Annotated in this window: 413 protein-coding genes, 3 tRNA genes and 1 riboswitch (2 of these 417 cut by a window edge); of the genes, 196 read left to right on the top strand and 220 right to left on the bottom strand. The window is 37.1% G+C overall.

All coding sequences use genetic code 11. The features are described from left to right. Both JR347_RS06210 and JR347_RS06205 read right to left on the bottom strand, forming a co-directional pair. A protein-coding gene (locus tag JR347_RS06210) for a S41 family peptidase (protein ID WP_205723184.1) crosses the window boundary here: on the bottom strand, positions 1-1,118 show its 5' portion. 118 nt of this gene lie to the left of the window's left edge; 1,118 of the gene's 1,236 nt are visible here — the first part of the coding sequence; it begins with the start codon at positions 1,116-1,118; its stop codon lies off the left edge, out of view. Between the two features lie 264 nt (positions 1,119-1,382). Then, positions 1,383-1,910 carry a GNAT family N-acetyltransferase gene (locus JR347_RS06205; protein ID WP_205723183.1) on the bottom strand — a complete coding sequence of 176 codons (528 nt, stop codon included), beginning with the start codon at positions 1,908-1,910 and terminating at the stop codon, positions 1,383-1,385. 339 nt (positions 1,911-2,249) lie between these two features. Between JR347_RS06205 and JR347_RS06200 the strand changes: the two genes are divergently transcribed. The 6 genes from JR347_RS06200 to JR347_RS06175 all read left to right on the top strand — a co-directional run bounded on the left by JR347_RS06200 (position 2,250) and on the right by JR347_RS06175 (position 7,036). Beyond that, complete coding sequence (locus JR347_RS06200) at positions 2,250-2,798, top strand: Crp/Fnr family transcriptional regulator (protein WP_205723182.1); 549 nt, start codon at positions 2,250-2,252, stop codon at positions 2,796-2,798. Between the two features lie 490 nt (positions 2,799-3,288). Then, entirely contained in the window at positions 3,289-4,038 is a 750-nt protein-coding gene (locus JR347_RS06195) for a class I SAM-dependent methyltransferase (protein ID WP_205723181.1), read from the top strand. 72 nt (positions 4,039-4,110) lie between these two features. Continuing rightward, entirely contained in the window at positions 4,111-5,364 is a 1,254-nt protein-coding gene (locus JR347_RS06190; RefSeq protein WP_205723180.1) for a glycosyltransferase, read from the top strand. An 11-nt stretch (positions 5,365-5,375) separates the two neighbouring features. Beyond that, positions 5,376-5,759: a VOC family protein gene (locus JR347_RS06185; protein ID WP_205723179.1), complete on the top strand. Its 384-nt coding sequence runs from the start codon at positions 5,376-5,378 to the stop codon at positions 5,757-5,759. Next, positions 5,756-6,196 carry a DUF1801 domain-containing protein gene (locus tag JR347_RS06180; RefSeq protein WP_205723178.1) on the top strand — a complete coding sequence of 147 codons (441 nt, stop codon included), beginning with the start codon at positions 5,756-5,758 and terminating at the stop codon, positions 6,194-6,196. Before JR347_RS06185 ends, JR347_RS06180 begins: the two co-directional genes overlap by 4 nt. A gap of 24 nt (positions 6,197-6,220) precedes the next feature. Then, the gene (locus JR347_RS06175; protein ID WP_205723177.1) at positions 6,221-7,036 is read left to right on the top strand and encodes a PhzF family phenazine biosynthesis protein; all 816 of its coding nucleotides are present in this window, start codon (positions 6,221-6,223) and stop codon (positions 7,034-7,036) included. A gap of 156 nt (positions 7,037-7,192) precedes the next feature. Here JR347_RS06175 and bla read toward each other — a convergent pair whose 3' ends face one another. Beyond that, on the bottom strand, positions 7,193-8,221 hold the full coding sequence (gene bla, locus JR347_RS06170; RefSeq protein WP_205723176.1) for a subclass B1 metallo-beta-lactamase, long type: 1,029 nt from the start codon (positions 8,219-8,221) through the stop codon (positions 7,193-7,195). 146 nt (positions 8,222-8,367) lie between these two features. Here bla and JR347_RS06165 point away from each other — a divergent pair, with 146 nt between their 5' ends. From JR347_RS06165 to JR347_RS06150, 4 genes are all read left to right on the top strand, one after another. Beyond that, positions 8,368-8,979 carry a hypothetical protein gene (locus JR347_RS06165; protein WP_205723175.1) on the top strand — a complete coding sequence of 204 codons (612 nt, stop codon included), beginning with the start codon at positions 8,368-8,370 and terminating at the stop codon, positions 8,977-8,979. A gap of 73 nt (positions 8,980-9,052) precedes the next feature. Continuing rightward, on the top strand, positions 9,053-9,625 hold the full coding sequence (locus JR347_RS06160) for a DUF7010 family protein (protein WP_205723174.1): 573 nt from the start codon (positions 9,053-9,055) through the stop codon (positions 9,623-9,625). Between the two features lie 171 nt (positions 9,626-9,796). After that, positions 9,797-10,321, top strand: a complete 525-nt coding sequence (locus tag JR347_RS06155; RefSeq protein ID WP_205723173.1) for a DinB family protein — start codon at positions 9,797-9,799, stop codon at positions 10,319-10,321. 279 nt (positions 10,322-10,600) lie between these two features. Beyond that, entirely contained in the window at positions 10,601-11,113 is a 513-nt protein-coding gene (locus JR347_RS06150; protein WP_205723172.1) for a flavodoxin family protein, read from the top strand. A 1,656-nt stretch (positions 11,114-12,769) separates the two neighbouring features. Here the strand turns inward: JR347_RS06150 and JR347_RS06145 are convergent. After that, the gene (locus JR347_RS06145; RefSeq protein WP_205723171.1) at positions 12,770-13,312 is read right to left on the bottom strand and encodes a hypothetical protein; all 543 of its coding nucleotides are present in this window, start codon (positions 13,310-13,312) and stop codon (positions 12,770-12,772) included. Positions 13,313-13,328: 16 nt separating this feature from the next. Beyond that, positions 13,329-13,559, bottom strand: a complete 231-nt coding sequence (locus JR347_RS06140; RefSeq protein WP_205723170.1) for a hypothetical protein — start codon at positions 13,557-13,559, stop codon at positions 13,329-13,331. A gap of 100 nt (positions 13,560-13,659) precedes the next feature. Between JR347_RS06140 and JR347_RS18460 the strand changes: the two genes are divergently transcribed. The 7 genes from JR347_RS18460 (at position 13,660) to JR347_RS06110 (ending at position 16,697) form a co-directional block, all read left to right on the top strand. Further along, entirely contained in the window at positions 13,660-13,884 is a 225-nt protein-coding gene (locus JR347_RS18460; RefSeq protein ID WP_205723169.1) for a helix-turn-helix domain-containing protein, read from the top strand. 229 nt (positions 13,885-14,113) lie between these two features. Beyond that, positions 14,114-14,827 (top strand): hypothetical protein, encoded by a 714-nt coding sequence (locus JR347_RS06130; RefSeq protein ID WP_205723168.1) that lies wholly within the window; start codon positions 14,114-14,116, stop codon positions 14,825-14,827. Positions 14,828-14,831: 4 nt separating this feature from the next. Next, positions 14,832-15,125 (top strand): hypothetical protein, encoded by a 294-nt coding sequence (locus JR347_RS06125; protein ID WP_205723167.1) that lies wholly within the window; start codon positions 14,832-14,834, stop codon positions 15,123-15,125. A gap of 4 nt (positions 15,126-15,129) precedes the next feature. Beyond that, a complete protein-coding gene (locus tag JR347_RS06120; protein WP_205723166.1) occupies positions 15,130-15,660 on the top strand; it encodes a hypothetical protein in 531 nt (176 codons plus the stop codon). 2 nt (positions 15,661-15,662) lie between these two features. Beyond that, positions 15,663-16,151, top strand: a complete 489-nt coding sequence (locus JR347_RS06115) for a hypothetical protein (RefSeq protein ID WP_205723165.1) — start codon at positions 15,663-15,665, stop codon at positions 16,149-16,151. A gap of 4 nt (positions 16,152-16,155) precedes the next feature. Beyond that, positions 16,156-16,278, top strand: a complete 123-nt coding sequence (locus JR347_RS18405) for a hypothetical protein (RefSeq protein ID WP_262897031.1) — start codon at positions 16,156-16,158, stop codon at positions 16,276-16,278. 8 nt (positions 16,279-16,286) lie between these two features. Further along, entirely contained in the window at positions 16,287-16,697 is a 411-nt protein-coding gene (locus JR347_RS06110) for a hypothetical protein (protein ID WP_205723164.1), read from the top strand. 3 nt (positions 16,698-16,700) lie between these two features. On the opposite strand, the gene JR347_RS06105 is transcribed toward JR347_RS06110, so the two are convergent. The 13 genes from JR347_RS06105 to JR347_RS06045 form a co-directional block, all read right to left on the bottom strand. After that, positions 16,701-19,694, bottom strand: a complete 2,994-nt coding sequence (locus tag JR347_RS06105; protein WP_235689768.1) for a type I restriction endonuclease subunit R — start codon at positions 19,692-19,694, stop codon at positions 16,701-16,703. A 5-nt stretch (positions 19,695-19,699) separates the two neighbouring features. Beyond that, complete coding sequence (locus JR347_RS06100; RefSeq protein ID WP_205723162.1) at positions 19,700-20,977, bottom strand: restriction endonuclease subunit S; 1,278 nt, start codon at positions 20,975-20,977, stop codon at positions 19,700-19,702. Then, positions 20,977-22,770, bottom strand: a complete 1,794-nt coding sequence (locus JR347_RS06095) for an ATP-dependent nuclease (RefSeq protein WP_205723161.1) — start codon at positions 22,768-22,770, stop codon at positions 20,977-20,979. Before JR347_RS06095 ends, JR347_RS06100 begins: the two co-directional genes overlap by 1 nt. Positions 22,771-22,935: 165 nt before the next feature. Then, the gene (locus JR347_RS06090) at positions 22,936-26,766 is read right to left on the bottom strand and encodes a P-loop NTPase fold protein (RefSeq protein WP_205723160.1); all 3,831 of its coding nucleotides are present in this window, start codon (positions 26,764-26,766) and stop codon (positions 22,936-22,938) included. A 56-nt stretch (positions 26,767-26,822) separates the two neighbouring features. Next, entirely contained in the window at positions 26,823-28,421 is a 1,599-nt protein-coding gene (locus tag JR347_RS06085; protein WP_205723159.1) for a type I restriction-modification system subunit M, read from the bottom strand. A 162-nt stretch (positions 28,422-28,583) separates the two neighbouring features. Then, entirely contained in the window at positions 28,584-29,102 is a 519-nt protein-coding gene (locus JR347_RS06080; RefSeq protein ID WP_205723158.1) for a hypothetical protein, read from the bottom strand. 5 nt (positions 29,103-29,107) lie between these two features. Beyond that, a complete protein-coding gene (locus JR347_RS06075; protein WP_205723157.1) occupies positions 29,108-29,728 on the bottom strand; it encodes a hypothetical protein in 621 nt (206 codons plus the stop codon). Next, positions 29,673-30,449: a relaxase/mobilization nuclease domain-containing protein gene (locus tag JR347_RS06070; protein WP_205723156.1), complete on the bottom strand. Its 777-nt coding sequence runs from the start codon at positions 30,447-30,449 to the stop codon at positions 29,673-29,675. Before JR347_RS06070 ends, JR347_RS06075 begins: the two co-directional genes overlap by 56 nt. After that, positions 30,446-30,709 (bottom strand): plasmid mobilization protein, encoded by a 264-nt coding sequence (locus JR347_RS06065; protein WP_205723155.1) that lies wholly within the window; start codon positions 30,707-30,709, stop codon positions 30,446-30,448. Before JR347_RS06065 ends, JR347_RS06070 begins: the two co-directional genes overlap by 4 nt. 5 nt (positions 30,710-30,714) lie before the next feature. Then, positions 30,715-31,125, bottom strand: a complete 411-nt coding sequence (locus JR347_RS06060; protein ID WP_205723154.1) for a hypothetical protein — start codon at positions 31,123-31,125, stop codon at positions 30,715-30,717. A 17-nt stretch (positions 31,126-31,142) separates the two neighbouring features. Continuing rightward, positions 31,143-31,412 (bottom strand): helix-turn-helix domain-containing protein, encoded by a 270-nt coding sequence (locus JR347_RS06055; protein WP_205723153.1) that lies wholly within the window; start codon positions 31,410-31,412, stop codon positions 31,143-31,145. 40 nt (positions 31,413-31,452) lie between these two features. Further along, positions 31,453-32,208 (bottom strand): hypothetical protein, encoded by a 756-nt coding sequence (locus tag JR347_RS06050; protein ID WP_205723152.1) that lies wholly within the window; start codon positions 32,206-32,208, stop codon positions 31,453-31,455. Positions 32,209-32,271: 63 nt separating this feature from the next. Then, a tRNA-Met gene (locus tag JR347_RS06045) sits at positions 32,272-32,347 on the bottom strand. 132 nt (positions 32,348-32,479) lie between these two features. On the opposite strand from JR347_RS06045, the gene era reads away from it, so the two are divergent. The 4 genes from era (at position 32,480) to JR347_RS06025 (ending at position 35,701) form a co-directional block, all read left to right on the top strand. Continuing rightward, positions 32,480-33,367, top strand: coding sequence for a GTPase Era (gene era, locus JR347_RS06040; RefSeq protein ID WP_205723151.1), 888 nt, complete (start codon positions 32,480-32,482; stop codon positions 33,365-33,367). 71 nt (positions 33,368-33,438) lie between these two features. Further along, the gene (gene der / locus JR347_RS06035) at positions 33,439-34,743 is read left to right on the top strand and encodes a ribosome biogenesis GTPase Der (protein ID WP_205723150.1); all 1,305 of its coding nucleotides are present in this window, start codon (positions 33,439-33,441) and stop codon (positions 34,741-34,743) included. A gap of 67 nt (positions 34,744-34,810) precedes the next feature. Beyond that, the gene (locus tag JR347_RS06030) at positions 34,811-35,047 is read left to right on the top strand and encodes a hypothetical protein (protein ID WP_205723149.1); all 237 of its coding nucleotides are present in this window, start codon (positions 34,811-34,813) and stop codon (positions 35,045-35,047) included. A 51-nt stretch (positions 35,048-35,098) separates the two neighbouring features. Next, complete coding sequence (locus JR347_RS06025; protein ID WP_205723148.1) at positions 35,099-35,701, top strand: SprT-like domain-containing protein; 603 nt, start codon at positions 35,099-35,101, stop codon at positions 35,699-35,701. Positions 35,702-35,708: 7 nt separating this feature from the next. On the opposite strand, the gene JR347_RS06020 is transcribed toward JR347_RS06025, so the two are convergent. Genes JR347_RS06020 through JR347_RS06000 form a run of 5 tightly spaced genes read right to left on the bottom strand, consistent with a single transcriptional unit; the run spans position 35,709 to position 39,417 of the window. Continuing rightward, positions 35,709-36,929 (bottom strand): alpha/beta hydrolase family protein, encoded by a 1,221-nt coding sequence (locus tag JR347_RS06020; protein WP_205723147.1) that lies wholly within the window; start codon positions 36,927-36,929, stop codon positions 35,709-35,711. Positions 36,930-36,940: 11 nt separating this feature from the next. Beyond that, positions 36,941-37,528 (bottom strand): hypothetical protein, encoded by a 588-nt coding sequence (locus JR347_RS06015; RefSeq protein ID WP_205723146.1) that lies wholly within the window; start codon positions 37,526-37,528, stop codon positions 36,941-36,943. Continuing rightward, positions 37,515-38,330, bottom strand: coding sequence for an N-acetylmuramic acid 6-phosphate etherase (murQ, locus tag JR347_RS06010; RefSeq protein ID WP_205723145.1), 816 nt, complete (start codon positions 38,328-38,330; stop codon positions 37,515-37,517). The genes JR347_RS06015 and murQ overlap by 14 nt, the downstream gene beginning before the upstream one ends. 8 nt (positions 38,331-38,338) lie before the next feature. Next, positions 38,339-39,169 (bottom strand): N-acetylglucosamine kinase, encoded by an 831-nt coding sequence (locus JR347_RS06005; protein ID WP_205723144.1) that lies wholly within the window; start codon positions 39,167-39,169, stop codon positions 38,339-38,341. Between the two features lie 2 nt (positions 39,170-39,171). After that, a complete protein-coding gene (locus JR347_RS06000) occupies positions 39,172-39,417 on the bottom strand; it encodes a cytochrome b5 domain-containing protein (protein WP_205723143.1) in 246 nt (81 codons plus the stop codon). 59 nt (positions 39,418-39,476) lie between these two features. Here JR347_RS06000 and JR347_RS05995 point away from each other — a divergent pair, with 59 nt between their 5' ends. From JR347_RS05995 to JR347_RS05950, 10 genes are all read left to right on the top strand, one after another. Next, positions 39,477-40,694 carry a dipeptidase gene (locus JR347_RS05995; protein ID WP_205723142.1) on the top strand — a complete coding sequence of 406 codons (1,218 nt, stop codon included), beginning with the start codon at positions 39,477-39,479 and terminating at the stop codon, positions 40,692-40,694. A 13-nt stretch (positions 40,695-40,707) separates the two neighbouring features. Beyond that, entirely contained in the window at positions 40,708-42,795 is a 2,088-nt protein-coding gene (locus tag JR347_RS05990; protein WP_205723141.1) for an OmpA family protein, read from the top strand. A 96-nt stretch (positions 42,796-42,891) separates the two neighbouring features. Then, the gene (locus tag JR347_RS05985; RefSeq protein WP_205723140.1) at positions 42,892-43,101 is read left to right on the top strand and encodes a hypothetical protein; all 210 of its coding nucleotides are present in this window, start codon (positions 42,892-42,894) and stop codon (positions 43,099-43,101) included. Positions 43,102-43,144: 43 nt separating this feature from the next. Next, complete coding sequence (locus tag JR347_RS05980; RefSeq protein WP_205723139.1) at positions 43,145-43,390, top strand: hypothetical protein; 246 nt, start codon at positions 43,145-43,147, stop codon at positions 43,388-43,390. A 186-nt stretch (positions 43,391-43,576) separates the two neighbouring features. Next, a complete protein-coding gene (carB, locus tag JR347_RS05975) occupies positions 43,577-46,393 on the top strand; it encodes a carbamoyl-phosphate synthase large subunit (protein ID WP_205723138.1) in 2,817 nt (938 codons plus the stop codon). Between the two features lie 23 nt (positions 46,394-46,416). Further along, complete coding sequence (locus JR347_RS05970) at positions 46,417-46,656, top strand: DUF4834 family protein (protein ID WP_205723137.1); 240 nt, start codon at positions 46,417-46,419, stop codon at positions 46,654-46,656. A 63-nt stretch (positions 46,657-46,719) separates the two neighbouring features. Then, on the top strand, positions 46,720-47,496 hold the full coding sequence (dapF, locus tag JR347_RS05965; RefSeq protein WP_205723136.1) for a diaminopimelate epimerase: 777 nt from the start codon (positions 46,720-46,722) through the stop codon (positions 47,494-47,496). 55 nt (positions 47,497-47,551) lie between these two features. Beyond that, the gene (gene secA / locus JR347_RS05960; protein WP_205723135.1) at positions 47,552-50,896 is read left to right on the top strand and encodes a preprotein translocase subunit SecA; all 3,345 of its coding nucleotides are present in this window, start codon (positions 47,552-47,554) and stop codon (positions 50,894-50,896) included. Further along, positions 50,897-51,415, top strand: a complete 519-nt coding sequence (locus JR347_RS05955; protein ID WP_205723134.1) for an SPOR domain-containing protein — start codon at positions 50,897-50,899, stop codon at positions 51,413-51,415. Beyond that, positions 51,408-52,592, top strand: coding sequence for a M20 metallopeptidase family protein (locus tag JR347_RS05950; RefSeq protein ID WP_235689767.1), 1,185 nt, complete (start codon positions 51,408-51,410; stop codon positions 52,590-52,592). Before JR347_RS05955 ends, JR347_RS05950 begins: the two co-directional genes overlap by 8 nt. Here the strand turns inward: JR347_RS05950 and JR347_RS05945 are convergent. After that, positions 52,589-54,298 carry a Na/Pi cotransporter family protein gene (locus JR347_RS05945; protein ID WP_205723133.1) on the bottom strand — a complete coding sequence of 570 codons (1,710 nt, stop codon included), beginning with the start codon at positions 54,296-54,298 and terminating at the stop codon, positions 52,589-52,591. The two genes, JR347_RS05950 and JR347_RS05945, sit on opposite strands and share 4 nt — an antisense overlap. Positions 54,299-54,579: 281 nt before the next feature. Here JR347_RS05945 and JR347_RS05940 point away from each other — a divergent pair, with 281 nt between their 5' ends. The 4 genes from JR347_RS05940 to JR347_RS05925 all read left to right on the top strand — a co-directional run bounded on the left by JR347_RS05940 (position 54,580) and on the right by JR347_RS05925 (position 57,646). Next, positions 54,580-56,097, top strand: coding sequence for a Na/Pi symporter (locus JR347_RS05940; RefSeq protein ID WP_205723132.1), 1,518 nt, complete (start codon positions 54,580-54,582; stop codon positions 56,095-56,097). 76 nt (positions 56,098-56,173) lie between these two features. After that, positions 56,174-56,539 carry a phage holin family protein gene (locus JR347_RS05935; RefSeq protein ID WP_205723131.1) on the top strand — a complete coding sequence of 122 codons (366 nt, stop codon included), beginning with the start codon at positions 56,174-56,176 and terminating at the stop codon, positions 56,537-56,539. A 5-nt stretch (positions 56,540-56,544) separates the two neighbouring features. Further along, the gene (locus tag JR347_RS05930) at positions 56,545-56,928 is read left to right on the top strand and encodes a hypothetical protein (RefSeq protein WP_205723130.1); all 384 of its coding nucleotides are present in this window, start codon (positions 56,545-56,547) and stop codon (positions 56,926-56,928) included. Next, entirely contained in the window at positions 56,885-57,646 is a 762-nt protein-coding gene (locus JR347_RS05925) for a geranylgeranylglyceryl/heptaprenylglyceryl phosphate synthase (RefSeq protein WP_205723129.1), read from the top strand. Before JR347_RS05930 ends, JR347_RS05925 begins: the two co-directional genes overlap by 44 nt. On the opposite strand, the gene JR347_RS05920 is transcribed toward JR347_RS05925, so the two are convergent. The 7 genes from JR347_RS05920 to panC form a co-directional block, all read right to left on the bottom strand. Beyond that, positions 57,632-58,555 (bottom strand): helix-turn-helix domain-containing protein, encoded by a 924-nt coding sequence (locus JR347_RS05920; protein ID WP_205723128.1) that lies wholly within the window; start codon positions 58,553-58,555, stop codon positions 57,632-57,634. The two genes, JR347_RS05925 and JR347_RS05920, sit on opposite strands and share 15 nt — an antisense overlap. A gap of 98 nt (positions 58,556-58,653) precedes the next feature. Beyond that, the gene (locus JR347_RS05915) at positions 58,654-59,796 is read right to left on the bottom strand and encodes an acyl-CoA dehydrogenase (RefSeq protein ID WP_205723127.1); all 1,143 of its coding nucleotides are present in this window, start codon (positions 59,794-59,796) and stop codon (positions 58,654-58,656) included. A gap of 88 nt (positions 59,797-59,884) precedes the next feature. Beyond that, complete coding sequence (locus JR347_RS05910; protein WP_205723126.1) at positions 59,885-60,577, bottom strand: zinc metallopeptidase; 693 nt, start codon at positions 60,575-60,577, stop codon at positions 59,885-59,887. A 4-nt stretch (positions 60,578-60,581) separates the two neighbouring features. Beyond that, positions 60,582-61,019: a D-glycero-beta-D-manno-heptose 1-phosphate adenylyltransferase gene (rfaE2, locus tag JR347_RS05905; RefSeq protein ID WP_205723854.1), complete on the bottom strand. Its 438-nt coding sequence runs from the start codon at positions 61,017-61,019 to the stop codon at positions 60,582-60,584. Between the two features lie 31 nt (positions 61,020-61,050). Continuing rightward, positions 61,051-62,091, bottom strand: a complete 1,041-nt coding sequence (locus JR347_RS05900) for a lysylphosphatidylglycerol synthase transmembrane domain-containing protein (RefSeq protein ID WP_205723125.1) — start codon at positions 62,089-62,091, stop codon at positions 61,051-61,053. Between the two features lie 8 nt (positions 62,092-62,099). After that, the gene (gene panD / locus JR347_RS05895) at positions 62,100-62,447 is read right to left on the bottom strand and encodes an aspartate 1-decarboxylase (protein ID WP_205723124.1); all 348 of its coding nucleotides are present in this window, start codon (positions 62,445-62,447) and stop codon (positions 62,100-62,102) included. A 13-nt stretch (positions 62,448-62,460) separates the two neighbouring features. Further along, complete coding sequence (gene panC, locus JR347_RS05890) at positions 62,461-63,300, bottom strand: pantoate--beta-alanine ligase (RefSeq protein ID WP_205723123.1); 840 nt, start codon at positions 63,298-63,300, stop codon at positions 62,461-62,463. A gap of 116 nt (positions 63,301-63,416) precedes the next feature. On the opposite strand from panC, the gene JR347_RS05885 reads away from it, so the two are divergent. Genes JR347_RS05885 through glmS form a run of 3 tightly spaced genes read left to right on the top strand, consistent with a single transcriptional unit; the run spans position 63,417 to position 67,487 of the window. Next, the gene (locus JR347_RS05885; protein WP_205723122.1) at positions 63,417-64,223 is read left to right on the top strand and encodes a glycogen/starch synthase; all 807 of its coding nucleotides are present in this window, start codon (positions 63,417-63,419) and stop codon (positions 64,221-64,223) included. Then, a complete protein-coding gene (locus tag JR347_RS05880; RefSeq protein ID WP_205723121.1) occupies positions 64,207-65,649 on the top strand; it encodes a hypothetical protein in 1,443 nt (480 codons plus the stop codon). The genes JR347_RS05885 and JR347_RS05880 overlap by 17 nt, the downstream gene beginning before the upstream one ends. A 2-nt stretch (positions 65,650-65,651) precedes the next feature. Next, a complete protein-coding gene (glmS, locus tag JR347_RS05875) occupies positions 65,652-67,487 on the top strand; it encodes a glutamine--fructose-6-phosphate transaminase (isomerizing) (RefSeq protein WP_205723120.1) in 1,836 nt (611 codons plus the stop codon). Here glmS and JR347_RS05870 read toward each other — a convergent pair whose 3' ends face one another. Then, positions 67,488-68,138 carry a 3-hydroxyacyl-CoA dehydrogenase family protein gene (locus tag JR347_RS05870; protein WP_205723119.1) on the bottom strand — a complete coding sequence of 217 codons (651 nt, stop codon included), beginning with the start codon at positions 68,136-68,138 and terminating at the stop codon, positions 67,488-67,490. A gap of 59 nt (positions 68,139-68,197) precedes the next feature. On the opposite strand from JR347_RS05870, the gene JR347_RS05865 reads away from it, so the two are divergent. The 5 genes from JR347_RS05865 (at position 68,198) to JR347_RS05845 (ending at position 73,025) form a co-directional block, all read left to right on the top strand. Continuing rightward, a complete protein-coding gene (locus tag JR347_RS05865; protein WP_205723118.1) occupies positions 68,198-68,575 on the top strand; it encodes a RidA family protein in 378 nt (125 codons plus the stop codon). Between the two features lie 66 nt (positions 68,576-68,641). Further along, a complete protein-coding gene (gene gltX / locus JR347_RS05860) occupies positions 68,642-70,186 on the top strand; it encodes a glutamate--tRNA ligase (RefSeq protein ID WP_205723117.1) in 1,545 nt (514 codons plus the stop codon). Next, on the top strand, positions 70,179-70,412 hold the full coding sequence (locus JR347_RS05855; RefSeq protein WP_205723116.1) for a hypothetical protein: 234 nt from the start codon (positions 70,179-70,181) through the stop codon (positions 70,410-70,412). The genes gltX and JR347_RS05855 overlap by 8 nt, the downstream gene beginning before the upstream one ends. Positions 70,413-70,545: 133 nt before the next feature. Beyond that, positions 70,546-71,760 carry an NAD(P)-dependent oxidoreductase gene (locus JR347_RS05850; protein ID WP_205723115.1) on the top strand — a complete coding sequence of 405 codons (1,215 nt, stop codon included), beginning with the start codon at positions 70,546-70,548 and terminating at the stop codon, positions 71,758-71,760. 62 nt (positions 71,761-71,822) lie between these two features. Then, on the top strand, positions 71,823-73,025 hold the full coding sequence (locus tag JR347_RS05845) for a Pycsar system effector family protein (RefSeq protein ID WP_205723114.1): 1,203 nt from the start codon (positions 71,823-71,825) through the stop codon (positions 73,023-73,025). A 1-nt stretch (position 73,026) separates the two neighbouring features. On the opposite strand, the gene ppk1 is transcribed toward JR347_RS05845, so the two are convergent. Further along, positions 73,027-75,063: a polyphosphate kinase 1 gene (gene ppk1, locus JR347_RS05840; RefSeq protein WP_205723113.1), complete on the bottom strand. Its 2,037-nt coding sequence runs from the start codon at positions 75,061-75,063 to the stop codon at positions 73,027-73,029. 76 nt (positions 75,064-75,139) lie between these two features. Continuing rightward, positions 75,140-78,394 carry a TonB-dependent receptor gene (locus tag JR347_RS05835; protein ID WP_205723112.1) on the bottom strand — a complete coding sequence of 1,085 codons (3,255 nt, stop codon included), beginning with the start codon at positions 78,392-78,394 and terminating at the stop codon, positions 75,140-75,142. A 144-nt stretch (positions 78,395-78,538) separates the two neighbouring features. Here JR347_RS05835 and JR347_RS05830 point away from each other — a divergent pair, with 144 nt between their 5' ends. The 9 genes from JR347_RS05830 to JR347_RS05790 all read left to right on the top strand — a co-directional run bounded on the left by JR347_RS05830 (position 78,539) and on the right by JR347_RS05790 (position 86,244). Further along, on the top strand, positions 78,539-81,112 hold the full coding sequence (locus tag JR347_RS05830) for a M14 metallopeptidase family protein (RefSeq protein ID WP_235689766.1): 2,574 nt from the start codon (positions 78,539-78,541) through the stop codon (positions 81,110-81,112). A 94-nt stretch (positions 81,113-81,206) separates the two neighbouring features. Then, entirely contained in the window at positions 81,207-81,602 is a 396-nt protein-coding gene (locus tag JR347_RS05825) for a DUF4783 domain-containing protein (RefSeq protein WP_205723111.1), read from the top strand. Between the two features lie 15 nt (positions 81,603-81,617). Beyond that, a complete protein-coding gene (gene nadC, locus JR347_RS05820; RefSeq protein ID WP_205723110.1) occupies positions 81,618-82,475 on the top strand; it encodes a carboxylating nicotinate-nucleotide diphosphorylase in 858 nt (285 codons plus the stop codon). 93 nt (positions 82,476-82,568) lie between these two features. Further along, positions 82,569-83,042 (top strand): YcxB family protein, encoded by a 474-nt coding sequence (locus tag JR347_RS05815; protein ID WP_205723109.1) that lies wholly within the window; start codon positions 82,569-82,571, stop codon positions 83,040-83,042. Then, positions 83,042-83,530, top strand: coding sequence for a regulatory protein RecX (locus JR347_RS05810; protein ID WP_205723108.1), 489 nt, complete (start codon positions 83,042-83,044; stop codon positions 83,528-83,530). The genes JR347_RS05815 and JR347_RS05810 overlap by 1 nt, the downstream gene beginning before the upstream one ends. 85 nt (positions 83,531-83,615) lie before the next feature. Further along, positions 83,616-84,053 (top strand): YHS domain-containing (seleno)protein, encoded by a 438-nt coding sequence (locus JR347_RS05805; RefSeq protein ID WP_205723107.1) that lies wholly within the window; start codon positions 83,616-83,618, stop codon positions 84,051-84,053. A 39-nt stretch (positions 84,054-84,092) separates the two neighbouring features. Then, entirely contained in the window at positions 84,093-84,605 is a 513-nt protein-coding gene (locus JR347_RS05800; RefSeq protein WP_205723106.1) for a DinB family protein, read from the top strand. Between the two features lie 5 nt (positions 84,606-84,610). Beyond that, on the top strand, positions 84,611-85,636 hold the full coding sequence (locus JR347_RS05795; protein WP_205723105.1) for an ATP-grasp domain-containing protein: 1,026 nt from the start codon (positions 84,611-84,613) through the stop codon (positions 85,634-85,636). Continuing rightward, on the top strand, positions 85,633-86,244 hold the full coding sequence (locus JR347_RS05790) for a LysE family translocator (RefSeq protein WP_205723104.1): 612 nt from the start codon (positions 85,633-85,635) through the stop codon (positions 86,242-86,244). The genes JR347_RS05795 and JR347_RS05790 overlap by 4 nt, the downstream gene beginning before the upstream one ends. On the opposite strand, the gene JR347_RS05785 is transcribed toward JR347_RS05790, so the two are convergent. Further along, on the bottom strand, positions 86,227-86,850 hold the full coding sequence (locus JR347_RS05785; RefSeq protein WP_205723103.1) for a DUF4230 domain-containing protein: 624 nt from the start codon (positions 86,848-86,850) through the stop codon (positions 86,227-86,229). The two genes, JR347_RS05790 and JR347_RS05785, sit on opposite strands and share 18 nt — an antisense overlap. Positions 86,851-86,926: 76 nt before the next feature. Between JR347_RS05785 and JR347_RS05780 the strand changes: the two genes are divergently transcribed. Continuing rightward, entirely contained in the window at positions 86,927-90,658 is a 3,732-nt protein-coding gene (locus JR347_RS05780) for a hydantoinase B/oxoprolinase family protein (protein ID WP_205723102.1), read from the top strand. Here JR347_RS05780 and JR347_RS05775 read toward each other — a convergent pair. The 13 genes from JR347_RS05775 to JR347_RS05715 form a co-directional block, all read right to left on the bottom strand. Beyond that, a complete protein-coding gene (locus JR347_RS05775) occupies positions 90,647-91,540 on the bottom strand; it encodes a S66 peptidase family protein (RefSeq protein ID WP_205723101.1) in 894 nt (297 codons plus the stop codon). The two genes, JR347_RS05780 and JR347_RS05775, sit on opposite strands and share 12 nt — an antisense overlap. A gap of 63 nt (positions 91,541-91,603) precedes the next feature. Next, on the bottom strand, positions 91,604-92,134 hold the full coding sequence (locus JR347_RS05770) for an OmpH family outer membrane protein (RefSeq protein WP_205723100.1): 531 nt from the start codon (positions 92,132-92,134) through the stop codon (positions 91,604-91,606). A gap of 26 nt (positions 92,135-92,160) precedes the next feature. Beyond that, the gene (locus JR347_RS05765; RefSeq protein WP_205723099.1) at positions 92,161-92,691 is read right to left on the bottom strand and encodes an OmpH family outer membrane protein; all 531 of its coding nucleotides are present in this window, start codon (positions 92,689-92,691) and stop codon (positions 92,161-92,163) included. Between the two features lie 2 nt (positions 92,692-92,693). Continuing rightward, complete coding sequence (locus tag JR347_RS05760) at positions 92,694-95,558, bottom strand: BamA/OMP85 family outer membrane protein (RefSeq protein ID WP_235689765.1); 2,865 nt, start codon at positions 95,556-95,558, stop codon at positions 92,694-92,696. A 4-nt stretch (positions 95,559-95,562) separates the two neighbouring features. After that, the gene (locus tag JR347_RS05755) at positions 95,563-96,303 is read right to left on the bottom strand and encodes an isoprenyl transferase (protein WP_205723098.1); all 741 of its coding nucleotides are present in this window, start codon (positions 96,301-96,303) and stop codon (positions 95,563-95,565) included. 57 nt (positions 96,304-96,360) lie between these two features. After that, complete coding sequence (gene porG / locus JR347_RS05750) at positions 96,361-97,083, bottom strand: type IX secretion system protein PorG (protein WP_205723097.1); 723 nt, start codon at positions 97,081-97,083, stop codon at positions 96,361-96,363. A gap of 1 nt (position 97,084) precedes the next feature. Continuing rightward, positions 97,085-98,059, bottom strand: a complete 975-nt coding sequence (locus tag JR347_RS05745; RefSeq protein ID WP_205723096.1) for a DUF6089 family protein — start codon at positions 98,057-98,059, stop codon at positions 97,085-97,087. 190 nt (positions 98,060-98,249) lie between these two features. After that, positions 98,250-99,122, bottom strand: coding sequence for an NAD kinase (locus tag JR347_RS05740; protein WP_205723095.1), 873 nt, complete (start codon positions 99,120-99,122; stop codon positions 98,250-98,252). Position 99,123: 1 nt separating this feature from the next. Then, on the bottom strand, positions 99,124-99,795 hold the full coding sequence (locus JR347_RS05735; protein ID WP_317192617.1) for a CBS domain-containing protein: 672 nt from the start codon (positions 99,793-99,795) through the stop codon (positions 99,124-99,126). Beyond that, positions 99,779-100,543 (bottom strand): alpha/beta fold hydrolase, encoded by a 765-nt coding sequence (locus JR347_RS05730; protein WP_205723094.1) that lies wholly within the window; start codon positions 100,541-100,543, stop codon positions 99,779-99,781. The genes JR347_RS05735 and JR347_RS05730 overlap by 17 nt, the downstream gene beginning before the upstream one ends. A 42-nt stretch (positions 100,544-100,585) precedes the next feature. Continuing rightward, entirely contained in the window at positions 100,586-101,158 is a 573-nt protein-coding gene (locus JR347_RS05725) for an anthranilate synthase component II (RefSeq protein ID WP_205723093.1), read from the bottom strand. Next, positions 101,142-101,678, bottom strand: coding sequence for a CvpA family protein (locus tag JR347_RS05720; protein ID WP_205723092.1), 537 nt, complete (start codon positions 101,676-101,678; stop codon positions 101,142-101,144). The genes JR347_RS05725 and JR347_RS05720 overlap by 17 nt, the downstream gene beginning before the upstream one ends. A 6-nt stretch (positions 101,679-101,684) precedes the next feature. Beyond that, complete coding sequence (locus JR347_RS05715; RefSeq protein ID WP_205723091.1) at positions 101,685-102,134, bottom strand: GatB/YqeY domain-containing protein; 450 nt, start codon at positions 102,132-102,134, stop codon at positions 101,685-101,687. Positions 102,135-102,218: 84 nt separating this feature from the next. On the opposite strand from JR347_RS05715, the gene JR347_RS05710 reads away from it, so the two are divergent. The 4 genes from JR347_RS05710 (at position 102,219) to rpiB (ending at position 105,571) form a co-directional block, all read left to right on the top strand. Continuing rightward, positions 102,219-102,941, top strand: coding sequence for a pyridoxine 5'-phosphate synthase (locus JR347_RS05710; protein ID WP_205723090.1), 723 nt, complete (start codon positions 102,219-102,221; stop codon positions 102,939-102,941). 82 nt (positions 102,942-103,023) lie between these two features. Then, positions 103,024-104,295 carry a serine hydroxymethyltransferase gene (locus JR347_RS05705; protein ID WP_205723089.1) on the top strand — a complete coding sequence of 424 codons (1,272 nt, stop codon included), beginning with the start codon at positions 103,024-103,026 and terminating at the stop codon, positions 104,293-104,295. Positions 104,296-104,339: 44 nt separating this feature from the next. Then, the gene (gene tatC, locus JR347_RS05700) at positions 104,340-105,146 is read left to right on the top strand and encodes a twin-arginine translocase subunit TatC (protein ID WP_205723851.1); all 807 of its coding nucleotides are present in this window, start codon (positions 104,340-104,342) and stop codon (positions 105,144-105,146) included. Beyond that, positions 105,143-105,571, top strand: coding sequence for a ribose 5-phosphate isomerase B (rpiB, locus tag JR347_RS05695; protein WP_205723088.1), 429 nt, complete (start codon positions 105,143-105,145; stop codon positions 105,569-105,571). The genes tatC and rpiB overlap by 4 nt, the downstream gene beginning before the upstream one ends. Here rpiB and JR347_RS05690 read toward each other — a convergent pair. Next, the gene (locus JR347_RS05690; RefSeq protein WP_205723087.1) at positions 105,568-106,971 is read right to left on the bottom strand and encodes a hypothetical protein; all 1,404 of its coding nucleotides are present in this window, start codon (positions 106,969-106,971) and stop codon (positions 105,568-105,570) included. The genes rpiB and JR347_RS05690 overlap by 4 nt on opposite strands. Positions 106,972-107,086: 115 nt before the next feature. Between JR347_RS05690 and JR347_RS05685 the strand changes: the two genes are divergently transcribed. From JR347_RS05685 to JR347_RS05670, 4 genes are all read left to right on the top strand, one after another. Further along, positions 107,087-107,458, top strand: coding sequence for a ribosome-binding factor A (locus JR347_RS05685; RefSeq protein ID WP_205723086.1), 372 nt, complete (start codon positions 107,087-107,089; stop codon positions 107,456-107,458). A 4-nt stretch (positions 107,459-107,462) separates the two neighbouring features. Next, entirely contained in the window at positions 107,463-108,686 is a 1,224-nt protein-coding gene (locus tag JR347_RS05680; RefSeq protein WP_205723085.1) for an ABC transporter permease, read from the top strand. 137 nt (positions 108,687-108,823) lie between these two features. Beyond that, positions 108,824-111,751 carry a DEAD/DEAH box helicase gene (locus tag JR347_RS05675; RefSeq protein WP_205723084.1) on the top strand — a complete coding sequence of 976 codons (2,928 nt, stop codon included), beginning with the start codon at positions 108,824-108,826 and terminating at the stop codon, positions 111,749-111,751. Beyond that, entirely contained in the window at positions 111,751-112,287 is a 537-nt protein-coding gene (locus tag JR347_RS05670) for a dihydrofolate reductase family protein (protein ID WP_205723083.1), read from the top strand. Before JR347_RS05675 ends, JR347_RS05670 begins: the two co-directional genes overlap by 1 nt. Here JR347_RS05670 and JR347_RS05665 read toward each other — a convergent pair. Beyond that, the gene (locus JR347_RS05665; protein ID WP_205723082.1) at positions 112,284-113,132 is read right to left on the bottom strand and encodes a lysophospholipid acyltransferase family protein; all 849 of its coding nucleotides are present in this window, start codon (positions 113,130-113,132) and stop codon (positions 112,284-112,286) included. The genes JR347_RS05670 and JR347_RS05665 overlap by 4 nt on opposite strands. Before the next feature lie 74 nt (positions 113,133-113,206). Between JR347_RS05665 and JR347_RS05660 the strand changes: the two genes are divergently transcribed. The 5 genes from JR347_RS05660 to JR347_RS05640 all read left to right on the top strand — a co-directional run bounded on the left by JR347_RS05660 (position 113,207) and on the right by JR347_RS05640 (position 116,658). Further along, positions 113,207-114,013 carry an SDR family oxidoreductase gene (locus JR347_RS05660; RefSeq protein WP_205723081.1) on the top strand — a complete coding sequence of 269 codons (807 nt, stop codon included), beginning with the start codon at positions 113,207-113,209 and terminating at the stop codon, positions 114,011-114,013. 60 nt (positions 114,014-114,073) lie between these two features. Further along, positions 114,074-114,574: a hypothetical protein gene (locus JR347_RS05655; protein WP_205723080.1), complete on the top strand. Its 501-nt coding sequence runs from the start codon at positions 114,074-114,076 to the stop codon at positions 114,572-114,574. A gap of 150 nt (positions 114,575-114,724) precedes the next feature. Continuing rightward, positions 114,725-115,951: a pyridoxal phosphate-dependent decarboxylase family protein gene (locus JR347_RS05650; protein ID WP_205723079.1), complete on the top strand. Its 1,227-nt coding sequence runs from the start codon at positions 114,725-114,727 to the stop codon at positions 115,949-115,951. Positions 115,952-116,019: 68 nt separating this feature from the next. Further along, positions 116,020-116,271 (top strand): hypothetical protein, encoded by a 252-nt coding sequence (locus JR347_RS05645; RefSeq protein ID WP_205723078.1) that lies wholly within the window; start codon positions 116,020-116,022, stop codon positions 116,269-116,271. Between the two features lie 87 nt (positions 116,272-116,358). Beyond that, on the top strand, positions 116,359-116,658 hold the full coding sequence (locus JR347_RS05640) for a GIY-YIG nuclease family protein (protein WP_205723077.1): 300 nt from the start codon (positions 116,359-116,361) through the stop codon (positions 116,656-116,658). Between the two features lie 234 nt (positions 116,659-116,892). Here the strand turns inward: JR347_RS05640 and JR347_RS05635 are convergent, their stop codons facing one another. The 8 genes from JR347_RS05635 to JR347_RS05600 all read right to left on the bottom strand — a co-directional run bounded on the left by JR347_RS05635 (position 116,893) and on the right by JR347_RS05600 (position 126,547). Then, entirely contained in the window at positions 116,893-117,165 is a 273-nt protein-coding gene (locus tag JR347_RS05635; RefSeq protein WP_205723076.1) for an acylphosphatase, read from the bottom strand. Next, positions 117,162-117,566 (bottom strand): hypothetical protein, encoded by a 405-nt coding sequence (locus tag JR347_RS05630; RefSeq protein WP_205723075.1) that lies wholly within the window; start codon positions 117,564-117,566, stop codon positions 117,162-117,164. Before JR347_RS05630 ends, JR347_RS05635 begins: the two co-directional genes overlap by 4 nt. A 27-nt stretch (positions 117,567-117,593) precedes the next feature. Beyond that, the gene (locus tag JR347_RS05625) at positions 117,594-119,210 is read right to left on the bottom strand and encodes an NADP-dependent glyceraldehyde-3-phosphate dehydrogenase (RefSeq protein ID WP_205723074.1); all 1,617 of its coding nucleotides are present in this window, start codon (positions 119,208-119,210) and stop codon (positions 117,594-117,596) included. Further along, entirely contained in the window at positions 119,210-119,869 is a 660-nt protein-coding gene (gene deoC / locus JR347_RS05620) for a deoxyribose-phosphate aldolase (RefSeq protein WP_205723073.1), read from the bottom strand. Before deoC ends, JR347_RS05625 begins: the two co-directional genes overlap by 1 nt. 119 nt (positions 119,870-119,988) lie before the next feature. Then, a complete protein-coding gene (locus tag JR347_RS05615) occupies positions 119,989-120,378 on the bottom strand; it encodes a hypothetical protein (RefSeq protein WP_205723072.1) in 390 nt (129 codons plus the stop codon). Positions 120,379-120,411: 33 nt separating this feature from the next. Continuing rightward, entirely contained in the window at positions 120,412-120,909 is a 498-nt protein-coding gene (locus tag JR347_RS05610; RefSeq protein ID WP_205723071.1) for a thermonuclease family protein, read from the bottom strand. 241 nt (positions 120,910-121,150) lie between these two features. Further along, the gene (locus JR347_RS05605) at positions 121,151-121,447 is read right to left on the bottom strand and encodes a GIY-YIG nuclease family protein (protein ID WP_205723070.1); all 297 of its coding nucleotides are present in this window, start codon (positions 121,445-121,447) and stop codon (positions 121,151-121,153) included. Between the two features lie 189 nt (positions 121,448-121,636). After that, positions 121,637-126,547: a tetratricopeptide repeat protein gene (locus JR347_RS05600; RefSeq protein WP_205723069.1), complete on the bottom strand. Its 4,911-nt coding sequence runs from the start codon at positions 126,545-126,547 to the stop codon at positions 121,637-121,639. Between the two features lie 146 nt (positions 126,548-126,693). Between JR347_RS05600 and JR347_RS05595 the strand changes: the two genes are divergently transcribed. After that, complete coding sequence (locus JR347_RS05595; protein ID WP_205723068.1) at positions 126,694-127,362, top strand: hypothetical protein; 669 nt, start codon at positions 126,694-126,696, stop codon at positions 127,360-127,362. A 53-nt stretch (positions 127,363-127,415) separates the two neighbouring features. On the opposite strand, the gene lpdA (JR347_RS05590) is transcribed toward JR347_RS05595, so the two are convergent. Next, positions 127,416-128,810: a dihydrolipoyl dehydrogenase gene (gene lpdA / locus JR347_RS05590; RefSeq protein ID WP_205723067.1), complete on the bottom strand. Its 1,395-nt coding sequence runs from the start codon at positions 128,808-128,810 to the stop codon at positions 127,416-127,418. Positions 128,811-129,041: 231 nt separating this feature from the next. On the opposite strand from lpdA (JR347_RS05590), the gene fabG reads away from it, so the two are divergent. From fabG to JR347_RS05535, 11 genes are all read left to right on the top strand, one after another. Continuing rightward, complete coding sequence (fabG, locus tag JR347_RS05585) at positions 129,042-129,788, top strand: 3-oxoacyl-[acyl-carrier-protein] reductase (protein ID WP_205723066.1); 747 nt, start codon at positions 129,042-129,044, stop codon at positions 129,786-129,788. 156 nt (positions 129,789-129,944) lie between these two features. Continuing rightward, positions 129,945-130,922 (top strand): radical SAM protein, encoded by a 978-nt coding sequence (locus JR347_RS05580; RefSeq protein ID WP_205723065.1) that lies wholly within the window; start codon positions 129,945-129,947, stop codon positions 130,920-130,922. 166 nt (positions 130,923-131,088) lie between these two features. Then, entirely contained in the window at positions 131,089-133,878 is a 2,790-nt protein-coding gene (locus JR347_RS05575) for an alpha/beta hydrolase family protein (protein WP_205723064.1), read from the top strand. A gap of 46 nt (positions 133,879-133,924) precedes the next feature. Continuing rightward, positions 133,925-134,596: an energy transducer TonB gene (locus tag JR347_RS05570; protein WP_205723063.1), complete on the top strand. Its 672-nt coding sequence runs from the start codon at positions 133,925-133,927 to the stop codon at positions 134,594-134,596. A 182-nt stretch (positions 134,597-134,778) separates the two neighbouring features. Continuing rightward, a riboswitch (SAM riboswitch) is annotated at positions 134,779-134,907 on the top strand. A gap of 369 nt (positions 134,908-135,276) precedes the next feature. Beyond that, the gene (locus JR347_RS05565) at positions 135,277-135,723 is read left to right on the top strand and encodes an OsmC family protein (protein WP_205723062.1); all 447 of its coding nucleotides are present in this window, start codon (positions 135,277-135,279) and stop codon (positions 135,721-135,723) included. A gap of 5 nt (positions 135,724-135,728) precedes the next feature. Then, positions 135,729-137,060 (top strand): O-acetylhomoserine aminocarboxypropyltransferase/cysteine synthase family protein, encoded by a 1,332-nt coding sequence (locus JR347_RS05560; RefSeq protein WP_205723061.1) that lies wholly within the window; start codon positions 135,729-135,731, stop codon positions 137,058-137,060. Beyond that, positions 137,017-138,066 (top strand): homoserine O-acetyltransferase family protein, encoded by a 1,050-nt coding sequence (locus JR347_RS05555; RefSeq protein ID WP_205723060.1) that lies wholly within the window; start codon positions 137,017-137,019, stop codon positions 138,064-138,066. The genes JR347_RS05560 and JR347_RS05555 overlap by 44 nt, the downstream gene beginning before the upstream one ends. Then, positions 138,063-139,265, top strand: a complete 1,203-nt coding sequence (locus JR347_RS05550) for a homoserine dehydrogenase (protein ID WP_205723059.1) — start codon at positions 138,063-138,065, stop codon at positions 139,263-139,265. Before JR347_RS05555 ends, JR347_RS05550 begins: the two co-directional genes overlap by 4 nt. Before the next feature lie 135 nt (positions 139,266-139,400). Continuing rightward, positions 139,401-140,705 (top strand): NADH:ubiquinone reductase (Na(+)-transporting) subunit F, encoded by a 1,305-nt coding sequence (nqrF, locus tag JR347_RS05545; RefSeq protein ID WP_205723058.1) that lies wholly within the window; start codon positions 139,401-139,403, stop codon positions 140,703-140,705. An 87-nt stretch (positions 140,706-140,792) separates the two neighbouring features. Then, positions 140,793-141,953, top strand: a complete 1,161-nt coding sequence (locus tag JR347_RS05540) for a formimidoylglutamase (RefSeq protein WP_205723057.1) — start codon at positions 140,793-140,795, stop codon at positions 141,951-141,953. After that, the gene (locus JR347_RS05535) at positions 141,950-142,840 is read left to right on the top strand and encodes a malate dehydrogenase (protein WP_205723056.1); all 891 of its coding nucleotides are present in this window, start codon (positions 141,950-141,952) and stop codon (positions 142,838-142,840) included. The genes JR347_RS05540 and JR347_RS05535 overlap by 4 nt, the downstream gene beginning before the upstream one ends. Before the next feature lie 2 nt (positions 142,841-142,842). On the opposite strand, the gene JR347_RS05530 is transcribed toward JR347_RS05535, so the two are convergent. Beyond that, positions 142,843-143,322, bottom strand: a complete 480-nt coding sequence (locus tag JR347_RS05530; RefSeq protein ID WP_205723055.1) for a hypothetical protein — start codon at positions 143,320-143,322, stop codon at positions 142,843-142,845. A gap of 144 nt (positions 143,323-143,466) precedes the next feature. Between JR347_RS05530 and JR347_RS05525 the strand changes: the two genes are divergently transcribed. Together JR347_RS05525 and JR347_RS05520 are read left to right on the top strand one after the other, a co-directional pair. Further along, a complete protein-coding gene (locus JR347_RS05525) occupies positions 143,467-143,844 on the top strand; it encodes a hypothetical protein (RefSeq protein ID WP_205723054.1) in 378 nt (125 codons plus the stop codon). Positions 143,845-143,870: 26 nt separating this feature from the next. After that, positions 143,871-144,734: a translation initiation factor IF-2 N-terminal domain-containing protein gene (locus tag JR347_RS05520; RefSeq protein ID WP_205723053.1), complete on the top strand. Its 864-nt coding sequence runs from the start codon at positions 143,871-143,873 to the stop codon at positions 144,732-144,734. Between the two features lie 71 nt (positions 144,735-144,805). On the opposite strand, the gene JR347_RS05515 is transcribed toward JR347_RS05520, so the two are convergent. From JR347_RS05515 to JR347_RS05500, 4 genes are all read right to left on the bottom strand, one after another. Continuing rightward, positions 144,806-145,060 (bottom strand): DUF6952 family protein, encoded by a 255-nt coding sequence (locus JR347_RS05515; protein ID WP_205723052.1) that lies wholly within the window; start codon positions 145,058-145,060, stop codon positions 144,806-144,808. Between the two features lie 94 nt (positions 145,061-145,154). Continuing rightward, on the bottom strand, positions 145,155-146,963 hold the full coding sequence (locus tag JR347_RS05510) for an ATP-binding protein (RefSeq protein ID WP_205723051.1): 1,809 nt from the start codon (positions 146,961-146,963) through the stop codon (positions 145,155-145,157). A 228-nt stretch (positions 146,964-147,191) separates the two neighbouring features. After that, positions 147,192-150,836 (bottom strand): BamA/TamA family outer membrane protein, encoded by a 3,645-nt coding sequence (locus tag JR347_RS05505; protein ID WP_205723050.1) that lies wholly within the window; start codon positions 150,834-150,836, stop codon positions 147,192-147,194. 6 nt (positions 150,837-150,842) lie between these two features. After that, positions 150,843-151,730, bottom strand: a complete 888-nt coding sequence (locus tag JR347_RS05500; protein WP_205723049.1) for an SdiA-regulated domain-containing protein — start codon at positions 151,728-151,730, stop codon at positions 150,843-150,845. Between the two features lie 54 nt (positions 151,731-151,784). On the opposite strand from JR347_RS05500, the gene hemE reads away from it, so the two are divergent. From hemE to JR347_RS05485, 3 genes are read left to right on the top strand one after another with little or no spacing between them, the layout of a single operon-like run. Next, positions 151,785-152,810, top strand: a complete 1,026-nt coding sequence (hemE, locus tag JR347_RS05495) for a uroporphyrinogen decarboxylase (protein WP_205723048.1) — start codon at positions 151,785-151,787, stop codon at positions 152,808-152,810. 33 nt (positions 152,811-152,843) lie between these two features. Next, positions 152,844-153,338, top strand: coding sequence for a hypothetical protein (locus tag JR347_RS05490; protein ID WP_205723047.1), 495 nt, complete (start codon positions 152,844-152,846; stop codon positions 153,336-153,338). A gap of 56 nt (positions 153,339-153,394) precedes the next feature. Further along, positions 153,395-154,150, top strand: a complete 756-nt coding sequence (locus JR347_RS05485; RefSeq protein WP_205723046.1) for an SGNH/GDSL hydrolase family protein — start codon at positions 153,395-153,397, stop codon at positions 154,148-154,150. 21 nt (positions 154,151-154,171) lie between these two features. Here the strand turns inward: JR347_RS05485 and JR347_RS05480 are convergent, their stop codons facing one another. Continuing rightward, on the bottom strand, positions 154,172-156,625 hold the full coding sequence (locus tag JR347_RS05480) for an ABC transporter permease (protein WP_205723045.1): 2,454 nt from the start codon (positions 156,623-156,625) through the stop codon (positions 154,172-154,174). A 137-nt stretch (positions 156,626-156,762) separates the two neighbouring features. Here JR347_RS05480 and JR347_RS05475 point away from each other — a divergent pair, with 137 nt between their 5' ends. Together JR347_RS05475 and JR347_RS05470 are read left to right on the top strand one after the other, a co-directional pair. Beyond that, complete coding sequence (locus JR347_RS05475; RefSeq protein WP_205723044.1) at positions 156,763-157,347, top strand: hypothetical protein; 585 nt, start codon at positions 156,763-156,765, stop codon at positions 157,345-157,347. Further along, positions 157,347-158,819, top strand: coding sequence for a flotillin family protein (locus tag JR347_RS05470; RefSeq protein ID WP_205723043.1), 1,473 nt, complete (start codon positions 157,347-157,349; stop codon positions 158,817-158,819). Before JR347_RS05475 ends, JR347_RS05470 begins: the two co-directional genes overlap by 1 nt. A 33-nt stretch (positions 158,820-158,852) precedes the next feature. Here JR347_RS05470 and accD read toward each other — a convergent pair whose 3' ends face one another. Next, positions 158,853-159,692 carry an acetyl-CoA carboxylase, carboxyltransferase subunit beta gene (gene accD, locus JR347_RS05465; RefSeq protein ID WP_205723042.1) on the bottom strand — a complete coding sequence of 280 codons (840 nt, stop codon included), beginning with the start codon at positions 159,690-159,692 and terminating at the stop codon, positions 158,853-158,855. A gap of 156 nt (positions 159,693-159,848) precedes the next feature. Between accD and fbaA the strand changes: the two genes are divergently transcribed. Continuing rightward, on the top strand, positions 159,849-160,919 hold the full coding sequence (gene fbaA, locus JR347_RS05460; protein ID WP_205723041.1) for a class II fructose-bisphosphate aldolase: 1,071 nt from the start codon (positions 159,849-159,851) through the stop codon (positions 160,917-160,919). A 70-nt stretch (positions 160,920-160,989) separates the two neighbouring features. Here fbaA and rplS read toward each other — a convergent pair whose 3' ends face one another. Then, a complete protein-coding gene (gene rplS / locus JR347_RS05455) occupies positions 160,990-161,343 on the bottom strand; it encodes a 50S ribosomal protein L19 (RefSeq protein WP_317192615.1) in 354 nt (117 codons plus the stop codon). Between the two features lie 195 nt (positions 161,344-161,538). On the opposite strand from rplS, the gene JR347_RS05450 reads away from it, so the two are divergent. Next, a complete protein-coding gene (locus JR347_RS05450) occupies positions 161,539-161,970 on the top strand; it encodes a hypothetical protein (RefSeq protein WP_235689764.1) in 432 nt (143 codons plus the stop codon). Between the two features lie 5 nt (positions 161,971-161,975). Beyond that, the gene (locus JR347_RS05445; protein ID WP_205723040.1) at positions 161,976-162,179 is read left to right on the top strand and encodes a hypothetical protein; all 204 of its coding nucleotides are present in this window, start codon (positions 161,976-161,978) and stop codon (positions 162,177-162,179) included. 26 nt (positions 162,180-162,205) lie between these two features. Here the strand turns inward: JR347_RS05445 and JR347_RS05440 are convergent, their stop codons facing one another. From JR347_RS05440 to JR347_RS05425, 4 genes are read right to left on the bottom strand one after another with little or no spacing between them, the layout of a single operon-like run. After that, positions 162,206-163,033 (bottom strand): sensor histidine kinase, encoded by an 828-nt coding sequence (locus JR347_RS05440; protein ID WP_205723039.1) that lies wholly within the window; start codon positions 163,031-163,033, stop codon positions 162,206-162,208. A 40-nt stretch (positions 163,034-163,073) separates the two neighbouring features. Continuing rightward, positions 163,074-163,748 (bottom strand): tRNA (guanosine(37)-N1)-methyltransferase TrmD, encoded by a 675-nt coding sequence (gene trmD, locus JR347_RS05435; RefSeq protein ID WP_205723038.1) that lies wholly within the window; start codon positions 163,746-163,748, stop codon positions 163,074-163,076. Then, positions 163,748-164,239 (bottom strand): ribosome maturation factor RimM, encoded by a 492-nt coding sequence (rimM, locus tag JR347_RS05430; protein WP_235689763.1) that lies wholly within the window; start codon positions 164,237-164,239, stop codon positions 163,748-163,750. Before rimM ends, trmD begins: the two co-directional genes overlap by 1 nt. Positions 164,240-164,278: 39 nt before the next feature. Then, complete coding sequence (locus JR347_RS05425) at positions 164,279-164,917, bottom strand: 30S ribosomal protein S16 (RefSeq protein ID WP_205723036.1); 639 nt, start codon at positions 164,915-164,917, stop codon at positions 164,279-164,281. A 261-nt stretch (positions 164,918-165,178) separates the two neighbouring features. Between JR347_RS05425 and JR347_RS05420 the strand changes: the two genes are divergently transcribed. The 4 genes from JR347_RS05420 to JR347_RS05405 all read left to right on the top strand — a co-directional run bounded on the left by JR347_RS05420 (position 165,179) and on the right by JR347_RS05405 (position 171,687). Further along, positions 165,179-167,899 (top strand): 2-oxoglutarate dehydrogenase E1 component, encoded by a 2,721-nt coding sequence (locus JR347_RS05420; RefSeq protein ID WP_205723035.1) that lies wholly within the window; start codon positions 165,179-165,181, stop codon positions 167,897-167,899. Between the two features lie 27 nt (positions 167,900-167,926). Next, complete coding sequence (gene odhB / locus JR347_RS05415) at positions 167,927-169,489, top strand: 2-oxoglutarate dehydrogenase complex dihydrolipoyllysine-residue succinyltransferase (RefSeq protein WP_205723034.1); 1,563 nt, start codon at positions 167,927-167,929, stop codon at positions 169,487-169,489. Positions 169,490-169,588: 99 nt separating this feature from the next. After that, positions 169,589-170,989 carry a dihydrolipoyl dehydrogenase gene (gene lpdA / locus JR347_RS05410; protein ID WP_205723033.1) on the top strand — a complete coding sequence of 467 codons (1,401 nt, stop codon included), beginning with the start codon at positions 169,589-169,591 and terminating at the stop codon, positions 170,987-170,989. 77 nt (positions 170,990-171,066) lie between these two features. Further along, positions 171,067-171,687, top strand: coding sequence for a rhomboid family intramembrane serine protease (locus tag JR347_RS05405; RefSeq protein WP_205723032.1), 621 nt, complete (start codon positions 171,067-171,069; stop codon positions 171,685-171,687). Between the two features lie 64 nt (positions 171,688-171,751). Here JR347_RS05405 and rpmA read toward each other — a convergent pair whose 3' ends face one another. Further along, complete coding sequence (gene rpmA, locus JR347_RS05400) at positions 171,752-172,009, bottom strand: 50S ribosomal protein L27 (RefSeq protein ID WP_205723031.1); 258 nt, start codon at positions 172,007-172,009, stop codon at positions 171,752-171,754. Positions 172,010-172,018: 9 nt separating this feature from the next. Next, positions 172,019-172,330: a 50S ribosomal protein L21 gene (gene rplU, locus JR347_RS05395; RefSeq protein WP_205723030.1), complete on the bottom strand. Its 312-nt coding sequence runs from the start codon at positions 172,328-172,330 to the stop codon at positions 172,019-172,021. A gap of 220 nt (positions 172,331-172,550) precedes the next feature. On the opposite strand from rplU, the gene JR347_RS05390 reads away from it, so the two are divergent. From JR347_RS05390 to JR347_RS05370, 5 genes are all read left to right on the top strand, one after another. Further along, positions 172,551-173,054, top strand: a complete 504-nt coding sequence (locus tag JR347_RS05390; protein ID WP_205723029.1) for a hypothetical protein — start codon at positions 172,551-172,553, stop codon at positions 173,052-173,054. 374 nt (positions 173,055-173,428) lie between these two features. Next, positions 173,429-174,415, top strand: a complete 987-nt coding sequence (locus JR347_RS05385) for a ribonucleoside-diphosphate reductase small subunit (RefSeq protein WP_205723028.1) — start codon at positions 173,429-173,431, stop codon at positions 174,413-174,415. 48 nt (positions 174,416-174,463) lie between these two features. Beyond that, positions 174,464-176,851: a ribonucleoside-diphosphate reductase subunit alpha gene (locus tag JR347_RS05380; protein WP_205723027.1), complete on the top strand. Its 2,388-nt coding sequence runs from the start codon at positions 174,464-174,466 to the stop codon at positions 176,849-176,851. A 340-nt stretch (positions 176,852-177,191) separates the two neighbouring features. After that, positions 177,192-178,004, top strand: a complete 813-nt coding sequence (locus tag JR347_RS05375; protein WP_205723026.1) for a helix-turn-helix domain-containing protein — start codon at positions 177,192-177,194, stop codon at positions 178,002-178,004. Between the two features lie 11 nt (positions 178,005-178,015). Continuing rightward, positions 178,016-179,209: a serine hydrolase domain-containing protein gene (locus JR347_RS05370; RefSeq protein ID WP_205723025.1), complete on the top strand. Its 1,194-nt coding sequence runs from the start codon at positions 178,016-178,018 to the stop codon at positions 179,207-179,209. 157 nt (positions 179,210-179,366) lie between these two features. Here the strand turns inward: JR347_RS05370 and JR347_RS05365 are convergent, their stop codons facing one another. The 10 genes from JR347_RS05365 to recQ (JR347_RS05320) form a co-directional block, all read right to left on the bottom strand. Continuing rightward, positions 179,367-180,302: a DUF4340 domain-containing protein gene (locus JR347_RS05365; protein WP_205723024.1), complete on the bottom strand. Its 936-nt coding sequence runs from the start codon at positions 180,300-180,302 to the stop codon at positions 179,367-179,369. After that, a complete protein-coding gene (locus JR347_RS05360; protein WP_205723023.1) occupies positions 180,295-181,815 on the bottom strand; it encodes a GldG family protein in 1,521 nt (506 codons plus the stop codon). Before JR347_RS05360 ends, JR347_RS05365 begins: the two co-directional genes overlap by 8 nt. Before the next feature lie 2 nt (positions 181,816-181,817). Beyond that, positions 181,818-182,543, bottom strand: a complete 726-nt coding sequence (locus JR347_RS05355; RefSeq protein WP_205723022.1) for an ABC transporter permease subunit — start codon at positions 182,541-182,543, stop codon at positions 181,818-181,820. A 36-nt stretch (positions 182,544-182,579) separates the two neighbouring features. Further along, positions 182,580-183,500, bottom strand: a complete 921-nt coding sequence (locus JR347_RS05350) for an ATP-binding cassette domain-containing protein (protein WP_205723021.1) — start codon at positions 183,498-183,500, stop codon at positions 182,580-182,582. 181 nt (positions 183,501-183,681) lie between these two features. Next, positions 183,682-185,136 carry a TrkH family potassium uptake protein gene (locus JR347_RS05345; protein ID WP_205723020.1) on the bottom strand — a complete coding sequence of 485 codons (1,455 nt, stop codon included), beginning with the start codon at positions 185,134-185,136 and terminating at the stop codon, positions 183,682-183,684. Between the two features lie 33 nt (positions 185,137-185,169). Further along, entirely contained in the window at positions 185,170-186,510 is a 1,341-nt protein-coding gene (gene trkA / locus JR347_RS05340; protein ID WP_205723019.1) for a Trk system potassium transporter TrkA, read from the bottom strand. 12 nt (positions 186,511-186,522) lie between these two features. Then, the gene (locus JR347_RS05335) at positions 186,523-186,996 is read right to left on the bottom strand and encodes a gliding motility lipoprotein GldH (protein ID WP_205723018.1); all 474 of its coding nucleotides are present in this window, start codon (positions 186,994-186,996) and stop codon (positions 186,523-186,525) included. Beyond that, a complete protein-coding gene (locus JR347_RS05330; RefSeq protein ID WP_205723017.1) occupies positions 186,993-188,159 on the bottom strand; it encodes a PSP1 domain-containing protein in 1,167 nt (388 codons plus the stop codon). Before JR347_RS05330 ends, JR347_RS05335 begins: the two co-directional genes overlap by 4 nt. 46 nt (positions 188,160-188,205) lie before the next feature. Continuing rightward, positions 188,206-189,495 (bottom strand): phosphoribosylamine--glycine ligase, encoded by a 1,290-nt coding sequence (purD, locus tag JR347_RS05325; RefSeq protein WP_205723016.1) that lies wholly within the window; start codon positions 189,493-189,495, stop codon positions 188,206-188,208. A gap of 77 nt (positions 189,496-189,572) precedes the next feature. After that, positions 189,573-191,756 carry a DNA helicase RecQ gene (gene recQ / locus JR347_RS05320; RefSeq protein ID WP_205723015.1) on the bottom strand — a complete coding sequence of 728 codons (2,184 nt, stop codon included), beginning with the start codon at positions 191,754-191,756 and terminating at the stop codon, positions 189,573-189,575. A gap of 76 nt (positions 191,757-191,832) precedes the next feature. Between recQ (JR347_RS05320) and JR347_RS05315 the strand changes: the two genes are divergently transcribed. Continuing rightward, a complete protein-coding gene (locus tag JR347_RS05315) occupies positions 191,833-192,798 on the top strand; it encodes a KpsF/GutQ family sugar-phosphate isomerase (protein WP_205723014.1) in 966 nt (321 codons plus the stop codon). 11 nt (positions 192,799-192,809) lie between these two features. Next, complete coding sequence (locus tag JR347_RS05310) at positions 192,810-193,883, top strand: mannose-1-phosphate guanylyltransferase (RefSeq protein ID WP_205723013.1); 1,074 nt, start codon at positions 192,810-192,812, stop codon at positions 193,881-193,883. Here JR347_RS05310 and rlmB read toward each other — a convergent pair. Next, the gene (gene rlmB / locus JR347_RS05305; RefSeq protein ID WP_205723012.1) at positions 193,878-194,624 is read right to left on the bottom strand and encodes a 23S rRNA (guanosine(2251)-2'-O)-methyltransferase RlmB; all 747 of its coding nucleotides are present in this window, start codon (positions 194,622-194,624) and stop codon (positions 193,878-193,880) included. The genes JR347_RS05310 and rlmB overlap by 6 nt on opposite strands. Next, a complete protein-coding gene (locus tag JR347_RS05300) occupies positions 194,621-195,748 on the bottom strand; it encodes a GWxTD domain-containing protein (protein WP_205723011.1) in 1,128 nt (375 codons plus the stop codon). The genes rlmB and JR347_RS05300 overlap by 4 nt, the downstream gene beginning before the upstream one ends. Positions 195,749-195,852: 104 nt before the next feature. On the opposite strand from JR347_RS05300, the gene JR347_RS05295 reads away from it, so the two are divergent. Then, complete coding sequence (locus tag JR347_RS05295) at positions 195,853-196,626, top strand: class I SAM-dependent methyltransferase (RefSeq protein ID WP_205723010.1); 774 nt, start codon at positions 195,853-195,855, stop codon at positions 196,624-196,626. A 2-nt stretch (positions 196,627-196,628) separates the two neighbouring features. Here the strand turns inward: JR347_RS05295 and JR347_RS05290 are convergent, their stop codons facing one another. The 5 genes from JR347_RS05290 to JR347_RS05270 all read right to left on the bottom strand — a co-directional run bounded on the left by JR347_RS05290 (position 196,629) and on the right by JR347_RS05270 (position 203,497). Then, entirely contained in the window at positions 196,629-198,794 is a 2,166-nt protein-coding gene (locus JR347_RS05290) for a GAF domain-containing protein (protein ID WP_205723009.1), read from the bottom strand. Between the two features lie 93 nt (positions 198,795-198,887). Beyond that, a complete protein-coding gene (locus JR347_RS05285; RefSeq protein ID WP_205723008.1) occupies positions 198,888-199,475 on the bottom strand; it encodes a NifU family protein in 588 nt (195 codons plus the stop codon). Between the two features lie 52 nt (positions 199,476-199,527). Continuing rightward, the gene (locus JR347_RS05280) at positions 199,528-200,946 is read right to left on the bottom strand and encodes a dicarboxylate/amino acid:cation symporter (RefSeq protein WP_205723007.1); all 1,419 of its coding nucleotides are present in this window, start codon (positions 200,944-200,946) and stop codon (positions 199,528-199,530) included. 10 nt (positions 200,947-200,956) lie between these two features. Beyond that, positions 200,957-202,033: a chorismate synthase gene (gene aroC, locus JR347_RS05275; protein WP_205723006.1), complete on the bottom strand. Its 1,077-nt coding sequence runs from the start codon at positions 202,031-202,033 to the stop codon at positions 200,957-200,959. Between the two features lie 18 nt (positions 202,034-202,051). Further along, positions 202,052-203,497, bottom strand: coding sequence for a BatD family protein (locus tag JR347_RS05270; RefSeq protein WP_205723005.1), 1,446 nt, complete (start codon positions 203,495-203,497; stop codon positions 202,052-202,054). Positions 203,498-203,620: 123 nt separating this feature from the next. Between JR347_RS05270 and JR347_RS05265 the strand changes: the two genes are divergently transcribed. Then, positions 203,621-203,803 carry a hypothetical protein gene (locus tag JR347_RS05265; RefSeq protein ID WP_205723004.1) on the top strand — a complete coding sequence of 61 codons (183 nt, stop codon included), beginning with the start codon at positions 203,621-203,623 and terminating at the stop codon, positions 203,801-203,803. On the opposite strand, the gene queG is transcribed toward JR347_RS05265, so the two are convergent. From queG to ruvB, 3 genes are all read right to left on the bottom strand, one after another. Next, the gene (gene queG, locus JR347_RS05260) at positions 203,800-204,738 is read right to left on the bottom strand and encodes a tRNA epoxyqueuosine(34) reductase QueG (protein WP_205723003.1); all 939 of its coding nucleotides are present in this window, start codon (positions 204,736-204,738) and stop codon (positions 203,800-203,802) included. The two genes, JR347_RS05265 and queG, sit on opposite strands and share 4 nt — an antisense overlap. 43 nt (positions 204,739-204,781) lie before the next feature. Continuing rightward, complete coding sequence (locus tag JR347_RS05255) at positions 204,782-204,985, bottom strand: hypothetical protein (RefSeq protein WP_205723002.1); 204 nt, start codon at positions 204,983-204,985, stop codon at positions 204,782-204,784. Between the two features lie 84 nt (positions 204,986-205,069). Then, on the bottom strand, positions 205,070-206,098 hold the full coding sequence (gene ruvB, locus JR347_RS05250) for a Holliday junction branch migration DNA helicase RuvB (RefSeq protein ID WP_205723001.1): 1,029 nt from the start codon (positions 206,096-206,098) through the stop codon (positions 205,070-205,072). A gap of 73 nt (positions 206,099-206,171) precedes the next feature. Between ruvB and JR347_RS05245 the strand changes: the two genes are divergently transcribed. The 6 genes from JR347_RS05245 to JR347_RS05220 all read left to right on the top strand — a co-directional run bounded on the left by JR347_RS05245 (position 206,172) and on the right by JR347_RS05220 (position 212,286). After that, complete coding sequence (locus JR347_RS05245) at positions 206,172-207,203, top strand: FAD:protein FMN transferase (protein WP_205723000.1); 1,032 nt, start codon at positions 206,172-206,174, stop codon at positions 207,201-207,203. Next, positions 207,200-207,934, top strand: a complete 735-nt coding sequence (locus JR347_RS05240) for a class I SAM-dependent methyltransferase (RefSeq protein ID WP_205722999.1) — start codon at positions 207,200-207,202, stop codon at positions 207,932-207,934. Before JR347_RS05245 ends, JR347_RS05240 begins: the two co-directional genes overlap by 4 nt. Positions 207,935-208,070: 136 nt before the next feature. Next, the gene (locus JR347_RS05235; RefSeq protein WP_205722998.1) at positions 208,071-208,232 is read left to right on the top strand and encodes a hypothetical protein; all 162 of its coding nucleotides are present in this window, start codon (positions 208,071-208,073) and stop codon (positions 208,230-208,232) included. 121 nt (positions 208,233-208,353) lie between these two features. After that, entirely contained in the window at positions 208,354-209,238 is an 885-nt protein-coding gene (locus tag JR347_RS05230) for a TraB/GumN family protein (protein WP_205722997.1), read from the top strand. A gap of 81 nt (positions 209,239-209,319) precedes the next feature. Beyond that, positions 209,320-209,661, top strand: coding sequence for a PadR family transcriptional regulator (locus tag JR347_RS05225; RefSeq protein WP_205722996.1), 342 nt, complete (start codon positions 209,320-209,322; stop codon positions 209,659-209,661). Continuing rightward, positions 209,662-212,286 (top strand): ABC transporter permease, encoded by a 2,625-nt coding sequence (locus JR347_RS05220; RefSeq protein WP_205722995.1) that lies wholly within the window; start codon positions 209,662-209,664, stop codon positions 212,284-212,286. Positions 212,287-212,323: 37 nt separating this feature from the next. On the opposite strand, the gene JR347_RS05215 is transcribed toward JR347_RS05220, so the two are convergent. Both JR347_RS05215 and JR347_RS05210 read right to left on the bottom strand, forming a co-directional pair. Then, positions 212,324-212,875: a hypothetical protein gene (locus JR347_RS05215; RefSeq protein ID WP_205722994.1), complete on the bottom strand. Its 552-nt coding sequence runs from the start codon at positions 212,873-212,875 to the stop codon at positions 212,324-212,326. Between the two features lie 123 nt (positions 212,876-212,998). After that, positions 212,999-213,520, bottom strand: coding sequence for a hypothetical protein (locus JR347_RS05210; RefSeq protein ID WP_205722993.1), 522 nt, complete (start codon positions 213,518-213,520; stop codon positions 212,999-213,001). 110 nt (positions 213,521-213,630) lie between these two features. Here JR347_RS05210 and JR347_RS05205 point away from each other — a divergent pair, with 110 nt between their 5' ends. The 11 genes from JR347_RS05205 to JR347_RS05155 all read left to right on the top strand — a co-directional run bounded on the left by JR347_RS05205 (position 213,631) and on the right by JR347_RS05155 (position 227,377). Then, a complete protein-coding gene (locus JR347_RS05205) occupies positions 213,631-214,374 on the top strand; it encodes a ZIP family metal transporter (protein ID WP_205722992.1) in 744 nt (247 codons plus the stop codon). Between the two features lie 214 nt (positions 214,375-214,588). Continuing rightward, entirely contained in the window at positions 214,589-215,008 is a 420-nt protein-coding gene (locus JR347_RS05200) for an IS1/IS1595 family N-terminal zinc-binding domain-containing protein (protein ID WP_205722991.1), read from the top strand. A 124-nt stretch (positions 215,009-215,132) separates the two neighbouring features. Continuing rightward, positions 215,133-216,443, top strand: a complete 1,311-nt coding sequence (locus tag JR347_RS05195; RefSeq protein WP_205722990.1) for a porin — start codon at positions 215,133-215,135, stop codon at positions 216,441-216,443. A gap of 17 nt (positions 216,444-216,460) precedes the next feature. Continuing rightward, positions 216,461-216,721: a DUF4212 domain-containing protein gene (locus JR347_RS05190; RefSeq protein ID WP_205722989.1), complete on the top strand. Its 261-nt coding sequence runs from the start codon at positions 216,461-216,463 to the stop codon at positions 216,719-216,721. Between the two features lie 24 nt (positions 216,722-216,745). Continuing rightward, positions 216,746-218,440 (top strand): sodium:solute symporter family protein, encoded by a 1,695-nt coding sequence (locus JR347_RS05185; RefSeq protein WP_205722988.1) that lies wholly within the window; start codon positions 216,746-216,748, stop codon positions 218,438-218,440. Positions 218,441-218,901: 461 nt separating this feature from the next. Beyond that, positions 218,902-221,610 (top strand): ATP-binding protein, encoded by a 2,709-nt coding sequence (locus JR347_RS05180; protein ID WP_205722987.1) that lies wholly within the window; start codon positions 218,902-218,904, stop codon positions 221,608-221,610. A gap of 6 nt (positions 221,611-221,616) precedes the next feature. Then, a complete protein-coding gene (locus JR347_RS05175; RefSeq protein ID WP_205722986.1) occupies positions 221,617-221,985 on the top strand; it encodes a response regulator transcription factor in 369 nt (122 codons plus the stop codon). A 25-nt stretch (positions 221,986-222,010) separates the two neighbouring features. Then, a complete protein-coding gene (gene acs, locus JR347_RS05170) occupies positions 222,011-223,906 on the top strand; it encodes an acetate--CoA ligase (RefSeq protein WP_205722985.1) in 1,896 nt (631 codons plus the stop codon). A gap of 3 nt (positions 223,907-223,909) precedes the next feature. Continuing rightward, positions 223,910-225,802, top strand: a complete 1,893-nt coding sequence (locus JR347_RS05165) for a DUF294 nucleotidyltransferase-like domain-containing protein (RefSeq protein WP_205722984.1) — start codon at positions 223,910-223,912, stop codon at positions 225,800-225,802. Continuing rightward, positions 225,802-226,434 (top strand): 3'-5' exonuclease, encoded by a 633-nt coding sequence (locus JR347_RS05160; RefSeq protein WP_205722983.1) that lies wholly within the window; start codon positions 225,802-225,804, stop codon positions 226,432-226,434. Before JR347_RS05165 ends, JR347_RS05160 begins: the two co-directional genes overlap by 1 nt. A 64-nt stretch (positions 226,435-226,498) precedes the next feature. Next, positions 226,499-227,377 carry a DUF808 domain-containing protein gene (locus JR347_RS05155; RefSeq protein WP_205722982.1) on the top strand — a complete coding sequence of 293 codons (879 nt, stop codon included), beginning with the start codon at positions 226,499-226,501 and terminating at the stop codon, positions 227,375-227,377. Positions 227,378-227,417: 40 nt separating this feature from the next. On the opposite strand, the gene JR347_RS05150 is transcribed toward JR347_RS05155, so the two are convergent. The 4 genes from JR347_RS05150 to aceB form a co-directional block, all read right to left on the bottom strand. Next, complete coding sequence (locus JR347_RS05150; RefSeq protein ID WP_205722981.1) at positions 227,418-228,551, bottom strand: Lcl domain-containing protein; 1,134 nt, start codon at positions 228,549-228,551, stop codon at positions 227,418-227,420. A 5-nt stretch (positions 228,552-228,556) separates the two neighbouring features. After that, positions 228,557-229,048 carry a T9SS type A sorting domain-containing protein gene (locus tag JR347_RS05145; RefSeq protein WP_205722980.1) on the bottom strand — a complete coding sequence of 164 codons (492 nt, stop codon included), beginning with the start codon at positions 229,046-229,048 and terminating at the stop codon, positions 228,557-228,559. A 207-nt stretch (positions 229,049-229,255) separates the two neighbouring features. Then, positions 229,256-230,557, bottom strand: a complete 1,302-nt coding sequence (gene aceA, locus JR347_RS05140; RefSeq protein ID WP_205722979.1) for an isocitrate lyase — start codon at positions 230,555-230,557, stop codon at positions 229,256-229,258. A 4-nt stretch (positions 230,558-230,561) separates the two neighbouring features. Continuing rightward, positions 230,562-232,175 (bottom strand): malate synthase A, encoded by a 1,614-nt coding sequence (gene aceB, locus JR347_RS05135; protein WP_205722978.1) that lies wholly within the window; start codon positions 232,173-232,175, stop codon positions 230,562-230,564. A gap of 119 nt (positions 232,176-232,294) precedes the next feature. Here aceB and JR347_RS05130 point away from each other — a divergent pair, with 119 nt between their 5' ends. Then, on the top strand, positions 232,295-233,797 hold the full coding sequence (locus tag JR347_RS05130; RefSeq protein ID WP_205722977.1) for an XRE family transcriptional regulator: 1,503 nt from the start codon (positions 232,295-232,297) through the stop codon (positions 233,795-233,797). Positions 233,798-233,828: 31 nt separating this feature from the next. Next, positions 233,829-235,427: a hypothetical protein gene (locus JR347_RS05125; RefSeq protein ID WP_205722976.1), complete on the top strand. Its 1,599-nt coding sequence runs from the start codon at positions 233,829-233,831 to the stop codon at positions 235,425-235,427. Positions 235,428-235,670: 243 nt separating this feature from the next. Here the strand turns inward: JR347_RS05125 and JR347_RS05120 are convergent, their stop codons facing one another. Further along, positions 235,671-237,890, bottom strand: coding sequence for an NADP-dependent isocitrate dehydrogenase (locus tag JR347_RS05120; RefSeq protein ID WP_205722975.1), 2,220 nt, complete (start codon positions 237,888-237,890; stop codon positions 235,671-235,673). 156 nt (positions 237,891-238,046) lie between these two features. On the opposite strand from JR347_RS05120, the gene JR347_RS05115 reads away from it, so the two are divergent. The 5 genes from JR347_RS05115 to JR347_RS05095 all read left to right on the top strand — a co-directional run bounded on the left by JR347_RS05115 (position 238,047) and on the right by JR347_RS05095 (position 241,368). Next, positions 238,047-238,619 carry a CAP domain-containing protein gene (locus tag JR347_RS05115; protein WP_205722974.1) on the top strand — a complete coding sequence of 191 codons (573 nt, stop codon included), beginning with the start codon at positions 238,047-238,049 and terminating at the stop codon, positions 238,617-238,619. A 625-nt stretch (positions 238,620-239,244) separates the two neighbouring features. After that, on the top strand, positions 239,245-239,823 hold the full coding sequence (locus tag JR347_RS05110) for a Crp/Fnr family transcriptional regulator (protein ID WP_205722973.1): 579 nt from the start codon (positions 239,245-239,247) through the stop codon (positions 239,821-239,823). An 81-nt stretch (positions 239,824-239,904) separates the two neighbouring features. Then, entirely contained in the window at positions 239,905-240,528 is a 624-nt protein-coding gene (locus tag JR347_RS05105) for a hypothetical protein (RefSeq protein WP_205722972.1), read from the top strand. 9 nt (positions 240,529-240,537) lie between these two features. Continuing rightward, positions 240,538-240,969: a DUF6326 family protein gene (locus JR347_RS05100; protein WP_205722971.1), complete on the top strand. Its 432-nt coding sequence runs from the start codon at positions 240,538-240,540 to the stop codon at positions 240,967-240,969. Between the two features lie 114 nt (positions 240,970-241,083). Beyond that, on the top strand, positions 241,084-241,368 hold the full coding sequence (locus JR347_RS05095) for a hypothetical protein (protein WP_205722970.1): 285 nt from the start codon (positions 241,084-241,086) through the stop codon (positions 241,366-241,368). Positions 241,369-241,387: 19 nt separating this feature from the next. On the opposite strand, the gene panB is transcribed toward JR347_RS05095, so the two are convergent. The 15 genes from panB to JR347_RS05020 form a co-directional block, all read right to left on the bottom strand. Then, complete coding sequence (panB, locus tag JR347_RS05090; protein WP_205722969.1) at positions 241,388-242,206, bottom strand: 3-methyl-2-oxobutanoate hydroxymethyltransferase; 819 nt, start codon at positions 242,204-242,206, stop codon at positions 241,388-241,390. A 5-nt stretch (positions 242,207-242,211) separates the two neighbouring features. Further along, positions 242,212-243,747, bottom strand: coding sequence for a PAS domain-containing sensor histidine kinase (locus tag JR347_RS05085; RefSeq protein ID WP_205722968.1), 1,536 nt, complete (start codon positions 243,745-243,747; stop codon positions 242,212-242,214). Between the two features lie 60 nt (positions 243,748-243,807). Then, positions 243,808-244,314, bottom strand: a complete 507-nt coding sequence (locus JR347_RS05080) for a phosphoribosyltransferase family protein (protein WP_205722967.1) — start codon at positions 244,312-244,314, stop codon at positions 243,808-243,810. Positions 244,315-244,316: 2 nt separating this feature from the next. Beyond that, positions 244,317-244,790, bottom strand: a complete 474-nt coding sequence (locus JR347_RS05075; protein WP_205722966.1) for an Lrp/AsnC family transcriptional regulator — start codon at positions 244,788-244,790, stop codon at positions 244,317-244,319. Positions 244,791-244,880: 90 nt separating this feature from the next. Then, complete coding sequence (locus JR347_RS05070) at positions 244,881-248,435, bottom strand: PKD domain-containing protein (RefSeq protein WP_205722965.1); 3,555 nt, start codon at positions 248,433-248,435, stop codon at positions 244,881-244,883. 50 nt (positions 248,436-248,485) lie between these two features. Further along, on the bottom strand, positions 248,486-249,715 hold the full coding sequence (locus JR347_RS05065) for a glycosyltransferase (RefSeq protein WP_205722964.1): 1,230 nt from the start codon (positions 249,713-249,715) through the stop codon (positions 248,486-248,488). Further along, entirely contained in the window at positions 249,697-251,544 is a 1,848-nt protein-coding gene (gene asnB / locus JR347_RS05060) for an asparagine synthase (glutamine-hydrolyzing) (protein WP_205722963.1), read from the bottom strand. Before asnB ends, JR347_RS05065 begins: the two co-directional genes overlap by 19 nt. Beyond that, positions 251,545-252,414, bottom strand: coding sequence for a sulfotransferase domain-containing protein (locus JR347_RS05055; RefSeq protein WP_205722962.1), 870 nt, complete (start codon positions 252,412-252,414; stop codon positions 251,545-251,547). It lies immediately after the preceding gene. 73 nt (positions 252,415-252,487) lie between these two features. Continuing rightward, a complete protein-coding gene (locus JR347_RS05050) occupies positions 252,488-253,753 on the bottom strand; it encodes a glycosyltransferase family protein (protein WP_205722961.1) in 1,266 nt (421 codons plus the stop codon). Beyond that, positions 253,750-254,973, bottom strand: coding sequence for a glycosyltransferase (locus JR347_RS05045; RefSeq protein ID WP_205722960.1), 1,224 nt, complete (start codon positions 254,971-254,973; stop codon positions 253,750-253,752). The genes JR347_RS05050 and JR347_RS05045 overlap by 4 nt, the downstream gene beginning before the upstream one ends. Further along, positions 254,970-255,899: a D-glucuronyl C5-epimerase family protein gene (locus JR347_RS05040; protein WP_205722959.1), complete on the bottom strand. Its 930-nt coding sequence runs from the start codon at positions 255,897-255,899 to the stop codon at positions 254,970-254,972. Before JR347_RS05040 ends, JR347_RS05045 begins: the two co-directional genes overlap by 4 nt. Before the next feature lie 23 nt (positions 255,900-255,922). Next, positions 255,923-257,077 carry a glycosyltransferase gene (locus JR347_RS05035; RefSeq protein ID WP_205722958.1) on the bottom strand — a complete coding sequence of 385 codons (1,155 nt, stop codon included), beginning with the start codon at positions 257,075-257,077 and terminating at the stop codon, positions 255,923-255,925. 3 nt (positions 257,078-257,080) lie between these two features. Then, complete coding sequence (locus JR347_RS05030) at positions 257,081-258,076, bottom strand: DUF6625 family protein (protein WP_205722957.1); 996 nt, start codon at positions 258,074-258,076, stop codon at positions 257,081-257,083. Positions 258,077-258,079: 3 nt separating this feature from the next. Continuing rightward, a complete protein-coding gene (locus JR347_RS05025; protein ID WP_205722956.1) occupies positions 258,080-258,868 on the bottom strand; it encodes an FkbM family methyltransferase in 789 nt (262 codons plus the stop codon). Positions 258,869-258,973: 105 nt separating this feature from the next. Continuing rightward, positions 258,974-260,434, bottom strand: a complete 1,461-nt coding sequence (locus tag JR347_RS05020; RefSeq protein WP_205722955.1) for a lipopolysaccharide biosynthesis protein — start codon at positions 260,432-260,434, stop codon at positions 258,974-258,976. Positions 260,435-260,635: 201 nt separating this feature from the next. Between JR347_RS05020 and JR347_RS05015 the strand changes: the two genes are divergently transcribed. Next, positions 260,636-261,739 carry a glycosyltransferase gene (locus JR347_RS05015; protein WP_205722954.1) on the top strand — a complete coding sequence of 368 codons (1,104 nt, stop codon included), beginning with the start codon at positions 260,636-260,638 and terminating at the stop codon, positions 261,737-261,739. Here JR347_RS05015 and JR347_RS05010 read toward each other — a convergent pair. Next, entirely contained in the window at positions 261,709-263,028 is a 1,320-nt protein-coding gene (locus tag JR347_RS05010) for a hypothetical protein (protein ID WP_205722953.1), read from the bottom strand. The genes JR347_RS05015 and JR347_RS05010 overlap by 31 nt on opposite strands. A gap of 14 nt (positions 263,029-263,042) precedes the next feature. On the opposite strand from JR347_RS05010, the gene JR347_RS05005 reads away from it, so the two are divergent. Then, complete coding sequence (locus JR347_RS05005; RefSeq protein ID WP_205722952.1) at positions 263,043-264,461, top strand: hypothetical protein; 1,419 nt, start codon at positions 263,043-263,045, stop codon at positions 264,459-264,461. On the opposite strand, the gene JR347_RS05000 is transcribed toward JR347_RS05005, so the two are convergent. After that, entirely contained in the window at positions 264,458-265,639 is a 1,182-nt protein-coding gene (locus JR347_RS05000) for a tetratricopeptide repeat protein (protein ID WP_205722951.1), read from the bottom strand. The genes JR347_RS05005 and JR347_RS05000 overlap by 4 nt on opposite strands. Positions 265,640-265,747: 108 nt before the next feature. On the opposite strand from JR347_RS05000, the gene JR347_RS04995 reads away from it, so the two are divergent. Both JR347_RS04995 and JR347_RS04990 read left to right on the top strand, forming a co-directional pair. After that, positions 265,748-266,374 (top strand): hypothetical protein, encoded by a 627-nt coding sequence (locus JR347_RS04995; RefSeq protein ID WP_205722950.1) that lies wholly within the window; start codon positions 265,748-265,750, stop codon positions 266,372-266,374. A 61-nt stretch (positions 266,375-266,435) separates the two neighbouring features. Beyond that, on the top strand, positions 266,436-269,399 hold the full coding sequence (locus JR347_RS04990) for a glycosyltransferase family 117 protein (protein WP_205722949.1): 2,964 nt from the start codon (positions 266,436-266,438) through the stop codon (positions 269,397-269,399). A gap of 166 nt (positions 269,400-269,565) precedes the next feature. Here the strand turns inward: JR347_RS04990 and JR347_RS04985 are convergent, their stop codons facing one another. Further along, a complete protein-coding gene (locus JR347_RS04985) occupies positions 269,566-270,450 on the bottom strand; it encodes a DMT family transporter (protein WP_205722948.1) in 885 nt (294 codons plus the stop codon). Positions 270,451-270,471: 21 nt separating this feature from the next. After that, complete coding sequence (gene dusB, locus JR347_RS04980) at positions 270,472-271,467, bottom strand: tRNA dihydrouridine synthase DusB (protein WP_205722947.1); 996 nt, start codon at positions 271,465-271,467, stop codon at positions 270,472-270,474. A gap of 56 nt (positions 271,468-271,523) precedes the next feature. Here dusB and JR347_RS04975 point away from each other — a divergent pair, with 56 nt between their 5' ends. From JR347_RS04975 to JR347_RS04955, 5 genes are all read left to right on the top strand, one after another. Next, a complete protein-coding gene (locus JR347_RS04975; protein WP_205722946.1) occupies positions 271,524-272,447 on the top strand; it encodes a CPBP family intramembrane glutamic endopeptidase in 924 nt (307 codons plus the stop codon). A 4-nt stretch (positions 272,448-272,451) separates the two neighbouring features. After that, entirely contained in the window at positions 272,452-272,661 is a 210-nt protein-coding gene (locus JR347_RS04970; RefSeq protein ID WP_205722945.1) for a putative signal transducing protein, read from the top strand. Beyond that, on the top strand, positions 272,642-273,472 hold the full coding sequence (locus JR347_RS04965; RefSeq protein ID WP_205722944.1) for a phosphatidate cytidylyltransferase: 831 nt from the start codon (positions 272,642-272,644) through the stop codon (positions 273,470-273,472). The genes JR347_RS04970 and JR347_RS04965 overlap by 20 nt, the downstream gene beginning before the upstream one ends. A gap of 71 nt (positions 273,473-273,543) precedes the next feature. Then, positions 273,544-274,818: a Glu/Leu/Phe/Val family dehydrogenase gene (locus JR347_RS04960; protein ID WP_205722943.1), complete on the top strand. Its 1,275-nt coding sequence runs from the start codon at positions 273,544-273,546 to the stop codon at positions 274,816-274,818. Positions 274,819-274,828: 10 nt separating this feature from the next. Next, a complete protein-coding gene (locus JR347_RS04955; protein ID WP_205722942.1) occupies positions 274,829-275,482 on the top strand; it encodes a phosphatidylserine decarboxylase family protein in 654 nt (217 codons plus the stop codon). Positions 275,483-275,857: 375 nt separating this feature from the next. On the opposite strand, the gene JR347_RS04950 is transcribed toward JR347_RS04955, so the two are convergent. Both JR347_RS04950 and ribD read right to left on the bottom strand, forming a co-directional pair. Then, positions 275,858-276,340 carry a GAF domain-containing protein gene (locus tag JR347_RS04950; RefSeq protein ID WP_205722941.1) on the bottom strand — a complete coding sequence of 161 codons (483 nt, stop codon included), beginning with the start codon at positions 276,338-276,340 and terminating at the stop codon, positions 275,858-275,860. 96 nt (positions 276,341-276,436) lie between these two features. Then, the gene (gene ribD, locus JR347_RS04945; protein ID WP_205722940.1) at positions 276,437-277,441 is read right to left on the bottom strand and encodes a bifunctional diaminohydroxyphosphoribosylaminopyrimidine deaminase/5-amino-6-(5-phosphoribosylamino)uracil reductase RibD; all 1,005 of its coding nucleotides are present in this window, start codon (positions 277,439-277,441) and stop codon (positions 276,437-276,439) included. 90 nt (positions 277,442-277,531) lie between these two features. On the opposite strand from ribD, the gene prmC reads away from it, so the two are divergent. Beyond that, complete coding sequence (prmC, locus tag JR347_RS04940; RefSeq protein ID WP_205722939.1) at positions 277,532-278,401, top strand: peptide chain release factor N(5)-glutamine methyltransferase; 870 nt, start codon at positions 277,532-277,534, stop codon at positions 278,399-278,401. Here the strand turns inward: prmC and JR347_RS04935 are convergent. The 7 genes from JR347_RS04935 to JR347_RS04905 are packed head-to-tail and all read right to left on the bottom strand — an operon-like array spanning position 278,384 to position 284,303. Then, positions 278,384-278,980 (bottom strand): hypothetical protein, encoded by a 597-nt coding sequence (locus JR347_RS04935; protein WP_205722938.1) that lies wholly within the window; start codon positions 278,978-278,980, stop codon positions 278,384-278,386. The genes prmC and JR347_RS04935 overlap by 18 nt on opposite strands. Further along, positions 278,980-279,771 carry a Rossmann-like and DUF2520 domain-containing protein gene (locus tag JR347_RS04930; protein ID WP_205722937.1) on the bottom strand — a complete coding sequence of 264 codons (792 nt, stop codon included), beginning with the start codon at positions 279,769-279,771 and terminating at the stop codon, positions 278,980-278,982. Before JR347_RS04930 ends, JR347_RS04935 begins: the two co-directional genes overlap by 1 nt. Further along, positions 279,771-282,308: a cytochrome c biogenesis protein CcsA gene (ccsA, locus tag JR347_RS04925; protein ID WP_205722936.1), complete on the bottom strand. Its 2,538-nt coding sequence runs from the start codon at positions 282,306-282,308 to the stop codon at positions 279,771-279,773. The genes JR347_RS04930 and ccsA (JR347_RS04925) overlap by 1 nt, the downstream gene beginning before the upstream one ends. 15 nt (positions 282,309-282,323) lie before the next feature. Continuing rightward, on the bottom strand, positions 282,324-282,734 hold the full coding sequence (locus JR347_RS04920) for a cytochrome c maturation protein CcmE domain-containing protein (protein WP_205722935.1): 411 nt from the start codon (positions 282,732-282,734) through the stop codon (positions 282,324-282,326). Beyond that, positions 282,731-282,979: a CcmD family protein gene (locus JR347_RS04915; RefSeq protein WP_205722934.1), complete on the bottom strand. Its 249-nt coding sequence runs from the start codon at positions 282,977-282,979 to the stop codon at positions 282,731-282,733. The genes JR347_RS04920 and JR347_RS04915 overlap by 4 nt, the downstream gene beginning before the upstream one ends. Continuing rightward, the gene (ccsA, locus tag JR347_RS04910) at positions 282,976-283,632 is read right to left on the bottom strand and encodes a cytochrome c biogenesis protein CcsA (protein ID WP_205722933.1); all 657 of its coding nucleotides are present in this window, start codon (positions 283,630-283,632) and stop codon (positions 282,976-282,978) included. Before ccsA (JR347_RS04910) ends, JR347_RS04915 begins: the two co-directional genes overlap by 4 nt. A gap of 14 nt (positions 283,633-283,646) precedes the next feature. After that, positions 283,647-284,303: a heme exporter protein CcmB gene (locus JR347_RS04905; protein WP_235689762.1), complete on the bottom strand. Its 657-nt coding sequence runs from the start codon at positions 284,301-284,303 to the stop codon at positions 283,647-283,649. Between the two features lie 92 nt (positions 284,304-284,395). Between JR347_RS04905 and JR347_RS04900 the strand changes: the two genes are divergently transcribed. From JR347_RS04900 to JR347_RS04870, 7 genes are read left to right on the top strand one after another with little or no spacing between them, the layout of a single operon-like run. After that, a complete protein-coding gene (locus JR347_RS04900; protein WP_205722932.1) occupies positions 284,396-285,361 on the top strand; it encodes an SDR family oxidoreductase in 966 nt (321 codons plus the stop codon). Positions 285,362-285,367: 6 nt separating this feature from the next. Beyond that, positions 285,368-286,618 carry a nucleotide sugar dehydrogenase gene (locus JR347_RS04895; RefSeq protein ID WP_205722931.1) on the top strand — a complete coding sequence of 417 codons (1,251 nt, stop codon included), beginning with the start codon at positions 285,368-285,370 and terminating at the stop codon, positions 286,616-286,618. Continuing rightward, entirely contained in the window at positions 286,615-287,631 is a 1,017-nt protein-coding gene (gene galE / locus JR347_RS04890) for a UDP-glucose 4-epimerase GalE (RefSeq protein ID WP_205722930.1), read from the top strand. The genes JR347_RS04895 and galE overlap by 4 nt, the downstream gene beginning before the upstream one ends. A gap of 2 nt (positions 287,632-287,633) precedes the next feature. After that, on the top strand, positions 287,634-288,506 hold the full coding sequence (gene rfbA, locus JR347_RS04885; protein WP_205722929.1) for a glucose-1-phosphate thymidylyltransferase RfbA: 873 nt from the start codon (positions 287,634-287,636) through the stop codon (positions 288,504-288,506). Further along, positions 288,506-289,057 carry a dTDP-4-dehydrorhamnose 3,5-epimerase gene (gene rfbC, locus JR347_RS04880; RefSeq protein WP_205722928.1) on the top strand — a complete coding sequence of 184 codons (552 nt, stop codon included), beginning with the start codon at positions 288,506-288,508 and terminating at the stop codon, positions 289,055-289,057. Before rfbA ends, rfbC begins: the two co-directional genes overlap by 1 nt. 3 nt (positions 289,058-289,060) lie before the next feature. Further along, positions 289,061-290,047: a dTDP-glucose 4,6-dehydratase gene (gene rfbB / locus JR347_RS04875; protein ID WP_205722927.1), complete on the top strand. Its 987-nt coding sequence runs from the start codon at positions 289,061-289,063 to the stop codon at positions 290,045-290,047. A gap of 54 nt (positions 290,048-290,101) precedes the next feature. Further along, complete coding sequence (locus JR347_RS04870; RefSeq protein ID WP_205722926.1) at positions 290,102-291,505, top strand: synaptonemal complex protein 1; 1,404 nt, start codon at positions 290,102-290,104, stop codon at positions 291,503-291,505. Here JR347_RS04870 and JR347_RS04865 read toward each other — a convergent pair. From JR347_RS04865 to JR347_RS04840, 6 genes are all read right to left on the bottom strand, one after another. Next, complete coding sequence (locus tag JR347_RS04865; protein ID WP_235689761.1) at positions 291,502-292,437, bottom strand: hypothetical protein; 936 nt, start codon at positions 292,435-292,437, stop codon at positions 291,502-291,504. The genes JR347_RS04870 and JR347_RS04865 overlap by 4 nt on opposite strands. Before the next feature lie 11 nt (positions 292,438-292,448). Beyond that, positions 292,449-293,897, bottom strand: coding sequence for an MBOAT family O-acyltransferase (locus tag JR347_RS04860; protein WP_205722925.1), 1,449 nt, complete (start codon positions 293,895-293,897; stop codon positions 292,449-292,451). A 157-nt stretch (positions 293,898-294,054) separates the two neighbouring features. Then, a complete protein-coding gene (locus JR347_RS04855) occupies positions 294,055-294,714 on the bottom strand; it encodes a class I SAM-dependent methyltransferase (protein ID WP_205722924.1) in 660 nt (219 codons plus the stop codon). Between the two features lie 102 nt (positions 294,715-294,816). Beyond that, the gene (locus tag JR347_RS04850) at positions 294,817-298,539 is read right to left on the bottom strand and encodes a glycosyltransferase family 2 protein (RefSeq protein WP_205722923.1); all 3,723 of its coding nucleotides are present in this window, start codon (positions 298,537-298,539) and stop codon (positions 294,817-294,819) included. A 32-nt stretch (positions 298,540-298,571) separates the two neighbouring features. Continuing rightward, complete coding sequence (locus tag JR347_RS04845) at positions 298,572-301,322, bottom strand: glycosyltransferase (protein WP_205722922.1); 2,751 nt, start codon at positions 301,320-301,322, stop codon at positions 298,572-298,574. A 78-nt stretch (positions 301,323-301,400) separates the two neighbouring features. Next, positions 301,401-301,946, bottom strand: a complete 546-nt coding sequence (locus JR347_RS04840; protein WP_205722921.1) for a hypothetical protein — start codon at positions 301,944-301,946, stop codon at positions 301,401-301,403. Positions 301,947-302,196: 250 nt separating this feature from the next. Here JR347_RS04840 and JR347_RS04835 point away from each other — a divergent pair, with 250 nt between their 5' ends. Beyond that, on the top strand, positions 302,197-303,987 hold the full coding sequence (locus tag JR347_RS04835) for a glycosyltransferase family 2 protein (protein ID WP_205722920.1): 1,791 nt from the start codon (positions 302,197-302,199) through the stop codon (positions 303,985-303,987). Here the strand turns inward: JR347_RS04835 and JR347_RS04830 are convergent. After that, positions 303,984-305,939 (bottom strand): hypothetical protein, encoded by a 1,956-nt coding sequence (locus tag JR347_RS04830; RefSeq protein WP_205722919.1) that lies wholly within the window; start codon positions 305,937-305,939, stop codon positions 303,984-303,986. The two genes, JR347_RS04835 and JR347_RS04830, sit on opposite strands and share 4 nt — an antisense overlap. An 81-nt stretch (positions 305,940-306,020) precedes the next feature. Between JR347_RS04830 and JR347_RS04825 the strand changes: the two genes are divergently transcribed. From JR347_RS04825 to JR347_RS04805, 5 genes are read left to right on the top strand one after another with little or no spacing between them, the layout of a single operon-like run. Next, on the top strand, positions 306,021-306,935 hold the full coding sequence (locus JR347_RS04825; RefSeq protein ID WP_205722918.1) for a glycosyltransferase family 2 protein: 915 nt from the start codon (positions 306,021-306,023) through the stop codon (positions 306,933-306,935). Between the two features lie 52 nt (positions 306,936-306,987). Then, positions 306,988-307,575: a class I SAM-dependent methyltransferase gene (locus tag JR347_RS04820; RefSeq protein WP_205722917.1), complete on the top strand. Its 588-nt coding sequence runs from the start codon at positions 306,988-306,990 to the stop codon at positions 307,573-307,575. 15 nt (positions 307,576-307,590) lie between these two features. Next, on the top strand, positions 307,591-309,735 hold the full coding sequence (locus JR347_RS04815; RefSeq protein WP_205722916.1) for a glycosyltransferase: 2,145 nt from the start codon (positions 307,591-307,593) through the stop codon (positions 309,733-309,735). Then, entirely contained in the window at positions 309,735-310,532 is a 798-nt protein-coding gene (locus JR347_RS04810; RefSeq protein WP_205722915.1) for an ABC transporter permease, read from the top strand. The genes JR347_RS04815 and JR347_RS04810 overlap by 1 nt, the downstream gene beginning before the upstream one ends. 1 nt (position 310,533) lies before the next feature. After that, on the top strand, positions 310,534-311,289 hold the full coding sequence (locus JR347_RS04805; RefSeq protein WP_205722914.1) for an ABC transporter ATP-binding protein: 756 nt from the start codon (positions 310,534-310,536) through the stop codon (positions 311,287-311,289). A gap of 12 nt (positions 311,290-311,301) precedes the next feature. Here the strand turns inward: JR347_RS04805 and JR347_RS04800 are convergent, their stop codons facing one another. Genes JR347_RS04800 through JR347_RS04790 form a run of 3 tightly spaced genes read right to left on the bottom strand, consistent with a single transcriptional unit; the run spans position 311,302 to position 314,418 of the window. Continuing rightward, positions 311,302-312,555, bottom strand: a complete 1,254-nt coding sequence (locus JR347_RS04800; protein WP_205722913.1) for an O-antigen ligase family protein — start codon at positions 312,553-312,555, stop codon at positions 311,302-311,304. Then, positions 312,530-313,606: a glycosyltransferase gene (locus JR347_RS04795; RefSeq protein WP_205722912.1), complete on the bottom strand. Its 1,077-nt coding sequence runs from the start codon at positions 313,604-313,606 to the stop codon at positions 312,530-312,532. Before JR347_RS04795 ends, JR347_RS04800 begins: the two co-directional genes overlap by 26 nt. Next, the gene (locus JR347_RS04790; protein ID WP_205722911.1) at positions 313,603-314,418 is read right to left on the bottom strand and encodes a glycosyltransferase; all 816 of its coding nucleotides are present in this window, start codon (positions 314,416-314,418) and stop codon (positions 313,603-313,605) included. The genes JR347_RS04795 and JR347_RS04790 overlap by 4 nt, the downstream gene beginning before the upstream one ends. A 118-nt stretch (positions 314,419-314,536) precedes the next feature. Here JR347_RS04790 and JR347_RS04785 point away from each other — a divergent pair, with 118 nt between their 5' ends. Both JR347_RS04785 and JR347_RS04780 read left to right on the top strand, forming a co-directional pair. Next, positions 314,537-315,913 (top strand): undecaprenyl-phosphate glucose phosphotransferase, encoded by a 1,377-nt coding sequence (locus JR347_RS04785; protein WP_205722910.1) that lies wholly within the window; start codon positions 314,537-314,539, stop codon positions 315,911-315,913. A 140-nt stretch (positions 315,914-316,053) separates the two neighbouring features. After that, a complete protein-coding gene (locus tag JR347_RS04780) occupies positions 316,054-316,962 on the top strand; it encodes an MraY family glycosyltransferase (protein WP_205722909.1) in 909 nt (302 codons plus the stop codon). Here JR347_RS04780 and cysQ read toward each other — a convergent pair. Next, positions 316,927-317,691: a 3'(2'),5'-bisphosphate nucleotidase CysQ gene (cysQ, locus tag JR347_RS04775; protein WP_205722908.1), complete on the bottom strand. Its 765-nt coding sequence runs from the start codon at positions 317,689-317,691 to the stop codon at positions 316,927-316,929. The two genes, JR347_RS04780 and cysQ, sit on opposite strands and share 36 nt — an antisense overlap. An 84-nt stretch (positions 317,692-317,775) precedes the next feature. Here cysQ and cysC point away from each other — a divergent pair, with 84 nt between their 5' ends. From cysC to JR347_RS04745, 6 genes are read left to right on the top strand one after another with little or no spacing between them, the layout of a single operon-like run. Continuing rightward, a complete protein-coding gene (gene cysC, locus JR347_RS04770) occupies positions 317,776-318,369 on the top strand; it encodes an adenylyl-sulfate kinase (RefSeq protein ID WP_205722907.1) in 594 nt (197 codons plus the stop codon). Positions 318,370-318,372: 3 nt separating this feature from the next. After that, positions 318,373-319,278 (top strand): sulfate adenylyltransferase subunit CysD, encoded by a 906-nt coding sequence (gene cysD / locus JR347_RS04765; protein WP_205722906.1) that lies wholly within the window; start codon positions 318,373-318,375, stop codon positions 319,276-319,278. 21 nt (positions 319,279-319,299) lie between these two features. Next, positions 319,300-320,571, top strand: a complete 1,272-nt coding sequence (cysN, locus tag JR347_RS04760) for a sulfate adenylyltransferase subunit CysN (RefSeq protein ID WP_205722905.1) — start codon at positions 319,300-319,302, stop codon at positions 320,569-320,571. Positions 320,572-320,573: 2 nt separating this feature from the next. After that, complete coding sequence (gene pheS / locus JR347_RS04755) at positions 320,574-321,596, top strand: phenylalanine--tRNA ligase subunit alpha (RefSeq protein WP_205722904.1); 1,023 nt, start codon at positions 320,574-320,576, stop codon at positions 321,594-321,596. Further along, positions 321,593-322,453, top strand: coding sequence for a 3-hydroxyacyl-CoA dehydrogenase NAD-binding domain-containing protein (locus JR347_RS04750; RefSeq protein ID WP_317192614.1), 861 nt, complete (start codon positions 321,593-321,595; stop codon positions 322,451-322,453). The genes pheS and JR347_RS04750 overlap by 4 nt, the downstream gene beginning before the upstream one ends. Beyond that, the gene (locus JR347_RS04745) at positions 322,443-322,895 is read left to right on the top strand and encodes a hypothetical protein (protein WP_205722903.1); all 453 of its coding nucleotides are present in this window, start codon (positions 322,443-322,445) and stop codon (positions 322,893-322,895) included. Before JR347_RS04750 ends, JR347_RS04745 begins: the two co-directional genes overlap by 11 nt. Positions 322,896-322,897: 2 nt before the next feature. Here JR347_RS04745 and JR347_RS04740 read toward each other — a convergent pair whose 3' ends face one another. The 8 genes from JR347_RS04740 to guaB form a co-directional block, all read right to left on the bottom strand. Then, on the bottom strand, positions 322,898-323,863 hold the full coding sequence (locus JR347_RS04740; RefSeq protein ID WP_205722902.1) for an AAA family ATPase: 966 nt from the start codon (positions 323,861-323,863) through the stop codon (positions 322,898-322,900). A 40-nt stretch (positions 323,864-323,903) separates the two neighbouring features. Next, entirely contained in the window at positions 323,904-325,190 is a 1,287-nt protein-coding gene (locus JR347_RS04735) for a peptidylprolyl isomerase (RefSeq protein WP_235689759.1), read from the bottom strand. A gap of 34 nt (positions 325,191-325,224) precedes the next feature. After that, positions 325,225-326,103: a peptidylprolyl isomerase gene (locus JR347_RS04730; protein WP_205722900.1), complete on the bottom strand. Its 879-nt coding sequence runs from the start codon at positions 326,101-326,103 to the stop codon at positions 325,225-325,227. After that, a complete protein-coding gene (locus JR347_RS04725) occupies positions 326,084-328,036 on the bottom strand; it encodes a foldase protein PrsA (protein ID WP_205722899.1) in 1,953 nt (650 codons plus the stop codon). The genes JR347_RS04730 and JR347_RS04725 overlap by 20 nt, the downstream gene beginning before the upstream one ends. A 58-nt stretch (positions 328,037-328,094) precedes the next feature. Continuing rightward, positions 328,095-328,514: an ATP-binding protein gene (locus tag JR347_RS04720; RefSeq protein WP_205722898.1), complete on the bottom strand. Its 420-nt coding sequence runs from the start codon at positions 328,512-328,514 to the stop codon at positions 328,095-328,097. Next, positions 328,514-328,849 carry an STAS domain-containing protein gene (locus JR347_RS04715; RefSeq protein WP_205722897.1) on the bottom strand — a complete coding sequence of 112 codons (336 nt, stop codon included), beginning with the start codon at positions 328,847-328,849 and terminating at the stop codon, positions 328,514-328,516. Before JR347_RS04715 ends, JR347_RS04720 begins: the two co-directional genes overlap by 1 nt. Before the next feature lie 38 nt (positions 328,850-328,887). Next, the gene (locus JR347_RS04710) at positions 328,888-330,957 is read right to left on the bottom strand and encodes a PP2C family protein-serine/threonine phosphatase (RefSeq protein WP_205722896.1); all 2,070 of its coding nucleotides are present in this window, start codon (positions 330,955-330,957) and stop codon (positions 328,888-328,890) included. 95 nt (positions 330,958-331,052) lie between these two features. Next, positions 331,053-332,522 carry an IMP dehydrogenase gene (gene guaB, locus JR347_RS04705; RefSeq protein WP_205722895.1) on the bottom strand — a complete coding sequence of 490 codons (1,470 nt, stop codon included), beginning with the start codon at positions 332,520-332,522 and terminating at the stop codon, positions 331,053-331,055. 146 nt (positions 332,523-332,668) lie between these two features. On the opposite strand from guaB, the gene JR347_RS04700 reads away from it, so the two are divergent. After that, entirely contained in the window at positions 332,669-333,355 is a 687-nt protein-coding gene (locus JR347_RS04700; protein ID WP_205722894.1) for a septal ring lytic transglycosylase RlpA family protein, read from the top strand. Further along, positions 333,352-334,896: a tetratricopeptide repeat protein gene (locus JR347_RS04695; protein WP_205722893.1), complete on the top strand. Its 1,545-nt coding sequence runs from the start codon at positions 333,352-333,354 to the stop codon at positions 334,894-334,896. Before JR347_RS04700 ends, JR347_RS04695 begins: the two co-directional genes overlap by 4 nt. On the opposite strand, the gene JR347_RS04690 is transcribed toward JR347_RS04695, so the two are convergent. Then, complete coding sequence (locus JR347_RS04690) at positions 334,893-335,645, bottom strand: toxin-antitoxin system YwqK family antitoxin (RefSeq protein WP_205722892.1); 753 nt, start codon at positions 335,643-335,645, stop codon at positions 334,893-334,895. The two genes, JR347_RS04695 and JR347_RS04690, sit on opposite strands and share 4 nt — an antisense overlap. A gap of 50 nt (positions 335,646-335,695) precedes the next feature. Here JR347_RS04690 and pnuC point away from each other — a divergent pair, with 50 nt between their 5' ends. Together pnuC and JR347_RS04680 are read left to right on the top strand one after the other, a co-directional pair. After that, positions 335,696-336,328 (top strand): nicotinamide riboside transporter PnuC, encoded by a 633-nt coding sequence (gene pnuC / locus JR347_RS04685; protein WP_205722891.1) that lies wholly within the window; start codon positions 335,696-335,698, stop codon positions 336,326-336,328. Continuing rightward, positions 336,295-336,837, top strand: a complete 543-nt coding sequence (locus tag JR347_RS04680; RefSeq protein WP_205722890.1) for an AAA family ATPase — start codon at positions 336,295-336,297, stop codon at positions 336,835-336,837. Before pnuC ends, JR347_RS04680 begins: the two co-directional genes overlap by 34 nt. Here JR347_RS04680 and JR347_RS04675 read toward each other — a convergent pair. From JR347_RS04675 to mazG, 12 genes are all read right to left on the bottom strand, one after another. Then, positions 336,834-337,484 carry a lipoprotein signal peptidase gene (locus JR347_RS04675; RefSeq protein ID WP_205722889.1) on the bottom strand — a complete coding sequence of 217 codons (651 nt, stop codon included), beginning with the start codon at positions 337,482-337,484 and terminating at the stop codon, positions 336,834-336,836. The genes JR347_RS04680 and JR347_RS04675 overlap by 4 nt on opposite strands. 1 nt (position 337,485) lies before the next feature. Continuing rightward, the gene (gene ileS, locus JR347_RS04670) at positions 337,486-340,836 is read right to left on the bottom strand and encodes an isoleucine--tRNA ligase (protein WP_205722888.1); all 3,351 of its coding nucleotides are present in this window, start codon (positions 340,834-340,836) and stop codon (positions 337,486-337,488) included. Positions 340,837-340,854: 18 nt separating this feature from the next. Further along, a complete protein-coding gene (locus JR347_RS04665; protein WP_205722887.1) occupies positions 340,855-343,290 on the bottom strand; it encodes an efflux RND transporter permease subunit in 2,436 nt (811 codons plus the stop codon). Between the two features lie 164 nt (positions 343,291-343,454). Next, positions 343,455-344,786 carry a deoxyguanosinetriphosphate triphosphohydrolase gene (locus JR347_RS04660; protein ID WP_205722886.1) on the bottom strand — a complete coding sequence of 444 codons (1,332 nt, stop codon included), beginning with the start codon at positions 344,784-344,786 and terminating at the stop codon, positions 343,455-343,457. An 11-nt stretch (positions 344,787-344,797) separates the two neighbouring features. Next, on the bottom strand, positions 344,798-345,622 hold the full coding sequence (locus tag JR347_RS04655) for a zinc-dependent peptidase (protein WP_235689758.1): 825 nt from the start codon (positions 345,620-345,622) through the stop codon (positions 344,798-344,800). Next, entirely contained in the window at positions 345,623-347,167 is a 1,545-nt protein-coding gene (locus JR347_RS04650; protein WP_205722885.1) for a glycine--tRNA ligase, read from the bottom strand. It lies immediately after the preceding gene. A 48-nt stretch (positions 347,168-347,215) separates the two neighbouring features. Then, positions 347,216-348,910 (bottom strand): sensor histidine kinase, encoded by a 1,695-nt coding sequence (locus tag JR347_RS04645; RefSeq protein WP_205722884.1) that lies wholly within the window; start codon positions 348,908-348,910, stop codon positions 347,216-347,218. A 61-nt stretch (positions 348,911-348,971) separates the two neighbouring features. Beyond that, the gene (locus JR347_RS04640; protein WP_205722883.1) at positions 348,972-350,900 is read right to left on the bottom strand and encodes a monovalent cation:proton antiporter family protein; all 1,929 of its coding nucleotides are present in this window, start codon (positions 350,898-350,900) and stop codon (positions 348,972-348,974) included. A 154-nt stretch (positions 350,901-351,054) separates the two neighbouring features. After that, complete coding sequence (gene recQ, locus JR347_RS04635; protein ID WP_205722882.1) at positions 351,055-353,211, bottom strand: DNA helicase RecQ; 2,157 nt, start codon at positions 353,209-353,211, stop codon at positions 351,055-351,057. 259 nt (positions 353,212-353,470) lie between these two features. Beyond that, the gene (locus JR347_RS04630; protein WP_205722881.1) at positions 353,471-353,812 is read right to left on the bottom strand and encodes a single-stranded DNA-binding protein; all 342 of its coding nucleotides are present in this window, start codon (positions 353,810-353,812) and stop codon (positions 353,471-353,473) included. A 220-nt stretch (positions 353,813-354,032) separates the two neighbouring features. Further along, positions 354,033-355,262: a DUF418 domain-containing protein gene (locus JR347_RS04625; RefSeq protein WP_205722880.1), complete on the bottom strand. Its 1,230-nt coding sequence runs from the start codon at positions 355,260-355,262 to the stop codon at positions 354,033-354,035. Between the two features lie 59 nt (positions 355,263-355,321). Continuing rightward, positions 355,322-356,146, bottom strand: coding sequence for a nucleoside triphosphate pyrophosphohydrolase (mazG, locus tag JR347_RS04620; RefSeq protein WP_205722879.1), 825 nt, complete (start codon positions 356,144-356,146; stop codon positions 355,322-355,324). 82 nt (positions 356,147-356,228) lie between these two features. Here mazG and JR347_RS18365 point away from each other — a divergent pair, with 82 nt between their 5' ends. Further along, positions 356,229-356,459 (top strand): hypothetical protein, encoded by a 231-nt coding sequence (locus tag JR347_RS18365; RefSeq protein WP_235689757.1) that lies wholly within the window; start codon positions 356,229-356,231, stop codon positions 356,457-356,459. On the opposite strand, the gene JR347_RS04615 is transcribed toward JR347_RS18365, so the two are convergent. Continuing rightward, entirely contained in the window at positions 356,456-357,415 is a 960-nt protein-coding gene (locus JR347_RS04615) for a calcium/sodium antiporter (protein ID WP_317192613.1), read from the bottom strand. The two genes, JR347_RS18365 and JR347_RS04615, sit on opposite strands and share 4 nt — an antisense overlap. 141 nt (positions 357,416-357,556) lie before the next feature. On the opposite strand from JR347_RS04615, the gene glmM reads away from it, so the two are divergent. Both glmM and JR347_RS04605 read left to right on the top strand, forming a co-directional pair. Then, a complete protein-coding gene (gene glmM / locus JR347_RS04610; RefSeq protein WP_205722878.1) occupies positions 357,557-358,945 on the top strand; it encodes a phosphoglucosamine mutase in 1,389 nt (462 codons plus the stop codon). Between the two features lie 4 nt (positions 358,946-358,949). After that, positions 358,950-360,095 carry a cysteine desulfurase family protein gene (locus JR347_RS04605; RefSeq protein WP_205722877.1) on the top strand — a complete coding sequence of 382 codons (1,146 nt, stop codon included), beginning with the start codon at positions 358,950-358,952 and terminating at the stop codon, positions 360,093-360,095. 1 nt (position 360,096) lies between these two features. On the opposite strand, the gene hemH is transcribed toward JR347_RS04605, so the two are convergent. Genes hemH through JR347_RS04585 form a run of 4 tightly spaced genes read right to left on the bottom strand, consistent with a single transcriptional unit; the run spans position 360,097 to position 365,497 of the window. After that, positions 360,097-361,104: a ferrochelatase gene (gene hemH / locus JR347_RS04600; RefSeq protein ID WP_205722876.1), complete on the bottom strand. Its 1,008-nt coding sequence runs from the start codon at positions 361,102-361,104 to the stop codon at positions 360,097-360,099. A 6-nt stretch (positions 361,105-361,110) separates the two neighbouring features. After that, positions 361,111-361,671, bottom strand: a complete 561-nt coding sequence (locus JR347_RS04595; protein ID WP_205722875.1) for a hypothetical protein — start codon at positions 361,669-361,671, stop codon at positions 361,111-361,113. 7 nt (positions 361,672-361,678) lie between these two features. Next, a complete protein-coding gene (locus JR347_RS04590; RefSeq protein WP_205722874.1) occupies positions 361,679-362,848 on the bottom strand; it encodes a hypothetical protein in 1,170 nt (389 codons plus the stop codon). Between the two features lie 18 nt (positions 362,849-362,866). Further along, a complete protein-coding gene (locus JR347_RS04585; RefSeq protein ID WP_205722873.1) occupies positions 362,867-365,497 on the bottom strand; it encodes a PAS domain S-box protein in 2,631 nt (876 codons plus the stop codon). Between the two features lie 114 nt (positions 365,498-365,611). Between JR347_RS04585 and JR347_RS04580 the strand changes: the two genes are divergently transcribed. Further along, entirely contained in the window at positions 365,612-366,820 is a 1,209-nt protein-coding gene (locus JR347_RS04580) for a bifunctional alpha/beta hydrolase/OsmC family protein (protein ID WP_205722872.1), read from the top strand. Here the strand turns inward: JR347_RS04580 and JR347_RS04575 are convergent. Further along, positions 366,817-367,551: a DJ-1/PfpI family protein gene (locus tag JR347_RS04575; RefSeq protein ID WP_205722871.1), complete on the bottom strand. Its 735-nt coding sequence runs from the start codon at positions 367,549-367,551 to the stop codon at positions 366,817-366,819. The genes JR347_RS04580 and JR347_RS04575 overlap by 4 nt on opposite strands. 43 nt (positions 367,552-367,594) lie before the next feature. Here JR347_RS04575 and JR347_RS04570 point away from each other — a divergent pair, with 43 nt between their 5' ends. Continuing rightward, entirely contained in the window at positions 367,595-368,257 is a 663-nt protein-coding gene (locus JR347_RS04570; RefSeq protein ID WP_205722870.1) for a DNA alkylation repair protein, read from the top strand. Here JR347_RS04570 and JR347_RS04565 read toward each other — a convergent pair. From JR347_RS04565 to JR347_RS04510, 12 genes are all read right to left on the bottom strand, one after another. Next, positions 368,252-368,866, bottom strand: a complete 615-nt coding sequence (locus tag JR347_RS04565) for a class I SAM-dependent methyltransferase (protein ID WP_205722869.1) — start codon at positions 368,864-368,866, stop codon at positions 368,252-368,254. The two genes, JR347_RS04570 and JR347_RS04565, sit on opposite strands and share 6 nt — an antisense overlap. Then, entirely contained in the window at positions 368,863-369,681 is an 819-nt protein-coding gene (locus JR347_RS04560; protein WP_205722868.1) for a hypothetical protein, read from the bottom strand. The genes JR347_RS04565 and JR347_RS04560 overlap by 4 nt, the downstream gene beginning before the upstream one ends. Positions 369,682-369,734: 53 nt before the next feature. Continuing rightward, positions 369,735-370,613, bottom strand: coding sequence for an ATP synthase F1 subunit gamma (atpG, locus tag JR347_RS04555; protein WP_205722867.1), 879 nt, complete (start codon positions 370,611-370,613; stop codon positions 369,735-369,737). A 24-nt stretch (positions 370,614-370,637) separates the two neighbouring features. Then, on the bottom strand, positions 370,638-372,218 hold the full coding sequence (atpA, locus tag JR347_RS04550; RefSeq protein WP_205722866.1) for a F0F1 ATP synthase subunit alpha: 1,581 nt from the start codon (positions 372,216-372,218) through the stop codon (positions 370,638-370,640). Positions 372,219-372,235: 17 nt separating this feature from the next. Continuing rightward, a complete protein-coding gene (atpH, locus tag JR347_RS04545) occupies positions 372,236-372,793 on the bottom strand; it encodes an ATP synthase F1 subunit delta (protein WP_205722865.1) in 558 nt (185 codons plus the stop codon). A 4-nt stretch (positions 372,794-372,797) separates the two neighbouring features. Continuing rightward, positions 372,798-373,298 carry a F0F1 ATP synthase subunit B gene (locus JR347_RS04540; RefSeq protein ID WP_205722864.1) on the bottom strand — a complete coding sequence of 167 codons (501 nt, stop codon included), beginning with the start codon at positions 373,296-373,298 and terminating at the stop codon, positions 372,798-372,800. Positions 373,299-373,366: 68 nt separating this feature from the next. Further along, complete coding sequence (gene atpE / locus JR347_RS04535; protein ID WP_155187116.1) at positions 373,367-373,555, bottom strand: ATP synthase F0 subunit C; 189 nt, start codon at positions 373,553-373,555, stop codon at positions 373,367-373,369. Positions 373,556-373,592: 37 nt separating this feature from the next. Continuing rightward, positions 373,593-374,645 carry a F0F1 ATP synthase subunit A gene (atpB, locus tag JR347_RS04530; RefSeq protein WP_235689756.1) on the bottom strand — a complete coding sequence of 351 codons (1,053 nt, stop codon included), beginning with the start codon at positions 374,643-374,645 and terminating at the stop codon, positions 373,593-373,595. A 103-nt stretch (positions 374,646-374,748) separates the two neighbouring features. Further along, positions 374,749-375,159: a DUF6168 family protein gene (locus JR347_RS04525; protein ID WP_205722862.1), complete on the bottom strand. Its 411-nt coding sequence runs from the start codon at positions 375,157-375,159 to the stop codon at positions 374,749-374,751. Then, entirely contained in the window at positions 375,152-375,391 is a 240-nt protein-coding gene (locus tag JR347_RS04520; protein WP_205722861.1) for an AtpZ/AtpI family protein, read from the bottom strand. The genes JR347_RS04525 and JR347_RS04520 overlap by 8 nt, the downstream gene beginning before the upstream one ends. After that, complete coding sequence (locus JR347_RS04515) at positions 375,345-375,776, bottom strand: bactofilin family protein (protein ID WP_205722860.1); 432 nt, start codon at positions 375,774-375,776, stop codon at positions 375,345-375,347. The genes JR347_RS04520 and JR347_RS04515 overlap by 47 nt, the downstream gene beginning before the upstream one ends. A 10-nt stretch (positions 375,777-375,786) precedes the next feature. Then, positions 375,787-376,662 carry a M23 family metallopeptidase gene (locus tag JR347_RS04510; RefSeq protein ID WP_235689755.1) on the bottom strand — a complete coding sequence of 292 codons (876 nt, stop codon included), beginning with the start codon at positions 376,660-376,662 and terminating at the stop codon, positions 375,787-375,789. A 115-nt stretch (positions 376,663-376,777) separates the two neighbouring features. On the opposite strand from JR347_RS04510, the gene porW reads away from it, so the two are divergent. The 3 genes from porW to uvrC are packed head-to-tail and all read left to right on the top strand — an operon-like array spanning position 376,778 to position 383,421. Further along, on the top strand, positions 376,778-379,354 hold the full coding sequence (gene porW / locus JR347_RS04505) for a type IX secretion system periplasmic lipoprotein PorW/SprE (RefSeq protein ID WP_205722859.1): 2,577 nt from the start codon (positions 376,778-376,780) through the stop codon (positions 379,352-379,354). Further along, positions 379,341-381,638, top strand: a complete 2,298-nt coding sequence (locus JR347_RS04500; RefSeq protein ID WP_205722858.1) for a penicillin-binding protein 1A — start codon at positions 379,341-379,343, stop codon at positions 381,636-381,638. Before porW ends, JR347_RS04500 begins: the two co-directional genes overlap by 14 nt. Position 381,639: 1 nt before the next feature. Then, positions 381,640-383,421, top strand: coding sequence for an excinuclease ABC subunit UvrC (gene uvrC, locus JR347_RS04495; RefSeq protein ID WP_205722857.1), 1,782 nt, complete (start codon positions 381,640-381,642; stop codon positions 383,419-383,421). A gap of 42 nt (positions 383,422-383,463) precedes the next feature. On the opposite strand, the gene porN is transcribed toward uvrC, so the two are convergent. From porN to JR347_RS04455, 8 genes are all read right to left on the bottom strand, one after another. After that, positions 383,464-384,360 (bottom strand): type IX secretion system ring subunit PorN/GldN, encoded by an 897-nt coding sequence (gene porN / locus JR347_RS04490; RefSeq protein WP_205722856.1) that lies wholly within the window; start codon positions 384,358-384,360, stop codon positions 383,464-383,466. A gap of 8 nt (positions 384,361-384,368) precedes the next feature. Beyond that, positions 384,369-385,958 (bottom strand): type IX secretion system motor protein PorM/GldM, encoded by a 1,590-nt coding sequence (gene porM / locus JR347_RS04485; protein WP_205722855.1) that lies wholly within the window; start codon positions 385,956-385,958, stop codon positions 384,369-384,371. A 53-nt stretch (positions 385,959-386,011) separates the two neighbouring features. After that, positions 386,012-386,845 carry a type IX secretion system motor protein PorL/GldL gene (gene porL, locus JR347_RS04480; RefSeq protein WP_205722854.1) on the bottom strand — a complete coding sequence of 278 codons (834 nt, stop codon included), beginning with the start codon at positions 386,843-386,845 and terminating at the stop codon, positions 386,012-386,014. Positions 386,846-386,910: 65 nt separating this feature from the next. After that, positions 386,911-387,987 carry a T9SS ring complex lipoprotein PorK/GldK gene (gene porK, locus JR347_RS04475; RefSeq protein ID WP_205722853.1) on the bottom strand — a complete coding sequence of 359 codons (1,077 nt, stop codon included), beginning with the start codon at positions 387,985-387,987 and terminating at the stop codon, positions 386,911-386,913. A gap of 186 nt (positions 387,988-388,173) precedes the next feature. Continuing rightward, the gene (locus JR347_RS04470; RefSeq protein WP_205722852.1) at positions 388,174-389,136 is read right to left on the bottom strand and encodes a PorP/SprF family type IX secretion system membrane protein; all 963 of its coding nucleotides are present in this window, start codon (positions 389,134-389,136) and stop codon (positions 388,174-388,176) included. A 114-nt stretch (positions 389,137-389,250) separates the two neighbouring features. Then, positions 389,251-390,027, bottom strand: coding sequence for a uroporphyrinogen-III synthase (locus tag JR347_RS04465; RefSeq protein WP_205722851.1), 777 nt, complete (start codon positions 390,025-390,027; stop codon positions 389,251-389,253). A gap of 39 nt (positions 390,028-390,066) precedes the next feature. After that, positions 390,067-391,185: a DUF4271 domain-containing protein gene (locus JR347_RS04460; protein WP_205722850.1), complete on the bottom strand. Its 1,119-nt coding sequence runs from the start codon at positions 391,183-391,185 to the stop codon at positions 390,067-390,069. A gap of 15 nt (positions 391,186-391,200) precedes the next feature. Further along, entirely contained in the window at positions 391,201-392,886 is a 1,686-nt protein-coding gene (locus JR347_RS04455; protein WP_205722849.1) for a ShlB/FhaC/HecB family hemolysin secretion/activation protein, read from the bottom strand. Between the two features lie 38 nt (positions 392,887-392,924). Here JR347_RS04455 and hemW point away from each other — a divergent pair, with 38 nt between their 5' ends. The 3 genes from hemW to JR347_RS04440 are packed head-to-tail and all read left to right on the top strand — an operon-like array spanning position 392,925 to position 395,219. Continuing rightward, positions 392,925-394,052, top strand: a complete 1,128-nt coding sequence (gene hemW / locus JR347_RS04450) for a radical SAM family heme chaperone HemW (protein WP_205722848.1) — start codon at positions 392,925-392,927, stop codon at positions 394,050-394,052. Further along, positions 394,033-394,797 (top strand): cyclase family protein, encoded by a 765-nt coding sequence (locus JR347_RS04445; RefSeq protein WP_235689754.1) that lies wholly within the window; start codon positions 394,033-394,035, stop codon positions 394,795-394,797. Before hemW ends, JR347_RS04445 begins: the two co-directional genes overlap by 20 nt. A gap of 41 nt (positions 394,798-394,838) precedes the next feature. Beyond that, complete coding sequence (locus JR347_RS04440; protein ID WP_205722847.1) at positions 394,839-395,219, top strand: hypothetical protein; 381 nt, start codon at positions 394,839-394,841, stop codon at positions 395,217-395,219. On the opposite strand, the gene JR347_RS04435 is transcribed toward JR347_RS04440, so the two are convergent. The 14 genes from JR347_RS04435 to JR347_RS04370 all read right to left on the bottom strand — a co-directional run bounded on the left by JR347_RS04435 (position 395,216) and on the right by JR347_RS04370 (position 409,669). Continuing rightward, on the bottom strand, positions 395,216-395,932 hold the full coding sequence (locus tag JR347_RS04435; protein ID WP_205722846.1) for a LytR/AlgR family response regulator transcription factor: 717 nt from the start codon (positions 395,930-395,932) through the stop codon (positions 395,216-395,218). The two genes, JR347_RS04440 and JR347_RS04435, sit on opposite strands and share 4 nt — an antisense overlap. Then, positions 395,913-396,962 (bottom strand): sensor histidine kinase, encoded by a 1,050-nt coding sequence (locus JR347_RS04430; protein WP_235689753.1) that lies wholly within the window; start codon positions 396,960-396,962, stop codon positions 395,913-395,915. Before JR347_RS04430 ends, JR347_RS04435 begins: the two co-directional genes overlap by 20 nt. Positions 396,963-397,056: 94 nt before the next feature. Continuing rightward, complete coding sequence (locus tag JR347_RS04425; RefSeq protein WP_205722845.1) at positions 397,057-397,302, bottom strand: hypothetical protein; 246 nt, start codon at positions 397,300-397,302, stop codon at positions 397,057-397,059. Then, a complete protein-coding gene (locus JR347_RS04420; protein WP_205722844.1) occupies positions 397,289-398,590 on the bottom strand; it encodes an NAD(P)/FAD-dependent oxidoreductase in 1,302 nt (433 codons plus the stop codon). The genes JR347_RS04425 and JR347_RS04420 overlap by 14 nt, the downstream gene beginning before the upstream one ends. Positions 398,591-398,801: 211 nt before the next feature. Next, positions 398,802-399,659: a substrate-binding periplasmic protein gene (locus JR347_RS04415; protein WP_205722843.1), complete on the bottom strand. Its 858-nt coding sequence runs from the start codon at positions 399,657-399,659 to the stop codon at positions 398,802-398,804. Between the two features lie 75 nt (positions 399,660-399,734). Next, positions 399,735-402,596 carry an excinuclease ABC subunit UvrA gene (gene uvrA, locus JR347_RS04410; protein WP_205722842.1) on the bottom strand — a complete coding sequence of 954 codons (2,862 nt, stop codon included), beginning with the start codon at positions 402,594-402,596 and terminating at the stop codon, positions 399,735-399,737. Positions 402,597-402,675: 79 nt separating this feature from the next. Further along, positions 402,676-403,560: an aldo/keto reductase gene (locus JR347_RS04405; RefSeq protein ID WP_205722841.1), complete on the bottom strand. Its 885-nt coding sequence runs from the start codon at positions 403,558-403,560 to the stop codon at positions 402,676-402,678. A 3-nt stretch (positions 403,561-403,563) separates the two neighbouring features. Then, positions 403,564-404,535: an arsenosugar biosynthesis arsenite methyltransferase ArsM gene (gene arsM, locus JR347_RS04400; RefSeq protein ID WP_205722840.1), complete on the bottom strand. Its 972-nt coding sequence runs from the start codon at positions 404,533-404,535 to the stop codon at positions 403,564-403,566. After that, positions 404,536-405,351, bottom strand: a complete 816-nt coding sequence (locus JR347_RS04395; protein WP_205722839.1) for a purine-nucleoside phosphorylase — start codon at positions 405,349-405,351, stop codon at positions 404,536-404,538. A gap of 56 nt (positions 405,352-405,407) precedes the next feature. Beyond that, a complete protein-coding gene (gene arsS, locus JR347_RS04390; RefSeq protein ID WP_205722838.1) occupies positions 405,408-406,463 on the bottom strand; it encodes an arsenosugar biosynthesis radical SAM (seleno)protein ArsS in 1,056 nt (351 codons plus the stop codon). Positions 406,464-406,465: 2 nt separating this feature from the next. Then, positions 406,466-406,801, bottom strand: coding sequence for an arsenosugar biosynthesis-associated peroxidase-like protein (locus tag JR347_RS04385; RefSeq protein ID WP_205723840.1), 336 nt, complete (start codon positions 406,799-406,801; stop codon positions 406,466-406,468). 136 nt (positions 406,802-406,937) lie between these two features. Then, positions 406,938-407,870 carry a lytic transglycosylase domain-containing protein gene (locus JR347_RS04380; RefSeq protein WP_205722837.1) on the bottom strand — a complete coding sequence of 311 codons (933 nt, stop codon included), beginning with the start codon at positions 407,868-407,870 and terminating at the stop codon, positions 406,938-406,940. Positions 407,871-407,955: 85 nt separating this feature from the next. Next, a complete protein-coding gene (locus JR347_RS04375) occupies positions 407,956-408,714 on the bottom strand; it encodes an LOG family protein (RefSeq protein WP_205722836.1) in 759 nt (252 codons plus the stop codon). 46 nt (positions 408,715-408,760) lie between these two features. Beyond that, positions 408,761-409,669 carry a TIGR01777 family oxidoreductase gene (locus tag JR347_RS04370; protein WP_205722835.1) on the bottom strand — a complete coding sequence of 303 codons (909 nt, stop codon included), beginning with the start codon at positions 409,667-409,669 and terminating at the stop codon, positions 408,761-408,763. 210 nt (positions 409,670-409,879) lie between these two features. On the opposite strand from JR347_RS04370, the gene JR347_RS04365 reads away from it, so the two are divergent. After that, entirely contained in the window at positions 409,880-410,311 is a 432-nt protein-coding gene (locus tag JR347_RS04365; protein WP_205722834.1) for a hypothetical protein, read from the top strand. Positions 410,312-410,367: 56 nt separating this feature from the next. On the opposite strand, the gene JR347_RS04360 is transcribed toward JR347_RS04365, so the two are convergent. From JR347_RS04360 to JR347_RS04350, 3 genes are all read right to left on the bottom strand, one after another. Beyond that, complete coding sequence (locus JR347_RS04360; RefSeq protein ID WP_205722833.1) at positions 410,368-413,316, bottom strand: TonB-dependent receptor; 2,949 nt, start codon at positions 413,314-413,316, stop codon at positions 410,368-410,370. Positions 413,317-413,584: 268 nt separating this feature from the next. After that, the gene (locus JR347_RS04355; RefSeq protein ID WP_205722832.1) at positions 413,585-415,081 is read right to left on the bottom strand and encodes a hypothetical protein; all 1,497 of its coding nucleotides are present in this window, start codon (positions 415,079-415,081) and stop codon (positions 413,585-413,587) included. A 206-nt stretch (positions 415,082-415,287) separates the two neighbouring features. Next, a complete protein-coding gene (locus JR347_RS04350; protein ID WP_205722831.1) occupies positions 415,288-416,280 on the bottom strand; it encodes an AAA family ATPase in 993 nt (330 codons plus the stop codon). Between the two features lie 237 nt (positions 416,281-416,517). On the opposite strand from JR347_RS04350, the gene JR347_RS04345 reads away from it, so the two are divergent. Continuing rightward, positions 416,518-417,204, top strand: a complete 687-nt coding sequence (locus JR347_RS04345; protein WP_205722830.1) for a metallophosphoesterase — start codon at positions 416,518-416,520, stop codon at positions 417,202-417,204. Between the two features lie 3 nt (positions 417,205-417,207). On the opposite strand, the gene JR347_RS04340 is transcribed toward JR347_RS04345, so the two are convergent. After that, positions 417,208-418,575: an exonuclease domain-containing protein gene (locus JR347_RS04340; RefSeq protein WP_205722829.1), complete on the bottom strand. Its 1,368-nt coding sequence runs from the start codon at positions 418,573-418,575 to the stop codon at positions 417,208-417,210. 157 nt (positions 418,576-418,732) lie between these two features. Between JR347_RS04340 and JR347_RS04335 the strand changes: the two genes are divergently transcribed. Next, positions 418,733-419,038, top strand: coding sequence for a DUF2752 domain-containing protein (locus JR347_RS04335; protein WP_205722828.1), 306 nt, complete (start codon positions 418,733-418,735; stop codon positions 419,036-419,038). A gap of 7 nt (positions 419,039-419,045) precedes the next feature. Here the strand turns inward: JR347_RS04335 and JR347_RS04330 are convergent, their stop codons facing one another. Further along, on the bottom strand, positions 419,046-419,750 hold the full coding sequence (locus JR347_RS04330; protein ID WP_205722827.1) for an RDD family protein: 705 nt from the start codon (positions 419,748-419,750) through the stop codon (positions 419,046-419,048). 20 nt (positions 419,751-419,770) lie between these two features. Between JR347_RS04330 and JR347_RS04325 the strand changes: the two genes are divergently transcribed. The 6 genes from JR347_RS04325 to JR347_RS04300 are packed head-to-tail and all read left to right on the top strand — an operon-like array spanning position 419,771 to position 425,762. Beyond that, a complete protein-coding gene (locus JR347_RS04325) occupies positions 419,771-420,730 on the top strand; it encodes a stage II sporulation protein M (protein WP_205722826.1) in 960 nt (319 codons plus the stop codon). Continuing rightward, positions 420,717-421,556, top strand: coding sequence for a DUF7847 domain-containing protein (locus JR347_RS04320; protein ID WP_205722825.1), 840 nt, complete (start codon positions 420,717-420,719; stop codon positions 421,554-421,556). The genes JR347_RS04325 and JR347_RS04320 overlap by 14 nt, the downstream gene beginning before the upstream one ends. 15 nt (positions 421,557-421,571) lie before the next feature. Further along, positions 421,572-422,282, top strand: a complete 711-nt coding sequence (locus JR347_RS04315) for a DUF4129 domain-containing protein (RefSeq protein WP_205722824.1) — start codon at positions 421,572-421,574, stop codon at positions 422,280-422,282. After that, on the top strand, positions 422,272-423,447 hold the full coding sequence (locus JR347_RS04310) for a DUF4350 domain-containing protein (protein ID WP_205722823.1): 1,176 nt from the start codon (positions 422,272-422,274) through the stop codon (positions 423,445-423,447). Before JR347_RS04315 ends, JR347_RS04310 begins: the two co-directional genes overlap by 11 nt. Continuing rightward, on the top strand, positions 423,437-424,417 hold the full coding sequence (locus JR347_RS04305; protein ID WP_205722822.1) for an AAA family ATPase: 981 nt from the start codon (positions 423,437-423,439) through the stop codon (positions 424,415-424,417). The genes JR347_RS04310 and JR347_RS04305 overlap by 11 nt, the downstream gene beginning before the upstream one ends. A gap of 4 nt (positions 424,418-424,421) precedes the next feature. Further along, positions 424,422-425,762: a DUF58 domain-containing protein gene (locus JR347_RS04300; protein WP_205722821.1), complete on the top strand. Its 1,341-nt coding sequence runs from the start codon at positions 424,422-424,424 to the stop codon at positions 425,760-425,762. 85 nt (positions 425,763-425,847) lie between these two features. Here the strand turns inward: JR347_RS04300 and JR347_RS04295 are convergent. From JR347_RS04295 to mutS, 5 genes are all read right to left on the bottom strand, one after another. Beyond that, positions 425,848-425,932 (bottom strand) — tRNA-Leu (locus JR347_RS04295). A gap of 209 nt (positions 425,933-426,141) precedes the next feature. Then, a tRNA-Gly gene (locus tag JR347_RS04290) sits at positions 426,142-426,214 on the bottom strand. 92 nt (positions 426,215-426,306) lie between these two features. After that, a complete protein-coding gene (locus JR347_RS04285; protein ID WP_205722820.1) occupies positions 426,307-426,909 on the bottom strand; it encodes a hypothetical protein in 603 nt (200 codons plus the stop codon). 71 nt (positions 426,910-426,980) lie between these two features. Further along, entirely contained in the window at positions 426,981-427,904 is a 924-nt protein-coding gene (locus JR347_RS04280) for an acyl-CoA desaturase (RefSeq protein WP_205722819.1), read from the bottom strand. 133 nt (positions 427,905-428,037) lie between these two features. Next, entirely contained in the window at positions 428,038-430,650 is a 2,613-nt protein-coding gene (gene mutS, locus JR347_RS04275; protein ID WP_205722818.1) for a DNA mismatch repair protein MutS, read from the bottom strand. A 116-nt stretch (positions 430,651-430,766) separates the two neighbouring features. Here mutS and JR347_RS04270 point away from each other — a divergent pair, with 116 nt between their 5' ends. After that, the gene (locus JR347_RS04270) at positions 430,767-431,294 is read left to right on the top strand and encodes an RNA methyltransferase (protein ID WP_205722817.1); all 528 of its coding nucleotides are present in this window, start codon (positions 430,767-430,769) and stop codon (positions 431,292-431,294) included. Here the strand turns inward: JR347_RS04270 and JR347_RS04265 are convergent. The 3 genes from JR347_RS04265 to JR347_RS04255 are packed head-to-tail and all read right to left on the bottom strand — an operon-like array spanning position 431,291 to position 433,813. Then, positions 431,291-432,031, bottom strand: coding sequence for a LytR/AlgR family response regulator transcription factor (locus JR347_RS04265; RefSeq protein ID WP_205722816.1), 741 nt, complete (start codon positions 432,029-432,031; stop codon positions 431,291-431,293). The two genes, JR347_RS04270 and JR347_RS04265, sit on opposite strands and share 4 nt — an antisense overlap. Continuing rightward, positions 432,024-433,085, bottom strand: a complete 1,062-nt coding sequence (locus JR347_RS04260; protein ID WP_205722815.1) for a sensor histidine kinase — start codon at positions 433,083-433,085, stop codon at positions 432,024-432,026. Before JR347_RS04260 ends, JR347_RS04265 begins: the two co-directional genes overlap by 8 nt. A 5-nt stretch (positions 433,086-433,090) precedes the next feature. Beyond that, positions 433,091-433,813 (bottom strand): LiaF transmembrane domain-containing protein, encoded by a 723-nt coding sequence (locus JR347_RS04255; protein WP_205722814.1) that lies wholly within the window; start codon positions 433,811-433,813, stop codon positions 433,091-433,093. Positions 433,814-434,005: 192 nt separating this feature from the next. Here JR347_RS04255 and fumC point away from each other — a divergent pair, with 192 nt between their 5' ends. From fumC to JR347_RS04220, 7 genes are all read left to right on the top strand, one after another. After that, entirely contained in the window at positions 434,006-435,403 is a 1,398-nt protein-coding gene (fumC, locus tag JR347_RS04250) for a class II fumarate hydratase (protein ID WP_205722813.1), read from the top strand. 67 nt (positions 435,404-435,470) lie between these two features. After that, positions 435,471-436,109 (top strand): SPOR domain-containing protein, encoded by a 639-nt coding sequence (locus JR347_RS04245; protein ID WP_205722812.1) that lies wholly within the window; start codon positions 435,471-435,473, stop codon positions 436,107-436,109. A 57-nt stretch (positions 436,110-436,166) separates the two neighbouring features. Beyond that, on the top strand, positions 436,167-437,867 hold the full coding sequence (gene recJ / locus JR347_RS04240; RefSeq protein WP_205722811.1) for a single-stranded-DNA-specific exonuclease RecJ: 1,701 nt from the start codon (positions 436,167-436,169) through the stop codon (positions 437,865-437,867). A 14-nt stretch (positions 437,868-437,881) separates the two neighbouring features. Further along, positions 437,882-438,613 carry an LPS export ABC transporter ATP-binding protein gene (gene lptB, locus JR347_RS04235; protein WP_205722810.1) on the top strand — a complete coding sequence of 244 codons (732 nt, stop codon included), beginning with the start codon at positions 437,882-437,884 and terminating at the stop codon, positions 438,611-438,613. Between the two features lie 98 nt (positions 438,614-438,711). Continuing rightward, positions 438,712-440,205, top strand: coding sequence for a GH3 auxin-responsive promoter family protein (locus JR347_RS04230; protein ID WP_205722809.1), 1,494 nt, complete (start codon positions 438,712-438,714; stop codon positions 440,203-440,205). A gap of 1 nt (position 440,206) precedes the next feature. Then, positions 440,207-440,827 carry a hypothetical protein gene (locus JR347_RS04225; RefSeq protein ID WP_205722808.1) on the top strand — a complete coding sequence of 207 codons (621 nt, stop codon included), beginning with the start codon at positions 440,207-440,209 and terminating at the stop codon, positions 440,825-440,827. A 29-nt stretch (positions 440,828-440,856) separates the two neighbouring features. Continuing rightward, positions 440,857-444,030, top strand: a complete 3,174-nt coding sequence (locus JR347_RS04220) for a WD40 domain-containing protein (RefSeq protein WP_205722807.1) — start codon at positions 440,857-440,859, stop codon at positions 444,028-444,030. A gap of 53 nt (positions 444,031-444,083) precedes the next feature. On the opposite strand, the gene JR347_RS04215 is transcribed toward JR347_RS04220, so the two are convergent. Beyond that, positions 444,084-445,223, bottom strand: coding sequence for a DUF2911 domain-containing protein (locus tag JR347_RS04215; RefSeq protein WP_205722806.1), 1,140 nt, complete (start codon positions 445,221-445,223; stop codon positions 444,084-444,086). Between the two features lie 167 nt (positions 445,224-445,390). Continuing rightward, positions 445,391-446,623, bottom strand: coding sequence for a gliding motility lipoprotein GldJ (gene gldJ / locus JR347_RS04210; RefSeq protein ID WP_205722805.1), 1,233 nt, complete (start codon positions 446,621-446,623; stop codon positions 445,391-445,393). 315 nt (positions 446,624-446,938) lie between these two features. On the opposite strand from gldJ, the gene JR347_RS04205 reads away from it, so the two are divergent. From JR347_RS04205 to JR347_RS04195, 3 genes are all read left to right on the top strand, one after another. Continuing rightward, positions 446,939-448,006 carry a sensor histidine kinase gene (locus JR347_RS04205; protein ID WP_205722804.1) on the top strand — a complete coding sequence of 356 codons (1,068 nt, stop codon included), beginning with the start codon at positions 446,939-446,941 and terminating at the stop codon, positions 448,004-448,006. Further along, the gene (locus JR347_RS04200; protein ID WP_205722803.1) at positions 448,003-448,716 is read left to right on the top strand and encodes a LytR/AlgR family response regulator transcription factor; all 714 of its coding nucleotides are present in this window, start codon (positions 448,003-448,005) and stop codon (positions 448,714-448,716) included. The genes JR347_RS04205 and JR347_RS04200 overlap by 4 nt, the downstream gene beginning before the upstream one ends. Positions 448,717-448,850: 134 nt before the next feature. Next, positions 448,851-449,102: a hypothetical protein gene (locus tag JR347_RS04195; protein ID WP_205722802.1), complete on the top strand. Its 252-nt coding sequence runs from the start codon at positions 448,851-448,853 to the stop codon at positions 449,100-449,102. On the opposite strand, the gene mfd is transcribed toward JR347_RS04195, so the two are convergent. The 3 genes from mfd to JR347_RS04180 all read right to left on the bottom strand — a co-directional run bounded on the left by mfd (position 449,085) and on the right by JR347_RS04180 (position 453,706). After that, entirely contained in the window at positions 449,085-452,453 is a 3,369-nt protein-coding gene (gene mfd / locus JR347_RS04190) for a transcription-repair coupling factor (protein ID WP_205723839.1), read from the bottom strand. The genes JR347_RS04195 and mfd overlap by 18 nt on opposite strands. 57 nt (positions 452,454-452,510) lie before the next feature. Continuing rightward, positions 452,511-453,059, bottom strand: a complete 549-nt coding sequence (locus JR347_RS04185) for a DinB family protein (protein ID WP_205722801.1) — start codon at positions 453,057-453,059, stop codon at positions 452,511-452,513. 65 nt (positions 453,060-453,124) lie between these two features. Next, the gene (locus JR347_RS04180; RefSeq protein ID WP_205722800.1) at positions 453,125-453,706 is read right to left on the bottom strand and encodes a Crp/Fnr family transcriptional regulator; all 582 of its coding nucleotides are present in this window, start codon (positions 453,704-453,706) and stop codon (positions 453,125-453,127) included. Positions 453,707-453,741: 35 nt separating this feature from the next. On the opposite strand from JR347_RS04180, the gene JR347_RS04175 reads away from it, so the two are divergent. Then, complete coding sequence (locus JR347_RS04175) at positions 453,742-453,939, top strand: hypothetical protein (protein WP_205722799.1); 198 nt, start codon at positions 453,742-453,744, stop codon at positions 453,937-453,939. Here the strand turns inward: JR347_RS04175 and JR347_RS04170 are convergent. After that, positions 453,920-455,113 (bottom strand): class I SAM-dependent methyltransferase, encoded by a 1,194-nt coding sequence (locus JR347_RS04170; RefSeq protein WP_205722798.1) that lies wholly within the window; start codon positions 455,111-455,113, stop codon positions 453,920-453,922. The two genes, JR347_RS04175 and JR347_RS04170, sit on opposite strands and share 20 nt — an antisense overlap. Next, entirely contained in the window at positions 455,110-456,102 is a 993-nt protein-coding gene (locus JR347_RS04165; protein ID WP_205722797.1) for an aspartate-semialdehyde dehydrogenase, read from the bottom strand. Before JR347_RS04165 ends, JR347_RS04170 begins: the two co-directional genes overlap by 4 nt. 81 nt (positions 456,103-456,183) lie before the next feature. Between JR347_RS04165 and JR347_RS04160 the strand changes: the two genes are divergently transcribed. The 4 genes from JR347_RS04160 to JR347_RS04145 form a co-directional block, all read left to right on the top strand. Then, positions 456,184-459,594, top strand: coding sequence for a lamin tail domain-containing protein (locus JR347_RS04160; protein WP_205722796.1), 3,411 nt, complete (start codon positions 456,184-456,186; stop codon positions 459,592-459,594). A 394-nt stretch (positions 459,595-459,988) separates the two neighbouring features. After that, positions 459,989-460,369, top strand: coding sequence for a TraR/DksA family transcriptional regulator (locus JR347_RS04155; protein ID WP_205722795.1), 381 nt, complete (start codon positions 459,989-459,991; stop codon positions 460,367-460,369). A gap of 1 nt (position 460,370) precedes the next feature. Continuing rightward, positions 460,371-460,934: an SMC-Scp complex subunit ScpB gene (gene scpB, locus JR347_RS04150; RefSeq protein WP_205722794.1), complete on the top strand. Its 564-nt coding sequence runs from the start codon at positions 460,371-460,373 to the stop codon at positions 460,932-460,934. 23 nt (positions 460,935-460,957) lie between these two features. Then, positions 460,958-461,373: the 5' portion of a pseudouridine synthase gene (locus tag JR347_RS04145; RefSeq protein ID WP_205722793.1), read on the top strand. Its footprint extends 376 nt past the window's final position; only the first 416 of its 792 coding nucleotides appear in the window; the start codon lies at positions 460,958-460,960; its stop codon lies off the right edge, out of view.

The following is a 461,373-nucleotide window of genomic DNA, read 5'->3' as shown; positions in this document are numbered from 1 at the left end:
TGATATAGCTTAGTTGTTGGAAGTTGGTAGCTGTAGTGTCTGTTTCTAAATGAGAAATTTGTTACCTCGCCACCTAATCCGGCCATCTCTGATCCTATTACAGTAGCGTTTTCAAAGGAATCGAACGCTACAGCTATGCCTTCACCCATACTGCCAGTCCATCGACCAACTATGATAAATACTGGCTTGTTGTAGAAAGGTTTTCTCGGTGAAACGTATTCGACCCAAGTTCGAGCTACTTCAGGATTATTTCCTACTTTTTCAGATGTACTATGCATCTGGTAAGCCTGCACTGTGTCTACAAAATGCCCCATTAAAGCACGAGCAACATAGGTGTTTCCTCCGTTGATTGTATTGCGTAGATCAATTATTATGCTCTTCGTCTCCATCAAATTATCTAATACTTCATCAAAGACCCCTATCAAATCATTGTTACCTAGAGAATTGTTGATGCAGATAATTCCTATATTTTGTCTAATAGTGTATGTAAGCAAATCCTCAACTTGCTTTGTCTCAATTTGATCAAGGTCAATTGTTCTTACATCACCTGTTGCTTGCTCTACAGTCATTAACCTTGGACGGTCGTATCGACCGGCTATAATTTTATTCGCTATCCAGGTTTTAACTTTCTGGTTATTCTTATCGGCACAGAAGACCGGGAATTCTTGAATTAAAGTCTTGAAGTCATTAGAGTTAAACTGGAGTAATTTCGAACCAACAAGGCTTACCGGAGGATCAATTATGTTGGAACTCCAGACATTTGAAATATAAAATTCGTCATTTCTGTATGTTAAATAAATTGGTGCATACAATCGATAAGATGAACTTACATTAGCGCTAAGTATTAGGTGATTATCATGAAACTCATTTAAGACAGATTCAAAAAAAAGCAGAGCTTGATTTCGATTATTAATACGAGGTATTAAGGAATCATAATAACATTTAATGCATTCAATATCAATATTCTTCTCCTCAAAGTAGATATAATGTTCTTCTAAATTTTCAAGTAGTTGATCAAAGTCATCTTTTATTTTATCTGTAGATATTAATTCGGATGATCCGTGACAGCCTATTAAAAAGTATGAAATTAGCAAAAAGAACAAAGGTTTATTCATCATGGCCAATATTTAACGAGATTAAGTCTTTCAATGCAGACAATGCCGCAGTTTTTTGCTAATCTATCATTATGCTTTTTGTGGCTTTTTGATATAAATCAAAAAAGAATAAGCCAGCCATATTTCGAGCTGTATAGAAAGTTTATCAATTGGGTAAGGTGAATTATATACTTTTAATCATTTAAGTGGCTTCTACATTTCATTAATTTACGGAAATTCAAAACAGTAACTTCAATGTCTTATTATTGGAAGTCTTGATATCTACTTTCAGAAAAACTCCATTGGATATTTAACTGTCCCTGAAACTTCTTTCAGACTATCTTTTTTTAATTCTAGAACAAAACAATTTTCCTCGGGGGCTTTGAAAGGGAATTTGATTCCAAAATTTTTACTCAACTTATAACCAAAACGTGTATAGTAATCTTCATGGCCTAAAAGCACAACTGAGTCATAGCCCAATTGAAGTGCTTTGTTATGCGCAGCAATAATCAATTTGCTACCAATTCCCTGCTTTTGATAAACAGGAAGCACCGAAACCGGTGCTAGCCCTAAAGAATTAAATATTTTTCTTTCATTTTCAATAGTAACTTTCGATAACAAAATATGGCCTATCACTTTACCATCCTTTTCTGCCACTATAGAGAGTTCTGGTATGAAATGTGTTGATTTTCTTAATCTACCTACTAACAAATGCTCTGTCTGATCGCTATGTTTTTCTTCCTTGAAAGCATTTTTTATTGTATGTTCCACTTGATCATAATCTAAAGACTTTTCCTGCCTTATTTTTATATCCATAATCTATATTTTCTGATTTCTGATCAACATAAACTCTTATGTAATTCGTATACAAGTCTAGTTATATAATTTTTTTCACCTTTTTGATAGTTATCAAAAAAGATTGAAGACCACATGAAATTTTATTATTACAAATAAAATTCTAAGGTCGATTATACTTATAACTTAAATTGAAATTAAAAGGGTTTCTTTGAAAAAATGGTTTTAAAGTTGGGAAACAATAAGTTGTTCAAACTTAAAAATGTCAATGATTGTCATTAGAATGAAAGATCAATCATTAACTCGATAAATTCTTCTGCATGTTGCAGGTCTGGATTGAAATAGGAAAATATAGTACAAATGAATAGTTTAAATCATAGTAAAGATCTTTATAACGTAGTAGTTGAAAATTTTCATGAGATATTAAAATTGCAGCGGTTTAAAAAGGGGGACATCGTTCATTCTGAAGGTAAAATATGTCATAATTTATATTTTGTTAGATTAGGAATTTTAAGGGCTTATTATTTTAAAGAGGATAAAGACATTACAGCTCATTTCGCATTTCAAAAAGAATCCATAACAGCTCCAGACGCATTTATACTCAATAAACCAAGTAAATACAGTATAGAAGCTCTTGAAGATTCTGAGGTTTTTTCTGTAAATAATATTGAATTGGAAAACTATCTTGATCAAAATCCAGACTTGGAAAGGCTTGCAAGAAAATTTACCCAGGCTATTTATTTGGAATTACTGGAACGCCTTGAGGGTTTGGTGTTTTTATCTGCAAAAGAGAGGTATGAAGCGTTGCTTATTCGTAATTCTCAGCTACCCTTAAACGTTAATCTAGGCCATATCGCTTCTTACCTAGGCATCACGCAAGAAACACTCAGTCGTATTAGGGCTCAGTGATTTTGATATTTATCAAAAGAGTTGGTGAACCTACATTGTAGATTTGATAATTATTGAAACCCATAAATATCAAAATGAGATTTGTAGAAAAATATATGTCCCTGCCTCCAAAAACTATATTTCTAATCGATGCAATAGGAGCGATTCTTACGTGTATAATATTGGGATTAATACTTCCTATATTTAGCAGTGAATTTGGAGTTAATCAATCCATCTTCTACCAATTGGCAACTTTAGTATCCTGTTACTTCTTATATTCAATCACTATATTTTGGCTAAAACCCAGCCGGTGGGTAATGTATCTTCAATTCATAGCCGTAGCTAATTTAGTGTATTGTATAGTTACAATTACTTTAATTATATTCTTGAACAGCAATACCACCGCAGTTGGAATTATTTACTTTATCGGTGAATCGGTTATTATTTCACTAATTTCTTTCCTGGAATTTAGCTATGCCAAAAAAAATAAGGCTTTAAGAACTAGCTCAATATGATTGAGGCTAAGCCATATTACGATCAAATAGGTATAAATTACTCCAATCTGCGTAAACCTGATAGCAGAATTCAATCAAGTATAAATAAAGAATTAGCCACGGCTAAAACTGTATTGAATATAGGGGCAGGAACAGGCTCATACGAACCCAAAAATAAAGATGTTATTGCCGTAGAACCTTCTGAAATAATGATTAAGCAGAGACCTTATGATGCTGCTCCGGTAATAAAAGCTTCGGCAGAAAATTTACCCTTTTCCGATAAACAATTTGATTGGGCGATAGGTATTTTAACTATTCATCATTGGGATGATTTAGAGCTTGGTCTGAGTGAAATGCAGAGAACGTCACATAATCAATTATTGTTCACATGGGATCCTGATCATCCTGGGTTTTGGATGTCACAAGATTATTTTCCGGAAGTCCTTCAAATTGACAAATCAATCTTCCCGGCTATTGGTAAAATACAACGTATATTAAAAAACGTAGAGGTGATTAAAGTTCCTATTCCATTTGACTGCAGTGATGGTTTTGGTTCCGCATATTGGCGTAGACCAGAAGCATATTTATCTTCTAATGTCCGTAATGCAACGTCTACTTTTAACAAAATTAAGAATACTGAGATGGGGCTTCTTAAACTAAGTAGAGATTTACAATCAGGTTTTTGGTTTAAAAAATATGGTCATCTTTTAGAGTTAACCGAGATTGATCTAGGGTTTTGCATTTTAATCTCTAAAAATAGCCTCTAATAATAAACCTAAATTGAGACAAAAAATGACTTCTTTAACGATAGGTGGTATTTTATTTATCGAGGATTTTGAATGAAAATACTACTAACATCTATAGGCACAAGAGGGGACATAGAACCGTTTGTAGCAATTGGCGAAATTCTAAATAAAGAAGGTCATGAGGTAGCCTATTCTTTTCCTGAACAGTTCAAATCACTTATAACCGATAAGTCCAACTATCATCCGCTCTCTGAAAAAGCAATTGAATTAATCGAAAGTAAAGATGGAAGAATAGTAATGGGCAAGGCCAGTCTATTCCATAAACTAAGAGCCTTGTTTAGGTTATATATAAAATCCCTGCAGGTAAATCGTATTCTGATGCAGCAGCAATATGAAATTGTAGAATATGAAAACCCTGATTTGATAATTCATAATGTAAAATGTATCTATCCTTTTTTATGGGGCTTGAAACATGCAAAACAAACCATTTTAGTAAGCCCTGTTCCATATTTCATATATTATGTTTCTGGTCACTCTCACATTGGTTTCAATAAGAATTTTGGATCGTTAATCAACAGCCTTACGTATAAACTTTCAAATTTTGGGTTGATTAAAACCATTAATGTTTCACAGAAGTATTTGCCACAAGATCAAAAATTTTCTAAGACAGAAATAAAAAACACGTTGTTTCAAAAGAAACTAATTTATACTATTTCTCCATCTATTTTTCAACGCCCTGACAATTGGCCAGAAAATGTTCAAGTCTTAGGTTATCATGAGAGAGATAAAATGAATGATTGGACTCCTAATTTAACCATACTTGAATTCTTAAGTAAGTATCCAAAGGTACTGTTTCTAACTTTTGGAAGTATGGTCAATTCGCACTCTGAAGAGAATTCGGAACTTATTTATGCACTTCTAGTGCGATTAGAAATTCCAACTATAATTAATACTGCCGCTGGTGGATTAATTAAAATTCGGAAGTACGCAACTACAGAGCATTTGCATTTTGTAGAACACATCCCTTATAATTGGATTTTGAGCAGAGTTTATGCAGTAATACACCATGGGGGCTCTGGCACTACACATTTAGCTCTTAAATATGCCTGTCCAACTTTAATTATACCTCACATTATTGACCAATTTGGTTGGAATAAATTAGTGCATAAGTTGGGAGTTGGTCCGAAAGGAATCTCTATTAATAAACTTTCAGCCAAACGGCTCAAACCTCTTATTTGCGACTTATTACAAAATAAAAAATATAAAAGAAAAGTAGATGATATATCATTCAAGATGAGAAATGAGCACTATGAGGAGCGGCTCTCTCGCTTTATTTTCAACAACTAAAATTTTATGACATGAAAAACAGACTAGTTCATTTTGCCATACACACAGATAATACTGAACGTGCCAGAAATTTTTATGATGCTGTTTTTGATTGGGGCTTTAACAAATATGGACCATCCGATTTTTTACAAATTAATTCTGATAAAACTGAAGATGGTCAACTAATTAGGGCACTTCAGGCAAGGAAATATTCTCCCGTTTCTGAAAAGCTGATTGGTTTGGAGTGTACCATTGGTGTAGAGAACCTTGACGACACTATTGAACGTGTAAAAAAACATAACGGTCAATTAGTAATGTCCAAAACGGCTATTCCCAATGTTGGTTGGGTGGCTAAGTTCTTAGATACAGAAGGTAATCTCATCTGTGCAATGCAGTTCGATAATACTGCCAGATGAGAAGTTCAAGACCAATACATCCAAATTTTCAATATTGGTTAGACATGAAAGAGCAGTACTTAATTGAACTGTTCTGCGATTTACGTCAATTTATACTTAGTGTATACCCTGATAGTAATGAAATACTTTACCACACTCATGCATTAGCCACAGTTTTCTCAATTTCTGAAAAAATGTCGGATGCTTTTTGTGTAGTACCAGTTTACACAAATCATTTGAATTTAGGGTTTAACAAAGGCACTGTATTGAATGATTGTGATAATTTATTAGTTGGCATCGGGAAATTAATGAGACATGTTCCTATTCAAAAACCTGAAGATTATCGAAACGCTCAAATAAAAATGTTGTTACAAGATGCCATTAATTTTACTATTTCAGATACAGAGGAACCAATAACAACACGTGGAAAAACGGTTTCAAAAATAAAAATAGAGTAAGTAATCAATAATTAAATACAAATTATGAAACTAATACAGACTTATATAGTGGATTCATTTACCGAAAAACCATTCAAAGGAAATCCAGCAGGAGTTTGCTTGGTAGATAATGAAATTGAAGCAAATACAATGTTAGAAATCGCTAAGGAGTTGGGGTTGTCAGAAACGGCTTTTGTACGAAAACTTGACAATTCTAAGCACCATTCTATCAGATATTTTTCTCCAAAGAAAGAAATAGCTTTATGCGGTCATGCTACGCTAGCAGCATCTAAAGTGCTATTTAACAATGACAAAAAATTAAAAGATTTAATTCTAGAAACAGGCGAGATGAAAATATTAGACATTAATAAAAATGGCGATTACATTTCGATGGAGTTTCCGGCATATAATTTAGAGCAAATACATCTTCCAAAAAGTTTATTAGAAGCACTTGGAATAGACGAATTTATATACACTGCTATTAATAGGGAGATGAATATGTTATTAATTGAAATTGCCAATGCAAAGCAATTAAAGCAACTCCAACCCCATTATGATAAACTAATTTCATCATACGATGATATTGACGGGGTAGCAGTGACCTCAAAATCCGATCAAGCAGAGATGGATTATGAATTGCGTTATTTTTGGCCTTGGAGTGGCACCAATGAAGATCCTGTGACAGGTGCCACACAAACTTTTCTTGCGAAATATTGGGCAAATAAGCTAGGCAAAACGGAAATGAGGGCCTTTCAAAGTTCTGAAAGAACGGGAGTAGTTGAGGTGAAATTATTGAGTGATCATAAAGTTTTAATATCAGGTAATGCACATATTTTACTGTCAGGTAGTTTAATGTTGTAGAAAATATGTAGCCTACCAAACAAACTACACCATGTGTTATAGGCTACACCATGTGTTATAGGGTTGGCTTAAACTCCAACCCTTTTTGAATTAAATAACGATCAAATCAAAGGCGATTTTACAATAAAATGATTGAGTCATCAATATTCATTCGATTCATAACTCTGTTACTTCTTTAATTACTATCGTATATTCAACTTCATCATCTCTTAATCCCATATGAAGTTCATTAAAATGAAAACATTCAGACCTATTGTGGGAATCAATTTTTAAAAAACCACTTGGTACGTAAAGAGTTCGTTTTTTAAGGTCATAACTATATAAGTCAGCAATTATTTCAATGGATTGTCCTTTTCCATAAAAAAAAACCAAACCATTTTTATAGTGAACTTCTTTCTGTACTTTCTTGCTTTCAGTAGCAATAAACTTAAATCCATCAATAATATCTAAGACTATTAAATCTTTCACCTGATAAGCAAAGCGGCTTTTTTGATTTTTGTTAAAATCATATAGTTCTATCGTATAATCAATCAACTTCTGCCCACCTGGCGAGCCATGTCCAGGCACGATTATTTCTGCATCTCCATACTCTGCTTTTATCTTTCTGACTGTTTCAGACCACTCACTTAAATTTGCATCTGCTATATTGCCCACCCAGCCTTCGAGATTTCGTATTTCATTACCACCAAATAGAATTCTTTCTTCTGGAAACCAAACAACGATTCCATCAGAGGTATGGGCTTCTCCTAAGAAGTGACAAACGACTTTTGCATTCCCAATTTGTATTTCCAACTTATTATCAAACCCGAACTCAGGTATTGGTAGATTTTTTTCTTTAGCAAGAAATCTTGTTCCTTCATAAGAGTATGATTTAATATTATTTGACTGAACCTGTCTCAAGCCTCCCATCGCATCGGGATGCCATCTGTCTATAACATAAGCTACAATTTTGTATTTACTTTGAACCCAATCAATCAATTTTTGGGTTTCGTGATCTGAATCTGGTGTGGATACAATGATTGCTTCTCCATCTTTAAAATAGATAAGACCATTATTGTTTTTGCATGAGTGCATGTAAATACTATCACTCAATCTAATGATTTTCAAGCAATCAGAGATCGCTATTTCTTGCCCATGGCTCAAGATTGAAACTAGAAAAAAGAATATCAATAGATATGGTCTCATAGAAATAAATCAGTGTTTGAGACATAATTAAAGGCCAGATAAAGATAGTGCTATTCTACTGGATTTTTATCTAAACTGAATTTGACATTTATCAAAAGAATTTAAATACTGAGAAGTTATTTTTACTTCATATATGATAATAATGTATGAATACATTTAAGTTGTTTTCTTTACTTTTCGTTCTCCTAGTTATTTCAAAATCCATTTATGCTCAAAAACCAATCTCTGGAAGAAAAGTAAAATATAGCTTGGAGTTAATACCCAAAGCTTATTCATCAAAAGGCTACGGTGCTTATTTTGGTTTAAGTAAAGGCTCTTCCAGCCTTTTTATAGGAATTTTAGGCTTTGAATACCCTGAAGATTACAATGGTAATAATCAAATCATTGCACGAACAAATAAAGTTAGCTTTGCCTGGGATTACACAAATCCTAAATTGAAGGGGTTTTACATGGGTATGATTACATATTTTTCCCATTTAAGATTAGACCCCGTCATTGATGACTCTGAAAACAAATCATTAGGACAAGCATCATTTGGCGTAAGAGCTGGATATAGATTAATGTTTGGTCATAAAAGGAGAGACCTGCGCTATATTATTATAAAAGATAGAAAAATTCCAGAAAAAGGGTTTTATCTAAATTTATTTTTTGCTTCAATGTTTAATCCGACAGCAAGAGATGTTAGTCTTGGTGATGAGAAATATAAAATACCTGATCATACTTTTTTACCCTCATTGCACTGGGGTTGGAAGTTTTAATTTTACTTCAAACTAACTACAATGTTTTTATCAATATTTTTACAGTTAATACGTTGCGTAAGATTACTTCATAATGGTTGAGAAAGACTTATTGTCATTGAGGGTAGACCTTGCAAAACGAAGTAAATGGAATATTGGATATTTCGCTTCAGGTTGTTTTTTCTGGATTTTTGTTGGATTCGTCACTAACAACTATTCTGTTGAAAAATCAAGAATTTACCTGGTACTGGGTACTTTCTTTATTTTTCCCATGGCATTACTATTATCAAAAATTTTTAAAGCCGATCCTTTCTCCACCAAAAATACTCTTGGGAAATTGATAGGTATTACACACATGTGTGTTGTATTTTTCTCACTGCCACTTGTTGTATTGACAGCTATGACTGAACCTAATTCCCTCATTCTAGTCATGGCCGTTTTGTATTGTTTAGACTTTTATGTCATGGCCTGGTCTTTTGGAACATGGATATTCACAGCGCACGCTATCTTAAGAATTATCATAGTTACTCTGATTTATATGGTCTTTCCAGCTTATATATTTACCATTATTCCATTCTCAATTGCTTTTCTGTACTTGATAACTATAATTTTCTCACAAATTTTGAGAAAAAGATGGATAAACAATCAGGTTAATAATCTAAAATAGACATCAATCATGCTTGTTCAATCTTTCCCTATTCTCCCAGCTCCAATCTTTCGATATCCTGTAGTAGGAGTAGACTTCATCACGTTATGCACAATTCTCGATACACTTACCAAAGGTCGTCAGATATCCTATTTACATTTATAAAGTGAATTAAATAAGTGTTATTAATAAATGGACAAAAAATCTATCATTGACACATTAAATAAAAGTCATAGGCAATTTGAGCAATATTTATCCTCACTGACAAAAGAAGAATTTGAAGTCTGTAAGAACGGGAAGTGGAGTGCTGGCCAGGATCTTGATCATATTCTAAAAAGCTTGGAACCTTTGTCAAAAATACTCTCAAACAAAGAGTACATAATTACTAATTTTGGTAAAGGCAATGGGGTTTCGAATGACTATGACGTAGTAATTAGTCGTTATAAAAGCAAACTTAATGAAGGTGCTACTGCTTTTGGTCAATTTATTCCTGAGAAAATAAGCTGGAATAAAAAAACCTATCTTCTTCAATTGCTGCGGCAGTTGATTGAAAATATCACCGAATCTCTTCAACTATACACCGAAGAAGAATTGGACAAATTATTGCTCCCCCATCCCTTATTAGGTACTTTGACTGTTAGAGAAATGTTGCACTTCACAAATTATCATGTTATCCATCATCAAGATAACATTATCAGAAATTTGGAGTTAAAATAAAAATCTATTTAGAACGCATGAGATACATTTTACGTTAATCGGCAACTGCAAGCACCAAATCTCATACTAATACGGCTAACCCTTACATTCTACTTATACTAAGCTATTTTGTTTTTACCCAAATGATAAAACCAGATCGATTACAATGCTGTTTCAAACAACACCTTTTACAGAAGTAACAGAATTTGGTATAAATAGTGAGGGCTCTCAGAATTTATTAACTTAGAAACTGGCAGGTTTATTTAGATTCAGAGTTTCAAATTATAGGTCAATTACGAAGTGAGAAAAGTAATTATTTTAGGAAGCGCAAGAAAGGATGGTGAGACTAAAAAAGTTGTCACTGAATTAATCAATATTTCAGGCTGGGACATGATTGATTTGACTGATTTTAATATTTCTCATTTTGACTATCAACATTCAAATCGAAATGATGATTACATCAATTTATTAAAAAGAATAACAGAAAATTATGATGTACTGATTTTTGCCACACCAGTTTATTGGTACTCAATGAGCGGAATAATGAAAGTATTTTTCGACAGAATAACTGATTTATTGAGAATAGAGAAAGATATTGGACGTAAACTAAGAAATAAATTTATGGCTGTTATAAGTTGTTCTAATGGTGACAATTTGGAAGATAGCTTTTGGCTTCCATTTAAAAAATCAGCTGAACATTTAGGCATTAATTATATTACTGGTTTGCATACTTATCAAGATAGTATTGACCACGAAAAAATTGCTGACTTTAAACGGATTATTGAAGAAAAAACGACACTTAAGAATAGTTAAAAGTGTTTTACCTCCCTTTCCTCCATTTTGGACTCAACATGCTTCCCCTAGATAGATAAAAACCAACAACCGGTGTTTGTGCTCATCTGCTGCTTCAGTTGGTTATAGACAGCTACTGTCGGCTAAAGATCTCGTAAATATTCAAATACCACCCTAAGCTTATTTGTCATATTACTTCTAATATACAGTAGTAATAAATTAAATATTATAACCTGATAGAGTTTTCAAAACAAGAATGAATTACACATGACTACCAAAAGACATCCTGAGCGAAACTTCAGAGCGAACTGGAGCGAAACACAGAGCAAAACATAAGCGAATAGTGGATAACTTTTAAGCTAGCTAGGGTTTGCCAGGGTAGCTGGCTAGGGTCTAAGGTTCGGTAGCTAGTGTGTTAGCTAGGGTAGCTAGCTAGGGTCTAGGGTTCAGTAGCCAGGGTCTTAGCTAGGGTCTGCTAGGGTGTCTTGCTCTGCTAGCAAAGGCTTGCTAGGGTGGCTAGCTAGGGTATCTTGCTCTGCTAGCCAGGGTTTGCTAAGGTTGCTAGCTAGGGTGTCTTGCTCTGCTAGCAAAGGCTTGCTGGGGTGGCTAGCTAGGATGTCTTGCTCTGCTAGCTAGGGCTTGCTAGGGTTGCTAGCTAAGATGTCTTGCTCTGCTAGCAAAGGCTTGCTAGGGTTGCCAGCTAAGATGTCTTGCTCTGCTTGCTAGGGCTTGCTAGGGTTGCTAGCTAGGATGACTTGCTCTGCTAGCAAAGGCTTGCTGGGTGGCTAGCTAGGATGTCTTGCTCTGCTAGCTAGGGCTTGCTAGGGTTGCTAGCTAAGATGTCTTGCTCTGCTAGCAAAGGCTTGCTAGGGTGGCTAGCTAGGGTATCTTGCTCTGCTAGCCAGGGTTTGCTAAGGTTGCTAGCTAGGGTGTCTTGCTCTGCTAGCAAAGGCTTGCTGGGGTGGCTAGCTAGGATGTCTTGCTCTGCTAGCTAGGGCTTGCTAGGGTTGCCAGCTAAGATGTCTTGCTCTGCTTGCTAGGGCTTGCTAGGGTTGCTAGCTAGGATGACTTGCTCTGCTAGCAAAGGCTTGCTGGGTGGCTAGCTAGGATGTCTTGCTCTGCTAGCTAGGGCTTGCTAGGGTTGCTAGCTAAGATGTCTTGCTCTGCTAGCTAGGTCTTGCTAGGGTTGCCAGCTAAGATGTCTTGCTCTGCTTGCTAGGTCTTGCTAGGGTTGCCAGCTAAGATGTCTTGCTCTGCTTGCTAGGGTTTGCTAGGGTAGCTGGCTAGGGTCTAGGGTTCGGTAGCTAGGGTGTGAGCTAGGGTCTAGGGTACGGCAGCTAGGGTGTAAGTTAGGGTAGCTAACTAGGGTCTGTGTTTAGTTGGCTTCTTTGTGCTTTGATTCCTTTTATTTTTCTTTTTCACTTTATTAGAATCAAATGATGGTAGGTATTTATCCATATTAATTGCAAAAATTAGCAATACAATAATCATTGGAAGAAGTGTAAAAAACATAATCCAATCGTACCATTTGAGATTGCTAAAATATTCTAGAATATCATGAAAGCCCATATTTTTAATCTGTTGAAAAACGCATGCGCTAAACACATCTTGCAAGTCTCTATATCCAGCTGATAAAAATGCTTAGGCTACCTTGAAGAATTAAATGCTAATAATAGATTAGAACCCAAGGTAAATAAGTATAAAAGACAACTGTAAGATTTGAAACATTAACCTATACTTTACAAAGCTTAGTTCATCCGTAATATCACGAAAATTGTGACATAGTTTCATTGTATAAAACAACAAGAATACAATGCCTACCTGCGATGAAAGTATCATTAAATAAGACCACGCAACCACTTTTGAGTTTATTGCAACCGTAGCAAGAATTACAATGAGAAAGCTTACTACAAAAGATATTCTTGTTAATGGCACCCATTTGTTCATGATATTATCTGGAATAAATGGAATAAGTGGTTGAGATGACAAAGGTGTTAAGAGGAAAAGAAAAGAGTAAAATAGTAATAGAACATACTGCCAATAATTATATTCATAAGGAATAGTAATTTGAAGATTCAGACCCAGTCGTAGATAGAATAAGGCCATCAGTAGTGACTCGATAACAAAAAATAGAAATCGAATTTCGTGGTTAATTCTTTCATCTAACCAGCTCAATCTAAAATTCAGAACTTGAAATAGGTTTTTCAGTTTAGCTTTCATTCATTAAAATGCTCAATTATAAAAACCTGATATTTGTAGGGTCACAATAAATTACCTGTCCGTCATCTTTTTCTAAAATCGCAAAAGCATTAGCATAGCCTTCACTGTTAGATACCTGAATGAATTTATGAAACTTTCCAGGCTGCCACGTTCCGCTTGTTTTATGCTCGCATCGTTTAGTAGTTGAAGCACTCGCTAATTTTTTTAAGGCATCTGCCAAAACGTAAGCTGCTTTATCTGATAGCATTTTTTATTTCTAAGATATCAAAAAAAACTAACTACTGTATTTTATGATAGTGTTTTTAAATACAGTAAATATTTGATTGCAGAGTACCGAAAGTCCAATTATGGAACTTGACCAACTCTTAATCGATACTCAAATTAACATCGGAGAGAAAATAAAGTCTCTTAGAAAATCTAAAGGTATTAGTACTATTGAAATGAGCAGAAGATGCCTAATGGATTCTGGCAACTATGTTCGAATTGAGCAAGGCAAATTAAACCTCACCCTGAAGACATTACTTAAAGTATGCCTCGCCTTAAATATCGAACTAAAAGATCTAATAAAGTAAAGTCCATAGGTTATTTATAGTCTTCCATTTTAACAAATATCTCAACCCCGTTCGCGACTGGTTTTACCACTCTAAAGGAAAACTTAATAGAAATTACTGTTTCTCACCTAAACAGGTGATTTTTTACTCAAAGTGTTTTCAGAACTTTCCTGCATTAATTGCCAATATCAGTCGATATGATTAACAATGCTTAAGTGTATCGATATTTCATTCTTAAAAAAACAAGCACATGTGTAAGCTATTACAAGTAATAACATCTCTGTCCATAATTATTTTAATATCATCATGCGCTAAAGTACCACAGCAAGCAGTTGACCTCTCTGCAACAGTGGGTAAAGATTTGGTCACCGTTTATCAATCCCACAAAGCAACAGCAAACTTATTATTCTCTAGAATGAAAGATGATGTAAATGATTTTGTGGACAATGTTTATGCTCCCTATCAAATTGGAAAGCTGCTGGAGCAAGACTATGCTGATTTTACAAGTGGCGATCCTGAATCATTAGTTTCATTCATTCACACGGCTGCTAATAATTCGTCCGATGCTCAAGGTAAAAAAAGAGCGTTAGAGGCAATGAATTTCTTCGTCACCTATGTCCAAAGTGATATCGAAGGTTATCGTAAAGAACTTTTGGCACCGATAAATAAACAAGAAAAGGAGGTACTGCAAGCGATTGATAAATCATACAACCAAATCATCTATGCCCATTCCATAGTAACTGCACACATTGCCTCCGTTAGAAAAGTGCATGAATCGCAGGAGGAGATTCTAAATCTTTTCGGCATCGAAGATCTACGGTCGAAATCGGCTGACAAACTAAACGCTGCCTCAGAAAAATTAAGTGAATTATTGGATAAGGTCGATCAATCTGACATCCAAAATGCCGAAGCAAAATTCAAAGAAGTGAAGGATAAAATAAATGAAGTATTAAACCAAAATTAATGTTATGCCAGAGTCATTTGAAGAAAAATTAAGAAGAAGAGCAGAAGAAAATAGAGTAGCTTTTCAAGGTCGTTATAAATCAGAATTAAACTCGTTATTGGGTTTGTCAAGAGATGAAATTGATGAAATAACATCTGATACAACAGATCTAGAGAAATACGATGAACTCATAGAAGTTGTGAGAATGGCCAGTGAATCGAACCTATCTCAGGCAGCATTAAAAAGTAAAATTGAACAGTTAGGAGGTGTAGCCATTGAAATAGCCAAGAAGATCCCTCAATTAGCAACGCTATTTTAAGTAAATGTTCGGTAAAAACTTAGTAAATATTCTCGGTATAGGAGCTATAATTTCTTGTGCACTTTGCACATATCTTATTTATGAATTATGGCCCGTTCCGTTAGAAGGGGAAACTCTGGCTTGGGCTAGTAAAACTTCAATCTTTGGTTTGGGTATCAACTTGAGTGATGATCAAAGAGTAATTCTACTGGTGATACTATCCGGTTTTCTAGGAAGTTTTGTTCATGTGGTTAGCTCATTTACCAATTATGTAGGAGACCGTAAATTCGAAGTGACCTGGCTTTGGTGGTATATCTTAAGACCATTCATAGGCATGAGCTTGGCGCTGATTTTCTATTTCGTTTTCAGGGGAGGCTTATTTGCCGGAAATACACTAGCCTCTGATCTTAACATTTATGGAGTATTAACCTTGGCGGCACTGTCAGGGCTATTTTCAGATCGAGCCACTTTAAAGCTCGAAGAAATTTATGAGAGCTTATTTAAACCAAAAGATAATAGAGGTGGAAAACTTAAAGACAACCAAAATACTTCATGAGTATGAGAGATAAAATCTGGAATAATTATCAGAACAGTGTGTTCAAATCATTCCTCCTAGATGAGATGATTAATGCATATCAAAAATGGGAAAGAAACTTAAATGTCTTTTTAGCCATCATGAGCTCAGGAAGTATTGGTGCTTGGGCAGTATGGAAAGAGTTACCCATGGTTTGGGGTGGTTTAATAGCTCTATCAAATGTAATTAACGTGGTAAGACCCTATTTCCCATATTCAAAGTATTTGAAAGAAGTTAGAGAAAAGAAAAATGCAGCAGCAGCAATAGTACTAGGCTTTGAAAAGCTATGGTTCAATTATGAGCAAGGTAACTTATCTGAAGAACAAGCTAGTAATGAATTCTTTCAACTTAAAAATGAATTTGCTAAAGCCTACAATTTTGACCAAGACATGGGTCTACAAAATAGTGAAAGTATTAATGCTAAAGCTGAATTGAAAACACAGAATTATACTAAATTAAATTATAACATTTAAAAATATGGCTAAAGAAAAAAAGAAATGGAAAGATTTAGGAGGAGAAAAATATAAAAATCTAAGTATTCCAGACTTAAAAAACCCATCACCTCCACCACCAAAAAAGGATGATAAAAAAGGTGACTAACAATAGTTATGTTAACCAAGAACATCAAATGGTACGAACCTACCGAACTCTACGTACTAACCGTAAATGAGTATATCAAATTCGGCATCTCATCAAATTGGTTAAGACGGCAGAGGGAGTACGAAATAGAATTAGAGGGGGAACCTTTTACCAAAGTGCACAGCATCAATTATTCCTACCGATGGCAGGCTGAACTCATTGAACAGATATTAAAATGGCGCTTACGAAAATGGGCTGTTTCAGGTAGACATGAGTGGATTAAGCACCTTCAAGTTCAAAACGTATTAGACTGTTTAAACCAAATTAGAGAGGTAATCGAAGAGGAGTTTGATCGTCATTACCATATACACAATTATGGCGATGACCGCTATGACTGGTATAAACAAATAGCCAACGGGTATTTTTATGATGGGGAATAAATATTACCCCATCATCGGCCAATCTTTATACTGGCCTTCGGCTTGTTCGATTACTTCTTGAAGTATTTTATCTAATGCTGAAAACGGCACTTTCCCTTTCAGCTCTTTCTTCACTGCTAGGCGAATGGCTGCCTTGGCATCTTCTTTCTTGGTCCAGTCGAGTTGAAGGTTCTTCTTGACTGATGCCACTACCCCATGCACTAAATCCTGAATTGGGCCCGCTTCATTTATGATTGATTGATTGGCAGACAGGAGATCATAAAAGGCCAATTCATCTTCAGACAAGCCCAGCTCTTTGGTTCTTTTATCATCATTTTTGAACTCATTGGCTATATCTATCAAATGCTTAATAGCCGCAATGGAATCTAAGCTGTTTTTATGGTAGTTGCCCAACACTTTTTCTAACTCCTCCTTCAGGCTGGTCATTTTCTTAATGTTCTTCACCATCCTCACCTTGATCTCATCATTGATGATTCTCCTTAGAAGTTCAATCTTAATATTCTCTCCACCCTTTTCTTTAACAATGGCCTGAAAGGAATCATCAATAATGGAAATATCAATCTTATCCAGATCGTACATGGCAGCCAAATCAACAATCTTGTGCGACTCTAAGGATTTACTAATGAGGTCTTTGATGCGATCATTCTTTGCTCGCCTCGCACCTGGCGGATATTTTATCTTCCTGATGACATCCCTAATTTTCTGAATCATTCCCACTTCCTCCTGAATTGGCCAAATGCGTTTGTCAGAATTAGTCATGGCCACTAGCTCAGAGAGCTTCTTCTCTTCTCTTAAAAATTCATCCGTTACGGTATCTGATTTGAGCAGCTTATCCACCAAACTATTAGACCAGCTTAACTGCTCAGCATCAGACATGGCTTTGATCTCTTCCAAATCAAAGTCACCACACAAATCCTTTACCTTCTCAAATTGCTCCAAACATAACTCCACGGCTGCATCAATATCTACCGTGGGTTTTCCTGCACCTCCTGAGCCTGTATATTTCTTGGTGGCTTCGGCTAAGAACCCTGAGATACCTATAAAATCGACCACCAAACCATTAGGTTTATCTTCAAATACCCTGTTTACCCGCGCAATGGCCTGCATCAGGTTATGACCTTTCATGATTTTGTCTACATACATGGTATGCACACAGGGTGCGTCAAAACCGGTAAGCCACATATCCCGAACAATCACCATTTTCAATGGATCTTCAGGTGTGCGGAAACGCTTTTTAATTGCCTCCATGCTATCTTTAGTGCGGACGTGCGGATTCCATGCTTCAGGATCTTTACCAATATTACTGGTCATTATTACTGCAACCTCCGGGCAGTCTGGCAATGCGGTAAGCGCATCATACATCTTTACACAATTTCTCCTGCTCATACACACCACCATGGCTTTACCATCTAACGAGGCGATTCTGGCCTTAAAATGTGTGAGAATATCATTGGCTACTGTATTTACTCGATCTTCAGCACCTGCGGCATCTTCTACTGCTGCCCATACGCCCTTCACATCATCTTCTTCACCTTCTTCAATGGCCTCCAGCTCTTTGGCGTATTCTGCTTTAATATTCAGAGGCACCATCTTAGGTTCGTAATAAATAGGCACCGTGGCTCCATCTTCTACTGCTTGTTTGATGTCATAGGTGTGGATGGTATCTCCAAACACTAGTTCCGTGTCTGCTCCTTTACTATCTACGGGTGTGCCGGTAAACCCAATAAAGGATGCATTGGGCAAGGCTATTCTTATATTTTGTGCGAAACCACCATCTTTAAAACCATATTGGGTTCTGTGTGCTTCATCAGCCATTACAATAAGGTTATAACGTTCTGATAAAACGGGATGAGACACCTCTTTGCCTTCTTCCAATTCCTTGAGCCTAAACTTCTCAATGGTGGTAAAAATTACACCCCCTCCATCAGTACTCAACAAGGTTCTCAGCTCATCGGTGGTTTCGGCATGTTGCACCTCACCTACCAGGTCTTTGCAAAGCACGAAGTTTTCATACAGTTGCTGATCTAAATCTGAACGGTCTACCTGAATGACAATGGTTGGATTTTTTAACTGTGGCAGCGACCGCAATATGCCGGTAAGGATGGCCATGGAAATACTTTTGCCGGAACCCTGCGTATGCCAAATGACCCCAAGCCTACCATCACCCAAAGGCTTTACGTTTTTGAGTGCGCTTTGCGCGGCCTTGGTAATGCCCCAATACTGATGGTACTTAGCCCCTTTCTTGATGATCTTGCCGTTATGGTCTTCATGAAAGATGAAATTCTTCAGGTAATTGAGTAGCGTAGCCTTTGGGAATAAGCCTTTGAGCAACGTTTCTAATTGCAGCTCTGCTTTGTTCACTATCTCTTCTCCATACAAACTCTTCCATGGGGTAAACCATTTGAATGAAGCACCATACATGCCGTGCAACGCCTCTCTACCATCTGACAGGATGGTGATGGCATTGTAATCAAACAGCTGCGGGATGTCTTGCAGGTAATGGCCGATCTGACGATGGGCATTGTCTACACCAACCTCAGCATCGAACATGTTTTTGAACTCAAACACCACCAATGGCAGGCCATTGATGTAAATGAGCAAATCTGTTCTGCGGGTGTTTTTACCGATGATAGTGACTTCATCTGCACAGATAAACTCATTGGCTTCAGGCTCTTCATAATTGAGGGGATAGATATGCTTGGCATATTCCTTTCCCTGAGCATCCTTCCATGAAATGGAAACGCCTTGTGTCATTTTGCGATGGAAATCCTGGTTCCGATGATCGACATCCATGCCCTCATGCTGCGTAAAGGCAGATAGAGCTTCATGTAAGGCTGTAGAAGGCACATCGGGATAGGTGCGCTTTAGAAAATTTAGTAAAGACTCCTCCAGCACTACCTTTTTTAAATCACGAGTGAGGCTATTGCCTTCCTGATTTGTGTATCCGAGGGATTGCAACCACTCGATGGCCGCCTTCTGTACAGTGAGTTCTTGCATGGATGTCATAACACTTCAGCCACTTTTTGTTCCACATCTTTTACGCCCACTTCTCCACTGATGAGTTTGGGGAGTAGGGTGTCTCGGAGGTTGGTGAGGGTTTGGTTTTCACTATTGTTTAACCAACATTGAGAAATAAGAGGATTTATTGTCTCTAAAACCTCCTTTTGTACTTTTATTTCAGGAACAAGAACTGAAAATTTTCTAAAATCTTTAAGTACGATTCGTTGAATTACGGCACCAGACACGATGGATTTCATCCGTTCCTTTACCTCGTCTAGCTTTAGATACAGATTAATTAGATGCGGGTGCATTTTGAAGTTTGGCTTCAAAATAGCAATTGAGGAAAGTAATGCAATATCCAAATCCCTTTCAACTACAAAAGCATGCTTTAAGTAACTGCCATCTTTTGCTATTAAAATATCATCCTTTCGTGGTTGACATCCTTGAGCAACCAGTTTTTGATAATCATTATCGCTAATTTTTCTACATGTATCAATCGTAAATCCCCAATCTGTCATATCCTTAACAGAAGCCATTGGATAGCCATTCTCTACCGATTTGGGACTATGATGAGCGCCATCAGTAATTTTAGACGTTATTTCTGATAATGGAAGTACCTCCCACCCTTCAGGAATAGGGCCTAATTCAGAGTCAATAAACTTGCCATCTTTAAAAGGGCCAAAATCTACAAACCAATGTTTGTACATGGTCATGGCCATTTCCTCTAGGGTTTTATTCATTTGGAGGTTGAGCTCTATTTTGTCATCCAGAGAAGAGAGAATGGAGGCGATGGCTTTTTGTTCTTTTAAGTCAGGAATTGAGATTTCAAAATCTTCAATCATTGATTTAGTTATGGCATTTCTTGTTGCACCTGCACTAGCTAAAGTCAATAAATATTCCTTGTTAGCTTTTGAGAGTAATGAATATTTTAAAAATTCAGGAGAAAGCTTTTCTCTATTTGCTCTAACAATTGCAACATGTTGGTTCACTCTTGCAGGAAGCCATTTTTCAGGTACTTGACAAACTCTTGCAACTGAATCACCTGTAATATTCAATAAAACATCACGAGACTCAACAGTAACATTTTTCAATCCTTCTGCCTGCTTTTCATCTATAAAGGCAAGACCATTTGTAGAGAAAGAAAAATCTAGAACATTTTGACTCCTAATCAACGAAATACCACTGTCCTTATAAGCTTCTTTGCCGCCTCTTGGTGTTGCACCACTTCCAATCTTATTGGTTAGTTCAGAAAGTTTATATGTCTTCCAGTTGTTGGGCATTAGGGTTTTAATCCAAGTTTTTCAATTAAAGTCTTTATCAGCCTAAGTGATTCTGGAGATTTAATATCAACATTTTCAGCCAAACATTTATTAAGATGTATTTCAAAGTGCCTGGCTATCCCAACTTTAGAAATAGGTACTCTTTCTCTTTCCCATTCATCATCAGTTTTATTAGGGTTTGAAAAGTTGGATTTAACAAATGGGGCCAAGTCATTTTTGTATCTGGAAAAAGAGGTTAATCTTTTCTCATCGATCGACTCATTTTTATCCTCAACTAATTTCAAACTCCCCTCCTCCTTCAATTCCTTCAAGCAACTATTAAATGCAGTTACTAGCAACTTAGATGGTAGCAAATCTTCAATAGATACGGCATCTTTTTTAAAGTCATTAATCTGAGTTACCACAAGCATCCCAGATTTAAGTCCTTTCTTTTTCTTATCAATTCTATTATATGTTCCCTGCGAGTCCGAGTCCATCAATACTGTGGTTGGTCTTTCTTCATCTATCATTATTTGAACCATTGCAGGAAGGTTTCCTTCCCCACCAGCATCAATAATTGAAAATAGGTCAGTATTGACCTGTACTTTATTTGTTTGATTGTAATAGTCTATCAGGGCAGATATATAAATTATGTCTTCAGGACCTTCCACGATCAAGGCTTTATCTGAATAGTAAAAACTATCACTCAATGTTAGTCCTAAAGCACTTCGTAATGGTCTCCAATTTTTTGAAAACCCTTTTTCCTTAAATAAAGTCCCGGCTGTTTTATTTTTTTCAATGACTCGAACTCTATTTGGGTAAAGTCGATTTATTAAAAACGGTGAATGAGTCGTGTAAATAATTCCAAAATTAAGGCTAAGCTCTTCAAAATAACGTAATAGATCTCGTTGACCACTTGGATGAAGCTTTGCACCTGGTTCATCCAAAACGAATATCACATTATTTGATCTACCACCTAAAGTAGCGACTTCAATTAGCAGCCCAAAGAAGTATTTGAAACCGTCACTCCTTTCTTCTATAGTATACTGGGCATCAGTATTATCATGAATTTCAAGATATAGACTTCCAGAATCATGTATAATCTCAAATCTTACTGAGGGGTCTTGAGAATAGTATTTTTGAACAAATCTATTGTTTAACCTATTATTAACCCCTCTAAGGTAGTTCCTTAACTGAGGAATAGCGGAGGGAATTTTGGCAAAATCCCTTACATCAGTAAGTTGCATTAGTTTAAAAAGAGATGTTCCAGCCGCTACCGAAGATTTGATATTAGCTAATGTGGCTGTGAAAGTTCCTAATTCAGAATCCTTTAAAATTCTAATTTCCGTTAACTTATCTTCTATAATTTTTATGCATTCATCAATTTGAGTTTGATTTTGAGCGATGTCTCGTATGTCCAATTCATCATTTTCAGATAAAAAGTAATTTAAGCTAAACTCATCTTCATTTTGAGCCGATTCTACAACAAATGAAGTGAATTTTGATAACGATTTTCCATTTGGGTTATGGGGTTTAAGCTTAAATTCTAAATCTTTTTTTACCTCGCTATCTAGATGGTATATAGCTTTTATCAGAGGAAGCTCATTGTGCACGTACCTATCACTACTTCTTCTTGTATGAACTTCATAACGCAAATCTTCAATTGTTGATGGCTTTATAAATTGCAGTACTTCTATTAAATTGGACTTACCACTTTCATTTTGACCAACAAGACAAATCATCTTTTGATCCAATTTCCATCTAAGCTTTTTAATGGACTTAAAATCTTCGATTTCTATCTGAGTTAATTTCATAATCCGTTCTTAATTAAAAATAATTTCAACTTAATAAGTTAAAGATTTGTCTTATAGTCCAATATTCAGGTATTTGTCAGATAGATTCTGCATAACTTTTTAAGCCTATATTGTACTTTAATTCTAAAATATCTCACCAGCTATGTATTTTCTAATTGTTGGGCATTAGGCTTTTTCTTCTTTTACCAATTCTACCTTATCGATTTCTTCTCCAAATGAAAAACGGCTTACAAAATCAATATGCTCACAAAGTACTTCACAAATCATATCAAGCAAAGGTTTTATGGTGGATAGGCCATTAAGGTCTTCTATTTGATTTTTGAAATTTCGCAAATCCTCAGAAGTGTCCTCCATTCGAAATGAGAAATTAATAACTGCACCCAATGTATTATTCGAATTTAGTTTGAGGCTTTTAAATAGCTCATTAGAGTATTTTTTGAACATACCGATTTTCATTGCAAGCAAAAACATGATTGCCAGATGATCATTATCATCAAAAGCTTTGTTTGTTTCTGGTCGTTTATGAGCCCTAATAATTCGGTAAATATTTATGTATTGCTTGATTGTACGTGGAGTACTACCAACCAGATAAAGTATCTCCTTTATTGCTTTAAACTCGTGTTCACTTAACATTAAGCTTTCAGGCGCTGAAGAGACCAATGCTTCAGGCTCTTTTGTTGTGATTGGCTCGATATATTCAGGTACCTCCATTTTTTCTTCAACCTGCTTAATTCTTTTGAACATAGGTTGATCATAAGCTTCCACCTCTTCACTCTCCGATTTCTCTTCGACTTCTTCTTTAGTTTCGATCTCGGGAGCTGTATCAATTTCGGTTTCAGCCTCTTCATGAATTTCTGTTTCAATTTGATCTTGTAACAGATGATCAATAAACCTTTCAACATCGGAGTTTCCAGGGTCTTTTAATTCAAAGGGAATCTGAAATATCTTTTCTAGATAATCGCCCGGTTCAACCATGTTAATTCCCAACTTCTTAACATCGGCAATTGGAGCGATTTTCAGGTACTCTAACTTAGTCTTTAACAAAAGGGCATTTCTAACACATCGCTTATCTACACCAACTACTACATTAAATAGGGGAAATGCCATTAACAAATGTACTGCCTGAATCACTTCCAACACCTTTTCATCGGAGCACCGATCCAAATCATCGATATACAAAATAATCCTGTCAAGGTTTTTACCTGTTTTGAACTGGTTATTTATAAACTCCCTGTCTTTTCTTAACTCTTCATCTTCAATTTCTCCATTTGCTTTATCGGCTTGGTAAAACAATTGACTTAACGTTTCAAAGTCTTTTCTAATGATGGAGACAATACCAAGTTTAGATTTATAATCAGCATGATCGGCACGTGATTGGATAAAATCTTTAATAGTCTCTTGATGAATCTCATTAACCATATATTGCTCAAAATCTTCGATTCGGGAGCTTATTTGATCAATTTGTTGCTTAGCATCTTCAATTTGTTGCTCAGATTCGGTAACTAACGCTTCATGTTTTTGAACTTCCTCCTGAAGCTCTACACTTTCTCCGACCACTTCATTAAACTTAGTAATGAAGGATTTCACTTGAGAATAGCGTTTTTTTAGTGCTTTGATATCGATTCCAAATCCTGTAAGAATAGGAAGAAAGGATGCCCAAGAATATTCAAAACCCATAAATTGATAAAGGACTATTCCTAAAAGCACCGAAACGGTAGCATATATTACATACTTTTTTATGCCAGGTGTTGCTTTGACATTTCTAATAAAACTATTGAATACCTGAGCTTCTTTTTTTAACTCATCCAGTTTTAGCTTTTTTTCTAAACTGGATAGTAATTCATCTTTTTCTATAGCTTCATGAGCTGCTCGAAGCTCATCATTGGCATCAATATGATTTAAAATATGTTTAGTAAAGTTGGTTTTTATTGACTCTTTAAGATTTTTGCTTTCAATCTGATAGCTATGTTTTAGATCAATCAGATTTTTCAGCCTTTCTTCTTTTGTAAGCTTTTCTCGTTGTAATGATACTAGCCTCTCCTTTAGTTTTTCTTGCACTCTCAGCTGTGCAACTCCACTTTTCGTGGTATCTGTTATGTATTCATTTAATTTTTCAAAAATACTGGTCACCAAACCAGCCCACAGATTAGCATCCAGGTAAGACCAAGCATTAAATTCTATTTGAGCTATACCAGTGCAGAAATTGTCCTTTTCTTTTCGCTTAGGATTAACTGGTTCATCACTTGGATCCACCAAAAAACCCTGATGTTTCGATAATTCATTTATTCTTTTTTGCAGGTGCTTCATAAAGAAGCTCTTTCCAGAGCCCCATCTACCAAAAAGAGCAATAGCAATAGGTGGTTTTACCTCTCTAGCTGCTAAAAGCAACGCAAACGACCTTACATCATTTTCAATGTCCAGTAAGTCTTTGGTATCAGTAATACCATCGTGATTAATTGGTGCCTGGTAGTCCTGTCTCTCAATTATTTCCTCATTTGAATTAGACTCAGTTTGTTTTACTATTTGATCAAATATAGTTCTTGATATCGATTGAAATCGAACATTTAATTCGCCCCCAATTTGCAGTGATTCGAAAATACCCTCCAGACTCTTACTATTAATTGATAAGTAGGGTATCAAATCAAATTTAAGTATAACTAGGTCAGTGGTATAATCTATGATTTCTGCTATAGCTAAAATATTCTGATCCTGAATATCAAAGCAAATAACCATATCTCCACTTGAAAATTCATAAATTTCAGTTGGATACAATGGAACATTTATTTCTTCTGAATTGTGAATTACTTTCAAATAATCATTTGAGAAGTTATCACTGTACCACCAATACTTTTTTTCTGTTTGATTAGTCTCTGTACTTTTTCCATCTTCAGCATAAGTGTGGTCATTTACAGATTCAAAATATAGGTGTCCATTATTTTCTTGTTTCTCTAATTCATTTAATTTCTCGAAGAGATCAGGATATGTCTTTAATATTTCATATAATATTTGCCTTAAATATGCTAGTTCTATTGTTTGAAATGTTCTTCTATACTGAGAGCCTGTGGGTATATCAATTGGCTCATTAAAAGTAAACCAATTCACACAAAGCCTATGGCCGTCCAAATAATTACGGACTACTAAACCTATAGCTTTTGCTCTAAACCAACCTTTTCCAGATTTTTGAAATGTAGATTTTAAGATAATAATATCTTTAAATTTAGCTCTGTTTACTGCCTTAGTATCATTTTTGACATGGCCATTTTCCCAAATTGAATTTGAAATAAAGTTCTTAAATTGGTCATTACCATCCCAAATATGACCTGCTGCAAAAAATTTTATTTCCGGATCCTGTATTAACTTTTCCAAAGCCAATTCTACACTACTGTTATCTCCAGATTTATCCGTACTTTGGCTATATTCTTCACCAAATTCCTTAGATAATTCATTATATAAGGATTGACTAATTTTTGTATTAGGTGAACTTTCTAGTGCAATGCCGCGATCACCAAAAAAATCAATAATTGTTTTAATTCCTACGTTTAGTTTCCTAGCTACTTGAGATAGTCTATAAACTTTTTCATTCTTTTTATTCTGATCAATATAGAGTTCTAAAAAATCCTTCATGATGCTTTTACGGTCACTAAAAACCTTCTCTATGTTGTTCTGTAGAATAGCCTTTTCTATATCAAGTAACTTCTCAATATCTTTATTTTTAAAAGGAACAGAAGCCAACCTATTATTATATTCTTTTAAGAAATTAAATGCATCTAGAACTTTTAGTGACGAAATATCTTTTCCATTTGACAATTGTACAGATAAAGAACTCCTGTTAAAATGCATATCAATAAAATCAATTATATCCGATCGCTCCACTGTAGTTAGATACATGTAGTTCTCCTCACTCGTATCAGGAATAACTAATATATCTTCATATTGCTCTGGAATACATGTAATAGCAAACTCAATTAAGGCCTTTTTGAATTCCTTTAGAGTCATTTGATCGCTATTTGAGGATTTAGTGCTCTTAGTTGAGGTCGTCATGTCGGATACTGCTATATTTTATTCAAGTTAAATTGGATAGCTTTTTTCAATCTATCCCCCTCCTCAAACTGCTCCATCAATTGTGTTTTCAAACGCTCCATTTTTCCTTCAAAGGGTTCATCATCGGCATCAGCTTCTTCTGTGCCCACATAGATTCCCGGAGTCAGTTTGTAGTCTTGCTTTTGTACTTCTTCAAGCGTAGCTGATTTGCAGAAGCCCGGGGTGTCTTCGTATCCCACCCCTTTGTCCTCTCCTTGGAGGGGGTTTGTACGCCATGTATGATAAGTATCTCCTATTTTCTTAACGTCATCATCAGAAAATACCCGAAGCTTACGGCTGGCCATGGTGCCCATTTTAGAGGCATCAATAAACAGTATTTCATTGGTGCGCTCACGGTGTATGCCGTCTCTGCCATCGCGGTTTTTGCTCAGTATAAATAAGCAAGCCGGTATGCCGGTGGTTAAAAACAGCTTATCGGGTAAACGCACTATGGCATCTACCATGCTATTGTTTACCATATGCTGTCGGGCACTTTTTTCGCCCTTAGTGTTAGAGGTCATGGCACCGTTGGCCATTACAATTCCGGCTGTACCGGTATCACTCAAATGATGCCAGAAGGTTTGCATCCACATATAGTTGGCATTACCATCCGTTGTAAATTCTTCCTTAGGCCCAAACAAACGAGGATCACCATCGGGTAAATCTTCGGGATGCCAGTTACTCACATTAAAAGGTGGATTGGCTATGATAAAGTCCGCTTTAAGGTCGGGGAATTTGTCATCCAGTAAAGAGTTACCTAGTTTGATGTCAAACGACAGCTCTCTGAGCATGAGGTTCATCAAACAAAGACGCAGGGTCTGAGCGGTCATCTCTTGGCCATAGATTGAGATGTCGCTTTTGTTTCCTCCATGCTCTTTCACAAACTTCAAGCTCTGCACAAACATACCACCGCTACCACATGCAGGGTCAAAGATTCTGCCTTTATAGGGTTCCAGAAGTTCCACCAAGAGTCTTACAATGCTACCCGGTGTAAAGAATTGTCCTGCACCGGAACCTTCGGCCATTGCAAAGCGGCCAATGTAGTATTCATAAATCCTGCCCAATATGTCGCTCTCCGGGTTTTCTTTCTCAGAAAACTTAGGGTGAGATAATAAGTTAATAATACCTCCTGTTTGTTTGGGAGATAATTCACTCCTTACAAAAATTCTCGGCAGAATATTATTAAGTTGTGGATTGTAAGCAGTCAGTAATTCTTGTATCACATCAAAAGCATCGTCAATGATCACTTTGATGTTATCCTGTTCGGCATTGTCCTTCAAATATTGCCAAGAGGCAGTTTTAGGAATCTTAAATGTGTTTCGAGAACGATACTCATCCTGATCTTCCAATACATAACTGATCTCTTCTTTGTCTGTCGTATAGTAATCTGATTTAGGATCATGAAGCAAAGCATCCAACTCTTCATGAACTAACTCATAGCGCTCACTCAAATGCTTTACAAAAACCAGAGGGAGGATATAGTTCTTATAGTTATTTTCAGAAACCGCGCCTCGCAACTCATTAGCTGCGTCCCATAGTTCCTTTTCAAAATCGATGTCTGCTTTGGCCATAGTATAGAAAACTTTCCTTTATCAGCTAAAGATAAAGGATTGTTAAATATACGGCTTGGTAGGCATAGGTAAAATCACCTAAAGAGGTGAGATATCGAACACTAGTTAAAATAAAAAGACCGGAAAATCCGGTCTTTTTTACTACTAATATGAATAACAAAATCACCAAAGCTTATTCCACCTGAGAGCAAGTTCAACAGAATCCCACCAATCATTAGAATTTTCATTAAAATCGAGATGGTGCTCATCCAGATCATCGACTATTTCTACAAGGTTGTACTTTTGACAAACCGTCAGGTCAAAATCAAATGGATAGTCTTCCTCTGATACTATATACTTCATAGGAATAGCTGCTTCTTTGATGGAAACATAATGTTTCATCAATAGGTCATACCGCTTTTCATCATAGTACGACCTAATCGTGAGTGTTCCTAAGTGAGAACTTATATTCTCTGAATAATCAATGTTAGACTCATACCTATAATATTTATCATTTATTGAAATGCACTCCTTGATATATGTGATTGGCAAATAGCCGTAGGACTTAAAATGATTCCTCAAAATATTTCCCACCTGATGAGATCTTTCAGAATTCATTTGATAGACCTTGTTTCTTATGTAGTCGAATGTCATCCAACCCGGATTTAAATCATAATTCTCATAGGTCAAATTATTAGACATGATTATCATTTGGAATAAAAATTATAGTCGGTATCAATTTGTTTTTGCTTTTCATCAACGAACGTTTTTATTCTGTTTTTAGAACTATCGTACAACATATATTGCTCTCGTGTCTTTTTTAGCTTGCTATTTTCAGGGGCTTGCAATAATTCGAACTTATATAAGTATTCATTGTCCTTTAGATAACCATACTTTTTTTTGTAGTAGATACTTGTTATCAAAAAAGTCGTAATAATTGAAACTCCTGATGAAATCATTATGACTGTCCAAAATCTCCTTTTGAATAAGCTGTATTTTTCACTTATGTCAATTCTGTCTTTCAATTGAGTAATTGTTTCTGTGCATAATTGTCTCAGTGCATCAATACTCTCCCTAAAATTATCAGGACCTAGTGATTGCGTCCATTGATCTATGATTTTCATTACCCTATCCTGAAAGCCTGATAATAGTTTATGATTTAATTTGAAGGAATCATTTGTGTCATTGGCGATTTCTTTAAGTGCTAGTATTTGCTCATCATTTAAAGCTTGTACCACTCTTATTTCTATTTCTCTTGGTTCTGCATTATCCTCAGAGGCCTTTTTCAGCGCCCCTTGCAAGTTTATTTTCTTCTTTTGATTTGTCATTTTTTATTTTGTTTTGTCGTGATACCGAGTTGAATATATCTCTATCATAAAAGGCTTTCCATTTGCATAAACTGCCCATTTCACAAACTGTCAATCGGTAATCACTTTTGTATTTATTTATATATAATTTGTATCGAGCCGATCGGAGTACTTCTTCCAGGTACATCCGATTTCTCGCTTCATCTAATTCAAGGTAACCTACCTTTCTTACTAAGTTCAAGGCATCTTCTTTTCTTTGATTTATTCTATCTTGATGCTTAGGTAAATCATGCAAATCCTCTAATTGTGTAATTATTTCCAATGTTTGTATCTTACTAAATGAATCACTAACAATTTTTCCATTTACATCAACGCGGTTCGCGGTGACATGACAATGATAGTGGGTTTCATCCCTGTCATGATGAAGGAAAATTGCTACTTGATTTTCATCCGTAAATCCCATTTGCTGCAAATAGTATAGTGAGTATTCAACCATTTTATCATTGGTAATTCCATTTGGAAAGTCGTTGACATCAAACGCCAAAGTTGAATGAAGATATTTATGCTGAAGTCTTTCCCCAGCTAATGACGCCACAAGCTCAAACTCCTGAACCATTTCACCGATGGTACAGTCTGGCTGCACGCCATTTACATAAATAACTTCAGTTCCCTTTGCTTTTTGGACCAGATAATCAACACTTTTATAGAGGTTTTGCGGTGATGGCAAAACCTTTATAATCATAGTAGTATTTGCTTGATCGTTTTTAGCCTCTCATTAATCTCATCACTTTGTAGTTCATATAAATCCCTCAAAAGGTTGTTAATAAGTATCAAACACTTTGCACGTTCAATTGAAAAGGACGGTATATGAAATCCTAATGCTCTGTAGCGCACATAACCCGCCATAGTCTTAAAAGTGTCAAGTTGGTTTACTTTATCTTTAACGCTGTCATACTCGTCTTCAGAACAGCGGAACATAATTCTTTTAGTTCTTTTGCTCATGGTAATTAATGTCCTAGTTGATTATCTGTATTTCGCTCTTTATCAGAATTAAGGCCTTTAACCCTATCCGCTTTGGGGAACTCCTTCGAAAGAATTTCCCTATTAACAGTTTCAAAGTTTATTACAGATAAATCTGTTTGACCTTCACGACTGTTTTCCAGAAATTCAACCAAGTCCATTTTTGCTTGAACATTAAGATTGTACGATTTCAATCTTATCTTTTGGTTTTGCTCATGAGTAATACCACCCTCCTGTTGTAGTATGTCAAGTCCCGCTTGCAAGAATCCATACTGATAATCTGATATAGCATTGTTTTCAAGTTTATTAAGAGACTCATTCATCAGTGTAGAGAAAATTTCTGAATCACTGTTATAGATTATATGTGCATCATTATATGATTTTATGATTTTTTTCATTTTTGTAAAGATTTAGTTTAAACTGATTTTGATTCTAGATAATCGAGAATTGATTGGCGATTATAAAGAACCTTTCGTGGTGTGATGTAGGTAAACTTAAGTCTACCATCATCTCTAATGTTTTGCATAGTCACCGGACTGGTGACATTTAGCATTTCCATGGTTTCTTGAGGAGTCAACCATTCAGGTTGAGGAGCTGTTTGTCCCAGCTGCTGGGCTAACAGGAGTGCGATTCTTTGAGCTATTTGATCAAAGAACTCGTCACTGAGTTGTAAATAATTGCTCATAATAAATTGATTTTGAGCAAACAAGGGGAATAAAGTATTATTATGATGTCATCATGTCATTTGGACATGAAGTTTTTGGGAATGCAAGTGAATTTAGTTCCTCTTTATATTTTTCTTCAAAATTATCAGTTAGTAAACGGTTTTTTGCTTTCGAGAAGGTGTTGACTTTTGTAATTTGAGTACTTCTCCTTTTACTCCATATTGTTGTATGACAAAGTAATACTTCAGCATAGTGATCTATTATCAGCTTCTCCTTCAACAATTCAATTAAAAGTAATGTAAATCTTGATTGGTCTTTAACGAGAAGATAATAATCTTTCTTTATTAAGTCTTCAGTAAATAAATTACTTGGAGTAACTAAATTTTTATCATTAAGAAGTTCAAAGCATTCATATTTATTTACGTAATTGTTTACAACAGAAGTTACCTCATTATTAAAGCCAATTTTTGATAATGACTTAATCTTACTTTTTTCATACAATCGTAAATCATTGATAAACAATTTTCGTTCTTCGTTTCTAGATTTTACATATTCACCTACAATTTTGATAGTTGAAAGGCAGTCTGATTCTATTTTTGAAAGTACTCCCTGGTCGCGACTATAACTATCGATATAATTAGATATATCTTTGGAAGAAAAATCATTAGAAATCATTTCCCTGACAGTTCTAAAGGCAATCTGTTTTTCTCTCCAGGTAATAAAAGGTTTATTAATATTAGGCCTAATTTCAAGCCTTATAACGTAGATTAATCTAATAAGAATAGGGAATGACAGCTTAACAAGAATATTTTTCAACTTATTAGTGTTTACCCGCATATTTCTACTACGAATGAAAAAGGCCCTAAAAAGGGCCTCTGATGGTAGCGGGGACAGGACTCGAACCTGTGACCTTTGGGTTATGAGCCCAACGAGCTACCAACTGCTCCACCCCGCGGTATATTTTGGTATTTTTAATCTTTGTTAATTACTACACTTTCGTAGTTTTTTCCTCTGTTTTTCAAAAGGATTACAAAAGTAGAAGTTATAAATTTTAAAATCAAGTACCTTTGCATAAATATATTTCAGATTGACTAAAACTTCTCCACATAAAGCCGGCTTTGTAAGTATCATTGGTAAGCCCAATGTTGGCAAATCTACCCTTATGAATCAGGTGGTAGGCGAAAAGCTCTCCATCATCACATCTAAGGCACAAACTACTCGTCATCGAATCATGGGAATTCTTAGTGGTGATAATTTTCAGATTGTCTATTCTGACACTCCCGGAATATTAAAACCCGAGTACCAGCTTCATCAATCGATGATGAAATTTGTTAGTTCTTCATTGTCTGATGCTGATGTAGTGCTTTTTGTAACAGATATCTATGAAACGTTTGATGAAATATTAGGCGAAACATTAAAAAAGATAAATGTACCTCTGATTTTCATTCTTAATAAAATAGATCAGGCTAAAGGCACGCAAGCCGAGGATAAGCTTAATTACTGGAAGGAACATGTAAAAGCAGATGCCTTTATCATGATTTCTGCACTTGACGGTGTAAACATTGACAAAGTTTTTAGTCAAATTGTAGAATCTCTACCTGAACATCCTGCCTATTTCCCTAAAGATCAACTGACAGATAAGCCAGAAAGATTTTTTGCTGCCGAAATTGTGCGTGAAAAAATATTCCTAAACTATAAGAAGGAAGTTCCATACAGCACAGAGGTAGAAATAATGGAATTCAAAGAAGATGAGAAAATCATAAGAATGCGTGCTGAAATATATGTGGAGAGAAAAAGTCAAAAGGGAATTATCATTGGACACAAAGGCGAAGCCCTAAAGAAGGTGGGTATTGCTGCCAGAAAAGATTTAGAGGAATTTTTCGGTAAGCAAGTTCATTTAGAGACCTTTGTGAAGGTGGCAGAAGACTGGCGCAAAAAAGAAATTAATTTAAAAAGATTCGGATATAAAAATTAGCAATAAGCTACAGGCTACAAGAATTAAATAATTACCTTGTGGCTCATGGCTTAAAGCTTAAAGCTAATAAAATGGCAAATGTAGTAGCAATTGTTGGTAGGCCTAATGTGGGTAAGTCAACACTATTTAATAGACTGGTAGAAAAGCGGAAAGCGATCATGGATGATGAAAGCGGGGTTACTCGTGATCGTCACTATGGGTATGCTGAGTGGATAGGTAAGTTTTTCACGGTCATAGATACTGGCGGGTACGTCACCGGATCAGAAGATAAATTTGAAGCACAAATAAGAACTCAGGTAGAGTTGGCTCTTGATGAAGCCACTGTAATTTTGTTTATGGTAGATTCTCATGCAGGACTTACAGATTTGGATAAAGATTTTGCTAAGGTGATCAGAACGTCTAAAAAACCAGTATTTCTAGTAGCCAATAAAGCCGATACGACTGAGCGTATCCACATGGCCATGGAATTTTATGAGTTGGGAATGGGCGAAGTTTTCCCTATTTCATCAGCCACGGGAACGGGCACTGGTGAATTATTGGACCAGGTGGTTAAACACTTAGAAGATGGTGATAAAATTACTGATGAAGGCATCCCTAAAATCGCTATCTTAGGCAGGCCAAATGTTGGTAAGTCTTCATTCCTGAATGCCTTATTAGGTAAAGAAAGAACCATAGTAACCGATGAGGCAGGCACCACCAGAGATTCTATCAATACCCATTACAAGTTATACGGTAAAGATTTTATACTGACAGATACTGCAGGTATAAGAAAAAAATCCAGGGTAAAAGAAGATATCGAATTCTACAGTGTACTTCGTTCCATTCAAGCATTGCAGGATAGTGATGTTTGTATCTTTTTAATTGATGCAGAAAGAGGTTTAGAAGCACAAGATATGAGCATCATTGGGTTGGCACATAAATATAATAAGGGCATGATGATTATGATTAACAAATGGGACCTTATTGAAAAAGAAACCAACACCGCTGAAAAAATTAAGAAAGAACTGGTGGCCAAGCTGGGAACTTTAAATTACCTGCCAATCATATTTACATCTGTATTAAAAAAGCAGCGAATTTTTCAGGCGATTGAGAAGGCTAATGAGATTTATGAGAACAGAATTCGTAAAATTCCAACCTCAAAATTGAATGAAGTTCTCCTTCCGGAGATAGAAAATTACCCTCCTCCGGCAATAAAAGGAAAATATATCAAAATAAAGTACATCACTCAATTGCCTATTCATACACCTACTTTTGCATTCTTTTGTAACCTCCCACAGTACATAAAAGCACCATACGAGCGGTTTTTGGAGAATAAAATTCGTAAACACTTTGACTTTGAGGGAGTTCCAATTCGGTTGTTTTTTAGAAAAAAATAACATGGACTTGACCTGAATCTCTAAATGTAGCTATATTTGGCCTTTACAAAACCAAAACCTGTGAAATATGAAAAAGTTATTAACATTATTATTAGCAGTTAGTTTTTCTCTTGCATTCGTTGCATGTGGTGGATCTGGCGCTAAAGAAGAAGCAGCTGAAACTACTGAAGCAGTAGAAGAAACAGCTGAAGAAGCAGTAGAAGAAATGGAAGAAGCAACTGAAGAAGTTATGGAAGAAGCTGATTCTGTAGCTGCTGAGGCTGAAGAAGCTGTTGAAGAAATGGAAGAAGGTTCTGAAGAATAATCTTTAAACTTCTTTAAATTTAAAGGCCTTAGATAACTAAGGCCTTTTTTTATGATGAATAAGTATCAGATAGCTCTTAGTAAATTCATTCCTGAACCTGCCGTTAATTATTGTTATGAATTGTGGGTGAATTATGATTTTAAGCTTTCAATCAAAAAAAAGAGGCAATCTAAACTGGGGGATTATAAATACGACCCCAGAACCAAAAAGCACTACATCACCGTAAATAACGACCTAAACCCTTACTCTTTTTTAATAACTTATATTCATGAAGTAGCGCATTTAGTTACTTTCAAAACTCATGGAAGAAAAGTGAGCCCGCATGGAGCTGAGTGGAAAAATGAGTTTAAAAGACTAATGCTGCCCTTGCTCAACACAAGTATATTTCCTGATGACGTTTTAAGGTCTCTGGCCAACTATCTCAAAAACCCAAAAGCTTCTAGTTGTAATGATCATGCATTAACAAAAATGCTTTCTAAGTATGATCAAACAAATGGTGTGTTTCTTGACGAAATTCCTCAAGGGGAGGTCTTTAAACTCGGTAAAAGAAAATTCAAGAAAGAATCATTGAGAAGAACACGCTTTGTTTGCGTTGAAATACCATCGGGTAGAAAATACTTGATTTCTAAATCCGCATTGGTAGAAGCCGCCTAGCCAACACTTACTTCAACTCATTAAACACGCTAAGCATAGCCAGTGCATAAGGTGCTACACCGGAATTGTGATCTTCTCCAACTAAATCAATTAATTGAATACTTTCAGGATTGGCCCCATTGGCAATTAACTTATCATAGGTATCTACAGAGTTTTGATAAGGAACAGTAACATCTGCTGTGCCGTGATACATAAACATGGGTGCTTGCGGCTGCCAGTTCACCAGTGAATTATCATTCAAGGCATTTACAAAATCGCTATACCGGGGATCTTCTATATTGGCTAAAATATCCGGTTGAATAAGGTCTGCAATTACAGTAGTAAGTTGGCCATTGATTCTAGAGCCTGAGTTAGAGCCATCAAATAAATCTGGAATAATAGTGGCATACGGCTCCTGAAAAAGATCTGAAAGTGGGTCATCATAACCGTAAGTAGTTTTGTAGGATAGCGCAACAAAAGCTAAAAAGTATGGATTATCATATGTTTCAAGACCAAACAGGTATTCCTGAAACCCTTTTACATCATAACCGCCAGAAGCAGGCGCTGAAGCTATCAACTCAAAACCTTCGGGTTGTTCCTCTTCCATTAATTTGTGCGATGCCATTGCCGCATAACCGCCTTCTGAATACCCTGCTAAGAAGGCCTTGCCATTAAAATTATAGCCTTCCTGCACTGCTAACTCTTTAGCCGCTTTCATCAAATCAATTACTGCCCTCCCGGTATATTCCGCATGATGATAAGGTGAAATGTATTCGCTTGATGCTCCAAAACCGATGTAATCAGGAATCACAAAAATATAGCCTGTGCTTGCAATGGCACTGAAGGTAAAAAACTCAGATTGATTGTTTGTAGGTGCTTCATCATTACTCGCTATTGTACCGTTTTGAAAGCTAAGCATCGGAACCGGATCTGTCGTTTCAGGGAAGGTTACCAAACCGGAAGCTGTTATCTCTTCACCTAAATAGGTTGTAGTGTAGGTGACTTCATACCCTACAATATCGTAGTTCAGCTGATCAGCTAAATCTGACAATTCAGGTATACCAAATAGTCCGATTAAACCACTGAGGTTGGCAATGCTTATTTCGGTTAATCGCGTTCCATCCTCCAGGTTTTCTATCTGCGGCTCCGGCTGAGTTTCATCATCTGAATTGTCGCAAGAGCTCAAAACTAGTGTGAATAATAACAGCAATACTGCTGACAAATACCTGGCTATTTTTTCGTATTTCATTGCGATTCTTTTCAGTTCAATCTTCTTTGGATAAGCCCATCTACAAACTCACAAAACCTCTTTGGAGCCATCGTTCTCCAGTTGACAACATCTAACTCTCCGCCAAGGTTTATATATAAGTCAATATTATAGTTACTTAGTTCATCCTTAATAAAATCGGGAAAGTTGACCCCTGCTATCCAACCCGGCTCAGAAAAATTATCGCTGTCTTCAACTTCTTCAAACCATTCAGAATAATATTCATCATCCGATCCGTGAAAATTAAATACACTTTCCCCGATAAGAATAAACTTACTTATGCCCTCGCGCATCATGTGCTCAATAATATTTCTTTTGAAATGCATGATATCGTTATTGATTGCATCATTCCATTCTCCCATGAGCTCTATTACAGCTGTTCCCTTTTCATAATCAACGAATAACAATTTGTTGTATAAAGTCTCCGAACCCAGATAGTCCCATGCAGGGTCAATGTAGTAGCCATAAATGGTATCGCTATACATGTCATAATTGTACTCTTTACCATGATAAGGCGAACGAGCGTCCTCTGCAGAATTATAAAAGTTTAACCATCGGTAGTATGGCTCAATCTCGTGCATCTTTACGTATAAATTCTATTACCTTCCTCACTGAACCGTGTAAATCTAAAAGCTCTTCGGCCTCTTCTCTGCCTATGCACAACTCCTCCATTAGCATCCTAACACCACGATCTACTAATTTGTTGTTGCTCAACTGCATATCCACCATTTTATTGCCCTTCACTCTGCCAAGCTGAATCATGCATGATGTTGAAATCATATTCAAGGCTAACTTCTGAGCCGTTCCTGCTTTCATTCGTGTACTTCCGGTAACAAACTCGGGCCCTACCACTATTTCTATTGGAAAAGTTACTGATTTAGCCAATTCCGAATCCCTGTTGCAAGTAATACAACCTGTAATTAAACCTTCCTCTTTAGCTTTCCGAACTCCACCAATTACATATGGTGTTCTGCCTGAAGCTGCAATCCCTATCACCACATCTTTATGATTAATCTGATGCTCTTGAAGGTCCTTCCAGGCTTGCTCCTCGTCATCCTCAGCAAATTCAACAGCTTTTCTTATGGCTCCATCGCCACCAGCAATTAACCCTACCACAACTCCATGAGCCATGCCAAAGGTTGGCGGTATCTCTGAAGCATCTAATATTCCTAATCTTCCACTCGTACCAGCTCCTATGTAAAACAGACGTCCGCCTTTTTGTAGTTGCTTAACAATTTCAGGAATTAAAGCTTCCATTTGTGGCATGGCACGCATCACAGCCTTGGGAACGGAAGTATCTTCTTTGTTTATATTCACTAGAATGTCTCTTACAGACATCTCCTCCAGATGATCATAGTTTGATGATGATTCAGTAGTACTCATAAAATGGTTTAACTGTTTTGATGATATAAGGTTAAGCCTGCAATTGGAGATTGAATAATATTCTTCACCACGATCCCAGAATCCGCTCCTGCTTTTCTTAGAATGTTTCCATAGTAAAAGGCTATGGATCCCGTAAAATGAACGGGCCATTCTAAATTAAAATATTGAATGCTTTCATCCATAAATTTTTTAAAACCCTCATATACCAAACTATAAAAATAAGGCTCGTTTATGCGCGTTGAAATAAAATCGGAAAACGAGGCCAAATAAGCCGATGGCTGATTGTTGTGATACACGCGTTCCAATACTTCCAACAGCGAAATATTCGTGTGATTTTCAAAAGCTCTTTTTATTTCAACACTCATTTTCTTACCAAAATAATCATGGATGAGTCTTTTACCGAGCCAGCTTCCACTGCCTACATCGTTTAAGATGTATCCCAATGATGGTGTATTGGCTATAATTTGAGTGCCATCATAAGCACAAGCATTTGATCCTGTTCCAAGAATGCAAACAATCCCCTTTTCCTTACCACATAATGCCCTTGCAGCAGCTAGCACATCGGAATGAATATTAATTAAACTTAGCTCTTCAAATCTTTTCTTAACTGCAGATTTGATTCTTTCAATCGCCTTTTCAGATGAACAACCAGCTCCATAAAAATGCAACTCCGAAGGTTTCAATTCTATTGGTAACTGTTCTGCCAAAACTCGATAAATCTGATCTTCACCCTGCTGAAAGGGATTCAACCCATCCGTTTTAAATTGACTGATTTTACCTTCACTGTCAATTAACCGCCAGTCTGTTTTAGTAGATCCACTATCAGCTATCAGCTTCATTCTTAACTCTTTAATCTCCCTATTGCTTTAAACTTATCAAAAACATTCGCATTGTGGGGGGCGTCAGATAATTCATCGGTCAAATCCTGGCCGGCCCAATGTTCATAATGCTTGCCATCCCTCCATAATTTAGATCGACTCACGTCATAAATCACATTACGGTATGCTATCCAAACTTCTTCCCTATCTTGTCCATTTCTCATAGCCAATTGCTGTGGAGTATAAATTGGTAATTCCTGATCTTCCATGCGGTTTTTAATGACTTCAAATTTATATATCTTTCCGACATAATTGGAAAACACACACTATGAGATATTTATCACTATTAATTGCAGTTGTTTTATTGTCATGCCAACCGAAAGAGCAAAAAGAAGATAAGGTTGAGGAGTTAAGTGTTGAAGAAAAAGCACAGCAACTTGCAAAGAAATTTATCATTCTTGATGGTCATGTTGACCTACCCTACAGGTTGAAAGACAGCGGTTTTAACATTGAAGAAGATAAGGAAGAAATTTTGGCCACTGACAAAGGCAATTTTGATTATGAAAGAGCCGTGGCTGGTGGCCTTAATGCTCCGTTTATGTCAATCTATATTCCTGCCAGCTACCAGGAAACGGGTGGTGCTAAAGCGCTGGCCGATACGTTAATTAACATGGTGGAGAGCATTGCAAATACGTATCCGGATAAGTTCGCTGTTGCTCATACTGCTGCAGATGTCGAGAAAAATTTTGAAGCTGGTATTATTTCCTTCCCTATGGGTATCGAAAATGGAGCTCCTATTGAAAATGACTTAGGAAATGTTCAATATTTCAATGACCGAGGAGTAAGCTATATCACTCTTACACATTCTAAGAACAACCAGATATGTGATTCTTCTTACGACCCCGAAAGAAAATGGAATGGCCTGAGCCCTTTCGGTAAACAAGTGGTGGCAGAAATGAACAAGGTGGGTATTATGATCGATGTATCTCACATTTCTGACAGCACATTTTATCAGGTAATGGAGTTATCGAAAGCTCCGGTAATTGCTTCTCACTCTTCATGCAGGCACTTTACACCTGGTTTTGAGCGAAATATGTCAGATGATATGATTAAACTTTTAGGCGAAAAGAATGGCGTAATACAAATCAACTTTGGCTCTACATTTTTAGACGAAAAGTCACGAGAAATATGGAATCATGTGAAGCCTTATAACGATAAAGCCCAGCAAAACCCAAGTGACACAGCTTCTGCCAATTATGTGAAACGGTATTTAGCTCAAAACCCACTTTATACTAACACACAAAAGGCGGCTGATCATATTGATCACGTAGTAAAAATAGCCGGTATCGATCATGTTGGAATTGGTTCTGATTATGATGGTGTGGGAGATTCGTTACCTATTGGTTTGAAAGATGTTTCTACCTATCCAAATTTGATAGCAGAACTACTGAAACGAGGTTATACAGAGGAAGATATAGAAAAAATATGCTACAAAAATGTTTTCCGTGTTTGGAAAGAAGTAGACAGACTAGCAGCATCAATGTAATTTCAGGTTGGCAATGAATAAAATATCCGCTTTACTATTATTAATTTCAATCAACGCTTTTGGTCAGGAGATAATTAAGCAAAATCTCGGCCCGAATATTAATACAACATACAACGAGTCTAAGCCTATCATTTCTCCCGATGGCAAAATTTTATTCTTTGCTCGCCAGAACTATCCTGACAATTTCAAAGGCGATAAAGACCCACAGGATATATATTATTCTTTATACACTGATGGGTCTTGGTCGAGAGGTGTAAATATTGGATTTCCCTTAAATGATAAATACCCCAATGGTGTTAATTCAGTTTCCACCGATGGGAATCACCTATTAGTAATTAATGCTTATAATCAGGATGGAAGCGTAACTGCCGGAGCCTCCATCAGTAATAAATCAGGATCCAGTTGGGGTTATCCTACAAAGCTTGTCATCGAGAATTTCTACAACAACAGTGATTTTGTGGACTACTACCAATCTAACAACGGTCACCATTTGCTAATGGCGATTGAAAGGGAAGACGGCATGGGCGACCAGGACTTATACGTTAGTATGCAGATTGACGAAACGCACTGGTCTGAGCCCATCAACCTGGGTCCAGATATAAACACCCCAGAAGCTGAATTTTCACCTTTTCTAGCGGCTGACAATAAAACCTTATTCTTCGCCTCTATGGGCTTTAAAGGATATGGAAGTAGTGATATCTATTATTCTAAAAGACTGGATGACACCTGGAAAAAATGGTCGAGACCAATAAACTTGGGTTCTGAGGTTAATTCAGATGAATTTGAAGGCTATTACAGCATTCCCGCATCGGGTAATTTCGCTTATTTCGTAAGCACTAAAGGGTCAGTGAATGGATCGAAGGATATTTACAAGGTAACACTTCCATACCAGTTTAGGCCAGATCCTGTATTGCTCATCTCCGGTACTGTTTACGATGCTAAAACAAAGGGACCAATAAAGGCAGAGATTTCATTTCTAGACCTGCCGGAACGAAAAGAAATTGAACGTGCCGTTTCTTCACCAGAAAGAGGCGATTATAAAATGGTTTTGCCACGCGGTCATATATATGAGTATCTAGCCAAAAAAGAGGGTTTTATTGGAGTTGTTCAATATAAAGATATGAGTGAGGTAAAAGAATATGTAGAAATTGAAAGTGACCTTGCCCTTGTTCCTATTGAGGAGGGCCAAAAAGTAAATATTCATAACATTTTCTTTGAGGAAGATACTGATAAGTTCGCTCAGGATGCCTATTTGGAGCTCGACCGTTTTGTAGGAATCCTAAAAAAACACCCTCAACTATATGTAGAGATTGGAGGACATACTTCTCAAAAAAGAATAGCTACTGATAATCTGATACTGTCAGAAGAACGTGCACAAGCAGTTGTTACCTATTTTATCACCCAAGGGTTACATCCGGCCAGATTTGTAGTGAAAGGCTATGGAAATACAATACCTTATGTGGCGAGAGAAAAAATCCACTTCAAGCCTAATACGAACATTAATGACAGAATTGAATTAAAAATCCTGGGTACTAATTGGACTGTTCCAGTTGATAAAGACTCCGATGATGATGGCATCATTGATGAAGAGGACGAATGTCCAAACTTTGCCGGACCCAAAGAAACGAATGGTTGCCCCGATGCTGATGGCGATTTAATCATTGACAAGTTTGATGATTGCCCAAGATTAGCAGGTGTGAAAGAAAATAACGGCTGCCCGGAAATTACCGCTGAAACTAAAGAAGTACTACAGGCTGCCCTTAGAGGCATTGAGTTTGAATTAGCAAGTGACGTAATCAGGCCTAAGTCTTATTTAATTCTTGATAAAGTAGTGGACGTGATGCAACAAAACCCTGACTACAAATTAAGAATATCCGGCCATACTGATGATCAAGGGAATGATGAAACAAACCTGATATTATCACATAAAAGAGCACAATCTACAAAAACATACCTGATGGAACATGGTGTGGAAGAGGATCGACTCGATGCGATTGGCTATGGCGAAACTAAACCTGTAGCAGATAATGCCACAGAAGAAGGCCGTGCCCAAAACCGAAGAGTGGAATTTGAGATCGTATTTGCAGACCAAAACAAGTAGGCATTTACCGATAATTATCTGCCATTGATCTATAAAAAGCTGCTATTAACCATTTTTAACTAACATTCAGGCAAGGCTGGCGTACATGTAGTTGTAATGAACATGTACAAAAAGCACTATAAAATTACCAGCCTGATCATCCTAGCATTGATGTTAGCATGCTTTGCCTATTTAGAAGACCAGATTCTCAATCACGTTTCCTATGTTGAGCAGGAAGTAAGGTGCTATTTAAATCATGTATCCGTCAAAGAAAAGAATATCATTACCGACCTGGCTCATCACCTTACTGCCAAGATTAAAAATTAAAGTTAACTGGTAATAAATTAGAGAATTCCCTAGTTTCAAACCCATGTTTGGACTTTTCAAGAAGAAAGAAAAAGATACTTTACCTGCCCTATTTGACTTGGATAACAATCCATTAATGGAAGGAGATCTTGTGGAAGTGCTTAGATATGAGCTTGGGAAAAGTAAATTAATTCTGATTGATAAGGTCTATTACTACGAGTCAGTAAAAAGTGGCAAGCAAATCAGCTGGCTGAAAATGATAGATGCTTCCAGCGATCGTCAGAAAGTAAAGAAGATTCTTGATTCTTGATTCTTGATTCTTGATTCATCATTCATCATTCATCATTCATCATTCATCATTTAATTGAACTCAGTAAATAATCCTTATACCCCCAGTTCTTTTACAATATTACTTTTGATTCTCTTGCTGTATGATATACCTTTGTGCCAATTTGAGCACGAGTCATTTATCATACAAATTTCTAACCACTAATCCATGCCAAGAGATCGTAGTATACGCTCCGTATTAATCATCGGAAGCGGTCCTATTATTATCGGACAAGCCTGTGAATTTGACTATTCCGGTTCCCAAGCAGCCAGATCATTAAGAGAAGAAGGAATTGAAATAATCCTTATCAACTCTAACCCAGCGACCATCATGACGGATCCTGTTACGGCAGATCATGTTTATCTGAAGCCGCTGACAAAAGCATCTATCAGAGAAATTCTCGAAAAGCATAACATCGATGCGGTGTTACCTACTATGGGTGGCCAAACCGCACTCAATTTGGCTATTGATTGTGATAAGGCAGGGATTTGGGAAAAATATGGTGTAAGAATAGTGGGTGTTGATATTGAAGCAATTAACATAACGGAAGACAGAGAGCAGTTTAAAAACCTGATGCATAAGATTGGTATTCCAATGGCACCACAAACAACTGCAAAATCTTACTTGGAAGGGAAAGAAGTTGCTCAGGAATATGGCTTCCCGCTTTGTATCCGTTCATCTTTCACATTAGGAGGAGCAGGAGCCGCAGTGGTTTGGAAAGAAGAAGAATTTGATAATCTGTTAAAGCAAGGATTGGAAATGTCACCCATCCACGAGGTGATGATCGATAAGGCCTTAATGGGTTGGAAAGAATACGAATTAGAATTACTCAGGGATAATAATGATAATATCACCATCATTTGCTCTATCGAGAATTTCGATCCGATGGGTATACATACAGGTGACTCGATCACTGTAGCTCCTGCCATGACATTATCTGATACCACGTTCCAAAAAATGAGGGACATGGCCATTCATATGATGAGATCTATTGGAAAGTTTGCCGGTGGGTGCAATGTGCAATTCGCGGTTAGCCCAGATGAAAAAGAAGATATTATCGCTATTGAAATTAACCCTAGAGTTTCTCGTTCATCTGCATTAGCTTCTAAAGCAACGGGGTATCCTATCGCTAAAATTGCTGCCAAACTTGCCATTGGCTACAATTTGCACGAACTAAGCAATGCCATTACAGGTACTACTTCAGCATTCTTTGAGCCAGCCATTGACTATGTAATCGTTAAAATACCTCGTTGGAATTTCGATAAATTCGAAGGTTCTGATAGAAAGCTAGGTCTTTCAATGAAGTCGGTAGGTGAGGTAATGGGAATAGGACGAAACTTCCAGGAGGCATTACAAAAAGCTTGTCAGTCTCTTGAAATTAAAAGAAACGGATTGGGTGCAGACGGCAAAGAGCTGACCAAACAGCAAGATATCCTTTACAGTCTGGAGAACCCGAGCTGGAACAGGTTATTCCATATTTACGATGCCTTTAAGTTAGGTATACCATTTAAAACCATTCAAAATCTAACCAAGATTGATAAGTGGTTCCTTTATCAAATTGATGAGCTAATAATGCTCGAAAATGAGATTGAGAAACACAAAATTGATACGGTACCTGAACATCTCCTGCGAACAGCCAAAGAAAAAGGCTATGCCGATCGTCAACTTGGCCATTTAATGCGGTGCTGGGAAAGCGAAGTATTTGATAAAAGAAAAGAACTGGGCATTAATAGGGTTTACAAGTTGGTAGACACATGTGCCGCTGAATTTGAAGCTCAGACACCTTATTACTACTCTTCTTTCGATCAGGAGAATGAGTCAATAGTATCAGATAAAAAGAAAATTATTGTCTTGGGTTCTGGCCCAAACAGAATTGGTCAGGGTATTGAATTCGATTATTCTTGTGTGCATGGAATTTTGGCTGCCAAAGAATGCGGCTACGAAACCATTATGATTAACTGTAACCCTGAAACAGTATCAACTGATTTCGATATTGCGGATAAATTATATTTTGAACCGGTATTCTGGGAACACATTTATGAAATTATCCAGCATGAAAAGCCGGAAGGGGTTATCGTTCAACTAGGTGGACAAACCGCTCTTAAACTTGCAGAAAAACTTGAGAAATACGGTATCAAAATACTAGGCACTTCGTTCGATGCCCTGGATCTTGCCGAGGATAGAGGAAGTTTCTCTCAGCTCCTTAAGGATAACGACATACCATATCCAAAATTTGGTGTAGCTGAAGATGCAGAAACTGCCATCGAACTTTCAAAAGATTTAGGCTTCCCGCTTCTTGTAAGACCTTCTTATGTATTAGGTGGGCAGAGTATGAAGATTGTTATCAACGAGAAAGAGCTTGAGTCTCATATTGTTGATATTCTCAAGAAAATACCAGGAAACAAAGTACTATTAGATCATTTCTTAGATGGTGCTATCGAGGCAGAAGCCGATGCTATTTGCGATGGTGAGGATGTTTACATCATTGGTATCATGCAGCACATAGAGCCTGCAGGAATTCATTCGGGCGACTCGTATGCAGTTCTTCCTCCTTACAACTTGGGAGATTTGGTAATCAAACAAATTGAAGAATACACCAAGAAAATCGCTAAGGCACTTAGAACCGTAGGGTTAATAAACATACAGTTTGCCATTAAGGATGATAAAGTTTACATTATAGAAGCGAACCCAAGGGCTTCGAGAACGGTACCATTTATTTGCAAGGCATATCAGGAGCCTTATGTAAATTATGCCGTAAAAGTGATGTTGGGTGAGAAAAAAGTGAAAGATTTTACATTCAATCCTGTTAAAAAAGGATATGCCATCAAAGAGCCTGTATTTTCATTCCATAAGTTCTCTGATGTAAATAAAGAATTAGGACCTGAAATGAAATCTACAGGCGAATCGATCTACTTTATTGACGATTTGATGGATGATTATTTCATGAAAATTTACTCAGAACGAAACCTATACTTGAGTAGATAAGTTAATAAAGCAAAAAGAATAAAATGATAAAGTTTCTTTTAATCATATTTATACTTGGTTACATCTTTTTTAAAGGATTGGGCTTTTTTATAAGAATGATTCTTGGAGGTTCATCAATGAATCAATTTGGTAACCAACAACAGAGTAGCTCTCAAAAGCCAAAAAATGGAAATGTTAACGTTGATTACATCCCTAAAGATCAAAAACCTAAGAAGGAAAATTTCAAAGGTGGCGAGTATGTGGACTTTGAAGAAGTGAAATAAAGAGATTAATTTAGAAAAATATAAAAGTCCCGCTTGTAGTGGGACTTTATTTGTTTACAGAGCATGACACAATTACCATTTTTTAAATATCAGGCCACCGGCAATGATTTCATTCTACTCGATAATACATCGAATGATATCAATCACTCAGTCGATCTGGCGAAAAAATTATGCGATCGTAAATTCGGCATTGGTTCTGACGGACTCATTGTCATTCAAAATCATCCTGATTACGATTTTGAGATGGTATTTTACAATCCGGACGGTAGCCAGAGCTTGTGCGGCAATGGCAGCCGATGTGCCGTTAACTTTGCAAAAAAGCTTGGTCTTATTTCCTCATCTACTACTTTTCTTGCCCATGATGGCCCACATGAGGCCAGTATTTTAGAAGATGGAATCGTAAAACTCAAAATGTCAGACGTACATTCTGTCAGAGAAATGGATGATGGTATATTTATTGACACCGGTTCACCGCATCTGGTTGATTTCGTCTTTAATCATAAAACAATAAATGTTTTTAAAGAAGGCAAGTCCATTAGGAATAATAACACCTTTAAAGAAAAAGGGGTGAATGTAAATTTTGTTGAAGTGGAAGGTAATACAATACACGTGCGCACATATGAGCGTGGCGTTGAGGATGAAACCCTTTCATGTGGTACGGGAGTAACAGCAGCCGCTTTAGCTTCATCAGGCAAGGGCTTAAAAAGTCCGATTGCCATTAAAACAAAAGGTGGTGAACTTGAAGTTGCTTTTCAGAAAGTATCAGAAACGGAGTTTAAAAACATTTATTTGATTGGCCCGGCATTGGAGGTTTTTACGGGTGTTATTGAATTAAATTGAGCGGTAAAAATTATAAAAAACGACTTAACTTAGAGCGTTAAAAGTTAATACAAGTATGTTAAAATTCATTGCGAAAGTATTCGGCACAAAGTCAGACAAAGACATAAAAAAACTGATGCCGATGGTGGAGGAGATAAATGCGGAGTTTGCAAAACTTAGCAGCATCAGCGATCAGGAATTAAGAGAAAAATCAAGAGCCGTTAAAGGCGATATAGATGAGTATTTAAAGTCAATAGATGAAGAGATTGCTTCATTACACCAAAAAGTGAATGACAATCCGGATCTTGACATCCATGAAAAGGAAGAAATATTCAATCAAATAGATTCTCTAGAAGAGAAAAGAAACAAAGATCTCGAAGAGGTATTATTGAAAGTATTACCACGTGCCTTCGCTATTGTAAAAGAAACTGCCCGTAGATTCAAAGACAATGACCAATTAGAAGTGGTCGCTACCATGCACGACAAAACATTAGCAGCCAAAAAGCCTAATGTAGAAATTGATGGTGATAAAGCCATTTGGAAAAATAAATGGCTGGCAGCAGGTACTGAAATTAAATGGGATATGCTGCACTATGATGAGCAGCTAATCGGTGGTATCGTTCTGCATGAAGGTAAAATTGCTGAAATGGCAACCGGTGAAGGTAAAACTTTGGTAGCAACGCTGCCTGCATTCTTAAATGCATTGGCTAAGAGAGGTGTTCATGTAGTAACTGTTAACGACTACCTTGCTAAACGTGATAGTGAATGGATGGCTCCGATTTTCGAGTTCCATGAATTAACAGTTGATTGTATAGACAAACACGAGCCTAATTCCGAAGAACGAAAAACGGCTTATGGATGCGATATCATCTATGGAACTAATAATGAATTTGGTTTCGATTATTTAAGAGATAACATGTCTCGTGAAACGGATGATCTGGTACAGAAAAAACATCATTACGCCATGATTGATGAGGTGGACTCTGTATTAATTGATGAAGCAAGAACTCCATTAATTATATCAGGGCCTGTGCCGAGAGGTGATGAGCATGAATTCTATGATTTGAAGCCTCGTATTTCAAAGTTGGTAGATGCCCAAAAGAAATTAACACAGCAATTTTTAGTAGAAGCAAAGAAGTTAATTTCGGAAGGCAATGAAAAAGAAGGTGGCCTTGCCTTATTCAGAGCTTATAGAGGGCTACCAAAACACAAGCCATTGATCAAATACCTGAGTGAAACAGGTATGCGTCAAATTCTTCAAAAAACGGAGAATTTCTACCTTCAGGATAATCAGAAAATGATGCCTGAGGCAGATGAACCTTTGTATTTTACTATTGATGAAAAGCATAACAGCATTGAGCTTACTGAAAAAGGAATCGACCTGATTACCAAAGAAGGAGAAGATTCCAACTTCTTCATCATGCCGGATATTGGTGTAGAAATAGCCAATCTGGAAAAAGATGAGGCATTGACTGACGAAGAAAAAGTAGCTAAAAAAGATGAGCTAATTAAGGATTACTCCATTAAGTCACAGCGAATCCACTCAGTTAACCAGTTATTAAAGGCTTACACACTTTTCGAGAAAGATACTGAGTACATAATTGTTGATGGTAAAGTTAAAATTGTAGATGAACAGACAGGCCGTGTAATGGATGGCCGTAGATATTCTGATGGTTTGCACCAAGCCATTGAAGCGAAAGAAAATGTGAAAGTAGAAGATGCAACTCAAACTTACGCTACCATCACTTTACAGAACTATTTCAGAATGTACCACAAACTTGCGGGTATGACGGGTACTGCCGAAACTGAGGCCGGTGAATTCTGGGAAATCTATAAATTGGATGTAGTGGTAATGCCTACTCACAGGCCAATTGCCAGAGACGATAAGCAAGACATGGTTTACAAAACCGTTCGAGAGAAGTTCAATGCGGTGGTAGACGAAATTGTAGCATTAACAGAAAAAGGAAGGCCTGTATTGGTGGGTACTACATCGGTAGAAATATCTGAATTAGTGAGCCGTATGTTAAACATGCGTAAAATCAACCACCAGGTACTCAATGCCAAGCAACATGCCAGAGAAGCTGAAGTTGTTGCGGAGGCGGGTAAACCGGGTACTGTAACCATCGCCACCAACATGGCTGGTAGAGGTACTGACATTAAACTTACCCCTGAATCTAAAGCAGCCGGAGGTTTGGCTATTATTGGTACAGAGCGCCATGAATCGAGACGAGTAGACAGACAGTTGAGAGGTCGTTCTGGTAGACAAGGAGACCCTGGTTCTTCACAGTTCTTTGTGAGTTTGGAAGACAACTTAATGCGTATGTTCATGCCCGAGCGTATCGCTAGAATCATGGATAAACTTGGTTTGCAGGAAGGTGAAGTGATCTCACATTCCATGGTTACCAAATCTATTGAACGAGCTCAGACTAAAGTAGAGGAAAACAACTTTGGTATAAGAAAAAGATTGCTCGAGTATGACGATGTAATGAACTCGCAACGCGAGGTAATTTATAAGCGTAGAAGAAATGCTCTTTATGGTGAGCGACTACAACTGGATATCATGAACATGCTCTTTGATACATGTGAAGACATTGTATTGAATACAAAAGGAGCAGATAATTACGACAGTTTTAAGCTTACAGTGCTGGGCGTACTAGGTGTTGATTTCGAGATTACAAAAGATGAGTTTTCTTCTATTTCAGAAGAAAATCTTACTCAGAAACTTTACGATGTAGCTTACGAAGCATACAAGAGAAAAAATAATGGTATTGCGGAAAAGGCCTTACCAATTATCAAAAATATTTCTGAAACACGGGGTGCTACTATTGAGAATATCTTAATTCCATTTACTGATGGAAAGAAACAAATTGGTGTAGCGGCTAATCTTCAAAAATGTGTTGATACCAACAACAAGGAGATGATTAAGTCCATGGAGAAAATGATTACCCTCGCCATCATTGATCAGTTATGGAAGGATCATTTACGTGAAATGGATGACTTGAAGCAAAGTGTTCAGAATGCTGTATATGAGCAAAAAGACCCGCTTTTGATTTATAAGTTTGAAGGCTTCGAGCTATTTAAAAGGTTTATTGCTAAGGTAAATGAAGATACAATCTCCTTCTTAATGAAAGCCGATTTACCCGTAGAAGATCCAAATCAAGTGCAAGAAGCACGACAGCGTGGCAGACAGAAGTTAAGTGAGAAGAAAGAAGAGTCAAGGTCGCTACTTAGTGGTGGCCGACAGCCTGCCGCAAACAGACCACCAGCTGAAATTACCAAACCGTTGAAATCAGAGAAAGTTTTCGGTAGGAATGACAGGGTTACCGTGCAGTACATGGACGGAAGTATGAAAAAAGATGTTAAATTCAAGACTGTAGAAGCAGATATTAATAATAATAAGTGCGTTTTAGTAGAAGATTAAATGATTAAAAAAAGTCTATACTTCCTTGTTTTTAGTTTGGCCATCTATGCTTGTTCTCCCACAACAACTACGAGCACCTCAAGCATAGAAACGTATAACGAAGATTTATCAGTACATCGCCCAAAGTTTGATGTAATCGATGAGTCCAAAGAAGTAAAATCTAATACTGAGGAGGTAAAAGCAAACTACCCTGAGCCAACCAATGATGTTACTAAATACCTAAATACAGTATTAGATAGCATTAACATGCTGAAGGCTAACATCAAATATGTTGATGGTTTTACAGTACAGGTTTATTCTGGCACGAGCAGCGAAGAGGCTAAAATAGCACGAGGAAAGGTTTATACCATTTTATCGGATGCTTCCCCTTCGTTAAAGTATGACGAACCAAACTTTAAAGTAAAAGTTGGCAAATACTATTCGCGGTTAGAAGCTCAGAAAACTTATGCTAAGTTGAAGCGGAAGTTCCCTAACTCAATTATTATACCTGAGAAAATATACCTGGAAGAAATTGATTAATAAGATAAAGCAGCTAGCGAAGGAGTATAAGCAAGATGTCATCGACATTAGAAGACATATTCATGCCAACCCGGAACTATCTTATCAGGAATTTAATACTGCAAAATTTGTAGCTGAACAGCTTCGCAATTTTGGAATTGACCCCAAAGAAGGAGTTGCAGAAACTGGTCTAACAGCTATTATCAAAGGAAAAAATCCGGATAAAAAAGTTACAGCATTAAGAGCCGATATGGACGCGCTCCCCATACTAGAAGCCAATGATGTTCCTTACAAATCAAAAAATGAAGGCGTTATGCATGCCTGCGGGCACGATGCTCATACTGCTTCACTTCTAGGTTGTGCCAAAATTTTGAATTCATTAAAGGAAGAATTTGAAGGTACAGTAAAACTCATTTTTCAACCGGGTGAGGAGAAAAACCCTGGAGGAGCTTCATTAATGATTAAAGATGGAGCCTTAAAGAATCCTGTTCCTACTACTATTTTCGGACAGCATGTGATGCCATTAATTCCAGTAGGTAAAGTGGGGTTTAGATCGGGCATGTACATGGCCAGCTGCGATGAAATTTATTTAACTGTTCATGGTAAAGGCGGACATGGCGCCATTCCAGAATTAGCAATCGATCCTGTACTTATTACCTCACATATTATAGTAGCCTTACAGCAAGTGATCAGCAGAAATGCGAGTCCAAAAACACCTACTGTGTTGAGTTTTGGAAAAGTTGAAGCGAATGGGGCAACCAATATTATTCCTGAAAAAGTAGAAGTAGCTGGTACTTTCAGAGCCATGAATGAAGAATGGCGTGCAGAAGCACATAGAATCATAAAAAAGATGGCCGAAAGCATTGCAGAAGGTATGGGTGGAAGTTGCGATGTTAATATCTCAAAAGGTTACCCTTACTTGGAAAATGATCCTGCAATAACAGATAGTGCCAGAAAATCAGCAGAAGAGTACTTAGGAAAAGAAAATATCGAAGATCTGGATTTATGGATGGGTGCAGAAGATTTCTCTTATTACACTCACGAAGTACCTGCGTGTTTTTATAGGTTAGGAACGAGAAATGAGCAAAAGGGTATTACTTCATACGTCCACACTCCAACCTTTAATATCGATGAAAATGCGCTTGAAATTGGTTCGGGTTTAATGGCATGGATAGCTATAAAAAGCTTGGGGAATTAACGATCTTCCTCGTCACGGGCCAGCTCACCAGTAATACCCTCAGTAACATTGATGATGTGGTCACCTATTCTTTCTAACAGGTTATACATATCTGCATATACAATACCATTAATTACATGGTACGCCTTATTTTCAATGTTCTTTAGATGTTTTTTACGAAGCTGATCACGTTTTTTATTGATTTTCTTCTCTATAGCAATGGCCTCGTCCAAAGAAACCTTTTGGTAATCCTTGGCCAGATTAGCATTCATTACTTCGAATGCCTGATCAATGAGTTCAAACATTTCAAGCAAATTAGATATCTGCTTTTCAGAAAACCATACATCGCTTTCATTCTTTCGCTCAACAGATAAAGATGCCTGGAAGAATAGGTCGGCAATACGTTCAAGATCATTAGCAATTGAAAGCATACCTCTTAGCCTTAAAGAAGATTCTGATGTTAAATTGGCTGTAGAAAGTTTTGAAAGATACTCTGCCACCTCAATCTCCATTCTATCAGTAATACCCTCGTACTTTCTAACTCTTTTTAGAATCTTTGACCTATCCTTAAATTTTTTATTCTTTATGAGTGACTGAGTAAAGCCAGACATCCTACCAGTAATTTCTCCAAATTTAGCCAGCTCCTTTCCTACTTCTTCGAGACTAATTTCCGGGGTACTTACCAAACTTGAAGAAATATATTCAAGCTTAAAGTATTCATCTTCTTCTGCAGTAGCCTTCACCATTTTTGTTACAATGGAGGCAATGAAATTAACGAACCAAACAAGGATAATTACATTTATTACGTTAAAGGCCGTATGAAAAATTGAAAGGGCAATTGGAATAGCGGCTGGGCTATCAAAAGGCGAAACACCTCCATCTGATGATAAATAAACATCAATAACATTCAGGAAAACAGGCATTAATAATAACATCCACAACACACCGAATATGTTAAAAATAAAGTGCGCCCTAGCTGTTCTTTTTGCGTGCACATTTGCAACCAATGCTGCAATATTCGCGGTAATAGTAGTCCCAATATTTTCCCCTAAAACCATTGCAGCAGCAATATCAAATGTAATCCAACCTTCATTGGCCATTACTAACGTAAGAGCCATTGTAGCACTGGATGATTGTATGACCACTGTTAAAACGGTTCCTATTATTACAAAAATCAGGGTTGATAAAAATCCTAAATCTGTGTATTCCGAGAGAAAAGCCAATATTTCAGGATTCGCCTTGATATCTGGAACAGAGTCTTTTAATAAATCAAGACCCATAAATAAAAGGGCAAAGCCAATAATAACTTCACCCCAAGATTTAATTTTATTCTTTGATGAAAAGATCAGAGGAAAGCCAAATGCGATTAGTGGTAGTGCCGCAGCGCCAATTTTAATTTTAAAACCGATTATTGATATTATCCAAGCCGTTACTGTTGTGCCTATGTTTGCACCCATCACTACTCCTATGGATTCAACCAAAGATAATAGCCCGGCATTTACAAAACTCACTACCATTACAGTAGTGGCAGACGATGACTGAACTAAGGAAGTAATTAGAAAACCAGTGAGCACTCCTGCTACACGGTTGGAGGTCATTGCACGAAGTATCTGACGCATTTTAGCACCGGCTACTTTCTGAAGCCCCTCGCTCATTACCTTCATGCCGTAAATGAAAAATCCCAGTGAACCGAGTAGGGTTAGGAGATCAAGAAAGGAATAACTCATGCAGTTTTAAAACACTAATTTTCAGCATGTAAAAGTAGCGTTTCAATTGGGTAATAAAATCTATTCTCATATTAACTTTATGTTAAGCTAAAGTTTATGGTCATTCTAAATTTGATCTTTTCGCTTTTTATGAATCTGTGAAGTGGGTCATAAAATTAACATTACCTTCATATCAATGATTAATATGGTTTCTAAGTAAAAGTTACCTTTGCAGGCTTAAAATCACCACTCTGAATACTTTTAAAACGATAAATTATAGCCTGCAGATCATCATTTCATTGATGCTCTTCCTTTTTGCTATAGACTTAATGGCCGAGTCTTTCAATTATGTAGGTAAAGGAGTGGCTGAATCGATACTGGTTGCAACTTCCAACCCATTTATCGGGTTGTTCATTGGGCTTTTGATAACGGCTATTATACAAAGTAGTTCTACGAGCACATCGATGATCGTTGCAGCCGTTGCTTCTGGTTCAATTACTTTGGCTGATGCTGTTCCTATGATTATGGGCGCCAACATTGGAACGACTCTAACCAGTACAATTGTTGCGCTCGGTTATATAACAAGTAAAAATGAATTTAAGCGTGCTCTTGCCGCAGGTACTGTTCACGATTTCTTCAATATACTTACCACATTAATACTTTTTCCTCTTGAGTATTACTATGGCTTCTTGTCTTATTTTGCACAACAGATTGCTAATTTCTTTTTAGATCCTTCTTTAAGTGTATCAGATGCTGCTATTGGCTTTAAACTATTTGATGCTATACCCATAACAAAATTTATTATTACTGGTGTTGGAAATGGACTGATAACTATCATCATTTCCTTTGTACTGTTAATTGCATCATTAAAATACTTATCTAAGAAGATATCCAATGTATTAATAGCAAACCCTAAGGATAACCTCAAAAACCTGATATTCAACAACCCTTGGAAGTCATTTGGCTTTGGTGCCGGCATTACTGCTGCAGTACAGTCTAGTTCAATTACAACCTCTTTGGTTATACCTTTTGTGGCAACTAATAGAATTGAATTGAAAAATGCAATGCCATTTATTTTGGGTGCCAATATAGGCACAACCATTACAGCCTTTATTGCAGTTCTTTTTAAGTCTAATGCTGCCATGAGCATTGCCGTAACACATCTGCTTTTTAATGTGATTGGTGTGCTTATTTTCCTTCCATTTCCGGTAATGCGAAACTTGATTATATCAATGGCCAGTCGTTTCGGTTCAATGACCTTTAAGCATAGGCTAATTGGTTTTACCTATATCATTTTTACATTCTTTATTATTCCGTTTGCCTTAATCTTCTTTAATAAAACAAACACGAAGATTACAGAATTAACTTATCTAAATCAGAATAATACTGAGCGTGTGGTGATTTACAAATCAGCAGTTTCGAAAGATTATCCATTCACAATGCCTCAAAATGAATCAGACTTTGGCACGCTGAGTGATAATCTGGTACATGTTAACAGAAAGAACAATATTGTTTTCTTTAATAAAGATTTCTTCATTTTTAACGATGTTGGCTTCTGTTGGGATAATGAAAATTCTGACGGAAAATTTAATATCTGCATTACTGACATTGAAAAAAGTATTGAAATTAATGAGTCGCAAACATTAGATTCTGTTTACATTTTCGACCTTCAATACTATAATAAGGCAGAGCTTGATTCAATATCTTACACTTATAAAGTAAGCGCCATTCAGAATGCTTTATACCAGACAATAAAGAAGGATAAAAACGGCAAAATCATAGCCAAAGAAACACTTTCTTCATTTGTAGAAAAATATTAGACTGTTTATTGCAAAAGGCATCTGTTTCATTCGTCTAATGCTTTGCTTATATTCGTTATATACTAAAAATATTTAAGTGAGCAGTACTAAAGGAATATGGAAACTATTAGGGTTTGATGGCATTCTCGATAATGTTAAAGCTCTCGTAGATACGCGCGTTAAGCTTATTAAGCTTGAAATTAAAGATGAATTAGCTAAAGCATTAGCTAATACCCTTATTAGCATTATCTTACTCAACCTATTATTCTTCGCACTTCTTTTAGTAAGTGTTGGAGTATCTATTTATATCGGCCGTGAAATGGGCAATTATTTTCAAGGTTTTTTAATTGTATCAGCCTTCTACTTTATATTGTTCGTTGTTCTGATGTTATTCAAGAAAAAAATTGGTCTGAAAGAAGCCATAGAAAGAGAATTAAACAAGATTTTTGGTATTGATAAGTAAGTTTTATGAATAGCAAAGTTAAACTAGAAAGCCTATCTGAAGAGCATGAAAAAGAACTCGAAAAAGAGCTGGAAGCGCTTACAGAAAAAGGTCGTCAATTAGCTACCAATGCTTTAATGATTGCGGGTGGGTTAGCACTATCATATCTTGTTTTCAAGTCGATATTTTCCTCTGAGCCAAAGAAAAAAAAGAAGAAGGTTAAAAGAACTGAAGCAATTGAAGGAGAAGCTATAGAAACTGAAGCATCGATGTTTGGGCAGATTGGAAGTGCACTGGCAAAAGAAGCAACCGTTTTTCTTCTCGGTATAGCAAAAGAAAAACTTGTGGAGTATTTAAATTCACGAAATGAATCTGCTGAAAGACATCCAATCGAGGAAAAAGCTCAATAGAAAGTCGCTTGCCGTTCTAATAGACCCAGATAAGGTAGAAGATCCAAACTCTATTTTAAACCTGATCGCATTGGCAAAAGAATGTTATGTCGATTTTTTCTTTGTAGGAGGAAGCTTACTCACCCAGGATAACTTTCAGCCAATAGTTAAGCTTTTAAAGGAAAAGTGTGATATACCGGTAATCTTATTTCCCGGCAATAACATGCAGATTTCAAATTCAGCCGATGCGATATTATTTCTAAGTCTTATTTCAGGTAGAAATCCCGATTTTCTTATTGGTCAACATGTAAATGCCGCACCACTATTGAAGCGAAGTAATTTAGAAGTCATTCCAACTGGTTATTTGTTAATCAATTCAGAAAACAACTCTGCTGCTTCCTACATGAGCAATACAGTACCAATTCCGGCCGATAAATATTCCATAGCCTCATCCACAGCTTTAGCTGGTGAATATCTTGGGATGGGCATGATTTACCTTGATGCGGGTAGTGGCGCTAAGGAGTGCATAACGCCTAAAATGATACGTAAGGTGAGTGAAACTATTACAGTTCCCTTAATTGTAGGAGGCGGTATTAGGAGTGGCACAAGTGCCAATGAATCATTAAAGGCAGGTGCTGATATAATTGTTATCGGTAATGCGATAGAAAAAAACCCCAATCTGATGATTGAGGTTTCTGAAAAAATTTATGATTTCAATAAAACTTTAAACATTCATTAAAGTTTCTCTTTTCCTCATTTTACCTGCAGGTATACCATACATCATCTTAAATCTTCTGCAGAAATAAGCTGTGTCTTTGTAACCACAATTCTTACCTATATCACGAATACTCATCTTGGTTGTTCTCAAGAGTTTAACAGCATATTCCATTCTCTGGTATTCGATATAATCCTGAGGGTTGATACCGGTCAAAGTTTTGAAATACTGACCCACATAATCTTCTGAAACATCAGCCACATCAGAGAGAGCCTTGTTTGTAAGTTCACCTCCAAGATTATCTTTAATGTACTTAAACAGCTTAATGAGTCTCGGATCTTTGAAGTAGGTACTATTAGTAGCCATTTGCTCCACGAATAGCCTACGCTCAAGAATGTGACGTATAACTTCAATTACAAGCAATTCCGTTTTCAACTTAATTACTCGTTGATTCCCTGATCTTTCCTCCTGAGTTTCTTTAACAATATCGTAAATACTACTATTCACTGAATTGTTTTCCAGTGAAAAAGCAGGAATATCAAGTGTTGTAAAGAAATTTACGGTATCAAAAACCTTAGTTTCAAAAACAACCATCGTAAAGTCAGCTACAACATTTGATACATCAGTTGAGTCTGCCGATCTAAAATATTCAGATTGCTTAAAACCAAACTCCTCCAAGCTCAGTTGAGTAGACTTCTCACTCACTTCACCGAATGACAGTGGAGTAAGTCTGTTTGCTGGAATGAAAACAGCATTACCCTCTTTTAGTACATCCTGATCCTTTCCAAAGCGGATAACGCCTTTTTTCAGAAACAAAATTGCATTCTCTGTCTCCTCATAGTCCTTTAGGGTAAAAGGGGTTGAAACCTTTATATTATTGGACTTTAAGTATTTTATACCTAATGACTCTATTATTTTGTTGTAATCTTCCATTATCGAGATGTATTAAATCAACTCAAAAATACAAATTTAAAAATAATTAAGAGTGTACTTTTTCAAGAAAAGTATAATTTTTTACAGAAGATACTTAACTAGTCCTTTAATATCTCTCTACCGATAACAATCTTTTGTATTTCAGAAGTACCCTCATATATCTGAGTGATTTTTGCATCTCGCATTAATCGCTCTACGTGGTATTCTTTTACAAAGCCATATCCACCATGTACCTGAACAGCCTCCACTGTAGTTTCCATAGCTACTTTTGATGCAAATAGTTTAGCCATAGCAGCTTCTTTTACGAAGTTTTTACCTTGGTCCTTTAATGCAGCGGCTTGTAGTACTAGTAGTCTGGCAGCCTCAATATTAGTCGCCATTTCAGACAATTTGAATTGGATTCCCTGGTGTTGTGATATAGGTTTACCAAAGGCTTTTCTTTCTTTTGAATACTGAAGGGCTAATTCGTATGCTCCTGAAGCGATTCCCAAAGCTTGAGCAGCAATACCAATTCTACCACCATTTAGGGTAGACATTGCGAAATTAAACCCAAAACCGTCTTCTCCTATTCTATTGGCTTTAGGTACTTTAACATCCGTAAACATCAAAGAATGAGTATCAGAACCTCTGATGCCTAGTTTATCTTCCTTCTTACCAACAACAAAACCTTCCATCCCCTTTTCAACAATTAAAGCATTAATACCTTTATGTTTCTTTTCTGGGTCAGTCTGTGCTATAACAATGTAAGTACTTGCCGTACCACCATTGGTTATCCAGTTTTTAGTACCATTTAGTAAATAATGGTCGCCCATATCCACAGCTGTTGTTCTCTGACTTGTAGCATCAGACCCTGCTTCTGGTTCAGAAAGGCAGAAAGCACCGATGTGCTCACCTGTAGTTAGTTTGGTTAAGTATTTTTCCTTTTGCTCTTCATTGCCATATTTCTCTAGGCCCCAGCAAACTAATGAATTATTTACTGACATTATTACTGAACATGAAGAATCGACCTTTGAAAGCTCTTCCATTGCAAGCACATAACTTACACTATCCATTCCTCCACCGTTGTATTTAGGATCGGTCATCATGCCGAGGAAGCCTAGCTCACCCATCTTTTTAACCTGCTCTTTAGGATATTCCTGTTTATTATCTCTTTCAATAACTCCAGGAAGTAATTCAGTTTGTGCAAAATCTCTGGCAGCATCACGAACCGCCAATTGTTCTTCAGTCAATTCAAAATTCATATCTTATTAAAAAACGTTCCTATTTATAAACAAAAAGGGTCAGAAATGTTCTTTCTGACCCGCAAAATTACATTTATTTTACAATTGCTTAATCTCTGCTTCCAAAAAATAGGCTCACATAGTACAATAGCGTTACTAGTGAACCTAAAGCCACTACAACATAGGTCATGGCTGCCCATTTTAGCGCATCTTTAGCCATTCCATGTTCCTGACTATTAACAATGCCCCTTTCATCAATCCAGGCTAATGCTCGTTTGCTGGCATCAAATTCTACAGGAAGTGTGACAAAAGAGAATAAAGTCATTACTCCATAAGCACCAATGATTATTAATAATGCCATGTTCCATGGAATGAATTGTGGTAACATAAAACCTCCAAATAACATCATCATAAAAATGATATTAAGAATTTTAGCACTGGCATTTTGCATTGGTACCATGGCCGATCTGAATTCTAACATGCTATATGCTGTTGCATGTTGCACTGCGTGACCACACTCGTGTGAAGCTACAGCAGCCGCAGCAGCATTTCGTCCATGATATACCTCTTTGCTTAAGTTAACTGTTCTGTTTGCAGGATTATAATGGTCTGTTAATTGACCATCAACACATGTAACATCCACATCCTGAATGCCATGATCGGCTAGCATTAGCTTGGCTATTTCCGCACCTGAAAGATTTCTTCCCAAAGGTATTTGAGAGTACTTCTTGAATTTACTTTTTAATCTAGAGCTTACGGCAAAACTTAGTATACCGAAAACTATCATAATCACAATGATCATAATCTTACTTATTTAATGTTTTTATTTTTTCTACCAAATTAGTGGTGGAGTAGCCGTCAACCAACGGAACTGTTTCTACTCGTCCTCCATTCTTTATGACAAATTCCGCACCAACAATATTTTCTGCCAAATAGTCATTTCCTTTAACGAGAATGTCCGGAATTAAGGTTTCAATAACATTTTGTGGAGTATCTTCAGAGAAATACACAACTGCATCTACAAACTCTAACGCTGCTATTAACCTAGCACGAGATAGTTCATTATTTAATGGCCTTTCCTCACCCTTTAGTCTCTTCACAGAATTATCTGTATTTAACGCTACTACCAAACGATCGCCCAAAGCCCTGGCCTTCTCAAGGTAATCAACGTGACCAAGGTGTAAAATATCAAAACAGCCATTTGTAAAAACAACTTCATCACCAGAGCCCTTCCATACAGACATTAGGCTCTTTAGTTCATCAATCTTTAAAATTTTAGCTGCTGTGTTTTTCACTCTTTGATCTTATTACTTGACTGATAATCATAGATAACGCACCTGCAATAATAATAACCAATGTTTGCCACCCATGAAATATAAAGGTAAATGCTACAGCTTTATCTTTCGGCAACATGTACAACAAAATTAACCCGGTGGAAACCAGCACATGAAAGCTTCCCGCACCACCCGGTAAAGGCATTGCCATAGCTATTCCTCCAATTACAAATATTGTTAATGCTGCTCCCAAGCCTAAGTTCTGAGTTTCCGGGAAAGCCAGCATAACAAAGTACATCATTAAATAATAACATACCCAAATTAGAAGTGAGTGTATAATGAAGAGGGTTCTGCTTTCAAGTTGCAAAACAGATTTTACCCCATCTTTTATTCCTGAAAGAGCATTTTTTGATTTTAATAAGAATCGTAAAACGAGTATTCTTCTTTTCTTCAGCAGGAAAGTGAATATCAACCAAATAGCCAATATAAATAGGACTCCAGCCATAATTATCATAATATATGATCTGTCACTCTTTTGGCTAGTTAAGGCTTGAACCTCCTCTGATTTAAAAAACATTAATAGATTATCTAATTCAACAAAAAATGATATTGATAATAGTATAATCAGAAATAATAAGTCGATTACCCTTTCTGCCACAACAGTGCCCAATGAAACATTTACGGGAGTGCCATTTAAACGATACAGGTTATAACATCTGGATACCTCACCTCCTCTTGGAATTGCTAAATTGATAAAGTAACCAATCATTACGGACAAAAAGCCCTGCCCTAAAGTAACATTATGGCCAATTGGGTTTAGGAGAAGTTTCCATCTTTGCGCCCGTATTAAGTGACTTAAAAGGGCAACAAAGGCTGAAAGGAACAAGAAAATTTTATCAGCTGAGTTCCAGACTGCAAGTAAGTATTCAGTTTTGCTCTCTCCTTCTTTTACTTCAATGCTACCAAATGAAAGCCATAAGAGAATAGCAGTAACAAGTAGCATGACTACATACTTAAGGAAATTTTTAATTTTCTTTCCCATCAATGGAATTAAGGAAGGTTATTATCAGCGTCAGGGAAAATTATTGACGGCTTAAATGTTTTTGCTTCTTCAAAATCCATAGAAGCATATGATATAATAATAATGATATCACCTACTTGAACTCTTCTCGCAGCCGGACCATTCAGACAAACCATTCCACTTCCTCGTTCCCCTTTAATGGTGTAAGTTTCTATGCGTTCACCGTTATTAATGTTTACAATCTGCACTTTTTCTCCTTCAATCATATTAGCTGCCTCCAATAGATCTTCATCTATTGTAATACTGCCAACATAATGTAATTCTGCTTGAGTAACCTTAACGCGGTGTATCTTTGATTTGAGTACTTCTATATTCACGACTGCAAAGTTGCTAAAAAATCCTGTTATCTATAAGTCTTACGCCTTCAACTATTGCTGCTATGCACAATGCAACAGATTTACCATTTAATTTGTTCGGCACAGCTTTCATAGTTTCTGAATCAACCAATTCTAAATATTCGACCTCAATGCCTTTACCATTAAGGAAATCTATTGATTCAGGCCTGCATTCATCAAAATCACTTCCTTCTAAAATCTGATTTTCTAGCTCTTTCAGCCTTTTATTGATTTGAGCCGCTACATTTTTTCCATCCTCACTCAGCCGTTCATTTCTAGATGACTTTGCCAATCCGGATTCTTCTCTAACCGTGGGAACACTCACAATTTGAACAGGAAAAGACAAGTCTTTAACCAATTGTTTGATTATGGTAAGTTGCTGTAAATCCTTTTGTCCGAAGTAAGCAAAGTCAGGATTAACTAAATGAAACAGCTTAGAAACAATAAGTGCTACGCCATTAAAATGGCCAGGCCTATGTACACCCTCCATTACAGATTCAAGTTCCCCGAAATTAAATTTTAATAAAGTTGATTCTCGGTAAACTTCATCTGCATGTGGCATAAATAATGCGTCACAACCAACACTTTTTAATAGTTCGATATCCCGCTCTGCTGTTCTGGGATAATTTGTTAGGTCTTCTTGATTGTTAAATTGTGCAGGGTTGACAAAAATGCTACATACAACTACATCTGATTGCTCTCTAGCACGTTTCAACAATTCTGAATGACCAGAATGCAAGGCTCCCATCGTAGGCACAAACCCTATAGATTTTCTTAAGAACTTTTGTTCTAATACATAATGCTGTAGCTCTGAAATCTTACTAAAAACCTTCATCAGATTTTTTTAAAAGGTCGCAAACTTAAGTTTTTCAAAATATAAAATCTTGAATTAAGGAGAAAATTTTGTACTTTTGTGCTTTCGTTCTGCATACTAATCAAATCAATACATATATGTCAAATCTACGCATTCTTTATGTTGCCAGTGAAATAAATCCGTTCTTACAAACATCAGAGGTTGCAGATTTCGTAAGAAAGCTGCCTCAGGCTATGCAAGAAAAGGGAATGGAAATAAGAATACTGGTACCAAGGTTTGGATTGATTAATGAAAGAAAAAACAGGCTCCACGAGGTTGTTAGGCTTTCAGGAATCAATATTTCAGTGGGTGATGAAGAGAAGCCATTGGTAATAAAGGTAGCATCAATTCCAAATGCTAAGCTTCAGGTTTACTTCATAGATAATGAAGATTATTTTCATAGAAAGTCTGTTTTCCACGATAAGGAAAATAAATTTTATGAAGATAATGACGAACGTGCAATATTTTTCTGCAAGGGCGTTATAGAGACTGTAAAGAAATTAGGATGGGCTCCAGATGTAGTTCATTGTAATGACTGGATGACCAGCTTAATTCCACTTTATTTGAAAACGACTTACAAAAATGATCCGTTATTTAAGGAGACAAAGTCCGTTTTCAATATACATAACAATAGTTTTTCTCATAAGTTTGGAGGAGATCTTATTGAAAAAGTGAAGATGATGGATATTGAAGATAGCATGCTTTCTAATTTAGAAAGTGCTGACTACAATGGTTTCATCAAATTAGGCATGGAATTTTCTGACTTAGTAATCAGTCCGGAAAATGATAAATCGCTTGACGATTTAATCAAACAAGCAAAGGAAGAGAAGAAATTAGAAGTAATTGAACAAGACGATAATTTTTCAGAATCTTATTATAACTTATATAATGAACTTGTGGGATAAGAAATTGGGGCTGTTTTTAATAGCAGCCCTAACATTCTTCGCGTGTGATGAGGAAGTTGGACAACTAAACATAACCCCAGAGAATAATTTGGGGATTTTTTTTGCAGAACAATCAGTTGCAGATGACATAGAGCAACTATGGGTGGGAAGTTCCCCTTCCTCCTTTCAGGGAAGGTTGTTTGCAGGTCATTACGTAGATCCAAATTTTGGAAATATTGACGCAACAGGATATTGTGATATATCCATAGGCTCTGTAAGAACTGATCCATTTTTAATTTCATCAGCTGAATATGTCGACCTGGCATTAAATCTTCGTATTCGCGAGGCTACCGGAACTTACACTTCAATTGATATTCAGAAGTTTGAACTATTTCAATTAGCAGAGCCGATTAATGACGAGGAAGCACTAACAAGCTCAACTGTTTTAGATTTAGGTGAAAAAATTGGAGATATTGAGTTTGCACTCTACCCTGACTCCATAAATCTGGAAATCCCAGAGAATGTAAGTGAAGAAGATCGGCTATTATATGACGCCAATGGGATTTATATATACACAATCAACTTCAGCTTATCGGAGGAATTTAAGCAAGAGTTTTTCGATGCGTTTATAACTTCAACTGTCGATGCCGTGGAAGTCCTTTCAATTGATTCTTCAGGAGCTGTTAATGATACGACCTTCACAATAAACTCAACGACTCGCGCCAATTTGTTAGACCAAAAATTAAAGGGTTTGGCTATTGTACCGAGCCAAGAAAATACTGCTGTTATTGGTTTTGATTTGCTTGACCCTAACACAAATTTTGATCTAGACTATACAGTCGAAAATGTTCTTGGTTCAAGGATAGATGAAAACGGTATATTCGTCTTAAATTCTTTAAAATCCTTCACAAACTTCTCACCCAATGAAGACAATCCTTGGTCGGGTGGCATTTTTGATGGAGTTTCTGAAACGGGTGAATTATTTCCCTCAAATGATGATCAGGTATATTTTCAGGCTGGTACCAATATGTATTTTTCTGTAGATGTATCAGAGTTCAGAGATTTAAGAGACAGTATTCCAAATATCATTATTCAGCGTGCGGTACTTTCAATTGAAAACTTGATCAATCCCCAAGCTAGAATTGATAATCCAACAAGTTTAAGTTTTTTAATGACTAATGATGAAGAGTTAAGTGAAGGGATATTAAGTAATAATGCAGATGGCACATTACTTTCTGACCTACCAAATCTTATCAATTTCAATAGCGACAGTGAGGCGTACAACGTAGAAATTCCATTGTACTTACAAGGTATTGTTGATAATGAAAACCCATACGACAAAATAATTGTTGGTCTAAATACCCTAGCCCGAGATTTAAGTGTTAGGAGCTTTGTGGTTAAGAAAGAAGATATAAAAATTAAGTATTATTACTCTGTAACAAACTAAATATGTGTGGAATTGTAGCATATGTTGGTCATCGTGAAGCTCATGATGTTATCATTAAAGGACTCAAGAGACTGGAATATAGAGGTTATGATAGTGCAGGCATTGCCTTACTTAATGGTGGATTAAATGTTTATAAGAAGAAAGGTAAGGTTTCAGAGCTGGAGGAATATGTTAAAGGAATTGAGCTGTCTAGTACAATTGGAATAGGCCACACAAGATGGGCAACACATGGAGAACCAAACGACATTAATGCTCACCCACATTATTCACATTCCAAAAACCTTGCAATTATCCATAACGGAATAATTGAAAATTACAGTTCTCTTAAGCAAGAACTTTTGAACAAAGGTCATGAGTTCCATAGCGAGACAGACTCAGAAGTTTTCATTCATTTCATTGAAGATATTCAGGTAAATAACAATTGTTCTTTGGACGAGGCAGTGCGATTAGCACTTACTAAAGTGGTTGGAGCATATGCTATTGTAATCATGTCAAAAGACAATCCTGATCAATTAATTGCCGCTAGAAAAGGCAGTCCACTTGTAATAGGCGTTGGGAAAGATGAATTTTTCTTAGCTTCTGACGCAACCCCTATTATAGAATATACAAATGAAGTAGTGTACTTAAATGAACATGAAATTGCGGTGATTGATGGCGGAGAGTTAAAGATCAAAAATACTCAAGACGTTCCATTAACTCCTTATATACAAACCTTAGATATGGAGCTTGAAGCCATTGAAAAGGGCGGATATGAGCATTTCATGCTAAAAGAAATCTTCGAGCAGCCGAAGTCAATCAGTGATTGTATGAGGGGAAGGCTAGATGCTAATGCCGGGCGTTTAGTGCTTGGTGGAATTAGAGAATATGCCAACAAACTAGTTAATGCAGACAGAATTGTAATTGTTGCTTGTGGAACATCCTGGCATGCAGGTTTGGTGGCAGAATATTTCTTTGAAGAATTCTGTAGAATTCCCGTTGAAGTAGAATATGCATCTGAATTCAGGTATCGTAACCCTATTATTAACGAGGGTGACGTTGTTATTGCCATATCTCAATCCGGGGAAACTGCTGATACATTGGCAGCTATAGAATTAGCAAAATCTAAGGGTGCCATTATTTTTGGTGTTTGTAATGTTGTAGGGTCTTCCATTGCAAGAACATCTCACGAAGGCGCTTATACCCATGCAGGTCCTGAAATTGGTGTGGCAAGTACAAAGGCCTTTACCGCTCAATTGACAGTGCTAAATATGATAGCCTTAAGAGTGGCTCATAAGAAAGGTACAATTTCAGAAAGAAGGTATCATGAGTTATTAGTAGAGCTTGAAAATATTCCTACGAAAGTAGAAAAAGCTTTAAAGCTTGAGCCTATAATAAAGGAAATAGCTGAGCTGTTTAAAGATGCCAGAAACTTTCTTTATTTAGGTAGAGGCTTCAACTTCCCGGTAGCTCTTGAAGGTGCTCTTAAACTAAAAGAGATCTCTTATATTCATGCTGAAGGCTATCCTGCGGCTGAAATGAAACATGGCCCTATCGCCTTAATTGATGAGGAAATGCCTGTAGTGTTTATTGCAACAAGAGACAGCTCATACGATAAGGTGGTGTCAAACATACAAGAAGTAAAAGCTAGAAAAGGAAAAGTAATTGCAGTTGTAACTGAAGGTGATGTACTCATACCTAAAATGGCCGAGTTTGTTATCGAAGTACCAAAAACTGATGAAGCATTAATGCCTATGGTTTCTGTTATACCACTTCAATTGCTTTCTTATCACATTGCCGTGCTCAGAGGATGTAATGTAGATCAGCCAAGAAACTTAGCTAAATCTGTTACTGTAGAGTAACTAGCTTTTTAAATATTCTTTTTTTAAAAAGGGCGCTATTTTATAGCGCTCTTCTTTTGTATCCTCATAAATAGCTTCAAGGGTTTCATAAACCTCTTCAATACCAATAAGATTTAACCATTCAAAAGGTCCGTAAGGGTAGTTGGTGCCTAATTTCATCCCCAAATCGATGTCCTCTTTGGTGGCCGTACCTTCCTGAACGGTATAAAAAGCTTCGTTTATAATCATCAAGACAATTCTCGGTGTGACAAGCCCTACTCTATCATCCACAAGCTGATAATCCCAATTAAGTTTATTGAAATTTTCTGAAACTTCTTCAGTTAATGCAGACACTTCCAATACCTCTCTATTAATAAATGATGGTAAGCCATTGAACCCGTATAAATCCGCACTTCCATTCCCGAAAGTAAAGGCTAATTCAGATAGGGTTATTTTCACTGTATTAAGCAAAACAATCGTTCCCTTCAGCTCTTTATACTCAAGATAATTTTCCGGATTGTCAGCTATTTCAAAATCAAATATGACATCGAATTTTGATAAATCAGTTACTTCACTCAATTCATAAGTAGTCCGAAGTTGAACCGAATCACCCAATTTATCTTCTAATTCCTTAATGCATCTGTCGTTACCAACAGCAAGAACATTTATCATCAATTATTATATTAGTAACCCGTTTCAAAAGTAATTAAATTAACCACAACGATATAGAAATGAAGAAGATAGTGAATAGTAACAAGGCTCCCGAGCCCATTGGTCCTTATAGCCAAGCAGTAATGGCTGGTGACACTTTGTACGTTTCGGGTCAAATAGCAATTGATAGAGCTTCGGGTGAGCTTGTTCAAGATAGCATTAAGGCCGAAACGAAGAAAGTAATGGAAAATCTGGGACATGTGCTTGCAGAGGCTAAAATGTCTTATTCCAATATTGTAAAGTGTTCAATCTTCATCAAAAATATGGAAGACTTTGGGTCCATTAATGAAGTATATGGTGAATATTTTAAAGAATTACCACCTGCCAGAGAAACTGTAGAAGTGAGTAAACTGCCAAAAAATGTGAATGTAGAGATTTCCTGTATAGCCGTTCGGTAATAAAGTAAATCCAGGGTGCTTTTCAATAGACCATTTTGTAATTTTGCACCCCAATTTCATTAAGGTATGACTAAAGAAGTAAGAGTTAGATTCGCTCCCAGTCCAACAGGAGCATTGCATGTAGGTGGAGTTAGAACTGCATTATATAATTATCTTTTCGCCAAGAAAAATAAAGGTAAATTCATTCTTAGAATAGAGGATACCGACCAAACTAGATTTGTTGAAGGCGCGGAAGAGTACATTTTTGAATCCTTAAAGTGGGCTGGGATCAACCCTGACGAAGGACCTAATGCCGGAGGTTCTTATGGTCCCTACAGACAATCAGAAAGAAAGTCTATATATAAAGAATATGCCCAACAACTCTTAGACAATGGGCATGCATATTACGCTTTTGATACTTCGGAAGAGCTTGATGCAATGCGTGAACGACTGAAGGCTGCTAAAGTTGAATCCCTCACCTATAATAGCGTTACCAGAATGCAAATGAAGAATTCTTTAACTCTATCTGAAGATGAGGTAAAGGAGAAGCTTTCTGCTGGGGAGCCTTATGTTATAAGACTTAAAGTGCCTAGAAAAGAAGAGGTAAGGCTAAATGATATGGTCAGAGGTTGGGTAATGGTACATTCCTCAGCCATAGACGATAAAGTACTGATGAAATCTGACGGAATGCCGACTTATCATCTGGCAAACGTGGTGGATGACCATTTAATGAAAATAAGTAATGTGATTAGGGGGGAAGAATGGTTGCCATCAGCACCACTGCACGTGCTACTTTACAAGTATTTAGGATGGGAAGATACAATGCCCGAATTTGCTCATCTACCATTATTGCTTAAACCTGATGGAAATGGCAAATTGAGCAAGAGAGATGGAGATAAATTAGGCTTTCCTGTATTTCCTATTACTGGCCAATTCCCTGATAAAGATGGAAAACCAGAAAAATACTCTGGTTTTAGAGAAGCAGGATACTTACCAGATGCTTTCATCAACTTTTTAGCCTTCTTAGGATGGAACCCGGGCACTGAGCAAGAGATTTTTTCATTGAGCGAATTAGTAGAGAGTTTCACTATTGAACGAATTGGTAAATCAGGTGCAAAATTCGATATCGAAAAAGCTAAATGGTATAACCAACAATACCTGAAAGCGAAACCTACTAACGAATTAGTGAATTACATTAGTGAAAAAGTAGAGCCAGATCACATTCAATATAGTAATTCTTCATTAGAGAAAATTTGTAATGCATTAAAAGAGCGCGTAGAGTTCCCTCAAGACTTATGGAACGAGGCGCAAATTTTCTTTGTTAAGCCAGAGAGCTATGATGAGAAAGTAATCAGTAAGAAATGGAATGAAACTGTTGTTGAGGTTCTGAATGAATATAAAGATAAACTAGTTGAAAAAACTGATTTAGACTCAGAATCTGCTAAATTACTACTTAATGAAGTGCTGGAAAGGCAAGGTGTTAAAATGGGCATGGTAATGCAAAGTTTACGTGTAGCACTTACAGGTCAAGGAAGTGGACCTGATTTAATGCAGGTAATTGAAATCCTCGGTGCTAAAGAGTCTGCTGAAAGAATTGCTACTGCAATAAATAATATTCAAATAGATGTCTAAGAAAAAGAAAAAAAATAAGGACGAAGAAAAAAAGAAGGATAAACCCACTGTAAACAAGGATTTAGAGGGTTTTAATGTGGAGATTGATTCATTCGGTGAACTCAAAACAAGTTATAATATTGATAAAATCAATGAGTTTTTAAACAAGAATGTTGAAGATAAAAAGCTTGTTGATAGAGAAGACTACGAAGAACTAAAGTCTGGAAAAAGTGATGAGGAAGAATAATCCTTGCTTCACTTCACACTTTTAATAATCACCGATTTATACCCTGTTTTTTCCTCCCAAACATACTTCAATGCTCATTGGAGTTATGAGTTGTTTAACACTATCTTTGCCGGAATCACTAATTAGATAATCCATGAATAATCTTAAAGTTGGCATCTTAAAAGAAGGTAAAATACCTGTCGATAGACGTGTTCCACTAGTTCCATTTCAGGCAAGAGAGATTGTAAACACCTTTCCAAACGTTAAGGTTGTTGCTCAGAAAAGTGATATTAGATGCTATAAAGATGACGACTACCTTAATGAAAAAATTGAGGTAGTTGATAACGTAGATGATTGTGATATTTTGATGGGCGTAAAAGAAGTGCCCATTAAAAATTTAATCGAAGGAAAAACATACTTGTTTTTTTCACACACCATTAAAGAACAATCATATAACAGAGATTTGTTAAGAGAGATATTATCTAAGAAAATCAGGTTAATAGATTACGAACTTTTAACAGATAGTGAAGGAACAAGAGTAGTAGCTTTTGGCAGATATGCAGGGCTTGTTGGTGCGTATAATGGGATTCTAACTTATGGTAAACGATACAATCTATTCAACATAAGGCCAGCACATAAGTGTTTCGATTTAGAAGATTTAAAAACTGAATATGAGAAGGTAAACCTTCCCGCCATCAAAATAGCAGTAACCGGTGGTGGGCGTGTATCACGTGGAGCAATGGAAGTGCTAGATGGTATGCGAATAAGAAAAGTGACACCTGCTGATTATATCAATGAATTGTATGATGAGCCTGTATACACGCAACTAAACTCTCGTGATTATAACAAGGCTAAAGACGGCACAGAGTTCAATAGAGGTGATTTTTATGAATCACCACATTTGTACGAAAGCGATTTTGCTCAATTCTCGGAAGTCACCGATTTATTAATTGCTGGAGCTTACTGGGATCCTGCAGCACCCGTGTTATTTAAAAGAGAAGATATTCTTGAGCCGAACTTTAAAATCAAGGTAATTGCGGATATAACTTGTGATATTGAGGGCTCTATACCTTCAACCAAGAAACCAAGCACAATAGATGATCCTATCTATGATTATAATCCATCTGAGGACAAAATAGAGGCTGCTTTAAAGGACGAGAGTAACATTACAGTAATGGCTGTCGACAATTTACCTTGCGAGTTACCTAGAGATGCTTCTGTTGATTTTGGGAAAGAACTTCTGAACAATGTGCTTCCTCATTTATTTAATAAGGATTCCGAAGGTGTAATTGAACGTGCGACTATTGCTAAGGATGGTAAGCTAACAGATCGTTTCCAATACCTGCAAAATTATGTGGATGGAAAATAAACGATTCTCATAGCGTAGGCGTTATTGTATCAACTCAATAAAATTGGCTATTTTTATTCTTTATGGCGCAACCTGACCTACTCTCAAAGTCCAAAGCTTTTGCAGAAAAAACTCTTTCGAAGCTTCCGCAGGATTTTACGTATCACGATTTGAAACATACTCAGGAAGTAGTTGAAGCGGTAGAGCTTATTGCCAAAGAAGAATCAGTAAATGGTGAGGAGTTAGAAGCCTTAAAAATTGCCGCCTGGTTTCATGACTTAGGGTATAACTGTGATGAAAATAACCATGAAGAAGCCAGCATAAATTTAATGCGTGATAAACTTGAAGAGTGGGGTGCAGAAAGCAAAACAATTGAGCAAGTTTCCAGACTCATCCAAAGTACGAAGATGCCTCAACAGCCACAGGATGAGCTTTCTAAAATAATTTGTGATGCTGATCTCTTTCACCTATCTACAGATGCATTTCAAATGAAAAGTGAGCATTTGCGGGAAGAGCTCTGCAATGTTTGCAATCACCAAATGTCTTCCAATGAATGGGCACAAAAAACGCTTTCTTTTATTGAGTCGCACACCTATTTCACTAACTATGGGAAGAACATTTTAGAACCTCGAAAACAAGAAAACCTCGATCTGTTAAAAAAAAAGATTAATAAAGAAGCCAAGTCAGTAAAAAAGCTTGAGGCCAAAATAGAAAAATTAGAGGCTAAACTTGTGAAGGCTAAAACACAAAAGCCAGACCGAGGTATAGAAACGATGTTTAGAGTTACCTCAAAAAATCATTTGCAGCTTAGCGCAATGGCTGATACTAAGGCCAATATAATGATCTCCATTAATTCCATTATTTTATCAGTGCTGGTATCTGTCTTGTTCAGAAAATTTGAAGACTACCCACAGTTAATAATTCCCGCATTGATATTAGTAATTGTTTGTTTAACGACTATCGTTTTTGCCGTATTGGCAACCAGACCAAACATCTCCTCGGGTAAATTTACACGTGAGGAAATTCGTGAGAAAAAAACCAACCTTTTATTCTTTGGCAACTTCCATGGTATGGAGTTAGACAACTACATGTGGGGAATGAAAGAGATGATGAAAGATGCCGATTTTCTCTATGGAAGCTTGATTAAAGACATCTATTTTTTAGGAATAGTATTGGGTAAAAAATATAAGATGCTTAGAAAATCTTATAATGTATTCATGTTTGGCTTTATCATAGCCATTATGAGTTTTGTCATAGCATTGTTACTTTACCCAAACAGCGCCTAACTTATCTGGAGCTCAGATAATTATAAAATTCTCGTTGACTTCTAATACTTCCTGATTTTTGAGATTTCTTGTTTTCTAACTTACTAGTTAGAACAACTCCCTTCACTGTATCATTTAATTGCAGTTCGAGCATTTTAGTAATCTCCTCTTTATGATCTTCTTCCAGCACAGGGAAAACTACCTCAAACCGTCTATCAAGATTTCTTACCATCCAGTCGGCTGAACCCTGATAAATTTTTGGTTGGCCATTATTGTAAAAGTAAAACGCTCTGGAGTGCTCTAAGTATGTATCTACTATTCTACGAACTGTAATATTTTCACTTTGGCCTGAAACGTTAGGAATTAGGCAACAAATAGATCGCACAATCATTTCAATCTTCACTCCCGCATTACTGGCATCGTACAGTTTACTAATCATTCTGGTATCCTGAAGATTGTTTAGCTTTATTATTATATGGCCCTTGCCCCCACTTTCCACATTCTTAATTTCCTGCTCAATGAGTAATTCAAAAGCTTCAATCAGGTTAAATTGAGATACCAGTAAAGAATTAAACTTTGGTGTATTTTTTTCATTGTTCTCTAAAAATTGAAACAAATGACTTAAGTCTTTATTCATTGATTCATTAGTAGAGAAGATGGCCTGATCAGCATATATTTCTGCTGTTTTTTCATTGAAATTTCCTGTACCGTAGTAACCATAATTTCGGTTTTTAGAGCCCTGTTTTTTTCTAACGAGTGCTACTTTAGCATGAACCTTAAGACCTGGCATACTGTAGATGATAGTGATACCAGCCTTTTGCATCCTTTCGGCCCATTGCAAATTATTTTGCTCATCAAAGCGGGCTTTAATTTCAACGAATACTGTTACTTTCTTACCATTGTGAGCAGCGCTTATCAGGGCATTGCATATGAATGACTCTGGAGCAATTCTATAAAATGTGGCTTTAATCTCTTCAACATCAGGATCCAAGGCCGCCTCATTAAAAAAACGAAGAACATAGTCGTACGACTGATAAGGGAAATGGAGCATCACATCCTTTTTATCAATAGCGTCAAATATTGAATCTGAATGTTCAAGTTCATACTTAACTAAGGTTTCAAATTCCTTAGATTCTAATTCCGGCTTTAGTGGATTTGGCAGAGAAAACAGATCATGCATATTATGATACCTACCGCCAGGAACCAAATCATCTTCATTCAGATCCAATCTACTAGTGAGGTATTCCAATATACTTTTAGGCATAGATTGATCGTACAGGAACCGAGAAGGTACACCTAAATTTCGTTTTGCGATCTGCTTCTTAATCTTATCAACTAAATCTCCAGAGTACTCATCATCAATATACAAATCAGCATCCCTATTAATTTTAATAGAGTAGCAGCCGTCAATTTTATATTTAGGAAACAGGAAAGATAAATTCTCTCTTATAATATCATCAATAGCAATATAGAAATACTGTCCTTCTATTCTTGGCAACTCCACATACCTTGATAAATTGTCGGATGGTATATTTAGCAAAGCTACTTCCTGCGTGCCCTGATCTGATTTTAAATCAATAATGAAATAGAGTTTCCTGTTCTCAAGAAAAATATCGCTCTTTTCCCCTTTTGTAAGAATGATAGGTTGTAGGTAAGAAAGTATTCGTGAACGAAAGTATTTCTTAAGAAATGGTCTATGATTATCATTTATAGGCTCATCCCTGTAAAATATAATGTTGTTTCTCTTTAATTCAGGTATGATTTCATCACGCTTTATCCTACCAAATTCTTCCTGCTGTTCATGTACTTCATTGAGCAGCTTTTTAAGTACCTTCTTTGGACTCTTATTTAATTTCGAATTAATTTTCTTTTTATCGATTTCTACAATACTTCGAATAGCCGCTACCCGTACTCTAAAAAATTCATCCAGATTAGACGAATAGATAGCAAGGAACTTTATTCTATCATAAATGGGTAATGAATCATCGGCAGCTTCCATTAAAATGCGTTTATTAAATGAAAGCCACGAGAGGTCTCGATCGAAAAATTTATAATCCATATTAGCCATATTATTAAAACAAAAGAGGCTCTAGCGAGCCTCTTTATTTTAAATAGTTGATATAATATTTGAACTATTAGTTGCCAAAAATATATCTAACGCCAAGTTGCATTCTCCAAATTGAAGGTGCATTGTTAATTGTCCATGCTTCTGGTCTATCAGAATAATTATAAACTGGACGTCCTGACGCAGAATCAAAGCCCGTAAATTGTAATAGGTTATACGTATTAAATCTTACATCATACTGTCTTCCCCATTCATTATTTAAGAAGTTCGCCACATTTTCAATATCCATTGTAAACTGTAGTCTATTCTTATCCAATACTTTGAACTCCTGCATTAATCTTAAATCAATTAATGCTGTCCATGGTGTTCTCGCACCATTTCTCTCAGCTATTTTACCTCTATTCTCCTTTAAATAATCATCTCTTTCAATAAAGGCATTAAGTTCTGCCCATTGTTGTGCCTGAGTTGCTGCATCAGCTGGCACGCCTCCTGATCCAAAAAGAATCTCACTCTGGTCTCTTGGAATATAAGCTTGGTCGTTACCAAAAGAACCATCACCGTTTAAGTCACCATTTACCATAAAAGTGAACGGAGAGCCTGATTGAGCACTAAAGAAAACACCAATTGATGTTGCAGCAAAATTGGCATATTCTTTCCTGTAATTAACATTACCTACAATTCTATGTCTCAAATCCCACACAGAATAACTCAAATCAACGGTATTAGGGTTGCCTGGAGTAGGATTAAATTCCCAACCAGAATTGGCTGTAGTATGTGTTCCACCATTGGCATCTTTTGAAACACCGTAGGTGTAAGCTAACATAGCTGATAAGTTGTTAGACCATGATTTGTTCAACTGTCCGGTAAAGCTGTATTGGTGCCCTTCATTTGTGTTAGTCAGTAAGAAGACGTCTCTAAAATTATCATTGATTTGATTATTAGAAAACGTTGGCCTTCCAGCCTCTGTAGGAATAGACCCGTCAGGTGTACCCAGCTGTAAATTCTGATACTGAATTGCATTGATAGTTTTAGAATAAATTGCTTCGAAAGTAGCTGTTAATCCCCATGGTAATTTAGTATCTACCGCAAGGTTCATTCTAAAATTTTGAGGTAATTTCAGATCTTCATCCAATACATCAATTTGAGAAGTTGGTGCATTTGACTGTCTACTCTCAATCTCTTGTCTAACAGCTGGATCATTTACATCAACTCCTAATTGATCCGCAATAAAGTATTCATATGTTCTGTTACCATCTGGATATAAAGGAACATTATCACCTCCACGATTTATTCGCACATCCACTAATGAGGTTGTAGCTCCCGAGTTAGTGTATGCATTAGATATCCAAACAAAAGGAACACGGCCTGTGAATATTCCTAATCCACCTCTTACCTGAAGTGATTGATCACCATTTACATCATAATTAAATCCGAACCTAGGAGACCAAAGTAATTGACCACTCGGCACATCCTGTACATTTCTACCAAACTCCTGCGCAAAAAGAGGGTTGGCATTTGGTTCATCTAAGAATAATGGAATATCAACTCTAAGACCAGCCGTTAGCCTTAACTTTTCAGTTGCTTGAAACTCGTCTTGTACGTACCATCCTGTCTGTAAAAACCTTAGATCAACAGGCTGAAAACGGTCATTAAAATAATCCAATGAATATCTTACTCTAAATCTTCCATTTGGACCTAAATCGTTATTAAGGAAATTATCTAGTCCATCGTATTCATAATGACCTGGATAACGATTCACAAATGAATTAAATATATCAAACATTTCGTTATGAGTTCCAAACGTAAACGTGTGCTTATTTTTAAATAAAGTAAAATTGTTAGTAAGCTGTGCGATTCCTTGCCTTAATTCGTTACCAACTGAGCTTCTTTGAGAACCTGCTATTAATGTAGTACCATTATCTGTATCTATCTCTACCATCGGAAATAATGGCCCGTAATCGTCTAGATTTCTTTCTCTATTAATGCTAGTATAACCGATAATCAGGTTATTTGAAGCATTATCAGAAAGTCTAGATCTCAACTCTAAAATCGATGAATTGCTCACAACATCATTTAAGTACCCATTATTTTCAAATTCTAAAGAATTTTGAGACCTACTGATATTTTCATCAGTAGCCTTTAAATAACTATGTCTAAATGATATTTGATGATCTTTGTTGATGTTGTAATCTAACTTTCCAAATATCTTAGTATTCTGTCGTTCTGGAACTAAAGAACCAAAACCTCCTGGGTCATAACCAAAATTATTTTGTAGGTAATTACGCACTGACTGAGCGTCTTCAATACTAATATTTGATACGTTAGCAGGAACATCTCCACCAAAGGCATCCAGTTCTGATTGTGAAACAAGCCTAATTTGATTTGGTGTTTCTGCTACCTCTCTTTCCACATTTACGAAATAGAATAGCTTATCCTTAATTATTGGTCCTCCAATTCTTGCTCCATATTGCCTATTAAAAAATGGGGATTGTTTCTGGGGGTCATCTCCTATTGTTTTACCAGCAAGATTTTCGTTTCTCACAAAGTAGTACGCTGAACCTTCTATATCATTTGTACCTGACCTAGTTACAGCATTTATACCACCTCCCGTAAATGACCCTTTTGTAACATCATAAGGGGCAACTAAAATGGATATTTCTTCAATTGCATCCAGTGAAATTGGTTCAGCACCTGAACTACTTCCTGGTAATCCATCAGAATTCAATCCGAATGCATCGTTATTAACTGCACCATCTATTGTAATGTTGTTGTACCTACTATTACTTCCGGCAATTGAAACTCCACCATTACCAACTCCTGAAGCAGCTTGCGGAGTCAACCTCACGAAATCCTCAATTGATCTATTAATTGAAGGGTTTTGGTTTATAGTTTCAGTGCTAACGTTGGTAGCAGCACCAGTCCTACCTGAGTTTATAACTTCATCAGTTTGTGCCGTAATTACGACTTCAGCTAAAGTTTCAGCATTATCATTCAAAGTGAAATTCAAGTTTCTCTTTTCACCGAGAACCAAATTTATTCCTTCTATCACTTGCGTATCATATCCTACGAAAGATACCGTAACTTTATAAGGCCCACCTGTTCTCATGTTGGCCAATGTGTAATACCCATCAATATTGGAGATGGTTCCATAAGTGGTTCCTGAAGGTGTATGAACCGCCACAATGTTTGCTCCTGGGAGAGGTTCACCTGAATTATCAGTTACTCTACCATTCATACTTGATGATGTTACCCCCTGAGAATAAGCAACAAAGCTTACTCCTATCAGAAATGGAATAACAAGTAGTCGATGTAAAATTTGTTTCATAGCTTAAAATAATAGTGATTGATTTTTAATTTATGCAATTATTTAGGATTAAAACAGACATTTATTCAATTTTAAATCCTTGCAAATTAAACGGTGGTATGTTTCTTACACCCTCCTAAAAGTTTATCTAATTGTTAAGAATTAATGAAACTCAAATACATGCGATTTTTTATTCTAATAATCTTATTAACCACAAATTCCATCTCTTTTTCTCAGGCAGATCTATCCTATTATTTACCAAGTGGGGTAACATATAAGTCAGACATACCTGAGCCCTCTGATGTACTTGGACACGAAGTTGGCGAGTGGCATGTGAGTCATGATAAGCTGGTTGAATACATGCGAGCCCTTGACACTGCTTCTGACAGAATTACATTAGAAGTAATTGGTAAAACCTACGAAGGGAGGCCGTTAATTAACCTTATCATCACCTCACCATCCAATCATCAAAATCTTGAAAATCTGCAAAATGAGCATATCACACTCACTGATCCCAGCAAGTCATCTCAACTGGCAATTGAAAATATGCCTGCCGTATTTTATATGGGTTATAGTATACATGGAAACGAACCCAGCGGAAGCAATACTTCGTTATTAGTCGCCTACTACCTTGCAGCTGCGCAAGGAAGTTACATTGATAAAATTCTCGATGAGACTATCATTCTTTTAGATCCGAGTTTTAACCCTGACGGCCTAAACCGGTTTGCCAATTATGTCAATGCTAATAAAAGTTCTAACACATATGATGATCCAAATAACCGAGAACTGAACGAGCCCTGGCCAGGCGGAAGGACTAATCATTATTGGTTTGATCTGAATAGAGACTGGCTTGTTACTCAATTACCTGAATCTCAAGCAAGAATAGCCCAATTTCATAAGTGGAAACCAAACCTTTTAACGGATCATCATGAAATGGGAAGTAATAACACTTTTTTCTTTCAACCAGGCATCCCTTCAAGAAACAACCCAAAAACTCCTGCAAAAGTATTTGAGTTAACTGCTGAATTAGGCAGGTTTCATGCACAGGCTTTGGATAGCATCGGCTCGCTCTATTACACGCAAGAAAGTTATGACGACTTTTATTATGGGAAAGGCTCAACCTACCCTGACATTAACGGAGGTATAGGTATTCTCTTTGAACAAGCAAGTTCGCGAGGTCATGCAAGGGAAACAGAAAATGGTGTATTAACCTTCCCTTTTACTATCAGAAATCAATTTAATACAGCGCTTTCATCATTAAAAGGCCTGAATCAAAATAGAGATGCTTTTCTCAATTATCAGAGAAGCTATTTTAAAGACGCTTATAACGAGGCTACAAAATCCGGCCAGGCAGCTATCGTATTTGGTTCAAAAGATAAATGGAGGAATTACCACCTTGCTGAACTGATGAACAGACATGGAATTTCAGTTTATCAGAGTAAATCTAAAACTAAGATATCCGGGCAATCCTATGAAGTTGATGAATCTTATGTGGTTCCTTTAAATAATTCGAATTACAGGCTTATTAAAGCCATGTTTGATGTCACTACTAACTTTCAGGACAGTTTGTTTTATGATGTTTCTGCATGGACATTGCCAATGGCATTTAACATTGACTATGAAACGGTTAATGGAAGAAGCTTCAATGCGAATATGTTAGGTCAACCATTTTCACCTATTCTTCAACCTAAGGGTAAAATAGTAGGTGATAATTCTGATTATGCCTATGTCTTTGAATGGAATGATTACTACTCACCAAAAGCATTATACTACTTGCTTAAAAATGGTTTTAAATTAAAAGTAGCCACCCAAAACTTCACATCCGGGGATAAGAATTTTGAGGTAGGAACTATCTTAATTCCGGTCGGAATTCAACTTAAAACAAAGGGAGAGATACATAGCACACTGAAATTTTTAAGTGAAGATGTTGGAATAGACATTCATGCATTAAAATCTGGACTTAATTATGAAACAGTGAGCCTTGGAAGTCCTTCGTTCGAGACAATAAGTATACCTTCTATTGCTATTTTAGTGGGCGAGTCAGTCCGATCCTATGATGCTGGTGAAGTATGGCATTTATTCGACCAAAGAATGGATATGGAGGCAACTCTATTACCAGTTGATAGATTTAGTAGAGTTTCGTTAGATCGATATAATGTCATTGTAATGGTTGATGGTTATTATTCAGCTTTAAACATTAACGATGCTGAAAAATTAAAAGAATGGGTGAAGAATGGAGGCTTAATAGTAGGCTCACAAGGTGCATTGAAATACCTGAATAAAATAGGTCTGGGAAAATTTGAGATGAAGAAATCCGCTAAATCTGACTCCTCTAAGTACAGAAAATATTCCGATATCGATGCATTTGAAGGCGCCCAGGAAATAGGCGGTGCCATTTTTAATACACGAATAGATTTAACTCATCCATTATTTTATGGTTATCAAAAAGAGTATTTACCTGTTTTTAGGAATTCTGAAGATTTCCTACCTCCATCAACAGGTGCATATTCTAATCCAATGATGTATACTGAGAATCCTTTATTGAGCGGTTATATCTCTGAAGAAAACCTTGAAATGCTCAAAAATAGTTCAGGTGTGGGTATTTCATCTTATGGACAAGGCAAGGTTATTGGGTTTACCGATGACTTAAATTTTAGGGCATTTTGGTATGGAACCAACAAAACGTTTTTAAATGCCATTTTCTTTGGTAAGTTGGTAGATAGGTCGGCTAACAGATAGTATTAGATTGGAACTGACTGATTATAATTGTAATTTCAATAATTAAAGATATTTTGGCACAGTTTTGGACTATCTTCGCTAGAATTAATTTATCATGAAATCGCTTAAATACATATTACTTTTTTGTCTATCGCTTGTTTTTTTTAGTGAGACTCACGCACAAAAAGAAACTATTGATGATGTAAAAAATGCCATTAAGTCAGGTAGCTCAAAAGAGGTTTCTAAGCATTTTGATGCTAATGTTGATGTCACTATTGACTCAGATATTCAAACTTATAGCAAAATACAGGCTGAATATGTTTTTAAGGACTTCTTCAAAAATAATCCACCTACAAGTTTTACTATAGTACATCAGGGATCGTCTAAAGGAGGCTTGCCTTACGCTATTGGCCAATACATTAGTAACGGACAAACATTTAGAGTTTGGATGAGAATAAAGAGCTCAGGAGAGCGCTACCTAATCAATGAAATTTCCTTTATAAAGGAATAAAACTGATTTTCTATTATGTCGTTGGCTTATTTATCTGATAAATCCATCAAGCAATTTATTAAATCTGCCCTGGCAGAGGATATTGGCGATGGCGATCACTCCTCATTATCGTCTATTCCACAAAAGCATAAGAGTAGAGCACGACTTCTAGTAAAAGACGATGGTATTCTTGCCGGTGTTGATTTGGCCCATAAGATTTTTAAAGAGGTAGACCCTGAACTTGAGCTCAACATTTTGATGAAAGATGGTGATACAATGCAGTCAGGAGATATTGCCTTTGAAGTTTCAGGAAGCGCGAGGTCTATATTAACTGCAGAAAGGTTAGTGCTTAATTGTATGCAGCGCATGAGTGGCATTGCTACATATACTCATCATATGTGCTCTTTAATAAAAAGCACAAAAGCCAAAATTCTTGATACGCGAAAGACCACCCCGAATTTCAGAATTGCAGAAAAGTGGGCAGTGGCAATTGGCGGTGGTAAAAACCACAGATTTGGGCTATATGATATGATCATGTTAAAAGATAATCATATCGATTATGCAGGAAGTATCACAAAAGCAGTGCAATCCACGCAAAAATATTTGAAGGAAAAAGGAAAGCAACTCGCCATAGAGGTGGAAACAAGAAACCTTGATGAGGTGAAAGAAGCGCTATCTGTTGGTGGTGTAGATGTAATAATGTTGGATAATATGATGCCTTCAACCATGCGTGAGGCTGTTAAGCTTATTAATGGCCAATGTAAAATTGAAGCCAGTGGTGGCATTACTGAAATGAATATTGCTGAAGTGGCAGAGTGCGGAGTAGACTTTATATCAATAGGAGCGTTAACACATTCAGTAAAAAGTAAAGACCTGAGCCTTAAGGCATTTTAAGCTTCCAAAAAAGAACTCGCCAATCAAACAATTATTATTCTAATGAATTAAGTTTGCACCTCATTTGAAGAAGTGGAGTAAATATTAGAAGAGATGATTGTTAAAACCAAAAAGTATAAACTCGAAAGCGGAACCTACATTAAACTAGCGCTTATTAGCGTATTGAAACAACAGTGGTGGGTATCCTTAATTGTGCTGGCTATTTGCGCAGGCTACTTCTGGATACCTAATATCTGGTGGTTTATAGGAGCAGGAATCGGGCTTGTATTATATATTTTATTCTGGCTAATACAATTTGCCGGGGTTACTCAACTCGATCAAACCAAAATGCTTTTTGAAAAGCTCGCTTATGAAATCACTAGCCAGCAAATATTAATTAAGCTCAACAATAAGCAAGGAATGCCGCTAAAGTGGGAGCAAATAAAAAGAGGAAGTGTTGGGAAAAATCACCTGCTTTTGGTTGTTAATAAAGCACAGCTAATTCACTTACCATTCAAGATTTTCAACACGGATAACGAGCGTAAATTTGTAGAGAGCATTATGAAGCGTAAGGGCTTAATTAAATAATGTTTTCGGAGGAATACGAAAAACCCAAAAGGAAACTCAACCCAAAAGAAGCGAAACTAAAGGCCGCTGACTTTTGCGCTTATCAGGAACGATCGCAACAACAGGTAAGAGATAAGCTTTACACTTATGGCTTATATAGCGATGATGTAGAGCAAATTCTAAGTGAACTTATCACTGAAAACTTCATCAATGAAGAGCGATTTGCCAAGGCTTATGCGGGCGGAAAGTTTCGTATCAAAAAATGGGGCCGAAATAAAATCCTGCAAGGCCTTAATCAACATCGAGTAAGCAATTATTGTATTAAAAAGGCTATGGAAGAAATTGATGAAGAGGACTACCAAAACACTCTTCTCGAACTCATTGCAAGTAAAAAGAGCAAAGTCACTGCTAAAGATAGCTTTACAAAAAATAGAAAAGTAGCTGCTTACCTTATACAGAAGGGTTATGAACCAACCCTTGTTTGGGATGCCTTAAAAAACGAGGATTAACTTGTATTCTAGCTGACAATAGCATTTTTCACACCAACCTTTTAATCGAAATGGAGTATAGAACCTTATCAATAAAGAAAATTTTATGCTGATAAGAATCATCCTGCTTGTCTTGGTATCGCACTTTTGTTTAGGTCAGACAACTATCAATGCAAAAAAAGGTTTAGCTGTTGAAGGCTATGATGTTGTAAGCTATTTTAATGGGGAGCCTAAAGAAGGAAAAGAATCATATCAATCTCAACATCAGGGAATTACCTACTATTTTAATTCTGAAAAGAATTTAGAAGCCTTTAAAAAATCACCAGATAAATACATTCCTGCTTATGGTGGCTGGTGTGCTTATGCCATGGGCGAAACTGGAGAAAAGGTAAAAATAGATCCTGAAACGTATAAAATATTAGATGGTAAGTTATATCTCTTCTATAACTTTTGGGGTAACAATACGCTGGAGCCGTGGAATGAGAATGAGAAAAAACTAAAATCTCAAGCCGATAAAAATTGGGATAAGCTAAAAAACAATTAGTTAATTCTCCAAAATCACTTTTTAATTATATTTGCTCGGATGAAATTAACGGAAGCGTGTAAGGAAATATTAAAACAGTTAGATTCTGTTATTAATAGCATAAAAGATGAGGATTTTGCTAAGCCCATCCCTTCACTTAACAATTCAACCATAGGCCAGCATGTTAGGCATACTTTGGAGTTTTTCACTTGTCTGATCAGCAGCTGTAAAAACGGTGCAGTTAACTACGACAAAAGAGATCATGACGCAGTAATAGAACAAGACAGAACTGTTGCAGAAGCTGTAATTGCGGATATCATAAATTTTCTTGATGATGCACCTTCCAATATTCAGTTGACACTGGTGGCTAATTATAACCTTTATGATGAGGAGAATACCGCTATCGAAACTAACCTTTATCGTGAACTTGCCTATAACATAGAACACGCCATACATCATATGGCACTAATTAAAGTGGGTCTGAAAGAAATAGCATCTTATATTTCTCTTCCTAGTAATTTTGGTGTCGCTGTATCTACCATTAAATTTCAACAGGCACAAGTAGCCAAATAAATCCAATGTTTTTTGAATCCATTTGGAGGAGTAACTTTTTAATTAGGCTCCGTAATTGGGAATATTGGCCTTTTTTGGTCGTCTATTGGCCTGTATTTATTTATTGGTTCTATCTGGCTGCTAAAGCAAGATCATTTTTCTACTTTTCTGCATCCAACCCTGGAATTGAAAATGGTGGAATGTTAGGCGAATCAAAAATAAAGATTTTGGATAGTTTGCCTTCTAAACTAATCCCACAAACTACATACATAAAGCATGAAGATAAATCACTAAGCGAAGTGATTGCCACACTTATTTTCCCCGTGATATGCAAGCCAGATATTGGAGAAAGAGGTTGGAAGGTTGAAAAAATTAATAATGCTGAAGAATTAATCAATTATCACGAAGAGATTACTGTTGATTACCTGATTCAGGAATATTTAACGGAGGAAATTGAACTAGGTATTTTTTATTACAGATATCCATCTCAAAAATCAGGGGTTATTAGTTCAATCGTGGCTAAGGAGATGTTAACCTTAAAAGGAGATGGAAAATCTACTCTCAAGGAGCTAATATCGAAATATGACAGAGCCAAATTGCAATGTAAAACATTAGAGCTCAGATATAAGAATCGTTTAAATGAAATAGTGAAAGAAGGTGAATCAATTCATCTGGTTTACATCGGAAATCACTCCAGAGGAACTAAATTTTTAGATGCTAACCATCTAATTAATAGTGAGTTAGTGCAATTATTTGATGATATAGCGCGTAACATTAATGGGTTCTACTTCGGGCGATTTGACATCAAAGTCCATTCCATTGAAGACCTTTATCAAGGTAAATTAAAAATAATGGAATTGAACGGAGCAGGATCTGAACCAGCACATATTTATAACCCCGGTTACAGTCTATGGAACGCTTATAAAGTAATTTTCCATCATTGGAAAGTGTTATTTGAGATTAGCATGGAAAATCACAAAAAAGGAATTCCATTTATGACCTTGAAAGAGGCATGGCGCGAGTACAAAAAAACAAGAGCAGTAGGCACATGATAACAGTTTTCTTATTTGCCTTTCTCTTTAGTTTTATAGGCTCTATTCCTCCCGGAGCCATAAATATAAGTGTGCTTCAACTCGCTATTGAAAATAAAAGTAGAGCTGCCATCAGATTCAGTCTCGCGTCTGCTATAATAGAATTCCCCTATGTTATCATCGCAGTGATTTTTAGTGATTGGCTGCTTTCAACTGAGATTGTGATGAACAACATCAAACTTTTATCCACTTCGGTGATACTATTATTAGCGTTTATTAACACCTATCAATACTTTAAGAATGACACCCCAAAACCCTTAACTAATAAAGGCGGATTTAGAAGAGGAATGATAGTTAGCATTTTTAACCCATTGGCTATTCCATTTTGGGTTGGCATAACTGCGTATTTGTCCAACCAAGGTTGGATGAGTATAGATAATAACAGTCAGCTACTTACTTATGCACTGGGAGTGTCAGCAGGTACTTTTGCCTTACTATTTGCATTGATCAATTTTTCGACTCGAATTAACCTGGAGATCAAAAATCAGAAACTCACAAAGCTTATTCCAGCCGTTGTATTCTTCATTTTGGGATTTTATGGAATTTGGCAGCTACTTATTGATGTTTAATTGAGTTACATCAGGTTTCAATGTAAACACCACCTGTTTATTTGTTAGTTTTTCAATGATAGGTTTGAGCATAATCTCTGCATTTCTCAATGTATTTTCCATAATACCAGAGTTTATTGCTGACTGTTTTATTTCATCTTCTGCTGCCTGATATGCCCTTCTGATAAACTCTTTTTCGTCTTCCAATGGGTTGGTTTGCATCGAGTAAATACGCGTTTTAGACATATCTAGCTTATAGTAACAAAGTTCTGGCTTTGGTAAGTTGATATAAATAGTATCGGTAGAATGGTAAATATTTTCCTCTGACAGCTTAGAAAGATCAATGCATCCTACAGCTGAACCTTCAGATATCAAAGCAATTTTACTGTCGGGTCCCAGCTTGAATATTTTCCAAAACTCAGGACTTACCTTCTTCAATTCGGTAATTTCTTTAAAATTATACCTAACCAATTCAAGCTTACCTAAAGATTCCACTTCTCTTAAAATACTTGAATTAGTTATCTCAATTGGTTTCTCTTTAATTTCCTGAGTCTGCCACAAATAGATTACAATAGCCAAAAGCCCAATCCATGGTAATATCTGTAAAATTTTCACTACTGATCTCATAAGTTGCACGTAATAATATTTTCAATTTAAAGATTATTCATAGCATTAAATAATGCTGTTCTGTAACTTTCATTTCATGTGGAAAATTTGGATAGATACAGGCGGAACTTTCACAGACTGCATTGCCATTGATCCTGAGTTCCATCAGCATAGACTCAAACTTCTAAGCAGTGGTATCATTAAATGCTACATCAAACAAAAACTAGATGATACTACACTAAAAGTTTCGCTTAATCCTCCTATAAATAGTAACATCCTTTCCAACTATCAACTGATAGAATCAAAATCAGGCAAATCAATTGAAATAGAGGGTTACGAATCCGAAAATCAATTGTTGAAGCTGTCTGAAACTTTGGCTGACACATTTGATTTATCCGGTGGGTACGAGATCACAGCTTTAGAGCCGGTGCCAATATTGGCTGCAAGAATTTTAACTTCTACAGCTTTACAGGCAAGCTTGCCTAAAATGGAAATGCGGCTAGGCACCACAAAAGGAACTAATGCTCTTCTAGAAAAAAAAGGAAGTGACGTTACTCTTCTAATCACCAAAGGATTCAAAGACCTTTTAAAAATTGGTACGCAGCAGAGACCAAAGCTCTTTGAGCTTAACATTCAAACTCCTCCTCCACTCTACTCAAGAGTTATTGAAGTCGATGAAAGAATTACATCTGATGGTTCAATTTGGCAACCAATTAACTTATTAAATGACGAGATTGATAGTATTCCAAAAGATTCATCCATAGCCATTGCCTATCTAAATAGCTATAAAAACCATGCTCATGAATCTATTACCTTGGAGCAACTGAAAAATAATGGGTATAAGTATACCAGTGCATCACATCAAGTTTCATCTAATATAAGAATTGTTCACAGGGCAGAAACAACAGTTGTTAATGCCTATTTGGAGCCTGTTTTAGGTAAGTATTTTAAAGAAATCAAGGAAAAGCTACCGGAAAAGCAGCTGAGAATTATTTCAAGTGCCGGAGCCATTGTTGATAGCACGGAATACCTTCCTAAAGATGGGCTTTTGAGCGGACCTGCCGGTGGAATACTAGGTGCCTATCATTCTTCTCGTCAATCGGGGTTTAACCGAATCATTACCTTTGATATGGGCGGTACAAGCACAGATGTTTCCATCATTGAAAATGACATAACCTATGCTTATCAAACAAAAGTAGGTGATGCAACCATCCAAAGCCCTTGCGTGGACATTGACACAATAGCTGCCGGTGGGGGATCAATCTGTTCTGTAAGAAACGGAATGTACGAAGTAGGGCCAGAAAGTGCAGGAGCCAGTCCCGGGCCAGCTTGCTATGGTAATAATGGCCCATTAACCATTGCCGATTTAAATTTATTAGCTGGGCGGGTCGTAACTGACGAGTTTGCTATTCCATTGAAACAGGCTGATTCGGAAAGAGCACTACAAGAAGTTTCAAATGGTTTAGACGAGAAAACATCTACAGAAGATTTGATAGAATCATTTCTTAGAGTTACTAATGAAAATATGGCATCCGCCATTAAGAAGATAGCCACAAGAAAGGGGGCCTCATTAGAGGGTATGTGCCTTGTCACTTTTGGTGGTGCTGGTGGACAACACGCATGCGATATTGCTGAAATACTACATGTATCTGAAGTGCTAATACCTTATGATGCAGGTATTCTTAGTGCACTAGGCATTGGTTTGGCCGATATGGATAAGATAAAAGAGCAGTTGGTTCTTCTGGAGCTTAATTCATTTACTTCCGAAAAAGCTGGAATCTTAAAGTCAATAAAAAAACAAATTTTAGCGGATTTTGAACAATCTGGATATACCGAAGAAGACGTAATTACTAAACATGTATATTGTTATTTAAGATTTGAAGGTCAGGAATCTACAATTGAGATAGACAATATCGGTATTTCCGATCTTTTAGAAGCATTCAGAGATCAGTACATTAAAATTTATAATCATTGGATAGACAATAAAGAAATTGAGGTTGAATCTGTAAAGGTTGTCATGAGTGTTGCCACTAATAATACTGAGTTTGGGAAAAAATCAAGAGTATCTACAACAACCCCAAAACCAAATTCACGAACAAAAAGCCTATGTAACGGAAACTATTTGGACACACCTGTTTACAGTCGAGATCAGTTATCTCCCGGTAATGTAATCAAAGGGCCAGCAATAATTACCAGTAATAGTACAACCATTTATATTAAACCTCATTGGCAGCTTGAAATTGACGAATGGAATTCTTCGGTTTTGAAAAGAATGGCTTCGAACTATGAAGATATTCAATTGTCAGAAAGTGCCTCAAGAACGTTATTTCAAAACCGATTTATGGGTGTAGCCTTAGAGATGGGTGCCATGCTTGAAAGAACTTCATTTTCTGTAAATATTAAAGAACGTTTAGATTTTTCATGTGCAATTTTAGACTCTGAAGGTGACCTAATTATTAATGCTCCGCATATTCCCGTTCATTTAGGCAGTTTAGGTGTTTGTGTTAAAAAAGTTCTTGATCAACTTGAAATAGAAGAGGGCGATGTGGTAATCACAAATCATCCAAAGTATGGAGGCTCTCATTTACCGGATGTCACTTTAATAAGTGGCGTATTTTATAATCATAAGCTTATTGGCTTTGTCGCTAATAGAGCCCATCATTCTGAAATAGGCGGAAGGACACCCGGCTCTATGCCAGTTAATGCCAAAAGCCTGAATGAAGAAGGAGTAATAATTCCACCGATGTATCTAATAAAATCCGGGGAATCACGTATTAAGGAGATTAAAGAGTTATTGAGTAAGGCTGAGTTTCCAACACGATCTGTTAATGAAAATATGGCTGATATTAATGGAGCTTTGGCATCAATTCAGCTAGGCATCAGAGAATTAAAAAAACTTTGTAAGCAATTTGAATCAAATACGGTTGTTGAAAACCTTTTCTCCATTAAAAAGTATTCAGCCTCGCTATTAAAATCAAAGCTAAAGCAACTTCATCATGGAGATTACGAGGCAAAAGAAGAGCTGGATGACGGTTCTAAACTGTCTGTAAAAATTAAGATATCGAAAGATTTAATTGAGCTTGATTTTAATGGCACTTCAGATGTTCATTCGGGTAATCTTAATGCGAATCCAGCAATAGTTCAAAGCGTTATCCTATACGTGCTCAGAATTCTGGTTGATGAAGATATTCCTTTGAACGAAGGCCTAATGCAACATGTAAAAATAGATCTACCTGAGTGTTTGCTGAATCCCAATTTTGACAATCATCAACCTGCTGTGGTGGGAGGAAATACTGAAGTAAGTCAGAGATTGACTGATACTATTTTAAAAGCCTTAGGCCTAGCAGCATGTAGTCAGGGAACGATGAACAATTTACTGTTCGGAAAAGATACTTTCGGTTACTATGAAACAATCTGTGGCGGAACAGGTGCCGGACCTAATTTCAATGGCCATGATGCTATTCATCAGCACATGACCAATACCAAAATAACTGACCCTGAAATATTAGAATTAAAATATCCGGTGAGACTCAATTATTTTCAAATTCGAGAAGAGTCTGGAGGGAAAGGAAAGTACCGAGGCGGTAATGGAGTTTGTCGTTCATTCACATTTTTGGATAATCTTACTCTAACCATTTTGAGTCAACATAGGGTTATAGCTCCTTATGGGCTGAATGGAGGGCACTCAGGAAAAAAGGGGCAACAATTTTTAATTAAGAAAAATGGTGAGAAAATTGAGTTGAGTAGTTCAGATGAACAAGAAATTGAGGATGGAGATCAACTAATTATCAAAACTCCTGGAGGAGGTGGCTTTGGTTTACCCCAATAGATTTACCTGTGACTCACTCACTGATAAATTCACCTCTCGTCCACATGGTATAGCTAGGTTTGGCATTTCATGCCCAATCGGTGCATTGAAACAAACAGGAACTGAACTTTTCACTTTATCCAACACTATATCCTGTAAACCACTACCGAATTTAATTTGTGTGTCCTTTAAATCTGAAAATTGACCAACGATTAACCCAGCAATAGTATCAAATTTACCTGCCCTCTTCAGCTGAGTAAGCATCCGATCAATCTTGTAGTAGTATTCATCAATTTCTTCTATAAAAAGGATTTTACCATCTGTATTAATTTCATTTTTTGTACCAATACTATCTACAAGTAAAGACAAATTACCGCCAATTATTTGGCCTTTTGCCACACCCTTTAGGTTGCGTGAGTGACCCTTCCAGTTATAATTAAGTTCCCCTTCAAACAATATTTTTTTGAGAGAATAAGAAGACTTCTCAATACCATCATATTCAAATTGAACCGGCATAAGACCGTGAATACTTTCAATATTATTTTTATTAATTAACAGATGAAGAGCAGTGATATCGCTAAACCCAATAACCCATTTAGGGTTTTTAATAAAAGTACTCAAATCAACTTCATCAATAATTCGAGTCATCCCATATCCGCCTCTTGCACAAAAAACTGCTTTAACTTCAGGGTCATCTAACACTAGCTGCAGGTCAGACAAACGCTCTCCATCGTTGCCAGCAAAATAACCATGTTTGCTAAGTGCGTGCTCTGCAACTTTAGGTTCCAGCCCCCAGTTTTGAAAGGTTTTTAGTGCCTGATCTAATTGTGATGATTCTATCTGGCGAGAAGGTGAAACAATCACTACCTTATCTCCCGCAAGTAACTGTGGTGGACGCTGCATAGTGTAAAGAAATAAAAAAGGCTTCCTATGTGGAAGCCTTTAACTTATAATTTAATTTATCTCTTAGTTAGATGATGGTGTAATGCCCATTTTCTTTAGAACCAAGTCCGAAATATCGAACTTCTCATCAGCAAAAAGAACTACGTCAATACCACCTACTTGTCCGTTTAAAATATGTGTGTAACCATTCTCCTTTGCTACAGCTTCAATATTAGAGCCAATTTTAGCATAAAGAGGTTCCATAAGTGTAGCAGATTTTTTCTGCATTGAAGTCTGAGCGTCTTGCTGAAACTTTTGAATTCTTTGTTCCAACTGAGCTAATTCAGTCTCCTTTTCACTTCTTACAGCGTCAACCATTGTAGCAGCACTTTGTTGATAGGCCTGGGCCTTTTGCTGATACTCCTGATACTTTGCTTGTAATTGGTTTTGTAATTGAGTGTTATGCGCTTGAAGCTCCGACTCCACTTGTTTTGACTCAGGCATTTCACTTAAAATATAGTCTACATCAGCGTAGCCTATTTTCATTGTTTGTGCAGTTGCTGCAGTTCCAATAAATAAAATTGCTGCTATTGCTAATACTAGTTTGTTTTTCATCTTTCTATTTTTATTATCTGTACTTACTATTTTATTACATCATTCGGGTCACCCAGACCTAGTTCGTCCAACACATAATCCGTATAATCATGTCGTGGGTCTGTGTAAATCATCACTAAATCACCAGCCTTATCAAACATTATGGCCAATCTCTGCTCCTTACACACTACTTCCACCGCATCAAAAATTTTATCTTGAACAGGCTTTACTAATTCTTTTTTCTTCAAAAAGAAAAGCCCTTCAAAACCGAATATCTTCTTTTGATATTCCTTTAACTCTTGCTCTTTAGTCCTAATGAGCTCTAATCGCTCATTTTTCATATCAGCCGTCAAAAGTACTTCTTCTGCCTGAAGTTCGTCATACATTGAGCCAATATTTCGAGACATCTCCTTTATTTCATCCTGCCAACCCTGTGACAGTTTGTCAATTTCGGCCTGAGCCTCCTTATATTCAGGCATTTTACTCAATACATAGTCTGTATCTATATAGCCAAACTTCTGTGCCTGAAGTTGGATAAACGAAAATGATGCCAAAAATAGAAAAAGGATCTTTTTCATGCTTATCTTATTTGTTGACCAATTGTGAAATGGAATTGTCCACCAGCTCTTTGAGATCTTCCGGGAAGGGTATCAAACCCGTAACCCCAGTTCAGACCAATCAATCCGAATGCTGGCATAAATATTCTCGCTCCAAAACCTGCCGATCTGTAAACATCAAACGGATTAAACAAATCGTAGTCACCCCAGTTATTACCTGCCTCGGCAAATACTAGTCCGTAAATAGTTGCAGATTGACCTGTTGTAACTGGGTATCTAAGCTCTGCAGTATATTTATTGTATACAATACCACCTCTAAGCTGATTTGATGTAACTGCCGTAGTTGGTCCTCCATAATTTGGCGGAGTGATGGAGTTATTGTCGTAGCCTCTTAAACCAATTACATCATTACCCAACAAGAAATTCTGACCGGCTAAACCATCTCCTCCAAGGCTGAATCGTTCAAAAGGACCTATGCCAAGATTTGACGAATATGAACCGATAAAACCAAAATGGGCTCTGGTTTCTAAAACCAGCTTTCCTACCAACTTAGTATAGTAAGTTGCATCGAGCATCCATTTATGATACTCAAGTAATTTATATCTTTCAGCGTTCTCTCGATCACGAATTTCATCTCGTAATCTATCTTCGTAATTCTCTGGATTTCTCTGACTTAATGGGATATCTGTTAGAACATAAACTCCGTCACTATTTTGTTCATATTTAAATTTGTTATCTACGTCAGCTCCTACAGCTTCTATCTCAGAGTTCTTTATCTCCCAGAAATTATCTTCCCTAAATTTAGACCATGGCGGTGTAAGTGCAACACTTAAAGAGATTGATGCACCACTAGTAGGGAACATTGGATTGTCTATGCTATTTCTTGAAAGCGTTGAATTAAAAACTAAGCTATTTGAATTACCATTTGAAAACCCAAGACCTCCTCCCAGGTAATTTTCTAATGAATAAACAAGGTATGAAACTGAGTTTGTTAGCGTAAAATAGCTATCTGGCCATTCCAACCTTCTACCTAAACCTAGAGTAATACTTTGAACTTTTAATGAGGCGTCAAAATCCCTAATCGAAGGAAAGTTATCATTTATACCATTGCCATCTCTATCTGTCCCAAAACGTGCTCTTTGAATAGAGTAACTATAACTTACACTAAATGAGTTAGGCTTTTTGCCGCCTAACCATGGCTCTGTAAATGAGGCAGAATAACTCTGGAATTGTCTACCATTTGCTTGTGCTCTAATTGAAAGTCTCTGCCCATCACCAGTGGGTATTGGGTTAAATTTACCTCTCAACATATTTCTTACTGAGAAGTTGTTTAGGCTAAGTCCTAACGTTCCAACAAATCCAAAGGCTCCACCCCAACCTCCGGATAGTTCTATCTGGTCATTCGATCTCTCTACTACTTCCCACTCAATATCAACCGTTCCATCTGCCGGATTAGGCATTGGCGTTGGTGTGATTTGTTGCGGATCAAAATAACCCAATTGTGATAATCGCTGTTGGGTCTGAATAATATCTGATCTACTGAATTTCTCCCCAGGGATTGTTCTAAGCTCACGCCTCACCACATGGTCTCTTGTGCGTTCATTACCTGAAACAATAACATTCTTAATCGTAGCCTGCTCACCTTCATAGATTCTCATCTCAATATCTATCGAGTCACCTTCAACGGCCACTTCAATAGGTTTAACACTAAAGAATAAATATCCATCATCCATATAAAGGCCACTTATGTCTGGACCTTTAGGGTTGAATGTTAGCTTCTGATCGATGAGTTCTTTGTTGTAAACATCCCCTTTTTCAATGGCTAGAATCTTATCTAATGTTTCGTCTTTATGTATATAATTTCCAGTCCATTCAATATTTCTAAAGTAGTATTTGCGACCTTCATTAATCTTCAGACCTATATTTATTGATCTGTCATTATAATCATAAATTGTATCTTCAACAATCTCAGCATCTCTAAACCCTTTAGAATTATAAAAATTAATAATTGCTAATTTATCTTCTTCATAATCAGATTTGACAAACTTTGACGACTTGAAGAAATTTAACTTAATATTATCATTGATAAATTCCTTTATATCTGATCCGCTCACTTCATAGGTAGAATCAAAAAATTCGGGTACTTTTTTCGGTTTAAAACCTGCAATTAATTCAGCCACACGTTTAAATAAGCCAATTCGAACATTTTCGTTCGTATTCTTCATCTTAGATTTTAGCTTATTCGATTTTATGTTCTCGTTCCCGGAAAAATAGATTTTATTAATCCTGACCTTCGCTTTGGGATCGACAAGAATCTTTAATTTAACGCCATCATTATTTAATGTATCTTCCTGCTGAACGATCTTAACTTCGGCATTTAAAAAACCTTTATTCACATAATGATTTCTTACAGCAATCTCAGTATTTCGAATTATGGCGTCAGTTAATATTCTTCCACGAATTAAGTTTAAGTCTTCTCGTATTTGGGATTCCTGACCTTTCTTAACACCTTGAAATTCAAAACCAGTCAGCCTTGGTCTTTCAGCCAGCTGAATATTGAGGTAAATCTTATCAACTTCAATTTTATCGATAGAAATAGATACATCACCAACCAGGCCGTGCTTCCACAATTTTTTAATAGCACCTGAAATTTCATCACCTGGTACGCTAATCTGATCACCTATCTTTAAACCTGTAAGTGAAATAAGCGCATTTTCATCTAAAATATTTAAACCAGTTACTTTAATGCCTGCAAGCGTGTACTCTTGAGGTCTGGAATAATTTAATTGTCCAGAAGATGGCTCGGGAGTATTATTTCTTCTTCGAAACTGCCCATTCACTTCACCTATCAGTACTACAAAAATCAGGAATACTATTACTCTCTTCATCAATCTAGTTCACTTGTTCACTTATTTGACCAAATCTTCTTTCTCTCCTCTGATAAGCTAAAATCGCCTCATTTAGGTCATTTTTTCTGAAGTCAGGCCACAATTTTTGTGTTATATATATTTCGGTATAGGCAAGTTGCCAAAGTAAAAAGTTACTAATTCGCATCTCACCACTTGTTCTGATTAATAGTTCCGGATCCGGTATATTCTTTGACATTAAATTCGAACGAAATAATTCAGTATCTATTTCATCAATTTGAATTTCTCCTGATTGTACTGCCTTGGCAATTGACTTAGTTGCCTCTAAAATCTCCCACCTGCCACTATAACTCAACGCTAAAGTCAATACCAAACCCTTATTCTGTTTGGTTAGCTCAATAGCCTCCGCCAATTCGTTTTGACAGTTATTTGGTAAAGAAGATAAATCACCAATCGCATTAAGTTTTACATCATTCTTCTGCAATGTGCCTATCTCAGCTTTAATTGTATGCACTAATAATTGCATTAAACCTTTCACTTCCGTTTTAGGTCTAGCCCAATTCTCAGTAGAAAATGCGTATAGTGTAAGATACTTTACCCCTAACTCTGCACAACCTTCCGTTACATCTCGTACAGCTTCAATAGCATTTTTGTGTCCAAAAATCCTTGCTGCACCTTTCCCTTTAGCCCATCTTCCATTACCGTCCATTATTACGGCAATGTGTGTAGGCAGGTTGTCCTTATCAATATTTATTGTAGGGTTCATAACGAAGTTGCAAAATTAGATTTTTTAAGCTAAAAAATCGCCTGATTTACTATAATTCTAGCGTCTGTAATTTTTCTTATAGGGGCTAGTTGGACAAGGTATATTATAGAAAGAATAGGTTAGAGAAACTCCTAAAAATGCGTAATGGTCATTATCAAATCGGTTAGAGTAATCGTAGTTCTTAATAACTCCATCGCCCGGGCCTAAATTATCCAGATAATCAAAGAATGTTTTTCTGAAACCAACTTCAACACCAACATACCACTTAGGATTTAAGATGTATTTAATACCTGTTCCGAAAGGAATGGCCGGCTGAATATTACTGTACTCAACGGGCTTATCATCCATCCCTGAAATACCGAAAATTCCTATCCCTGCAAATAAATAAGGAGTCCATCGGATAATGGAATTTTCTTGTCTCCAGTTCAAAAAGTGGTATTCAAATACCGTTGATACTTCAAAAAGAAAAATATTGAAACTGGCATCCCTTAAATCTGTAAATGGATCAATAGGCGTTCTTGAATCACTTCCTGCTAATTTGCCAGCGGTCAGCCCAAGCCTAAAGCTCAATTCTTTGTTTAGATTGGTTCTGAAAAATGCATTACCAGCAGGATTAATTCCATTTAAGCTTATTCCTCTGGACATGTCACCAAAATACTTGAATCCACCAAACCCAAATCCAATTTCTGTTTCTTGGGCATGAGTAACAAAGGGTATTAAAAATACAGTGAGGCTGAAAATACCTTTCTTAAGAACTCGAAATAGCTGAGATTTTGACATGTTATCTAAATTTCGCACGTGTAAAAGTAGCGCCAATGATGTAGGCTACTCTTATCGATGTAACGAAATAAACGTCATTATTGTCTTTATTACCTCTATTATTATCTCTAAATTCTTGCCCAAAACCTGCAACTACAGTATAATTATTTCCATCTCGCCCTTGATACGTAGTGGTATTAAATCCTTCGGCCTCAATATTTCTCGACCCTCCTTCAGCACCAGAAGTATTAGTAGATCTGTCAGATAAGTATCGTGCTAAATCGTCATCTCCGAAAACACCAAGATCTACATAATTCTGACTAACATCGTCTAAGTAGTCGGTGAATGTATATCTGATGCCCATTTCAAATGAAAGATCAAATACCTGATTCAAGCGATACCTTACTCCTATTCCAAAAGGTATTGCAAATTGCACGAGTTTATAAGGTTCAATTCCAGCGTTAGCATCTGTTGGTTCTAAATCAGCATTTTGACCTTCTGTTCCTAAAGGTTGTAAATCCACCCAAGTACCTGCCTCTGGGAGTCCGCTATCATCTGCCACATATGCCTGAGGGTTATGATGGAAGATTGTAGCACCAATATAAGTATAAGGTGTCCATTGTACTCTACTTATGTAGGAAGCCTCATTTTTGAATAAATCAAAGACCGCAACAACTGTAAGCTCCTTAATTCTATTCCTAAAACTTAAATTTCTTGCATATCTATACTTAGCCTCTGAATCTCCTTTCTCTGCCGATTCAAAATCATCACCACGAATTGTACCATAGAGAAATGATGCTCTTAAAGTATATCTAGGGCCGAACCTGTGAGAAAAATCAACACCAATTCCAGGTCTGGTAAAGCCTATATCCGTACTCCCAACATTGGAATTGGGAGATAAATCACCAAAATAATTCAAAGCATTTAGTGTAATACCAATCGAGTTGTATTTCTTATCCTTTGTGAAATAATTTTTCTTGCCCTTAAAGTTTCTCATTCGCTTGTTATTCTTGCGAATTGCTTTTCTATTTAGTTGAGCATATGAATCAACTACGGCACAGGAAAGTACCAAAACAAGCAGAGACAGGATTATATTTCTTTTATACATACCTAAGCCAAGTAAGGTTCGTTTGTATTGCAATACGTTTTAAAGATCAAAAGTAAACATAAATTGTTCAAACTTAAAATCAATTTCTTACATCAAGACCCCAATTTAGCTTTTGACGTAACGTTTTGAAGTAGTTATTGTCGGATAGCTGTATGAGACGAGCTTTAAAATCAGCCTTTTTAATGTTTAATGTAATGGTGTCATCGACCGTTTCAAGCCTGCTGTCTAATGCAACTAAATAGTTATTCGTTCTGCCTTCAATTGTAAATGACAGTTCGGAGTTATCAGGCACTACAATAGGCCTTACCGTTAAATTATGAGGGCTAACAGGTGTAATAATAAAATTTTCGGAATGTGGGAGTACTAGTGGGCCTCCACAACTCATGGAATAACCTGTAGAACCCGTTGGAGTTGCCACAATCACACCATCTGCCCAATATGAATTTAAAAACTCTCCATTGATATATGCATTAACAACAATCATTGAAGAAGTATCCTTTTTCAAAATCGCAAAATCGTTCAATGCAAAATTATAGCCATTAAAAAGCCTATCCTGAGTATTTAAAGTTAACAACGATCGCTCGTCATACCCATAATTTTGCTCCAGTAGCTCATTTATTGAGCCTTCAATTGATTCTTTAGCAATGGTAGCTAAAAAGCCTAAGCGCCCAGTATTAATACCTAAAATTGGAACTTCTGTCTTACCAATGTGAGTAACAGCTTCTAATAAAGTCCCATCACCACCTAATGTGATAAAAGCATCAAAGCCACCTAAATTGTCGCCTTTTTTGTACATTCCCGAGTCATGAGAGACCCTATTCTTCTCTAAAATCTCAGAAAATGTACTGGAAACTGTTAACTCAACTCCTTTGCTTTTTAATATATCAAATAATGATTGGATGACTTCTTTGACTGAGCCATCGAACTTCTTACCATGAATAGCAACTTTCATACTAGATGTCTAAATATTTTAGAAGCATATCGAGCCTATCTTGCTGATTATCATCAATTTTAGTCTCTTGAAATCTGGCTATTATTTTATATTCGAATCGCTCTAAAGTTGCAATTACAGCTGTTAGGTCAAGTTTGTTGATTTTCAAGGTAAGCCTAACTTTTGAATTGTCCAGCTCATCTTCTTTAATGCTGCTACTTAATATTTTGGCATTGTTTTCTTCTACCAGCCGACTAATTTCAGCCAGAGAATAATCTATGGAATTCATCGAAAGCACAAGAATACCCCCTGGTACTTGCACTGCAGCAGATTGAGCCAGTGCTGTAACCGTATCCTGAACTGTAATTACCCCTATATATTTATTTTCCTCATTTAATACAGCCACCATTTTTGTTTGCTGTTCAGAAGATACTTTTAGTACCTCATAAAAATGAGACTTACCAGAAACTGTACTTGCAGTATATTTTAGTTCAAAATCAGATATATGCTTATCTACATCATTTACCTCTAAAATCATTTCTTCAGTAATGATTCCGAGAAACTTCTCATGGTCTACAACAGGTAATTCATTTGATCTTAATTCCTCCATCCAAAGCATTGCCTTGTGGGCATCATCTTTCAGCTTCAGTGGCGGGATCATATGATTAATTAATTCTTCAGCTATCATTTCCATTCTGTAAAAATTTACTCAACAACACATTAAACTTCTCTGGATGCTCCATCATAGGGGCATGACAGCATTTATCGACAAAATGTAAGGTCGAATTAGGGATCAACTTATTAAATTCATGTGCCACATGCGGTGGCGTAATTGTATCATTCAACCCCCAAACTAATAATGTAGGGTGTTTTATTCTGGTAATTTCCTTTGCCATATTATGCCTTTGTGCAGATTTAGCTATTGCTACAATACGAAGACATTTAGGAATACTTTTAGTAGTTTCAAATACTTCATCAACTAACTCCTTTGTAGCAGTTTCAGGGTTGTAGAATGTATATTCTACTCGTTCTTTGATATATTCGTAACTACCTCGCTTAGGGAAAGATCCCCCCATTGAGTTTTCGAATAACCCGGAGCTACCTGTTAAAGTCATTGTTTTCACTTTCTTAGGGTTAGCCAATGTATACATCAATGCCACATGACCTCCTAGTGAGTTACCTACCAGGTTCATATTATCTAACCCTTTCAGGTTGACAAAACCTTCAACAAATTTTTGCAAACCCTCGAGCCCGGCTTGCTTCAATGGCATTTCATAAATAGGAAGTAATGGAATTACAACTCTGTAATTGGATTTAAAATGGTTTACTACACCTTCCCAATTGCTGAGCGCACCAAACAACCCATGAAGCAGTAATAGCACTTCACCTTGACCTTCATCGATGTATTTAAACTCTTTTTCTTCTTTTATTTCTAACGCCATCTAAAAAATTTTACCTGATACAAAGTAAGCAAAAATGTGGAATTATCTTTTTAACTGGACAGTTTCTACCCAATTTTTAAGAATATCAATACCATATTCCGTTAATGCCGCTTCAGGGTGGAATTGTAAGCCCCAAATAGGCAAAGATTTATGTGCAATTGCCATTATATGACCATATTCTGAAATAGCAATTACATCTATATCACTAGAATGGCCAGATTCCAAGATGAGTGAATTATACTGCACAACTTTAATGGCTTGTGGCAAGCCCCTAAAAATTGAACTTTTATTTAATTGAATTGCAGTGATTTTGCCATGCCTTGGTTTTGGTGCTTTTATCAAATTCATACCAAAAAATTGACCCAAGGCCTGATGCCCAAGACATATACCTAAAATTGGTACTTTATTATAGTAATGATCAATCACTTCCAATAAAACTCCCGCCTTAGTTGGAATTTCCGGACCAGGAGACAAAATAATGGCTTCAATTTCAAGAGTAGAAATTTCACCTATGGGTGTATCATTTCGAAGCACATGACAGTTGATTCCTAATTGAGCAAAGTAGTCAACAAGATTAAATGTGAATGAATCAAAATTATCAAGTAGAAGAACCACCGCTGAGCAATTCTTTTATCTGATCAAACAAATCGTGTGCAAAAGGAATATAATCGGTAATAAAGCCGATAAACCCGGGCGCAAAAGATAACACCGGCTCATAAAAGTAAGAGCCTTCTGTCCAATCCAAAGGTAATTCCATACCAAAGGAGGCACTTAACCATAAAACGATACTAATACCAAACGCCCATTTTAGTAAAGAAAGCATGGCACCTGCAATATTATCAACAGCCCCTAAGAGCGTTAGATCAATAATTTTTTTAAATACCTTACCTATAACATTCACCAGCAAAATAATTCCTATGAAGATCAGAATAAAAGACAAGTAAGGGAGTAGGTCACCACCGATGTCAAAATACTGATCTAATAGGTTCATACCCCAATGCATCAATTTAAAGCCTCCAATTATTGCGAGCACAAAGGAAATGATGGCTATAATTTCTAACACAAAGCCTTTCTTATAACCTTGGTAAGCACCAAAGAGCAAGGGAGCCAACAATATAAAGTCCAGTTTATTCAATCTTACTTAAGCCAGTAAGGAACGAACTAATTCAGAAATTTTCTTACCATCGGCCTGTCCAGACATTTCCTTCGTGGCCCTACCCATAACTTTACCCATGTCCTGAGGACCAGATGCCCCTACTTCTGAAATTATCGATTTAAGTTTTTCAGTAATTTCTTCATCAGATAGTTGTTTTGGCAAGTATCTATTGATGATCTCCATCTCAAATTTTTCTTTTTCGGCAAGATCCGTTCTTCCCTCCTTTTCGTAGATTTCCATTGAGTCTTTTCTTTGCTTCGCTTGTTTAGCTAACAGCTTCAATTCAGCCTCTTCATTAATTCCATCGCCTCCTCCCTTTTCTGTTTCGGCTAAAAGAATCGCAGATTTTATTGCTCTTAGAGCTGTCAATTCCTCTTTTTTCTTTTGAAGCATGGCTTGTTTAATATCGGAATCGATTTGTTGTTTAAGACTCATTATAATTGAATTATGTAATTAATCTATTCGTTTAACTTTGTATCACAATAATAGACACAAAGATAATTATTCCATAAACATACCATGACTCGATTAAGTGTTAACATAAATAAATTCGCTTCACTAAGAAACGCCAGAGGCGGTAATAACCCTGACGTAATTAAAGCTGCCATGGATTGTGAAAGATTTGGAGCTCAGGGAATTACCATTCACCCCAGACCAGATGAGCGACACATAACCACGAAAGATGTTTACGCTTTAAAGGATGTGGTAACTACTGAGTTTAACATTGAAGGTTATCCTGATCAGCGATTTTTGAAGATTATAAAAGACATCCGTCCAGCCCAGGCCACCTTGGTGCCGGATGGCCCGGATGTATTAACATCCAATGCTGGTTGGGACACCATCAGAAATAAAGAGTTTCTTACAAAAGTTGTTAAGGAATTGAAAGATTTTGGGGTTCGTGTGTCTTTATTTACCGATCCTGTAATTGATATGGTAACTGGAGCAAAGGATGTTGGAGCTGATCGTATTGAATTGTACACAGAATCTTATGCAACCCAATATTCTAAAGATAAAATAAAAGCGATCAGCCCTTATAAAAAAGCAGCAGTAAAAGCTACAGAACTAGGCCTGGGTGTAAATGCCGGTCATGATTTAGACCTAGAAAATCTCAACTACTTAATTACCGAAATACCAGAAACTGATGAAGTATCTATTGGCCATGCACTTATTTGCGATGCTTTATATCTGGGTCTGGAGAATACAATCCAGCGATACTTGAAAGAAGTAGGTTTTTATAAGTAATTAATAATGCATCAACCCAATATTATATTGGTTATATGTAGTGCTTAACCTATTTTTGCGGCTCATTTTACCTATCCATACTATGCAGAGAGACAATCGCATTTTTGATCTTATTTCTAAAGAAAAAAACAGACAGCAAGAAGGAATTGAATTGATAGCTTCTGAAAACTTTGCGTCACCACAGGTGATGGAAAGTATGGGCTCTGTTCTCACCAATAAATATGCTGAAGGCCTACCGGGCAAAAGATATTATGGTGGATGCGAAGTAGTGGATGAAATTGAAAATATTGCTATCGACAGGGCAAAAGAACTTTTTGGAGCATCTTGGGCTAACGTTCAACCACATTCCGGAGCACAGGCCAATGCTGCGGTGATGTTAGCAGTACTAAATCCTGGCGATAAAATATTAGGATTCGACCTGTCGCATGGTGGGCATTTAACACATGGATCTACAGTTAACTTCTCTGGCAAATTATATAACCCTTCTTTTTACGGAGTAGAAAAAGAAACAGGTTTAATAGATTGGGATGGCGTAATTAAAACCGCCAAAAAGGAAAAACCTAAATTAATCATTTGTGGCGCATCAGCTTACAGTAGAGATTGGGATTATGAAAAATTAAGGGAAGCTGCTGATGCTGTAGGTGCATTATTGTTAGCTGATATTTCGCACCCGTCTGGGTTGATAGCCAGAGGTGTTTTGAATGATCCAATGGAATTTTGTCATATTATCACTACTACCACGCACAAAACACTAAGAGGACCAAGGGGTGGATTGATCATGGTAGGTGAAAATTTTGATAATCCATTCGGGTTAAAGACACCTAAAGGTGAGATAAGAAAAATATCATCTTTGTTAGATTCAGGAGTATTCCCTGGAACGCAGGGTGGACCACTTGAGCACGTAATTGCTGCTAAGGCTGTAGCGTTTGGCGAGGCACTAACGGATGATTACATGAAGTACATTCTGCAAGTAGTGAAAAATGCGAAAGTGATGGCTGATGCTTTTGTTAAAAAGGGCTATTCAATTATATCAGGTGGAACTGACAATCATTTAATGCTAATCGACCTGAGATCGAAAGGCCTAACAGGTAAGATTGCTGAAAACACATTAATCAAAGCAGATATCACAATTAACAAGAATATGGTGCCTTTCGATGATCAGTCTCCTTTCGTGACTTCAGGAATGAGAGTGGGAACAGCGGCCATCACCACAAGAGGTATGAAAGAAGATGACATGGTGAAGATTGTTGATTTGATTGACAAAGTTTTAATGAACCATGAGGATGAAAACACTATTGCCGAGGTAAAATCTGAAGTGAACATCTGGATGAAAAACTTTCCTCTTTATCAATAGTGGCAACTCCCTTAGATCAAATTGGTAATGGTGATGAAAAAGAGATGTCCTTTTTGGACCATCTCGAGGAGTTAAGGTGGCACCTTATTAGATCGGTTATTGCTATTATTGTTTTTAGCATAGCAGCTTTTATTTCTGTTGACTTTGTGTTTAACACGATTGTGTTTGGTCCTGCTAAAACTGATTTCTGGACATTCAGAATGCTTTGTAAACTAGGAGACCTGATTAATTCATCAGCCCTGTGCATCGATAAACTTGATTTTAAAATCCAAAGTAGGCAGATGACGGGGCAGTTTACCATGCATATAACCAGCTCATTTGCTATTGGAATAATAGCCGCATTCCCCTATGTATTTTGGGAGTTCTGGCGATTTGTTAGTCCAGGCTTGCGAATGACTGAAAGATCTGTTTCGCGTGGAGCAGTGGCATCAGTTACATTTCTTTTCACCTTAGGAGTACTATTCGGGTATTTTATTATGTCCCCATTAGCAGTTAGTTTTTTGGCTGGTTATCAAGTAAGTGACATTGTGAATAACGAATTTGATATTACCTCTTATGTTTCTACGCTTTCAACATTAGTTTTAGGCAGTGGCATGCTTTTTCAATTGCCAATGGTTGTTTATTTCTTATCTAAAATTGGCATTGTTACTCCAGAATTGATGAGAAATTATAGAAGACATGCCATTGTTGTAATATTAATTTTAGGAGCAGTATTTACGCCACCTGATCCATTTAGCCAGATTTTGATTGCCATGCCGTTGTTCGGCCTATATCAATTCAGTATCTTTATTTCGGCCAGGGTTCAGAAAAAACTAAGAAAACAGGCAGAAAAAAATCTCAATAAATCATGAAAATAGCCATTGGAGCAGACCATGCAGGGTTTGCATACAAAGATTTAATTAAGAAGTTAGTTAAAGAAATCGGGAATGATATTGAAGATTTCGGCACACATAGTGCTGAGTCGGTAGATTATCCTGATTTTGCTCATCCTGTAGCCAGCTCAGTAGAGAAAAAAGAAAGCGACCTTGGCATACTTATTTGTGGTAGCGCAAACGGAGTAGCTATGACTGCGAATAAACATGCTGGAATTCGAGCTGCAATATGTTGGACAGCAGAACTTGCAGAATTGGCTCGTCAGCATAATAATGCAAATATACTATGCATACCTGCCCGTTTTATAAGCCAGGAAGACACGAAAGCTATTGTAGAAAAATTTCTTACTACTGACTTTGAAGGTGGAAGACACGAAAGGCGCGTAGACAAAATTAGTTGCTAGTTTTTTAGGTAATAATTACCATCAAAAGCCCTATAATATTTGTCTGCCAGATACGGCACTTTATTTAACACTTCAGTCAGATGATTATCAGGGTCTATAATCACTTCAGGAGGATCATTTTTAATGCCCTCATAAATGATCGTTAGGTTGTCGTAATAATTAAGATCGGTGAAAACCGGCTCTGCCAGTTGCCAACTTAAAAATGGTGTAGCTGATTTATTAGTGTTATAGGGCCTTAAATCTTCATCAAGGACGAGAATTCGTTTGTTTTTAATTTTAGTTTGATTAGATGACTGAACCTTATAATTTGAATCATCATAAAACTTTTCAAAATATTCCGAATAATAGGATAGCACATTGGTTGCCACAATGAGCAAAATGAAAAAGAGGAACGAAAACTCAGTAAAAAAGCCTCTCTTTTTGGCAAGGTAGTAATGTGCTATGTAAAAAGTAATGGCTGGTATTAATACAATATAAGCCGAAGGAACATTATAATCAGACAGCACAATAAAAAACCCTCCAAATAAAAACCAAACAAACATAGTTTGGGTAAGTCGGGCTTGATAGTTAGTAAGTCGTGCGCCTTGTATAAGTCTAACCAATGACAGCAGTAAAAAAGCTAAAGGCACTGCAAACAATATCAGCGTATGCTTCAAAGAAAGGTACCATACTTTGTCCATTTCAGTAAACGGAGAAAGGAAACTAAAAACAAAATCGGTAAACCTATCGGTTAGATAAAAATAGCCCCCAGCAATCATCATAGGAAGGGCAAATCCGAAGGTCATGAGTGCATATCTTCTACCTACTGTACCAGTGAAAAATATAAAAATAACCAGTATGCCCAGTGCGAAAATTGAAAATGGCAAATAGATAACTGTAGCCAAGCCTACATACAAGCCTATATTTAATATATCCTCATCACGCTTTGCTCTCACTTCAATATGGCTAAATATTTTTTCCAGCGACAGTAGAATGAATGTAAGGCCCATGAGGAAAGGTGTGAGCGTGAGCATATCGTAACTGAGGGAACACAGTACTCCATAAATCAGACCTGGCACATAGGTATTCTCAGAAAATGCCCTACTCGATAGCATGAACCTATTAAAAATGTAAACCTGAAAACAGGATATAAAAAAAGCTACTATCTGGTAAGCTAGTTGAGAGCGACCAAACAACCAGTCGATCACAAAATAAACCAGTGCGCTGAGTGGCCCAATAGCATCCCAAATTTCAGAATAAAGGTCGGCTCCATTGGTCATCTTCTCGCCTACCAGCATAAAGTTTAATTCAGGTAATGTTAGAATTGAATCACTGATCATGGCAGGAAGCCTAAGACCAAGCATTATGATGAAAATCACCAAAAGGCGATAAGGATCGTTTATTCTAAAAAAACTTAGCAATTGGTTTTCATTTTACCTTAAGCCACGAAAATAGACAATCGGGTGCAATAACCTTAAGAATTTATATACAATTGGCAGTTAGTGATATAACCTTATAATTTGGGATATTTGCACCATGAACGAAAGCACCAGACAACAGAAGTACTCGAAACTTATTCAGAAAGATCTAAGTGAAATCTTTCAGAAAGATAAGATTGGAATATTTGGTAAAGCCTTTGTTACCATCGCTGATGTTTTGGTTACACCCGACCTGAGCATAGCCAAAATATATCTTTCTATGATGCTTGTTCCTAACAAAGAAGAGTTACTGGAAAAAATTCGATCTCATAAAAGCGAGATTCGAAAAATACTTGGTAACAAAATAGGTAAGCAAGTACGTATAGTACCAGATCTGCTATTTTTTATAGATGAAGTAGAAGAAAAGGCTTCAAAAATAGATAGCCTTATCGATTCACTGGATATACCACCTGCTGACGAAGAAGAGTAAACTATTGAACCTTCCTTTTTTTATAGCGCGTAAATACTTCTTTTCAGGTAAGAAAAGGAATTTCATCAATGTGATTTCTATTATCTCAATGGCTATTGTAGCTATTTGTACAGCAGCTTTAATTGTGGTTCTTTCTGTATTTAATGGATTGGAAGGCCTGCTTAGGTCTATGTACAATACATTTGATCCTGAGCTTAAAATTGAAGCTACGAGGGGTAAAACTTTTGAAGTTTCTGATGAGTTTTTAAACCAAATAAAAGCCATTGAAGGCATAGATGTAGTCACCGAGGTAATAGAAGATTATGCTTATGTGCGCTACCGTGAGGCGAATATGGTAGTCACCATTAAGGGTGTTTCTGAAAATTTTATTGATCAGCACAGAATAGACAATTCAATAATAGCTGGTGACTTAAAACTGAAAGAAGGCCTTGTAAATTATGCCATCATAGGACAGGGGGTACAATACACATTATCCATCGTGCCCGGCAATGACCTTTATCCATTGCAAGTTCATTATACCAAAGATGTTAAGCCCGGTCAGTTAGATATTAGTAAACTTTACAGCAAAAAAAATATTCTTGTGGGTAGCGTATTCGCTATTGAAAAAAACTATGATGAAAACTACATTTTCGTGCCGCTTTCATTTGCTCAGGAGCTATTAGATTATGATAAAAAAAGAACTTCCCTCGAAATAAAGTGTGCAGATGGTGCCAATATTCAGAAAACTCAGCAGCAGCTAAAAGAGCTACTAGGTGATGGTTTTAAAGTGTTAAATAATGACGAGCAACATGCAGATTTATTTAAACTATTAAACCTTGAAAAATTATTTGTATTCATCGCATTTTCATTCATTCTGTTAGTTGGTTCTATCAACATATTTTTCTCCCTTTCAATGTTAGCCATCGATAAAAAGAAGGACATATCCATCTTATACAGTATGGGTGCCACCAATAAGCTCATAAGAAAAATATTTCTTTTTGAAGGTGCAATCATATCCTTAGGCGGTGCGTTTATTGGATTGATTTTAGGTGGATTTATCTGCTGGCTTCAACAAAATTTTGGTTTGGTTTCTATGGGTATGGAAACTTCTTTATTAGAAAATTACCCCGTGCAATTACAACCGCTAGATTTCGTTTATACTTTTGTAAGCTTAGTAATGATTACCTTGCTTATTTCGTATCGGCCAGCTATCATTGCGACTCGCTACAGTGCAGTGAACCAGCTGTAGTTTTTTACCTTAAACCACTTTGATCCGATTATATTGCCGTTCAACTGAATATCGGTTAAATGAGCATAAAAGCGGTCTATTTTGACTTAAAGTCAGATTATTTTTTGTATTTTGGTGGTTCTGTTTAAGATTTAAGTATGAAAGTTTCGGCTTCACTGCCTTTTCAAATAGTTTACTCTCTTTATCAGCATGAGTACCTGGGTTATCTTTTTGAATCGTTTGTGATTCACTTGGATGATAAAGGAAAACTTACGCTCCAGCATCAAAACATCTCAGCTAAAAATGCCGATGAATTTGCCAAAGGTTTGGATGATACCGATTATGAACTCATAGAATTGATGGATTCTATGCAGCAGGATGCTGTTGTAAAGAAATTTAATACCAAAGGCCCTATGAAGCCTGACGACTTTTTCCTGAAGATGTACGATAAGGAAAAAGGAAATGAATTGGTTCAGCAAGAAATTGAGCGATACCTGGAAAGAAAGCGGGCCCAGATTTTGGAAAGACTGAAGGGCAAGATGGTATTTGAAATGGGTAATGACGGGGAGCCGGCATGGAAACAAATTGAAGTGCTGGAAGAAAAAGCCACTGTACTTTTCCATTTCAGAAGAAATGATGACAACACCCACTACTTCCCTACTATTAAATACAATGGTGAGAAAGTAGATTTTCAATACCGCGGATCTTACCTGGTTTGTAAAGACCCTGCCTGGATGGTGAGTTGTGGTAAGCTTTATTCTTTTGAAAAGAATGTTGATGGTAAAAAGCTTCAGCCTTTTCTTAACAAGAAGTTTATCATTATCCCAAAAAATGTAGAGGAAACCTATTACAACAAGTTTGTTGCACCGTTGATCGCATCTTTTGATGTATATGCCAAAGGTTTTGAAATCAACACGGAGCATTTTGACCCGCAGCCAGTACTGACCATAAGTGAGCTTATGGGCTCGTCCAATGGCAATTTATTTGAAAAAGGTTCTAATGGTAATGGAGTTGATAATGAAAAAATGCTGTTTGAGCTTTCCTTTAAATACGGAACATTTAATTTCAAGGCAGATCACCTAAGTCCTGTAAGTGTAACAGTTGACAAAAAAGATGAGTCTTACGTTTTTCATAGAGTTAGAAGAAAACTAGAAGAAGAGAAATCCATTTTATCTTTTCTAACTGATAATAACCTGCCTCTTAAAAATTCTAAAGCGGCCATTCCTAAATCAACAGCTTTTGGCTGGTTAGATACCTATAGAGATGAACTCATCAAACGTAAGTTTGAGATCAATCAAAAAGGAAAATCTGAAAAGAAATACTTTATAGGCGAGTATAAAATAACCGTTGAAGTAAAAGAGAATATCGATTGGTTTGATATCCATGCTGTCATAAAATTTGGGGAATATGAAATCAGTTTTAAGGAAATCAGAAAACTGATCTTAAAAAAGAAGATGGAATTCGCCTTACCAAATGGAGAAATAGCAGTAATTCCTGATTCCTGGTTAGCAGAATACTCTGAGCTATTCGCTTTCTCTGAAGAGGATGAAAGTGGTGAGCCAAGGCTTAAAAAACATCACCTTTCATTAGTCAAAGATTTAGAAGAGGGCAATCTGGCTAAAGTTACCATTAGTAATAAGTTAGAAGGGTTAAGGGCTTTTGAAGGTATTGATGAAATACCAGCTCCCAAAAGCTTTAAAGGCGAATTGAGACCTTACCAAAAAGCCGGATTCGAGTGGATGCAATTTTTGAACAAGTTCAAATTTGGTGGTTGTCTGGCCGATGATATGGGTCTTGGTAAAACTGTTCAGACCTTGGCTTTGCTACAATCGCAGAAAGAAGAAGGCGCTACTGGTGCCTCATTGTTAGTGATGCCTACTTCATTAGTATATAACTGGGAGATGGAGGCTAAAAAATTTACTCCGAAGCTCAAAACGTTTACCTACACTGGTACGAACAGAGAGAAGAATCCTGAGAAATTCGCCAAGTATGATGTGATTATCACTTCTTATGGGATTGTTAGGTTGGACATTGATTTATTAAAAACCTATCGATTCAACTATGTAATATTAGATGAATCACAAGCTATAAAAAATCCTACTTCGAATATTGCCAAAGCTGTTCGAGAATTAAATTCCAGAAACCGACTGATATTAACAGGTACGCCACTGGAAAACAGTACGCTCGATTTGTGGTCTCAGATGAATTTTATTAACCCTGGCTTATTGGGTACACAGAGTTTCTTTAAGAATGAGTTCTTAAACCCTATTGAAAAGCAGGGAGATCAGGAGAAAACAAAGAAGCTATATTCTATTATTAAACCATTCATTCTTCGCAGGCATAAGTCGCAGGTAGCCACAGAATTACCTGAAAAAACTGAGAATATTCAGTATTCAGCAATGCTACCAGACCAGGAAGCGGAGTATGAAAAGGTGAAGAATTACTATAGAAATGAAATTCTAGAGAATATTGAGGCGAAAGGCCTGAATAAATCTCAGATGATTTTATTGCAAGGATTAACTAAGCTGAGACAAATAGCCAATCATCCAAAAATGGTTGATGAAGGTTATGAAGGTACATCAGGCAAGTTATGGGATGTATCTTTCATGTTGGACAATGCCATCACTGAAGGTCATAAAATCTTGGTATTCAGCCAGTTTGTGAAGCATTTATCGATTATTGGCGACCACTTGAAAACGATGAAAATCGATTATGCTTATTTGGATGGATCTACTAAAGACCGTCAGGAGCAAGTAGAACGCTTTCAGAATGATGAAAAATTAAAAGTATTCTTAATATCGCTTAAAGCAGGTGGTTTAGGTCTTAACCTTACAAAGGCCGATTATGTGTTTATTCTAGACCCATGGTGGAACCCTGCGGCAGAAGCTCAGGCCGTGGATAGAGCACATAGAATTGGGCAGGAGAATAGAGTATTTACCTATAAGTTTATTACAAGAAATACCGTTGAAGAGAAGATTTTAGCGCTACAGCAACACAAGCGCAAACTAGCCAGTGATTTAATTACTACTGAATCGAGCTTTGTTAAGAGCTTATCTAAGGAAGATATTGAGTCATTATTAAGCTAATGAATGACGTTAATGTATTGCTTTACATTTCAATGAGCCTTGATGGCTATCTGGCTGGTGAAAACGATGACATCTCATGGTTGGATGCTATGGGCAAAGAAGGTGAGGATTACAGCTACGCAGCTTTCACGAAAAACATAGACAAATACCTGGTAGGACATACCACTTATAAAGTGGTTAAAAATCTTATTGGTGAATTTCCACAATCAAAGCAGTACGATTGCTACGTACTTTCCAGAAGTAAAAGTGGAAAAGAAGATGGTGTTACATTTTATAATGGTGACATTCCAGAGTTAATCGAATCGCTCAAGAAAAAAGGTGGCAAAAACATTTACTGCGATGGTGGTGGGCAGGTAGTTCACGAGTTAATGAAGCATGATTTGATTGATGAATACATCATTTCAATCATCCCAACTATATTAGGCAACGGTAAACGTCTTTTTCTTGGAGGCACTTTACCTTTAAATATCGAGTTGGTTTCTTCAAAAGGTTATGAAACCGGACTTGTCCAAAACCATTATGTGAGAAAACGTTAATCTGATTCCTTCTTAAGCTTCCATCTTTTATGCGACCATAAATACCCGGCAGGGTCGTCCTCAATTAATTTTTGGCAATACTTTACATACAACTCTAAAATTTCATGGCTGTCCTTTTCATATGGCGGTTCAGTAAGTTTTATCAATTCCACTGTGTAATGCCCTCGTTTTTTACGCTCCATACGATAGAAGAATACTGGATATTTTAGTGCTGCTGCAATTTGCTCTGGCCCAGTAAAAAATGCCGTATCCTGATTCATGAACTTCGTCCAGTATTTTACATCACTCTTTTTTGGTGACTGATCAGCCATAATGGCCACCGCTTTAGTCCGCTCTTTTGATCTTATTAAGCTTCTGATAATACTTTTGCTTTCTATAGGTTGGCCGCCAAATTTGGCTCTGGTTTTTAACATAAGCTCATCAAAAGCTTTATTCGAAAGTTTTTTATACACCGCATCAACCGGAAATGGCAAAACCAAACAACCTGTTAAAAGCGCCCACTCCCAATTAAATTGATGTGATCCTGCAAGAATAATAGATTGGTTGGCCTGAGCATAAGGCTCTACAACAGGCACATTGGTAAAAGTCACACGACTTTTCATTTCCTTTTCAGAAATGGTAAGTGCCTTTATTGTTTCAGCGATATATTCGCTAAACCGCACATAAAACTCCTTTCTTATCTTGTTAATCTCTGTGTCACTTTTATTAGGAAAAGAGTTGACTAAATTGTTCTTCACCACTTTTTTTCGATAGCCTACCACATAGTAAATGATCACATACAATGTATCTGTAATCAGGTAAAGAACTGGCAACGGAAGCCTTGAAAGTAGTTTTAGGAAAATCATAATTTACTAAGCATTCAAAAATAAAAGTATCTATTGAAAATGGTTAGTTTTGGCACTTTATTAATTGAGTACTCATGAAAGATAAGGTAGTAGTAATTACTGGCGGATCATCGGGAATTGGAAAAGCATTAGCGGAGGAGTTCGGTAAGAAAGGTTCTAAAATCGTAATTACAGGAAGAAAAAAGGAAGCATTAGATGAAGCATTGACCTCATTAAAATCTCAGGGCATAGAGGCTATAGCCATTCAAGGTGATGTGAGCAAAGAGGAAGACAATGCTATCATGGCCAAGGAAACAGTGGAAGCCTTTGGAAAAATAGATATACTCATTAACAACGCAGGTATATCTATGCGAGCTCCATTTAATGATGTGGACTTAGATGTAATTCGCAAAGTAATGGACATCAACTACTGGGGTGCCATTTACGCTACAAAGTATTGTCTGCCCGAAATTATTAAAAACAAAGGCTCAGTAATTGGTATTTCTTCTATCGCAGGGTTTAGGGGACTGCCGGGAAGAGTAGGTTATTCTTCTTCCAAGTTTGCTTTGCAAGGTTTTCTTGAATCTTTAAGAACTGAACTACTTAAAACCGGTGTGCACGTGCTTACTGCCTGCCCTGGATTTACGGCATCAAATATTCGTAAAACTTCTTTAACCGCAGATGGTACCGCACAAGGTGAATCGCCAAGAAAAGAAGAAAAAATGATGACTGCTGAAGAATGTGCTGTCAGAATTTATAAGGCTACTGTAAAAAGGAAGAAATACATCATCATGACAGCACAGGGAAAAATGACCGTTTTTCTGAACAAATGGTTTCCCGGGTTGATGGATAAAATGGTTTACAATGTAATGGCCAAAGAGGAAAACTCGCCATTTAAATAGACTGAGCCAAGTTCGCAAACCCAGAAAATAATTATATTTGCAAAACCCTTTTAAGTTAGGATGATCCAGAAGTACTTCCCTTTAGATAAAAATTACATCCTTGAAAAAGCTCAGCTAGATCAGCAGGAGGAGTTAATCACCTATTTGATACAGTTTAGCAAAGAGTTTTATTTATCTCAATACAACCCGTTGGGTATTGTTGATGGGACCATTAAAAGTATCCAATCACATGAAACTCAATACACCGATCGGCTGGAAGAGTTTTACAGAAATTTAGCTGCTGTTTATCGTTTTAAATTCGGACAAAATCAGCTGGAATTCTTGTTTGATGGCGATGACCATTATACGAAGTACGTTCAAGATTGGGCTGGCACGTTTAAAAAATGGCTAGTATCATTTTGTATGAAGCCTAACTTTTTGCGAGCAGTATTGGAGTTAACTGTCTTCTATCCTGAAGGTAAAAAAGCTGAGTTAGCTGAAAACAGAATGAAAACCTTCATCAATCAGCACTTCGAGCTTAAGATTTACAAGTACAGAGGTATTGTGCGGAAATTAGCTTAGAGCTGTTAGCTAAAAGCCACAAGTTTCAAGTATTTCTTAAAACGTAATTGCCGACTGTTACATTTAATCTTACGACTCAATACCAACTACTAAATACTCCCTACTAACTACTCATTTTCCTATATTCGCGGCAACTAAAACAACATACCTATGTACTGGGAAAGTTATTCGCACGCCAAAATGAAGGAAATCATCTTTGGTGCTTTGGAGCAAAATCTTGATTACAGAGAAAAGCCTGTTTTAGGTTTGCCGGCTTCTTACCTTGATCCGGAGGTGTTTTATGATGATGCCCCTTTCTTAAAAGATGCACCCTATCTTTCTACATTAATCGCTAATCCAAATCATATCGGCTGTCATACGCTCACAGCATCTGAAGCAGCATTTAGAGGTACACACAAAATTGAAAAAGAGCTTATTGACCTTTGTGCAAAGGAGATATTTGAAGGCGGTGAGGATGAGTTTGACGGCTATGTAGCTTCGGGAGGTACTGAAGCTAACATTCAGGGAATGTGGATATTAAAAAACTATTTCATCAATGAACTAAGCGCCAAGCCTGAAGAAATTGCTTTGGTTTATTCCGAAGATGCCCATTACTCCATGCCGAAAGGAGCTTCATTACTCAGCCTTAAAAAGGTAGTAACCAAAGTGGAAGAAGAAACAAGAAGAGTAACTAAGGAAAGTACGATTGAAGCTATTAATGAAGCTAAAATACAAGGTGCTAAATACTTTATCGTTGTTGCTAATATGTCTACTACTATGTTTGGCTCAGTAGATGATATCAATGAAATAACGGGTTGGCTGGATGAATTAGCGATAGAATACAGAGTACATGTGGATGGTGCTTATGGTGGTTATATCTATCCGTTTGTTACAGATAATGCCGACTATACATTTAAGAATCCAAAGGTTTTTTCGTTCAGTCTTGACGGTCATAAAATGCTCCAATCTCCTTACGGTACAGGGATTTATCTGGTAAGAAAGGGCTACATGCACCATGCCCTTACGGAAGAAGCCAATTACGTAAAAGGAAAAGATTATACACTTATCGGAAGTAGATCTGGTGCTAATGCCATTGCCGTTTGGATGATCATGCGTACCTATGGCAGTGAAGGTTGGGTCAATAAAATAAAAGGCCTTCTTAAAAAAACAGATAGGTTGTGCGATAGCCTGGATGAAAGAGGAATTGAGTATTTCCGTAATCCGAAAATGAATATTGTTACCATAAAGGGTAAATACATTCCGGAGTCTTTGGCTGAGAAGTATCTACTAGTTCCTGAATCACATGATGGCGTGGCCAACTGGTATAAGATTGTGGTAATGGATCACGTTACTCAAGGGCTGATCGATAAGTTTTTGATGGAGTTGGATGCGAAGTAAGATTGGGGATGCATAAATTAACCGTCATTACGAGGACGAAAGGACGAAGTAATCTTTAGTTTAGAATAATGGAATCAATATTTAGTGATATACTTTTTGGGTTTCTTGGTTGGGTTTATGTTTTAATAAGATTTAGAAATTTGACTAAAGCCAAGGCATTTGTTGAAGAAAACTATAATGGTTCATATTCAGCGGCAGGAGGAGACATGATGTTAAGTGCTATTGCCATGCTGGGTGCTGCATTTCTTTCTATCTTTGTTATTTATATAATAATTGTATTCATATATAAATTAATTACAGGAACACTTTCCTCCTCCTAATAATCATTTTATTGATATTGCAATATACTTGATTGCGTCATTGCGAAGGAGGTAACGACTGAAGCAATCTTTAACTAATTATGCAAAATGACTAAAGGAGGCAGTATCTACATTCTTACCAATATGAACAATACCACATTGTATGTAGGTGTGACTTCTGATTTGTATTCTAGATTAATCGAGCACAAAGAAAAGAAATACTCTACGAGCTTTACATCAAGATATAACTTAAATAAGCTTGTCTATTTTGAGTCTTTTCATTCTATAGAAGAGGCTATCGATCGAGAAAAGCAATTAAAAGGAGGTTCTCGTAAAAAGAAGGTTGATTTAATCGATTCATCAAATCCAGATTGGAGAGATCTTTTTGATGAAGTAGCAAGTTGGTAGTTTGAGACTGCTTCGTCCTCCGTCCTCGCAGTGACGAATATAAGTTAGTTTCGTCATTGCGAAGGAGGCACGACTGAAGTAATCTTTATATTAGTAAGTTGGACATGCTTTGAAAAAAGACTTTAAATTAGAGTTGTTATCCTGTTACTTTAGAGAAGGAAATAATTAGTTAAATGAAGTTTCCTAGCAATTGGCAAGAGACTGCTTCGTCCTCCGTCCTCGCAGTGACGATACTTAATACCTAATATCAAACCCTGTAAAATCCATCACATCTCCTGGCACAAAATGAACATTTTCTACTCTGGCGTGGGTTGGACCTATTTTACACCAGTCAATTAAGCTGCTCAACTGCTCCATTTTACCTTCGGCTTCTATATATACAGAGCCATCAGGCATATTTTTCACAAAGCCCACAATGCCTAAATCCTCAGCCTTATGTTTGGTGGAAGCACGGTAAAAAACGCCTTGTACTTTGCCAGAAACTGTGATATTGAAGTGTTTAATCATAATGTGATTACGATAGGTGTTCCTCTACAATCTCCACAAAATTCATTGTCGTAATAGACATTAAAATTTTCGTATTCATCACAACAACCTTTGTCTCGATAATTAGTAAGGTCAACATTAAAATTCCCTACTACTTTATCCTCTATGATGATTTTTATACTATCTGTAGAAAATAATAAATTGATCAAAACATTAGACTCTTCATCAACATAACCTATTGGGGATTGACTCTGTGATGTTTCGTATATATTTAAAACATTAATCGAATCGGGACTCAGGGTGCTGTCAGCGATCAAGTTATTTCCGTTGGCATCTTCAAATCGAAGAGATAAGTATAACTCATTTCCCCCACAGTCATCGTTGGCACAGCATGAATAGAGACCCCATAATGACACTAGCAATAGACCGGAAATAATAAATTTCATATACTAAAATATATAATCCCTAGTCAAAAACGCAGACTCGCCATTACTTACAATATCATTAATAATCTTTTTGTTTGGATCATTATACTTAGCAGCCACAATTATTCTTATACTAAAAGCTCTCAATGCATCTGAAACTGAAAGTGTTCCTTCTGCTGAATCCTTTCTTCCATTAAATGGAAAAGTATCCGGCCCGCGCTGACATTGTGCATTGATGTTAATCCTACCTACTTGATTGGCAAACAAATCGACCATGCGCCCTATAGATTTAGAATCTTGACTGAATATACTCAGTTGCTGACCAAAGTTTGAATTCACGACATAGTTTATCGCTTCCTTCTCATCGTCAAAAGGAACGATTGGCACTACAGGACCAAACTGTTCCTCATTATAAACTTTCATTTTTGAGTTCACAGGATACAAAACAGCAGGAAAGAAAAAGGTCTCATTTGATTCTCCTCCACCTTCGTTGATGATACTGGCACCATGGTTTCCTGCATCTTCGACTAAATCTTTCAAATAATCAACTTTACCGGGCTCTGGTAATGGAGTAAGAGAAACTCCATCTTCCCAAGGAAGCCCGGCTTTTAACTCAGATACCTTAGCAACAAACTTTTTATTAAACTCATCAACAATACTGGAGTGTACAAAAATCAACTTCAATGCTGTACAACGTTGTCCATTAAAAGATAATGATCCCGCAATGCATTCATCAACAGCCACATCAATATCAGCATCCTTCAATACTATACCTGGGTTTTTAGCATCAAGACCTAAAACTGATCTTAGTCTATGTGGTTTTGGGTGCAATCTTTTAAGGTCATTCGCTCCTTTGTTAGTACCAATAAAGGCTAATACATCAATCTTTCCGGATGCCATCAAAGCACCTACTGTATCTCTACCTCTACCATAAATAATGTTGATTACCCCAGGAGGAAAACTATCTTTAAACGCCTCTAGTAAAGGTTTGATCAACAACACACCGAACTTTGCAGGCTTAAATACTACAGTATTTCCCATTATCAAAGCAGGAATTAGCGTAGTGAAGGTCTCATTTAATGGATAGTTGTATGGCCCCATACATAAAGCGACACCAAGAGGCACTCTTCTAATTTGTCCTATAATTCCCTGCTCTACTTCAAAACTTGAAGACTTGCGATCCAGCTCCTTCAAGCCCTCAATAGTATCGTGCATGTAGTCGCAGGTACGGTCAAATTCTTTTTGTGAGTCTTTCAGGTTTTTGCCTATCTCCCACATTAAAAGGTTAACCACCTCATCACGCTTTTCCTTCATTTTTTTAAGAAAGGTCTGAACATGAGCTATTCTGGCAGCTACCGACATGGTAGGCCATGCACCATGTCCTAAATCATAAGCTTTTACGGCAGCATCCAGAGCTTGCAATGATTCATTTTCGGTAAGTAATGGTGTAGAACCTAAAACCCTCTGCTTTAATCCATCAGACTCTTTGACAAACACTGGGCTCTTTACCTCATTTAATGGACCATCCCAGGTAAGGAGCTTGCCATTAACAAGATATTCTCTCTGCACAATATTCTTCTCAGGAAGAAACTCCGATGGAATTTCAGATTCTGATTTAAAAATTGATTCTAAAGTATTCATTAGTTGTTTTTTAATTCTTGCATAATGTCCACACCGCTCGATGTGCCAATTCGATCTGCACCTGCTTTGATAAGGGCAAGGGTTTGATCCAGCGTTTTTATACCCCCAGAAGCTTTAATGCCTACGCTGGAAGGCAAAACACTACGCATTAATTTAACGTGATCTTCTTTTGCACCTTCTCCAGCAAATCCTGTAGATGTTTTCACATAATCGACACCTGCATCAGCACAAAGCTTACAAGCGATCTTGATTTCGTCATCATTCAAATAGGCCGTTTCAATAATTACCTTGAGTATTTTACCTTCTTCATGAGCCAATTTGCTACACTTGGCAAATTCAATTTTCGGCCAGGGCATCCCATCCTTTATTGCCGATACATTCATCACTAAATCCAACTCGTCAGCACCATCTCTCATGGCCAGTTTCATTTCTTCCACTTTGGTTTCTGTCATATTGTAACCCAACGGAAACCCAATAACTGTAACTAATTGCACATCGGCATCACCAATTTCGCGACTGGCACGCTTCACCCAAAACGGTGGTACACATGCACCCACAAAACCAAATTCTTTGGCTTCTTTAATAAGCGTATCGACATCTTTGCCTGTGATTGTAGGCTTTAAATTGGTGTGCTCAATGAAACGATTGAGATTATTCATTAGAGCAATTTACTAAAAGAAAACGTGAAAATCAGGTGAAAATGAGCCTTACACTACTGCTATGTTTTCTGCAATCGATTTAATGAAATAATAGGGCCAAAAACATGGCTAAAAAATATTTAGTGCCAGATGTGGCATTCTTTACAAAATTTTCTTTTGCCTGGCGGTCGCTTTTTTGGCTTTTTCTTGTGCCCAAAATACATGGGATCTGAATATTGAGGTTTCTTCATAAGTCTGCGCTGCTTTTTATCTTCCATAGCATTAGCCTCCATTCGCGCTTCATACTCTCGAATTTTTTTATCCATTTTTTTATTGAACATGGCACGGTAAGACTTCTTACCTTTTTTCTTCATGTCCTTTTTCTGGATAGCACTCTGCTCCTCCTCCATCGGTGCGAAAGAGTTATCACGCTTTTCATTTTTAGGCTCTTTAGACTGTGCCAACGTGGCGGTGCACGATAACAAAACGAAAGAAAAGATTATAAATAAAAATCGAGTTAACATATTCATGTAACTCGAAAATACCATTTTTATTGTGAAAGACTAGCGGCTCTTGGCCTGCATCATGGTTTGCTGTCTGCGATAAATCCATGGCGGTGTAGGCTCGTTTTCGGTCCATAAGCCTATTTTTTTGGCCTTGGCGCTAGCCTCAAGGTTACTTGAAGTAGATGATGCTTTTCTATCAGCCCAAGCCAAGCCTTCTTTTAATAATTCTTCGTGTAAAACCGTACCATTCTTTAATGTGATGACAGCAAGTCGGTTACCCAACCAATCTTTACCTTTTAACTCTACTTGCACTTTTTTCTTTAGAATTAAATCTTCAGTAAATGCCTTGGCTTCTTCACTTAACGTCTGACCCGGCTCAGGGCAATCAACCTCGCTTAGTATGAATTTAATCACCTCATCGTTTTCATTCTCTACCTCTATGGTATTCCCATCTATTACATTTACCACCTTACCAGTAAAATCCTGATCATAGGTTTGAGCGCTTGCGATAACAGTGATCAGCGAAAATAAAACGGTACTAACTCTTCTTATCATTTGATTTCTTTTCTCATACTTAAATACGGAAGTAACGCGAAAGGAAAGCGATAGATTAAGTCGTAGTCACTGATAATCAAACAGATGTAAGGTTTTACTAAAAATGGTAGAAAGTAGAGATGCCGGATCCCCGCCTGACCGGACGGGCAGGAAGTCCGGCATGACAATCGTTTTTTATTTATAACACCCAAGTAAGCAATCCTGAGCTTGTCGGAGGATTAGGGGAGGGTAATTAGTCAGTCTATTTCTTATAAGCCTTAGACAATTCAGGCAACAAATCCCATTCTCCTTTAATTAAAGCTTCTTTTTTGGCTCTTCTCCAACCTTTTATTTGCTTCTCAAACTCAAACGCATGATTAACATCACTAAAATGTTCGGTGAAAACTAATTTGACCGGCCGCCTAGAGTTAGTATAGCCCCTATTTAAGCCTTGTTGATGTTCCGCTAGCCTCCTATCGATGTCATTTGTCATGCCAACATAATAAGAGTCATCTGCACATTGAAGGATATAAACCGTATAGTTTTTTAGAATGCTCATTTAATTATCCAAATTACCCTCCGCTGACCCTTCGACAAGCTCAGGATGGCCAGTGCTCTTGCTTTTCTTTTATCAATACACAAACGTCATTGCACCCCTGAGCTTGTCGAAGGATTCTGGGTAGCAACTGGATTATGCGCGTATGTAATCCAGAGCCTGTCGAAGGGTTATGGGCTGTAGAAACAAATCTTAATTACAATACTGCTTTATAAAAAAGTCCACCTTTTTATCACCCAATTCTTTGGCTTTGTTCCAAGCATCGCAAGCTCCTTTTGTATTTTCTAAACGATAGAAAATATTACCCTTTACTTTATGGTAATCAGGTTTTTTAGGGTTTAATTCAATTGCTTTATTGATAGGTTCCATAGCACCGCCAATATTCTCCTGTGAAACACGAGCATTGGCTAAGCTATAATAAGCTTCAGCATCTTCTGGACTCAATTTTATCACATGGTTGTAATCGGTAATTGCTTGCTCCCAATTCTCGGCCTCCTCATGCAAGTATGCTCTATTGTAATAAGCATCTGGGTTATTCGGATCCGTTTTTATGGCGTCATCCAGATCAGCTAAAGCACCACGGGTATTACCTAAATATAAGTTAGCTCTCGATCTATCAATATAAATAGAGGCATCCTTTATCCCCGCTTTAATGGCCAAGTCGATATCAACAATGGCATCTGAATAATTTTCAGCGGCAATTAACGCTCTGCCCCTATGCTGATAGGTTATGCCATCTTTTTTACCTCCTTCAATGGCACGATCATAATATGAAAGCGAACGTAAGTACTCTTCCATTCCATAATAAGACTCTGCCAAAAAATAAATAACATCAGGATCAGCCTCATCTACTAATTTATCTACCATAGAAAGATCACGTACTGCTTCCTCATACTTCTCCATTTTAAACAGTGTTTCACCTCTGTTTTGATAAGCTCGTGCGTATTGCGGATCAGCCTCTATGGCTTTACCGAAATCCGCTATAGCCACGCCATAGTTTTCTAATAGTTGATGAGCCTTACCTCGATTGTTATAAACAATAGGGTTTTTAATGCCATTGTTTATGGCAGCGTCATAATCTTTGATGGCTTCCTGATAATTCTTTAATCTGAATTTGGAATTTCCTCGATGGAAATAGGCTGAACCATAAGAACTATTAGCAGCAATGGCTTTATCCAAAGCACTGATGGCTCCGTCAAAATTATTTCCTTCATACAACGCATGACCTAAGTTGTGATAAGCGTCAGCTTCAGAAACACCCATATCCACAGCACGCTGAATATTATTAGCCGCACTGCCATATTGCTCTAACCTGTACTGTGCATCACCCAAATGCCAAAAGGTTTCTGCATCAGCGGCATCCATCTGCACAGCTTTTTGTAAATTTTCAATGGCCTTCTCATAATCAGCAGCTTGATATTGCGCATTACCAATGCCGTAGTACAACAATTTATCTTGCGAACCTAATGCTTTGGCTTGCTCTAAATCTGCCAATGCACCTGTAAAGTCATTGGTCTTATATTTCGATACACCCAGATACAAATACTCTTCTTTTTCTGCCTTTCCTGATGCCACAATCTTGTTCAAATCGGAAATTGCTCCAGCATAATCAGCGATTTCATACTTCGCTGCACCTCTGTTTCTTTGAGCTACCTGAAAGTCTGGCTTAATCTGAAGAGCCTTATCGAAATCCGCTATGGATTCTTTTGCTTGTCCAAGCAGTAGTTTTGCTTTTCCGCGATTGTTATACACCAATTCGTCATTTGCTCCGGTAGTAATGGCCTGATCATACGCTTTAATGGAAGCTGCATAATCTTCTGTTCTAAACTGGGCATTACCGAGATTATAAAACACTTCCTTATCATTGGAACCTTTAGTTATAGCTTTGTTTAAAGATTCTATGGCCTCATTATAGCTCTTGATTTCATACTGACTGATACCAATTTTAGCGTATAAGTTAGCATTATCGACACCTGCCAGGTTGGCTTTATTTAGGTCTGCCAATGCTTTTGCATAATCCTGCAGTTCAAACTTTGCCAAACCGCGTTTTTCGTATACTTCAGCAGTTGCTTCTCCTGCTTTTTCAGCATTATCCAGGTTAGACGCAGCATTTCCATAATCCTTTTCATCATACGCAATCAAACCCCGGTATAAGAATACTTTTCCATCATTTACCCCTGCAGAAATTGCCTTATCTAAATAGGTTTTGGCCTCTGTCTTTTTACCAATTTGATAGTAGGAAAGGGCCAACATCTTTACAATGCCTTTGTCTTCACCAGAAGATTCTTTAGCTTTTTCAAGATCGGTAACGGCTCCATTATAATCATTGATCTGATATTTGGCGGTTCCTCTATTGAGCAATGCTCTGCCATAATCGGGTTTGAGCGCCAACGCTTGATCAAAATCAGCCACAGCAGCAGAATAGTTTTCCAACATCATTTTTGCTTTGCCACGGTTGTTAAACACTACCGGGTTATCAGATTTAATAGCCACACCTTTGTCATAGGCGCCTATTGCATTCTGATACTCCTGTTTGGTGAAATAAATGTCGCCTAGCTTTTCATACACTTCATATTCCTGACTTCCATTCGCTGAAGCCTTTTTCAAATCCTCGAAAGCACCTGCCTCATCACCCGTATTAATTCTTGCAATACCTCGATACGTGAATAGTTCTTTGTTAGGAGATGCTCCATCAATCGCCACAGTTAAAAACTCAGCAGCCTTACCATAATTTTTAGTTTGATAGGCAGTTACACCTGTCATCTCAGCAAGTGGGACAGTTGGAGTGGTGGACTCAGAAGCCTTTAATAAATAAGGATACGCTTCTTTGTAATTTTCAGCTTTGTATAATGCAATCCCTAATTTTTCATTCAATTCAGGGTTTTCTGAACCTCTCTGTAAGGCCGATTTTAAATCTGTTACTGCTCCTGAAAAATCTCCAGCATTAAACTTCGACAAACCAATACGCTCGTATATCAGCGCATCATTATTGCCACTACTTTTTATTCTTTCATAATCAACAATGGCCTCTGTCCAGTTTTTATTGAAGTAATGTGCTTCTGCACGATTCTCTAAAGCTTTGGTATAATCAGGTTTGAGTTCTAAAGCCTTATTAAAATCAGTAATAGCTGCAGAGTACTGCTCAAGGTTTGATTTGGCCTTCCCTCGATTATTATACACCACTTCATCATCGGACTTCAAACTAACCGCCTGATCATAGCTGCCAATAGCCTTTTGATATTCGGCATCCTTAAATTGCATATTACCCAAGTGGTAGAAGGCATTGTAATCTGTTATACCACCTGCTACGGCCTTTTCCAAATCGGATTTGGCTTCCGCATCCTTCTTTAATTCGATGCGTGACATACCTCTGTAGAGGAATAATTCATTCGAACCTCTTCCTCCTTCTATAGCCGTTGAAAGTGTGGTTTCTGCAGCTGCATAATTCTTATTGAAATAATAAGCCGCACCTAATTTAGCTGGTAAATCAGCCTCCGTTACTCCTTCTCTTTGAGCCTGTTCAAAATATATAGCGGCCTTTTTATAGTCATCTTTCGATGAATAGATATTGCCTAAATAGTATTTAAGCAGACTATTTTTTGAGCCTCTTTGCACAGCGCTTTCCATATCCTTGGCAGCTTCATCATACATTTCTAAGTTGTACTCAGCAACCCCTTTATTAGCAAATACTTCAGCATCTACACCACCTGTGGCTATCACCCTATCGTAATCTTCTTTGGCTTTTTGCCATTCTTTCATTTCGAAATAAGCCTCTGCTCTATTGGCCAATGCCTTATCATAATCCGCTTTTAATTCCAATGCCTTGGAATAATCAGCCACAGCCTCAAACACTTTGCCTAAATTATACTGTGCCTTGCCTCGATTATTAAATAGTACTGCATCATCTTGCTTCATTAAAGCCGCCTGATTGTATGCGCTGACCGCTCCTTCGTAATCTTCCTTCTTGAAAAGTATGTTTCCATAATTATAAAAGGCCTCGTAGTTCTTTGCGCCTTTTTGAATAGCCAATTTCAAGTCAGTGGCTGCGCCTTCTTCATTCTTCAATTCTATTCTTGCGAGGCCTCGATAAAGGAAAGTTTCCGTTTCATTATTCCCACTGTTAATAGCTTCTGTAAAGGCTGTTTCTGTACTCGCATAATTCTTAGAAAAGTAATAGGCTTTACCTAGTTTAGCTGCAGAGGTTTTTACTTCAAGATTTGCCCTCACAGCCTGATCGAAATAAATAGCGGCTTTTTTGTAATCTTCCTTTGCAAAATAAGCTTCCCCTAAAAGTAATTTTAACTGGTCGTTTTTGCTGCCTCTTTGCACGGCACTTTCCATGCTCTTAATGGCTTCTTCTGTTTGGCCGGCATTATACTCTGCAATTCCTTTGCGTGCATAATTTTCAGCATCTACCAGTCCTTTTTTGATAATGGCATCATAATCTGCTGCAGCCTTTTCCCAGTTTTTAAGCTCAAAGTGTGCTTCAGCTCTGTTTTCAACAGCCTTGTCGTAACCCGCATCTTTTTGTAATGCTTTGTCATAATCAGTAACAGCAGCTGCATAATCTTTAAGTGTTGCCTTGGCCTTCCCTCTATTATTAAATAAAGCTGCATCAGAATAACCAGCCCCCTCAGCTTGATTATAGTATTTTACAGCATCCTGATAACTCTCTAATCTGAATTTAGCATTACCCAGGTTGAACAGCCCTTCCGGGTTTTTGAAACCCATACTCGCTCCCCTTTCCAAGTCTGAGGCAGCTCCCTGATAGTCTTTCAATTCGTATTTGGTCATTCCGAGGTAACCAAACAATTCTCCGGAACTCACCTTGTTTTTCTGAGCATCATTAAAATCTGACTGTGCCTCGTCATATTTTTTCAGGTGATAGTTTGCTATACCTCGCTTAACATACACCTCGTTATCATCAAACTTCGAGTTGATCAATTGGGAATAGTCTAAAGCCGCACCTCTGTAATCTCCCTTCTCCAGTTTATCATTTGCTTTTTGATAAATGTCATTCATCTGGTCTGCATCCTGAGCGTAAGCAGCAACAGATAAAAAGAGTGCAAAAAGTGATATATACAATCTATGTTTCATCATCATATTAAAATATTGAGGGATAGTAAAGTTATTTAAATTCTAAGAGTTAAAAAGGAGTGAATTCATTGAATTTGAAATGATTATAAAATATATGAACTGAGTTACATATTATTGCTCAACATCATTAATAGATAGTTAAAACTTACATTATGGCAGGAGGTGGTTTCGGATCACTTCAGGCAATGATTAACACAATTAAAAGTAATCGTGCATTACTTAGAAAGAAAAGAGGATTTGAAACTTTAAAAGAACATCAGGGACAATCAAAAATTAAAAGAGTCTATAAGTTCAAAAAAGCTTCCAAAGAAGATTTGACTGAAATTAACCAAAGAATGAAGCTGAGAAATAAGAACGTTCTCATAAAGCAAATTATACTTTTTTCAGTGTTGGGTATTATCTTTTCTTTCCTAATGTATGCCTTCTTTTTTACACCAAGCAAGCAAACCTCATCATTAGGCAAACCCATGCGTACTGAATATTATTCTACTCAAATGAAACCGTTAGGTAATAACATGTACTTAAAGGTAGAGTACTTCGATATGAGTAATGTAGCAGCAGAAACTAAAATAAAAAATGGATTTAAACATCAACAAAGTGAGAGTTTTTACCCAAATGGTAGACAATTTAGATCTGCAGTTTATTGGTATGACACTCTAATAAATGAGGTCTATTTTGCACCTACAGGTGACACATTAAAGCACAGTGTAAAATGGCATGATAAAGAACCAATTTTTATTCGCCTTAAAGGGTATGATCAAAATGAATACACTTTTTACTGTTCTGAGGGTAAAATCATTCCTGGTACATTCAAAATGTAATTATTAAAAAAGCCTCCCGGTTGGGAGGCTTTAATTATCTATTTCAGTACTAATTAAATATGAATCACTTCATCATAAGCCGCTGCGGCTGCTTCCATCACTGCCTCAGACATGGTTGGGTGAGGGTGAACAGTTTTGATTAACTCATGACCGGTTGTTTCCAGTTTTCTGATAGCGACAATTTCAGCAATCATTTCAGTTACATTAGCACCAATCATATGTGCTCCTAATAACTCACCATATTTAGCATCAAAGATCAATTTCACAAATCCATCTTTTGCACCCGCAGCACTTGCCTTACCAGAAGCTGAGAATGGGAATTTGCCCACCTTCAATTCATAGCCAGCTTCTTTTGCTTTTGCCTCCGTGTAACCAACAGAAGCAATCTCAGGACTGCAATAGGTACATCCAGGGATGTTGTTGTAATCTAATGGCTCAGGGTTTTCACCAGCAATTTTCTCAACACAAATGATACCTTCTGCGGAAGCAACGTGTGCCAATGCAGGACCATGAACAATATCACCGATGGCATAAATACCAGGCATATTTGTTTTGTAGTAATCGTCTACGACTACTTTGCCTTTGTCAGTAGCTACACCTACATCTTCTAAACCAATGTTCTCAAGGTTTGTAGCAACACCAACTGCAGAAAGTACGATATCACAATCCAACTGCTCCTCACCTTTCTTAGTTTTCACAGTTACTTTACAGCCGCTTCCTTTCGTATCAACTTTCGTTACCTCTGAGCTTGTCATGATCTTCATGCCCGCTTTCTTAAACGTTCTTTCTAATTGCTTAGAAACTTCTTCATCCTCCACAGGAACGATTCTATCCATAAACTCTACGATAGTAACTTCTGTGCCCATCGCATTGTAGAAATAAGCAAACTCTACTCCGATAGCTCCAGAACCAACAATCACCATTTTCTTAGGTGCTTTGTCTAACACCATGGCTTGTCTGTAGCCTATAATTTTCTTTCCATCGATAGGCATAGAAGGCAATTCTCGTGATCTTCCACCTGTTGCTACGATAATATTGTTAGCGGCATATGTCTCTTTCTTACCTTTATCATCTTCCACTTCTACTTTCTTGCCAGACTTCAACTTACCGTACCCCATGATCACATCGATCTTATTCTTTTTCATCAGGAACTGAACACCTTTACTCATTCCTTCAGCTACACCACGGCTTCTTTTTACAACTTCTGCAAAATTCACATCTGCGCCTTTTACTTTGATACCATAATCTTCCGCATGCTGAATGTATTCGAATACATTGGCACTCTTTAATAAAGCTTTGGTAGGAATACATCCCCAGTTAAGGCAGATGCCACCAAGAGATTCTTTCTCTACTACCGCTACTTTCATTCCTAATTGAGAAGCTCTAATTGCTGCTACATAACCGCCAGGGCCGGTTCCTAAAACAATAAGATCATATGAATTCGCCATGTTATATCTTGTTTATTATGTTCTTGATTTATGGGATGGCAAATTTAATGTAAATGGGTTTAGAAAAAAACCAATTAACAATTACGTCACCACAAACGAATACGATTCGAAGGGGTCTGATTAATAGGATAAGATCGCTTCTTAGCCAGATGGCGGACCGCGATGACGAAAAGAAATACTTTGCCGTAGCCAATAGTTTTATTTTCTTTGGGGGTTCAAATCATTTAACATATGAAATTACTAGAAGGAAAAACTGCCCTGATTACTGGTGCATCAAAAGGAATAGGAAGATCTATCGCACAAAAATTTGCTGAACAAGGAGCAAATGTAGCGTTCACATATTTATCAAGCGTAGAAAAAGGTCAGGCTTTAGAGCAAGAGCTTGCTTCTGCTGGTATTAAAGCTAAAGGGTATAGAAGTGATGCTTCTGACTTTAATGCTGCACAAGAATTAATTGATAATGTAGTTGCTGACTTTGGTTCTTTAGATATTTTGGTGAACAATGCAGGTATCACTAAAGACAATCTTTTACTAAGATTAAATGAAGCTGACTGGGATGATGTAATCAACATCAACTTAAAATCTTGTTTCAACACCGTGAAAGCGGCTACCAAAACCATGATGAAGCAAAGAGGTGGTTCTATCATCAACATGACTTCAGTAGTAGGCCTGAAAGGTAATGCCGGTCAGGCAAATTACGCGGCTTCTAAAGCTGGTATTTTAGGCTTTACTAAGTCAGTGGCGTTAGAATTAGGTTCTCGAGGTATTCGTTCAAATGCCATCGCTCCTGGTTTTATTGAAACTGAAATGACAGAAGTATTGGATGAGAAAACTGTTCAAGGCTGGAGAGATGCTATTCCATTAAAAAGAGGTGGTAGCCCAGAAGATGTTGCTAATGCGTGTGTTTTCTTAGGTTCTGACATGTCTGCTTACATCACCGGCCAAACTATTCAGGTTGATGGTGGCATGTTGACTTAAAATTTAAAAAGCCTTTTCAAAATGTAACTGTCACCCTGAACTTGATTCAGGGTCTCTTAGATTTGACTACCTCGGAAGAATGAGATTCCAAATCAAGTTTGGAATGACAAGGGTTTTTGAAAAGGCTTTTTGCTTTTCTATTCCTACCTTTAACCCATGCGGTTAGTTTCCCATCCTGTACTTTGCAACTACTATGTTACCTATCGCTGTAATGCCAAATGTGGCTTTTGCGATATCTGGGAGAAACCTTCTCCGTACATTACACTAGATAATTTTGAAGAGAATCTAACTCACCTGAAAAAACTTGGAGTAAAAGTTATCGACCTGACTGGTGGAGAACCGTTATTACATCGGGAGATCGATCAACTCCTAAAATTGGCCAAAGAAAAAGGGTTTATTACAACACTCACTACCAACGGCCTCCTATATCCAAAATGGGCAGCAAGGCTAAAAGGATTAGTGGATATGCTGCATTTTTCGCTTGATTCACCTCACAAGGAAGAACATAATAATTCCCGCGGAGTGGATTGCTTCGAACATGTGATGGAGTCTATTCGAATAGCAAAAGATTTAGGTGAAAGGCCAGATATTCTTTTTACTGTTTTTGAAGAGAATGTGGATCAGATAGAAACAGTTTATAAGAACATATGCGAACCCAATAACCTGGTTCTCATTCTCAATCCTGTGTTTGATTATAATGATGTAGAAACCGGTCAATCTTTGAGTGAGGGTACACTAGAGAAATTATCAAATTGGGGAAAAAAGAAGAATGTTTACCTCAATGAGGCATTCATTACATTGAGAAAAGATGGTGGTAATCACGTAACAAATCCGATTTGTAAAGCAGCCAGCAGTACCATAGTTATTTCCCCGGAAAATGAATTGGTACTGCCATGCTATCACCTTGGTTTAAAGGCTTTTAAAATTGAGAACAACCTGGCTGAACTTTATAGTTCTGAAGAAGTTCAAAAGTTGGTGGCTTTGGAAGGCAAACTCCCCGAATGCGAAGGTTGTACTATCAACTGCTACATGCAGCCTTCTTTTGCAGTTGAAATGAACAAATACTTTTGGAAGGCTTTGCCGAGTACTATCAAATACAATCGCCTCAAAGGCACTTGGCGGGCATTGATTTAATCATATTTTAGGACGTCATGTCGACAACAGGAGACATCTTACTAAATGATTTTGTCGATACTAACTTAGTAAGGTCCCTCAATTCTTTCGGGATGACTAAACCAACACATTAGTTTTGCAATTTTTAATCACCTCTTGTAGTTTCACCATTCTAAAAATTTGAACTATGAGATTTCTTGTTGCAGGACTCCTTATTTGGTCATTCAATGCAGTTGCACAAAACAAAACATTAACTCACGATGATTTCGATCGCTGGAATCAAATAAACTCTTCACAGATCAGTCCGGATGGTGAATTGATAGTTTACGAATTACAACCTGGAAAAGGCGATGGCTCTTTACATATTACTTCACCTAATGGCAAAAATTTACTAGATGTACCCCGTGGTGAAGGAGCCAAAATCTCATGGGATTCCAAGTATGTAGTTTTCAAAATAAAGCCGCAGCATGCTGACGTTATCGAACTGCGAAGAAAGAAAACGGATGAAGATAAAATGCCGAAAGATTCCCTCGGAATTTATGATGTGGCTAAAAAAGAGCTAACTAAAATAGCTCGGGTAAGAGGTTTTGATTTACCAAAAGAATCGACTGGAATGCTAGCCTATTACCTGGAGCAAGAATTACCCGCAAAAGATGATAAATCAGATACCACGAAAAAGAAAGAAGAGCCAAAGCCTTCCAAAGCAGTTAGTAAAGACAATGGCTTTCATCTGGTTATAAGAAGCCTTAACTCAGGCACTCGGGATACACTTGAATATATTACAGACCACCAATTAGCCAAGCGCAGCAATAACTTTATCTACCATACATCGGGCAAAGACTCAACCATATTGGAAGGTGTGTATTACTACGATTTTGCCAATAAAACGAGCCGACCATTATGCAGAACTAAAGGAAAATACAAGCAATTAGCGATTGCAGAAGATGGTTTGCAAGTAGCTTTTTTATCTGATTTGGATACAACCAAAGCCTTGATTAGGGATTTTGAATTGCGCCATTGGAATATGGGTAAAGATTCCGCTATGGTTATTGCCAAAAAAGGCACGGAAGGCATCCCTTCAGACTGGCTCGTGAGTGAACATGGCAAATTAAATTTTTCTGAAAGTGGTAGCCGACTGTTTTTCGGCACAGCCCCGGCACCTGCTGTTCAGGACACTACTTTACTGCCCGAAGAAATCATACAGGTAGAAGTTTGGAACTACAAAAACTCAAGGTTACATACACAGCAAAATATGGAGTTGGATGATGATAAAAAGAAATCATACCTGGCCTATTTTGATACACTAGGTGAGAAAATTATCCAATTAGGAAGCAAAGAAATTCCTGACGTAAGTATCGCTAACCATGGCGAGTCGGAATATGCGTTGGGCTCATCATATTTGCCTTATTTGAAAAACATTTCATGGGATGGTTTTCCGTTGCGCTATGATATCTATTCGATCGATGTGGCCACTGGAAAAGCTACATTAGCTAAAAAAGATCTTCTGGGTGAACCTGGGTTATCTGCAGAAGGTAATTACTTGTATTGGTTTAATGCTGCCGATACTACATGGAACAGTTACCACAATGAATCGGGTAAGTCATTTGTGCTTACAAAAGACATCCCAGTGACTTTGGCTGATGAAGAGAATGACTACCCAAATTATCCTGATCAATATGGAGCTGCTGGCTGGACAAAAGGTGATCAACATTTCCTGGTGTACGACAGATTTGATATTTGGAAACTAGACCCTCAAAGTAATGCTCATCCAGTTAATATTACGAACGGACGATCAAACCAAATTGAATATCGATTTGAAGATTTAGATAAAGACGAGGCTGCCATCGACCCATCAACTATGGTACTTCATACATTCAACGAAAGCACAAAAGATGAAGGTTATGCCATTATGAAAAACTTTGAAGCACCAAAGCAAGCCATTCAAAAAGCAGCCAAATTCACCAACCTAAAAAAGGCAAAGAATGCTGAAACGCTTACTTACCAAATGGGCAATCATCAAACATTTTATGATGTTAGAGCTACTAATTTATCATTTAAAAAACCCATCCAAATTAGTGATGCCAATCCTCAGCAGAAGGACTACGCATGGGGTACGGTGGAACTCGTTAGCTGGACAACTCCGGATAGTTTACCATTACAAGGCTTAGTTTATAAGCCGGCTAATTTCGATCCAAATAAGAAATACCCGATGATTGTTAACTTCTATCGATTAAGCTCTGATGATTTGCATGATCATTGGGGTGTATTTCCTCACCGATCTACGGTAAACGCTGCCTTCTATGCTAACAGAGGCTATGTAGTCTTTAATCCTGATGTGCGTTACGAGGTTGGTAACCCGGGAAAAAGCGCTCTTAATTGCGTAGTATCAGGCACCAAGTACATGATAGATCAGGGTTATGTAGATGAAGACAAAATTGGCTTGCAAGGTCATAGTTGGGGTGGATATCAGATATCTTATATCATAACTCAAACGGATATGTTTGCCTGTGCAGAAGCAGGTGCGGTGGTGTCGAATATGATCAGTGCGTATGGTGGCATCAGGTGGTGGACAGGCTTAAGCCGAATGTTCCAATACGAACATGGCCAGAGCCGAATAGGTGCCACACTTTGGGAAAAGCCAGACCTATACATTGAGAATTCACCCATTTTCTATGCTGATAAGGTAAATACCCCATTGCTATTGTTACACAACGATGCAGACGGTCATGTGCCATGGTATCAGGGCATTGAATATTATGTAGCGCTAAGAAGATTGAACAAACCGGTTTGGATGTTGAATTATAAAGGCGAACCGCACTGGCCAACCAAATGGGAAAACAAACGTGATTTTAACATTCGTATGAACCAGTTTTTCGATCATTATTTAATGGACAAACCCATGCCGCAATGGATGGCTGAAGGTATTCCTGCTACGGAAGTGGGAATTAATAAAGGGTTAGAGTTGGTGAAGGAATAGTTTATTAGTTCAATGTTCTATATTCACTGTTGAAAGCCGTTACTGGATGAGCGTGAAAAAAAATATCAACCTGGAATTCAGTTGTCCAGAGAATCTCAACTCTATGGAACCAACCATGGACGGATTCAACTGCAACAAATGCTCGAAAGAACTTATTGACTTTAGGAATAAATCTGATGAAGAAATCCAACGGATAATTTCAAAGTCATTAAACCCAATATGTGGAGTTTTTAAGCGGTCTCAGTTGAGTCACAGGTTTTTGAAATACGCTGCTGCTACATTTATTGCAACTGCCACTTCGATTAACATTAACGCTCAAACCAAAGAACTAGATAGTTTGGAGCTCGAATATGCAATTGACTCACTAATACAAACCGAATTCGAAGATAATGACATCCCATTTCTCGGAATCATTGTGGAAACTCAAGCCGAACCAATTGGCGGATATCCCAAATTCTTCGAAGCAATTTCTAAAGCGGTAAAATATCCAGCCGAACTTAAAGAGAAAGGTAGAGTCTTTATCCAATTCACAGTTGACACTCTAGGTCAAATGGACGAATTCAAAATCGTAAGGGGCTACAATGAACTTGCGGATCAGGCTACCTTAAACGCTTTAAAGAATCTGAACTTCCCCTTCAGCCCTGCTGAACAAAGAGGAAAACCGGTAAGAACTCGTTTGGTAATTCCTGTAACATTTGATCCAAAAACTGAGGAATAAACGGCTCTCAACAAGCGCTCACCCATAACAATTAAATTATTTCCAGTACAACTATCTCAAAATCAGAATTTTACAATTATTAGAACTTTGAACTTAAAACTTTCAATTAAAAAAAATTTGGAAACCTAAAATTCCGTAACTACGTTTACACCATCAATTCGATAAGCTCATCTGAGTAAATCGATTTATAAAGAAGCGTGGAGAGACAGGCTCAAAGAAGCGCTAGCAACCATCGAAACCAAAAGTAGAAAGGTGCTAAATCCTGATCCCAAGAATGTTTGCCGAGTGGCCGACAAGGGAGAATATAAATTGATAACAATGAAAAGATCAATTCAACACCAAACAGGATTACTTGCCACATTTCAAAGAAGTCTCAACTCTTTGATGCAATCTCCTTATTCAATGTCGTGTTGCTGTTGCTGTAACAGCATGGCGCGCTGTTGTTAGTCACAGCAACCTTCGCCTTTGGGTGAATTTCGATTAGTTTTCTTTCTTTTTTACTGTCACCCTGAACTTCCTGCCCGTACCATTCAGGCGGGGATTCAGGGTCTCGACAAATGATGGAATCAGATTTTGAAATCAATTCAGAATGACAATTTCATCAAAAGGAGATAGCACATCCAATCCAAATCCTCACCCTCCCAAAATCACATTTACAACATTATTAATTACGAGAAAAAATGTCAAAGACATTGAACTTTTCGGTGCGCTCAAGGAGTGAATCACCAGCAAAAACGAACATCAACGTAAGAGGTTTTAACCTTACTGTAGACGAACCCGAAGCCCTTGGTGGAACTGACCTGGCGCCCAATCCGGTAGAATATATTCTTGCGGGTTATGCAGGCTGCATCAATGTGGTAGCCCACATTGTCGCCAAAGAGCAAAACATCAATCTAAAAGATTTAGAAATAGATATCGATGGCGACTTAGACCCCGCAAGGCTTTTCGGCACCTCTTTTACCGAAAGGGCAGGTTACAAAAACATTCAGGTAAACCTTAAAACTTCAACCAAACTCAACGAAGGTCAACGGGTAAAATGGCTCAAAGAAATTGAGTACAGATGCCCCGTAAATGACAATCTGAGCAACAAAACGCCTATTAAATTTTTATTAACCCCTAACAATTAGAAAACATGTCAACACAATTAAATTTTGAAACACTACAGCTACACGCTGGATACGAAAATGTAGAAGAGAGCACACGTTCAAGAGCGGTGCCTTTGTACCAAACTTCATCTTATACCTTTAAAAATGCTGAGCATGGCGCGAATCTTTTTGCGCTTAAGGAGTTTGGCAACATCTACACCCGAATTATGAATCCAACCACCGATGTGTTTGAAAAGCGCATCGCAGCATTGGAAGGCGGAGTGGCTGCTTTAGCAGTGGGTTCCGGGCAAGCGGCCCAGTTTATAGCGCTTAATAACATTCTTAGAGCTGGAGATAATTTTGTTTCCACCTCCTTTTTGTACGGTGGAACTTATAATCAATTTAAAGTTGCATTCAAGCGGTTAGGCATTGAAGTGCGATTTGCCGAGAGTGATAAAGCAGAACATTTCTCCCAACTCATCGATGAGAATACGAAAGCCATTTATTTGGAAACCATAGGTAATCCCGGTTTTAACGTACCTGATTTTGATGCCATTGCAGAGCTGGCCAACAAACACGACATTCCTTTGGTTGTGGACAACACCTTTGGTGCTGGCGGTTATTTATTCAGACCTATTGAACATGGTGCCGCAGTGGTTACTGCCTCTGCTACTAAATGGATTGGCGGACATGGTACATCTATCGGTGGCGTAATTATCGACTCTGGTAATTTCAATTGGGGCAATGGTAAATTCCCTGATTTTACTGAGCCATCAGAAGGGTATCATGGCCTAAAATTCTGGGATACATTTGGCTTCGATAATCCGTTAGGTTTACCAAACATCGCTTTCGCCATTCGAGCAAGAGTAGAAGGTTTGCGAGATTTCGGTCCTGCATTAAGTCCATTTAACTCTTTCTTGCTTTTACAGGGGTTGGAAACTCTTTCTCTGAGAGTGCAACGTACTGTAGATAATGCACTTGAATTGGCCAAGTGGTTAGATGCACATCCGTTGGTAGAATCAGTGAACTACCCCGGATTAGAGACCAGTAGCTACCATGCACTTGCTAAAAAGTACCTGAAAAATGGTTTTGGTGGTGTATTGTCTTTTGTCATTAAAGGAGGCAAAGAAGAAGCAACAAAGTTTATTGATAGCCTTGAATTGGTAAGTCATTTAGCTAATGTGGGAGATGCAAAAACACTGATCATTCAACCATCAGCCACTACCCATCAGCAGCTAAGTGAAGAGGAGCAACTGTCTTCCGGGGTTTTACCAAACCTTCTAAGAATATCTGTTGGAATAGAACATATCGATGACATTAAAAATGATTTAGCCAATGCCTTCAGTAAAATCAGAAGCACAGAGCACGCAAAAGTCTAAGGTTGAGTTGTTCAATTTCGATCAAGAGTTTGGGTTAGAGAGCGGAAGTTCTCTGCCCGAGCTTAAGATCGCTTACACGACCCATGGAAAATTAAATGCCGCTAAGAACAATGTAGTTTGGGTTTTCCATGCCTTAACAGCCAATGCCGATCCAACAGAATGGTGGCCGGATATTGTAGGAAAAAACAAAGTCATCAATACTGACGAACACTTTATAGTTTGTGCCAATATTTTAGGTTCCTGCTATGGTACCACCGGGCCCGATAGTATTGAACCGGTGAGTGGCGAAAAGTATGGATTAGATTTTCCCCTAATCACCATTAAGGATATAGTCAGGGCACATGAGTTATTGCGTCAACATTTGGGCATCATTAAAATTAAGCTAGGAATAGGTGGTTCCATGGGTGGCCATCAACTATTAGAATGGGCCATAGACTCGCCCAGCTTATTTGAAAATATTTATTTGATTGCCACCAATGCGCATCACTCTGCCTGGGGTATTGCTTTTAATTCAGCTCAACGCTTGGCACTGGAAGCGGACCCAACCCTGGCTTATAAATATGAAGGTGCTGGTGAAAAAGGGTTAAAAGCAGCACGAGCTATCGCCATGCTGTCTTATCGCAACCAAAACACATACAGAAAAACACAGAGCGATTTTGAAGATAAAATTGATGGCTTTAAAGCAGATAGCTATCAGGCATATCAGGGAGAAAAACTAGTGAGACGGTTTAGCCCACAAGCGTATTGGACTCTAAGCAAAGCGATGGACAGCCACAATGTTGGCCGTGGAAGAAAATCGGTTCGAAATGCATTAACAAAAGTGAAGGCCAATACCATTGTTGCTGGTATTAAAAGTGACATCCTTTTCCCTTTTGCTGAGCAGCGATTTATTGCAAAGAATATAAAAAATGCCCGTTTCGAATTGATTGATTCTTTATACGGACACGATGGATTCCTTATTGAATCTGAAAAAATTAAAAATCACTTATTAAAGCTTTTAAAATGACAAAGATAAATATAGGTCTGTTTGGTTTTGGATGTGTGGGGCAAGGTTTCCATGAAATCTTAACAGATAAAAATGACCCTAACTTTCATATAAAGAAAATAGTGGTCAAGAATGAAAATAAGCCGAGATCAGCTCCAAAAGAATTATTTTCAGTAGATGCTGAAGACATTTTCAACGATGGTGACATCAACTTAATCGTTGAACTGATTGACGATGCTGAGAAAGCTTTTGAGCTTGTAAAAAGAGCATTAGTTAGAGAAATTCCAGTTATTTCTGCTAATAAAAAGATGATAGCAGCTCATCTTGAAGAACTCAATGAGTTCCAGGAAAAATATAATGTACCATTTTTGTATGAAGGCGCAGTTTGTGGTAGCGTTCCTATTCTACAAACTCTTGAAAATTATTACCAAAATGATCATATCAAAGAAATTAGAGGTATTTTCAATGGCTCCACTAACTATATTTTATCGAAGGTGCTCAATGAGAACCTGAGTTATGAATCGGCCTTAAAATCCGCACAGGAACTGGGTTTTGCGGAAACTGACCCAACGTTAGATGTTGGCGGTTTTGATCCCTCTTACAAGTTGGCCATTTTAATAAAGCATGCCTTTGGTATTTCTTTTAACCCTAACCATGTGATTAGATTTGGTATCGATCAACTTTCCACAACGCTGCTAGATTATGCCAAAGCCAATGGATTAAAAGTGAAGCTGATTGCCCGCAGTGCCATTAAAAATGGTCAGTTGTCTGCTATGGTTGTTCCACATTTAGTGAGTGAAGCAGACGAGGAGTTTAGCATTGAAAATGAATTCAATTCAGTAACCATAAAAACTGAATATTCAGGTAATCAATTATTGGTAGGCAAAGGTGCTGGTAAACTTCCAACCGGATTGGCCGTCTACAATGATTTGAAAAATTTGAGTAAAGGATTTCGATATGAGTATAAGGAATCATTGGCTAGTTTGAGTGATGACGTATTCACTGTATTTATTAAGTACGAGCATAGTAATTTCATAGTAAAGCTATTTGATCAGGTTATTGAACACAATCTTACCAAAGGAGATAGCTATGTTATCGGAAAAATATCGCCAAGTAAATTGAAATCATTAAAAAGTTTTGATGACTTATCCGTAGGTGTATTTAGTGAAAATGCGATTAAAAAGGCGCTATTGAGTACTTCTTACAGCTATGCAGTGTAGGTGGTTGAAAGGGATTTGGGGATGTGTTTATTCTTTGAATTTTAAATCTTTACAATTATAGTTTTAAACATTTCCTCAATATATTTGTAGTCCTATTTAGCGAAGATTTAATTAGAAAGAAATCATCAAATTCATATGACTACGGTAATTATAACCTCAATTGTCGCATTTACAGCAATCATTCTTTTACTTGTTTTAATCCTGCTGTTTGCGCAATCTAAACTTGTGCAAACGGGTCCGGTAAACATTGTTATAAATGGCGATACTGATAATCCTATAACAACTTCTGCAGGCTCGACCTTGCTTTCTACACTTTCAGCACAGAAGATATTCTTACCATCAGCTTGTGGCGGTGGCGGTACTTGTGCTATGTGCAAGTGCGTGGTTGAAGATGGCGGTGGAGATGTACTACCTACTGAAGTTGGACATTTAAGCAGAGCAGAGCAAAAAGAAAATGTGCGTCTTTCTTGCCAGGTAAAAGTAAAGCAAGACATGAACATCAGAATTCCTGAAGAAATTTTCGGAATTAAGAAATGGGAATGCGAAGTGGTATCTAACTACAACGTTTCTACCTTCATTAAGGAATTTGTGATGAAGTTACCTGAAGGCGAAACATTAGATTTCGAAGCAGGTGGTTACGTTCAGATCGATGTACCTGCTATTGAGGTAGATTTCAAAACAATGGACATTACTCCTAAACCTGAGCTTGGGCACCCGGATGATAAATACAAAGAAGATTGGGATAACTTCAACTTATGGGATTTAACCATGAAGAATGATGAGCCAATCTTTAGAGCATATTCAATGGCTAACCACCCTGCTGAAGGAAACATTGTTATGTTGAATATCCGTATTGCTACTCCACCATGGGATAGAGATGCAGGCAAATGGATGGATGTAAACCCTGGTATTTGTTCTTCTTATGTATTCTCTAGAAAACCGGGTGATAAAGTTACAATCTCTGGCCCTTACGGTGAGTTTGCTATTAACTACACTGATAGAGAAATGATCTACATTGGTGGTGGTGCTGGTATGGCTCCGCTAAGAGCACAGATTTTCCACCTTTTCCATACAGAAAAAACTGATAGAAAAGTTTCTTACTGGTATGGTGGACGTTCTAAAAAAGAATTATTCTATACAAATCACTTCAGAAAAATTGAAGATGAATTCCCTAACTTCCAATTCAACATAGCTCTGTCTGAGCCTTTGGAAGAAGATAATTGGAAAATAAAAAAATCACTGGATGATAGAGAGGCTGATGGCTACACCGGTTTCATTCACCAAGCTCTTTATGACAATTATTTAAAAGATCATCCGGAGCCTGAAGAAGTAGAATACTACCTATGCGGACCTCCTTTGATGAACGCTGCGGTATTGAAGATGTTGGATGAGATGGGTATTCCACCAGAAAACATCCGATTCGATGACTTCGGAGGTTAACCGATAAAAGATTAAAAAACCCTGACGATAACCGTCAGGGTTTTTTGTTAATTACTCAAAATTGTATTTTAGGATCAAATTCAACCGATGGATCTAAAGATATTTTTCTCCCCATTAGATGAGGATTTATTCTCGCACATAAGAAGCTCAAACAGCTTCTATAAAAACATCAAATACAACATTGATAAAATGCCCAGCTTTAAAGGGGCTGACATGGCTATTGTTGGTGTTAATGAAGAAAGAGGAACCCTTACCAACAAGGGAACTGCCAAGGCTGCGGATGAAATTCGTAAGAAATTGTATGCACTAAAAAAGGGTACAGGTAAATATAAGATTGTTGATTTAGGAAACATTCGTCCGGGCATGGACTTAGACGAGACCTCCGGCAGATTGACAGAAGTTTGTGCAGCGCTAATACAAAATAATGTGTTGCCTATAATTATTGGCGGTTCTCATGATCTTGATTATGGACAATACAAGGCTTATGAGGGCATGGAGAAGTTGATTAGCTTGTTAAATGTTGATGCCTTTTTGGATATGGAAGAAGGGGTAAGCGAACCAGAAAGTGACAAACACATTCATAAAATATTATTACATGAACCTAATTATTTATTCAATTATAGCCATCTGGCGTATCAGAGCTATTTAATAGATCAGAGTTCAATAAATATTTTAGAAAAACTTTATTTCGAAGCTTATCGAATTGGCCATTTACGCTCCAATATTTCTGAAATGGAGCCAATTATTCGTAATGCAGATATGCTGTCTTTCGATATATCGGCCATCAAATCATCTGATGCTCCAGGCAATGCTAATGCGCAGCCCTTCGGTCTAACAGGCGAAGAAGCCTGCCAGATAACATGGTATGCAGGTATTAACGAAAAACTTAGCTCAGCAGGGTTTTACGATTACAATCCTGACAAAGATGATGAGTCAAAAAAGACAGCTTCAGTAGTAGCAACCATGATCTGGTATTTTATTGAAGGTTATTATCACAGAAAAAAAGAGCAAAATTTTAAAACAAACGACTACCTGAAATTCGTGGTTTCCATGCCGGGGGATCCTGATGCTCTAAACTTTTATAAGAGTAAATTGAGTGAAAAATGGTGGCTAGAAGTGCCTTACCCACAAGGTAAAGATAAGTATGCGCGTAATTGCATCATTCCATGTAGCTACTCCGATTACCAAACGGCAACCAAAGGAGAAATCCCTGAAAGGTATATTACCACACATGCTAAGTTGATATGATTATAAGCGTTATTGGCATAGGCGAAGTAGGTAGCACCGTAGTTAGTTTGCTTTTACAGAAATACCAAAATACGGTTCTCAACCTGATCGATATTGCTCAAATTGATGGTCGATATCTTGATTTGTTTCATGCCGGTAGTTTTAATAACAATACCGTTATCGTTAATAATGAAAAGGCCTTAAATAATTCTGATTACATCATTTATGCGGCTGGATATAGTAATACGATTGAACAAAGCAGAAATAGTGTAGCAAAAGAGAATAAAAAATTAATTGGGGAAATATTCTCCCAAATAACTCCTAAGGCTGAAACTGTAATTATCGCTGTAACTAACCCTGTAGAGTTAGTAGCTCAATGGATTAGTGAGCATTATGATCATAAATTAATGGTATTGGGCAGCGGCACATGTTTAGATACTTATCGTTTGAACTACCTCCTTTCGAAGCATGCTAAGGTTCCTATCAATGAGGTAGAATCATTAGTACTTGGTGAGCATGGCGACAATATGGTTCCTGTTTACTCAGTTTCATCCATTAATGGCCAGCCAGTTAGTAATTATTTTTCAGCAAAGGAATTAGAGGATATTTCGAATGAACTTAAACTGTCAGCTAGAAAAATTCGTGAGACGGAAACAGCAACTAAATATGGCATTGCCCAGTGTGTAATGCACATTCTGGAATGGATAGATCGAAAGGACTTTATTTTACCCGTTTCGATGCCAATTAATCGAGAATACAAGGAGCTACTGGATTTGAAAGAAGACATATTTTTCTCCCAACCCTGTACATGGCTGGGCGAAGAACTAATAACTCAGCCTTTAGAATTTAACGAAAAAGAAATAGGCGAACTAAAGTCCGCCTATCGCTCAATTTTCAATCATCACTAAACCTATTCTTTATTACTTACTGCATTATCAGGGTCGCTGCCATTGATAATCGTAATCTTCATATCCTGAATCGATTGATCATTTAATCCCAATGGATTATCTGATAAATTAAAAAACAGTGTCTCTTGAATAAATGCCTCACACAAATCTCCATTCGCATTGTGATTTAAAATAACACCGAAATCGTAAGGGTAAATAGTTATAATGGCATCAGGCCAAATCAATTCAAACTCATGCGATTGACAGCCACCGGCATACCCAACCTCCACAAGAAGACTATCCGACACTACACTCACTTTATAAATTGTAAATTCATCAGATGTTCCATTGCCCTCTTGAATATCTTCAAGAGCATCTTCAAATCGCAAGTCTCCAGAATAGTTAGAAGTTTTCGATTCTTTTGAAACACTTGGGTTATCATCATCTGAACATGAGAATGCCAAAAATGACATCATGATTATTATGAATGGTAGTCTTTTCATTTTTTTTGTTTTATTTAAGTCTATATCCCTAAGACACACTAAAGGCTTAAATGGTTGGAATATAAAATTTCAGGCTTAACTGTTTAGTTAGCCACTAATCATTATTGATAAAAAACATGGTAAAAAATTTAATAGTTTGGATTTATGATTGCGAAATATATTATAACTCCCTATTCAGTATTGCTTTGCCTTGTAGGCGTATCGCTTCTCTTCATGGGAGATGAAATCACCGAAGTAGCTGACCTCCCTCAATCTGACATACACACAATCTTAATTGCTTCACTCATGTTTGGTTTTGGATTGGTTAATTGGCATTCTAAAAATTTAACAGTCGGTGGAATTTACGGTAGACCCTTGGTGATAGGAAATTTAGCACATTGTCTGATTGGTTCCATCTCGTTTGTCAAGCTGGCCTACAAGAATCCAAGTGCACTGATAGTAATTTTGGCATGTATTTACAGTGTCTTTGCTTTGTTATTCACCTACCTGATGTACATACCCCCGAAACCTAATAATAATTAAGGTTAGATTGTGTTAAATAACAGTTAATGACCATTTTTGTGGTTTATTTAGCTACAGTCAGAATGAGGTTATCGCAAATAGCAAGAAAATTAGGGGTTACACAGACGGATATAAATGAACTTTTGGCAAAAAAGGGATTTGAAACACCTGAAGGGGGAAACTCCAAACTCACCGAGGAGCAAGTAACGGCTCTTTACAAGCATTTTGATGTAACTGTATTTACAGAACCAGAAGAGCTAAAAAAGTTAGAGCCTGAAGTAGCAGAAGAGGAGCAAAGTGATGAGCCTGACGAAGAGGTAAAAGCTGAAGCTACCGAGGAAAGTGACAGTACTGTTGATGAGGAACTACGAGATGAGCCAAAAGAAGAGCCAGTAATTGAAAAAAAGGAAATTAAAGAAATTACCATAGACGATATTACGGAAGATAATATTCCTTCTTTTGATGTTGTGAGGGCTAAAAAGGTGAAGCTAGAAGGTATTAAAGTTGTAGGTAAAATTGACCTGCCTGAACCTAAACCCAAGCAAGAAAAGCAGGAGAAAAAGGAAGAAGAAGACAACTCTGATAATAGACGAAGCCCTAGAAGAAATAAGAAATTCGATAAGCGGAACAATCGTAGAAAGAGAGAACCTCTTTCTTTTGAACAAAAACAAAAGCTTGAGGAGAAAAAGAGACGCAAAGAAAAAGAAGAGCGCGAAAAGAAGTTAAAAGAAAAGAAAAAAGCCTACTTCGAGCAAAATATAAAGCCAAAACAAAAAGAAGTGGAAAAGGCTGCTAAAAAGAGAAAAAAGAAAAAAGAGTTAGAAGCAGCCTCAAAACCTCAGAGAACAAAGCTTACTACAAAGAACCCCTTTAAGAGATTTTGGCAATGGTTGAATGATCCGTATGCTTGAAACAATGAGCAAATTTCAATTAACAATGCACAATAAGATACCATTAATTGTTAATTGTACATCGTCAATTGCTAATTGATAGAACCCATCACCCTCTTCATAAAGCCGTTGAGCGCTTCTTTGCGATCTGTTCCTTTTTTTATGTCTTTACTTACCTCTAGCGCACCATAAAGGTTAGAAAGTAACTCTCCTACTACTTCCATCTCCTCATCTTTCATTCCAGGAGCTTCGGCAAGATTTTCAAGCAACTCTATAGTTTCAACAATCCAGTCCTCATCGTGGGTATCAACAAACTCTACTATATGTTTTATTAGTGGTAATCTCATAGTCTGATATTTATGGCTGCAAATCTGTTGATTATGCCCGACTATTCCCTGGTTTTATAATCATTAAAACCAATAACTCTATAAATGAAACTGATTATGCTTTAGGAATGGTTAATGTAAAGGTTGTGCCTTCTTTTACCTTGCTGTGTACTTCGATTTTAACGTTGTTCTTAGAAGCATATTCATAACATAGAACTAGACCTAACCCGGTTCCTTTTTCCCCTGCTGTACCCACACGCGATTTAACATGTAACTCGAATAGACTATTTAATAATTCATCCGACATTCCCTCACCAGTATCCTTTATCGTTAAGAATACTTGATTTTCTGACTGGCTGCCCCTTAAAGAAACTTCACCATGTTCGTTTGTATATTTAATGGCATTATTGAGTAAGTTTCTGATGATGATACTCAATTGATCCTTATCAGCCTTCACTATGCTGTTCTCTGATTTCTCAAGTGATAAAACTATATTTTTTTGCTCTGCCACACTTTGGAAAACGCTCACCAATTCGTCCAATACCCCATTCAAATCGAATTCGACAGGTTCGGTTTTAACATTTTGCATTTGCAGTTTTGCCCACTCAATCAGGTTTTCGGTCATTTTTAATGTTGCGTCTACATTTGTTTTTAATTGACCTATCATTTCAGCTACTTCTTCTTTGCTCATACTGTCATAATGTTTGGTCACCAAATCTGAAAATGCTAAGAGTGAGTGGAGTGGGCTCCGCATGTCATGAGATACCACAGAAAACATTTTATCTTTCGTAGCATTCAATTCTTCTAACTCTTCAGACTTATTCTTTATTTGCTCTTTTTGAATTTCAAGTTGGGTATTCGATTTCTTTAATTTTCTAAAACTAATCAGAACGAAAATGACTGAAGCGGCAGCTATAAGAGCTAGAAATCCAATAGTAAATATCAATTTCTTTTGATAGGCTATAACATCTTCAGAAATCTGCTTTTCCTTTAATAAATATTCATTTTCAAGATTTGTTCTTAAAGAATTATAAGCCGCGTCTATTAGTCCTTCCATATCTGACCGTGATGCTGATTTCATTGAATCTGATAATCTTCTGTACTTACTCATATACTCTTCCGCATATTCATAATTTTTGGTAGTCATATATAACTCAACGAGTCTGAAATAAATGTTAGAAAGCTCTTTACTTAGACTATAATTTTGAGCGTACATTAAACTTCTTTTCAAAAGTTTTAGCTCCTCTTCCAAATTATTTTCTTTTTCATAAATCTTTGCCAGGTTAATAAAAGATTCAAGTGTCGCCTGCTTTTGGGAATTGCTTCCTAGTTTATCTGAAATTTCAATCGCTTTTGATAAGTAGTATTTGGCGGAATCATAATCCTGCTCCTTAGAATAAATTAGACCCATTGCTTTGAATGAAAATGTTTGGGCTAACTCATTTCCAATTTTATCATTAATAATAATGGAAGTATGTAGTAATTTTTTGGCTTTATCGAGGCTATCCAAATAATACAGGGCTTCTCCATAATTTAAGCATGTTATGGCGTATCTGTACTCAGGTCCGTTTGCTTTAAAATAGTTATGTGAAAGTCTGTGATACTCTGCCGATTTGGAATGCAGGCCTTGTAACCTGTATAAGTTACCCATAGTGATGTGGTTATTTGCCAGGCCCTGTAAATCGCCTTGTTGCTCAAAAATCTGCCTGGCTTTAAGTCCCATCTCCGTTGATAATGAAAACAATCCTTGAGCAGCGTAAATGGAAGATTGAATACGGTAGGAATAGGCCAGATCAATATCACTATTAATTTCTTTTGCAATTTGCTCCGATAATTTAGCAAACTTCATCGCTTCATTATCGTCTACATAAACCAATTCTCTACCTAACGTATACGTTATCTTAACGCGCTGTGAGTCGGGCAAGTCTGTTTGTAATAAAGATTTTAGGCTATCTATTTTAATGAATTGCCCCCTTAGATTGCCCGAATGGCAAACTAACAAAGCACAAAAAGACAGTATTGCTAAATAATGTTTAAACACTAAGTTACAAGATAACGCTCAAAGGCCTTATTTAAAACAATCTGGTCGGTAGGAATTCAAATAAATAAGAAAACTCTAATTATAAATTATTAAAGTAATATTAAGAATATTTTAAAATAGGAATCCCATTCTTACATAAGCCAATGTCTCTTCTTCGGATGCGCCTACTTCGAATGACAATACTGTTAAGTTGAAAGGTTCAATCCATATTCCACCACCTATGCCACGATGCCATTTGTCTGAGTTCTCTCCATCCACCCAAACTCTACCAACATCATGAAAGCCGAGAATACCAACCGTAGCCGGTAGGATGTAGCCTTTCACACTAAACAGTTTCAATCGAGCCTCTACATTGGAGAAAAATGCTTCATCACCGTAAAATCTAGTTTTTCGATACCCTCTTATTTGCTCTCTACCACCTAACGTTTGCCCTCTGAAAAATGGATAGTCGCCAAAGTTAATACCCCAGCCAACTCGTGCTGCAAAAGTGAGCTTAGCGGGTATTTTAAAACTATGATAAACCGACAACTCGGTATTATACTGATGGAAATCATCTGTAGCATCATCGATACCATAGAGTGTATTGATTTTATTAGTCCATAAAAGGCCTGAAACGGGGTTCTTTATATTCTTCCGAGTATCAACATCTAATCTCAAACCACCACCCATGTAATTAACCGTTTGCTCGTTCTCTAAATTGGTATTAGGGAGAAAAACATCGGTTACAAAGCGATTTTCATTGGCACCCTGATCTAATTCCCAGCTGACAAAGTCATGAGTTATTCCTATTCTGGCGAGAGAACCAATGGGGCGGAAAAAGCCAACTTCATAGGATATTTCCTCAAATCTTAGTCGATAATAGTCAATAGCTCTGTTTACATCAACGGTTTCATCTATATCTTGATCAAACTTGGATTCATTTCCATAACCAAAGAAGTTATTAACAAAATTAGGCACCAAAAAACTTACGTTTGTTTCCAGGTCCCACTTACGAATAACATCAGTAAACTGTCCCAGGTAATTAAAATTATAGGCCTGGGTATTTATAGCATAGCTACCTAATACTTTGTGCTTCGATTTAAATGGCTCTTTTCTAAAACCATGATTAGTGTAAACGAATCCTCCACCTAGATAAACACCGTCATCGGGGTTAAAATTACCAGTGAGCAATGGCATCAATACATTATACTGAAATGCCTTACGGTTATAGTTATTAACATCCTCATTGTTAGATAATCTGTTTTTACTTTCTGAGTTCAACTTTAACTTATTACCCTCTTTGGTGTCATAAAAGATATTTTTCTTACCAAATCCGCCCACTTTGGAGTCATCATCCAGTTCATCATCACCATCACCACCAATTACTCTGATCTTTATTCCTTTAGGACTTTCACCCTCAATTTCAATTTCGTCATCACCTCCCAAGGCATAAAGTCGGATTTCCTTTGTTTCGTCATACTTAAAAGTGCGCTCAAAGATGGTATGCTTCTTATCACCATCTTTTTTCATTTTTCTTACTTGAACATGCACATCGCCATTTGGTAATCGCGTGGCCACAAAATTCTCATGCTTGTCGCTCCCAACCACATCCACTTCTTTGGCAAGAAAAAGATAATGGCTAATGGCAGATTCAGTGATATTATCTCTTCTTGCCTTTAGTCTTCTGATAACCCTTTCACCATGCAAATCATAAATAGGTTTAGGCCATTTTTTAATAGCGGATTCAATTTTTTCATCGGTTAAATCTCTTTTCAATTGTTCAGCAGCTTCAATCCAATCTTCCCTTTCCAATCCGGTCAGGAAAGACCTATCGAAGTATCTGGCGTTAAAGGAAAGACCCGAGGGCCAATCAATATCTTCATCGAAGCCTTCAAACTTTGGCAGTGCCCATTTGCGTTTCCAAATACCTGGGAAAAACCCCTCATTTACGAAAAATACCTGATCTCTATCACGCGGAATTGGACGATACCTATTACCCTTACCTTCATCAATTTCTGACCAGCGCCACTGATCATCGTGCCTGTCCCAATCACCAATGATCATATCAAATAACCTCGACTTCACAACAAACTTCTGATCCACATAATGATCATTGTCTTCCTGCAGGTTCTCCAATACCTTAGAAGTACTTTCAATATCTGGTGAGTTTCCAAAAAAGTCGGCATCTGACCAGTCTTTGGATGGCCGCTCTTCATAGAGAGCCAACGTGTTGGCGAATGTTGCCTGGTACTTTCCAAAACGAGGATCATCCGGGATGAAAACCAATTGTGGGTTAGTATGATAAATTCCTGCGGCTTCGGCAAGATATGGTACTACAAATGCGCCATATGGGTGCGATGCAGAAATCTGGTCTTGCACCAAATCCTGAGCAAAAGTATTTCTCAAAAAAGGAGGGATGGCACCAGCAGCAAATTTTTCTATGGACCTAAGTACATACTGTTTACCGTCTTTTGCTTCTAAACGGAGCGATTTTGTTTGCTGCCCACCACCTCGTTGTACGATCTTTAGCCCGCCATGCTCTGTACCTATATCAAAAACAGGAACTTCTAAATCCTGCTGCCAAACATCTCTGTAATTAGCCCCAAAGAGACGTTTATGTCCTTTTCCAGCTTCATACTGGTCGCTTGCATGAGTCACATACACGCTATCTTCCAAATCGTACTTTTTGGCAAATTCTTCTCCCGTAAGTTTTGGTGCATACGGTTTGTTCATCAAAGATTTTGAGAAAGCTTTACTACCATCATGCCTCCAATACTCAACCTTTACTTCCCCATCAGAGTAGAACAGCAACTTAGCAAAGCCATTAACAGATTCAGCATACTCGGCAAAGCCTTTTTTCTTCACATAAGTTGTCTTGCTGCCAGAACCACTGACTATATAGTGGATCGAATTGTTGAATGAATATTGTAAAGAATGTTCATGACCTGCGACATGGATAACATTAGGGTATTGTTCCAATGTTTCTACCAAGGCATTTCGCATGCCTTTATATTTAGGATTCGGTATATCCTGCACGCTACCAAAAACTGCCCGATAAAATGGATAAAAAGCGCCAACTACAGGTGGCATTAAAAAATGTTTGAATGGAAAAACTCCACCATGCTCGCCATAGGTATACATTGGATGATGCGTTGCCACGACTACTTTTCGGTGTGTATTTAATGCTAATATCTGATCGAGTGCCAATAGCACATCAAGCGGAGTATTGAAATCGCAGCCACCTATTTCATTCGTTGGTTTATCCCACCCATGAAGAAACCATTGCGTATCGATAATTACCAATAATAATTCATCAGAAAGATTCACCTCCACAGGCCCGGGACAGCCATCATTTGGAATAAACACATTGGCACTGTCCAATCGGTCTTCTACATAATCTTCTTGACGCTGCACCTGATCCCAACCGATTTTTCGGCCTTGAGCCCAATCGTGATTACCCGGAATAAAATAGGCATTTCCATTGAATTTTTTTGCCAGTTCAATCTGAGCATTAATGGCCTCTTCAGCTGCTATCCTTGACTCACTTTGAGCAGTTGGCATGCCTTGCTGATAAATGTTATCACCAAGAAAAACAAGGCCCTCGTTTTGGCCATTTATCTGTTCGGAAATAACCTGAAAGTTGCTTGTCTGGCCATCAGTAACTTTACCCGCATCACCCACAAGGTACAAAGTATAAGAAACCTGTTTCTGTGCGGTAGATTGAATGAATGTAAAAACACCAAGAAAAACACAAAAAATTACTGAAAATGCTTTCATGAATATTTATTCCTTTGAAGATGTACTTAAGTAATGAAAAATAAACAACTCTCCCCTGCTATCGTTCCCTTCGCTGGAAATATATAATACACCTTCGGGTGAAAAACATATTCCTTCAGGCTGCTCCATTAAAACCCCGTCTAATTTTACCACTTCTTTTAGTTTTAAATCCGAGGTGTAAACCACTAATATATGATCAGCCGACAATATATAAATATCATTATTAAGTGGATGAATTGCTATCCCGGAAGGATCAAAATCCCTAATCTCATAAAAATGATCTCGGCCCTTAATGTAATTCTCCAACGTATCTCTTTCAATAAATAAAAATGGTACTGGGTCATTATTCTTTATAGTATAAACACCCTTACCACTATTTTCTACTCCTGCAATGGTTCCTTCACCTTTGGCTGCAACTAGAAGATTTCCACGAATATACCCCAGCCCTTCAAGATCGTTTTTAGAGCTAAATGCACTCTTATACTCTCGAACATTGTCAGCCTCACTGTTTTCAATCTGAAAAGAATAGAACGTTCCATCACTTTCCATCACCCAAACATTAACACCATCATATTCCACCCCTTCATAATCACCACCCTTATTAAACTTAACTTTTTGATTTACATCTCCCGTTTCAGCATCCAACACATATACATTTCCAGTTTCATCCTCTACGGCCAGTAATTGACCTCCCATGTAATAAGAAAGACCAGAAACTTCTTCCAAGTCCCAATGGAGTTTCACTTTTGATTTTGGAGCATATAAAGTGTAGGGTACTTTTAACGTATCGTAGTCTTTGTATTTAGGATGAATTTCTCTTTGTAGAAATGAATCACATTGTAGAAAAAGGATGGTGAAAAAAGTGACGATCAAATACTTTATAGCAAGCTGCATCAAACAAATTTGGTTAAAAAAAGGTCGTTATAAAAATGGCTACTATCTTTGTGCATGGCCTTAAAAAACGACTTAATTCTCCGCACAATTAATGGTGAAAAAACAGAAAGAACTCCTGTTTGGCTAATGAGGCAGGCAGGTAGAATTTTACCAGAATATCGTGCCGTCAGAAATTCGCTTAGTGGATTTAAAGAACTGGTAGAAACCCCTGAGTTGGCAGCTGAAGTAACCATTCAGCCTGTAGATATTCTAGGTGTCGATGCAGCCATTATTTTCAGTGATATTTTAGTTATACCTGAAGCTATGGGTCTCAAGTATGAAATGGTCGAAAAACGAGGCCCCCATTTCCCTGAAACAGTTAAGTCTCTCAGCGATGTAAAGAGACTGAAAGTAGCTGAAGCCAGTGACGTTCAATATACCATAGATGCCATCAGCGTAACCAAAAAGGAGTTGGATGGTCGAGTACCCGTCATCGGATTTGCTGGTGCTCCCTGGACCATTTTTGCCTATATGATTGAAGGTGGTGGAAGTAAAACATTTTCAAAGGCGAGAAGAATGCTTTACTCCGAGCCACAACTTTCGCATGAGTTGTTGCAAATGATCACAAATAGTACCATCAACTATTTACAAGGGCAAGTGGAAGCAGGTGCCAATTTGATTCAGATATTTGATAGTTGGGCAGGAATATTGAGTCCGGAATTATACAAAGAGTTTTCACTCAGATATATACAGCAGATTTGTGATGCCGTTGATAAAGTTCCAAAGACAGTATTTGCCAAAGATGCTTACTTCGCCCGTGAATGGTTTGGTAAAATTAATTGCAATACTGTAGGATTAGATTGGTGTATGGATATACGTGAATCAAGAAAATTGATTGGTGAAAACAAGACACTTCAAGGGAATTTTGATCCATGCGTACTTTACAGTTCAGAAGAACGAATTAAAGAAGAGGCGGAAAAAATGCTGGTTCAATTTGGTCCTACCAGGCATATTGCTAATCTTGGCCATGGCGTTTACCCAGATACTGATCCACACAAAGTGAAATTTTTCATTGACACGATTAAAGGGTATAAACACTAGATTTTAATTACTATTGCACAAATAGTTTAAAAAATGAAATCATTATTTACTACCATGCTTTTGCTGTCGTTTGGAATGATGGTAATAGCACAAGAAAAAGCCGCTGATTACAAAGAGCTTCAAAAATCAATACCCTCTACCATTAAAGGCTACCAACTTGTTGACGAAATTGAAGGAAGTAGTTTTGAAATGAGTGGAATGTCCTATTCCACAGCATCAGCAAGATATGAAAAAGGGGATTCTCAGCTGGAAATTGCCATTATGGATTATCAGGGTGCCTCAGCACTTTACACGAGTGCTGCTATGGCATGGAGTGCTGGAATGAAGTATGAAGATGATGAGCAAAAAGCGTATGGTGTTTCTTACGACAATGCGCAGGGTTGGCTGGCATTCCAGAAGGAAGATAACACCAGTGAGTTAGTGGTTGGATTCAAAGAAAGATATATTATAACCGTTATGGTCACAGAGGCTACCGAAAACCAGGCAGAAGAAATTTATAAACAACTTAATTTGAATAATCTGCCCTAATTAGCACATCAAACATCATCGAACTAACTAATCAATGATTCCATTGTTTAGGTACTATGATTAAAACAACCATACTTTCAAGTCTCATTCTTTTTGGTTTAGCTTGTTCTGAAGGTTCAGAAGATGAAACTAGGCCTGTAATCGAACAAGAATTGGAGACTGAAACCACAGATTCTGATTCTTTAGTTGAGAACGAAGAAATACCATTTGCATTTCTTGCTTTGGGCGACTCCTACACCATAGGCGAAAGTGTTGCAGAGGATAAAAGATGGCCCGTTCAATTGGCTAATGAAATAACAAAAGTCAATTCGAATTTAGTTGTAGAAACGAAAATTATCGCCCGAACAGGTTGGACAACGCAAGATTTAGGTAATGCCTTAGTTAAAGAAGAGCTGGATGCAAGCTTTGATCTTGTTTCACTTTTAATAGGAGTTAATAACCAATATCGTGGTTATCCTATCGAAGAATATCCAGATGAATTTGAAAAATTATTAAATCGCGCCATTGGCTATGCTGGTGGTAATAAAAATAATGTGATTGTAGTTTCCATTCCTGACTATGGCTTTACACCATTCGGCCAGTCAAACCAAGCCAAGATATCTCATGAGATTGATGCTTATAATGAAATTAACAAGCGCATTGCTGAAGAAAATGGCATTAAATACTATTTCATTACTGATATTTCTAGAGATGGACTGGAAAAGCCCGAATTAGTAGCAGACGATGGACTTCATCCTTCTGGTGAACAGTACAGGTTATGGGTAGAAAGGATCATTGCCGATAACGAATTTCTATCCATCATCAACAATTGATGATGGATAGAAATTATCTTTTTATTCGCTTCTAAGTGATTTTACAGGATTTACCAAAGCCGCTTTTAATGTTTGATAACCCACAGTAAGCCATGCAATAATTAGTGCAAGGCCACCTGAAATTATAAAAGTGAGTGCACTTATTCCTGTTTTGTAGGCAAAATTGCTCAGCCACTCATTCATAAAATAATAACTCACAGGTACAGCAATTAATAGCGCTATTAATATAAGTTTAGTGAAATCTTTCGACAGCAATAACACCACACCCGATACCGATGCTCCTAAAGTCTTTCTCACTCCTATTTCCTTTGTTCTTAGTCCGGCCATGTAAGCTGCAAGCCCAAACAGGCCTACACAGGCAATGATAATTCCTAAAGCAGCAAAAAGACCAAATATTTTCCCTGAGTTTGCTTCAGACTTGTACTGTTTATCTAATTCATCATCCAAAAATTTGTATTTGAAAGGGTCTTCCGGAGAAAACATTTTCCATTTATTTTCAATGGATGCCAATGCATCTTGCATATTCTCACCTTTAATTCTGGCAGTTAAAAACCCAGCTCCTCCAAAAGCCTGCGATTCTGTACTTAAAATCACAAATGGGCTTATTTCATCTCTTAGCGACATGTAATGAAAGTCCTTCACTACACCTACCACTTCATACTCAATTTCTACCGGATTGCCACCTGCTGCTGCAGCCACAGTATTTCGCAGCTTCAAGCCAATCGGGTTTTCCACACCTAACAAATCAACAGTGCGTTGATTGATGATCAGAGATAGTGAATCATTAAAATCTTTGGAAAAACCTCGCCCTTCCACAATTTCAAAACCCATGGTTTTTATATAGTCATCATCAGCAGTCATGGAGTTGGTAGTAATCGGCTCGGAAGCTCCTTGTGGCATAAATTGGATTCCAAAGTATTGATTTACCGGAATTACGCCAGAACCACCTGCCATTTCTACTTCAGGAAGTGCTTGTACCTCTTTTATAAATACATCCAATTGCTCATTGAGGGTCCCTATACGATCTACAACAATAAGGTGCTCTTTATTATACCCAAGATCTTTTTGTGCCATAAAATTTATTTGATCTCGGACTATGAGGGTTCCACAAATTAGTATGATGCTTATCGCGAACTGGAAAACAACCAATCCATTTCTCAACCACGACATGCTCTTGTTTGTCTGCATTTTGCCCTTCATTACTGATACCGGATTAAATCCTGAAAGTACAAATGCCGGATAACTACCTGCCAGCAGACCTACAATTAAAGCATAAGCTACAGTCACTGGTATTAATAAAGAGCCTTCGGATGCAATAGAAAGGGATTTAACTATTACATTATTAAAATAAGGCAGTGTGAGATAAACCACTCCTAAGGCGATGGCAGATGAAATGATACTTAGCACGATCGATTCAGTTAAAAACTGAGCAACCAACTGTTTTTTAGGCGATCCTAACGTTTTTCTGATACCAACTTCCTTGGCTCTTTCTGTAGACCTGGCGGTTGCAAGGTTCATGAAGTTGATGCAGGCAATTAACGTAATGAGTACTGCTATAGAAATGAAAATATATACATCATTAATATCACCACCTGCTTTAAACTCAGCCTGGTATTTCACCGGGTTTAGGTGTATATCTTCCATTGGAATGAGGGAGTAATTATAGCCGTTTCCTGCAGCCACATACTCTCCATATGTTGTGCTTAAGTTGGCCTCAATTTGCGGTGCGGCATAAGTTTCCACCATTTCCGGAAATTTGCTCTCAAGGGCAGCAGGATCTGCATTCTCATTAAGCAACACGTATAAGTGAGTAGTAAAGCTTACAAAATTATCATTCTGTAAGAATGGAAAGGTTTTAAGTGCTGCTAAAAAGCCAAACTCAAAATGCGAATTCTCAGTAAAATTTTCACAAACGCCCTTTACATTAAACTGACCGAAATCTGTAGTCAGTGTTTTATTAATAGGGTCTTCATTACCAAAATATTTAGTCGCCATTTCTTGAGTAATAACCATATCTTGGGCATTAGCTAGCGCATTTTTCGGATCCCCAGAAATTAGTTTAATGTCAAATACCTCAAAAAAAGTAGAGTCAGCAGCCATAAAGGCTGTTTCTTCAAAACGCTTTTCTTCATTCTTCTCATCCACATAGCTTACTACTACCGGATTATTGGCAGGATTACCGAACATTCGAACAGCATTTTCAACCTCAGGAAAATCGCGCACCATCACCTCAGAAAATGAGTGTGGTACAATGGCATAATTTGTTACATGATCAGGGTACAACCGCTCCAAACCAACCTTATAAATCCTGTCTCCTTTGGAGTGAAATTCATCATAAGAAAGCTCATCTTCCACATGGAGAAGAATAAGTAGACTGCTGGCAATACCAATTGAAAGCCCTAATACATTAATTATGGAGTAGATTCGATTTTTGAGCAGACTGCGAATAGCAATCTTAAAGTAATTTTTCAGCATGTGTTGAGTTGTTTGAGATTGGTAGTTATACCGCATCCACAAATGAAATGTTACATTTTTATTATGAGCGGTATTATTCTTCGAAAATCAGTATTAAATAATAACAAATAAATTATATTCACTCTAAATTAATTTCCATGGATAATTTCTCTGTATGGTGGGAAGCACTTGCCACTCTTGAAAAGATTTACTGGGCGATAGCCATTCCTTTCACGCTCTTTTTTCTTTTACAGCTTGCCTTAACATTTTTTGGTGGCGATATACCTGAAGATGCAGGTGCAGATGCTGATATTGAAGGTGATGATGGAATAAGCTTTCAATTCTTCACACTGAAAAATATGGTAGCCTTTTTTACTATTTTTTCATGGACAGGTATTGCATGCCTTGATTCCGGACTTTCAAACGGACTATCAATTGCTATATCATTAGTAGCGGGCGTTGCTATGATGTTTTTAATGGGCGCCATATTCTATTATCTGGGTAAGGCAAATGAAAGCGGTACATTACAAATGAAGAATGCCATTGGTGTGATAGGTGAGGTATATATGGAAGTAAAGGCCAATAGAGGAAACATTGGTAAAGTTCAACTGAAAGTTCAAGGATCTTTAAGAACATTGGAAGCTATAACCGATGATGAAGTAGATTTAAAACCAGGAATGGTAATTACAGTTAAGGATTTAGCAAACGATATTTTAATAATAACCACCAATAAATTAACATAATGAGCGTATTAACCCTCCCCATTTTTGCTCTTGTAGCGTTTTTCGTATTCATTGTTGTTGTTACCTTTTTTAGAAGGTACAAAAGATGTCCTTCCGATAGGATTCTAGTTGTATATGGTAAAGTTGGTGGTGGATCCGCCAAATGTATACATGGAGGTGCGGCATTCATATGGCCCGTTTTTCAAGACTATGAATTTCTTGATCTAACGCCAATCTCTATAGAGGTGATGCTTACTAATGCATTAAGTAGACAAAATATTCGTGTAGACGTTCCATCTCGTTTTACAGTGGGTATTTCTACTGAACCTGGTGTAATGAACAATGCTGCAGAAAGGCTTTTAGGATTAACGCAAGAGACCATCCAGGATTTAGCCAAGGACATCATCTTCGGTCAGTTGAGGTTGGTAGTTGCTACAATGGACATTGAGGAAATTAACAGTAACAGAGATAAATTCCTTGAAAATGTGGCATCTAATGTTGAAACCGAGTTGAAGAAAATTGGTCTTAAGTTAATCAACGTAAACGTAACAGACATTAAAGATGAATCTGGCTACATTGAGGCATTAGGTAAAGAAGCTGCTGCCAAAGCGATAAATGACGCAAAAAGATCAGTTGCTGAAAAAGATAGAGATGGTGCCATTGGTGCTGCCAATGCTGTACAAGAGCAAAGAGTGAAAGTGGCAGATGCAGATGCGAGTGCAGTTGAAGGTGAGAACTTAGCGAAGATTAAGGTAGCACAATCTGATGCTGTCAGACGAGAGAAGGAAGCAGAATCACAGAGAATTGCGATTGCCGCAGAAAAGGTTCAGACAGCGAAAGCATTAGAAGAGGCTTATGCCGCTGAGCAAGAAGCTGAAAATGCAAGAGCAACACGTGATAAAGCAGCACAAACTGCAGATATTGTTGTGCCTGCTCAAATCGATAAAGAAAAGGTAGAGATTGCTGCAGAAGCGCAAGCTGAACAAATTAGAAGGTTAGCAAAAGGTGAGGCCGATGCGATTCTATTTAAGAAACAAGCTGAAGCTCAAGGTTTATATGAAGTACTTACGAAGCAGGCACAAGGTTTAAAACAAATTGTAGACGCAGCAGGTGATAATGCTAAAGATGCCGTATTGTTACTTGTAGCAGATAAATTGCCTGAACTGGTTCGACTTCAGACAGAGGCAATTAAAAATATTAAAATCGATAAAATTACTGTCTGGGAAGGCGGAGGCTCTGGCCCAGAAAGCAAAACTTCAACAGCCAATTTCATTTCCGGACTGTACAAATCAGTTCCACCATTACAAGAAATGTTTAACATGGCAGGAATGGAACTTCCTGAATACTTGAAAGGAAAGAGTCCAGATGAAATTAAGCAGATGGCAGAAAGTGTAAAGAAGGAAGTGAAAGAAAATCCTGCTCCTTCTAAACCTTCTCCCAAACCAAATAAACCATCAGATTCAGGTCCAAAAGATCAGAATAAAGGGAAATAAAAAGGGGGCTTTTAAAGCCCCTTTTTTATTTATCTATTTTAACATCTTTAAGAGTGTTGTCAACTTCGATTTTAGATTTCTACGATCCACAATGAAATCGAGAAACCCATGATCCAATACAAATTCTGCACTTTGAAAGCCTTTAGGTAAGTCTTTACCAATCGTTTCTCTAATAACTCTAGGGCCCGCGAAGCCAATTAATGCTCCGGGCTCAGCAATATTAAAGTCGCCAAGCATAGCGTACGAAGCAGTAACACCTCCTGTGGTTGGATCAGTCAGTAAAGAGATATATGGAATCTTAGCCTCACTAAGCAAAGCCAATTTGGCGGATGTCTTAGCCATTTGCATTAAGGATAATCCAGCTTCCATCATTCTGGCTCCGCCAGACTTAGAGATCATTAAGAAAGGCTTTTTATTTTGTAGTGAATGGTCTATAGCTCTAGCTATCTTCTCGCCTACCACACTGCCCATTGAACCACCGATAAATCCGAAATCCATACAAGCTATCGTTATTTCCAACCCATTCATTTTGCCATAGGCTGTTCTAACGGCATCTTTTAATTCAGATTTCTTCTGAGTACTCTTTATTCTATCTGGGTAAGCTTTGGTATCAACAAATTTTAATGGGTCAGCTGACTCCATATTTTCATCCAGCTCAGTAAATTTATTGTTATCAAACAATATTTCGAAATACTCCGCAGAACCTATTCTCACATGATAGCCATCTTCAGGACTCACATAGGAATTACTCTTTAACTCTCGTGTATGTACGATTTTACCACTAGGCGTTTTGGTCCACAACCCATCGGGTGCCTCCTTCTTAGCCTCTGTTGGTGTTTGTATTCCTTTATCTTTCCTTTTAAACCAGCTCATAATTGCTATCCGATTGAAAACTGAGCAAATATCATCAGTATCATCCAGCTTTCAAAAATTACTATTAAGAATGTGACCTCCGCCAATTATTTAGTTTATTTGTAGCGCTCTTATAAAAAGAGTTTTACACGATTATTCAACCATACACATATACATATGTCATCTTCAAAATTTAAGCCTGGTGTTCTAACAGGCGATGAGGTACAAGAACTATTTAAGTACGCTAAAGAAAAGAAATTTGCACTTCCTGCTGTAAACGTGGTAGGCACAAATTCGGTGAATGCCGTAATGGAAACTGCGGCCGAGCTAAATGCGCCTATGATGATCCAATTCTCAAATGGTGGGGCTGTATTCTATGCTGGAAAAGGATTAAACAATGATAACCAGCAAGCTGCCATTGCTGGTGCCGTTTCAGGTGCCAAGCACGTACACCAAATGGCCGAATTATATGGTGCCAGAATTGTATTACATACCGACCATGCCGCTAAGAAGCTATTACCATGGATAGATGGTATGCTAGATGCTGGTGAAAAATTTTACAAAGAGCATGGCAAGCCTTTATTTAGTTCACACATGATCGACCTTTCTGAAGAGCCAATTGAAGAAAATATTGAAATATGTAAAAAGTATCTTGAGCGAATGAGCAAAATAGATATGACGTTAGAAATTGAATTAGGTGTAACTGGTGGTGAAGAAGATGGAGTTGACAATACTGATGTAGACAGTTCTAAGCTTTATACGCAACCTGAAGAAGTAGCCTATGCTTATGAAGAATTGAGCAAGATTAGCCACAGGTTTACTATTGCAGCTGCTTTTGGTAACGTACACGGTGTTTATAAGCCAGGTAATGTGAAGTTAACACCTGTAATTTTGAAGAATTCTCAAGATTATATCATTGAAAAATATAAGACTGGGCCAAACCCGGTTGATTTCGTTTTCCACGGTGGATCAGGATCAACGGTTGAAGAAATTCGTGAAGGTATCTCTTACGGTGTTATAAAAATGAACATTGATACTGATTTGCAATGGGCTTATTGGGAAGGAGTGAAAAACTACTACAAATCAAATGAAGGCTATCTTCAAGGGCAAATTGGTAACCCTGAGGGAGACGATAAACCAAACAAGAAATACTACGATCCAAGAGTTTGGCTAAGAAAAGGCGAAGAGAGTTTTAAAGCCAGACTTAAAAAGGCGTCTGAGGATTTAAATAATGTTAACACCTTATAAATTAAGGTGTTAAAGCAAAAAAGGGTTGATCAAATGATCAACCCTTTTTTTATATCCGATGTAATTTAAATTACAGCTTTTCTTTGATACGAGCAGCTTTACCTTGTCTACCTTTTAAGTAGTACAATCTCGCTCTTCTAACTTTACCTTTTCTAACAATCTCGATTTTCTCGATGCTAGGAGATAAAATTGGGAATATTCTTTCTATACCAATACCGTTAGACACTTTTCTTACTGTAAATGTCTCACCTGCTGTATTTGGGTGTCTTCTTTGAATTACAGTTCCTTGGAATTGCTGAATTCTCTCTTTGTTACCTTCCTTAATTTTAACGTGTACGTTAACAGTATCACCAGCCTTAAAATCAGGGTGAGATTTTGCTTCTTTGTTTAATTCAGCTTCAACTGCTTTTATGATCTCGTTCATGATATTATATATCTAAAAGTCTCTTTTCCGAAAATTGGAGTGCAAATATAGTAATTAATTGATTTAATAGACAACAGCGAATAGAAAATAATTATCTATCAATAACATTTTGTTTAATAATTTAGATTAATGTTTAAACATTATTGAATGGAGCATGTTATACTATCAAACAAAGAATTTAAACTTATCATCATAATGGAATCAAAAATAGAAAATCAATTAAAAGAAAAGAAAGCATTTAAAAATGCTACTGTATCTCACGTGGAAAATACACATACATTAGTTGTGGCTGCTACAGGTACATACATTACTATTGATGAATTTAAATCGATTTTCAACTATATCGGTGAACTGGTAAAGTCCCACAAAATAACCAAACTTGTTTTCGATAAAAGAAAGCTAAATGTCTTTCATCAGCCATCTATGGAATGGTATTTCGTTGAGTGGAAAGAAAAAATGTTTGATTTAGGGTTAAAAACACACAGAAAAATTCTTCCGGAAGATCAGGTGTTTAGACAAAGCGTAAAAATTGGAAGGCAACAAATTGCTGAAAAATACCCAAATGGGAAATTTAATGAAATGGACATCCAATATTTTGAAAATTTGGATGACGCAATCGAAAAATAATAAAAATGTCGAAACAGGAAATTGAAAAACTCCTAGTTGATGCCATTAATAAATTAAATGCCCTGGATGAATCTTACAGTCACCAGCTTACTGAATTAAAAGAACGTATAGATTTTCTGGAAGAAATGGTGTCTTCTCAGAAAAATATGCTGAAGGATTCAGTAGAATATATTCGGAAAATAGAAAATGGCAGCACTGTAAATAGGTAGAATAATTACAATAAAAGGTTGAAGAATTAATTTTCTTCAACCTTTTTTAATGGCAATTCCATTGTGACAGTTGTACCTACATTTACGGAACTGAATAAACTAATCTTCCCGCCTAAAATCTCTACAGTTCTTTTGCATAAATACAAGCCTAACCCAGATCCTTTAGACTTAGAGCTTCCCCGATAAAACATATCAAACACATTGGGCTGAACTTCAGCTGGTATTCCAATTCCATTATCGGCAACCTGTATTTTAAGCATAGTATGCTTTACACTAATAGTAACATCTACCCTGCCTCTCTCCGACCTGAAATCAATTGCATTCTTAACTACATTATATAAGAGCAGCTTTATCCTATCTACATCGCTAATGATCTCTTCATTAGGTTGGTTAAAGGTAATTTTTACTACATTATACCCTACAGAGCGTTCAAGGTCATCTAAAACTTCCTCCCAAATTTCTTTAAAATTTAATCTCGAATACTTTACCACTTCAACGAGATTACTGCTGTATCTGGCAAGCATTCTTAATAGATGCTTCATTTCAACAATTGAGGCTTTAGATTTAGCTAAATACTCATCTCTTCCTTCCGTATCAACTTCAATGAGTGAAAGAAGGCCTTCTAAGGCAGTAATGGGTGTTTTTAAATCATGGTAGCTTCTGTAGACAATCTGGTCGATTTCCTTGTTTCGTATATTCAGCTCCTCAAGTGCTTTTTCCAAGCGATCATTTTTATTGATCATCGCCTCCACAGCAGCAGTTAATTCCTCATGCTGTGCCTCTAACTCTTCGTTTCTATCTTCGAGCTCTTTCTCTCTTTCAGATAGCTCTGTTTTATACGACTTTCTTTGCATACCCTACTAACATGCAAATGGCCTAATGTTCTAATTATTATTATTTTGAGTCGGTTGGTCTTCGTAATTGGGTGCGTTTCACAGATTGTTCAAATCGCCAATCTTCTATCTTCTTCTGATGGCCCGAAAGTAGCACATCCGGCACTTTTAATCCTTCAAATTCTGCTGGCCGGGTATATACTGGTGGTGCCACTAAACCATCCTGAAATGAATCTGATAATGCTGACGTTTCATCTCCCAAAACGCCTGGTAACAATCTAATGATAGCATCAGAAACAACTGCCGCAGCCAGCTCACCGCCAGAAAGTACATAATCTCCAATACTAATTTCTCGGGTTATAAAATTTTCACGAACGCGTTCATCCACACCCTTATAATGGCCACAAAGAATGAGTATATTTTTTTTCAGAGATAATTCATTCGCAATACCCTGGGAAAAGTTCTCTCCATCAGGACTCATGTAAATTATTTCATCATAAACTCGCTGATCCTTCAACTCACGAATACATTTGGCTATAGGTTCAATCATTAAAACCATTCCTGCTCCACCGCCAAAAGCATAGTCATCTACTTTTTTGTGTTTGTCTTCAGAATAATCCCTTAAGTCATGCACAACCACTTCTACCAAACCCTTATTTTGAGCTCTTTTTAAAATAGAGTCATTGAATGGGCTTTCGAGAAGCTTTGGTAAGCAGGTAATTATGTCTATTCGCATTAATCTAAATATACATCTAGTAAACCATCAGGTAAAGTAACCTTCAAGAGTTTATTTTCATGATCCACAGAACCAATGATTTCGTCATTAACAGGTACCAATACTTCTTTACCTTGATAATCGACAACAATTAAGTCTTGTTTTGTGGTAGTAACTACATCCACTATTGGCCCGAGTTGACCATGATGAGTGTCTTCTATGGTATACCCTTTTATCTCGTGATAATAGAATTGATTATCATCAAGTTTAGGTAATGTAGATAAGGGTAGGTAAATCGCACAAGATTTCAAATCAGATGCCGATTCTTGATCATCAACATCTTCAAACTTTATAACGGCTTTATTGCCTCTTATTTGAATGTACTCAATAAAAAAAGGAACCAGTTTATTGTTGATCTCAACAAAAACTGATTCCAATTCTGAGTATTCTTCAGGAAAATCTGCGTCAATAAATACGCTAAGTTCCCCGTGAGTCCCATGTTTCTTGATCACGTAACCTAATTGGTAGCACGCATCAATATTCATGGTATATTAATCCTCTTTTTTCTCTTCTTCAGAAGCTGATTCTTCTTTTTTAGCTTCTTCAGCTGGCGCTTCAGTAGCTTCAGCTTTTGGAGCTTCAGTTGCGGCAGCAGCCGGAGTTTCTTCAGTAGCTTCTGCTACAGCTTCTTCCCCTTCAGCTTCGGCAGCAGGTGCTTCAGCAGCAACAGCGTCTTCTGCTTTCTTCTTCAATGCTTCCGCTCTCGCTTCTTTCACTTTAGCTTCAGCTTCTAACCTAGCTTTCGCTTTGCTATCAGTATCTTTTGCAATCTTCTCTCTCTTAGCCTGGATCTTAGAATCTTTCTCTGCTAACCAAGCATCAAATTTCTTATCTGCTTCTTCCTGAGTGATTGCTCCTTTATTAACACCAATTTGTAAGTGTTTCTTTAACATTAATCCTCTGTAAGAAAGCATCGCTCTTACTGTATCAGTAGGTTGCGCTCCTTTCATTACCCAGTCAAATGCTTTCTCCTCATCCAATTCTATGAATGCTGGATCCGTGTTTGGATTGTAACGTCCAATTTTCTCAATAAATTTACCATCTCGTGGTGATCGGGCATCCGCTACGACTACATCGTACATTGCCTGTTTTTTTCGGCCTCTTCTGGCCAATCTGATTTTAACTGCCATTTTGTTTTTAAAGTTTTAAATAGTCGGATCACGTCCGATTTTAAAATTGAGGTGCAAAGGTAATACTTTTTTAATAATATCAACACATCGACATAACTATATATGCCTTAATTACATGGTATAAATCCGTTAAATCCAACCTACAGAATAAGAATTCAATTAACTCATTGATTATCAGTTATATTTGTATAACCGATTATACAGTTTTTTTATTGAATATTACTTATTTACCTTTGATTTGAAATTGGACAACCAAAACTAATGGATAAATATTCCTACATCGCAAATGCTCATGGAAATTACATCGATGAGCTATACAAATCATATCAAGAAGATCCTTCATCAGTAGATATCACCTGGCAAAAGTTTTTCGAAGGTTTCGAATTTTCTCAGCAGAAATATGGTGAAGAAGGGCCGGAACCTGCAGAAGGTGTTTCTTCGAAGGACATTCAAGTACGAAACCTTATACATGCTTACAGATCACGTGGTCATTTAAAATCTGACACAAACCCTGTTAGGCAAAGGCGTGATCATAATGTTAAGCTGAAAATTGAAGATTTTGGTCTATCTGAAAAAGATTTAGATACAGAGTTTGATGTTGGAGCTGGCATTGGAGTTGGCAAAGCGTCTCTTAAAAAAATTGTAGAGACATTAGATAAAATATATTTGAATCATATCGGGTATGAATACATGCATATCCGAGATTCTGAAATTTTAGATTGGTTTAAAGCTAAATGTGAGAAGGATGGGTTGGATTACAAACCTGAGACTCCTGTTAAAAAGCGAATACTCCAAAAATTAAATGAGGCTGTAACGTTTGAGAACTTTCTTCATACAAAGTTTTTAGGCCAAAAGCGCTTTTCTTTAGAAGGAGGTGAAAATACGATACCTGCCTTAGACAGCATCATAAATAAAGCAGCTGAATTTGATGTGAAGGAAGTGGTAATAGGCATGGCACATAGAGGACGACTAAACGTTCTTGCCAACATTATGGGCAAAACCTATGAAGAAATATTCAGTGAATTTGAAGGAACAACAGACCCTGACTTAACCATGGGTGATGGTGATGTTAAGTATCATTTGGGATATTCGAGTAGAATTAAGGCCGCCAATGGAAAAGACGTTTATGTTAAACTAACACCAAACCCATCTCACCTGGAGGCAGTTGACCCGTTAGTGTTAGGATATGTTCGTGGGCAGATTGATGATGAGTACAATGGTGATCTTAAGAAAGCCATGTCTATATTGATTCATGGCGATGCGGCAGTAGCAGGTCAGGGAATAGTTTATGAAATTGTTCAGATGTCTCAACTACCGGGCTACAGAACTGGTGGTACAATACACTTTGTAATTAACAATCAGGTTGGCTTTACAACAGATTATGACGATGCTAGATCAAGCATTTACTGTACCGATATCGCCAAAATTATTGATGCTCCTGTGCTCCATGTAAATGGTGATGATCCTGAAGCCGTTGTATTTGCCTCTAATTTAGCGGTTGAATACAACCAAAAATTTGGCAAGGATATTTTCATCGACTTACTATGCTATAGAAGACACGGCCATAACGAAAGTGACGAGCCTAAATTCACTCAGCCTAAGCTGTATAACACTATTGCAAAGCATCCTAACCCAAGAGAAATTTATGTTAAAACGTTAACTGAAAGGGGCGATGCCAACGAAGATGAAGTAAAGAAAATAGACAAAGAATTCAGAGCCCTACTTCAAGATAGACTCAATGAGGTAAAACAAAAGCCTTTACCTTACAAACCACAAAAAGTTGAGGAAGAATGGGAGCAGTTGAAACGTGCAACAAGTAAAGATTTTGACGCTTCGCCAGACACATCAATTGATCAAAAAACAATTGATAAAGTGGCCAAGGCTTTAACTACACTTCCTAAAGGGTTTAAGCCAATTAAACAAATTGATAAGCTCATAAAAGATAGAAAAGCCAACTTCATTGAAAAGAAAGAAATTAACTGGGCAGACGCTGAACTATTGGCTTATGGCTCGTTACTTATAGATGGCAAATTTGTGAGAATGTCAGGGCAAGATGTTAAAAGAGGAACCTTCTCTCACCGACATGCAGTGGTGATGGATGCCAATTCTAATGAAGCCTATTGCAACTTAGATCATATTGAAGAAGGTCAGCAGCCATTTAGAATTTACAACTCACTACTTTCAGAATTTGGAGTTTTAGGTTTTGAATATGGTTATGCGATGGCCACTCCGAATGCGTTGGTTATTTGGGAGGCTCAATTTGGAGACTTCGCCAATGGAGCCCAGGTGATGATAGATCAGTTCATAACAAGTGCTGAATCTAAATGGCAACGAATGAATGGATTGGTAATTCTTCTTCCTCATGGGTATGAAGGTCAAGGACCAGAGCATTCTAATGCCAGACCGGAAAGATTCTTGCAATTAGCTGCCGAAGAAAATTTAGTAGTAACTAACATAACCACTCCGGCTAACTTCTTCCATATGTTAAGAAGACAGTTAACATGGAATTTCAGAAAACCTTTGGTGAATTTTGCCCCAAAATCTCTTTTAAGACATCCGCTGGTAGTTTCATCTCTCGATGATTTCACCAAAGGGTCATTTAAAGAAATTATAGATGATAGTTACGCAACTACAAAATCTGTTAAGCGGGTATTATTATGTAGTGGCAAGGTATATTTTGATTTGCTTGAAGAGCAGCAAAATTCAAAGAGAAAAGATGTGGCTATTGTTAGGCTCGAGCAACTTCACCCGTTCCCGCAAAAGCAGTATGATGCTTTAGTTAAAAAGTACAAAGATGCGGAATTAGTTTGGGTGCAGGAAGAACCAGAGAATATGGGCTATTGGACTTATATTCTTAGAGTATTAAGAGACCCTAAAATGAAGGTAATTACTCGTAAAGCAAGTGCATCGCCTGCTACCGGTTATGCAAAAGTTCATAAAAAAGAACAGGCTGATATAGTAGCAAAAGCATTTGAAAAATAAGATTGACATTATTAAAACTACAAATAGATGAGTTTAGAAATAAAAGTTCCAGAAGTTGGTGAATCAATCACCGAAGTAACCATTGCAAGTTGGCTGAAGTCTGATGGTGATTATGTGGAGCAAGACGAAATTATTGCAGAGTTAGAGTCTGACAAAGCAACATTTGAATTACCTGCAGAAAAAGCCGGTGTTCTAAAAATTAAAGTTCAGGATGGAGAAACTGTAGATGTTGGTACTGTTATCTGCGAAATAGACACCTCTGCCAGTGGTAGTTCTGATAAGTCGGAGAAAAAGGAAGAAAAGAAAGAGTCAAAATCTTCTGATGAGAGCAAATCATCCGAAAGTTCAGAACCTGAAAAAACAGGTGAAGTTAAAGAAATGATTGTTCCAGCAGTAGGTGAATCGATTACCGAGGTTACTATTTCATCTTGGTTAAAAGAGGAAGGTGATTTCGTTGAGCTGGATGAAATTATTGCGGAAGTGGAATCTGACAAGGCTACTTTTGAGTTGCCAGCAGAAGCCAATGGAATATTAAAAATTGTAGCTCAGGAAGGTGATACCTTAGAGATTGGTGCTACTATATGTAAAATAGAAGTAATGAGTGGGGCACCCTCTTCTTCAGGCGGAGATGCCAAAAAGGAGACTAAATCAGAATCAGCAAGTGCCGGTGGAGATTCTTCTAGCTCAGATTCTTATGCAGCGGGACATGCATCGCCTGCCGCGGCCAAAATATTAAAAGAAAAGGGTATAGATCCTGGTACAGTAAAAGGTACCGGAGTTGATGGGCGTATCACAAAAGAGGATGCCGAAAATGCTCAAAAATCAGCATCTAAAACTGAATCTAAATCGGAAGAAAAAGAGGAGCAAGGATCAGCACCAGTAGCAGGATCAAGAAATCAGCGTAGAGAGAAAATGTCTTCGTTAAGAAAGACCATTTCTAAGCGTTTGGTTTCTGTGAAGAATGAAACGGCCATGCTTACCACATTTAATGAGGTAGACATGAAGCCAATTATGGACTTAAGGTCTAAATACAAAGAGCAGTTTAAAGAAAAGCATGGTGTTGGTCTTGGCTTTATGTCATTCTTTACTAAAGCTTGTTGCCAAGCACTATTAGAATGGCCTGCAGTTAACGCTGCTATCGATGGTAATGAAATGGTTTACAATGATTATTGCGACATCTCTATTGCGGTAAGTTCTCCAAAAGGCCTGGTTGTACCTGTAATTAGAAATGCAGAAAACCTAGATTTCAAAGGCATAGAAAGCGAAGTTGTAAGGCTAGCTAAAAAAGCACGCGATGGTAAATTAAGTATTGAAGAAATGCAAGGTGGAACATTTACGATTACGAATGGCGGTATTTTCGGCTCAATGCTTTCAACACCAATAATCAACGCACCCCAATCAGCAATTTTAGGAATGCATAATATCGTGGAACGACCGGTTGCTATTAATGGACAAGTGGAAATAAGACCAGTAATGTATGTTGCTTTATCTTATGATCATAGAATCATTGATGGCAAAGAGTCAGTGAGCTTCCTTGTAAGAGTGAAAGAGTTGTTGGAGGATCCAGCAAGACTTATGCTTGGCGTATAATAGTTAATAGTATTTAGTAATTGGTAGTTTGTAGTCAGACTTGTTACTAAATACAATCATTATCTAACTACTGACTACTAATTACTAACAACCAAAAAAATGCAATACGATGTAACTGTCATAGGATCTGGACCTGGTGGATATGTAGCGGCTATAAGATGTGCGCAATTAGGTTTAAAAACAGCCATCATTGAAAAATATGATACATTGGGAGGTACATGTCTTAATGTGGGTTGTATACCATCAAAAGCTCTTTTAGATAGCTCAGAGCATTATTACAATGCAGTTAATCACTTTAAAGAGCACGGTATTGATATCAATAAGCCAAAGGTCAATTTCAAACAAATGATAGATCGCAAGGCGAATGTTGTAAAACAAACTTGCGATGGTATCGATTTCTTAATGAACAAAAACAAAATAGATGTTCATCATGGAATGGGATCATTTGTTGATAAAAATACGATCAAGATTACTCCTGCCAAAGGTAAGGCTACTGAAATAACTACTGATAAGGTAATTATTGCGACAGGTTCAAAACCTTCATCTTTACCATTTGCTAAAATCGATAAGAAAAGAATTATCACCAGCACTGAGGCTCTTTCATTATCAGAAATACCAAAGCACATGATAGTTATAGGTGGTGGTGTAATTGGTATGGAGTTAGGTTCAGTATATGCCAGGATTGGCTCTGAGGTTACTGTGGTAGAGTATATGGACAGAATTATTCCAACCATGGATAGCACCATGGGTAAAGAATTGACTCGTGCATCTAAGAAAATTGGTATTGATATTAAAGTAAGCCATAAGGTTACTTCTATTGAAAATAAGGGAAAAGAGGTTATTGTAAAGGCAGAAGATAAAAAAGGAGAAACCGTTGAATTCAAAGGAGACTATTGTTTAGTAGCCATTGGAAGAAGGCCATATACAGATGGTTTAAATCTTGAAGCAGCCGGTCTTTCTACTGACGACCGTGGAAGAATTGATGTGGATGATCATTTAAGAACAAAAGTCGATAATATCTATGCAATTGGTGATGTAGTAAGAGGCGCCATGTTAGCTCACAAAGCTGAAGAAGAAGGTACTTTCGTTGCAGAAACTATCGTTGGGCAAAAGCCTCACATACATTATAAGTTAATTCCTGGCGTAGTTTATACTTGGCCGGAAGTTGCTAGTGTAGGTTATTCTGAAGAAGAATTAAAAGAAAAAGGCTCAGAGTATAAAGTAGGATCTTTCCCTTTCAAAGCATTAGGTAGAGCCCGTGCCAGTATGGATATTGATGGGGTGGTTAAAATATTAGCAGATAAAAAGACAGACGAAATACTTGGTGTACATATTATAGGTGCAAGAGCAGCAGATATGATCGCTGCTGGAGTAACGGCTATGGAATATAGAGCATCTGCAGAAGATGTTTCCAGAATGTCGCATGCCCACCCTACCTATATGGAAGCTGTGAAAGAAGCGTGCCTTGCCGCTACAGAAAATAGACCAATCCATATTTAATTCAAAGTTTTATGTTCAAAGTTCGTAGTGGCACAAACACTACGAACTTTGAACGTTGAACTTAAAAACCCCCTCACATGTCAATCACGCTCATAATAATCATTATTACAGGGTTAATAAGCTACAATGCTTTCAATAATCCAACCTTGAAGGCAAGGCTAATTTTCAACCCATATACCATTCTTAGAAACAGGGAATACCATCGATTTTTATCCTCTGGTTTTATTCATGCCGATTTTATTCACTTGCTCTTTAATATGTTCGTTCTGTGGATGTTTGGTGGCTATGTAGAACAAATATTTGCCGCCATCTACGGAACAGCCGGATATGTACTCTATGTACTTATGTATTTGATTGGAATCGTAGTATCAGACATCCCTTCATTTCTAAAACATAAGGACAGCCCGTACTATAATGCATTGGGTGCATCTGGAGGAGTATCAGCCCTGCTTTTTAGTTTTATTGTATTTAATCCAACCCAAGACCTATGTCTTTATGGCCTATTATGCTTTCCGGGTTTTATATGGGGAGCACTCTATATTATCTATTCTGTTTATATGGGCAAGCGAAAGGGAGACAATATTAACCACGATGCTCATTTGTATGGTGGCCTATTTGGAATTGCCTTTACAATTGTTGCCGTACCTGGAGTTATACCAGCATTTATTGATCAGCTGAGTACGTTCAGTTTATTCTAAAATAAAAAACCCTGACAAATCCTTAGGTTTCGTCAGGGTCTTAATTTTTTAATGGTAGTCTGTATTAGTTAACCTCTTCTACAGAAACGTATGAACGATCGTTTTTACCTTTTTTGAAGTTAACGATACCGTCTTTCAAAGCGAATAATGTATGATCTTTACCGATACCTACATTCACACCTGGGTGGTGCTTTGTTCCTCTTTGTCTAACAATGATGTTACCAGCGATAGCCGCTTGTCCACCGTATATCTTAACTCCAAGTCGTTTACTTTCCGACTCTCTACCGTTCTTCGAACTACCTACTCCTTTTTTGTGTGCCATGGTGTTCTATTATTTTTTAATTCCTTCGATTAATACTTTAGTGAAATCTTGTCTGTGACCATTTCTTTTCTTGTAGCCTTTTCTTCTTTTCTTTTTGAAGACAACTACTTTGTCACCTTTCACGTGTCCAAGAATTTTTCCTGAAACTTTTGCGCCTTTTACTAGCGGTGCGCCAACTTCGACTTTACCATCATTGTCAACCAATAATACTTTGTCGAATTCTACGGAAGCGCCTTCTTCGCCCTCCATTAAAGGAGCATAAACGAACTGGTCTTGCGTTACTTTGAACTGCTTTCCGGCTATGTCAACTATTGCGTACATTATATAACTGTTTTAAAAATAGGACTGCAAAGATAATTCAATAATGTAAAATATCAAACAACCATCTATAAAATGATTAATCATGTAGCAATTGAAGTTTTTGCTTGATTTTTAGCAAATATATCCATTTTGCTTGCTTTGCTTGCCTCTACCGCTTGCATTGCTTGTTCTATTCAACTATCTTCGTCAGAACGATAAATAATTGCTTATAACGCCTTATATGAAGTTTAACGTCCCCGAAAAGTATGCCGACCTTTACATCAAAGCATTATCTGAAAGAAAGGTTCAGCTGGAGAATCAAATAGAAAACTTTAAGCGTGAAATCCTTGAGATCGAGAACCATATAAGCAACCTTACCAGCCTTTCTATTTTTAACGAGCAACATGATTATTCCGAGTTTGAAAAGAAGAACCTGGCGTATAGTAAAAACTGGCCTTGGACACGTAAAATAGCTTATTATCAGGACTTTATAGGTAAACTCATCTCTTCTAATGAGGTAGTAGATTACATCATAGACAATGAACCAAACTTGGACAAAATGAAGGTGCGAAGTTCTGTATCCGCTGCCCTTTCTAACGGAACCCGTTCTGGTAAGTACACCAAATTCAACGATCCTACCAGCGCTTCAACCTATTACGCTCCTTCAGAATGGTTTGATAAAATGGGGCAGCCATTACTAGAATACTTGCCTCAAGACCTCAAAAAAAGGTTGTTTGAAAGATAATATTACATGTAAGATTCTATGCACATATAGATGTTGATATTGCTTGCAGCTGTGGAAAACTTTTCAATAATTTTTCATCCTCATTTAAAGCCAAATTTGGGCTAAGTCATGATTAAAGAATATCTATTAACTATCTGTTTATCTGATAGTTATGATCTTTTACACTCTTTAAATGACGCATGCTTGTTCGGCTTTGATATTATAAAACCCTTTACAATATTTGTGCAGTTGATTGATAATTATACCCTATCAATCATGACTCACAGTCCCTTGTAACTTTTTGAGTCAAATTCAAGAAAAACGAAAAATCAGAACTTAGGATTTCAACCGCTGATTTTTCTTTATGTGTAATTAAGTAAACCTGAGAGAAGAAAATGAGTGAGACAGCTACCGCAATTGAACCAATTTTACAAGAAAACGAAAACCGTTTTGTATTGTTCCCCATCAAGCATGATGACATTTGGGAATTCTATAAGAAAGCAGAAGCAAGTTTTTGGACGGCAGAAGAAATTGACTTAGGTCAAGATCTTAAAGATTGGGAAAAGATGACTGACGGTGAGCGTCATTTCATTTCTCATGTATTGGCCTTCTTTGCTGCCAGTGATGGTATAGTAAATGAAAACCTTGCTGAGCACTTTGTAGCTGAAGTTCAGTACACGGAAGCAAAATTCTTTTATGGCTTTCAGATTGCCATGGAGAACATCCACTCAGAAACGTATTCTTTATTGATCGATACGTATGTAAAAGATCCAAAGCAAAAAGATAAACTTTTCAATGCCATTGAAACAATGGACTGCGTGAAGAAAAAAGCTGATTGGGCTTTAAGATGGATCGATGAAGGAAACTTCCAGGAAAGACTAGTAGCATTTGCTGCTGTGGAGGGTATATTCTTCTCAGGTAGCTTCTGTTCAATTTTCTGGTTGAAGAAAAGAGGCTTAATGCCAGGTTTAAGTTTCTCTAATGAGTTAATCTCAAGAGATGAGGGGCTACACTGTGATTTCGCTTGTTTATTATACAATAACCATGTTGAGAACAAACTAGACGAGCAAGTAATCATCGACATCATTAAAGATGCCGTTGACATTGAAAAAGAATTTGTAACGGATGCTTTGCCTGTAAACCTAATAGGCATGAATGCGGAGCTGATGTGTCAATATATCGAGTTTGTTGCTGACAGATTATTAAATGAATTGATCGGTAAGAAGATTTACAATTCTTCGAACCCATTCGATTTCATGGAAATGATCTCGTTACAGGGCAAAACTAATTTTTTCGAGAAGAGAGTGGGCGATTACCAAAAGGCCGGAGTAATGAAAGGCAACGAGGATTCGAACAAGTTCTCTTTAGATGAAGATTTTTAATAGCTGAATTTTTTAAACTTTTTAATAACCTCCAAATCACCCCATGTTATGTTAGTAGTTAAAAGAGACGGAAGAAGGGAGTCCGTAAAGTTCGATAAGATCACCTCCCGAATAGAAAAACTATGCTATGGCCTTGATATGAACTATATCGAGCCAATAGACATCGCTAAAAAAGTAATCAATGGTATTTACGATGGTGTTACTACTGTAGAGCTGGATAACCTGGCAGCAGAAACTACCGCATCGTTAACCACCAAGCACCCAGACTTTGCTAAGCTGGCCGCGCGTATTGCTATTTCTAATCTGCACAAGGTAACGAGCAAATCGTTTAGCAATACCATGAAAAGGTTATATACCTATGTAGATCCTAAAACAGGAGAGAACGCACCGTTAATTTCGAAAGAGACGTATGGGGTGGTTAAGAAAAACGCTGCGTTGTTAGATTCTTCGATCATTTATGACAGAGATTTTAGCTACGACTATTTCGGCTTTAAAACATTAGAGAGATCGTATCTAATGAGAGCTGATGGTAAGATTGTGGAAAGACCTCAGCATTTATTAATGCGTGTGGCAGTTGGTATTCATGGGGAGGATATTGAGTCTGCAATCGAAACATACAACTTACTATCAGAAAAGTGGTTTACACATGCTACACCTACATTATTTAATGCAGGTACGCCAAAGCCACAGCTTTCTTCATGCTTCCTACTAACCATGCAGGATGATAGCATCGATGGTATTTATGATACACTGAAACAGTGCGCTAAAATATCACAGTCAGCAGGAGGTATTGGACTAAGCATACACAACATCAGAGCTACTGGCTCATACATTAAAGGTACAGGTGGCGTTTCTAACGGTATCGTGCCTATGTTAAGAAATTTTGACATGACTGCTCGTTACGTGGATCAAGGCGGTGGCAAGCGAAAAGGTAGCTTTGCCATCTATCTTGAGCCATGGCATGCAGATATCTTCCAGTTCCTTGACTTGAAGAAAAATCACGGTAAGGAAGAATTAAGAGCGAGAGATTTATTCTACGCACTATGGATTTGCGATTTATTCATGAAGCGTGTAGAAGAAAACGCTATGTGGTCTTTGTTCGACCCTAATGAGTGCCCTGGACTTTCTGATGCGTATGGTGATGAATTCGAAAAACTTTACACGAAGTACGAGAATGAGGAGAAGTACAGAAAGCAAGTGAAGGCGCAAGACCTTTGGTTTGAGATCTTAGAATCACAAATAGAGACAGGTACTCCTTATATGTTGTATAAGGATGCAGCTAACAAGAAGTCTAACCAGAAAAACTTAGGTACTATCAAGTCTTCTAACTTGTGTACTGAGATTATGGAATACACTTCTAAAGATGAAGTGGCTGTTTGTAACCTTGCTTCTATTGCACTTCCAATGTTTGTTACTGAAGATGGTGTATTCGATCATCAGAAGTTATATGAAATCACGAAAGTGATCACTAAAAACCTGAACAAGGTTATAGATATTAACTACTACCCTGTAGAGGAAGCGCGTAACTCAAACATGCGACACAGACCTATAGGAATTGGTGTTCAGGGATTGGCTGATACATTCTTAATGTTGAAAATGCCATTCGAATCTGATGAAGCGAAGCGTTTGAATGAAGATATCCACGAGACTATCTATTACGCTGCAATGACGGCTTCTATGGAGCTAGCGAAGAAAGATGGCCCTTATGAGACATTCAAAGGCTCTCCGGTATCTAAAGGCATCTTCCAGTTTGATATGTGGGGTGTTACTCCAAAATCTAACAGATGGGATTGGACAAGCCTGAAGAAAGAGGTTAGAAAAAATGGTGTGCGAAACTCATTGTTACTTGCACCTATGCCAACAGCTTCTACTTCACAGATATTAGGAAACAACGAGTGCTTTGAGCCATATACTTCTAACATCTATACAAGAAGAACATTATCTGGTGAGTTCATTATTGTGAACAAGCACTTGATGCGTGACTTAATTGAGCTTGGTCTTTGGAATGATGCAATGAAAAACAGACTGATTGAAGCAAACGGTTCTGTTCAGAGCATCCCAGAGATACCTCAGCACATTAAAGACTTGTACAAAACAGTATGGGAAATTTCTCAGAAGACCATTATTGATATGGCTGCTGACAGAGGAGCGTATATCTGCCAAAGCCAGAGTATGAATGTTCACATTCAGGATCCGAATTTTGGTAAGTTAACATCCATGCACTTCTACGCATGGAAGAAAGGATTGAAAACCGGTATGTATTACTTGAGATCTAAAGCAGCTACAAGTGCCATCCAGTTTACAGTAGAGAAAACAAAGAAAGAGCAGCCAGCTGCGGCTACAGCTGCCAACGATGATGCTGCCCTGGCCCAAAAACAAGCTGATATGGTTTGTTCATTGGATAACCCCGATGAGTGCGAGGCTTGCGGCAGTTGATCTGCCTACGCCAAGGCTTCGGCAGAGAAGGCTATTTTAATTGCTAGTTTAGTTTGAATTAACCCTGACGCCAGCTATGCTGGGTCAGGGTTTTTTTATTAATTGATTTTGCTAAGGTCATTTCGCAGTGATAACGGAGAAATCTTTGCCATAGAGCAAGTCAATCACTCAAACTGGATGTCAAAGATTTCTCCACTTCGTTACGAAATGACGTTCTAATTAGTGTTTAGCCCCCTATAATACCCATAAAACCCAAATGTCGGGTAAATGTCGGGTGAGTTGTATTTCAAATTTTTGTTCTTAATTTGACAAGCCGATAATCTTGTTCGAAAAAACAAAAATGAAACAACCCGAACTAGGTAAAAAAATTGCCGACTTACGAAAAGAACAAAATCTCACGCAAGATGAGTTGGTGGAAAAGTGTAATGTAAATGTTCGTACGCTACAACGAATTGAAGCTGGTGAAGTAACCCCACGCCCATCTACTTTACGAATTATCGTTGAGGCACTCGGTCAGGATTTCAAGCAGACTTTTGGACAAGATGATAAAGCCGGTTTTTGGCAGATGCTTTTTGTCAGTCAGCTCACTGAAAATCAGACCAAATCAATTTTACAACCAGCCTGGATAGCAGGGCTCATTTATTTCGCTTTAGGCATTGTGGAAGCAGCTGCAAGCTACCTCCTCACTAACGACTACATGAGTATTTCTCAACAAATTTTTGTAGCTGCAACCAAACTGGGTGTATTAGCGAGTTACTTTTTCTTTATGCGAGGTTTTGTAGCATTGGGTAAGTTGTTCGATAATTACCTTCTAAAAATCAGCAGTTATCTAATGGTAGCATGTTATATTATCTTAATCGCTTTTGATATTTACCATGTGATAGCCCCTTTTGATGAAACTCATTACATCATCATACAATCCACTGCGGCAGTCACTTTTGGTGCTTTGGGTATTATTTTAGGAGTAGGCTTTATTCGATTAAGGCCTGCAGCAGGAGGAATAGCCATTGTTGCCGGTATCTTTGAATTGATCATTGCGGTATTCTTTCTCACGGTGGTTGGGTCTTTTCTGGCGCTTCTTTTACTCATCCCGGCTGTAATTATAGAAGTAGTGATACTCTATAAAATGTCAGAACAGCTTTCTGTGAATTAAGCTAAACAGAGATGAAGAAATACGTAGTTTATTTCACAATTGCAGAATTGTGCTTGGCAAGTTATTTTCTGTTTGAACCGGCAGCTGCCTACAACTGGGGTTGGAATACGTTACCCAATACATTTAAACATGCTTCTGTCGAAGCTCTCGATAGTAGTTATTTTGATGCCATTAAATTCAGTAAATCTGAAGTGGATATATTTAGCGCCATGGGCATTCCTGCCCTATCTGTTGCAGTTGGAGTCGGTGATAATATTGTATGGTCAGAAGTCAGAGGATATGCCGATATTGATCAAGAAATAGCTGCTAACACTCAGACTAGTTTTAGAATTGGTAGCGTTTCAAAGGCCGTTACGAGTGTTGCGCTGGCTAAGTTAATGGATGCAGGAGCCTTGAACATCGAAGATAAGGTAACAAAATACTTACCTGATTATAAGTATAACAATGTTACGATCAAGCAGCTGGCGAGCCATACATCAGGCATTCGGAATTATGATGTCTGTTTATGCATCCCCATTTTTGAATATTACAGCAACGATGCATATGCTTCAGTAGATGAGAGTTTGGAATTGTTTGTGCAAGACCCTTTACTTTTTGAACCCGGCACTGATTTTAGCTATAGTAGTTACAACTTCACCTTATTAAGTGCTGTTTTGGAAAAAGCAGCTGATGTAAGCTTTTATGAACTAATGAAAAACGAAGTTTTTGAACCACTGGAAATGCATCAAACCACATTTGATTTCAACGATTCCATTTTTACCAACCGTGCGGAGTTTTATGAAGTTAGGGAAGGTGAATATAAAAAATCATTTGAAGTGGACAACAGTAATAAATGGGCAGGGGGAGGCATAATTTCAACGCCTACTGATTTAGTAAAAATGGGCCTTTCATTGTTAAATGAAGGCTTTATTAGCCGAGAAACATTTGAAATTATTACTACTCCTATAGCTCTTAACAATGGCGAAATAAATGAACAAAATTATGCTTTAGGTTGGCGAAAAAGTGAATTTGAGTTTGATGATATCCCAGACAAAGTAACAGTTATTCATCATGGCGGCACGGCAGTGGGTTCTACTGCGTTACTTCTTTTAGTTCCGGATTATCAGCTGACAGTGGCCATTATCATGAATAGATCAGTTCAAGACTTTCCTTTGTTTGACTTGGCTAAGCCGATTATTGGGGCGTTTGTAAATCAGATTAAGTAATTACAAAGTCATTTGCGAAATGACGTTTAAAATTAGTTTGTCACATTGAGCCTGTCGAAATGTGGCTTTACGTACCTCATGTTTCGACAAGCTCAACATGACAATAAGTATTAATTTAGAAACCCACCCCTAACCCCTCCCGGGAGGGGAATTATTACTAATTTGATGTGAAAGACTGAGAAGAAACAAACAACTTCTCAAACACGTTCAGGCTCCCTTTTTTGAAGTAGGCATCTGAGTTTAATGAAGAGTTTAAAATCACTTCATCATCGCGCATAAAGCCTTTAACAACGATACTATTCATGTTATTACCATCAATAGTTAAGGTGTAAGCAGCACCTTCCGATGGTGTGAAGTCATCCGCGAAGTCACTTTGGTTCAGCCTTCTTAATCCATTCAGATATTTCTGAACTGACGCAGAGTCAGCCTCCACTCCATTCACCTGCCATACTGAGCCAGTCGTAGCGTCTGAAACTTTATTTAATACAAAACTGCTATCACCAGCATAATCAAATTTCAAAGAGGTTAAGTTTTCTGGAGTAGTTTTTACAAATGTTTTATCTCTAAAGCTGTTAAACTCCTGGTTGTACGTGGAAGCGAGAAAGCCATCTACTGTATACACTTCTTCTTCATCGGCTAATCGCACAAATGTAGCTGCCGTTCTGGCCTGCTGGTTGAAGTTAAATTTACCAACCACTAAATTCGCCAATTCCTTATCCCCTGCATACATTTTCACTTTTGTTCCCAACGAATCATTTACTTCATACTGTGCCCATTTATCCTCTGAATTAGAAACCAACCGCTGTGGTTCCAGCTTAATCAGCGAGTTAATGATTGACTTTACACTATTTTTATCTGCATCGTCTTTTTTGGCTCCATTTGAAACAGACCATTTGCCCCCTTCTTTTATAAACTCAACAGGTTGATGGCTGTTAGCTCTGGCTTCAATCACCACCTTATTCACTGAAGCAGTGTCAAGTTCTACCAATACATCTCTAAAATTTCTATCGTTATTACTCCCTAGAAATTTGTTTCCAAAATATATAGCTAACAATACCCCGAAAACAATTAAAAGTATTTTGTTCTTACTCATAGCTCACCTCCATTCTTTTAATGCGTTGTAATCTTCTGCGTTGAGACCTAAATAACCCGTATAATATGGCTAGTACTATAGGTGCTCCAAAGTTCACCCACTTAAGTGTTGCTTTCATTCCATCTTCCAATTGGTCGATAGGTCTGGAAGACACACCTTTTGTTCTCAAGTCAATTAAACCAGTATCATCAGAAAGCCAATCGATACCGTTTACAAACAAACTCACATTATCCTCTTGCACAGGTTGAGGCTGGCCGCCACCTTTATTATTGATAGCGAAATCTCCATCACCTATTACCACCATTTTGCTCATGGTATTTCCTGCAAGGTTGCCCTCAATGGCAGCTGCTACGGTCTGCTCACCCAATGGAAAATCTTCTTCAGTCCATTTTTGCTGAATGTTAAAGTATGTAGGCGCAGTAGAAGTACCCGATTTATTCGATGAATAAGCCAAGGGCGTGTAATTCACTGTAGTATCCCCTGAAAAGGTCAACGGACTAGCAAAAGGCAAAATCACCTGCTCTAACCCTTTCGTAATCGGGTGATCAGAAAAGTTGGTTAAAATTGGTAAGTAAGGAAACTGCACGCGAGATTGAAAAGAGAAGTTTCCTTGCTGCTGCCTAACAGTAACTGCCGCACAATTGGCATCAGTTAAGAATTTATTTTCAACGATAACACCTTTACCTGATAACCAGTCATCAATACCCACATTCACAAGATTACCTGTTGCATTCTGCAAGTCGCCCTCTACCTTATTCAATGCCACCAATAACTTACCTCCTTTGGCCAGGTATGCATCCAACTTAGCCAAATGCATTGGCGGTATGGTATCTTTTGGCGCTACTAAAGCAAGTGCTTTATACTTGGCCGGAATTTCGGTAGAATCAGTGAGGGTTACATTTTCAAAATTGTACAACACAGTTAAAGCTTGTGCCGCCTGTGCCATGTCTTGCACAGTAGGTTCGCCATGCCCTTGAATTAAACCAACAGTTGGTTTATCTACAACAGAAAGTTTTTTAATGCTGGTTGTTAGCGCATATTCCATAGCCTCACCCGGCTGCATAAATGGAATCACATCTTTTTGAGTGCCCATTTCAATCACAGCCCCTAAGAAAGCCTTCTGTTGCTTCACCTGATCCTTCTCACGCACGTTAATCATAACCGGACTAATGCCAGCCTGACCTGCCTCCTGCTCTAGCTGAGGGTCTTCATTTGGGTTAATGAACTCATACACCAAATTACCATCCGAAAGGTTGGCATATTCCACCAACAAGTCTTTAAAGTCTTGTCGAGTTTGAGCTACATTCGGTGGTAGATTCTCAGAAAAATAGGCTTTTACTGTTACTGGTTCAGTAAGATTTTCAACTATATCTTCAGTTGCCTTACTTAATGTATATCTATTATTTTCTGTTAAGTCCAATCGAACGAAAAAGTCCGTGGATAGTATATTGATCAGTATTAAAATTCCGATGATCAACAAAACTGATGAGTAGTATGCTTTTCTAGTCTTCATGATCAATTAGATAAGTTTCTTTTTGCCAAATTCGATTCTGCCAGTATGATTCCTAACGCTACTATGGTTAAGAAATACACGACATCCTTTGTGTCGATTACGCCTCTTGATAGCGATTCAAAGTGTACTGAAAGGCTTAAAGTATGGAATAATTGTCCCATAAAACCTGTCAGGTTAGAAGCCAACACATTAAAAATGATATGGAAAAACAGCCCAATAAAAAGTGCTAGCAAGAATGCAACAATTTGGTTGTTGGTGATGCTGCTCGTAAATAGCCCGATGCTCACGTATGCAGCACTCATTAACAGTAAGCCTAAGTACCCACACCAAACAGCACCATAATCTACATTACCGATATTCGCTAAGGTGATGTAGTAAGGTAGGGTAAATGCAATAGCAATGGCTACCAATAGGAAGCATGCAAGGAATTTACCTATTACCACTTCTCTATCCGTTACTGCTTTGGTAAGTAATAACTCGATGGTACCTGTTTTCTTTTCTTCAGCCAACATACGCATGGTAATGGCCGGAATAAAGAAGAATAGTGTCCAGAAAGCAATGTCAAAGAAACTCTGTAGGCTTGCCTGGCCCACCAGAAATACATCTGCTCCGTAAATCCAGGTAAAAAATCCGCTAAAGCCTAAAAACAATATCAACATGATATAGGCTATCAGCGAATCAAAAAATGATTGTAATTCTCGTTTCGCTATAATCCAAATCGATCTCATTGTTATCAATTTTTGATTTATCTATAAATAATTTGATTAGGCTGTTAAGTCTCTAAAGACATCTTCCAGCTTAGTTACTGATGGCGTCATTTCAGTGATCACCCACTTATTTTTCACACATAGAGAGAATACATCTCTGGCTGTGCTCATTTCAGGCTTACTCTGAATCTCAAATCTGCCGTCACCTTTAATTTCTACTGACGCAACTGAAGGCAATTCACGAATGGCCTTTTCAATTTCCTCAGCAGAGCCATCTTCTATTTTAGTGGTTAGTAGCTCCTGACCTTTGGCTTGTTTTCTCAGAGTTTCGGCTGTTCCATCTGCAACTATTCTTCCTTTATTGATAATCAGAATTCTATCACAAGTGGCCTCCACTTCGGAAAGGATGTGGGTAGAAAGAATGACAGTCTTCTCTTTACCGATTTCTTTGATCAACTTTCTGATTTCTACAATCTGGTTAGGATCCAGACCTGTTGTAGGCTCATCAAGAATAAGTATTTCTGGGTCATGAATCATAGCCTGCGCAAGCCCCACACGTTGCCTGTATCCTTTTGATAGCTCACCAATTTTCTTGTGTTTTTCAGCGTTTAGCCCGCAGAGTTTCACCATCTCTTTTACTCTCGCAGGTACAAGGTGGTTAGGCACTCCTTGTAGCGCTGCTGAAAATTCAAGATAATCGATCACCGGCATATCATGGTAAAGCGGATTATGCTCCGGCAAATAGCCAATGTGCCTTCTTAATTTATCGCCTTGATTTTTAATGGAATTCCCACCGATGGACACATCACCACGATCTATGGCAATGTAATTGGTAATCATTTTCATGGTGGTTGTTTTTCCTGCACCGTTTGGTCCAAGAAAGCCTAGGATTTCACCTGTTTTAACCTCAAATGAAATTTCATCTACCGCCTTTTGCGGTCCGTAGGTCTTTGTCAAACTTTCAATCTTAATATCCATAAAACAGAATTTTAACCAATATGACCTTGATTTTACCCGAATTATACTTTTTATAATTCACCCTAAAGGCAGATCAAAGCATCGCTTTGTTTGGGTAGCCCAGCATGGACTAAAAAATCAGGTGCAATTATAAGGAATTGAAAAAAAATCTGTAAAGTCAGATTGGTTTTTTTAACCAGTTTTAATACTTCTTCCAGAAGCTCGGGTTAAAAAGCATCAGTACAGTGAATAGTTCCAACCTACCTAATAGCATAAGAAAGGAAAGAAGCCATTTACCAAAATCTGAGATATGAGCAAAATTGTACACCGGCCCTACTGAACCTAATCCCGGACCAATGTTGCCTAAACTGGTAGCTACTGCTCCCAATGCAGTATTAAAATCTACTCCCGTAAAGGAAATTAAAAAAACTCCTGACCCAAAAATGAGTAGGTAAATCATAACGAAGGCTAGTACATTGTAGGTAATGTCTCTGTTTACTGCCTTACCATTTAATCGAACAGGTATTACAGCTGAAGGATGCAATTGTCGCTTCATTTCCAAAAAGCTATTCTTAAACAATAGGGTATGTCTGATCACCTTTATTCCACCTGCAGTAGAACCGGCCGAAGCTCCTAAAAACATCAATAAGAAAAATATAACGGTAAGAAAGGGTGCCCAGGCAGTATAATCCGCTGTTACATAACCAGTGGTTGTAACAATAGAAACTACCTGAAACAAAGAATCTCTAAACGATTTCTCAAAGCCTTCCCATTGATCTGAAAATACAAAAAAGGCAATACATACGGAAAGAGCAATGACAATGGTAAAGTAATTTCTGAACTCTTCATTCGACCAAACTTTTGTGAATTTGCCTTTAAAGCCATAGTAAGTAATAGTAAAGTTGGTACCCGCCAGAAACATGAAAAGAATGATCACATACTGAATATACGCTGAATCATAATAGGCTATACTGGCGTTTTTGGTAGAGAACCCACCAGTAGCCATGGTCGTGAGTGAGTGATTAATGGCATCATAGAATGACATGCCTCCAAACATAAGCAGCACCATTTCAGATAGAGTTAAGCCCAAATAAATAAACCACAGTCTCTTGGCAACATCTTTAATCCTGGGCTTCATTTTATCCGGACTGATGCCCGGGGCTTCAGCAATAAACAACTGCATACCACCAATACCTAATATTGGAAGAATCGCCACCACCAGAACGATAATTCCCATACCACCTATCCATTGGGTTAGGCTTCGCCAAAATAAAATTCCCTTATCAACAGCCTCAATATCTGTTAGAATTGAAGCACCAGTGGTAGTATAACCCGATATGGTCTCAAAAAAGGCATTGGTGAAATCAGGAATAGAACCAGATATCAAATAAGGTAAGGACCCGAATACAGACATAGACAACCAGCCTAATACCACTATCAGGTAGCCATCTTTCTTTTTTAACTCGCGACTTTCGTTATTTCGTGTAAGATACCATATGGTACTGCCAAATACGGCTGTTATAAGGCCAGACAGTCCAAGAGAATAAATGGGTTCATCATAGTATATCGAGAACGGCAGGCACAATAGCATAAATACACCATTGATAACCAGGAGCATTCCTGTAAAACTTGTGATTAATTTGTAGTTGAACCTCATTCTATCTTCGGATGACTCCGAAAGGTACTTATTTTACTTAAAAAATTCTTCTACAGTTTTAATGCATCCAGGTCTGCATAAAACCACAGCCCTGTCTTTAGGTCTAAACTGGAAGTTACCCATCGTTGTGTAACCAACGCCATTACGCACTACACCGCCAATAATGGCTCCTTTAGGAAATTCCAGATTCTTAATTTCTCTTTCTGTAATCTTTGATCCGGCCTTTACAATAAACTCCAAAACCTCAGCGTCCACACCATGAATACTGGTAAGTGAAATAATATCGCCCTCTCTTATATATCGAAATATAAAATTAGCGGCAATCAACTTTTTGTTGATCATGGTATCTACACCAATGTTCTGCGATAAGTGGATATAATCGATATTCTCAACCAGGGAGATGGTTTTCTTTACATTGTGGTTCTTAGCCACCAAACATGAAATAATGTTTGTTTCAGAATTACCGGTTACGGCAATAAAAGCATCCATTTCGCTAATGCTTTCCTCCTCCAGTAACTCCACATCTCTACCATCACCATTTATTACCATTACATTCTTCAACTGATCGGCTAGCTCAAAGCATTTCTCTTTATCGCTTTCAATAAGCTTCACGTTAAATTTTCTGCTCAGGCTTTTGGCGGCATGAAATCCTACTTTACTACCACCAAGGATCATCACATTTTTAATATCCTGTTTCTTCTTTCCTGATAATTTCAGTACACTTTCCACACCATCGGGCTGTGCAATAAAGTACGCATGGTCTCCCACTGCAAATCTGTTATCACCATGTGGAATTATGGTCTGATTATCACGTAAAATGGCAACAGTAATAAAATTTTGAGATGGGTTTAAATGCGCCATCTCAATTAGTGTTTTACCATTTAAGGCGCTGGTTTCATCAATATGAACACCCACTAATGAGAGCCTACCCTCATCAAAATCGAAGGTATCTGTAATCGCTACTTCTTTTAGTAGTCTTTTAATTTCTTTGGCGGCTAATGACTCTGGGGAAATAATTTCGTCAATGCCTAAATCCTTCAGATCCAATTTCTCCTTGCTCAGCAGGTATTCCACATTTTGGATTCGGGAAACCGTTTTCTTTGCCCCTAAATGTTTGCCTATTATACATGTAGCAAGATTCGTTTCTTCTGAAGAAGTTACGGCAATTAGTAGGTCTGCAGTAGATACATCGGCTTCTTCAAGTATGGAGTAAGAAGTGGAATTCCCTTTAATAATACCAACATCCAAACTGCTGGACGCCTGTTTAAGCCTGTACGGATCTCTATCGATGAGCACGATATCCTGACCTTCATGGGCTAAAAGTTTTGCCAAGTGAAATCCTACATCTCCAGCTCCGGCTATTATTATTTTCATAGTTCAGAATAACTATTTAGGCAATACAACCTTCTCAACCCGTATTCCTGCTGAGATAATTTCAGGCAGAGAATCCATTCGCATATACTGCTGTAATTGAAATTTGTATGGGCCAGGTTGCTCAAATTTAAAATTTTCTAATAGTATCAATTGATGATCGAAAACATCACCCAAACCATCGCCATAAGGCTCTCCAGTTTTAGGATCGAATAGATTATAATTTACTAACTCTTTTTTAAGCTGGTTGTTCAACGTATCGCTTAAAGAGTAAGTAATGTAAATATTTTCATAAGGATACGCTACTGTATTTCTAATATTAAAGTAGAGGTTATACTCCTCATCCAATTTGGGTACATTAAACTGGAAATTTAATGTAGAATCTGCCATCCATATTTTATTGTCAAGATCGGCATTTTGCTCAAATACCCTGTTCTCATCGCAAGCCGAGAAAACTGCTAGAATTACTAATAGATAGAAATACTTCATTCAGAACGTTTGGGCTTATTTTGGTTTTGATTTTGATTTGGGCCTTGGTTTCTATTCTTTCTTCGCTTGTTCCTCTTCTTACCCTTATTTTTAGATTTAGTCTTGAATTTATTATCCATTCTTTCCAAATCACTATTCAGGTTTACCTCCTCTTTGCCGGCTTCATCATCTTCTAACAGGGAGGCAGGTTTTTTGCCGGCCTTATTCAGTTTAAGAATCTCATTAACTCTTTTGATATTGATCGGGTGCCAGGTGTTTTCATCGTCATAACCAAACCACATAATTTTTCTAAAAATATCAGTTTTCTGAAGTTTGGCTATACCCTTTTCTGTTTGTAATGGCCGATCAATTTTTGGAATATCTTCTAATGCCTGCATGTAGGTGTCCAATTCATAATTGAGGCAACACTTCAACCTGCCGCACTGACCTGAAAGTTTACTCGGATTCAATGATAAATTTTGATACCTGGCTGCGCTGGTACTGACACTCTTAAAATCGGTAAGCCAGGTAGAACAGCATAACTCTCTGCCACATGAGCCAATACCGCCTAGCCTTCCTGCTTCTTGTCTTAGGCTTATCTGGCGCATTTCTACTCGTATCTTAAACTCGCCAGCCAGTAGTTTTATTAATTCTCTAAAATCAACTCTATCATCCGCTGAGTAATAGAATGTTGCCTTAGAATTATCTGCCTGATACTCCACATCCGAAAGTTTCATTTCAAGCTTAAGATCATCAATAATTTGGCGTGCTCTATAGAGAGTAGGCATCTCTCTGTTTTTTACCTCCTCATATTTTTCAAGGTCTTTTTGATGAGCAATGCGATAAATCTTCTTGATCTCATCGTCATTCTTAATCTTCTTCTTTTGCATCTGAAGACGTACTAACTCACCTTGTAGAGAAACGTGGCCAATATGATGCCCATTAGGGACATCTACTACCACTGCGTCTCCTGTTGTTAGATCAAGGTTGTCGGAATTTTTGAAGTACTCCTTGTGGCCGCCTTTGAAACGTACTTCTACCACATTAAATTTATCTACAACCGGCATATCCATATTAGATAGCCAGTCAAAAACGTTCATTTTATTGCACCCTCCAGTTTGACAACCACCATTATTGTTACAACCAGAGACTTTACTTCCTGAACTACACGTACCGCATCCCATCGTTCATCAATTTTAGTCCGTCAATAAAGATAAATAATTCAAAATTTTAAACTATCCGTGCTGATAAAATATCTTTCCCGATATCTTTTCTGTAATACATGCCATCCCAGGATATTGATTTGACAGCAGTATAAGCCGATTTCAGGGCTTCCTCAAGATCAGAGCCTCTTCCTAAAACGGTAAGCACTCTTCCACCATTTGTTAATACTTCGTAATCTTCCTGTTTTGTGCCAGCATGAATCACTAATGTTTCTGTGACATCCGCTAATCCCTGGATTGATTTTCCTTTTTCATAACTGCCTGGATAACCACCAGAAACCAACACCACACCTGCTACAGTAAAATCTCCGATCTCAAGGTTGTAATCGTGTAATTGACCGGTTGCCGCAGCATCCAGCATATCCACTATATCACTTTGTATTCTTGGTATTACGGCCTGCGTTTCAGGATCACCCATTCTAACGTTATATTCTATCACATAAGGGTTGCCGGCCACATTCATCAAACCAATAAATATAAAGCCTTTGTAATCTATCTTTTCTTTCGCCAGTCCATCAACGGTAGGTTTAATAATTGTATCTTCTACCTTTTTCATGAAAGATTCATCAGCAAACTTCACTGGTGATACAGCTCCCATTCCACCTGTGTTTGGTCCAGTATCGCCTTCTCCAATACGTTTATAATCCTTAGCCTCCGGTAGCACTATATAATCCTTCCCATCAGTAAGTACGAAGACTGATAATTCAATACCATCAAGAAACTGCTCGATAAGCACTTTAGAACTTGCTTCACCAAACTGCTTATCCACTAGCATAGCCCTTAAAGTCTCTTTCGCTTCCTCTTTCGTTTCTGCAATAACAACACCCTTACCTGCTGCTAAACCGTCTGCTTTTAACACTATGGGCATCGTGCAATTGTCTAAGTACACAAAGCCTTCTTCTAAGGTATCTGCTGTAAAGGTTTTTGCTTCAGCGGTTGGTATGCCATATTTCTGCATAAAAGATTTACTAAAATCTTTACTCCCTTCTAATTGTGCACCTTTTTTACCCGGTCCAACAATTTTAATTTTCTTTAGGGCTTCGCTTGCCTCAAAGTAATCTCTGATACCGTTTACTAGAGGGTCTTCCGGCCCAACAACAATAAGATCTATCTCATTTTCTACAGCAAACAGGCCAATTGCTTCAAAATCATTTACCTGTATATCTACATTCTCGGCTATTAAGTCAGTGCCTGCATTGCCAGGGGCCACAAACACCTGAGTGCAGTTAAAACTTTGTGAAATTTTCCAGGCCAATGTATGTTCACGGCCGCCACTTCCTAATACTAATATGTTCATCTAATAATATGCTTTTTCAGAAAGAGGCAAAGTTATACAATTGTATTTAAGGAGATAATTGGCAAGAGGATAATATTCTAGTTGGCGTATTCAGACATGAATTTGATACGCATAAGTCGAAGTTCTTCCTCTGAATAGTCATCGTTATCTTCGTCATCCAAGGCATCTTCAATGCTATCTGTATCAGCATTTAGGAAATACTCAAAAATATCCTCCTGCTTATCCTGATCAAGGATATCATCGATATAATAATCAAGATTGAGTTTTGTGCCCGAATAACAAATGTTTTCAATTTCATCCAGCAAACTTTCGAATGAAATGCCTTTTGATTCAGCAATTTCATCTAGATCTACTTTCCTATCTATCTGCTGAATAATGAATATTTTAAGCTTGGATTTATTTACAGATGACTTAACCACCACATTGGAAGCTGTGGTAATTTCATTCTCATCCACATATTCTTTGATCAACTCCAGGAATGGCTGCCCAAATTTCTTGACCTTACCCATACCTACCCCATTAATCTGGGAAAGTTCTTCCTCAGTAGTAGGGTATGTGGTTGCCATCTCCTCCAATGAAGGATCCTGAAAAATTATCCATGGCTGTAAACCCTTTTTATCGCCTTCTTTCTTTCGTAGTGCTTTTAAAAGAGTGAAAAGTTCTTCATCATAAGCCTTTGCATTGACAGGCACTCTTTCTGCCTCCTCTTCTTCCTCACCAACCGTATATTCATGGTCTTTTGCCAACATTACAGACTCAGGGCTTTTTAGAAACTTCTTCCCTTTCTCAGATAGCTTTAGTACGCCAATATTCTCAATATCCTTTTCCAGGTATTCGTAAATCAGTGTTTGACGAATTACTGTCTTCCAGAAATCCTCACCTTCCTCATCACCTTTACCGAAAATATCGAGTTTATCATGATCATAAGATTGGGTATGGGCATTGCTGATGCCTCGCAACACATGAGCAATGTGATTCAATCCAAATCGCTCGCCCGTCTGCTGTACAGCTTGAAGCACCAATGAGACATATTCCTGTCCTTCAAATTTATCTTTAGGGGTTACGCAATTATCACAACCACCACAATTGTCTACAGTAAATTCCTCTCCAAAGTAATGTAACAACTGTTTTCTTCTGCACACTGGTGATTCAGCGTAAAACGACATTTCCTGAAGCAGAACCCTTGAGTTTTCACGCTCCTGCACAGGCTTGTCTTTATTAAACTTTTCCAGTTTATTAATATCGTTATGACTATAGAGCATTAAACAGTGGCCTTCCAAGCCATCTCTACCTGCCCTGCCCGTTTCCTGATAGTACCCTTCAAGGGATTTCGGAACATCATAGTGAATAACAAATCGAACATCGGGCTTATCAATACCCATACCAAATGCGATGGTCGCTACAACGATATCAACATTCTCATTCAGAAAATCATCCTGATTTTTTTCACGAACAGCTGGCTCCAGCCCTGCGTGATATGGCACTGCATTAAAGCCGTTCACACTAAGTAGCTCAGCAATTTCTTCCACCTTCTTTCTGCTCAGGCAATAGACAATACCACACTTACCTTTATTCTTTTTAAGAAACTCAATTACCTGTTTTTTGGCATGTTTCTTTTGTCGAACATCGTAGAACAGATTAGTCCGGTTAAATGATGACTTAAACACACTGGCATTCTCCATATTCAAATTTTTCTGAATATCGAGCTGCACTTTGGGCGTAGCAGTAGCAGTTAGGGCTATGATAGGAAGTTGGCCTATCTGCGCAATAATTTCTTTTATCCTTCTGTATTCAGGTCGGAAATCATGCCCCCATTCTGAAATACAGTGAGCTTCATCAACAGCTACAAAGGCTATGTCTACTTTCTTAAGAAAATCTACATTATCAGGTTTTGTTAATGATTCTGGGGCCACATAAAGTAATTGAATTTCACCATTCAAGCACTCTTTCTTAACCCTGTTAATTTCAGTTTTGGTTAGCGTAGAATTCAGGTATTGTGCATTAATACCAAAGGCATTCATCTGATCTACCTGATTCTTCATTAATGCGATGAGTGGAGATATAACCACCGCCAAACCATCTGCCACTAAAGAAGGTAATTGATAACACAATGACTTACCGGCACCTGTCGGCATAATCACGAACGTATTCTTCCCCTCCAGGATATGTCTGATGATACCCTCTTGATTTCCACGGAATTGGCTGTAGCCAAAAACCTCTTTTAATTTTCCACGTAATATATCGGTCTGTTCTGCGAGCATCCAGGTCAATTTTAAAGTGCCATTTCGATTCGATTTACTATCTTTGACGCGCCCTGATTACTAATCTTAAAGGACATTGAAGTTAGCAAAAAATATCCAGAATATCGCCAAAAGAGTACTCATAAATGAGTCTGAGGCATTAAACAATATAGCCAATTATATTGACGATCAATTTGAAGAATGCGTAGAGGCAATCTATAATTCGAAAGGCAGAGTGGTTATTACAGGAATAGGCAAGAGTGCGATTGTGGCAAGTAAAATTGTGGCTACATTAAATTCTACCGGAACTCCTTCACTCTTTATGCATGCAGCCGATGCCATTCATGGTGATTTAGGAATGATCCAGGATAATGACATTGTTATATGCATCTCTAAAAGCGGAAATACACCTGAAATAAAAGTTTTGGTTCCGTTAATCAAGCGTACCAATTGCAAACTTGTTGGGCTGGTTAGTAATGTTGATTCTTATTTAGGCCAGCAAGCCGACTATGTATTAAATGCCACCATAGCCGATGAAGCTTGCCCCAATAGTTTAGCTCCAACAACAAGCACTACGGCCCACATGGCCATGGGCGATGCATTGGCTGTTTGCTTAATGGAGCTTAAAAGTTTTACAAGTGAAGATTTTGCTAAGTATCATCCGGGTGGAGCTTTAGGTAAGCAGCTTTATTTAAAAGTAGATGATATTATTTCGCATAATGAGGTGCCTATTGTACAACACGATGCAGGATTTAAAGAAACTATTCTTGAAATTTCTTCTAAGCGATTAGGAGCAACTGCCGTGCTAAAAAATGATGAGTTAATAGGTATTGTAACTGATGGCGATCTAAGGCGAGGTATAGAAAAAGGCATTGATTTAGATAAAGTGGTAGCTGAACAGATAATGTCCGTGAATCCAAAGCAAGTTGAAAAGGGAGACTTTGCGGTAAAGGCACTAAATGTGATGCAGCAAAATAACATTAGTCAGGTAATTGTAATGGATGGCAATAAAGTAGCCGGCTTTGTTCACCTTCACGACCTATTAAAAGAAGGTATCATTTGATAACCAATCCGATGAATAAACATAATTACGTTGTAATAATGGCAGGTGGAGTAGGCAGCCGTTTTTGGCCCTACAGTAGAACTACAAAGCCAAAGCAATTTTTAGACATTTTAAACACAGGTCGTACATTAATTCAAATGACCTACGACCGCTTTAAAAGCAAAGTGCCTGAAGAAAATATTTATGTTGTAACTCATCAGGACTATGGCGATTTAGTGAAGGATCAACTTCCTAAACTAACAAGCGACCAAATTCTTTTGGAGCCACTTAGAAGAAACACAGCGCCATGCATCGCATATGCATCTTATAAAATATCTAAAAAAGACCCAGATGCAATCATTACTATTGCCCCTTCTGATCACTTGATTGTAAATGAAGGTGAGTTTCATACATTCTGGGAAAAAGCATTGAACGCTGCCGAAGATCAGCAGAAATTAATAACACTAGGCCTGAAACCCAACAAACCAGAAACCGGCTTTGGGTATATTCAGTTTTTAGATGAAAAGGGCAGTTTAAAAAAAGTAAAAACATTTACTGAAAAGCCCGAAAGAGCGTTAGCAGAAAAATTTATTGAAAGCGGAGATTTTTTGTGGAACTCTGGCATTTTTATTTGGGGCGTTCAGGCCATCATTAACGCCATTGAAGAATGTTTACCTGAAATGAGTGAACTCTTTGAAGAAGCCCTTCCTAAATTAAGTACGCCCGATGAGGCTGCCGTAATATCCACCGTTTATTCACAGTGCACTAATATTTCTATTGACTTTGGTGTCATGGAGAGTGCTGCCTCAGTCTATGTTGTTCCTTCAGATTTTACCTGGTCTGATTTAGGTTCTTGGAATGCCCTACATGAACATAGCGAGAAAGACTCTAACGACAATGTTGTTCAGGCTAACGCATTGGTTTATGACACGAAAAATACACTCATTAAAGGCCCAAAAGAAAAGTTGATTATTGTACAAGGCCTGCAAAATTATATGGTAACTGAGTGTGACAATGTGCTACTTATTTGCAGGAGAGATAATGAGCAGAAATTCCGAGACTTTGTAGCGGATGTTAAGAAATCTAAGGGCAAGGAATATTTATAAACTTCTTTGCCGAACGGCCTCGAACACTGCGATGCCGGCCGAGACAGAAACGTTTAGTGAATCAATATTACCTGACATGGGAATAAACATTTGATGATCTGAAAGCTTCAAATACTCTTCTGAAATACCATCTTCCTCAGAGCCCATGATGATAGCTGCCGGTTTGTTGAAATCACACGAATAAATTGACTCAGTGGCCTTTTCCGTACATGCAAAAATGGTAATCCCACTTTGCTTTAAATAATCTAACGTTTTCTTCAGATTGTCTTCTCTGCAAATAGGAATGTAGTTTAAGGCACCGGCAGAAGTTTTCATTGCATCGGCATTAATGGCCGCCCCACCTCTTGACGGTATAATAATAGCATCGACACCTGCACATTCGGCTGTTCTTGCTACCGCTCCAAAATTTCGCACATCAGTAACTCTATCCAACATGAGTAAAAGGGGCTCCTTACCTTTCTGATAAGTCTCATTAATTACGTTGTCTAAAGAAGCATACTGGATGGATGAAATGTAGGCAATAGCTCCCTGATGATTTTTTCGAGTAACCCTATTTAACTTTTCTATAGGCACCGTAGAAAATGGTACCCCATAAGATTTAGCCACTTTAATTAGCTCTTTAATCAAATCATTTGATAAGCCTTTTTGAATTAGAAGCTTATCAATTTCTTTGCCTGCTTCAATGGTTTCAAGAATTGCGCGTGTGCCAAATACCAGGTTATCTTTATTTATATGCTTCATTTAAATATTGCGTTTCTTAATAAATTAATGGCTTCGTACCATGATTCAGCATGCTTTTTCTCCCTAATCAATACATAATGTGCAGGAGAAAATAATGTTGATGTTTTGATGAACTGGTATTTTCTTTTTGGCAAATGTCGATCTTCCTGATAATTCCATATCTCTTTATTCCCAATTTTTTCGATACTATCCGGAGTGCCCATGATCAAATAGATCATACCCATATCTGTTTTCCAGCCTTCTTTAAAGGTTGTGTAATTCGTATTTACATATTCGACCCTATCATAAAACAGTCGAATAATTTTCTTCGCCCGTTCTGGGTTGCCCGCTAATTGCAACCAAAACTTATCAAACTTCCTCTTATCATCACCCACTTCAGCAAGAGTCATCTGCTCCTCATCATCTGTAATATAAATTAAAGGCTGAGTAAGCTCTTCCACTGTTGTAAACCTTGGGTAATAATAGGGTTCGACCCTAATGGTAAGTGCCTTGTTAGAGGCAGTGTCACTTTGCATCATATATATACCAGGCCTTTTCATTTCTATCGCCTCCTGAAAAACGAAAGAAGAATCGATGCTCATTTCCTGCGAAGGAGCTTCATTTCTGGTGGTCATTGGAGGTAAGGCTACGCTAAAGTTGTGGCTATAATAAAATACGTGAATATTCTTATTTGTTGTATGATAGCCTCCTGGATTCACCCAATACCTGAGTACCGGTAAGTTTTTTGAATCAAAGAGGATAAAAGGATGTGATTCGTTGATTTCATGAACGAAATTAAAAGTCAAACCATCGGAAAGTTTAATCAGCCTTGTTTTTAGTTTGGGTTTAAGAACGCTTTTTGGAAAAGAAAATTTAAAGTAGTGCTGATTTCCGTTATTGCCCAGGTATGCACTATCCAAATAAGCAATCAGGTTTTCTTCACTTTCAGAAGCAGTACTAAACTGGAATTTATAGTTGTAAAGTCTTGATGTTTTTGCATCTAAATCTATCTCCAAGTATAAATGTAAGGAGTCATTAGAGGTTACTGACATCATGGAAACTCCAACGTTGCCGGTATTCTGAGCCAGAATTGTATGACTAAAAAATATTAAAACTGCGGATACTACTATTCTAATGGCTCGCATTAATTTTCAATTGTATTGATAAATTAAGGTGATACTGGGCAAATAAAAAAAGAGCATCAGGTTATTTCTTTTGAATTGACCTATTTTTGCAAAAAATTTTTAACATGGGCGTATACACAACCGAAATAGCATCTGATAAAATAGCATCTGACAACCCAATACATCAGCGACTACTTAAAGCATATTATGTGGCTGAAGATTTAGTAAAGGGCGATTTGCTGGAAGTAGGTTGTGGTGAAGGTAGAGGTATTGATTTATTACAACCTAAATGCAACACTTTTACGGCCATTGACAAGATTGATGAAGTAATCGAATCTCTTTCAAAAAAATATCCTGATGCGACATTTATTCAGGACAATATTCCTCCATTCAACAAAATCAAGGATAATCAGTACGACAGCATTGTCACTTTTCAGGTGATAGAGCATATTAAAAACGACAAGCTTTTTCTTCAAGAAATTAAGCGTGTATTAAAGCCTGGAGGTAAAGCATATATCAGTACGCCAAATATTAAGCTGACACTATCGAGAAACCCCTGGCATATTCGGGAATACACTGCGCAGCAACTCACCGATTTGGCTAAATCCATTTTTGATAAGGTAGAGATGAAAGGTATTGGCGGTAATGAAAAGGTGATGGAATATCATGAGAAAAACAGAAAGTCCGTAGAGAAAATCACCCGATTTGACATTCTAAATTTGCAATACCGATTGCCCGCTCCATTGCTGAGAATTCCTTACGACATTCTCAATAGATTTAACAGAAATAAGCTTAAATCAAGCAATGATTCGCTGGTAAATGAAATTCATCACACTGATTATTTACTTCAGGATGATGCTGATAAAGCTCTTGATTTGTTTTTGATTGTGGAGAAGTAAGACTACTTACCTTTCAACTTCTCGATCTCAGCTGTCAATTCTTCTACTTTTTCCTTTGCTCGTTCTTCTGAGGTAACATCTTTTGAAATAACCGCAGCACCAATGATTGCGCCCTTTTGATCCCTAACAGGGAAACACTCAGTTATTATTTTAAGTACTTTATCTCCCACAGGACGATCCTCTTTAAACCTCAATTCTTCTCCATTAAGTGTCTTGGCATATCGTTCTTTCCAGGTTTTTAGTGCATCCCCTGAAAGTACATCCAGTATACTCATTCCCTCACTCAGCTCAAGGCCATTGGCTTTAAATCTATCTTTAAGCGTCTTATTTGCATAGATAATATTGTAATCAACATCCATAGCAAAATAGGTATTATCTGTATTGTTTACCATGGCATCTAGCACAGAGCTTTTTTGCTGAACTGCTATTTCAAACTGTTTTTTATCGGTTACATCTCTTGAGAATACAGAAACCCCTAAGATATAGCCGTTATCGTCTTTTATTGGATTGATAAAGTACTCACGATAAGTGTCCTCACCTTGTACAGAGCTTTTTAAAACAAAATCCAGAGCCTCACCTGCTAAAGCCCTGTCGTAGTAACCTTTCCACTCATCACGTACATCGCCCAACATATCCAAGGCATTGGCACCTTCCCTCATATCTTCATACTGAGTGCCTTTGTATCTTTCTTTTACAACCCTGTTCATGATAAGAATCTTATAGTTCCTATCCATCGTAATAATAGAGTCCGTTGTATTGTTGATTAAGGCATTTAGATTTGCCTCTTTTTCACCCAATTCCCTCTGTGTTCTACCCATCTCTTCCTGAGTAGCCTGCATCTCCTCCATATTCTGGCGCATCTCCTCCTCTTGCGACTGCATCTCTTCAGTCATTTGTCTTGATTGCTCAAGCAATTCTTTGGTTTGCTGATTTGTTTGCGCTGAAATTATTGTAGAAGCAATGCTTTCACCCACCTTTTCTAAGAATTCAATGTCATTATCCGTAAAAACATCAAATGAAGCTAATTCTATAACCCCAACAATTTCTTCATTAGATTTTAGTGGCACCAGCACCAAACTGTTCGGGTTGGCAATACCTAAACCTGAAGTAATGCTAATATAATGATCAGGCACATCGGTCATCACAATAGTCTTTCGTTCTATTGCTGCCTGCCCGATTAATCCCTGTCCAAGCTCAATGCGCTTCTCTAAGTATTTCTTTCTTTCATATGCGCGGCACGCCATTAATTGCAAGTAGCTTTCATCGTTATTCTCATCCTTCTGCAGAATGAAAATACCGCCCTGATTGGCACGCATGTATTTCACTAAATTCTGAATTACCTGATCGCATAGCTCTTCAAGGTTATCAGTGTTATTTCTAAGAATCTCTCCAATGGATGCTAATCCAACATTTACAAATTTTTCTTTTGACTCACGCTCGGCTGCTTCTACCAAACTATCACGCATATTCATGAGCGACTCGCCCAGTTTATCTGCTTTTTCAGCGGCATATTCTGCGGCCAAATTTCCTTTACTAATGCTGTTGGCAAAGTTGATGTTAGTATCCATCAGGCTTAACTGATCTTGCATTTGCATGTTATTAATTCCTGATTCTCTGGTTTGCCCTTTCTGTAAATTTGCCCACAGAATACATAATGCACCGTAAAACAATAACAAGCCCAAGTGTAGAATTACATTTTTGTAAGTCAGTTCCGGTATGTTCTCTAACATGCCATTTAACTCACCGCCTGACATTTGGCTATAGAATAAGTATAGAAATGTAAATACTGCGTAGGCTATAAGCGGTACAAGAACGCGCCAATCTTCATAGAAGAGAAGTACAGTAAGCCCAATGAAATAGAAAAAATGCATTTCGTACATTCCATGCATTTGGAGAATAAACTGAACAGCAAAATTCCAAAGGAGCAAACTAACAATGAGTCTGAACCAAATAGTACCACCAATTAATGACCTGGCTCCTAAATATATGCCTAAGGAAATTGCTCCCATGACAAACGCCAAAATATACGTGTCATAAAATACTGACAGGCCAATGCCCAGGAAGAAAAAGCCATAAATGAAATAGCGTACTATTCCATCAGCTTCTTCATGAACTTTATTGTGGAAAGGTTGAATTTTATCTTGGGGTATTGCACTTGTTTCTTGCATGAAAAAAGTAATTACACGTGTAATTTAATAAACGGTAACCAAGATAACTACAAAGAAGAATATTTACAATTTAACGATTGGCAGAATAAAGCCTTAAACGCCTTCAGCCTCAACTGATTGAACCTCTGGAAGCATACGTTTCATCAGATTTTCGATACCCGCTTTTAAGGTAACTGTTGACGAAGGACAGCCGCTGCAAGAACCTTGTAATAAAACCTTAAGAATGCCATTTTCGAAAGAATGGAAGGTGATGGCGCCACCGTCTTGCTCTACGGCAGGTCTAATATATTCATCTAAAATGCCTTTGATTTTTTTTACTGTCTCCGAATCATTTTCATTGATTTCGTTGGCATCATTAATTTCTTCAACTACTCTCTTTCCGGCTTCAAGATAATTTTTGATAATCTCCTTTACTTTATCTCGTACCTCAATCCAATCAATGTCCTCCTTTTTGGTAACTGTAACGAAATTGGCCATAAAGAACACGCGATCAACAAAATCTAATTTAAAAAGCTCTTGCGCTAAAGGCGAGTTAGATGCTTCCTCAACATTTGGAAAATCTAAACTAACACCATCGGGTAGCAACATAAAATTCGCTACAAATTTTAAGGAGTTAGGATTCGGGTTGGCCTCCATGTAAATGTTAACAGCTCTTGTCGATTGTATACTCGTTGATTGCATAAAATTTCAATTTAGATCAAAAACAAAATCCGATCAGATTAGTTCGTGGTATTTAATATTTACTCAATTCTCCTTCTGATTTCGCCACAAGGGTCGAAACTGTAGCGTCACCTGTAACATTCACAACCGTACGGCACATATCTAAGATTCGATCTACAGGAAATATAATTGCTATCCATGCAGGATTTAACCCTACCGATTGTAGTACAATAATCATCATTACTAAACCAGCACTTGGTGTAGCAGCTGCGCCAATGGAAGCTAATGTAGCCGTTAAAACTATCGTTAATTGTTGACCCAAGGATAAGTCTACCATGTGCATTTGCGCCATAAATATTACAGCTACAGCCTGGTACAAACTTGTACCGTCCATATTTACTGTTGCACCAATAGGCAACACAAAGCTGCTGATGTTTTTGGATACACCCATATTATCTTCAATACACTCCATTGTAACCGGTAGTGTTGCTGCACTTGAGCTTGTTGAAAATGCCAAAAACTGGGCCGGGCTTATGTTCTTAAAAAACTCTTTGTAAGATAATTTTTTAATGAATGCTGTAATTATCAATGGATAAAAGACGAACACCATAAAAAATAAACCCGCTACCAAAGTTAATGAGTAAGAACCTAGCCCTTTAAATATCTCAAAAACTTCCGCTGGTGTATCTGCCATTTTAGCTATCACCCCAGCGAGCAGGGCAAATACAAAAAATGGCGCAGCTTTCATTACCATATCCACCATCTTTAGGAACACAGCATTAATACTATTTACAAAATCTATCACAGGCTTGGCCTGTTCTGCGGGAATTAACACAAGTGTTATTCCAAAGAATATGGCGAAGAATATTACCTGAAGCATAAGCCCGTTATCCGAGATGGCCAACACTACATTTTCAGGCACCATCTCCACGATAAAAGTCAATGGGCTTTTTTGTTTAGTCTTTTCAGCCGTACTCATTTTGTCTTCAATGGAAGCATTTTTTGCGTCCATTTTTTTGAGTTCACTTTCGCTAATCACTTCTTCAACCTTAGAGCGAAGATTTGGGTCTTCTAAAAAGTTTCTGCCATCGCGCGGTTGAGGAACACCGGGAGTATCTTGCACCCATTTTTCGTAGGATATTCTGTTTTTTATGCGCTGTTCTTCATCCAGCATGGCACCCGGCTTAACAGTATTTACCAATATTAAACCTACACCTACTGCTATTAATGTGGTAGTCAAATATAAAATAAGTGTTTTGGCACCGAGCCTACCTAATTTTGAAATATCTGTGAGTGAAGAAACACCTGAAATGATTGAGAACAATACCAATGGCACGGCTATGTATTTCAGAAGTCTTATAAAAATTGTCCCAAATGGATCAATCCAATCAATTGTAAACTCATTCCAGCCTAAATAACTTGAGACAAAAGCCCAAATAATTCCTGCTACAAGCCCTAATATGATCTTAGTATGTAATGGTAAGTTCTTCATATTTTAAAAATTAGCGCAATTTACCCGATTGGCCTATCATATAAAAGTCAGCAATAACTAGTGCTGCCATAGCCTCCACAATAGGCACTGCGCGAGGAACAACACATGGATCGTGCCTTCCCTTGCCAGAAACGGTTACTTCATTTCCCTCTTTATCTACGCTCTGCTGATCCTTCATTATCGTGGCCACAGGTTTGAAGGCTACATTAAAGTAAATATCTTCTCCATTGGAAATTCCCCCTTGTATTCCTCCGGAGTGATTAGTTTTTGTCTTTACCTGATTTCCTTCTTTTATATATTCATCATTATGCTGAGACCCTCTCATAGTTGTTCCATGAAAGCCACTACCATATTCAAAACCTTTCACCGCATTTATACTTAGCATTGCCTTACCAAGCTCGGCATGCAGCTTGTCAAAAACCGGCTCACCAAGTCCCACAGGAGTTCCTTTAATAATTCCAGTAACCACCCCACCTATAGTATCCTGATCTTTACGCACTGAGTCGATTAACTCAATCATTCTATCGGCCGTTTTCTGATCCGGGCAACGAACGATATTACTCTCAGTTTTGGATATATCTAGTTGGGTGTAATGAGGTGCTGATACATCTCCAACCTTCGAAACATAGGCATTTACATCTACACCAATACTTTTCAAAAAGAGTTTCGCTATTGCTCCGGCAGCAACTCTGGCTGCGGTTTCTCTGGCCGAACTTCTACCTCCACCACGGTAATCTCGCAAGCCATACTTTTTCTCGTAGGTATAGTCTGCATGAGAGGGCCTGAATTTATCTGCTATATGAGAATAATCTTTGCTCTTCGCATCTTTATTACGGATTAAAATGGCAATTGGCATTCCCGTACTTCTGCCTTCAAAAACTCCCGATAAAATTTCAAACTTATCTTCTTCTTTTCTTTGGGTGGTTATTTTGGATTGTCCCGGTTTCCTTCTATCCAATTCCGATTGAATGAATTTTTCATCTAACTGAATGCCTGCCGGACACCCATCAATGGTAACACCAATCGCTGCACCATGAGACTCTCCAAATGTTGTGATTTTAAAAAGTTGACCGAATGAATTTCCCACGACTTAGTTAATTGTTAGTTATTTCTTTAAGAATATTACCGCAGAGGTTACTAACATACCTAAAATTAAAAGGTTGGCCAATAATTGAATCCAATCGTCATTATCGAGACTTTCCAGTGTATTATCTGCAAATTCTATTTCATCATAGAAAGACCCTAGATCATTAGATTGAATTGATTCATTCTTCTTACTCTCACCAATCACACTGAGTACCTTTTCTGATTTCAGCGTATCGTATTTGCCGTTGTTTGGATTGAAGAAAACCCACTGAAAGTAATCGCCCAGTTTATATTCTCCCGGCTCTTTTGGAATACCATAATAGCTAAAGGATTTAGAACCTGTAACTCTGCCGCCTCTTCTATTTATATTTTGGGTGACGTTTGGTTCATAAAAATCGAAATTATTGTCAGAGTCTATCATTGGTTTATTTACCGCAGATACATTGCCCTCACCATATATACCAAATTGATAAGAAAAGCTCTGGCCCGTTTCGGTCTCCGTTTGATTAATATCCTCAGATAAATGGTAATCACCTACAGCCACCTGATCCTTGAGTGGGTGTGGAGGAAGTTGTTTGACTTTTACTGTTTTTGGCTTTGAATAGAATGTCTTAAAATCTTCCTGCCTGTTCTGGCCAAAGAATGAAGGGTTTCTAGCAACCTTATACTTAATCATTTCTAATCCAACTTGAGGGAAATTAATGTTCTCAGCATTCAGTGGATAAAAAGCCCCTTGATAAATTTTATACTGAGTATATCGCTTTCTATTAATTTCAACTGACTCACCATTGATGTTTTCGATATTAAAATTCTCTTCCCAACAGTTTTCTGGGCGCAAGTCTTTTAATATCCCTGATAGTTGTTTACCCAACTCGTAAAACTGCAATGGCGCTCTGTTGCTTTCTGCAACAAAGAATGATAATGTAGCCGTAACTCCTTCACCAACATAAATTTCTTTTTTATTAGTGGTAAGCGCTAGAAAAGCATCTTCATCAATATCTATAAATTCAGTTTCTCCACGACCACCAAAATCATCAAAAGGGTCTCTGTCAAATAAACTTCTGAAAGGATCCCGGCTTCTTTGGCGTTGTACTGGTGCGCCCACTTTTACGGTGGTACCGGGTGAAGAAATTTTCTTTCCATTTACTGTCATCGTGAATGCTGGTACATTTACCTGCCCTTGTCGCTGTGGCACATAGGTCATGGTAATACTTTGCGATGATGATATCTGGCCATTGATTATTTGCGTACTGGAGGATGAAGAAGTCCCTCTTTTTTGAAATCCTTCAATATCAGGGAAATCATCATAGCTCTGCAATCGCTCGTTAGATACAGTGATGGTTATTGTCCAGGCCTGATTTTCACCGATTTCGTTGGGTCCTAACTTAACATCAATCTCCTGAGCTATAACTTTTGAACATAGTCCGGTTAAGACAAAACAAAATGTAAATATCCAACTCTTCATATCTCTTTGAATCCTTCTTATCGTTACTAACGTACAAATGTATGGCAATCTTAATAATGCATTAACGAATACTTTATTAAAGGTTGTTAATTTTGATAAATCAATCAGAATACCATATCAATCATGCTAGAATATTTTAAGACAATTCTCGATAAAGTAAGTTTTGACCTGAAGCTTTTTGAAAAGGAATTGAAAAAAGCCATAAAATCATTGGTAGCAGAAGAAATTGAAGAACTCAGAAAATGGTGCTATTTTAATTATGGAGAATCACATCAGCTAGTATTGCAGCGGTGCTTTACCCATTAACTTTTCTGGGAATTGAATTTAATATTCCTTTGTAGCCCGTTAAACTTCGTTCTCTTTACTGCTGATTTTTTAAAGACTTTCCGAAATACTTCTTCTGTCATTTCCTCCCAATCTGATTTAGTCATCTCTTTTAAATCATGGTGAGGTTCAAACTGAGGCTCAGAATGAGGTTTAGAAAATCTGTTCCAAGGACATACATCCTGGCAGATATCACACCCAAATATCCAGTCCTGCATTTGGCCTTTAAACTCTGATGGAATATTATCCTTTAATTCAATAGTTAAGTATGAGATGCATTTACTACCGTCAACTACATAAGGTTCCGGAATAGCATCTGTCGGACAGGCATCCATACATGCGGTACAAGTGCCACAATAATCTTGTGCTGGTCCATCATACGTAAGTTCAAGATCAAGTATTAATTCTGCTAAAAAGAAAAAGCTACCCATAGAGCGATTTAAAAGCAGGCTATTTTTACCTATCCAACCTACGCCTGATTGTGTTGCCCATTGGCGCTCCATCACAGGAGCACTATCTACAAAAACTCTACCCGAAATCTCTCCAATATTCTCTCTTAAGTCTTCTAAAAATCCTTTGAGCTTATCCTTGATAACAAAATGGTAGTCTTTACCATAAGCATACTTAGCTATTTTATAAGTGTTTTCATTCGCTAAATCTTCTTTAGGATAATAGTTGTAAACCAATGAGATAACCGATTTTGCTCCCGGTACTAGCTTTGTGGGGTCGAGGCGCTTGTCAAAATGATTTTCTAAGTAACTCATTTTTCCCTGATAGCCTCGTTTCAGCCAGTTTTCCAACTTGTTTGCTTCTTCTTCTAAGTACCTGGCTTTGGATATACCACAAAAAGAAAAGCCCATTTCATGGGCTTTTTGTTTTATTATTCGAGTGTGCTTATCTGCAGTTAAATTAGCCATCTTATCAAAGATAGCCGCTCTAACTGTTCCAGCAATGGAAATATTACTTATTCACGATATTGAGACCCTTTACCAAAATATATAAAGGTTCAGTAATCAACGGCACTGTAGATTTATACTTAGAAAGCATATTTACCTGTGCTTCATTTTTATCAGCGGCTTTAGAGTTTAATGTAAATAGGGATACACATACTGCAATCGCCACGCCTAATACAATAATTAAAGTTCTGTGTTGTTGGGTTTTCATTTTCTTACTGATTTGATCAGTTAGTACCTGTTAGACGAAAATTATTACAGAATGTTAACAAAAATTGAAAAAAATATTCCTTGATTAGTCAAAAAGACCCCCAGTTCGAGTAGGAGGAACAATTTTTAAATGTTTATAGGCAAGCTCCGTTGCTTCTCTACCTCGCGATGTTCTTTTAATGTAACCTTCCTTAATTAAAAAAGGCTCATAGACTTCTTCAATAGTTTCAGCCTCTTCTCCACAAGCAGTGGCGATGGTAGAAATTCCTACAGGCCCACCTTTAAATTTTTCAATGATTGTCGAAAGAATACGATTATCCATATCATCTAATCCATGGTCATCTACATCCAAAGCACTAAGTGCCATTTTTGCAATTTCCATGTTGATGTTACCATCCCCTTTTATTTCGGCAAAGTCGCGTGTTCTTCTTAATAAGTTGTTGGCTATTCTAGGTGTACCTCTGCTTCTTCTGGCAATTTCTATGGCAGCATCTCTGTCTATTGAAGTGCTTAAAATACTGCAAGACCTTTCAACAATGTTTGATAGCAGATCGGCATCGTAATACTCTAACCTTGAGTTGATACCAAATCTAGCTCTCAAAGGAGAAGTTAATAGACCAGAGCGCGTTGTTGCGCCTATTAAGGTAAATGGCGATAGCGTGATTTGAACTGTTCTCGCACTGGGCCCTGAGTCCAACATGATATCAATCTTAAAATCCTCCATTGCAGAGTACAAATACTCCTCCACAATAGGATTTAATCGATGGATTTCATCAATAAAAAGAACATCATTATCCTCCAGGTTAGTGAGAAGTCCGGCCAAATCTCCGGGTTTATCCAAAATTGGCCCTGAAGTAACTTTAATATTGGTGTTCAGCTCGTTAGCAATAATATGAGAAAGAGTGGTTTTACCCAGACCGGGAGGGCCATGTAAAAGTACATGGTCTAACGGCTCACCTCTTTTCTTGGCAGCCTGAACAAATACTTTGATGTTATCTACAACTTTCTGCTGACCAGTGAAATCGCTAAAACTTAACGGCCTGAGTGCTCTTTCAAACTCCTTTTCTTCAGGTCCAAAATGGTCGTCATCAGCTTGTAGATAATCTTCTCTCATATTCCGGCATTTACTGTGCTAAAGTAAACATTAGCCATTCCAATTTCATTAATTTGCAGCAAATTTTAGTGCAATGACTCTACGTTGGAAAAACATCTTATACACTTTAGGTTTATTCTCGGCCATGTTTTTAGTATGGCATTACCGCCAGGATAAAACTGCCGAGCTGATCTGGTTTCAGGGTAAAACGATGGGACCTATTACCTACAATGTAAAATACGCAGATCCCAAGAAAAGGAATTTCAAAAAAGAAGTTGATAGCCTTTTAGTGGTGTTTAATCAAAGTCTGAACACCTACATCCCAACATCAGAAATAAGCAAGTTCAATACAAGTGATGAATTCCAATTTAAACTTCCTTTTTTTTACGAGGCGCTATCTGTGTCTAAAGACATTTACGAAAAAACGGAAGGAGCTTTCGATCCTAGTATTGGCCCTTATATCAATGCATGGGGGTTTGGCCCGGAGGATGGTTTTATCCCAGATTCCGTTTATATAGATTCGTTAAGTCAATTTGTTGGATATGAAAAAGTATCATTCACGAATGACATTGTTACTAAATCTGATTCAAGAGTAAACATCAGTTTTAGTGCTTCGGCTAAAGGTTATGGAGTAGATGTAGTGGCTGAATATCTTGAGTCAAAAAACATTGAAAACTATTTTGTTGAGATTGGTGGGGAAGTTCGTGTAAAAGGTAAAAATGTGGCTAGCAATAAGTCATGGTCTGTTGGTATTTTACATCCTGATTCTGATGAGCTGCAACAGAAATTTTTTGCGATAGTTCAGCTCAAAGATCAGGCATTAGCAACAAGTGGAAATTACTTTAATTATCATATTGTGGAGGGCGTAAAGTATGGCCATACCATTGACCCAAAGACGGGCTATCCGATAGAACATAAGCTGCTGAGTGCTTCTGTTTTTGCCCCCACCTGCCATGAGGCCGATGCGTTGGCTACTGCGTTTATGGTTATGGGTAAGGAAACAACCATTCAGTTTTTAGAAAATCATAAAGAATACGATGCTTACTTATTGTTCAGTAATGATGATGGAAGCATATCGGCTTTCGCCACAGCGGGAATTGAAAATAGCATTGAAAAGACACAATGAGCAAAAAAGAGTGGTTTGGCGAGTGGTTTGATTCCCCCTATTATCATGTGTTGTACAAACACAGAGATCATGAAGAAGCGCAAGCATTTATAGATAACCTGACGGACTATCTTGAGGTGAATAAATCGCACAAGATTCTGGATTTAGCGTGTGGAAAGGGTAGGCATAGTATCTATCTAAATAAGAAAGGATATGATGTTGTGGGCGTTGATTTATCTTCACAAAACATTGAGTATGCTAAGCAATACGAAAATGAAAGATTGCATTTTGATATTCATGATATGCGTGAGTCATTTGCGCATCAAGAGTTTGATTTTGTACTAAATCTCTTTACCAGCTTCGGCTATTTTGAAACAAAAGAGGAACATCTAAAAGCAATTAAATCAGTGGCTGATAGCCTCAAACCGGGCGGTATCTTCATATTAGATTTTTTGAATCCTTACACGGTCGTGCATCATCTAAAGCCTAATGAGACCAAGCGAATAGGTAAAATTGTCTTTGAAATTTCGAAACATCTGAGTGCTGATGACTATATCATAAAAGACATTGAATTTAATGATGGTGGTAAGCAATATCATTTTCAGGAGAAGGTGAAAGCACTACGTAGAAAAGATTTTCTAGACTTTTTCCTTGAGGCTGGTTTATCTATTGAACATATATTTGGAGACTACTCTTTAGCACCTTACCAAGCAGAAGAATCAGATCGCATGATTTTTCATCTCCGAAAATAATTCACAAGCCGTTTTAATAATCTTACTTATAAAGTTCAAATGCGTCAAACTCAATTTTGATCTACTTTAAAAATTTTATTTGATTAGTTACGTCTTGATAGCCAATATTATTGCATGGCCTTTGGCCTGGTTAATTATGAATGGATGGCTAAACTCCTTTACTTATCGGATTGATATGAATCCATTATTCTTTGTTACAGCGGCTTTATCGGTTGTGTTTATTGCTTTGCTATCCGTTGGATATCAAACAGTTAAAGCTGCTATTGCTAACCCGGTTCAGTCATTACGCAATGAGTAAAATGTCTGTTTTTTATCGAAAATTTTGGCTAATAACAGATAAATTATGCCGTCTTTATAAAAAGTGCATGCATCAACTGATTGATTCTTTTATATTAGAAGGAAATTTAAGTTGAAGTATTGTGATTAGATCTCTTTTATTGGTTTTAATTTGTGCAACAACCTTAACTGCACAACATCAATCGGCATTGTATAAAATTGAAGGTAATGGGTTAAATGAACCTTCTTACCTGTTTGGTACTATTAATTTCTTACCCAAATTTGGCTATTTTGTGCCGGATGAGGTGAAAAACGCAATTATTGCAAGCAGGGTATTTGTGACAAAAACAGATTTACGCAGGAAAACACAGCAAAAATTTACTGAGGCTGTTAAAATTCCTAATGACGGTACAGTAAATAAATACCTAACTGAAGAAGAGCAAAAGCAGCTCAGAGCAATAATTGAGGAGTATGGTGGCAGAAATCAGGCCTATGACAATTTCTACAGCAAGTTGCAGCCTATTATTTTAGTAACAGCTACTACTGCACTCACGTTACAGTACAACATTACTTATCCGGAAAGGGAGCTTGAAGATATAGCCAAAGACAACAGGCTAAAGTTCAATAGCCTGAGTGATGTGGATGAAGAAATTGCTGCATTTGAACAATTTCCAATTGAAGATCAGATAGAAGCTCTAAAATATACTATCAATAATTTTGACGACCATTTAAGTGATTATAATAAAATGGTGCGCGCTTACATGAAAGAGCAGAACATGGAAGTAGTGAAAGAAGAAACATTTAAAGCCACCAATGAAAGCGAGAAATTTAAAGAAGTATATTACGACAACAGAACCGAAAAGTGGCTGCCGGATGTGGTTAAACTCATTAAATCAAAACCTACATTTTTCGCGTTAGGTGTACCTCATATTATAGGCGAATCAGGATTGGTGAGTTTATTAGAAAAGGAAGGCTATACCATTACTCCCGTTATTATCGATTTCGCCCCTGCAAAGACCTCCAACTAGGCTCAAAAGAATTTCTTACTAAATTGTAGAACAAAAAATAAATCGGCCCGTATATTAGTTCTACAATTTAGAAGTTAATATATGATTGAAACAAAACTTGGTGATTTTGAAGAAGTAATTCTTCTTATCGTAGGAATCTTAGGAGAGCAGGCTTATGCCTTAAATATTGCAGATGAATTTGAAGCACAAACCAAAAGAGCCGTTTCTATCGGGGCGGTACATTCCACACTTACACGACTAGCCGATAAAGGTTTTTTGGAATCCAAGATGGGTGAAGCCAGCGCTGAACGTGGTGGTAGAAGAAAAAGAATCTATGAAATAACAGCCGCAGGCCAGCGTGCCCTGGAAAACTCTCGTGATTTTAAAGTGTCACTCTGGAATCAGTTTCCGGCATTTGCAGACAAACTGAATTTCTCATTCTAAATGCAGTCACCTCCACAACTGGCGCAAAAGTTTATCAACTGGTTTCTCAAAGAAGAACTAGCCGAAGAGGTATTAGGCGACTTGGAAGAGAAATACTATCGGAAATTAAAAGAAACCTCTGTTACAAAAGCAAAACTCAATTATTGGTTTCAGGTATTGAATTACCTGCGGCCATTTGCACTCAAAAAATATAGGTCAAACTCAAACAACTTTATTATGATTAACAACTATTACAAAGTGGCGTGGCGCCATATCGCTAAAGAAAAGTTCTATTCATTCATCAATATTTCTGGCTTAGCAGTAGGTATTGCTTCCTGCATTTTCATTGCCTTTTATGTCTTGAATGAATTGTCTTACGATCAGTATCACGAAAATCTTGATAGAACGTATCGTGTTCTGCAGGGTTTTAAAGCCAATGAAGACTTGGATACCCCACCTGTACCGGAAGAATACCGGTTTTGGGGTAATGCTCCCATCGGACCAGCTCTGAAAGAAGAGATTCCGGAAATTGAACATTTCTGCCGTTTTACTCCTGGCCATTCGAAGCTTATAAAAGTTAATGATGAGTTATACAATGAAGACGGTGTAGTTTTTGGAGATTCTACAGCTTTTAAAGTCTTCAGCTGGAAGGTTATCGCTGGAAATCCTGATTTAGCTTTAACTGAGCCTAACAGTATTGTTTTAACAGAATCACAGGCAAAAAAGTACTTCGGAAACGAAGATGCCATGGGCAAGATTGTTACTTATAACCAAACAGTTGAGTGCAAAGTGACTGCTATTATGGAAGATGTGCCTCTTAATTCGCAGTTCAGGTTTGACGCCATAATCTCCATGAAAACATTTTACAATGAAAGACCTGCCATCTTTGATTCGTGGGGCTATGTAGATTTTTATAATTACATCACCCTTAAAGAGAATACCACAATAGAAGCCATCAAACCCAGAATTACAGATGTGGTTGAAAAATATACTGCCGATTGGGAGCAATCAAAATTTTATGCCGATGTAGAGCCCATGGATGGCTCCTATTTAAATTCAGTAGCTAAAAGACAAGCGGGAAAAATGGGAAGCATTTCCAATCTGATAATCTTCTCCATAATAGGCGCATTTATTTTAATTATTGCCTGTATAAACTTCATTAACTTATCGACAGCTCGTTCTCTGGAAAGAGCTAAAGAAATTGGAATAAGAAAAGTAGTGGGTGCTAGACAGTTTTCATTGGTCAATCAATTTCTATCTGAGTTTTTCTTGCTTTCGTTATTTGCAGGTGTTTTGGCTATTGCCATAGTAATTGTACTTGCACCTAACTTCTTTGGTTTAACAGGAGTAGAAATTACATCTACCGACATTTTCAACATTGAGTTTGCACTTACCTTTGTATCTGGAATAGCTATTATTGGACTTTTGGCAGGATTTTATCCTGCATTTCTGCTTTCAAAATTTCAACCGTCCAAAGTTTTAAAAGGTAATTTTAAAACAGGGTCGTCAGGCGTAATTTTAAGAAAAGGACTTGTCACTTTTCAATTCATACTTACCATTGCCCTCATTATTGGAACTACTACTATCTACAATCAACTAAAGTTTCTTCAAAATCACGACTTAGGATTTTCTAAAGAGCAGGTATTAGTAATGGAGTTTGGTTTCGATACGCAAGTGCAATTAAATATTGAGGCATTAAAGAATGAATTTGGCAATGATCCCGATGTAACGGAGGTCAGTGCTTCACGGGCTGTACCGGGTAATTTCTTACCAAATGCAGGAACGCTCATAGAAAATAAAGCTGGCGAAATGGAGCCACACAGCCCTACCATCTATGAGATTGACCCCGACTTTATTCCTTTCTATGATATTAAAATGCTGTCTGGAAGGCCTTTTTCATACGATTATTATTCAGATTCTACGGAAGCTTTAATGATCAACATGGCGGCCGTAAAGCTTTGGGGCTATACAGATCCTGAAGAGGTCATTGGTAAAAAATTCAGTCAGTGGGGGAAAGAAGGAAAGGTAATAGGTGTAGTAGATGATTTCAATTACAAGTCGCTTCATTCAGAAGTTGAGCCCTTATCATTGCGGTATGAGCCATTTAGCATGGCTAAGTTTTCTCTGAAGATTAATACGGATGATGTTTTTCAAACAATCCAGCGATTGGAGAGCAAATGGAAAACTTTAATCCCTCAAAGGCCCTTTACCTATTACTTTTTAGATGATAATTTTGATCAGCAGTATCGTGCCGACAATCAATTTGCTCAATTATTTGCATCATTTGCTATTCTTGCCATTATCATAGCATTTCTTGGTTTGTTCGGTTTAACCACCTATACCACAACACAGCGCATCAAAGAAATTGGCATTAGAAAGGTATTAGGAGCTTCAGTGCAGTCGATCGTGCTTTTACTCTCCAAGGATTTATTTAAACTGCTGGTGATTGCATTCTTAATTGCCTCACCGCTTGCCTGGTTTGCCATGAACAAATGGTTGGCAGGTTTTGCTTACCAAACTTCGATAAATGCAGGTATTTTTATAATAGCGGCCATTGCTATTTCGGTCATTGCGTTTGGCACCATGAGTTGGCAATCGGTAAAGGCTGCACTTCAGAATCCTACTAATTCATTAAAAAATGAGTGATTATTAAGAAATAATCTTGGGGTTAAATACCTCAAGATTATTTTTTTGCATAGAGTACAATTTGAAGAGTCATCTTCTTAGTATATGCATAAGACATACTTTTCTTAGAAAAAGAACTTGACGGATTGTGCGTAAAAAAAGCTGTGACATCAGGCACTCTCATACCCCAAGAACCAGAGGCTGCTAAATCACCTGGAAGGATAAGACTCACATGAGTTTCTGCATCAGTATCACCAGTAAACACAGCTACCACCGGCTTTCCTTCATTCGCCATACTTTGAGCCTTTTTTAAAGCCTCCTGATCATAAGCATGCCCTACCATTTGCCATTTATCAGATTCTTTTACTAGTCTTTTTATCTCAGAAAAACTTAGATATTCATTGCTAGCCGGGTCTTTCAAATCACTCGACTTATAAACCTCTTGCATGGCCATACCGATATAACCCTGACATGTATTTTTATTTTCGGAAGACATGCATTGCTGAAACTCCTTTTCGATTGCCGCTATTTTTTGTTGCCAGCCATTTGATTGTGCTAGTGATAGACTATTAGTTGAAAGTATGATACAGCTGATCAATAGATATCTCATTGTAATAAGTTTTAGTTGGTTGTAATTACAATAATTGATACTGCAAGCAGGGCTAAGTAACCCTTAATCTGGTTAAAAAATGAGGAAATTGAATGAAGTCTAACTTAATAAGTTAGTTGTCAATCAGTTAAGAATAATAAAATAAGTGTAAAACAATGCCAGACCAAGGAGTGCTCCTGTCCCAGCATACCTTTGTTTCGACTTAACAAAGTCCTCGCTAACACCTTCATGCGAGCTAATTAGTTTGATAAGCATGATAAACTGTAGCAAACAATTACTCAACAAAAGACCCCACTCAATAGTAGAAGGTAGGTATTTATTCATAGGAACGGTGATGAAAAGAGAATGAAAGAGTAAAGAAATCATTAAAAAGAAAATGAGCAGCTCAATTCTTTTGGATTTAATCTCACGCTTTTTTCCTGCTTCCTTTCGCATGGAAGAGGAAGCTCTAATGGTGTTGATGTAATGACGAATTGAATAAAGTAATAATAGTGAAAGTACTACCTCAATGCCAACATGATATCTGATGGTTCGGTAGATGATAGAATAACTAAAATAGTTGCTAATTAAGACTATCAATGAAGTCGACAATACAGCTGCCTGACTTACAAAAAGCAAATACGATAACCAGGGTTTATTCTTCAATCTGTCTATTATTTTATGCGAATATCGCATAAATTATCTATTAGAAAGAGCCTGGCTCTCTTTTCTAAATGCAACACTGTTGTATATTTGCCACTCATTCAAACCCAATCATGCTCATAAGTCTCGCCATTCTTTTTTTTAGTGCCCTTTTAAGTGGGTTATTGGTTTTCGCAATCCCCAACCTTGATCAAAAGAATTATAAGTTAGCATTGGTGTTTGCAGGATCGTATTTATTCTCGATTACGATCATCCATATAATGCCAGAGTTATTTTCTCAGGCAGAAAACCCAACCTCCATTGGTATATATGTGTTGCTGGGTTTCTTTTTGCAGCAAATATTGGAGTATTTCACGGCAGGTGCAGAACATGGTCATATCCATAAGCACGAGCATGATCATCAGAGAGGTGTAGCATCTTCCATAATGGTTCTGGGCGCCATGATTGTTCATGGTCTTTTAGAAGGTAGCCTATTGGCACACCCCAGTGTAATTCATGCCCACCACGATGCCAATAGTATTTTGTTTGGTATTGTATTACATAAAGCTCCTGCTTCTTTTGCGTTGATGTCTATAATCGTTTGTCAGCTAAAGAGAAATAAACTCGCGATCATATTCTTAGTGCTTTTTGCACTAGCTTCTCCTATCGGCATGGTTGTAGGTGATTATTATGTGGAAAATAATGCTCTGGCAGATGAAACATTCACTATTCTATTTGCCATTGTTAGTGGTAATTTCCTGCACATTTCAACAACAATTGTTTTTGAAACAAGCTCCGACCATCATTTTAACGCTAGAAAATTAGCGGTGGCTGTTATCGGAGCCCTAATTGCTGTTGGCGCTGAGTATTGGTTTTAGTCCACACAGCATTACGAAACAGCTTTTTTGATAGATGAGGTTTCTTGGATAGATATCCTATTAAATTTTTAGTTAAAATCTTCCATTTGTTGCAATTAGAACTGAATTACGCATATTTTCCAATCAAATTGCGAAAGAGTATCAATCTTTGGTGGAATGAAACCTCTCAAAAATCATTGCTAAAATAATATATATATGCTAACTTACTATAGTTATGCGTAATCCGACCTGCCCGAAATGTGAATCGACTAGTATTATCAAGAGCGGAATTGTCAACGATCGACAGCGTTTTAAATGTAAAAAATGCGCTTATAATTTCACTGTCAGTAAGTTAGGTAAAGAAATTGACCCCTATTTTGTTATTAAGGCCTTACAATTATACCTGGAAGGAATAAGCTACCGAGAGATTGAAAGGATACTGGGAGTGAGTCATGTATCTGTTATGAATTGGGTAAAAAAATATAAAATTAAACCTCCCGAACGCTATGATTATCACCCCACATACAAAATATTAAGTCATGCTGAACTGAGTGAACTCATGGCTTCCCCAGGCTATTTAAAGGGTTCAGGAATGCTTATTACAGAATTAGGCGATAAATTCATGGTGATTAAATGGGATCGCTTTAAAGACTAAACCTATATAATTACCAAAAATATACATCACTTTTTCGCAATCGTTTGCATTTTGCAAAATTCGAAGTGTTGAAGTTTTAGACGGCCGTCTTTTCAAAATATCAGACAACTAAAGTTTCAATACAATGAAAAAACAACTACTAAGTGTCTTTATGGCATTGAGCGTATGCTGGTGTATTCCGGCCAATGCGCAAGAAGAAAACGGCAAAGATGCAGACAATCTTGTTGCCAAGCCTGACCACTCTTATAAGCCTTTAACGCTTAAGCTAGATGATTCAGGATCGAAGTATGTACGATTTATTATTTGGCACCAGCAATGGTTGCAGACTAATAATCGCGAGGTTGATGATTTAAAAATGCAACTCACTTCCTTTACAAGAAGAAGCAGAATGCTCGCTTTTGCTCAAATTTCACCTCGTTTTCTAATCTTAACGCACTTTGGGCTTAACAACTTCGGCCCCAACAATCAAACCTCATTAGGTAACAATGGTGATGGTCCGCAACTTTTTTTACATGATGCCTGGACAGAGTTTAAAGTATCAAATAACGATGCATTACACATAGGTACAGGCCTACATTATTGGAAGGGTTTAACTCGACTGGCCAATGCATCAACACTAAACTTTATGACCATGGATCAGGCAAGGCCTTTTACCCATTGGCATTCTTTAGGAGTAACCGATCAGTTTGCACGCCATTTTGGTGTATATGCCAAAGGACAAATTGGACAATTTGATTATAGATTTGCGATTAACAATCCACTAAACCCAGCAAATGCATTAGGTGCAGGAGCAAATTATGGAGCAGCCTTCCCTAATTCTGAGGCATCAACCATTACTTACGATGGTGCAGCTCAGATAGATTTAGATGGTGATCCTACAGGAAATACTATTGTTGAAGGTTATTTCAGATATAATTTATTCGATACAGAGTCTACAAAACTGCCGTATCAGGTAGGTACCTATTTCGGTAAAAAGAAAATCTTGGGATTTGGAGCAGGGTTTTTCAGACATGCTAACGGAGCTTTTGATACTGCTACAGGTGAGCACGAAAATGTTCAACACTTCGCAGCAGATGTATTTTATGACGCACCATTAGGTGACGGTGGAATTAATGCCTATGCCGCTTTTCAAAGTTTTGATTACGGAGATAACTATGTTTCCCGATGGGCAGGTACTGGTACAAACATATATGTACAGGGTGGATATTACATACCTAGCCTGAACATTATGCCTTATTTCGCCTACCAATCTGGTAGTTATGATGCATTAGAAGACAATATTAGCTCTATGGATATCGGTGTAAACTACTATGTAAGCGGTCATAATGCCAAAATTACTTTGGAGTACCACACCATCAGAGGTGACTTTAGAGACAGTCCTGGTACTGACGGTGATGTCACTCAATGGAGACTTCAAACACATATATTCTTATAAAATAAATCAACTAAAATATGAACAATCAAGAAAAAATGACGGAATACTGGAAGAAGAATTTGCGCTTTCTGGCAATACTGCTCTCCATCTGGTTTTTAGTGAGTTATGGATTCGGAATTCTATTTGTAGACGCTCTGAATACTATAAAAATTGGCGGATTTAAACTTGGGTTTTGGTTCGCTCAACAAGGATCAATCTATGTTTTCGTGGCGCTCATCTTCGTTTATGTAAACTGGATGAACAAACTCGATAAGGAGTATGATGTTCACGAAGATTAATAATCAACCTAAAAATATTTAACAATGGATATTCAAATTTGGACCTATATAATTGTCGGCATCACATTCGCTCTTTACATCGGTATAGCGATATGGTCAAGAGCCGGTTCAACGAAAGATTTTTATGTGGCAGGTGGTGGTGTTTCACCCCTTGCTAACGGTATGGCTACAGCCGCAGACTGGATGTCGGCAGCCTCATTCATTTCCATGGCAGGATTGATCTCATTTATGGGCTATGACGGTACGGTTTACCTCATGGGTTGGACAGGTGGCTACGTACTTCTGGCTTTACTGCTTGCTCCGTATTTAAGGAAATTTGGAAAGTTTACCGTTCCTGATTTTATCGGAGATCGATACTACTCCAATGTTGCTCGTACGGTGGCCGTTGTTTGTGCCATCATTGTCTCGTTCACTTATGTGGCCGGCCAAATGCGGGGCGTGGGTGTTGTATTCGCCAGATTCCTTGAAGTACCTGTTAACACAGGAGTTTACATTGGTATGGCTATCGTATTCTTCTATGCCGTATTGGGTGGCATGAAGGGTATCACTTACACTCAGGTAGCTCAGTATTGCGTGTTAATATTCGCGTACATGGTTCCTGCCTTTTTTATTTCGATACAATTAACAGGAAACGTAATTCCTCAATTGGGGTTTGGAAGCACCATGGCTGATGGTTCTGGAGTTTATCTTTTAGATAAATTGGACCAGTTACATACTGAACTTGGTTTTGCCGAATATACTTCGGGCTCTAAATCTATGATTGATGTATTTGCTATCACTTTTGCCTTGATGGTGGGTACGGCTGGATTGCCACACGTAATCGTAAGATTCTTCACTGTGCCGAAAGTTCGTGATGCACGTATGTCTGCCGGTTATGCACTTGTATTCATAGCTATTCTTTATACAACAGCACCTGCTATTGGTGCTTTCGCAAGAACAAACCTGATCAATACTGTGTCAGATAAAGAATATGCTTCTGTACCTCAGTGGTTTTCGAACTGGGAAAAAACAGGGTTGATTGCCTTTGACGATAAAAATGCTGATGGTAAAATCCAATATGTAGCTGATGCAGAAAAGAATGAACTTACTATCGACCGTGATATTATGGTGCTTGCCAACCCTGAAATTGCCAATCTTCCCAACTGGGTAATTGCATTGGTAGCAGCGGGTGGTCTTGCAGCAGCGCTTTCTACAGCAGCAGGTTTGTTACTTGTAATATCTACCAGTTTGTCACACGATTTGATCAAAAAGCAAATCAAACCGAATATCTCTGAAAAAGAGGAACTGATATGGGCACGTATAGGAGCTGCAGTTGCGGTGTGTGTTGCCGGTTACTTTGGCATCAACCCTCCGGGATTTGTGGCTGCCGTAGTTGCACTTGCCTTTGGTTTGGCCGCTGCTTCTTTCTTCCCAGCCATTATTCTGGGTATTTTCGACAAGCGAATGAACAAAGAAGGAGCCATTAGCGGAATGGTTGTAGGAATTCTTTTAATGCTTTTCTACATGATTAAGTATAAACTCGGAGGCTTTGGTGGCGGAACTGCTGAAGACTGGTGGTTCGGAATATCACCTGAAGGTTTCGGCACAGTAGCCATGGTTGTAAATTTGGTAGTTTCTTTTGCAGTGTCAAGAGCAACTGCTGAACCACCTGCTGATGTACAGGCAATCGTAGAAGATATCCGATTCCCTAAAGGAGCAGGAGCCGCTTCGGATCACTAATTTTCAAAATTCTTATGGAAGGGCTAAGAAGAATACTCTTAGCCTTTCTTTTTAAACTATTTATTATGAACAGACTAGGACGTAAAGCTTCCATTTATTTTATCGGAGCCTATGGCACAATAACATTATTACTCCGGTTCTATTACGAATCCACTCATCAGGTTTCATATCTTTTTTCTATCCTTATTGGTGTTATTGCACTGTCAGTTTTATTAATTTTAGTTAAACTGAAATTCTTAAATTTTAACGATTCAGAATAATGGATAAAAAAGTGAATCAGGTGTTAATCATAACATTCATCACACTTTTTGTAGTGATTCACTCTCCTATTCTTCACATTTTCAACCGCCTTAATTTTTCGTGGACTATTCCACCACTTACCTTATTTCTATCAGCTTTCTGGATTCTGGTTATTGTCATCTTATGGTATATCGCCACCAGGTTTTTAAAAGATAAAGATCATGGAAATTAAGTGGCTGGTTATATTGCTATCATTTCTTTATTTGGGCTTGCTCTTTGGTATCGCCTATTGGGCTGAACGCAACAGTGAAAGTCGCTGGGTGAATAACCCTTACATTTATGCTTTGTCCATGGCGGTTTATTGCACGGCTTGGACCTATTATGGCAGTGTTGGTAGAGCGGCCAACCAAGGGCTGGATTTTCTGACCACCTACATCGGGCCGCTACTCATGGCACCTCTTATGTGGATAGTCATTCGCAAAATTATTCGAATATGTAAAGTACAGCGCATCACTACTATTGCTGATTTTGTGTCTTCGCGCTATGGAAAAAATATTTTCATTGGCGGGCTGGTTGCTTTTGTGTGTGCTGTAGGCGTATTACCATACATTTCTATACAGATCAAAGCCATCTCCAACAGCTTCCTTATTTTAACCGGAGATAGCCCGGGATACACTTCTGCATCAGTAGCCTTTTTTAATGATACAGCCTTTTACATCACCATTCTATTGGCAATATTCACCATTTTATTTGGAGCGAATCGTGTTGATAGTAACCTTAAAAATAACGGCCTGATTGCTGCCATTGCTTTTGAATCGATATTCAAACTGGCTGCATTTATATTTATTGGTTTGTATGTGACCTTCGGTCTGTTTAATGGCTTTGGAGATATTTTTCAGCAGTCATCAGTGCTACCTGATATCGAGAAGCTGCTAACCATTCCTTCGGACAGTGGCTATTCCAACTGGATGTGGCTCAACATTCTTTCCATGTTGGCCATTGTGCTTTTGCCGCGGCAGTTTCATGTAACCGTAAAAGAAAACAGGAATGAAAATCACCTAAAAAAAGCCATGTGGCTTTTTCCACTTTACTTGTTGCTCATTAACATTTTTGTTATTCCCATAGCGCTTGGAGGTAAATTAATTTTTCAAAATAATCCTGTAGATGCGGATACCTATATGTTGGCCATACCGCTTCAAATGAGCAATACTCCTTTGGCTTTGCTTACCTATCTGGGAGGCTTGTCAGCAGCAACCAGTATGATTATTGTCTCAACAACTGCGCTGGGTGTAATGCTTAGCAACAGCATATTAACACCACTCATTGTAAAAAACACAGAACTTTCAGCTCCTGAAAACAACAACGTAAGTCAAGTGCTCTTAAGAGGCCGACAATTCCTGATAGCTGCCATATTGCTCTTAGCTTATATCTATTTCAAGTACGTTTCCGATCGCTTCTCCATTGTTTCAATTGGGCTTATTTCCTTTGTGGCCGTTGCACAATTTGCTCCTGCTGTTTTACTAGGAATGTACTGGAAAAACGGAACGCGCACAGGTGCCATTGCAGGAATTTTGTCAGGCTTCGCCATTTGGTTTTACACATTGGTATTGCCAACAATCGTCAGTACGGGACTTCTTCCTGAGCAGTTTATTATTGATGGCCCATTTGGAGTTGGTTATTTAAGTCCTAATAACTTTTTGGGTGTAGATAACCTGAGCCCCATAACCAACGGTTTTTTCTGGAGCATTTTCATTAACCTCCTCACTTATGTGGCGGTATCCCTACTATCAAAACAATCGAGCAAAGAGATTAATCAGGCCGAAGTATTTGTAGATATTTTCCAATACTCAACAGTTTATGAAAGCTCCATTGTTTGGAAAGGAACAGCCTATGTACAGGATATAAAATCTTTACTCAATAAATTCATTGGGGAAGAGCGAACCAACAGGGCATTTCGCAATTTCATGATCAACAACAAGATCAATAGCGAAAGTCTACGTGCAGACTTTCGATTGGTAAACTATGCCGAGAAATTACTTGCCGGTGTTGTGGGCTCTGCTTCTTCCAGAGTGCTAATATCCAATGTTGTTAAAGAAGATAATATTTCTATGAATGAAGTTTTCGATATTCTTCAGGAATCGAGAAGGTTTATATCTGATAATAAGGCATTAAAAGAAAAGTCAGACGAATTAGAAATTGCCACTCAGCAACTACAAATAGCCAACGAAGAATTAAAAAAATTGGACCAGCTAAAAGATGAATTTATCTCTACAGTAACACATGAGATGCGCACACCATTAACTTCTATACGAGCCATGTCAGAAATCATACATGACAACCCGGATTTGGAAGATGAGGAGCGATCCAAATTTCTGGATACTGTTATCAGTGAGACCAAACGCATGGATAGACTCATTTCTCAGGTATTGGATTTGGAAAAAATGGAATCAGGAAAGCTAAATCTTGAACTGTCGGATATCCAATTTGAAGACATCATTTCCGACTCATTAAACCGATTGAGACAAGTAATTAAAGAAAAGAGTATTGATCTGGACGTTCAAATACAGGAACAGCTTCCTATGATAAAAGGGAATAAAGACCGATTAATGCAAGTGGTGATCAATTTAATTAGTAATGCCACCAAGCATTGCCCCGAAATCAATGGAAAAATTATCATCAATGCCCAAAATGGCGATGGTAATCTTAGTTTTATAGTAGAAGACAACGGCCCGGGAGTTTCGCCCGAAAGCCGAGAGTTAATCTTTGAAGCTTTCTATCAGGCTAAAAATCAGACACTCAAAAAGCCTGAAGGTAGTGGTCTTGGATTAACGATCAGTAAAAAAATAATTGAGTTGCACAGAGGTAAAATTTGGGTTGAGAATAGCGCAACCGGTGGGGCTCGCTTTCAATGTTTGATACCATTAAATTAAGCGGATATGATAAAGGTGCTAATTGTTGATGATGAACCGAATATTATAATGTCACTCGAATTCTTAATTAAGAAAATTGGGTACGAAGTTTATATCGCGCGCGATGGATCCGAAGCCATGACAATAGTGGAATCTGAAAAACCCGAGATTGTTATTTTGGATATCATGATGCCTTTTGTTGATGGTTACGAAGTATGTGAATACATCAAACGAAAGAATAGGCGTACGAAGGTCATATTTCTATCTGCCAAGGACAAAGAAGCAGACATACAAAAAGGGTATGATGCTGGCGCAGACCTGTACATTACCAAGCCCTTTAGCACTAAACATTTAGTAAATAAAGTAAAAGAATTAGCCATAGAATTAATCGAATAACATAACCATAAAACACACATGAATTATGAGTAATAAAATACAAACCCTTACCGGGTACTTCCATGAATATGCAAAGAGTGTAACCAATCCCGAAGAGTTCTGGTCAAGAATTGCCGACTCCTTTCATTGGCAAAAAAGATGGGATAAGGTGGTAGAATGGAACTTTGACGGTCCTGATGTGAAATGGTTTACCAATGCCAAGTTGAATATTACCGAAAATATCTTCGAAAGAAATTTATTTACGTTGGGAGATAAAACCGCCATAATTTGGGAACCTAACGACCCAAATGAGCCCAATCAGGAAATTACCTATCGACAACTTTTTGAGAAAACCAATCAATTTGCCAATGCCATGAAAGCGCAGGGCGTGGGTAAAGGTGATAGAGTAATTATTTATATGCCTATGGTTCCTGAAGCCGCTGTGGCTATGTTAGCTTGCGCTAGAATTGGAGCCATTCATTCAGTGGTGTTTGCAGGTTTTTCATCGAGTGCATTGGCCGATAGAATTGAAGACTGTTCTGCGAAAATGGTGCTTACATCAGATGGTAATTTTAGAGGTGCCAAATCTATTCCTGTTAAAGAAGTGGTGGATGAAGCCCTTGAAAAGTCCTCGAGCATCGAAAAGGTAATCGTCTTCAAAAGAACAGGTGAAGACGTGACCATGAAAGAAGGCCGAGACATCTGGTGGCACGATGCGATAGAAGGCCAATCGATAGAGAACAAAGCAGAAGAAATGGACGCAGAGGATATGCTGTTCATTCTCTACACCTCAGGATCAACCGGAAAACCTAAGGGTGTGGTGCATACCACAGCAGGTTATATGGTTTATACCAGTTATTCATTCGAAAATGTATTTCAATATAATAAAGGTGATGTTTACTGGTGCACAGCCGATGTGGGTTGGATTACCGGTCACTCATACATCGTTTACGGACCATTGCTATCAGGTGCGACCACAGTAATGTTTGAAGGTGTACCTACGTTCCCAGATGCAGGTCGTTTCTGGCAAATCGTAGATAAATACAAAGTCAATCAATTCTACACTGCTCCAACAGCTATTCGTGCCTTGCAAGCTTATGGCACCGAACCGATTGAACCTTATTCATTGAAATCTCTTAAAGTTATCGGCTCTGTTGGTGAACCAATAAATGAAGAAGCATGGCATTGGTATCATGCCCATGTTGGTAAAGGAAAATGCCCTATCGTAGATACCTGGTGGCAAACGGAAACAGGAGGAATTATGGTTTCGCCAATTGCAGGTATTACGCCCACTAAACCTTCGTATGCCACACTTCCATTACCCGGCATTCAGCCGATCATTGTTGACGCGGATGGCAAAGAATTGAAAGGCAATAGTGTGGAAGGAAATCTGTGTATTAAGTTTCCATGGCCGAGTATGCTGCGAACCACTTATGGCGACCATGAGCGATGTAAACAAACCTACTTCTCTACCTACCCCGGTATGTATTTCACTGGTGACGGTGTGAAACGTGATGAAGATGGCTACTACAGAATTTTAGGCAGAGTAGATGATGTGATTAATGTCTCGGGCCATAGAATGGGCACGGCAGAAGTAGAAAATGCTATTAACGAACATCCTAAAGTAATTGAATCAGCTGTTGTAGGCTATCCGCACGATATTAAAGGGCAAGGCATTTATGCGTATGTGATCTGTGATATGGAAGGCAGAACTGAAGACAACCTGATAAACGAGATTAGAGATACGGTTACTAAAATTATCGGTCCAATTGCCAAGCCTGATAAAGTTCAGATCGTACCCGGATTGCCTAAGACAAGGTCTGGTAAAATCATGCGTAGAATTCTGAGAAAAATAGCCTCTAAGGATACTGCTAATTTGGGTGACACATCAACGCTATTGAATCCGGAAGTGGTGGAAGCTATTAAGGATGGTGCAAAGTAGGTCATGGCTGCGAATGTCATAGCATCGCGAATTGCGGATTTTCTAAAGAAATTTCCACCCTTTGAGGAAATTTCAGATACCGAATTGTTGATGTTATGCGAAAAAGCAATTGTAAAATACGCCAATAAAGGGGAGTATTTATTTAAGCAGGGAGAGTCAAGCTCTCCCTATCTTTATGTAGTCAAAGAAGGTCTGGTGCATCTTGAGCGTCAAACTTCTACGGGTGCTAAAGAACTTGTCGATATCTGTGATGAAGGTGATTTGTTTGGAGTGCGCTCGATGCTATCAGGAAAGCCTTATGTTTTTGATGCCCGATGTGAGGAAGAGGCTTTGGTATATGGAATACCAATTGAGGAATTTAAAAAGCATCTTGAAAGTAATAGTAAAATTGCTCTTTTCTTTGCTTCAGGCTTGGCAGGAGGGCAATCAGATGTTCAACAGGGGCCCACTCAAAAAATGGTGCCCGTTCAAGAATCAGGATCATTACTCAATTGGAATAAGCCGCTAGCTGAACCCAAAAGAGCGCTCATTACTTGCAAATCAACCGATTTAATAAAGGATGTTGCTGGTCTAATGACCATGGAGCAAATTGGCTCAATCATTATCTGTAATGACGAACAAAAAGCCATAGGTATTGCTACTGAAACAGACTTTAAAACGAAGGTAGCAACAGGCAAAGTCGCTGTCACACAACCCATTTCGGAGATCATGACCCCTGATGTTATTACCATGAACTTAGGCAAACCGCTCTCCTCCTATCTCCTCAAAATGCTGCAGCACAAAATCAATCATTTGTGTCTGGTAAAAAAAGGGTTGCCTGTTGGTATACTTAGCCATCACGATTTGACAGGTGCCAGCCAGAATCACCCCATAACATTGGGCTATACGATGGAGCAGGCAGCAGAACTTTCTGAACTAGTTGAATTACGCAATCAGGCAGATGCTTTAATCAACTTTTATCTTGAGCAGCATGTATCCATCCAATTGGTCAGTTCATTAGCCTCCCATATAAACGACATCACCATCAGTAAATGCATTGAGTGCGCTCTACAGGAAGTTGGGGAGCCAACGGCAAAATTTGCCTGGATAAGTTTGGGTAGCGAAGGACGACAAGAGCAACTCATCCGAACTGACCAGGATAATGCACTCATTTATGAAGATAATCAGGATGAATCCACCCGGCTCTATTTTATAAAGTTGGCTCAAAAAATAAATTCCAACTTAGAAGCTTGCGGTTTTGAGATGTGCCCTGCCGAAATGATGGGCGGAAACGAAAAATGGTGTCAGCCCCTCAATCAATGGAAGAAATACTTTTCAGGCTGGATTCATCAGCCTCAGGAAAAATCCCTGATGCTCTCAACCATCTTCTTTGATTACCGACACGTGTACGGTGCAAAAGAATTGGCAGATGAATTGGGAAAGCATCTGAAAAATGAAATTAAAAGCGGCAATATCTTCATCCATTTCTTGGCGAAAAATAGTTTGCAAAATCCTCCACCACTTAGCTTTTTCAAGAATTTTGTTGTGGAGAGGTCTGGAGAGCATGTGGATCGATTCGACATTAAAGCAAGAGCTATGATGCCCTTGGTTGATATCGCCAGGGTGCTGGCTTTAAACTCGGGTGAATCCATTAGCAGTAATACTTTAGTTCGCTACAAATGGCTCGAGAAAAACGATAAGAATAATGCCGAACTATATAAATTGGCCGCTGAGAGCTATGAATATCTAATGCGGTTTCGGGCGTTGAACGGCTTTCAAAACAAGAACTCAGGGCGGTATATCTCTATAGAATCATTATCTAAAATAGAGCGGCAAATTTTGCGCAATACCTTTGAACCGATAAACAGGCTACAAAAAATGCTGGAAGTAAGGTTTCAGTTAAGCTATTTTAATTAATGGAGTTTTGGAAGAAGCTTTTCGGAAAGGATCATAACCCAAACCTTATCTCCCATGATACGCCATTGGAGAATATTAAATTTGTATGTCTAGACACAGAAACCTCTTCACTCGATCATACCCAGGCAGAGTTACTTTCAATAGGGTTGGTAACTATTCAAAATCTGGAAATTAAAGTCGAATCCGGTAAAGAGCTTTTTATAAAACACCAAGACATTCAACTTTCGGAATCCATCGAAGTACACGGGATTACATTAGAGAAATGCAAAAATGGCATCAGCTTGAATGAGGCATTGTCTAAAACTGAAAAGTACATTGAAAAATCTGTATTGGTGGCTCATAATGGCGCTTTTGATCTGGCCATGCTCAATCGATTCAATCCTAAAATGACGAAGAGTCATCGGTTAGTGGATACTGCACGCTTGGCAATAAGACTCAACACATCTCCGATGGACCGCCATAATTATGAAAAGAAAGACTATTTCCTGGATACTTTATTGACAAAATATGATATCCAACCCCTGGAAAGACATACTGCCTTAGGTGACGCCTACTCAACGGCCTTATTATTTTTAAAATTAGTGAAGATTCAACAATTGAGAGGTGCAACTCAACTCAGACACATTATGTGATACTGATTCTTCTTAACGATTTTGGTTTGATATATTAGCATTCACAAAACCAATAATCCCAATCATGGCTTCAAAGTTTTTTGCTGTATTTGATGACATCGCAGTACTCATGGATGATGTAGCGACCATGAGCAAGTATGCTACCCAAAAGACAGCCGGAATTTTAGCGGATGATTTAGCGGTAAATGCCGAAAAAGCATCGGGGTTTTCAGCTTCTCGAGAGTTAATTGTATTATGGCGAATAGCAAAGGGTTCTTTGCTGAATAAAATAATCATCTTACCAGCCGCATTTCTACTCAGTGCTTTTTTGCCTGGTGTTATCATTCCAATTCTATTGTTGGGTGGGTTGTATCTGGCATATGAGGGCGTTGAAAAAGTTTATACTTACTTGTTTCATCGTGAATCGAAAGAAAAGAAAAAGCAATTACTGCAAAATGACGAACAAGCTGCGTCCTATGAAAATGAAAAAGTTAAATCGGCCATTGTTGTTGATTTTATATTGTCTGTTGAAATAATCATTATAGCACTTAGTACAGTTGCCGATCAACCGCTCAATATTCAAATACCTGTTGTAACTGTAGTAGCATTACTTGCCACAGTTGGCGTTTATGGCTTGGTGGCTCTCATTGTTCGAATGGATAATTTGGGTTTGAATTTAATCGCAAGTAGTGAAAACAAGAGCAGTTTCAAAGCCAAATTAGGTCGTGGATTGGTAAAGCTATTACCTTGGGTGGTGCGTAGTTTAACTGTATTAGGAACACTTGCCATGATACTGGTTGGTGGAGGAATCTATGCTCATAATGTCGACTTCATCCACAACCTGTTGCGCACTTGGCCTACATTACTAGCTGATTTCTTAGTGGGTTTATGCCTTGGAGCATTAGCTGTTGTGGTTATGAAACTGTACGAAAGCATTAAAAAAAATTTCGCAAAGGCTACATAACACTTAATTATACTACGGTATCACTCTGTATGTAAAAGGCCTAATCCTTTCTCACACACAAACACCGTCTACTTTGATTTTTGGTAGGATCAGTTAAGCCCCCATCCAGAAAGTTAATGGCCCAGGCTTTATTGTTTGCCGTTTCGGTTGACGACCAATAACCGTCTAACCCGTAATCTGCTAAAAGATAGTTTTGCTTATACAAGGCATCTAACTCGGCCCTTGAAGGCAGGTACCAATCTTCAAAACCAAAAGCCGATAAATCATCACATAATTTGGCGGCATAATTACCGTCACCCAGTGCAGCGACAATTGAACTGGTATTACTTTGACCGTCAGAATCTGAAGTTGCACCAGTGCCTGCAAAGGCTCCGAAATTTATTGATACGGAATTATCAGTGGGATGAGCAAAGATCTGAGCCCCTCTGAAAGCTACAGGTATGGGGCCATCTGTAGGTGGTACAACAGAATTAGAGGCAGGCAGATTAACAGAATTGCCATTAGAAATAGTTAAGACATTACCCTCAATGCTTAACTGCTGCAACTCATTTTCACTATCGCCATCCTGTTCTTCAGGTAATGTTATGCTGTTGCCATTGCTAATGGATAAAAGCTGGCCATTAATAGATAACTCCTGAATTTCATTGGTACTATCACCATCCTCCTCTTCAGGTAATGTTATACTATTCCCATTACTAATTGTTAGGATATTTCCTTCAATGGTTAGCTGCTGAATTTCGTTCGTTGCATCAGCATCGGCATCATCCACATTATCTGCTGACTTGGCATGCAATGCATATGGGACACTCAATAATTGCACTTCACTTAATAACTTGAACTCCGAGCCACCATTTTCATCCAGCTCAATTCTCAGAAAGTGAGCATCTGAACCCCAGGTAATCTGACTGAAATTACCGGAAATCACATTTCCCTGCCCAATTTGCAAATTAATCATTCCAAATTCATCGGTAGATAAGCTCTGAAATTCAGCATATACGCGCTCACGATTAACATCTGAGCGTAGAACACTTATTCTTAAGGCAACGGTTTTATTCGCCATTGGCGTACCTTCTAAAGTTTGTATTGCTGCCTGATACCTAAATGAATTAGGCGTTTGTGCATTTGAATGCACAAATAAAAAACAGACACATATGGTGGCAATTATGCGTTTCATTTTTTTTAGTTCTTAATGATTCTAAATTTCAATGATTGACTGGTTCGTCTATCAGTTAGTATTAATAAATACACTCCTTGATTCATATCACTTAAATCAAGTGTTTGGTGAGTGTAACCATTTCCAAGAGGATCACTTTTAATTAGTGCTCCCTGAGAATTATATAAATTATATTCAATCGGTGCGTCAATAAATTTATCATTGAGGCTGATATTTATATGGTTAGCTGTTGGATTAGGATAAACGTTAACAGTATTGACACCTGCATTATCAAATGAAGTAACTTCAATATACTGACTACCTTTTACGTACTCTTGTTGAATTGTAAAGTTTTGATTGGCTACAGAACCTCGGGTAATACCACCTATTTGCCACAAACCTGTGACTGAGGAAGTGCTGAAAGTACCCCCTGCCGGTGCGAATGAATAAGATTTGATAGATTGAGCATTGGCTGCAATCCCGTACAACAGCATAGTAGCTGTTAATAGCCTAACCATAATAGAATGACTGAATTTAAAACATTACATGATTTTCAGTCGGTTATGAATCTTTGAAACTAGCAATAAGTAACCTTTTCCGCAATCGATTGCGGAAGTAAACTATCAGATTCTAACTTTTAGATAATTAGTTGTTAGTTAAATGAAAAAGAGGCTGCCAACTCAACAGTTTATAACAGCCTCTTCATCTGGTTTAGGGTACATTTTTTATCCCGCTTTTCTCACTTTCAGGGTATTAAATTGATCTTCCTCAGTACTTCCTTTCATAGCAGTAGTTGATGATTGCCCACCTTGAACCACATTCTGAATAGAATCGAAATATTGCGTACCAACAAACGTCTGGTGTTTTACGGCCTTAAACCCATCTGCCTGAAGGGCAAATTCACGTTCTTGTAGCTCACTGTAACCAGCCATTCCTCTTTCTCTATAAGCTTTAGAAAGCTCAAACATTGATGTATTAAGAGCATGGAATCCTGCCAAAGTAATGAACTGGAATTTATAACCCATCTCAGCAATATTCTCTCTAAAAGTTTCCATTTGCTTCACAGATAATTTAGATGCCCAGTTAAATGATGGAGAACAATTATATGCAAGCATTTGCTCAGGATATTTTTCCTTGATGGCTTGCGCAAATTCTTTTGCCAATCCCAAGTCAGGGTTAGAAGTTTCCATCCAAATTAAATCCGCATAAGGTGCATAGCTCAATCCTCTGTCAATTCCTTGCTCTAAGCCATTTTTCACATGGTAGAATCCTTCATTAGTTCTTTCCCCTGTAATAAACTTATGATCTCTGGGATCTACATCTGAAGTTATTAAGTTAGCGGCCTCTGCATCAGTTCTAGCTACTAAGAGTGTTGGTACATCGCATACATCGGCTGCTAGTCTGGCCGCAGAAAGTTTATTAATTGCTTCCTGTGTTGGCACTAATACTTTTCCTCCTAAATGGCCGCATTTCTTGGCGGATGAAAGTTGATCTTCAAAGTGTACTCCTGCTGCTCCGGCTTCAATCATCGCCTTCATTAACTCAAAGGCATTTAAATTACCACCAAAACCTGCTTCTGCATCGGCAACAATTGGCACCATCCAATCGATGTCGCCTTCTTCAGTAACACTTTGAATTTGATCTCTTCGCATTAATGCGTTGTTTATTCTTTTTACCACTTTAGGAACTGAGTCAGCCGGGTAAAGTGATTGATCAGGATACATTTCCCCGGCAAGGTTGGCATCTGCTGCCACCTGCCAGCCACTTAAATAAATAGCTTCCAAACCAGCAGTAACTTCCTGAATGGCCTGATTACCAGTTAGTGCACCCAGACCTGCCACAAAGTCCTGTGAGTTTAATTTTTTCCATAATTTTTCAGCACCATTGCGGGCCAACGTATGTTCCACCACAATGGATCCTCTCAATTTTACTACATCTTCAGGAATGTAATTACGCTTTACATTTTTCCATCTTGGATTCGTCATCCATTCGTTGTATAATTTTTCGATTTGATCTGCCTTAGTCATAGTTTTAGTCAATTAGGTTATAAGCTTGGGTTGTTAAAAAGTCATTAAATTTTGGTTGAAGTACGAGCTCATCGAATAACTCAATGGCCTTTTTGAATTGCCCATTCTGATAGTTGTCTTTACCAACCAATTCTTTGATTTTAATGAGCTCTTCGTTTTTAATTTCTTCGTATAATTCAACATTTATGGTTCTGCCATCGTCAAGTTTGGCTCCGTTTTTTAGCCATTGCCAAACTTGTGTTCTGGAAATTTCTGCTGTTGCTGCATCCTCCATCAAATTGTATAATGCAGCCGCTCCATTGCCTCTGAGCCAACTCTCGATATATAGAATTCCAACGTTGATATTGGTTCTCAATCCTTGCTCTGTTATGGTACCTAAAGGCTTTTCTAAGAGCATTTTTTCTGAAACACCCACATCGTCTCTTTTAATATGAATCTGGTTTTTGGTAACCATGTACTTATTGAAAGCTGATTCGGCTACTTTTACTAATCCCGGATGGGCTACCCATGTACCATCGTGCCCCATTCTTGCTTCACGCACTTTATCAGCCATCACTTTTTCTAATGCTTTTTCATTAGCCTCAGGGTCAGCTTTGATTGGAATTTGAGCAGCCATTCCGCCCATTGCATGGGCTCCTCTTTTATGGCACGCCTTAATCACGGCAAGTGAATACGCATTCATAAATGGCGTAGCCATAGTTATCTGTGAGCGGTCCGGTGTTACAAATCCAGGCTCGTTTCTAAACTTCTTGATATAAGAAAAGATGTAATCCCATCTGCCGCAGTTGAGTCCTGCACTATGCTCTTTCAACACGTAAAGTATTTCTTCCAGCTCAAAAGCAGCTGTAATAGTTTCAATTAAAACTGTGGCCTTAATTGTACCTTGAGGAATTCCCAAATACTCTTGTGCAAACACAAATACATCGTTCCACAGCCTAGCTTCATGATGGTTTTCAAGTTTTGGTAAGTAGAAATAAGGAGCGCTTCCTCTGTTAAGGAGTGTAGTTACATTGTGAAAAAAGTAAAGACCAAAATCCACAAATCCACCACTCACCTGCTCGCCATTAACAACAATGTGCTTCTCCTCTAAATGCCAGCCTCTTGGTCTGACAAATAAAACGGCTACTTCATCATTCAATTCATACTTTTTACCGCTAGTAGGATTTTCGAAAGAGATGGTTCTATCATTCGCATCTCTCAGGTTGATTTGCCCCTGAACTACATTCTCCCAATTAGGTGAATTGCTGTCTTCAAAATCAGCCATAAAAACCTTGGCACCCGAATTAAGTGCATTGATAATCATCTTACGCTCAACGGGGCCGGTAATTTCTACTCTCCTATCCTGAATTTCAGCAGGAACAGGGGCTACCGACCAATCACTTTCTCTAATGTCGCTGGTCTTGCTAAGAAATGACGGTCTTTCACCAGCATCAAATCGCTTTTGTCTGATCAATCGATCTGCCAGCAACTCTTTTCTTGTAGCATTAAATTTTTTATGAAGCGCCTCCACAAATGCCAGAGCTTCATCGGTAAGGATTTCTTCGTATCCTGTTTTCAACTTGCCTAACACCTGAATGGAGTGTGTTTTAGGAAGTGTTTTTACTGTTGTGGTGGTCATATAAATAAGGTTATAATTTCTAATATGTATGCAATTTAGTAAATTTTCTTTATTAGCGAAATTTCGCTACTAGATATTTTTCATTTTTTTAACATTTATCATAAAAACCCTCTGTATTTTTGAAAAAGCACATTATGGTATCTGATAATTTTTCCTTAAAACATATCCTCGGCCTTAAAGTCCATGACCTCAGGGTTAAAAAGGATTTATCATTTCAAGATCTTTCTGAGAGTTCAGGACTATCAATTTCTTACCTAAGCGAAATTGAAAAGGGAAAGAAATACCCTAAGGGTGATAAAATTCTGGCATTGGCAAAGGCATTGGATGTGACCTATGATGAGTTGGTATCATTGAAAGTATCTAAAAAGCTCACACCCATCATCAACCTGCTTCAGTCCGACTTTTTCAAAGAGTTTCCATTGGATACATTCGGCCTTGAGCCTCAAAAGATTATTGAATTACTCTCTAACTCACCCGAAAAGGTGCATGCATTTATAAATTCAATAATCAATATTGCGCGCAACTACGAAATGCGAGGGGAGCATTTTCACTATGCGGCTTTGCGCTCTTATCAGGAAATGAACGACAATTATTTTTCTGACATTGAGACTGCAGTAAAGAAGTTTATCAAGCAACACGATTCTCTGAAGCAATTACCTAACACGGTGGCTGTTTTAGAGGATTTACTGAAAAAAGAATTTGATATCACCATTGATAGAACAAAGCTCTCATCCTACCCTGAGCTAAGGGATCTGCGCTCATTTTATCAGAAAAAGGAAAAACGGCTTTTATTGCATAATGGACTAACTGCTGCGCAGGAAGCTTTTTTAATAGGCCGTGAATTGGGATTTCATGTATTGGGTTTAAAAGAACGGCCAGCTGAAACACCTCCTTACAAAGCCTATGGTTTTGAAGGAATACTGAATAACTACAAAGCTTCGTACTTTAGTGCAGCGCTCATCCTCCCTGAACAAGAGGTAATTACAGACATTAATAAAATGGCCCTTTCCGACACCTGGAATGAAAGCATGATGATCGGCTTTATTGATAAATACCAGGCTACGCCCGAAATGATCATGCAAAGATTGACCAACATACTTCCCAAGCATTTCGGACTGAAAAACCTATTTTTTCTGCGGTTTGTGGGCACGGATAATTTTTCATCATACGATCTTACCAAAGAATTGCATTTATCACGTTCGCACAATCCACACACTAACTCTTTGAATGAGACTTATTGCCGCAGATGGTTATCAATACGTTTAATCAAGCAATTGAGATCACTTACTAAACTTGATAAGTCTTCATCGATATTAGCCGGAGCTCAGATTTCCCAATATTATGGCACTGAAGACGAGTACTTGTGCCTTACCTTAGCTTTCCCAAATGTGTCCAACTTATCGGAAAGTATTAGTGTAACTATTGGTTTCTATGTGGATGCCAATTCGAAGAAGCGCATTAAATTCATCAGCGATCCTGCCATTAAATCGAGAATAGTAAACACCACTTGCCAGCGCTGCGGTTGGACTGATTGTGAAGATAGAATTGCGCCTCCTACAGTTATTGAAAAGGAAACAGCTCAAAAGAATGTGATTGATGCCCTTCTAAAACTTGATGAATAATTGATTAACTTCATAGGATAATTTGTATCCCATGAAATATTATTACTTACTCTCCATTGCGGTATTTGCTCTTTCCTGCTCCCCTAAAAATGAAATATCCGATAAAGCTCAATTAGGTGATCTAGGTCACAACTTCAGCATTTCTGAAAATGCTAAACCCCATTTCGACAAAGGGCTATTGCTGCTGCATAGTTTTGAATATGAAGATGCCCGAGATGCATTTATGGAAGCCAAAGAAGCAGACCCGAAAGAAGTTATGGCCTACTGGGGCGAGGCTATGACTCATTACAAAGCTTTATGGGGCTTACAAGATGTGGAAGCAGGTCGTGCTGTCATGCAAGAACTTGGATCTTCCAAGGAGGAACGATTGGCTAAAGCCGAAAATGAGTTAGAGACAAACTTCTGGATGGGCATCGAGTATCTGTATGGAGAAGGTGAACTAACAGAAAGAAACAAAAAGTATGTGGATCACATGGCCGCATTGTATGAAGCCAACCCCGATCATCAGGAAATTGCTGCGTTTTATGCGCTTGGCCTCATGTGGGCTGACTATGATAATGAAGAGAATTTAAAAAAATCATCGGCTGTGGCTGCCAGTATCATTGAAGAAAACCCCACTCACCCTGGCGCTTTACACTACATGATTCACGCGAATGACGATCCTGAATTTGCCCAGGTGGCTATAAATGCTGCGAACAATTATGCTAAAGTTGCCCCTGATGCTGCACATGCACTGCATATGCCTTCCCATATTTATGTGGCATTGGGTATGTGGAATGAAGTAGTAAGTTCTAACATAGATTCATACCAGGCCAGTTTAAATAGAATGGAAAGAAAAGAATTGGATGGCACGGCTCGCGGCTATCATTCGTATGCCTGGTTGCACTACGGCTACCTACAGCAAGGTAATTATGATAAAGCCGCTGACATGTTAAAAGATATGATCGGTTTTCATTACGATTCCGCAGGCTCAAATTCTTATTTAATTGTGATGCAGAATCAGCAACGTATTGAGGCAGGAGAGTGGCCACAAAGTTTAGAGCTAGTTGATGTTGATTACAGCAGTTTAGGGCTACAAGAAAAATCAGCGATGCACTTTTTCAGAAGTTTATTGGCCTTTGATAAGAAAGACGCTGCTTCTATACAAATGGAAATTGATACGCTATATACCCACCTTGAGGCTGCCAAACTGGTAGTTACAGATGATGGAATTGCGCTATGTAGTGCAGGACCAACACGTTATGCGCCTTCGCAATCCGGTATAGATAAAACCCAGGCTGTTATTTATCAAATGGAGTCTCTGGTTGCCCAACTTGAAAATGACGATGCCAAAACAGAAGAGTTTCTAAAGAAAGCCACTGCACAAGAGGCTTCCGGCTCGTATGATTCAGGTCCTCCTTTTATTGCCTACCCGACCTTTGAGCAATATGGCGATTGGTTATTAACCAAAGGCCGTTACGAAGAAGCCATTGAACAATTCGACATTAGTTTAAAGAACAGAACAAACAGAGCTAAAGCACTGCTAGGTAAGAAAGAAGCCTTACTCAGGCTGGACAGAATACAGGAAGCCCAAAAAGTGGATGAAATTCTGAGTGTTTTTAGAATGCAGCAGCAGGTGGCTGCAATTTAGTACGCGATGACGAATCCTTTTTAAATCACCAATTGCACATTAAGACAAGCCTGTCTGCCGACAGGCAGGCTCAATGTGACAATTATCTATGACAAATTCTTAATTAAAACATGTCATCCCAAGGAATCGAGGGATCTCACTCCATTAGAAGTACGTTCAACTAACGAGTGAGATTCTTCCTTCGTCAGAATGACCTAATGATAGAGGTTTTCACTCATCATATGCAATAATTATTTATTCTTATTATGACAATAACCCATTAAACGTTTTACTCGCCCTCATAGCAGGGTCTGCTTTTGCATCTTCTGGTTGGTAATACCCTCCGATATCTACAGGGCTACCTTGTGCCTCTTCTAACTCTTTTATAATCTTAACTTCATTCTCTTTAAGCGCTCCGGCCAAACCTGCGTAATGAGACTTTAACTCTGCATCTTCGTTTTGCTGTGCAAGCGCTTCTGCCCAGTACATCGCCAAATAAAAATGACTACCTCTGTTATCTAATTCTTTCACTTTACGTGATGGCGACTTGTCATTTTCTAATAATTTACCAGTCGCTTTATCCAACGCATCGGCTAGTACTTTTGCTCTTTTATTATCCGTGCTATCTGCTAGATGCTCTAGTGAAGCAGCCAATGCCAAAAATTCACCTAAGGAATCCCAACGTAAATGACCTTCTTCTACAAATTGCTGAACATGCTTTGGAGCAGAACCACCGGCACCAGTTTCAAATAAACCTCCACCGTTCATTAATGGAACAATTGAAAGCATTTTCGCACTAGTACCTACTTCCAGAATAGGGAAAAGGTCTGTTAAATAGTCACGTAAAACGTTACCCGTTACAGAGATGGTATCTTCGCCTTTTACAATGCGTTCTAAAGTAAATTTTGTTGCCTCTTCTGGTGAAAGAATCCTTATATCCAATCCGCTTGTGTCATGATCTTTCAGGTATTTATCTACTTTCTTAATCAACTCAGCATCGTGGGCTCTGTTTTTGTCTAACCAGAAAACGGCTGGTGTATTTGATGCTTTTGCTCTGGTAACTGCTAACTTCACCCAATCCTGAATAGGTGCATCTTTGGCCTGACACATTCTCCAGATATCACCTTCTTCTACAGCATGTTTTAATAACACATTGCCATCTGCATCTACCACTTTCATGGTTCCAGCAGCAGGCATTTCAAAAGTTTTATCGTGTGAGCCATACTCTTCAGCCTTTTGGGCCATCAAACCTACGTTTGGTACAGTACCCATGGTAGTTGGATCAAAGGCGCCATTCTTTTTACAGAAATCGATCACTTCCTGATAGATACCCGCATAACTGCTATCTGGTATAACAGCTTTAGTATCCTGTGTCTTGCCTTCTTTGTTCCACATTTTGCCAGACTCACGAATCATGGCCGGCATTGATGCATCAATAATCACATCGCTAGGTACATGAAGATTAGTAATGCCTTTATCAGAATTTACCATTGCTAAATCTGGGTTAGCCTTATAGCACGCTTGAATATCGGCTTCAATGGCTGCTCGCTCATCAGAAGAAAGCTCAGAAAGTTTAGCAATTACATCGCCAAATCCATTTCTTACATCTACGCCAAGTTTCTCAAAAGTAGCACCGTGTTTTACGAACAATTCTTTGAAATATACTTTAACCGCATGCCCGAAAATGATAGGGTCAGATACCTTCATCATGGTTGCTTTCATGTGCAATGAGAAAAGAACACCTTTATCTTTTGCATCTTTCACCTGCTCTTGTAGGAAAGAAATCAATGCCTTTTTATTCATTACCGTAGCATCAATTATCTCACCGGCTTGTAGTGCCAGGTTATCTTTCATCACCGTTACCAGGCCATCGGCATTATGGTGCTCAATTTTTACTGTAGTAGCTTTATCCAATGTGACGGATTGCTCATTCGCTCTAAAATCTCCGGATGCCATGTGGCTCACGTGCGACTTAGAATCAGAACTCCAGGCACCCATTTTATGCGGATGCTTTTTGGCATATTCTTTTACCGCGCCAGGTGCTCTTCTGTCAGAGTTACCTTCTCTTAAAACCGGGTTTACCGCACTACCTTTAATTTTATCGTATCGCGCTCTCACTTTTTTCTCCTCTTCCGTTTTAGGCTCATCAGGGTAGTTAGGTAAGTCATACCCTTTGGCCTGAAGCTCTTTTATTGCGGCCGTTAATTGCGGAATAGATGCACTGATATTCGGCAACTTAATGATGTTGGCTTCAGGCGTTTTGGCTAACTCGCCAAGCTCTGTTAATGCATCACCAATTTTTTGGTCTTCACGCAAGTACTCAGGAAAATTGGCTATAATTCTACCTGCCAAAGAAATGTCTCTGGTTTCTATTGCCACCCCGGCAGAACCGGCAAACGACTGAATAATTGGTAAGAATGATCTGGTAGCCAAGGCTGGCGCCTCGTCCGTAATCGTATAAATAATTTTTGCTGTATCTGACATATTTTTAAATGCTATTTAGCGGTTAAAAGCTCCTTTTGAAGATTGCGAAGTTAAGCAAATACAGCTTGGTTTTAAAGTGTGTGATGGGCTTTGTAAGGGTTTAAAATAACTTAGTGATTGGTTTGTCGTTTAGAAAGTAAAATAAAATTCCTGATTATGCTGCACCTTCTTTTCACGATGCTTATTGCACTGGCTCCAGTCGCTGAAGAACAACCCAATAATGTAGATGTTTGCCTGAGTACTGATGAGGCTAAATTATATACCATTATTAATGATTACCGAAAATCGAAAAAGTTAAAGCCAATCCCTTACTCTGCAAAGTTGAGTATGGTGGCCCAGGTACATGCCAAGGATTTGGCTGACAATTATGATTTTGATCCGAACAATAAATGCAACCCTCACAGTTGGTCTAAAAAAGGAGAATGGTCTAGCTGCTGCTACACGAATGACCACAAGAAAGCACAGTGTATGTGGGACAAGCCTATGGAAATAGCAGGTTACAATAGCCCTGGATATGAAATTGCTTATTATAGCTCTGCAGGTGCCAATGCCGAAGAAGGCTTGGAAGGATGGCAGAAAAGCCCTGCGCACAATCCGCTACTAATTAACACCAGCATTTGGAAGGATATTGAATGGCAGGCTGTTGGTGTAGGCATTTACAAAGAATATGCAGTGGTATGGTTTGGCCAAATGGCCGATGAGCAAAATAATGTAGTTACCTGTAAATAGATTGGTAGATTTGCCTGGTAATAAAATATAAAAAACACTCGGTGGTTGTTATCGATGTGTTAAAAGCCATTAAATGTCAACTGAGCAAACTATAACTTTCATATTAAGCTATATACTTTCGGTTACAATTATACTTTCTAAAAATTACGGAATTAATAGACTCATTAGGTTAATCCTGACTTCTCTACCAATATTGATTATTATTTATGCTTTGTATTTAGGCAAGACTCCATTTAATAATTCTTTTCTCTATGGGTTTTTTACTGGACCAATAATTATTGGGTGCTCGATAGAGTTGTTCAATCAAATTTCTAATAAACTATACAATCGTGATTTTCATTTATACAGCAGGTACTCAGTTGATTATACAGGACATATGAAGAAACGAAAGACGTTCAATTGGACAGACAAATTTTTCTCAATAATACTCATTCTCTTGTTGCTAAGTTGGCCAATTATATTTGATACAATAATAAAAAATATAGGCTTGTAACATTATGTAATAGCGCATTTGGACTTCACCATGCGAAGACCTAGTCGTTGTGGCTCCTACCATCAATCAGCAAACTAGGTTCTAAACCCAAATCATACTAGTTTTATCATAACCACTTCAATTGAGAATCCAATGCAAGACATACTATTTGATTTTATATCAAAATACATCTCTTTAACGGAAGAAGAAAAAAGTGCATTACTTTCACTAGATCTGTTTCATCCAGTAAAGAAAGGTACGGTTTTACTTAAAGAAGGACAGAAGTCACACGAGAGTTATTTTGTTTTAAAAGGCTGTATTAGGGTTTATTATATTATCGATGGGGAAGAAAAAACAACTGCCTTCTACACAGAACTAGATGCATTAACCCCTCATTGTGCGGTAAACAAAACTCCTTCTGAATATTTTATTAGTTGCGTTGAAGACAGCATTCTTGCTATTTCAAATTCTGATGTGGAAGTAGCCATAAACACTAAATTTCCAAAGTTTGATATCATGTGCAGAATGTTATCGGAAGAATTGTTAGTGAAAAAACAAATAGATTTTGATGAGTTTAAGACTTCATCGCCCGAGCAGCGATACCTCAACCTTCTACAAAAAAGACCTGATCTGATTCAGCGTGTGCCACAGCACCAACTAGCCAGCTACCTCGGCATCAAACCTCAATCATTAAGTAGGCTAAGAGCAAGAATCATGGAAAAAGGGAGCTAAGCCCTATTTCTTCACTTAAGTGAACGTTTTGTAGTAATTCACCCATCTACTTTTGCAGCATCTAATCACATTATATAAGATATGGAAAAGAAAATTCTTTGGATGGGAATAGCATGCTTCTTAGCATGTAACATTTCAACAAACGCTCAATACGCTAAACAAGACGGTGACTTTAAAAATCATTTTGTGGGCAGCACTATGTTTTTATTGGGAAATTTAGCCTCCACCAACAGCCCCGAATTCGTTCAGCTGAATCTAGGTTATCGGATAACAGGAAAGGATGTAATCTCTGTTGAATTAATAACCTGGAAATATGCATGGCCTCTTGGAATTAACCCGTTTTATGACAATTCCTATGGAAAGCCAGAAGAGGAATTTCCAGGATATATTCGTGAGTATGGAATTGGACTAGCTTATCAGCGATATTTCTGGAAAGGTCTCTACGCTGCTGTACATTTAATACCTATGTGGCAAAAATTCAAAGATGAAAATGGAAACAAACTAGAGAATGGTTTTCATCTGTTTAACACTTATCGAATTGGTTATCATGTAAAGCTCTTCAAAGATCAATTTTTTATTGAGCCATCATTTGGAGTAGCTGGTCGCCCTTATTACACAGAAATGCCGGATGGATTTAAACAAAAAGATGACAAGTGGCCAAAATGGACGCCTGAGCCAGGACTGCATATTGGATTTAACTTTTAATAGATACTTATGAATTCACAAAAAACACCACAAAACAAGCTGGAAGACCTAAGAGTAAATGTAAAACTGAAACTTGCCGCGCTTTGGGCGAGTGTGATGTTTCTAATTATCTATATCGATTATTTTGCCCTGTATATGCCGAATATGATAAAAGATATTCTGAATGGGAGGGTGTTTGTATTCGATATTTCGCCAATGTTTCTTTCAATTGCACTTGCCTTAGTGGCTATTCCAGCACTGATGATTTACTTCTCTGTTGCCCTTCCGGCTAGAGCAAATCGCGCAGCAAATATCATTGTAGCTGCGGTGAATATCCCTTTTATGTTGTTTAATCTGGCCGGAGAAGCCTGGATGCACATGGTATTTGGAGCTACTGTTGAAGTAATTCTGCTTTTTCTAATTATTTATTATGCATGGAAATGGCCTCGGGTAGAACTATGATACAACAATAACTATTTAAAGCCAGAGGTACATTTTCTTGATCAAAGATGAGAGTCTAATTGAACACACCTCCCATACAATAAACCTCACTTTCCATTTCCCGTTTAAGCAGTTATGAAAAACAAACGACTGATCGGAATTATCGCAGCAATAACTCTGCTATTGCTTATTCCTTTTTTAGCCATGCAATTTTCTACAGAAGTTAATTGGTCTGCCTCGGATTTCATGATAGTGGGATTTTTATTACTTGCTACCGGACTTTCTTGCGAACTTGTATTGAGAAAGATTAAAAACAAAAAGCAACGAATTGGCTTATGCCTTATGATTATTGCAGGCTTATTACTTGTATGGGTTGAAATGGCTGTAGGGGTGTTCGGAACACCTTTGGCAGGTTCCTAAATTAGTTTTAAGCAACTAACTAGTATTTCTCTTCCTCGTTAGGGAAGTCCTTGGCCTTCACATCTTCAATATAGTGGCTCACCGCATCGGAAATAGTGGTGTATAAATCGGCATAGCGCCTTAAGAAGCGAGGTTTAAATTCTTTGGTAATTCCTAACATATCCTGCATCACCAACACCTGGCCATCAACATCAGGGCCGGCACCAATTCCAATGATTGGAATATTTACAGTTTCTGCAACCTTCTTAGCCAAATGTGCAGGTATCTTTTCAAGTACAATCGAGAAGCAACCACATTCTTCCAGCAATTTGGCATCTTCAATTAACTTTGCCGCCTCCTCCTCTTCTTTCGCACGCACCGTATACGTACCAAATTTAAATATCGATTGTGGGGTTAGCCCTAAGTGACCCATTACAGGTACACCAGCACTTAAAATACGAATCACAGATTCCTTGATTTCACTACCGCCTTCCATCTTTACAGCATGTGCACCAGATTCTTTCATAATTCGAATGGCCGAACGCAAAGCCTCAGAAGAATTACCTTGATAAGAACCAAAAGGAATATCTACAATGACAAAAGCTCGTTGCACCGCCTTTACCACAGAACTGGCATGATAAATCATTTGATCCAGTGTTATAGGTAAGGTAGTTTCATTACCAGCCATAACGTTGGAAGCACTATCACCTACTAAAAGCACATCAATGCCTGCAGCATCAAGAATTTGCGCCATACTAAAGTCGTATGCAGTAAGCATGGCAATTTTCTCCCCTCTGTTCTTCATTTCCTGAAGTTGGTGAGTAGTAACTTTTTTGATATCCTTCTTGTGTACAGACATGATTCTTAGCTTTCTTTTTCAGAATAATAAGTATTAGGAACTACTATTTTAAAAGTTGTTCCTTCCAGTTCTACGCTGTCAACCTCAATGGTAGCTCCCAATTTATCGGCCACTTTTTTAACAATATAAAGGCCCAAGCCTGAACCCGTACTTTTTTCTGTAGCCCTGTAGAACATATCAAAGATATGAGGAAGTTTAGACTCTTCAATACCTTCTCCATTATCTTCTACAGTGATAACTGCCTCTTTTTCATTTACTTGTGCCTCAATTTTAATATATGGCTCTTCTTTGGAGAAGCTGCGATACTTAATGGCATTGGATATAATGTTATTCAAGATAATTCTCAAACGGGTACCGTCAGTCATCAACTTTTTGTCATGAAACACTTTTGCCACAATCGATAAATCTGTGGTGTCTGTTGCATTGAAATAACTGGAAATACTGTTATTAATCTCCACCAGTAGGTTGAGCTCAGAGTGCGAATCGTTTACCCTGTCGTTTCTTGAAATGCTTAGCAGTTCCTGTACCAGGTCATCTAAACGTTTGATGCTGCCTTCAATACGCTCAATACACTGCTCTTTTACCTTAGGTGTATCCTCTAGTCGGTATAAATCGATCAGACCTAGTACAGACCTTAGAGGTGATCTTAAATCGTGAGAAGCATGATAAACGAAGCTATCCAACTCGAAATTCACCTTCTGTAGCTCCAACAAATTACTTTTAGATTCAGTGATGTCGATTAGAACCGTTTCCAGAATTCCATCGTCAGGGTAGTGTTGGATACTAAATAGCACCCAAATTAAATCACCATTATGGCGCTTTATTTCGAGTTCTACATTCTCTGCTCTACCTGTAGTTTTAACTAAATCGATAACAAATTGGCGATCCTTTTCAGATTTGTAAAAGTCAACTGTTTTAACTCCTTCGTATTTTTCTACGCCAAGTATTTCCCAAAACTTTTCATTGCTATCTAATACTTCACCTGTCTTGAAATCTGTGCGGAACATTCCAACCAGTGAATTCTCGAACAGTGATTTATATTTTTTCTCACTTTTAACTACTGCATCAGCAGCTTCTTTTCTGTCGGTAATATCTGTATGAGAACCTGATAATCGCAATAGCTTACCATTATCATCTCTTATGGCCTTTCCTTTTGAGAGTATCCATCGGTATGAACCATCAGTATGCCGTAATCGAAATTCTTGTCTGTAAAAAGTATTTTCACTTTCTACAAAATCTGAAAAATACTTTGTACAGCGCTCAAAATCGTCAGGATGGAGCAGTGATTCCCATAAACCATCGATTTGAGTTACATCATAATCAGGGTCTAACCCTACCATGGTTTTCCATGGTCTTGAAACAAAAGGTTTGTTCTTCGTGAAATCCCAATCCCACAAGCCATCATTGGCACCATCAGCCGCAGTTTCGTAAACTTCGAGCCTTTCCTGTAGATTGGCCAGTTTGCTTCGAAGTCTCTCTATTTCCTGCTTTTCCCTATCTCTTTCCAACTTAGACTCTAAAAGTTTTTCTGAAACTGACATACGAATTAAAATTGAACATGCAAGATAAGGGTAGCATCATAGTATTTCAATTGAATCTTACTACAGAAGGTACACGCATTTCTCTTCCTTTTCTAAAAGAACTTCTACATGCTCTTTAATGGTTGTCGCTAGCTCAAAACCGCTATATTTTATTGAAATGGGAAATTGAGTATGACTTCTATTTACCAAAACAGAGGTTTCCAGCTTTTTAACCTTAATATTTAAAAATGGCTTTAAGCTGTAAGCCATCGTTCTTCCCGTGTTAGAAACATCATCAATTAAGATGATTGTCTTATTTTTTACCTCTTTTTCGTCACAATCGAGTGAAATATTACTCTGTGTAGGAGCTTCTTTATCTAAAGAAACGCCCACTAAGCGTGTTTTAAATGAAGCTATTTCATTCAGTTGCTCCTGTAATAACTGAGCCAGTATATAGCCTTTATTTTTGATTCCGGCCAATACAATTTCCTTCTCATTGAAATTATTTTCAAAGATTTGGAAGGCCATACGCCTGATCTTTTGGTTAACCTGTTTGTTATCCAGTACGAGTGATTTACTTTCTACCATAATTAAGGAAGCGGCATTATTTTACTGTCTTTAAATGTAGATAAGATTACCATAGATTGCATACTATCCACGACATCTATATTACTCACCTTTTCGAGCATTAATCGTTGATAAGCAGCGATATCTTCAGCGATAATCTTCAGAATAAAATCACCAGAACCAGTGATATGATGGCACTCAATAATTTCATCTATCTCTGCAATGCTCTCAATGAACTTGTCAATATTGTCTTTGTTATGCCCTTTCAGAGATACCATCACAAATGTGCTAACACCTAACCCTACAATGTCTGTATCTAACTTTGCGTGATAGCTTTTAATAATACCTGAGTTCTCCAGTTTTTTAACTCGCTCGAGTGTAGGAGCTGGAGAAAGGCCAATTTTAGTAGCCAGATTAGCATTCGTAATTTTAGCATTCGACTGAAGGATTTCAAGGATCTTCCGATCGATTTTATCTAATTTAATTTTATTCTTCATTTTGAGTTTGACCAAATTTTATTTGGCGCAAAGATAAAAATTAAAAAGATAGTAGCTTAACAGATGTATTATTAGATTATTACCAGAATGCTAATTGCTGATCATCACCCTGTAAAGCTTTTCTGTACCAAGAAGTTTGAGTCTTATGAGATACGTTCCTCCTGATAATTCTGATAAATCAAGAACAAGATTATTATTACCTCGTGGCTTAACATCAGAAAATGAAGATATTAAATGTCCCTGACTATTAACAATTTGTATCTGTACGTCTGCTTCTTCAGTAGTTATAAGATCAATAGTAACGATTCCGTTTGAAGGATTTGGGTATGGCAAGCTGGTTACCAGATTGGCATTGTTGTAAGTGATGCATGAGTTATTATTATCAGAATTTTCTTCTTCGATGGCATAAAAACTCTGAACCGTGGCACACAAATAATTAAGCCTTCTGTTGGTAAGGCCCAATTCAAGTTGTCTGGTGATGGTTTCTTGAGGTAATAACTCACTTCGTAATATTTGTTGAAATGAAGCCTCGCCACCTAAATCTAGTGTAACTAATAGACTATCATGACGGATACTACCACTATTTGAAATAGTTAGAGATATAGCGTCTCCATTTGGTCGTTCAACCAACATTAAACTAGTTATTTCAAGATCTAATGTAGGTTCCAAAACACTAATTCTTTGCGATACTGTATCTCGGCAATCCTGTTCATTAATGGCGATCAATTGAACATCGTATTCTCCAATAGAGGTAAAATTATTTGTTGGATTAATTGCCTCAGAAGTGTTTCCATCCATAAAATCCCAGCGATAAGTTATTGCCCCGGTCGAGTTATTTACAAAATCAACCTCCAATTCAGGAGCGCCAAATGTTGTTGATGGGCTAAAAGACGCCTGTGGTGCCTGAAACACTTCAACGTTTTGACTGACCTCATACTCGCATCCATTGGCAGTAAGCAAATTCATACTCACCAGATATGTACCTGAATCGCTAAATAAATTTTCTACGGATGATTCAGTCCCTAGTTGTTGCTCATCATACGTCCAACTCCAACTGGTAATTTCATCTCCAGAGATCTCAGTAACATCTATTAAACGTGTTAATTCATTGGTGCAATTATCTTCAACTATAAAAGAAGGTGAAGGTGAAGGTGGTATACTTATCACTTTTTCAATCGTGGAAGTACAGAGGTTTTCTGAAGTAATAGTTAATGAAACCGGATAATCTATAGGTTCTTCGAACGTGTATGAGGGGTTTTGCTGTCCACGAAATACTCCACCAATATTCCAAGCCCAATTGGTAATAGCCTCATCTGCCAATGGTATGGACTCATCTGAAAAATTGATAACCACATCTTCACACAATTTATCAAAAGAAAATTCAGCTTCTGGGGCTTCCAATACTGTAATAGTTTGTGTTAAACTATCCAGGCAACCAAAGGTGGTGCCCACAATCAGCTTTACATCGTAATTATCATTCTCACTAAAAACATGTGATGTATTTTGTGAAGTCACTGGTTCAGATCCATCATCAAAATTCCAACTCCAGCTATTTAAATTGTCAAGGGTTACCGATGAAAGATCATTGAATTGCGTGGGTAAGTTTTCACATGACAGATCAGATTCAAAATTCACTTCTGGCAATGGATGAATGGTGATTAATTGCTGATCAGAAGTGACGCATCCATCAGCATTTGTTAATTCAAGCGTTACCTCAAATGTGCCTGCATCAGCAAACTCAAGTTGGGGATTTTCCAGTGTAGAAGAAAAACCATTACCAAAATCCCAATTGAAATCTGTAATAGCTCCAATGGACTGGTTAGTAAATTGTACAAGTTCACCAATGCAGGCATCATCGAAAACAAATTCGGAAAGTGATCCTTCCTTAATATCAGTTAGGTTTTTAGCTATCTCTACATCACACCCGGGAATGCTAGCAATAAGTTTCAGTTCCTTGGTTCCGCCAGAGGTAAATAGTAAGCCTAGGTCTTCATCAGTAGAAACAGTTTCACCATCAAGCTGCCATGTGTAGCTGATGAGGCCATCGAAATTACCGGGCGTATCATTTGTGAATAGGTAGTTTTGATTGGTGCAGATATTGCCACTAGGAATTGTGAAATCAGGGGCTGGTTCTGGGTAAACAGTAATGGTTTGTTTAGTAAAGTTTCCACATGTGCCATCTTCAATACTTAACTTTACTTCATATTCTCCGGCAGAGGCATAGCTGTGAGTTGGGTTAGCGTCACCCGAAGTTGGACTTCCATCTCCAAAGTCCCAGGTATAGGTTAACCCTGTACCATCCGTGGTTGACGAGAATTGGATGGGTGAAGATTGGCAGATGGTCTGGTTGGCGAAGGAGATAGTGGGGGCAATATCGGGAGATACTGTGATCGTTTCAGTGAAATTACTAACCCCTTCTGGTGCGGTACATTCTAAACTAATTTCATAAGAGCCTTCCTCGTTATAAAAAATTTCAGGTTCATTTTCCGCATTTGTTTGAAGATTAACAGGACAATTATAATAATGCTCAATACGGTTAAACACAGAATTATTAACCCCGTAAATAAAGGAGCGTCCATCAAAACGAAATACATCAATAGCATCAATGGTCGGTATGGTTGCGCTATAACTAATCTCAGCAGGTTGTTGTACAGCAGTTAGGTCGCCAAAATTGAAAACCTTAGGTGACTGACTAGAGTTGCTAACATATCCGTAAAAATTACTGCCATCTCTCACCAGATCTATATCATGGGAATTTGAAGGTCCAGTAAAATTATAAATAGCATCCCATGTCGGGGTGTTCATTAAACTACTACCAAAATTTAATCGCATAATTTTAGCAGCATTTATTGTTACACAATGAAGAATATAATCACCATTTATTATTTTTATATCAAAACCCATGAGTCTATTTAAATCAGCTTCAGGAGCTGTTGTTTTAATCACATCAGTTAATATATCTATTTCATTATCAAACGAATCACCATAATTAATACGCCAAAAACTGAAGCCTGTGTTTGGAGCTAGCATCAGTACTAAATCACCAGATTGATCAATCAATTGTACATTTCTAATGGCATTGGTTGTATACCCGAAATTTCCAAGATTTATTTCAACAGGATTATTATTCGTTAATGATGGTCCGAAATCTAATCTTATAATTTCCCCACCTGTTTCTCTATAACCTATTACAGCATGCCAAACGTTGTTAAATTTTAAAACTGATATATCATCTGGTGGTTTTAAGAAGAGTCCGTCTGTTAAATTAAGTTCCGTAACTATAGGATCATTCAATGGACTATCACCAAAGTCTAACCTGAACACCTCGAATCCGGCTCCACGGTCCAGCACAAACCCAAACCAGTTTCCCTGATCTTCCACCAGCTCAATGCCTGACCCAAAATTCATTCCAGTAATACTAGAGGAATTGATTATGGGCTCTTCATTGAAGTCACCAATACAAAAATCCCAAAAATAGTTAGTGAATCCAGTTGAATTGTTTTCTATGTTCAACTGTTGCTCAATACATACTGAATTATTAACTGTAACATCCAATACGGATTGCCCATAACTATTTAGTACCACTAACGACAGTAAAAGAGTTGAGGTAAGATTGAGAATATTTTCTGATAAGTTAATTGTCAAACCTTTAATTTCAATTTATATTATTATTTGACTGGATGTAACCCTATTTTTCAAACTAGCTTATTGTATGCATTAGCATACTTGTCTATACCACGATCCAAATTAAATTGTCTTATCGATTGATTTCTAATCTTTAACTTATCCTTTTGCATTAGCCTTGGTATTTTACGAATAGCATTTTGATATTCTGATTTAGTAAATTGATTAATAACATAACCAACCTCGTCATTTACTATGCTTTTAATGTCACCTACATTGTCATTACAAATAATTGGAATCCCCATTGCCATAATTTCAGCTAATTTGGTAGGAGATGAAGCGATTTTAGAATAAACAGGTTTTATAAAAAATAGGGCTACATCACTTAGCGCTAAATAATCTGGGACTTCCTTCCTAGTAACTTTAGTAATTCTAATCTGATTTTTATTAATACCTAACTCACTAGCTTTCCTCTCTATTATTAAAGGATTATCAGCTGTTATGAATAGAAAAATTGCATTTGGTTTTTTGTTTAAAAGCTCTTTAAAGAATTCAAGCATTTCATCCAACATATACCAAGTACCAATAGATCCTAAATATGAGATTATGAAATTATCTGTGTCAAGTTTTAAAGTACTTTGTAGTCCAATTTGCCTATTATGATTTACCGTTTTATAATCAAACAAATCACTATTAACACAACATGGTATTACTTCGATAGGTACATTTTTAGATAAATAATTACTAATTATTTCTTCTTTACCAGCCTGGGTTAATGAAATTATGTAATCACTATCATTAAAGAAATAAGATTCCTTTTCTTTAAAAAACCTATAGATTAATTTATAAAACGGATTGGATAACTTCCAAATACCTCCTTCAACTCGTTCGTCTACCCAGAACCCGCGCATGTCAAATACGAATTTAATTCCGAATTTCTTTTTCAGCTTTAGACCGACAAGGGCTGCCACATAACTCCTACAATGAACAATAACATAAGGGTTTTTCTTTAAGATTCTTTTCGAAGCATTATACATCTTAATGATGTCCCAAATTGTTGATAGTACAGGAGGTCTTTTCGAATAGGATTGTGGAAACCACGATATATCAACCGTATTAATAATTTCATTAATTATTTTTTCATTATCACTATTTACCTTTTTCTCGAATGAGAGCAATGAAAATTTAAAACCTTTATTTGAAAGACCAACTAAATAAGGGAGCACTTGAGACTGACCTAAAGGATCTGTCATTCCATCGTAAGACAAATAAAGTATATGTTTTACTGAGCCTTTATCCATTTATGTATTAATATAAGTGCCCATAATCTATTGTATAAAAAAACTCTACCAGAAAAAAACTGTGTTTTGATATCTCTCACAATCTCCCAGTTTACAATGCCGCAATCTTCCACTACTTCTTTAGACAAATATTCATCTAAAAGATACTTTAAACTAGTGCTGAGCCAACGCTCTAGCGGAATTGAAAACCCCCATTTGGGTCTGTTAAAATAGCTTTCAGGTACGTAATCATAGAGTACTTGTTTTAGCAGGTACTTTTTAATACCTTTTTTTATTTTCAACTTCTCATCAAGATTAAGTGTAAATTCAACCAAATTGTGATCTAGAAGTGGAACTCTTACCTCTAATGAATGAAACATAGAAGCTCGATCAACTTTTACTAACAAATCATCTTTTAGGTAATATTTTAAATCAAAGAATGATTGTTTTTCAGATGCAGTTAGTTTTCGAGGTATTTTTCCAAAATTTTTAAAAATGGCCAACTCATCTGGGGGATTAACTAATATTAAATTCAATTCTCGTTCAGAGAATAAATATTGCTCTTGAGAGAATATATGACTTTCGATATTTTTTTTTGAATAATAATTCAAAACTTCCGCTCCACGCATTAAACGGTTATTTCCTACTGTTTTTAAACCATAGGCTAATGGCTTTCTAAATGTATTTATAATTGGATTTGACAGTCGGTTAGACCAGTCATACATGCCATAACCCATAAACTGCTCATCTCCACCATCACCAGAAAGAGCTACGGTCACTTCTTTTCGAGCCATCCTGCTTACTAACAAAGTGGGAATTGCAGATGAATCAGCAAATGGTTCATCATATATATCCAATAAGTTAGTAATTTGATCTAAAGCATCTTGCTCTGTAAGTATGAATTCATAATGTTCCGTTCCCAAATGTTTTGCCACAGATTTTGCAAATACACTTTCGTTATATTTATTGTCTTTAAACCCTATAGAAAATGTTTTTATAGGCAAGTCAGAAAGTCTTTGTGCGAAGGCAGTAACAATACTTGAATCTATGCCCCCACTAAGAAATGTACCTAGCGGTACATCGGCTATCATTCTCATTCTTACAGCATCTGTAAGCAATTCACTTAATCTATCTTTAGCCTCAATTTCATCTTTAATCACTTCAGTTGATATATGGGTCTCTGGCTCCCAATAAGAGTCTATTTCTAAATGATTATCATGATAGACGCCATAACTACCAGATGGAAATTTTAGGATGTCACTATAAATTGTTGAAGACTGAGAAATATAACCTAAGTGTAAAAATTCAGCCAAGGAGTGTTGATTTATATCTGGTTGGCTTTCTGAAAGTAGTGGTTTAAGTGATTTAATCTCTGATGAAAAAGCAAACTGATTGTTGGATGGATTATATAAATAGAATAATGGTTTAATCCCCAATCTATCCCGAAATAAGTAAATCGAATTTTTTAAAGTATCATATATTACAATGGCAAACATACCATTTAATTGATGTACAAATTGTTTACCCACTAAAACAAACGCCTCAATAATTGCTTCGGAATCACAATTCGTTTTAAGGTTTATATTCAGGTTCGAAGCGATTTCTTTGTAATTAAACACTTCGCCATTATATACCATTACATACCTCTTGCAATGAGAATAGAATGGCTGATTTCCATTCTCTGATAAATCAAGGATGCTTAACCGCCTATGACCTAAGGCAATTCCTGATGTTGTATTTACATAATAGCCTTCAGAATCAGGGCCACGGTGTTTCAACTTATTAGTAATATTTCTAATAGTTATTTCCTGATTCTTGAAATTTCCGTAAATACCAGCTATGCCACACATTTAATTCCTTACCTTATTCCAATCACTTAATTCTCTCCCAATCATTTTTGACAATTTCAAATTGTAGGGTTTATAAAATTCAATTAATTGCATTCTAACATCATCACTCAATACTTCACGCTGGGTTTCTTCTTTTGTGTAATTAATTGATTGAATGCGTTTTGATAATTTTAAAAACCATCGATATGGGATAATCTTTTTAGAAACCCTTTTCAATGGATTCTCCTCTTGTTTCAATCTATTTAATATTCTTGCCAAACGTTTGGAACGTATGTGTTTTCTTTTGTTGTAAACCTTATTTGCGTTAATATAAATCGTAGGATCAATATTCAGAATCTCAAATATTTTTGAACAAACCTGCTGTGCATCTGACTTTAATTCCTCAAAAGTAAATATGTGTACATTCTCTTTTGGGAAATGAGCTAATATGTTTTGCAAATGAATTGAATACAATCCTAACCCTAAAAACTTTCTGAAATAGTTCTTGTCATAAGGATCATCTGACGATATTATATCTACAAGTTTTTTAGAATCAAAATCAATAAATCCTTCTCTTTTTTCCATTAAATAAGATGAGAATGCCCTATCTACAGGATTTCTTATGATAAAGACAATTTTACAGTCTTTATTATGTCCGCTTAATCTACTTAAATACAACTCCCGTTCATAAAGGCCCGCATTTTTCGCTACAATAACCTTAGCATTTTGTTTAAGGTAACTTCTTTTAAAGGATGTATCGAAACCTTTTGAATATTCATTTTCAGATTGAAAATAAGCTAGTTCTTCTGTAATATGCACACCAATGTCTGGATGCTCAGCTAAATAATTTTTTAGCGAAGTAGTACCAGCTTTTTGTGCTCCTATTATCATTAAATCGATTTTCCTCATACTGGTTTTAGTGCCTTGACCTCATCTAAATTTATAACTATAGAATGGGATACCATTAATTGGCATTTAATTGATTCAAATATTCAGATAGTATTTTAGCCTGCTGTGCCTGAGTATATTTATGAATATTTTCGCCTTTAATAGGATTAAATCGACCTTTCTTCCAACTTTCATAGTTTAATTCTAATATAGAAACAAGTTCAGGTTCACTTTTTGGAATAATTCCTAATTTGGTATCCATAAGTACTTCTTCCATAATATCATGATCATTCGGAAATAGTAGAATTGGCCGTTTATAGGTGAGATAATGATATAATTTACTTGAGGGCCAACCCTTCATATTATCATAAGGTAGAAGCAATAAAATAGCTGCTTCCTGATGCATTTTATCAGATTCTACTCGTTTTATTCGTTCGGTTACTTTTACATTTTCACAAACATAAGGCTGCAGACGTATATTTACGGATGAATCAACATTAGCACCTAAAAACAAAAGTTCTGTATCTTCTTTATCTCTAGCGAAAGACTGCCAGGCTCTAAGAAAGCTTTCGACAGGCTGATTTGAATACAAAGTACCCCCATAAACAATCTTAAACTTTTGTTTATCAATTTCCCTATCATCTGTAGCTAGCAACGCATCTACCATCCCATGAGGTATTACTTCAACATTTTGATTCAATAGCTGAGATATTCTATTTGAAAAATAAGAACAGGTTGTAAATACCAAATCAGCTTCTTTCAACCATTTAGTTTCCGACCTTCTCTCAAGAAATTTAACTAGAGAATTTTTGCCTCTTGTACTGTCATATTCTTTTCTTGTTGTCCATTCATCTCTATATTCTGCAATCCACTTTAACTCAGGAAATAGTTTTTTTAATTTAAAACCAAAAAGGAATTGCTCAAAAGGGTTTGCTGATATGAGTACTCCCGTTATATCTGTATTTTTTTTAATTATTTTTTTAGCATAAAAATACAGGTTGCGATAAGGTATAATTTGAACAGTAAAATTCCTTAATATCAATTCAAAAAATGTGAGCACGCGTGATAAAAATCTCCAGTTTCTATTCAAACATATATCTCTAAATGAAGATCTATATGGTAGATAGTGCACCTCAAAATCATCATGGTAGTTAACCTCTATTTTTTTACCACTAGTTTGCAACCGTTGCTTTTCCTGCGATCCTTGAATGTCCCAATTTCTAGTTATTACAATGGGATAATAACCGAATTTAGCCAAATGCTTGGCCCACCCTTCAACTCGATTAGATGCTGTGAGAATGCTTGGAGGAAAAAAGTAACTTATTATAAGTATTTTTCTCATACATGAATTATTGCCTGTGCAAAAGTATGATAGTTAATATTAGCATTATAGTGCTTGTGCCAATAGGAGTAGGCTGCTTCTCTCTTTTGTTCACGATAATCAACAGGTCTGGAGAAATAATGGTCAATCAATTCTGCCGCCTGTTCAATATTAAAGTCCCTCTCAATCAAAAATCCATTATTGTTATTTACAATTTCAGCACTACCTCCAACATTAGTGGCTATCACAGGTATCCCTGCCGACATTGCTTCCATAATACTTACAGGTATTCCCTCTGAACTGCTAACATTTATAAATAAGTCAATGAAATTATTAGTATAATGTTCTATTATCTCATGATTAGGAACAAGACCTGAAAAGGTATAACTACTTTCCTTTAATCTTATCTTGGCTAACGACATCAATTCATCTTTTTGTGGGCCATCCCCAAAATGTATCCAATGAACATCCTTGGTTTTAAGCAAGCTCAATATTTCTATTATTAAATGAACTCGCTTAAGTGGAATTAAATTTGAACAACTACATATTGTAAATCCATTAGTAGGATTATTCATGTTATAAGAGGCATTATTAATTGTCCCTAATCTACTAACGCTAATCTTATCTGAAGGCAGGCCGTACACACTTAACAATTCATTCATCCCTGAAGTGGAAATTGAATAAGTCTGCTCCAAACTACTACATATAAATTTCTTAAATGGTAAGTATGGAATGCGTTGCCTTTCTGCGAAGACATCCCAACCATGTGCTCGTGATATGCCTTTTATTAGTGGGTATTTTTGTTTTATTAAGGCTATTGATAGCGCCTTATAGTCATTCCAATATGAATATAATAATCCTTCTTTCTTAGGATTGAGTGATATTGACTTGAATAGAAGCAAACTAAGCTTCTTTGCCTTTAAAACATCAACAATCATGATCTTAAGGCTATTAAGGCATTGAGAAAACCCTAACTTTTTAATGGCAAAGACTAGCTCTGCTAGAAAAAATAGTTTAAAAAATAAATAGTAATACCTTATAACATCCCACTTACTAAAGTTCAGATCATACTCTATAACTTTAAGATTTTTGGGTACCTGCCTTCCTAAGTCGTAAGCTGACTGTCTAGGAATGAATATATAAACTTCATCAAAGTATGAGGCAAGAATTTTAATTTCATTGTCTACAAAAAACTCCCCTTTACCAATCGGGTATTGGTCACATAAAAAATAGAGATTCAAAATGAGATTAACTTTTTCAATTTTCTTACTCTTGGTAAAACTCTGTACATAATTTTCACAATCAAATAATTAATACTTGTAAGTTGTCTCTCCCACTTTTCAGCGTATTTTAAAAATACTGGTTCATTAGTTAACTGATATAGTACATTTAATTGAGGAATATGGACATTCTTTTGATAATAATAACGCACTAACTCTTTTTTTTGAAGATCGTAATAAGACCAAAATCCCGCATCGAATTTACTAAGGTTATTTTTTACCGTATTTAATAACCTTTGCAAATCCTCATTAATCAACTCATTTCTTGTAACTCTGTATAAATCGTATATACCAAAAATAGCATAAATGAACCCATTAAGTACAAAAGATGGTGGATCAGAAGGATATTCTTCCAGCCATGTTCCTAAATCTTCGCTATACTGTCTTACACCCCCCTCTGAAACATTTACACGCATAAATTCATATGATTTTAATGCTGTGTTGAGTAAATCTGTTTCTCCTAGTATTTGATACATTCTTAAATAAAAGGAGATTAATTCACCTTGAGCCATTGCTGAGGCCCATGGAGGTTCAATATTATATCTATAATTTATTTCATTATGCCACCATACGCAATGGTCATTGTTTTCAGTTTTAATTTCCTCCAACACATTCAGGCAACTCTTCATTAATTCAAGAGTTTCTATATTTCCTGTTTCTAACCATTCAGCATGGAGCATAAAGCCATATTGGGCTATATTAATTGGAAAGTAACCAAGCTCACCTTTAAAACTTATTCGAGGCACTCCATTTTGATCAAAATCGCCTCCCCAAATATTAGGTTGATAATGAATTTTAGCCGGTCTCATATCGATATAGTAGGAACCGAGTTCTGGAGATAATGAAACTGTGCCTAAAGGCAATTTGATATGTTTATTCTCCTCCATTTTATTGTTAAGATAGTTAACTCTTATTCTTTTAACTCCGATACAATTTGGTTATAAAAGTCAATCAATTCTTTAGTCTTGATTTCAATATCATAGTTCAAAGCGAAGGACTTGCAATAATTAGATATTTCTAAATATAATTGTTCATTTGATATTAGTTCTATTATCTTCTCAGCAAATAAAGAGGCAGAATGTTCCTCCAAAAAGTAGCCATTTTTGCCGTTTTTAATTAAATCTCTATTACCCTGACCGTTATATGCTATGCATGGTAAACCTGCCGCCATGGCTTCCAAGAAAACAAGTCCGAAAGGCTCATACCATGCAGTATGAAGATAGAGATGAGATTTTTTTAACCAATCTTCTACATTATCAACCACACCATGGAAATAAATATATTGTGTCAGGTCGTTTTTATGTACCTGCTTTTCAACATCTTGCCTTAATTCCCCATCCCCGAGCAAATGAATTTCAAAATCAATTGCTCGATCTCTAAGTGCCTTGCCAATTTCTACTATAAATTTTTGATTCTTCTTTTTTTGAAAACTTCCAACATTTATGATTTTAAGCCTTTCATTGGTCTTAGGAAGACTCTTTTGTTTTGAATCATAAAATTTTTTCGAGTCAAATCCATATTCAATCAATTTGACATTGCTTATCATATGCCTCGGGAGAACCTTTCTATAGTAGTTCTCTGTATGTCTAGAATTTGCTATAAAATAGGTTGGTACTCGATTATATTTATTAAAAATTAAGTGAAGTCGCTCAAGATAATTAAGTAACAATCTCTTGTTCATAAAAGTATTGAGCGATGGACGATTGAGTTGTATCATATTATCATGTCCGTGGCATACATAGCATATGTTTGGGTTTACATAATAAGACGACAAAAACTCAGCTAAAAATCTGTGTGAATGGATAATGTGGGGTTTAAACTCGTTCAATAGTTTTTTGTATTCTATACAATCATTTACTCGCCTGAAAGAATGAGAAGTGTAATTCAGTTGAACAATAGGAAGATTAGAAGTAAATATTTGATTTCGATTGTTGTCATATAGGACGCCAACTCTAAAATCAATATTCGCATAGTTTTCCAGCTCCTTGCATAAGTCCAAAAGAAATCGCTCAGCGCCACCTTTTCCAAGGTCAGTAATTAAATGAAGAATACGAATTTTTTTCATGGCTTAAAGGGGTTTAACCCAGCCTCTTTTAGGGTAAGTGTCCAAAGTTACTACTAATCCCACTTTCCTTTTAATGTAATTTTTGATTTTCAAATACCACCATTTGATCATTCCGACAATCATTTTTTTATAGTGTAAATAGGTGTAAATCTTGAATTCTTCAATATTGTAAAACCCAGTTAAACTCATGTAAAATTCTTTGGGGGCTTGTAATATCCAATTTGGATAGTTAAACCAAATGAATCTCTTCTCTAACACCCAGTGATAAAATATGTAATTTTCATTAGTGTGATAATTATAAAGCCTCCCTTGACTGTAAGCTATAATTTCTCTTTTCGTTAAATTCTCTTTAGCATATTGAACATTATAAACCGATAGATTTTTAGCTATTTGCTCTTTAAATACAATAACAGAGATGTTATTATTAGGTAATTTCAATATTTCTTGTTCGTCTTCTATTTCAGTATAAAATGGATTTCGACTAAACTCATCATAAGAAAGATATTCTTCGGTTTGGAATATTTCTTTAAAATTGCCCTTCCTATATAACAAATTAACATCTTCATTATTCCTATATAATGAAAAGGGCCCATGTAAGTGACCCTTCTTAAAGGCTAATAAATCATAATTATTCAGTATATCATCCGTAATAAACCTGTTTAATTCACCATAAATTAAATCAATGTCACCATAGCCCCAGAAATCATAATCTTTAACAAGCTCTTTGAAGAGTACTCCGTAAGCAGGCCTAAAATCACATAACTTGTATGGTGCTATGTTGGGTAATTTTAATTCTAGCTTATCCTCAATATGCTTTTTTAATCCGTCAAATGAAATATGATGAAAATTTACATTTTCAGGGGCATTTTTTATGGCAGGTAAATCTGTTATAAAGATAACATCCAGAATTTCCTTATTGAAAGCACATGATTGAAGATAAATATTTATAAATGGCGGCCAATCACCAAAATACGGTATGAGTATAACTATCCTTTTCAAATTCTATGATTTTTTAACCAACCTTTGGTTTACTCCAACAGACAACTCACCACAAAATTCCACTTGAAATTGATATTCAGATAAAATCCTCAAAATTCTATCTTTACAGTTAAATTCATCGTGTATCTCTATAGCAATTGCCTTTACCCTAGGTAACCAGTTTTGAACCAGTTCCTTATTTTCAAAAAGTTTACTTTCAGCGCCTTCTATATCTACTTTTAAAAAATCAACTACGTCCCATTTATATTCGTCAAGGAGACTTTCTAAAGATCTAACTTCAATATTTTGATTCGATTTGCTATCAGATTCTATGAGTCTGAAAGACCAATCCTGACCATCTCTAAAGGTATTATCTGGAATTAAAAAAGCATTGCTATTCCATATCCCTATATTTAAAGAAATTACATTTAAACAACCATTAAGCTCAAAATTGTTCCTCATCCTTAAGAATGTTGATTTATTGGGCTCAAGTGCAATAACAATTGCATCAGGAAAAATAGATTTAAGATAAAGTGTTGTTAGGCCTATATTCGCTCCCGCATCAATTATCTTATCGGGCATTATATTATTGTTTTGCAAAAGTTTAACTACAGGTTCATATTCCATATCAATTAGAATCTGTTTTAAAACGCTCGCATCTGATGAGTCTCTTTTAATTACAACTCCAGTTTTTAAATTATTAAAACCCGTTATGAGGTTATTTCCGCCATCTCGACTTATCTGGAAACCGTTTTTAAGTAGTTGCCTAAAAATTATATGGGTATCAATTAAGCCTTTAGGTAACTTATCCAATAAATAAGAGCTTATTGAGAAAACCATAATTAATGGTCGCTCTAAAAGAGAAAATTTATTTAGTTTTTGTAAGTATGTTTTAAAAGACATTTTAAAAATTCAGGTTTAAGAACTTTTTATGCTTGTATTAAATCTATTCTTAATTTCTGAGATGATATATCGTTGCTCACTGATACGAAATGCAGCTGAGAAAAGATAATAACTTATAATTCCTACTACACACTGCACAACGAACTTAATTAGCTCGTTAGACCAAATATTTAATGTGCCAATAAAGTACATTGGTATGATTATAAGCATCGATATAACGAACGGGGGCATAATAATTTTAATTATATCTAAAGCGCTACTCTTTATGTATTTAGCAACTTCAATAGTTATTATCAGAAGTCCTATATAATGTGTAACAACCAGGATTAATAAGAACCAATAAGCATCAAAAAATAACCCGAATACCATCCCGATAAAAATTACCCCTTTTTTCACAAGTTCAATCCTTAAATACTTTTTATAATCACCTCTAGACAAAATAGTATGTGCCATTACATTATTAAAAGGTATTGTAATGCCCAGGATACAAAATAATCTAAGGTAAGGAACCGACTGCATCCACTTTTCAGAAAACAATAAATAAATAAATGAATCTGATGTTATAAATAACATTAACATAACGGGGCATATGACATAAGAAATTAAACCAATATATCTATTGAAGACACTCCTTAATTCATTTATTGAATCAATTTTGGAAAAAATGGGAAAAACAATGTTTGTTGCTATGTTCACCATATTTCTTACAGGAATATCTTTGGTTGATTTTCCTCGATTGTAAAACCCTAAAATATTGGCGCCAAAAAGTTTACCGATAATCATATTATCTATAGCGTTGAAAATTTTGTCTAACAATGAAGCAAAAAATATTCTTACGCCAAATGAATACATCTCTTTAAATTTAGAAATGCTAAAAACAAAAGTCGGCTTCCAATTACTTAGCAAATTACTCATGATGGCCGAAACAGCTGAAAGAGCAATTGCCTGGCCAACTAAGCTATAAGGTCCATAACCAAGATAGGCCATGCATACCGCTACTACACCCGAAGATATGCTTGCAACTGATTGAATAGTATTAATGGTTTTATAATTAAGATTTCTGGTAAATAATGCATTTGGTACTACATCAAAGGATCTTAAGAGAAAGCCAAGTGCATAAAACTTAACTAAATTTATAAGAGCATCATTTTCATAAAAATGAGCTATTAATGGAGCGGATAAGTAGAATAAAACATATAGAAATAGTGCTACCGCTATACTAAAATAAAAGACAGTTGAGCATTCTTCACTCGATATATTCTTTCGTTGAATTAAAGATGCCGACAACCCAGAATTTACAAATGCATTTGCTAGTTCTGCAAAAATGAATAGCATAGCAACCAAGCCAAATTCTTCAGGAAGTAGCAAACGAGCCAATATAATTGAGATAACAATTGAATAAGATTGTCTAACCAACTGACCAATTGAATTCCATTTAATTCCTGAAAATATTTGAGACTTAATTTGATCCGCCATTGATAATTATTTCAAAAAATTCTTAAGTGCCAATTGGGTCATTTCCTCACTCAGGAAGTTCTAATTATTATAAGGCTTATAATTAATCTAAATAGAATAATGATGAAGTGATTCATCATATAATGTATCTATTATTAAACCTATTCAATTTCTTTAATTTGCGTAAAGTTGATTAATCTTATTCATCGAAGCTCAAAACAAATGAAAATACTTTTTCTTACACCTTACCCTAGAGGAGTCGCGCCTTCCCAAAGATTTAGGTTTGAGCAGTATTATACCTTATTAAAGGAAAAAGGTGTTCCCTTTGAAATTCAATCTTTTTTGAACTATGAGGACTGGAAAATTCTTTATATAAATAAGTATGCTTTTCTGAAGGTTTTATCAGTGGTTAAAGGATTTATTAAGCGATTTTTTATTCTATTCCGAATAAAGCAATTTGACTATATTTTTATTCACAGAGAAGCTAGCCCTATTGGGCCTCCTATTTTAGAATGGCTAATTGTCAAAGTATTCAGCAAAAAGATTGTCTATGATTTTGATGATGCAATTTGGATACCAAATGTTTCAGATGAAAATAAAATTATTTCAAAGCTAAAGTGGTACTCTAAAGTATCTCTAATCTGTAGCTGGAGTTATAAAGTCAGTTGCGGTAATTCTTATTTAGCAAGTTTTGCATCTCAATATAATTCGAATATTTTAATTAATCCCACCACTATTGATACCGAGAATCTTCATAACCCAAGTTTATTTGGAGACAATAATGATCTACACAAAGCTTTCAATTCAAAACTGAGTGAAAATCAGACAGTAATTGGATGGACAGGAACGCATACTACGATGAAATATCTTAAAATAGTATTACCTGTAATTCAGAGACTTCATAATGAATTGGATTTTAGATTCCTGATAATCTCCAACAAAGCACCAACATTCAAATTAGAATTCATGGAATATATACCATGGAATCTGAAAACTGAAATTAATGATCTTCTATCTATTGATATTGGAATTATGCCTTTAGCCGCAGATAAATGGAGTGAAGGAAAATGTGGATTTAAAATACTTCAATATATGTCTTTAGAAAAAGTTGCTGTTGCTTCACCTGTTGGCATTAATAGTTCCATAATCTCTAATGGTGTTAATGGTTATATATGTAAAAATAATGACGAATGGTATGTAACTCTTAAAAAATTAATTAACGATACTGATTTAAGAAAAAATACCGGAGCAGAAGGAAGAAAGACGGTTTTGAATTATTATTCAGTTAAATCTAATCAAGATAACTTTTTGTCTCTTTTTGAATGAAACTGTATTAATATCAATGCAATTAAAAAGAACGGAATTATTGGAATTTTATATCTTACCAGAGAACCAAAATTTCCTGAGGAAATTCCTACTGCAAATGCAAACGTAATGCTAAAAAACAAGCTCATAATTACATGAGGGTTTAACAATCCTTTCTTAGTAAAAGTCACCAAACCACTATTTAATAAGATTGCAAGAACGAATGCTAACAATAAGAAACTTTCAATAGCCGATAACAACATAACAACACTATTGGCTTCCCACAAATATGGCCTAAATAATGTCACCCAAACTGCCGGGATAAACTTCCGAACTAAACCGATAGGTGTAAAATCATAATCCCCAAGATTATAGCCAGATCCTTCCTGACGAACTGTCCAAAGAGAGTTGTCATACGCTGTTATTTCTGCTGTTGATAGAATATTATCAAATGAATAACGCTGATTTCCCTCGGTTAAGGTAGATAATCCAAAAATGCTTACTGCAACAGGAATTACAATTAATACAGGTTGTATTGTATATCTAAGAACTGCAGATTTAATCCTTCCTACATACAATATGTAAATCCAAAGCATTGCGGCAGGAATTAAACAAAACAAAATGAAGATTTTAATAATATAAATAATCCAGATACTTAGCATTAGTATAGTGAGAGTAAAAATCGTTCTGTTCTTGAATATGAAAATTTCAAATAATGCATATGATACCCATGCCACAGCACTAACTGTTATTGTATCTTTCATTACCCCTGAACCCCAAAATATGACTGAGGGTACGGCAAAAAAGGCGAGGGCTAATTTAAAGTGCAATTCAGGATATATTTTTACTAATGCATTATAAAAAGCCCATAACCCGGAAAAACCTATAATTGCAAATAGAATGGCCACAGAAGAGTAAGTGTCAAAAGTAATTATTGATAATATGCCTGCCAGTCTCACAATAAAATATGCTGGTGGATCATCATAGTACCACATGAATTGCGTGTATTCATACAAGTCTGATCTGAAAATATTATCAAGAAATATTAACCTAGTAGCATTGAACGGATTATCCTTAAATGCTTCCCAAATAAAATGAGAGCCGTAAGTCGTATAGCCAAATGTATCTCCTCCTCCATAATAAAATTGATAGATCAAGCCTAAAGCAATGGCGCCAATAAATTTTAAGGTAAGTGCAGGCAGAAAGTATTTTTTTGTATGAACAGTACACACTTTTGGCCTAATTTTGTAGGCCAGGAAGTAGATAATAAGTAAAACTATTGGGGTTACAATAAAGTCTTTAAGCTCCATATAATTTAATAGTTATGGCTAAGATAATACTATTTGAACTTAATGAAGTACCATTCAAAGTCATTGATTACTTTGTTAGGAAATACCCTAATTCTACTCTTGCTCAAATACTCCCTATATCAAAGCAATTTGAAACGGTTACAGATGATCAAGGACACCTTCATCCATGGAGTACCTGGCCTACCTTGCATAGAGGGGTTGATAATTCTGTCCACAAAATAAAAGATTTTGGAGAGGACCTTTCGGAACTAAACAAAAAGTACCCTCCTGTATGGCAGATATTGCAAGAAAATAGCATTAAAACAGGCGTTTGTGGGTCACTCCATTCCTACCCTTTACCAACAAATGCCAAGGAATATGACTTTTATATTCCTGATCCCTTTGCATGGGGTTCAGAAACTCATCCAAAAGAAATACAACCGTTTCAAGAGTTCAATTTAGCTATGGTGAAGGGGTCGGCTAGAAATGTAAATTCTGGGTTTGATAAAAAAGCGGCTCTAAAATTAGGCACTAACCTATCAACTATTGGTGTGAGAGCTAAAACAGTTTCTGCCATTGCAAAACAACTAGTTGATGAGAAGCTTAGCAGTTGGAAGGTTGTTCGAAGAAGAAGCTTCCAGTCAATAATGGCCTTCGATGTTTTTTTAAAGCAACTGAAGAAGCACAAACCACAATTCAGTACATTTTTCTCTAATCATGTTGCAGCTACCATGCACCGATACTGGGCTGCTACTTTTCCGGAAGATTATGAGGAGTATTTGTTAAGCGATGAATGGAAAAACCGCTATTCTAAAGAAATAGACTATGCAATGCATAAATTCGATGGCTTCTTATCTGACGTTGTTGATTTTGTGAAGTCAAATCCAGAATACAAACTTATCATCGCGAGTAGCATGGGGCAAGAGTCTACATTAGCCATGGAACAAAAATCTGAGTTGTTGGCAAAGAATTTCGATCTGTTCTTGAATAAACTGGGCTTTACCAATGAGGATTATAGTATTCTACCTGCCATGCATCCGCAATATAATGCCTCATTTAAGAATGATAGCAAAAGATCTGAACTAATTGAAATTCTAAAACAGTTTGATATTAAAGGAGATAAAATCGAATCAAGAATCAAGGAAAATGGATTTATAAGCATCGATTTGGGTCACAGAAATCTTGAAGAAAACGATGTGAAATTCAAGGAAGAAATTATCAATTTAAAAGACTATGGTTTAGTAAATGAACCGATCCAAGACGAAGCATCCGGCACAGCTTATCATATCCCTCAAGGTATTTTGATTGTTTTTGATCCAACTAATCGGGATAAAGCTGAGAGAGTAGCAGGTGTTAATAGTAAGCGTATAGCTCCTAGCATACTAGCCAACTTTGGCGTTAAACCCGCTGATTATATGCAAACTAATTTGATTGATGCAATAGCTAAAAGCTAAAAATCCTTCAACTCCTCCCGAGCTTTTTTGTGAACTGATGATTTTCGTTTGGCATCGTCTTTCACCTGTTTCAAGTACATTTTGGCAGTTTTCTCATCACCTTCTTCTTTGTAAATTTTTCCTAGCGATAGAAGTGCGTAATGATAGTAGCCTGTATCGGTTGCGCCAATTGATTTAGAAAATTCAACTGCTCTCTTATAATAGTATTTAGCCTTTTCATTGTCTTTTTTATGATCATAAATTTGACCAAGGAAAAAAGCAGCATATCTTCCACTAGTAGCCTCATAGCCCACCATGCCACTATCTATCTTGGCAATAATATCTTCTGACACAGGCCGGGCTGCAGCATAATTGCCACTGCTGTAGAGCAAGCGTGCATAGTAACGATGAAAATAAGGATTGTCAGGATAAGTCTGATGCAGGTATTCGCTTATTTGAAGTGCTTTTCGAGGCATACCTTCGTACCCGCCCAATATTCGCATCAAAAAAACCTGGGCTTCTGTTCGTGTATAAAAGGCATTATAAGACACTTCTCTCAATTGCTCTATCCCCAACTTTTTATCGCCCTTGGGAAAAAAAACCAGCAACGGTTTTAACAATGGATAATTCTCTGGAACCCACACAGAAAAATAATTGAACAATGCATCGCCAAACAATAACTCCGGACTTAAATGATGCATACCCTCACTTTCTTTCATGTATTTTAATGCATTCTTTCCAGCGAAAGCAGATTTACTCCAGTCTCTACGTTCTTCACTAGAATGAAGTCTGCCTAAAAACCCATATGCCGCAGCTAAGAAAAAAGATGCTTCTACTTCATGTTTTGGCATTTCGTGCAATCGTTCAGAAATACTTATGACGGTATCCATATAGGCAATGAACTTGCCATCGTGACTTTTATCATCGAGATTGGGCATTATTTTCCACCACTCATTCAAACCAATGAGGAAATAAGGAAGCGGGTGCCAGCCATACTTTTGTTTCAGCCATCGAAACTGCTTTTCGGCCTTATCAAACTTAAAATTGTACATATCATTCATTGCCTGATTGATATCAATCTGTAATTGCATATCGGCAATGAGAATGATATGGTCTTCCTTCTTAACACTATCAGCATTTAGGGCATTACCCTGCAGAATTGCTGCCAGAACCAATATGGTGGTAATGATGTACTTCATTGCTGCAAATTTATCAATTATAATCATCAATTGATCTTTCAAATTTCGTTCCAACCGTTAATCATGCCTATAGGTTTAACTATGAGAGTTAATTACTAATTTTCAACCATGAAAAACGAGTCGAAAGGTATTTATGATGTGAACACAATTGCATTTTTTATCATGCTGTGTGTAGCAACACTTGTTTTGCTTATTGTAAAAAAGACATTTATTGAAAACGCCACAGTTGCCTTCGAGATACTGGCCGAACGTGGAGAGATGGGAGTTTTTCATGCAATTAATGCGCTCCAATATCTCACAATACCCGTGGTATATTTATGGAAGTTTGTGATCATCGCTTTCATTATTTGGGTAGGGTGCTTTATGTATGGTTACCGAATTACCTATGCACAAGTATGGAAAGTGGTTCTCATTTCTGAATCTGTCTTTCTAATTCCCGAGTTCCTTAAAATCTGCTGGTTCATGTTCATTGAAACAGACCCTAATATCTTCATGATTAGAGAATTCTATCCTCTCTCACTCATTAATTTAGCCGACACTTCTGAACTTTCTGATCAATACTTTTATCCATTAAAGGCGCTCAATGTTTTTGAAGTGGCCTATTGGTTTGTTTTGGTAGAAGGTATTCACACCATGGCTAGCAAGAAGAAATCCATTGCTTATAATATTATCTTTAGCTCGTACGTTCTTTTCTTTTTCCTGTGGCTGGGGTTCTATATACTCGTGTATAAGTAATTGTATATGGTTAATTGTCATTAGTTCCTTAATTTCGCGATGCAATTTTTAATGGAGTTTCATGAATTTTACTAGACTAAATAATATTGGTGGTTGGGCTGTTTTTGCAATAAGTACAATCGTTTACTTATTAACATTAGAAGAAACCGCCAGTTATTGGGACTGTGGTGAGTTTATCGCTGTTTCTTACAAACTAATGGTTCCACACCCTCCTGGCGCTCCGTTTTTCCTTCTTTTAGGTAGAATGTTCTCCTTCTTAGCTTTTGGTGATACAACCGAAGTTGCTTATTGGATTAACATGATTAGTGTATTGGCCAGCTCATTCACTATTTTATTTTTATTCTGGACAATCTCCATGCTTTCAAGAAAGTTATTGAAAATCACTTCTTTGGAGGATATTAAAATTGAACAGACCATCATGATTCTGGGCGCCTCTGCTGTTGGTTCTCTGGCCTATACTTTTAGTGATTCTTTCTGGTTTTCTGCGGTTGAAGCGGAAGTATATGGTTTATCGTCCTTCTTTACAGCTTTTGTAGTATGGGCTATTTTAAAATGGGAATTAATAGAAGATGAAAGTAGAGCCAACAGGTGGTTGATTCTTATCGCTTATATGATGGGATTATCCATTGGAGTTCACCTTTTGAACCTCGTTACAATACCTGCATTAGGATTAATCTACTATTTCAAAAAATACAAACAACCTACTACTTGGGGCATTATATCTGCGCTGGCAGTAAGTGGAGGGATTATCATTCTAATCAACAACATTATTATCCCGGGGCTCCCATCATTGGCAGGAAGCTTTGAGATTTTCTTTGTGAATACACTTGGCCTCCCTTTTGGTTCTGGTGCTTTATTTATTGGAGCTTTAATCGTTAGCGGGCTAATTTTCGGGATTTTATATTCACTTAAACAGCAAAGAGAATTACTACATACTTCATTATTAGGCCTTGCTTTTATATTGATTGGCTATTCTTCTTATGCTATTGTTCTAATAAGATCAAATTACAATACGCCAATCAATGAGAACGACCCATCTGATGTGATGTCATTTGTTAAGTATTTAAAGCGTGAGCAATACGGAAGCAGACCTTTACTTCACGGCCAATATTTTACAGCACAACCAATTGACATGGAAGAGGGTTCTCCATCTTACAAAAAAGGGAAAGACAAATATGAAATTGTAGAAAGATCTAGGTCATATGTTTACGATCCTGCTCACACAACTATTCTACCAAGAATGTATAGCAACGCACCTCATCATGTTGAGCGTTATAGAGAGGTAACTGGACTTCGAGAAGGTGAAAAACCTTCCTTTATTGATAATATGGTTTTCATGTTTAAGCACCAGATGGGTTGGATGTACATGCGCTATTTCCTTTGGAATTTTGCTGGCAGAGAAGGTGATTGGCAAGATGCAAACTGGCTAAGTATTAACGATGCTTTTAAGAGTGTGCCAGATAAAATTGCTAACAATGCAGGTAGAAATAACTTCTTTATGATTCCATTGATTTTAGGAATTATTGGAATGATTTTTCAATACTCAAAAAGTAAACGAGAGTTTGCTGTGGTAGCTATGTTATTCTTCCTTACAGGATTAGCCCTAATTCTGTATCTTAATTCACCACCAACAGAACCGAGAGAACGAGATTATATTTATGTGGGTTCTTATTATGCTTTTGCCATTTGGATTGGTTTTGCTGTGCTAGCCTTGGGCGAGTTAATCGCAAAAGTAGCACCTAAAAAGGTGTCTGCCATTGTAGCAACCGGACTTTGTTTAATAGCTCCCGCAATCATGGCACAGCAAGGTTGGGATGATCACAATAGAAGTAATCGTTACTTCTCTGTAGATTCTGCTAAAAACTTTCTGGCATCAGTTGCGCCTAATGCCATTTTATATACGGGTGGAGATAATGACACTTTCCCATTGTGGTATTCTCAGGATGTGGAAGGATTTAGAACAGACGTACGAGTAACTGTTTTAAGTTACTACAATACTGATTGGTACATTTCACAAATGATGCGTCAGGTGTACGAATCTGAACCATTCCCTTTTACGCTAACATTAGACAATTACAAACAAGGCGGTTTTAATGATTATCTCTATTATGAGGACTTAGGAGTAGATGTTCTTGATGTCAGACAATTTCTCAACTTATTAAAAAATAATGACAAAAGACTTAAGTTGTATCCTGGAAGTAACGTAGTTCCAAGTAAAACATTCTCAATTCCAATTGATAAAGACCATGTGCGAAGCCTAGGTATAATACCTGAAGGAATGGACAGTTTACTTGTCGATAATATGATATTCAAACTAAAAAAAGGCAAAGGTGGTATTGAGAAAAAAGATTTGGCCATTTTAGATAACATCGCCTCATCAAATTGGGAGCGTCCTATTTATATCAACAACACATCTATGCAACAAATCAATTTTGATTTGAGCCCGTGGGCAATACAAGAAGGTAATGCTTACAGAATACTTCCGATTAAAAACCCGAAACCTGAAGTAGATTTTGTTGATGTGAATAAGATGTATGACAATTTAATGAACAACTTCTATTATCGTGAATTGGATAATCCTAATGTGTACTACAATGAGGATTATAGAAACTTTGTACTGAACCACAGAAGTAGCTTTAATACCTTGGTTGAAGCGCTTTTAGATCGTGGCGATAAAGAACGCGCAAGAAAGGCTTTATTATTCAATTTAGACACTATGCCAGACGAAGCTATTCCTTTCGACTACACTACTGCACGATCTGTGAGTTACTTATTCCAGTTAGGTGAAAATGAAAGAGCCATTGAGATTTCAAAAGTTTTGGGTGATAGATCGGTAGCTATGCTTAAGTATCTGTTAGATACCAGCAACGGTGCATTAGGCTATGAAATTCAGGTGAATCTTGTTATCCTGGATCTATTACAAAGAAACCTTTACAGAAACGGTGAGGATGAACTAGCGAAAAAGTACGAAGATGCTTATGATGAAGTGGTAGGTGGATTAAACCTGAACAGGGGAGGTTTTTAAACTTTCTGATTAATATTATCAGAAGAAATCATCTCAAATTTCAGGTCATCCCGAGAAAGCGAGGGATCTTACTCCTTTAATAATGTACTAGTTAACAACTGAGTAAGATTCTTCCTTCGTCAGAATGACTTAGTACTTATTTAGTCTGCCATTTGTGATGCTTTCTTTATTTTTTCTTTCGATTTGCAAGGTATACTCCTAAGATAATAGCCACCATCCCAATATAATGGCCTGGATATAACAGCTCCCCATCCCAAATGCCCCACATAACAGCAACAATAGGAATAAGATAAGTAACCGAACTAGTAAAAATAGGGCTGGTGATCTTTACTAGTTGATTAAATAAAATAAGCGCTATTGCCGTACCCATTACGCCAAGCAAAACAATGGCCCCTAATGAAAATAAGGCACCCTCTACAGTTGAAACTTTGTTAATAAAGTCAGTAGCCCCAAATAAATAAATTGCGGCTAGTGGACCCACCAATGCCAGTGATAAACTGGTGATAGTTCTAGCTCTTAAATCTTGAATTTTGAACTTGATAAGATTAAGATTGGCACCATAAAAAATTGTAGCAAGCACCACATATAAAGCATAGTAATTTAGCGAAGCAATACTTCCGCCTGGTCCGGCTAATATCAAGATTACCGTGCCTCCAAATCCTATAATCAAGCCTAATATAGTTCGAGCTGTAAATTTCTGTGTGAAAAACAAAGCACCAATAATCATAGTAAAAAGTGGTGTGAGGGCGTTTAATATACCTGCTACTGAACTGGCTATTTGCGTTTGTGCCTTTGCGAATAAAAATGCAGGCAAAAGGCTTCCAAAAAATCCTACGGCAAGTAGAAGTTTCCAATGTCTTTTTTCAACATTTTTCAATCCCTGAATAGCGAATGGAATAAGAAAAACCGATGCAGCAATGATTCTTATTGCACCAACTTCTCCAGCATCAAACACATCTAATCCGCGTTTGATAAGGATAAATGAACTACCCCAAATAATTGCCAAAATTGCGAGTAAAAACCCGGCAATTAGGTTAGTGTTCTTTTCCATAAATAGAGGATAAACTAGCCGTTATACGACCGCGTAAACTTCCTGAAATTTTTCATTAATCTCCTCTAAAAGATCAACAATTTCAGCGTGTGTCTCCAGATTGACGAGTTGTGTTCTATACGGCTTGAAATTTGGAATTCCTCTGAAATAATTAGTGTAATGCCTGCGCATTTCAAATATGCCTTGACGCTCACCTTTCCACTCAACAGAAAAGTCCAGATGCTTTCTGGTTACGTTTACTCTATCAGTTAAAGATGGTCCTTCAAGCTTTTCTCCTGTTTTCAGATAATGCTTTATCTCATTAAATATCCAGGGATAACCAATAGCGGCCCGGCCTATCATGATACCATCAACTCCATATTTATTCTTGTATTCAAGAGCCTTTTCAGGTGAATCAATATCACCATTCCCAAAAATTGGGATATGGATATCCGGGTGGTTCTTCACCTCAGCAATTTTTGTCCAGTCGGCCACGCCTTTGTACATCTGTTGGCGTGTTCTGCCATGAATTGAAAGTGCCTGTATACCTACATCCTGTAACCGCTTAGCTACTTCTACAATTTTGATGGTACTATCGTCCCAACCAAGCCGAGTTTTAACCGTAACTGGTAGACTTACTTGCTTCACAATCTCCTCAGTCATCTTCTGCATCTTAGGAATGTCAAGCAAAATACCTGCTCCCGCCCCCTTGCAGGCGACCTTTTTCACTGGGCAACCGTAATTAATATCCACAATCTCGGGTTGAGCAGCCTCTGCAATAGCAGCAGCTTCTCGCATAGATTCTATCTTGTCCCCAAAAATCTGGATACCAATAGGGCGCTCGTAATCGTAGATATCAAGCTTTTGAACACTTTTCTCAGCATCACGAATCAGACCTTCAGCAGAAATGAATTCAGTGTACATAAGATCAGCACCATTTTCCTTACAAACAGCACGGAAAGGCGGGTCACTAACATCCTCCATGGGTGCCAGTAACAGTGGGAATTCACCGATCTCATTATTTCCTATTTTAACCATCTCACTTCTGCCTATATTAGAGGCTTTAAAATTCGAAGTGCAAATTTAGATAAAATATGACTGATTTAGAAAATGGCATATCTGATTCAAACGCATCTCATAGTATTACGAGTGCTTTTATCCTGTTAATTCTGTCAATCATAGGTTTTACCATTCTGGGTCCACTCATCGGTCTAGTCATTTCACTTCCATTTACAGATGCATCAATCCTAGAGCTTCAAAACTCCATTTCAAATCCTGCAAACAGTCCTGATGGTAAAGTGCTCCTTTATTTTCTACAAGGTGGGGCTACTATTGGCATGATACTTCTACCAGCCATTTACTTAAAACTAAGGGAGAGCGATTTCATGAGGGGACTAAACACTAGAGTGAGTGATCCTCGAGGAATATTTCTGAGTATATTTATCACTATCAGTTTCATGGGTGTGAATTCCTTTTTCATCGAATGGAATTCGGAACTGTCTTTTCCATCTTGGATGCAAGGCTTTGAAAATTGGGCACGTAGCCTGGAAGATCAGGCTATGGAAATGACTATCTTTCTCACCAACTTTAGCAGCTTCGGAGATTTTGCTATAGCCTTTATTATTATAGCTGTATTTCCGGCCTTTGCCGAGGAGTATGTTTTCAGAGGTCTACTACAAAATAGAATTTATCAAGGTACCGGAAAGATCCATTTGGCCATATGGGTAAGCGCCATTTTGTTCAGTTGCATTCATATGCAGTTTTTTGGGTTTATTCCCAGAATGTTGCTTGGCGCCATGTTCGGTTATCTCTACTTCTGGTCCGGTAATTTCTGGGTGCCGGTGGTCGCGCATTTTACTAATAATGGCTTCACCCTTATCATGATTTATTTGGCCAATTCAGGCGCAATAGACTATGATATTCAAAATACCGAGTCACCTACTTTGGCTTCTGTGGGAATATTCACTATTATTACCGTTGGTCTAGTTTATTATTTTCGGAAACTACATTCTAATTGAATTCATGGCTAAATGGCAGAAGGTTTTTTCAACGGAAATGTCTTATAGGGCCGAAATTGTAAAAGGCGTTTTAGAAGATTTTGGAATTCAATCGGTCATTCTAAATAAGAAAGACTCCTCCTACAATAATTTCGGTGCATTAGAAGTACTGGTACTTCCCGATGATGTAATTAGGTCCAAGCAGATCATTCAGAATGACATCGATTTTAAGTAAATATAGTAATCTTACTCAGCGCATTATTGCCGCTATAATAGGAGTGTTGCTCCTGGGCTTTGGTACCTATTACAGTCAGTGGATGTATTTCACACTTTTCTTAGCCATTTGTATTATTACCCAATTGGAGTTTTATAAACTCGTTGGCCTCGATGGTATGCTCCCTCTAAAAACCTATGGAACGTTTATGGGTGGAACCATTTTTACCTTGTCTTTCCTGATAGAAGGCGGGTATTTAGGGCCTAATTTTTACTTGCTTATTTTCCCTATCGGGGCTCTTAATTATTTAATCTACCTCTACAGAAAAAAAGAATTAAAACCCTTTCGGGGGATTGCATTTACGTTTCTCGGGGTGTTCTATATTTCAGTGCCCTTTTCTTTACTTAACGTGATTGCCTTTTCGCAAACCATTTACGCCTACGAATTAATCTTAGGCTCTATGTTTATACTTTGGGCAAATGATACAGGCGCCTACTTTACCGGAGTTCGATATGGTAAGAGAAAGCTTTTCGAACGTGTTTCACCAAAAAAGTCCTGGGAAGGTTTTACCGGAGGTCTCATACTTGCCGTGGGTATGGCCTATACTATATCGCATTTCACTGCAGTGTTAGATACCTGGCAGTGGATTTCTATTGGATTTATCATAACAATTTGCGGAACCTATGGCGATTTAGTAGAATCATTATTTAAGCGAAGCATAGAAATAAAAGACAGCGGCCGTTTAATCCCAGGGCATGGCGGATTCTTAGATCGCTTTGACGGACTACTACTTTCGGCCCCATTTATATCAGCATTCTTGAAAATCTTTTAAAATCTGCAGGTTTATATGGAGTAATATTCCATAAATTTGCAATCGATTTAAACATTCAAATTTTATTGTTTATGGGTTACATAGAACCTGCACCACTTAAAGACGAACAGAATCCATTCGAAGCGATGATGTCTCGTTTTCATGTAGCTTCTCAAATTTTAGGATTAGACGAGGAAGTTTACAATGTATTAAAATCTCCGGCAAAGCAAGTAATTGTTTCCTTGCCCATTACGATGGATGACGGCAGCATCAAAGTTTTTGATGGCTATCGTGTAATTCACTCCAACATTCTCGGACCTTCAAAAGGAGGTATCCGTTTCGATCCGGGTGTCCATTTAGATGAGGTAAAAGCCCTAGCTGCCTGGATGACCTGGAAATGTGCCGTTGTGGATATTCCTTACGGTGGAGCCAAAGGTGGTATTAAATGTAACCCTCGTGAAATGTCTGCTGGTGAGATTGAGCGTTTAACACGTTCTTACACACTTGCCATGTTAGAAATTTTCGGACCTGACAGAGATATTCCTGCTCCTGACATGGGAACAGGACCAAGAGAAATGGCCTGGTTGATGGATGAATACTCGAGAACACAGGGTATGACTATTAACTCTGTAGTTACTGGTAAGCCATTAGTATTGGGTGGATCTTTAGGCAGAACTGAAGCAACTGGTCGTGGCGTAATGGTTTCTGCATTAGCCGCCATGGAGAAATTAAAAATCAATCCTTATAAAGCTACTTGCGCTGTTCAAGGTTTTGGTAACGTAGGTTCTTTTGCAGCTTTACTTCTTGAAGAAAGAGGGGTGAAGGTTGTTTCTATCAGTGACCTTTCAGGAGCTTACCACAACGAAAACGGTATAGATATACAAAAGGCTATTGATTACAGAAATGGTAATAACGGAACGTTAGACGGATTCACAGGTGCTGAGAAAATAGGCAATGACGAACTACTAACATTGGAAGTAGATGTACTTGTACCGGCTGCTACTGAAGATGTAATTAACTCCGGCAACGCTGATAATATTAAAGCTAAATTGATTGTTGAAGGAGCTAATGGTCCTACATCTGCAAAGGCTGATAACATTATACACGACAAAGGAATTATGGTTGCACCGGATATTTTGGCGAATGCTGGTGGTGTAACGGTTTCTTACTTTGAGTGGGTGCAAAACCGATTAGGTTACAAATGGACTGGCGAGCGTGTAAACAGACGTTCTGACAGGATTATGAAAGATGCGTTTGATAATGTGTATCGCACATCTCAAGAGCATGATGTATCAATGCGTATTGCTGCCTATATAGTAGCTATTGACAAAGTGGCCAAAACTTATAAGTTTAGAGGCGGATTCTAATTATTTTATTGTGACAATACATAAAGAAGGAAGATTATTATTGGCTGTAATGCTTTTGGTGCTTGCAGCCATCAACATAGGATTATATTTCTACGTGGGTAGTACAACGGTAGTGAAGTTAATAGGCATTGCCAGTGCAATAATCTTCCTTCTTGTTCTTCAGTTCTTCAGAAATCCATTGATAAAGATATCTGTACAGCCTAACCAGGTAATCGCCCCGGCTGATGGAAAAGTAGTGGTTATTGAAGAAACGACTGAAGAAGAATATTTAAAAGACAGAAGAATTCAAATTTCCATTTTTATGTCGCCTGTAAATGTGCATGTTAACCGCACACCGGTGAAAGGCGTTGTTGAGTTCTTTAAATACCATGCCGGTAAATACCTAGTGGCATGGCACCCGAAAAGCAGCACTGAAAACGAACGAACTACGATGGTTTTAAAAACCGAAAATGGAGTATCTGTTCTTGTTCGTCAAATTGCCGGTGCTGTAGCCAGACGTATAAAATGGTACGTGAAAGAAGGCGATAAACTTGAGCATGGTGCTGAGTTCGGCTTCATTAAATTCGGCTCTCGAGTTGATGTTTTTCTACCTGTTGGCACTAAAGTTCTTGTAAAAGAAGGTGACAAAACGTTGGGTGGAAGGACTGTGCTGGCGGAGCTGTAGCTGTGACTTTGGGTTCGTACTTATTTAATAATATCTCACAGCATTTAAGAAAATAGTCTTGTGCCTTTTCTATATACACTAATTGCGTTTTCAGTTCTTTTATTCATTCTTGGATGGACTTTGAATTTCATCACAAATAGACTTATACGAAGAAATAATTTTAAAATTGAAAATGTAAGTTATAATATTGGATATACAGTGAAGGAGTTGACTCAGCTATACGAACAGTCAAAATCCGAACAAACATCAAAACAAATATCATTAATTATAAAGTTGACAAAATTATCAAGAAGACTTTTTTGGATTTATACTTCAATATTCATATTACTGTTGATTATTTCAATGCTCAAATAATCTTCAACCCAATAAAACAATTTACAACTTCTCCTCTATCAACTTCATCAACCTCTCTAAATGCTCCTTATCAACTTCATCAAAGTCGTTTAACTTATCGCTGTCCACATCCAGAATTAGTTTTACTTCACCTTCTTTAGAAGCACATAATACAATTTCAGATTTAGAATCTGAACTGCAAGCAATGTGGCCAGGGAATTCGTCAACGTTAGGCACAAGAACTGTTTCATTTTTCTCCCAGGCAGTACCACACACCCCTTTGCCCATTCTAATTCTAGTACAAGCAATCGGCCCCTGAAATGGTCCAAGTACTAATTCTTCATTCTTTACAATGTAGAAACCTACCCAAAAGAAATTCATTCCAAATTTCAATGCCGCGGTAATATTGGAAAGATTGGCTATTAAATCGTCCTCGTAAGAAATTAGTCCCTCAATTTGAGGAAGCAACGATTCGTACTTTTCCTTCTTATCAGCCGATGTGTTTATGATTAATTCTTCTGCCATAATTTTATTATTATCGTCATTGCGAACGTAGTGAAGCAATCCTTAAATAAAAGATCGCCACTCCGCCAACTGGCGGATCGCGATGACGGTTTAATGTCATTTCTTATTCCTGTACACTAACAACTTATCTTCACCAATAAGTTCTTCCTGAAAAGGCAAAGATATACGTGCTGCATCAATGCCACCACCAAAGGTATTTTTAGAAACGAACACCCTGGCTTCATCCCACAAGTATTCATCAATAAAATTCTTATGAAGAGCTGCTCCACCCTCTACCAAAACCGATTGAATTCCACGTTCATATAAATCAGTCAGAATATTATCCAGCAAATCATTCTCACTAACTTTCACGTAAGTAATTGCTCCTTGCTCCTCATGTTTCTTCATGTTATAGCAAAGTGTAGGAATCGTACCGTCAAATAGATTTAAGTTCTGGGGGAGTTCTAAGTTTTTATCAATTACAATTCTGACAGGATTGTTACCACTCCAGTCGCGTACATCCAATCTTGGGTTATCATACTTGGCAGTATGAGTAGCTACCATAATTCCAGGCTCTTCAGACCGCCATTTATGCACCAACTTTCTACTTTCTTCCCCGCTAATCCATTTGGAATCATAATCTTTTCTGGCAATATATCCATCAGCAGTTTGAGCCCATTTTAATAGCACATACGGCCGTTTCTTCTCAATGAAAGTGAAAAAGCGCCTATTCAATTCCCTACCTTCCTCTTCCATCCGGCCTGTCTCCACTTCAATTCCTGCATTTCTCAGCTTTTCAATACCTTTTCCCCCAACCAAAGGATTAGTATCTACATTGGCGATCACTACTTTATTTACACTGTGCTCAATCAATAAATCTGCACAAGGAGGAGTTTTACCGGTATGTGCGCAAGGTTCAAGTGTCACATACACAGTACTCTCACTCAGTTTAGATTTATCTTTAACACTGTTAATCGCATTTACTTCTGCATGTGCCTCGCCATACTTTCGATGCCAACCTTCGCCTATAATTTTGTTATTATGAACAATAACACAACCAACCATTGGGTTCGGACTCACATAGCCTAAGCCGTTTGAAGCCAACTCCAAAGCTCTAAGCATGTATGTATGGTCTTGCGTCAAGTCTCTGTTTTTTCTGATGTGATTTTTACTAGCTTTGCAATGTTAGTAAACCCTATCTGATTAACCACAATGTCAGAAATTATTCCCGATTCTACCAAAAAAGTTCTTAAATGGATTATCGAATATATCCAAATTGAAGAGCCTGAAACGGAAATTCAAAGCCTTGCTTACATGGTGATCAATCGCTTTTTTAAGATTGACAAGTCTGAGATTATTTCTGACAGATCGATCAATCTAAGTAAAAACGAGATTAAAGAGCTCAAGCGGTTTTTAGATCGAATTAACAATCACGAACCTATTCAATATATTATAGGTGAAGCAGATTTTTTCGGTAGAAAGTTTGAAGTAAATCCTGCCGTTCTAATTCCAAGGAACGAGACTGAAGAACTGGTAAACCTGATAATTAAGGATTATAAGGATAAGAAAATAAAACTTCTCGATGTAGGAACTGGTACAGGCTGTATTCCTATTACCATTGTTAAAGAGCTGAAACTAAATAAGGCCTTCGCAATTGATTTTGACCCTCGTGTAATTAAGGTAGCTCGACAAAATGCTCAAAAACATAATGTTGAGTTGGAGTTTTTGATGATTGATGCGCTAAAAGAGCCATTTCCTGTACAAGGTTTAGATGTTATTGTAAGTAACCCACCTTACGTATTATATTCTGAAAAGGAACTGATGAAGCCAAACGTTACCAAGTATGAACCAGGAACCGCCCTGTACGTGAGTGACGAAAATCCGCTGATATTTTATGAGCGAATAGCCGAGCATGCCTTAGGCTCATTAAAAGAAGACGGCCGATTATATTTTGAGATTAATGAAAAATTTGGGGATAAAATCAAATTTATGCTCGAACAGAAAGGCTATAAGAATGTAGCCATCATTGCCGACATCAACGGCAAGGATAGAATAGTAAGGGCATCAAATAGTCTCGCCTAGCCAAAACCCAGGAGTAGTAACGGATAGCTCCGCCTGCCCATCTTGCACAACAATCAGTTCACTTTTATTTTCCTTCAAATTCTTGTAGTCTGTCAGCAAACCAGTGTCAAACAATTTAATTTTCTGCCCGGCCTTTAACCATTTTTTGAATGTAGCATCCTTTACAAAGTACCATTTATAACCATCGCCATAAAAAACAATGGTCAGTTTTGGTAAGAATGGTTGGCTCTCATTGACATATTTATCGTTGATATCGGCCAAAACATTTATGGCTTTATAGTTTGCCGCGGACAAATAGTAAAGTGCCTGAAGAAATGAGTCATCACTTTCATTTTTTGAAAGGTATTTAACAGGCTCTTGAGCTTGTAAAAACCCCTTCGCTTCAACTAATTTCTTTTCAGTACCTATCACTATATCTACTTTGAATCCACCATTACCCACTGCATTTGCAATCTCAGAATCAATAATTACAGTTGGGCTCCATTCTAATAAGTTACCGAGTAAATCAGTAGAATAATCTTGATTTAGTAAAAGTAAAGCAGGTTCTTGTTCGTCTCTAACAATGTGGTGAGAAGACATCAGTCGATAGGGTAATTATCTACAATGTTTTGTGAGAACAGCCTGTAAAGCTCTGCTAGCTCTTCATTCTCGCTTAAAAACTCCATGTGGTGGTCTAAAGTTTGGAAATCATGCCGCTTGGCTGGCCCGGTTTGAGCATTGGATGGACCAAGTTCCAACCCTTTATTTATTGTTTCAATAATTAACGGCTTAAGAATATCGAAATCCAGCTTTTTGGAATTTAGTATCTGTTCCGAAAGTGTCAGACAATGGTTAGTGAAATTACATGCAAAAACAGCCGCAACGTGCAATGCCTTTCTATCCACAGTACTTACCAACTGTACATTATTGCTAATGCTTTTCGCGATAGTCAACAGCACCCTCTCCGTGTCTTTATCTTCTGCCTCTATGCAAATGGGAATCTCTTCAAACTTTACCTTTTTCGATTTGCTAAAGGTTTGCAGCGGGTAAAATACTCCAATAGCTTCTGTGGCAGTGTAACCCAATTCACCCAGCGATTGAGCTCCTGAAGTATGAACAACAATTGCATTTTCTGGTAAGGCCAATTCCTGTGCCACTTCAGAAATACAGTCATCAGTAACCGCAATGATGAATAGCTCTGCTGTACTATCTGAAAAGTCTAAATCTTCTTTAATCTCCGCCTGGTATAAGCGATCTACAAGGGCACTGGCATTTTTTTTTGATCGGCTAAATACTTCTACAATAATGTGTCCGGCATTTTCCAAGGCAGGCGCTAAATGCCATGCCACATTTCCAGAACCAATCATTGCAATGCGTTTGCCTAAGGCCATTATTCCAATCCCTTTTGTTTCATTTTCTGAAATTCGGAATATCGTCTGTTAATTGCAACAACAAAACCGGCTACCAATACCAAAGTACCTAACCATAGCACATTGATAAACGGTTTTTCAAGAGCCTTCATCACTACCCAGTTTTTTTGCCTGGTATTAGCAGCTACTGAAAAACTGCTGGTTTCAGGATGCACATTGAGTAAAGTTAACCTCAAGCCTAAGTCGCTAATTTCATCTGGAATTCGACCAACAAGACCGTCTTTAATGAGAAAAATTGGTGTGGCTACATATTCTTTTACTTCGCCCTGTACTTTTATAAATGCCTTAATGGCCACATCATCTGGGCTTAGGTCCACACCTTCTACTTCATCAATTCTACGTACACCTAATACCTGTGTCACATAATCATTGACAAAGAAGTTTTCTTCCATTCCAACGTTGAATTCTTCCTGCTCACTCCAGTCCACATCTTCATTAGGATTTCTTACGGAGCTAACATGCGTGTATAAGTCACTCGCAATCCCTCTTTTTATGTCAGGTGAAGCCAACAATCCACCCATATCTTCATTAATTTGAGCCCGAGGGTAAAGTGTGAAAGTCTTTCCAGAATTTGATTTGTACTCAATCTCATAATAGGTATTCTCAGGAGCAATTTCTACCGTATCGCCTGAGTTAAACAAGATATTTTCACCTTCTACTACATCTCTTTTGAGGGTGACTAAATGAGGGATTGCCGTATTTGTAATATCATTTTTATCAATATAAACACCTTCATTTACCTCCTCCACGCGCTCGCCTCTGTACGTCAACTCATAATCTAGCATGGTTTTAGGCTCATTCACAAAAAGGAGCAAATTCTCACTATTGAACTCATTAGAGCCTTCTTTTGAGATGAGCATGCCCGTATTGTTGAGAGAAACCACCTTGGAATACCCGGAAGAGAAAAGGATACCGATGAGCATTAACCCAACACCAATATGGGTAATGGCGCCACCAGACAACTTTGGCGAAGATTTAAAAAGTTGAATTAAAATTTTACCATTGGCTACAATAGTAAATACTCCGGCTAATAACAAAATGATATATGCCGGTTTGGCTACATCCCCCAAAAGTATCATTATAGCACTTAGAATAAGTGTTAAAACCAACGGCCCTGAGAGACTGCTTTTTAAATCTTTCAGTTCAATTTTTTTCCACCAAAAGAATTGTCCTACACCTGATAGTAGTGCCACAACAACGGCAAACCATAATTGAAATTTGCTGTAATATTCGATCTGGTTGGCTGGTGGTGCAAAGTTTCCAACAGATCCAAACAACTCAACCACCTTGTTAAATACCGGGATAGAGGTTGGAATTAGCACCTGAAACCCCATTAAGCATAATGATAAAGCTCCGATGAAAATCCAGAATTCTCGAGAGTAAGTATGCGCCTCTTTCTCACTTGTTGGCACTTCTTTCCATCTATAAATTGCCAAGACAATCGATAATAAAGTAAAGAAAACAAGGTAGATCAGCAGTTGGCCTGAAAGGCCTAAATCAGTGAATGAATGTACAGATGCATTTCCTAAAATCCCACTTCGCGTTAAGAATGTGGAATAAAGAATTAATACAAAGGAAGTGATGACCAACACAATGGCAGATTTTAAAGCTGTGCTACTATTCTTGTAGGCAATCATGGTATGAATGGCAGCAACTAGGAAAAGCCAAGGAACATACACTGCATTTTCAACAGGATCCCAATTCCAGTAGCCACCAAAATTTAGTGTTTCATAGGCCCAGTAGCCACCCATTAATATGCCAATTCCTAAAATCGCTGCAGAAAACAGTGCCCAGGGTAATGCCGGGCGAATCCACTCGGTATATTTCTTCTGCCAAAGTCCCGCAATGCAATACGCAAAAGGTATTACAGTAGTGGCAAAACCAAGGAATAAGGTAGGCGGGTGTATAACCATCCAATAATTCTGGAGCAGGGGATTTAGCCCTGTACCATCTTCGGGTACAAAATTAGGTTGACTGGTAAAGATTGGGGCATCTAATGCATCTCTTAATAAAATAAAAGGTGAGCTACCTAATTTCAATTCTAGCCCTGGAATCACAACCCCTAAAATCATCGAACTTAAAAACGCCTGCACGGTTGAGAAAATAGTCATTACCGGTGCCTCCCAATACTTATTGGTAAAAATGATCACCAAACCGAGCAAAGCATGCCAGAACATCCAGAGTAAAAAACTTCCTTCCTGACCTTCCCAGAAGCATGAAATCATATAATGCCCCGGCAACCTCCTGGATGAATGAGACCAGGCATAGTGATACTCAAAATAATGATTGTAAATAATAAAAAACAGACAAAAAACGATTCCAAATACAGAAATCGCATGAACGTAAAAAGAGGTGCGTCCATTTATCTTCCAGTTTGCTGACTGCTTAAGATCATCGTGGCTAGATGCCTTATAAAAACTAAAGGCCGCATATATTGCGCTTATCAGCGCTGTAATTACAAAAAGGTGACCCAGGTCACCTATAAATTCATGAATCATAAAAATTTATTTTCCCTACATTTCAGCATTCACTGTCTCTTCCTGATACTTAGAAGGGCATTTCATTAATATTTTGTCTGCAATAAATAAGTCCTGATTATAAGAACCAATCACCACCACTTTTTCAGATCTTTTGAAATCAGGCGGCACAGGTTCGTTATAAAAAACTTCCTGTTGCTTACCATTTTCGTCTTGCATAATGAAGCGAAAGGAAAGTTTATCCTGAGAAGGAAAAATACCTGTAACCTCACCATTTGCATTCTTCGTTAACTCACCTACTACATGGATACTTTTTGTATTCCCATTACTGGCCATTTCATAGGCCTTATCAAAAGTAACATAGCTACTCGCATCACCGGCCGTTGAAATAATTATGCCAATGGCTGCCGCAATTAATACTATTGCTATAATGTGTGATCTTTTCATTGTTTATTCTCCAACGTTTTCTCTACTCTGCTAATTTTTTTGTCAATTACCACCAAATAGCCCAAGGTTCCAATGAGAATGATCATGATAATTCCTGTTAAAACATAGATTTTACCATCTTCTCTAAGCCTATCAGCCATTGGAACTTCAGAATTCTGATAATCAGATTCAGTCACAGGAATTTTCTCCTGACTAAATGAAAATGATGTTGCAAACATCATTAATATCAACAACCACTTTTTCATAGTGTTTTATATTCCAAATTTCTTAATCGTATTCTAATTGTTGCAATCCAAACTCCTAACATGGTCCAGGCTATTACTGCCGGATAAAAAACCAATCTCAATTTACTGTCCAAATCATAGGCATTAAAGCCCGGGTTTCCTCCGTTACCGGGGTGTAACGAATCCGTCAGTCTTGGAAGAATGAATAGTAAAGGAATTAGTGCTGCAAAAGCGAAAATATTATAGATCGCACTGATTCTGGCTCTTTGCTCTTCGTTTTCAATAGAGCCTCTCAATATGAAATAGGCAAAATAAATAAGTAAGCCAATAGCCGATGCATTTTGTTTTGGATCACCACTCCACCAGGCTCCCCATGTATACTGCGCCCAAAACATTCCAGTTAAAATTCCAAATATTCCAAATACAACTCCAACATTGGCGAACTCAATGGCCTTTGAGTCTAATGATTGATCGTTACTCTTCAAATATCGAATAGAATACACAACGGACACAGTTAAAAGGATAATCATCCCAAACCACATTGGCACATGAAAATAAAGTGCCCGTATGGTCTCGTTAAGAATATTCAGCCTAGGTACTTCCATTAATAGGCCACCTAAAAAAGTGTAGAGTAATAAAATAATGGTGACTATTTTCCACCAATATTGACGCATAATTCAGTGCTTTTTTATGTGCGCCAAAGATACGGGAATAACAAGTAAGATACCGCCCCCACAATTAGATTAATTGCCAATAAGGTTAAGAGTTCATCTAAACTTGAAGACCAATCAAGCCCATCCATCGCATTTTTAGACACTTTGATAACCATCAGTAATATTGGAAGAAGAATGGGAAAGCCTAATATGGCCATTAGCGTTTGATTGCTTCCTGCTTTAGAGGCGATGGCGGAAATCAATGTCAGTGTCGAGGAAAACCCAATAGATGCTAAAAAAAGATTTATCAGGAACAGCGTTTGATCCTGAACTGGATTACCTAAAATAAGTGAATAGAATGCAAAGCCAACAAACGACATAAGCAATAAGAGCATTGAATTATAAAGCACTCTGGCAATTATCAATGCCTGCGGACTAACAATGGTGTAGTAGTATAATTGCCTTTCTGATTTTTCACCCATAAAACTCTTCGCAACGGCATTAACCGAAGCAAACAGCATAATGATCCAGAATAAGGCATTCCAGGTAATTGGTGTAAGCTGATTAGTTCGCACATTGAAGCTCAAATAGCATATAAAAATTGTGCAAACCAGGTACAGCAATATGCCATTCAGCGCATATCTGTTGCGCCACTCCTGTTTGAATTCTTTCTTTATAAATTCGTAGACCAATTTTTTGAGTTTACTTTCTCACAATTTTATCAAATATCGAACTATTTTGATGCCTTAAACACATTATTGTTAGTTTTGCTGAAAATCTACTCATGGGTAAAAAGGTTATAGTTACAGGCGGTGCAGGTTTTATTGGCTCTAACTTAGTAGAAGCACTACTGAATGACGAGCGTGTGGAACATGTAAGGGTAATTGATAACATGTCAAACGGTTACAGAAGTAACCTGGATGAATTTAATGATCATCCTAAGTTTGATTTTGAAGAGGCTGATATACGCGATTATGACAAAATGGTGGAGTTGACAAAGGGTTATGATGTCATCTCGCATCAAGCGGCATTGGGCTCAGTGCCCAGATCAATCGAAAATCCGATGCTAACAACATCTGTTAATATCGATGGCACAGTCAATATATTGCATGCAGCAGTTATTAATAAAATTGATCGTGTGCTTTTGGCCTGTTCATCCAGTACCTATGGCGATAGCCCTACTCTGCCAAAAAAAGAAGATGTAATTGGCAACCCGCTTAGCCCGTATGCCATTACAAAATTTGCAATTGAGCAATATGCTGCAGTTTTTAAGAAGACTTATGACCTGGATTTTATTGGCTTCAGGTACTTTAACGTGTTTGGGCCAAAACAAAGCCCGGACAATCCATATGCCGCTGTAATTCCAATATTTTGTAAAGCATTTTTAGAAGGTGATAGCCCAACCATTAATGGAGATGGAGTTACTTCCAGGGATTTTACATATGTGACCAACGCAGTTCAGGCGAATGTACTTGGAATATTTACAGAAGATGATGAGGCCTTAAATCAAATTTATAATGTTGCCTGTGGGGAGCAGACATCTTTGAATGAAATGGTGGAAATTCTAAAAGAAGTTTCGAAAAAAGATATCCAGGCGCAATATGGCCCGGAGCGTAAAGGAGATGTAAAACATTCCAAGGCTGATATAGCAAAAATTTCAAAACTATTAGGGTATCAGCCTGAAGTTTACTTTAAAGAGGGATTAGCCAAAGTTTATTATTGGTATACAACAAATGAGAAAATAAATTGATAAAAAATGAATAAAGTAGCAATTATTGGTTTAGGATACGTAGGACTTCCATTGGCAGTTGAATTTGGAAAAATATTGGATACTGTTGGCTTTGATATAAATCGTAAGCGTATTGATGAGTTAAAGAATGGCAACGATTTCACGAAAGAAGTTAACAAGAATGAACTAGTAGAATCAGAGAAGTTAACATTTACATATGATACAGCTGATATTGCTGATGCCACCGTTTACATAATTACTGTCCCAACACCCATTGATAGTCATAACAACCCAGACCTTACACCACTTATAAAGGCAAGTGAAATGATAGGTAAACTTCTTTCTAAAAATGATATAGTAATTTATGAATCAACCGTATTCCCTGGGTGTACTGAAGAAGTATGTGTGCCAATTCTTGAATTGAATAGTGGTTTGAAGTTCAATATTGACTTTTTCTGTGGTTATTCTCCCGAAAGGATTAATCCAGGTGATAAAGAACATAGACTCCCGTCAATAAAGAAAGTGACTAGTGGTAGTACGGTTGAAATCGCAAATAAAGTTGATGACCTTTATAAAAAGATAATTACTGCAGGTACGTTTAAAGCATCAAGCATTAAAGTTGCTGAAGCAGCCAAGGTGATTGAGAACTCCCAAAGAGATTTGAATATTGCATTTGTGAATGAATTGGCAATGATATTTGATAGAGTGGGAATTGATACTCATGAAGTATTAGAAGCTGCAGGGACAAAATGGAATTTCCTGCCATTTAAACCAGGTCTTGTTGGTGGGCACTGTATTGGTGTAGACCCATATTATCTCACTTATAAGGCAGAGAGTTTAGGTTATAATCCACAAGTGATATTGGCTGGCAGAAGAATAAATGATAACATGGGGATGTATGTGGCAAATAAAGTCATCAAACTCATGTCTAACAAGGGGAACCCAATTAGCAAAAGCAGAATACTTGTACTAGGAATTACTTTTAAAGAAAATTGTCCTGACATACGTAATAGTCGTGTGATAGATGTAATTGATGAGTTAACAGACTTTGGTGCTACTATTGAAGTATATGATCCTGAGGCGGACAAAGAAGAGGTAAAGCATGAATATAAAATTGAACTTACAGAAACTTTAAATGGTACATACAACGCAATTATATTGGCTGTAGGCCATAATCAATTTAAAAACATTGATCTTAAGAATCTAACTGACGAAAAATCAGTAATTTATGATGTAAAGGCATATTTAGAGCCTTCGACCATAACTGCCCGTTTATGACCAACTTCATTTTAGTAACTGGAGGAGCCGGATATATAGGTTCGCACACATGTGTTGAACTAATAAATTCCGGTTATGACCCAATTATTGTTGACAACTTCAGTAATTCAGAGCGATTTGTAGTAGACAGAATAAAAGAAATCACCGGAAAACAACCCATACTGTTAGAAGGAGATTGTGGTAATGTTGATTGGTTGATAAAGGTTACAAAAGATTATAAAATAAATGGTTGTATTCATTTTGCAGCCTATAAAGCTGTTGGTGAATCTGCCAAAGAACCCTTAACGTACTTTGAGAATAATATTGGCTCAACCATTTCCATTTTAAAATGGATGGAAGCTACTGGTTGCGAAAATTTGGTTTTTTCATCTTCATGCACAGTTTATGGACAACCGGATAAATTGCCTGTGACTGAAAAATCACCAAAAAAAACCGCTGAATCTCCTTATGGTAGGACGAAGCAAATGTGTGAAGATATTATTGAAGACTATTACAAATCTGGAAAGAACATAAAAGCCTTGGCGTTAAGGTACTTCAATCCTATTGGAGCTCATCCATCTGCATTAATTGGCGAATTACCATTAGGCGTTCCCAATAATTTGGTACCTTTTATTACACAAACTGCAGCCGGGATTAGGGAAAAATTGATTGTATTTGGCAATGATTACAACACTGAAGATGGTACATGTATTCGTGATTATATTCATGTAGTGGATCTTGCGAAGGCACATGTATCGGCAATTCAATACTTGATTAACAAGAAGGAAAATCTTGTTGATTATATCAATGTGGGAACAGGAACTGGTAATTCCGTTTTAGATGTAATTAAAACATTCGAAAAAGTAAACAAATTGCAACTGAATTACAGCATTGGTGAAAGAAGACCTGGAGATGTTGAAAAAGTATATGCTGAAGCAAGCTACATAAACAAAACTTTAGGTTGGAAAGCGTCAAAATCTTTGGATGAAGCATTACAAGATGCCTGGAGATGGCAGAAAAAACTTATTAATTAATCGTGAAGGGAATAATATTAGCAGGAGGTTCTGGTACAAGACTTTATCCAATTACAAAAGGAGTCTCTAAACAAATACTTCCAATCTACGACAAGCCAATGATCTATTATCCATTATCTGTTCTAATGATGGCAGGTATTAGAGATATATTAATAATTTCTACACCGGATGATATAGGTACATTTCAAAAACTACTTGGTGATGGATCAGAATTGGGTATAAGTTTTTCGTATGTCATTCAGCCTTCACCTGATGGTCTTGCGCAGGCATTTATACTCGGAGAAGATTTTATAGGAGATGATAGTGTAGCACTTGTACTGGGAGATAATATCTTTTATGGATATAATTTTTCAAAAACACTAAGAGAGGCTGCTACTCAACCATCAGGGGCAACTGTTTTTGGCTATTATGTAAAAGACCCAGAAAGATATGGTGTTGTAGAGTTTGATGAGGAAAATAAGGCAATATCAATAGAAGAGAAACCTAAAACACCAAAGTCTCACTTTGCTGTAACGGGTTTATATTTTTACGACAATACGGTTGTGAAGAAAGCAAAAAAAATCCAGCCCTCTGCAAGAGGCGAATTAGAAATAACAGATTTAAATAATATGTATTTGGCTGAAGGAACACTTAATGTTCAATTATTAGGAAGAGGAATGGCATGGCTAGATACGGGCACTCATCATTCTTTATTACAAGCTTCTAATTTTGTAGAGTCTATTGAGGAGAGACAAGGGTTGAAAATTGCATGCATTGAAGAAATTGCATTTAACATGGGATATATAACTAGAGATCAATTACTAAAACTAGCTGAACCTCTTTTAAAGAATAATTATGGTCAATATCTTATGGCCGTGTCTAAAGGGTTGAAGTAATGGAAATTATTAAAACAGATTTTGAGGGTCTACTTATTCTGGTACCTAAAGTAATTGTGGATAGTCGTGGCTTTTTTATGGAGAGCTATAATTATAATAAATTAAAGGAATTAGGTATTGATAATAACTTTGTACAAGATAATCATTCACTTTCTGAATATGGAGTCATTAGAGGACTACATTTCCAAAATCCGCCTTATGCTCAAACAAAACTCATTAGAGCCATTTCAGGAGAAATTTTAGATGTTGTTGTAGATATTCGTAAGTCAAGCTCAACGTATGGCAAACATCTTTCCGTCATGTTATCAGCCGAAAACAAAAAGCAGCTTCTAATACCTAAAGGATTTGCCCATGGCTTCTCAGTAATTTCCGAAAATGCTGAAATTTTGTATAAATGTGATAATTTTTATAATAAATCTTCAGAAGGAGGATTGAAATTCAACGATACTGATTTAAATATTGATTGGAAAATACCTAAGGACAAGGTTTTAGTATCTGATAAAGATTTAAACCAATTGAATTTTCAGTCATTTAAATCTCAATTTGAATAAACCATGAGCAAGCGCATTTTAATTACCGGAGGAGCAGGATTTATAGGATCGCATGTTGTCAGATTATTTGTTACTAAATATCCGCAATATGAAATAATAAATTTGGACGCTCTTACCTATGCAGGTAATCTTGAAAACTTGCGAGATGTTGAAGGAGCTAATAATTATAAATTTGTAAAAGGTAATATTTGTGACATTGAATTATTAAACAAGGTATTCGATGATGAGAAAATAACTGATATCATTCATTTAGCGGCAGAATCGCATGTTGATCGTTCCATATCAGATCCATTGAGCTTTGTTAATACTAATGTACTTGGTACGGTAAATCTTCTTAATTGTGCTGTTGCTAATTGGAAGAATAATTTTCCAAATCACGTATTTTATCATATCTCAACTGACGAAGTATTTGGTTCATTAGGTGAAAAAGGATATTTCACAGAAACTACACCTTACGACCCTAAATCGCCCTATTCCGCTTCAAAAGCAAGTTCAGACCATTTTGTGAGAGCTTATGCTAACACCTATAATCTACCAATTAAAATGTCCAATTGCTCCAATAATTATGGGCCAAACCAGTTTCCCGAAAAGCTTATCCCTTTGATGATCTATAATATCAAAAACAAAAAACCTTTACCTGTTTATGGTAAAGGTGACAATATTCGAGACTGGCTTTATGTTGAAGATCATGCTAAGGCAATTGAACTAATTTTTCACGAAGGGAAATTGGGAGAAACATATAATGTTGGGGGTTTTAATGAATGGAAAAATATCGATATAGTAAATTTAATTTGTGATATTATGGATAAAAAACTTGAAAGGAAGACAGGTGAATCATCTAAATTGATTTCTTTTGTACAAGACCGGGCTGGTCATGATCATCGATATGCAATTGATTCTTCAAAGATAAAAGCTGAACTGGGATGGGAGCCACAACTCAAGTTTAAAGAGGGTATAGAACTAACAATTGATTGGTATTTAAATAATTAAGGGCACAATTAAAGGTTTTTGTACTATCAGGAACCTTTATAAAAAACAAAAATCATGAAATATTTAAATCACTACAGAATAAAATTAATCTGCATATTTCTATTTATCACAAATAGTGGTTTTTGGTCATTTGTGCACTTTGGTATTAATAAGTTAGGTTATTTAGAAATATTTCTTGCTAGCCTCTTTTACTTTTCAATTGCATTATTTTACTTTTTAGCAACCACTTATTTTGTATACATCAATGATCAAATGGTTAATTTTAGAAATGATCTTTTAAAAAGAGATCAAAATGATAGATTTATCTCTGATGTACTACAAAAAGTAAATATTGAACTTAGTAATGTAAAGAATATACAAAGTAATAATATCAAACAACTGGCCAGTAATTTGAACATTTTTAGTTCTAAGATCATAAAAATTTTAGAATCTTTCGAGAAGCAGCTAAAAGTATTAGATAATCTTACTTCTAAAACATTTCTAATTCAAGAATTGGAAAAGCATAAGGATCAATTAGAAACAAAATTAGTTAACAAAAAAGAGTTTGAGAATCATTTGAGAATTGTTGAGCAAGTTGTTGAAATTGAAAGAAGTATAGACAAAACAACTAAATTAATAGACAAGGAATTAAGGAATACTTCCGCATTAATATATAGTGAAATAAAACAGTTGGCTAACTATTCTAAAGACCAGTCAATTAATCATCTTAAAGCCTTAAATAATGGGTTTTTAAAATCAACTAAAAAAGACGAAACTATTTACTTGAAACTGGAACAACTTACTAAAAATTCTACTAAAAATACCGAGAACATTCGGTTGGATGTAAAGCAAAATTATAACAGGATTGATGCTCTATTTTCAATTCATGGACTCATTCAATTAAACCATCCATTACCAATAATGTCTGATTGGGCAATTTCATCTGATTATGGACTTATATTGATAGATTCAATTTTAAAATCTAATGGAGATAGCAAGATACTAGATGTTGGTTCAGGAATAACTACCATTTTATCAGGGTATAGTGTGAAGAAAAAAGGTAAGGGTAAAGTAATTTCAATAGAGCATGAAAAAGAATATTATGAAAAAACATTTAGTCAAATTCAGGCCCATAGACTTAATGATTATATTGACTTGTACTATTGCCCCTTGATTGAATATGAAATCAATGGTAAAAAATGGATGTGGTATGATGTTAAAGGTTTGAACATCGATGAACCTTTATCTTTGATTTCTATTGATGGCCCTCCTGGAGGTATTCAAGCACAATCCAGATATCCGGCTATTCCAATTCTTAAGGAATATATAGATAGCAAAACAACAATCTTGTTGGACGATGGATATCGTGAAGATGAGCAGCAAATTGGAATGGAATGGTGTAAGGAATTAGACTTTAATATGGAATTGATTAATTCCCACAAAGGTATACTGAAATTTAATGCTCAACCGAATGCTTAAATCATGTCCTTTTCCTTTAATATTTGAATTAATTTCTTGTTAAAGATATTAACTCCTGCTTGATTTAAATGGTGTCGATCATAAAAATGTATTGAATCATTCAATTCGACTAATTTGTTAAAATTAAAGTATGTACCGCGCGAATCCATTAGGCTATCAAAATAATCGTTATTTTGATGAGCTTGGTAAAAAGAGGAAGTAATTGGAGCTTGAACTAATACGAACTTTATATTCATATCTTTTAAGCTTTTAATAATTCCATCAAAAGCATCTAATTGTTGATCTCTTACTTTCCACCATTTTTTTGAATTGCTAACATTTCTAAATGTCTTATTTTTCTTCTGAACATAGCCTCCGTCAATATACTCATCCCCTTTTTTTCTTTTAGATTCCTTTATTCCTTTATTTAAACCTGAAATATCTCTGTATAATCCGTAGATAAATGAGTTCACTATCTTTATATGTTTATGTTTAAAAATCAACTTAAATGATTCAAAGTCATTTTTATCATTGGCAATAATATCTAACGATGACTCAATCCCATCAGCTTTAAACGTACCTGGGTAAACTTCATAAATAATCAATTTTGGGTTTAACTTTTTTAAATATCTTTCTAGCAATACCTCGGTTTGCAAATGTGTTTGCGAACTTGAGCCAAGATTGAAGAAGGAGTTATATCCATATTCAGAAAAAATCCTAGGATCAAACCCTCTGTAGGCATGAGAAGATCCTACTATTAAAACATCTGCACTTTTAACAGTTTTAACCTCTCTAAATCTTGTTAGTGCATGACCCCCAGAAGCTGTTTTATAATTCAAGTTATTATTCCATTCTGATGGCAAATACTCTCCAAAAAGTATGAGGGTAAGTGTGTAAATAATAAATGAAAAAAATAAAAAGGCCGTAAGCTTTAAAATAAATCTTCCCATCATCAATAAATCTTTTAGAACTGGAAATAAATAAATGGAGTTTCTTCAGTAACCATGAACATTCCAATTGAAAATATAATCAACCCATAGAACGACCACCTAATTAACATTGGCCAACTCATACCTAATTTCTCCAATGCATATTCATTCTTTCTACCTACCCACTCTAACAATATAAAAATCGATATCAAATAAAAGAGTACAGTGCTATCCTCCAATATTTTCGAATCTAAAGAAGTAAATAACGCTTTGGTAAACATTGACTTTAGATAGTTCAAAGCATGATCAATACTCTCCGCTCTAAAAAATACCCAAGCAATTGTCACAAGAATGAAAGTCAGAACGCGATTAAATAAATTTTTTAAATAAATCCAAACATTTTGATGTTCATCAAAATCCAAATTTTTTCTATTTCTATTTAAAACTAATAATGGAATAAAAAACAAAGCGTTTAAAGCTCCCCAAACAATAAATGTCCAATTCGCACCGTGCCAAAAACCACTTACTATAAATATGATAAAGACATTTCTAATCTTTGTGATGCTACCAACTTTACTACCACCTAAGGGTATATATAAATAATCTCTAAACCAAGTTGATAATGAAATATGCCATCGTCTCCAGAATTCAGCTATATCTCTGGAGAAATATGGAAATGCAAAATTCTTCATCAAATTAAAACCAAACAGTCTAGCTGTCCCAATAGCTATGTCGGAATAGCCAGAAAAGTCTCCATATATCTGAAAAGCAAAAAACATCGCACCAACAAAGAGTGTACTTCCTGAATAATCATCGCTATTATTAAATATTAAGTTTGCGAATGTTGCACAATTATCAGCAATAACCATTTTTTTGAACAATCCCCACAATATTTGTCTTAGACCATCAATTGCAAGAGAATAAGAAAATGTCCTTTTCGTAAAAAATTGAGGAAGTAAATTGCTTGCCCTTTCAATTGGCCCAGCTACTAATTGGGGAAAAAAGCTAACAAATGCAGCAAATGCAATAAAATCATCAGTAGGTTTTATTTTACCTCTATATACATCAATGGTATAACTAAGGGTCTGGAAGGTATAAAAACTAATTCCAACTGGAAGCACAATTTCTAAAGTTGCTACATCTAACTCACCTCCAAAGAATAATACTGAGTTTTTAAGGCTATCAATAAAGAAATTGAAATATTTAAAAAACCCGAGAAACCCTAAATTAACACAAATACTCAGCCATAGATAAAGCTTTCTATTATTGCCATTTGAACTTGAAATTGACTTGGCCGCAAAGTAATCTACAAGTGTGCTGAAAAGTATCAGCCCTAAAAACCTCCAGTCCCACCAACCATAGAAGAAATAGCTGGATGCAAGAATCCAAAAATTTTGATATTTAAGCTTTGATTTCTGTAATACCCAATATATAGTAAAAACTACTGGTAAGAATATAGTAAATTCTAATGAGTTAAAAAGCATATTAATTAACCTGTAATATTTCGTTTAATTTTCTCAATGTAAGGCAATTGAAGAATTTATATATTCTATTTCTTTTTTTAATAACACCGGCTTGTTTATTGCGAGTTTTAAATCTTGAAACAATTATCTTCGGTATGGTCTAGATCTGAAAACTTCATCAATGCATTAAGCTAAAATTTGATCTTTGACAGATCCCATAGTCTAAAATTCTCTGATGGTTAGTATAATATGGCTCAGAACAAATTATATTAAATACTTTAAGAACCCCTGGTGTCTGCGACTGCCTCAAAGTAGATTTGGTATTTATCATTTTTTTCCCATTTCTCTCTCTGTTCTTATTACTTTGCTCTATTGTCCAATTCAAATCATCAAAAACTAGATAAGCCCCTGGATTCAACATACGCTCTAATAGAAATACAGCGAAACCAGTTCCTTCCCAAGTATGGGCACCATCAATGTATGCAAAATCAAACTTAGGTTTTTTATCTCTTTCTAAAATATCCATCAAAGACCAATGAAAACCCTCTTCATCCGTAATCACATCAACTCTATGAGATAAGTTTAATGACAATAAGACATCATTTACGTTTGGAGTTCTTTTAAAAGCTGAAGGCAAATCTAATGTAATTAGCTTACCATTGCCATTATCTTCTAAAGCTTGTGCTATGACTGCTGAGCTCTTACCGTGGTAGAATCCTAATTCCAAGCATAAGTCTGGTTTATTCTCCCTAATTAGGTCGTATATAATATTGGCTTTTTGCCTAGTTATGTATGGAATACTTTCATACTGCTCGAATACTTTAATCTTATTATTCATAGGTCTAAATTGGTTACATTAAATAATTCGGACTGTAATTTAAAATTATAAAGAAAATAAATTGTGTATTTCTAATTTCATTTTCCAATATTATTATTTCAATTATATAATTAGTTTAAGAAAGTCCAATTCATGTTCCAGCGATGGCATTTCATAATTCGTATCACTAATCAAATCAATCCCTATAATCTCACATCCCCAATGTTTTGCGATTTTATTTGATAAATGCCATGCAATGTAAAGATCAGAATGTACTAACACATTTTCATTATTCAAATATGCAGTGGCATACTTACATTTCAATCTTATAATTGATTTGTAAAGAGATTCAAGATTATTTAAATAGGCAGATAGTGATAGTACTTGAAGCTCAAATAACACACCTAAATATTCATGAGATATTCTCAAAATAAGGCATTCTTTCGAATTTAAAAGCCAGTGAAAATATTCTGATAGGGATTTATCTAACTCAGATAATTCATCACTAGTACATAATTGAGAATCCTTTATAATTCTTAGTGAATCCAGAAAAAAGCATAATGAAGTAGACATATTATTGGTCCCTAATTTAAGTTGGGCTTGAGACCTATAGAATTCTTTCAGACTTTCTGGCGATAATATTTCGTGAGTTTTACTTATAAGGTTTTTACCGTTTATGGGTAAATCAAATAAGCTAAAGGCAATGATACTCAGCATTATATCTTTAAGATTCCTAGAATGTTCTATGTTGGTGCTTTTTAATTTATAAATCAAGTTTCCGATTCTTGAGCCCTTTGAAATGGAAGTACTTGAAAGAGGTGATTTTAAAAACACTTTATCCGTTTTCTTAGCATCTGCACACTGAGATGTAACATAAGCTATTGAATTAAAAATAGCCTCGTTCCTTGCTAGTACTCTTTTACCTGCATTTTGTTTTTTTTCTAACTCACCCATGCCAGAATAAAGACGAGAAACCCATCCTCCAAATTCAAAAGAATAAGCCTCTTCGGACAAACTACCTCTGGTGGGGTCCCAAGGATCGTCTTGCTTCCATTCATCCCATGTTCCTGGCACCCCGAGTCTCCAAAAAAGTTCCACTTTTGGCCTTCTACCGTACACAAATTTTTCATTAAAAATATCCTTTGTGTCATGTCTAAAAGCTATTTGAGGTTCTTCTGTTGCACTTGGTCTAAAATCATTTTTTAGCAAGTCTCTATTGTTCGTGATACGAGCCATTGGCACAATGAAATGCCTAAAATATGGGTCTCTCTTTACATCATTTACAAACTCTTCCCATGCATTTTCTGTAATGAAACAGTTCCCATCCCATGGAAGCACCCATTTTGCAACTTTTTTTCCTTCTTCAAGTGCTAGGTTTCTTGCACCATTATTATTCATTAAGTAGGCATTCTTTAATGAACAAGGTGCTAACCATGCCCTATACTTTGCAAAAACTCCTGAATTTTCAAATTCCTCACTCAATAAATAACTGGGCTGTGAAAAACAGTCGATGCTAAAATCTACTTTAAGATATTCATTGGCTTCAAATTTTATAATTGTATACTTGACATTATGCTTTTTCAACAATGAAACTATTTCGTTTTCAATTGTTTCGTCAAAAATACGGTTTACAATAAACCTTTTTTGACAATCCTTCAATTCAGGCTCATTTTCTAGTATAAATCTCAAGTTTTCTAGTGACTGCCCTTTTTTATGCCTTGGATAAAGATCATTCCCAATGATTCTATATAAAACAAAAGTGTCTGGAACAGCATCTAGTCCTGAGTTATAATAAGATTGTTTGAGTTTAGGAATGTTTTGCTCTCTAATTATATAATTTCGGGCTATGTTTCTCTGATAGAGTATTTTAGATTCGTGTTCCTTTAATAGCGGTTCTACTCCCTTCCAATTAGATTTGGATAATTCAATTCTGGTCAGACACTCTGGAAAAATCATATACATTGAATTTCTCGACATATAATTTGTAGGAACCCAATGAGCATCTTTCTCAAAGTAATCTTTTATATTATTTAAACATTTATCAATGTTCAAATAGCTTTTATTATCACTTTCATATGATAGATCATTAAATTTTAATATTAAATTCCCAGCTTTAATTTTAGGTATATATTCCTGTTTCTCCGTAAGAATGAATGGGTCGTATATTATTAATAATTCAGTAGATACCGTCTCTCCATAAACAATCATTCTAACTGAGTCATTATTTAAGATGGATCTTATGTTTTCGTTCACAACCCTCCTCTCCTCAGAACTGTAATTTGAAATTTGTACTACTCCGCATGAATACCCTTTAGATGTTGCCTCATGTATGTTTTGTTTTATTGCTTCAATTTTATTGGAGTTTTCTATTCTAAAATCAAATGCAACCACCATATCAAAAAATAACATTTTAGTTTTAGGATTGAGCATTGCATTAGGAACAGGAAAAGGCCTTGAGGTATTTCTAATATCATACAATAATTCTCGTGTACGCTTATGATAGTAGGTGTAGGATTCAGCATATTCCTTTCTCACACCCATGGGGGTTCCATGATATCCGAATTTTTTATTATCAGTTAAAGACCCTTCAGAAACCCTGGCTAATGATAAAATATTTGGCAACACTATTATAGACTGGTTTCCAAATAAGGTTTTTATTCTATGGAGAAACTCAGAGTCAGCTCCAAACCGAACTTGGTCCCACCCACCTAGACTTTTGAACACAACTTCTTTTCTTATCATCAAGGATGATAAATTCATTTGTATAAAAAATCCAGGATTACCTCGTCTAAAAAAAATCAAATCGTCAGTTACTCTGGCCCAGCTTGACATTGTAGCCACTAGACCTTCATTTCGCTGCAGCTCAAGAACTTGAAGCTCAATTTTTTCAGGATGAGACCAGTCATCAGCGTCATTGCATGTTATATACTCTCCTTTTGCTTCTAGCAGAGCCAAGTTTCTTACATGATAAGGACCACCATTAACCTCCGCTTTTATAACTCTAACCCTTTCATCCTTAAATTCAGAAACTACTTTTAAAGTTTGGTCTGTGCTACAATCATCGGCAACAATTATCTCAATATTATACCATGTCTGATTTAAAAGGGATTGCAGCGCTGTTCCGATTGTATCAGCAGAATTATAGACTGGAATAATTACTGTTACAAGAGGCCCCTCTTTTTTGGCCTCCGAAAAAGTTATCAATTGATCGTATAATGGTTTCTGAAAGTCCCCCGTTAAAGTAACTTCACAATTATTATTATATCTAAAGGCTTTATTTAACCAATTGATTTTTTCTTTGCTACTACTTTGCAATGAGGCTACTCCCAAGTAAACGTCAGGATTTTCTTCTACATCCAACGAACGATCAAGAATTTCTTTGGCCTTCCCAATCTGATTTAAAAGGGCATAACTTTCAGCCGCTAGCACCGAGGCCTGACTGGAAAGGTGCATATTGCTACCATTGTCAGTATTTATTTCTAGATAGTAAATACATTTTTTTGCAGCCTCTTGGTTATACTTATTCGCATACCATAAAGCTAACTCCCAAGCACATAATTTTCTTAGGTTTCCACTTGTATCTTGCTTAGTTTTTTCTTCGAGGTCTGACAATGCCCTTTCAGTGAAACCAAGATTAAAAAGTTTGTATTTCAAAAGCCTTGTGATTTTTTTTGCCTCTTTATCATCAAAATTTATTTTGATAGTTGAGTTTAAAATACGTTCAGCCTTCTCAATCTGTATTTTTATCTTATCCGTTTTTTCTTCAATAAGATCAATTTCGGTATTCGTTAATTGTTCAAATTTTGTCAACCTATTAAGTAATTCATTCTTACTGTGTATTTCCATAGTTAAACTTCCTAATTAGCTTCCCATTTATTCTAATTCAACCTCTTTAATCGACCTTTAAGTTGGTTGTAACCGGCTCTTTCAAGCACAAATTTTCTAGAAAGTGAGGCTTGAGCTAAATACTTTTTCTCATCATCCCATAATGCTGATATCTTGTCCCAAACATGTTCAGGTTCTGCATAAAGTGCGTAATCCTCAAAGGTGTCTTTAAAAATAGGGGGTAAAATTACAGGAATTCCCATAGCCATTGCCTCTAAGACGGCTCTTCCAAATGCCTCTACACATTCTTCGTGAGGATAATGAATAAAAAAATCTAGTTGAGAAAGAAAAACTTGTGGGTTGGGCTCGAAATTTAAAACATTCCAGTTTTCGGGATTAAAACCAATAAGATTTATTGCATGATCAGCTCCCCCTAATACTCTAAACTCACAATCCTTATTTACACAATAGGCACTTATTAATGATTCTCTATCTGAGGGCCATTTAGTGTAATGATCCCTAGAATGACGTCCAATTACCGGAATTTTATGTTCTTCTCTGCGCCAAAACAAATCATTTGTACACCATTGATCGATGTCAATAAGCGGGGTCCAATTCTCTTTATGGCAATTTTCGAACCTATCATCACCTATCATCAAGTTTCTTATAATTCCAGAAATAGGTACCCAAGTCGGATTGGTATTGAATAAATTTTGCAGTTTATTGTAAACTTCAGTAGGCACATACGCTACATCTTCACCTGTGTATAACCTTTCGGCAGATTGATTTACTAAAACTAAAAAATTATTACATTTAATGTTCGGGACTAAATCCAATTTTTTGTTGGCTATAACTGGGTATCCAACGATCACGGTATCAGTTTCCGCGATATCTTCAAATGTCAAAATATCAATTTTTGAATCTGCAATCAATTGCCTAACCTCATCTTTCAACTCTAACTCCGGGTTGAGATCATACCTCCTCCATTGAACTATTGCTACATTTAATAACGAAGCTAATGCAGCTTTAACGTAATGAAAAGTTGATACATAAGCACCACCATTAAGATTAAAGTCAGCAATAACGATTAAATCATATCTCTTCTTGTTATTAACATCGTAAGTCAAATAATTAGGGACTCGAGATATGTCTGGTGATCCATCAGACACATTTTTTTTAAATAAAAATTTACGTGATTCCCTAAATTCTCTTACTGCACCGAAATATTCGGACTTAATGTCTTTTTCATCTGGATTTATCTCAATGTAACTTGGCAAAGCTGTTCGAAATTCTTTGCACGAACCTTTGGAGTACAAACTTTCGAGTCTACTTTTAAATTCAAAAAGTGAGTCTGTTTTTATATTAAAAAAACCAGAATTCTCATTTAATACTTGTGATTTGATCAAACAGCACGAAATATCAGTATTGCTAGTTAGGCTCACACCTTGATCACTCAAATATGGTATAAATTCAAAGTTCCTATTCACACGAGCCGTAACAGGAAATAATAATTTTATGTCTGAATCATTTTCAAATTCAGCCGTCATTTTCTCAATCAAATTGAATTGAATTACCCCCAGTTCGGTCATTACTAAAATGAACTCAGTAGAAACAGTCAAAATTAATTGATTGACTGTACTTATGAACTCACTCGGAGAGGGCACCTTAATTAATTGAATGTTTTCGTCACCTACACTTAAAGCGTTATTTACGTTCAATTCCTGATTAGTTATTATTACAATTTTGGTAATTCTAATTGACTGGTTAGTTAAACTTTCTAAAACAACAGGTAAACTATCGTTAGGGGCAAAATATGGTAAGAAAATCGTTACTTCAGGAACATTTAGCCTACTGTTTTTAGCTATTCCTTTAGAGGTGTTAGCACCACTATTTTTGAAAAAATTGACTGACTCAATACTTTGATATGTCTGATTCAAACAATTTTCAAATGCCTTTTGCCCTTTTTCCATTTCAGTGGAAAAGGCTTCCAAAAATCTCAATGCTATGTCATTAGCATTATTCTTAGGCAACAAAAGTGACTCACCAACATTTTCCTTCAAATGAAGCTTCGTGAAGAACTTTAAAAGTACGACTTGACTAATTAATTCTTTTGGCAAAGTGTTTTCAACTATCTTGCTCTGAAAATGTAAAGATTCCTTCCAATTATTAATTGCTGCATACCATAAAGCAATGTGATAACTGATGTAAGATATGGTTGGCGGATTCGATTTAGTGTCTGATAAAATTCGATTTAAATCGAAGAGGGTTTCTTCTGAATAATTATACCACAACCCTCTTATTTCTTTATTTAGCTTCTTTTGAGATTTTAAATCGATGGTTAATTTTTTAGATAATTTCTTCTTAGGGGAACTTTCATTACTATCGTAAGATTCCAAAATAGAGTCTTCATTACGATTTAGTTCATTTTCCTTGCTTGAAAAAAAAAACTGTGGCAATAACCTTTTAAGTCTTCCTTTTATCCTCAATTTCTGAATAGTCTCCCAATAATCTGAAAGCTGTTTTTCCTTTTCTTGTAAACTAGTTCTTAGATTATTCTTATCCTTCAACAAGGATTTGATTTCATTTTTTAGTTCATCATTCTGTTTGGATAAGTTACTATTCCGAATCTGAAGTTCTTCAATTTTTGCTATCTGCTTGTTAAAAGTATTATTTTGCTTGTTGTTAATGACACTCAAGTCATCATCTATCTTTGCTAATTTATGCCTTAGCTTATCTAATTTTGAATTGATCTCAGATTCATGTAGATCAACTTTTTGTTGAACTTCTTTTAAATCGTGTGGCATTAAAGTTTTAATTTATATCCCTAATTCTAATTGTAATCCCTGAATATTATTAAGTTAGTTACAAATCAAATTACGGTATTATGATTGATTATATTTTGTTTTAAACTTTTTTACGGCAACATCCATATCACCTTTAGCATTAATTGATTTCCAGAAGAGTTCGAAGTCATTCTCAATATTTTCTAAACAAATAGCCATTTTGTTAGTCTTATTTTTAAGAAAATGAGAAATATTTCTATTCACTGTATCGTAGTAATATTCACAGATATGAAGTTTCTCATCATCAGTAAGCATTTCATTTTTCTTCATTAAGATTCCTGCAGAGAATGCTCTTATTATGCTTACAGTGCCATCCCATCTTTTATTAAAGCTATTAACGGTTTTATCCTTGTCTCTTGTTAAATGCACATAGAAAGCCTTGTCCCCAAATCTTTCCTCTAATTCACCTAGAAACCATGATAACCTATTATCAGCCTCTATATGATTTTCTGAATATGCAAACCTACGGTTTCCAATCTCTCTAGAAAGCGTTTCGTGCCCTGATGTAAAATTCTCTATAAACTTACAGGCCCTTATGAAGGTTGTTGATCCGCATCTACCAGTACATAGGATAAAAACATTCATTTGTCAAATTTAGAAACTCCACTAAAATATCTAAACTCTTTTCACTATGTGCATTCAAAATGAAAGAGAAACACAAAATTTATATCACCTTTAAAGTTTAATTAGGTTTTTTTTAATTTAATACTTTCGTTCTAAAGTTCTACTGAATTATTGAAAAACATGACAAAAACAGTACATAAGAGAATAATTCAACTGAAGTTTGTGATTAAGTCGATAGAGATAGAAAAAAAACTTCAAGATATAAGAAAAAATGGATAAAAACATTGAAGAAAGTCTCATAGAAGCAATCAACCGGTTAGAAAACTTAAATTCAACATCCAGCCATCTTATTGAGATTAAGAATGAACCTCTTATTTCAGTTATAATGACCACATATAATGTGGAAAATTATGTTCTAGAATCTATTCAATCTATCTTAAGCCAGACATATAAAAATCTAGAGTTGATCATTGTCGATGATGCCAGTTCGGACAATACCGTAGAGATCATCAAAGAATTAAATGATCCCCGAATTCAGCTGTATCGAAATAAAGTAAATTGTGGCACTTACTACTCAAAGAATTTTGGATTAACTCAGGCTAGAGGAAGATATATTGCAATCCAGGACTCAGATGATATATCGGACAAAGACAGGTTAAAAAAGCAGGTTGGCTTTTTAGAAAGTTTTGAAACTAAACAATTCGTACTCTGCCAGTATACTCGATTTGATAACGATGGCAACCATCTTATAGCTCCAAGGCTTGCTTTCCAATCTTCAATGATCAGAAAAACTGTGTTTGATGATCTCGGTTTTTACGATACCGTTCGTGTAGCTGCTGATGATGAGTTTAACGCTCGAATGATGAAGTTTTATGGAAATGGGGCAAGAGGAACAATCGAGGAATTACTTTATTTTAATAGAAGTAGAGAAGATTCTCTTACATCCACTATTGAAATTGGTTCTACACCCAGAACGGCCTATGTAGAAAACTATAAAAAATGGCATACTTCTATTTCAGGTAAAAACGAACTTTTCATAGAATATCCTCAGAAACAGAGACCTTTCCCAGTTGACGATAAAATTAAGGTTAGATACACAGAAAAATTAGAACCAGAGGTTAATATTTCGGAGGTTACTCTAAAAGGTAGACAAATAACTGGTTCAATGGTAACCATCCCTTCACGAGAATCGATTTTAGAACAAGTGGTTAATGCCATACTTCCACAAGTCGATGTCCTGCAAATCTATTTAAATAATTTTGATGATGTTCCTAATTACCTTAAGCTCGACAAGGTTGATATTTTTCGTTCTCAAGAACATGGGGATTTAGCTGATAATGGGAAATTTTATTCCCCTCCAAAAAATGGATTTCATTTGACTTTTGATGACGACATCCTCTATCCCTCAGACTATGTAAAAACTCTTCTTTCAAAGTTGAAGGACTACCAGTATTCGGCTGCCATAGGTTCTCATGGGATAGAGTTAAAAGAAGGCTTTAAACGGTATTATGATATGTCATCGCGAGAAGTCTTTAGCTTTTACAGGGAAACCCCAGAAGATCGTTATGTTCATATTATTGGTACGGGTACTTTGGGCTATCATACAAGTCTCCTGAATTTCGATCTATCTGAGGTTGATAAGACTCACATGATTGACATATTTTTTGGACTACATTGTCAAAAAAATAGCATCCCGTTAATATGTATCGAACATCCAGAAGCCTGGATGCAGGAAATCGAAACCCCGACTGACACAAGGATTTTCGATAATTTCTCAAAAAATGATGCCGATCAAACAGCACTAGTCAAATCAATTGCGTGGAACTATAATTATCTTGACTTTGACATTAAAGATAATATAGACCTTAATCTGACTATTGAGGAGCGCATGTTGCGTAAACTGGAAGATTTTGGTAAACGTTTAATAGAAAACGAAAGAACAATTGTGAACCAAAAACGAACCATCGAAAAACAACAAAATGACTTAGCTTGGTACGCAAGAACGTTCGATCATTTGCCTAAGTGGTTTTTAAAAATTGGTGGGATTTTTAGAAGATTCTAGCCTTTCGCTTTCGTAATATAATAACCAAAAATTTTAAGTCCATCTAAATTTGATTCATCGTGTTGTGTCTTGTTTTCGAGTTCATTTTTTGCCAGTAATTCAATAATCACCTCCTTGTACTTGTTAGTTTTCGACTTTTCTAAGGTCAGTGGATCAAGACTCTCATAATCATCTTTGAGATTAGGGAAGTCATCCATTTTTTCATGGATACTACATACTTCATCTTGGGTAAAGCTATTGCAATTAGAAATAGCAGCCATTTGAACCAATTGCCAAAAAGGCTGATAATGCCCCCCTTTTAAATTCTCTTGCCTAAAACCTTTAAACTCTTCCCAATCAACCACTGGTTCTAAAAGATCAACAATATTTGAATCCAAAACAAAGTGTTTAATAATATCAAGATTTTTAAACAAAACTGCATGAGAGCCTCGCATGGGCTTCTTATCAACTTGATAATGTTTTATCATTTTAGAATCAATATTATATTTATTAGGCCATTTTTGATTACAAAATGGAATCTCTATTAAATCATTACCACACCGTTTCATTATCTCATAATGAAACTCTTCATTTATTCTAGCTTCTACACCAGCATTGTATGTAGACTTAACGATGTAATCATCCAGAAAAATAAAAGGAGTAAACTCATTAGTATTATGGGCCGTCCAGATTCTTCCGCCCCATCGAAGAAACCGTGTTTCAATTCTATTTTTTGTGTGTAAATTAGTAAGGGTTTCAGCCTGATTTTTATAGAGCCATTGGTGTTTGAATTCATTTTTCCTTTCATTCACAAAAGATTCTTTTAGAAACCCTACATGATTAAAATTTCCTAAATGTTTATAAAACCAACTTTCGATTTGATCAAAATCATTTTCTTTGATATCGCTAATATTTCTTAGACCTACTTCCTGACCCCGAAGTACCATTTTTTCTGATACTCGTTCAAAATTAGAAGTCAAATCCATGGGTGAGACTTCTCCTTCTGTAAAAAAAATGTGTTTGCCAAACCGATCCGTCATATCGAACCCGTGATACCCTCCTTCATTTGTTTCATGTACCAACTTAAGTTGATTTGCGAGGAGCCTCCCGGCTATGACCTCACCACTATAGGGTGGCCCGTTCGTTATCGTTTTATTAATAAGGTGCCTCCCTTCACTATTTAATATCAGACCTAATAAGAGTCTACTATCTTTCCCACCAGATAGAGGGAAATTAAATGGCTTGTCAAAATATTTAAAAAAAAGATTGAGATTATTTATGAGTTTTTCATAACATATATCCCAATATTGATGCGTATCTTTTTTATATAATTCCTGAAAATGATGATCTGCCCAAATATCGCCTTCTTTCTTTTCAAAATGAACACTGTTATTTTGAATGAAGATTTTGGTACCCTGAGATAAAACTTTAATATCTCTAAAAAGCGTAGAGTCATCGTGAGCCCATGAAGTTGATATTGACCAAGCTAAAAAATTTGTATCCAGACAATCCTTTAACGAAGACTTTGGTCTCAAGAGATGGTTTATGAGACCTACTCGATTAGAAATAATGGTAATTTCTTCATTTTCAGTAAAATAAGTTTGCACTGAAGATGTTAAATTTCTCTTGAATGAACCATCACCATCAGAATTCATATTTATATAGACATATTCCCCTGAATTTCCTTCTACATTATTTAAGTCCCTCTTATTGAGGTGTGTATTTAAGGGATTTCCATCATTAATCCACCCATTGAACAGCCTGATTTGATTTTCTGAAACGTCTTCATAATACTCGTAATCAAAATATGAGTCTTTGGGTAACCAGTAATGTATTTCCAATCTTTCACCTAAAGTAAGCCATCGATTATACTGTAAATTTCTACCATTTGGTATAAATTTAAAGAGTTCCTCACTACTTTGTATATATGGGTTAGAAGTGTTTTTTTTGGATATAATTAAAAAGTATAGCATTTATTACCAATTAGAGTTCTCAATGGTTCTCTATCTTAAGTATCTTTATTCAAAATGTAAGGTGAAGATAGATATTTTTAAATGTACATTCTGGCTGTAACTACATATAATCGATTAAGTTTTCTTAAGAACCTTCTTGATTCTTTTTGTGAAAATATCAATTCTGAATGGCAATTAATCATTGCCGATGATGGCTCGACAGATGGCACCTTAGAATACCTGGGAAAACTTCATATTCCTAAAGTTTCTGTTACAATAATAAAGAATAATAGGAAAGGAATACATTACCAATTTAACACAATTATAAAAGAACTTGAAAATATTGACTTTGACTATTGTTTCAAATGTGATGATGACATTGAGTTTATAAGGCCTGGTTGGGAAGACATCTATATTAATGCTATACAAGAAAGCGGCTATCATCATCTCTGTCACTTCGACACATCTTGGAGACCAGAAAAAAATCTTATCCCTCCTGTAAAAAAAGACCCTCTTATAAGCCATTGTGAAGGAAAGGATGTGCAAGGGTCATTTTTTACTTTAACGCCAAAAGTAATTAAAAAGGTGGGTTACATGGATGTAGAAAATTTTGGATTTAGAGGAGTAGGTCATATTGATTATACATTAAGAGCGTGCCGTGCCGGCTTTAATGACATTAACCATCCTTTTGATGTTCAGGTTAGTAACGAATACATTACGCACCAAAATGCAGATTATAAGTCTGCCATGAATTTGCATATTCAAAATGCTTTGGAAGATGACACAGATACCCAAAGGAAATATGAGCTTATTAAAGACCAATCAAGAATTTATGTGGGTTATAATGAAAACAACAAAGTATTAAATACTGAGCTGGAAAGAGATTTACTACTCAAGCGATTAGACACCCTTGAAAACGAGAAACGATGGTATGAGGCAACATATGGACACCAGCCTCGTTGGTTTATTCGATTAGGAAAAGCATTATATTTTATTCGTAATTTATTCAAGAATTAGTTCTTCTTCACGCAATTATATTTCTAACTTAGCCATTTCTTATAAATCAGATATGCAGGTATTAGCAACCAAACATTTAATTAATTGCCAGTTTGCTGTAGATAGATATCAGGCTCTGAAGAAACTTGGCGCTCAAGAAAAGATAGCGGAAATTGGGGTACTTGGGGGAGATTTGTCGGAATGGTTCATGAAAAATTTAGCCCCAAAGGAAGTGCATATGATTGATCTATATAATTGTGCAGACTTCCCAGGAAGAGACAGGTTCACGAAGCGTCAACATGAAGGATTTATTCATAATCGCTTTGAAAATGAGATAAAAGAGAGTAAAGCAATTATTAAAAAAGGTATTTCGTGGGAGGTTATGGCTCATTATCCTAATAACTATTTTGATCTTATATACATAGATGCTGGACATGATTATAATTCTGTAAAAAAAGACTTAGAAGCCAGTGCCAACAAAATAAAAGATGGAGGTTACATCGTAATGAATGACTACATCATGTACGATCATCTTTCTAACACTAAATATGGTGTTGTACAAGCCACTAATGAATTCTGTATTAAGAATGATTGGGAATTCATATATTACGCCTTTCATCCTAACTTATTTTGTGATGTAGTTTTAAGAAAAATAAACTAAGGCGGTTCTTTTTAAATGACCTTTTGGATACTTACAACAGAATACCCTCCTTTAAGCGGAGGTGGTATAAGCACATATTGCTATCACACCGGCCAAATGTTGCTGCAAGAAGGTCATGAAGTCACTGTTTTTATTCCGGATTTCACAATAAAAACAAAAACCATTGAAGTCAATGCTGGAGTTAAATTGGTTAAATTTCGCCCAGATGATTCTCATTTTGAATATCTCGGAGATGAATCAGCTCAGAGTTTGTCATTCTCGGAAATAATTGAAGAACATGCCAAAGAAGTTGGAGCGCCTGACTTTATGGAAGCTCAAGAATATAACGGTATCGCATACTTTGCTCTTCAAAAAAAGCTTTTATTATCCGATTATTTTCAAGACACTCTTTTCTACATTACGGCTCACGCACCAGGCTTTTTATACTTAGATTATAACCAAGCACCTTTATATGAAATACCTGACTACTGGACAGGTGAAATGGAAAAATCTGTATTAAAAAGTGCCGATTTGGTAATATCTCCTAGCCAATATTTAATTGATAAAACTGATGAGTACTACGATTGGTCTAAACAGGAACGGACTGTCATTTTCAACCCGTACAAACAATCTGATAAACCAGAATTAGATTTCACACCCTTCGATATTGTTTTCTTTGGAAAATTAACTCCACAAAAAGGATGTATTGAGCTTTTATCATATTTTAAGAGGCTATGGGATCAGGGCTTTGAACACCCTTTAAGATTAATTGGAGGAGGTAACCATTTCTTTTACCCAAAGATGATGGATCTGAGCGACCACTTGAGAAAAACGTATAAGCCATATATTGACAAACGGTTATTAATCTTTGAAGGGCATATTAACCCTGAGCATATTAATTCAAGGCTTAAAAGAGCTCATATTATTTTAGTACCAAGCATTATTGATAACCTGCCTTATACAGTTCTTGAGGCCATGTCTCTTGGTAAAATTGTGCTGGCTTCAGATTGCGGAGGCCATAAAGAATTAATAAATACTGGAGAAAATGGATTTATTTTTTCTCATGATAAGAAAGGTGAGAGTTTCATTTCAAATCTTAAAAAGATTCTTTCATTGAGCAAAGAGGCAATTGCTTCAATTGGCCAGAATGCAATAGATACTATTGAATCTAATTGTAGCTATTCGACTGTTTACAAGAGAAAGTTTAATTACCTATTAGAAAAAAGGTCGAAAAGCGTTAACAAGATTCAGTTTCCCTTCACAGAAACAATTGAGTTAAATACTAACCAGTTAAAGGATTATGAAGGTGAAAAAGGAAAATTAACTGTAGTCATTCCATTCTTTAATATGGGTAATTTTATTAATGAAGCTATTGACTCAGTTATTAACTCCACTTATGCGAATAAAGAAATTTTAATCATTGACGATGGGAGTACTGACGATCATAGTATTGAAGTATTAAAAAGTATTGAGCAATCCGGATATGCAGCAGTATTTCGGAAGGAGAACGAAGGACTAAGCGCGACTCGAAATTATGGAGCAACCATTGCTAAAGGCGAATTTATAGCTTTTCTTGATGCTGATGATAAAGTAACTGAAACATATTATGAAAAAGCTATTGGTCTGATTGAGAAATATAATAACATAAGCTTCGTTGGATGTTGGGCTTCATACTTTGAAAAAAGTGACATTAGTTGGCCCTCATTTAATCCTGAGCCTCCTTATTTATTAGTTCATAATATGATTAATAGTAGTGCATTAATTTATCGTAAAAAGGACTTTATGGCTGCTGGAAAAAATGACTCCAACATGATTTATGGCATGGAAGATTACGAAAGTGTTATTAATATGGTTAAAAATGGGTTTAGGGGAGTGGCAATACCTGAAAAATTATGGGAATATCGAATTAGGAAAGGGTCTATGGCTCAGTCTTTCAACAATTACTCGAAAAATTACTTGTATAGATTAATAACAAAAAAACATTCTGGATTTTACTCAAGATATGCATCGGAAATTGTTAATATTCTAAATGCAAATGGTTCTGGGTATTTAATTGAAAACCCTACAAGGGTAACTAGAAAGCCATTTCCCTTTGCTAATACTAAACTGATGTCGTTAATTAAAGGAAATAAATTTTTACGTAACATTGCAAAGTCTATATACAGACATATTAAACGTTAATGCTGCAAACACTCTCCAATAAGATTAATTCATGGTTTTTTGAAACTAATCGTGCCGAACGTATTTGGCTCATGGCCAAAATTGAATTCAAGCTTAAATTTTATGAGAATAAATTAGGTTTAGCTTGGGCTATTATTAAACCCGTTTCACAAATTATAATGTACTATGTGGTTTTTCAAATTTTAATGAACCAGCGAGTGCCAAACTATGTAATTTATCTTTTTGCCGGATTAATGCTGTGGATGTTTTTTACTGAGGTAACCAGTGGCACTGTGAAAATTTTGAAAACCAAAAAATACTTATACGAATACACTAATATGGCCAAGCTTGAGATATATTTGGCGTCAATTATAAGTTCCGTCATTGGTTTCATTCTCAATTTCATAATTTTTATTATTGGTGCAGCTATCTCCGGTATATATCCAACCTATCACTACTTTTATTTCATTTTTATATTCATTAATCTCTTTATCCTTAGTTTTGGCGTATCTCTAATATTGTCTAACCTTTTCTTGCTTTTTAAAGACATTGAGCCAATTTGGGGTATTGTAGTTGGTTTTGGGTTCTTTCTATCTCCTATACTATATCGAGGTGATTTATTTTCAGCAAAATTGCCTATACTGGATTATTTAAACCCAATTGCTGGAATCATTAATAATGCAAGAAATATATTAATGTTTGAACAACCTCCAAATTGGGATATGCTACTTTATGATACGGGTTACGCTATCATTTTATTCTTAATAGGGATTTATATTTTGAATAAATATTCCGATAGAGCCTCAGAGTATTTGTAATATGGAAAATATAGATACTTCTAAACCGGCCATATCACTTAAAAATGTATCTAAGACATTCATTCTTAGTGAAAAGAAGAATGGATCTATTAAGGGGATAATAGCACAGATTCTAGGTAATGGTAAAAACAAGAAAAAGTTAAAAGCCGTTAACGATATAAGTTTTTCTATTCAGCAGGGTGAAAATTTTGGTATTATAGGCAGGAACGGATCTGGCAAATCCACTTTAGTTAAAATCATGAGTGGTGCATTCATACCTGATAAAGGAGGTGAAGTTTTGAGAAACGGCACATCTATGCTTCTGAATTTAGGTGTGGGTATGAGCCATGAATTAACTGCAAGGCAAAATATTTATGTGTCGGGATCAGCTTTAGGGTTAAAAATTAAAGAAATAGACCAGGTTTTCGATCAAATCATTCAGTTTGCAGAATTAGAAGAGTTTGTGGATTCTAAAATAAAATACTTCTCTTCCGGTATGATTCAACGCTTATCTTTTTCAATAGCAGTGAATGCCGGTGCAGATATCATGTTTCTAGATGAAGTTTTTGCTGTTGGTGATGCAAAATTTAGAGCCAAGGCAATCAAGGTAATGGAAGAGAGTTGGATTAACGGTCGAACTATAATTATGGTGAGTCATAGTTTATCTAACATTAAAAAGTACTGCAAACGTGCCCTCTATCTCAAAAATGGTAAAATAGCATTCTTAGGTGATGCCAAAGAAGCAATAGAGCTTTATAATCAGGACAATCAGACCTAATCTTCAAATACTCTAATCACTAGTCTTTTTTGAGTAAAATATAATTGAAAGAAGCAGCGCAAAAGGTAGTATCCCATAATACCTGTTCAAAACATTTTCTGTTAAAAATGCCATGCAAAAGGCTCCTAGGACGAGTATAAAAACATAATTATTGTTTTTATAAGCTAAGACAAAAAGACCCATTATCGATGCTATAAAAATTATCAGTCCGAATAACCCAAAAGATATCCAAGTGTAGAGATATTGATTGTGAACACCAAAGTTCATAGCCTGCGCATATTTAAAATTTACTTTTTCTAGCTGAGCATTAAAGCTAGATTCATAGTCTCCAGTTCCAACTCCCAGCCAAAAATCAGTCTTAATAACCTCCCAACCACATTCCCACAATGCAAGCCTAAGAGTTAGTCCATTCCAATTTTCTGAACTTACTTCGGCATTAAAATGATTTACGGGGTTTGGATTATCAAATTGATATTCAAAGCTGCTGAACATACTTTTAAACCTATTGTATGTTTGGGGAAATGACATTATACCGATTACAAACAATGTTAAAAGTGTCAATAGTAATGGTATAGTTGTTTTGCCTTTGTATTTGGAGCCTAAATACACCATGAATATGATTACTAGAAGGGCAAGAGTTAGTATAGAAATTCTTGTTGCCAATAATAGTTCACAGGTGATTAAAAATAGTATCGCAGGATATAGATAATACTTCTTATAATTATCTAACAGAAAGCTAACGGCAAGAATAATACTAACATTAACAATAATAGCAAAATATGCTGCCTGAATACCAACTATCGATGTAAGATTATCATTAAAGAAGAATCCTGAATCACCAGATTCCCAATATTCAATCGTTGAATTAAACAATCCAAATATCAGAACTGCAACGCAACCATAGACAAACGTTTTCTTGATATTCTTAAATTGTATTTCATTAAAATTGACAGTTACAATTACTACTGGTAATAGTAGAATTAGTAACCTCATTTCTACAAATTTAAAGCCTTCGCTTAAATCGTAGGAATGAACTAAACCAAGTACAGTAAGAATGAAGTAGGATATTAAGAATAGAGTTGCTTTCTTATTGAATGCATTTTTTATTTTACTCATTAAATCTTTATCAATCAACCAAAAAACTACCATAGCTATGATCAATAAATTGGCCAGCTTTGCTTGTCCAAATAAAAAGGCTATTATGGCTATGCTCAATAACCAGAAGTTTACCTGATTACGCTTAATTTTTGACAGCAATTGATTCATAAACCTTATTATATAAGTCTCCCATCGTTTTAAAATTATGATTTGATTCGCACCGTTTTTTAGAATTAACACCCATCGCCTGAATTTTAGCAGGAGATTCTATCAAATTGGTGATTACATTAATCGCTTCATCTTTAGTTTCAAACAGATATCCGTTCTCCTCATTTGTAACCAAATCTATATTGCCAACACATTTGTTAAGAACTAGACATTTACCGTAATTCATAGCTTCTATTACCGCGAATGGTTGGCCCTCCCAAAGTGATGTTGATAGATATAAGTCTAGTTGAATCAACTCATCTTTCAATTCCTGCTCACTCAGCCAACCTGTTATGGTAACATTATTAAAATCATATTTAATATTTTGTTTCTCACCATCACCAATCCATTTAAAAAAAATCCTTTTATCATTTTTAAAGTGTTCAACGATTTCAAAGAATAATCTTGGGTTCTTTTGTTCGGTTATTATTCCGACAGTGCCAATAATTAATGGACTATTAATAACAGTGTTAACGTTTTCAGTCAGCTCAATACCATTATTGATATAAGAGTTTTTTACACCGATTGTGTTAAATGCATCACTTTCTGATTTACCGCAACAAACTACTTTTCCGGAAAATTTACTAGCTATTAACTCCAATTGAGAATAGACTCGCTTTGATATGTAATTAATGTCTTGTCTAAGAAATGATGCTCCATTGGGAGTGTAAATTATATTCGTTAGGCCTAAAATTCTACCAACCAACCTACCAATAAAACCGGCTTTGGAAGAATGTAAATGGATTGCATCAAATTTGTTAGAACTTAAAAACCTGTAAAGCTCAATTCCCGCTCTTATGTCTTTTATGGGATTAATTGATCTAACTACATTTCTCCAAACGAAAAACTTGACCCCTTTAGGAAACCTATTCCTTACTGACTTTATTTTATCGTTGGTTGTTCTTTTACCATGAAAAATAACATGCTCGTTATCTGGCTGTGACTTTGTTATATTAATTATGAAGGTAACAATACCCGAAGAAAATGGCTCTACTACATGAAGAATTTTCATCTATACACCCTTTGTTTAACCCTTGACAGAACAGAATAAGGAAGTAGCATTAATATCATCACCCTTAAAACCCCTACAAAAAAATACAGACTATAATCTCTATACTTAAACAAAAGCAACAGTCTATTCCATAATTGCTTTCTTCGTTTTTTCACTGAAATACCATAGGGCCTCCATTTAACCTCCGTCAAAACTTCAGGAATATTGGCCGTTTTACCCTTATTTATAAATCGCATAAATATTTCATAGTCTTCAGCGGCTTTGAACTCGTAAGAGTATAAACCTATTTTTTTGAATGCTTCATATCTAATTAATACAGCTGAATGAATAAATGGGACTCTAATAAACCTTCTTTTTAACAACAGATCATGACTAACAGGTAGCTTCAATGTGTACAAATAGTTAGAATTCTCATCTGAATATTTAACCCAGGAACCCACCAAATCTATTTCTAGATTACTTTCCAAAAATTCTATTTGTTTTTGAATTCGATTATTTATGCATAAATCACCACAATCGATTCTCAAAATATAACTTACATTTAACGAATCGAAAATGAATTCTAAACCAAAATTTAATGCGTGTTCAACCCCCTTGTTCGATTCCAACTCCAATAAATGAACCTTAGTTTTAACACCTTTGGCTCTAAATTCCGCCTCTATTTTTGACTTTTTAGGAGTATTAAAATTCAAACTACCATCATCAACAATAACAAGGTGCAGGTAATAATTGCCATTATCAATACTTTCTAAAGTGGAACTTAACCCAATAGGATCATTATAATGTGGTAATAAAACTGCTATGTGTATCATTTTTGACTTACACTACTACATTTACGCAAACGATTGCTTTAAGAATAGTACATTTTTAAATTTAAATTTTATTATGTTTTTATATTAATTTAAATTTGCAAGCTAGTTTAAGTAAATAATGCAGCATAGGTATTCGAAATATATAGACATAATCGTATTTATAGTTGATGCGCTATTGCTGAATATTTCATTTATCATAGCCTATAAGTTTAGTTTTGGCACAGCCCAGGGACTATTTACTTATCCATATTCAAATATCCTTTTATTTACTAATATTACTTGGGTAGCACTATCATTTCTTGGCAAGCCCTTCAGAATATCGCGTATTTCAAAATTATCGGAAATACTAAGGACTATAGTAAGATTTATTGTAGTTCAGCTATTCTCAATATCTGCAGTACTTGTTTTCATCAACCAATTAACGTATTCGAGACAGCAATTAATTACAACATATGTTGTATTTCCAATTCTAATACTTATTTGGAGGGTAATTTTTATCTATTCAATCAGACTATATAGAAAGTTTGGATATAATTATAGAAACGTTGTAGTGGTTGGTTATGGTGATATTTCTGAAGAACTCCAGAAATTTTTTAGACTGCATCCAGAGTTTGGATTTCGATTCTTAGGTTTTTTCGACAATGGTTCACATAATAAAATACAAGGAAAAATAGAAGACCTTAAATACTTTGTAAGAACGAATAGAGTTGATGAAATATACTGTTGCTTACCTTATGTGAAATATTCAGCAATTCAGAATATAATCTCCTTTGGAGAAAAAAACTTCATCAAAGTTAAGCTAATAGCAGATTTTAGAGGTTTCCAGAATAAAGGTTTGGAAATTGAAAGTTATGATAGTATTCCTATTCTGAATGTTACTTCCTTTCCATTGGAATTTCAAAAGAATAGAATCGTCAAAAGAGCCTTTGACATTCTTTTCTCTTTAATAGTTATTATCGGAGTCTTTAGTTGGCTATTCCCAATTATTGCCATAGCAATTAAACTGGACTCCAGAGGTGATGTTTTCTTTAAACAGATTAGATCAGGAAAAAGTAATAACGACTTCTGGTGCTGGAAATTCAGAACTATGAGAAAAAATAAGAATGCTGACACCAAGCAGGCTACTTTAGGAGACGAGCGTGTTACAAGAGTAGGTGCATTTTTAAGAAAAACAAGTCTGGATGAACTTCCGCAATTTTTTAACGTTCTTATGGGCTCAATGTCGGTAGTAGGACCTAGACCACATATGCTTCACCATACAAAAGAGTATTCCAAAAAGGTGGAACGTTTTATGGCAAGGCATTTTGTTAAACCGGGAATAACAGGTTTGGCACAGGCTAAAGGTTACAGAGGTGAAACTCCCGATGTTAGCTTTATGAAAAACAGAGTTAAATTTGACAGATTTTATATTGAAAACTGGTCTCTATTTCTAGATTTAAAGATTATAATTTTAACGATTCTTACTCTTGTTAGAGGAGATGAAAACGCCTATTAGCCATTGAATTACTTAGATACTTTCTTTCTTCTTTAGCACTATCATACTTTCTATTCCCTATTGCCATTAGGGCTTTAGAATGGAAGCAAATTCTTGATTCCCCAGATCAAAGAAAGATTCATAAATTCAAAACCCCAAGCATGGGTGGTATTCCAATATATATTGGAGCAGCCTTTTCCTTGATTTTCTGGTTTAGTTCGAACAGCACATACAATTACTTATTTAGCGCTCTCACAATATTTTTTATAATAGGTATAAGAGATGATCTCATTCCAATGAAGCCCATATACAAGCTTCTTGGGCAATTAGTACCTATAATAATGGTTGTTTTATTTTCTGATATTAAACTTCATTCGCTTTATTCATTGGCCGATGTGAATTTTAATATTTGGTTAACCTTAGGTATCAGCGCATTTACATTAATTGTGATAACCAATTCTTTTAATTTGATTGATGGGATTGATGGGCTGTCTGGAACATTAGGATTTATAATCATTGGATCCTTTGGTATATGGTTCTATTTTGCTGGAGTCACAAACTATGCCTTCATCTGTTTTTCGTTTATTGGTGGAATTGCAGCATTTTTAATGTATAATTGGCATCCTTCGAGGATATTCATGGGCGATACGGGAGCTCTTATGATTGGATTCCTTATTGGTTGTCTTTCTATATCTTTTATCAATATTAATTTTAACCTCAATCCTGGTAACGAAATTAAATTTTCAAGCTCAATCGCAACTGCGATTTGTTTATTAATTGTACCATTAACTGATACACTCAGAATATTCATTTTACGGGTATCTAGGGCCAAATCGCCTTTACATGCAGACAATAATCACATACATCATGCTTTGCTAGAATTGGGGCTAAATCACTCGCAATCAACATTAATACTAGGAGGCGTGAATCTTCTATTTATAGGGTTAGCTATTATTGGTAAAGGTTGGAATGAATATCAACTATTATTTACATGCATACTTTTAGTACTTGTACTTCTGTTTGTACTCCATAGATTAGTCAAAGCCAAGACACAGAAAAGAACTATTTAACAAATTTTCTTTATTGTAAGAGAACATTTCGGGACCAGTGCCCCTATAAACACTACCCCCTGCTGCTTCAACTACCGCTTGTCCGGCAGCAGTGTCCCACTCCATTGTTGGGCCGTGCCTGTAATAGACATCAGCTTTGCCCTCAGCCACCATACAAAATTTTAGTGAACTGCCCACAGAAATACTATCAACAACATCGTACTTCTCTAATACGCCCTCCTCTTCAGGTGAGGCATGTGATTTGCTCCTAACAGCTATTCGATTTCCTTTTTTATTATTAACAGCAAGCTCTTTTTTAATATTTGCCATTAGTTTAAAAGCACCTACACCGAGTTCTCCAAAATATAACTCATCAGAAACAGGAGTATAAACTACACCAATTATTGGCTTACTTTTCTTAATGACTGCAATATTCACAGTGAATTGACCATTTCGGTTAATAAATTCCTTGGTCCCATCAAGAGGATCAATCAAAAAATAATAATTATACTCTCTACGGACTTTATAGTCGGGTACTTCACTTTCTTCAGAAATTATAGGAACCTCAGGATAAGCATTCTCAAGCTCTCTGGCGATTATTTGATGAGAAGCCTTATCAGCCAAAGTCAATGGGGAGTCATCTGCTTTATGGTCTACGACATTAAATTTATTAGGATCATTATATATTTCGAGAATCTCAGAACCCGCCTTTTTTGCAATATCAATTAGTAAATCTTGATTAAATTCCATTTCGTTAGTTTGGCCTACAGTATTTGATGAATATTTACTATTTAGACTATTTAATAGTAATTTTGCTGGCCAAAAATATCCATAATGGCAGAGAATATTCACCCAATTTTTGATAAATCGTTAAAAAGCTCGGATAAAGAGGTATTGCTAAATCAAAAGGGTATAGTCATTTGGATGATTGGTCTGTCTGGTTCGGGTAAAAGTACTTTGGCAACAGGACTTGAGAATATGCTTCACCAAAAGAATGTATATACAATGCTATTAGATGGTGACAATCTTAGAACTGGCGTAAACAACAATCTGGGATTTAGTGAAGAGGACAGAACGGAGAACATCAGAAGAGCGGCTGAAACTGCCAAACTATTTGCTAATAATGGTGTGGTTACTATTTGTTCCTTTATTAGCCCAACTAAGGAAATTAGAGAAATGTCATCAAAAATTATCGGTGATAAATACTATGAAGTTTTTGTTAGTTGTCCATTAGAAATCTGCGAGGAGCGAGATGTCAAAGGGCTGTATGCAAAAGCCAGAAGAGGTGAAATCAAAAATTTTACTGGTATTGACTCCCCTTTTGTTGAGCCAGACAATTCACAACTTGTTTTAAAAACAGATCAATTATCTCTTGAGGAATCACTAGATATTTTATTTAATAATGTCATAAAAAAAGTAAAGGAATAATTTATGCCCTCATATAATTTATCACATTTAGATCAACTAGAAGCTGAAGCAATTTTTATTTTCAGAGAGGTAGCAGCGCAGTTTGAAAAGCCTGTCATTCTTTTTTCAGGTGGAAAAGATTCCATTACTATGGTACATCTCGCCAGAAAAGCATTTTGGCCTGCTAAAGTGCCATTCCCGCTATTGCATATAGATACAGGGCACAATTTCCCCGAAGCACTGGAATTTAGAGATAATTTGGCTAAAAAGTATAACGTGACCTTGGATGTGGGGCTAGTTCAAGATTCAATTGATAGAGGAACCGCTCAGGAAGAACGCGGAGTTAACCCAAGTAGAAATTCACTTCAGTCAATAACTCTTCTCGAAAAATTAGAAGAAGGTGCTTATGACGCTGCTTTTGGTGGTGGCAGAAGAGATGAGGAGAAAGCGCGAGCTAAGGAACGATTCTTTTCACATAGAGATGATTTTGGCCAGTGGGATCCAAAAAATCAAAGACCAGAGCTCTGGAACCTTTATAACGGTAAAAAAGCAGTTGGTGAATCATTCAGGATTTTCCCAATCAGTAACTGGACTGAAATGGATGTTTGGCAATATATCAAAAAGGAAAAAATAGAACTGCCAAGCATTTATTTCTCTCACAAAAGAAATGTAGTGAATAGAGGTGGCGTATGGATTGCTGAATCTCCTTACAATACATTATTAGAAGGCGAGAAATATGAAGAGCGGGTTATACGCTACCGTACATTAGGTTGCATGACCATCACTGGGGCTGTAGAATCAGAGGCAAGCACATTAGATGCTATTATTGAAGAGGTAGCTGCAGCAAGGCAAACAGAGAGAGGAAACAGGGCCGATGACAAGAGGTCCGAGGCAGCAATGGAAGACAGAAAGAAACAAGGTTATTTTTAGAAAAGAAACATTTAGCGAATAATGAGCGATTCAACTAAAGGATATATGGACATGGACCTTTTAAGGTTCACCACTGCAGGAAGTGTAGATGACGGGAAAAGCACACTAATCGGGAGGTTAATGTATGACACCAAGTCTATTTTCGAAGATCAGATTGACGCGATTGAGCAATCTTCACAAAACAGAGGCGATGAACATGTAAACCTTGCGTTACTAACAGATGGGTTAAAAGCCGAAAGAGAACAAGGCATCACCATCGATGTGGCATATAGGTACTTTGCAACACCGAAAAGGAAATTCATCATTGCAGATACTCCCGGACATATTCAATATACAAGAAATATGGTTACAGGAGCTTCCACGGCTAATTTAGCTATCATCTTAATAGATGCTAGAAAAGGAGTAATCGAACAAACTAAGAGGCATTCATTTATAGCTTCTTTATTGCAAATAAAGCATGTCATTGTATGTATCAACAAAATGGACTTGGTTGATTATTCAGAAGAAATTTTTGAACAGATTAAAAAAGAATACCTGGGTTTTGATGCTAAATTGGAAATACCTGATATCAGATTCATCCCTATTTCTGCGCTTCATGGTGATAATGTGGTTAACAGGTCAGAAAATATGGATTGGTATCAAGGACCATCACTCCTTTGGACGCTTGAAAATGTGCAAATAGCTTCTGACAGAAACCTCATTGACAGCAGATTCCCGGTACAGTGGGTAATTAGACCTCAGTCGGATGAATATCACGATTTTAGAGGTTATGCTGGAAATATTGCAGGAGGAGTATTTAGAAAAGGTGAAGAAGTTGTTGTATTACCTTCCGGCTTTACTTCCAAAGTTAAGTCTATCTCAACAATGGATGGCGAGCTTGCCGAGGCATTCCCTCCAATGGCAGTAGCAATTACTTTAGAAGATGAAATAGATATCAGCAGGGGTGACATGATTGCCAAACCTAATAATCAGCCTAAAGCTGAGCAAGACATTGATATGATGATTTGTTGGTTAAACACCAATGCACTAAAGTTAGGTGGTAAATACTTAATTAAGCACACTTCAAACGAAGCAAAATGCATCATTAAAGATGTTCGATATAAGGTAAATGTGAATACCTTAGAGAAATCTGAAGATGATAAAGAAATTAAGGCAAACGATATCGCAAGAATTCAAATAAAAACAGCAAGGCCACTTTTCTTTGATTCTTACCGAAAAAACAGAAACACAGGGTCTGTTATTTTAATTGATGAATTCAGCAATGAAACTGTAGGTGCTGGAATGATAATATAAATATGAAGGATAAGGTTAATAGCATATTAAAGGATATAGAGTCAGCAACGGCTAAAACTCAAGATGAGCTAGAATCATATAGAATTAAATTCATCAGCAAAAAGAGCGTAGTTGGTGAGCTGTTTAATGAGCTTAAAAATATACCTAACGACCAAAAGAGAGCATTTGGCCAAGAGATAAATAAGGTAAAGCAAGCAGCTCAAGATAAATTTCAGGAGTTGATTGAATCATTGGAAACTCAAAGCTCTTCAGGTTCTTCCAATCATATCGATCTAACCTTACCCCCCACAGGAGAGGCTGGCAGTATCCATCCTTTGAATATTGTTAAAGGCAACATTATAGAAATTTTTGAGAGACTTGGCTTTAATGTAAGTGATGGGCCTGAAATTGAAGATGACTGGCACAATTTCACTGCACTTAATTTCCCTGAAAACCATCCGGCTAGAGAAATGCAGGATACTTTCTTTATTGAAAGAAATCCGGATATGCTACTCAGAACGCATACTTCAAACGTGCAGGTAAGACTCATGAATAACAATAAGCCCCCTTTTAGGTCAATCATGCCAGGGAGGGTATTCAGAAACGAAGCAATATCAGCCAGAGCACATTGTGTATTTCATCAAATAGAAGGACTTTATGTTGATGAAAATGTAAGTTTTGCTGACTTAAAGCAGACGCTATATCATTTTGCGAAAGAACTATTTGGACCTGAAACCCAAATACGCTTTAGACCTTCTTATTTTCCATTTACTGAGCCAAGTGCTGAAATAGATATTTCATGCCAAATATGCCATGGAGATGGGTGTCAGCTATGTAAATACTCCGGCTGGGTTGAGATAGCAGGATCTGGCATGGTGGACCCTAACGTGTTGGAAAATTGTGGCATTGACTCTGAGAAATATACCGGATTTGCATTTGGTATGGGTGTTGAAAGAATTACACAGCTAAAATATCGAGTAAACGATTTACGTTTATACACTGAAAATGATATCCGATTTTTGAAACAGTTTAAAACAGCAAATTGATAACCACTGTTGATGATATTAAAACAATAGGAGTTGTAGGCGCAGGCACCATGGGCTTGGGCATTGCTCAAATTGCCGCTATGGCTGGCTTTAAAACAATCCTTTTCGATATTGATCAAGAAGCTTTAAATAAAGCAGAAAAGACTATTGTTAAAAACCTCGACAAAGGAATTGAAAAAGGAAAGGTAACAGTTGAAACTAAAGACTCCACCCTTGCATTATTATCTTTTGAATCAAAATTAGATAATGTAATTGCTGACTTTATTATTGAAGCAATTGTAGAGCGATTGGACATTAAGCAAAAAGTATTTAACACTTTGGAGGAAGTTAATTCTGAAAATACAATTTTAGCATCCAACACCTCCTCTATTCCCATCACACAAATAGGAGCTAACCTAAAGGTCCCGGGCCGTTTTGTAGGTATGCACTTTTTCAATCCGGCACACATAATGAAATTGGTGGAAGTAATTTCCGGGGCAGCTACGAGTAAAACAACGGCTGAAGTTACTTACGAGTTATCTAAAAAGTTAGGCAAATCGCCTGTAATGGCAGCTGACTCTCCTGGCTTTATTGTAAACAGAGTTGCAAGACATTATTACGTAGAGGGATTAAAAGTATTGGAAGAAGGAGTAGCTGACGTAAAAACTATTGATACCTTAATGCGCTCTAGTGGATTTAAAATGGGGCCATTTGAATTAATGGACTTAATTGGAGTTGATACCAACTTCTCTGTAACTACATCCATGTTCAACTCATTTTATCAAGATTCAAAATTCAGGCCTAGCAGAATTCAACAGCAAAAAGTTGATGCCGGACATCACGGAAGAAAATCGGGAAAGGGTTTTTATGACTATTAATAGTTTTCTTAGCATAATAGTGCTTTCATTAATTCTTATTTCTTATAGTGGTTGCGAAGAAGATACTTCTGACATCCCCTTACCTTTCACTGACTTTCCAGACATATCCATCAATCTAACCTTGCCGGAATACCAAGACTTACGAACAGCAGGATATATTTACATTGAAGGTGGAGTAAGAGGAATTATAATCTATAAGGAATCTGACACAAATTACATCGCCTACGAAAGAAACTGCTCTTTTGAACCTAACTCTGCTTGTGCGACAGTAGATGTTCATTCCTCAGGGTTCTATATGGTAGACACTTGTTGCGGTTCTAATTACAACTTTCCTGATGCCATTCCAACAACGGGTCCTGCCAGATCACCTTTAAGAATTTACGAAACTTCACTTTCAGGGAGTACATTAACCATCAGAGATGAATCTGCTAATGGCAGGTAACATTACAGCAGGTTATCAATAATTTTATTGATATCGTATCCTTCAGCCTCGGCCTTAAAGTTTCTTACCAACCTATGCCTTAAAGTTGGTTTGGCTACCGCCTGAACATCAGCTATATCCGGTGAATAGTTACCATTAAGAAGTGCATTGCACTTAGCACCTAATACAAGGAACTGCGATGCTCTGGGACCAGCCCCCCATTCCAGGTAATCATTTGTAATTTGTGTTGCTCGCTCAGTGCTTGGTCTGGTTTTTTGAACCAGATTTACAGCATATTCTACCACATTATCAGCAATAGGCACTTTTCTTACCAAGTGCTGGAAATAAGTGATTTCATCACCTGATAGTATGTGAGATACCTGTGTAGTAACATCAGATGTAGTATTTTTAACAATATCCAACTCCTGATTATAACTTGGATAATCCAATACCACATTAAACATAAATCGATCAAGCTGGGCTTCTGGTAAAGGATAGGTACCTTCCTGCTCAATTGGGTTCTGAGTTGCTAACACAAAGAACGGTCGATCTAAACTATGCTTTTGTCCACCAATGGTTACAGCATATTCTTGCATCGATTCTAACAGAGCAGCTTGAGTTTTAGGTGGTGTTCGGTTTATTTCATCGGCAAGAATAATGTTGGAGAATATTGGCCCTCTAATAAATTTAAAGTTCCTGTCTTTATCTAAAGTTTCTGCTCCAACAATATCTGACGGCATTAAATCAGGCGTAAACTGAATACGATTAAATTTAAGATCAAGTGCCGATGACATAGTTTGTATAAGGAGCGTCTTGGCAAGGCCTGGAACGCCTACCAATAAACAATGACCTCCACAAAATATTGAAGTGAGTAACAGTCTTACTACTTCATCCTGGCCAACTACTACTTTCGAAATTTCCTTTTTAAGAGAATTATAAGCCTCGAACAAACCATCAGCAGCTTCTACATCTGTCTTAAATTCTTTCATAAACTTTAGTTTTAAGTAGTAGTTACGAAGTAACTATTTATTAGTTGAGAATGCCACAATAATCATAGGTATCATCAATGCTAATAAATACATCATTTCTTGCCTTATCGAACCATTCACTTAAAATACGTGATTTCTTTTCGTTTAAAGTAGCAGCTTGAATTTTTTGCCAGTCTTGCTTCAAATTGGCCTGATGAGGACTAACCTTAGATTTATAATATAGAATTCTTACAGCCTCTTTTCCGTCATCCCTTCTGAATTTTACTGGCTTACTAATATCACCTACCTGCATACTATCAATCGTAAAAAATATTACCGGATCTAAATCTTCTACAGAAATTTTAAATCCCCCTTGGCTATCAGTAAAAAAGCCACCACTTCCGGCAGTTCTTTTATCTTCTGAAAATTCCTTCGCTGCCTTTTCAAACGTAATACTATCCCTAACAATTAATTGCCTGATACTATCGAGTGAATTGCTCGTTCTTTTTATATCTGCTTCAGAAGGATCAGGAATGAGAATGATATGTCTGGAATTATACTCATTTCCTCTTCGCTCAATCAACTGAACAATATGTATTCCAAACTCTGTTTCAAATGCATCAGAAATTTGATTAGGCTTTAACTTTAACGCATTTGCTTCAAATTTCGGAGCCATGGCGCCACGTTGAGCAAATCCTAAATTTCCGCCATATTTAGCACTTGGCCCTTGTGAATACTCTCTCGCCAGTGCTTCAAAACTTTCACCTGCCTCTGCGCGCTTCTTTAGTAGATTAAGCTTCAGTTTTAACTCATTTTTACTTTCAGCACTAATGGTTGGGATTCTCACTATTTGACCTACTTCTACCTCGGTAGAAAAATATGGTAGACTGTCTTTAGGAATTTTGGCAAAGAACTTCTTCACCTCAGCGGGTGTCACCTTCAAATCCTTAATAATCTCATTCTGCATTGTTTCAACAGTGAGTTGCTCCTTAACATCGTCCCTGATATCTTCTTTAATATCATCTAAAGATTTTCCATAGTACTGTTCCAGTTGCTCCTCTGATCCTCCATACTGTGAAAGAATAATCTGCATTCTTCTGTCGAGGTTATTATCAACCAACGCATCACTCACTTCTACAGAATCTATTTCAGCTTTGGCCACCATAAGCTTACCACTAATTAACTGAGCTAAAATACCGCATTTAGCCTGCGATGATGCTGAATTTCCACTTGACAGGTAGTTCATATAAGCCCTTTCAAGGTCTGATTTTAAGACTATGTAATTATCAACCTTGCTGATGATTTCATCGACCATTACCCCGCCTTCCTGGCCGAAAGAAGGTATCATACTCAAATGAAATAGTACTAGTAGGAATATATTTCTAATAAATTTCAAACTCTTTGTTTGTCTTTGCTCGCTCATATAAATCTTCTTCTAACTGCTGTGCCAACTGCACTTTTCTCTTATTAATAATGATGTTTTTAATGTCCTCCTTCACAAACTCCAGAGGAGAAGTGTTGTCCGATATTCTGTACTCCTCAATTTTAATGAAATACCTGAATTGCAAGTCGGATGTTTCTATGTACTTATTATTCTGTAAATACTGAATCTTATTGGGTATTTCAGCCAAAGGTGAGTTCTTAATTACTTCATCAAATACCATCCAAACTGAATCGTTTAACTGGTAAGTGGCCGCGAAACTTAAAGCATAAGAATTTAGCTCTTCAATTTTATCCTGCTTTTTAGAGTTAATCAGATTTTTAACTTTATCTATTTTTGGCGCCCCAACAGGTAGTTTAATAAACTTTCCTCTGATGATGTTTTGCTTAAGTAAGAAATTATCAATGTTCTCTTTATAATACTCTTCAATTTCAGCATCTGAAACTTCCTTATCTAGGTTTTGATTAATGTAATAAGATTGGTATTCGTAGCCCATCAGGCTAAATCGATAGTCAAGAATTTTTCTTTCAATTTCGGCTTCATCAAATTCAATCTTAGTTGCTGCCTCCTGAATGAGTATTTGTTTACGTACCCAGTTATTAACAAACCTCATGGTTCTCTCAGTACTATCTTCAGAAGTCATTCCTGCAGTAGCAATACCTTCCAAATCATCCGGATATAGAAACTGATCTCCCACTCTTGCTACCGGTTCGGGCATTGTCTCTTCAGCCACAACATCTTCTTTCATTTTAATTAAATCGCAAGAAGAAATTAATGCTACAAGTAAAATCAGTACTGCTTTATTGAACCAACTGTTCATAGACTTTATTTAGTGCTTTTTGATTAACGTTGACTGAATACTTTTCTTTTAATGTTTTGAGCCATTCTTTCTCCAACTCGTTTTGGTAATCTGAAATTACAGCCCCTTTTGCCTCATTCAATTTTTTTATACGAGGTTCCTCCACTCCTGAAATTACAACTAAATGATGCTTGCCGGCATATTCAGTAGTATACACACCAACTTCCCAATTCACTCTATCCAAAGCTTCGATGACTCCTTTTTCAAATAGCCCTGATTCAGTTTGCAAAGTTACAGAACTACCTGAATTATAGGTTTTATATAGATTTTCTTTCCTTAAATAAGTACTATCTTTTTCTTCGATAGCCTTCTGTATTCTTGATATGATTGATTTGTCTGAGGCACTGTACAACTTCACTTCTGCTCTTTTACCCCACATATAATCCTCTTTATGCTTTTCATAGAAGTTGGCCAGCCCTACTGAGTCTTCAATGGCTTTATTCCATACCTCTTCTTCCATTAACTGAAATAGTAAAATTCCTTCATGGTATTCTTTCACTAGCATTTTATAATCAATATACTTATCTGCCAGATGATCCTCCTCATATTTCTTTATTTGAATATTTTGAAATTTTTCAAATAATAAGTCTATAGTATACCCAGGTGAAGATGATTTACTTTTGTCTTCTTCATTAACAAATTCTACAAACTGATTGGCTGATATTTCAGAGTTACCAATAGTTAATAGATTATCAGGGCTTTTCTTTCCTAATTCAGGTTTCCAATTACCTTTTAGGACACTGCTATCTGCCTTTTCTTTAAGTAGTTTATAGGCTTTTTCATTTACTGAAAATCCATTTTCCTTCTTCAGCCTCTGAATCAGTACCTTTTCGTTTAATTCGGACCTAACATCTTTGCTAATTCTTGCCGAGATCATATCCTTCATGTTATCAAAGGAATCAATGCCTTCTCTTTTTACTAGCTTAATAATGTGCCAGCCATACTTAGTTTTGATTGGGTCTGAAATCTGTCCTTCATCCTTTAATTGAAAGGATGCCTCCTGGAACTCAATTGGCATTTGACCAACTGAGAACGCCCTTAAAATGCCTTTTGTATTTTTACTATTTACGTCTTCAGAGTATTGCTTAACCAACTCATTCCAATCTACACCACCAGTTGCCTGCTCATATATTTCAAATATTTTATCTCTCACAGTTGTGGTATCCGCTTTATGTCTTAGCATAATATGAGCTACTTGTACTTTCCCATTGGCTGGCCTTTTATCCAGAACTTTTACCAAATGATAGCCGAATTGAGTTCTTACAGGCATACTAATTTCTCCTTCCGCAGTGTTATAAGCGGCCGACTCAAAAGGATAAACCATCTGAAATGATGTAAAATATCCTAAGTCACCGTTATTGATTTTAACCGATGGATCATCGGAGTATTTTTGGGCAACCTCGTTAAATGGCTGTCCATTAACAATCATTTCCCTTACCTCCAAGGCTTTATTGTATGCTTTGAGGGTGTCTTCTTCATCCAGCTTAATAAGTATGTGTTGTGCTCTTATTTCCTGCTTGAATCTGTTATAGGCCTCTTCAATAAGGCGATTTGTAACGGCATTTTCTGTTAGGTATGGTTTTTTCAATTGTTCAATATAACCGTTCAGTTCCTCCTTGAAAGCATCAGATTGGTCCATCTTCCGATTTTTAGCCTCTTTAATTTTTAGCTTAAAGTTGATAAAGAGGTCAAAGTAATTCTCGATATCCTTCTTAGTGAAGGCACTATCGTTATTTATATTATTCTTGTTATATACATATTTGAATTCTTCTACAGTAACAGATTGATCTTCTACGGTGAATAGGATATCATCCGCTGTTTTCTTCTGTCCCACAGCTGAATGGCTTACTAGAATTAGTGCTAGATATATAAAAAATAACTTTTTAAGTACCATAAATGGTTAGTTTGAAAAACCCTGCAATTTTAACGATTTTGTAGGAAAAAGGAGTGTATTACGCCACTTGTATCTTTTTTGTCATGCGGCAAATGTTTTTTGTAGGATCTTGAATAATTTGAATATTATCCATTATTCTTTTAACTAATATTAACCCTAAGCCTCCTTTGCGTTGCTTTTTAATAATATCTTCGAGCTGAGGTTCTTCATAATTGCTGATATCAAAAATCTCAGCCTTATCAATTATATCGAAAATAATGCCCACCTCCTGATCAACATTAATCACAATTTCTATAGAATCCTTGGCATTACATTGATGTGAATGAATAATTAAGTTAGCACATACCTCATCGATGGCAAGCACTAAGGTGCTTGAGTCAATTTCAGAGAGGCCATGCTTATCTAAAATCTCTTTTACAAAAGATCTGATATCCCTAAGCTTCTCTTTTTTACAAGGTACTTTATAACTATACTTCATTATAGCGCCTCTTTAGCCTCTTCCTTCGAGTTTTTAATTATTAATAATTGATCGAGGCCCAAGATTTCAAAAACATTTGCCACCTTCTCATTCAAGCCATAAAAAACTATATTGATTTCGTGCTTCTTAAATTCCTCTATATACGACATAAATACTCCTAAACCAGCTGAAGAAATATATTCAAGGGAAGAACAGTCGACCAGGAAAGACTTACGGCCGCTTTTAACAGCTTCATCCATGGCGTTATCCAACTCTATAGATGAGCTTGCATCTACCTCACCTATTATATTTATTAAATCGTAACTACCTTCCTGAATTCTCTTTACGTCAACCATATCTCTTTTACGTATTGTTTATACTAATGTTTATCTAATCAAGATTCTCTAAATTTTATTACCACTGTGGTATAATCGTCATCTATAACAGGAGTTCCTGTGAACTCATATAAATCGTCAATAATCGCTTTCTGGATTTCTTCAGCAGTGCAATTCACCGTTTTAGTCACAGCTTCCTGAAGTCTTTCATACCCGAACTCATGCCCCTTCATATTCTTGGCTTCAGTTATACCATCCGTATACAGTATAATTATATCCCCCGGCTTGTATGAAAACTTATTTGGCTGAATAAAGTTTGCAAAATCTCCATTTCGTAAGATTCCAAGACCTAACCCCTTATTTTGAAAGAACTCCCATTGCTTCTTTTCTGAATCGAAGTACAGCGTTGGGCAGTGACCAGCTCGGGCAAATTCAACCACTTTCTTTTTTGTATCTACTACAAAAAAAGAGGTGGTGATAAACGAAGTTTTGTCTAAGCACTTGCTCAGCGCTGTATTGGCCTTCACCAAAAACTCTTTAGGCTCAAGGCCTAATTGTGCCAAACTTTGGAATACCCCTTTCATTTGCGACATGTGAAAGGCCGCTGAAGTTCCTTTACCTGAAACATCACTAATGATTATCGCTACTCGATGATCATCGATTACCAGTGTATCGTAATAGTCACCCCCTACCTCATCGGCTGCTTCTGAGAATGCGGTGACTTCAAAATCTTTACTAACTGCCAAGTCCTTTGGAAGCAAACTGCTTTGCACTTTTTTGGCAATTTTTAATTCCTCTTTATATCGCTCGTTTTGTAGTGCCTCTGAAAGTAGTCTAAAGTTTTCAATCGATATCCCAGCCTGATTACTAAATGCATCAATGATATTGGCATTTTCTTTATTAAAACCATCGCTTACTTCTTTTAACAATGCCAAAGTAGCTTCTTGCTTTCCTTTCACATGTACAGGAAAGGCGATCATAGATCTGAAACGTGTTGCTTTTAAAGTTGCTAAGTACTTGCCTAGGTTCTTTGTTCTATCACTGCCTTTGTCAAGAATACCTTTGATGTTATTATCAACAAAATGTTTCTTAATCTTTAGAATTTCATCTTCCTCTATATGATGGGTGAAGAAAGTACTGCCACTTCGGGTATCGTGTAGTTCTATCCACGCAGCATCGGCAAAAACAGTACTTACTGAGCTTTCTAATAAAATGTCATAAACACGCTCTTCATTCTGTTCAGTCTGGATACTCTGGCTTAAACGCTGGAAGTTTAAAACCTCCTCTAACTTTTGTTCGAAAACAGATGAGGTTGGTAGATTAAATAATATTACTAGTAGTGAGAACAGTGCATACACAAAAATGAAACTGATCATTGATGTTACGAACACACTATCTCTAAAATCCTGAAACTGGTTTGTCTGCTCTGAAATATCTACTGAAAAACCGTATAAAGTGACACTGAAATAGCCAAGATAGAACATGGCCAACGCTATCAACAGGATACTTTTCCACTTTTGTTTGAAATTAAGGTATGCCACCCATTTCATATTGGCCGAAAGGAATAGACCCATTAAGATCAAAATAGTTATGTAGTATTCTCTAAACCATACTACAGCCGGTCCGCCAAAGAGGCTATACACTAAACTACCTAACAAGGCATATTCAAAAACCTTCCAGGTTGTTAGTAAAAATTTAGATTTTTGATAGAGTATGAGCCGCTTCCAAACCACAAATGTGGAAACCAGGAATGATATGATTAAACCAAGGTTTACGAGGTATAGAAAATCAAGAAACACCACATTGCCCGCTAACTTTGTGTTGCCCAATAAGTTGAGTATCAGACGAAAGAATAGTGATACTATTGTTACAACAAGTCCGGTAACAAATACCTTCCAGAGTAAGTCAACAAAGTTGATGCTTTCGGCCTTTTCAATCTTGAATTTATAATATAGGAAAACTGAAAATGCGAAAAGACTGAGGAGTATTTTAGGTACTTCGTCATCCACACTTGGGTTGATGCTGCTCGTGCTGCTAAAGACAATCGAAAGATCAGTAAATACTAATGCCACCCACGAAAGAATGGACACAAGTGTACTTAATCTGATTATAGCTTTAGCACTTAACATAGCAGCCTTGAAGATAATAAATATTGGATTTACAATAAGTTAATAAATGCAAAAAGCGGAGTAAACTCCGCTTTTATTCTCTATACTAACTAATGTTATCTGCTGTAGTTAGGCGCTTCTCGCGTGATAAAAATATCGTGCGGGTGGCTTTCATTTACACCAGCCGTTGTGATTTTTACAAATTTAGCCTCGCTCAACTTTTCAATGTTTTTAGCACCACAGTATCCCATGCCAGCTTTCAAACCACCAACTAATTGATACAACACTTCAGACACCAATCCTTTATATGGTACTCTTCCTACAATACCTTCAGGTACTAACTTTTTAATATCATCTTCAGCGTCCTGGAAATATCTGTCTTTAGAGCCATCTTCCATAGCTTCTAACGAGCCCATACCTCTATATGATTTGAACTTTCGGCCTTCATAAATTATAACTTTACCTGGAGCCTCTTCTGTACCTGCCAAAAGTGAACCTACCATTACACTTTGAGCGCCACCAGCTAAGGCTTTTACAATGTCGCCAGAGAACCTGATACCACCATCAGCAATAACAGGTACACCAGAGCCTTTAATGGCATTCGCTGATTCGTGTACTGCTGAAAGTTGTGGAACACCCACACCAGCAATAATTCTAGTGGTACAAATACTACCAGGACCAACTCCAACTTTGATACCATCAGCCCCGGCATCTACTAATGCTTTTGCCGCCTCTCCTGTTGCAATGTTACCAGCAATAATTTCTAAATCGGGATAAGTCTTTTTAACCTCTCTAACCTGATCTATTACCCCTTTTGAATGACCATGAGCAGTATCGATACTCACAACATCAACTCCTGCATTTTTTAGCAGCTCTATTCTTTCTAATATATCTGGTGTTACACCAACTGCAGCACCTACTCTTAGTCTGCCATATTCATCTTTACATGCAAATGGTTTATCGCGCTTCTTAAGAATATCTTTATAAGTAATCAATCCTGTAAGAATGCCCGACTTGTTTACGATCGGTAGTTTTTCAATTTTATGTTGCTGAAGAATGCCTTCGGCTTTCTCCAAGTTAATATTATCCTCTTCAGCAGTAATCAGGTTCTTAGATGTCATTATGCTTTTTATAGGCGTTGACATGTCTTTATGAAACCTTAAATCACGATTGGTGATAATACCAATGAGCTTGCCTGCTTCATCAATAACCGGAATACCTCCAATTTTATATTCGCGCATAATATTCTCGGCATCCATCACTTTAGAGTCAATATTCAAAGTAATAGGATCGAGGATCATGCCGCTTTGTGACCTTTTCACTTTACGCACCTGGCTGGCTTGTTCCTCTTTGGTCATATTCTTATGAATAAAACCAAGACCACCCTCAAGTGCCATAGCAATGGCTAAATTATATTCAGTTACAGTATCCATAGCAGCGGACACTAATGGAATATTCAATCGTATATTTCTTGTTAATTGGCTTGAAGTATCTGTATCTCTGGGTAGAACTTCTGAGTAGCCTGGCTGAAGAAGCACGTCATCATACGTTAGTGCTTCAGGAAATCTAGAATTGTCTGGTGACATAGCAAATAAGCGTTAATGTTATTTGCCGTGCAAAGCTACAGAATACGACTTTATTTAATCATAAATTTTGAAAAAAGAATTTGAGCCATCTTCTTTCGTTCTTATTATCTTTATCTGATAATCGTACCTTGTTAAGAAACACTACTATGTTAAAATCACTAAGCACACTTTTACTATTATTGATATGTGTCTCATCTACATTTTGCCAAATACAAGAAGGCAAAGCTTCCTACTATGCTGATAAGTTCGAAGGCCGACCAACAGCCAGTGGGGAAAAATACAAGCATTCTAAGCTTACTGCCGCTCATAAGACACTACCCTTTGGAACGATTGTAAAAGTCACGAACGTTAAAAATAATAAAACTGTAGAGGTAAGAATTAACGACCGTGGACCATTTGTAGAGGGTAGGGTAATAGACCTATCGAAATCTGCAGCTGAGAAACTGAATTTTATTAATGATGGCTTGGCCGATGTTAAAATTGAGGTGGTTGATGCTGGTGATGGTAAAGGTGGTGGATTGAGTCAGCCTGTAGGCCATGTATCGGTAGACGAGCGGGAATTTTATGAATTTGATGTGGATCGCATAGACCCAAAGGGCTTTGGAGTTCAGATTGGTAGTTTTAAGGAATTAGCTAACCTTGTTCGATTAGCAGATAATTTAAAATCGAGTTACCAAAAGGAGGTGACAGTGCAAGTGAAGGTGTTAAACGGAGTAAAGATTTATACCATTGTAGTGGGTGATTTTAAAAACAGAGAAAAAGCCTCTGAATTTAAAGCCAAACTGCAAAGGAGATATCCGGATGCATTTATTGTGGATTTCGCTAAACTATGAATTTTAGAATTCCATCAGTATTCATACTTCTTTTTACTTTCCTGAATGCGTACAGTCAGGACTCGCTCGTTTATAAAAGTGAACTCCAATACAATTCTGATTTAGAGAAAGAAATAATTGACAAGTATATTTCTGAAGGAGAAACGGATTTCGTTGGACTATTCTTTGCACTCGATCCGGAAGCTACATCTCAATCTTACAAAGTAGCTAAAAAGTCCATCGAAAGTTTTTTAAATGAACTTAGCACCAATAAAGCACTTGGCAAAAAACCTGAGAAAAAAATTAAATTCATCTACGAAGAGGTACACGACCATTTTTTCGACCAATACTTAGCTGAAAATCATTTTGCTGATATTTTTGAAAATGGCAAATACAACTGCGTATCGGCAACTGCTCTTTACGGTATTTTTTTCGAGCAATTAAATATACCTTATACAGTAAAAGAAAGACCCACACACGTGTATTTGGTAGCATACCCTGCAGCAGAGCAAGTATTAGTAGAAACCACTGACCCGCAATTTGGTTTTGTGAACTACTCTGACAACAGCAAACAGGAATTAGTGAATCAATTAGCGAAGGCCAAACTGATCAGTAGTTCTGAAATGCGTACTCAAACAACAGAAGAACTTTTTAGAAAGTATTATTTGTCTGATGAAGATATTAATCTCACCAACCTCATTGGCATACAGTACATGAACGATGCCATTTACAGGATTATGAACGAAGATGTTTTAGGTGCTTTTCAACAAGCAGAAAAGGCCTGGCTTTTTTATCCTTCAGATAAAACTATAAACTTTTGGCTGGCGAGCATCATTCAATATTTGGTTGATCATGAATATGAAGATATTGTTTCAGCGGATTTACTTGTGCGACTTGGGAGAGCTGGAAAGCTCGACCAAGACCTGATTATCAGTGAATTTAGCCGAATGATTAACATACTGTTGGTAGATAAAAACCAGCCTGAAAAATTAGATGCGTATTATGAGCTTATTGAAACAAAAACGAACGATGCGAAATTGCAGATTGAATTCGCATACATCTACAATTATGAAAGGGGGCGAATTTTGTATAATCAAGCCAAATACAGTGAAGGTTTGAGCTTCTTTCGTAAAGCTTACGAGGCAAAACCTCAGAATCAGGACATTAATAATTTATTGATTAACACTTTAGCCAAGACACTTTTTACGTCCAGCAATGAAGAAGCACTAGTTAAACTTGAAGAATTCAAAGAAATCTATCCTGCGCTACTTGAAAACAATTATTTCAAAAGTATGCTTGCCAATACTTACCTCGTGCAATTTGGCAAATACTTCGACCTTAAAAATGAAAAAGAAGGACTGAAATATAAGCTGCTATTTGAAGAGCATTATGATCCTGAATTGAGTATAGATCATGGAAATTTAGGCAGAGCCTATTCAATTACAGCCGTTTACTATTTCAGAAAAGGATATACAGCTAAGGCACGATCAATACTAAATGAAGGCCTTAATATGTCGCCACATAATCATGAATTGTTAGTAAGGAAAAGTATGATCCGCTAAAACCCTCTATTTTCAATGGCAAGGTTGTGTTTAGCCTGTGTTATATACGGATTGCCCAATCGAGTTTTCACAACAGCCAGCACCTTTATTTCTTCCATCACAAATGTGCCCTCCGGTAAATTGTAAGTCAGCTTCATTACACCAGGTTTGTAATTAGATCTGGCTCCAAATTCAGTTACAAGGCAACCCTCTTCAGAGAGGGGTGTATTTATATAATAATCGACATTTCTACTTTTATCAGACATTAATATCTCTAAATCGTACTTACCGCTTTTTAAAATGTTATCATTAGTTTTAAACACAATAGAGGGGTAATTCTTCTTTTTCGAACCGTCCAATAAATACTCTACAAGGCCCTGGCAAGGCATGTCGTTATTATAAGGAATCTCAGCCATGAGTTTCCCATTCTGACGATACTTCTTTCTTATGCCGTGAATTTTATTCTCTACGTATGGAGTGGACTGATATACATTTCCATTTTCATAATAGGTAATGGCCTCGCCATGCTTTTTACCCATTTTATAGTCAATCTTTTGCCTCAAAGTACCGTCTTCATAATAAGTTTTTGCTACTCCATGGCGAACACCATCTTTATATGTGATTTCATTTTTTAATACATTATTGGCTCTGTATTGCTTCACAACGCCATCTTTAATTTTCTTGCCACCCTTTTTCTTGTTTGATTCAAACATATCACACGAAGAAAATAAAAGGGCCACCAGTAGCAGAAAAAGATTAGATTTCCTCATAAAATTCATAGTCTAACAAATCTAAAAATTATAGGATATCTTTGGCGCCCATGACGGAATTACTTCGGCAAAGCCTTGATTACTTTCTTTCAATAGACATCACCGAAGCACTTGGGCTTATCTTCGGTTTGCTATGTGTTTACTTTCTCATCAAGGAAAATGTCTTCACCTGGCCAACAGGTATAACTTACATACTCCTTTCACTTTACATTTTCTGGACACAGCAACTCTATGGCGATTTTATACTGCATATATTTTTTCTAATTCTGAATATATATGGCTGGTATTACTGGGTTTATGGAAAAAAAGATACTGAAGAAAAGGTGGTTGTGAGGTGGCTTTCATTAAGATGGAATGTTGTGTATTTGTTTCTCTCACTCATTGGAGTGTTGGCTTTTGGCTTATTCCTTTCTAACATTCACGTGCTATTCCCCAACCTTATCCCCGCTTCTGTACCTTATTGGGATGCCGCCACTACATCATTAAGTGTTACAGCCATGTGGCTGACTGCAAGGAAGAAAGTAGAAAATTGGATTTATTGGTTTGCGGTAGATATACTTGCAGCCGGTATCTATTTTTACAAGGGGATTTATTTTTACTCGTTACTTTACTTTGTATATATTGGATTGGCTGTAGCCGGATATTTGGAATGGAAGAAATTAGCAAAGCAAAAGATATCATAAAAGTTGCCCTGGTTGGTCCTGAATGTACTGGCAAAAGCACCTTATCATCATTGCTTGCAAAGTATTACAATACTGCCTGGGTGCCGGAATATGCCCGACAATATATTGATCGACTGGACAGGCCATATGAAGAGAAAGACCTTTTAAAAATCGCAAAGGGCCAAACTCAATTAGAGGATAAGTTTTCTGAACAGGCCAACAAAGTTCTTATTTGCGATACAGATCTTTCGGTAATAAAAATCTGGAGTGAACACAAATATGGTGCGTGCTATGATGAAATACTGCGTGAATACCATAGCAGAAAATATGATCTGCACATTTTAACCGGAATTGACATTCCTTGGGATGAAGACCCGCAGAGAGAAAATCCTCATCTACGAGAGTTCTTTTATGATACTTTTAAAAATGATCTCATTCAAAGAGGAGCTAACTTCATTGAAGTATCTGGCTCACATTATGAGCGCCAAAAGAAAGCCGTAAAAGCTATTGACGCACTTCTCAATAGTTAGCCAAGTACTGACTCTTCAACTGCTTCTTTTGTCTCCTCAGATTTTTTATCATCTTCCTCTTTCACAAAAAACTTCTTCTGAAATATTAGAATGATAACGACTCCAATAAAAATAGAAGAATCAGCTATGTTAAAAACGGGACTGAAGAACAGGAAGTAATCACCTCCAATACCTGGTATCCATTCTGGGTAGTACCCATCGAAAAGTGGGAAGAAAAGCATATCTATTACCTGTCCATGAAACCAAGGAGTGGGAGAGCCTGCTGGGGCATTGTCAAGTAAAACCCCATAGAATGTACTGTCAATCACATTGCCCACTGCACCTCCTAAGATTAAACCCATGCACCAAAGCAATCCGGTATGCGCCTGCTTTTTGTACAAATAATAGATGTAGTAACCAATACCCACCATGGCCACCAACCTGAACAGTGTGAGTAAAAGCTTTCCATACTCATGGCTGGATTTCAAACCAAAGGCCATGCCTGGATTCAGCAAATAGTGCAGTTTAAACCAATCGCCAATAACATCAATTTCACCTGCTGTGCCCATCATCATGTTATTATGCACAAGCATTTTAGATGCTTGATCAATGATGATCACTACTAACGCAACTAAGAAGTACTTTAAGATTTTTGGGTCTAGCTTCATTCTATGCTTCGATCTTTACTTTTATTTTATATTCGTCCATTTCCAACTCATTACCATCAGTCACAGAATCTTTAATAGCCAGTGATAGTGCCTGTGTTTCAGAACAGATATATTCTTTATTAGCTTCTAAGGCAGCATTTACCAACTCTTCATTTTTTTCTATGCTGATATTGATCTTATCCTGAACCTCAAGACCCATATCTTTTCTAAGATTCTGAACTCTGTTCACCAAATCTCTGGCAATACCTTCTTTACGCAAGTCATCATCGAGCGTAATGTCAAGAGCAACAGTTATTCTACCTTCAGTGGCTACAGACCAACCAGGGATATCCTGATAAGTTATTTCAACATCTTCTAATGTCAAATTGATTTTTTGATCAGATATTTCAATTTCAAATGCATTATTAGCTTCTAATTCAGAGATATCTTCAGCAGATAACTGATTAATCTTGCCGGCTATTTCTTTCATTTTAGGTCCATATTCCTGACCTAACTTTCTAAAATTAGGCTTCACATTTTTCACCAAAATTCCTGATTCATCATCTACAAATTCAATGGCCTTAATATTTACCTCCGAACGTATCAATTCCTCCACAGCACTCACCTGATTTTTGAATTCTGAGTTTAGTATCGGAACCAAAATCTTTGACAAAGGCTGTCTTACCTTAATCATGTGTTTTTTACGTAATGAGTGCACTAATGAAGAAACTGTTTGAGCTAAACTCATCTTACTTTCCAGTTCTTCATCAATTATTGACTCATCCGCTTTAGGAAAATCAGTAAGGTGAATTGATTCAGCTTTATCTAAACCTGTAACTGCGTTTAAATCCTGGTACAACTTATCCATATAAAATGGGGCAACTGGAGATGAAAGCTTAGCAATATTAGCTAAACATGTATATAGTGTTTGATAAGCAGATCTCTTATCCTCATTGTACTCACCTCTCCAGAATCGTTTTCTATTCAACCGCACATACCAGTTACTTAAATCATCGATAGTAAAATCCTGAATTAATCTGGCAGCTCTTGTTGGCTCATACTCCTCAAATGCTTGATCAACTTTTGAGATAAGCGTATTGAGTTTACTTAATATCCAGCGATCACTTTCTGTTCTTTTGCTAACTTCAATTTCTCCATCCTTATAGTTAAAACCATCAAGGTTTGCATATAAAGCAAAGAATGAATAGGTGTTGTGAAGTGTGCCGAAGAATCTTCTCTGAACTTCAGCGACCCCCTCAATATTAAATTTAAGGTTATCCCAAGGGTTGGCATTTGATATCATATACCATCTTGTAGCATCAGGCCCGTATTGTTCTAATGTTTTGAATGGATCTATTGCATTGCCCAATCTTTTAGACATTTTATTGCCATTCTTATCAAGCACTAGACCATTGGCTATTACATTTTTGAAAGCTACACTCTTATTAAGCATTACAGCGATTGCATGTAGCGTGAAGAACCAGCCTCGTGTTTGATCTACGCCCTCAGCAATAAAATCTGCCGGATAATTGGAATTAAATGTATCTTCATTTTCGAATGGATAATGCCATTGTGCATAAGGCATGGCCCCTGAATCAAACCAAACGTCTATCAAATCAGGCTCTCGGAACATTTTCTGACCAGAATCAGATACCAGCACAACATCATCAACAAACGGTCTGTGTAAATCGAAGTCGTCAGATATTGACTCTGACATAAACCCTGCTTTGATTGATTTTTCAACTTCTTCTTTCAACTCAGCTAGTGAGCCAATGCATTTTTGCTCTGTTTTATCTTCAGAAACCCATATCGGTAATGGCGTACCCCAAAATCTTGAACGAGATAAATTCCAATCTACCAAGTTTTCTAACCAGTTACCAAAACGCCCCGAACCAGTAGATTCTGGTTTCCAGTTGATTGTTTTGTTTAGAGCTACTAAATCATCCTTAACAGCCGTAGTTTTTATAAACCAAGAATCTAATGGATAATAAAGAACCGGCTTATCTGTTCTCCAACAATGAGGGTAGGAGTGCTCATATTTCTCTACTTTGAAGGCTTTATTATCTTCCTTGAGCTTTATTGCTATAAGTACATCTGTTGGTTTAAAGTCTGGATCTTTGCGAGTCTCATCATCGTAATACTCTTCTTTCACATACATGCCAGCAAAATCAGTAACCTCTTTCACAAATTTCCCTTGCTTATCTACTAAAGGCACATCGTTGCCTTGCTCATCTTTTACTAAGACAGCTGGTACTCCGTTTTGCTGCGCTACTCTAAAGTCATCCGCACCAAAAACAGAGGCTGTATGTACGATACCCGTACCATCTTCCGTAGTCACAAAGTCTCCAGGAATAACCCTGAAAGCATTCGCTTCTAAATTTTCATTGGTAACATAAGGCAGTAGTTGTTCATATCTTACTTCAGTGATTTCGCTTCCTTTAAAGCTTTGAACTACTTTATAAGGAATTAATTTATCACCAGGCTTATAGTCTGAAAGTTCAATGTTATCTGCCTTAGAATTGAAATGCTTACTCACCAAATCTTTCGCAAGAATAACCGACACTGGCTCATATGTATATGGATTGAAGGTCTTCACCTTTACATATTCGATTTTCTCTCCAACAGCCAATGCACAGTTAGATGGAAGCGTCCATGGTGTAGTAGTCCATGCAAGCATTCTCACATCTTCATCCTCTGATTCAAATAAGAACGCTGATCTGTCATTTTTCTTCACCTTAAATTGTGAAGTAACAGAAGTATCTTTTACATCTCTATAAGTGCCTGGTTGATTTAATTCGTGCGAACTTAGGCCAGTACCAGCAGCAGGAGAAAACGGCTGTACAGTATATCCTTTATAAATTAAGCCTTTATCATACAATTGCTTTAAGATGTGCCAAAGCGATTCCATGTAATCCTTCTCAAAGGTTACATAAGGGTCATCCAAATCAACCCAGTAGCCCATTTTCTCAGTGAGATCATCCCACTGATCTTTGAACTTCATTACAGTCTCCTTGCACTTCTTATTATAATCTTCTATTGAGATTTTCTTACCTATGTCTTCTTTGGTAATTCCGAGTTCTTTCTCTACTTGCAGCTCCACTGGCAAACCATGAGTATCCCAACCGCCTTTACGCTTTACCTGAAAACCTTTGAGTGTTTTATATCGGCAGAAAATATCCTTTACAGCACGTGCCATCACATGGTGAATACCAGGAGTACCATTAGCTGAAGGAGGCCCTTCATAAAATGTAAAAGTTGGATTTCCTTCTCGCGTAGAAATTGACTTATCAAATATTTTATTCGATTTCCAAAAGTCTAGTACTTCGTTTGCTACCTCAGCATAGTTGAGCCCTTTATACTCTTTATACTTCACCGCTACTTACCTTTATGTTTATGAATTATTTTCTTTGTTGTCCGAACTATCAGTATCGACAACTTTAATTAGGTCCAGATCAATCTCCTCATCTTCATCTTCCTGATAGAAGCCATCGTCATATTGTTCAATAAGAGGATGCACATCTTTTCTTCTTTTTCCTGAATCAAAGGTCATCAGTAAAGAAGGAAGCAATATTAAATTGGTGATCATGGCAATTAACAGTGTAATAGAAGTAAGAATTCCCAAAGCCACTGTTCCGCCAAAATCTGACCAAACAAAAATGATAAAACCAGCAAACAGGATAATAGAAGTATACATCATACTTGCTCCTGTTTCTTTTAAACTCTTACTTATGGCTAATGGCACAAAGAATTTATTGGCAAATAATTCCTGGCGGTACTTAGCTAAAAAGTGAATAGAATCATCTACTGAGATACCAAACACTATACTGAAAATTAATGCCGTACTTGGTTTTAATGGAATGCCTGCAAACCCCATAATTCCTGCTGTAATCATTAAAGGAATTACGTTAGGAATAAGTGAAATTACGATCATTCTAAAATTGGCAAATAGCATAGCCATGATTATGGCAATAATGATAAAGGCAAGGCAAAGGCTAAACCATAAATTTTTAATTAAGAATTTATTCCCCTTAATAAATAATGGCGTAGTCCCCGTCACGCTAATTTTCATATCCGTTCCGGCCGTTATTGAATCTATTTTAGGTTGAACAACTCCCTTTATCAAGGAATCCATTTTATGAGAACCTACATCGGCAATTTGCATGCTCATTCGCATTTTAGTGAGTGTAGAATCTACAAATGAATTGAACAATCCTGAACTATCTTCCTGATTACGCATGTAACGCAAAATGAAATTCTTTTCTCTATTACTTGGTAGGCTGTAGCGAGCCGGGTTATTGTTATAAAATGCCTGCTTTGAAGCTTTTACAAAGTTTACGACACTTACAGGGTTTGAAATATCCCTTTGATCACCCAAAAATTCCTCCAACTCTTCCAGTTTTTCAAGGTTATCCAGATCAATAACTCCTCGTCTTTTTTGAGTATCAACAATAACCTCCAATGGCATAATGCCACTAAAGTGTTTCTCAAAAAATCTAAGATCTTTCTTTATCTGACTCTTTGCCGGGATATCATCCACCATGTAGCTGATCGCCTCAATCTTATACATACCTATGGCTGAAATTACTACCAAGGCAACTGTAACAGAGTAGATTGCTATTCTATGTCTATGGACAAGGATGTCCATTTGAGTCAGCACATAATCAATCCCTCTAAATCTTAAATGCTTTAATTGCTTACCTCCCGGTGAAGGTAGCCATGAAAATACAGCAGGAATAAGGATGATGCTCACCAAGAAAGTAGCCATGATATTTATTCCGGCTACAATACCAAACTCTCGAAGAATGGTAATGTCTGTACTCATTAACACTAGAAAACCAACAGCAGTAGTAAAATTAGTAATCAGTGTTACTAGACCTATTTTACGAACTACGCGGCTAATAGCCATTACCTTATTGCCATGTTTCTCAAACTCCTGATGATATTTATTTAAGAGATATACACTGTTGGGTATACCAATGACGACAATGACAGGTGGAATTAATCCGGTAAGTATTGTGATTTTATATCCAAATAATGCCAGAGAGCCCATGACCCAAACCACTACGACTGCAATGATTGTCATTGGGAAAACAACTGCATCCCACGTTCTGAAAAATGCAAAGAGAATGATACCTGTAACTACTACCGATAGCAGAAGAAACATCTGCATTTCGTTCCTCACGTTACCTGCAACAACTGATCTGACAAATGGAAGACCCGCATAACGCAGCTCTATACCCGTAATTTCTTCAAATGCTGCTCCGTATTTTTGAATTTCCGCGGTAAGTTCTAATCGTTTCGGTGAGTTTAACACTTCACGATTAATGGAAACCAAAATAAGTGTAGCTCCATTTTCCTCATTAAGCAGCTGGCCGCTGTAAAATTTTTGGTCAAGCGCTACCTGTAACAGACTGTCAAATTCTTCTTTATTGGAGGCTATGTTATCTCCAAAAATTGGAACTATATCAAAACGCTTTTCAGCGGTATTTTTTTCTAGACGTTTAATGAGTGGTAAGCTCAAAACACTATTAACGCCTTCAATGCCATTTAGCTGCTTACTCAGCTCGTTGAATTTCTTGAAATTGTCTAACTCATAGACAGCACTATCGAGTACTCCTAGTGCAACTAAATTTCCATCCTCCCCGAACAGTTCTTTGAACTTCTGAAATTCAACCATATCCGGATCGTCAGCTGGCACGGTTTTCATAAAGTCATAGCTCATCTCCACATTACGAGCATGATAGCCCATAAACGCAGTGATTAGTACTAGTATCGAGACCAGTAATAACCTTTGTTTAATGATAATATGACTCAGCTTAGTCCACATAGCAAAAATGAAGGCACAAAGGTAATGATTTTACCCTGAAATGAGCATAAACTTTAGGTAACCTACTTTATGCCAATTAAAGGTTACTTAAAGTTTATGAGAATTCCATGTAACAGGTAAGAAACTCACCCTACACATGAATCTATAATTTAAAAAAATCCTAATCAGGCATTGGGCAGTGAGATACCTTTGATCTTCCTGAACATCGATATGGCATGCCTGTCAGTAAGTCCAGAAACAAAGTCGACACAACACAAAAGCTGGTTATAAACATTGTCCTGATTAAGGCTTAAATCGAGCTGTACTTCTGGTGGAAGCAATCGCTCTATAGCTTTATCTTTCTTGGTTTTAGAAGTTTTTTCTTTGTTTACAATAGCTTCAGTAAACACCTCTAACAAACCTGGCAATACCTCAAATCCGGCAGCCTCCGTTTCCATTACATTCCTGGAGCGGTATATCTTTTGAACTGAAATTGAAATAACTTCTTCAAGCACTGAGCTGCTCGGTACACTATCGGTTAAAGAAATATCATATTCACCCTTCATCAAAGCTTGCTCATTATCCAAGAAAAGTTCCGAGCATTCGCTAATCAACTGACCAACGGCCATCGCCCTTAATATTCCAATGCGTTCATCTTTGGTGTCGATGCGCTCCAACTTTTCTTTATTGAATTTATCTTTTAGAATGCTGGCCATCAGTTCAACGGTTTGCTCGTAAGAAACTAACCCTAACCTACAGCCATCCTCCAAATCGATGAGATGATAGCAAACATCATCGGCTGCCTCCACAAGAAAAGCTAAAGGGTGCCTTGTCCAAGTAAATTCACCTAACGGTTTCAATCCTGTTTGCTCTGCAATTGACTTAAATGTTTCTTTCTCCGATTGAAAAAACCCATATTTCTTCTGGCTGCGTCTTGATTTGTCCTGATTCTCAATAATCGACTGGCGCGGATACTTGCTAAATGCTGCTAATGTAGCATAAGTTAGCTGAATGCCCTGATAACGTGATTTATTTAATATTCTGAACCCTTGAGCATTGCCTTCAAAATTAGTTAGATCCGCCCATTCCAATTTCGAAACCTGGCTTTCATATTTTTTGCCTGGTCCGGATTTAAAAAACTCAGAAATGGCATCTTCGCCAGAGTGCCCAAAAGGCGGGTTGCCTATATCATGGGTTAATGAAGCTGCAGCTACAATAGCACCAAAATCGTGAGCAGAGTATTGTTCTGAAAGAGACTTATTCCTTTCCAGTACAATTTCACCTACGCGCTTGCCTAAAGACCTTCCAACGCTTGAAACTTCTAGACTATGCGTAAGTCGGGTATGTACAAAATCATGTTCCGGTAATGGATGAACCTGGGTTTTATCCTGAAGTCTTCTAAAGGGATACGAAAAAACGATTCTATCAAAATCCTGCTCAAAGGCACTTCTTCCTTGTTCGTGTTGTGCTTTTTTATCGGCACTTCTCTGACTTGACAGAAGTTCGTTCCAGTTCATTCTTTTATCGATTAATGGAGGTCAAATTTATACAATTTCAAAGGATCTTGATTAAGGAGAGTTTTGAGCGTTTCGTAGAGGTCTGGATGTTCCCGCTTTAGCTCTTGAGGCTGTTCAAAAAAATATTCCAGAGTAACTGCAAAAAACTCATATTCGTTAGTTCCGGCATAGGCACGTAGAAGGTGATCATTCCCTGCTCTAATGTTTGCCATCTCTCGCCTTGTGATTTTATCGAGTGCAAAAAGAGCCTCTCTGTTCAGAAATTCAAACTCTTCATTTTTAATCCGATTCTCGAAATGAATAGCATGTGCCATTTCATGGATGCCTAAGTTGTAAGAATCTTTCAAATCACCATAACCCTGTACAAATGCCTTCCATGATAGGACTATGATGCCGGCTCTTGGGTTTACTTCACCTAAGTGATACCTCTTATTGATATGAGAGTAATACTCATCAGGATAAATTAAAATTTTGTCAAAATGCGCAAGATAAACTTCTGGCAATTTAAATGTTAGCTGAATAGCTGATGCTGATATCAACACACGCATTTCATCAGTAACAACGGGAATACCTCTTGGAATAAACCGTTTGGAGTACATAAACCTTCTGAGCTTGCGCTCAAACTCTACTTTATCTTGCGAAGATAATAGCTTATAGTAGGCACAATACTTATGTAATATGGCTCTATATTTTGGATAAAGCGGCCGTCTTACCTTCAGTTGGTAATTTACCTCATTATAAAAGAAAATATAGAAGTCGTTACTTACAGACCATACCCCATAGCCGATGACAAACAGTGGTATGCCCACATAAATAGCAGCAACTATGTATTCCAATTAAAGCTGTTTAAGTAGGCTGGTAATAGAAACTAGTTCTGAAACACGGCCTGTCAATTCACTTACTTTTATCCTCTCTTGTTCAGAAGTATCTCTGTGCCTTAAAGTAACGGTGTTGTCTTCCAGCGTTTGATGATCGATTGTGATACAATAAGGAGTGCCAATAGCATCCTGTCTTCTGTATCTTTTACCAATGGCATCTTTTTCGTCATACTGACAGTTGAAATCAAACTTTAAGGAATCCATTATCTCTCTTCCCTTTTCAGGTAAACCATCTTTCTTCAGTAATGGAAGTACTGCCACTTTGTATGGTGCCAAAGCTGCAGGAATTTTAAGTACAGTTCTTTCGCTGCCATCTTCCAAAGTTTCTTCTTTATATGCTGCCGTTAAAACTGCCAGGAACATTCTATCCAAACCGATAGAAGTTTCAATGACATAAGGCACATAGCTTTTATTTTCTTGCGGATCGAAGAATTGTAGTTTTTTACCTGAATGCTCTTCATGTGCTTTCAGGTCAAAGTCCGTTCTACTATGAATACCTTCTAATTCTTTGAAGCCCATTGGGAAGTTAAATTCAATGTCACAGGCGGCATTGGCATAGTGTGCCAAGTTCAAATGATCATGGAAACGATAATTATCCTCACCTAGGCCAAGTATTTTATGCCATTTGATACGAGTTTCTTTCCAATGCTCATACCATTGCATTTCATCTCCTGGCTTTACAAAAAATTGCATTTCCATTTGTTCAAATTCACGCATTCTGAAAATGAACTGTCTGGCAATAATTTCATTTCTAAAGGCTTTACCTATTTGTGCTATTCCAAAAGGAATCTTCATTCTTCCCGTTTTTTGAACGTTTAGGAAGTTTACAAATATCCCCTGAGCGGTCTCAGGCCTTAAATATATTTTACTGGCGCCATCGGCTAATGAACCCAATTCTGTAGAGAACATGAGGTTAAACTGTCTAACATCCGTCCATTTTTTAGAACCGGAAACAGGGTCCGCTATTCCAAGCTCTTCAATAAGTGCTTTTAGATCATTCAATTTTTCTGACTCCAATGCCGCCTTCATTCTGGCATTGATATCATCTATTTGCTTTTGATAGTCAAGCACTCTGCCATTGGTAGCCAGGTACTGATCCTTATCAAATGCATCGCCAAAGCGTTTGGCGGCCTTGTCAACTTCTTTATCAATTTTTGCTTCAATTTTTGCAATGTGCTCTTCCAATAACACATCGGCTCGATAACGCTTTTTCGAATCTTTGTTATCGATCATTGGGTCATTAAATGCATCAACATGACCGGAAGCCTTCCAAGTGGTAGGATGCATAAATATGGATGCATCTAAGCCTACAATGTTTTCGTTCATCTGAACCATTGCCTTCCACCAAAATGACTTGATATTATTTCTTAATTCTACACCATTTTGACCGTAATCATAGGCAGCTGCCAACCCATCATAAATTTCACTTGAAGGAAAAACAAACCCATACTCCTTGGCATGAGCTATGATCTTTTTTAACAAATTATCGTCCTGTTGTGCCATAGCGCGCAAAGATATAAAAATGAATAGATAAGGATGGGATTTAGTTTCTTATACTTTATGAACAGGCAAATTGACAAAAAAGCAAGAACCTTTTCCTACTTCTGACTTAAGGCCTATGGTTCCGTTTAACTTGGCAACCATCTCTTTGGCAATGTACAAACCAAGGCCTGACCCTTCCGATTTTTCGCTTGCCCTGAAAAACATGTTGAAGATTTTATCCTGCAATTCATCATCAATGCCGAGGCCATTGTCCTCCACTTTCACGGTAATTGAATGATTATGATCTTCAGCTATCACTTTTATAACCTGAGAATCTTTAGACCAATCGTGGTATTTTATAGCATTAGCAAGAAGGTTGTTCAATATTATTTTTAAACGCCCTTTATCTGTTTTGATAGTAAAATCATCATCTATCTGAATGTCAAAATGAATTTGCTCGCTACGGTCAAAAAATTGCAACCCTTCAATAAGTTCGGAAATTAGGTCACGTAAATTCACTTTTTCCAAAGCAATGTCTAATCTGGAATTTCTGGAGTAATCTATAATCTCAGCAATAAAACCATTGAGGGTTTGTACCCTATTTTCAATCATTCGTAAACACTCTGTCATTTCTACCTCATCCTTAGATTTAATTGCCACATTAACTAACCCTTGAATAGAGCTTAATGGAGCCTTTAAATCATGCGATGTGCTGTAAACAAATCGATCTAGCTCTTCATTGGTTTTTTCTAGGAGAGTATTTTGTTCTTCTAATTGTTTAAATGCCTTTTTCAGATCGTCTACTTCCACGATGGTTCCTACCATGCGCACTGCCCGGCCTTTTTCGTTCCACTCTGCCTGGCCGGTATCCAAAACCCATACATAAGAACCATCGTTTCTTTTAAATCTCATTTCCGCATGAAACGGCTTCTGCTCATTTAAATGTTCAGCTAATTTCAGATCGAATTGCTTTAAATCGTCAGGGTGAATAACTCTTCTAATTTGATCAAAATCTATGTTTGCATATTTGACATCAGGATAATCGAGTAATGTCATTAATTGAGGGCTGATAAAAATACGATCGTTGACAATATCCCAATCCCATATTCCTGCACTTGAACCCTTAATAGCTAGTTCAAATCGCTTTTTATTTGATTTTAATTCTTCGGTTGTTTCAATTAAATCTGATTCGGCTAGTGTATTAAGGTTTAGTAGAAATATTATAATAACAATGGCGGTTGTTGATGCCACCGTAAAATTTATTACGAAGTTTAGTTGTGCTTCTTCTGCTGTAAAGTCGGTTTTAGGTAAAAAATCAAATTCGACAAAATAAGCAATGAAGAATAGCAAAAGTGAAAATAGAGAAAGTGCTATTGCATATTTTTTCCCTTCAAAACCAAATAAGGCAAAAGAACCGAGCATGCAACTAATAAAAAACATGAACGATCCTGTACCTTGAAATTCTCTCTCAAAAGTGATAAATACGACCACATTTGCACCCACCATCAAGAAATTTTTGGCAATTTTTGTTCGACCCGCTCTGTTAATAAGTAAAGAACCTACACCAATCGTAGCTAATAAAATGTATTCAGGAACGGAAGAAGTTGATCCTAAAATAGCGTCAACAACAAAATAAAATATGCTTAGTAATATGCATATAAGACTTAACTGACCAGTAAGAATTGCACGTTTTTCTTCTGATATTGAATCAAATTCAGTATTGTTTCCTAAGTATAATTTTTTGTAAAACGGGCTCTTAAGCAAAACGTAACTTTAATTATAATTATTAAAACTATAATTAAATTAGTTAAAAAGCACATTCAATTTAATTTGAACTATCAAAAAGAAGGGTCATTTTTTTCAAACTCTCATTGGAACCAACCATTGTTACCCAATCGCCCTTACGTAAACGCGTGTAGCCGTGCGAAATAATCATTTGCCCCTTTCTCCTTATCGATAGTATAATTATATCAGAAGGCAGTCTCAGGTCTCGTAAAGGTATACCGAACAGATCTTTATTAAGAACCTGCAGATCCAGCGTATCCTGACCTTCCTGCATACCAAGAAGTAACGATGTGGCTTGTGGTGATCTCACGAAATGATCCATAAGACTTACCATGGCTGTCGAAGGATCTACAATAAGTGCACCCAGCTTATGAAATTTGTCGAAGTTATATCTTTGATTGAGCCTCACGACAACATCTTTGGTGCCGATATTCTCATAGATCATTTCACACAACCTCAGGTTTTCTTCATCAGTAAGCATCAGTACAATTGCCTCAGATTTTTTAGCATCCAGGCTTTTAAGTGCCTCCAGGTCTAACCTTTCCACCACTCGTATATCTACATCAGGAAATTCATCGCTATTTAAATCTTGCTTTCTAGTAGCTAGTTTAACCTCCCATCCATGGCTTTTTAACTGCCTGGCCAGTGCAACAGATTGACTCTCAAAACCAATGACAATTGCATCTCTAATTCCATCAAAAGTAGGAATGGTAGCCCGCTCATGATTTTCACCCACTTTGGTAATGGCCCATTTAAACAAGGGTGGCCCAATAAGTTGATTCATAATTATTACTGAGATGGCCAATGTTGCGAATTCTTGTCCCCATTCTGGAAAAGTATCGATCACCGTTGTTACTAATCCAAGACCAACGCCTGCTTGCGTTAAGAAAGCCATCCAATAGACCGAAGTTCTCTTAGGTGGTTCTTTACTAATTCTGGCACCTATGCCCGTACCAACAAAAAGTAATACTGCATTAAGTGCCAAAAGTATGAGTGCTGAAGGTAAGACTTCATAAATCAACTGAATGTTGAGCATCGCACCTACAGCTGTAAAAAAAGCACAATAAATATAAGGGCCAATGTCATGGATAATCTTAATAAATTCTTGCCTATAGCGCGTAAAGTTGGTGATTCGATAGCCAGCTACAACACACATTAAAAGTGGTTCTAAATGAAGTGACACAGACCAAATTTGCTCTGGGAGGTAGGATAGAAAGTCGCTAACACTAAAAATGATGAACCCCAGCACTAGGAGCAATATGCCTTTAACAGGCAATTTGAGTTGCGCAGCCAATAATAGGCTTAATAAAAAGGCAAAACCTAGGCCCAATACTATTGAACCTGCAATTTCAAAAAGGATTTTAACTAACGAAATAATATTTACATCGGCACCTTCATAAAGGGCAATACCAAATGAGAGAACCATTGCGAATAATATAATGACCAGAAAGTCCAACAGCACTGTTGTGCCCATTACGGAACTGGTATATGAACCCTTAGCTCGCATTTCATTAATTACAGGAATAACTGACGAGGGTGAGCGAGCACAAAATATGGCACTGATTAGCATGGCAATGACCAGCCTGTTGGGCCAGGGTAAGTTGGCGGAAAAAGGTACGAGCTCTTCTATGAAGAAGATGGAAATCACCAAAAGTGTAAAGGTGATACCTAATTGCCCTATTGTAAGCCACTTAATATTGTTAAGCCTACTTCGTAAGTTTTTAATATACAGTTCAGAAGCCGCAGCAAATGCAATAAATGAAAGCGCTATTTCATTTATTATTTTTAGCTGAACAACAGAGCCTGATGGTATTAATCCCAAAACAAATGGCCCGGAAAGCACCCCTACTACCAAAAACCCTGTAATGATTGGCAGTCTTATATTTTGAAAATAGCGCGCTATCTGATTGGCAGCAATTGCTACAATTGAAAAAGCTAGTAGTACGCCAATCGAATTAAGAATTGCCATAAGCACAATTTTGGAATTTGAAAAATAACCAATGTTTAGAACAAAAACTTAGGTATTATTTTAAAGTTTATCGACTTGCTGAAATTTAATAAGGAATGAAGGCAACTTAATTCTAGAAAAATAAGTGTTTACAACATTTACATATCCTGCTGAATTATATAATGCTCTGTGGTTTGGTGTATGACATTTCAGCCAGCACCATTCTTATTTCCCCGTAGCTAAAGGCATCTCCCAATTCCTCCTTTATCGGCTTTAATCCAACGCCAGCATTCTTCTCAATGGCTTGTTGAATAATGGTTATAGTTTCATGGTCGAGAATATCCTGTGCTTTCAATTTGCCATGACGAATAAGCATATCGAAATGAGATTCTATGGTGCCTGGAGCAAGACTTCTTACTTTTGCTATTGCATTGATATCCTTACCTTCTTGAAAAAATTCGAATGTTTTTAAATAAGTATCACCGAGTGTGGTAGCAGACGTTTTTCTTGGTTTAGGTTTGGCCGCTGGCACATTAGAGGATAATTGATGTTTACTGCAGTAGGACTTTATTTCTTGTAAAATTGGTTCGCCATACCGTTGTACTTTTATCTCACCAAAACCACTTATGCGAGACAATTCCTCTGAAGACTGTGGCAAAAACGTGGCTAATTCTCTTAAAGATACATCTGAAAATACAACAAAAGCCGGAACAGCCTCACTATCAGCCATTTGCCTTCTTACATCTTTTAAGTTTTTAATCAACTCTTGATGTATTTCGGCCGGCTGTTGATCTATAAATGTCATGTTTTCATCCACAGCCTTAGGTAGATTCACTCTGGTTAATCCTTGAAGAACTTCAACGCTTTTATCGGTAAGTTGCAACACCGGATACTGACCTTTAGACCTACCTAAATAATCCAAATGAACCAATTCATTGATATAGTGTCGCCATTCGTCTTTGGATAAATCTGCACCAACACCAAATGTCTTCAATTGCTTATGCTCTTCCCGCATTTTTACAGATTTTGATCCTTTCAAAAAGTCGATCACATAATTTACCCCAAAACGCTGATCCAATCTACTTACAGCTGATAGCACTTTTTGAGAAAGCTCAGTAGCATCAATTTCTTCAAAACTACTTAGGCAGTTATCGCAATTACCACAATGAGCCTCTGCCTTTTCACCAAAATACTCCAATAAAAACCTTCTTCTACACGATTTCAAACTTCCGAAATTGGCCATTTGCCTTAGTTTATCCACCATCACCGCTGATTGCTCGGGGTTATCATCCACCTCTACTAATTTCTGCATTGAAAAAAAGTCGCTATAGGAATAAAACATGAGTGCGGTACTTGGTAAACCATCCCTACCTGCCCGGCCTGTTTCCTGATAGTATCCTTCAATATTTTTGGGCAAATCCATGTGTACGACATACCTAACATTGGATTTGTCGATACCCATTCCAAAGGCGATGGTGGCTACGATTATTTTTACTTCATCTTTGAGAAATTCCTCCTGGTGCTGATTTCTAATACTACGATCCAGACCTGCATGATAGGGCTTGGCTATCAATCCATCTCCCATAAGGCGCTCCGCTAACTCCTCTGTATCTTTTCTTCGTAGGGTATATATGATGCCGCATTCATCTTTATTCTTCTCCAAAAATTCTATCAGCTGAGCATAGCTATTGCTTTTGGGCCTCACTAGGTATTGAATATTCGGACGATTAAAACCAGTGACAAAAACGTTTGGATTAGGCAATTCCAGTTTAGCAATGATATCTTTTCTGGTAAGATCATCAGCCGTGGCAGTGAGTGCAATAATGGGTACTCGTGCCATTGATTTTTTAATTTTCGCCAAAAGCAAATATTCCGGTCGGAAGTCATGGCCCCAGGAAGATATGCAATGCGCTTCATCGACAGCAATGAGCGAAATAGTCAAATTTTGTATAAAAGTGATGAACTGTTCTTCTCTGCCCAACAACCTTTCAGGTGCCAGGTAAAGTAACTTTAATTCACCCGTTCGCATCAATGATAGTATTTGATTTTGCTCTTCCTGGGTTTGGGTAGAATTGAGGTACGCTGCAGCAACCCCGTGCAATCGCAGTGCATCTACCTGATCTTTCATCAAAGCAATTAGGGGTGAAATGACTATGGCAGTACCTTCTTTTGCCAAAGCCGGCACTTGATAGCATAGTGACTTGCCTCCGCCAGTAGGCATTAATACAACTGTATCATTATTATCTAAAACGCTATTGATGATTTCCTCCTGATGAGGTCTGAAGGTATTGTAGCCAAATGTCTTGGATAGAATTTCTAAAGGCTTTTTCATTTTTGGTTTGAGGTTATTTGGTTGTAATAATTTTGGACGTCATTTCGTAGTAAAACGGAGAAATCTTAGCCAATATGAAGATCAGGGTTTACTTGCTTTGAGCCAAAGATGTCTTCACTTTGTTACGACATGACCAACTACTATTTGTGTCATTTCGCAGTGAAATGGAGAAATCTTTACCATCAGCCCAAATAACAGTTGACTTACTTTGGGGCAAAGATTTCTCCGCTACGTTACGAAATGACCTCTGCATAATGGATTAATTTCCTTTGCCTCCCAGCATTAATAGTTCATTCATATTTATTTCGGTGATGTATCGCTTTTCACCTGAGTTGGTTTCATACGAGCGATGAATGAGTTTACCAGAGATGGCAATTTCCTGACCCTTCTTTACGTAGTCACCTATAATCTGCGCTTGCTTACCCCATGCTACTATGTTGTGCCATTGTGTGTCTTCTACTTTCTCGCCATTCGCATTGCGGTAGCTTTCAGAAGTTGCTAAAGAAAACGTAGCCAGTGTTTTACCGCTAGTTAGTTCTTTTACTTCTGGGTCTTTGCCAAGTCTTCCGATTAATTGCACGTTGTTTCTTAAATTGTTCATGATAATAAAGTTTAAATTGTAACACATTTTTCATTCGCTAGTCGGTATTTCCGATTCGCTGAAGCAAAGTAAGTGAGACGTGCAACCCTGAGTCGGGTAATAAATATTTGTATTCGTTTAAATTACATTTGTAAACGTTTGTTGTCGGATAACTTGTTGATTATATGTTTCTTATAATTTTTATTAGTCTCTGAAAGTTTTTTGAGATTTTCATAATCATTTACTTAAGTCTGCCATATGTCAATTTTCTCCAAAGCCATTCCATAGGGCCATATCGATAATATTTGAGCCACACCTTGCTATAAAGCATCTGAAAAAGAATGATGCCTACAGTGATCAAATAGATATAAGTCAGGCCCATTTTACCTCCAAGTGCAAAAGCAATACAATAAAATAAGCCAATGCAAATGATGGTTTGCATAAGATAATTCGTCAATGCCATTTTACCCATAGGCGCAAACCACATGAGCCATTTATGTCCATTGAAATAAGCGATCGTCAGCCCGCCCATTATCGCTAAACCAAGTGAGAACCCTCCAACAATTTGAAATACTGAATCTAACAATCCGAGCGGTTCTGGCAGCTGTATTCCATCATTGTAAAAATATACATAAGCAAGATTGGAAGGTATTCCCATCAAAAACCCGTAAATGGTGATCTTCTTGATTATCAGTCTGTCTGCCTCCAAATAAAGAGCGAATTGCCTCCTTCCGATGTAATATCCCAGTAAAAAGAGCGACAATATTTTAAAAAATCGGTTGCTGTTTATTAGGTCTGAAAAACGAAATAGCGGTCCGGGTACATTCCATTTCCAGAATTCTTGCCATCCGTGGGCTGAATTAAACAAATAGGTACGCCAGCTTTCGTCTTCAGGGATGCCATTTCTTGAATCAATCATAAGGCCAATATTTTCCAGCCATTGACCAGGCATGAATCCGGTTATAGCCACAAATACGTGAATAACTATCGCTAAAACTAACAGACTCACAGAAACAATGAGCAAGTTTCTATCTGTGTAATTGGCAAATAAGGGTAGCAAAAAGCCCATGAGCGCATAGACAAGTAGAATATCTCCGGCCCATAAAAATTGAAGGTGTATGTAGCCAATTAGTGCTAAAATCAATAGCCTACGATAAAAAAGAGCTTTCCAATTGCTTGTTTTACTCTTCAACCTCATCATAATAATGGAGAAACCAATACCGAATAGAATAGAAAAAATGGCATAGAACTTCCCTTCAAAAAACATCCTAGCTAGGTTGAGAAGATGCTGATCAATCCGATATGTACTAAACGAACTCTTCGTTGCATCTGAGGCAAAATCATACCCACTGAAATTGATGATATTCATTATCAAAATACCAAAAAGTGCAAAACCTCGGAGGATATCTAGAATTTCGATTCGATCTGCTTCTGCAATTGGAGCAGCCACTTTATTTTGGACGGAGGTCATTATAGTTTAAAGCTAGCGCATTGAAATTACTCAAGAGGCAACCAAAAACCTAGTTAAGTTTATTTCAAACTTTTTGCTTTTTCCCAATACCTATCCATTTCTTCCAAGGTCATTTCCCCCATACTTTTACCATCTTTTTCAGACTCTGATTCCAGGTATTGAAAACGCTTGATAAACTTTTTATTGGTTCGCTCAAGTGCCTCTTCGGGGTTAATATCTACAAACCTTGCATAATTTATTAAAGAAAAAAGTAAGTCTCCAAACTCAGACTGTGCCTTTTCTTTATCTATCTGATTTTCATTCTCAATATTAAATTCAGCTTTAAACTCATTCATTTCTTCTTCTACCTTTTGCCACACCTGCTCCTTTTTCTCCCAATCAAAACCTACCCCTCTTGCTTTCTCCTGAATTCTCATGGCTTTAACCATCGCGGGTAGCGATTTTGGCACACCTCCCAAAACAGATTTCTTCTGATCACCCTTTTCTTTGAGTTTAATTTTCTCCCAATTCTCTTTGACAGTTTTCTCATCAGTAGCCTCTACATCTCCATAAATATGTGGGTGGCGATTTATCAGCTTTTCGCATACACTATTCAGAACATCTGCCATGTCAAAAGCACCTTTTTCCGAGCCAATTTTTGCATAAAATGCATTGTGAAGCATCAAATCGCCTAACTCCTTTTTCACTTCTTGCATATCATTTTCGATAATAGCATCAGTGAGCTCATACGTTTCTTCTATGGTTAGATGCCTCAGGCTTTCCATGGTCTGTTTCATATCCCATGGGCAATTTTCTCTTAGCTCATCCATAATTGTTAAAAGCCTGTCAAACGCCTTTAACTTTGCTTCTCTATTATGGTCAGGAGTTTTTTTAATTTCTTTCATATACTTTGTGAGATCAGAAACTTTGTGCAACGCACTGATGTTTAGTGCATGAATTGGTAATTTTGTCTAAAAATAAATAAACATGCTTACTTTTCTTTTGGTAATCGGATTTGTCGCTCTATTCTTCGCCCTTATGTCGGTACGGCTAATTCTCTTAAAAAATGGCGAATTCAAAGGTACATGTGCATCACAGAGTCCATTCCTTAACAAAGAGGGAGCAACTTGCGGTTATTGCGGAAAAACTATGACCGGTGATCAAACCTGTGGCAACCCAGATAATGAAGTGGACAAAGTATTAGCTAAATTTAATTAGCCTCTGTACACCAAATAGACAATATAGGCTACATAGACAGCCACAAATAGAGCACCTTCCCAACGAACAATTCTGGCTCCTTTTCCTACGGCTACAGCAAAAATTAGTAGCGTACTTGAAAAGATAATCATCACAATGTCTGTGTTGCTAGCCACATCAAAAGGTAAAGGCCTAATCACAGCACTTACTCCCAAAATCCATAAAAGGTTAAAGATATTGGAGCCAACCACGTTACCTACAGCTATGTCTGTGTTTTTCTTAAATGCAGCCACTGCTGACGTAAACAACTCAGGTAGTGATGTTCCAATAGCTACTACTGTTAAACCAATAAACGTTTGACTCAAGCCAAATTGCTCTGCAATAACTGTTGCGCCATTAACCACCCAATCACCACCAAAATAAAGTCCGACCAAGCCAGCTAGAATTAGTAATAGCGACTTGCCCATAGGCTGAGTGCTCACTGTAGTTTCTTTTGTCAATTCGGATTTATCGGATTTAAAAACTACGTAAATGTAACCCATGAATAGCACGAAGAAGACTAGTAGTATGATACCGTCTAACCTGCTTAATGCGAGCGACCGCTCATCTGTAAATAATGCGGCATTGGCTAAAAACCCTACCAAGAGTGTTGCTACAAGTGAAAATGGGATTTCTGAGAAGTAGATGTTTTTTGTAATAGGTAACGGGGTTATTAATGCACTTACTCCTAGTATTAACAAGATGTTGGCGATGTTACTTCCAAAAATGTTTCCAATCGCAAGTTCCGGATTACCTGTTACCGAAGCATTAATATTAACCAGCAGTTCCGGCAATGAAGTACCAAAAGAGACAATAGTAAGACCAATAATCATTTGGCTCACGTTATACTTTTGAGCAATATTTGACGCTCCATCAACAAGCCAGTCAGCGCCTTTAATTAAAAAAACAAATCCTAATACAAATAGTATATAAACCATGATCGACAATTAACCATCCAATTTAGCTAAAATTCAACTTTATTATAATCAACATGAAACAATTTTGAATTATTAGATCATCTCTCAACTGGGATGTCTAAAAATGTTAACTTTGCACATTGAAAATTAAATGCGTTTAGAGTGACATTAATCAAATCAATTTCTGGAATAAGAGGTACCATAGGCGGTAAGGCAGATGAAAATTTAACTCCAATAGATGTTGTAAAATTTACAGCAGCTTTTGGTAGTTGGGCAAAGGAAAAATCCGGAAAAAATAAAATAGTTATTGGTAGAGATGCCAGAATTTCTGGCGAGATGGTGAGCAACTTAGTCGCCAGTACGCTTGTTGGACTGGGTATGGATGTGGTGGACTTAGGTCTTTCTACAACTCCAACGGTAGAAATTGCCGTGCCGCTTGAAGATGCTGCAGGTGGCATTATACTTACCGCTAGTCATAACCCCGCGCAATGGAATGCGCTAAAGTTATTAAATGAAAAAGGTGAATTTATAAGTGGCGCAGATGGTGCAGAAGTACTCGAATTAGGTGAAAAGGCCAATTTCGAGTTTGCAGAGGTAAATCATCTTGGTGAGATAAAAAAAGACGATACCTATATTGATAAGCATATTCAAATGATTCTGGATTTGCCTTTGGTAGATGTAGAAGCGATTAAAGCAAAAGGCTTTAGCGTAGTGGTTGATGCTGTGAACTCCACTGGTGGAATTGCCATCCCAAAACTTCTAGATGCTCTGGGAGTGGAATGCAAACAATTATTTTGTGAGCCTACAGGTCATTTTCCACACAATCCAGAGCCATTACCAGAGAACCTAACACAAATTTCATCGGAATTAGAAAAAGGTAAATATGATTTAGGGATAGTGGTCGACCCTGATGTTGACAGACTCGCGCTCATACAGGAAGACGGCACTCCATTTGGTGAAGAATACACTCTGGTAGCTGTTGCAGATTACATCCTGAGTCAGAAAAAAGGAGCAACGGTATCAAACATGTCATCATCAATGGCATTAAGAGTAGTAACTGAAAAGCATGGCGGCACTTACAGTGCAGCAGCTGTAGGTGAAGTAAATGTTGTAGAAGAAATGAAGCGCACTAACGCCATAATCGGTGGTGAAGGAAATGGTGGCATTATCTATCCTGAGTTACATTATGGTAGAGATGCACTGGTTGGAATTGCATTATTTCTTACTCATTTAGCGAAATTTGGTAAATCGTGTTCCAGATTAAGAGGAACATACCCCAACTATCATATTTCAAAAAATAAAATTGAGTTAACTCCTGAAGTGGATGTTGATAAGATTTTAGTTGAGATTAAAAATCAATACTCTAAGAATAAAATCAATGATATTGATGGAGTGAAAATTGAGTTTGAAAATGAGTGGGTGCATTTGAGAAAATCGAACACTGAGCCAATTATTAGAATTTACTGTGAGTCTGAGTCAGAAGCTACGGCAGAATACCTGGCAAAGAAAATTATTAGCGATATAAAAGAGATTATTAGTACTAAAGCCTAGGTTGATGAAAGTATATCTAGATAATGCTGCCACTACGCCATTAGATCCGGAGGTTTTCGAGGCAATGAAACCTTATTTATTGGATAACTATGGAAATCCAAGTAGTACACATTCCCATGGCAGACAGGTGCGTTCGGCCATAGAATCAGCGAGAAAAACTGTTGCTGAGCTACTTAAAGTATCTCCAGGAGAAATCTTTTTTACATCTGGAGGAACTGAGGCGGATAACACCTTAATCTGTAGCAGCATATCTTCTTATAACCTTTCGCATGCAATTACTTCTAAAATTGAGCACCATGCTGTGCTGCATACGTTAGAAAATTTAGAAACAACGGGCAAGATTAAATTAAGCTATGTGAATTTAGATGAGAAGGGTAATGTTGACCTGGATCATTTAGATGAACTACTAGCCAAGAATGAGCGAAGTTTTGTCTCGCTAATGCATGCCAATAATGAGATTGGTAACATTTTAGACTTAAAAGCGACCGGAGAAATTTGCAAAAAACACAATGCTATTTTTCATTCAGACACAGTGCAAACCATGGGTCATTATGCGCATAATTTAAGTGAATTAGATGTTCAGTGCATTACTGGAGCAGCCCATAAATTCCATGGGCCAAAAGGTGCCGGTTTTATGTATATAGATAAAAACACCAAAATTGCTCCATTTATTCATGGTGGCGCACAAGAACGTAATATGCGCGGGGGAACAGAAAATGTATATGGCATCATTGGCACAGCTAAAGCGTTAGAAATTGCCTATCGAGAAATGGCTGAGCACCAAAATCATATTCAGGGTTTAAAAGATAGAATGATTGATAATCTTAAAAATTCTATTGAAGGTGTTTCATTCAATGGCGAGTCTGACAATCCTGAAAAGAGCCTTTACACTGTTTTGAATGTATGCTTGCCTGAATCTCAGGATAATGATATGCTATTATTTACGCTAGATATTAATGGCATCTCGGCATCTGGAGGTAGTGCTTGCTCAAGTGGAGCCACAACCGGCTCTCACGTATTGGCTGGCATTAAGACCAACCCAAACAGAGGCGCTGTTAGATTTTCTTTTAGCAAGTATAATACCGTTGAAGAGATTGATTATGCGAGTGAGAAGATTGCGGAGTTTTATAAGCAAGAAGCGTTAAAATAAGCTATTTCAAGACCAACTCCTTCAAACACTTAATCCACAGCGGGTGTTCGTTCAGGCTTTCCACTAACTGTACTTTCTCACCGCCATGTTCTTCAAAAATTTCCTGGTACTCATCACCAATTTCAATAATAGTTTCCAGGCAGTCAGCAGTAAAGGCTGGTGAGAAAACGAGCAATTTCTTAGCTCCCTTTTTGCCCCATTCCTCTACAACCTTGTCAGAAAATGGCGTAAGCCACTTTTTATCTAACCGCGATTGAAAACAAACGGTATATTGGTCTTCAGGAATTCCCAGCCTCTTCACTAAAAGCCTGGTTGTTGCGTAACAAGTAGCTTTATAGCAATATTGGTTCTCTTCTGTGATTTCGTGTTCGCAGTCTCTATCAGTACATAAACCAGTAGCATAAACCTTATCTACATGCCTGTCAGGTACGCCATGGTAGGAGAATAAAATGTGATCATATTCGTCAAAATTATATTTGGATGCTCTATCCGCAATAGCTTCAATAAAATCAGGATGGTCATAATACTGCCCAGCAAATTGTATTTCAGGAATTACCCACCACTTTTTCACTACATCCATTACCAACTCATAAGCTGAGCCCGTGCTAGCCGAGGCATATTGGGGAAACATGGTGATCACTACAATCTTAGTATAATTCTTTAATCGCATTTGCTCCAACACATCCTTGATGTTTGGATTTTTATAACGCATGGCAAGGTGTACATCGAAATCATCGCCTAACTCTTTATCCAATTTGTTAGCCACATTCTGACTAATATTCAAAAGTGGTGAACCTTCATCCGTCCATAATTCTTTATAAATCTTTGCTGACTTTGGTGCTCTAAAAGGAACGATGATTAAGTTCACCAAAATCATTCTAAGCAATTTTGGTATATCAATTACTCTAGGATCATTTAAAAATTGAAACAGGTAGGAGCGAACATCACCAACAGAAGGGCTATCAGGCGTTCCAAGGTTAATTAAAAGTACTCCGGTTCTTTTCTTCATAATCTGTTATATGTAAAATAAAGCAGCTGAGTAAAAGGCAAATCTTAAAAAACGGGTGGAGGCTACCAGCAAGAATTTATTAAAATCAAAGTTTGTAGCTCCTACAAGCATACATATTGCTGAAAACGGTACAGGAGTTACAGCTCCAATAAGAATAAGGAATCCAGCGTATTTATTCAGTAAGTTTCTGTATCTGCGGATGTATCTATCAAAATACGGCTTAAAAAAAGCAACATTTCTGAGGTTGGAACCTATGTAATAACCTAATACACCTGCCCCATAAGAAATGATTGCCAGTAAGGCTACATTCGCCACATAGGTATTGAATAAACCATGGCTTTCAGACCATTTAACAAAGAACTCGGGTGGTATAATCCCAAAAATTATTTCAGAAGCAATAAATACAGAATAAACAGCCCAAGGCCATTGTGCTATGTGTTCTAAAAATAAATTGAAATGCGTGTACTCTTCAAAAACATAGAATAACACGATAAGTCCTGTTAACCAAAGCAGGCCTTTCAAAATATTCTTAACTAAAATTCTTGATCTAAAATTCAAAATATTCATTCACCAACTACTGAATAGGACAACGCTTGAATGGTTTTGATTCATCAAACAATTTACGGTAGGTGACATGGGTTTTAACAATATCTCCACCGACTTGTTCTACCACTCTAATCATTTTTGGATTAAAATCTCCAATCCAATTCATTTCTAAATCATCATATCTTTGGTAGTCCTTTTGCACCATTTGGGCTGTAGCTAAAACTAAAGCTCCCTCAACCCCTTTTCCTTGATGCTCCGGGGCAATACCAAATACTAAGCCCAGCATTTTATTACAACTCTTGCGCCACTTATGGTAAACAAATTTTAGTTTACCAATCCAATCTAACTTGCCATTAACGTACTTAAAAATCTGGTTTACTTCAGGCAGATTTATGTAAAAGGCAATGGGCTCATTGTTATGATAACCAAACCAAATAATCTTTTCATCGATGATCGGTTTCATCTGCTTCATTATGGCTTTCGCTTGTAAGGAAGTCATCTTTGAAACCCCTTTATGCCTAGCCCAGGCTTTATTATATACTACTCTAAAATCTTCCGTGTATTTAGCTAAATTCTTAAGTCTCAGATGCTCAAAGTGGTATCCGGAGTCTTTATCAGCCATAATTTTTTCACCCTTCTCCATTAGTTTCTGAGAGAATGGCGCTCTTACTTTTCTACCAAACGTAAATTGCTTGAAATATATTTGAAAGCCATAGTTCTCGAAAAGCTGAACATAATAAGGGAAGTTGTAATTACAGTTGTAATTAGGTTCAATATGAAAACCATCAATTAAACAACCCCACCATTTATCTCGTTCGCCAAAGTTAATGGGCCCATCCATGGCTTCCATTCCCTGGTCTTCTAACCACTTTTTACCTGTATCAAAAAGTAAATTAGCCGCTTGCCGATCATTAATACACTCGAAAAAACCAAGCCCACCAGTAGGTTGATCATTATCTTTATGAACGGTTTTTTCATTAACGAAAGCAGCTATTCGACCTATCGTTTCTCCATCTCGCTGAAGAATCCAGCGAGTGCATTTACCATTTCTAAAAGTCTTGTTTTTCTTTGGGTCAAAAACATTTTCGATGTCCTTATCTAGAGGGCGAATCCAGGTTTTCTCATCTTTATACAGACGAACCGGAAACTGAATAAATTCTTTGATTGAGGACTTGTCTTTAACTTCAACAACGTTCATGTTGCAAGTATAAGCCTTCTACGCCTTAATTTCAGCGTTATGACATTGATTAGGCAAAATTATGTTAAAGATGGTGCCTTCATCGGCCTTGCTTTCCAGCTCTACTTGTCCGCCTAGCTTTTCGATTGCATTTTTAACAATGTATAGTCCAATACCCGAACCTTCTGCTTTGGTAGTAGCACGGTAGAACATTTCGAATATTTTAGGCAACGATTCATCATCAATGCCAATTCCGTTATCCTCTACTCTGATAGTGGCTTGCTCTTCAGTAATAGTAATATCTAATGAAATGAACGAGCAATCTTTTTCCGGATCAGCATACTTGATGGCGTTAGAAATTAAGTTTCTGAACACTTCTTTGATACGCCAAACATCACTATAAAAAGCAGGGCCATCAATGGCTATTTTACGCAAAACATTTTGTGAATGCGGCAGATAACTTAATTCTGCATAGCAGTTATCAATAATTTCCTTAAAGTTAATCTCATCCACCTTCACATCCATTTTCAGGTTTTTTGAGTGGCTAAGTACATCATTAATAAAACTATCGAGCTGCTTTACTCTATTCTCAATGATAGCGATATATTCTTTCAAGTCATCCTCGTTCTGCTCATGATTAGCCAAATGAACTAATCCTAGTATTGATGAAAGTGGCGCCCTTAAGTCGTGCGAAACTTTATATACGAAATTATCCAGTTCGTTATTTCGGATTTGCAGTTCCTTTTCAGCTTTAACGCGCTCGGCAATATTTACATAGATGCCATAGATGCCTATGGTTGTTTCGTTGTAAGAAATTGGCACACCATAGATAATTACAGGAACCATATTACCATTTTTATGCAAACGGTGTGACTCCAGGATACCGACAGTCCCCTTTGAGGTAAGTGTATTGATGTCTATGCTTTCCTGAACACTGGCATCGGGTACAATAATATTATTAAGCTGGTTGCCAATTACTTCTTCCTGAGTGTAGCCAAACATATCAACAAACCCTTGATTCATTTGTACTACCTGGTGCTTGTCATCAAGCAACACAAGGCCTAGCGGTGCATTTTCAAACAGCTGAGTAAATAACTGTTCATTTTGCTTTATAAGCTGCTGGGTTATTTTGGATTTATTGACATCCAAAATGGTACCTGAAGCGCGTTTTACTTTCCCTGTTTTCGTTCGTTCTATTACTTTGCCTCTATCAAGCACCCAAACCCACTCACCTGATTTAGTTTTCATGCGGTACTCAAATTCAACCACTTCTTTTGTGCCTAAGGAGAATTGCTCAGTTTTTGTATTAAATACTTCTAAATCTTCCGGATGAACCAATGACTCCCACTTTGAAAAGTGTTTGTTGAATTCACTATGATCATAACCCAATTTATGAGCCCATGATTTATTAAGTAAGAATTTTCCCTTTTTATGCTCCCACTCCCAAAGACCAAGATCAGCACCATCTAGGGCAAGTTGAAGCCGCTCTTCGGTTAATTTATACTGGCGCTCCACTTCTTTTTTATCTGTGATGTCAAGAAGCAGTCCATAACGCACGATGGAACCATCATTCAGTTTTGTTGGGCTGGATTTTCCTTCAATCCACTTAGTTACATTGTTTACCACGATGCGGCCTTGCCATGCCCAATTACGGGCGCCAAACTCACTATTTCGCATCGACTGCCTGTAACTATCAATATCTTCTGAATGGATTCTATTTTCTAGCAGTGCTGAGTTGGCAAGAATCTCCTCGGGTGAAAACCCAAACATATCCTGGCACCCTTCGCTTATGTATCTGAATGTGTGTGGGTTTTCGCCTATTTCTTCGTATTCGTAAATTACTCCTGGTAGTCCGTGAGTTAACTTTTGAAATTTAGCATGTGTATCTGAGAGTATCTGCTCGGCTTGTTTTTGAAAAGTAACATCATTTAAAACAAGAACTACTTCTTCCACCTGCCTTTCAGCATTTACTATTGGAAACAAATGTCCTTTGACGAATTTGTATTCATCTAAGCCCAAATTTTTAAGGGCTGGTGTTTTTTCCGGATTATAAGATACAGCTGGAATTTCGCATGTTTCACCAGCAAAGGCCTTTTCGATAAATGGCATTATCCCTAAATCTACAAGCTGTATATCTTCAAGAATATTGTAAGAATCTAAAACGTAGCTTGAAATTTTGGTTGATGCACCCCAAATCTTGCCATAGGCCTTATTAAAATATTTAGGCTGCCCTTTTCTATCATAAATTGCTGTGGCAATAGGAGATTCTTCTACCAAAGGCTTAAACCTACTCTCTTTCTTGCTCTCATTGAGTTGCCGTAAAACAACCATGCAGCCAATTCCTTCGCCATATGGCAAACTGAATGGTGATATACTGGCCTGGCAATAAACGAAAGATCCCTTTACAGGAAATACTAGTCTTTCTGATAAGACAGAACCCTCATTATTTAAGGCTGATTTAAGCGCCTCAATAAAAAATGTTCTTTTAAACTGGCCTGAAAGATTAAAAATGTGTTTGCCTTTGACAAGATCCTGATCAAAACCAGTGAGCGATTTCATTTTCTTATTCCAAGAAAATACCCTACAGTCATCATCCAACAAGAAAATGCCATCTACACTTGCCTCAAACAACTCAGAAATTACCAGTCCATCCGGACCTAATTGAATCATAACTTATACAATCTCGGAATAAAATTTTGCAATATAACGTTTAGTCAGCTACATTCCATATTAGTGTAAGAAAAACCAGTATTTTATATCAATAAATTCTTAACCCCACAAAAGATGAAGCTTGAACCGGTGAAATTTCAGAATACAGAAAGTCAAACTATCCATGCTATATTAGAATTACCTGTAGATGGTAACCCTCTTGCCTATGCCATTTTTGCGCATTGCTTTACCTGCTCTAAAGACCTTAAAGCAGTAGTAAATATTAGCAGAGCAATGACCCAGAAAGGAATAGCCGTTTTGCGTTTTGATTTTACCGGTTTAGGAAGTAGCGAAGGTGACTTCTCAAATACCAACTTCAACTCCAATATCTCCGATTTAGTGAGTGCTTATGATTTTATGAAAGAGCAGTACAAAGCTCCTGCCATTATAATTGGTCATTCGCTTGGCGGAGCTGCAGTTTTGGCCGCAGCACATCAAATGCCTGAAGCTAAGGCTGTTGTTACCATTGGCTCGCCATTTGACCCAGGCCATGTAACGCACATGTTTGATAAAGACTTAGAAACTATTAAGAAGGAAGGTGAGGCTACTGTTAAAATTGGAGGCCGGCCATTCAAAATTCGGCAGCAGTTTATTGAAGATATCGAGCAAGCTAACAATGATCAAAAGATATCAAAATTAAAGAAGTCGTTATTGGTAATGCACAGCCCGCAGGATGAGATCGTGGGAGTTGAAAATGCCCGAAAGATTTATGAAGCGGCCCATCATCCAAAAAGTTTCATTTCGTTGGATGGGGCAAACCACCTTTTAACTAAAAATACAGACTCCAGTTATGTAGGCAATATTATCGCTGCATGGGCAGAACGGTATGTTGAGTACAAAAAGGAAAATGAGTTAACCTCCGAAAAGCAGGTAACAGTAAGAACTGGGATGGATAAGTATCTCACTGAAATAAAAACTGAAAATCACTATTTATTAGCCGATGAACCTAAATCACTCGGGGGTGGCGATTTTGGTCCTTCACCTTATGATTTATTAGTGGCGGCATTGGGAGCATGCACGGGCATGACATTAAGAATGTATGCAGATAGGAAAGAAATTGACTTGAAAGAGGTGAAAGTTCATTTACAGCACTCAAAAGAACATACGAAAGACTCGGAAAACCCTGAAAGTAAAAGTTCTGTGCTGGATCAAATAGAAAGAGAAATTGAACTTACCGGTAACCTTACTGCTGAACAAAGAGATCGTTTATTGGAAATTGCCGATAAGTGCCCAGTTCATAGAACACTTCACAATGAAATTGTGGTGAAAACAAAATTGATTTAATCAGCTACTCGCACGAACTTAATGCTATTAATATCCCAGTCGATTACTAACCCTCTGGCAAGCCCTTCTGCTGCTTTTTTACCATACAAAAGTTCAGATAAATAGAGTGCCGGATCATACGATTTAGCACCTCCTACAGAGGTAATTAATTTGCCGTCATGTACAAAACTCACACCCTTATGAACTTTCAACTGTGGAAATCTTTGCGCGTAAGCATCAATATCTGAAGGAAATGTGGTTGATTCTTTGCCATCTACCAATCCTGCCTGAGCTAACACAAACGCTCCATCGCATAGGGACATTACATAGTTGGCAGCATTTCCTTTCTCTTTTACAAAATTAATGAGTTCGTCATTCTCTAAATCACTGCTCATACTATGCTCCGCACTGGGTACAACCAAAACGTTAATATCAGGGAGTTGAGCCGATGCAAAAGAGTAATCTGGCTTAATTTTTAGCCCTTCAAAAGTAGTGATGAGTGTTGTATCAGGGGCAACAGTAAAAACCTTCATTCTAGGTTCAGTATGGTAAACTGTATGATGTAAAATATCCATAGGAGCCACCAATTCTGAATTATAGACTCCATTAACAATTACAAATGCTACATTATACTTTTCAGATGGCATAATTGCCTGTGGCATTTCAATATCACTGGAATTACTTGGCTCTTGATTATTTGCGCAGCCATGAAGAAATAGAATGGATAAGATTAGAAGGCCAATTTTTTTCATAAATTAAAAGTAACTAAATCAGAGTTAGATAGGCTCAAAGCAAATGAAATATTTGGTTGAATTACATAAGCATTTCAAAGATAAGGGCAATACCGAACTGGCTGCCGGCATGAGTGCCTATATGAAAAACAGGTTCACTTTTTTAGGCATCAAACAACCAAAGCGAAAGCAGTTACTAGCTGAATTTACTAAAAAACACGGACTACCTAATCAAGAAACTATCGATGGTGTTTTAATCGGCTTGTGGAGTTTTCCATACAGAGAGTATCACTATTGTGGTGTTGAGCTCTTCCAAAAATTGATCAAGAAGTCTGATGCCGATAAAATTCACATTATCGAATACATGTTGGAATACCATCAGTGGTGGGATACTGTAGATTTAATTTCTTCCAATATTGTAGGCGTACATTTTAAAAATCACCCTGACTTAATACCTGTTTATTTTAACAAATGGCTTCAGTCAGATAATTTTTGGTTAAACAGAGTTATGCTACTTTTCCAGCTTAAATACAAACAAGAAACTGATAAAGAGTTATTATCTCAGGCCATCCTTACGCTATCGGATTCGTCAGAATTTTTTATTCAAAAGGCAATTGGCTGGTCATTAAGAGAATACTCTAAACATAATAAGGATTGGGTGACCCATTTTGTGAATACCCATAAACTGGCGCCCTTGAGTGTTAGAGAAGCATCTAAATATTTATAGTTTCTGGTACAATCCCGCTTCAATCATTTCATGAAAGTAAGTAGCCGAACGAAGTTTTTTACAACCACTTTTAACTATGCTACTTTCAAAATCTAAAAGAAGATTGCCTTCCAAATTCGTTGTTAATCGAAAGAACCAGTACATGAATTGAATAAAGATATCCTTCCACCTTTGGTTCGTTCTTTTGAAGTCAGTACACAACCAAAAGCCCGTGGTTTGAAGAGAACTACTAAGTTTATCAATCAACTTTATCAAATTCTCCTCCTTAAATACATCTAAAAAGAAAGGTGTAATTACGATTTGATATTTTTTCAGCTGTACATCAAATATGTCTTTTTGTATGAATTGAATGTCTAATTTATTCAATGGCGCCATTTCTTTAGCCCTGTCAATCATTTTCTTAGATTTCTCTACATAGTCTATTCTTAATTTTATATTGAGCTTCTCTAATTCTTTAAGAATTTGACCTGTGCCTCCACCGCAAATAAGAATTTCATCACCTTCTTTCAAATAACTAAAGAATGCAGTCTGAGAATTTAATATTGACCTACCGAAAACCAGCTTTGCCAGCCAATCATAAAAAAAGCTTACTCGGTTAAAATTATTCATAAAAAATAAACCGCGGGCAATAAGAATATTCCATCACCAGCAATGCGATAATATTTACATACCCATGGCCTACTGGAGAAGCTATAAATACCTAAAAGCACAACAAACATAGAGCACAATACTGTGCTTGCAATCCATCCAAAATTCATGAATACCAGCCAACTGAATAGGAGGATTAGCACAGATAGAATAGCTATGGCATATTTCATACTCCTGTATCCCATAACCCTATGAATACTTGAGAAATTGTTGATTTCATCTGTAGTTCTATCAAAACCTGAGAAAATTATAAGGTTCATTAATACTATTAGAAAATAACAAAGCAGAAATATAAAATGCTCTGTCTGTAGAGGTAAGTTTAATGAGCTTATTGGCCCAATTAAAATGCCCATAAAATACGCCAAGGCTGCGGTTATTTCTTTATGATATACCACACGCCATGGCAATAAATGGATAGACACAAAATAGATAATGACCAACAGACCCAGTGCCGTACCATATAGTATTACATTTTTAGGCAAAAAGAATATCAACCCAAGAATTGTAAGCAACGATACAATCAGTAACAATGAAATTGGTATAAATTTCTCATTATGAAACTTATATCGTTCAAGCTGTACACCACTTACGCTTATTTTCGCATCTAATAAATGATCAAAGGTATAAATAGCCCATACTACCAAGCCCAGCACCAAGTACGTGATGACATCAACTTCTACAGCAAATACTTTGGCTATAAATGCAGATGATATCACAGCGCCAACGGCCACATCAATGCTTAACAGACTGATTGTTTTGTAGCTAAATAAAGACATAAAAAAAGAGTCTAACCCTAAAGTTAGACTCTTTGAATTAATTCAGTTAATGATTAACCGCCTAAGGCTTCAGCACCACCAACAATCTCAAGGATTTCCTTGGTAATGGCTGCTTGACGTGTTCTATTATAAGTTAATCTTAATTCTTTAAGTAATTCACCAGCATTATCGGTTGCCTGATCCATGGCAGTCATTCTAGCTCCATGCTCTGCAGCATTAGAGTCTAGTATCGCCTTATATACCTGAATTTTTAACGACTTAGGTATAAGCTCAGTAACAATCTCTTCTCTGCTTGGCTGATAAATGTAATCAACCTCAAAGTCATTCTGGCCTTCAGCAGGAGGAAGTACTGGTAAAAATTGCTCTGTATTCAATATTTGAGTAGCCACATTCTTGAACTCATTGTAAATGATTTCAATTTTATCGTATGTGCCTTGCGTAAACGAATCCATGGCAAATTGTGCTGCTTCTGAACTCAATTCAAAAGAAGTAGGAGAGAACATGTTCCAGTAATCTGAAATTACATGGAAACCTCTTTTAGAGAAATAGTCCAATGCTTTTTTACCAATAGGCATAATATGAACATTACCTCTACTATGCTGGCTCTTATAATTCTCCTCAATGCGTCTGTTAGTAGCTTTGAATATGTTACTATTAAAAGCACCGCACAGTCCTTTATCAGAGGAAACAACCATCAAAAGAATCTTTTCTTCTGGTCGTACTTGTGTAAAATTGTTACCCTCATCACTATTACCTTGCGAGGATAAGTTTTGAAGCAACCCAGCTAATTTGGCAGCATAAGGTCGCATTTGAGTAACGTTGTCCTGTGCTCTTCTCAACTTAGCAGCAGCCACCATTTTCATGGCTTTAGTTATCTGCTGTGTTGAAGTTACAGACTGTATTCTACCTTTTACTTCTTTTAAGTTCGCCATTCAATATTGAATTTTAGGCTAAAATTAATTGCTATATTGCTTAGAAAGATCTGCAGCTACAGAAGCTAAAACATCCGTTGCGCTATCTTCTAATTTTCCTGCCTTTAATAAATCTAAAGCATCTTTGTGCTTAGTTCTTAAAGTATCTAAGAAGTTCTTTTCAAATTCTTTCACCTTTTCAACAGGCACATTATCCATCATACCTTTAGTAGATACATAGATAATTGCAACTTGCTCCTCAACAGAAACTGGTGAGTACTGAGCCTGCTTTAATATTTCAAGGTTTCTTCTACCTCTTTCAATCGTTAACTTAGTAGCGGCATCAAGGTCAGAACCAAATTTAGCAAACGCTTCAAGTTCCCTAAACTGCGCCTGATCTAGTTTCAACGTACCAGCTACTTTTTTCATTGATTTAATCTGTGCAGAACCTCCCACACGTGATACAGAAATACCAACGTTAATAGCTGGTCTGATACCAGAGTTAAACAAGTTAGTTTCCAAGAATATCTGACCATCAGTAATAGAAATTACGTTGGTTGGAATATAAGCTGAAACGTCACCTGCTTGAGTTTCAATGATTGGAAGTGCAGTTAGTGAACCGCCACCTTTTACCTTACCTTTCAATGATTCTGGCAAATCGTTCATCTGCTCAGCAATTTCTTGAGAAGCAGTGATTTTCGCAGCTCTCTCTAATAATCTTGAGTGAAGATAGAATACATCACCAGGATAAGCCTCACGTCCCGGAGGTCTTCTTAATAAAAGAGAAACCTCACGGTAAGCAACAGCTTGTTTAGATAAATCATCATAAATTACAAGAGCTGGCCTTCCAGTATCTCTGAAAAACTCGCCAATAGCAGCACCTGTAAATGGAGCAAAGAACTGCATTGGAGCAGGATCAGAAGCAGAAGCTGCAACAACAACTGTATATTTCATTGCACCAGCTTTTTCTAATGAAGCTACCACGTTAGCAACAGTTGATGCCTTTTGAGCAACTGCTACATAAATACAGAAAACAGGCTCGCCACGTTCATAAAATTCCTTTTGGTTAATGATGGTATCAATTGCCACAGCAGTTTTACCTGTCTGACGGTCACCAATGATTAACTCTCTTTGTCCTCTTCCAATTGGAATCATCGAGTCAATCGCTTTGATACCCGTTTGAAGTGGCTCGTTTACCGGCTGACGATAGATAACTCCAGGAGCTTTTCTTTCTAATGGCATCTCGAAAGTTTCACCTTCGATTGGTCCTTTACCATCGATAGGGTTACCAAGAGTATCTACTACTCTTCCTACCATTCCTTCACCTACATTAATCGAAGCGATTCTTCCTGTTCTTTTAACAGTGTCGCCTTCTTTAATACCTTTAGACTCTCCCAAAAGTACCGCACCTACGTTATCTTCTTCAAGGTTAAGTACTAGTGCTTTTAGTCCGTTTTCAAACTCTAAAAGCTCTCCTGATTGCGCTTTAGATAAACCGTAGATTCTGGCTACACCGTCACCTACTTCTAGTACGGTACCAATTTCCTCTAATTCGGCTTCTGTTTTCGCACCTGAGAGTTGCTCTCTTAATATTGCTGAAACTTCGTCTGGTCTTACGTCTGCCATTGTGTTTTTATCTTAAATTAAAATTCTTTTATGTATGGGTTTTGGCTGAACTTCAAGTCCAAAGCCTTCAATTTCGTTCTTAATGAATCATCAATTTGTCTGTCTCCAACTTTAAGGATAAACCCACCGATGATCTCTTCGTCTACTTTCTCGATAAGATCAACTTTATCAAGCTTAGAAATTTTTCTAACAACATCTTCCAGCTGTTTTTTCAATTCTTTATCAAGAGGAACTGCAGTGGTTACAGAAGCTCTCTCTATGCTCATGTGAACATTGTATTGAATATCAAACTGTTTAGCTATTTCAAATAAAATAGATTCTCTATTCTTTCTGGTAATAATATCGAAAATGGCTAATGTTATTTTGTTAGCCTTTGTGAATACTTTATGTAAAATAGCGCGCTTCTTGTCATGCTTAATCACTGGGTTTTTAAGCATCAGATAGAAATCTCTGCTTTCTTCACACACTTTCACGAGACTCACCATGTCATTGTGAACAGCGTCTAGAACATTCTGCTCTGCAGCAAGTTCTAGTAGTGATTTGGCATACCTGGAAGCAACTCTAATATCAGACATGCGCTTAGTTTAGTTTTACGTCTTTTACAAATTCTTTAATCAAATCTTTCTGAGCCTTATCATTAGAAAGATTTTTTCTAAGAAGTTTCTCAGTAATCTCTAACGATAACTGAGCAACTTGAGATTTTACCTCAGCTAAAGCAGCTTGCTTCTCAGTATTGATAGCATTCTTAGCATCTTCAATCATTTTCTGAGCTTCTTTATTTGCTTCAGTTTTAGCTTCTTCTTTAAGGTTAGCAGCAATGTCTCTCGCATCTTTAAGAATACCATCTCTTTCTTTTCTGGCTTCATCTAATAATTTTTGATTATCAGACTGAAGCTTAGCCATCTCTTCTTTCGCTTTCTCTGCTGCTTCTAATGCATCTTTAATAGAGTCTTCTCTAACTCTGATTGAATTTAAAATAGGCTTCCATGCTACTTTTACCAAAATGAAAAGTAGAATTAAGAATATCACCGTTTGCATGATGAACAAGCCCGGTGAGAAGTCGTTTATTAATTGCTCCATTTGTTTAGTTTTTTGTTTAATAAGAAATGCTGTTCAAGGCCTATCGCCTTGAACAACATCTCGCAGGATTATTTACCTAAGATCAACGCAGCGAAGGCTAATCCTTCTAATAATGCCGCAATAATGATCATCGCAGTTTGAATTTTACCTGTAGCTTCTGGCTGTCTAGAAATACCTTCCATTGCCTTACCACCGATTTGGCCTAATCCAAGACCAGCTCCGATAACGATTAAACCTGCTCCAATTAAATTGTACATAAAATTTGATTTATATTAATTAAACAAAAGTTCCAAATTAATGATGATCATCAGCTACAGCCATTCCTATGAATAGCGCTGATAACATCGTAAAAATATAGGCTTGAAGAAAAGCTACTAGCAATTCAATCATGCTTATAAAAAATGCCAATACGAATGACATCCCTGTAGCAGCCACAACGCCAAATTGGGCTTTCAAGGTTATCGTCAATGCTATCAGACTCATCACCACAAAGTGACCTGCTGTCATGTTAGCAAAAAGACGTATCAAAAGTGAAAATGGCTTAGTTAACATACCCAGCACTTCCACCGGCATTAAAATAATTTTCATAATAACAGGCACGCCCGGCATCCAGAAAATATGAACCCAATAGCTTCTATTACCATTAAATTGAACAATGAAAAAAGTAAACAAAGCTAAGCAAACAGTTACCGCAATGTTACCTGTTACGTTAAATCCTAGTGGAGTCATTCCCATCAGGTTTAACAACCAGATATAGAAGAAAACCGTTAATAGAAACCCTGAAAAATCTCTATATCTTTTCTCACCAATATTTGGTTTAGCTATTTCATCACGCACGTAAATTACCAATGGCTCCAATACTCTACCAACACCTGTCGGTATCGGGCCTTTTTTATAGCTATTAGCTAGAGACCTAAATCCCCAAATTAAAAGAAGGCCGGCCAATAGCATACCTACTACGTTTTTCGAAATTGAAAGGTCTAATGGTTTTACATTCGTTGGGTGCCCTTCTTCGTCTAAATTGATTTCACCCTCTTCATTAGTTCTATACACTTTACTATGATAAAGTGCGTAGTACTTTCCGTTAGATTCAGCCACAGACTCGCCATGGTGGAATTTAGATGACATAAAGAAGTGTACTCCTTCATCAATCAATATCACCGGCAATGGGAAACCAACATGTTTTCTTGGGTCAGTTCCGTAAGAAAACAATGTGAAATCGTGTGAATCTTTTAAGTGATGATCAATATATTCATTAATCTCTTCTGGTGTATTCACCTTCCCGCCTTCGCTATGAGATTCTTCACCTTCTGAAGCGAAGGCAAGATTTGCAGTGAAAACGGTCAAAATTGTTAGTAAAGCAATCGAAAAAGAAGTTCTTAACATATCCTATCCAAATTCAGCCGCAAAATTAAACAGATTTTCTAAAAACCCACTTCTTTTTGAGTTTTTATTCGGACAAATCAGATGGCTGCTGCTTGTCAATCGGCAGCACCAGTTTAATGGCATAAAATGCTTCAAATGCTACATATATAAGCATTGGAATTAGTAGGGATATACGACCTGATAATGCAGGAGCCTCTGGCGCTAATAGTATGTCTTGATATTTAAGGCCAAATACGAGCAATTTTATTAAGAAAGTAAAGAGATAAAAGTAACCCACATTAGAGCTACTGATTCTGTTTACAATTTCAATAACTACACTGAAGAGGGTAAAGTAAAGTTGAAAAAAAACATAAGCCCCCGCTAATGAATATGAAAGTACAGTATCAAGATTACTTAAAACATATCCATGAATTACAAAAACCAGTATGCCCAGTATGGCTGAGATAATATTAAAACTAAGTAAGCGCTTAATCACGACTATCTCCTATTACTTGTCTAATTACCATAATTATCGACAAAAATACAGTTACAAGGGTTACTAGCTTTTCGTAGAGTCCATTCACGTTCTCATACTTCTCATCTAAGTACACACCTAAAAGATTACCTAAATATATAACCACACCCATTTGTATGGCTAATCCGGTATACTTTAGAAATGAATTATACTGCTTTGGCTCCCTGGGGTTTGAGGGCGGGGTTTTGCCCATGATCTCCGATTTTAATTTCTTTATTCATGGTGCCCATTTTACAACCACCGTTGAATGTTGCTCCAGATTCCACAATAATTTTGTTGGTAATAATATCTCCATGGATCACTGCTGTAGGTTTTAAAATCAAAATATCTGTTACTTCGATTTTGCCTTTAACCTCACCTGCAACTTCAGCATTTTGGGCTAAAATGTTTCCTTCAACGTGGGAAGACTGGCCTAGGGCAATTTTTGACTTGGTTTTAACATTGCCAATAATTTTACCTTCTATTCTGATATTACCAAAGGTTTCAATATCTCCTTCAAGAACAGTACCCTTACCAATAATATTGCTCGAGTTACTAATTTCTTCTGCTACCTTATGATCTTCTTTTGAAGCAAACATCTTATTGAGTTTAAAAAGTTATAAATTCTTCAGGGTTTACTGAATTGCCATTATACCATAGCTCAAAATGCAAATGTGGCCCGTCAGTTAACTCTCCTGTGTTACCAATAATAGAGATTATTTCACCTGCATTTACAAAATTACCAACTTTTTTCAATAATTCGGCATTATGCTTGTAAACGGAGATGAGGTTGCCTCTATGCTGCACAGCTATTACATAGCCAGAATCCTGAGTCCATGATGCCATTATAACGGTGCCATCGGCTACACATTTTATAGGTTCGTTCTTTTTTGCAACAATATCTACCCCAAAATGACCTTCCCTTACCTTATAACCTTTAGAGATAAACCCGCCAACACTAATGGGCGGGAAGAAAAATATCTCTTGTAGTTCATTTGAAGGCGCATTGGTGAAATTCAATAAGGATAAATCTGTTTGCTCAAACTCCTGTCTGAACTGAGAATCTACTGGAGAAAGTTTGGCTACATCTACAGCTGACGTAAGCGGCTCATTTTCCTCCTCAATATTGGTTTCATAATTATCAAATGCTCCAGTAGTATCTCCGCTAAGCACACGCTGAAAATTGAGTATGAATTTGTCTTTTTCTTCTACCTCTTGTGCCAAAGAATCTACTTTAACATTTAGCTCATAAAGCTTCTTATTGGCTTCCATCTGAGCGTGTCGAGGATCAAACCACTGTGCTAATAAGGTATTCACTAAAAAAAGACATAATGCCATTAACAAAATGAAAATGGTAACTATTAATAGAATTACCTTCGCATAGGTAAAACTAAAAGTAGTTTTCTCTGCAAAATTCTCCTCATTTCTAATAATGAGTAAGTATCTGTTCACCAGCCAGCTTGAAAGTGTCTTTCTCGCTCTCAAATCGATTATTTCTTTAAATTTGAAGGACGGCAAAAATAGATATTATAAACTATTAATGTATTAATTATCCTGAATTTTGCGTTTCATTACACATAGAATAAAACCATTATAAAATTTGCTGGCCAAATCTCCCTTTGCTTACTTCTTTTACCTCTGCTTAATCATCTTTCTTTTCTCTTGTTCTGCTGAAAGAAAGAATATTTTAAGCAAAACTTACCATAATACCACCGCCCGGTATAATGCATATTACTACGCAAAAAAAAGGATTAAAGAGGTAGAAGCCATCTTAAAGGATAACTATGACAACGACTATAATAATGTTCTTAAAATTTATCCTAAAATAGATACGGCCTTAGCCAACACCTATCAGGAACAGATTGATGACTGCATAAAAAAAGCTTCTATCGCTATTCAGCGACATAAGAACAGTAAATGGGTAGATGACAGCTACATTTACATAGGTCGAGCCCGACATTATAGCCTGGAGTATGTGAACGCCATTGAAACATACAAATTCGTTAATACTAAAAGTGAAGACGATGATGCAAGACATGAAGCCCTCGCTCGATTATTAAGGGTTTTTGTAGACTCTAAGGAATTCGAAAACGCTGTAGCTGTTGAGGACTACATTAAAAAAGAAACACTTAACAAGAAAAACCAGAAATTACTGCATATCAACAAAGCACACCATTATCAGGTAGTTGAGAATTATGATAAGATGGTTGAAAATTTAGTGAAGGCTGCTCCAATGCTCAAAAAGAAAGACGGCAAAGGTAGAATCTATTTCATCATAGGCCAGATCTACCAAAAACTTGGATTTGATGCTGAGGCTTTCAATTATTATAAAAAGTGTCTTGCTAGTAACCCTGAATACGAACTTGACTTTTACTGTAGGTTAAATATGGCTCAGGTGACTCAATTGGGTAAATCAAGTGATGTAAAAGCTGCCCGCAAACTTTTGAATACGTTGTTAAAAGACTCCAAAAACAAAGAGTATAAAGACAAGATTTATTATGAAATGGCGCAGTTTGAATTCAAGCAGAATAATTTAGATAAGGCTATTGAATACTATAAATCTTCAGTTGAAAACAGCATATCAAACCCTAGACAAAAGGGGCAGTCTTTTCTGCGTTTAGGTGAAGTTTACTATGATAGTATCAGAAATTATGAACTCGCTCAGGCTTATTACGATAGCGCTGTTCAATCTCTGCCACCAGATTATGAGAACATAGAAAAAATTAAAGAGAGAAAAGATATTTTAAATGAATTTGTAAAGCAATTAAATACTATAGAGTTGCAGGATAGCCTTCTGATGTTATCCGAATTAGATACTGCGACATTATCTGCAAAATTGAATACCATTATTGAAGAGGAAAAGGCCAAAAAACAAGCTGAAGAAGAACGGCTCAAACGTGAGCAAAGACGCACCAGGCAGTTTAACAATTTTAATCAAAACTCTGGCATAAGTTCAACAGCCTGGTATTTTGGCAACCCTTCAGCTGTAGCTCAGGGCCAGGCGGAATTCATTAGAATATGGGGTAACAGACCCCTTGAAGACAATTGGCGAAGAAGTAATAAATCTAGCGCACAGAGTTATAATGAAACGAACCTTAGTGATGTTGTTAGGCCACAAGATGTGGTGGTTAATACAGATTCAATAGAGCGAGTGAGTTCAGCTAACAAGTTCGATCAAATGTATGCTGCCATTCCATTTTCTGAGGAAGCACGAGCAGAATCATTGTCAAAGATTGAAAATGCTTACTATAAACTTGGCAATATTTATAAGTTTCAGTTAGAGGAAGATTTAAATGCTGCTGGTGCATTTGAAACATTAACAAATAGATTTCCTAAAACAGAATATTTGGCTGAGGCCTGGTATCAACTTTATCTTATTTATAAATCATTTGATGATCCAAGAAATGAAACATATAAGGCAAACATTCTATCTAAGTTTCCAAATAGCATTTATGCCAAACTCATAGAAAATCCGAATTATACCGAAGAAAGTACAGTTGCTAATGAAAAACTTAAAAAGGTTTACGAAATAGCATACAAATATTATCAACAGGATAAAATCGATACTTCAAGGTACATTATAGATCAGGCACTCAATAAATACGATGAAGCCTTATTTACAGCCAATCTTCAATTGTTAAAGGTTCTTTTAATAGGAAAAACGGAAGATATAACATTGTACCAATACGAATTGGGAGAATTCATTACAAATTATCCTGATAGCGAATTGAAACCTTATGCAGAAAAACTGCTTGAATCATCGAGAAGTTTTCAGGAAAAGAAAAGAAAAAGATTGGGTACACAATATGTTCAATATCTTGAGCAGTGGCACTATTTTGTTCTGGCTTATGAGATAAAATCAAACTTATCCGATCCTATCACTAACGCAATTAACTCATTTAATACATCCAGCCAATTTGATGGGTTGAAAACGAGTAATTTAATCTTGAACGATGAGTATGCACTAATATTAGTATCAGATTTCGAGGATAAACAGGAAGCCTTGAGCTACTATAACAGCTTTTTAAAACAAGATCCAATTAAGGAACCTATACGTGATTCAAAGTTTTATAAATTTGTGATTACTAAAGATAACTTTAACATATTCTATCAAAGTAAGGAGATAGATACATATCTATCATTTTTTACAAAGAACTACCTGAATGGAACTAATTGAGAAGATAAAGACACCAAGTAAAAAGGTAAAGTGGGCCATAAGAATAATGTGGATTGTGGTTTTTCTACTTTTGGTAGGGCTCCCTACGTATATCTATACGGTAAGCATAGATTTAGGTGGGCTATATGGTGGAATGCCAAGTTTAAAATCACTAGAAAACCCGGAAAATGATTTATCCTCCGAATTAATATCTTCTGATGGAGTTTCTTTAGGTAGATACTATCGATTTAACAGAAGTCAGGTTACTTATGATGAACTTTCAGAGGACTTAGTTAATACGTTGCTCGCATCAGAAGATCACAGATACAACGAACATTCAGGTATCGATTTGAAAGGTTTATTAAGAGCGGTAACTGGTGTTTTAACCTTCCAATATGCGGGAGGTGGAAGTACCATCACAATGCAGTTAGCAGAAAACCTGTTTAAGACCATGACCGAAAATGAAGGTCACTTATATAAAGTGCCTGGTCTGAGGCAGGTGGTTATCAAAACCAAAGAGTGGATCATCGCGGCACGGTTAGAAAAAAACTTTACAAAAAAGGAGATCATGGCCATGTATTTGAATACTGTGTCATTTGGAAGTAACGCCTATGGAATAAAAACTGCGTCAGAAACGTTCTTTGCAAAAAGTCCCTCAGAGTTGAATTATCAGGAATCTGCTGTTTTAATTGGTCTTTTACAAGGCACAACCGCCTTTAGCCCTGTTTACAACTACGATAGATCTTTTAAAAAGCGAAATCAAGTATTAGGTAAAATATACAGGCACGGCCATCTCACGAAGACTGAATTCGATTCTCTTTTGCAATCTCCTATAGATTTAACTTCTTATGATGTGGCAAATCACAATACCGGGTTGGCCACCTATTTTAGGTCGATGATTAAATATGAACTTACATTGTGGGCGAGAAATCATGGCTACGATCTATATGAAGATGGTTTAAAAATCTATACAACAATAGATAGCAGAATGCAGCGAATGGCAGAAGAAGCTGTTAAAAGCCACATGACTGAGTTGCAAAAAGTATTTAATGAGCACTGGAAAGGTAAAAATCCCTGGAGAGATTTAGATGGCAGAGAAATTCCTAATTTTCTTGAGAGCAGATTTAAACAGACTCCACATTATAATCAACTGGTTGCCAAATATGGAAAAGGCAATGATTCCATTAACATTATAATGAATACACCAAAACCAATGACGGTCTTCTCCTGGGATGGTGAAATAGATACCACTTTATCACCTTTAGATTCTGTGAAATACTATAAGCATTTCCTTCATGCAGGAATGATGTCTATGGACCCGCACACAGGTCATATTAAAACCTGGGTGGGTGGAATCAATCATAAATATTTTAAGTATGATCACGTAAGACAAGGTAAACGACAACCAGGTTCAACTTTTAAACCTTTTGTTTATGGAGCTGCAATAGAAAATGGCTATCCCCCTTGTTATGAAGTTACTGACGCCATGGTTACTTTTCAAGTAGTGGGTGATCCGCCAACATGGTCACCACCTAACGCTGATGGAACCTATGGAAGTGGTGAGAAAATGACGATCAGACAAGGCATGGCCAGATCAGTAAATACTATTACTGCCTATTTAATGAAAGAAATTCAGCCAAGAAATGTTGTCGACTTTGCTCATAGGGTGGGTATTGAAAGTGAACTTGAGGCTGTACCTTCATTATGTTTAGGTGTAAATGATGTCTCCGTATTCGAGTTGGTTGGTGCTTACAGCACATTTGCTAATATGGGAATACATACTGAACCATATTACATAACCCGTATTGAAGACAAAAATGGTAACGTTATAGAGAACTTTGTGCCAAAGACAAGACAAGCTATTAGCCAACAAAATGCTTATAAAATGCTCTACATGCTACGAGGTGGAGTTGAAGAAAGAGGTGGCACTTCGCAAGGGCTAAGTATGGAGCTTAAAATAGATAATGAAATTGGCGGTAAAACTGGAACAACAAATAATGCTTCTGACGGTTGGTATATGGGGGTTACCAAAGACCTTGTAACAGGCGTTTGGGTAGGTGGCGATGAGCGCAGCATCCATTTTAGGAGTTGGTATTTAGGACAAGGCAGTAAAACCGCCAGACCAATTTGGGATAAGTTCATGCGACAGGTATATGAATCTGAAGAATTAGGATATGAAAAAGGAAGGTTCCAACAGCCTCCTGGAGGTATTGATGTGACGTTGGACTGCAGCAAATATGCCACTAATAAGTCTGATAGTATAGTATTAGAGGAAGAACCTTGGGATCCAAATAGTATTCAATAACATGCAATCAGCAGGTTATTCTATTGAACGTAAAGATGTTATTCCGCATGAACCAGGCGTCTACAAATTTTACAATAAAGAGAGTCAATTAATCTATGTAGGTAAAGCTAAAGACTTAAAAAAGAGGGTTTATTCCTATTTCAACAAACTTCAGGGACATAATAGAAAAACTAGAAAATTAGTTTCAGAAATTGTCAAATTCGACTTCACTATTGTTAATAATGAAGTGGATGCTCTTTTGTTGGAAAATAATCTAATAAAGCAAAACCAGCCTAAGTACAACATTCTTTTAAAGGATGATAAAACGTTCCCTTACATCTGTATTACAAAAGAACGGTTCCCGCGTATCATCACAACCCGTAAACTAAATAAAGATAAAGGTGAGTATTTTGGACCTTATTCAAGTGTAGTGGCAATGAATACTGTTCTGGATCTTATCAGAAAATTATATACCATCAGAACATGTAAGCTGCATCTTAGCAAGAAGAATATAGAACAGAAAAAATTCAAAGTATGTCTCGAGTATCACATTGGTAATTGCCTTGGTCCATGTGAAGGTTTGCAATCTGAAAGTGACTACAATCATGATATTCAATCAGTCAGGAAAATTCTTAAAGGATCTCTTATTGAAGTAAAAGATCACTTCAAAACGTCCATGCAAAAAGCAGCTGATCAACTTAGATATGAAGAGGCCGAGAAATTTAAAACTAAGCTAGATCACCTGCTAAAATTTCAGTCAAAATCTACTGTTGTAAACCCGAAGCTATCCAACCTTGCAGTATTTACTATAACCGAAGATGATAAGTATGCTTTTGTGAATTATATGTTCGTAGAAAATGGAGCGATCACCACTACAAAGACCTTTGAAGTGAAGAAAATACTGGATGAAAAACCAGAAGATATTCTTGAAACAATATCCTATGATGCCATAAAAGACTCCTCCATAAACAGGTTAGAAATTTTAAGCAATCTCGAATATAACCTAGGAGAGACGCAATCTATAATTCCCCAAATCGGTGATAAGAAAAAGCTTATAGATCTTTCTTTAAGAAATGCTTTTGAGTATAAAAAGAACAAGCTTTTAAAGAAACCTATTCATGATAAATCAATCATAGTTCTAGAGCAACTAAAGACAGACTTATCACTAAAGACATTACCAAAACATATCGAGTGTTTTGACAATAGCAACATACAAGGAACGAATCCAGTAGCTTCAATGGTGTGCTTCAAAAAAGGAAAGCCTTCGAAAAAAGATTACAGGCATTATAATATTAAAACAGTTGTAGGACCAGATGACTTTGCTTCGATGTATGAAGTGGTAACAAGGCGGTACAAAAAATTAAAAGAAGAAGGATTATCATATCCAGACCTAATTGTAATTGATGGAGGTAAAGGACAATTATCAATGGTTAAGAAGGCTCTGGTAGATTTAGGTATATACGGAGAAATACCTGTCATTGGTATTGCAAAGAAGCTCGAAGAAATCTATTTCCCTGAAGACAAGTACCCAGTACATATATCTAAAAAATCAATAACGTTAAGACTTCTTCAACATTTAAGAGATGAGGCTCATAGATTTGCCATTACATTTCATCGTCTTAAAAGAAGTAAAGGTAGCTTGGCGAGTGAATTAACAGAAATAAAAGGGATTGGCTCAGAAACAGCAGATAAACTAATCAAACAATTCAAGTCGATAAAGAAAATAAAGGAAGCCTCAAAGGAAGAGATAACTCAATTAATTGGTACAGCAAAAGCAAAGCTAATTCTAACCCATTTCAAATAAAAAAGGAGAGCAATTGCTCTCCTCTCATTTTGTTTTCTCTTTCTAGTATTCCCAAAGGTTATGTTCCTTCTCCATCAACTGCATCTCCCACCATTCTGAAGCCATAACTGCTTCTTTTCTATTCTTGTACATATCAACAATAGGATCGTCATCTGGATTCTCAAATTTGAACAGAGACGCTCTAAATAATCTTAATGTAAAAGCATCGGCAAAGTTTTTATTCTCTGCGCTGTTATATCTGTTTATCCAAATTGCACTTTCAGGGTGATCTTTAAATAGTGTATACAACTCCTTATACTTAAACACTCCCAAAGGTTTTTCTACACCGTCTAATGTCTCTGAAGCCGGAATAAATAATTGGATTGACTGTATTTGATGATATAATCTAGACCTTCTCTTGTCAAAAATTACATCTTCCATAATTCTCATCTTGCTTATCTGTCGAGGAAGGAAGTTGATTGCCTTACCAGCACCAGGAATTACTTCCCAATCATCCAAGTTTGAAGGCGGTTCATAAGTATCGAATATAGCTCCGTAAACTTTTCCTTGGTAAGAAACTCTATCTCCACTATAATATTCCGCACCACTTTCATAAGGAGGGAATGTTTCACCTTCCTGATAAACAAGACTATTCAAGAACTCGTCCTTTGACATAGGAGTTTTAAGTGAGTCATTGACATAAATCTCTGTCAACTCGCCAGACTTAACTGCATTTAAAAGAAACAACGTGATCTCTCCACCTCGCGCAAAGAAGCCTTTATTTTGTTTTTCTTTTAAATCAATATTTCTCCACACTCTTCTTTTAAAAAGATGCTCGTATCGGGCTATTGGGTCAATAGAGTTAGGATTGTATTGTTCAACATCACTCAGTTGAGACCACGCAGGTATACTCAACATTCCAGCTAAGACAACTAACAAACAATTCTTGAACTTTAACATTTCTATCCTTAATTAATTGGAATACTATATATTTCTTGAAGAGGCTTGGTTCTTTCATTTTCACCAGTGTACGTTCTTCTTGAAACTCTTTCAATTTTAATTTTCAACTGATCACCAGGTCTGAATAAACTTCTAAACGCTCTTAAGTCCACATTTTCAGAAGTAAATTTATCAACCTTAATCTGACGTCCACCTCTTGCTAACTTAACTTCAACGCTTTCAACTCTATATCTGGCATCTTTTGGTACTTCTCTTGCAAAGTTTTCATCTGCTTCCGCTGAAACTCTTATTGAAGATAATGCAGCACCTTTTTCACCCTCATCAAAATCAACAGGTTTACCTCTGTTAGTGATTTCAATGTTTGGTGGCGGAACTTTCTTCACATCAAACGTTTCCGTTCCTAATGTGCTTCCTGCGTTGCTAACAGTTAATTTAACTTTACTTCTACCTTTAGGTATCACAGTAACTTTACCAGCTTGCTGTCCTTTGATAACCTGTGCATCCCCTGAAGAGAAAGATGGGTTGTAAGAAGTACCCAATGCAGGAACCTGAACATCTAACTCATTCCCGCAATTCATGTAAAGCGCTGATAATGCAGCTGATCTTACCTGAATTACTGGTTTAACAACGTAATAAGTATGTTTAATTTTATAGGTCGAGTCATTTAATTCAATCTCAGCTTCAAATTGCTTCTCAGCCATTAAAGTCTTCGAATCATAATTACCAGGTGTTGCAGTAAATTCTATTTTACCATACTTAATACCTGCTTCATTTTGACCAGACTCAACTTCCTTATTATCCATCATAAATGTTGGATTCAATCCAGAAGCGCTAGCTGTAATGAATAGTTCTGCTTCAAACTTGGCTCCGGCTGCAACTGTATTTGATGCAGGTCTTACCAATGGAACTATCTGATCGAATTCGACATCTTTTGCACCTACCTGCTCAGCCAAATCTTCCAAAGCTCTAGCTTCATAATTCAAAACCTCAGTTTCAAGATGACTTATTGTAGCCATACCTGCTGCGGTAGGAGTTTTCATGAAATAATATTCTTCGAAAGTTTTATTCTTTTGGTCTGGATCATTTTTAGCTATGTCAATGTCCTTTGCATCGCGAGCAAGCATCTTAAAATCTTCGTCACCCGTAAGTTTTATTAACTCACGCGTGTAATCATTTAAACGCTTTTTTAGTTCTGCACCATTGCCTTGAGTCACCATAAAACTACTGACGATTTCGTCATCTTTTGCGCCAATTAATTGACCGTTTTCGTCTTCACCACCAGTAATTTCTACGAATTTCTCACGCAATCCATCCATATATCCCTTAAGTTCAGCTGTCATTTCACGAACCTTCTTCGCCTTATCTAACGCCTTTTTATCTTCAGGTCTATTACCTTTTTTCTCAACTTCTGAATTTATTGCTCCAACCAACTTATTGTTTTTCTCAACAAGCTCGTTTCCTTGCATCTGCAAAGCTTCATCAATAAATACGAATTTTTCTAGAACGGAATTACTTACTTGAAGTGCTAACAGGGCAGTTAACACGAGGTACATCATCCCGATCATCTTCTGTCTGGGGGTTTCTTTTCCTCCTGCCATTCTAATTAAATTTTGTTAATGAATAAATCATAAATGTCATTAAGGTCTTCAAATTAACCCTGAGGCTGATTTGATGATCCACCTCTCATTGCAGTAAGCATGTTGCCATACACCTTGTTGAGAGAAGTAAGGTTACCAGTAAGTTTGTCTAATTCATTAGCAAATTTCTTAGTATTCTCACCTGCACTAGTCATTCCTTCAAGAGCCTGAGCCATATTTGTGTAGAATTTATTCATTGCTTTCACATGGCTATCAGAATCTTTTAACTCCATTTCGTAAACTGCATTCAGTGCTCCTAAATTTTTAGTAACGTTCTGAATTTGAGCGTGATATTCTTTCGCATCTTTAGAAGCATTAGCCATATCTGACATTGCCGTTGCTGTTGATGCATAAGATTTATTCATATCTAACAATGATTGAGAGGCGGTCTTCACATTCTTAGCATAATCATTTGTAGCTACAGCTGCATCTGCCAAATTGGACATTTTTGAAGCAGATTCTGCCATATTTTTCATTCCTTTTCCAAGGCTATCAATGAGTTCAGGGCCAATTTTTGCTTTCTCAAGCATCTTATCTAACTCTTGAGTTGGACTAGCTCCAGATGGTTTGTTAGAAATTCTAGGAGCTGCTGTTGGGCCTTCAAAGTCTTCCGCTAATTCAGGATATACTTTTGACCAATCCGGCTCAGCATGAGGTGGCTCAAATGCACTTAAGAAGAAAATTACTGCTTCAGTCGATAGACCAATCATCAGCATTTCATTTGCTCCTGGTAAGTGTAATATTTTAAATAATGCTCCAACAATTACTACTGCTGCACCAATACCGTACACTTTCGGCATTATGGTCTTGAACATTAATTCCGCAAATCCGCCTTTCTTTTTACTCATTGTCTTAAAGTTTTAATTTAATACTAGTTTATAAGTTTAATCTATTTGGTTCAAATTATCAAATACTAGAACTCAGCTCCAGATGATCTTCCAAGGTGAGTCATCGCGTTTCTAAATCCTATGTATGCTCTTGTTGAATCTTTAAATTCAAATGTTCTAGTTCCTGTTTCTAAGTAGTATGCAACATCTTTCCAAGAACCTCCTCTAATAACCTTTTTAGGGTAAATGTCAGGATTGTATCTTGGGTGATCAGGATCAGTCCTTTTCTCAATATACTGCGGATTCAAATCCCATACTAATGGTACTGAAGCTGGATTAAAATCATCCAAACACCATTCTGAAACGTTCCCTGCCATGTCATAAAGTCCGTAGTCATTAGCAAAATAAGATGCTACTGGCGCTGTATATGCAAAACCATCATCGTAAAAGTTACCTCTTCCCGGCTTGAAGTTCGCTAGCATACAACCTTTAGAGTTTCTTATATAAGGGTTACCCCATGGGTATTTTGCCATATCTCTACCTCCTCTTGCTGCATATTCCCATTCAGCCTCGTTAGGCAATCTGAATGAAGGCATAGGCACTTCACCTACACTTCTTCTGTAATCTGCCCAGTAAGCAGTTCTCCATTTAGAGAAATAAACGGCTGCTTCCCAATTAACCCCAACAACAGGATAGTCATCATAACCCGGATGCCAGTAGTAGTAGTCCATTACAGGATCACCCATGTGGTGCGCAAAGTCTTTAACCCATACGGTAGTATCAGGGTAGTAATCACTCTTTATTTTCTCTTCACCCAAAACACTTATAGAGTCTTGCATTAAAAGATCAATAAATTGACGATACTCGTTATTTGTGATTTCGGTATCATCCATGTAGAATGAACCGATTGTGATTTGCTTGTTAAAATTGATTTGCGTTGATGCAGGATCCTCATCGGCCTGACCCATGTGGAATGTACCAGCTGGAATTGGAACCATACCATATGGCCTTACCATTACCCAGCCTTCTCTGCCTGGAACTCCCACCAGTTCTCCACCATCACCTCCGGCTCCTCCGCCTAGTCCTAATAGTCCGCAACCACCAAGAAGGGCTGATGACAACATTGCCAACGAGTAGAAGAATCTTCTAATTACTTTACGCATAACACTCTTTCTTTAATTCTCTAACTGTCATTAAGTTAAAGCCAACTAGTTTAGTTTAAATTTTGAAGCGGAAATATATAAAAAAAAATCTATTTAAAATGAGAGAAGTCAGATTTTCAACTCCTAAAATTTTAAATATATTTTACAAATTGTTTAAATTATTCCTAAATCCAAAATTTTTTATCATTAATGTCTGAACCTCGGAGTTCGTACAACTTTTTTGCCCGTTCCCGGATTCACTGGTAGCTGATAACTTAATATCACCTCATGATTTGTTGGTTGTTTTGCATCCTGGTCTTTAATTACATAACCAAAGGAATAGCCAAAGCTTAACGACTTATCTTTCAAAAAATTATATCCTAACAAAATATTTATATCATCGCCCTGGCGAAAAGAGGCTCCGCCCCACATGGTATCTTTATAATATGCAAGGCCGCCTAAAATAAAACTGTATTGGTTGAAGTCAGTTTGCACTAACATTGAAGGCTCTAATTTCAGATCGAAATTTACGCTGTGAATATACCCTAGTGTTAAGTAGGCATGATTCTCCAGTGCATTTCTAATAGTATTCGTTCCGAAATCAAACTCCGCTTTAAGCAAGTGATTGAAACTAAATCCTGCATAATATTTTTCAGAACGGAAGTAAACGCCCATGGCAAGATCAGGTCTTACCTGAGACTCTTTACCACTTTTATTACTCAGTAAAGGATCATCGGGCTGAATAGCTCTGTATTGATCAAAGTCAATGGACTGGGAGTAAATTCCACTTCTTAAACCGAAGCTGAGTTTAGAATTTTTAATACCTAAATGATAAGCATAGGAAAGTTGGATTTCCAGATTATTCAATGGACCCAAATTATCGTTGACAATATGAGCACCAAAGCCACTTCTGAATTTATAAATAGGTGTCGTTAAACTTAACACCTGAGTTTGAGGAGCCCCACCATCATCAAAGGATGATGCATAGCCTGCCCATTGTGTTCTGTGAAGAGCTGTAATTTGAGTAATTCCCTCGGAACCGGCAAACGCAGGATTGTAGTACAACATGTTTTTCATGTAGTAAGAAAACTGTGCATCCTGCTGGGCCTTTACTATATTGCTATTAAAAAATAAGACCCCCAGCCATATATAAAAAAATATCTTTCGCATACCTGAAGTCTAAAGCAGTCTTAAATATACGTGAAATTTAAGAATAGATTCAAGAAACAATCTCTAAAAGAGTAAATTTTACAATTTAGTAATTCAATTATCCCCTAATTTGGGCTACTTGAGACCGTTAGCTTTCTTTATGTACAACTCAATGGCACCTGTCATTGAAGGCGCATTTGGAAGAGGTGCTTCAATATCTAATATTAAACCGGCATCTCTTACAGCTTTAGCTGTAGTAGGACCAAAGGCCGCTATTCTTGTTTTGTTTTGTTTGAAATCAGGGAAATTAACTAATAATGAGTTGATTCCTGATGGGCTAAAGAATGCTAATATATCATAATACACATTCTCAAGGTCACTCAAATCACTAGCTACAGTTCTGTAGATAATAGCCTCTGAATAATTATACCCATTCTGTCCTAAAAACTCAGGTATATCATCTTTTCTGATATCTGAGCAAGGAAATAAGTATTTCTCATTCTTATGCTTCTTTAAAATCTCAATTAAGTCCCCTGCGGTTCTGTGACCTGTAAATATCTTTCTCTTTCTAATTATGATATACTTCTGCAAATAATTTGCTGTCTGCTCAGAAATACAGAAGTATTTCATATCTGCAGGCATTTCTATTTTCAGCTCCGTACAAATGCTGAAAAAATGATCCACAGCATTTCTACTAGTAAATATTACAGCTGTATGATTTAGAATATCAATTTTCTGCTTTCTAAACTCTTTCACTGAAACAGGATCAACCTGGATGAACTGTCTAAAGTCAACCTTTAGGTCGTATTTTTCAGCAAGTTTGAAGTAGGGAGAATTTTCATCGTTTGGTTCGGGTTGGGAGACCAGGATACTTTTCACTTCCCGCATCCTCTCTTTCACATTGTCAGTCATAGTGGAAATCAACGAATAACCTTATTGAGTAATTTGATTCTAATAAATTCCTAAATTCAGAATGATAACATAGGGTATCAATTCCGTGCCGCAAAGGTATGAAAATAAATGAAGATTTTTATAGCCTCCCGAATTCATTAATTTGAGATAGATGATAGCCACCACTAGTAAACTCGCATATAATAATAAGGAATAAACACTTTGGTAAATGGTGTGGGGATACTGATAAATTCCAAAATAAACGACACCTATAAATACATTAAGTGGCATGGTAATTATTAATCCCAGCCTTAGAAAATTATAGAAATGATTACTTAAAAAATCTTTGAGCTGAAAAAGGCTGGTGAAGACACTTATTATAATATATTTCAAAAGTATTGAAGCCAAAACCAAGAGAGATATAAATAGCCAGTTTATTAATCCCATTAACATTGTATCCGGATAATACCGCAACTGTTCGGGAAACAACCCTGAAAGATGAATGGTAGATATAATGAGTAACCCAAGAGATAGGCTAATGAATACATAGAAGCTAATATTAGTACCGGTAAATATTCTGTTTTTAAGAAGGTTTTCGTCAAGCTCTCTCGGAGAAAATGCTCTGGTTACTCTAAAATACTCATCCAGCATTCTTGGGTAATAGGTTAAAAGAGCTGCTAAATAAACCAAGATTATAATCCATGCTGCTATATAAAAACTTTTAAAGGACTCTTTCGAGCGTGGGTTAACAATTACCACATCGTTTGATATAGGACTTAACGATTGATCTACAAGCTTTAATGCTGATGTAATTAATAAGTAAGGGTTCAACTCCTTTGAATAAACAGTTAGATTTATTTCCGAATCATTTATTCCTAAATCATTTAAATCAAGGTAAATATCACCAGAACCAGTTTCGATCAATTCATCATTAACAAAAACAGAATATGCCTTTGGATGAGAAACGCGTATGAGCGCATCCTGCATGCTAGTTTTATCCACCGAAAAGGAGATGATATTTCCACTGAAGTCACTTTTTTTAACTAATGGTAATATTTCGGAACCATTGAAGAATACCCAATTGTTGCTAAAATCCTGAACTTTAACAGTATCTACCTGAGCTGATAGTCCACCGCCAAAGATTAAGAATAGAAATACTATAAAACCCTTTTTTGCCATTAGAACTCGAAGGTATCAGAATCTTGCAATATATCCGAAATGAAATTTGGACAATCTGGTGTCAAAATCCTGATCATTTGACTTGCCTAACCCATAAGCTAAGTTTAGTAAACCGCTACTCAATTTTAATGCTATGCCGGCACCAATACCCAAAGGATTATCATTGAATCGCTCTCCCGGCAAATCATAATCTAAAAAACCTTGATCATAAAAAAGGAAAAGATAGGAGTTCGCCTGATAGTAAAGTCTTAACTCTGTTTTATTGATGAAGTACTTTTCGGCAAAGAAGAAATTTTCATTGAAGCCTCTGATCGATTTCAAACCACCTAACCGAAATAAGTCGTTTCTCAGTAAATCATCATTAACTAATTGCCCTGCCATCATACCATTATAAATGGAAAATGTCTTTGAGATTTTCCACTGGCCTTTAATATGGCCTTTTAGTAAATACTGAGTTGAGGTGCTGATTTCTTCCCTCTCAATTTCTTTATTACCAATTGCTCCCTCACCATAAAAGAATATGCCCGTTTTAGATGTGTTAAAAGAGCTATTAATCCCATAGGAGTAATTCAACCCATAGTAGTTAACTTTTAGGTCATTAATATTCTGCAACTCTGTGTTGGTGGCAAGGGTTGTTGAACTATTGTTCCGATAGAATACACCTAGTTCGCTATTATAATTGCTGTAAATAAATGAGAGCTGAGAAGATCGATTCAGAAAAATAGAATCTTCTTTAAACAGATAAAAATTTCCCTGGAAATCAAAATTTGATCGAAATAAGTTGGGGTGCCTGTATTGCAAGTCGAGCAATTGAGTTCTCGGCTTCAGGCTTTGCCATTCCATGTTCAAGGACTTACCTGAATTAAAGAGATTGTTCAGTCCCAAATATACCTGGCCCGTAACCAGTAGCTTACCGTCTTCCTGCTCATTGGGCAGAAAACCAATGATACCATCTATGGAATTAGATTTATTTTCTTCCAGTTCTATAATCACCTCGGCTTTAGAGTTTTTGAATTCTACAGAAGGAGCACTAACAAGACTTACAAAATTTAAATGTTCGATGTTATTTGGAATCTTATCTACTAACTTTTGATCAAAAGGCTGGTTGGGCCTTATATTCAAATAACTTGAGAGCCACTTTTTCTTTACCTTATCAGTGCCAATAATCATTAATTGATCGAAGAGTATTTGTGGACCTGAATTGTAATGTAAGGTAGCCTTAAATGTTCCATCCTCTATCGATAACGAGTCCAATTTGATGGAAGCGAAGGGTCTCCCATTATTTTCAGATTCCTTGATAATTCCTTTAAACAATTTAGACAACTGCTGTAGATTGAATGGCTGGTTGGAATATAGTTTTGACCTGTAGCCAATTTTACTCAACATATATTCAGGCACATTACCAGGGCCGAGTTGAGCCCACTGATACTGCCGGCCCACTACCCAGTTCACTTGATAAATAGAATCTGAATGATGTATGTTAAAAGCCGCCTCCAGAAAACCTTTACTATACAGGTCATTGAGTACTTCCTGTGAAAGCCTGTGCAATGCAATTGAGTCTGTGCCAACTTTTCTCAAGTCTTTAGTGTATCTAGAGAGTAGCAGACTGTCAGTTGGATTGAACGTTTGCACAAGCTGACCAAAAACCGGTGAACCTAAATATGGGGTAAGGAAAAAGATGGTAACTATTAAACGCCTCAAGAAATCCGCTAACTTTAAGTGAAATTAAAGATAAAGAATTGGCAGGTATATACGTTCATATTCCTTTTTGTAAACAGGCATGCCACTATTGCGATTTTCACTTTAGCACTAATCAGGATCAGCAAACGAAAATGGTTAGCTCCATAGTTAAAGAAATTGAGCTGCAAAAAGGCTATTTAAATGAGCCAGTTAAGACCATTTATTTTGGTGGTGGAACACCTTCAATGTTGAATGAAAATGAACTGAACGCCATTCTCAGTGTGATACATTCAACGTTTGACACATCATCCTGTGAGGAAATAACTTTAGAAGCGAATCCTGATGATTTATCCATGAGCCAATTGGCAATGCTGCATCAAGTGGGGGTTAATAGGCTAAGCATTGGAATGCAATCATTTGATGATAATGTGCTTAAATTTTTAAACAGAGCGCATTCTAGTAAAGAGTCGGTACAAGTGTTGGCCGATCTTACTAAAAGCGGTTTTAAAAATGTGAGTGTAGATCTCATTTATGGCATACCCGACAGAAGCCATAAGCTGTGGTTGGAAGATATTAAAAAGCTCGTTGACTTCGCCCCGCAACATATTTCAGCCTATTGCCTAACTATTGAACCAAATACTGCTTTTGGTAATTGGGCTAAGAAAGGCAAACTAAATCCTGTGTCTGAAGATTTCGCTGCTGAACAGTTTGAGATGCTTGTTTCAGAACTGATTAAAGCTGGTTACGAGCATTATGAAATATCCAATTTTTGTTTGCCGGGATTTGAATCGAAACACAACTCTTCATATTGGAGGCAAAAGCCCTATTTGGGGTTGGGGCCAAGTGCACACTCTTATAATTTAGAATCTCGACAAAGTAATGTTTCCAACAACGTGAAATATATGAAGTCTATTGAAGAGGGAAAAATACCATTTACAATAGAAAACCTAACAGAAACGGATAAGGCCAATGATTATTTACTAACATCTTTAAGAACAAAGTGGGGTGTAGACCTAACCCTATTTGATCTGGACAAGAAGTTGGATCGAAAGTATATTGATCATTTAGTAACGACCAAAAAAATTAGAAGAGCGCAAAACATGCTATTCCTTACTCAGGAGGGGAAACTGATTGCCGATAAGATTACGGAAGATTTATTTATTATTGATGACAAAGATGATTATTAACTTCACCCATCAAGGTAAAACTTATCAAGCTGATTTGTCTCAGCCGATAGATATTTCTATTCCATTGAATGAAGGAATACAAAACCCTGCTTGCTACTGGGCTGATGATGTGAATTTTGAAGTAATTAAATCCGGTGATTTTATTGGAGATGTTAAGCAGGGAGGAAGCGTGAACCATAAGAAGGTAACACTTACCCCTCACGGTAATGGAACTCATACAGAAACTTACGGACATATCTCGAGTGATGAGAATGCTACAATTCACAATCTCTTGAAAGAATATCATTGTTTAGCTGAGCTGATTACAATTGAACCCGCTTCTGTGGAAAATGGTGACCGTCTATTAACTATTGATTCATTTAACGAAAAAAGGCGTTATTCCACTGAAGCAATGATCATTCGAACATTACCCAATGATCAACAGAAGTTGTCAAAAAAATACTCAGGTACTAACCCGCCATATTTGGATGCTAAAATTGCCGAAGAATTAAATCAAACTGGTGTTAGGCACCTGTTGGTAGACTTGCCCTCGGTTGACAGAGAGGTGGATGGCGGTAAGCTTTCAGCCCACAATGCATTTTGGGGCAGTGGCAGTTCAATTCGGAAAGAGTGTACCATCACTGAATTAATTTATGTTGATAATAAAATAGATGACGGTTTGTATTTACTGAATTTACAAACTCTTAATATTGTATTGGATGCCAGTCCGAGTAGACCGGTTATTTATAAACTTGAATTATATTAGTTTTTATCGTAATAATTCATTTTTTTGTACTTCCTTAAATTATGACCAGCGAAGAAAAGAAAGCATACCTGCTCCTGAAATCAGTCATTTTCCATTACCATGGTTTAGATGACGATGAACGTCAGAATTTAGAAGAAACGGCTGACGAATTGGATGGTCATGAAGAATTAAAGTGGGCTAACGAGTTTATTGCCAAAGATTACTTCAACTCTTTTGATCGTGCAAGGGAATATCTGAACGATGTTGTAGGCGATTATGCGAAAGAAAAACGCGTAATGTACATTGACATGGTTTGGCAGGCCAATAACCTCAAAGGCTATGTAACGGAACTTGAAGCTACCGCTATGTTAAAGCTAGCCAAGGACTGGAACGTAGAGGCCGAATTAATCGAACTGGTGAAAAAACAATCGCAATCAAGTTAAAGGCTCATCCTGTCTTTGAATTTGGCAGCTTGCCTTCTACTAACTTCAACTTTATCACCTCCTTTTAATTTTACCATTAATCCACCATTAAACCACGGTTCGATGCTTTCAACCCAGCTCAGGTTTATAATGTGCTTTCTACTCGCTCTAAAAAAATGTTTTGGGTCCAATTTCTCATCTAAAGCATTCAACGATTTATGAATCATTGGCCTGTTATTATCGAAATAAACTTTAATGTAATTGCCATCTGATTCAAATACCCGCACATTGGAAAGGCTCACAAACCAACATCTATCTCCATCCTTTACGAACACTTGATCGTCAATTCCTAGTTTACCGCTAAGTTCCTTCGCTTTCTCAGCCTCCTCCACTTTCTTGAGTTTCTTTAAGCTTTCGGCTAATCTTTCTGGCTGAATTGGCTTTAGTACGTAATCCAATGCATTTACTTCAAAGGCTTTTAATGCATACTCATCATAGGCAGTAGTGAAAATTACCTGAGGTACATCATCCAGCATTTCCAGTAATTCAAAACCCGTTTTTCCCGGCATTTGAATATCTAAAAACAGCAGGTCAGGATTTTCATTATTAATTAGCTCTAGGGCTTCATCTGCATTGGCTGCTTCACCAATTACTTTTATATACGCATGCTCGGCCAATAAAGAAGTGAGTTCCTTTCTTGCCAAACGCTCATCATCAATTATTAATGCTCTCATTATTAGGTATTATTAGTTCTGTTAAAACGATATTCTTTGATTCATTACGAATCTCTACTCTAGCCTTATCGCCATAAAGTAGTTCTAGTCTGTGCCTTGTATTTTTTAACCCAAGGCCTGGTTTATTTTTTGATACTCCATTTAATTTATACGTACCGCTGTTTCTAATTTGAATAATAAATTCATTGTCAGTAACACTAGTTTTTAGCTTTACGAAACCACCTTCTTTGAGTTTAGAAATGCCATGTTTCACTCCATTTTCCACCAATGTTTGAAGCATTAATGGTGGCACTTGAAACATGTTAGAATCAGGATGAATTTCAAAAGAGGTTTTTAGTCGTTCTTCAAAACGAATGGTTTCCAACCCGAGATAATCTTTTACAATTTTTAGTTCTTCATTAAAGGAGGTGAGTTTTTTCTTGTCCGTTACCAACGAATTCCTCAGAATATTGGAAAGCTGTGTAATGGAGTTTTTAGACTTTTTTGGATTTTCATCTACCAATGCACGAATGCTGTTCAATGCATTAAAAATGAAGTGAGGGTTTAACTGCGATTTAAGATTATTAAGTTCAATCTCGTTCATCGCAGCTTCATGTTTGAGTGAAGTATTATATCTCTCGAAATAATGGTAAATAAAATAAAGTACCGACCAAAGAAAAAATATGAGTGCATATACTGAGGATAGCCCTAAGAAATTGGTCATTCTCCACGCAACATTCGGGTTATACATATTCAAAGGCATAGCTATCGCCATCCTTAAAATGTAAACTACACTGGCTAGAATAATCACGGCCAAAATAACCCGAGGTATGAGTTTGGACATGTTGTAGGAAAGCCATTTACGCTTGATGATAAATGATCTGAACAAGTGCGTTGTTACCAAAAACAAACCTGCCTCTAAAAACCAAAAGGCTATTTGATAGATTGAAAGCCTCACATCTCCCAAAAGCAGGAAACCCAATATTTGCACGATAGCAAACATGAGCCAGCCGCCAATCTGCAATGACCAATATAGTTTGAGTTTATTCAAAGGCTACATCCAAAACTGATACATAAAAATACCAATTCTGGATATCAAAGATCAGAAAATGTTACCAATGGAAGTATTTATGCCTTAAGGGGCATTAAACATCTGTTCTGGCAAGAAATAGCAATAGAAACCCTGCTAAAAAAATCAAAATCCAGGAGAGTACGGTTAGTGCCTTTTTGTATTGAGGTAATTTGTCTTCTTTAATTAAACCCATTACTAAAAATGCTAAACCTGCCGAGCAATAGAGGCTAAACTCCCAATAGTCGGGTAGGGTAAGCTGATATGCTGAAAAAGCCAACATTAGCGCAGCAACAATATATTGCGTGTTAAACTGCTTCATTCTTCAACTTTTGTTTTTTAGGAACGAATCGCCTGATAATTAGTCGGGTACCTTTATCATAAGTAAAGTAATTCCATACCCAGTTACTAAATACTATAATTTTATTTCTAAAACCAATGATTGAAATGAGGTGAACAAACATCCAAAGTAACCAGGCAATAAGTCCTCCCAGGCGAATGTTGCCCGGTAGGTCTGCCACTGCCTTATTTCGGCCAATGGTAGCCATCGATCCTTTGTCGTTGTATTCAAAAAGCTTTGGTTCCTTTCCGTGAAGTAATCTTTTAAAATTTTCGGCCAGTAGCCTTCCTTGTTGTATGGCTACCTGAGCCAGCATTGGATGCCCATTAGGATATTCCTCCGTTGTCATGGTGGCAATATCACCAATGGCATAAATATTTTCTGAACCAATAAGTTTGTTGGTCCTATCCACCTTTAATCTACTTTTGACGATTGACTCTTCCGGTAAACCAAGAGGGTAATTGCCCTGAACACCGGCCGCCCAAATAAGTGTATGTGTTTCAATTGTCTCGCCATTGTTTAGCTGAGCTGAATGACCGTCATAGGATGTAACCAATGTATTGAGCTTCACATGAACATCAAATTTCTTTAAATATTTGATGGCTCTATTAGAAGCACTTTCTGACATTCCATTCAGAAGCCTGGAGGTACCCTCCAAGAGGGTAATATTCATGTTTTTAAAATCTAATTCGGGATAGTCTTTTGGCAAAATACTTTTCTTTAATTCGCCAAGAGCACCCGCTACTTCTACACCTGTTGGACCACCACCAACAATGGCAATATTCATTCGAGATGCTTTTTCCTTATCATTTTCGCTGATAGTGGCGGATTCAAAATTTTGAAGGATATGGCTACGCAAATCCAACGCTTGAGGTATCTGCTTTAATGGAAAGGCATGATCCATGATTGACTCGTTGCCAAAGTAATTGGTTTTAGAACCGGTAGCGATTACAAGGTAATCATAGCTTAACTCTCCTATTTCAGTTTTAATGGTATTTGCTAATGGATCAACAGAATAGACTTCCGCCATTCGGAAAAAGAAATTCTTCACCGGCTCCAACTGCTTTCTAAGTGGGTCGGCTATAGAATCAGGCTCTAAACCTGCCGTTGCTACCTGATATAAAAGTGGCTGGAAAGTGTGGTAATTATTACGATCGAAAAGGACAATTTGAACGGGGAGGTTTTTGAGTTTTTTAACAAGTTTAATACCAGCAAAACCTCCTCCAATTATTACTATTCTTGGATTATCGCTCTTTGGAATTCTAACCATATTACCAGAGTATTTTTGTTGATGTGAAGTTAAGTCTCAACGCATGGTTAACATCAACAAATTGTAATTAATTTATGGCGGGAACTCTTTTTAGTAAATATTGATTATACCTATACAATCGCAAATTCATAGTTGATGAGTTTTAAGGTTTTGGTTTGAATGAGAAAGCCGCTTCGCGCGGCTTTTTCTTTCGAACCATTATTTTTTTAGACTATTTCAACGACTCAAAAAACTTCATGGCCGCCTGCCCCAGATTGGCAGATATAATCTGTTTGTACTCCGCACTTTGTAAAAAGCCTGAACTCATAAACTCCTCTAATAATGGCGACCAGTCATTGGATTTAGGCATGATTATACCAAACTGTTCAGTCTTGTCATCACCACCTGGATGACGTTTAATGGGCTTCCTGTTTTGTATTGCTTCGAAATAGTATGTAAAATCAACGTTGGCAAATTTCTTACTGTCTTTAGCTATGATTTGCATGGCCTGTGCAAAACTTGGAACATACTCAATTTTTAACGTAGGGAAATACTGCTTTTTAATATTCAATATTTGGTTTTCATTGGTGGTGTTTTTTACTGTCACCGCTGTCATGCCTTTAAACTTTTGAGCAATGTTTGGTAGGTCTACCAATGTAGGTACATTATTATTGGACAATATCATACCAATGTTGGTAATGTATGGTGGACTAAAATTATAGTCAGATTTTCGGGCCTCAGTAATAGTGGTATTACTTAATCCAAACACACCTCCTTCAGAGTTTTTCACGGTCTCTAAAAACTCGGTAAAATCATTTGCATTTTTTGATTCAAAAGTGATGTTGACAGATATACCATGCTCTTTCTCAACATATTTCTTAAACTCCTTCATGATATCCACACAGACACCTGATATTTCACCCTTTGTATTTTTTGAGGCAAAGCCCGGTGCTTCGGAATAAGTGAGTACCCAATTAGCTGATTTACTTGTAGATGCTGAAGCAAAAGTATCGCCTGACAGCTGTGCTTTGGACAAATTAATGCACATAAAAAGAATAAGAATCGAAGAGAAAGAAACAGCTCTATTCATCACTAAAAAAATTAATCCAACTCTGAAATCTAAATTAATTTTTGAAAAATGAACTATATCAAAAGGATGAACGGTCTATTTTTTTGCCAATTCAGGCGCCAAATATTTAGCTGTGTAACTTTTTTTATTTTTAATTATCTCCTCTGGTGAGCCGCTACACACAATTTCCCCACCACCTGATCCGCCTTCAGGGCCTAAGTCGACAATATAATCCGCTACTTTAATGACATCCATATTATGCTCAATAATTAAGACTGTATTTCCTTTCTCCACCAACTGATTTAGCACATCGAGTAAGTGTTGGATATCCTGAAAATGTAGTCCGGTAGTTGGTTCATCCAAAATGTACATGGTTTTGCCCGTATCCTTTTTGGAAAGTTCTGTTGCCAGCTTCACGCGTTGTGCCTCGCCACCAGACAGTGTTGTGGCATGCTGGCCTAGCGAAATATAATCAAGACCAACATCGTGAAGTGTTTTGATCTTTCGTAAAATCTTCGGCTGATTTTCAAAAAACTCAACGGCTTCTTCTACCGTCATCTCCAGCACGTCTGAAATAGATTTGCCTTTAAACCTAACCTCCAAAGTTTCACGATTGTAACGTTTCCCTTTACATGTTTCACAAGGCACATGAACATCAGGCAAGAAATCCATTTCTATGAGCCTTAGTCCGGCTCCTTCACAGGTCTCACAACGGCCTCCCTTTACATTAAAAGAAAACCTGCCAGGTTTATACCCTCTGATCTTGGCCTCTGGTAACTCAGAAAATAACGCTCGAATGTCCGTAAAAACTCCAGTATAAGTGGCCGGGTTAGAACGTGGCGTTCTGCCTATAGGCGATTGATCCACTTCAATAACTTTATCTAATTCCTTGAGCCCATCCACTTTTTTGTATTCCAGAGGCTCTTGTCTGGAACGATAAAAATGTTGGTTTAAAATCGGGAATAAGGTATCGTGAATAAGGGTTGATTTACCGCTACCACTAACTCCGGTTACCAGTGTGAGCGTGCCTAAAGGAATTTCAAGGTTAACATTCTTTAAATTATGGCCCTTTGCTCCTGTCAATTTGAGTGACTTGCCCGTTCCTTTTCTTCGCTCTGAAGGGATCTCAATTTTTCTTTTGCCGCTCAAGTAATCTGCTGTAGCACTTTTCTGAGCTAAAAAATCTTTGGGTGTACCAGCAGCCACAATAGCTCCTCCATGCCTTCCTGCCCCTGGGCCAATGTCAATCACATAGTCAGACTCCATCATCATCTCCTGATCATGTTCTACAACAATCACTGAATTGCCTAAGTCCCTTAAATCTTTCAGAGCTTTGATGAGCTTTACGTTATCACGCTGATGGAGTCCAATGCTTGGTTCATCAAGAATATAAAGCACACCTACTAGCTGCGTACCGATTTGAGTAGCTAATCTTATTCGCTGCGCCTCACCACCAGAAAGTGTTTTTAATGGCCTGTTTAGTTGTAGATAATCGAGACCAACATCCAACAAAAATCCGATTCTTTTTCTGAGCTCTTTCAGTACCTCAGCAGCAATTCGATTCTGCTTGTCTGATAGTCTATCTTCCAGGCCAACAAACCATTCACCCAGAGTAGAGATATCCATCTCCGCTAACTGACCAATGTGTTTTTGATCGATTAAGAAGTGCAATGACTCTTTCTTCAGTCTGTAACCGTTACAACTATCGCAAGTTTGAGTGATGGTAAAATCATTGACCCATTGTTGAATCTTATCGGAACCACCTTCTTTTTGTTTTTCCAAAAACTTGATGATCCCTTCAAACTTTGTATTCCAATCAGTGCCCGGATATTTTACTGACTTTACTGCAACGGGCACACTATCACCATGAAGCAAAATACTCAACACTTCCTCAGGAATATCCTTTATTGGCGTTGTTAAGTTGACTTTATAGCGCTTGAGGATTGCCTCTATTTTTTTAAAAATCCAGATATCTCTAAACTCACCTAGAGGAAGAATACCTCCACGGCTAATACTTATCGATTTATCAGGAATTACGGACTCTTCCGTAATCTCCTCAGTTACACCCAATCCATTACACTTCGGACAAGCACCATAAGGCGAATTAAAGGAAAACGAGTTAGGAGCAGGTTCATCATACGAGATACCACTTTTCGGATCCATCAGGTATTTAGAGTAGTGATGGATTTTATTTTCCTCATCCAACAGCATCATCACGCCATTACCTTCTTTCATAGCTGTTTTAATCGACTGGCTAATGCGGTAACGATCTTTATCTTCTACCAAAATTCGATCAACAACTACTTCGATGTCATGCGTTTTGTATCGATCGACCTGCATTTTTGGTACAATTTCCATCAACTCGCCATCTACTCTCACACGAGTGTAGCCTGACTTCTGGACTTGACGAAATAATTCACGATAATGCCCCTTACGACCTTTTACAACCGGAGCGAGAAGAACTAACTTTCGTTTATTAAAGAAGCTCATAATATGATCCAAAATCTGATCTTCAGATTGTCTGATCATTTTTTCTCCTGTAACATATGAAACCGCCTCACCTGCTCTGGCAAAAAGCAGACGCAGGAAATCGTAAATTTCTGTAACTGTACCTACCGTAGACCTTGGATTACGAGAAGTAGTTTTTTGCTCGATAGAAATAACCGGGCTGAGGCCGTTTATTTTGTCTACATCCGGTCGCTCTAGGTTGCCGATGAAAGAACGGGCATAAGCAGAAAAGCTTTCCATGTACCTCCTTTGGCCCTCTGCATAAATGGTATCAAATGCTAACGAAGATTTACCGCTGCCGCTAATTCCAGTAATTACGACCAGCTTATTTCTAGGAAATGAAAGGCTTACATTCTTGAGGTTATGTTCTCGTGCACCAATAATTTCAATGGAATCATGTCCGGTGAAATCCAACTCCTCTTTATCTAATACCTCTTGCGTTTTTGTCATTGAGAAATAGTGCCTTTCAAAAATAAAAACACAAAGTTCGTGCTTTAGTTAATCAATTACAATGGCAGTAAAAAGATGATCAAGCGACATCTTGGCCGCTTACTATCTTCAGCATTGCGAACCAATCTTCACGTTCTAATTTAGTTTGATAGTTTTTAACGGCTGATTGAACTCTTTCGATGCTCATGGTGCCAATAACGGGCAGTATGCCGACAGGAAGTTGAAGCACCCAAATCAATAATAAATCGCCTACTGATACACAGTATTTATCAGCTAACTTTTGAAGGTCTTGATTAGCAATGGCATCCGAAATATGTTTAGAGCCACCCAAAGGCGACCATGCCATTGGGTTAATCTTTAATTTGTTCAAATGATCTAATGTGCCATCAAACAAAGGTTGATGTTGGTATAAAGAAACTTCAATCTGATTTGTAACTAAAGGCATATCGCAGGCACTTGCCAATAGGTCAAACTGATGATTGGTGAAGTTTGAAACACCAAAATAGTTGACCTTCCCGGATTGTTTGAGAGAAGCAAATGCATCTGCCATCTCAAATACATTCATTAAAGGATCAGGCCTATGAATCAATAAAAGGTCGAGATAGTCTGCGCTTAATTGTTCTAGAGAATTTTCAACTGATTGAATGATGTGCTTTTTAGAAGTATCGTAATGCTTGATTCGATGCTCTGGTCTATTCTCCGATAGAAGTTTAATGCCACATTTAGAAACAAGTTGAATTTCTGATCTTTTGTCTTTGTTGGCTTTCATCCATGGCCCAAAAACTGCCTCGCAAGTATAACCGCCATAAATATCTGCATGATCAAAGGTTGTTATACCGTTATCCAATGCAGTGTTTAACAACTGATCTAATTGGTTGGTAGTCAGCATATGTATGCGCCACATACCCAAAGCCAGCTCACTGAGCTCTAGACCTGATTCAGAAATATTTATTTTACTTACCATCGGTTAACAGCACCCGCCACCATCATAAAAATAGGTAGAGTCAGAAATGTAAATATCTTCTCTGTTTAAAGAGCTTAGTGCCCCAGCTGTTTTATCGCAAACTGCCAGTGGCTGATTTGGCATCAATACGTGTCCTTTATGATCATCGAAATATTCCTCACTGCCATAATAAATGGCCGTCTTACCTGTAAATACACATGGGCCATCTTCGGGCATCGGGTCTTTAATGGCGCATACCTCTACACTTTCGATGAATATATTTTTATCTGTATCGTAATGCTTTGGATCGAGAATACGATAGGGTCGCTTTGCTCTGATTTCTACTGTTCCAAAGCCTACTTCCGTAATCATATCAATATAATCTTTTAGTGGAAGTGCGCCACTTAGGCAAAGAGCTCTCAATCGCTCATCATTTTGCAAAGATTCAGGCATCGGTTGATTACAGATTGGATCGGAAAGTACCAATCTGCCATAAGGCTTTAATACTCTGTACATTTCTGCTAACGCTTTCTTTAAATCGGCTTTTGTAAAGATATTGAACAGACAGTTTTGAGCTGCAACATCTATTGTTTCGTCTTCAACAGGTAGATTAAGTGCATCGCCTTTTCTTAAATCCACAAAATCAGACTTAAACCATGGGTTAAGTTGCTCAGCTTCTTTAAAATTCTTTCGGCTTGCATCTATCATTTCATCCACAACATCTAAACCTACCACTCCGCCTTTTTTTCTACTGAAGTAAGAGAATTGCAAAAGCTCCATTCCGCCACCAACTCCTACATAAAGAATTGTAGGGTCATTTACCAAATCACGTGGATTTACAGTACTTCCGCACCCATAATTCATATCGAGCATAATTTTAGGAATTTTCAAGCCAGGTAATTGCCACACAGGGGTAGTTGTACAGCATAGACCTACATCCGGGGTTTCAGCTGCCTTTTTATAAACGTTTTTGGTGGTTTCTAAATAAGTTTCCATCTATAATCTCTTGATCAGTTCTGTGTATAACTCAGTTAATTTTTCTTCTGCCTTGCCCGCAATGGCTATAATTTCATCAATATTTATGGGGGACAAATTATCAGGGTCGCAATCATCTGTCATCACAGAAATTGCGCAACATGGTAGCCCCATATGGTTGGCAACAATTACTTCAGGTACGGTAGACATACCAACCACATCTGCTCCGATATTTCTTAAAAAGCGATACTCTGCCCGGGTTTCCAGGTTAGGCCCAATCACCGAAACGTACACTCCCTTTCTTAATGTAATCTTATTTTCCTTCGCAATTTCTTCCAATATGGTATTCATGGAAGGGTCGTAAGGCGCACTCATATCAGGAAATCTTGGCCCCAACTCATCAAAATTCTGGCCTCTTAAAGGATTATCAGGCTGCATATTAATATGATCATCAATAAGCATGAGTTCTCCTTTTTTCCAGGAGAGATTCATATTGCCAGCTGCGTTAGATAAGAGTAATTTCTTAATCCCTAACATTTTCAATACTCGCACAGGAAGCGTGATCTGTTGCATTGAATAGCCTTCATAATAATGAAAGCGGCCATCCAGCGCTACTACTTTCTTACCATGAACGGTACCGTAAATCAATTTACCATCATGTGAAAGCACCGTTACCAATGGAAAATGTGGAATATCTTCATAGCTGATAGTAAGCTCTACCTCCATGGCAGCAACAAATTTATCACCTAGGCCTGTGCCTAAAATAACTCCAATTTCAGGAGCCTTTACTCCGCGGTTTTGTAGATATTCTACCGCTTCTTCAAACTGTTCAATCATATAATTTTTTATAAAACGAGATTCAGGGTCGAGCCCGGAAAGACATACAAGTTTATTTAAGCCACTGTACCCTGGCAACTGGAACCTGCACCAGCGGTACAGCCATAGCAATGCTGATTGATAATGATATTCCTATTTTCTAATTTCTCCAAATCAAATTCACTGATGTGCTGACCCGCCTTTTTGTCTACTTTGAGGCCAAGCATCTGATTAAAATCACAGTCGTACATATGCCCATCATAATCTACTGAAATGGTATTTCTACACATAACTCCCTTCACCGCAGCCGGGTTAAAGGCACTTACTAGTGAATCCATATAGTCTTCATAATTTTCTGTTCGAATAAGAAACTCCAAAAAGCGACTGATAGGAATATTGGTAATGGTAAAAAGACTATTAAAATCAATGTCAAAATGCTCTTTTAGTTCTTTCTTAAATTCACGCTCGAGGCCAGCCTGATCGCCTGGAAGAAATGCTCCGCTCGGATTATAAACCAAGTCCAGATTTAATCCAGATCCTGCTTTTCCATAACCTACCGCATTGAGCATTTTAAGTGCTTCTATAGATTTATCGAACACGCCCTCGCCTCTTTGTCTATCGGTTTTATCTGCTTGATAAAACGGGAGAGAAGAGACTACTCTTACTTTATTCTTTTTAAAGAATTCAGGGAGATCATGGTACTTAGGGTTCGCCAGAATGATAGTGAGATTGGAGCGCACGATAATTTCTTCAACCCCAGTCTTATTTGCCTCCTCCACAAACCATCTGAAATCAGGATTCATTTCAGGGGCTCCACCAGTTAAATCGAGTGTATGGATTTTTGTTTTTCTTAGAATATCCAGGCATTGCTGCATGGTTTCTCTTGTCATTATTTCCTTTCGATCCGGCCCGGCATCTACATGGCAATGCTTGCAAACCTGATTGCACATGTAGCCAACGTTTACCTGAAAAATTTCGATGCTGGTTGGTTTTAAAGGATACTCATTTAGAGGTTCTATTTTTTCCTTGAACGTAGGCAGCTGTCCATCAGCAAAAATGCCATTGGATAAGATTTTTAGTTGAGTAGCCTTATCAGCCAGGTTGTGATGTTGTGCTTGTAACGATTTAGGCATAATTACATACTTAGTTTCTTCACTTTATTCATCATTTGTACACCATGCACCAGGGATGCTCCACCTCTGATGGCTGCGGCCACATGTACGGCCTCCATCATCTGCTTTTCAGTAACACCCATTTCCATTGTGCCGGCAGTGTAAGCATCAATACAATACGGGCATTGAACTGTATGACTTACGGCCAAAGCGATCAGCGCTTTTTCTCGAGCCGTTAATGCACCTTCTTTGAATACATCATTATAATAATCAAAAAACTTTTTTGCCAATTCAGGTTCAAAATCAGCTATATCACCAAACTTTTTAAGGTCAGCAGGGTTGTAGTATGTTTTTTCCATCATGTGTAATTAATAACTCTTGTTGAAGTTAGAACATTCAACGTTGAAATTGGTTGCGAAAGTTTAAAAGGTACTATTTATGCGGCACTCTTGTCAACTATAAGACATGAGATTGGTATGAATAGCCTGTTTACTATCAAAGTGGGATGGCAATTTGGTATGTTTTGCCTCTGGTAACATTTAATTGATCATCTCTGAGCCAAGGGTTGTGTCTCTTCAATAGCTTATAATTAATGCCTTGTTCTTTTGCAAACGCTACCAAGTCTTTGATATCGCTATCTACCTCCACATATTTTACTTTTTCCTCATCGTACAAGTGCTCTTTACTAATATCAAACCCATACTTTTTCGGATTTTGGAAAATCTCTTTGATGGCCAATATTCTGAAAACATATCGTGAAGTTTCTTCATTGAGCATAAGATCATAATAGGAGTCTACCTTTTGGTTATTTATGGCCCTTGCTAAGCCCGACCTGCCTCGATTATAGGAGGCCGCTACATTGGTCCAATTTCCAAATCTTTCATAGGCCTTATTCAAATAATTACAGGCCGCTTGTGTGGATTTTAACGGATCGTAGCGCTCATCTACATCTCTACCAATTTCTAACCCAAACTCTTTGCCGGCATCTTTTCTAATTTGCCAAAATCCAACAGCATTTTTTGGCGATACATCATTTTGAAAGCCTCCTTCAATGGCCGCTAAATATTTGAAATCATCTGGAACGTTATTTTCTTTTAGAATCTTTTCTATTTGTGGGAGCCACTTGTGCCCGCGTTTTAATAGAAATATGGTACTACTATGCCAATAAGTATTAATGTGAAGTTCTCTATCCAATCTTTCTCGCACATCGGCAATATGCAATGGCACTGGCTCGCCTGCAAAAGTCATGGATTTAGGTAATTCCAGAGAAGCTGCATTTAGATAATTCTCAAAACCAGCTGGCGGCATGTTGGAAATGGCTAACTGATCTGACCTTGGTATATCATCCTTATTCCCTTCGTTATAAGAAATATAGCCACAGACCAACACGAAGGCCATAATTGAAATATAAATAGATAGATTATTCATTGAATTTCACCTTTTTTTAAGCCAACGTTCAACTCAGCTAAAATATTCCTTCTGATAAAACAAAAGGAATATTGCATCATCAAATCTAGAAATTCGGAGATAGAAGGTACTTCGCGTAGAATTCATCAATTGCCGCCACAGCTTCAGTGGCTGTTTCAACAATCTTGAAAAGATTTAAATCCTCTTCATTAATGTTTCTTTCTTCCGCAAGCATCGTTTCCTTGATCCAGTCGATAAGCCCACCCCAATAGGCTTTGCCAACAAGTACAATAGGGAAGCGACCGATTTTCTTAGTTTGAATCAGTGTTAATGCCTCAAAAAGTTCATCTAACGTTCCGAAACCTCCAGGCATTACAATAAATCCCTGTGAATATTTAACAAACATTACTTTGCGAACGAAGAAATAGTCAAAAGTGATTAGTTTATCCTGATCTATAAAATCGTTGCCTTTCTGTTCGAAAGGTAAGATAATATTTAACCCCACCGATTTACCACCTTGCTCTTTAGCTCCCTTGTTACCAGCTTCCATAATACCCGGTCCACCACCTGTAACTACACCATAACCGTGGCGCACTAATTTAGCCGCTATTTCTTCGGCCATTTGATAGTACTTATGATCAGACTTAGTTCTAGCCGAACCAAAAACAGAAACGCAAGGGCCTATTTTAGCGAGTTTTTCAAAGCCTTCAACAAACTCTGACATCACTTTAAAAATCACCCATGAGTCGTAACTCTTTATTTCATTCCAATCTTTTTCTTCAAATGCCCTGATGATTTTCTTCTCTTCATCATTTAAATCATCGTGCGTGCGTATATTATCGAGCTTTGTTTTTTTCTCTGCCATAGTTAAAAAAATTAATTGTGGTAAGTTGTCTTTTGAAAAACGGCCACTAGGATAACAAATCTTTCAGAGCTTCTGGTAATGTTGGATAAGAAAATTTAAATCCTGTTGCCTGAATCTTCTCACAAGATACTCTACTTCCTCCTAAAATCATAGCTGCTCTTTTGCCTAACATGAGTTTTAACACAAATGCAGGCACATTGGGCAAGAAGCATGGCCTATTCAACACCTTGGCGGTTTCTTTAGTAATTACTTTGTTGGTTTCCGGGTTGGGACCAACCGCATTGTACACGTCATTCACGTCATCATTTTCAACTGCATGAATGAACATATTGCATAAATCATCGATATGAATCCAGCTCATATATTGATTACCACTACCTAGTGGAGCACCTACTCCAAATTTTATTGGTTTAGCCATTTCATAAAGCGCACCGCCTTTTTCACTAAAAACAATGCCTATTCTGAGCTTTGCAGTTCTTATTCCTAATTCAGTAATTTGATCTACTTTTTCTTCCCATGCTTTTGTAACTGTAGCTAAAAAATCATCGCCAAATCTACTGCCTTCCTTCACCCAAACTCCACCAGTATCCCATCCATAATAGCCAATAGCTGAGGCTGAAACGAATGATTTAACTTCATGATTTATTGACTTAAGTGTATCATGTAGGAGTTGGGTGCTTCTTGTTCGGCTTTCTAAAATTTCTTTCTTTCTAGCCGCTGTCCATTTTTTATCTGCTACTCCGGCACCAGCCAAATGGATGATTGCATCAACCCCTTCCAATGCGCTTTTGTCAATGGTTTGCTTTTCAACATCCCAAACATAGGCCTGTACTCCGTTTTTTGATCCAGCAGTACGTGATAGATAACGTACCTTAAAGTTTTTTTCTTTTAACAGTTCTGTGAGTCGTGAACCCACTAATCCTGTACCGCCCGTGATGAGTATTGTTTTTGGCATCTTTTATTTTAGTGTTGTTATTAAGTATAACTAAATAGAATGATATTAGTTGGACTCAACTATTTAAATTTTACAATTGATAACATAGTGAAAATGTAATTTATAAGTTCACACTTTTAAAATTTAGCATATTTGCTTTAGTAAAATCCAAGCTGTTATACTGCCTTAAAATTAACTTGGATAATGTTAAATGAGAATAACACTAAAGACATGAAAAATTTAAATTTTACAGCTACAATTTTATTAATAGTTGCATTATTCAGTTGCAATGAAAAAAAACAAAACAACTCCGGTGAAGACATCGACTACATAGCAATATGTGAAAAGTTTGATGAATATGCCTTTGAGCAAAAGGCATTGCTGGATGAAATTAGAAATAAATATCAAGCAGACAAGCCATTCATTAGAAGATTTAATGAAGAACAAATGAGTTGGATTAAATATCAGGACACAAGGCTCAGATCATTATATTCTCAGGATTGGGATAGATATTATAGAAAGCAATATGGCACGCCAATATTTAACGGATGCAAGTGCAAAGAGCTAATTAGGCTTTCTATAATAAGAAATGAGGAACTAAGAACGTATCTGGAAGGACCTGCGGAAAATCAACAAGAATGTCCTATTCAGGGAAGAAAATAAAAAAGCAGACTCAAATTAATTTGAGTCTGCTTTTTTATTGATTTGTTTAAAAAATCTTAGAATGAATATTTTACACCAGCACTAATAGCCATACCTGGGTTAAGTCTCTGAAACGTAGCATCAGGTGAATTATCTAGGTTTGAAAAGGCTCTTTTGTAAAATTGTTCAAGCTTATCATTAAGAATGTTTGAAACCCCAAAATTCACTACCCATTGTTGTTTAGCTCCAAACGTTTTATTCATATTGAAATTTAAACTATGGAAAGGTTGTGAAAACACATCCGGATCTAATCCTCCTCCTACAATAATTAAAGTTTCTCCTTTTACATTATAAAATAATCCTGCATCAAATCCACTTTCAAAGTTATTATAAGCCAGACCAGCATTAATTATCCATGGTGCCTGACCAGACATGTTTCTTGTTTCATCAATAACTTCACCTTCTCTTGCATTAGCCCTTCTATTTATCAATTCGGACTCCTGCATATCAACAATGGACTCTACAATAGTTACATTACCGTTCACACTCCAATTAGGACTAATAAAGTCTAAAGCCTTTCTAAATTCGAATTCCATTCCAAATAATTGGCCATCGCCCACATTCCTTGGTTGATATTCAACGTTTGTTCTTTGTTGAGGAATTCTTACTAATTCTATAGGATTCTCAAATGATTTGTAAAATGCAGATATTGAATAAGTTTGACCTCTACCCATAAATAACTCCCAACGAAGGTCAATATTATCTATTCTTGTCTCAACCAAATTTCCATCCCAGTTTCCAATGGCAAAAAGCCCACCGTTAAATATCCTGTTTGATACAGGATCAAAAATTTGAGCAAATGACAATTCTTTAAATGATGGCCTCGCAATTGTTTTAGAGTACGATAGTCTAAGATTTTGTTCTTCTGTGATTCCATATATTAGATTTACTGAAGGGAAAAAATCCAATGCATCAAGTACTATATCATTATCCAATACTCTACCTAATCCTTCGTCTGCCTTCACTTCACCAATGGCTTCTTCCATAGTTGCACCTGAAGCTACCCTGCTTCTGATGTAACTAGCAGCTCCCTGATCTCTTCCAGTATGCCTCATGGTGAAATTTTCTGCCCTTACACCTATAATCGCTTTCAATTTATCTAAAGGAGAAAATTCCGTTGAAAAGTAAACCCCTGAATTAGTTGCATTCGCATTATATTCATTAGGGTTTGGATTACTAAATCCAGATACAAGGAAAACATTACCTGCTGGGAAAACTGTCTCATTAGTCCATACTTCTAGTCCACTTCCTGTCCAATCAAGCTGCTCTCCATTTAAAAAATTAACATTGAAGTCTACAATTCTATAATCTCTTTCTTTATAGATTTGACTAACTCCAAATTTTAATTTGGCATCGTTTCCAAACATTTCCAGATCTCTTGTAACATCTACTTTACCTACCACATTTATTTCATCAAGCTCTCTCCAAATTCTTGTTGGATTACCTGCCGCTCCTGCAGCGAATCGCAAATTATCGTTGATTCTAGTGAAAGCTGTTTGTCTAATATCAGGATCTTCCTGAGTTGACCATGTAGTAGAACCTCTCCAGTCGATTGTCCATTTATTATTACCAAGATGATGCTCACCATTTAGAAAGATGTTAGAAATTTTTCTTTCATTGTATTCCAATATTTCACTGATACCTGTGTATCCAGATTTACCTGATGCTTCTTGATCATCCAGAATTTCAGCCGAAACAGATGTACTTTCTCCATTCTGTAATCTCATCATGGTCAATCGAAATTTGGATAAGTTAGTTTTGTATGCTAACCCTGCTAAACCACCAAGTAATACATTGTTTTCAGCCTGAATTCCACTTTGATTAAAAGCTCTTTGAAAATCAAGCCTTGTTCGATCGTTTAAGTCATTTTGGTATTCACCATAAAATGCATCATCATAAAATGTTGTATTGTTTTTGTAATTACCAGTAAATAAATAGCCAATGTTATGACCATTTTTCAGTTCAAACTGATTCGCGGCAGTAAGTCCGAAGCTATAATTCATGAAGCTTGTTTCTGACCTCACCCCCATCGTTGGGCTAAATTGATTTAAGAAGTTTGCCACTTCCTGATCATTTTGTGCGTTTAGTGGAGTTGGTATACTGTTCAAATCAACATTTGTGGGTAATCCACGCGTACCATCGTCATATCCCAACCAATCTGTACTTCCTCCATCATAGGTAATGTAGTTATTATTGAAGTGCATGGAAGGATTATATTCCATTCCAAATGAGACATCTAATATTTTTTCCTCAGGGAAATCCTTTGTTTCAATATTCACTATACCTCCCGTAAAATCAGCAGGCAATTCAGGTGTAAATGTTTTTAATATCACCATGTTATCAATAAGATTGGTAGGATATACATCTATCTGGATACTGTTTCTATCAGGATCTAGTCCGGGGATATCCATTCCGTTTTGGGTAGTTTTTGTATACCTGTCTCCAAGACCTCTTACATAAATATATTTACCCCCTTCCACGGATACTCCTGTTACCCTTTTAGCAGCAGCACCAGCATCACCATCACCAATCTTTCGAAAACTTGCTGCAGAAATACCATCTAAAACATTGGCAGACTTTCGTTTAACAGTTTGTAAAGCCTCTTCTGTATTACGAATAGCTTCTGCTGTTATAACTACTTCGGCTAACTGCTCCACATCTTCCTGCATTATTATTCTATCTAATATGGTAACTTCACCGTCAACAACTTCTACACCTGTTATTGTAACCGCAGCATATGAAATAAATGATGCCTGCACATTGTATGTGCCGGGAGCAGTTTTAATTTCAAACTTACCATCGAAATCTGTAACTGCACCTGTCGAAGTGCCTTCAATAATAACAGTCACTCCAAACATTGGCTCACCTGTTGATCCTTCGAGTACAGTTCCTCGAATTATTCCTTTCTGCGCTATTGCAGCCAATGAAGCTATTGATAATAAAATGGTTAGTACTAAATTCTTCATTACTATTATTCTTAAATTTTCTGCAAAGCTATAGTCAACTGATATTGCTGCAACGAATACTAGATTACTAATAGTTTAAGATTAAGCGCGAAGGTTGGGCTCAAAGTAATATTGGATTAACATTACCGTTTAACTAATAAAAGTAATTAAAACAATTATCGATTTAAATAGTAAAATTAAAGCTTAATCGTTTTTTAACGATGTTAACAATTACATAATAAAAGAGGGCATCCAATGGATGCCCTCTTTTTCTGAAATTTTATTGTTATTATAATCCTAATGCTTCCAAAGCTCCAGAATTTCCAGCCCAAGACCATGCAAAATCAGCAGCTGTAGGACCGTAAGACTTTGAGCTTACATCTACACCAAAAGTAAGTACTGATTCCGCTCCGTCAAAGAAACCACCAGAGTTATCAGCAAGGTCAGTTTCCCAGTTAGCTGTGTTGCTGTTAGCGTTAGTGCCAACACCACCGAAGCTTTCAATTCTTCCAGCTTCTATTCCGAAGAAATACAAGTTATTCAAACTAGCGTTGGTATCATCATCCCAGTCAACAATTGCATCGATATCCGGACCACCATAAATAACACCTTCGGTAAATATGTGATCTTCACCTCTTGTTATTGAACCTTCAGGACCGTCCAACTCAAAAGCTGAACCAGTATTAGGCGTTACAATTATAAAGTTTTCAACAACTCCATTGTAGTCCATATCAGTATCCATAGAATCATCAAATGAGTTCCAAATTACCGCGCCATCTACAGAAACACTTCCTCCAAAGAATTCGATACCGTCATCAGCATTGGCAACAACTTCAACATTACTTATAGTTGTTCCAGCACCAACACCGCCTAAAGTTAATCCATTGATCTCATTTCCAGAACCAATGTTAGTTCCACCGTGTCTGATTGAAATATAAGATATTGTACCAGAATTATCATTTTCATCATCTCCACCATATAATCCATTTGGATCAGATGAAGGAATTCCTTCAATCTGTATTTCTGATAAATCCGAAGCCTCATCTGTCTTAGCTGTAATTGGTGCGTTACCCAAAACGATCACACCACCCCATAGACCTGATTGAGTCTCAGAAGTTGTACTTGCGTAGTTTCCTGCAGCTACATCAGCTGGATCTATTGGATCTAATATAGACGTAAAAATTATCGGAAGTTCAGCAGTTCCCTGAGCATTTAACACACCATCTCTTGCTACTAATAAAGCAGTAGCAGCTGCACCTTGACCTTCGTTGCCTTTTATTACTGTACCTGGCTCAATAGTTAAAGTAACACCCGCTAAAACTGTTACACGTGTATCAAGTTGATAGATATTATCAGCCGTCCAAGTCGTATTCTCCTCAATGTCACCTCTTACAATCACTACTGGTGTTGCACCAACAGAAAGTACATGTGTTACAACGTCTGTATCTCCGTCAACATCTGTAGCTGTAAAAGTAAATACAATGTTCTTACTTGCATCTTCCTCAGTAGCTGTGTAGCTAAACTCGTAAGTTGCAGTAGTATTACCTGTCAAATCAACTGTTTCTAATGCAGTATCATCTTTGGTCACAACTAAACTAACAAGACCATCATTGCCTTGTACAGTTGCAGTTACTGGTCCTAGCGTACCTAAATTTTCAATTGATGCTGTTGCAGGAATTCCTGAAATCGTTACACCGTTGTCCGCTGCCGGATCATCATCATCGCTACAAGAAGCTAGGTAAAACATTACCCCAAATGCAGCTAATAAACTTAAAATCTTTTTCATCACTTAAATTGGTTTTTAATTGCTTTTCAAATTGTGCCACAAATGAAAGCTTTAATTGTTACCTCAATTCATTGATGAGATTAAGCGTTTATTAACTATGTAAACTGAAGTTTAATCTAATGTTAAGCGCTTAAATTGTCGGCTAAAGAAAAAGGCCTTAAAAAAAGGCCTCCTCGTTTCTCAAACTAAGATTCTAAATTGATTAACTAATTGTTAATAGGCACTTTGTTCAAAATTGAACGTACAATTTCATTTGTGTCTATATTATCGGCCTCAGCCTCGTAGTTTAGGATAATTCTATGATTTAATACGTCAGGTGCCACTTCTTTAATATCCTCAGGCAACACATACTCACGGCCATCGAAATAGGCCATGGCTTTGGCAGCTAAGTTTAAATTGATGGAAGCCCTTGGAGAAACACCAAACTGTATATAATTGGCTTCTTCAGTTAAGTTGTATGCTTTAGGGTCTCTCGTGGCATGTACCAATTCAATTATATACTTCTCTAGTGATTCATTGATAGCCGTTTGGTTGATCTCATTTCTGATATCAAAAATATCTTGCTTCTGAAGCACTGTATTTACCTTATAATCGAACGACATATTAGAAATACGTCTCATTACCTCCAATTCCTGATTTTTTGTTGGGTAATCTACATGTACCTTCATCATAAAACGGTCTACCTGTGCTTCTGGCAATGGATAGGTACCTTCCTGATCTACCGGGTTTTGAGTTGCTAATACAAAGAAAGGCCTATCTAACTGAAAAGTGGTTTCACCAATCGTCACCTGCTTTTCCTGCATCGATTCCAATAAAGCCGACTGAACTTTGGCTGGTGATCGATTGATCTCATCGGCCAATATCATGTTAGCGAAAATAGGGCCTTTTTTCACCTCAAAATTTCCTTGCTTCTGATTGTATATCATCGTACCAATCAAATCGGCAGGTAATAGATCCGGTGTGAACTGTATTCTTTGAAAATCCAGATGCAATACCTGAGCAAGTGTGCTTACTGTAAGTGTTTTGGCTATACCGGGTACACCTTCCAGTAAAATATGGCTTTGAGTAAAAAGACCAATTAACAAGCGATTGATTAAAGCTTCTTGCCCTACAACCACCTTACCCATCTCATCAAACACCTGTTTGATTTTCTCCTGATGCTCCTTTTTCTTATCGATATTAACTGCTGTTTCTTCCATAGTTACGTTCTTTCCACTAATCTCCTAACGAGATAAATCTTACTTTTGGTTTACCAATAATCAAAAAATTAAAGATTTTGAAATAAATCAAAATGTCAGGGTAAGTCTGACAAAAATGATTTTTCTTTTTTCGTCTGACTTAAACTTAGCGCAATATTAAAAAATATGGCTCAAAATTTTGATAAGGGGTGATTCTGATTTGGTAATGGCTACATTTATTAACATTATTTAACCAGTATGAGAAAATTTGTTATTGGTGATATACATGGCGCTAACATTGCATTGGAGCAATGCCTGGAAAGAAGCGCTTTCGATTTCGCCAATGACTTGCTTATTTCTATCGGAGATATTTGTGATGGCTGGCCTGAAACAAATCAATGTTTTGAGACTTTATTGAAGGTTCAACACTTTGTACTCACTATGGGCAACCACGATTTTTGGGCATTAGAATGGGCCCTGGGCAATGAGGTTAGCCCAGCCTGGTTGGCGAATGGTGGTGAAAACACTCTAAAAAGCTATCCTGATGGAATGCCTGAATCACATTTAAAGATACTTTCAGCTGCCAAAAGTTATCACGAGTTAGATAATAAATTATTTGTACACGCGGGTATCGACACATCGCTATCAATGGAAAACCAAGATTCCAGCATTTTACTTTGGGATAGAAACTTCTTTGAAAAGGCAATTGCAGAATCGATGAAAGAACATCCAACCAGTTTAACATCTTTTAAAGAAGTATTTATTGGTCACACACCAATTCATAAATTAGGACATACTAAACCTATTAAATGTGCTGAAGTCTGGATGATGGATACCGGTGCAGGTTGGGGTGAAAAATTATCAATAATGGATATTGAAACCAAAGAAGTATTTCAGAGTGATCGGGTGGAAAACCTTTATCCGAAAGGAGCTGGCAGAAATTAGTGGTTATTTTAACTCAACAACCTTAGCATCTGCACTATTGATGTAACTGTTTAGGTAGTTGTTAATCTCCACGGTAGGTTTATGAAGATCAATCAGCAATTTAGCCTCCTCCAAAGAAGAAAATGGCTGCTCCCGATCATAAAAACCAAAGCCTAAATAGGCGCCTTTTTCGATAACTATGAGCGTTTGTTCATCCTCATTACGTCCTTCACCTAATATGGCTAAGGACCGATCATCATTATCAAACGATTTTATGGCTTCTTCTAATCGACTATTATATGATTCTACAGATTCCTCACCACAACATGCCCCTTTACAATTTCCTAATTTCACATCATAACACTCGCCAGTCACCTTTTGAATGCCACATAACTTTGGGCACAGCTCAAATTCCTTCATTACACCCATTAAGTAATGAAACCCATCAGCATGCGAGTTAAAATCAATAATTGGCGGCACCCCTTTTATTTTCTTGCTTACATTAAATCGTTTATAACCTTCACGATCTTCATATATGTATATGCCCCATTGGTTGGAAATATATTTTTGAGATCGGTTATATTTTGGCCAGAGTCTTTTTATTTCTTGCGACTCCAACACCAGAGCCACCAACTCATTTCCAGTCAATTGATAATCGATATGATGAACTTCATTTCTGATGTATTGATTTCTACCATTTTTAGAAGTACCTGAAAAGTGACTTGTAATTCGCTTTTTGATATTCACTGCTTTGCCAACGTAGATCACATTACTTTTTTCATCTAAGAAATAATACACTCCCGGCTGTTCTGGTAAGGCCAAAAACTCTTGCTTAGGCAAATTTGGTGGCAAAGTAGTTTCTTTAGAATTTCTTTTCAGTGCATTACGAACTGCATCAGGATTTTCCTCTAATATCTTTTCAAATAATATGGTTGTTGCTTTTGCATCACCCGCAGCACGATGCCGGTTTTCGATAGGTATTTTTAATGATTCGCATAAATTACCAAGGCTATAGGAACGTTGATTCGGGTATACCTGTCGGCTCAAACGTACTGTACATAACTTCTTATTTACAAAAAGATAGCCCTCTTGTTCAAACGCCTTTTTAATAAAGGAATAATCGAAGTGTACATTATGAGCCACAAAAACTTTATCCTGAAGCAGGCTATTAAACTTTTCAGCTATTTCAGAAAATGTAGGTGCTGAATCTACCATCTCCTGAGTGATACCGGTGAGTCCAGTAATGTAGCCTGGCACCACTTGTTGTGGATTGACCAAGGTTTGAAATTCGTCTATCACTTTTTCACCATCATGTATGTACGCAGCAATTTCAGTAATGCGGCTTTTGCCTGCAAAACCTCCTGTTGTTTCAATATCTACAATGGCGTACATGCTACTAATTTACTTTGACTAGAAAAATTAACAGCGAGCTATGAGGAATGATTTCAAAAAAAATGGGAAATGATTCACACCTTTTTTTTATTGTGGCTAACATGCTTCCCTGAAAATTTACGATGCATCGGCTACTTTTATTAACTTACATTGATTTATGTATAGCAGATTAATAAGCAACTACTTAAAAACCTATTGGCTCACTGCTGCTTTTTTTGGATATCTGATCTTCTCAGTAGCCATCAAAAGTTATGTGGGCCTAGACTATACAATACCTTGTTTGATTCGCTACACTACAGGCATAAAATGTCTGGGTTGTGGATTAACAACAGCGGCCACACATTTACTAACATTAGATTTCATAGGCGCTTACCAATCCAATCCTTTAATTTTTATTATACTTCCTGCATTAGTCTTTCTACTCATAAACCATTGGAGAAAATACTTAAAAATGCAGCAGTAATATGTGCCTACACCTGATCGGTGTGCATTTTATAATAATCTCTAACTACCTGCTGCAAGAAAATATAGTCTGTCTGATTATCCTTTATTTTAACCCCTAGTTTAAGTTCCAGTTTTAAAGCAAGCTGACTAATATTTGGATGATTTTTTGCATCGACTCTGTTATCAATAATCTCACTTATTAACTGAACTTCTCTGTCAGATAATTCTGACACTTCAGGGTACATGATAACGTGATCTTCATGAACACTCATTTCTGAAAGAATTTCACTTTTCAATTTCGCCTCAGATTTAACATTGACAACAATTGTCCCTGCTGCCAAATCACCAAGTCTTTGATTCTTGCTTGTAAAGAAAATAACAGCTAGTCCTATCCCATAAAAAGTGTCTATTGGTCTGAGTAAGAAACGTAAAAAGTAGGCACTGAGCCCGGCCGCATTTCCATCTTTTTTCATTACCCTGATGCCTCGGTATCTTTTCCCTACACTCTGGCCATTCATAAAAACCTCACAAATCAGGTGATAGAAAAAAATAGGGACGAACATAAAGAATGTGGCATACCCTAGGTCTAAAATAGACCCAATGAAAAATATCGACAGGGAAATTCCGGCTATAACAAGTGAATCAATTAAATAGGCAATCAGCCGATCAGCAATGCTCGAATTTTCATAATTGATTTGGACATTCTGATGAGTATTGACGTATATTGCCATGAATTTTTTAAGTTCAATTAATGAGAGAAATCAATTTTTTTCGCAAAAATGAAAAAAAATGGGCGGAAATAGACGATTTGCTCTCAACATCTGGTTCCATTTCAGCCGATCGCCTATCTGATTTATACATTCAGCTCACCGATGATCTCGCTTATGCACAGACTAATTATCCCGAAAGTAAAACTGTAGCATATTTAAATTTATTAGCAGGTAAAGTTCATGGCAACATCTACAAGAACAAGAAAAAAAGCAGATCGTTTTTAATTAACTTTTTCGGCAAAGAATTGCCTCTTATCATTTACAAGCACAGAAAGGCTCTATTGGTTTCACTCATTGTTTTTTCATTGTCTTGCTTGATTGGTGCATATTCAACACATGTAGATGAAACTTTTCCCAGATTAATTATGGGAGACCAGTACGTTGATATGACCATTGAAAATATTGAAAATGGGAACCCAATGGGAGTGTATGAAAGTATGGATCCTGTACCAATGTTTCTTTTCATAACTTTCAATAACATTCGGGTATCATTTATAGTCTTTGCTGCAGGCATCTTTTTTTCTGTCTTTACCGGGTTTTTATTGTTTAGAAACGGTATCATGCTGGGGTGTTTTCAATATTTTTTTTACACCAAGAAACTGCTTTATATCTCGGCTTTGACAATCTGGGTCCACGGTACTTTGGAAATAGCATCTATTGTTATTGCTGGTGGTGCCGGCTTGGCATTAGGAAATAGTTTCATGTTTCCTGGTACTTATTCAAGACTCCATTCATTTCAAATGGTAGCAAAAGATAGCGTTAAAATTATTGCAGGCTTAATTCCAATTTTTATCGTTGCGGGCTTTTTAGAGAGTTTCGTTACAAGATATTCTACAGTATCTACCATACCGGCAGCGGTAATAATATTATTATCTATGCTTTTTTTACTATTTTACTTTATTTACTACCCTTATAAACTACATCAACATGCAACAAATTAATTTTAAGAAAGAGCGAGACTTGGGACAAACCTTAGAAGCTGCTTCCATCTTCATTAAACAACATTTTTTTAATATTCTTAAGCCAACCTTAATAGTGGTTATTATACCTCTTGTTTTAGGTGCTTTGTTAATGGCTTCAGGAATGAAGGAAATGTTCGGCAGTCAGCAATATATAAATTCAACCGATGCCTTTTTTAACTACATGATCAATATGCTTTCGTCTTATGGATTAATCATGATTGCATATGTTTTGGGCTACGTTGTAATTATCGGATACATCAAACTTTATGCTTCAGGAGTTGAGAATATTACGTTAAATGACTTATTGCCAATTGTTAAATCAAAGGCTATTTTTTTAACAATAAGCTCTATTGCACTAGTAATAGTAATATATATTGGCCTGATACTTTGCGTTCTACCAGGTATATACCTTTCAGTTGTACTCGTTCACTTTTATGCTGTTGCCATTATTGAAGATGCCGGTTTCGGTGAATCATGGAAAAGGTGTTTCTATCTGATCAAAGATAACTGGTGGTCAACCTTTGGATTGTACTTTGTTACCTATCTAATTTCCTTTGGGATAATGATTTTAGCCTATATTCCAATGTATGCGATTATGGGCATGCAAATGTTTAAAGCATCTTCTGAAAATGATCCTACCGCTATGTTTGAATCAATGTCTAATATGGCTTATTTCCTGCCAATTTATTATTTAATTGGTTTGGTTATCACCATTCTTTGGGCAGTTGTATCCACATTAAGATACTATTCCCTTGTTGAGAATAAAGATGGCAGTGGTGAAAAAGAACTTATCAATCAGTTATAATTTATTCGCGCAGGGTTGAGATTCGGGTTAACGCTATTTCTATTTGTTACTATCACATTTAATCTGTTCGGAACTTCTGACACACTCACCACAAGAGATGTCAGAAGTTTTAACTCCTCGCAGTTAGAGCAATATCGTTCCGATACAGATTTTAATTACTCCACTGATTCAGCCCAAGTAAGCTGGTGGCTTGGGTTCAGAGAGTGGCTTGCTGATCTTCTTCAGGATTATTTTCAAGATAAAGACGAAGAAGCAATTGGACAGATAGTTTATATAATCATTAGAGTTCTGCTATGGGCATTGGCACTCACTGCCATTGGCCTTGTGCTATACAGCTTATATAGGAAAGGAGTATTTGGATTAATTGGAAGAAAGCGACACCAGCTAACCATGTCGGACGATGACCTTCTACTAATAAAAGAAGAGATCGAATGGGAGGACCTGATACGGCAATCGATTCAGAACCAAAAATACAATGAGGCCATTCGCTATTTATTTTTACAGGCTTTAAAGATTCTTTCAGATTTAGGGAAAATAGAATTGAATAAGGCAAAAACTATCCGAGATTACCAACGAGAACTGTCAACAGAATATTCAGATCAATTTGCCCTATTGGCCCGGTGTTATCAATATGTTTGGTTTGGCGGGGTAACTATTGACGAAAAGCATTTTGAGGATTTACATGCCACTTTCAGAGATTTTAATGGAACAGTAAATGTGGAGTAAATACAAATACTATATCGTTTCAGGAATCGCGCTGGTGCTTATTGGAGTGTTGGAATCAATAAAACCAAAAGAAGTAGTATGGCTTGAATCTTATTCGAGGTATGATAAAATTCCGTACGGCAATTTTGTGTTGTTCAACGAATTGGAGAGTATATTTTCTGAATCCATCGTATCGTCAAGTGAATCACTATCTCAAACTCTTGATGATGCTCAACAAAAAACTAACCTAATAATTATTAATAACTCATTTCAGCCTGCTGAAGTAGAACTGGAGGCACTCTTAGAGTTCGTGAATAATGGAAATCAGGTGTTGATAGCCAGTAGAACAATTTCACAAGCCTTATTGGATACTCTTAACCTAAGCATAGAAAATAGTTTTGATGATGAAATTCAAACCAGCTACATATTCTATTTAAAGGATGACAGCACCAGATATACTGCACCCAATCAGAGCATGTTCTTCCGTTCTTATTTTGCCAATTCTGATGAGGGAAATTATCTAGGTTTTAATTCAGACGATCAGCCCAATTTTGCCTTTTCAACATTCGGTAAGGGTAAAATATACCTCCATTTAACCCCAAATGTCTTCTCCAATGTATTTATGCTAGCAGATGAAAATCATCATTATATAAGTCAGGTATTATCTTATTTACCTGATCAGCATACCATTTGGGATGAATACTACAAAGTGCGAAAAAACTACATTAGCAAAACTCCATTTCAACATATTTTAACAACTGAAGGGTTACAACAGGCTCTTTATCTTCTTCTTTTGGGCACACTATTGTATATCATTTTTGCATCAAAAAGAAAGCAAAGGATTATACCTGTTTTACCTACTAAGGCCAATACAACGGTAGAATTTGTCGAAACGATTGGTCAGCTTTATTACAATGAAAGCGATCATAAAGACATCGGAATGAAAAGGATAGATTACTTTCTTGCCGAAGTGAGGGAAAAATACAGGTTGGATACGGAAGTACTTGATGATACATTCGCCAAACATCTTTCAAACTCTTCAGGAGTGCCTTTCGAAGATGTTAGCCTTTTAGTTACAAATTTCAAAGTTATTCGAGCAGTAGCCAATGTGTTAGATGAACGAATAATTGAACAGGAAAAATTGATAGAAAACTTTTATAAAAAAGCCAGATCTTATGGAAAATGATAATATTTTCGAATCACGCGTTGATCTCTCCGTGGTTCAAGAAACTTTTGAGGCCATTCAAAAAGAGATAGGGAGTGCTGTGTTAGGGCAACAAAAAATCGTTGAGCAATTAACAATTGCTTTATTCTGTGAAGGGCATGTGCTGATTGAGGGTATGCCCGGAGTAGCTAAAACATTGACGGCCAAATGCCTATCTAAAACGGTAGATGCGAAATTCAGCAGAATTCAATTCACACCAGATTTAATGCCCAGCGATGTGATCGGCACAATGATCTACAATCCTAAGTCTACAGAGTTTGACTTTAAATCCGGTCCAATATTCTCGAACGTTGTGTTAATAGATGAAATAAATAGAGCCCCCGCCAAAACACAATCGTCACTTTTTGAATGTATGGAGGAACGACAGATTACGGTGGATGGAACTCGGTATGAATTGGAATCTCCTTTTATTGTCATTGGCACTCAAAACCCAGTAGAACATGAGGGTACTTACAGGTTACCGGAGGCACAGTTAGATCGCTTTATGTTCAAGTTGATCGTGGATTACCCTAACCTGGATGATGAACAGAAAATATTAGAATTACACATGACAGGTGGCATCCATCTTAATCTGAAAAACATCAATAAAATTATTGATGCTAAAAAGCTGAAAGCAATACAGGAAACGGTAAAACAAATTAATGTGAAGCGTGAAATACTTCATTATATTGCCAGCCTCATACATGAAACACGAAACAATCCGAACATCTATTTAGGGGCATCACCAAGAGCAGGTATTAGTCTCTTACACAGTGCCAAAACGTATGCCGCTGTACAAGGTAGAGATTTTGTAACCCCTGATGATGTGAAGGATATGGTTATTCCGGTATTGAATCACCGCATTATGTTGACCCCTGAAAAAGAAATGCAGGGAATGACCGCGCATACGGCCATCCAATTGATAGTAGATAAAGTAGAAGTGCCTAATTGATAGAATGCGCCTTTTCCGAATCATACAATCATTATACCTAACATTTAATTTCTACGCGAGTGTAGGTCTGCTGGTGTTGGTTTTTGTTTTAGGCAGTATGAACCCTTTCATACTCGGAATAGCCAATGGTCTACTATTTTTATTCATTCTAGCCATATTGTTCGAAGTGGTTCAACTCTTTAGAATAGATGGGGCAGTTAAGATCAAAAGAATATCCCCTGAGAGACTTTCCAATGGAGATGAAAATGTTATTCTAGTACAAATAGAAAGTCAGTTGCCTTATGACTGTAAGTTTACACTAATTGACGAGCTCCCAGTTCAATTTCAGAGTAGGGATAAAACCTTTAAAGGTGATATTGCCGCTGGAAAGAAGCAAGAGGTAAGCTATACAATCCGTCCTTTTGAACGTGGAGAGTATCATTTCGGCAACATCAATCTCTACCTATCAACATTTGCACACCTTATCCAACGAAGATATCAATCCGAAGCCGGTGAAATGACCAAGGTTTACCCTTCTATTAATCAAGTTAAAAAATATTCATTCCTGGCAGTATCTGATCGCTTGTATGACTCTGGTATTAAGAAGATAAGAAAGATAGGTCACAACTATGAGTTTGATCAAATACGGGAATTTATTGTTGGTGATGATATTAGAGCAATAAACTGGAAAGCCACTGCCAGAACTTCTCAATTAATGGTTAACCAATACCAAGACGAAAAATCGCAAGAGGTCTATGTCATCATTAACAAAGGCAGGGTAATGCAAATGCCCTTTGAAAAGCTTTCATTACTGGATTATTCTATCAACTCTGGGTTGGTGATGTTAAATACTGCCTATGTTAAAGATGATTATCCAGGACTCATTTGCTTTAATAAAGAAGTAGACTTGATGGTATCTGCTTCTAAAAAGAAATCACAAATAACCCATTTACTTGAGGCATTGTATAACCAGGAAACTGATTTTTCGGAAGCCAACTATTCCAAGCTTGCTTTTTGGGTGAGGAAAACAATTAAAAAGCGAGCCCTCCTTTTCCTATACACGAATTTCGAAGGTCTTTCTAGTTTACAACGCGAGATTGATCATTTGAAGGCAATCTCAAAATATCAGCGATTGATCGTAGTCATATTTAAAAATGTAGAACTCGATGCACTTATAGAACAGAAATCTGACGCCTTAGAGGATATTTATACGAAAACTATTGCCATAAAATTTAAAACAGAAAAGGAGTTAATAGTCAAAGAGTTGAACAAACATGGTATAGATGCCATTTTAACCACTCCTGAAAACTTGACGGTTGATTCTATTAACAAGTATTTAGAGATTAAGGCGAGGGGGGTGTTTTAGGTTATCTCTTTATAATCTGGTGATTTTTTAAATTCCAATAAAAAAACAAAACCCCTGAAAACCAGAAGGTTAACAGGGGTTTTTGTACCCGGGGCGGGACTTGAACCCGCACGACCGCAATGGTCACAGGATTTTAAGTCCTGCGTGTCTACCAATTCCACCACCCGGGCATTAACTAGAAAAATCTAGTTTAGTTTTTTTGATCCCAGTGTTACCAATTCTCGTGACGATTCCATTGGAATGTCACGACCATGACCGCTTTGCGCGTCATTGGCACCACCTGGGCTTGTCTGCCATCTTAGGCAGGCATCAACTACTAGATAGTTAAATTTTCTCAAAAAAAGATGCCGCCTCGGTATTGCCAAGACGGCATATCCAGAGCGGGAGACGGGGTTCGAACCCGCGACCTCAACCTTGGCAAGGTTGCGCTCTACCAGCTGAGCTACTCTCGCTTTTTGATAAAATGAAGGTCGTTTCCTTCAAGTGGTTGCAAATTTAAACAAGGCATATTAAAATGCAATGTCTTTATTAGAAAAAAATCTTTTTACTCCTCCGCCATTGCGGTAATATCTTCGGGAGATGGGTAAAGCTCCTTGATCTTGGCTTTATACTCCTTCGGAAATTTTGATCTAAACAAGATAAATTTCTTTGTTTTTATCAAGTGATTACCACAACCTTTATCAGTAGCCAAAGCATCTGCCCGTAACTCCGATCTCTTTAAAAAAGGCTTAGAAGTAAGATATTTAAAAGCGAATTTAATCAGGTTACCAGCACTTCGGTCTTTATAGTCCATCACGTGGCCGAGTTCGTGTGCAAACCAACCCACCAAAATGGAGTGTGGCAATTGATCTATGGTCATGGTAGTGTCATTCATCACCAAATTTTTACTCATAGATATTTTGTAGTGCCTTTTTTCTCTGCCTTTGAAGAATGTCTTTATTTTAGGCTGAGCCTGCATCACTCTGTTTTTGAGTTTATTTCTGTATTTAAACTCAATAGCGTATTCATCTAATTCAGGAAAGAAACTCAACGCCTCGGTTACCGCATCTTTTACCTCTAAAGGAATTGTTTTATTAGATAGGTTTTGGCTTTGGACAGAGAAATAGCCCGCAAAGAGTAACAAAAATGTTAGTACAGATTTAGCCAACTTAATTAAATTGTTTATTTGTTAATTGGAAAAGATACGAAATTGTAACCGAAAACACTATTATTCAAAGATTAAGCAGCATTTTGTTTCATCTCTTGCGCAAGTTCTTTGGCGTGTTCTTTATTCTTAGAATACTTGATATGTTTAGGCACTCCACGAAGATCCCAAATCAGGCCAAACCAACTTAATACCTTAAGCCCATAGTAGGTAAGGTCTATTTCCCACCAAAAGAACCCCTGGCGTGCCGCTACTTCATAATAGTGATGGTTATTATGCCACCCTTCGCCTAACGTAAGCAATGCCAACCAAAGGCTGTTTTTAGATTCATCCCCTGATTCGTAACGCTGCTTACCAAATTTATGCATGATTGAGTTAATGGTAAACGTACCATGATACGTAAGTACAGTGCTCAGAAAGAATCCTATAAACAAAGTAGACAAGCCATGGTGTGTGAAAAACAATAGTATACTACCACCATTAACATACGCACCTAATGCGGTAACTGCAATGGCTAAAATAGTGGGCGGAACTAAATAATGCTTATTTAACCATACCAACTCTGGGTATTTGGCAAAATCACCTATGGTTTTGAAATCGGTTTCTTTATAATCAGGCCCAATGATCCAGCCTACATGTGAATACCAAAAACCATACAACTTCATCGAATGTGGATCTTTGGGAGTATCGCTATGGCGATGATGATGACGGTGATGTGCTGCCCACCAAAGTGCTCCTTTTTGGGCGGATGTCATGGCAAAAAATGCTATCCAAAACTGAAAAAATCGTGATGTTTTATACGATTTGTGCGCAAAATAACGATGATAACCACCTGTTATCCAGAACATTCTGAAAACATAAAGGGCAGCGCACACAATCCAGTCGAACAGAGTGGCCCCTGTCCAAATCGCTGCTAATGGAATTAAATGAACAATCGCGAAAGCTATTTCCTGCTTTAAGATTGGTCTGTTTCTTTTTTCTAATACTACTTCGGCCATGCCGTAATTCAATTATATTATAAAGTGCAAAGTTACAAATTATTAAACGATTGGAATTCTGACTTATGTCATATCCCTGTATAATAATTGTCTATTAGCAAATAGGGTTGATGAAACAACAAGAAAGAGGGGATTAGTTCTTCTTTTTTAGAATTTTTTGAATTTCATTCAATTTAAGTAATGCTTCAACAGGAGAAATGGTATTAATATCAAGTGCTTCCATCATTGTCGATACTTCTTTGAACCTGGGATCAGCCTCGAATAGATTCATCTGGTAATTTGCTTTAGGCACTGCCTCCAATTTCTTTTTAGTATCATTTTTACTCTTGTCCTTTTCCAGGAAATGCATTATCTCGTTAGCTCGAATCACTACATTATTGGGCATGCCTGCTAACTGAGCCACATGAATGCCAAAACTGTGCTCACTACCACCTTCCTTGAGCTTTCGCATAAAGATGATCTTGTCGCCCACCTCCTTAACAGAAACATTGAAGTTTTTAATTCGTACAAAATCATCGGCCAACTGGTTTAGCTCATGATAGTGTGTCGCAAATAATGTTTTAGCTCTGAAATCCTGATGGTTATGTAAAAACTCAACAATCGCCCAAGCAATAGAGACACCATCATAGGTGCTGGTTCCGCGGCCAATTTCATCCATAAGGACCAAACTTCTGTCACTTAGGTTATTAAGTATACTGGCCGTTTCGATCATCTCCACCATAAAAGTAGACTCCCCTCTGGATAGATTATCGGACGCTCCTACTCTTGTAAAGACTTTATCAATGATTCCTATTGTTGCACTTTCTGCTGGGACGAAAGACCCCATTTGTGCCATCAACACAATTAAGGCGGTTTGCCTCAATAATGCAGATTTACCCGCCATATTAGGGCCTGTAATTATCATGATTTGTTGAGAATCATTATCCAGATACACCGAATTGGGCACATACGATTCGCCTAAAGGCAATTGCTGCTCAATTACCGGGTGGCGTCCTTCTTTAATATCTATGGAGGTACCATCATTTACGTCAGGCTTCTTATAGTTATTCGCCTTTGCGATACAAGCAAAAGATACCAGACAGTCTAATTTGGCCAAAATACGTGCATTATTCTGTATGGGAGTAACATACTCGGCAGCTGCCCTCACCAAATCCTGATAAATACGCTGTTCGATCACAATCAGCTTGTCCTCAGCATTCAGGATTTTTTCTTCATACACTTTTAATTCTTCGGTAATGTATCGCTCGGCATTGACAAGTGTCTGCTTGCGAATCCACTCTTGTGGCACTTTATCTTTATGGGCATTACTCACCTCCAGATAATATCCGAAAACTTTGTTGTATGCGATCTTTAAAGATGATATCCCTGTCCTCTCAATTTCTCGTTTTTGAATCTGAACCAGATAATCTTTACCTGAGTAAGCAATCTTTCTCAATTCATCCAATTCCTCATTTATGCCTTCCTTAATGATGTTTCCCTGATTAGAAACAATGGGAACATCTTCTTTCAATTCATGTTCAATCTTTTGAAGAAGCACCTCACACAAATTAATCTGATCGGCCAATTGCTTAATTTCTGGCAACTTATGATCGATCAATTGATCATAAATTGGTCGCGTATTATTAAGCGCCTTTTTCAGTTGATTTAGTTCTCGAGGATTGATGCGTCCAACAGCCACTTTAGAAATCAATCGTTCCAAATCTCCAATCTGCTTCAGGCTTGCTCTTATTGACTCAAGAATTTCTTCATCCGCCAAAAAAGCCTCAACAATTTTGTGTCGCTCCGAAATGGCTGATGTGTCTTTCAATGGCAATACCATCCATTTTTTAAGCATTCTTGAACCCATCGGAGTTTCAGTGCCGTCTAAAATAGTAATGAGCGGTACTCCACCATCATTCTGAGGGTAAATCAGCTCTAAATTTCTTATGGTGAACTTATCAAGCCAAACGTACTTATCTTCATCAATTCTTGAAATGGCCGAAATATGATCTGTTTCACGGTGCTCCGTTTCTTCGAGATATTGTAAAACCGCCCCAGCTGATATAATTGCTTCGCCTAGCTCCTCAATTCCAAAACCCTTTAATGAAGAGGTCTTAAAATGACCGGTTAACTTTTCATAGGTAAAATCATAGCTGAATATCCATTCATCTAATGAGAACAGATTGTACTCGTCACCTATCAGACCTTCAACTTTTTGATAGTCGGGCTTACTGTAAATTATCTCAGAAGGATTGAAACCTTGAATTAATTTAGAAATATAATCTTCATTACCGCGAGCAGCCATAAACTCGCCCGTTGAAAGATCCAAAAATGAAACCCCGATATAATTTTTTCCAAAATAAATAGAAGCCAAAAAGTTGTTAGACCTCTTATCAAGTACGTTATCGTTAAATGAAAGTCCTGGAGTAACGAGTTCGGTAACCCCTCGTTTCACAATTCCCTTTACCGATTTAGGGTCTTCCAACTGATCGCAAATCGCTACCCGATTGCCTGCTCTTACGAGTTTGGGTAAGTACGTATCCATGGCATGGTGCGGAAAACCAGCCAGCTCAATATGTGAGGCAGAACCATTAGCTCTTTTGGTAAGTACTATGTCTAAAACTTTGGCTGCCTTCACAGCATCTTCACCAAACGTTTCATAAAAGTCTCCCACTCTAAAAAGTAATAAAGCACCCGGATACTTTGCCTTAATGGCATTGTATTGCTTCATCAAAGGAGTTTCTTTGGCGTCTTTAGTTTTCGACATGTAGTGGTTTTATAATTTACAAAGATTCATTTTTTTGAAGGGTTACGCAAAGGCAAATGAAGGATGCTTTTGAATATTGAATGAAGAATGTTGAACTTTGAATTTGAACTTACCGAATGAGAAAAATACCCAACGAAGAACTGGACAGAAAAAGTGTTGATGAATTTAAGGCCGCCAACAAAATTCCGGTTGTAATTCTGCTCGATAACATAAGAAGCCTCAATAATGTAGGCTCCGCGTTTCGCACTTCTGATGCATTCTTAGTAGAGAAAATTTATCTAGGGGGCATTACAGGAATACCCCCTCATCGTGAAATTCAAAAAACGGCCTTGGGTGCAACAGAATCAGTGGAGTGGGAGCATGTGGCAGATGTGAAAGAGGCCGTTGGTCAACTAAAAAAAGATGGCTATACTATTATTAGCATTGAGCAGGTGGAGAACAGCATCTCCTTAGAGGAGTTCGAACCTAAAAAAGACGAAAAATATTGTTTAATATTTGGAAATGAGGTTTTTGGCGTGGATCAGGATGTGGTGAATCTTTCTGACTTAACCATAGAAATTCCGCAATACGGCACCAAGCATTCGCTAAATATCTCCGTTAGTTTAGGAATTGTGATATGGGAGTTTTTTAGGAAATTGAGTTAAAAGCCCAGCTTCTCCTTAAGCAACTGATAACCTGATCTACTCACTGAAACTTTTTCGCCACTCTTTAAGATAGCCACATAAGAATCCTTAGAATAAGGCTCAATTTTATCCAACCGATCAATATGAATGATGGCTGAACGATGCACCCTTACAAACTCATCGGGCAAACTATTTTCTAAAGCCTTCATGGTCATTTGTTTGAGGTATTTCTTTCCAGCGGAGTGAACTTCTACGTAATCATCTTGCGCCTCAATGTAATCGATATCATCCACAGAAATAATGGTGAGTTTAGACCCTGAGCGGATCACAATTCGATCAATTTTCTCCTTAGAAAGACTTGATTCTTGTAGCTTATCTAATGACTTTTTGTTCTCTTCAGGCTTATGAATTTTATCCAAGGCCTTATTCACGGCTTCTTTAAATCGATCTCTGGAATAAGGTTTTAAAAGATAGTCAGCAGCACTTAATTCAAAAGCTTTGATGGCATACTGATCATAGGCCGTACTAAACACAATGACAGGAGCTGGATCCAGCAGCTCCAACATTTCAAATCCTGTAAGTTTTGGCATCTGCACATCAAGGAATAATAACTCGGGTTGATGTTCTGCTATTGCCTTGATTCCTTCAAAACCATTCGCACATTCTGCAGCTACTTCTATCTGATCAAAATCTTCCAGAAATTTTCTGATCACATCTCTGGCTAGTTGTTCATCGTCAATAATAATTGCCTTAATCATCGTTGTTTTTTGTGGTTTGAGGTATCTGTAACTCTATGGAAAAATTGTCTCGCTCGCGCTTAATTGTCACCAAATCGGACTTGCCATAAATTAGTTCTAACCTGTTTCTAACATTCTTCAATCCAATGCCTTTCCCTTTTTGAGGGGTGGACTCCGAATCGTAATTATTAGAAATCAAGATAGTTAAATTATCTTCTGTGCAATGCGTTCGGGTAAAGATTTTCACTGACTCTAGTTGCTCATATATTCCATATTTAATGGCATTTTCATATAGTGGTTGTAAGATTAAATTAGGCACTAGTCGATCATAACAGCCTTCATTTATATCCTCTTCTAACACCAGTCGATCTCCAAAGCGTATTCTTTCAATTTCTAAATAGCGATTCATTTGAGCCAACTCATCTTTTAACGAATGCAGCTCCGCTTCTTTTTGACCTAACGATCCTCTTAAGAATTCTGACAGTTTTACCACCATTTCATGTGCTTTCTCCGGATTGGTTAAGGTTAATGAACTTATGGAGTTCAGACTGTTGAAAATAAAGTGCGGGTTGAGTTGAAATTTCAATGTTTCTAACTCTGCATTCTTTAACAAATGCTGCAATTCAACTTCTTCCTTTTCTTTCTGCTTTAGATTAGCCGTGTATTGCAATAGGTAATAAACCAGTACAATCATCCCCAAAAAGAAGGTTCCTAAAAATATCCTCCACGGAATTGACATTGAAAGAAAAGAACTGATCTCCGGGTTATCTACACCAAAGCTCGCCAGAAATGAATTACACAAATAGGTAAGAAAACTAACTCCAATAACTACAGCCAACCCTTGATTAAGCACTGTTGCTGTAATGCCCTGACTGTCTGGAGTAATGTATTGAACAACATACCAGTAAAGCAAACCGAACCCCAAAAACGAAATGTTATAAACTAGGCTATCAGTCGCTGAATAAATGAAATCAAAGCCAAACTGATAGAATAAAATATTAGCATGAGCGGCAATAATTGCTGCCCATGCTAATAAGTAAAATAATAGGGCTTTACCGGTTAGTGGATGTTGCATTGCTATTATTTGGTGTATTTAATATCGCCTCCACCAAACATCACAAATCCTTTTACCACTAATACTTTTCCTGGGTGTGGCACAACTTTGACCGAGCTGTCCCTTTTATCACTAAAGCCCCCCAATAAAGAAAATACTTCCATTTTCACTGTCCAGTCTTGTGGTACTATAATAGACGTGCCACCAAACATGGCAAATACATCTATCACATTTTCACCTTCAGCCAGCCCTGCATTTCGTAAGTCGATGGAAGAACCACCCAGTACTGCTGAAATTTTTCCCCCTTTAAAGTTTTGCGAATCTACTGATATCTCGCGACCACCGAGCACAGCAAAATCATCAACATAGTCTACATTATTTTTTTTTTCACCGTCCAAACCTTGAGCTTCAGAATCTTTGTTTCTGCTTCTTCTAAGAATAAGAGACCCACCTATGATGATGAAAATTGAAGGCCATAATATGTGCCATATGTCTCTGATTCTGAAGTAATAGAAATCTTGAAGCAAGAAGACGCTACCTATCACAATCATAATGATACCAGGCTCAGGCTTTTTTCTACCAATAATAAAGTATGTACCTAAAGCAATAAGAAAGGTCTTCCATGATAATAAATAATCAGGAATGTAATAAGGTATGATGTTTAGATTGTCAAGAAGTAAAACTCCTCCGATAAATACGAATACCAGGCCTAGCCAGAATCTTCGATCTTGTATGTGTTCTTGTCCCATTATTTTGAGTTTTTGTTTTTAATGATGATACAATGATAGCGGGAAAATAGGGGTTGAAGTTTATGCCAATCGGTGAATGCCGACCAGGTATCGGTGAATGCCGAATTTAATTGAGTAAGAATTCTCAACCACGACATAATTTATTTTCTAAATTTGTTTACGCAATTGTTAAATCATAAAATTCACATAACAATGGACTTTAGAATAGAGAAAGACACCATGGGCGAGGTAAAAGTACCTGCCGACAAATATTGGGGAGCACAAACAGAACGTTCCCGTAACAATTTTAAAATTGGACCAGCGGGCAGCATGCCAATGGAGGTGATTTATGGTTTTGCATATTTAAAGAAAGCCGCGGCTCACACTAACTGTGAGTTGGGTGTATTGAGTGAAGAAAAAAGAGACTTAATCTCAAAAGCATGTGATGAAATCTTAGAAGGAAAGTTGGATGACCAATTTCCATTGGTTGTTTGGCAAACAGGCTCAGGTACTCAGTCAAACATGAACGTGAACGAGGTAGTATCTAATAGAGCTCATGTGATAGCCGGAAATAAGTTAGGTGAAGGAAAAAGCGATGTTCACCCGAATGACGATGTGAATAAATCTCAATCTTCAAATGATACCTATCCTACCGGAATGCATATTGCTGGGTATAAATTAATTGTAGAAACAACCATCCCTGGAGTTGAGAAGCTTAGAGATACCTTAAAGAAAAAGTCTGAAGAGTTCATGAACGTGGTAAAAATCGGAAGAACCCACTTGATGGACGCTACGCCACTGACTCTCGGTCAGGAGTTTTCGGGTTATGTATCACAATTAGATCATGGTTTGAAAGCGTTAAAAAATACTTTACCTCACTTAGCTGAGTTGGCATTAGGTGGAACAGCAGTAGGTACAGGAATTAATACACCAAAAGGGTATGCAGAATTAGTAGCAAAAAAGATTGCCGAATTCACCAAACTCCCTTTTGTATCCGCAGAAAATAAATTCGAAGCATTGGCCGCACATGATGCCATTGTGGAGACACATGGCGCCTTAAAGCAATTGGCAGTTTCCTTAAATAAAATTGCTAATGATATCAGAATGTTGGCATCAGGTCCAAGATCAGGAATTGGTGAAATTATTATTCCTGCAAATGAACCTGGCTCATCTATTATGCCGGGTAAAGTGAATCCAACACAGTGCGAAGCGATGACCATGGTATGTGCGCAAGTAATTGGTAACGATGTGGCTATTTCTGTTGGTGGTGCACAGGGACATTACGAATTAAATGTTTTTAAACCTGTAATGGCCAATAACCTACTTCAGTCAGCAAGATTAATAGGTGATGCTTGTGTATCATTTAACGATAACTGTGCTATTGGAATTGAGCCTGATCAAAAGAGTATTACTCAACATTTGAACAACAGTTTAATGCTGGTTACTGCACTTAACACCCACATTGGGTATGAAAAAGCGGCCAAGATTGCCAAAACTGCTCACGAAAATGGGACTACCCTAAAAGAGGAGGCCATTAACCTAGGCTTTTTAACAGCCGAAGAGTTTGATCAATGGGTTCGACCTGAAGACATGGTGGGCAGTCTGAAATAATCGAATTTTTCCTATATTTGATTTAATTGACTATATTTTCAAAGATTTTTACAAACTAGACTACATAATGAAAAAAGTTACACTAGTACTTAGCTTGATCTTGGTTGGCGCCATCGCCTTTAATGCTAATGCACAATTGGATAAGGCGGAAGCTAAAGAATGGAAAAATAAAGCCAAAGAGTACAAAAAGAACCCTGAAGCTTTAAAACAACTTGTTGATGATAAAGATGCGTTGCAAGGTCAGGTAAACAGCTTAAAGTCTGATAACAATAGCCTTCAATCGAAGCTAAGTGATAAAGACGCTAAGATTAGCGAATTGCAAGATGACATGGCAAAGTTGCGAAGCGATTTAGCGGCAGCAAAAGCAGCTGCTAGAGAAAAGCCAGCAGCTCAGCCAAAAATGGAATCTGGCGGCAAAATGGTAGATGGCATTGTATTCAAAGTTCAGATTGGAGCATTCAGAAATAAAGACCTTTCTAAGTACTTCGAAAATCACGAAAACTTCGGTGGTGAGAACGAGGATGGAATGCAGAAAATCACTTTAGGACAGTTTAGAGACTATTGGGAGGCCGATACCTTTAAGAAATACCTTAGAGAGATGGGCGTAAAAGATGCGTGGATTGTACCTTACCAAGATGGTGTTAGAAAAGAAATAAAAGATGTATTAGAAGGCGTTGTTACTGAGAAGCCAGCGGATTCAGAATAATATATCATTAAACATATAAGTTAAAAGCAGTACTTTCGTACTGCTTTTTTTATTGCCATGAATAAACGATGGAACCATAAACCAATCCCTAATCAAGAAGTAGTTGAGGCGCTATGTAAGTCCATCAATGTAAGCGTGCCGTTAGGTACTATCATCGCCCAACGTGGCATTACCACTTTCGATGAAGCCAAGGACTTCTTCCGCCCATCTTTGGATCATTTACACGATCCATTTTTAATGAAAGGAATGGATAAGGCAGTTGCCAGAATTATTACGGCTTTCGAAAACGATGAAAAGATTTTAGTCTATGGCGATTATGACGTGGATGGCACCACTTCAGTAGCTTTATGTTTTGGGTACATTAACTCATTTCATCATCATTCGGAGTTTTATATTCCCGACAGGTACAAAGAGGGGTATGGCATTTCCAAACAAGGAATTGAATATGCGCATGAAAATGGGTTTTCACTAATCATAGCACTTGATTGTGGAATCAAATCAGTGGAGCTCATTGATTATGCAAATGATCTGGGAATAGATTTTATTATTTGCGATCATCACCTGCCCGGGGAAACAGTGCCTAATGCGGTAGCTGTGCTCGACCCAAAGCAAGAAGATTGTCCATATCCTTATAAAGAACTCTCCGGATGCGGTATTGGCTTTAAGCTCATACAGGCAATTTCAGATCAACTTGATTCTATTCTTGTTGATCCGTTCGAATTTCTTGATTTAGTGGTTATTAGCATTGCATCGGATATCGTACCCATTACCGGTGAGAATCGCATTCTTGCCTATTACGGACTTCTCCAGTTAGAAAAGGCACAACGGCCGGGGCTAAATGCCATGGTACACCTTGCGGGCATTCAGAAAAAACTAACAATTACAGGAATAGTATTTGGAATTGCACCACGAATAAATGCCGCAGGCCGAATTAGTCATGCCAAAGGTGCCGTGGATATGCTATTAGCAGAAACGGAAGATGAGGCCTACCACTATGCGGAGAAACTCAATATAAAAAATGATAAGAGAAGGGAAGTAGATAGCTCCATCACTCAGGAAGCCCTTGCCATGATTGAAGAAAATAATGGAACTGTTACAAAGTCCACTGTGCTTTTTAAAGAAGACTGGCATAAAGGAGTGGTGGGGATTGTGGCAAGCCGATGTATTGAAAAACACTATAAGCCTACCATAATACTTACTAAATCGGATGATAAGGCTACCGGTTCTGCTCGTTCTGTTTATGGATTTGATGTGTATAACGCCATTGATAGTTGCAGAGATTTATTAGATCATTTTGGCGGTCATAAATATGCTGCCGGACTTACTTTACCCATAGATAATGTACCATTGTTTCAGCAAAAATTTGAAGAAGTAGTATCCAGCACAATCCCTGATGATTTACTAATTCCTCAAATTGAAATTGATGCTGAACTTAATTTTGACTCAATCACGCCCAACTTCTACAAGGTGTTGAACCAAATGGAGCCTTTTGGCCCTGAAAACCTTGCTCCGATATTTTATACAGATCAAGTGAAACTGGCAAGTTCTTTGCGTATACTGAAAGACAAACATTTAAAGCTCTTCCTGAAGCAGGAAAATAACGAACAAAGTTTTGAATGTATTGGGTTTGGCCTGAGTGATTTGAAAGAACAATTGGAAGCAACACCATTTTTTAGAATAGCCTATTCCATAGAAATGAATGAATTCCGAGGCATGAAGACCCTTCAGCTTAATATTAAGGATATACAGTTTGATTAATTAGTTTTGCAACCATGATTTTAAGAGCAGATAATCTTGTCAAAAAATATAAAAAGAGAACAGTAGTTAATCATGTGTCCGTAGAGGTTGAGCAGGGAGAGATCGTTGGTCTACTGGGTCCAAATGGTGCAGGTAAAACTACCACCTTCTATATGATTGTTGGTTTGATTAAGCCAAACGAAGGTCAGATATACCTTGATCAAGAAAATATCACAGAGCTGCCTATGTATCGTAGAGCAAAGTTAGGCATAGGTTATCTCGCTCAGGAAGCCTCTGTTTTTAGAAAGCTTAGCGTTGAAGAAAATATAATGGCTGTTCTGGAGATGAGAAACATTCCGAAAAAAGAGCAGAAAGAAAAAGTGGAAGCACTCCTTGAAGAATTCTCATTGACACATGTTCGCAAGAATTTAGGCATGGTATTGTCAGGTGGTGAGCGAAGAAGAACTGAAATTGCCAGAGCACTAGCTGTGGATCCGCACTTCGTATTATTAGATGAACCCTTCGCAGGTGTAGACCCTATTGCTGTTGAAGAAATTCAGACCATTGTTGCCAAGCTTAAGGATAAGAATATAGGCATATTAATAACTGACCACAATGTGAACGAAACATTGTCCATCACAGATAGAGCGTACCTCATGTTTGAAGGTAAATTGCTGAAAGCAGGTTCTGCAGAAGAACTTGCAGCTGACGAACAGGTAAGAAGAGTTTACCTGGGTCAACATTTCGAATTAAAGCGAAAAATCTAAGCAGTATCAAAGCCCTTTCTAGGGCTTTTTTCATAATTTCACAGTTCTGGTTTAAACAATTTCACTTGGACATACTCAATTCCATCATCTCCTGGGTCATGAAAAAAAGAATTCATGACATCGAACTTTTCATCAAGTACCCACATGATGTTCAGGCCGAGCTATTCAGAAAATTAATTGATCAGGCCAAGAATACAGATTTTGGAAAAAAGTATGATTTCAAGTCAATCTCAAATTATAAACAGTATCAGGAAAGAGTACCCCTGCATTCTTATGAACAGCTTTTCCCTTATATAGAGAGGCTCATGCGTGGCGAGCAAAACGTGCTGTGGCCTTCTGAGGTTAAATGGTTTGCCAAATCAAGTGGTACTACTAACGCTCGAAGTAAGTTTATTCCCGTTTCACCTGAAGCATTGGAAGATTGCCACTATAAAGGAGGTAAAGACTTAATTTCTATATACATCAACAATTACCCTGATTCAAGAATGTTTACGGGTAAAGGTTTAGCCATTGGTGGTAGCCATCAAATCAATGAATTCGATCAAAATGCAGAATCTTATTATGGTGATGTTTCTGCAGTAATCATGAAAAATCTTCCTCTTTGGGCTCAGTTGATTAGAACTCCAAGTTTAGAGGTAGCACTCATGGATAAGTGGGAAGAAAAGATTGAAAAAATGGCCAAGGTTACAGCCGAGGAAAATGTGACGACCTTGTCTGGTGTGCCTACTTGGACAATACTACTTCTTCAACGAATTATGGAGATTAAAGGAGTAGATAATATATTGGAAGTATGGCCAAACCTTGAAGCATTTTTTCATGGAGCCGTGGCTTTTACTCCTTATAGAGAGCTATTCAAAAAATTAATTCCTTCGGATAAAATGCATTATTGGGAAACCTATAATGCCTCTGAAGGCTTCTTTGGAATTCAAGATCAAATTGGTTCAGAGGAATTGTTGCTCATGCTGGATTATGGAATATTCTATGAGTTCATTCCTTTTGATGAAATTCATAAGGAGCACCCAAAAGTACTTTCATTAAGCGAAGTGGAAATAGGTAAAAATTATGCCATGATTATTTCTACCAATGCCGGCCTTTGGCGATATAATATTGGCGATACCGTTAAATTCACTTCGGTTGAACCGTATAGAATTAAAATTTCCGGCAGAACAAAACACTTCATCAATGCTTTTGGCGAGGAATTAATCATCGAAAATGCAGAATCTGCCATTACCTGGGCTTGTGAACAAACGAATGCCATTATTGATAATTTTACGGCAGCACCTATCTATTTCGATGAAGGAAAAAGAGGTGGCCATGAATGGATCATTGAGTTTAGAAAAAAGCCGGAAAGTCAGGAGAAATTCAATGAGCTGTTAGATAAAAAGCTTCGTGAAGTCAATTCAGATTATGATGCCAAGCGCTATCAAGATATGGCCTTATTACCACCAAAAGTACACAGCGTGGCTGAAGGCACGTTTTACAAGTGGATGGAGAAAAGAGGTAAACTAGGTGGCCAAAATAAAGTGCCCCGACTTTCTAATAATCGAGAGCATCTGGATGATATTCTTGAAATGCTTGCCGCACAAGCATAACATGAGGCTTTTTAAAGCGGTCTTACTACTTTATATTTTACTGTGTATTCAGATATCTCATGCACAGAACTCTAGTTACCAGGTTGGTTATTTAATTACTGCAGAACGCGACACCATTTCAGGTTGGGTCAAAGACAGAGATAATGGTGCTTTTCAAAGCCTCTATAAGCGAATTCGGTTCATTGCCAATGGAAACAAAAGACCGAAAAGATATGGCCCAAATGATATTGTTGGTTATGGGTATGGCAACACTCATTTTCTGTCGGTACCTCTGCGAGAAGAAACGATTTTTTTTGTAACAAGGTATCTAATAGATGAGAGTCAAGATAAGATTTTCCTAAAATTGGTTAGAAGGAATAAGCATATAACCTACTTCAAAAAGGAGTTTGTCTGGGACGATAATGATATTATAGATGAATATCCCTTATTTTACCGGCATGGCAAAAAAGAATTGGTGCGTGTTACCCAAGGCGTTCTTGGATTAAAATTTAAGCGCTTGGCTGAATACTTTAATGATTGTCCAGAACTAGTAGAATTAATTCTGAACCAAAAAATAACCACAGTGGATGGTGTTTATAACTATTTTTCTACAACTTGTAGCGAAAGTATTCCACTGAATTGAAAGTATATTTAACGTTTCTTACTGGTCAAATGAAAATTACTTCATTTCTAATATTCTTTCTTACCAGCACAATTACATTTTCTCAAAAATTAGAAACTGTTATTCAGCGCGGTCATATTTCGGTGATAAAAACTGTAGCCACAACCCCTGATGGCAGATATCTACTTACGGGTAGCAGAGACAAAACCATTATTCTTTGGGAACTGAAAACGGGACGAAAGCTCAGAACATTTTTTGGACACACCAATACCATTAATGATTTAGCCGTATCTAAGGATGGCTCTTTTTTCATAAGTAGTGGTGCAGACGGTAGGGCAATACAATGGAGTATCATCGATGGGAAAATTCTAAATACATTTTCCATTAGCGAGGAGTATCTCACATCGGTTGCACTATCTTATGATGATAAATATTTAGTGACTGCTGGATTTGAGTCAAAGGCCTATTTGTGGAATCTAAACTCAGGAGATACAATCAAATCATTTCAAGTAAATCCTGACAAAGGTGTTGGCTATGGTGTAGAAGCAACGGTTTCTAGTGACAATCAAATCTACTTTGGCAACGATAACAGAACAGTTACCTCCTATAATTTTAAAGGTGATAAACTGTTTGAATATAAACCTGAGACTGGTTGGTGTGGCGGTTGCGCCACCTTCCTGGATATCAATAATGATGCGCTGGTATCACTCTCAAATAATAGCAGTCTAATTATCCATAATCCGAAAACAGGTGATATAATATCTGAATTTAAAACAGATATTGATGATAGCCGTGGAGTGAAAATCTCTAAAAACTCGACCTATCTATTGCAACTTACAGATGATTCACTGTTTGTGTTTGATGTTAAGAGTAAGCAGAAGTTATACTCCTTGTATACCGATGACAAGGTGAATGAAGCAATATTTTCTGTAGATGAGTCAGAAATCGTTACCGTTGATGACGAACAAAAAATTACCATTTACGAATCAAGAACCGGCAAACTTCTTAGAACTCTAGGTGGCATTAATGTTAAAGAGGGTCAGGGGTTGGATTACAATCCTAATTCACGTTGGGATTACTACATCAAAAAATACACTGATCTCAAAAACGATTTTGATATTTCACCAGATAATAAATATCTGGCCAAAGCCAAAGTAGGAAGCGCAGTAAGAATTTGGGAGATTCAATCAGGGCAAATTATCAGCGAGCTAAGGGGCCATGAGAAAGCAGTACTAAGTGTTAAATACAGTAACAACGGCAAGTACATAGCTACAGGGGGAGCAGATGGACAAGTAAAAATATGGACAGCAGAAACCGGAGACTTATTAGCAACACTCAAAGGCCATCGAGAGGTGGTTTTCGACTTGTCATTCTCGAACGATGATGCCAAATTAATAAGTGGCAGTTGGGATGGAACAGCCATAGTCTGGAACCTTGCCGATTACACACCAGAAGAAGTCTATCGTTTCAATGAAGGCTCTCCTTTTGAATTGAGTTTTTACAGGGATGATATCTATGCCTTGATGGCCAGACTGGATAAAACACTCAGTTTATATGAGTTAGACAGCAAAAGCACAGTAACTAACTTCATTGGCCATACCGATATTATTCATTCCATTGATCACCATGAAAATACATTAGTATCCGTTTCCTGGGATGGTACCATAAAGGCCTGGGATATATTAACTGGCCTACAAATCTGGCGTAAGAAGGATTTATTGCCTCAGTATGCACTGGCTATTGAACCAATTAATGGAACAATTGCTGCCTCAGGTGAAAACCGTGATATAGAATTGCTCAAATTAAGTGATGGTTCTTCAATTAATACGTTAAGAGGTCATCAGGCGCCAGTAACTGATATAAAATTTACCAATACCGGAAAATGGCTTGTCAGTAGCTCAGAAGATGGCATGATCAAAATTTGGGATTTGGAAAATAACGAAGAGTTGGTGAGTTATGTCACTTTTGATAATAACGAATGGGTAGCCATCAACAAGGCTGGATATTTTAGCGGTTCACTCAATGCATTCAATAAAATCGCTTTTGTGAAGGGGATGGAGTCCTACAGTGTAGATCAGTTCTTTAACAAATACTATCAACCAGACTTGCTCAATAAAACATTCAGCAAATCAACAAGTAAGCTTGACATTAATGAGCAAATCAGAAAGTCTCCGCCACCTACTGTAGAGTTCATCGCTCCACACCCCAATGAAGTAGTAAAAACAGATAAGATTGATGTTATTATCAAAGTGGAAGATCAGGGAGGCGGTGCTGAAAAGATAGTTGTAATGCACAATAAAAAGATAATCCACGAAGCTGAATTAGAATTAAAAAATGGAAGAAGCGCAGTTACTGTTCAGGTTCCACTTATTACGGGTGCTAATACATTGGAAGCTGTTGCCATTAATTCTGTAGGTATAGAATCGCACAGGCAGTCTACTACAGTAGAAAAAGAAGGTAAGAAAAGTTCTTCTCTGTATGTATTTGCCATTGGCATCAATCACTACGAAAATGAAGACTTAAACCTAAACTATGCACGTGCTGATGCGGAGGGCTTTATTGACGTTATTAAAACAAATACTAAAAACTTATTCGAGAAGGTGGAGGTAATTCCCCTTTTCGATAAGGAGGCTACAAAGGCCAATATCTTTGAGCAACTGAAGCTTTTGGAGAAACGAATTACCCCACAGGATGTATTGTTTTTCTACTATGCCGGACATGGAAGCATGGTAGATGGTAATTTTTACATTGTGCCAACCGATAATGTAAAACTATATAGTGAAGACAAACTCAAGCAAAACGGAATAAGTGCAACAGAACTTCAGAATGAATTACAAAATATCTCAGCGCTTAAACAATTGCTGATTATTGATGCCTGCCAATCAGGTGGTAGTGTAGAGTTGCTGGCTCAGCGCGGTGCTCCTGAAGAAAAGGCTCTGGCCCAACTTTCCAGAAGTACGGGAATTCACGTGCTAGCTGCGGCAGGAAGCGAACAATTTGCTACTGAATTTAAGGAATTGGGGCATGGCATCTTTACATACGTTTTACTTGAAGCACTTTCAGGTAAAGCAGATGGATCACCTAACGATGGAAAGGTGACCATTTATGAATTAAAATCTTATTTAGACGATCAGGTACCTGAGTTCTCCAAAAAGCACAAAGGCAAAATGCAGTTTCCACATACTTTTTCTAAAGGGCAGGATTTCCCCATAATTATAAAATAAAAAAAAGGAAGCTAATGAATAACTTCCTTTTCTTAATATAGTTCGATTTTTTGTTAATTAAAATCCTTCCCTTCTTTTAATGTTTTAAGATATCCCTCTAATACCTGCTTACTATTTTCAGGGGCTTTAGCGATTGCTTTAGTCTCATATTCAGCCGCTTTTTTGTAATCACCCATAGCAGAATAAGCCCGCGCTAACCCATGAGGAGCTAACCAATGGTCAGACCATTTTTTACTTGCCTTTGTAAAAACTTCCAACGCCTTTTTATCTCTATCTTGCGCGATTAACTGCCGCCCATATCCATAATAATTGTTGATTGAAACGCCTGGCATTGAAAGGGCCTCGTCCATCACCTTTTCAGCTTCATCCAAATTGTTCATCGCCACTAAAACACCTGCTTTGGTGGAAAGTGTGTTAAAATTTTTATCACTGAAAAATTGACCTTCAACCGCAGCATTAGCATAGTTAAGCGCATCATCTAAGTGAATTTTGTTCTGTGCTAGGTAGTTCGCTGCGGCCACCCAGGATTGTACGTTAAACCCTTCATCTCCCTTTAACTTTTCCTGAAAGTTTTGATAAACTAGTTCGGGTGTATTAACACTAATTTTTATCGGAAACCTTTTCTTCTCCCAATCTAAGGCTAAAACAGCCTCATCGGTTGTAGCTTCTATAAAATTGTAGGTTAACAAATCTGTTTGCGCTACCTCAACGGTAGTTATGTCAACTCTTAAGGCATCATTCTCTTTATTGTAGAAATAACTACCCCAAGATTCTGTGTCACGGGAAAATATCACAGTCGCTTTATTATCTTCATAAACCGCAATATGTAGCCCATAACTACCCGCACTTAAATCCTGACCTTCCACCTTTACGTCTGTGGAAAATGTAATTACTGTATTTTGATTTGCTCCTGCACGCCAGGGAGCTTCTGTCGCAGTTCCAAAACCTAGGTTAGTAAAACCATAAGGAACCGTTGGGCTACCCCATAAATTGCCGGTTCTATCCTGCCCTTGCGGGCTAACCACATTGGGTCTTGAGTAATTCACTTCAATGTTAGTAATACCAACTTGTTGTGAAACACTAGCTGCCCCACTTACTTGAGGCGTAAATACGATTCCCTGTGCCTTTAACATGAAAGCTGAGAGCATCAGAAAACTCGTAATTGTAACATGTTTTAATAATCCTTTTTTCATAATTAGGTTGTTTGAGTTAAAAATGGTCTGATTGGGTTCTTTATTTATTACGGCTTGCTTTCTAATAAGATTAAATTATGTTATGAACGGCACATCCACTACTATAAAATGCACAAAAAAACCCCGGTAGGAATACCGAGGCTCTTCAATTTCTTAATTTCTAAGAACTAGTAATTCGATCCTGCTCTAATCATAGCACATCTGAATCCAATAGTTGCAGTAGAAGAATCTTGGTCTAAGTATCTTCTAGTACCTGGAGACATCCAATAAGCAACGTCTTTCCAAGAACCTCCTTTGTATACTCTTGACTCATCAGTAATTAATGAAGTAAAACCTTCTGGATTGTTTTCAATATCTGAATCATAACCAGATGTTTCATCCATATACCCATCTCTTCTTATTGGGTTAAGATCTTCGAAATCCTGGAATGACATTGGACGGTACACATCTAACACCCACTCACTTACGTTACCAGCCATGTTGTATAGACCGAAATCGTTAGGAGGGAATTCATAAATATATGATGTTATTAAAGCTCCATCATTTAATTTACCAGCGATACCGGCATAGTCACCTCTACCTCTCTTGAAGTTGGCCAGGAAGTAACCCATTTCTTTTCCATACGGATTTCTAAGAGCATGGCCATCCCATGGATATAATCTTTGGTGAGTCTGATTTTCATCTAACCACTGAGTACCGATAAGAGCCGTAGCAGCATATTCCCACTCAGCTTCAGATGGCAATCTATAGTTTGGAAGTACGATACCTGACTCCAATGGAATTCTACCACCAGAAGTTTCAGGAAGTTCTTCTCCAGAATCTTCATATAATTTTTGATTTACTGCAGCTGTTCTCCAATCTCCGTAGTTATTTGCCTGTACCCAGCTAACACCTACAACCGGGAAATATCTAAACCCTGGGTATCTTAAATAATGATCCACGTAAGGGTCATTATACGCTAAACGTGCTTCCCAAACAGTAGTATCTGGTAAAGCAGCAATATAAACTTCTCTTGAAGAATCTGATACATTTAGATAATGAAGGTATTCTAACCAGTGAATGTTGGCAATTTCCGTTTCATCCATATAGAAAGAGGCCACTGAAACAGTTCGCTCAATGTTATCCCTTCTATTTAGAATATCTTCCTCAAAAGAACCAACGATGGCACGGCCACCTTCAATAAAAACTAAATTCGGTCCTTCTGGCTGACCTGCATAAGGTTTTACCTCGAATCCGTTATTATCTTCATCATTATAAGCCAATCCTGTAGCGGTACTTAACGCACCTGGGTGTGAACTCGTAGGTCTTCCACCGCCTCCACCAAGGAAACATGAGGTTAACATCATTGATCCACCGACAACTAACAAAGCACTTTTGAAAAAGCCTGCAGTTCTTTTCATACCTGTTTATTTATTCAAAAAATTAAATGCAAATACTAATATAGTGATATATATTAGGTATTCGCAAGAATATTCGCGAGCAAAATAACATTTCTATTTGATAAAATAAGCACAAAAATGAATTTTTAGCTTAAAAAATTGCTAAATGCTCGTCTCAAACTTAGCTGAGATTATTGATATAACAGCGTTACTTTCATTTTATTATATTCTTGTAATGCTAATTTCGTTTGTCACACTGATTATTAACCACTTAACCGACCAACAATCCACAGGATTATAATTAAATTGAAAGCAATCGGATAAATCAGAAATTTGATGCAGGAATTAGAATTTAGAATGACACAACAGCCCATTAATACGAAGAAAATGTATTGGATTTTCCAGCTCATTGGCTGGAGTCTATTCTTTGTATTCTATGCTGGAGTTGCAGCCTATTTTAATGATTACCAGTGGCAAATAATTGTTGGATACCTCAACACAGTAATTGTTGGCTTTATACTTACCCACATATATCGAAGCTATATTAAAAAATATGAATGGGAGAAAGTAGGAATATTTAAGCTCTCAGGCCGAGTAATTCTTGCATCCATTTTACTTGGCATCATCTGGTCAGCCATTGTTTTACCTATTAACAACACTTTTTTTTATGTAGAAAGTGATCAGGAGTTTACGTTCGCAATTGCGGTAATCATTGTACTTAACCTTTCCATTGTTGCAGCTGGCTGGTCGATACTTTACTTTCTTTTCAAATTCTTTATTAACCTTAAAAGTAGTGAGATTGAGAAATGGCGATTGGAAGCCGCTGTGAAAGATGCTGAGTTAATAGCTCTTAAATCACAAATAAACCCTCATTTTCTTTTTAACTGCTTAAATAATATCCGTTCACTAGTGATTGAAAATCCTGAAAAATCCAGGGATATGATCGGGCATTTATCCGACTTACTTAGGTATTCGATACAGTTTAATAATCGTGAAAAAGTAAGTATTGAGCAGGAGTTAGACGTTGTTCAGAACTATCTGAATCTTGAATCTATTCAGTTTGAAGATCGGCTAAAATATTCTCTTGAAATAAAACCAGAAACTCTGGACTTGAAAGTGCCGCCTATGGCCATTCAGTTGTTAGTTGAAAATGCCATAAAACATGGTATATCCAATTTACCCGATGGAGGCGAAATAAATATTAAATCTTATTTATCCGATGATAATTTGATAGTAGAGGTTATTAATTCCGGTCAAATAAATAATGATAAAAAGGGCACTGGAATAGGATTGAAAAACGCTTCTGATAGACTTAGATTACTTTTTGGAAAAATCTCCAACTTGGAGATCAATAATTTGAATGAAAATCAGGTGAAAGCCAGCTTTAAAATACCATTGATATGAATGCATTAGTAGTAGATGACTCACGATTAGCTAGGAATGAATTGAAAAGATTATTAAAGGATTTCGATTTTGTAAATATTATTGGTGAGGCCGCCAATGCCAATGAAGCAAAAGAATTCATTGAGGAAAAAAAGCCGGATTTAGTATTTCTGGATATTCAAATGCCTGGCAAAAGTGGTTTTGAGCTATTGGAAGAATTGGAGGAGGTTCCTGAAATTATTTTTACTACAGCTTATGATGAATATGCTATTAAAGCTTTTGAATATAACGCACTTGACTATCTGCAAAAGCCTATTCAAAAAGACCGATTAGCTGGGGCTTTGAACAAAATCCAAGAGAAGATAGATAAGCAGAATGTAGATGAGGAGGATCGAATGACTGAGAATCATCAGGTTTTTGTTAAAGATGGTGAAAGATGCTGGTTTGTTCAGCTTTCCAATGTTAGAATTTTTGAAGTGGATGGAAACTATACCAAAATCTATTTTGATGAGCATAAACCAATGATTCCAAGAACACTGAATTACCTTGAATCTCGCTTGGATACCAAAACATTTTTCCGTGCAAACAGACAGCAAATCATCAATTTAAAATGGGTGGAGCGTATTGAGCCATGGTTCAGCGGAAGTATAAAAATTTACTTAAAAGGTGGCCATGAAGTTGACGTTTCCAGAAGACAAACCCAGCGCTTTAAAGAGCTTATGAGTTTTTAACAAGTCCCAATTTGGGAGAATAACGCCTTGCAAAATTCCCATTTTGGAAAAACCAAAGTATAAAATGCTCATTTAGAGCCTTTTTATCCACTGGCACAAAATTTTCACTAGTAGTCGTAACAAATGTTACGGCTATGATCTCATTAACAGACTTTCAAGTATTACCGTTCGATAAGAAGTGTGACTTCATCACGGTTTTCGCTGACTACATCTTATACAGAGAAGAAGCGGGCACAAAACATTACTTGTATTTAATGAAGGATTACTTCGTAGAAGTAAATTACTCACCTGCTGAAGGCAAAGTATTAGGGATTCATGCATTTAAAAATATCCGTCTTGCAGACGCATATTTAGACCACATTGATATTTCAGACCTTTACTACTGATTTATCAAGGATTGCCTGTAATGTAGATTTGGCTTCATCAATTGATTCCACTTCCTCAACTGTTAGAATCAATTTACCTTTATACTCTTTCAACCTGCATTTCTTCGGATGTGACTGTACGTAGGTTAGGATTGCTCCGAAAACATCAGAATTAAAGTATTCCTTGTTATCAGAAGACATAAAATAGCCTTTCAATTTACCATTTTTGATAGTAAGCTTTTCAAAACCAAGATCTTCAGCTTGCCACCTCAATCTTACAGTTTCAATTAAATCATGAACTGTATCTGGTAACTTACCAAACCTATCGATGAGTGAGCTGGTAAATTCAAGTAATTCTTCCTCTTTTTTAAGGTTGTCAAGAGTATTGTATAGACTTAACCTCTCTGAAATGTTACCAACATATTCTTCAGGTATAATGAGTTCAAGATCGGTTTCTATATTACAATCTTGTACCAAATGCTTATGTGAATCAGTAAGTTCTTTAGCAAATAGATCTTTAAATTCAGTTTCCTTCAGTTCCTGAACAGCTTCATCCAGAATTTTATGGTACATATCAAACCCTAAATCTGTAATAAAACCACTTTGCTCTGAACCGAGTAAATTACCGGCTCCTCGAATATCCAAATCGCGCATGGCCACTTTAAAGCCATCGCCCAAATCTGAAAATTCTTCTAGTGTGCCTAATCTTTTACGTGAATCTGATGAGAGACCAATGGTTGGTGGCGTTAACAAATAACAAAATGCCTTTTTGTTGCTTCTACCTACGCGGCCGCGCATTTGGTGCAAATCAGAAAGGCCAAACATATGCGCTTGATTAATGATGATCGTATTAGCATTAGGGATATCTAATCCGGATTCGATAATGTTAGTTGATATAAGCACATCGTATTCACCTTCGATGAACTTCATCATGGTTTTCTCCAATCTTTGCCCATCCATTTGCCCATGAGCAATACCTATTCTAGCGTCAGGCACTAACTGCAGAATTATATTACCAACACTTTCAATGTCGCCCACTCTATTGTGAACAAAAAACACCTGGCCGCCTCTGCGTAATTCAAAGCTAATTGCATCTCTTACTACCACCTCATTGAATGTATGGATTTCTGTAGTTACAGGCTGTCGGTTTGGAGGTGGCGTAGAAATTACGCTTAAGTCTCTGGCGCCCATTAAAGAGAAATGAAGTGTTCTTGGTATAGGTGTAGCCGTTAGTGTGAGAGCATCTACATTTACACGCATCTCCTTCAACTTCTCTTTTACCTTTACACCAAACTTCTGCTCCTCATCAATAATCATAAGTCCCAGATCCTTAAACTTCACATCCTTACCCACAATCCGATGCGTACCTATTAGAATACTTGTTTCACCTGATGCTACCCTTTTAAGTGTTTCTTTAATGGCTTGAGGCGATCTAAATCTATTGATGTATTCCACTTTCACAGGTAAATCGCCCAATCTTTCAGTAAAAGTGCGATAGTGCTGCATAGCCAATATGGTAGTAGGCACCAATACTGCCACTTGTTTGTTATCTGTGGCAGCCTTAAATGCAGCCCTTATTGCCACTTCAGTTTTACCGAATCCCACATCTCCGCAAACAAGACGATCCATTGGATGTGGTTGCTCCATGTCTTCCTTCACATCGGCAGTAGCTTTAGCCTGATCAGGAGTGTCTTCATAGATAAAAGAAGACTCCAATTCGGCCTGAAGAAAACTATCTTTGGAATAGGCAAAGCCAGGTGCTTGCTTTCGTTTTGCATAAAGGTTAATTAAATCTTTGGCGATATCCTTAACCTGCTTTTTGGCTTTTGTCTTTTTGTTTTCCCATTCCGATGAACCCAATTTACTTATGGATGGTGGTGTACCTTCTTTACCAGAGTATTTAGAAATTTTATGAAGTGAATGAATACTTACATAAAGCAAATCATCATCACGATAGATCAAACGAACTGATTCCTGAACTTTCCCATCATGTTCCTGTCGCTCCATACCGGCAAACTTTCCAATTCCATAGTCTATGTGCGTTACAAAATCTCCGGGTTGTAAAGTCTTTAGTTCTTTTAATGTAAGCGCCTTTGATTTAGAATGCTTGTCTTTGGTTTTATATCTATGAAAACGCTCAAAAATCTGGTGGTCGGTATAACAGGCGATTTTAACGATCTTATCAATAAAACCGCCTCTCAAGCTAATATTAAAGCCTTGAAATTGCGTTTGATGATCAATTTCTTCAAAAATATCTGCTAGTCTTTCGAGCTGCCTATGAGAATCTGAAGCTATTAATGTAGTAAACCCCTGCGTCTGATTTTCACTTACATTTTTAACCAGTAACTCAAAATTCTTGTTAAACGAAGGCTGAGGTTCTGATTCAAATTCTACAACATCGGCATTCTTAAAATAGTATCGATTACCGAATTCTATTTGAGTGATATCCTTTAGCTGACTTTTGAACGTCTTTGAGCTTTCAAACAGATCTTCTGGATTTAGCACTACTTGTGTTTTACCACTTTCTTCTAAAATATCTCCGAAGCTTTGTGACGCCTTGTCAAAATAGGCATCTATAATATCAAGCGTGTGCTGATAATCTTTATACCATATTTTGGTGTTATTTGGAAGGAAATCTATAAACCCCTGGCGCTCTTCATGTATTAATTTGGTCTGCACATTAGGAATCAAATTGATCTCTTTGACGCTATCTACTGAAAGCTGACTGTTTGGATCGAAGGTTCTGATACTTTCAATTTCATTACCGAAAAGTTCAATACGGTAAGGTAAATCATGCGCATAAGAAAAGATATCTAAAATACCTCCTCTTACTGCAAATTGGCCTGCTTCGTAAACAAAATCTGTCTTTTCAAAATCGTATGTTGTAAGCAGTTCGCTAAAGAACTCAATGTCAATTTGTTCGCCTACTTTGGCACTAAATGTATTTTTTGTAAGTGATTTTTTGTTGATCACTTTTTCTGTAAGTGCCTCTGGATAGGTAATAATTATTTCGCCAGACGATGCCTTATGGTTTACCCGATTAAGAATTTCTGCCCGCATTAGCACATTGGCATTCTCAGTTTCTTCAAACTCATAGGGCCTTTTGTAGGATGTTGGAAAAAACAAAACCTCTTTGGAGCCCAATAAATTTTGAAGGTCATAATGAAAGTAGGCTGCCTCCTCTTTATCATGAAGTATTACTAAATGATTTTGATGATTGGTTTGATAAGCACAAGCCACCAAAATGGCATCTAAACTTCCTGTGATTTTCTTTAATTGGATGTACTGCTCCTGGTTCGCTTTGGTTTTTTCAGCGAATGTTTGAACGATGCCATCAGCTTTATACAGCTTTAGTAAGTCTTTGGCTTCCAACAGTTCTTTTAATTTGGGCTGCAAATGTAGCCAAATACCTGCAAGAAGGAAGGCTTTCTACATTCTATTCATGGCCTTTCTAGCTTGTAAGATGTGTCGTTCGTTATGTGCTAAAAGAAAATTAAACGCTTCAGCCAAATTAAACTTCACCAGCGGACCGAGAGCAGAAGTTACCTTTACTTTGTGCCACTTATTCTGGCGGTTCTTCAAGAGAAAATTCTCAGACCAGTCCAGAGTTTTTAGAAAATTCTCCAAAATAATAGTTGCGTCATTCTTTTCAGGCACGAAAATCTTGGTGGTGGGCATCTTATAAGATATTTTTTCACCTTTAGGTCTCATGCCCTCTGCAAAGAAATTACCCTTCAAGCCAATTTTTACAATTTCCTCCTCGCCACTCTCTAAGTTCAATTCTTTCATTTGCTCTGTATAGAGGCTCATAGCTTTATTCATGTGATCAACACATTCTAGCGCACTCCACTCTTTTTCAGATGCTTTCTTCGTTATTTCCTCGATAGGTGATTGACTTAATTCTTTTACAAATGCTTTTTGATCAGCTATTTTTTTTAATGTAGAATCGATGAATTCCTGTTTATTAAATTGTGCCATATTCTAAATTTTTGACAAAAATAAGCGGTGCCCACAGATTGTAAATTGATCTATATCAAGTTCGTCTATTTCACTTTTTTTCTGAGTCTGCTGAGTGTTTCGGGCGTCATGCCCAGATAGGAAGCCAGATGTTTAAGTGGTACTATCTGAAAAATATGTGGGCTTTGATTCATCAACCGAGTGTATTTTTCTTCTGCACTGTAGGATCGAGATTCAACTTGCCTTTTGGCCATAAGAATAAGCATCTCCGCATTAAACTTTCTGCCCCATCGCTCAATACTTTTATATTTATCAAACTGCTGCATCAAATCATCATAAGAAATACGAAGGGTTACACTTTCAGAAATAGATTGTAAGTAAGCTTCAGATGGCTGCTGGGCCAAGAAAGAGTCATACACCCCTGAGAATTCATTATTATAGGAGAAGCCTACATTAATTTCTTCTCCATCTCTATCTCCAAAAAGCCTATGGCAGCCCTCAAAAACAAAATAAAAATACCCCTCTACCTGCCCTGCTTTTAATACAAATTCATCTTTGGCAAACTTCTTAACCCTCCATTTTGAAGAGAAATCATGCCATTCAGCCTCAGATAACTGAGTAAAGGTTTCTATTCGTTTTTTTAATGCTGTGTAAATAGTATCTTCCATTCAATTGAAGAAGTGTAACACCTAAGATAAAAAAGATGCAGTTATTTGCTGATATAAGTCTTGCCGCTTGTGGAGTTAGCCTATTATTCTTGCTGATTGGCCTTTTTAAACCCTGGTATATGCTCTGGTGGGAAGACAGGCAAAACAGAAAAAAAGTTATTAAAGTCTATGGATTTGCAGCACTTCTCTTTTTTGTGATTTATGAGGTGCTTACTAAGATTTATTCACTTTAGAACATATTGCTAATTTCATTTTGCCTGATATGTCTGTGAAAGCAAATAGATAAATTTCACCACCATCTTTTACACCTAACTTTTTCTTAATCTGCTCAGGAGAATCTTTAAAGTTTCTAGTTGCAACATTGGCTTTATTCCCTATTCCTAATTGGTGAAACTCCTTTTTATTATAGTTGATAAGATGATCAATTTGGAAAGTTCTGCCTGGAAAATTCTCTGCTAATTTATCACTTGTGTAGAGGTGCGTGTTGGCATGTAGCTTATCTAAATTGTAGTAAGTAGCAATTGATTTGAAACCACCGGCTTTCATAATGGAGGCGTTAGGCTCAAACAAATATTTTTTTGGAGGGGAGTAATTAACAGATAGTTCTGACTCTTTGTCGAGATTGAAATCGAACTTTTCTATTGCATGACCATTCAGATTAACCGTTACAACCTTTACTTCTGTATTTGAATGATCATCGATTAAATATAGAACCTCCTTACAATCGTTGTTAACAGACACAACATGAACTTCCTTGACGCCATGCAAAGACTTAATAGACAAATTAATATCCATTAAGGGTGCTGTTTTTACCAATATTTGATTTCCATGTTTTTTTAGTGCAGGTAATAACTCAACAATATTTGGAGTGCAATCTTCCAGCGTAAAAACCTTTCTGGCATTCGCATCTCTTCTTGCAGGGTCTAAATAAATAAGATCAAAACTCTCAGTGTTACCATCCAAGAAATCCTCAGCAGATGTATGAATCACTACAACATTAGCTACACCCAAAGCTTTCAAATTATGCTCAGTTTGTCTAGCGAGCTCTTGATTTTGCTCTAAGCAAATACCTTTTGCAAATCGCTGTGATAACGCCCAGGTATCAACACCCATTCCGGCTGTTAAATCAATATAGGAATTACCCTTGCCCAGTGTTGCTTTATAGTTGGCCGTTAGTTCAGAAGAACTTTGTTCTACTGAAACCTTTACCGGGTAGATAATCTGCGGTGTTTTGTACCAGGTTGGCAGCTTACTTTTTGCCTTTTTTCTGGCAGCTATTTGCTGGGCTATTAACTGAATCGATACTCCTTCAACTTCCTTATGATTCAGCGATAGTTCAAAAGGATCTGCATATTCATTTTCTAAAATGAACTGCTGAACCTTCGAGTTGATAATGCCTTCAATCAATAAACTAAATTATTTACCGCCATGTACTCTGCAATTTGAACTGCATTGGTAGCTGCTCCCTTTCTTAAGTTATCTGCAACAACCCACATGTTTAATGTGTTTGGTTGCGACTCATCTCTGCGCAAACGACCAACAAACACTTCGTCTTTACCCTGGGCATCTAATGGCATAGGGTACACATTATTTGCTACATCATCCTTAACAACAATACCAGCCGAGTTTGACAAAATTTCTCGAACCTCATTTAGATCATAGTCTTTTTCGAACTCTACATTAATTGCCTCAGAGTGACCCCCCATTACCGGTAAACGCACGGCAGTGGCAGTAACTTGAATGCTATCATCCTGAAGAATTTTCTTGGTTTCATTTACCATTTTCATCTCTTCTTTGGTGTAGCCATTGTCCATAAATACATCAATGTGAGGCAACGCATTCATATCTATCTTATGTGGATACACTTTTGTTGATTCATCACCACTTCTTTCGCTCATTAACTGATCTACAGCAGCCTTACCGGTGCCTGTAACTGATTGATACGTTGAGACAACTATTCGCTTTACTTTATATTTTTTGTGAAGTGGCGCCAGTGCTAACACCATTTGAATGGTTGAGCAATTTGGGTTGGCGATAATTCTGTCATCAATTCTTAGGACATCACCATTCACCTCAGGCACTACTAATTTATGTTTCGGACTCATTCTCCATGCGCTTGAATTGTCGATAACAATTGTACCTACTGCCTCAAACTTTGGTGCCCATTCGAGAGAAGTGCTGCCCCCAGCAGAAAATATGGCAATATCCGGTTGCAATGAAACCGCTTTATCTAATCCTATGACCTCATATTCCTTACCCTTAAACTCAAGTTTCTTTCCCACTGATCTTTCCGATGCTACCATAAAAAGTTCATCGTATTCAAACCCTCTTTCTTTAATTACTTTTAAAACTTCTTGTCCTACGAGTCCGGTTGCTCCAACAACTGCTAATTTCATAATCTGCTAATAATATCTACTTGTAAATAGGTATGCAAAAGTAGTACATTTGATGTTTAGAATCGATAATCACAAGCATCCGTGAAAAGACATTTACTTGCTTTTTTAATTTATTTCATTTCACTCAATGGTTTTTCACAGTTTACTGATGATTTCAGTGATGGAGATTTTACCGCTAATCCGGTATGGGTTTCTTCCAATGCGTCTGGAAATGGGGTGGACTTTCAGGTAAACTCAGGTGAACTCCAATCAGCAGGACCAGCAGCTACTGCCACATTGAGTATAACGACTCAAAATGTTCCTTCATTATCCGGAAATGAGGTTGTGTGGGAGTTCAAAGCCAGATACGGATTTGGGCCAAGTAGCGATAACAATATTGAAATTTTTTTAGTAAGTAATGATTCAGATTTAAGCCTTTCACCACAAGGTTATTTCATTCGATTAGGTAAAACTGGAAGCGATGATGGCATCGATTTTTTCAAGACTAGTTCAGCCACAGCATTGATCACAGATCCAAATCCTTCCGTTGCGACTTCTATTAATGTGAGGATCAGAGTTACCAGAGATGATCTTGGCAATTGGTTGATTGAGGCTGATCCATCAGGTGGAACTACATTCACTACAATTGGCTCTGTAAATGACACAGAATTTGTTTCGGGTGATTTTTTTGGTTTTAGAGTTGAACACTCGTCTACAAGAAATGATGAATTCTTTTTTGATGATGTGTCAGTTACAGCCACAAACACTGATATCACACCTCCTTCAATCACAACTATTGAAGTTATGGAGCCAAATCAATTAATAGTAACCTATAACGAAAGTGTTGAAACGATTACATCTGAAACAACTAGTAATTATTCCCTTGATAATGGTTATGGCAATCCATCTACAGCTTTAAAAACTTCTAATAATCAAGTTACACTGACATTTAGTACAGACTTTATCGAAGCAAATTATAATTTGACTATTAATAACGTTGAGGATTTAAACGGCAATGCCATCAACACAGAAATAGTAGATTTTATTTACGTTATCCCTGATATTGCTGAATTAAGAGATGTTATTATCAATGAAATTTTTGCTGATCCTGATCCTGTGGTTGGTCTTCCAGCCGCTGAATTCGTTGAAATATATAATAGATCCGATAAGACATTTGACTTGGCTAACTGGACATTTTCTGATGCGACTAGTTCTGCAATTTTACCAACCTATAATTTACTACCCGATGGTTATGTAATTCTTACGAGTAATGCCAATGCCGACTTATTTACCAGTTATGGAGATGTAATCAGCATGTCCAATTTGTCGACTTTAAATAACCCGGGCGATCAACTCACACTCAAAAACGAAAATGATGAGTTGATTGATTTTGTAGATTACTCGAGCAGTTGGTATCAGAATGAAGATAAATCCAGTGGCGGATATACGCTAGAACTCATTAATCCGAACAATGTATGCGGAGGCATTGAAAATTGGGCGGCTTCAAACAATGCAGAAGGCGGTACCCCAGGAAGTGAAAACTCAATTATCGACCTGAATAGCGGAAGTGAACTACCATTCATTGTTCAGGCACTCCCTATTTCATCAACTGAATTAAGTGTTATTTTCTCAGAACCATTAGATTCTACTTCGTTAGTAATTCCCAATTTTAACCTACCCGGCTTTTCGATTAATCAATTAACTCTATTGGATCCGAATCAAGTATCACTACAAATCAACCCTGCTTTACAAAACAGCACAACTTATACTTTAACTATCAATGGAGCGCTAGATTGTACTGGCAATGGTTTGAGCCCTAATTCTATAAACTTTCAGTATATAGAAAATCCTGACTTAAGTTTCAAGGATGTAATTATTACCGAAATTATGGCTAATCCAAATGCCGAGACGAGTTTACCTAATGCCGAATATCTGGAAATTTATAACAGAACAAATAACACACTTATTTTAAATAACTGGTCGATTTCCGATGCCTCTTCCACATCAATCTTTCCTTACTTTGTTCTTGATCCAAATAATTATGCGATTTTAACAAGCGCACAAAACGCACCTTTGTTTGATTCTGATATTGATATAATCTCATTAACCTCTTTACCCTCCTTAAATAATTCTGGCGATGTGCTCACATTAAAAAATGAAGTGGGTGTTCTGCTGGATTCAGTCAACTATACCTCGTCCTGGTATAGAAGTTCCATTAAAGATGATGGAGGATTCTCGTTGGAAATTATTGATTTAAACGATCCGTGCAGCGATAACCTTAATTGGATTGCTACTGAAGATGAAACGGGTGGTACACCTGGCAAGCAAAATTCAGTATTTAGTGAGATTTCAGATAATCAGGGCCCTGAGATAGTATCAGCTATTGGCTTAGCACCAGATACCATACTGGTCACTTTCAACGAACTGTTGGATGCCAATTCTATCGAAACAGCTTTGATAACGTTATCCAATAACCTTGAAGTTGAAAGAAGGATGAGCGAAGATTTGGTCAATATGTATGTAATCCTAAGCGAATCAACGCCACTACAAAGCGGAGTATCCTATTGGATAGAATTTAACAATCTCACAGATTGTCCTGGAAATCTCATTAGTGATGGATCAAACACCGCTCAATTTTCACTTATTGAAGAAGCTGAATTGACAGATTTACATATTAACGAAATTCTCTTTAACCCCAGAACCGGTGGGGTTGATTTTGTAGAGCTCTATAATTCAAGCAATAAATTTATTAACCTCGATGGTTGGAAATTAACCAACGGAGAAATTATTGAGAATGAAATTGAACTCGGTACAATTCGCGAATTAGGAAGCCAAACTAATTTCATTGGTCCTGCAAGTTATGTGGCTGTAACAGCCGACATCCTATTACTGGCCAATCAATATCCTAAATCCGATCCTGCTAACTACATTGAGATTAGCTCATTGCCTAGCTACCCGAATGAAGAAGGACTGGTTGTTCTGATGAATAAAGATTCTGTCATTGCTGAATTCTTTAACTATTACGAAGATTTACATAACCCTCTGTTTAACGAAACAGATGGAGTGTCATTAGAACGGGTAACAATAACTAATCCTGTCAACGAACAAGAAAATTGGTTTTCTGCCTCTTCAGCAGAAGACTTTGCTACTCCAGGATACATTAACTCAAGCAGTAGGTCAGAAATACCTGCCTCACAAGGTGAATTAACCATTTCACCAAAAGTGATAGTACCTGATGGCGATGGTATTGATGATTTCACGACCATTTCTTATTCGTTCGATCAGGGTGGATATGCAATTACCATTACAATTCTGGATGTAAACGGCAGAGAAATTAAATCCATTGCACAAAATGATTTTGTGAACACTGACGGTTTTTATATTTGGGATGGTTCCAACAATGCAGGTGAGCGTGTACGAGTTGGCTATTATATCATTTATGCAGAGGCATTTGGTAGTACTGGTCAAGTGCAAGAATTCAAAGAAAAAGTGGTGATTGGTGCTAAATTTTAGCAGTTAGCCAAGATTAATTAATACAGTAAAGAGATATTCTATTTTCTCTCTTAAATACCCGAACCTTTAACCCCTAAATACGGTATATAAAGTATGGACTGTCTGATTGATTCCGTAATAACACTATTAGCCAAACAAGGGCAAAACCCAAAAGCCATACGAAGATATATTCGTATGAAGTACCGAATTAATATGGATTTAAAATCTATTAAAGAGCGTTTAAATCGAATTAAGGCTAATATGAAAGTTGATCACACCCTTCAAGCGAACGCTTAAGCCAGCATACATTTTTCCCCTAAATGCATTAATTTCTCAATATTCTTTTTTGTTTTGCAATGCTTAAATTATTTTTAGGCGCCAAATGGCAAACCACTACTAACTTAACAACAAGGGAATGGAAGAAAAGACGAGATACTCAGATGCCGAATTAAAGGAGTTTGAAGAATTAATTCTTGAGAAACTTGATAAAGCTAAAAACGAGTTAAAAATATTAAAGGGCACACTGAATAAAAGTGATGACGAAGGAACTGATTCCACTTCTGGTAACACGAAAGTTTTAGAGGACGGAGCAGATACTGCAGAAAAAGAAAATTTAAGTCAGCTTGCAGCAAGACAGCAAAAATTTATAAACAATTTGGAAAGCGCCCTGATCAGAATTAAGAACGGCACGTATGGTATCTGTTCAGTTTCAGGTAAGCTTATCTCCAAAGAAAGATTAAGAGCCGTACCACATACTACTCAATCGATTGAAGCCAAGTTAAGCCAACAGAGCTAAGTTGGACTTCCTGCAAAATCATATTGAAGCACTCATTTTTTGTTCGCCCACTGCAATAAAAGTGGGCGACATTAAAAATTGCCTCACAGAAATGTTTGAAGCGGATGTTCCACAAAATGACATTGAGGATGCTATTGCCCGCTTGAAGGATAAGTATGATTCAGAGGAATATGCTTTTGAACTAACGCACTCGGCTGGAGGCTATCAGTTTATGACCAAAGCAGCCTACCAGGCCAGCATTGGAATACTTTTAAAACAGCAATCCAAAAGAAGATTATCTACTTCTGCACTTGAAACTCTTTCAATAATTGCATACAAACAGCCCGTTACCAAAGGTGATGTGGAAGCTATTCGAGGAGTTAACTGCGACTATGCCGTTCACAAGCTGTTGGAAAAAGGCCTTGTAGAAATAAAAGGAAAAGCAGAAACCATAGGCAGACCAGTTCTTTATGGTACTAGCGATATGTTCATGGAATATTTTGGCATCAACCATCTTAATGAACTTCCCACTCCAAAAGATTTTGCTCAGGCAGAAAATACTATTGGAGAAGAAAATGATTCTTAACTTGCAGTAAATTTCTACTGCACATGCCCAGACGACAATCTCCAAATAAAGGGAAATCAACACAACCTAAACCTGACAAAACTGAATCGGGGCCGATTCGCTTAAATAAATTTATTGCCAATGCTGGTGTTTGTTCACGCAGAGAAGCGGATAAACTTATTGCAGCTGGAGATATTAAGGTTAATGGACAAGTTGTAACCGAACTAGGATTTAAAGTTAATCCGGGTGATAAGGTTCAATACAAAGGGAAGGTTCTTAAAACTGAAAAGCTGGTTTATGTGCTTTTAAATAAGCCTAAAGGTTTTATCACCACAACTGACGATCCGCACGAACGAAAAACAGTAATGGAATTGGTAAAAAATGCGTGTGAAGAACGTATTTATCCTGTTGGAAGACTAGACCGTGAAACTACGGGCTTGCTATTATTTACCAATGACGG

It is taken from the genome of Fulvivirga lutea, assembly GCF_017068455.1.
Lineage (GTDB): Bacteria > Bacteroidota > Bacteroidia > Cytophagales > Cyclobacteriaceae > Fulvivirga > Fulvivirga lutea.
This window is presented reverse-complemented; position numbering and strand designations above follow the sequence as displayed.

Coding starts and splice junctions, on each gene's coding strand:
- porK (WP_205722853.1), bottom strand. CDS start 387,987: ATGCGTAAAGTAATTAGAAGATTCTTCTACTCGTTGGCAATGTTGTCA.
- JR347_RS04445 (WP_235689754.1), top strand. CDS start 394,033: ATGACAAAGATGATTATTAACTTCACCCATCAAGGTAAAACTTATCAA.
- JR347_RS04540 (WP_205722864.1), bottom strand. CDS start 373,298: ATGGAGCAATTAATAAACGACTTCTCACCGGGCTTGTTCATCATGCAA.
- JR347_RS06060 (WP_205723154.1), bottom strand. CDS start 31,125: ATGAAAAAAATCATAAAATCATATAATGATGCACATATAATCTATAAC.
- JR347_RS04310 (WP_205722823.1), top strand. CDS start 422,272: ATGTGGAGTAAATACAAATACTATATCGTTTCAGGAATCGCGCTGGTG.
- JR347_RS05160 (WP_205722983.1), top strand. CDS start 225,802: ATGGAGTTTTGGAAGAAGCTTTTCGGAAAGGATCATAACCCAAACCTT.
- JR347_RS04375 (WP_205722836.1), bottom strand. CDS start 408,714: ATGGCAGAGAAAAAAACAAAGCTCGATAATATACGCACGCACGATGAT.
- JR347_RS05490 (WP_205723047.1), top strand. CDS start 152,844: ATGAAATCATTATTTACTACCATGCTTTTGCTGTCGTTTGGAATGATG.
- acs (WP_205722985.1), top strand. CDS start 222,011: ATGAGTAATAAAATACAAACCCTTACCGGGTACTTCCATGAATATGCA.
- JR347_RS04825 (WP_205722918.1), top strand. CDS start 306,021: ATGTACATTCTGGCTGTAACTACATATAATCGATTAAGTTTTCTTAAG.
- JR347_RS05245 (WP_205723000.1), top strand. CDS start 206,172: ATGACTCTACGTTGGAAAAACATCTTATACACTTTAGGTTTATTCTCG.
- JR347_RS05815 (WP_205723109.1), top strand. CDS start 82,569: ATGATTGTTAAAACCAAAAAGTATAAACTCGAAAGCGGAACCTACATT.
- JR347_RS05380 (WP_205723027.1), top strand. CDS start 174,464: ATGTTAGTAGTTAAAAGAGACGGAAGAAGGGAGTCCGTAAAGTTCGAT.
- JR347_RS05930 (WP_205723130.1), top strand. CDS start 56,545: ATGAATAGCAAAGTTAAACTAGAAAGCCTATCTGAAGAGCATGAAAAA.
- JR347_RS04665 (WP_205722887.1), bottom strand. CDS start 343,290: ATGTGGACTAAGCTGAGTCATATTATCATTAAACAAAGGTTATTACTG.
- JR347_RS05290 (WP_205723009.1), bottom strand. CDS start 198,794: ATGCAAGAAACAAGTGCAATACCCCAAGATAAAATTCAACCTTTCCAC.
- gltX (WP_205723117.1), top strand. CDS start 68,642: ATGACTAAAGAAGTAAGAGTTAGATTCGCTCCCAGTCCAACAGGAGCA.
- JR347_RS05285 (WP_205723008.1), bottom strand. CDS start 199,475: ATGCAATCAACGAGTATACAATCGACAAGAGCTGTTAACATTTACATG.
- JR347_RS04870 (WP_205722926.1), top strand. CDS start 290,102: ATGAAATATTTAAATCACTACAGAATAAAATTAATCTGCATATTTCTA.
- JR347_RS05980 (WP_205723139.1), top strand. CDS start 43,145: ATGTTTGGACTTTTCAAGAAGAAAGAAAAAGATACTTTACCTGCCCTA.
- queG (WP_205723003.1), bottom strand. CDS start 204,738: ATGGCTAATTTAACTGCAGATAAGCACACTCGAATAATAAAACAAAAA.
- JR347_RS05615 (WP_205723072.1), bottom strand. CDS start 120,378: ATGAATATGTTAACTCGATTTTTATTTATAATCTTTTCTTTCGTTTTG.
- JR347_RS04640 (WP_205722883.1), bottom strand. CDS start 350,900: ATGGCAATTCTTAATTCGATTGGCGTACTACTAGCTTTTTCAATTGTA.
- atpG (WP_205722867.1), bottom strand. CDS start 370,613: ATGGCGAACTTAAAAGAAGTAAAAGGTAGAATACAGTCTGTAACTTCA.
- JR347_RS05080 (WP_205722967.1), bottom strand. CDS start 244,314: ATGGTAGAAAGTAAATCACTCGTACTGGATAACAAACAGGTTAACCAA.
- JR347_RS04650 (WP_205722885.1), bottom strand. CDS start 347,167: ATGGCACAACAGGACGATAATTTGTTAAAAAAGATCATAGCTCATGCC.
- JR347_RS05830 (WP_235689766.1), top strand. CDS start 78,539: ATGAAACTCAAATACATGCGATTTTTTATTCTAATAATCTTATTAACC.
- JR347_RS04970 (WP_205722945.1), top strand. CDS start 272,452: ATGGCTAAATGGCAGAAGGTTTTTTCAACGGAAATGTCTTATAGGGCC.
- JR347_RS05940 (WP_205723132.1), top strand. CDS start 54,580: ATGCTCTTCCTTTTTGCTATAGACTTAATGGCCGAGTCTTTCAATTAT.
- JR347_RS04245 (WP_205722812.1), top strand. CDS start 435,471: ATGAAAAAAGTTACACTAGTACTTAGCTTGATCTTGGTTGGCGCCATC.
- deoC (WP_205723073.1), bottom strand. CDS start 119,869: ATGAATAATCTCAATCGTTTCATTGAGCACACCAATTTAAAGCCTACA.
- JR347_RS04585 (WP_205722873.1), bottom strand. CDS start 365,497: ATGATTCAATTAGGTCCGGATGGACTGGTAATTTCTGAGTTGTTTGAG.
- fbaA (WP_205723041.1), top strand. CDS start 159,849: ATGTCATCTTCAAAATTTAAGCCTGGTGTTCTAACAGGCGATGAGGTA.
- JR347_RS05300 (WP_205723011.1), bottom strand. CDS start 195,748: ATGCGAGCCATTAGAATAGTAGTATCCGCAGTTTTAATATTTTTTAGT.
- JR347_RS05600 (WP_205723069.1), bottom strand. CDS start 126,547: ATGATGATGAAACATAGATTGTATATATCACTTTTTGCACTCTTTTTA.
- JR347_RS04225 (WP_205722808.1), top strand. CDS start 440,207: ATGAGGCTTTTTAAAGCGGTCTTACTACTTTATATTTTACTGTGTATT.
- JR347_RS05175 (WP_205722986.1), top strand. CDS start 221,617: ATGATAAAGGTGCTAATTGTTGATGATGAACCGAATATTATAATGTCA.
- JR347_RS05165 (WP_205722984.1), top strand. CDS start 223,910: ATGGCTGCGAATGTCATAGCATCGCGAATTGCGGATTTTCTAAAGAAA.
- JR347_RS05900 (WP_205723125.1), bottom strand. CDS start 62,091: ATGGGAAAGAAAATTAAAAATTTCCTTAAGTATGTAGTCATGCTACTT.
- JR347_RS05055 (WP_205722962.1), bottom strand. CDS start 252,414: ATGATAATAGGAGCACAAAAAGCTGGTACTACTTCGCTAAAAAATTAT.
- JR347_RS04700 (WP_205722894.1), top strand. CDS start 332,669: ATGTTAAAATCACTAAGCACACTTTTACTATTATTGATATGTGTCTCA.
- JR347_RS05685 (WP_205723086.1), top strand. CDS start 107,087: ATGAACGAAAGCACCAGACAACAGAAGTACTCGAAACTTATTCAGAAA.
- JR347_RS05610 (WP_205723071.1), bottom strand. CDS start 120,909: ATGATAAGAAGAGTTAGTACCGTTTTATTTTCGCTGATCACTGTTATC.
- tatC (WP_205723851.1), top strand. CDS start 104,340: ATGTCCTTTTTGGACCATCTCGAGGAGTTAAGGTGGCACCTTATTAGA.
- JR347_RS05790 (WP_205723104.1), top strand. CDS start 85,633: ATGATAACAGTTTTCTTATTTGCCTTTCTCTTTAGTTTTATAGGCTCT.
- JR347_RS04350 (WP_205722831.1), bottom strand. CDS start 416,280: ATGGAAGAAACAGCAGTTAATATCGATAAGAAAAAGGAGCATCAGGAG.
- JR347_RS04205 (WP_205722804.1), top strand. CDS start 446,939: ATGCAGGAATTAGAATTTAGAATGACACAACAGCCCATTAATACGAAG.
- JR347_RS06205 (WP_205723183.1), bottom strand. CDS start 1,910: ATGGATATAAAAATAAGGCAGGAAAAGTCTTTAGATTATGATCAAGTG.
- JR347_RS05810 (WP_205723108.1), top strand. CDS start 83,042: ATGTTTTCGGAGGAATACGAAAAACCCAAAAGGAAACTCAACCCAAAA.
- JR347_RS05755 (WP_205723098.1), bottom strand. CDS start 96,303: ATGAACCCTACAATAAATATTGATAAGGACAACCTGCCTACACACATT.
- uvrA (WP_205722842.1), bottom strand. CDS start 402,596: ATGACAAAAACGCAAGAGGTATTAGATAAAGAGGAGTTGGATTTCACC.
- fabG (WP_205723066.1), top strand. CDS start 129,042: ATGAAATTACTAGAAGGAAAAACTGCCCTGATTACTGGTGCATCAAAA.
- JR347_RS06140 (WP_205723170.1), bottom strand. CDS start 13,559: ATGCTATCAGATAAAGCAGCTTACGTTTTGGCAGATGCCTTAAAAAAA.
- JR347_RS05355 (WP_205723022.1), bottom strand. CDS start 182,543: ATGAGATCGATTTGGATTATAGCGAAACGAGAATTACAATCATTTTTT.
- JR347_RS04330 (WP_205722827.1), bottom strand. CDS start 419,750: ATGGCAATATACGTCAATACTCATCAGAATGTCCAAATCAATTATGAA.
- JR347_RS05280 (WP_205723007.1), bottom strand. CDS start 200,946: ATGAAGAACTTACCATTACATACTAAGATCATATTAGGGCTTGTAGCA.
- ppk1 (WP_205723113.1), bottom strand. CDS start 75,063: ATGGATTATAAATTTTTCGATCGAGACCTCTCGTGGCTTTCATTTAAT.
- JR347_RS04895 (WP_205722931.1), top strand. CDS start 285,368: ATGAATAAAGTAGCAATTATTGGTTTAGGATACGTAGGACTTCCATTG.
- JR347_RS06185 (WP_205723179.1), top strand. CDS start 5,376: ATGAAAAACAGACTAGTTCATTTTGCCATACACACAGATAATACTGAA.
- JR347_RS04200 (WP_205722803.1), top strand. CDS start 448,003: ATGAATGCATTAGTAGTAGATGACTCACGATTAGCTAGGAATGAATTG.
- JR347_RS05480 (WP_205723045.1), bottom strand. CDS start 156,625: ATGCTGAAAAATTACTTTAAGATTGCTATTCGCAGTCTGCTCAAAAAT.
- JR347_RS05405 (WP_205723032.1), top strand. CDS start 171,067: ATGTCAATCACGCTCATAATAATCATTATTACAGGGTTAATAAGCTAC.
- JR347_RS06165 (WP_205723175.1), top strand. CDS start 8,368: ATGAATACATTTAAGTTGTTTTCTTTACTTTTCGTTCTCCTAGTTATT.
- JR347_RS04325 (WP_205722826.1), top strand. CDS start 419,771: ATGAGAGAAATCAATTTTTTTCGCAAAAATGAAAAAAAATGGGCGGAA.
- JR347_RS04280 (WP_205722819.1), bottom strand. CDS start 427,904: ATGGCCGAAGTAGTATTAGAAAAAAGAAACAGACCAATCTTAAAGCAG.
- JR347_RS04580 (WP_205722872.1), top strand. CDS start 365,612: ATGAAGCTTGAACCGGTGAAATTTCAGAATACAGAAAGTCAAACTATC.
- JR347_RS06105 (WP_235689768.1), bottom strand. CDS start 19,694: ATGCAAGAACTCACTGTACAGAAGGCGGCCATCGAGTGGTTGCAATCC.
- accD (WP_205723042.1), bottom strand. CDS start 159,692: ATGAGCTGGTTTAAAAGGAAAGATAAAGGAATACAAACACCAACAGAG.
- ribD (WP_205722940.1), bottom strand. CDS start 277,441: ATGCTTAGAGCTTTGGAGTTGGCTTCAAACGGCTTAGGCTATGTGAGT.
- JR347_RS04900 (WP_205722932.1), top strand. CDS start 284,396: ATGGGTAAAAAGGTTATAGTTACAGGCGGTGCAGGTTTTATTGGCTCT.
- JR347_RS04425 (WP_205722845.1), bottom strand. CDS start 397,302: ATGAAGCAGTTTAACACGCAATATATTGTTGCTGCGCTAATGTTGGCT.
- JR347_RS18460 (WP_205723169.1), top strand. CDS start 13,660: ATGGAACTTGACCAACTCTTAATCGATACTCAAATTAACATCGGAGAG.
- JR347_RS05295 (WP_205723010.1), top strand. CDS start 195,853: ATGGGCGTATACACAACCGAAATAGCATCTGATAAAATAGCATCTGAC.
- ccsA (WP_205722936.1), bottom strand. CDS start 282,308: ATGATTCATGAATTTATAGGTGACCTGGGTCACCTTTTTGTAATTACA.
- JR347_RS05555 (WP_205723060.1), top strand. CDS start 137,017: ATGCCTTCAGTAAAATCAGAAGCACAGAGCACGCAAAAGTCTAAGGTT.
- JR347_RS04185 (WP_205722801.1), bottom strand. CDS start 453,059: ATGGCACAATTTAATAAACAGGAATTCATCGATTCTACATTAAAAAAA.
- JR347_RS05450 (WP_235689764.1), top strand. CDS start 161,539: ATGGAATCAAAAATAGAAAATCAATTAAAAGAAAAGAAAGCATTTAAA.
- JR347_RS04855 (WP_205722924.1), bottom strand. CDS start 294,714: ATGAATAATAAGATTAAAGTATTCGAGCAGTATGAAAGTATTCCATAC.
- JR347_RS05880 (WP_205723121.1), top strand. CDS start 64,207: ATGAACTTGTGGGATAAGAAATTGGGGCTGTTTTTAATAGCAGCCCTA.
- cysQ (WP_205722908.1), bottom strand. CDS start 317,691: ATGGAATTTAATCAAGATTTACTAATTGATATTGCAAAAAAGGCGGGT.
- JR347_RS04565 (WP_205722869.1), bottom strand. CDS start 368,866: ATGAATAATTTTAACCGAGTAAGCTTTTTTTATGATTGGCTGGCAAAG.
- JR347_RS04195 (WP_205722802.1), top strand. CDS start 448,851: ATGATCTCATTAACAGACTTTCAAGTATTACCGTTCGATAAGAAGTGT.
- JR347_RS04920 (WP_205722935.1), bottom strand. CDS start 282,734: ATGAAAAGATCACACATTATAGCAATAGTATTAATTGCGGCAGCCATT.
- pheS (WP_205722904.1), top strand. CDS start 320,574: ATGAAGGATAAGGTTAATAGCATATTAAAGGATATAGAGTCAGCAACG.
- JR347_RS05185 (WP_205722988.1), top strand. CDS start 216,746: ATGGATATTCAAATTTGGACCTATATAATTGTCGGCATCACATTCGCT.
- JR347_RS05535 (WP_205723056.1), top strand. CDS start 141,950: ATGATTATAAGCGTTATTGGCATAGGCGAAGTAGGTAGCACCGTAGTT.
- JR347_RS04985 (WP_205722948.1), bottom strand. CDS start 270,450: ATGGAAAAGAACACTAACCTAATTGCCGGGTTTTTACTCGCAATTTTG.
- JR347_RS04520 (WP_205722861.1), bottom strand. CDS start 375,391: ATGGGCAAAACCCCGCCCTCAAACCCCAGGGAGCCAAAGCAGTATAAT.
- JR347_RS18405 (WP_262897031.1), top strand. CDS start 16,156: ATGGCTAAAGAAAAAAAGAAATGGAAAGATTTAGGAGGAGAAAAATAT.
- JR347_RS06115 (WP_205723165.1), top strand. CDS start 15,663: ATGAGAGATAAAATCTGGAATAATTATCAGAACAGTGTGTTCAAATCA.
- JR347_RS06100 (WP_205723162.1), bottom strand. CDS start 20,977: ATGCCCAACAACTGGAAGACATATAAACTTTCTGAACTAACCAATAAG.
- rfbB (WP_205722927.1), top strand. CDS start 289,061: ATGAGCAAGCGCATTTTAATTACCGGAGGAGCAGGATTTATAGGATCG.
- pnuC (WP_205722891.1), top strand. CDS start 335,696: ATGACGGAATTACTTCGGCAAAGCCTTGATTACTTTCTTTCAATAGAC.
- JR347_RS05570 (WP_205723063.1), top strand. CDS start 133,925: ATGAGCGTGAAAAAAAATATCAACCTGGAATTCAGTTGTCCAGAGAAT.
- JR347_RS05420 (WP_205723035.1), top strand. CDS start 165,179: ATGGATAAATATTCCTACATCGCAAATGCTCATGGAAATTACATCGAT.
- JR347_RS05580 (WP_205723065.1), top strand. CDS start 129,945: ATGCGGTTAGTTTCCCATCCTGTACTTTGCAACTACTATGTTACCTAT.
- JR347_RS06055 (WP_205723153.1), bottom strand. CDS start 31,412: ATGAGCAATTATTTACAACTCAGTGACGAGTTCTTTGATCAAATAGCT.
- JR347_RS06005 (WP_205723144.1), bottom strand. CDS start 39,169: ATGAAGCTGATAGCTGATAGTGGATCTACTAAAACAGACTGGCGGTTA.
- JR347_RS04680 (WP_205722890.1), top strand. CDS start 336,295: ATGGAAGAAATTAGCAAAGCAAAAGATATCATAAAAGTTGCCCTGGTT.
- JR347_RS05635 (WP_205723076.1), bottom strand. CDS start 117,165: ATGATTAAACACTTCAATATCACAGTTTCTGGCAAAGTACAAGGCGTT.
- recJ (WP_205722811.1), top strand. CDS start 436,167: ATGAATAAACGATGGAACCATAAACCAATCCCTAATCAAGAAGTAGTT.
- JR347_RS05115 (WP_205722974.1), top strand. CDS start 238,047: ATGCTGCACCTTCTTTTCACGATGCTTATTGCACTGGCTCCAGTCGCT.
- JR347_RS04975 (WP_205722946.1), top strand. CDS start 271,524: ATGACTGATTTAGAAAATGGCATATCTGATTCAAACGCATCTCATAGT.
- JR347_RS05575 (WP_205723064.1), top strand. CDS start 131,089: ATGAGATTTCTTGTTGCAGGACTCCTTATTTGGTCATTCAATGCAGTT.
- JR347_RS05095 (WP_205722970.1), top strand. CDS start 241,084: ATGAAAAACAAACGACTGATCGGAATTATCGCAGCAATAACTCTGCTA.
- JR347_RS05270 (WP_205723005.1), bottom strand. CDS start 203,497: ATGAAGAGTTGGATATTTACATTTTGTTTTGTCTTAACCGGACTATGT.
- JR347_RS05920 (WP_205723128.1), bottom strand. CDS start 58,555: ATGGAAGATTACAACAAAATAATAGAGTCATTAGGTATAAAATACTTA.
- JR347_RS04465 (WP_205722851.1), bottom strand. CDS start 390,027: ATGACTGACAATGTGAAAGAGAGGATGCGGGAAGTGAAAAGTATCCTG.
- JR347_RS04630 (WP_205722881.1), bottom strand. CDS start 353,812: ATGAACAATTTAAGAAACAACGTGCAATTAATCGGAAGACTTGGCAAA.
- JR347_RS05330 (WP_205723017.1), bottom strand. CDS start 188,159: ATGGGATGCGGTACGTGTAGTTCAGGAAGTAAAGTCTCTGGTTGTAAC.
- JR347_RS04800 (WP_205722913.1), bottom strand. CDS start 312,555: ATGAATCAATTGCTGTCAAAAATTAAGCGTAATCAGGTAAACTTCTGG.
- JR347_RS06000 (WP_205723143.1), bottom strand. CDS start 39,417: ATGGAAGATCAGGAATTACCAATTTATACTCCACAGCAATTGGCTATG.
- JR347_RS04305 (WP_205722822.1), top strand. CDS start 423,437: ATGGAAAATGATAATATTTTCGAATCACGCGTTGATCTCTCCGTGGTT.
- JR347_RS04440 (WP_205722847.1), top strand. CDS start 394,839: ATGACCAGCGAAGAAAAGAAAGCATACCTGCTCCTGAAATCAGTCATT.
- JR347_RS04675 (WP_205722889.1), bottom strand. CDS start 337,484: ATGAAGCTAGACCCAAAAATCTTAAAGTACTTCTTAGTTGCGTTAGTA.
- nqrF (WP_205723058.1), top strand. CDS start 139,401: ATGACTACGGTAATTATAACCTCAATTGTCGCATTTACAGCAATCATT.
- JR347_RS05500 (WP_205723049.1), bottom strand. CDS start 151,730: ATGCAGCTTGCTATAAAGTATTTGATCGTCACTTTTTTCACCATCCTT.
- JR347_RS04860 (WP_205722925.1), bottom strand. CDS start 293,897: ATGCTTTTTAACTCATTAGAATTTACTATATTCTTACCAGTAGTTTTT.
- JR347_RS04385 (WP_205723840.1), bottom strand. CDS start 406,801: ATGGAAAAAACATACTACAACCCTGCTGACCTTAAAAAGTTTGGTGAT.
- JR347_RS05505 (WP_205723050.1), bottom strand. CDS start 150,836: ATGAAAGCATTTTCAGTAATTTTTTGTGTTTTTCTTGGTGTTTTTACA.
- atpA (WP_205722866.1), bottom strand. CDS start 372,218: ATGGCAGACGTAAGACCAGACGAAGTTTCAGCAATATTAAGAGAGCAA.
- cysN (WP_205722905.1), top strand. CDS start 319,300: ATGAGCGATTCAACTAAAGGATATATGGACATGGACCTTTTAAGGTTC.
- JR347_RS05000 (WP_205722951.1), bottom strand. CDS start 265,639: ATGAAGTACATCATTACCACCATATTGGTTCTGGCAGCAATTCTGCAG.
- JR347_RS05985 (WP_205723140.1), top strand. CDS start 42,892: ATGAACATGTACAAAAAGCACTATAAAATTACCAGCCTGATCATCCTA.
- JR347_RS05910 (WP_205723126.1), bottom strand. CDS start 60,577: ATGATCATTGTGATTATGATAGTTTTCGGTATACTAAGTTTTGCCGTA.
- JR347_RS04720 (WP_205722898.1), bottom strand. CDS start 328,514: ATGAAGTATAGTTATAAAGTACCTTGTAAAAAAGAGAAGCTTAGGGAT.
- JR347_RS05550 (WP_205723059.1), top strand. CDS start 138,063: ATGACAAAGATAAATATAGGTCTGTTTGGTTTTGGATGTGTGGGGCAA.
- JR347_RS04820 (WP_205722917.1), top strand. CDS start 306,988: ATGCAGGTATTAGCAACCAAACATTTAATTAATTGCCAGTTTGCTGTA.
- lptB (WP_205722810.1), top strand. CDS start 437,882: ATGATTTTAAGAGCAGATAATCTTGTCAAAAAATATAAAAAGAGAACA.
- murQ (WP_205723145.1), bottom strand. CDS start 38,330: ATGAGTACTACTGAATCATCATCAAACTATGATCATCTGGAGGAGATG.
- rfbC (WP_205722928.1), top strand. CDS start 288,506: ATGGAAATTATTAAAACAGATTTTGAGGGTCTACTTATTCTGGTACCT.
- JR347_RS04805 (WP_205722914.1), top strand. CDS start 310,534: ATGGAAAATATAGATACTTCTAAACCGGCCATATCACTTAAAAATGTA.
- JR347_RS05100 (WP_205722971.1), top strand. CDS start 240,538: ATGAATTCACAAAAAACACCACAAAACAAGCTGGAAGACCTAAGAGTA.
- JR347_RS05235 (WP_205722998.1), top strand. CDS start 208,071: ATGAATGGATGGCTAAACTCCTTTACTTATCGGATTGATATGAATCCA.
- JR347_RS05265 (WP_205723004.1), top strand. CDS start 203,621: ATGCTAGAATATTTTAAGACAATTCTCGATAAAGTAAGTTTTGACCTG.
- JR347_RS05020 (WP_205722955.1), bottom strand. CDS start 260,434: ATGGCGGATCAAATTAAGTCTCAAATATTTTCAGGAATTAAATGGAAT.
- JR347_RS04570 (WP_205722870.1), top strand. CDS start 367,595: ATGAAATATTTGGTTGAATTACATAAGCATTTCAAAGATAAGGGCAAT.
- JR347_RS04740 (WP_205722902.1), bottom strand. CDS start 323,863: ATGAAAGAATTTAAGACAGATGTAGAAGCTGCTGATGGTTTGTTCGAG.
- JR347_RS04865 (WP_235689761.1), bottom strand. CDS start 292,437: ATGATGGGAAGATTTATTTTAAAGCTTACGGCCTTTTTATTTTTTTCA.
- JR347_RS04850 (WP_205722923.1), bottom strand. CDS start 298,539: ATGGAAATACACAGTAAGAATGAATTACTTAATAGGTTGACAAAATTT.
- JR347_RS04830 (WP_205722919.1), bottom strand. CDS start 305,939: ATGCTATACTTTTTAATTATATCCAAAAAAAACACTTCTAACCCATAT.
- JR347_RS05710 (WP_205723090.1), top strand. CDS start 102,219: ATGACTCGATTAAGTGTTAACATAAATAAATTCGCTTCACTAAGAAAC.
- JR347_RS04365 (WP_205722834.1), top strand. CDS start 409,880: ATGAAAAATTTAAATTTTACAGCTACAATTTTATTAATAGTTGCATTA.
- JR347_RS04380 (WP_205722837.1), bottom strand. CDS start 407,870: ATGAATAATCTATCTATTTATATTTCAATTATGGCCTTCGTGTTGGTC.
- JR347_RS05760 (WP_235689765.1), bottom strand. CDS start 95,558: ATGAAGAGAGTAATAGTATTCCTGATTTTTGTAGTACTGATAGGTGAA.
- JR347_RS04420 (WP_205722844.1), bottom strand. CDS start 398,590: ATGGTTAGAATTCCAAAGAGCGATAATCCAAGAATAGTAATAATTGGA.
- JR347_RS05785 (WP_205723103.1), bottom strand. CDS start 86,850: ATGAGATCAGTAGTGAAAATTTTACAGATATTACCATGGATTGGGCTT.
- JR347_RS04360 (WP_205722833.1), bottom strand. CDS start 413,316: ATGAAGAATTTAGTACTAACCATTTTATTATCAATAGCTTCATTGGCT.
- JR347_RS05440 (WP_205723039.1), bottom strand. CDS start 163,033: ATGCAAAGAAAGTCGTATAAAACAGAGCTATCTGAAAGAGAGAAAGAG.
- JR347_RS06145 (WP_205723171.1), bottom strand. CDS start 13,312: ATGAAAGCTAAACTGAAAAACCTATTTCAAGTTCTGAATTTTAGATTG.
- JR347_RS04935 (WP_205722938.1), bottom strand. CDS start 278,980: ATGTCTTCTCACCACATTGTTAGAGACGAACAAGAACCTGCTTTACTT.
- JR347_RS04435 (WP_205722846.1), bottom strand. CDS start 395,932: ATGAGAGCATTAATAATTGATGATGAGCGTTTGGCAAGAAAGGAACTC.
- JR347_RS04340 (WP_205722829.1), bottom strand. CDS start 418,575: ATGTACGCCATTGTAGATATTGAAACAACAGGAGGTTTTGCAGGCAAA.
- mazG (WP_205722879.1), bottom strand. CDS start 356,146: ATGAAAGAAATTAAAAAAACTCCTGACCATAATAGAGAAGCAAAGTTA.
- JR347_RS05770 (WP_205723100.1), bottom strand. CDS start 92,134: ATGAAAAACAAACTAGTATTAGCAATAGCAGCAATTTTATTTATTGGA.
- JR347_RS05485 (WP_205723046.1), top strand. CDS start 153,395: ATGATTAAAACAACCATACTTTCAAGTCTCATTCTTTTTGGTTTAGCT.
- JR347_RS05040 (WP_205722959.1), bottom strand. CDS start 255,899: ATGGAGGAGAATAAACATATCAAATTGCCTTTAGGCACAGTTTCATTA.
- JR347_RS04405 (WP_205722841.1), bottom strand. CDS start 403,560: ATGGTAAGTAAAATAAATATTTCTGAATCAGGTCTAGAGCTCAGTGAG.
- JR347_RS05050 (WP_205722961.1), bottom strand. CDS start 253,753: ATGAGAAAAATACTTATAATAAGTTACTTTTTTCCTCCAAGCATTCTC.
- JR347_RS05145 (WP_205722980.1), bottom strand. CDS start 229,048: ATGGTTAGGCTATTAACAGCTACTATGCTGTTGTACGGGATTGCAGCC.
- JR347_RS05370 (WP_205723025.1), top strand. CDS start 178,016: ATGAAGAAATACGTAGTTTATTTCACAATTGCAGAATTGTGCTTGGCA.
- JR347_RS04835 (WP_205722920.1), top strand. CDS start 302,197: ATGGATAAAAACATTGAAGAAAGTCTCATAGAAGCAATCAACCGGTTA.
- trkA (WP_205723019.1), bottom strand. CDS start 186,510: ATGAAAATAATAATAGCCGGAGCTGGAGATGTAGGATTTCACTTGGCA.
- JR347_RS05205 (WP_205722992.1), top strand. CDS start 213,631: ATGCTCATAAGTCTCGCCATTCTTTTTTTTAGTGCCCTTTTAAGTGGG.
- JR347_RS04515 (WP_205722860.1), bottom strand. CDS start 375,776: ATGTTTGCTTCAAAAGAAGATCATAAGGTAGCAGAAGAAATTAGTAAC.
- JR347_RS04575 (WP_205722871.1), bottom strand. CDS start 367,551: ATGAAAAAAATTGGCCTTCTAATCTTATCCATTCTATTTCTTCATGGC.
- JR347_RS06080 (WP_205723158.1), bottom strand. CDS start 29,102: ATGTCTAATAATTTGACCTATGAGAATTATGATTTAAATCCGGGTTGG.
- dapF (WP_205723136.1), top strand. CDS start 46,720: ATGACACAATTACCATTTTTTAAATATCAGGCCACCGGCAATGATTTC.
- JR347_RS04395 (WP_205722839.1), bottom strand. CDS start 405,351: ATGATTGAACAGTTTGAAGAAGCGGTAGAATATCTACAAAACCGCGGA.
- JR347_RS05675 (WP_205723084.1), top strand. CDS start 108,824: ATGAAAGTTTCGGCTTCACTGCCTTTTCAAATAGTTTACTCTCTTTAT.
- rlmB (WP_205723012.1), bottom strand. CDS start 194,624: ATGAAGCATATAAATAAAGATAACCTGGTATTTGGCACACGCGCAATT.
- JR347_RS04795 (WP_205722912.1), bottom strand. CDS start 313,606: ATGAAAATTCTTCATGTAGTAGAGCCATTTTCTTCGGGTATTGTTACC.
- JR347_RS04590 (WP_205722874.1), bottom strand. CDS start 362,848: ATGAACGTTGTTGAAGTTAAAGACAAGTCCTCAATCAAAGAATTTATT.
- JR347_RS05075 (WP_205722966.1), bottom strand. CDS start 244,790: ATGAAGAATAAAATTAAATTAGATAAAATCGATCGGAAGATCCTTGAA.
- JR347_RS04155 (WP_205722795.1), top strand. CDS start 459,989: ATGGAAGAAAAGACGAGATACTCAGATGCCGAATTAAAGGAGTTTGAA.
- hemH (WP_205722876.1), bottom strand. CDS start 361,104: ATGAAGAAAAGAACCGGAGTACTTTTAATTAACCTTGGAACGCCTGAT.
- JR347_RS05625 (WP_205723074.1), bottom strand. CDS start 119,210: ATGAATACTTTAGAATCAATTTTTAAATCAGAATCTGAAATTCCATCG.
- JR347_RS06110 (WP_205723164.1), top strand. CDS start 16,287: ATGTTAACCAAGAACATCAAATGGTACGAACCTACCGAACTCTACGTA.
- JR347_RS05655 (WP_205723080.1), top strand. CDS start 114,074: ATGATCCAGAAGTACTTCCCTTTAGATAAAAATTACATCCTTGAAAAA.
- JR347_RS06085 (WP_205723159.1), bottom strand. CDS start 28,421: ATGGCCAAAGCAGACATCGATTTTGAAAAGGAACTATGGGACGCAGCT.
- rplU (WP_205723030.1), bottom strand. CDS start 172,330: ATGTACGCAATAGTTGACATAGCCGGAAAGCAGTTCAAAGTAACGCAA.
- ruvB (WP_205723001.1), bottom strand. CDS start 206,098: ATGAGAGAAGATTATCTACAAGCTGATGACGACCATTTTGGACCTGAA.
- JR347_RS18365 (WP_235689757.1), top strand. CDS start 356,229: ATGCTTACTTTTCTTTTGGTAATCGGATTTGTCGCTCTATTCTTCGCC.
- JR347_RS06020 (WP_205723147.1), bottom strand. CDS start 36,929: ATGAAATACGAAAAAATAGCCAGGTATTTGTCAGCAGTATTGCTGTTA.
- JR347_RS05255 (WP_205723002.1), bottom strand. CDS start 204,985: ATGAAAACCCAACAACACAGAACTTTAATTATTGTATTAGGCGTGGCG.
- JR347_RS06195 (WP_205723181.1), top strand. CDS start 3,289: ATGATTGAGGCTAAGCCATATTACGATCAAATAGGTATAAATTACTCC.
- uvrC (WP_205722857.1), top strand. CDS start 381,640: ATGCAATCAGCAGGTTATTCTATTGAACGTAAAGATGTTATTCCGCAT.
- JR347_RS05065 (WP_205722964.1), bottom strand. CDS start 249,715: ATGGATAAAGGCTCAGTAAAACATATACTTTATTTGTCTTACGATGGA.
- JR347_RS05605 (WP_205723070.1), bottom strand. CDS start 121,447: ATGAGCATTCTAAAAAACTATACGGTTTATATCCTTCAATGTGCAGAT.
- JR347_RS04625 (WP_205722880.1), bottom strand. CDS start 355,262: ATGACCTCCGTCCAAAATAAAGTGGCTGCTCCAATTGCAGAAGCAGAT.
- JR347_RS04745 (WP_205722903.1), top strand. CDS start 322,443: ATGACTATTAATAGTTTTCTTAGCATAATAGTGCTTTCATTAATTCTT.
- JR347_RS06075 (WP_205723157.1), bottom strand. CDS start 29,728: ATGACAAATCAAAAGAAGAAAATAAACTTGCAAGGGGCGCTGAAAAAG.
- arsS (WP_205722838.1), bottom strand. CDS start 406,463: ATGCCTAAATCGTTACAAGCACAACATCACAACCTGGCTGATAAGGCT.
- JR347_RS05870 (WP_205723119.1), bottom strand. CDS start 68,138: ATGATAAATGTTCTTGCTGTTGGTAACGACAGATGCATTAAGGAATTA.
- JR347_RS05220 (WP_205722995.1), top strand. CDS start 209,662: ATGCAGTCACCTCCACAACTGGCGCAAAAGTTTATCAACTGGTTTCTC.
- JR347_RS05015 (WP_205722954.1), top strand. CDS start 260,636: ATGAAAATACTTTTTCTTACACCTTACCCTAGAGGAGTCGCGCCTTCC.
- panB (WP_205722969.1), bottom strand. CDS start 242,206: ATGTCTGTACACAAGAAGGATATCAAAAAAGTTACTACTCACCAACTT.
- JR347_RS05970 (WP_205723137.1), top strand. CDS start 46,417: ATGATAAAGTTTCTTTTAATCATATTTATACTTGGTTACATCTTTTTT.
- JR347_RS04270 (WP_205722817.1), top strand. CDS start 430,767: ATGAGAAAAATACCCAACGAAGAACTGGACAGAAAAAGTGTTGATGAA.
- JR347_RS04595 (WP_205722875.1), bottom strand. CDS start 361,671: ATGAATATTTTGAATTTTAGATCAAGAATTTTAGTTAAGAATATTTTG.
- JR347_RS04415 (WP_205722843.1), bottom strand. CDS start 399,659: ATGAATAGAGCTGTTTCTTTCTCTTCGATTCTTATTCTTTTTATGTGC.
- JR347_RS05885 (WP_205723122.1), top strand. CDS start 63,417: ATGTCAAATCTACGCATTCTTTATGTTGCCAGTGAAATAAATCCGTTC.
- carB (WP_205723138.1), top strand. CDS start 43,577: ATGCCAAGAGATCGTAGTATACGCTCCGTATTAATCATCGGAAGCGGT.
- JR347_RS04840 (WP_205722921.1), bottom strand. CDS start 301,946: ATGAATGTTTTTATCCTATGTACTGGTAGATGCGGATCAACAACCTTC.
- nadC (WP_205723110.1), top strand. CDS start 81,618: ATGTCGTTGGCTTATTTATCTGATAAATCCATCAAGCAATTTATTAAA.
- JR347_RS05660 (WP_205723081.1), top strand. CDS start 113,207: ATGAAAGATAAGGTAGTAGTAATTACTGGCGGATCATCGGGAATTGGA.
- JR347_RS04990 (WP_205722949.1), top strand. CDS start 266,436: ATGAATTTTACTAGACTAAATAATATTGGTGGTTGGGCTGTTTTTGCA.
- JR347_RS05990 (WP_205723141.1), top strand. CDS start 40,708: ATGAATAAAATATCCGCTTTACTATTATTAATTTCAATCAACGCTTTT.
- asnB (WP_205722963.1), bottom strand. CDS start 251,544: ATGTGTGGCATAGCTGGTATTTACGGAAATTTCAAGAATCAGGAAATA.
- JR347_RS04730 (WP_205722900.1), bottom strand. CDS start 326,103: ATGAACAGTTGGTTCAATAAAGCAGTACTGATTTTACTTGTAGCATTA.
- JR347_RS05745 (WP_205723096.1), bottom strand. CDS start 98,059: ATGAGAAACTTTAAGGGCAAGAAAAATTATTTCACAAAGGATAAGAAA.
- lpdA (WP_205723033.1), top strand. CDS start 169,589: ATGCAATACGATGTAACTGTCATAGGATCTGGACCTGGTGGATATGTA.
- JR347_RS05005 (WP_205722952.1), top strand. CDS start 263,043: ATGGCTAAGATAATACTATTTGAACTTAATGAAGTACCATTCAAAGTC.
- JR347_RS04695 (WP_205722893.1), top strand. CDS start 333,352: ATGAATTTTAGAATTCCATCAGTATTCATACTTCTTTTTACTTTCCTG.
- JR347_RS04605 (WP_205722877.1), top strand. CDS start 358,950: ATGAAAGTATATCTAGATAATGCTGCCACTACGCCATTAGATCCGGAG.
- JR347_RS05740 (WP_205723095.1), bottom strand. CDS start 99,122: ATGAAAGTTGCTATTCATGGTAAGAAGTTCGATGGCTCAGTCAAAGAA.
- JR347_RS05805 (WP_205723107.1), top strand. CDS start 83,616: ATGCTGATAAGAATCATCCTGCTTGTCTTGGTATCGCACTTTTGTTTA.
- der (WP_205723150.1), top strand. CDS start 33,439: ATGGCAAATGTAGTAGCAATTGTTGGTAGGCCTAATGTGGGTAAGTCA.
- odhB (WP_205723034.1), top strand. CDS start 167,927: ATGAGTTTAGAAATAAAAGTTCCAGAAGTTGGTGAATCAATCACCGAA.
- JR347_RS04230 (WP_205722809.1), top strand. CDS start 438,712: ATGAAAAAAAGAATTCATGACATCGAACTTTTCATCAAGTACCCACAT.
- rfaE2 (WP_205723854.1), bottom strand. CDS start 61,019: ATGTCTGTATGGAAGGGCTCTGGTGATGAAGTTGTTTTTACAAATGGC.
- JR347_RS05155 (WP_205722982.1), top strand. CDS start 226,499: ATGGCTTCAAAGTTTTTTGCTGTATTTGATGACATCGCAGTACTCATG.
- JR347_RS05780 (WP_205723102.1), top strand. CDS start 86,927: ATGTGGAAAATTTGGATAGATACAGGCGGAACTTTCACAGACTGCATT.
- JR347_RS05470 (WP_205723043.1), top strand. CDS start 157,347: ATGAGCGTATTAACCCTCCCCATTTTTGCTCTTGTAGCGTTTTTCGTA.
- JR347_RS05195 (WP_205722990.1), top strand. CDS start 215,133: ATGAAAAAACAACTACTAAGTGTCTTTATGGCATTGAGCGTATGCTGG.
- JR347_RS05835 (WP_205723112.1), bottom strand. CDS start 78,394: ATGAAACAAATTTTACATCGACTACTTGTTATTCCATTTCTGATAGGA.
- JR347_RS06120 (WP_205723166.1), top strand. CDS start 15,130: ATGTTCGGTAAAAACTTAGTAAATATTCTCGGTATAGGAGCTATAATT.
- JR347_RS04175 (WP_205722799.1), top strand. CDS start 453,742: ATGCAGTTATTTGCTGATATAAGTCTTGCCGCTTGTGGAGTTAGCCTA.
- JR347_RS06200 (WP_205723182.1), top strand. CDS start 2,250: ATGAATAGTTTAAATCATAGTAAAGATCTTTATAACGTAGTAGTTGAA.
- JR347_RS05150 (WP_205722981.1), bottom strand. CDS start 228,551: ATGAAACGCATAATTGCCACCATATGTGTCTGTTTTTTATTTGTGCAT.
- JR347_RS05360 (WP_205723023.1), bottom strand. CDS start 181,815: ATGAAGACTAGAAAAGCATACTACTCATCAGTTTTGTTGATCATCGGA.
- trmD (WP_205723038.1), bottom strand. CDS start 163,748: ATGCGAATAGACATAATTACCTGCTTACCAAAGCTTCTCGAAAGCCCA.
- JR347_RS05945 (WP_205723133.1), bottom strand. CDS start 54,298: ATGAGTTATTCCTTTCTTGATCTCCTAACCCTACTCGGTTCACTGGGA.
- JR347_RS05120 (WP_205722975.1), bottom strand. CDS start 237,890: ATGTCAGATACAGCAAAAATTATTTATACGATTACGGACGAGGCGCCA.
- JR347_RS05865 (WP_205723118.1), top strand. CDS start 68,198: ATGAAGAAGATAGTGAATAGTAACAAGGCTCCCGAGCCCATTGGTCCT.
- JR347_RS05085 (WP_205722968.1), bottom strand. CDS start 243,747: ATGTCAGTTTCAGAAAAACTTTTAGAGTCTAAGTTGGAAAGAGATAGG.
- JR347_RS04785 (WP_205722910.1), top strand. CDS start 314,537: ATGCAGCATAGGTATTCGAAATATATAGACATAATCGTATTTATAGTT.
- gldJ (WP_205722805.1), bottom strand. CDS start 446,623: ATGAAAAGAACTGCAGGCTTTTTCAAAAGTGCTTTGTTAGTTGTCGGT.
- JR347_RS05390 (WP_205723029.1), top strand. CDS start 172,551: ATGAAGTTTAACGTCCCCGAAAAGTATGCCGACCTTTACATCAAAGCA.
- JR347_RS06190 (WP_205723180.1), top strand. CDS start 4,111: ATGAAAATACTACTAACATCTATAGGCACAAGAGGGGACATAGAACCG.
- JR347_RS06130 (WP_205723168.1), top strand. CDS start 14,114: ATGTGTAAGCTATTACAAGTAATAACATCTCTGTCCATAATTATTTTA.
- JR347_RS04960 (WP_205722943.1), top strand. CDS start 273,544: ATGGGTTACATAGAACCTGCACCACTTAAAGACGAACAGAATCCATTC.
- JR347_RS05190 (WP_205722989.1), top strand. CDS start 216,461: ATGAACAATCAAGAAAAAATGACGGAATACTGGAAGAAGAATTTGCGC.
- JR347_RS04950 (WP_205722941.1), bottom strand. CDS start 276,340: ATGGCAGAAGAATTAATCATAAACACATCGGCTGATAAGAAGGAAAAG.
- dusB (WP_205722947.1), bottom strand. CDS start 271,467: ATGGTTAAAATAGGAAATAATGAGATCGGTGAATTCCCACTGTTACTG.
- JR347_RS04995 (WP_205722950.1), top strand. CDS start 265,748: ATGAAAAACGAGTCGAAAGGTATTTATGATGTGAACACAATTGCATTT.
- JR347_RS05715 (WP_205723091.1), bottom strand. CDS start 102,134: ATGAGTCTTAAACAACAAATCGATTCCGATATTAAACAAGCCATGCTT.
- JR347_RS04815 (WP_205722916.1), top strand. CDS start 307,591: ATGACCTTTTGGATACTTACAACAGAATACCCTCCTTTAAGCGGAGGT.
- JR347_RS05105 (WP_205722972.1), top strand. CDS start 239,905: ATGGAAAAGAAAATTCTTTGGATGGGAATAGCATGCTTCTTAGCATGT.
- JR347_RS04370 (WP_205722835.1), bottom strand. CDS start 409,669: ATGCCAAAAACAATACTCATCACGGGCGGTACAGGATTAGTGGGTTCA.
- ccsA (WP_205722933.1), bottom strand. CDS start 283,632: ATGCGTCAATATTGGTGGAAAATAGTCACCATTATTTTATTACTCTAC.
- JR347_RS05365 (WP_205723024.1), bottom strand. CDS start 180,302: ATGAGTAAGAACAAAATACTTTTAATTGTTTTCGGGGTATTGTTAGCT.
- JR347_RS05995 (WP_205723142.1), top strand. CDS start 39,477: ATGAGATATTTATCACTATTAATTGCAGTTGTTTTATTGTCATGCCAA.
- JR347_RS04470 (WP_205722852.1), bottom strand. CDS start 389,136: ATGCGAAAGATATTTTTTTATATATGGCTGGGGGTCTTATTTTTTAAT.
- JR347_RS06125 (WP_205723167.1), top strand. CDS start 14,832: ATGCCAGAGTCATTTGAAGAAAAATTAAGAAGAAGAGCAGAAGAAAAT.
- JR347_RS06030 (WP_205723149.1), top strand. CDS start 34,811: ATGAAAAAGTTATTAACATTATTATTAGCAGTTAGTTTTTCTCTTGCA.
- JR347_RS05640 (WP_205723077.1), top strand. CDS start 116,359: ATGACTAAAGGAGGCAGTATCTACATTCTTACCAATATGAACAATACC.
- JR347_RS05385 (WP_205723028.1), top strand. CDS start 173,429: ATGAGTGAGACAGCTACCGCAATTGAACCAATTTTACAAGAAAACGAA.
- porG (WP_205723097.1), bottom strand. CDS start 97,083: ATGTCAAAATCTCAGCTATTTCGAGTTCTTAAGAAAGGTATTTTCAGC.
- JR347_RS04965 (WP_205722944.1), top strand. CDS start 272,642: ATGACATCGATTTTAAGTAAATATAGTAATCTTACTCAGCGCATTATT.
- JR347_RS05540 (WP_205723057.1), top strand. CDS start 140,793: ATGGATCTAAAGATATTTTTCTCCCCATTAGATGAGGATTTATTCTCG.
- JR347_RS04215 (WP_205722806.1), bottom strand. CDS start 445,223: ATGAAAAAAGGATTATTAAAACATGTTACAATTACGAGTTTTCTGATG.
- JR347_RS04915 (WP_205722934.1), bottom strand. CDS start 282,979: ATGAAAAAGTGGTTGTTGATATTAATGATGTTTGCAACATCATTTTCA.
- JR347_RS05215 (WP_205722994.1), bottom strand. CDS start 212,875: ATGAGATATCTATTGATCAGCTGTATCATACTTTCAACTAATAGTCTA.
- JR347_RS05595 (WP_205723068.1), top strand. CDS start 126,694: ATGGCAGGAGGTGGTTTCGGATCACTTCAGGCAATGATTAACACAATT.
- atpH (WP_205722865.1), bottom strand. CDS start 372,793: ATGTCTGATATTAGAGTTGCTTCCAGGTATGCCAAATCACTACTAGAA.
- JR347_RS06160 (WP_205723174.1), top strand. CDS start 9,053: ATGGTTGAGAAAGACTTATTGTCATTGAGGGTAGACCTTGCAAAACGA.
- JR347_RS05705 (WP_205723089.1), top strand. CDS start 103,024: ATGCAGAGAGACAATCGCATTTTTGATCTTATTTCTAAAGAAAAAAAC.
- galE (WP_205722930.1), top strand. CDS start 286,615: ATGACCAACTTCATTTTAGTAACTGGAGGAGCCGGATATATAGGTTCG.
- atpE (WP_155187116.1), bottom strand. CDS start 373,555: ATGTACAATTTAATTGGAGCAGGTTTAATCGTTATCGGAGCTGGTCTT.
- rplS (WP_317192615.1), bottom strand. CDS start 161,343: ATGAACGAGATCATAAAAGCAGTTGAAGCTGAATTAAACAAAGAAGCA.
- JR347_RS04180 (WP_205722800.1), bottom strand. CDS start 453,706: ATGGAAGATACTATTTACACAGCATTAAAAAAACGAATAGAAACCTTT.
- JR347_RS06095 (WP_205723161.1), bottom strand. CDS start 22,770: ATGAAATTAACTCAGATAGAAATCGAAGATTTTAAGTCCATTAAAAAG.
- glmS (WP_205723120.1), top strand. CDS start 65,652: ATGTGTGGAATTGTAGCATATGTTGGTCATCGTGAAGCTCATGATGTT.
- JR347_RS05775 (WP_205723101.1), bottom strand. CDS start 91,540: ATGCAGCGTCCACCACAGTTACTTGCGGGAGATAAGGTAGTGATTGTT.
- JR347_RS05445 (WP_205723040.1), top strand. CDS start 161,976: ATGTCGAAACAGGAAATTGAAAAACTCCTAGTTGATGCCATTAATAAA.
- JR347_RS05475 (WP_205723044.1), top strand. CDS start 156,763: ATGGATAATTTCTCTGTATGGTGGGAAGCACTTGCCACTCTTGAAAAG.
- JR347_RS05665 (WP_205723082.1), bottom strand. CDS start 113,132: ATGATTTTCCTAAAACTACTTTCAAGGCTTCCGTTGCCAGTTCTTTAC.
- JR347_RS06175 (WP_205723177.1), top strand. CDS start 6,221: ATGAAACTAATACAGACTTATATAGTGGATTCATTTACCGAAAAACCA.
- JR347_RS05565 (WP_205723062.1), top strand. CDS start 135,277: ATGTCAAAGACATTGAACTTTTCGGTGCGCTCAAGGAGTGAATCACCA.
- JR347_RS05530 (WP_205723055.1), bottom strand. CDS start 143,322: ATGAAAAGACTACCATTCATAATAATCATGATGTCATTTTTGGCATTC.
- JR347_RS05855 (WP_205723116.1), top strand. CDS start 70,179: ATGTCTAAGAAAAAGAAAAAAAATAAGGACGAAGAAAAAAAGAAGGAT.
- JR347_RS05200 (WP_205722991.1), top strand. CDS start 214,589: ATGCGTAATCCGACCTGCCCGAAATGTGAATCGACTAGTATTATCAAG.
- porL (WP_205722854.1), bottom strand. CDS start 386,845: ATGAGTAAAAAGAAAGGCGGATTTGCGGAATTAATGTTCAAGACCATA.
- secA (WP_205723135.1), top strand. CDS start 47,552: ATGTTAAAATTCATTGCGAAAGTATTCGGCACAAAGTCAGACAAAGAC.
- JR347_RS05955 (WP_205723134.1), top strand. CDS start 50,897: ATGATTAAAAAAAGTCTATACTTCCTTGTTTTTAGTTTGGCCATCTAT.
- hemE (WP_205723048.1), top strand. CDS start 151,785: ATGGCCTTAAAAAACGACTTAATTCTCCGCACAATTAATGGTGAAAAA.
- JR347_RS05350 (WP_205723021.1), bottom strand. CDS start 183,500: ATGGATATTAAGATTGAAAGTTTGACAAAGACCTACGGACCGCAAAAG.
- JR347_RS04845 (WP_205722922.1), bottom strand. CDS start 301,322: ATGCCACACGATTTAAAAGAAGTTCAACAAAAAGTTGATCTACATGAA.
- JR347_RS06015 (WP_205723146.1), bottom strand. CDS start 37,528: ATGCACGAGATTGAGCCATACTACCGATGGTTAAACTTTTATAATTCT.
- JR347_RS05310 (WP_205723013.1), top strand. CDS start 192,810: ATGAATAAACATAATTACGTTGTAATAATGGCAGGTGGAGTAGGCAGC.
- guaB (WP_205722895.1), bottom strand. CDS start 332,522: ATGTCACCAGACAATTCTAGATTTCCTGAAGCACTAACGTATGATGAC.
- JR347_RS05125 (WP_205722976.1), top strand. CDS start 233,829: ATGAAATATTATTACTTACTCTCCATTGCGGTATTTGCTCTTTCCTGC.
- JR347_RS04255 (WP_205722814.1), bottom strand. CDS start 433,813: ATGGGACAAGAACACATACAAGATCGAAGATTCTGGCTAGGCCTGGTA.
- aceA (WP_205722979.1), bottom strand. CDS start 230,557: ATGACTAAGGCAGATCAAATCGAAAAATTATACAACGAATGGATGACG.
- JR347_RS05110 (WP_205722973.1), top strand. CDS start 239,245: ATGCAAGACATACTATTTGATTTTATATCAAAATACATCTCTTTAACG.
- rpmA (WP_205723031.1), bottom strand. CDS start 172,009: ATGGCACACAAAAAAGGAGTAGGTAGTTCGAAGAACGGTAGAGAGTCG.
- JR347_RS06180 (WP_205723178.1), top strand. CDS start 5,756: ATGAGAAGTTCAAGACCAATACATCCAAATTTTCAATATTGGTTAGAC.
- JR347_RS06155 (WP_205723173.1), top strand. CDS start 9,797: ATGGACAAAAAATCTATCATTGACACATTAAATAAAAGTCATAGGCAA.
- panC (WP_205723123.1), bottom strand. CDS start 63,300: ATGAAGGTTTTTAGTAAGATTTCAGAGCTACAGCATTATGTATTAGAA.
- JR347_RS05520 (WP_205723053.1), top strand. CDS start 143,871: ATGACCATTTTTGTGGTTTATTTAGCTACAGTCAGAATGAGGTTATCG.
- JR347_RS04780 (WP_205722909.1), top strand. CDS start 316,054: ATGGGTGGTATTCCAATATATATTGGAGCAGCCTTTTCCTTGATTTTC.
- JR347_RS04220 (WP_205722807.1), top strand. CDS start 440,857: ATGAAAATTACTTCATTTCTAATATTCTTTCTTACCAGCACAATTACA.
- JR347_RS05925 (WP_205723129.1), top strand. CDS start 56,885: ATGAATCTGCTGAAAGACATCCAATCGAGGAAAAAGCTCAATAGAAAG.
- JR347_RS04930 (WP_205722937.1), bottom strand. CDS start 279,771: ATGGCCTTAGGCAAACGCATTGCAATGATTGGTTCTGGAAATGTGGCA.
- JR347_RS04335 (WP_205722828.1), top strand. CDS start 418,733: ATGTATAGCAGATTAATAAGCAACTACTTAAAAACCTATTGGCTCACT.
- JR347_RS05240 (WP_205722999.1), top strand. CDS start 207,200: ATGAGCAAAAAAGAGTGGTTTGGCGAGTGGTTTGATTCCCCCTATTAT.
- JR347_RS04165 (WP_205722797.1), bottom strand. CDS start 456,102: ATGAAATTAGCAGTTGTTGGAGCAACCGGACTCGTAGGACAAGAAGTT.
- JR347_RS04460 (WP_205722850.1), bottom strand. CDS start 391,185: ATGGCAAAAAAGGGTTTTATAGTATTTCTATTCTTAATCTTTGGCGGT.
- JR347_RS05345 (WP_205723020.1), bottom strand. CDS start 185,136: ATGAGGTTCAACTACAAATTAATCACAAGTTTTACAGGAATGCTCCTG.
- JR347_RS05035 (WP_205722958.1), bottom strand. CDS start 257,077: ATGAAAAAAATTCGTATTCTTCATTTAATTACTGACCTTGGAAAAGGT.
- JR347_RS06090 (WP_205723160.1), bottom strand. CDS start 26,766: ATGACTCTAAAGGAATTCAAAAAGGCCTTAATTGAGTTTGCTATTACA.
- JR347_RS05560 (WP_205723061.1), top strand. CDS start 135,729: ATGTCAACACAATTAAATTTTGAAACACTACAGCTACACGCTGGATAC.
- JR347_RS06070 (WP_205723156.1), bottom strand. CDS start 30,449: ATGATTATAAAGGTTTTGCCATCACCGCAAAACCTCTATAAAAGTGTT.
- JR347_RS04265 (WP_205722816.1), bottom strand. CDS start 432,031: ATGATTAAGGCAATTATTATTGACGATGAACAACTAGCCAGAGATGTG.
- recQ (WP_205722882.1), bottom strand. CDS start 353,211: ATGAAAAAGCCTTTAGAAATTCTATCCAAGACATTTGGCTACAATACC.
- JR347_RS04735 (WP_235689759.1), bottom strand. CDS start 325,190: ATGATACCTTCTTTCGGCCAGGAAGGCGGGGTAATGGTCGATGAAATC.
- JR347_RS05515 (WP_205723052.1), bottom strand. CDS start 145,060: ATGAGATTACCACTAATAAAACATATAGTAGAGTTTGTTGATACCCAC.
- JR347_RS04715 (WP_205722897.1), bottom strand. CDS start 328,849: ATGGTTGACGTAAAGAGAATTCAGGAAGGTAGTTACGATTTAATAAAT.
- porN (WP_205722856.1), bottom strand. CDS start 384,360: ATGTTAAAGTTCAAGAATTGTTTGTTAGTTGTCTTAGCTGGAATGTTG.
- JR347_RS04500 (WP_205722858.1), top strand. CDS start 379,341: ATGGAACTAATTGAGAAGATAAAGACACCAAGTAAAAAGGTAAAGTGG.
- JR347_RS05735 (WP_317192617.1), bottom strand. CDS start 99,795: ATGGAAATGATAGCTGAAGAATTAATTAATCATATGATCCCGCCACTG.
- JR347_RS05730 (WP_205723094.1), bottom strand. CDS start 100,543: ATGGCGTTAGAAATAAAAGAAGAAAAAGAGTTTAAATACATCGATGAA.
- cysD (WP_205722906.1), top strand. CDS start 318,373: ATGCCCTCATATAATTTATCACATTTAGATCAACTAGAAGCTGAAGCA.
- JR347_RS06065 (WP_205723155.1), bottom strand. CDS start 30,709: ATGAGCAAAAGAACTAAAAGAATTATGTTCCGCTGTTCTGAAGACGAG.
- JR347_RS04355 (WP_205722832.1), bottom strand. CDS start 415,081: ATGAAAAAGATTTTAAGTTTATTAGCTGCATTTGGGGTAATGTTTTAC.
- JR347_RS05010 (WP_205722953.1), bottom strand. CDS start 263,028: ATGGAGCTTAAAGACTTTATTGTAACCCCAATAGTTTTACTTATTATC.
- JR347_RS04615 (WP_317192613.1), bottom strand. CDS start 357,415: ATGGTTTATATACTATTTGTATTAGGATTTGTTTTTTTAATTAAAGGC.
- JR347_RS04260 (WP_205722815.1), bottom strand. CDS start 433,085: ATGCAACATCCACTAACCGGTAAAGCCCTATTATTTTACTTATTAGCA.
- JR347_RS05375 (WP_205723026.1), top strand. CDS start 177,192: ATGAAACAACCCGAACTAGGTAAAAAAATTGCCGACTTACGAAAAGAA.
- JR347_RS05425 (WP_205723036.1), bottom strand. CDS start 164,917: ATGGCAGTTAAAATCAGATTGGCCAGAAGAGGCCGAAAAAAACAGGCA.
- porM (WP_205722855.1), bottom strand. CDS start 385,958: ATGGCAGGAGGAAAAGAAACCCCCAGACAGAAGATGATCGGGATGATG.
- JR347_RS04345 (WP_205722830.1), top strand. CDS start 416,518: ATGAGAAAATTTGTTATTGGTGATATACATGGCGCTAACATTGCATTG.
- purD (WP_205723016.1), bottom strand. CDS start 189,495: ATGAACATATTAGTATTAGGAAGTGGCGGCCGTGAACATACATTGGCC.
- aceB (WP_205722978.1), bottom strand. CDS start 232,175: ATGACCACCACAACAGTAAAAACACTTCCTAAAACACACTCCATTCAG.
- JR347_RS05670 (WP_205723083.1), top strand. CDS start 111,751: ATGAATGACGTTAATGTATTGCTTTACATTTCAATGAGCCTTGATGGC.
- JR347_RS04300 (WP_205722821.1), top strand. CDS start 424,422: ATGCGCCTTTTCCGAATCATACAATCATTATACCTAACATTTAATTTC.
- JR347_RS05335 (WP_205723018.1), bottom strand. CDS start 186,996: ATGAAGTATTTCTATCTATTAGTAATTCTAGCAGTTTTCTCGGCTTGC.
- bla (WP_205723176.1), bottom strand. CDS start 8,221: ATGAGACCATATCTATTGATATTCTTTTTTCTAGTTTCAATCTTGAGC.
- lpdA (WP_205723067.1), bottom strand. CDS start 128,810: ATGGCGAATTCATATGATCTTATTGTTTTAGGAACCGGCCCTGGCGGT.
- cysC (WP_205722907.1), top strand. CDS start 317,776: ATGGCAGAGAATATTCACCCAATTTTTGATAAATCGTTAAAAAGCTCG.
- JR347_RS05645 (WP_205723078.1), top strand. CDS start 116,020: ATGGAATCAATATTTAGTGATATACTTTTTGGGTTTCTTGGTTGGGTT.
- JR347_RS05180 (WP_205722987.1), top strand. CDS start 218,902: ATGGAAATTAAGTGGCTGGTTATATTGCTATCATTTCTTTATTTGGGC.
- recQ (WP_205723015.1), bottom strand. CDS start 191,756: ATGCTCGCAGAACAGACCGATATATTACGTGGAAAATTAAAAGAGGTT.
- JR347_RS05850 (WP_205723115.1), top strand. CDS start 70,546: ATGAATAATCTTAAAGTTGGCATCTTAAAAGAAGGTAAAATACCTGTC.
- JR347_RS04710 (WP_205722896.1), bottom strand. CDS start 330,957: ATGTTAAGTGCTAAAGCTATAATCAGATTAAGTACACTTGTGTCCATT.
- JR347_RS05225 (WP_205722996.1), top strand. CDS start 209,320: ATGATTGAAACAAAACTTGGTGATTTTGAAGAAGTAATTCTTCTTATC.
- JR347_RS04690 (WP_205722892.1), bottom strand. CDS start 335,645: ATGAGGAAATCTAATCTTTTTCTGCTACTGGTGGCCCTTTTATTTTCT.
- mutS (WP_205722818.1), bottom strand. CDS start 430,650: ATGTCGAAAACTAAAGACGCCAAAGAAACTCCTTTGATGAAGCAATAC.
- arsM (WP_205722840.1), bottom strand. CDS start 404,535: ATGGAAACTTATTTAGAAACCACCAAAAACGTTTATAAAAAGGCAGCT.
- JR347_RS04790 (WP_205722911.1), bottom strand. CDS start 314,418: ATGATACACATAGCAGTTTTATTACCACATTATAATGATCCTATTGGG.
- JR347_RS05825 (WP_205723111.1), top strand. CDS start 81,207: ATGAAATCGCTTAAATACATATTACTTTTTTGTCTATCGCTTGTTTTT.
- JR347_RS05845 (WP_205723114.1), top strand. CDS start 71,823: ATGGCGCAACCTGACCTACTCTCAAAGTCCAAAGCTTTTGCAGAAAAA.
- JR347_RS04560 (WP_205722868.1), bottom strand. CDS start 369,681: ATGTCTTTATTTAGCTACAAAACAATCAGTCTGTTAAGCATTGATGTG.
- JR347_RS05795 (WP_205723105.1), top strand. CDS start 84,611: ATGTTTTTTGAATCCATTTGGAGGAGTAACTTTTTAATTAGGCTCCGT.
- JR347_RS05915 (WP_205723127.1), bottom strand. CDS start 59,796: ATGAATTTTGAATTGACTGAAGAACAATTGGCGGTTCGTGATGCTGCC.
- fumC (WP_205722813.1), top strand. CDS start 434,006: ATGGACTTTAGAATAGAGAAAGACACCATGGGCGAGGTAAAAGTACCT.
- JR347_RS04725 (WP_205722899.1), bottom strand. CDS start 328,036: ATGGTACTTAAAAAGTTATTTTTTATATATCTAGCACTAATTCTAGTA.
- JR347_RS06025 (WP_205723148.1), top strand. CDS start 35,099: ATGATGAATAAGTATCAGATAGCTCTTAGTAAATTCATTCCTGAACCT.
- JR347_RS05650 (WP_205723079.1), top strand. CDS start 114,725: ATGTACTGGGAAAGTTATTCGCACGCCAAAATGAAGGAAATCATCTTT.
- JR347_RS05525 (WP_205723054.1), top strand. CDS start 143,467: ATGATTGCGAAATATATTATAACTCCCTATTCAGTATTGCTTTGCCTT.
- JR347_RS04660 (WP_205722886.1), bottom strand. CDS start 344,786: ATGAACTGGAACGAACTTCTGTCAAGTCAGAGAAGTGCCGATAAAAAA.
- prmC (WP_205722939.1), top strand. CDS start 277,532: ATGTCAGAAATTATTCCCGATTCTACCAAAAAAGTTCTTAAATGGATT.
- JR347_RS04810 (WP_205722915.1), top strand. CDS start 309,735: ATGCTGCAAACACTCTCCAATAAGATTAATTCATGGTTTTTTGAAACT.
- rpiB (WP_205723088.1), top strand. CDS start 105,143: ATGAAAATAGCCATTGGAGCAGACCATGCAGGGTTTGCATACAAAGAT.
- JR347_RS05800 (WP_205723106.1), top strand. CDS start 84,093: ATGAAATTAACGGAAGCGTGTAAGGAAATATTAAAACAGTTAGATTCT.
- JR347_RS05765 (WP_205723099.1), bottom strand. CDS start 92,691: ATGAAAAAGATCCTTTTTCTATTTTTGGCATCATTTTCGTTTATCCAA.
- JR347_RS04320 (WP_205722825.1), top strand. CDS start 420,717: ATGCAACAAATTAATTTTAAGAAAGAGCGAGACTTGGGACAAACCTTA.